331 protein-coding genes and 6 pseudogenes (1 of these 337 cut by a window edge) are annotated in these 448,836 nt (G+C 71.8%); 171 read left to right on the top strand and 166 right to left on the bottom strand.

Annotated elements, in window-relative coordinates:
- The 5 genes from AB0A74_RS00245 to AB0A74_RS00265 all read right to left on the bottom strand — a co-directional run.
- Positions 1 to 536 carry the 5' portion of a GAF and ANTAR domain-containing protein gene (locus AB0A74_RS00245; protein ID WP_358246684.1) on the bottom strand. Its footprint begins 214 nt before the window's first position, so only the first 536 of its 750 coding nucleotides appear in the window; its start codon is at positions 534 to 536; its stop codon lies off the left edge, out of view.
- Between the two features lie 79 nt (positions 537 to 615).
- Positions 616 to 786, bottom strand: coding sequence for a hypothetical protein (locus AB0A74_RS00250; protein WP_358246685.1), 171 nt, complete (start codon positions 784 to 786; stop codon positions 616 to 618).
- A 93-nt stretch (positions 787 to 879) separates the two neighbouring features.
- Positions 880 to 1,017, bottom strand: a complete 138-nt coding sequence (locus AB0A74_RS00255) for a hypothetical protein (RefSeq protein ID WP_358246686.1) — start codon at positions 1,015 to 1,017, stop codon at positions 880 to 882.
- A 34-nt stretch (positions 1,018 to 1,051) separates the two neighbouring features.
- Entirely contained in the window at positions 1,052 to 1,483 is a 432-nt protein-coding gene (locus tag AB0A74_RS00260) for a hypothetical protein (protein ID WP_358246687.1), read from the bottom strand.
- A gap of 741 nt (positions 1,484 to 2,224) precedes the next feature.
- Positions 2,225 to 8,875, bottom strand: coding sequence for an RHS repeat-associated core domain-containing protein (locus AB0A74_RS00265; protein ID WP_358246688.1), 6,651 nt, complete (start codon positions 8,873 to 8,875; stop codon positions 2,225 to 2,227).
- Positions 8,876 to 9,053: 178 nt separating this feature from the next.
- Here AB0A74_RS00265 and AB0A74_RS00270 point away from each other — a divergent pair, with 178 nt between their 5' ends.
- The 3 genes from AB0A74_RS00270 to AB0A74_RS00280 are packed head-to-tail and all read left to right on the top strand — an operon-like array spanning position 9,054 to position 11,117.
- Positions 9,054 to 9,488 (top strand): helix-turn-helix domain-containing protein, encoded by a 435-nt coding sequence (locus AB0A74_RS00270; protein ID WP_358246689.1) that lies wholly within the window; start codon positions 9,054 to 9,056, stop codon positions 9,486 to 9,488.
- Entirely contained in the window at positions 9,485 to 9,970 is a 486-nt protein-coding gene (locus AB0A74_RS00275) for a hypothetical protein (RefSeq protein WP_358246690.1), read from the top strand. Before AB0A74_RS00270 ends, AB0A74_RS00275 begins: the two co-directional genes overlap by 4 nt.
- The gene (locus AB0A74_RS00280) at positions 9,963 to 11,117 is read left to right on the top strand and encodes an MAB_1171c family putative transporter (protein ID WP_358246691.1); all 1,155 of its coding nucleotides are present in this window, start codon (positions 9,963 to 9,965) and stop codon (positions 11,115 to 11,117) included. The genes AB0A74_RS00275 and AB0A74_RS00280 overlap by 8 nt, the downstream gene beginning before the upstream one ends.
- Here the strand turns inward: AB0A74_RS00280 and AB0A74_RS00285 are convergent.
- From AB0A74_RS00285 to AB0A74_RS00300, 4 genes are all read right to left on the bottom strand, one after another.
- Positions 11,053 to 11,727 carry an NPCBM/NEW2 domain-containing protein gene (locus tag AB0A74_RS00285; RefSeq protein ID WP_358246692.1) on the bottom strand — a complete coding sequence of 225 codons (675 nt, stop codon included), beginning with the start codon at positions 11,725 to 11,727 and terminating at the stop codon, positions 11,053 to 11,055. The two genes, AB0A74_RS00280 and AB0A74_RS00285, sit on opposite strands and share 65 nt — an antisense overlap.
- A gap of 109 nt (positions 11,728 to 11,836) precedes the next feature.
- Positions 11,837 to 13,171, bottom strand: coding sequence for a hypothetical protein (locus tag AB0A74_RS00290; protein WP_358246693.1), 1,335 nt, complete (start codon positions 13,169 to 13,171; stop codon positions 11,837 to 11,839).
- On the bottom strand, positions 13,168 to 13,479 hold the full coding sequence (locus tag AB0A74_RS00295) for a hypothetical protein (RefSeq protein ID WP_358246694.1): 312 nt from the start codon (positions 13,477 to 13,479) through the stop codon (positions 13,168 to 13,170). Before AB0A74_RS00295 ends, AB0A74_RS00290 begins: the two co-directional genes overlap by 4 nt.
- A gap of 85 nt (positions 13,480 to 13,564) precedes the next feature.
- Positions 13,565 to 16,600, bottom strand: coding sequence for an ATP-binding protein (locus AB0A74_RS00300; protein WP_358246695.1), 3,036 nt, complete (start codon positions 16,598 to 16,600; stop codon positions 13,565 to 13,567).
- Between the two features lie 364 nt (positions 16,601 to 16,964).
- Between AB0A74_RS00300 and AB0A74_RS00305 the strand changes: the two genes are divergently transcribed.
- Complete coding sequence (locus tag AB0A74_RS00305) at positions 16,965 to 17,324, top strand: STAS domain-containing protein (protein ID WP_358246696.1); 360 nt, start codon at positions 16,965 to 16,967, stop codon at positions 17,322 to 17,324.
- A gap of 68 nt (positions 17,325 to 17,392) precedes the next feature.
- Positions 17,393 to 17,773, top strand: coding sequence for an STAS domain-containing protein (locus AB0A74_RS00310; RefSeq protein ID WP_358246697.1), 381 nt, complete (start codon positions 17,393 to 17,395; stop codon positions 17,771 to 17,773).
- Between the two features lie 10 nt (positions 17,774 to 17,783).
- On the opposite strand, the gene AB0A74_RS00315 is transcribed toward AB0A74_RS00310, so the two are convergent.
- The gene (locus AB0A74_RS00315; RefSeq protein ID WP_358246698.1) at positions 17,784 to 18,185 is read right to left on the bottom strand and encodes an ATP-binding protein; all 402 of its coding nucleotides are present in this window, start codon (positions 18,183 to 18,185) and stop codon (positions 17,784 to 17,786) included.
- Between the two features lie 175 nt (positions 18,186 to 18,360).
- On the bottom strand, positions 18,361 to 20,427 hold the full coding sequence (locus tag AB0A74_RS00320) for an EAL domain-containing protein (RefSeq protein ID WP_358246699.1): 2,067 nt from the start codon (positions 20,425 to 20,427) through the stop codon (positions 18,361 to 18,363).
- Between the two features lie 715 nt (positions 20,428 to 21,142).
- Here AB0A74_RS00320 and AB0A74_RS00325 point away from each other — a divergent pair.
- The 3 genes from AB0A74_RS00325 (at position 21,143) to AB0A74_RS00335 (ending at position 26,286) form a co-directional block, all read left to right on the top strand.
- Positions 21,143 to 22,372, top strand: coding sequence for a GAF domain-containing SpoIIE family protein phosphatase (locus tag AB0A74_RS00325; RefSeq protein WP_358246700.1), 1,230 nt, complete (start codon positions 21,143 to 21,145; stop codon positions 22,370 to 22,372).
- Between the two features lie 58 nt (positions 22,373 to 22,430).
- Entirely contained in the window at positions 22,431 to 24,299 is a 1,869-nt protein-coding gene (locus AB0A74_RS00330) for an NB-ARC domain-containing protein (protein WP_358246701.1), read from the top strand.
- 97 nt (positions 24,300 to 24,396) lie between these two features.
- Positions 24,397 to 26,286 (top strand): GAF domain-containing protein, encoded by a 1,890-nt coding sequence (locus AB0A74_RS00335; protein WP_358246702.1) that lies wholly within the window; start codon positions 24,397 to 24,399, stop codon positions 26,284 to 26,286.
- 1 nt (position 26,287) lies between these two features.
- On the opposite strand, the gene AB0A74_RS00340 is transcribed toward AB0A74_RS00335, so the two are convergent.
- From AB0A74_RS00340 to AB0A74_RS00350, 3 genes are read right to left on the bottom strand one after another with little or no spacing between them, the layout of a single operon-like run.
- Complete coding sequence (locus AB0A74_RS00340; protein WP_358246703.1) at positions 26,288 to 27,916, bottom strand: tannase/feruloyl esterase family alpha/beta hydrolase; 1,629 nt, start codon at positions 27,914 to 27,916, stop codon at positions 26,288 to 26,290.
- Positions 27,913 to 28,572: a 3-oxoacid CoA-transferase subunit B gene (locus AB0A74_RS00345; RefSeq protein WP_358246704.1), complete on the bottom strand. Its 660-nt coding sequence runs from the start codon at positions 28,570 to 28,572 to the stop codon at positions 27,913 to 27,915. Before AB0A74_RS00345 ends, AB0A74_RS00340 begins: the two co-directional genes overlap by 4 nt.
- A complete protein-coding gene (locus AB0A74_RS00350; RefSeq protein WP_358246705.1) occupies positions 28,569 to 29,885 on the bottom strand; it encodes an MFS transporter in 1,317 nt (438 codons plus the stop codon). Before AB0A74_RS00350 ends, AB0A74_RS00345 begins: the two co-directional genes overlap by 4 nt.
- Positions 29,886 to 30,091: 206 nt before the next feature.
- Between AB0A74_RS00350 and AB0A74_RS00355 the strand changes: the two genes are divergently transcribed.
- The 3 genes from AB0A74_RS00355 to AB0A74_RS00365 are packed head-to-tail and all read left to right on the top strand — an operon-like array spanning position 30,092 to position 33,614.
- Positions 30,092 to 30,862 carry a CoA transferase subunit A gene (locus AB0A74_RS00355; RefSeq protein ID WP_358246706.1) on the top strand — a complete coding sequence of 257 codons (771 nt, stop codon included), beginning with the start codon at positions 30,092 to 30,094 and terminating at the stop codon, positions 30,860 to 30,862.
- A gap of 4 nt (positions 30,863 to 30,866) precedes the next feature.
- Complete coding sequence (locus tag AB0A74_RS00360) at positions 30,867 to 32,657, top strand: GAF domain-containing protein (RefSeq protein ID WP_358246707.1); 1,791 nt, start codon at positions 30,867 to 30,869, stop codon at positions 32,655 to 32,657.
- A 30-nt stretch (positions 32,658 to 32,687) separates the two neighbouring features.
- Positions 32,688 to 33,614, top strand: coding sequence for a 3-hydroxyacyl-CoA dehydrogenase family protein (locus AB0A74_RS00365; protein WP_358246708.1), 927 nt, complete (start codon positions 32,688 to 32,690; stop codon positions 33,612 to 33,614).
- A 58-nt stretch (positions 33,615 to 33,672) separates the two neighbouring features.
- Here AB0A74_RS00365 and AB0A74_RS00370 read toward each other — a convergent pair whose 3' ends face one another.
- Complete coding sequence (locus tag AB0A74_RS00370; protein WP_358246709.1) at positions 33,673 to 36,924, bottom strand: S8 family serine peptidase; 3,252 nt, start codon at positions 36,922 to 36,924, stop codon at positions 33,673 to 33,675.
- A 279-nt stretch (positions 36,925 to 37,203) separates the two neighbouring features.
- On the opposite strand from AB0A74_RS00370, the gene AB0A74_RS00375 reads away from it, so the two are divergent.
- Both AB0A74_RS00375 and AB0A74_RS00380 read left to right on the top strand, forming a co-directional pair.
- Positions 37,204 to 38,802, top strand: a complete 1,599-nt coding sequence (locus tag AB0A74_RS00375) for a hypothetical protein (RefSeq protein ID WP_358246710.1) — start codon at positions 37,204 to 37,206, stop codon at positions 38,800 to 38,802.
- Between the two features lie 108 nt (positions 38,803 to 38,910).
- The gene (locus tag AB0A74_RS00380; RefSeq protein ID WP_358246711.1) at positions 38,911 to 39,144 is read left to right on the top strand and encodes a hypothetical protein; all 234 of its coding nucleotides are present in this window, start codon (positions 38,911 to 38,913) and stop codon (positions 39,142 to 39,144) included.
- A 93-nt stretch (positions 39,145 to 39,237) separates the two neighbouring features.
- Here the strand turns inward: AB0A74_RS00380 and AB0A74_RS00385 are convergent.
- From AB0A74_RS00385 to AB0A74_RS00400, 4 genes are all read right to left on the bottom strand, one after another.
- A protein-coding gene (locus tag AB0A74_RS00385) for an IS5 family transposase (protein ID WP_358246712.1) occupies positions 39,238 to 40,052 on the bottom strand; the annotation gives its coding sequence in 2 pieces (ribosomal slippage) (positions 39,238 to 39,710 and positions 39,710 to 40,052; 816 coding nt in all).
- Between the two features lie 31 nt (positions 40,053 to 40,083).
- Positions 40,084 to 40,812, bottom strand: coding sequence for a hypothetical protein (locus tag AB0A74_RS00390; RefSeq protein WP_358246713.1), 729 nt, complete (start codon positions 40,810 to 40,812; stop codon positions 40,084 to 40,086).
- Positions 40,805 to 44,104 (bottom strand): glucan 1,4-alpha-glucosidase, encoded by a 3,300-nt coding sequence (locus tag AB0A74_RS00395; protein ID WP_358246714.1) that lies wholly within the window; start codon positions 44,102 to 44,104, stop codon positions 40,805 to 40,807. The genes AB0A74_RS00390 and AB0A74_RS00395 overlap by 8 nt, the downstream gene beginning before the upstream one ends.
- 91 nt (positions 44,105 to 44,195) lie before the next feature.
- A complete protein-coding gene (locus AB0A74_RS00400; RefSeq protein ID WP_358246715.1) occupies positions 44,196 to 45,356 on the bottom strand; it encodes an ROK family transcriptional regulator in 1,161 nt (386 codons plus the stop codon).
- A 189-nt stretch (positions 45,357 to 45,545) separates the two neighbouring features.
- On the opposite strand from AB0A74_RS00400, the gene AB0A74_RS00405 reads away from it, so the two are divergent.
- From AB0A74_RS00405 to AB0A74_RS00455, 11 genes and pseudogenes are all read left to right on the top strand, one after another.
- Positions 45,546 to 46,826: an extracellular solute-binding protein gene (locus AB0A74_RS00405; RefSeq protein ID WP_358246716.1), complete on the top strand. Its 1,281-nt coding sequence runs from the start codon at positions 45,546 to 45,548 to the stop codon at positions 46,824 to 46,826.
- A gap of 24 nt (positions 46,827 to 46,850) precedes the next feature.
- Complete coding sequence (locus AB0A74_RS00410) at positions 46,851 to 47,813, top strand: sugar ABC transporter permease (protein ID WP_358246717.1); 963 nt, start codon at positions 46,851 to 46,853, stop codon at positions 47,811 to 47,813.
- Entirely contained in the window at positions 47,800 to 48,702 is a 903-nt protein-coding gene (locus AB0A74_RS00415) for a carbohydrate ABC transporter permease (protein WP_358246718.1), read from the top strand. The genes AB0A74_RS00410 and AB0A74_RS00415 overlap by 14 nt, the downstream gene beginning before the upstream one ends.
- A gap of 19 nt (positions 48,703 to 48,721) precedes the next feature.
- Complete coding sequence (locus tag AB0A74_RS00420; RefSeq protein WP_358246719.1) at positions 48,722 to 50,464, top strand: alpha-glucosidase; 1,743 nt, start codon at positions 48,722 to 48,724, stop codon at positions 50,462 to 50,464.
- 56 nt (positions 50,465 to 50,520) lie between these two features.
- Positions 50,521 to 52,812, top strand: a complete 2,292-nt coding sequence (locus tag AB0A74_RS00425; RefSeq protein ID WP_358246720.1) for a family 49 glycosyl hydrolase — start codon at positions 50,521 to 50,523, stop codon at positions 52,810 to 52,812.
- A gap of 121 nt (positions 52,813 to 52,933) precedes the next feature.
- Positions 52,934 to 53,641 (top strand): hypothetical protein, encoded by a 708-nt coding sequence (locus AB0A74_RS00430; protein ID WP_358246721.1) that lies wholly within the window; start codon positions 52,934 to 52,936, stop codon positions 53,639 to 53,641.
- A 66-nt stretch (positions 53,642 to 53,707) separates the two neighbouring features.
- Positions 53,708 to 54,121 carry a hypothetical protein gene (locus AB0A74_RS00435; protein WP_358246722.1) on the top strand — a complete coding sequence of 138 codons (414 nt, stop codon included), beginning with the start codon at positions 53,708 to 53,710 and terminating at the stop codon, positions 54,119 to 54,121.
- Positions 54,118 to 54,537, top strand: a complete 420-nt coding sequence (locus AB0A74_RS00440; RefSeq protein WP_358246723.1) for a DoxX family membrane protein — start codon at positions 54,118 to 54,120, stop codon at positions 54,535 to 54,537. The genes AB0A74_RS00435 and AB0A74_RS00440 overlap by 4 nt, the downstream gene beginning before the upstream one ends.
- A gap of 776 nt (positions 54,538 to 55,313) precedes the next feature.
- Entirely contained in the window at positions 55,314 to 55,979 is a 666-nt protein-coding gene (locus tag AB0A74_RS00445; protein WP_358246724.1) for a lytic polysaccharide monooxygenase, read from the top strand.
- Between the two features lie 109 nt (positions 55,980 to 56,088).
- Positions 56,089 to 57,330, top strand: a pseudogene (gene fxsT, locus AB0A74_RS00450) (FxSxx-COOH system tetratricopeptide repeat protein); the annotation flags it as partial.
- Between the two features lie 247 nt (positions 57,331 to 57,577).
- Entirely contained in the window at positions 57,578 to 58,294 is a 717-nt protein-coding gene (locus AB0A74_RS00455; RefSeq protein ID WP_358246725.1) for a tetratricopeptide repeat protein, read from the top strand.
- On the opposite strand, the gene AB0A74_RS00460 is transcribed toward AB0A74_RS00455, so the two are convergent.
- The 3 genes from AB0A74_RS00460 to AB0A74_RS00470 all read right to left on the bottom strand — a co-directional run bounded on the left by AB0A74_RS00460 (position 58,258) and on the right by AB0A74_RS00470 (position 61,109).
- Positions 58,258 to 58,767: a GTP-binding protein gene (locus AB0A74_RS00460; protein WP_358247013.1), complete on the bottom strand. Its 510-nt coding sequence runs from the start codon at positions 58,765 to 58,767 to the stop codon at positions 58,258 to 58,260. The two genes, AB0A74_RS00455 and AB0A74_RS00460, sit on opposite strands and share 37 nt — an antisense overlap.
- Before the next feature lie 87 nt (positions 58,768 to 58,854).
- Positions 58,855 to 59,028, bottom strand: a complete 174-nt coding sequence (locus AB0A74_RS00465) for a hypothetical protein (protein ID WP_358246726.1) — start codon at positions 59,026 to 59,028, stop codon at positions 58,855 to 58,857.
- Between the two features lie 278 nt (positions 59,029 to 59,306).
- On the bottom strand, positions 59,307 to 61,109 hold the full coding sequence (locus AB0A74_RS00470; RefSeq protein ID WP_358246727.1) for a ricin-type beta-trefoil lectin domain protein: 1,803 nt from the start codon (positions 61,107 to 61,109) through the stop codon (positions 59,307 to 59,309).
- A 764-nt stretch (positions 61,110 to 61,873) separates the two neighbouring features.
- Between AB0A74_RS00470 and AB0A74_RS00475 the strand changes: the two genes are divergently transcribed.
- The 3 genes from AB0A74_RS00475 to AB0A74_RS00485 all read left to right on the top strand — a co-directional run bounded on the left by AB0A74_RS00475 (position 61,874) and on the right by AB0A74_RS00485 (position 64,096).
- The gene (locus tag AB0A74_RS00475) at positions 61,874 to 62,263 is read left to right on the top strand and encodes a hypothetical protein (protein ID WP_358246728.1); all 390 of its coding nucleotides are present in this window, start codon (positions 61,874 to 61,876) and stop codon (positions 62,261 to 62,263) included.
- A gap of 209 nt (positions 62,264 to 62,472) precedes the next feature.
- On the top strand, positions 62,473 to 62,964 hold the full coding sequence (locus AB0A74_RS00480; RefSeq protein WP_358246729.1) for a DUF2247 family protein: 492 nt from the start codon (positions 62,473 to 62,475) through the stop codon (positions 62,962 to 62,964).
- Positions 62,957 to 64,096 (top strand): DUF6183 family protein, encoded by a 1,140-nt coding sequence (locus AB0A74_RS00485; RefSeq protein ID WP_358246730.1) that lies wholly within the window; start codon positions 62,957 to 62,959, stop codon positions 64,094 to 64,096. Before AB0A74_RS00480 ends, AB0A74_RS00485 begins: the two co-directional genes overlap by 8 nt.
- Positions 64,097 to 64,413: 317 nt before the next feature.
- Here AB0A74_RS00485 and AB0A74_RS00490 read toward each other — a convergent pair.
- From AB0A74_RS00490 to AB0A74_RS00500, 3 genes and pseudogenes are all read right to left on the bottom strand, one after another.
- A pseudogene (locus tag AB0A74_RS00490) lies at positions 64,414 to 64,713 on the bottom strand (VTT domain-containing protein); the annotation flags it as partial.
- Between the two features lie 2 nt (positions 64,714 to 64,715).
- A complete protein-coding gene (locus tag AB0A74_RS00495) occupies positions 64,716 to 66,032 on the bottom strand; it encodes an RICIN domain-containing protein (protein WP_358246731.1) in 1,317 nt (438 codons plus the stop codon).
- Entirely contained in the window at positions 66,029 to 67,372 is a 1,344-nt protein-coding gene (locus AB0A74_RS00500) for a hypothetical protein (RefSeq protein ID WP_358246732.1), read from the bottom strand. Before AB0A74_RS00500 ends, AB0A74_RS00495 begins: the two co-directional genes overlap by 4 nt.
- A gap of 176 nt (positions 67,373 to 67,548) precedes the next feature.
- Here AB0A74_RS00500 and AB0A74_RS00505 point away from each other — a divergent pair, with 176 nt between their 5' ends.
- A complete protein-coding gene (locus AB0A74_RS00505) occupies positions 67,549 to 71,328 on the top strand; it encodes a hypothetical protein (protein WP_358246733.1) in 3,780 nt (1,259 codons plus the stop codon).
- A gap of 21 nt (positions 71,329 to 71,349) precedes the next feature.
- Here AB0A74_RS00505 and AB0A74_RS00510 read toward each other — a convergent pair whose 3' ends face one another.
- From AB0A74_RS00510 to AB0A74_RS00535, 6 genes and pseudogenes are all read right to left on the bottom strand, one after another.
- Positions 71,350 to 75,069, bottom strand: a complete 3,720-nt coding sequence (locus AB0A74_RS00510) for a hypothetical protein (protein WP_358246734.1) — start codon at positions 75,067 to 75,069, stop codon at positions 71,350 to 71,352.
- A gap of 79 nt (positions 75,070 to 75,148) precedes the next feature.
- Positions 75,149 to 76,042 (bottom strand): annotated as a pseudogene (locus tag AB0A74_RS00515) (alcohol dehydrogenase catalytic domain-containing protein).
- 6 nt (positions 76,043 to 76,048) lie between these two features.
- Positions 76,049 to 77,557, bottom strand: a complete 1,509-nt coding sequence (locus AB0A74_RS00520) for a pyridoxal-dependent decarboxylase (RefSeq protein WP_358246735.1) — start codon at positions 77,555 to 77,557, stop codon at positions 76,049 to 76,051.
- The gene (locus AB0A74_RS00525; RefSeq protein ID WP_358246736.1) at positions 77,554 to 78,096 is read right to left on the bottom strand and encodes a DUF6875 domain-containing protein; all 543 of its coding nucleotides are present in this window, start codon (positions 78,094 to 78,096) and stop codon (positions 77,554 to 77,556) included. The genes AB0A74_RS00520 and AB0A74_RS00525 overlap by 4 nt, the downstream gene beginning before the upstream one ends.
- Positions 78,093 to 78,635, bottom strand: coding sequence for an EF-hand domain-containing protein (locus AB0A74_RS00530; RefSeq protein WP_358246737.1), 543 nt, complete (start codon positions 78,633 to 78,635; stop codon positions 78,093 to 78,095). Before AB0A74_RS00530 ends, AB0A74_RS00525 begins: the two co-directional genes overlap by 4 nt.
- Positions 78,636 to 78,726: 91 nt before the next feature.
- Positions 78,727 to 80,856 (bottom strand): hypothetical protein, encoded by a 2,130-nt coding sequence (locus AB0A74_RS00535; RefSeq protein ID WP_358246738.1) that lies wholly within the window; start codon positions 80,854 to 80,856, stop codon positions 78,727 to 78,729.
- A gap of 158 nt (positions 80,857 to 81,014) precedes the next feature.
- Here AB0A74_RS00535 and AB0A74_RS00540 point away from each other — a divergent pair, with 158 nt between their 5' ends.
- Positions 81,015 to 84,323, top strand: coding sequence for an NERD domain-containing protein (locus tag AB0A74_RS00540; protein WP_358246739.1), 3,309 nt, complete (start codon positions 81,015 to 81,017; stop codon positions 84,321 to 84,323).
- An 18-nt stretch (positions 84,324 to 84,341) separates the two neighbouring features.
- Here AB0A74_RS00540 and AB0A74_RS00545 read toward each other — a convergent pair.
- Positions 84,342 to 85,115: pseudogene (locus AB0A74_RS00545) on the bottom strand (aldo/keto reductase); the annotation flags it as partial.
- Between the two features lie 71 nt (positions 85,116 to 85,186).
- Between AB0A74_RS00545 and AB0A74_RS00550 the strand changes: the two are divergent.
- Positions 85,187 to 85,546 (top strand): winged helix-turn-helix domain-containing protein, encoded by a 360-nt coding sequence (locus AB0A74_RS00550; protein ID WP_358246740.1) that lies wholly within the window; start codon positions 85,187 to 85,189, stop codon positions 85,544 to 85,546.
- A 339-nt stretch (positions 85,547 to 85,885) separates the two neighbouring features.
- Here the strand turns inward: AB0A74_RS00550 and AB0A74_RS00555 are convergent, their stop codons facing one another.
- The 16 genes from AB0A74_RS00555 to AB0A74_RS00630 form a co-directional block, all read right to left on the bottom strand.
- Complete coding sequence (locus AB0A74_RS00555; RefSeq protein WP_358246741.1) at positions 85,886 to 87,658, bottom strand: proline--tRNA ligase; 1,773 nt, start codon at positions 87,656 to 87,658, stop codon at positions 85,886 to 85,888.
- Entirely contained in the window at positions 87,645 to 88,427 is a 783-nt protein-coding gene (locus AB0A74_RS00560; protein WP_358246742.1) for an aldolase/citrate lyase family protein, read from the bottom strand. Before AB0A74_RS00560 ends, AB0A74_RS00555 begins: the two co-directional genes overlap by 14 nt.
- Positions 88,424 to 90,010, bottom strand: a complete 1,587-nt coding sequence (locus AB0A74_RS00565) for an Ldh family oxidoreductase (RefSeq protein ID WP_358246743.1) — start codon at positions 90,008 to 90,010, stop codon at positions 88,424 to 88,426. The genes AB0A74_RS00560 and AB0A74_RS00565 overlap by 4 nt, the downstream gene beginning before the upstream one ends.
- Before the next feature lie 2 nt (positions 90,011 to 90,012).
- Positions 90,013 to 91,557, bottom strand: coding sequence for a hypothetical protein (locus AB0A74_RS00570; RefSeq protein WP_358246744.1), 1,545 nt, complete (start codon positions 91,555 to 91,557; stop codon positions 90,013 to 90,015).
- Positions 91,550 to 92,923 (bottom strand): AMP-binding protein, encoded by a 1,374-nt coding sequence (locus AB0A74_RS00575; protein ID WP_358246745.1) that lies wholly within the window; start codon positions 92,921 to 92,923, stop codon positions 91,550 to 91,552. The genes AB0A74_RS00570 and AB0A74_RS00575 overlap by 8 nt, the downstream gene beginning before the upstream one ends.
- A 14-nt stretch (positions 92,924 to 92,937) precedes the next feature.
- Positions 92,938 to 93,600, bottom strand: coding sequence for a hypothetical protein (locus tag AB0A74_RS00580; protein WP_358246746.1), 663 nt, complete (start codon positions 93,598 to 93,600; stop codon positions 92,938 to 92,940).
- On the bottom strand, positions 93,597 to 94,784 hold the full coding sequence (locus AB0A74_RS00585; protein WP_358246747.1) for a hypothetical protein: 1,188 nt from the start codon (positions 94,782 to 94,784) through the stop codon (positions 93,597 to 93,599). Before AB0A74_RS00585 ends, AB0A74_RS00580 begins: the two co-directional genes overlap by 4 nt.
- A complete protein-coding gene (locus AB0A74_RS00590; protein WP_358246748.1) occupies positions 94,781 to 95,218 on the bottom strand; it encodes a cupin domain-containing protein in 438 nt (145 codons plus the stop codon). Before AB0A74_RS00590 ends, AB0A74_RS00585 begins: the two co-directional genes overlap by 4 nt.
- 115 nt (positions 95,219 to 95,333) lie before the next feature.
- Complete coding sequence (locus tag AB0A74_RS00595; RefSeq protein WP_358246749.1) at positions 95,334 to 96,425, bottom strand: TfuA-like protein; 1,092 nt, start codon at positions 96,423 to 96,425, stop codon at positions 95,334 to 95,336.
- Positions 96,422 to 97,714 carry a YcaO-like family protein gene (locus tag AB0A74_RS00600; RefSeq protein ID WP_358246750.1) on the bottom strand — a complete coding sequence of 431 codons (1,293 nt, stop codon included), beginning with the start codon at positions 97,712 to 97,714 and terminating at the stop codon, positions 96,422 to 96,424. The genes AB0A74_RS00595 and AB0A74_RS00600 overlap by 4 nt, the downstream gene beginning before the upstream one ends.
- Before the next feature lie 13 nt (positions 97,715 to 97,727).
- Positions 97,728 to 98,351, bottom strand: coding sequence for a hypothetical protein (locus AB0A74_RS00605; protein WP_358246751.1), 624 nt, complete (start codon positions 98,349 to 98,351; stop codon positions 97,728 to 97,730).
- Complete coding sequence (locus AB0A74_RS00610; protein ID WP_358246752.1) at positions 98,348 to 99,298, bottom strand: hypothetical protein; 951 nt, start codon at positions 99,296 to 99,298, stop codon at positions 98,348 to 98,350. The genes AB0A74_RS00605 and AB0A74_RS00610 overlap by 4 nt, the downstream gene beginning before the upstream one ends.
- An 18-nt stretch (positions 99,299 to 99,316) precedes the next feature.
- Positions 99,317 to 100,147 carry a phytanoyl-CoA dioxygenase family protein gene (locus AB0A74_RS00615; protein WP_358246753.1) on the bottom strand — a complete coding sequence of 277 codons (831 nt, stop codon included), beginning with the start codon at positions 100,145 to 100,147 and terminating at the stop codon, positions 99,317 to 99,319.
- Positions 100,148 to 100,174: 27 nt separating this feature from the next.
- Positions 100,175 to 100,330: a hypothetical protein gene (locus AB0A74_RS00620; RefSeq protein ID WP_358246754.1), complete on the bottom strand. Its 156-nt coding sequence runs from the start codon at positions 100,328 to 100,330 to the stop codon at positions 100,175 to 100,177.
- 38 nt (positions 100,331 to 100,368) lie between these two features.
- Positions 100,369 to 101,406, bottom strand: a complete 1,038-nt coding sequence (locus tag AB0A74_RS00625; RefSeq protein ID WP_358246755.1) for a class I SAM-dependent methyltransferase — start codon at positions 101,404 to 101,406, stop codon at positions 100,369 to 100,371.
- Entirely contained in the window at positions 101,384 to 102,472 is a 1,089-nt protein-coding gene (locus AB0A74_RS00630) for a streptomycin biosynthesis protein (protein WP_358246756.1), read from the bottom strand. The genes AB0A74_RS00625 and AB0A74_RS00630 overlap by 23 nt, the downstream gene beginning before the upstream one ends.
- A 3,421-nt stretch (positions 102,473 to 105,893) precedes the next feature.
- Between AB0A74_RS00630 and AB0A74_RS00635 the strand changes: the two genes are divergently transcribed.
- From AB0A74_RS00635 to AB0A74_RS00660, 6 genes are all read left to right on the top strand, one after another.
- Positions 105,894 to 109,544, top strand: coding sequence for an ALF repeat-containing protein (locus AB0A74_RS00635; RefSeq protein ID WP_358246757.1), 3,651 nt, complete (start codon positions 105,894 to 105,896; stop codon positions 109,542 to 109,544).
- 37 nt (positions 109,545 to 109,581) lie between these two features.
- Positions 109,582 to 110,190: a hypothetical protein gene (locus AB0A74_RS00640; RefSeq protein WP_358246758.1), complete on the top strand. Its 609-nt coding sequence runs from the start codon at positions 109,582 to 109,584 to the stop codon at positions 110,188 to 110,190.
- 193 nt (positions 110,191 to 110,383) lie between these two features.
- On the top strand, positions 110,384 to 110,992 hold the full coding sequence (locus AB0A74_RS00645) for a hypothetical protein (RefSeq protein ID WP_358246759.1): 609 nt from the start codon (positions 110,384 to 110,386) through the stop codon (positions 110,990 to 110,992).
- 788 nt (positions 110,993 to 111,780) lie between these two features.
- Positions 111,781 to 114,519: a hypothetical protein gene (locus AB0A74_RS00650; protein ID WP_358246760.1), complete on the top strand. Its 2,739-nt coding sequence runs from the start codon at positions 111,781 to 111,783 to the stop codon at positions 114,517 to 114,519.
- The gene (locus AB0A74_RS00655; protein WP_358246761.1) at positions 114,516 to 115,067 is read left to right on the top strand and encodes a hypothetical protein; all 552 of its coding nucleotides are present in this window, start codon (positions 114,516 to 114,518) and stop codon (positions 115,065 to 115,067) included. Before AB0A74_RS00650 ends, AB0A74_RS00655 begins: the two co-directional genes overlap by 4 nt.
- Before the next feature lie 192 nt (positions 115,068 to 115,259).
- A complete protein-coding gene (locus tag AB0A74_RS00660) occupies positions 115,260 to 116,780 on the top strand; it encodes a non-reducing end alpha-L-arabinofuranosidase family hydrolase (protein ID WP_358246762.1) in 1,521 nt (506 codons plus the stop codon).
- A gap of 49 nt (positions 116,781 to 116,829) precedes the next feature.
- Here the strand turns inward: AB0A74_RS00660 and AB0A74_RS00665 are convergent, their stop codons facing one another.
- The 5 genes from AB0A74_RS00665 to AB0A74_RS00685 are packed head-to-tail and all read right to left on the bottom strand — an operon-like array spanning position 116,830 to position 122,528.
- Positions 116,830 to 117,084 carry a hypothetical protein gene (locus AB0A74_RS00665; protein ID WP_358246763.1) on the bottom strand — a complete coding sequence of 85 codons (255 nt, stop codon included), beginning with the start codon at positions 117,082 to 117,084 and terminating at the stop codon, positions 116,830 to 116,832.
- An 8-nt stretch (positions 117,085 to 117,092) separates the two neighbouring features.
- Positions 117,093 to 117,233, bottom strand: coding sequence for a hypothetical protein (locus AB0A74_RS00670; RefSeq protein ID WP_358246764.1), 141 nt, complete (start codon positions 117,231 to 117,233; stop codon positions 117,093 to 117,095).
- 44 nt (positions 117,234 to 117,277) lie between these two features.
- Positions 117,278 to 118,513 (bottom strand): hypothetical protein, encoded by a 1,236-nt coding sequence (locus AB0A74_RS00675; RefSeq protein ID WP_358246765.1) that lies wholly within the window; start codon positions 118,511 to 118,513, stop codon positions 117,278 to 117,280.
- Positions 118,514 to 118,523: 10 nt separating this feature from the next.
- Complete coding sequence (locus AB0A74_RS00680) at positions 118,524 to 119,408, bottom strand: hypothetical protein (RefSeq protein WP_358246766.1); 885 nt, start codon at positions 119,406 to 119,408, stop codon at positions 118,524 to 118,526.
- Positions 119,409 to 119,441: 33 nt separating this feature from the next.
- Positions 119,442 to 122,528: a BTAD domain-containing putative transcriptional regulator gene (locus AB0A74_RS00685; protein WP_358246767.1), complete on the bottom strand. Its 3,087-nt coding sequence runs from the start codon at positions 122,526 to 122,528 to the stop codon at positions 119,442 to 119,444.
- A gap of 256 nt (positions 122,529 to 122,784) precedes the next feature.
- Here AB0A74_RS00685 and AB0A74_RS00690 point away from each other — a divergent pair, with 256 nt between their 5' ends.
- From AB0A74_RS00690 to AB0A74_RS00710, 5 genes are all read left to right on the top strand, one after another.
- Positions 122,785 to 125,073 (top strand): M28 family peptidase, encoded by a 2,289-nt coding sequence (locus tag AB0A74_RS00690; RefSeq protein ID WP_358246768.1) that lies wholly within the window; start codon positions 122,785 to 122,787, stop codon positions 125,071 to 125,073.
- Positions 125,074 to 125,138: 65 nt separating this feature from the next.
- Positions 125,139 to 125,723 carry a CGNR zinc finger domain-containing protein gene (locus tag AB0A74_RS00695; protein ID WP_358246769.1) on the top strand — a complete coding sequence of 195 codons (585 nt, stop codon included), beginning with the start codon at positions 125,139 to 125,141 and terminating at the stop codon, positions 125,721 to 125,723.
- Positions 125,720 to 126,163, top strand: a complete 444-nt coding sequence (locus AB0A74_RS00700) for a protein-tyrosine phosphatase family protein (protein WP_358246770.1) — start codon at positions 125,720 to 125,722, stop codon at positions 126,161 to 126,163. Before AB0A74_RS00695 ends, AB0A74_RS00700 begins: the two co-directional genes overlap by 4 nt.
- 354 nt (positions 126,164 to 126,517) lie before the next feature.
- Positions 126,518 to 127,273 carry a DUF6082 family protein gene (locus AB0A74_RS00705; protein WP_358246771.1) on the top strand — a complete coding sequence of 252 codons (756 nt, stop codon included), beginning with the start codon at positions 126,518 to 126,520 and terminating at the stop codon, positions 127,271 to 127,273.
- Between the two features lie 31 nt (positions 127,274 to 127,304).
- A complete protein-coding gene (locus tag AB0A74_RS00710) occupies positions 127,305 to 127,490 on the top strand; it encodes a hypothetical protein (protein WP_358246772.1) in 186 nt (61 codons plus the stop codon).
- Positions 127,491 to 127,534: 44 nt separating this feature from the next.
- Here the strand turns inward: AB0A74_RS00710 and AB0A74_RS00715 are convergent, their stop codons facing one another.
- On the bottom strand, positions 127,535 to 129,028 hold the full coding sequence (locus AB0A74_RS00715) for a putative Ig domain-containing protein (protein WP_358246773.1): 1,494 nt from the start codon (positions 129,026 to 129,028) through the stop codon (positions 127,535 to 127,537).
- Between the two features lie 478 nt (positions 129,029 to 129,506).
- A complete protein-coding gene (locus tag AB0A74_RS00720; RefSeq protein WP_358246774.1) occupies positions 129,507 to 130,718 on the bottom strand; it encodes an MFS transporter in 1,212 nt (403 codons plus the stop codon).
- An 87-nt stretch (positions 130,719 to 130,805) separates the two neighbouring features.
- On the opposite strand from AB0A74_RS00720, the gene AB0A74_RS00725 reads away from it, so the two are divergent.
- The 8 genes from AB0A74_RS00725 to AB0A74_RS00760 all read left to right on the top strand — a co-directional run bounded on the left by AB0A74_RS00725 (position 130,806) and on the right by AB0A74_RS00760 (position 139,139).
- The gene (locus AB0A74_RS00725) at positions 130,806 to 131,267 is read left to right on the top strand and encodes a helix-turn-helix domain-containing protein (protein WP_358246775.1); all 462 of its coding nucleotides are present in this window, start codon (positions 130,806 to 130,808) and stop codon (positions 131,265 to 131,267) included.
- A 73-nt stretch (positions 131,268 to 131,340) separates the two neighbouring features.
- Positions 131,341 to 132,771 (top strand): histidine kinase, encoded by a 1,431-nt coding sequence (locus AB0A74_RS00730; protein ID WP_358246776.1) that lies wholly within the window; start codon positions 131,341 to 131,343, stop codon positions 132,769 to 132,771.
- Entirely contained in the window at positions 132,768 to 133,415 is a 648-nt protein-coding gene (locus AB0A74_RS00735) for a response regulator transcription factor (protein WP_358246777.1), read from the top strand. Before AB0A74_RS00730 ends, AB0A74_RS00735 begins: the two co-directional genes overlap by 4 nt.
- Before the next feature lie 70 nt (positions 133,416 to 133,485).
- Positions 133,486 to 134,571 carry an alpha/beta hydrolase gene (locus AB0A74_RS00740; protein ID WP_358246778.1) on the top strand — a complete coding sequence of 362 codons (1,086 nt, stop codon included), beginning with the start codon at positions 133,486 to 133,488 and terminating at the stop codon, positions 134,569 to 134,571.
- A 123-nt stretch (positions 134,572 to 134,694) separates the two neighbouring features.
- A complete protein-coding gene (locus AB0A74_RS00745) occupies positions 134,695 to 134,985 on the top strand; it encodes a hypothetical protein (protein WP_358246779.1) in 291 nt (96 codons plus the stop codon).
- Positions 134,982 to 136,469 carry a HAMP domain-containing sensor histidine kinase gene (locus AB0A74_RS00750; RefSeq protein WP_358246780.1) on the top strand — a complete coding sequence of 496 codons (1,488 nt, stop codon included), beginning with the start codon at positions 134,982 to 134,984 and terminating at the stop codon, positions 136,467 to 136,469. The genes AB0A74_RS00745 and AB0A74_RS00750 overlap by 4 nt, the downstream gene beginning before the upstream one ends.
- Positions 136,470 to 136,679: 210 nt before the next feature.
- Positions 136,680 to 138,128, top strand: coding sequence for an amidase (locus AB0A74_RS00755; RefSeq protein WP_358246781.1), 1,449 nt, complete (start codon positions 136,680 to 136,682; stop codon positions 138,126 to 138,128).
- A gap of 72 nt (positions 138,129 to 138,200) precedes the next feature.
- Positions 138,201 to 139,139 carry a hypothetical protein gene (locus tag AB0A74_RS00760; protein WP_358246782.1) on the top strand — a complete coding sequence of 313 codons (939 nt, stop codon included), beginning with the start codon at positions 138,201 to 138,203 and terminating at the stop codon, positions 139,137 to 139,139.
- Positions 139,140 to 139,187: 48 nt separating this feature from the next.
- Here the strand turns inward: AB0A74_RS00760 and AB0A74_RS00765 are convergent, their stop codons facing one another.
- Together AB0A74_RS00765 and AB0A74_RS00770 are read right to left on the bottom strand one after the other, a co-directional pair.
- On the bottom strand, positions 139,188 to 139,832 hold the full coding sequence (locus AB0A74_RS00765) for a response regulator transcription factor (RefSeq protein WP_358246783.1): 645 nt from the start codon (positions 139,830 to 139,832) through the stop codon (positions 139,188 to 139,190).
- On the bottom strand, positions 139,823 to 141,814 hold the full coding sequence (locus AB0A74_RS00770) for a sensor histidine kinase (RefSeq protein ID WP_358246784.1): 1,992 nt from the start codon (positions 141,812 to 141,814) through the stop codon (positions 139,823 to 139,825). The genes AB0A74_RS00765 and AB0A74_RS00770 overlap by 10 nt, the downstream gene beginning before the upstream one ends.
- On the opposite strand from AB0A74_RS00770, the gene AB0A74_RS00775 reads away from it, so the two are divergent.
- Positions 141,794 to 142,435, top strand: coding sequence for a hypothetical protein (locus AB0A74_RS00775; RefSeq protein ID WP_358246785.1), 642 nt, complete (start codon positions 141,794 to 141,796; stop codon positions 142,433 to 142,435). The two genes, AB0A74_RS00770 and AB0A74_RS00775, sit on opposite strands and share 21 nt — an antisense overlap.
- 36 nt (positions 142,436 to 142,471) lie before the next feature.
- Here AB0A74_RS00775 and AB0A74_RS00780 read toward each other — a convergent pair whose 3' ends face one another.
- Positions 142,472 to 144,034 carry an ABC transporter substrate-binding protein gene (locus tag AB0A74_RS00780; protein WP_358246786.1) on the bottom strand — a complete coding sequence of 521 codons (1,563 nt, stop codon included), beginning with the start codon at positions 144,032 to 144,034 and terminating at the stop codon, positions 142,472 to 142,474.
- A 29-nt stretch (positions 144,035 to 144,063) separates the two neighbouring features.
- Entirely contained in the window at positions 144,064 to 145,863 is a 1,800-nt protein-coding gene (locus AB0A74_RS00785) for a hypothetical protein (RefSeq protein ID WP_358246787.1), read from the bottom strand.
- Positions 145,864 to 146,227: 364 nt separating this feature from the next.
- Between AB0A74_RS00785 and AB0A74_RS00790 the strand changes: the two genes are divergently transcribed.
- Positions 146,228 to 147,265, top strand: a complete 1,038-nt coding sequence (locus tag AB0A74_RS00790; protein ID WP_358246788.1) for an EcsC family protein — start codon at positions 146,228 to 146,230, stop codon at positions 147,263 to 147,265.
- Positions 147,266 to 147,930: 665 nt separating this feature from the next.
- On the opposite strand, the gene AB0A74_RS00795 is transcribed toward AB0A74_RS00790, so the two are convergent.
- Complete coding sequence (locus AB0A74_RS00795; protein WP_358246789.1) at positions 147,931 to 150,084, bottom strand: UvrD-helicase domain-containing protein; 2,154 nt, start codon at positions 150,082 to 150,084, stop codon at positions 147,931 to 147,933.
- Between the two features lie 196 nt (positions 150,085 to 150,280).
- Positions 150,281 to 150,739 carry a hypothetical protein gene (locus AB0A74_RS00800; protein WP_358246790.1) on the bottom strand — a complete coding sequence of 153 codons (459 nt, stop codon included), beginning with the start codon at positions 150,737 to 150,739 and terminating at the stop codon, positions 150,281 to 150,283.
- A gap of 181 nt (positions 150,740 to 150,920) precedes the next feature.
- Between AB0A74_RS00800 and AB0A74_RS00805 the strand changes: the two genes are divergently transcribed.
- The 6 genes from AB0A74_RS00805 to AB0A74_RS00830 all read left to right on the top strand — a co-directional run bounded on the left by AB0A74_RS00805 (position 150,921) and on the right by AB0A74_RS00830 (position 161,638).
- Positions 150,921 to 153,707 (top strand): BTAD domain-containing putative transcriptional regulator, encoded by a 2,787-nt coding sequence (locus tag AB0A74_RS00805; RefSeq protein ID WP_358246791.1) that lies wholly within the window; start codon positions 150,921 to 150,923, stop codon positions 153,705 to 153,707.
- 39 nt (positions 153,708 to 153,746) lie between these two features.
- Positions 153,747 to 154,034 (top strand): STAS domain-containing protein, encoded by a 288-nt coding sequence (locus AB0A74_RS00810; protein ID WP_358246792.1) that lies wholly within the window; start codon positions 153,747 to 153,749, stop codon positions 154,032 to 154,034.
- Positions 154,035 to 154,932: 898 nt separating this feature from the next.
- Complete coding sequence (locus tag AB0A74_RS00815) at positions 154,933 to 155,316, top strand: hypothetical protein (protein WP_358246793.1); 384 nt, start codon at positions 154,933 to 154,935, stop codon at positions 155,314 to 155,316.
- 378 nt (positions 155,317 to 155,694) lie between these two features.
- Positions 155,695 to 158,424, top strand: a complete 2,730-nt coding sequence (locus AB0A74_RS00820) for a hypothetical protein (RefSeq protein ID WP_358246794.1) — start codon at positions 155,695 to 155,697, stop codon at positions 158,422 to 158,424.
- 9 nt (positions 158,425 to 158,433) lie between these two features.
- Positions 158,434 to 160,434: a hypothetical protein gene (locus AB0A74_RS00825; protein ID WP_358246795.1), complete on the top strand. Its 2,001-nt coding sequence runs from the start codon at positions 158,434 to 158,436 to the stop codon at positions 160,432 to 160,434.
- 139 nt (positions 160,435 to 160,573) lie between these two features.
- Entirely contained in the window at positions 160,574 to 161,638 is a 1,065-nt protein-coding gene (locus AB0A74_RS00830; protein WP_358246796.1) for a spore photoproduct lyase family protein, read from the top strand.
- 11 nt (positions 161,639 to 161,649) lie between these two features.
- Here the strand turns inward: AB0A74_RS00830 and AB0A74_RS00835 are convergent, their stop codons facing one another.
- Both AB0A74_RS00835 and AB0A74_RS00840 read right to left on the bottom strand, forming a co-directional pair.
- The gene (locus AB0A74_RS00835; RefSeq protein WP_358246797.1) at positions 161,650 to 162,633 is read right to left on the bottom strand and encodes a hypothetical protein; all 984 of its coding nucleotides are present in this window, start codon (positions 162,631 to 162,633) and stop codon (positions 161,650 to 161,652) included.
- Positions 162,612 to 163,838 carry a phage holin family protein gene (locus AB0A74_RS00840; RefSeq protein ID WP_358246798.1) on the bottom strand — a complete coding sequence of 409 codons (1,227 nt, stop codon included), beginning with the start codon at positions 163,836 to 163,838 and terminating at the stop codon, positions 162,612 to 162,614. The genes AB0A74_RS00835 and AB0A74_RS00840 overlap by 22 nt, the downstream gene beginning before the upstream one ends.
- A 307-nt stretch (positions 163,839 to 164,145) precedes the next feature.
- On the opposite strand from AB0A74_RS00840, the gene AB0A74_RS00845 reads away from it, so the two are divergent.
- From AB0A74_RS00845 to AB0A74_RS00855, 3 genes are all read left to right on the top strand, one after another.
- Positions 164,146 to 166,620: a hypothetical protein gene (locus AB0A74_RS00845; protein ID WP_358246799.1), complete on the top strand. Its 2,475-nt coding sequence runs from the start codon at positions 164,146 to 164,148 to the stop codon at positions 166,618 to 166,620.
- Positions 166,613 to 166,876: a hypothetical protein gene (locus tag AB0A74_RS00850; protein ID WP_358246800.1), complete on the top strand. Its 264-nt coding sequence runs from the start codon at positions 166,613 to 166,615 to the stop codon at positions 166,874 to 166,876. Before AB0A74_RS00845 ends, AB0A74_RS00850 begins: the two co-directional genes overlap by 8 nt.
- A 61-nt stretch (positions 166,877 to 166,937) precedes the next feature.
- On the top strand, positions 166,938 to 167,393 hold the full coding sequence (locus AB0A74_RS00855; RefSeq protein ID WP_358246801.1) for a GNAT family N-acetyltransferase: 456 nt from the start codon (positions 166,938 to 166,940) through the stop codon (positions 167,391 to 167,393).
- Here the strand turns inward: AB0A74_RS00855 and AB0A74_RS00860 are convergent.
- The 4 genes from AB0A74_RS00860 to AB0A74_RS00875 form a co-directional block, all read right to left on the bottom strand.
- Positions 167,377 to 169,494, bottom strand: a complete 2,118-nt coding sequence (locus AB0A74_RS00860) for a tetratricopeptide repeat protein (RefSeq protein ID WP_358246802.1) — start codon at positions 169,492 to 169,494, stop codon at positions 167,377 to 167,379. The genes AB0A74_RS00855 and AB0A74_RS00860 overlap by 17 nt on opposite strands.
- Entirely contained in the window at positions 169,491 to 171,902 is a 2,412-nt protein-coding gene (locus AB0A74_RS00865) for a tetratricopeptide repeat protein (protein WP_358246803.1), read from the bottom strand. Before AB0A74_RS00865 ends, AB0A74_RS00860 begins: the two co-directional genes overlap by 4 nt.
- A gap of 134 nt (positions 171,903 to 172,036) precedes the next feature.
- The gene (locus tag AB0A74_RS00870; protein WP_358246804.1) at positions 172,037 to 173,242 is read right to left on the bottom strand and encodes a M23 family metallopeptidase; all 1,206 of its coding nucleotides are present in this window, start codon (positions 173,240 to 173,242) and stop codon (positions 172,037 to 172,039) included.
- A gap of 146 nt (positions 173,243 to 173,388) precedes the next feature.
- A complete protein-coding gene (locus tag AB0A74_RS00875) occupies positions 173,389 to 174,924 on the bottom strand; it encodes a peptide deformylase (protein ID WP_358246805.1) in 1,536 nt (511 codons plus the stop codon).
- Positions 174,925 to 175,047: 123 nt separating this feature from the next.
- Here AB0A74_RS00875 and AB0A74_RS00880 point away from each other — a divergent pair, with 123 nt between their 5' ends.
- From AB0A74_RS00880 to AB0A74_RS00895, 4 genes are all read left to right on the top strand, one after another.
- Positions 175,048 to 175,410 carry a hypothetical protein gene (locus AB0A74_RS00880; protein ID WP_358246806.1) on the top strand — a complete coding sequence of 121 codons (363 nt, stop codon included), beginning with the start codon at positions 175,048 to 175,050 and terminating at the stop codon, positions 175,408 to 175,410.
- Positions 175,407 to 176,360, top strand: a complete 954-nt coding sequence (gene tgmB / locus AB0A74_RS00885) for an ATP-grasp ribosomal peptide maturase (RefSeq protein WP_358246807.1) — start codon at positions 175,407 to 175,409, stop codon at positions 176,358 to 176,360. The genes AB0A74_RS00880 and tgmB overlap by 4 nt, the downstream gene beginning before the upstream one ends.
- Complete coding sequence (locus AB0A74_RS00890; RefSeq protein ID WP_358246808.1) at positions 176,357 to 177,484, top strand: methyltransferase domain-containing protein; 1,128 nt, start codon at positions 176,357 to 176,359, stop codon at positions 177,482 to 177,484. The genes tgmB and AB0A74_RS00890 overlap by 4 nt, the downstream gene beginning before the upstream one ends.
- 96 nt (positions 177,485 to 177,580) lie before the next feature.
- Entirely contained in the window at positions 177,581 to 178,408 is an 828-nt protein-coding gene (locus tag AB0A74_RS00895; RefSeq protein WP_358246809.1) for an SAM-dependent methyltransferase, read from the top strand.
- A gap of 79 nt (positions 178,409 to 178,487) precedes the next feature.
- Here AB0A74_RS00895 and AB0A74_RS00900 read toward each other — a convergent pair whose 3' ends face one another.
- Entirely contained in the window at positions 178,488 to 178,697 is a 210-nt protein-coding gene (locus AB0A74_RS00900; protein WP_358246810.1) for a CsbD family protein, read from the bottom strand.
- 244 nt (positions 178,698 to 178,941) lie between these two features.
- On the opposite strand from AB0A74_RS00900, the gene AB0A74_RS00905 reads away from it, so the two are divergent.
- The 4 genes from AB0A74_RS00905 to AB0A74_RS00920 all read left to right on the top strand — a co-directional run bounded on the left by AB0A74_RS00905 (position 178,942) and on the right by AB0A74_RS00920 (position 185,050).
- A complete protein-coding gene (locus AB0A74_RS00905) occupies positions 178,942 to 180,138 on the top strand; it encodes an AI-2E family transporter (protein ID WP_358246811.1) in 1,197 nt (398 codons plus the stop codon).
- Between the two features lie 146 nt (positions 180,139 to 180,284).
- Positions 180,285 to 181,133: a hypothetical protein gene (locus tag AB0A74_RS00910; RefSeq protein ID WP_358246813.1), complete on the top strand. Its 849-nt coding sequence runs from the start codon at positions 180,285 to 180,287 to the stop codon at positions 181,131 to 181,133.
- Between the two features lie 183 nt (positions 181,134 to 181,316).
- Complete coding sequence (locus tag AB0A74_RS00915) at positions 181,317 to 181,538, top strand: hypothetical protein (RefSeq protein WP_358246814.1); 222 nt, start codon at positions 181,317 to 181,319, stop codon at positions 181,536 to 181,538.
- A gap of 344 nt (positions 181,539 to 181,882) precedes the next feature.
- On the top strand, positions 181,883 to 185,050 hold the full coding sequence (locus tag AB0A74_RS00920; RefSeq protein WP_358246815.1) for a BTAD domain-containing putative transcriptional regulator: 3,168 nt from the start codon (positions 181,883 to 181,885) through the stop codon (positions 185,048 to 185,050).
- Between the two features lie 33 nt (positions 185,051 to 185,083).
- On the opposite strand, the gene AB0A74_RS00925 is transcribed toward AB0A74_RS00920, so the two are convergent.
- From AB0A74_RS00925 to AB0A74_RS00940, 4 genes are all read right to left on the bottom strand, one after another.
- Positions 185,084 to 186,466 (bottom strand): ATPase domain-containing protein, encoded by a 1,383-nt coding sequence (locus AB0A74_RS00925; RefSeq protein WP_358246816.1) that lies wholly within the window; start codon positions 186,464 to 186,466, stop codon positions 185,084 to 185,086.
- Positions 186,463 to 187,536, bottom strand: a complete 1,074-nt coding sequence (locus tag AB0A74_RS00930; RefSeq protein ID WP_358246817.1) for a hypothetical protein — start codon at positions 187,534 to 187,536, stop codon at positions 186,463 to 186,465. Before AB0A74_RS00930 ends, AB0A74_RS00925 begins: the two co-directional genes overlap by 4 nt.
- A gap of 159 nt (positions 187,537 to 187,695) precedes the next feature.
- Positions 187,696 to 188,463 carry a GAF and ANTAR domain-containing protein gene (locus AB0A74_RS00935; protein ID WP_358246818.1) on the bottom strand — a complete coding sequence of 256 codons (768 nt, stop codon included), beginning with the start codon at positions 188,461 to 188,463 and terminating at the stop codon, positions 187,696 to 187,698.
- 688 nt (positions 188,464 to 189,151) lie between these two features.
- On the bottom strand, positions 189,152 to 190,735 hold the full coding sequence (locus AB0A74_RS00940) for an alpha/beta hydrolase (RefSeq protein ID WP_358246819.1): 1,584 nt from the start codon (positions 190,733 to 190,735) through the stop codon (positions 189,152 to 189,154).
- A 450-nt stretch (positions 190,736 to 191,185) separates the two neighbouring features.
- Here AB0A74_RS00940 and AB0A74_RS00945 point away from each other — a divergent pair, with 450 nt between their 5' ends.
- The 14 genes from AB0A74_RS00945 to AB0A74_RS01010 all read left to right on the top strand — a co-directional run bounded on the left by AB0A74_RS00945 (position 191,186) and on the right by AB0A74_RS01010 (position 213,804).
- Entirely contained in the window at positions 191,186 to 192,286 is a 1,101-nt protein-coding gene (locus AB0A74_RS00945; protein WP_358246820.1) for a SpoIIE family protein phosphatase, read from the top strand.
- On the top strand, positions 192,187 to 192,408 hold the full coding sequence (locus AB0A74_RS00950) for a SpoIIE family protein phosphatase (RefSeq protein WP_358247014.1): 222 nt from the start codon (positions 192,187 to 192,189) through the stop codon (positions 192,406 to 192,408). The genes AB0A74_RS00945 and AB0A74_RS00950 overlap by 100 nt, the downstream gene beginning before the upstream one ends.
- A 235-nt stretch (positions 192,409 to 192,643) precedes the next feature.
- Positions 192,644 to 193,138, top strand: coding sequence for a hypothetical protein (locus tag AB0A74_RS00955; RefSeq protein ID WP_358246821.1), 495 nt, complete (start codon positions 192,644 to 192,646; stop codon positions 193,136 to 193,138).
- The gene (locus AB0A74_RS00960) at positions 193,135 to 194,457 is read left to right on the top strand and encodes an Ig-like domain-containing protein (protein ID WP_358246822.1); all 1,323 of its coding nucleotides are present in this window, start codon (positions 193,135 to 193,137) and stop codon (positions 194,455 to 194,457) included. The genes AB0A74_RS00955 and AB0A74_RS00960 overlap by 4 nt, the downstream gene beginning before the upstream one ends.
- A gap of 179 nt (positions 194,458 to 194,636) precedes the next feature.
- Positions 194,637 to 194,855, top strand: a complete 219-nt coding sequence (locus AB0A74_RS00965; RefSeq protein ID WP_358246823.1) for an antitoxin — start codon at positions 194,637 to 194,639, stop codon at positions 194,853 to 194,855.
- Between the two features lie 175 nt (positions 194,856 to 195,030).
- Positions 195,031 to 195,462: a CBS domain-containing protein gene (locus tag AB0A74_RS00970; RefSeq protein WP_358246824.1), complete on the top strand. Its 432-nt coding sequence runs from the start codon at positions 195,031 to 195,033 to the stop codon at positions 195,460 to 195,462.
- A gap of 502 nt (positions 195,463 to 195,964) precedes the next feature.
- Positions 195,965 to 197,443 carry an NAD(P)/FAD-dependent oxidoreductase gene (locus AB0A74_RS00975; protein ID WP_358246825.1) on the top strand — a complete coding sequence of 493 codons (1,479 nt, stop codon included), beginning with the start codon at positions 195,965 to 195,967 and terminating at the stop codon, positions 197,441 to 197,443.
- Entirely contained in the window at positions 197,440 to 200,709 is a 3,270-nt protein-coding gene (locus AB0A74_RS00980; RefSeq protein WP_358246826.1) for a ferritin-like domain-containing protein, read from the top strand. Before AB0A74_RS00975 ends, AB0A74_RS00980 begins: the two co-directional genes overlap by 4 nt.
- Complete coding sequence (locus AB0A74_RS00985) at positions 200,706 to 202,307, top strand: FAD-dependent monooxygenase (protein WP_358246827.1); 1,602 nt, start codon at positions 200,706 to 200,708, stop codon at positions 202,305 to 202,307. The genes AB0A74_RS00980 and AB0A74_RS00985 overlap by 4 nt, the downstream gene beginning before the upstream one ends.
- Positions 202,304 to 203,548 carry a cytochrome P450 gene (locus tag AB0A74_RS00990; RefSeq protein ID WP_358246828.1) on the top strand — a complete coding sequence of 415 codons (1,245 nt, stop codon included), beginning with the start codon at positions 202,304 to 202,306 and terminating at the stop codon, positions 203,546 to 203,548. Before AB0A74_RS00985 ends, AB0A74_RS00990 begins: the two co-directional genes overlap by 4 nt.
- On the top strand, positions 203,545 to 204,738 hold the full coding sequence (locus AB0A74_RS00995; RefSeq protein ID WP_358246829.1) for a cytochrome P450: 1,194 nt from the start codon (positions 203,545 to 203,547) through the stop codon (positions 204,736 to 204,738). The genes AB0A74_RS00990 and AB0A74_RS00995 overlap by 4 nt, the downstream gene beginning before the upstream one ends.
- Positions 204,739 to 204,921: 183 nt before the next feature.
- A complete protein-coding gene (locus tag AB0A74_RS01000; RefSeq protein WP_358246830.1) occupies positions 204,922 to 205,662 on the top strand; it encodes a hypothetical protein in 741 nt (246 codons plus the stop codon).
- A 36-nt stretch (positions 205,663 to 205,698) separates the two neighbouring features.
- Entirely contained in the window at positions 205,699 to 206,598 is a 900-nt protein-coding gene (locus AB0A74_RS01005; protein WP_358246831.1) for an ATP-binding cassette domain-containing protein, read from the top strand.
- Positions 206,599 to 207,024: 426 nt separating this feature from the next.
- The gene (locus tag AB0A74_RS01010; RefSeq protein ID WP_358246832.1) at positions 207,025 to 213,804 is read left to right on the top strand and encodes a hypothetical protein; all 6,780 of its coding nucleotides are present in this window, start codon (positions 207,025 to 207,027) and stop codon (positions 213,802 to 213,804) included.
- A 251-nt stretch (positions 213,805 to 214,055) separates the two neighbouring features.
- Here the strand turns inward: AB0A74_RS01010 and AB0A74_RS01015 are convergent, their stop codons facing one another.
- Both AB0A74_RS01015 and AB0A74_RS01020 read right to left on the bottom strand, forming a co-directional pair.
- Positions 214,056 to 215,048 (bottom strand): hypothetical protein, encoded by a 993-nt coding sequence (locus tag AB0A74_RS01015; protein ID WP_358246833.1) that lies wholly within the window; start codon positions 215,046 to 215,048, stop codon positions 214,056 to 214,058.
- Positions 215,045 to 216,256: an MFS transporter gene (locus tag AB0A74_RS01020; protein WP_358246834.1), complete on the bottom strand. Its 1,212-nt coding sequence runs from the start codon at positions 216,254 to 216,256 to the stop codon at positions 215,045 to 215,047. The genes AB0A74_RS01015 and AB0A74_RS01020 overlap by 4 nt, the downstream gene beginning before the upstream one ends.
- 365 nt (positions 216,257 to 216,621) lie before the next feature.
- Between AB0A74_RS01020 and AB0A74_RS01025 the strand changes: the two genes are divergently transcribed.
- The 3 genes from AB0A74_RS01025 to AB0A74_RS01035 all read left to right on the top strand — a co-directional run bounded on the left by AB0A74_RS01025 (position 216,622) and on the right by AB0A74_RS01035 (position 223,725).
- Positions 216,622 to 217,077 carry an NUDIX domain-containing protein gene (locus AB0A74_RS01025; protein WP_358246835.1) on the top strand — a complete coding sequence of 152 codons (456 nt, stop codon included), beginning with the start codon at positions 216,622 to 216,624 and terminating at the stop codon, positions 217,075 to 217,077.
- 304 nt (positions 217,078 to 217,381) lie between these two features.
- Complete coding sequence (locus AB0A74_RS01030) at positions 217,382 to 219,637, top strand: hypothetical protein (protein ID WP_358246836.1); 2,256 nt, start codon at positions 217,382 to 217,384, stop codon at positions 219,635 to 219,637.
- A 422-nt stretch (positions 219,638 to 220,059) separates the two neighbouring features.
- Positions 220,060 to 223,725: a hypothetical protein gene (locus AB0A74_RS01035; protein WP_358246837.1), complete on the top strand. Its 3,666-nt coding sequence runs from the start codon at positions 220,060 to 220,062 to the stop codon at positions 223,723 to 223,725.
- Here AB0A74_RS01035 and AB0A74_RS01040 read toward each other — a convergent pair.
- The gene (locus tag AB0A74_RS01040; protein ID WP_358246838.1) at positions 223,710 to 224,240 is read right to left on the bottom strand and encodes a MepB family protein; all 531 of its coding nucleotides are present in this window, start codon (positions 224,238 to 224,240) and stop codon (positions 223,710 to 223,712) included. The genes AB0A74_RS01035 and AB0A74_RS01040 overlap by 16 nt on opposite strands.
- A gap of 206 nt (positions 224,241 to 224,446) precedes the next feature.
- Here AB0A74_RS01040 and AB0A74_RS01045 point away from each other — a divergent pair, with 206 nt between their 5' ends.
- Together AB0A74_RS01045 and AB0A74_RS01050 are read left to right on the top strand one after the other, a co-directional pair.
- Positions 224,447 to 224,947: a hypothetical protein gene (locus AB0A74_RS01045; RefSeq protein WP_358246839.1), complete on the top strand. Its 501-nt coding sequence runs from the start codon at positions 224,447 to 224,449 to the stop codon at positions 224,945 to 224,947.
- A gap of 68 nt (positions 224,948 to 225,015) precedes the next feature.
- Complete coding sequence (locus AB0A74_RS01050) at positions 225,016 to 225,393, top strand: GntR family transcriptional regulator (protein WP_358246840.1); 378 nt, start codon at positions 225,016 to 225,018, stop codon at positions 225,391 to 225,393.
- Between the two features lie 55 nt (positions 225,394 to 225,448).
- Here AB0A74_RS01050 and AB0A74_RS01055 read toward each other — a convergent pair whose 3' ends face one another.
- The 12 genes from AB0A74_RS01055 to AB0A74_RS01110 form a co-directional block, all read right to left on the bottom strand.
- On the bottom strand, positions 225,449 to 226,339 hold the full coding sequence (locus tag AB0A74_RS01055; RefSeq protein WP_358246841.1) for a hypothetical protein: 891 nt from the start codon (positions 226,337 to 226,339) through the stop codon (positions 225,449 to 225,451).
- Between the two features lie 16 nt (positions 226,340 to 226,355).
- Positions 226,356 to 226,517: a hypothetical protein gene (locus AB0A74_RS01060; RefSeq protein ID WP_358246842.1), complete on the bottom strand. Its 162-nt coding sequence runs from the start codon at positions 226,515 to 226,517 to the stop codon at positions 226,356 to 226,358.
- Positions 226,518 to 226,521: 4 nt separating this feature from the next.
- Positions 226,522 to 227,181 carry a sortase gene (locus AB0A74_RS01065; RefSeq protein WP_358246843.1) on the bottom strand — a complete coding sequence of 220 codons (660 nt, stop codon included), beginning with the start codon at positions 227,179 to 227,181 and terminating at the stop codon, positions 226,522 to 226,524.
- Between the two features lie 10 nt (positions 227,182 to 227,191).
- Entirely contained in the window at positions 227,192 to 228,130 is a 939-nt protein-coding gene (locus AB0A74_RS01070) for a hypothetical protein (protein WP_358246844.1), read from the bottom strand.
- A gap of 47 nt (positions 228,131 to 228,177) precedes the next feature.
- Entirely contained in the window at positions 228,178 to 228,417 is a 240-nt protein-coding gene (locus AB0A74_RS01075) for a hypothetical protein (protein WP_358246845.1), read from the bottom strand.
- A gap of 109 nt (positions 228,418 to 228,526) precedes the next feature.
- Positions 228,527 to 229,495 (bottom strand): magnesium transporter CorA family protein, encoded by a 969-nt coding sequence (locus tag AB0A74_RS01080; protein WP_358246846.1) that lies wholly within the window; start codon positions 229,493 to 229,495, stop codon positions 228,527 to 228,529.
- 38 nt (positions 229,496 to 229,533) lie between these two features.
- Complete coding sequence (locus AB0A74_RS01085; RefSeq protein WP_358246847.1) at positions 229,534 to 230,913, bottom strand: FGLLP motif-containing membrane protein; 1,380 nt, start codon at positions 230,911 to 230,913, stop codon at positions 229,534 to 229,536.
- A complete protein-coding gene (locus AB0A74_RS01090) occupies positions 230,910 to 231,596 on the bottom strand; it encodes a hypothetical protein (protein ID WP_358246848.1) in 687 nt (228 codons plus the stop codon). Before AB0A74_RS01090 ends, AB0A74_RS01085 begins: the two co-directional genes overlap by 4 nt.
- A gap of 124 nt (positions 231,597 to 231,720) precedes the next feature.
- The gene (gene whiA, locus AB0A74_RS01095; RefSeq protein WP_358246849.1) at positions 231,721 to 232,692 is read right to left on the bottom strand and encodes a DNA-binding protein WhiA; all 972 of its coding nucleotides are present in this window, start codon (positions 232,690 to 232,692) and stop codon (positions 231,721 to 231,723) included.
- Positions 232,693 to 232,730: 38 nt separating this feature from the next.
- The gene (locus AB0A74_RS01100; RefSeq protein WP_358246850.1) at positions 232,731 to 234,299 is read right to left on the bottom strand and encodes an alkaline phosphatase D family protein; all 1,569 of its coding nucleotides are present in this window, start codon (positions 234,297 to 234,299) and stop codon (positions 232,731 to 232,733) included.
- A 398-nt stretch (positions 234,300 to 234,697) separates the two neighbouring features.
- Positions 234,698 to 235,210, bottom strand: a complete 513-nt coding sequence (locus AB0A74_RS01105) for a hypothetical protein (protein ID WP_358246851.1) — start codon at positions 235,208 to 235,210, stop codon at positions 234,698 to 234,700.
- Positions 235,211 to 235,600: 390 nt separating this feature from the next.
- Complete coding sequence (locus AB0A74_RS01110; protein ID WP_358246852.1) at positions 235,601 to 236,230, bottom strand: hypothetical protein; 630 nt, start codon at positions 236,228 to 236,230, stop codon at positions 235,601 to 235,603.
- A gap of 103 nt (positions 236,231 to 236,333) precedes the next feature.
- On the opposite strand from AB0A74_RS01110, the gene AB0A74_RS01115 reads away from it, so the two are divergent.
- Both AB0A74_RS01115 and AB0A74_RS01120 read left to right on the top strand, forming a co-directional pair.
- On the top strand, positions 236,334 to 237,353 hold the full coding sequence (locus AB0A74_RS01115) for an FGLLP motif-containing membrane protein (RefSeq protein ID WP_358246853.1): 1,020 nt from the start codon (positions 236,334 to 236,336) through the stop codon (positions 237,351 to 237,353).
- A 37-nt stretch (positions 237,354 to 237,390) separates the two neighbouring features.
- A complete protein-coding gene (locus AB0A74_RS01120) occupies positions 237,391 to 237,870 on the top strand; it encodes a hypothetical protein (RefSeq protein WP_358246854.1) in 480 nt (159 codons plus the stop codon).
- 28 nt (positions 237,871 to 237,898) lie between these two features.
- Here the strand turns inward: AB0A74_RS01120 and AB0A74_RS01125 are convergent, their stop codons facing one another.
- From AB0A74_RS01125 to AB0A74_RS01155, 7 genes are all read right to left on the bottom strand, one after another.
- A complete protein-coding gene (locus AB0A74_RS01125) occupies positions 237,899 to 238,150 on the bottom strand; it encodes a hypothetical protein (protein ID WP_358246855.1) in 252 nt (83 codons plus the stop codon).
- 130 nt (positions 238,151 to 238,280) lie between these two features.
- Positions 238,281 to 239,105, bottom strand: coding sequence for a hypothetical protein (locus AB0A74_RS01130; protein ID WP_358246856.1), 825 nt, complete (start codon positions 239,103 to 239,105; stop codon positions 238,281 to 238,283).
- Between the two features lie 256 nt (positions 239,106 to 239,361).
- Entirely contained in the window at positions 239,362 to 239,982 is a 621-nt protein-coding gene (locus AB0A74_RS01135) for a DUF4328 domain-containing protein (protein WP_358246857.1), read from the bottom strand.
- Positions 239,983 to 240,137: 155 nt separating this feature from the next.
- Positions 240,138 to 240,827: a hypothetical protein gene (locus AB0A74_RS01140; protein ID WP_358246858.1), complete on the bottom strand. Its 690-nt coding sequence runs from the start codon at positions 240,825 to 240,827 to the stop codon at positions 240,138 to 240,140.
- A 134-nt stretch (positions 240,828 to 240,961) separates the two neighbouring features.
- Entirely contained in the window at positions 240,962 to 243,517 is a 2,556-nt protein-coding gene (locus AB0A74_RS01145) for a hypothetical protein (RefSeq protein ID WP_358246859.1), read from the bottom strand.
- A gap of 166 nt (positions 243,518 to 243,683) precedes the next feature.
- Entirely contained in the window at positions 243,684 to 247,415 is a 3,732-nt protein-coding gene (locus tag AB0A74_RS01150; protein ID WP_358246860.1) for a hypothetical protein, read from the bottom strand.
- Positions 247,416 to 247,549: 134 nt separating this feature from the next.
- Positions 247,550 to 254,971 (bottom strand): hypothetical protein, encoded by a 7,422-nt coding sequence (locus AB0A74_RS01155; RefSeq protein WP_358246861.1) that lies wholly within the window; start codon positions 254,969 to 254,971, stop codon positions 247,550 to 247,552.
- A gap of 242 nt (positions 254,972 to 255,213) precedes the next feature.
- Between AB0A74_RS01155 and AB0A74_RS01160 the strand changes: the two genes are divergently transcribed.
- Positions 255,214 to 262,176 carry a hypothetical protein gene (locus tag AB0A74_RS01160; RefSeq protein WP_358246862.1) on the top strand — a complete coding sequence of 2,321 codons (6,963 nt, stop codon included), beginning with the start codon at positions 255,214 to 255,216 and terminating at the stop codon, positions 262,174 to 262,176.
- Between the two features lie 206 nt (positions 262,177 to 262,382).
- Complete coding sequence (locus tag AB0A74_RS01165) at positions 262,383 to 264,254, top strand: RICIN domain-containing protein (protein ID WP_358246863.1); 1,872 nt, start codon at positions 262,383 to 262,385, stop codon at positions 264,252 to 264,254.
- An 89-nt stretch (positions 264,255 to 264,343) separates the two neighbouring features.
- Here the strand turns inward: AB0A74_RS01165 and AB0A74_RS01170 are convergent, their stop codons facing one another.
- Entirely contained in the window at positions 264,344 to 264,916 is a 573-nt protein-coding gene (locus AB0A74_RS01170; protein ID WP_358246864.1) for a hypothetical protein, read from the bottom strand.
- Between the two features lie 417 nt (positions 264,917 to 265,333).
- Between AB0A74_RS01170 and casA the strand changes: the two genes are divergently transcribed.
- Together casA and AB0A74_RS01180 are read left to right on the top strand one after the other, a co-directional pair.
- Positions 265,334 to 266,791: a type I-E CRISPR-associated protein Cse1/CasA gene (gene casA / locus AB0A74_RS01175; protein WP_358246865.1), complete on the top strand. Its 1,458-nt coding sequence runs from the start codon at positions 265,334 to 265,336 to the stop codon at positions 266,789 to 266,791.
- Positions 266,792 to 267,110: 319 nt separating this feature from the next.
- Positions 267,111 to 267,920, top strand: a complete 810-nt coding sequence (locus tag AB0A74_RS01180; protein ID WP_358246866.1) for a hypothetical protein — start codon at positions 267,111 to 267,113, stop codon at positions 267,918 to 267,920.
- A gap of 10 nt (positions 267,921 to 267,930) precedes the next feature.
- Here AB0A74_RS01180 and AB0A74_RS01185 read toward each other — a convergent pair whose 3' ends face one another.
- On the bottom strand, positions 267,931 to 268,449 hold the full coding sequence (locus AB0A74_RS01185) for a zf-HC2 domain-containing protein (protein WP_358246867.1): 519 nt from the start codon (positions 268,447 to 268,449) through the stop codon (positions 267,931 to 267,933).
- Positions 268,450 to 268,738: 289 nt separating this feature from the next.
- The gene (locus AB0A74_RS01190; protein ID WP_358246868.1) at positions 268,739 to 271,192 is read right to left on the bottom strand and encodes a transglycosylase domain-containing protein; all 2,454 of its coding nucleotides are present in this window, start codon (positions 271,190 to 271,192) and stop codon (positions 268,739 to 268,741) included.
- A 362-nt stretch (positions 271,193 to 271,554) separates the two neighbouring features.
- Between AB0A74_RS01190 and AB0A74_RS01195 the strand changes: the two genes are divergently transcribed.
- Complete coding sequence (locus tag AB0A74_RS01195) at positions 271,555 to 272,517, top strand: sigma-70 family RNA polymerase sigma factor (protein ID WP_358246869.1); 963 nt, start codon at positions 271,555 to 271,557, stop codon at positions 272,515 to 272,517.
- A gap of 147 nt (positions 272,518 to 272,664) precedes the next feature.
- Entirely contained in the window at positions 272,665 to 273,144 is a 480-nt protein-coding gene (locus tag AB0A74_RS01200; protein ID WP_358246870.1) for a hypothetical protein, read from the top strand.
- A 101-nt stretch (positions 273,145 to 273,245) separates the two neighbouring features.
- Here AB0A74_RS01200 and AB0A74_RS01205 read toward each other — a convergent pair whose 3' ends face one another.
- The 3 genes from AB0A74_RS01205 to whiA (AB0A74_RS01215) form a co-directional block, all read right to left on the bottom strand.
- Positions 273,246 to 273,638: a hypothetical protein gene (locus tag AB0A74_RS01205; RefSeq protein WP_358246871.1), complete on the bottom strand. Its 393-nt coding sequence runs from the start codon at positions 273,636 to 273,638 to the stop codon at positions 273,246 to 273,248.
- 353 nt (positions 273,639 to 273,991) lie between these two features.
- On the bottom strand, positions 273,992 to 274,393 hold the full coding sequence (locus AB0A74_RS01210; RefSeq protein WP_358246872.1) for a hypothetical protein: 402 nt from the start codon (positions 274,391 to 274,393) through the stop codon (positions 273,992 to 273,994).
- Between the two features lie 502 nt (positions 274,394 to 274,895).
- Positions 274,896 to 275,792 (bottom strand): DNA-binding protein WhiA, encoded by an 897-nt coding sequence (gene whiA, locus AB0A74_RS01215; protein ID WP_358246873.1) that lies wholly within the window; start codon positions 275,790 to 275,792, stop codon positions 274,896 to 274,898.
- Positions 275,793 to 276,138: 346 nt separating this feature from the next.
- Here whiA (AB0A74_RS01215) and AB0A74_RS01220 point away from each other — a divergent pair, with 346 nt between their 5' ends.
- The 3 genes from AB0A74_RS01220 (at position 276,139) to AB0A74_RS01230 (ending at position 282,016) form a co-directional block, all read left to right on the top strand.
- Complete coding sequence (locus AB0A74_RS01220) at positions 276,139 to 277,239, top strand: NlpC/P60 family protein (protein ID WP_358246874.1); 1,101 nt, start codon at positions 276,139 to 276,141, stop codon at positions 277,237 to 277,239.
- Positions 277,240 to 277,254: 15 nt separating this feature from the next.
- On the top strand, positions 277,255 to 278,895 hold the full coding sequence (locus AB0A74_RS01225; RefSeq protein ID WP_358246875.1) for a putative glycoside hydrolase: 1,641 nt from the start codon (positions 277,255 to 277,257) through the stop codon (positions 278,893 to 278,895).
- 265 nt (positions 278,896 to 279,160) lie between these two features.
- Positions 279,161 to 282,016 (top strand): AAA family ATPase, encoded by a 2,856-nt coding sequence (locus AB0A74_RS01230; RefSeq protein ID WP_358246876.1) that lies wholly within the window; start codon positions 279,161 to 279,163, stop codon positions 282,014 to 282,016.
- 34 nt (positions 282,017 to 282,050) lie between these two features.
- Here the strand turns inward: AB0A74_RS01230 and AB0A74_RS01235 are convergent, their stop codons facing one another.
- The 3 genes from AB0A74_RS01235 to AB0A74_RS01245 all read right to left on the bottom strand — a co-directional run bounded on the left by AB0A74_RS01235 (position 282,051) and on the right by AB0A74_RS01245 (position 285,733).
- Positions 282,051 to 283,619: a S8 family serine peptidase gene (locus tag AB0A74_RS01235; RefSeq protein WP_358246877.1), complete on the bottom strand. Its 1,569-nt coding sequence runs from the start codon at positions 283,617 to 283,619 to the stop codon at positions 282,051 to 282,053.
- A 143-nt stretch (positions 283,620 to 283,762) separates the two neighbouring features.
- A complete protein-coding gene (locus AB0A74_RS01240; protein ID WP_358246878.1) occupies positions 283,763 to 284,677 on the bottom strand; it encodes a hypothetical protein in 915 nt (304 codons plus the stop codon).
- A gap of 6 nt (positions 284,678 to 284,683) precedes the next feature.
- Complete coding sequence (locus tag AB0A74_RS01245; RefSeq protein WP_358246879.1) at positions 284,684 to 285,733, bottom strand: 3-oxoacyl-[acyl-carrier-protein] synthase III C-terminal domain-containing protein; 1,050 nt, start codon at positions 285,731 to 285,733, stop codon at positions 284,684 to 284,686.
- 295 nt (positions 285,734 to 286,028) lie between these two features.
- On the opposite strand from AB0A74_RS01245, the gene AB0A74_RS01250 reads away from it, so the two are divergent.
- Positions 286,029 to 286,814 carry a hypothetical protein gene (locus AB0A74_RS01250; RefSeq protein WP_358246880.1) on the top strand — a complete coding sequence of 262 codons (786 nt, stop codon included), beginning with the start codon at positions 286,029 to 286,031 and terminating at the stop codon, positions 286,812 to 286,814.
- Between the two features lie 10 nt (positions 286,815 to 286,824).
- Here the strand turns inward: AB0A74_RS01250 and AB0A74_RS01255 are convergent, their stop codons facing one another.
- Entirely contained in the window at positions 286,825 to 288,210 is a 1,386-nt protein-coding gene (locus AB0A74_RS01255; RefSeq protein ID WP_358246881.1) for a lytic transglycosylase domain-containing protein, read from the bottom strand.
- A 240-nt stretch (positions 288,211 to 288,450) separates the two neighbouring features.
- Entirely contained in the window at positions 288,451 to 289,914 is a 1,464-nt protein-coding gene (locus AB0A74_RS01260) for a hypothetical protein (protein ID WP_358246882.1), read from the bottom strand.
- 155 nt (positions 289,915 to 290,069) lie between these two features.
- On the opposite strand from AB0A74_RS01260, the gene AB0A74_RS01265 reads away from it, so the two are divergent.
- Positions 290,070 to 292,913 carry an AAA family ATPase gene (locus tag AB0A74_RS01265; RefSeq protein WP_358246883.1) on the top strand — a complete coding sequence of 948 codons (2,844 nt, stop codon included), beginning with the start codon at positions 290,070 to 290,072 and terminating at the stop codon, positions 292,911 to 292,913.
- Between the two features lie 17 nt (positions 292,914 to 292,930).
- Here AB0A74_RS01265 and AB0A74_RS01270 read toward each other — a convergent pair whose 3' ends face one another.
- The 3 genes from AB0A74_RS01270 to AB0A74_RS01280 are packed head-to-tail and all read right to left on the bottom strand — an operon-like array spanning position 292,931 to position 294,514.
- Entirely contained in the window at positions 292,931 to 293,599 is a 669-nt protein-coding gene (locus AB0A74_RS01270) for a class E sortase (RefSeq protein ID WP_358246884.1), read from the bottom strand.
- 25 nt (positions 293,600 to 293,624) lie between these two features.
- Complete coding sequence (locus AB0A74_RS01275; protein ID WP_358247015.1) at positions 293,625 to 293,792, bottom strand: hypothetical protein; 168 nt, start codon at positions 293,790 to 293,792, stop codon at positions 293,625 to 293,627.
- Entirely contained in the window at positions 293,789 to 294,514 is a 726-nt protein-coding gene (locus tag AB0A74_RS01280; protein ID WP_358246885.1) for a class E sortase, read from the bottom strand. Before AB0A74_RS01280 ends, AB0A74_RS01275 begins: the two co-directional genes overlap by 4 nt.
- A 126-nt stretch (positions 294,515 to 294,640) precedes the next feature.
- Here AB0A74_RS01280 and AB0A74_RS01285 point away from each other — a divergent pair, with 126 nt between their 5' ends.
- Positions 294,641 to 295,345, top strand: coding sequence for a hypothetical protein (locus AB0A74_RS01285; RefSeq protein WP_358246886.1), 705 nt, complete (start codon positions 294,641 to 294,643; stop codon positions 295,343 to 295,345).
- Between the two features lie 74 nt (positions 295,346 to 295,419).
- Here AB0A74_RS01285 and AB0A74_RS01290 read toward each other — a convergent pair whose 3' ends face one another.
- The 3 genes from AB0A74_RS01290 to AB0A74_RS01300 all read right to left on the bottom strand — a co-directional run bounded on the left by AB0A74_RS01290 (position 295,420) and on the right by AB0A74_RS01300 (position 303,283).
- Positions 295,420 to 298,620 (bottom strand): hypothetical protein, encoded by a 3,201-nt coding sequence (locus AB0A74_RS01290; protein WP_358246887.1) that lies wholly within the window; start codon positions 298,618 to 298,620, stop codon positions 295,420 to 295,422.
- Between the two features lie 139 nt (positions 298,621 to 298,759).
- Positions 298,760 to 302,677 carry a S8 family serine peptidase gene (locus AB0A74_RS01295; protein WP_358246888.1) on the bottom strand — a complete coding sequence of 1,306 codons (3,918 nt, stop codon included), beginning with the start codon at positions 302,675 to 302,677 and terminating at the stop codon, positions 298,760 to 298,762.
- 123 nt (positions 302,678 to 302,800) lie between these two features.
- Positions 302,801 to 303,283 carry a sigma factor-like helix-turn-helix DNA-binding protein gene (locus AB0A74_RS01300; protein ID WP_358246889.1) on the bottom strand — a complete coding sequence of 161 codons (483 nt, stop codon included), beginning with the start codon at positions 303,281 to 303,283 and terminating at the stop codon, positions 302,801 to 302,803.
- Positions 303,284 to 303,836: 553 nt separating this feature from the next.
- On the opposite strand from AB0A74_RS01300, the gene AB0A74_RS01305 reads away from it, so the two are divergent.
- Together AB0A74_RS01305 and AB0A74_RS01310 are read left to right on the top strand one after the other, a co-directional pair.
- Positions 303,837 to 304,802, top strand: a complete 966-nt coding sequence (locus AB0A74_RS01305; protein ID WP_358246890.1) for a hypothetical protein — start codon at positions 303,837 to 303,839, stop codon at positions 304,800 to 304,802.
- Between the two features lie 677 nt (positions 304,803 to 305,479).
- Positions 305,480 to 306,880 (top strand): sigma-70 family RNA polymerase sigma factor, encoded by a 1,401-nt coding sequence (locus AB0A74_RS01310; protein WP_358246891.1) that lies wholly within the window; start codon positions 305,480 to 305,482, stop codon positions 306,878 to 306,880.
- 217 nt (positions 306,881 to 307,097) lie between these two features.
- On the opposite strand, the gene AB0A74_RS01315 is transcribed toward AB0A74_RS01310, so the two are convergent.
- On the bottom strand, positions 307,098 to 307,598 hold the full coding sequence (locus AB0A74_RS01315; RefSeq protein WP_358246892.1) for a hypothetical protein: 501 nt from the start codon (positions 307,596 to 307,598) through the stop codon (positions 307,098 to 307,100).
- 46 nt (positions 307,599 to 307,644) lie between these two features.
- Here AB0A74_RS01315 and AB0A74_RS01320 point away from each other — a divergent pair, with 46 nt between their 5' ends.
- The 4 genes from AB0A74_RS01320 to AB0A74_RS01335 all read left to right on the top strand — a co-directional run bounded on the left by AB0A74_RS01320 (position 307,645) and on the right by AB0A74_RS01335 (position 311,471).
- Entirely contained in the window at positions 307,645 to 308,442 is a 798-nt protein-coding gene (locus AB0A74_RS01320) for a YbhB/YbcL family Raf kinase inhibitor-like protein (RefSeq protein ID WP_358246893.1), read from the top strand.
- A 347-nt stretch (positions 308,443 to 308,789) separates the two neighbouring features.
- Complete coding sequence (locus tag AB0A74_RS01325; protein ID WP_358246894.1) at positions 308,790 to 309,587, top strand: hypothetical protein; 798 nt, start codon at positions 308,790 to 308,792, stop codon at positions 309,585 to 309,587.
- Positions 309,588 to 309,635: 48 nt separating this feature from the next.
- The gene (locus AB0A74_RS01330; RefSeq protein WP_358246895.1) at positions 309,636 to 309,869 is read left to right on the top strand and encodes a hypothetical protein; all 234 of its coding nucleotides are present in this window, start codon (positions 309,636 to 309,638) and stop codon (positions 309,867 to 309,869) included.
- A gap of 372 nt (positions 309,870 to 310,241) precedes the next feature.
- Positions 310,242 to 311,471, top strand: coding sequence for a hypothetical protein (locus AB0A74_RS01335; RefSeq protein ID WP_358246896.1), 1,230 nt, complete (start codon positions 310,242 to 310,244; stop codon positions 311,469 to 311,471).
- 199 nt (positions 311,472 to 311,670) lie between these two features.
- Here the strand turns inward: AB0A74_RS01335 and AB0A74_RS01340 are convergent, their stop codons facing one another.
- Complete coding sequence (locus AB0A74_RS01340) at positions 311,671 to 312,294, bottom strand: carbohydrate-binding module family 20 domain-containing protein (RefSeq protein WP_358246897.1); 624 nt, start codon at positions 312,292 to 312,294, stop codon at positions 311,671 to 311,673.
- Between the two features lie 283 nt (positions 312,295 to 312,577).
- Here AB0A74_RS01340 and AB0A74_RS01345 point away from each other — a divergent pair, with 283 nt between their 5' ends.
- Together AB0A74_RS01345 and AB0A74_RS01350 are read left to right on the top strand one after the other, a co-directional pair.
- The gene (locus tag AB0A74_RS01345; protein WP_358246898.1) at positions 312,578 to 312,865 is read left to right on the top strand and encodes a hypothetical protein; all 288 of its coding nucleotides are present in this window, start codon (positions 312,578 to 312,580) and stop codon (positions 312,863 to 312,865) included.
- Positions 312,866 to 312,872: 7 nt separating this feature from the next.
- Complete coding sequence (locus tag AB0A74_RS01350; RefSeq protein ID WP_358246899.1) at positions 312,873 to 316,721, top strand: cation-translocating P-type ATPase; 3,849 nt, start codon at positions 312,873 to 312,875, stop codon at positions 316,719 to 316,721.
- Positions 316,722 to 316,947: 226 nt separating this feature from the next.
- Here the strand turns inward: AB0A74_RS01350 and AB0A74_RS01355 are convergent, their stop codons facing one another.
- Genes AB0A74_RS01355 through AB0A74_RS01365 form a run of 3 tightly spaced genes read right to left on the bottom strand, consistent with a single transcriptional unit; the run spans position 316,948 to position 322,337 of the window.
- Positions 316,948 to 318,045 carry a tryptophan 7-halogenase gene (locus AB0A74_RS01355; protein WP_358246900.1) on the bottom strand — a complete coding sequence of 366 codons (1,098 nt, stop codon included), beginning with the start codon at positions 318,043 to 318,045 and terminating at the stop codon, positions 316,948 to 316,950.
- The gene (locus AB0A74_RS01360; RefSeq protein WP_358246901.1) at positions 318,042 to 321,257 is read right to left on the bottom strand and encodes a LodA/GoxA family CTQ-dependent oxidase; all 3,216 of its coding nucleotides are present in this window, start codon (positions 321,255 to 321,257) and stop codon (positions 318,042 to 318,044) included. The genes AB0A74_RS01355 and AB0A74_RS01360 overlap by 4 nt, the downstream gene beginning before the upstream one ends.
- 42 nt (positions 321,258 to 321,299) lie before the next feature.
- Positions 321,300 to 322,337, bottom strand: a complete 1,038-nt coding sequence (locus tag AB0A74_RS01365; RefSeq protein WP_358246902.1) for a ferritin-like protein — start codon at positions 322,335 to 322,337, stop codon at positions 321,300 to 321,302.
- A 510-nt stretch (positions 322,338 to 322,847) separates the two neighbouring features.
- Here AB0A74_RS01365 and AB0A74_RS01370 point away from each other — a divergent pair.
- Both AB0A74_RS01370 and AB0A74_RS01375 read left to right on the top strand, forming a co-directional pair.
- Complete coding sequence (locus AB0A74_RS01370; RefSeq protein WP_358246903.1) at positions 322,848 to 323,675, top strand: pyridoxamine 5'-phosphate oxidase family protein; 828 nt, start codon at positions 322,848 to 322,850, stop codon at positions 323,673 to 323,675.
- A 48-nt stretch (positions 323,676 to 323,723) separates the two neighbouring features.
- The gene (locus AB0A74_RS01375) at positions 323,724 to 325,028 is read left to right on the top strand and encodes a phosphatidylserine decarboxylase family protein (RefSeq protein WP_358246904.1); all 1,305 of its coding nucleotides are present in this window, start codon (positions 323,724 to 323,726) and stop codon (positions 325,026 to 325,028) included.
- On the opposite strand, the gene AB0A74_RS01380 is transcribed toward AB0A74_RS01375, so the two are convergent.
- Positions 324,988 to 325,275, bottom strand: coding sequence for a hypothetical protein (locus tag AB0A74_RS01380; RefSeq protein ID WP_358246905.1), 288 nt, complete (start codon positions 325,273 to 325,275; stop codon positions 324,988 to 324,990). The two genes, AB0A74_RS01375 and AB0A74_RS01380, sit on opposite strands and share 41 nt — an antisense overlap.
- 155 nt (positions 325,276 to 325,430) lie before the next feature.
- Positions 325,431 to 328,853, bottom strand: a complete 3,423-nt coding sequence (locus AB0A74_RS01385) for an indolepyruvate ferredoxin oxidoreductase family protein (protein WP_358246906.1) — start codon at positions 328,851 to 328,853, stop codon at positions 325,431 to 325,433.
- Between the two features lie 163 nt (positions 328,854 to 329,016).
- On the opposite strand from AB0A74_RS01385, the gene AB0A74_RS01390 reads away from it, so the two are divergent.
- Positions 329,017 to 329,472, top strand: coding sequence for an Lrp/AsnC family transcriptional regulator (locus AB0A74_RS01390; protein WP_343937258.1), 456 nt, complete (start codon positions 329,017 to 329,019; stop codon positions 329,470 to 329,472).
- A 60-nt stretch (positions 329,473 to 329,532) separates the two neighbouring features.
- Here the strand turns inward: AB0A74_RS01390 and AB0A74_RS01395 are convergent, their stop codons facing one another.
- Entirely contained in the window at positions 329,533 to 330,177 is a 645-nt protein-coding gene (locus AB0A74_RS01395) for an HD domain-containing protein (protein WP_358246907.1), read from the bottom strand.
- 161 nt (positions 330,178 to 330,338) lie between these two features.
- Between AB0A74_RS01395 and AB0A74_RS01400 the strand changes: the two genes are divergently transcribed.
- Both AB0A74_RS01400 and AB0A74_RS01405 read left to right on the top strand, forming a co-directional pair.
- Positions 330,339 to 331,886 carry an MFS transporter gene (locus tag AB0A74_RS01400; RefSeq protein WP_358246908.1) on the top strand — a complete coding sequence of 516 codons (1,548 nt, stop codon included), beginning with the start codon at positions 330,339 to 330,341 and terminating at the stop codon, positions 331,884 to 331,886.
- The gene (locus AB0A74_RS01405) at positions 331,876 to 332,460 is read left to right on the top strand and encodes a TetR family transcriptional regulator (protein ID WP_358246909.1); all 585 of its coding nucleotides are present in this window, start codon (positions 331,876 to 331,878) and stop codon (positions 332,458 to 332,460) included. The genes AB0A74_RS01400 and AB0A74_RS01405 overlap by 11 nt, the downstream gene beginning before the upstream one ends.
- A gap of 41 nt (positions 332,461 to 332,501) precedes the next feature.
- On the opposite strand, the gene AB0A74_RS01410 is transcribed toward AB0A74_RS01405, so the two are convergent.
- The 3 genes from AB0A74_RS01410 to AB0A74_RS01420 are packed head-to-tail and all read right to left on the bottom strand — an operon-like array spanning position 332,502 to position 334,749.
- Positions 332,502 to 333,008, bottom strand: coding sequence for a pyridoxamine 5'-phosphate oxidase family protein (locus AB0A74_RS01410; RefSeq protein WP_358246910.1), 507 nt, complete (start codon positions 333,006 to 333,008; stop codon positions 332,502 to 332,504).
- A complete protein-coding gene (locus tag AB0A74_RS01415; RefSeq protein ID WP_358246911.1) occupies positions 333,005 to 333,871 on the bottom strand; it encodes an NAD(P)-binding domain-containing protein in 867 nt (288 codons plus the stop codon). The genes AB0A74_RS01410 and AB0A74_RS01415 overlap by 4 nt, the downstream gene beginning before the upstream one ends.
- Positions 333,868 to 334,749, bottom strand: a complete 882-nt coding sequence (locus AB0A74_RS01420) for an NAD(P)-binding domain-containing protein (RefSeq protein WP_358246912.1) — start codon at positions 334,747 to 334,749, stop codon at positions 333,868 to 333,870. Before AB0A74_RS01420 ends, AB0A74_RS01415 begins: the two co-directional genes overlap by 4 nt.
- Positions 334,750 to 334,881: 132 nt before the next feature.
- Between AB0A74_RS01420 and AB0A74_RS01425 the strand changes: the two genes are divergently transcribed.
- The 4 genes and pseudogenes from AB0A74_RS01425 to AB0A74_RS01440 all read left to right on the top strand — a co-directional run bounded on the left by AB0A74_RS01425 (position 334,882) and on the right by AB0A74_RS01440 (position 337,796).
- Positions 334,882 to 335,907: a helix-turn-helix domain-containing protein gene (locus AB0A74_RS01425; protein ID WP_358246913.1), complete on the top strand. Its 1,026-nt coding sequence runs from the start codon at positions 334,882 to 334,884 to the stop codon at positions 335,905 to 335,907.
- 249 nt (positions 335,908 to 336,156) lie between these two features.
- A pseudogene (locus tag AB0A74_RS01430) lies at positions 336,157 to 336,581 on the top strand (DddA-like double-stranded DNA deaminase toxin).
- Complete coding sequence (locus AB0A74_RS01435; RefSeq protein WP_358246914.1) at positions 336,569 to 337,018, top strand: Imm1 family immunity protein; 450 nt, start codon at positions 336,569 to 336,571, stop codon at positions 337,016 to 337,018. Before AB0A74_RS01430 ends, AB0A74_RS01435 begins: the two are co-directional and overlap by 13 nt.
- A 304-nt stretch (positions 337,019 to 337,322) precedes the next feature.
- Entirely contained in the window at positions 337,323 to 337,796 is a 474-nt protein-coding gene (locus AB0A74_RS01440; protein ID WP_358246915.1) for a GNAT family N-acetyltransferase, read from the top strand.
- Positions 337,797 to 337,799: 3 nt separating this feature from the next.
- On the opposite strand, the gene AB0A74_RS01445 is transcribed toward AB0A74_RS01440, so the two are convergent.
- The 4 genes from AB0A74_RS01445 to AB0A74_RS01460 all read right to left on the bottom strand — a co-directional run bounded on the left by AB0A74_RS01445 (position 337,800) and on the right by AB0A74_RS01460 (position 340,764).
- Positions 337,800 to 338,414, bottom strand: coding sequence for a hypothetical protein (locus AB0A74_RS01445; RefSeq protein ID WP_358246916.1), 615 nt, complete (start codon positions 338,412 to 338,414; stop codon positions 337,800 to 337,802).
- A gap of 83 nt (positions 338,415 to 338,497) precedes the next feature.
- Positions 338,498 to 338,743: a hypothetical protein gene (locus AB0A74_RS01450; protein ID WP_358246917.1), complete on the bottom strand. Its 246-nt coding sequence runs from the start codon at positions 338,741 to 338,743 to the stop codon at positions 338,498 to 338,500.
- Positions 338,733 to 339,278, bottom strand: a complete 546-nt coding sequence (locus AB0A74_RS01455) for a sigma-70 family RNA polymerase sigma factor (RefSeq protein WP_358246918.1) — start codon at positions 339,276 to 339,278, stop codon at positions 338,733 to 338,735. Before AB0A74_RS01455 ends, AB0A74_RS01450 begins: the two co-directional genes overlap by 11 nt.
- Entirely contained in the window at positions 339,271 to 340,764 is a 1,494-nt protein-coding gene (locus AB0A74_RS01460) for a sodium:solute symporter (RefSeq protein ID WP_358246919.1), read from the bottom strand. Before AB0A74_RS01460 ends, AB0A74_RS01455 begins: the two co-directional genes overlap by 8 nt.
- Positions 340,765 to 340,928: 164 nt before the next feature.
- On the opposite strand from AB0A74_RS01460, the gene AB0A74_RS01465 reads away from it, so the two are divergent.
- The 3 genes from AB0A74_RS01465 to AB0A74_RS01475 all read left to right on the top strand — a co-directional run bounded on the left by AB0A74_RS01465 (position 340,929) and on the right by AB0A74_RS01475 (position 347,573).
- Positions 340,929 to 341,252, top strand: coding sequence for a hypothetical protein (locus AB0A74_RS01465; protein WP_358246920.1), 324 nt, complete (start codon positions 340,929 to 340,931; stop codon positions 341,250 to 341,252).
- A gap of 80 nt (positions 341,253 to 341,332) precedes the next feature.
- Positions 341,333 to 343,399, top strand: a complete 2,067-nt coding sequence (locus AB0A74_RS01470; RefSeq protein WP_358246921.1) for a carbon starvation CstA family protein — start codon at positions 341,333 to 341,335, stop codon at positions 343,397 to 343,399.
- 166 nt (positions 343,400 to 343,565) lie between these two features.
- The gene (locus AB0A74_RS01475; RefSeq protein ID WP_358246922.1) at positions 343,566 to 347,573 is read left to right on the top strand and encodes a serine protease; all 4,008 of its coding nucleotides are present in this window, start codon (positions 343,566 to 343,568) and stop codon (positions 347,571 to 347,573) included.
- Positions 347,574 to 348,201: 628 nt separating this feature from the next.
- On the opposite strand, the gene AB0A74_RS01480 is transcribed toward AB0A74_RS01475, so the two are convergent.
- Complete coding sequence (locus AB0A74_RS01480) at positions 348,202 to 349,026, bottom strand: serine peptidase (protein ID WP_358246923.1); 825 nt, start codon at positions 349,024 to 349,026, stop codon at positions 348,202 to 348,204.
- Positions 349,023 to 352,304, bottom strand: a complete 3,282-nt coding sequence (locus AB0A74_RS01485) for an AAA family ATPase (protein WP_358246924.1) — start codon at positions 352,302 to 352,304, stop codon at positions 349,023 to 349,025. The genes AB0A74_RS01480 and AB0A74_RS01485 overlap by 4 nt, the downstream gene beginning before the upstream one ends.
- Positions 352,305 to 353,110: 806 nt before the next feature.
- Between AB0A74_RS01485 and AB0A74_RS01490 the strand changes: the two genes are divergently transcribed.
- The 3 genes from AB0A74_RS01490 (at position 353,111) to AB0A74_RS01500 (ending at position 355,482) form a co-directional block, all read left to right on the top strand.
- Positions 353,111 to 353,479, top strand: a complete 369-nt coding sequence (locus AB0A74_RS01490; protein WP_358246925.1) for a hypothetical protein — start codon at positions 353,111 to 353,113, stop codon at positions 353,477 to 353,479.
- Between the two features lie 272 nt (positions 353,480 to 353,751).
- Positions 353,752 to 354,486, top strand: coding sequence for a class I SAM-dependent methyltransferase (locus AB0A74_RS01495; RefSeq protein WP_358246926.1), 735 nt, complete (start codon positions 353,752 to 353,754; stop codon positions 354,484 to 354,486).
- Between the two features lie 240 nt (positions 354,487 to 354,726).
- Complete coding sequence (locus AB0A74_RS01500) at positions 354,727 to 355,482, top strand: sigma-70 family RNA polymerase sigma factor (protein WP_358246927.1); 756 nt, start codon at positions 354,727 to 354,729, stop codon at positions 355,480 to 355,482.
- A 654-nt stretch (positions 355,483 to 356,136) separates the two neighbouring features.
- On the opposite strand, the gene AB0A74_RS01505 is transcribed toward AB0A74_RS01500, so the two are convergent.
- The 3 genes from AB0A74_RS01505 to AB0A74_RS01515 all read right to left on the bottom strand — a co-directional run bounded on the left by AB0A74_RS01505 (position 356,137) and on the right by AB0A74_RS01515 (position 357,947).
- Positions 356,137 to 356,478 carry a hypothetical protein gene (locus AB0A74_RS01505; RefSeq protein ID WP_358246928.1) on the bottom strand — a complete coding sequence of 114 codons (342 nt, stop codon included), beginning with the start codon at positions 356,476 to 356,478 and terminating at the stop codon, positions 356,137 to 356,139.
- Between the two features lie 154 nt (positions 356,479 to 356,632).
- Positions 356,633 to 357,049, bottom strand: a complete 417-nt coding sequence (locus AB0A74_RS01510) for a peptidase inhibitor family I36 protein (RefSeq protein ID WP_358246929.1) — start codon at positions 357,047 to 357,049, stop codon at positions 356,633 to 356,635.
- Between the two features lie 142 nt (positions 357,050 to 357,191).
- Positions 357,192 to 357,947 (bottom strand): peptidase inhibitor family I36 protein, encoded by a 756-nt coding sequence (locus AB0A74_RS01515; protein ID WP_358246930.1) that lies wholly within the window; start codon positions 357,945 to 357,947, stop codon positions 357,192 to 357,194.
- A 194-nt stretch (positions 357,948 to 358,141) separates the two neighbouring features.
- On the opposite strand from AB0A74_RS01515, the gene AB0A74_RS01520 reads away from it, so the two are divergent.
- The 3 genes from AB0A74_RS01520 (at position 358,142) to AB0A74_RS01530 (ending at position 361,102) form a co-directional block, all read left to right on the top strand.
- On the top strand, positions 358,142 to 359,443 hold the full coding sequence (locus tag AB0A74_RS01520) for a cation:proton antiporter (RefSeq protein ID WP_358246931.1): 1,302 nt from the start codon (positions 358,142 to 358,144) through the stop codon (positions 359,441 to 359,443).
- 191 nt (positions 359,444 to 359,634) lie between these two features.
- On the top strand, positions 359,635 to 360,495 hold the full coding sequence (locus AB0A74_RS01525) for an acetylxylan esterase (protein ID WP_358246932.1): 861 nt from the start codon (positions 359,635 to 359,637) through the stop codon (positions 360,493 to 360,495).
- 238 nt (positions 360,496 to 360,733) lie between these two features.
- Complete coding sequence (locus tag AB0A74_RS01530; protein ID WP_358246933.1) at positions 360,734 to 361,102, top strand: SPW repeat protein; 369 nt, start codon at positions 360,734 to 360,736, stop codon at positions 361,100 to 361,102.
- On the opposite strand, the gene AB0A74_RS01535 is transcribed toward AB0A74_RS01530, so the two are convergent.
- Positions 361,087 to 362,259, bottom strand: coding sequence for a hypothetical protein (locus AB0A74_RS01535; protein WP_358246934.1), 1,173 nt, complete (start codon positions 362,257 to 362,259; stop codon positions 361,087 to 361,089). The two genes, AB0A74_RS01530 and AB0A74_RS01535, sit on opposite strands and share 16 nt — an antisense overlap.
- 565 nt (positions 362,260 to 362,824) lie before the next feature.
- Positions 362,825 to 363,904 carry an NACHT domain-containing protein gene (locus AB0A74_RS01540; RefSeq protein WP_358246935.1) on the bottom strand — a complete coding sequence of 360 codons (1,080 nt, stop codon included), beginning with the start codon at positions 363,902 to 363,904 and terminating at the stop codon, positions 362,825 to 362,827.
- A gap of 151 nt (positions 363,905 to 364,055) precedes the next feature.
- Here AB0A74_RS01540 and AB0A74_RS01545 point away from each other — a divergent pair, with 151 nt between their 5' ends.
- Positions 364,056 to 364,979 carry a PucR family transcriptional regulator gene (locus AB0A74_RS01545; protein ID WP_358246936.1) on the top strand — a complete coding sequence of 308 codons (924 nt, stop codon included), beginning with the start codon at positions 364,056 to 364,058 and terminating at the stop codon, positions 364,977 to 364,979.
- Positions 364,980 to 365,337: 358 nt separating this feature from the next.
- Here the strand turns inward: AB0A74_RS01545 and AB0A74_RS01550 are convergent, their stop codons facing one another.
- Positions 365,338 to 366,477 (bottom strand): cation:proton antiporter, encoded by a 1,140-nt coding sequence (locus tag AB0A74_RS01550; RefSeq protein ID WP_358246937.1) that lies wholly within the window; start codon positions 366,475 to 366,477, stop codon positions 365,338 to 365,340.
- 3 nt (positions 366,478 to 366,480) lie between these two features.
- Entirely contained in the window at positions 366,481 to 366,960 is a 480-nt protein-coding gene (locus tag AB0A74_RS01555) for a cation:proton antiporter regulatory subunit (protein WP_358246938.1), read from the bottom strand.
- A 367-nt stretch (positions 366,961 to 367,327) separates the two neighbouring features.
- Between AB0A74_RS01555 and AB0A74_RS01560 the strand changes: the two genes are divergently transcribed.
- Together AB0A74_RS01560 and AB0A74_RS01565 are read left to right on the top strand one after the other, a co-directional pair.
- Positions 367,328 to 367,795: a CBS domain-containing protein gene (locus AB0A74_RS01560; protein ID WP_358246939.1), complete on the top strand. Its 468-nt coding sequence runs from the start codon at positions 367,328 to 367,330 to the stop codon at positions 367,793 to 367,795.
- Entirely contained in the window at positions 367,792 to 369,090 is a 1,299-nt protein-coding gene (locus AB0A74_RS01565; protein WP_358246940.1) for an ArsB/NhaD family transporter, read from the top strand. The genes AB0A74_RS01560 and AB0A74_RS01565 overlap by 4 nt, the downstream gene beginning before the upstream one ends.
- Before the next feature lie 24 nt (positions 369,091 to 369,114).
- On the opposite strand, the gene AB0A74_RS01570 is transcribed toward AB0A74_RS01565, so the two are convergent.
- On the bottom strand, positions 369,115 to 371,286 hold the full coding sequence (locus AB0A74_RS01570; protein ID WP_358246941.1) for a hypothetical protein: 2,172 nt from the start codon (positions 371,284 to 371,286) through the stop codon (positions 369,115 to 369,117).
- Positions 371,287 to 371,421: 135 nt separating this feature from the next.
- Here AB0A74_RS01570 and AB0A74_RS01575 point away from each other — a divergent pair, with 135 nt between their 5' ends.
- The 3 genes and pseudogenes from AB0A74_RS01575 to AB0A74_RS01585 all read left to right on the top strand — a co-directional run bounded on the left by AB0A74_RS01575 (position 371,422) and on the right by AB0A74_RS01585 (position 373,769).
- Positions 371,422 to 372,027, top strand: coding sequence for a TetR family transcriptional regulator (locus tag AB0A74_RS01575; protein ID WP_358246942.1), 606 nt, complete (start codon positions 371,422 to 371,424; stop codon positions 372,025 to 372,027).
- Positions 372,024 to 373,280 carry a glycosyltransferase gene (locus tag AB0A74_RS01580; protein WP_358246943.1) on the top strand — a complete coding sequence of 419 codons (1,257 nt, stop codon included), beginning with the start codon at positions 372,024 to 372,026 and terminating at the stop codon, positions 373,278 to 373,280. The genes AB0A74_RS01575 and AB0A74_RS01580 overlap by 4 nt, the downstream gene beginning before the upstream one ends.
- Positions 373,281 to 373,292: 12 nt before the next feature.
- Positions 373,293 to 373,769, top strand: a pseudogene (locus AB0A74_RS01585) (DUF6653 family protein).
- Positions 373,770 to 373,926: 157 nt separating this feature from the next.
- Here the strand turns inward: AB0A74_RS01585 and AB0A74_RS01590 are convergent.
- Complete coding sequence (locus tag AB0A74_RS01590; protein ID WP_358246944.1) at positions 373,927 to 375,261, bottom strand: MFS transporter; 1,335 nt, start codon at positions 375,259 to 375,261, stop codon at positions 373,927 to 373,929.
- A gap of 53 nt (positions 375,262 to 375,314) precedes the next feature.
- Here AB0A74_RS01590 and AB0A74_RS01595 point away from each other — a divergent pair, with 53 nt between their 5' ends.
- On the top strand, positions 375,315 to 375,671 hold the full coding sequence (locus AB0A74_RS01595; protein WP_358246945.1) for a metalloregulator ArsR/SmtB family transcription factor: 357 nt from the start codon (positions 375,315 to 375,317) through the stop codon (positions 375,669 to 375,671).
- Positions 375,672 to 375,776: 105 nt separating this feature from the next.
- Complete coding sequence (locus tag AB0A74_RS01600; protein ID WP_358246946.1) at positions 375,777 to 375,938, top strand: hypothetical protein; 162 nt, start codon at positions 375,777 to 375,779, stop codon at positions 375,936 to 375,938.
- On the opposite strand, the gene AB0A74_RS01605 is transcribed toward AB0A74_RS01600, so the two are convergent.
- Positions 375,930 to 376,319: a MerR family transcriptional regulator gene (locus tag AB0A74_RS01605; protein WP_358246947.1), complete on the bottom strand. Its 390-nt coding sequence runs from the start codon at positions 376,317 to 376,319 to the stop codon at positions 375,930 to 375,932. The two genes, AB0A74_RS01600 and AB0A74_RS01605, sit on opposite strands and share 9 nt — an antisense overlap.
- A gap of 144 nt (positions 376,320 to 376,463) precedes the next feature.
- Between AB0A74_RS01605 and AB0A74_RS01610 the strand changes: the two genes are divergently transcribed.
- The 4 genes from AB0A74_RS01610 to AB0A74_RS01625 all read left to right on the top strand — a co-directional run bounded on the left by AB0A74_RS01610 (position 376,464) and on the right by AB0A74_RS01625 (position 381,481).
- The gene (locus tag AB0A74_RS01610) at positions 376,464 to 377,765 is read left to right on the top strand and encodes a hemolysin family protein (protein ID WP_358246948.1); all 1,302 of its coding nucleotides are present in this window, start codon (positions 376,464 to 376,466) and stop codon (positions 377,763 to 377,765) included.
- The gene (locus tag AB0A74_RS01615) at positions 377,762 to 378,805 is read left to right on the top strand and encodes a hemolysin family protein (RefSeq protein WP_358246949.1); all 1,044 of its coding nucleotides are present in this window, start codon (positions 377,762 to 377,764) and stop codon (positions 378,803 to 378,805) included. The genes AB0A74_RS01610 and AB0A74_RS01615 overlap by 4 nt, the downstream gene beginning before the upstream one ends.
- A 35-nt stretch (positions 378,806 to 378,840) precedes the next feature.
- Positions 378,841 to 379,782: a sporulation protein gene (locus tag AB0A74_RS01620; protein WP_358246950.1), complete on the top strand. Its 942-nt coding sequence runs from the start codon at positions 378,841 to 378,843 to the stop codon at positions 379,780 to 379,782.
- A 175-nt stretch (positions 379,783 to 379,957) separates the two neighbouring features.
- The gene (locus tag AB0A74_RS01625) at positions 379,958 to 381,481 is read left to right on the top strand and encodes a hypothetical protein (protein ID WP_358246951.1); all 1,524 of its coding nucleotides are present in this window, start codon (positions 379,958 to 379,960) and stop codon (positions 381,479 to 381,481) included.
- Positions 381,482 to 381,490: 9 nt separating this feature from the next.
- Here the strand turns inward: AB0A74_RS01625 and AB0A74_RS01630 are convergent, their stop codons facing one another.
- Positions 381,491 to 381,853: a helix-turn-helix transcriptional regulator gene (locus AB0A74_RS01630; RefSeq protein ID WP_358246952.1), complete on the bottom strand. Its 363-nt coding sequence runs from the start codon at positions 381,851 to 381,853 to the stop codon at positions 381,491 to 381,493.
- Positions 381,854 to 382,030: 177 nt separating this feature from the next.
- Between AB0A74_RS01630 and AB0A74_RS01635 the strand changes: the two genes are divergently transcribed.
- From AB0A74_RS01635 to AB0A74_RS01660, 6 genes are all read left to right on the top strand, one after another.
- Positions 382,031 to 382,777: a helix-turn-helix transcriptional regulator gene (locus AB0A74_RS01635; RefSeq protein WP_358246953.1), complete on the top strand. Its 747-nt coding sequence runs from the start codon at positions 382,031 to 382,033 to the stop codon at positions 382,775 to 382,777.
- Between the two features lie 69 nt (positions 382,778 to 382,846).
- On the top strand, positions 382,847 to 383,242 hold the full coding sequence (locus tag AB0A74_RS01640) for a hypothetical protein (protein WP_358246954.1): 396 nt from the start codon (positions 382,847 to 382,849) through the stop codon (positions 383,240 to 383,242).
- 58 nt (positions 383,243 to 383,300) lie between these two features.
- Positions 383,301 to 383,783, top strand: coding sequence for a flavoprotein (locus tag AB0A74_RS01645; protein ID WP_358246955.1), 483 nt, complete (start codon positions 383,301 to 383,303; stop codon positions 383,781 to 383,783).
- Positions 383,784 to 384,307: 524 nt separating this feature from the next.
- The gene (locus tag AB0A74_RS01650; protein ID WP_358246956.1) at positions 384,308 to 386,401 is read left to right on the top strand and encodes a TerB N-terminal domain-containing protein; all 2,094 of its coding nucleotides are present in this window, start codon (positions 384,308 to 384,310) and stop codon (positions 386,399 to 386,401) included.
- Positions 386,398 to 387,720, top strand: a complete 1,323-nt coding sequence (locus tag AB0A74_RS01655) for an ATP-binding protein (protein WP_358246957.1) — start codon at positions 386,398 to 386,400, stop codon at positions 387,718 to 387,720. The genes AB0A74_RS01650 and AB0A74_RS01655 overlap by 4 nt, the downstream gene beginning before the upstream one ends.
- On the top strand, positions 387,695 to 390,538 hold the full coding sequence (locus AB0A74_RS01660; protein ID WP_358246958.1) for a DEAD/DEAH box helicase: 2,844 nt from the start codon (positions 387,695 to 387,697) through the stop codon (positions 390,536 to 390,538). The genes AB0A74_RS01655 and AB0A74_RS01660 overlap by 26 nt, the downstream gene beginning before the upstream one ends.
- Before the next feature lie 46 nt (positions 390,539 to 390,584).
- Here AB0A74_RS01660 and AB0A74_RS01665 read toward each other — a convergent pair whose 3' ends face one another.
- The 4 genes from AB0A74_RS01665 to AB0A74_RS01680 form a co-directional block, all read right to left on the bottom strand.
- Positions 390,585 to 390,836, bottom strand: coding sequence for a hypothetical protein (locus tag AB0A74_RS01665; protein WP_358246959.1), 252 nt, complete (start codon positions 390,834 to 390,836; stop codon positions 390,585 to 390,587).
- Between the two features lie 4 nt (positions 390,837 to 390,840).
- On the bottom strand, positions 390,841 to 391,698 hold the full coding sequence (locus AB0A74_RS01670; protein WP_358246960.1) for a retroviral-like aspartic protease family protein: 858 nt from the start codon (positions 391,696 to 391,698) through the stop codon (positions 390,841 to 390,843).
- 34 nt (positions 391,699 to 391,732) lie between these two features.
- Positions 391,733 to 393,805: a radical SAM protein gene (locus AB0A74_RS01675; RefSeq protein WP_358246961.1), complete on the bottom strand. Its 2,073-nt coding sequence runs from the start codon at positions 393,803 to 393,805 to the stop codon at positions 391,733 to 391,735.
- Positions 393,806 to 393,904: 99 nt separating this feature from the next.
- Positions 393,905 to 394,087 (bottom strand): hypothetical protein, encoded by a 183-nt coding sequence (locus tag AB0A74_RS01680; protein WP_358246962.1) that lies wholly within the window; start codon positions 394,085 to 394,087, stop codon positions 393,905 to 393,907.
- 402 nt (positions 394,088 to 394,489) lie between these two features.
- Between AB0A74_RS01680 and AB0A74_RS01685 the strand changes: the two genes are divergently transcribed.
- Positions 394,490 to 395,968, top strand: coding sequence for a caspase family protein (locus tag AB0A74_RS01685; RefSeq protein ID WP_358246963.1), 1,479 nt, complete (start codon positions 394,490 to 394,492; stop codon positions 395,966 to 395,968).
- Between the two features lie 338 nt (positions 395,969 to 396,306).
- Positions 396,307 to 398,481 carry a tetratricopeptide repeat protein gene (locus AB0A74_RS01690; RefSeq protein ID WP_358246964.1) on the top strand — a complete coding sequence of 725 codons (2,175 nt, stop codon included), beginning with the start codon at positions 396,307 to 396,309 and terminating at the stop codon, positions 398,479 to 398,481.
- Positions 398,482 to 398,491: 10 nt separating this feature from the next.
- Here the strand turns inward: AB0A74_RS01690 and AB0A74_RS01695 are convergent, their stop codons facing one another.
- A complete protein-coding gene (locus AB0A74_RS01695; protein ID WP_358246965.1) occupies positions 398,492 to 401,458 on the bottom strand; it encodes an NACHT domain-containing protein in 2,967 nt (988 codons plus the stop codon).
- 424 nt (positions 401,459 to 401,882) lie between these two features.
- Positions 401,883 to 402,947, bottom strand: coding sequence for a cobalamin-independent methionine synthase II family protein (locus AB0A74_RS01700; RefSeq protein ID WP_358246966.1), 1,065 nt, complete (start codon positions 402,945 to 402,947; stop codon positions 401,883 to 401,885).
- Positions 402,948 to 403,184: 237 nt separating this feature from the next.
- Between AB0A74_RS01700 and AB0A74_RS01705 the strand changes: the two genes are divergently transcribed.
- Both AB0A74_RS01705 and AB0A74_RS01710 read left to right on the top strand, forming a co-directional pair.
- The gene (locus AB0A74_RS01705) at positions 403,185 to 403,934 is read left to right on the top strand and encodes a GAF and ANTAR domain-containing protein (RefSeq protein WP_358246967.1); all 750 of its coding nucleotides are present in this window, start codon (positions 403,185 to 403,187) and stop codon (positions 403,932 to 403,934) included.
- Positions 403,935 to 403,998: 64 nt separating this feature from the next.
- Complete coding sequence (locus AB0A74_RS01710) at positions 403,999 to 404,832, top strand: MBL fold metallo-hydrolase (protein WP_358246968.1); 834 nt, start codon at positions 403,999 to 404,001, stop codon at positions 404,830 to 404,832.
- 4 nt (positions 404,833 to 404,836) lie between these two features.
- Here the strand turns inward: AB0A74_RS01710 and AB0A74_RS01715 are convergent, their stop codons facing one another.
- The 4 genes from AB0A74_RS01715 to AB0A74_RS01730 are packed head-to-tail and all read right to left on the bottom strand — an operon-like array spanning position 404,837 to position 408,125.
- Positions 404,837 to 406,006, bottom strand: a complete 1,170-nt coding sequence (locus AB0A74_RS01715) for a zinc-dependent alcohol dehydrogenase (protein ID WP_358246969.1) — start codon at positions 406,004 to 406,006, stop codon at positions 404,837 to 404,839.
- Positions 406,003 to 406,419, bottom strand: coding sequence for a hypothetical protein (locus AB0A74_RS01720; RefSeq protein WP_358246970.1), 417 nt, complete (start codon positions 406,417 to 406,419; stop codon positions 406,003 to 406,005). Before AB0A74_RS01720 ends, AB0A74_RS01715 begins: the two co-directional genes overlap by 4 nt.
- A gap of 23 nt (positions 406,420 to 406,442) precedes the next feature.
- Positions 406,443 to 406,949, bottom strand: coding sequence for a hypothetical protein (locus AB0A74_RS01725; protein WP_358246971.1), 507 nt, complete (start codon positions 406,947 to 406,949; stop codon positions 406,443 to 406,445).
- A 33-nt stretch (positions 406,950 to 406,982) separates the two neighbouring features.
- Complete coding sequence (locus AB0A74_RS01730) at positions 406,983 to 408,125, bottom strand: glutamate--cysteine ligase (RefSeq protein ID WP_358246972.1); 1,143 nt, start codon at positions 408,123 to 408,125, stop codon at positions 406,983 to 406,985.
- Between the two features lie 241 nt (positions 408,126 to 408,366).
- Here AB0A74_RS01730 and ctaD point away from each other — a divergent pair, with 241 nt between their 5' ends.
- The 4 genes from ctaD (at position 408,367) to AB0A74_RS01750 (ending at position 412,994) form a co-directional block, all read left to right on the top strand.
- Positions 408,367 to 410,130: a cytochrome c oxidase subunit I gene (ctaD, locus tag AB0A74_RS01735; protein WP_358246973.1), complete on the top strand. Its 1,764-nt coding sequence runs from the start codon at positions 408,367 to 408,369 to the stop codon at positions 410,128 to 410,130.
- 20 nt (positions 410,131 to 410,150) lie between these two features.
- The gene (locus AB0A74_RS01740; protein WP_358246974.1) at positions 410,151 to 410,417 is read left to right on the top strand and encodes a DUF3040 domain-containing protein; all 267 of its coding nucleotides are present in this window, start codon (positions 410,151 to 410,153) and stop codon (positions 410,415 to 410,417) included.
- Positions 410,418 to 410,637: 220 nt separating this feature from the next.
- A complete protein-coding gene (locus AB0A74_RS01745) occupies positions 410,638 to 411,984 on the top strand; it encodes a cytochrome ubiquinol oxidase subunit I (protein ID WP_358246975.1) in 1,347 nt (448 codons plus the stop codon).
- Positions 411,981 to 412,994 (top strand): cytochrome d ubiquinol oxidase subunit II, encoded by a 1,014-nt coding sequence (locus tag AB0A74_RS01750; RefSeq protein ID WP_358246976.1) that lies wholly within the window; start codon positions 411,981 to 411,983, stop codon positions 412,992 to 412,994. Before AB0A74_RS01745 ends, AB0A74_RS01750 begins: the two co-directional genes overlap by 4 nt.
- 87 nt (positions 412,995 to 413,081) lie before the next feature.
- On the opposite strand, the gene AB0A74_RS01755 is transcribed toward AB0A74_RS01750, so the two are convergent.
- The 6 genes from AB0A74_RS01755 to AB0A74_RS01780 form a co-directional block, all read right to left on the bottom strand.
- Positions 413,082 to 413,300, bottom strand: a complete 219-nt coding sequence (locus AB0A74_RS01755) for a hypothetical protein (protein ID WP_358246977.1) — start codon at positions 413,298 to 413,300, stop codon at positions 413,082 to 413,084.
- A gap of 128 nt (positions 413,301 to 413,428) precedes the next feature.
- Positions 413,429 to 413,833 (bottom strand): STAS domain-containing protein, encoded by a 405-nt coding sequence (locus AB0A74_RS01760; protein ID WP_358246978.1) that lies wholly within the window; start codon positions 413,831 to 413,833, stop codon positions 413,429 to 413,431.
- A complete protein-coding gene (locus tag AB0A74_RS01765; RefSeq protein WP_358246979.1) occupies positions 413,830 to 414,213 on the bottom strand; it encodes a DUF6292 family protein in 384 nt (127 codons plus the stop codon). Before AB0A74_RS01765 ends, AB0A74_RS01760 begins: the two co-directional genes overlap by 4 nt.
- 99 nt (positions 414,214 to 414,312) lie before the next feature.
- On the bottom strand, positions 414,313 to 415,422 hold the full coding sequence (locus tag AB0A74_RS01770) for a serine/threonine-protein kinase (protein WP_358246980.1): 1,110 nt from the start codon (positions 415,420 to 415,422) through the stop codon (positions 414,313 to 414,315).
- A 101-nt stretch (positions 415,423 to 415,523) separates the two neighbouring features.
- Complete coding sequence (locus tag AB0A74_RS01775; protein WP_358246981.1) at positions 415,524 to 415,928, bottom strand: ATP-binding protein; 405 nt, start codon at positions 415,926 to 415,928, stop codon at positions 415,524 to 415,526.
- A 160-nt stretch (positions 415,929 to 416,088) separates the two neighbouring features.
- Entirely contained in the window at positions 416,089 to 416,505 is a 417-nt protein-coding gene (locus tag AB0A74_RS01780; protein ID WP_358246982.1) for an STAS domain-containing protein, read from the bottom strand.
- A 215-nt stretch (positions 416,506 to 416,720) separates the two neighbouring features.
- On the opposite strand from AB0A74_RS01780, the gene AB0A74_RS01785 reads away from it, so the two are divergent.
- Positions 416,721 to 417,140 (top strand): STAS domain-containing protein, encoded by a 420-nt coding sequence (locus AB0A74_RS01785; RefSeq protein ID WP_358246983.1) that lies wholly within the window; start codon positions 416,721 to 416,723, stop codon positions 417,138 to 417,140.
- 50 nt (positions 417,141 to 417,190) lie between these two features.
- On the opposite strand, the gene AB0A74_RS01790 is transcribed toward AB0A74_RS01785, so the two are convergent.
- The 3 genes from AB0A74_RS01790 to AB0A74_RS01800 form a co-directional block, all read right to left on the bottom strand.
- Positions 417,191 to 417,523: a helix-turn-helix domain-containing protein gene (locus AB0A74_RS01790; protein WP_358246984.1), complete on the bottom strand. Its 333-nt coding sequence runs from the start codon at positions 417,521 to 417,523 to the stop codon at positions 417,191 to 417,193.
- Positions 417,520 to 418,452, bottom strand: a complete 933-nt coding sequence (locus tag AB0A74_RS01795; RefSeq protein WP_358246985.1) for an SAM-dependent methyltransferase — start codon at positions 418,450 to 418,452, stop codon at positions 417,520 to 417,522. The genes AB0A74_RS01790 and AB0A74_RS01795 overlap by 4 nt, the downstream gene beginning before the upstream one ends.
- Before the next feature lie 234 nt (positions 418,453 to 418,686).
- Positions 418,687 to 419,988, bottom strand: coding sequence for a tetratricopeptide repeat protein (locus AB0A74_RS01800; protein ID WP_358246986.1), 1,302 nt, complete (start codon positions 419,986 to 419,988; stop codon positions 418,687 to 418,689).
- A 327-nt stretch (positions 419,989 to 420,315) separates the two neighbouring features.
- On the opposite strand from AB0A74_RS01800, the gene AB0A74_RS01805 reads away from it, so the two are divergent.
- The 4 genes from AB0A74_RS01805 (at position 420,316) to AB0A74_RS01820 (ending at position 423,844) form a co-directional block, all read left to right on the top strand.
- Positions 420,316 to 421,908 carry a helix-turn-helix domain-containing protein gene (locus tag AB0A74_RS01805; protein ID WP_358246987.1) on the top strand — a complete coding sequence of 531 codons (1,593 nt, stop codon included), beginning with the start codon at positions 420,316 to 420,318 and terminating at the stop codon, positions 421,906 to 421,908.
- A gap of 9 nt (positions 421,909 to 421,917) precedes the next feature.
- Entirely contained in the window at positions 421,918 to 422,478 is a 561-nt protein-coding gene (locus AB0A74_RS01810) for an HD domain-containing protein (protein WP_358246988.1), read from the top strand.
- 53 nt (positions 422,479 to 422,531) lie between these two features.
- A complete protein-coding gene (locus AB0A74_RS01815; RefSeq protein ID WP_358246989.1) occupies positions 422,532 to 423,188 on the top strand; it encodes a 2'-5' RNA ligase family protein in 657 nt (218 codons plus the stop codon).
- A 224-nt stretch (positions 423,189 to 423,412) separates the two neighbouring features.
- Complete coding sequence (locus AB0A74_RS01820) at positions 423,413 to 423,844, top strand: hypothetical protein (protein ID WP_358246990.1); 432 nt, start codon at positions 423,413 to 423,415, stop codon at positions 423,842 to 423,844.
- Here the strand turns inward: AB0A74_RS01820 and AB0A74_RS01825 are convergent.
- On the bottom strand, positions 423,831 to 424,883 hold the full coding sequence (locus tag AB0A74_RS01825) for an ABC transporter substrate-binding protein (RefSeq protein ID WP_358246991.1): 1,053 nt from the start codon (positions 424,881 to 424,883) through the stop codon (positions 423,831 to 423,833). The two genes, AB0A74_RS01820 and AB0A74_RS01825, sit on opposite strands and share 14 nt — an antisense overlap.
- Positions 424,884 to 425,052: 169 nt before the next feature.
- Here AB0A74_RS01825 and AB0A74_RS01830 point away from each other — a divergent pair, with 169 nt between their 5' ends.
- From AB0A74_RS01830 to AB0A74_RS01840, 3 genes are all read left to right on the top strand, one after another.
- Positions 425,053 to 429,198: a SpoIIE family protein phosphatase gene (locus AB0A74_RS01830; protein ID WP_358246992.1), complete on the top strand. Its 4,146-nt coding sequence runs from the start codon at positions 425,053 to 425,055 to the stop codon at positions 429,196 to 429,198.
- On the top strand, positions 429,198 to 429,527 hold the full coding sequence (locus AB0A74_RS01835) for an STAS domain-containing protein (protein WP_358246993.1): 330 nt from the start codon (positions 429,198 to 429,200) through the stop codon (positions 429,525 to 429,527). Before AB0A74_RS01830 ends, AB0A74_RS01835 begins: the two co-directional genes overlap by 1 nt.
- A 119-nt stretch (positions 429,528 to 429,646) precedes the next feature.
- Positions 429,647 to 430,234: a dihydrofolate reductase family protein gene (locus AB0A74_RS01840; protein WP_358246994.1), complete on the top strand. Its 588-nt coding sequence runs from the start codon at positions 429,647 to 429,649 to the stop codon at positions 430,232 to 430,234.
- Here the strand turns inward: AB0A74_RS01840 and AB0A74_RS01845 are convergent, their stop codons facing one another.
- Entirely contained in the window at positions 430,235 to 431,233 is a 999-nt protein-coding gene (locus AB0A74_RS01845; protein ID WP_358246995.1) for an RNA polymerase subunit sigma-70, read from the bottom strand.
- Between the two features lie 221 nt (positions 431,234 to 431,454).
- Here AB0A74_RS01845 and AB0A74_RS01850 point away from each other — a divergent pair, with 221 nt between their 5' ends.
- Positions 431,455 to 431,778 (top strand): hypothetical protein, encoded by a 324-nt coding sequence (locus AB0A74_RS01850; protein ID WP_358246996.1) that lies wholly within the window; start codon positions 431,455 to 431,457, stop codon positions 431,776 to 431,778.
- A gap of 238 nt (positions 431,779 to 432,016) precedes the next feature.
- Here AB0A74_RS01850 and AB0A74_RS01855 read toward each other — a convergent pair whose 3' ends face one another.
- The 4 genes from AB0A74_RS01855 to AB0A74_RS01870 form a co-directional block, all read right to left on the bottom strand.
- Positions 432,017 to 432,244 carry a hypothetical protein gene (locus AB0A74_RS01855; RefSeq protein WP_358246997.1) on the bottom strand — a complete coding sequence of 76 codons (228 nt, stop codon included), beginning with the start codon at positions 432,242 to 432,244 and terminating at the stop codon, positions 432,017 to 432,019.
- 206 nt (positions 432,245 to 432,450) lie between these two features.
- Positions 432,451 to 432,912: an SRPBCC family protein gene (locus AB0A74_RS01860; protein WP_358246998.1), complete on the bottom strand. Its 462-nt coding sequence runs from the start codon at positions 432,910 to 432,912 to the stop codon at positions 432,451 to 432,453.
- Positions 432,913 to 433,376: 464 nt separating this feature from the next.
- A complete protein-coding gene (locus AB0A74_RS01865; protein WP_358246999.1) occupies positions 433,377 to 433,916 on the bottom strand; it encodes a pyridoxamine 5'-phosphate oxidase family protein in 540 nt (179 codons plus the stop codon).
- Between the two features lie 507 nt (positions 433,917 to 434,423).
- Positions 434,424 to 434,906, bottom strand: coding sequence for a ricin-type beta-trefoil lectin domain protein (locus AB0A74_RS01870; protein ID WP_358247000.1), 483 nt, complete (start codon positions 434,904 to 434,906; stop codon positions 434,424 to 434,426).
- 343 nt (positions 434,907 to 435,249) lie between these two features.
- On the opposite strand from AB0A74_RS01870, the gene AB0A74_RS01875 reads away from it, so the two are divergent.
- The 7 genes from AB0A74_RS01875 (at position 435,250) to AB0A74_RS01905 (ending at position 444,089) form a co-directional block, all read left to right on the top strand.
- The gene (locus AB0A74_RS01875) at positions 435,250 to 436,719 is read left to right on the top strand and encodes a helix-turn-helix transcriptional regulator (protein WP_358247001.1); all 1,470 of its coding nucleotides are present in this window, start codon (positions 435,250 to 435,252) and stop codon (positions 436,717 to 436,719) included.
- Positions 436,720 to 436,810: 91 nt separating this feature from the next.
- Positions 436,811 to 437,764, top strand: a complete 954-nt coding sequence (locus tag AB0A74_RS01880; RefSeq protein WP_358247002.1) for a phosphotransferase — start codon at positions 436,811 to 436,813, stop codon at positions 437,762 to 437,764.
- Between the two features lie 146 nt (positions 437,765 to 437,910).
- Positions 437,911 to 438,135 carry a hypothetical protein gene (locus tag AB0A74_RS01885; RefSeq protein WP_358247003.1) on the top strand — a complete coding sequence of 75 codons (225 nt, stop codon included), beginning with the start codon at positions 437,911 to 437,913 and terminating at the stop codon, positions 438,133 to 438,135.
- 651 nt (positions 438,136 to 438,786) lie between these two features.
- Positions 438,787 to 440,514 (top strand): S8/S53 family peptidase, encoded by a 1,728-nt coding sequence (locus AB0A74_RS01890; protein WP_358247004.1) that lies wholly within the window; start codon positions 438,787 to 438,789, stop codon positions 440,512 to 440,514.
- On the top strand, positions 440,511 to 441,107 hold the full coding sequence (locus tag AB0A74_RS01895) for a sigma-70 family RNA polymerase sigma factor (protein ID WP_358247005.1): 597 nt from the start codon (positions 440,511 to 440,513) through the stop codon (positions 441,105 to 441,107). The genes AB0A74_RS01890 and AB0A74_RS01895 overlap by 4 nt, the downstream gene beginning before the upstream one ends.
- On the top strand, positions 441,094 to 441,561 hold the full coding sequence (locus AB0A74_RS01900) for a hypothetical protein (RefSeq protein ID WP_358247006.1): 468 nt from the start codon (positions 441,094 to 441,096) through the stop codon (positions 441,559 to 441,561). Before AB0A74_RS01895 ends, AB0A74_RS01900 begins: the two co-directional genes overlap by 14 nt.
- A gap of 8 nt (positions 441,562 to 441,569) precedes the next feature.
- Positions 441,570 to 444,089: a CHAT domain-containing protein gene (locus tag AB0A74_RS01905; protein WP_358247007.1), complete on the top strand. Its 2,520-nt coding sequence runs from the start codon at positions 441,570 to 441,572 to the stop codon at positions 444,087 to 444,089.
- A 42-nt stretch (positions 444,090 to 444,131) separates the two neighbouring features.
- Here the strand turns inward: AB0A74_RS01905 and AB0A74_RS01910 are convergent, their stop codons facing one another.
- Together AB0A74_RS01910 and AB0A74_RS01915 are read right to left on the bottom strand one after the other, a co-directional pair.
- Positions 444,132 to 445,628 (bottom strand): hypothetical protein, encoded by a 1,497-nt coding sequence (locus tag AB0A74_RS01910; RefSeq protein WP_358247008.1) that lies wholly within the window; start codon positions 445,626 to 445,628, stop codon positions 444,132 to 444,134.
- Positions 445,629 to 445,756: 128 nt separating this feature from the next.
- Complete coding sequence (locus tag AB0A74_RS01915) at positions 445,757 to 446,599, bottom strand: hypothetical protein (RefSeq protein ID WP_358247009.1); 843 nt, start codon at positions 446,597 to 446,599, stop codon at positions 445,757 to 445,759.
- A 437-nt stretch (positions 446,600 to 447,036) separates the two neighbouring features.
- Between AB0A74_RS01915 and AB0A74_RS01920 the strand changes: the two genes are divergently transcribed.
- Both AB0A74_RS01920 and AB0A74_RS01925 read left to right on the top strand, forming a co-directional pair.
- Positions 447,037 to 447,402, top strand: a complete 366-nt coding sequence (locus AB0A74_RS01920) for a hypothetical protein (RefSeq protein ID WP_358247010.1) — start codon at positions 447,037 to 447,039, stop codon at positions 447,400 to 447,402.
- Positions 447,403 to 447,962: 560 nt separating this feature from the next.
- Positions 447,963 to 448,836, top strand: an 874-nt coding sequence (locus AB0A74_RS01925; RefSeq protein ID WP_358247011.1) for an ALF repeat-containing protein, incomplete at its 3' end; no start/stop codon positions are given.

A 448,836-nucleotide genomic window follows, 5' to 3' on the forward strand; every position in this document is an offset into this window, starting at 1 on the left:
GCGACGGTGAGGTTGTCGACCAGGGTGCGGCTGTCGTGGTACACGCGGACGTTGTCGAACGCGACGCCGGCGTGCAGGGTCAGCAGCAGGACGATGTCGTAGGCGTGCCCGTCGAAGTGGTGCGGCGTGCGGGAGGCGAGCGTGAGCACCGCCGGGGGCGAGTGCTTGGTGGGCACGGGCAGCACCAGGCACGACCGCAGTTCGTGCACGGTCAGCGCCCCGGTGAACGCGGTCCAGCGGGTCTCGACCTCGACGTCGGCGATGCGTCTGGGTTCACCGAACCGCAGCGCCTCACCGATCGGGTTGTCGCTGGTCAGGTCCACGGTCAGCTCGGCAGCGCGCGGGCCCCGCTTGGAGGCGATGGTCTCGGCCTGCTCGTCGGGAGTCTCCACGGTGAGCATGGCGTGGTCACAGTCCGGAACCGTGCGAACCAGCCGGTCCAGGAACCGCTCGGTGATCGCTTCCACGTCATCGTCCTCGACCAGCCGCGACATCTCGACCAGGTCGTGGGCCAAGGTCAGCACCGACTCCGTCAACGCGCTCTCCCGTCACCTGACTGTGGCGTCCGCGGGGATGCTGCGCTGTTGAACATCCGAGTGCTCGAACTCTACGTCATCACCCGGTGCCGACCGCGCCCAGGGATTTCGCCGGCGTGGACGACGGGCTCGACGACGTCACGGAGTTCAGGGTTGCGAGCCTGGGAGGCGGTGCGAAGGCGGTGAACGCGGTGAGGCCATGGCGGTCCATCAGGGTGCCGACGGCCTCCTCCTGGTTTGTGAATCTCATGATGTGGTCATGGTGCGGACGGTTGAGGCGTTCTGTGAAGAGGCATGGCGCGACTACTCGTCGGCGTGCTGCCCAGGGCCTCCGGTCCGGTCGTCATGCCGGGTCTGTTCGCTCTGGGTGTTCGGTGATGTCGCTGGGTGATCCGGTGACTGCGCCGAGGAGGATCTGCGAAGACTCCACGATGCCCGTGGTTTCGTGATGTGCGATCACGTCGTTCGTGCCGGTCGGCATCGCTGAACCCCCCGTGACCCGGGGCGTGCGGCCCTCAGGACGGGTATGAGCCCTCGCATACCGAGACGCAAGCTCCGCGGTTGCCCGGGTCCGGTCCCGTGGCCCGTTGCCGTGTCTCACCGTTGTCCCAGGCCCGGTCGGCGGCGGCCCACCGTTTCGCCCGTTCGACCAAGCCGGCCAAGTGCTCGCGCGTCTTCGGAGACGAGTGCTCGGACACCGCGCCGGGCAACGCCTCGACCAGGACCCGCACGATCTCACCGCGCTGCTTGTGGGTGAAGTAGTCGAGTGTCAGGGATTGCATCTGGTTGTCGGCGAGGAAGTGCAGCATCTCGGAGACGCCGTCGTCCTGGATCTGGTCCGCGACGAACCGCATCACCCACCAGACCAGGGAGGCAGGCGCTTCCCAGTCCAGCTCGCGCCAGTCGGCGGTGGTGTGGTCTTCCGCGAAGGCGATGTAGCCGAGCACTGCAGATCAACTCCGTCGATTGTGTTGAGACCTGAAGTCCACTCCGGACATGCCGGACCCCGGCACCAATGGGTCGACAACGCGAGCACACCGTGGCGAGCAGTGGCCTGCCGACCGCCGCGGTACCCGATCGCATCCGGGTGCGCACTCCGCCCGAAGGAACAGGCCCTGACGGCGCCTCTGCCCCACGCGTCACCGATTGACCACAGTGGAATGGACGAGCCCATCATCGCCCGAGGGAACCTGCGATATATCCGCCGTCTGACAGAGATCGTCGATCTGAACTGATGCAGACGAGGGATGGCGCGTTCGCCGGTTGACCGTTGACCCCGTGGCGGTCCACAGCAGTGCGAGCCAGGTCTTGCCGATGGTGCCCGCGCCGCCGAGGGCGGAGATGAGCACCGGTGCCCCGCCGAACGCTTGGTCGAGGTGGTCGTGGCAGGCGGCCGGTGAACTGGCGTAGCGCGGCGGGGAGTTGGCGCGGTGACCCCGCGCTCGGGCGGCGTCACGGACCTGACGTTCAGGCCGCCGTGCACGGCGCCGGCGTTGACGGCTCGGCTTCCTCCACGACGACACCTCCGAGAACCGGGTCGGCGGACCGTTCGGTCGGGCGGAATACGGCGCACAACTGCGGCCGCGCCCCATGCAGGTGGCCTGCTCGGCGCGAGTGCTTCGGATACTGGATCAGCCCGCCGCCCCCGGTAGGGGGCAGCGGGCCGTCAACCGGTCGCCCGGGTGGGGTCAGTCCGCGCCGTAGTTCCTGCGCTTCCGCTTGTACCAGCCGTTCTGGTAGACGTTCATCACGAACCCGCTCTGGGCCTGGTGCATGTAGTACAGGGAGCGGTGACGGCGCACGCCGACCCGGGACGACACCGGGCCCGAGGAGCGCCAAATCCTCTTGCGGTAGAACTTCCGCCACGACCGCATACGCATGTGCTTGGCGTGGCTGGTCGCCCGTGCTCCGTACATGCGGGAGATGCCCTTGCCGACGGCGCCGCCCGCGAGTGACCAGGCCGCGCTCTTGCCGAAGGACTTCCAGTACGTGCGGCCACCCCACCGCCTGGCATCCGCGCGGGCGACCAGTGCGCCCGCCGCCAGACCCGCGCCCAGGCAGACACCGGCTGAGGCGAAGACGCACACGCCGAACGCCGCGACAGTGGCGGCCCGCCCGACGTTCTTCCACGTCAACCACTTGGGTCGGCGCCACTGGCCGTCGAGGTCCTCGTCGTTGACCGGGTCGGCCGGGTAGGTGTAGGCGTTGCTGTTGCCGCCGGACACCGGGTCGGGGCTGGTGAACAGGCCGGTGACCGGGTTGTAGAGCCGGACGCCCATCAAGGTCAGGCCCACGGCGGTGACCGCGCGCTGCCGGGCGCCCAACCAGCCGTACTCGACCTCACCGGTGGTGGCGGTGTTCGTCGCGGCGGCTACGCCGAACTCGTCGTAGTCGCTCCACCCGGTGACGGCCGTGGCCGCCGCACCACTCGGCGGCAAGTCGACCGTCGTCACGATGTCGTTGTGGAGGTCGGCGATGGCCAGGTCCGCCTCGCCCGTGCCGGTGACGGTCAGCGCGAGTTCGCCGCCAACCAACTCGGCGTAGCGCCGGGTGACGCCGTCCTCGGTGACCCAGGTCGGGTTGTCGGAGTTGTCGGTGTAGTGCCGGACCGTGCGGGTGGTGTCTGTTGGGCGGGTGACGGTTTCCGTGGTGCGGCGGTCGGCGGCGTCGAGGGTGAAGGTTGTTGTTGTGCTGCCCTGGGTGATGGAGGCGGCCAGGTCGTTGTCGTGGTAGGTCAAGGCGATGTCGCCGGCTTGCGGGGTTGGGGCGTCGGACGCCGGGATGGTCAGGGCGCGGCCCAGGGGGTCGTAGGTGTAGGTGCCCTGGGTGTTCGTGCCGGTGACGGGGCGGTCGGCGGTGTCGTAGGTGCGGGTTGTGGTGGTGCCGCCGGTGGTGGTGCAGGAGCCGTCCGCGGCGGCGGGGGTCGTGGTCTTGGTTCGGCGGTTGTCGTTGGTGTCGTAGCCGTAGGAGCGGGTCACGCAGGACGGGGTTTCGGCCGGGTCGGTCACGTCCACGCCCGTGGTCGCGGCGGTGCGGTCCCGGACGGTGGTCAGGCGGCCGGCCGGGTCGTAGGCGTAGGCGCGGTCGTAGGGGACGGCGTCGCCCAGCTCGTCGCCCGCCGGGCCGGTGAACGCGCTGCCCTCGGGTGTCCACTCGCGGGCCACGCGGCCGGTCACGTCGTTGTCCTGCGACCACGTCAACCAGCCGCCGTCGGGGTCGACGGTGGTGGTGCCGTCCTCGTTCACCGTGGTCACGCGGCCGGTGTAGCGCAGGCCGACCGGCTCGCCCGCGTGGTCGAACTCGTCGTGGCGGGTCACGCCGCCGGGCAGCTTGCGGGTGACCAGCGCGCCGTCGGCGTCGTAGGCCCCGGTGGAGGTCCACGTCGAGCCCGACGCGGTGACCTCGACCTTGGTGGCCAGTCCTCGGCGTTCGGTGCGGCCGGCGGCGTCGGTGCCGTCGTAGGTGTAGCGGGTGGAGCCGCCTGCGTCGGTCACGGTCGCCACCGAGCCGGCCGCGTCGTAGACCGTCGTCGTGGGCGACTCGCCGGAGGGCTGGTAGGTCGTCTGCCTGCCCCACGAGTCGTAGCCGGTGGTGATCGTTCCGGCGACGGACCCGTCGGCGTTGCGCGCGGTCACCTTCGTGGCCGCGCCGGTCTGCGGGTCGTACTCGGTCTCCTTGCGGGTGGTGGGCGTCGAGCCCGTCAGTCCGGTGACCGTGGTCGCCGTGGTCGCGGTGCGGCCGTCGGGCAGGTAGGTGGTCGTGGTGGTCCGGGTGACCGGTCCGGAGGTCTCCACGACGGTGGTCGGGGCCAGCAGGGCGGAGTAGCCGGTCGTGGTGGTCGTCGGCAGCGTCGGGCCGGAGCTGGGAGCCGCGACCGGGTGGGTCTTGCACGCCAGGCCGGCCCACTGGGGCTTGTTCCCGCACTCGGGGTGGGCGGTGTTGGCGGCGACCGTGTAGTGCACGGTCCTAGTGGTGCCCGCGTCCGTCCCGGGCGAGGCCGGTTGGCGGGTCTCGACGGTCCGTCCCTCGCTGTCGTGGCGGGTGGTGCGGGTGATGTCGGCGGCGGAGGCCGTGCCGTCGAGGTCCACGTCGGTGGTCACGCGGCCCGGCAGGCTCAGTGCCCACCCGTCCGGGTCACCGGCGACGGCAGGCGCGTAGTCGGTGAAGGTGCGGGAGACGACCTCCACGTCCTGGCCGGTCCCCGGGTCGTGGGCGAACGTGGTCGCGGTGGTGGGCAGTCGGTAGGGCAGCGTCGTCGCCGGGTTGATGCCCGTGTTCGGCGCGCCCTGGTCGAAGTCGGTTCTGGTGTGGGTGCGCAGCCACGCCTGGGACCCGTCGCGCAGGACCGCCGTGCGGGACGGTCCGTAGGTGTCGGTGATCAGCGTCCCCGCGGGGGTGACCACGGTCGAGCCGGCGAGGATGTCGGTGTTGTAGACGGTCAGCGTGGCTAGTTGGTCGGCGGTGGCCCCGGCGGGCAGGCGTTCGTCCACGACCAGCCGCAGCGCGCGTTCGTCGAGTTCGCGCACCACGTTGCCCTGGGCGTTGTAGTCGGTCGCGGTGAGTTGCCAGGCGCCGGCGCCGTATTTGGCCGTGTTGACGGTGTAGCCCTGGGCGTCGGTGTACTGCAGGTCGGCGTGTTCCCAGTCGCCGGCGGCGATCCCGCCCGGGGAGGTGGTGGCGACCGGGTGGTCCGGGCCGAAGACGGCGTAGCCCTTCACCGGGGCGACGGCCTGGTTCCAGCGGTCGACCGAGGTCGCCGACAGGTCGGGCAGGCCCGTGCCGGTGGTCGGCACGTCGTAGACGAACGAGGCCAGGGTCGCGATGCCGCCGGTCGGGTCGCCGGCGGGCCGGTCGCGTTTGACGTTGGCCAGCTTCACGTCCGGTGCCGCGGTGTAGGACAGCTGGAAGGGCACCTGGCCCGCGGGTTTGACCGAGGTCAGCCGGTTGCCCGCGTCGTAGCCGTAGGTCGTGCCCAGACCGCTGCGCGGGTCGGTCACCGTCGCGAGGCGGCCGGCCGTGTCGTAGGTGTAGGCGGCCACCTGGGTGGAGGCCATGCCGCCGCGGTCGGGGTCGTGGATGTCCAGCCAGGCGGCGACCAGGCGGCCGTTGGCGGAACCCGTCGTGCCGTGCTCCAGGCGCAGCGACCGGCAGCCGACCGCGCCGGTGTAGCCGCCCTGGGCGTCGAGGCAGGTGATGCCGGGCGCGGCCGGCGCGAGGACGCGGGTCACCCGGCCGGCGGTGTCGTAGGTGTAGGTGGTCTTGCCGGGCACCCCGGCCTCGGTGACGCCGGTGGGCCGGAACTTCCCGGCGGCGGTGGCGGTCGGCGCGCCGGCGGCGGTCGTGGTGAAGGTGGTGATCGTGCCGTCGTCCTCGGTGTAGGCGATGGTGGTCGCCGCGCCCGTGCCGGCCACGGTCAGCTTGCCCGCGTCCAGGGCGGTCTCCTCGTCGGCGGGCACCCACGTCCCGGGCTGGAGGTCGGCGGTGGTGCGCCGGGTGCCGGCCGGGGACTCGAACACCAGCGCGGTGCCGTCGCCGTCGAGCAGCGCGAGGGTGCCGTCGGCGCGGGTGCCGTCCACGAGCCGCATCCCGGCCACGCCGCCCTCCGCGCCGTCGAACTGCGCGGTCCAGCCGGGACCGAACACGCCGGTGGCCGCGTCGGTGGTCCCGGCGAAGGTGGAGTGCGACCGCGACAGGGCGAGGTCGCCGGTGTAGCCGGGCACGGAGACGTCGGTGGCCTCGGTGTGGAACTCACCGGTCCACAGCGCGACCTGGCCCGGTCCTGCGTCCGCGGTCGGGAAGCCGTTGCCGAACGCGTGCGGCACGCGCAGCACCGTGGTCCTCGACTGCGACCAGGTGCACTGCGTGGAAGCGCTGTAGACCAGGCAGACCTGCACGTCCAGCAGGGCCGGGACGCGGTCGTTGAGCGCGGTCGGCTGCACGCCGGCGGTGGCGGGGTCGGAGTCGAGCTGACCGTCCTGCGTCTCGGCGGTGGTGTTCCACGTGCCGGCGACGGTCACGCCCGCGGCGCCGTTGTCGGTGACGGTCAGGGGTGCGTTGGTGGCGGTGTTCCAGCCGGTGGTTTCGCTGTTGCCGCCGTAGCCGGACAGGCGCCACTTGAGTGTGGCGGTGACGCTGCCGGAGGTGCCCTTGGGTGGGCCGGAGGCGGTGATGCGGACGCCGCCGGTGGTGGTCGTGCGGGGCGTGACCGCGGGGCTGGACAGGGTGGCCGAGCCGTAGCCGAAGGAGTAGCCGCCCAGGCCCGAGAGCAGGCCGGACGGGGTTTCGGCGCGGACGGCGATGGAGTGTTGGCCCGGGGTGCGGGGGAGGGTGACGGTGACCTTGCCGTCGCCGCCCATGCTGGTCGGGGTGATCTTGAGGTGGCCGGGTGGGCCGCCGGTGAAGTTGGTCGGGTAGGGCTTGGCGTCGACGTTGACCCGGACGTAGCCCGGCGCGCTCCAGCCGGTGCCGGTGGCGGTGATCGTGCAGGTCACGTCGGTGGTCGGCGGGGTGTCGGTCCAGGAGCCGTTGGGGTACGGGCAGGACACGGTGGGCACGGCCGGGGTGGTGGCGGCGATGCGCACCAGGGCCCAGGGCGACCAGCCGGACTTGAGGAAGCCGTCGGTGGTGCGCGCCCGGACGACGATGGCGGTGTTGTCGGGCAGGTCGGCGTTGGGTTGGCAGCCGGCCGTGGTGCCCGAGGGGTAGGACGAGCTGGTGCAGGTGGCCTTCAGCGTGGCCGCGGTGCCGGCGGTGGAGGTGTGGAACTCGAACTCGTAGCGCACGTTGTTGCCGTCGGCGTCGGTGCCCTTGGACGACACCCAGGTGCGGCGGTTGGCGGTGTAGAGGTAGGTCGAGGCGCCGGGCGCGGCGTAGGAGACCGCGTTGACGATCGTGGGTTTCGCGGGGACCGTCGGCGGGCGGTTGTAGGTGTAGGAGATGTACGGGTCGGCGGAGCCCTCGCTGGAGTGGAACCTCTTCCAGGAGTTGGAGTCGGACTCGTTGCCGGCCATCAGCACCATGCCGCCGACGGTGTAGGTCGCGTTGGACCAGGCCTGCACCAGCGGGGTGATCGGCACCGACATCCGGCCCGCCGGGCAGCCGCTGTCGTGGCCCTTGGCGACGTTGGCCGAGCCGTACTGGGAGCCGATCGTGGGTTGGGAGGTCCAGCGCGTGGAGGTGGAGGCGAGTTGCGCGCTGCGGACGATCATCGTGGACGGTGTGCACGAGTAGGACCAGGTCTCGAACAGCGACAGGGTCGCGCCGAGGATCTGCTTGCCCTTGAACGGGGCCACCGGGACGTTGAGGAACGACCGCGCCTTCACCGTGCCGCCGTTGTAGGTGCCCAGCTTCAACTCCGGGGAGGTCGACTGGTCGCTGGTGTAGTCCGACTGCGCCCAGGTGTCGAAGTTCGGGAACGCGTTGGCCACCGCGTAGGTCGGGTCCACCGTGATCGGGAAGGACCGCTTGGCGTCCAGCACCCACGCCGGATCGGGCGCGACCACCAGGTGCTCGCCCTCCACGCGCAGGTCCACCTTCGCGCGGTTGACCGGTTCGCCGCTGCGCCGGTCGATCTCGGCGTCCCACATGTAGGCCACCGGGATCGAGGAGTGGACCTCGCCCTTGTCGTCGAGGAACGCGATCGCGCCGTCGGGTTCCTGCCGCACGGTCAAATCCTTGATCCGCAACGGGATTCGCCACACCGGCGCGGTCGTGGGCCGTTTCTTGACGACGAAGTCGTATTCGAACCCGGATCGGCGGGTGTGCACGAGGAAGTCCACGCCCGGTTCCACGTCGGCGTAGCGGGCTTTCGTGCCGTCCAGTTCGGGTTTGGGCAGCGGCCAGGGCGCGTCCCAGCGGACCTCGCGCGCGCCGTCCTGCGCCGCGGCGGCGACCAGCAACCCGCCCGCCTTGCCGTGGTCCTTGCCCAGCTTCACCCGCAACGGGTGCCCGCCGGGCGCCGCGGTGCCGTCGCGGTCGCGCCGCCAGGTCAGGTCCACGTCCTTCCAGCGGCCCTCGGACGTGCGGAAACGCACCGCGCCCGAGTGCTCGTCGGTGGTCATCGTCCCGTCGGGGTTGGCCCAGGTCGTGGACGACTCGGTGCGCAGCGACTCGACCTCGACCTTGGACCCCTGGGCTCGCGCGCTGACCGCGGCCGACACGACGTCCGGGCGGGACCCGACGACGGGACCGGCGGCCGGCGCGGGATCGGGCGCGGCCACGGCCGGCGGTGTCGTGGTCTCGGCGGTGCCGGCGGTGAGGACCACGGCGAGCGCGATGGCGAGCAGCCTGGTCCGGCGCGGTAACGGTCGGTCGGTGGAGCGCGCCGACGATGCGGCCATGGTTCCCCCAAGTGGCGATGGCGTGCGGACCGCGAGTCCCCCCGGCTCGCGGTCCTGCTTCACATCAGTTGACGGAAGCGGCACCGACCGTAAACCTGCATTAAGGAACCGGTCAATGCGAGCAAATGAGTGAACCGTTCCCGCTTCACACCAGTTGGTGACGGACTACGCTGGGCCCATGTCCGACGACGTCGGTTCCCTGGCCGCCAAGGTCGATCACCTGTTCCGGACGGTGCGCCCGCGCGACGGCGGCGAGTACTCGTTCGAGGAGGTGGCCGCGGCCATCCGCGCCGGCGGCGGGCCGACGATCTCCGCGACCTACCTGTGGCAGCTGCGCAAGGGCCTGCGGGACAACCCGACCAAGCGGCACCTGGAGGCGTTGGCGGGCTTCTTCGGCGTGCCGCCCGCGTACTTCTTCGACGACGGCGCGGCCGAGCGCATCGACGCCGAACTCGCGCTGCTCACCGCGCTGCGGGACGCGCCGGTGCGGCAGATCGCCTTGCGCGCCAACGGCTTGTCCGCCAAGAGCCTGGAGGCCATCGCGGAGATGGTGGACCGGGTGCGCGAGCTGGAGGGGCTGCCCGAGACCGCCCCGCCGGGCACGGGGCCGTGAACCGGCGCCGGGCTCGCAGACGTCACGCGGCTCTGCTGCGCGACCTGCCCGCACCGGTGCCCTTCGACGCCCGCGAGCTGTGCCGGCAGGTCGCCGCGCTGCGCCGCCGGCCGATCCGGCTGCTGCCCATGACCGGCCTCGACGAGGTCTGCGGCCTGTGGATCGCCACCGACACCGCGGACCTGATCTTCCACGAGAGCGGGACCTCGCCGCCGCACCAGGACCACATCGTCCTGCACGAGCTGGCGCACCTGCTGTGCGACCACCGTTCGGCGTCGGTGACACCGGCCGAGCTCTCGCGGGTGCTGTTGCCGAGCCTGGACCCGGACGTGGTCCGGCGGGTGCTGGGCCGTGCCGGGTACACCACCGAGGAGGAGTGGGAGGCCGAGACGCTGGCCTCGCTGATCCGCCAGCGCGACACACCCGCCACCACGTTCACCGGCCGCCTGCGTGACGCCCTCGACGGCGGCCGACATGGGTGACGCGTTGCGCCAGTGGGGTCCGGCCGTGCTGGCCTGGGCGGTGCTGCTCACCCGACGCGGCGGCACCGGCGCGCGGCGCTGCCTGCGGTGGGTGTTCCTGGGCCTGGCGTGCTCGCTGACCGCGCAGATCCCGTCCACGGCCGCGCTGGTGAGCCAGGCGACCGGGTCCGGGGACCTCGCGCGCCTGGTCAACCACACCGGCATGGTGCTCACCGCGTGGGCCGGGCAGGAGTTCATGGCGCGCATGAACGGCTACCCGCGCGGCCCGCGGTGGCAGGCGTGGTGGGCGGTGACGGGGTTCGCGGTGATGTGCCTGTTCTTCGCCGCCGCACCCGACCTGCGCCCGCAGTCGCCGTGGGTCATGGAGTACTGCCTGGCCTACGCCGCCGCGCAGTCGCCGGCGTTGACCGCCGTGGTCGTCCTGGGCCTGCGGCACGCGCGTCGTGCCGGGGACCGCGTCTTGCGCACCAGTCTGCGCCTGGTGGTGGCCGGCACCGTGTTGGGGCTGCTGTACCTGGCGAACAAGACGATCCTGGCGATGAGCCCGCGCCTGGGTTTCGAGTTCGCGCCCAGCCGCACGCCGCTGGCGCGGGAAGCGTTGCCCACCACCGCGTACCTGCTCGTCCTGGTCGGCGCGGCACTGCCCACGGCGCTGGGCTGGCTGCACCACTACCGCCTGCACCGCCGCCTGGGCCCGCTGTGGCGCGCCCTCTACCGCGCCGAACCGGCCATCGCCCTCGACCCGCCGCGCGTGCCGGACGTGGTGGTGCTGCGCAACCTCCGGCTGCGGGTGTACCGGCGGGTCATCGAGATCCGTGACGGCCTGCTGGCCCTCCAGCCCTACCGCGACCCGGCCGTCACCGAGGCCGCCCACGCCGAGGCCACCCGATCGGGCCTGACCGGCCGCGCCCGCGACGCCGCGGTGGAAGCCGCCACCGTCACCGCCGCTCTTCGCGCCCACGCCACCAAGAGCGTCCCCGCCCGGTCGGGCCCGGTGTCCCGCGGCGGCACGGACCTGGCCGACGACACCGCGTTCCTCGTCGCCGTGTCGCGGGCTTTCCGGAACGCCCGGCGCCGGGCGCTCAGCCCAGCGTCGGATCGATCCAGGTCGCCCCGGCGACCCAGTTCGCGCACCTGGTGGGGATGACCTCCATCTCGATGGTGAAGCGGAAAGCGCCGGTGAGATCGACCGTCAGCTCCTTGACCTCGCCGACGGTGACCCGGGTCGTCGCCGTGTCCACCCTCGCGTTGTCCTTGAGGACCCGGAACTCGACCACGATGCCGCTGCTGGACTGGTCGGTCAGGCCCACCATCGTCGTGAACCTGCGGTACTTCCGGTCCAGTTGGTAGGTGCGACTGGACGCCGACGGGTAGTCGCACTCCCGCAAGGCGGCCGTCATGACGCGGTCGTAGCTCTTGGTGTTCACCACCTGCTTCTCCACGAGCATCGCCGCCTTGCTGCTCTCGGTGTGCTGGAGGTCGAGCAGGGATGTCGCCCCCGGCTTGGCGGAGGTGGCAGTGGTGGTGTCGGGGCTGCTCCCGGGCGCGGTGACGGTGTGCACGGAGACCACCGTGGAGACGGGCGCGACGTTGGCCGCCTGCACGCCGTCTCTGCGTCCGGTGAAGTACGCGGCCACGCCGGTCGCGGTGCCGGTGATGAGAGCCGCGGTCACCACCCCGATGATCGCGCCGGTGCGGTTGATCTTCGCTGCTTGGACCTGCGGGTCGATCGCTTGTTTCGCGTTCTGGTCGGTCATGCCCACCCCGTCGTCCCTCCGGTCGAAGATCGACGGTAACCGCCGGGCCGGGCGCCGCGGGGGCGATCGGCGCGGTCTCGCCTGAACGGATCACCGGGCGACCCGCCGGTCAGCGGGGGCGTGGTGGCCGTTCGACGGGGTAGGGGAGGAAGGGTTCGTCGCCCGGGGTTCCGGTGCCGCGCGCGGTGGAGGTGCCGGCCGGGTAGAGGGGGTGCAGGTCCACGGGTGCGTGCCTGGGGGAGTTGGCGGCGATGTCGGCCAGGGCTTGTTGGCGTTGCTGCTCGGTGAGCCGGGACCAGGCGTTGGTGTCGTCGAGCCGGGACTGGAAGCTGTCCCAGGCCGCGGCGCGGTCGCGGATGTCGCCGGAGCGGGCGGCCGTGGAGTCGCCGTAGCGGTCGTTGTAGTCGCGGACCTGGTCGGTGTCGGCCGCGTAGAGCAGGAACAGTTGCTTGTCCGTGGTCGCGCCGTGCGGGTTCTCCGCGAGTTGGGCGAGGTGGTGGGCGCTGAGCCTGATGTTCTCCGAGGGGTTCTTCTCCACGTACGCGGCCAGGTCGGCGTCGCCGAGGTCGCCGAGGAAGGTGCCGTCCTCGGTGTTGAAGGCCTCCCGGTTCCCGTTCATCACCTCGCGGATGGTGTCCATCTTCATGTGGGTGATGCCCAGCGACTTGTCGGGCTCGATCGTCTGCTGCGCCGTCCACTCCAGGAAGCGCCAGGTCTCGGTGAGCGGGCCGCCGTCCGGCTCGAAGTTCTGGTACCACTGCTGTTCCTGCCAGACGATCGCCAGCAACAAGGATTCGCTGACACCGGTCTCGCGCGCGGCGCGGCGGACCGCGTCCATGAGTTCCGCCGGGATGTTGAGCGGGTGCAGTTCCCCCGCGCCGAGCAGGCGCAGGGCGATCTGCACCGGGTCGCCGGCCGCGGCGTCCAAGGCCCGGCGGACGGCGGCGGGGTCGGTCGAGTCGGTGAGGGCCGTGATCACCCGCAGCCGGCCGGCGGCCTGCTCGTCGGCCTGGTTGGCCGCGGTGAGCGCCGCCGCCACCATCAGCGAGGCGCAGTTGACGGCCCACTTGCCCAGGTCGGTGTCGGTGTTGCCGGTGACCACGCCGGCTTCGCTGACGCCCAGGCAGTACCGGCTCGCGAAGTCCAGCGCGTCCCCGAGTGCGCGTTGCGCGGCCTCGACGGCCTGGGCCAGCGCGCCGTAGGTGGACATCAGTCCTTCCAGGACGGTCGCGGCGGCTTCGTAGGTGTCCGCGTGCCGGGTGAACGACCGGGTGGCGTCCTCGCCGGCCTGGTCGACCCAGCACACCTGGAGGGTGCGGGCCACTTCGTTGCGCGCCAGGGAGGACACGTCGTGGCAGTGGTGGGCGGCGTCGCGGGCGTCCTCGGCGGCGGTCCACCACAGCGCCGGTCGGGCGTTCTTGAGGTCGGAGACGGTCAGGGTCATCGCGTGAACCACTCGGCCTGGGCGCGCAGCGCGTCGGCGGCGGACCGGTCGGCGTCGACGTAGGTGCCCATCGAGTCGTTGACCGCGTCGGCGGCGCGGTCCACGTCCTCGCCCAGCCGTCGCAACCGGGTCTGCCACGCCGACACGCACTCCGCGCTCGCGGTGGCGGCGAGCCACCCGGGGTGCGGTGTCGCGGCGGCTTGCGCGCCGAGCAGCAGCGTGGACCGTTCCCCTTCCGCCCGGTCGCCGAGGAACTTCGTCGCGATGGTCACGACGGGTTCGATGATGGCGTCGAGGCTCCACCCCATGTGCTGGTTCCCCCTTCGGCTGTGCCTGCCTTGCACGGCCGAGCTTGCCGGGGCGGACATGAGATCCCGATGACAAGCGTGCCGGTCAGGGGTTCTCGCCGGTGTGGACGACGTGTTCGGCGACGTCGCGGAGTTTGACGTTGCGGTGTTGGGAGGCGGTGCGCAGGCGGTCGAAGGCGGTGGAGGCGGTGAGGCCGTGGCGTTCCATCAGGATGCCGACGGCCTGGCCGACCAGGCGGTGGCTGGCGACGGCGGTGCGCAGCTGGTCCTCGGTGAGGGTGCGCTGGTGGTCTTGTCGGGCGCGGTCGAGGGCGGCGGCCAACGCGTCGGCCAGGACGGCGGCCAGGAGGTGTTCGTCGGCGGAGACGGTGCGGGGAGCGGGGAACTGGACCCACACGCTGCCCGCCGGGACGGCGATGTGCAGGCCGGGCAGCACGTCGGGGCGGTCCTGGGGCTGCCGGCGGCCGGCGGCCCAGTCCCGCCGGGTGCGTTCGGGCAGGCGGGCCCAGGCGGCGGAGCCGACCTCGGTGACGACGGTGGCCGGTGGCCATTGGCGGCCGTCGGCGATCAGGACGGTCCCGCCGAAGGTCTCGCTGAAGCCGTGGACGCTGGTGGCGTAGACCTCGGCCAGGGGCAGCGGGGTGTTCAGGGCCGCGGCGAGGCGGGTGGCGGCGGCGCGGCGGGAGCGGTGGTCGCGGTCGCGGGTGATGTCGCGGACCATGCCGACGACGAGCGGCTCGTCGCGGTGGTCGGCGACGACCGTGGTGGTGACCGTGAGCCACACGTCGTGGCCGTCGCGGTGCCGGACGAGCAGTTCGCGCTCGTCGTCGGTCACCTCCGGCACGGGGGAGGGGTCCTTCCGGGTCAGGCCGGTGATGCGCTCGAACGCGTCGTTGACCTCGACGAGCGTGCCGGTCGCGTCGGCGACGAACACGCCGTCGTGCAACGAGCGCACCACGGCGGCGCGCCACGCGACGTCGCGGGAACGGGCACGGGCGCGTTCCAGGTTGGCCCGCAACCGGGTGAGCAGGTCGGCGGCGGAGAACGGCTTGACCAGGTAGTCGTCCGCGCCGGCGGCGAAGCCCTCGGCGGCGGCCTCCTCACCGGCGCGGGCCGAGAGCAGGACGACGGGTAGGTCGCGCAGCGCCGGGTCGGTCCGGATCGCGGCGAGCAGCCCGAACCCGTCCAGCCGGGGCATCATGACGTCGGCGAGCACCAGGTCCGGTCTGGCGCGGCGGACGCGGTCCAGCGCGTCGGCGCCGTCCTCGGCGAGTTCGACGTCGTAGTGCCCGTCGAGCAGGCCCAGCAGGTAGTCGCGCAGGTCGTGGTTGTCCTCCACGACCAGCAGCCGGTCGCGTCCGCCGGTGGTGGCGGGCGTCGGGCGGGGGTCGGTGGTCCAGGAGAGGGCTTCGTCCAGGTAGGGGGCGGGGTCGGTGGACCTCGCGCGGGGCGCGCTCGCCGGGCCGGCCTCGCCGTAGGGGACGTGGACGGTGAACACCGACCCGGAGCCGGGGGTGGACTCGACGGTGATGGTGCCGTCGAGCAGCCGCACGAGTTCGGCGACCAGGGCGAGCCCGATGCCGCTGCCCTCGTGGGAGCGTCCGTGCGCGCCGCGGACCCGGTGGAACCGTTCGAACAGCCGCGGCAGTTCGTCGGCGGGGATGCCGATGCCGGTGTCGGCCACCCGCAGTCGCGCGCCGTCGCCGGTGTCGCGCAGCTCGACGCGCACGTCACCGCGCAGGGTGTACTTCAGGGCGTTGGAGAGCAGGTTGAGCACGATCCGGTCCCACATGTCCGGGTCGATGTGGGCCGGGCGGGGCAGCGCGGGGGTGTCCACGTGCAGTCGCAGCCCGGCGTGCCGCATGGCCTCGGCGAAGGTCAGGGCGATGGCGCGGGTGGCGCTCGCCAGGTCGAGGGCCGTGCGCTCGGGGCTCAGCCGGCCGGCTTCGATGCGGGCGAAGTCGAGCATCCCGTTGACCAGCCGCCGCAGCCGGCCTGCGTTGCGGGCCACGAGCCGCAGGCGTTCGCGGTGCGCGTCGGGCAGCGGGTGCACGGGGTCGGTCAACGCGTCCTGCACGGGGCCGGCGATCAGGGTCAGCGGCGTGCGCAGCTCGTGGCTGATGTCGGAGAAGAACGTCGTCTTGGCCGCGTCCAGCTCGGCCAGCGCGCGGGCGCGGCGGCGTTCGGCCTCCAGGCCGCGCGCGCCGCCGATGCCGGTGCCCAGGTGCCCCGCGACCAGGTCCAGGAAGGACCGGTAGCCCGCGTCGAACGGCCTGCGGTCGCTCGTGCCGACCACCAGCACGGCGCTGGGCGTGGACCGGCCGGGCTCGACCACCGGCACGACGTAGGCCGCGGCCGGTCCGGACGTGGCGTCCGGGTCGGCGAACACGGCCGTGCTCCGCCCGGTGCGCAGCGCCTCGGCCACCGGCCACGCCTCGTCCGGGCAGTCCCCGGTCCGGGCCACCGGCCGGCCGGTGGCGTCGGCGAGGTGGACTTCGGCGAACCGGATGTCCTCGGCGTTGGACGCCAGGACGTGGGCGGTGCGCCGGCACGCGTCCTCGGCGCTGGGCGCGTCCACCAGGTCGGCGGCCAACGCGCCCAGGGTGCGCAGCCGCCGCTCGCCGACGATCTTCTCGGTGGTCTCGGTGACCGCGCAGAACACGCCGCCGGTGGAGCCGGACTCGTCCACGATGGGGCTGTAGGAGAAGGTGAAGTAGCACTCCTCGGTGAAACCGTTGCGGTCCAACAACAGCAGCTGGTCATCCGACCAGGTGGCGCCGCGGCCGGCCAGCACGCCGTCGAGCATCGGGCCGATGACGTCCCAGATCTCCGGCCAGACGTCCTTGCCCGGCGCGCCCAGGGCCCGCGGGTGCTTCGACGCGCCCAGGATGGGCCGGTAGGCGTCGTTGTAGATCATCACCAGCTCGGGTCCCCACCACAGCAGGATCGGGAACCGCGAGGTCAGGCAGACCCCGACCGCCGTGCGCAGGCTCTGCGGCCACGTCTCGACCGGTCCCAGCGGACTCGCCGCCCAGTCGAACGACGAGACCAACGCCCCCATCTCGCCACCGGTCTCCAGCACTCCCGCGCGCCACCGCTCCGGGTGCCCACCCGCCCGCATACCCCTACCACCTCCACACCGGAACTGATCGAAGTCAACTACCCGGTTCGCCGGGCTCGCAAGCAGAGGTGAGCCTGTCGCACGTGACCCCAACGGGTGGTAACACGGAACGTGCACGAGCCGATACGCACATATCCGGGTGCGGCCGTGTGCGCGACGGTCTCGTCGGTAGGGCGGTCCGCTGCGGGCAAGCCCGTCCGGACCGGTCGCGGCCCGCGTTGAGCAGTCAGCGCCCGCGACCGTCCGGCGTCCCTCGCCCGATCAGGTGAACCGACGCGGAGTGGCCGTTGCCGGTCGGACGGGGGCGACGTAGATTCGCCGGTCTCCGGCCGGCACCACCGCACCGCCTAGGAGAGGTGTTCCCATGGTCGACACCATCGCGAGCGCCACCGTCACGCTGCACCGGGGTGTGCCGGTCGTCGTCGTGAGCGGTGAGGTCGACGCCCACACCATCGAGTCGATCCGCGACCGGGTGTTCGGCGAGCTCGACCGTGGGCCGCGCGGGCTGGTGCTGGACCTGACCGGTGTGGCCTTCCTCGGCTCCGACGGCCTGCAGCTGCTGGTGGAGACGATGCTCCGGGCGCGGCGCGCGGGCACCCCCGTGGTGGTGGTGGCCGGGCAGCGGGCGGTCCTGCACCCGCTGGAGCTGACCGAGCTGGACCGGGTGGTCACGCTGCGGGATTCGGTCGACGACGCCGCGACCGCCGTGCTGTTGGCGGGCTGACCGCGCGGTCGCGGCCCTTTAAGGTGGACCGACGAGCAACCGGCCGATCACGCGGAAGGTGCCACCGGATGCCGGACGAGCCTGTCGCCTTCCCGACCGCTTCGGTGCAGGACGGTCCGGTGGCCGGTGTGACCGTGGTCCAGGTCGTCGGCGAGCTCGACGCCGGCACGAGCGACGACGTGCTCGCCGTGGTGCTGGCCGAGGCGGAACGGGTCCCGGTCGGGCTGGTGCTGGACCTGACCGGGGTGACGTTCTTCGGCTCGGCGGGGATCACGCTGCTCGTGCGGGCCCGGCGGGTCACCGGGCGGCGCGGAGCCGGCTTCGCGGTGGTGGCCGCGCACGGCGCGGTGCTCAAGACCGTCCAGGTCACCGAGCTGGACAAGGCGCTCGCGGTGTGCCCGGACCTCGACCGGGCGGTCGCGGCCGTGCTGGACCCCGCGTCGCGCTGACCGCCGCGGGTCAGGCGGGACCGTGGACGACGTCGGCCCACACGGTCTTGCCGTCGCCGTGGGCGGTGTGGCCCCAGTCGGCGGACAGGGCGGCGACGAGGACCAGCCCGCGGCCGCGGGAGTCGGAGATGCGCGACCGGCCGACCACCGGCGGGTCGCCCGACGAGTCCTCGACCTCCACGCGCACCCGCTCGGGCAGCACCGACAGGCGCAGCCGGCGCGGTCGCGGGCTGTGGTCGTAGGCGTTGGTGACCAGCTCGGTGACCACCAGCAGCAGGTCTTCCAGGGGGTCCCCGGCCACTTCCGGCGCCGCCGCGCGCACCCATCGCCGCACCTCGGCCATCTCCGGCCGCGCGGCCAGGTCCAGCGCCTGCGACCGGGCTGCGGAACGCGGCACCTCGGTGGCGCTCACCTCCGCATCACATCACGCTCCTGACTCAGGGGCCGATCGGACACCCCGAACCCGCCCCCGGCCGCGTACTCGGCCGTGCCCCGGGGCCGGCGCCAGCATCGCACGAACGCCGCCGGACCGTAACCCGAACGTCGGTCGGAGTGCTCGACACACCGCCACCCGAGCCGTTCGGCCGTCACGGCCGGGTGCCGGTCGCGGTCCACTCGTCCTGGACGGCGGAGGGCCGGCCGTAGAGGAAGCCCTGCGCGTAGCCGCACCCGGCGGCCCGCAGCCAGTCGGCCTGCTCGACGGTCTCGACGCCCTCGGCGACGGTGGTGGCGCCGAACGCGCCCGCCAGGTCGATGATGCACCGGACCACGCCGCCGGTGCGGGGGTCGTCCAGCGACCACGTGAACGACTTGTCGATCTTGATCACGTCGAACGGGTAGCGCTGCAGGTAGCTCAGCGAGGAGTAGCCGGTGCCGAAGTCGTCGAGCGCGACCCGGACCCCGGTCTCGCGGATGCCGGTCAGCACGCGCATGGCGGCCTCGTCGGCCCACACCGATTCGGTGACCTCGATGGTGAGCAGGTGCGGGTCCAGACCGGTCGAGGCGAGCAGCGTCGTCACGTCGGCGGCGAACCCGGTGTCGGCCAGTTGCCGGGTGGAGACGTTGACGGTCACCCCGAGCGGGCGTCCGGCGGACTGCCACCCGGCGGCCCGCGAGCACGCCGAGGACAGGACGTGCCGCCCGAGCGGGACGATCATCCCGGTCTCCTCCGCCAGGGGGATGAACTCCTGCGGCGAGGTGAGGCCGTGGCCGGGGCGCTGCCAGCGCGCCAGCGCTTCGGCTCCGGTGACCCGCTGGTCGTCGAGGGCGACGATCGGCTGGTAGTGCACGACGAACTGGTCGGTGCCCAGTGCCGCGCGCAGGTCGTCCTCGGCTTGTTGGCGGGCCCGGACCTGGTCGCCGAGTCGCCGGTCGAACACGCGCACCCGGTTGCCGCCGTCGCGTTTGGCGGCGTACATGGCGATGTCGGCGTCGCGGAGCAGGGTTTCCCCGGCTTCGGCGGCCGGTGCGGAGGTGGCGATGCCGATGCTGGCGTGCATCGGGTCGCCGGTGGCCGCGTCGGTCAGGGCGTGGAGCACCGCGTGTGCCAGGGTCACCGCGTCGGCGTCGTGGTGTGCCACCAGGATGGCGAACTCGTCGCCGCCGAGGCGGGCAACCGTGCCCGTGCCGGCGGCGGTGCGGATGCGGTCGGCGGCGGTGCGCAGGTGCGCGTCGCCCACCGCGTGCCCGCCCCGGTCGTTGACCTCCTTGAACCCGTCGAGGTCCACCACCAGCAGGGCCACGGGCTCGGGCCGGGTCAGCTCGCGGTCGAGCAGTTCCAGGAAGTGGCTGCGGGAGATCAGCCCGGTGAGCTCGTCGCGTTCGGACCGCAGGCGCAACTGGTCCTGGAGGGTGCGTTGGTCGGTGATGTCGACGGCCGCGACCACCAGGTGGTCGCCGTCGGACAGCGGCACGGCGGCGGTGTGCAGGGCGAGGACCTGCGTGCCGAGGTGCACCTCGACCGGTCTCCCGGACGGCTTGGCGCAGCCGCGCGCGCACGTGGTGATGTCGGGTTCGTGCTCGCACGGGACCCTGCCGCCGTGCGGGGCGAGGAGGCGTTCGGCTCGTTCGTTGCACATCGCCGCGACGCCGTCACCGTCGAGCACGGCGATGCCGACCGGACCCGCCCGCAGCACGGCGTGCACCATCCGCCCGGACTCGTCGGCGCGCAGCAACGCCTCCTGCGCCAGCCGGGCGGCCCGCGCGGTCTGGTGCAGGGCCGTGGCCGCGACGACCAACCCGATCAACGGCAGCAGCGCCGGCATGGCGCCCTCCACCGTGAGCCCGTCGCGCCAGGCGCCCGTCGCGCCGACGACGGCGACGGCGGAGCCGACGAGGTAGCCCGCCACCGCGCCGACCGCCTTGACCGGCAGCGCCTCGTCCCCGCCGCCGACGAGCGACCGGCGGATGGTGACCGCGAACAGGAAACCGACCGTCGGCTGGACGGAGTCCAGCACCTGGCAGGCGGTTCCGACGCAGAGCGCCTCGACCGCCGCGCCGGTCCAGCCGTCGTGGTCGGGGCGGACCAACCACGTCGTGAGCGTCGCCGCGGCCAGTGCCGCGGCGACCCACCCGAGCGGCGAGCCGGCGAAGAGCAGTTGCGCGATGAAGGCGATGCCGCCGAGCCAGCAGAACCACAGGGTCGCGAGCCGCACCCTGGCCACGCTCGCGGCGGGCCACACGGGATCCGGCTGCCCCGGTAAGCCGGGCGGCTTGCTGTCCGATCCCACCAAGTGCCCCCGAATGAGACGCGACTACGTGACCAGCCGGGGAACATACACGCTCAGTTGCCATCCGCACACGCTCCGGTCGCGGCGCGCGGCCGGGAGGTCTACGCGGGCGTGAAGGTGGTCACTCTCCGCGCCGGAGCGACGTGGGCCTTCCTAGCAGAGCCGAACTGGTTCTTTCGGGTGACTCGTCATGCCGGGTGCCGAGGTGGGTGTGACGCTGCTCGGGTGGAGTCGGAACCCGACTGCGAGGTCTGTGGCGACACAGGCACGATGACGTGGATGCAACCCGTGCCGGACGGTCACGGCGGTTTCGTGCTGAAACAGGTCGAACACCCGTGCGCGTGCCCGAGGTCGGGGTGGTGGCGACCGCCCGCGGCGGAGTCGCGGACGGTGATCGACCCCGGTGGCCGGGTGGCGGTCGGGAACGTTGCGCGGGCCAACGCCCACCACCGCACGGACTGGTCCAGACCTTCGTAACCGTCGGCGCGGACACCCCCAGCCCTGCCGATCTGCGGGAAAAGCACCTCCCGGGGGTATGGTCAGCGTGGGGAGCGTCCGCTCGGCACTGGCCGGCAGGGCTCGCGCTCACCCCTGTGCCGGCCGCTCGGGCGCGCAGGTCGGGACGGGACGGAGGCGGCCCATGGCCGCAGAGGACTTTTCGGAAACCCGGCTTCGCGTGTTGGAGGCGATCACCGACAGCGCCCTGCGCGAGTTGGACCTGGACAAGCTGTTCGAGGTGCTGCTCGGGCGGGCGCGTGAGCTGCTGTCGGTGGACACCGTGACCGTGCTGTTGACCGACCCCGGCGGCGACCAGTTGGTGGCGCGCGCGACCCGCGGGCTGGAGGAAGAGGTCTTCCAGGGGGTGCGGGTGCCGGTCGGGTCCGGGTTCGCCGGGCGGGTGGCGCAGCGCCGGGAGCCGGTGCGGATCTCGCACGTGGACGAGTCCACGGTGGTCAACCCGCTGCTGTGGCGGCGGGGCCTGCGGGCGATGCTGGGCGTGCCGATGGTGGCGGGCGGCGACCTCGTGGGCGTGGTGCACGTCGGGTCGCTGGTCGACCGGCGGTTCACCGACGAGGACGTGGACCTGCTGCGGCTGATCGCGGACCGGCTCGCGGTGGGCGTGCACGCGCACCGGTCGCGGGCCGAGCGGGACGCCGCGGAGTTGTTGCAGGACAGCCTGCTGCCGGGACGCCTGCCCCGGCCGCGCGGCTGGGACCTGGCCGCCCGGTACGTGCCGGGCGCGGGCAGCGGTGTCGGCGGCGACTGGTACGACGTGTTCGAACTGCCCGGCGGGCGCATCGGCCTGGTGATCGGGGACGTGGTCGGCCACGGGCTGGCGGCGGCGGTGGTGATGGGACGCCTGCGCAGCGCGTTGCGCGCCTACGCGCTGGAGTACGAGGACCCGGCGGAGGTGTTGGGCAAGCTGGACCGCAAGGCCACCTACTTCGAGCACAACACGATGGTGACGGTGGCCTACGCGGTCATCGACACCGCGACCGCCCGCATGGCCGTGTCGGTGGCGGGTCACCCGCTGCCGGTCGTGGCGTCACCGGGCCGGGACACCGTCCTGGTCGACGCCGTCGTCGATCCTCCGATCGGCTTCAACCTGGCCACGTCGGGCCGCCACACCACCGCGGTGGACCTGCCGCGGGGGGCGCTGGTCGTGCTCTACACCGACGGTCTGGTCGAGCGTCGGGACAAGGACTTGGACGAGGGCGTGGACCTGCTGCGCCGCTCCGTGACCGCCACGTCGGCGGAGACGGCGTGCGTGCGGGTCATGGCCGAACTCGTCGGCGACCACGCGGCGGCGGACGACATCGCCCTGCTGGCCGTCCACCGCTCGCCCGAGACCGTTCGCGGAACTCCTTAGCGTCGGGCCGCGAGCGCACCGGTGCGTGCAGGCCGGTGTTCGTTCCATCGATGGCAGCGTGACCGGCGATGTCGTGCAGGCCGGCGTCGTCCACGGCGGTGTTCACGTGCACAACCACCAGTCGATCCTCCGGCTGCCGCACCGCTCGGGGCCGGTCCCGCCGCGCGCGGACGGGTTTCAGGCGCGTTCGGTGTCGGCACGGTTCGAAGCGGCTCTCGACGATGTGGGCGGGGCGTCACCCGAACCGGGTCGGGCTTCGTCGCGCGTGGCGGTGCTGAACGGGCTCGGTGGAGTGGGCAAGACCCAGCTGGCCGCCGATTACGCCAACCGCGCCTGGGACTCGGGCACGGTCGACCTGCTCGTGTGGGTCACCGCGTGGTCTTGGCAAGCGGTCGTCGGGGACTTCGCCCGGCTGGCGGCCGACCTGGTCGGCGTCGAGGACCGTGATCCCGTGCGCGGTGCGCGCAGGTTCCTCGATTGGTTGGCGACCACTGGCGCCCGGTGGCTGATCGTCCTGGACGACCTCCAGACGCCGGCCGACATGGACGACCTGTGGCCGCCGCACAACCCGGGGGGCCGGGTGGTCGTCACCACACGCCGGCGTGACGCGGCCCTGCGCGGCCAGGGACGTCGGCTGGTGGAAGTCGGCCTGTTCACCGCCTCGGAGTCGGTGGCCTACCTCGACGCCAAGCTCGGGCCCGACCGGTCGGACGGCGCCCCGGAGCTGGCCGCCGCGCTCGGCCACCTGCTGTTGGCGCCGGCCCAGGCGGCCGCCTACCAACTCGACCGGCACCTCACGTGCCGGGACTACCTCACCAGGTGGTCGGACCGGCGGCGCACGTTGGTGTCGCTGCTCCCCGAGCCGCACGCGGTGCCCGACCAGTACCGGCGCACGCTGGCGGCGACCTGGTCCCTGTCGATCGAGCACGCCGACCGCCTCCACCCGGCCGGCGCCGCCGCTGCGGCACTGGACGTGCTCGCCCTGCTGGACTCCAACGGCATCCCGCTAGGACTGCTGGCCACGCCGGCGGCGTCGGGCCGTCTCTCCGGCACCGTCTACACCGAGGTCGATCACGACGACATCCAGGACGCCATCTCCAACCTCGCCAGGCTGAGCCTGCTCAGTCACACGCGCTCCGCGACGCACAGCGAAATCCGCGTGCACGCGCTGGTGCAGCGCACCGTCCGTGACCGACTGGCGGGCAGGGTCCATCGCCTGGCGCGCGTGGTCGGCGACGCTCTGGTCCAATTCTGGCCGGACGTGGAGCGGGACACGACCCTCTCGCACGTGCTGCGGGCGAACGCGGCGGCACTACGCGCATCGGTTCCCGAGGCGCTGTGGACGCCACGGATGCACCCCGTCCTGGTCCGGGCCGGCACCAGCCTCGGCTCCTGCGGCCAGACCGCGGCGGCGCACCAGTACTACGAGAGCCTCCTGGTCGCGGCGCGCCGGCAGTTGCCCGAGGAGCACGAGGACATCTTCGTGTTGCGGCACGAGATCGCGCACTGGCTCGGCGAACGTGGCGAGCCCGACGCCGCGGCGACGGCGTTCCGCGACCTGCTGGAGGATCGACTGCGGGTCCTGGGCCGGGACCACCTGGGCACCCTCACCACCCGCCGCATCCTCGCGCCTACCTCGCGGGCAAGACCGCCGACCCGACACGGGCGGTCGCCGAACTCGAAGTCCTCCTCCACGACCACCTCCGCGTCATGGGCCCGCACCACCCGAACACCCACTCGACCCGGGAGGGTCTACGGCGATGGCAGGAGGCTTTGTAGGAGACCGGCCGGTGGTCGGCGCGGCGCTGGCACTGGCGTCGGTGGCCGAGGTGTTGGCGCAATCAGCGCGTGCGCTATGTGGTGGCCGGACATAGTCGCGGCGCATCCTGTGGTGACGGCACCGCATGCGGGTTCGTGCGTGAGTTGAGAGTTGCGGACGGCTGCTGAGGACAGTGCAATGTGTCTGGACGGCACACATCAGGCCGACCACCCGCGGGGCGCGGTCACAGTGTGGAGAGGGCGGGGTGACGGTGGCTATCGCTTCGTTCCTGGAGTTGCTGTTGGCCTCGGACACCTCGGTCGGGGATTTCGACGAACCGCTGGCTCGGGCGCGGGCGGCCGGTGCGTCGCCCGGGCGGCTCGCGGAGTTGGAGCGGGAGCGGGCGTTGGCGTTGCGGGTCCGGGAGATCCTGATCGGGCACCGGCGGCACCAGGCCGAGTTGCAGTTGCTCAACGACACCGCCCACGACCTGGCCGCCCTGCACGACCTGGACGCGATCCTGCAGGCCATCTCCGACCGCGCCCGCCGCCTGCTGGACTGCGACCTCGCCTACATCAGCCTCAGCGACACCGACCGCGGCGACAGCTACATCAAGGCCGCGTCGGGCAACATCTCCGGCCGGTTGCGGGAGTTGCGGTTGCCCAGCGGGGCCGGGGTCGGGGGGATGGTGGCCCGCACCGGCGCGCCCTACAGCGTGCTGTCCTACCACGAGGACAAGTCGATCATCCACACCGACGAGATCGACCGCACGGTGCGCGCGGAGAAGATGGTGTCGTTGCTCGGGGTGCCGGTCGTGCTCGGTCGGCACGTGATCGGTGTGCTGTTGGCCGCGCACCGGGAGCAGCGCACGTTCAGCGGTCGGGACGTCAACGCGTTGTCCATGTTGGCCGCGCACGCCGCCGTGGCGATCGACAACAGCCGGTTGCTGGGCGAGGCGCGGGCGGCGGCGGACGAGTTGCGGGTGGCCAACGCGACCATCCGCTCCCATGCCGAGGACCTGGAGCGCAGCACGGCGGTGCACGAACGGCTCACCCGGCTGGTGGTGGCCGGCAAGGGGGTCGAGGACGTGGTCCAGGCCGCGGCGCACTCGGTCGGGGTGGGCGGCGTGGTGCTGGTGAGCCGGGACGGCGTGGTGGTGACCCGGGCGGGTGACGACGCCGCGGGGGAGGGGATCGACCTGGGCGCGGTGGCGCGGGCCGCGCGCGAGGCGGGCTGCACGGTGGTGGGGGACACGACGTGCGCGGTGCCGATGATCACCGAGTCGGACTACCTGGGCACGATGGTGCTGCTGGGCGCGTCCGCGGTGGGCGACATCGACCGGCGCACCCTGGAGGCGACGGCGTTGGTGGCCTCGCTGGTGCTGGTGACCCGGCAGCGCATGGCCGAGACCGAGGCGCAGGTGCGCGGCGAGCTGCTGGAGGACCTGCTGTCCCCGTCGCCGCGCCCGGACGACCTGCTGCGCCACCGTGCCGCGTTGCTGGGCGTGGACCTCGACGGGCGGCACGTCGTCGTGGTGGCCCGGACGTGCGGGGGCGGGCGCGACCGCTACCACGCCGCGGCGGCGGCGCTGGCGCGGCGGGGCGGTGGTCTGGCGACCTGCCGCAAGGACGAGGTGGTGCTGTTGCTGCCGGGCGCCGAACCGGGCCGGCAGGCGCGGGCGGTGAGCCGTGAGCTGTCGACGGCGTCGCGGCCGGTGACCGCGGGTGGCGCGGCGGTGGAGGGCATCGACCGGGTCGCCGAGGCCTACCGGGAGGCGGCGGACTGCGCGCAGGCCATGCTGGCGCTGGGCCGCGCCGGGGAAGGGGCCGACGCGGCGGACCTGGGCGCGGTCGGTGTGCTCTTCGGGAGCAGGCGCGACCTGGGCTCGTTCGTGGACTCCGTGCTCGGCTGCCTGATCGACTACGACGAGACGCGCGGCGCGGAGCTGGTGCGCACGCTCGCCGCGTTCTGCGCGAGCGGCCAGAACATGTCCACCACGGCGCAGGAGCTGCACCTGCACGCCAACACGATCGCCCAGCGCCTGTCCCGGATCGGGCAGTTGCTGGGCGAGTCGTGGCGGGACCCGGACCGCCTGCTGGAGGTCCAGATCGCGTTGCGGTTGCTGCGGATCAGCCGACCGGATCTGGTGCGGTGACCTAACGGGCGCAGACGTGGCTGCGCGCGGAGTCGGGGTCGCCGAACCCGAGGTAGCGGGGCCAGGTGGGGTACCGGCACAGCGGTCGGGTGCGGCCGGCCGCGGCGGGGTTCTTGTCGGTGACGGTCTGCCTGGTCGGCGGGCGGTGGCGCTGCACCCAGTCCTCCAGCGCGGTCAACGAGTCCCAACCGGCGGCGAAGGCCGCGTCGACGTTGACGTGGTTGGCGCCGGGCACGAGGTAGAGGCGGGCGAACCGGTGTGTCGCGGCCTTGCCCATGGTCTTCTCGACGCGCTGGAAGTAGTCCACTGTGGACCGGTGGCTGACCAGTTCGTCGGCGGTGCCGTGCACGAGCAGCAGTTTGCCGCCGCCGCGCGCGAACCGGCCCAGGTCGGGGTCGTTGACGTCCTGCAGCCGGGACAGGTCGCTGATGCGCTGTTGCCACTCGCCGGGCGCGCGCGGGTCCAGGGACAGCGAGTCGTACGCCGGGTCGCGGGTGACGAAGTGCTTGACCCACTGCTCCCAGAACTGCACGCCGTAGCCGGAGGTCTTGGGCATCGGGTGGGCGGGGGCGTGGGTGCCGAGGCCGAGCAGCGGTGTGGTCATGTCCGCGCCGGACAGGAACGGGAAGCCGGGGTAGCCGCGTTCGCCGCTGCCGAGCGGGTAGTCCCACCGCAGCGGTTCCGACAGCGCCCGCACCGCCTGGACCTGCGCGTCGGACAGGCACGTGTCGCCGGTGTCGGCGCCGTCGGGGCAGCGCAGCGTGCGCGGGTCGAACCGGCAGCCGGCCTCGTCGGAGACCACCCCGTCGCGGATCCCGTCACGGCCGTCGCACGCCTGCACCACCGCGCGGTGCAGCAGCGCCTGCTTCGCCGGGCCGGGGAACGCGCCCGGCTGGGACAGCACCCGGGCCTGGTAGCCGAAGAACAGGTCCAGGCTCGCCGCGTTCCACGCCGGGTAGGCCGAGATCACGCCGTCGAAGTCGGTGGGCCAGCGTTGCGCGACCGCGAGCGCCTCCCGCCCGCCGCTGGACCCGCCGGCGAAGAAGCTGTGCGCCGGTGCGGTCCCGTAGCGCTTGCCGACCAGGAACACCGCGGCGTCGCGGGTTTTCTTCAGCGCGTCGCCGGCGAAGTTGCGCAGCGCCTCGTCGTTGACGGCGAAGGACCCGTCCAGGGAGCGGGTCGGGGTGAAGTCGGGCGCGGCCTGGTGGCCGGAGTCGCTCGCGAAGGTCGCGTACCCGCGGCCCAGCGGGGTGGGGCGGTCGGCGGGCGCGTAGGGGACGTTGCCCGCGACGTCGGGGATCGTGCCGTCGTACCCGCCGCCGCCGAACATCAGCACCTTGGCGTTCCACCGCGTCGGCAGCGCGACCCGCAGCAGGATGTCCGGCGCGGCGGGGTCCACCGGGTGCAGGGCGGCGTCCACGCGGCAGTGTTCGCCGATCGCGCCGGTGGCGGGGACGAGCTGCGTGGCGGTGACCTCGCCGCCGGTGGTCGGCAGCCCGATCGCCGCGGCGGGGATGGTCGTGCCGTCGAGCGCGGCGCAGTCGGCCGCGGTCGTGGCCTGCGCCGGCGGGGTGAGCGACGCGCCGCACACCAGCGCAACCACCGCGGTCGGGACCCAAATCCTTCTCATCGTGCCTCCTTGGCCCGAATCGTCGCGGGTACGAGCAGGTCGGGTTCGGTGGCGGCCCGCACGTCCTCGACCGTCACGCCGGGTGCCAGTTCGCGCAGCGCCAGGCCGTCGGGGGTGACGTCGAGGACGGCCAGGTCGGTGATCACCCGGTGCACGACGCGCCGGCCGGTGGTGGGCAGGGTGCAGGTGTCCACGATCTTCGCGGCGCCGTCGCGGGTGGTGTGCTCCATGAGCACGATGACCTTGCGGGCGCCGTGGACCAGGTCCATCGCGCCGCCCATGCCCTTGACCATCGCGCCGGGGATCATCCAGTTGGCCAGGTCGCCCTCGGCGGAGACCTGCATGGCGCCGAGCACGGCGACGTCGATGTGGCCGCCGCGGATCATGGCGAACGACAGCGCCGAGTCGAAGAACGACGCGCCGGGGGTGACGGTGACGGTCTCCTTGCCGGCGTTGATCAGGTCGGGGTCCTCCCGGCCCTCGACGGGATAGGGGCCGACGCCCAGGATGCCGTTCTCGGAGTGCAGGACGACGTGCTTGCCCGGGGGGAGGTGGTCGGCGATCAGCGTGGGCAGGCCGATGCCGAGGTTGACGTAGCCGCCGTCGGGCAGTTCGCGTGCGGCGCGGGCGGCCATCTGGGCGCGGGTCAGGCTCATCGGGTGGACACCTCGGCGAGGTCGCGGTGGCGGGTTTCCTTCGCGGCGAGCACCCCGGCGGTGGAGATGACGGCCGCGACGACGACGTAGATGGTGATCGGCGTGGGGTTGCCGTAGCGGGACAGCAGCGCGGTGGCGATCAGCGGGGCCAGGGAGCCGGCGATGATCGAGGTGACCTGGTAGCCGATGGAGGTGCCGGAGTAGCGGACCTCGGTGTCGAACTGCTCGGCGAAGAACGCGGCCTGCGGCCCGTACATCGCGGCGTGCGCGATCAGCCCGCCGACGACGGCGAGGGTGAGCAGCCACCCGTCGCGGGTGTCCAGCAGCGGGAAGAACAGCAGCGCCCACAGCCCCATGCCGACCGTGCCGACCAGGTAGACCGGGCGGCGGCCGATCCGGTCGGACAGCGCGCCGAAGGCGGGGATTGCGACCAGGTGGACGACGTTGGCCAGCAGCAGGGCGTTGAGCACCACCGCTTTGTCCAAGTGGAGGTGGGTGGTGACGTAGGTGAGCACGAACGCGGTGATGATGTAGTAGGAGATGTTCTCCACCATCCGCGCCGAGATGCACACCGCGATCTGCTTGGGGTGGCGGCGCAACGCCTCCAGCGCCGGGGCGCGGCGCGTCCCCTTGGCCGCTTCCGCCTTGGCGCGGGCTTCGACGAACACCGGGGCGTCCTCGATGGAGGACCGGATCCAGTAGCCCAGGCCGATCAGCACCGCCGACAGCAGGAACGGCACCCGCCAGCCCCAGTCCAGGAACGTCTCGTCGGGCATGGTCGCGGCCAGCACCGCGAGCACCGCGGTGGCCAGCAGGTTGCCCACGGGGACACCGGCCTGGGGCCAGCTGGCCCAGAAGCCGCGCCACCGCGCCGAGCCGTGCTCGCTGACCAGCAGCACCGCGCCGCCCCACTCGCCGCCGATGGCGAAGCCCTGCACCAGCCGCAGCACCGTCAGCAGCACCGCGGCCCACACGCCGATCGAGGCGTAGGTGGGCAGCAGGCCGATGGCGGCGGTGGCCACGCCCATCGTCACCAGGCTGACCATGAGCAGCTTCTTGCGGCCCACCCGGTCGCCGAAGTGCCCGAACACCAGGCCGCCCAGCGGGCGGGCGACGAACCCGAGCGCGTAGGTCAGGAACGCCAGCATGGTGCCCACGAGCGGGTCGCTCTGCGGGAAGAACAACTTGTTGAACACCAGGGCGGCGGCCGAGCCGTAGAGGAAGAAGTCGTACCACTCCACGGCGGTGCCGACCAGGCTCGCGGCCACCACCCGGCCCATGCGGGTCGGTGGCGCGGCGGCGGCTGTGCTCATCAGGACTCCTTTGTCGTGCCGAAATGCACCGCCCGGGAACGTCACCGGCAAGCGGTGTGCACGGCCGCAAACGCTAGGTCCGCCGACCACGGCGACCAATGTGGCGGGACACGCAAAAACCGCGCCATTCATGTGCGCGGCCACATTGTCGGCCGCACGGGAGTTCGCCCACTGTTGTCCGGCGGGACATCGAGGAAGGGACTCCGATGGACAAGCTGGTTTCGACGGCCGCGGCGGCGGTGTCCGACATCCCCGACGGGGCGAGCCTGGCGGTCGGCGGGTTCGGCCTGTGCGGCATCCCGGTGGAGCTGGTCCGGGCGCTGCACGAGCGCGGCACGACCGGTCTGGACGTCGTGTCCAACAACTGCGGGGTGGACGACTTCGGGTTGGGCGTCCTGCTCGCCGACCACCGCATCGCGCGGATGACCAGCTCCTACGTGGGGGAGAACAAGGAGTTCGCCCGCCAGTTCCTCGCCGGCGAGCTGGAGGTCGAGCTGGTGCCGCAGGGCACGCTGGCCGAGCGGCTGCGCGCCGGCGGGGCGGGCATCCCCGCGTTCTACACCGCCACGGGGGTGGGCACGCAGGTCGCCGACGGCGGTGTGCCGCTGCGCCACTCGCCGGACGGCCGGGTGGAGAAGACCACGCCCGCCAAGGAGGTCCGGCACTTCGACGTCGCCGGCGCGCCGCGCCCGTTCGTGCTGGAGCGCGCGATCACCTGCGACTACGCGCTGGTGCACGCGGTGCGCGGCGACCGGCACGGCAACCTGGTGTTCCACCGGTCGGCGCGCAACTTCAACCCGTTGTGCGCGATGGCCGGGCGGATCACCGTCGCCGAGGTCGAGCACCTGGTGGAGCCCGGCGAGCTGGACCCCGACGAGGTGCACCTGCCCGGGGTGTTCGTGCAGCGCGTCGTGCACGTGGGCGCCGAGGTGGACAAGCGGATCGAGCGGCGCACGGTCCGGCCCGCCGCGGGGTGAGCCGGTGGACGTCGCCTTCCGCCTGCTGGAACTGCTCGCCGGCGGCGCCCGCAGCGAGGAACTGGCCCTGGTCGCCGTGGACGACCCGGGCGCGGGTCCGGCGGTGGAGCTGGCGCTGCGCATCAACACCACCCTGCGCGGCCACCGCCGGCGGGAAGCCGAACTGGGCGCGCTGTTCGACACCGCGGGCGACCTGGCCCGGCTGCGCGACCCCGACGAGGTGCTGCGGTCCATCGTGCACCGGGCCCGGCGCTTGCTCGGCGTCGAGCTGTCGTACCTGACCTTCAACGACCCGGCCACGGAGACCACGTACATGCGCGTCGCCGACGGCTCGGTCTCCGAACTGTTCCCCCGGGTCCGCATGCGGATGGGCATGGGCATCGGGGGACTGGTCGCGCAGACCGGGCGGCCCTACGCCACCGCCGACTACCTCACCGACGAACGGTTCCGGCACACCGCGCCGGTGGACGCGGCGGTGCAGGAGGAGGGCATGACCGCGCTGCTGGCGGTGCCGCTGACGGTGGGGCACACCGTGATCGGCGTGCTCTACGCCGCCGAACGCACCCCGCGCGACTTCACGCCCGACGAGATCGCCCTGCTGTCGTCGTTGGCCGACCACGCGGCCGTCGCGCTGGACAACGCCCGGCTGCTGGCCGAGGTCAGCGCCCACAGCCAGGCCGTGGAACGCGCCGAGGAGGCCCACGACCGGCTGATGGACCTGGTGCTGCGCGGCGGCGACCTGGCCGCGGTCGCCGCCGCCGTGGCCGACACGCTGGGCGGCGGCATCGGCGTGTTCACCGCCGACGGAGTCGAACTGGCCCGCACCGGGCCGCCCGCGCCGGCCCCGGACCCCCGCGACGTCGCCGCCTCCCACCACTCCGGCCGCGCGGTGTCCACCCCGGACGGGTGGGTGTGCGCGGTGCAGGCCGGGCCGGAGCTGCTGGGCAGCATCGTGCGCAGCGCGGACTCCTTGGACGCCGACCTCGTGGACGCCGACCGTCGCCTGTTCGAACGCGCGGCCGTGGTGACCGCCCTGCTGCTGCTGTTGCGCCGCTCGGTGGCCAAGGCCGAGGACGAGGTCCGCGGCGAGCTGCTCACCGACCTGCTCACCGCGCCCGACCGCAACCCGCCCGCCCTCATCGACCGGGCCCGACGCCTCGGGGTGGACCTCACCGCGCCGCACGCCGTCCTGATCGCCCACGCCACCGCGATCCCGCGCCGCCGGCTGGCCTCCGCCGCGGCCCACCACGCCACCCTGGCCGGCATCCACGCCGAGCAGGTGGTGCTGCTGGTCACGACCGACTGCCCCGGCGCCCTGGCCGGCCGCGTCGCGACGGCGCTGGGCGCGGCGACGGGCTGCCCGGTCACCGTAGCCGCCGCCGGCCCGGCCCGCGGGCCCGCGGAACTGGCCCGCGCGCACGCCGAGGCGAGCCGGTGCCTGCGGGCGCTGCTGCGCCTGGGCCGCGAGGGCGCCGGCGCGTCGATGGCGGAACTGGGCTTCATCGGACTGCTGCTGGCCGACCACGCCGACCACGGCGCGTTCATCCACCGCACCCTCGGCCCGGTGTTCGACTACGACCGCGAACGCGGCACCGAACTGCTGCGCACGCTGGAGGCCTACTTCGCCACCGGCGGCAACACGCCACGCGCCAAGGACCTGCTGCACGTCCACGTCAACACCGTCGCCCAACGCCTGGACCGCATCGGCAAGCTGCTCGGCCCGGACTGGCAGTCGCCCAACCGGCTCCTGGAGATCCAACTGGCCCTGCGCCTGCACGCGCTGCGGGCGATCTGAGCACCCGCCACTTCGACCAAAGGGACATCCATGACGCGATTCGGCATCGTCGGCGCAGGGCTCATGGGGCACGGGATCGCCGTCGCCCTGGCCCAGGCGGGTCACCACAGCCGGCTCTACGACCCGGACCCCGCGACGCTGGGCGACCTGCACAGCCGGGTCGAGACGGCGTTGGAGCTGGGCGGGACGCCCGAGCCGGAGCGGATGGCCGTGCAGGACCTGATCAGCGCCGTGCCCGACCTCGACACGGCCCTGCGCGACGCCGACATCGTGGTGGAGGCGGTGCCGGAGCGGATGACCGTCAAGCACGAGGTCATGGCGGCCGTGGAAGCCGCCGTCCCCGCGCACACCCCGATCTGGTCCAACACCTCGGTCCTGTCCATCACGGCCATGAGCGCCCGGATGGGGCACCCCGAGCGCCTGGTCGGCGTGCACTGGTGGAACCCGGCCCACCTGATCCCGCTGGTGGAGATCGCACCCGGCACCGCGACCAGCCCGCACCTGGTCCAGGACGCCGTGGACCTGGTCCGTTCCCTGGGCAAGACGGCGGTGCGCCTGACCCGCGACGTCCCGGGCTTCATCGGCAACCGGTTGCAGTTCGCCCTGGTGCGCGAAGCATTGCACCTGATCGAGGAGGGGGTGTGCGATCCCGGGACCATCGACACGGTGGTCCGGTCGAGCTTCGGGCTGCGCCTGGCGGCCGTGGGCCCGATGGAGAACGCCGACTACATCGGCCTGGACCTGACCCGGTCCATCCTGGCCAACCTGGCGCCGCACCTGTCCACGGCCGCGGAGTCGTTCCCGGCGCTGGACAAGCTCCTCGCCGACGGGCACCGCGGCCGGGCCACCGGACAGGGCCTGTTCCCCTGGACCGAGCACCGCGACACCGCCGTGGCGGGCCGCCTGATCTCCGGCATCCGCCGCAACCTCGCCGCCGCCGAGCCCGTCACGCAGTGAGCCGCGGGCGTACGAGCCTGCCGCGAGGGCGGCTCGTACGCCCGTTCCCACCGTCGGACTACTTCAGGCCGTAGGCCCGCATGATGGTCTGCTCAGTGGTGCCGCCGCGGTGATCGACCGCGGTGGCCTTGAGGGACACGAAACCCGGTCCGGCGGGGTGCCGCAGGTGGGCGGTCCACTTCGCGATCCCGGTGGGGACGGCGTGGGCCTTGTGCCAGGTCATGCCGTCGTCGTGGGAGACCGACAGCTCCAGGCGGAGCACCCGGGCCGAGGACTGGGTCTGCGCCTGGATCGGCAGCCGGAACAGCCGCCCCGCCGGGGCGCGGTTGTCCACGTCCACGTCCGGGGTGTAGCGGATCACCGAGACCGGCAGGGCGGTCGTGGTGTCGGTGTGCCGGGACCGGAAGGTCTGCGCCAGTCGGATGTGGGTGGAGAAGTCGAACGCGCTGTGCTTCTGCTCCGACTCCAGCCGGTAGGTCGCCTCGTCGGCGGGCACGTCCCAACTCCCGTGGTCCGGCCGCGGGCTGTCGCCGACCTTGACCCCGTCGCGGAACAGCGAGGTGCGCCCGGAATCGAAGAGGGCGCCACCCCGGCGGTCGGCCCCGTCGCCGACCAGCGACTGGGAGCCGGTGATCCGGTTCCCGTCGCGGACCACCGACGTCAAGCCGCCCGGCAGGGATGGGCCGAGCACCGCCTTGTTCCAGCTCTCCCGGTAGGTGCGGCCCGGCTCGTACCGCACCGGGACGTTGGAGGAGACGAAGTTGACGTAGTCGTCCGGTCGCGGCGCCTGGAGGTATTCGCCCGCCCAGGTCAGGCCGTCGCCGTGGTAGTGCTCGGTGCGCGTGCCGGGCTTGTCGACCACGCCGGCCATCCCGAACGCCACGGGCCGGCGTCCCCGCACCGGCGTCGCGACCTTCAGGCCGACGGCACCCGCCTTGGTGAGGTGGTAGTCGGTGCGCACGGAGGCGAAGTCGCGGCCTGCGAGCACCTCCGCCAGGCCGTCGAACATGCGGCCCGACCGGGTCCAGGCCAGGTTGTGCGGCTCGGTCCCGGCGAGGTGGTGGGCGGCGATGACGGCGGTGAACGCGTCGACGGGCGCGTCCGGCCCCGACTGGGCGGTGAACAGGTTCTCGAAGTCCCGGGTGATGACGAAAGCGCCGGTGGTCTGGTCACCGGTGGTCCACCAGCCGCCGACCTGGGCCGTGGTCTGCGCCAGCCCCGGTTTGTCGATGGTCACCGCGACCGGCTTGGCTTGGCGGGCGTCCAGGGCCACCGACTGGTTCTTCGTCATCGACAGCGCCGAAGGTCGGAAGAACACGCTGAGCGGATCGCCGGCCTGCCAGCCGGTCGAGGCCGCGGCCGTGAGGTGGTAGTCGCCCTTGGGCAGCCGCCGGGTGGTCGTGCCGTTCGGAGCCCAGGCGTAGACGGGCTCGCCGGACGCGGCGTTGATCAGCAGTGCCTGGAAGGGGGAGGGTGCGCCGTCACGGCCCAGCGCCGACAGCGTCAGGTCGTGGCTCTCGGCCTCCTTGTGCACGGCGAACGGCGTGACCACGGCCTGGCCCTCGGCGGTCGCGGTGACGTGGCCGCCGTAGTCGCCGTCGGGGGTGTCGAGCGTGGTGTCGGCGGTGAGTTCGACGGTGGCCGCCGCGCCCGCCGGCACGGTGACCCGGTCGGTGCTCAGGCTGAACATTCCCTTCGGGGCGGGTGTGCCGGCCGGTCCGGTCGCGGTCACCGCGAGGGTGAACGTCACCGGCTGGGAGCCCGGGTTGCGGTAGGTGAGGTTCTTGGTGGTCTTCGGGTCGTCCTCGTGCGGCCACAGCGCGGTGCCCAGTGACAGCGCGGGCGGGTCGGCGTGCACGGACTGCGCGGTGGCGCGCTTGACGTCCACCCGTCCCGCGCCCTGGTCCGGCACGGTCAGCGCCGGGTTCGGCGTGGCCGAGCCCATGAGCAGGGCCTTGTACTGCGCGGGGGACAGCTTCGGGCGCTGCCCGACCAGGATCGCCGCCGCGCCCGCGACGTGCGGGGCGGCCATCGAGGTGCCCGAGGCGGCCACGTAACCACCCGGCGCGGGCTCGCCGCCGCCGCCGGCCTTCGCCGCCGTGATGGCCACGCCGGGTGCGGTGATCTCCGGCTTGACCGCCCGGTCGCCGGTCCGCGGACCCCGGCTGGAGAACGGCGCGATCCGGTCCTGCTTGTCCACCGCGCCCACGGCGAGGGCGGCGTCCGCGCTGGCCGGCGAGCCGACGGTCTGCCCACGGGGACCGCTGTTGCCGGCGGCGACCACGAACAGCGCGCCGTGCTGAGCGCTGAGCGTGTTCACCGCTTCCTCCAGCGGGTCGAGCCCTTCGCCGTCCGGGGCGCCCAGGCTCATGTTGACGACCTGTGCGCCGGATTCCACCGCCCATTGCATGCCGGACAGGATCGCCGACTCCGTGCAGCCGAAGTCACCGCACACCTTGGCGTCGAGCAGCGCGGCGTCCGGTGCGACGCCCTTGTGCTTGCCGCCGGACTTGGCGCCGGTGCCGGCGATCGTGGACGCGACGTGGGTGCCGTGCCCCATCTGGTCGCCGGGCTGGTCGCCGCCGGTGAAGTCGCGCCGGTCGGCCACCTTGCCCGTGAGGTCGGGGTGCCGGGCGTCGATGCCGGTGTCCACGACGGCGACCTTGACGCCCTTGCCGGTGAACCCGGCCTCCCACGCCGCCGGCGCGCCGATCTGCGGCACGCTGACGTCGAGGGTGGGTTTGCGCAGGCCGTCCAACCAGATCCGGCCCACGCTGGACCGCGCGTCCCACAACGCGGTCGCGGTGGCCTTCGACTGGGTGACCGACACCGCGCCCACGGCGTCCAGCCGGCGCCGGACGGTGGTGCCGAGCACCTGCGCGCCGCCACCCTGCACGATCAACGGCAGGTCGCCGCGCTGGGCGTCGCCGAAACCCTGTTCCAGCAACAGGTTCACGTCGAACAGGCGCCGGTCGAGCTTGCCCGAGCCGATGTCGGCCACCGCGTCCTGCGGCACCACCACCAGCTCCGTGCGCGTGCGTTGGACGTCGAACCGAACCCGTTCGCGGCCTTTGGCGGGCTGCACGAACGCGATCGGCACACCCGCCGTCCGCTCCACGACGGTGACCTTGTCTCCCGACACGAGTGTCACCTGCCCGCGCACACCGCCCGCGCGCTCACCACCGGGCTCGGACCGCGCCACCTGGCCCGCTGCCGCGGTCGGCGACACGGCACCGGCCAGCAACGCGACCACGGACACCGCCGTGATCACCGCCGCACGGCGCTGTATTCCCACTCTGCGAATTGACATGGGCCGTCCTCCAGGAAAAGACGACAGGAATTACGGGCACGGTTCAGGAAAATGTCGGCCCGATTTCCCGAACGTAACGGGGGGTGAGCGGGGCGGGCCATGTCTGTGCGCACACATCGGGTCGCGCGGGGCTGTGTGTGGTCGGGGACATGCGGGAGGTGCCCAAGAGTGTGGACAGGCACATGGTCTTGCCGTTTTCACATTCGTAGCATCGGCGAAACAGCGTGACCCCGATCACGTGCTCACTCCCGCACCATTCCCTGCACAGGAGGAAGTCCGATGTCCACAACTCCACTCCGCGCCGCGGTCCGCGGTCGCGGTGCGGCACTGCTCGCGGTGCTGACCGCACTGGTCGCCGCCGCGGTGTCGCTGGTCGGGTTGTCACCCCAGGCCCGCGCGGACCTGGTCGTCACGGCGGCGGTCGAGCACGACCCGGTGATCATCATCCCGGGCATGACCGGCACGACCCAGTACATGGAGCCGATGCGGACCAAGTTCGTCTCCGCCGGGTGGCGCTCCGACCGGGTCGAGACCTGGACCGACAGCAAGAGCATGACCGGTGATCTGACCAAGGCCGGTCAGGAGCTCGCGCAGAAGGTCGACAGCGTGCTGGCCAGGACCGGTGCCCGCAAGGTCGTCCTGGTGACCTGGTCGGCGTCCACGCTGGCCGCGCGCTCGTACCTGAAGTACGTGCCGGGCGCGCAGGGCAAGGTGTCGATGTACTTCTCGATGGCGGGCCCGCACCACGGCACCACCAGCGCCGCGCCGTGGTGCCAGAACCTCTACCCCTCGTGCAAGCAGTTCGCCCCCGGCTCGCCCTGGCTGGCCGACCTGAACTCCGGCACCGAGGTCCCCGGCTCACCCGCCGTCCGCTACACCACCCAGCGCTCCACCTGCGACACCAACGTCGATCCCAGCATCACCGCTGAACTCGCCGGGGCCACCAACCTCCAGACCCCGACCTGCATCACCCACGGCGCCTTCCCCAACGACACCGGCGTGTTCAACCAGATCAAGAACATCATCATCGAACACGAGAACCGGCCGACCACGACCACCACGCCGACCAGCACCGGCACCTCGACCACCCCGACCAGCCCCACCACGACCACGACCGTGCCGCCGACCTCGCCCTGCAAATCGGTCAACGGCCAGTGGGACGCCACGGGCCCCTTCCCGGTCACCTCCGCCTCCAACGGCCGCGGCACCACCGTGGTCCGACCGGTCGGCCTGGGCACCCTGGGCTGCACCACGCACCCGGTCGTGCTGTGGAACAACGGGGCCCGCTCCCAGCTCGACCGGTACATGCCGCTGCTCAACCACCTGGCCTCGCACGGTTTCATCGTCGCGGCGGCCGAGGGCAACGCGGGCAACGGCGGCCCGATGCTGCAGGGCCTGGACTTCCTGACCACGGAGAACGCCCGCGTCGGCAGCCCGTTGCAGGGCAAGGTGGACCTGTCGAAGGTCGGCGCGACCGGCCACTCCTTCGGCGGCGGCGCGGCGATCGACGCCGGAGCCGACCCGCGCGTGGACACCATCGCCCCGATCTACCCGTTGGCCACCACCAGCGGCAGCCTGGTGCGCGGTCCGGCGCTGTTCATCGCGGGCCAGAACGACACGATCATCGTGCCCATCGTCGTGCGCACGCCCTACAACCAGGCCACCCAGGTCCCGGCGATCTTCGCCGAACAACGCGGCGCGGACCACTACGGCATCCCCGCGCTGCACGGCACCATCACCTCGTGGTTCCGCTTCCACCTGATGGGCGACGAACAGGCCCGAGGCCTGTACTTCGGCCCGAACTGCACCTACTGCACCTCGACCTTCTGGTCGGTCTTCGAACGCAACGCCAAGGCCCAGGCCGTCCCCGGGCCGTGACCCACGCCTGAGCGGCGACGGGGAACCTCCGGGCTCCCCGTTGCCGCTCAGGGCTGCTGCTCAGCTATCTGCACCATCTCGCGCTGGCTGATCATGGCGCTTCACGTCGTGATCAAGCAGAAGCCAGTGGACCTTCGCCGTCAGCTCATGGATGGCCGTGCGTCTGTGCCCCGAGTCGGATCAGTCATCAAGGTGGAGCGTGTCCATCCACCGTTCGTCGTGCTCGGCCAGGCGCGCCTGCCCATCCACATCGGCGCAGCTCTGCTCGGCCACCTCAACATCCGAACTACTCGCGGCTACGTCGCCGTCTTCGACAAGGACATCGTCCGCCATTACGTCTGACCTTCCAGCGAGCCAAGCGCGACGACACTCGACTGCGGGCCAAGCGTCCGACGGTTGACCTGGGAATACCAGGACTTGCCTTAAGACCGTGTCTCATGTGGTTTTGGTGAGGCGTTTCCAGCAGGTCAGGGTGGCGGCGAGGCTGAGGAATGCGGCGAACAGGGTGCCGTGGCGTTCGTAGCGGCGGTTGAGGCGTCGGTATCCGGTGAGCCAGGACAGGGTGCGTTCGACGGCCCAGCGGTGGCGTCCGAGTCGGGTTCCGGTGTCGCGTCCGGTGCGGGCGATGCGCGGGGTGATGCCCCGCGCGCGTAACCAGGCGCGCAGGTGGCCCGCGTCGTAGGCCTTGTCGCCGTGCAGTTTGCGAGGTCGGCGTCGACGCCGACCGTGGGGCCCGAGAATCGCGGGGATGCCCATGACCAGCGGCTTGAGCCCTTGGCTGTCGTGGGTGTGGGCGCCGGAGACGCCGGTGACCAGCGGCAGCCCGGCCCGGTCGGTCAGCACGTGGATCTTGGATCCGGTCTTGCCCCGGTCCACCGCGCTCGGGCCGGTCAGCGAGCCCCCTTTTTCGCCCGCACGTGGGCGGCGTCCACGATCACCCTCGACCAGTCCACCTGGTCCCGGGCGCCGAGCTGGTCCAGGACCGCGACGTGGATCCGCCGCCACAGTCCGGCCCGGGTCCACTGGGTGAACCGGCGGTGCGCGGTGGGCACCGTGACCCCGAACGAAGGCGGCAGATCCCGCCACGCACACCCGCTGGTCAACACGTAGACGATCGCGGTGAACACCGCCCGGTCGTCCACCGCGGCCGTCCCACCACCCTGCGGACGACTCCGAAACCGCGGGATCAACGGCTCCACCAGCATCCACAACTCGTCGGGCACCAACCTCGACGACAGCCGATCAACCACGGCAGACGATCATACGACGTGAGACAAGCTCTTAAGACTTGTGGCCTCGCTTCTTCTTGTGGAATACAACACCGCTGACGTCACGTGTCTGGACAACAACATCCGAAGTGCCGCTCAACAAGTTGCTGGTGAGCTGTGCTCCTCCGAATGCAACGTCTTGCCCATTCTTGCTGACCTCTGCTTCCGGGCGAAGCTGGCCGACCGGTCGAGATTCAACTCGGCCTTCTTTCATTGTCCGTCGTCGTTGCCGGCGCACCCTAAGTGCCTTGCGCCATCCGCTCCGCCAAGGCTGCCACCAGCGCGGCTGATACCACAGGTCCTCCCGGCAAGCGCTCGTAAAATCGTGCATCGCGTTGACGTACAACCTCATTTCGGCATCTGTCAACGCCTCACGGCGAGCAGCGGCAGATTCGAACGAGTCGGCAACTGCCTGGCAGACGATTTCAGCCGCTTCGATTGGCTCCGGGTTTCCCACAAGCCGGAGCTCGTGGAGGGCCTGGGCAAACTCGGTCATTGCTCTGAGCAGAGCGTCCATATAGGGCTTCCGCTCATCGAACTCAAGCTTCATGAGCTCAGGCGAGACCCGACTGTCGCGAATCTGGATGACATAGGCCACCACTGCTTCTTGGAAGCGCGTGTACACGTGTCGCCGCTCTTCACGTCCTCCGACGCGTTGCTGGCCATTGGGGCGATAGCGGCTGGCTATAACGGCCGAGCCGATCTTTGCAGCGGTGGCAGCCAAACTCAGCGGATCACTCATGCACCAAGTACAGCAAGGCTCGGTGCTGCTCTGGCGGTACCTCAACCAACAGGCGGGGCCTCACCACCCGGTTGGAGCAGCAGGCGGTCGCCGTGCCGTCGCCCTGCAGAGCGATTGCGGCAGAGGCATCTGGTCCAGGCAAAGTCACGAAGGGCAGCACGACCGGGGTGGTCGTGGTCCAGTCGAGGACGGTGGACTGGTTGGCGTCGCCGGTGATGACGTCGATGGTGTTGGGGTCGCGGGTGTCGGTGTCGCGGCTGGGTTGGTCGAAGCTCTGCTCGCCCGCGCCGCCGCCGAAGCGGAATTGTTTGGTCCACGGGAATCCGTTGTCCCAGTGGGCCTTGCTGTAGACGGGGCGCACCAGGCCGATGCCCTCGCCGGGTTCGGCGTTGGAGTAGATCGACACCTGGTAGCCGGCGGTGGCGATGTCGAGTCCGAGCGCGGAGGCGGGCACGGTGACCACGATGTCGTGGGTGGCGGGCACCACCCGCAGTTCGGCTGCGGAGACCTTGGTCAGGGCCGGGTCGTAGACGCCGAGTGACAGTGGTTGGTCGGCGTAGCGTCCGTCCGCCACGACCGCGCGCTGCCACGTGCCGTCGGTGGCGGTGTTGGTGCCGGGCAGGCCGGGGGAGCTGCTTGTGCCGGAAGCCGGGTCGCGCAGCAGGATGTTGACCCGCTGCACGCTCATGCCGTTACCGCCCCACGGGTTGGTGATCGCGCCGGCCACGCGGGTGACGAACCGGACCCGGTCGCCGTCGCGGAACACGTCGAACCTGGTGAGGTCGAAGCTGTTCGGGCTGAACGCGCTGTTGGTCGGGTAGACGTAGGTGCCGGGTCCGTGGTCGTCGCCGACGGGGTCGGTGAGGCCGCCGACGCGTTCGCCGTAGGACAGCACGGTGCGCCGTTCGTACGCGGTGGCGCTGGCACCGACTGCGGCGACGCTGATGGTGTTGTCGATGCCGGTCAGTTCCACCTCGGTGCTGAACCGGCCACCGTCGGCCGCCACGCGCTTCTTCACCGGGCCGACGGCCACGACGACGCTGGAGGCGTCGGTGGTGCCGTGGACGCGGACGGTGCGGCCGGTGGCGGTGGACAGGTCCTCGGGGCCGTCGAGGGTCAGTGCGGCGGTGGCGACGGGGCCGGTGCGGTAGCGGTCGGCCACGACGGCGGGCGTCTCGACGGGCCGGCCCGCGGCGATGCCCTGCGCCAGCCGGACGTACTGCGCCATCGCCCACGCCAGTGGCGCGGCCGAGCCGGTGCCCTTGCCGAACACGTGCCCGTGCCGGGTGGGGTCGGGCTGGTCCCACACCTGCTCGGGGATCATCCGGCCGCTGTTCGCGGTCGCGGCCATCGTGCGCAGGTACGGCAGCGCGTCGCGGCCACCCGCCAGCTCGTACTCGCCGCGCTCACCGGACAGCAGCGGCCACGGGCGGCCGATGCCGACCCCGGTCCACGGCGCGCCGTCGGCGGTCTCGCCGTAGCCGTCGTGGGTGTAGCGCTTCCACAGCTCACCGCTGGGGGTGCTCACCTTGATCGAGGCGTCCACCTCGGGCAGCGACCCGGCGACGGCCGGGTCGTCGGGCGCTTTGACGCCGAGTCGCACCAGTTCCAGGAACCCGGCGTCGACCAACGCGTTCTCCGGGTGCACCCCGGCGCCGTTGGCCCAGTTGCGGGTGGCGCCGTCGTCGGGATTGCCGCTGCCGGAGATGCGGATGTAGTACTCGCCGTCGCCGAGCGGGCCGGTGGTGGTGACCATCCACCGCTCGGCTTGGCGCTGCCAGGAGTCGGCGGTGGCCCGGTACAAGGCCGCACCGTCGGGGTCGCCGGCGCGGTCGGCGATGTCGGCGGCGGCGGTGAGCGCGGCGATCTGGGCGGCCAGGGTGGACGGCGAGTAGCCGCCGGTCTCCTCCCACCGCTCCTGCGGCGTCCGGGGACCGGCTTGGACGAGGTAGTCGGCGGCCTTGGCGACGTGGTCGCGGTAGAACGCGGCGTCGAACCGCTTGGTCTGCCAGGCCAGCAGGATCGGGAACGCGGTCTCGTCGAGCTGGACGTTGGTCTGGTCGGGGGTGCCGTCGACCTTGGAGTTCTGCGGGAAGCTGCCGTCGGGGCGTTGCTGGCGGGTGAACAGCCAGTCCACGGCCCGCCGGGCGGCGGCGGTGTCACCGGCGGCGAGCAGGGCGGACACCTGGTGGTACAGGTCCCGCGCCCACACGAAGTGGTAGCCGGTGCCGCCGCCGGACGCCCCGTCGGCGGGAACGGCCTGGCCCCACGGGATGGTCAGCGACGCGGAGAACGCGCCGGGGTGGGTCTTGTCCTCGTGCGCCTTGACCGCCATGACCGAGGCCCAGTACTGGTCGAGCAGGTCGCCGCTCAACTGCTTGGGCGCGGCTTTGAGCGAGGCGGTGTAGAGGTGCCAGCCCAGCTGGTACCAGCGCTTGGTGACCTCGAACGGCCGGTGCAGGCCGGCCCGTGCGGCGGTCAGCGCGGCTTGTTCGTCGGCGGCGAAGCCGATCGCGAGGGTGGTGCGGGCACCGCTGCGGCCGGTGGGCAGTTGGGCGACCTGGGCGATGTTGCCCGGACCGGCCTTGGGGTGGCGGGCGGTGAGCGTGAAGTTCGCGGCGAGGTCGGCCAGGCCGTCGCTGGTGCCGGCGTAGCCGGTGGAGGTCGCGGTGAAGCCGGTGCCGGAGACCAGGGCGGCGGCCACGGGCCGGTCGGGCAGGTGGGTGTCGACGGAGGTCAGCGCGTCCCGGGTCGCGCGGCCGGTGTCGTTGCCGGAGTCGCCGGCGAGTTGGGGGTCGAACAGCACGTACAGCCGCAGGTCCGTGCCCTTGTGGGAGCGGAAGTCGACGTCGACGAGCACGGTCGCGCTCGCGGGGTCGGTGATGTACGTCTTGGTGAGCGTCCAGCGCCCGGCGGCGTCGGTGGCGGTCTGCCGGTAGGTCAGCGACCGCTGGTCGACCAGTGCGGTGGTGCGCGTGGTGCTCTCGGTCTCCCGCTGCGCGAAGGACTTCCCGTCGGTGACGACGAACTCCAGGGAGCGGGAGTTGGGGGTGTCGGCGCTGGGGTAGTAGATCTCGCTGAGCGTGCCGTCGGTGAGGGTGTACCAGACCTTCGAGCCGGTGGTGGTGGACGTGCCGATGCCGTCCTTGTCCCCGGTGGTCCAGGTGGCCGCCGCGCCGGGCGCGCCCGGCGGTTCGGACTGGGCCGCGGGTTGGGCGGCGGCGGGGTGGGCGGACAGCAGGCAGGCCGCGGCGGCGAGCGCGATCGCCGCGCGTGGTCCGGGTGGTCGCATGAGTGCTCCTCGTTGAGCGGGCCTCGGCGGAGGCGGGCGTGCGCCATCGCCACGGCGGTGCGCGCCGTGGGGGGATCGGGATCGGGTGTGGTCAGCCGGCCCGCAGGGGCAGGACGGCCAGGACGGTGCGCTGGATCGCCACGGCGGCGGCGCCGCGGGCCCAGAGCGTGGGGTCGTCGTTGATGAACCGCAGGTCGATCGGCGACGCCTCGGCGTGCCGGGACTGGGCGATGGTCGCCCGCACCCGCGCCTCGGCGACCTGGGCCAGGCGGATGCCCTCGCCGGTGAGGATGATCCGTTCGGGCTGTGCGATGTTGGCGACGGCCGCGATCAGCGTGCCGAACGCGTGGGCGGCTCGGCCGACGATCTGGTCGGCGACGGCGTTGCCCGCCTCGGCGAGGTCGAGCACCTCGTCGTAGGTGACGGGCCGGCCCAGCGTGAGGGCGGCCTGCGACTGGATGCCGTCGGTGGTGAGCAGCGCTTTCACGCAGCCGCGGTGGCCTTCGGGGCAGATCGGGCCGAAGGGGTCGACGGGGAAGTGGCCGAGCAGGCCCAGCCCGGAGTCCGGGCCGCCCACCAGGCGGTCGTGGATGACCAGGCCGCCGCCGACGCCCGCGCCGATGGTGAGCACGGCGAAGCTGTCCACGTCCCGGCCGTCGCCGAACCAGTGCTCGGCCTCCAGCAGCGCGTCGAGGTCGTTGGACACCACGGTCGGCCTGCCGGTGGCGCGCGAGACCGCCGCGCTCAGGTCCACGTCCTTCCAGTGCAGGAACACGGCGCGCTGGACGCGGGCGAACTCGTGGACCACGCCGCCGATGCCGATGCCGACGGCGGCGACCGGTCGCGCGGGGTCGTCCAGTGACGCGACCAGCTCGGCGATCCGGGCCACGACCGACTCGACGTCCTGGTCGGCGATCTCGACGGAGGCGTGGTCGAGGATGTCCGCGCGCAGGTTGGTCAGCACGGCATAGGCGCGGAACCCGGCGAGTTTGATGCCGATGAACCGCTGCACGTCCGGGTCGACGTCCAGCGGCTGCAACGGCCGGCCGCCGCCGCGCAGGTTCGGCGTGTCCACCTCGCGCAGCAGGCCCGCGTCCATCAGCGGCTTGGTCAGCCGGGTCAGGCTCGCCGTCGACAGGCCCAGCCGGTCCGCCAGCTCCGACCGGGCCAGCGGGCCGTGCAGGAGCACCTCCAGCGTCACGCGGCGGGCGGAGGGCAGCAGGGGTGCCCAGGGTGAGGCGGCGTCGAGCACCGTGCGCTCCTCGTCGAGGTAGGGGTGGTGAGCCGCAATAGTACCGCCGCGAAACTACCTGACAAGACCTCCTGCGTGACGAAAACGTGACTAGCTGCGGGTTGACGGGTTACAGTGGCGTCACCCTTAATGTTGCGACAAAGAAAACCCCGGTAGGCGACGCCGCCGTCGCGACTCTGGAGGACCGACATGCGCAAACACCCCCTACGGCTGGTCACCGCGGTGGCCGCCGCCTTGGCGCTGGTGATGACCGGGTGTTCGAGCGGAGGTGACTCCGGTGACCCCGACACGCTCAAGGTGTGGTGGTGGGAGTCCGACGACAGCGCGCTGTCGGCCGCCTGGAAGCACGCGATCTCGATCTTCGAGAAGGAGCACCCCGGCGTCACGGTCAAGCAGGAGCTCAAGACCTACGAGCAGATGCAGCAGTCCGGTCAGCTCATCCTCGACTCCGACGACACCCCCGACGTGCTGGAGTACCTCAAGGGCAACGCCACCGCCGGCGTCGTGGCCAAGGCGGGCCTGCTCACCGACCTGACCGAGGTGGCCAAGAGCCGGGGCTGGAAGGTGGACAACACCGCCCAGCAGGTCGGCCTGTACGACGACAAGGGCCTGATGGGCTCGGGCAAGCGGTACGGGGTCACGAACTACGGCGAGTACGTCGGCGTCTGGTACAACCAGGACCTTTTCACCCAGCACAACGTGCCGGTGCCGACCACCCTGGCCGAGTTCGAGAACGCGCTGAAGACCTTCGCCGACAAGGGCGTCACGCCGTTGGCGCTCGGCTCGGCCGACTACCCCGGCCCGCACCTGTTGTACTCGCTGGCGCTCGCGCACATGGACCAGAAGTCGCTGGCCGCCTACCAGCGGTTCGAGGGCCAGGCGGACTGGTCGGCGTGGGAGAAGGCCGCCACCACCATGCGCCAGTGGGTGGAGCGCAAGTACATCAGCACCGACTCCACCGGCATCCCCGCCCAGGACGCGGGCAACGCGTTCATCGCGGGCCAGTACCCGATGTTCGTCTCCGGCACCTGGTGGGGCGGGCAGATCGCCGAGCAGCCGACGTTCAAGACCGGTCAGTTCCTGTTCCCCGGCAACAAGCTGCACCCCGGCTCCGGCGGCAACCTGTGGGTCGTGCCCGCGAAGGCCAAGAACAAGGACCTCGCCTACGACTTCATCCAGATCACCCAGCGGCCCGAGGTGCAGAACCTCCTGGCCGACAAGGGCGGCGTGCCGGTCGCGGCCGAGCCCGGCGCGGCCAGCTCCGCGATGGGCCTGCTGGTGGGGGAGCGGTTCACCGAGCTGCTCGCCGGCGACAACGGCGGCCTGGCCTGGTACCCCGACTGGCCGGTGGCCGGGCTGAACGACGTGCTGCTGGCCAACACCACGAACCTCGTCGGCGGTGACGCGAGCCCGCAACAGGTGGTGGAGGCGATCAAGGCCGCCTACGACGCCGGCAAGCCGTCCGCCTGACCGGCCTCGGCCGAAAGGATCGCCATGTCCTCGATCACCACAGCCACGCGCGCCGCCGCGCCTCGCCGGGCGCGCAAGGGCACGACCGAACGCAGGGCCGGCTACTGGTGGTACATCCTGCCCGGCGCGATCGGGTTCCTCGCCGTCGTCGCCGTGCCGTTCGGGATGAACCTCTGGTACAGCCTCACGTCCTTCCGGGGCGTCGGCGACCCGGTGTTCATCGGGCTGGAGAACTACCAACGGCTGTTGGGCGACCCGCTGTTCTGGGCGTCGTTCCGGCACAGCGTGGCGTTCATCGTGGCCATGGCGATCCTCCCGACCGCCATCGGGGTGGTGGTCGCGGCCGTGCTGTTCAACTTCATCTCGCCGAAGTTCGGGTCGAAGGTGGCGAGCTTCCTGCGCGCCACCTACTACCTGCCGCAGATCCTGCCGATCGCGGTCGCGGGCGTGCTGTGGAAGTGGATGTACCAACCGCAGTACGGGATCATCAACACCACCCTGCGCGACGTCGGGCTCGGCGGCCTGGCGCAGAACTGGCTCGGCGACTCCGACCTGGCCATTTACGCGGTGATGAACGTGTTGGTGTGGCTCCAGATCGGCTACACCGTGGTGGTGTTCATGGCCGGGCTGTCCCGGGTGGACCCGGCGTTGTACGAGGCCGCCGAACTCGACGGCGCGAGCTGGTTCCAGCAGTTCCGCACCATCACGCTCAACCAGTTGCGCCCGGAGATCGCGGTCGTGCTGATCACCACCTCGGTGGCCGCGCTGAAGGTGTTCGCGCCGATCTTCGTGCTCACCCGCGGCGGGCCGGGCACCAGCACGATCGTGCCCGCCTACTTCTCCTTCTCCAACTTCTTCACCACCACCAAGGTCGGCTACGGCGCCGCGGTGGCTTCCGTGCTGGCGCTGATGATCTCGGTCGTCGCGGTCGCGCTGCTGCGCTACCAGACCCGCAACTCCGAAGGGTTCGAAGATGGCCGTGGATAGCCTGGAGAAGCCGGCCGTGGTCCAGCCAACGCCTCCCGCGCCCACCGTGCGCAAGGTCAAGCGCCGCAAGCGCGGCGTCAGCGGCTGGGTGGTGCTCGCCCTGGTCGCCGGTGTCGGCCTGCTGATGCTGTTCCCGTTCTGGATCGCGGTCATCAACGCGTTCAAGCCCGCGCCGGACTACATCGCCAACGGACCGGTGTCGCTGCCCACCGGATTGGACTTCTCCGCCCTGGTGGACTTCTGGGGCGGCGTGGACTTCAACCGCAAGCTGCTCAACAGCGTGGTGATCAGCGGCAGCGTGGCCCTGATCGCGGTGGCGCTGAGCCTGCTGTCGGCGTTCGCCATCGGCATCGGGCGCATCCGCGGCCGGGTGTGGATCCTCGCGCTGTTCATGCTCGCGTTCACCATCCCGCAGGAAGCGCTGGTGTACCCGCTGTTCGTGCTCACCCGCGACCTCGGGCTCTACGACACCATGACCGGCGTCGTCGTCATCCTGGCCGTGCTGCAGAGCGCGTTCGGCACCTACATGCTGTCCTCGGTGCTGGGCACGTTCCCGCCGGAGGTGCTGGAGGCCGCCCGGCTGGACGGCGCCTCCCGGTTCCAGGTGCTGCGGCACGTCGTCCTGCCGCTGACCAGGCCGACGATGGCCGTGCTGATGACGTTCTTCTTCATCTGGACCTGGAACGACTTCTTCCTGCCCCTGGTGCTGCTGCCCTCGGCGGACAACCAGACCGTGTCGGTGGCGCTGGGCGCGTTGAGCGGCCAGTACACCAGCGATCCCACGGCGCTGGCCGCGGCGTCGCTGGCGGGCATCCTGCCGGCATTGGTGTTCTTCCTGCTCTTCCAACGCACGCTCATGCGCGGCGTGAACCTCGGCGCGGTCAAATAACTCCCCACGAAGGACATCCATGACTCTCGACCAGACGGTCGCCCCCACCCTGGACGCGGCCCCCTGGTGGACCTCGGCCGTGGTCTACCAGGTCTACCCGCGCAGCTTCGCCGACTCCGACGGCGACGGCGTCGGCGACCTGCCCGGCCTGATCGGCAGGCTGGACCACCTGGAACGGCTCGGCGTCGACGTGATCTGGCTGTCTCCCGTCTACGCCTCGCCGCACGCCGACAACGGTTACGACATCTCCGACTACCGGGCCATCGACCCCGCGTTCGGCACGCTGGCCGACTTCGACCGCCTGCTGTCCGAGGTGCACGCCCGCGGCATGAAGCTGATCATGGACCTGGTGGTGAACCACACCTCCGACGAGCACCCGTGGTTCGTGGAGTCCCGGTCGTCCAGGGACAACCCGAAGCGCGACTGGTACTGGTGGCGACCGCCGCGCGAGGGGTTCGTGGCCGGGCAGCCCGGCGCGGAGCCGACCAACTGGGAGTCGTTCTTCTCCGGCCCGACCTGGACCCAGGACGAGCCGACCGGCGAGTACTACCTGCACCTGTTCGCGCCCAAGCAGCCGGACCTGAACTGGGAGAACCCCGAGGTCCGCCACGCCGTGTACGAGATGATGCGCTGGTGGCTGGACCGGGGCGTGGACGGCTTCCGGATGGACGTCATCAACCTGATCTCCAAGGACCCGGCCCTGCCCGACGGCGCCACCACCGGGACCGGCGGTCTCGGTGACGGGTTCCCGCACTACGGCACCGGGCCGCGCATCCACGAGTTCCTCCGGGAGATGCACCGCGAGGTGTTCGAGGGCCGGTCGGGCCGGCTGCTGACCGTGGGGGAGATGCCGGGCGTCACCTGGGAGGACGCCCGGCTCTTCACCGACCCGGCGCGGCGCGAGCTGGACATGGTGTTCCAGTTCGAGCACGTCTCCCTCGACCACGGCCCCGGCGGCAAGTTCGACCCGAAACCCTTGGACTTGCGCGACCTCAAGGCCTCGCTGGGCCGGTGGCAGACCGGACTGGGGGATGTCGGCTGGAACAGCCTGTACTGGAACAACCACGACCAGCCCCGTGTCGTCTCCCGCTTCGGCGACGACGGCGCGTTCTGGCGTGAGTCGGCCACGGCGTTGGCCACCGTCCTGCACCTGCACCGCGGCACCCCGTACGTCTACCAGGGCGAAGAGTTGGGCATGACCAACGCGCCGTTCGCCGACGTGCACGAGCTGCGCGACGTCGAATCGCTCAACCACTACCGCGAGGCCGTCGCCGCCGGGGCCGACCCGGAAGCAGTGCTGCGCGGCCTGCGCGCGATGGGCCGCGACAACGCCCGCACCCCCGTGCAGTGGGACGCGACGCCCAACGCCGGGTTCACCACCGGCCGGCCGTGGCTCCCGGTCAACCCCAACCACACCTGGCTCAACGCCCAGGCCCAGTACGACGACCCGAAGTCCGTCTTCAACCACTACCGACGGCTCATCGAACTGCGCCACGCGCTGCCCGTGATCGCCCGCGGCGACTTCCGGATGCTCCTGGCCGACGAGCCGTACCTCTACGCCTACGAACGAGCCCTCGGCGAGGATCGGGTGCTCGTCGTGGCCAACCTGAGCGGGACACCGCAAACCGCCACCCTGGACGGCGAATGGTCCACCACCGACCTACTGCTGTCCAACACGGACGAGCCGTCCGTTGTGAACGGCCGGATCGCGATGGAGCCGTGGTCGGCCCACGTCTTCATGCGATCGATCCACAGCAAGTAGCACCACGCGCACGAGCATCAGCACGCCCTTCCCAATGATGAGAAGAGGACCCTGCCATGCCCGCAGCAAGAACGTCTCGGCCGGCGGCACTCGTCGCCGGCCTGGCGCTCGCCCTGGTCGGCGCCCTCGCGCCCGCCTGGGTGGGCGCGCCACCGGCCCAGGCCGCCGTCTCCACCGCCGACAGCGACCAGCTCAAGACGTGGTGGCACGACAACCACGAGTTCAACACCAGCAGCCCGGTGGCGAGCGACAAGGTCAGGCGCTCGTCGTTCTACGACGTCCAGGTCGCCACCGCCGCCGCGCCGGCCACCAGGTACGACTCGTTCACGTACATGAGCATCCCGCGCAGCGGCAAGGGGAAGATCGGTTACACCAAGGAGGACGGCGCGGAGTTCTCCTCCTCGGCGAACCTGACGATGAGCTGGTCGTCCTTCCAGTACAGCACCGACGTGTGGGTCGATGTGTCCCTGCGCACCGGCCAGAGCATCTCCTCGACCGACCAGGTCAAGATCAAGCCCAGCGGGCTGGACTTCGCCAAGCAGCTCGTCGACGGCGACACCGTCCGCATCAAGGTCCCCTACAACGCGGCGGGCCACCGCTTCTCCGTCGAGTTCGACCCGCAGCTCTACACGGCGTACAACGACATGTCCGGCCCGGCCGGTGACGCCGGCAAGCTCACCACCTCCCCGGGCAACGGCAACCGCGCCATCCACACCGAGCCCCGCAACTCCATGATGGTCTTCGCCGAACCGACGCCCTCGGGCGCCGAGCGGGACCGGCTGGTCCCCACCTCGGCCTCGGGCAGCACCTACTACCCGCCGCAGGGGCAGGTCACCAACCTGAACACGATCAGCGAGGAGATCGTGTACTTCCGGCCCGGCACCTACTACATGACCTCGAAGTACCACGCGCTGCTGCCCAAGCAGGTCAAGTGGGTCTACCTCGCCCCCGGCGCGTACGTGAAGGGCGCGATCCGCTTCCCCGACAACAGCCAGGGCCTCTACAAGGTGACCGGCTACGGCGTGCTCTCCGGCGAGCAGTACGTCTACGAGGCCGACACCGCCAACAACTACGACCACCTCTCCGGCGCGTCGAACTGCCACTCCACCTGTGTGAAGATGCTCCAGTTCGCCTCGGCCCACGGTCGGCAGCAACACCTGGACCTGCAGGGCGTGACCGTCAACGAGCCGCCGTACCACTCGTTCGTCGTCTACGGCGACGAGCAGACCTTCAGCATGCGGGTCGAGAACTACAAGCAGGTCGGCTCCTGGTACTGGCAGACCGACGGCATCGAGCTGTACCGCGGCAGCACCATGAAGAACACGTTCTTCAACGCCAACGACGACGTGTTGAAGATGTACCACAGCGACGTCACCATCGATAACACCGTCATCTGGAAGAACGAGAACGGCCCCGTCATCCAGTGGGGGTGGACCCCGCGCAACATCGACAACGTGCGGGTCACCAACACCCATGTCATCCACAACCGGATGTACTGGAAGGACGTCAAGTACAACACCTGCATCCTCAACTCTTCCTCGCACTGGGAGAACATGGGTTCGACCACGACGGCGAACCCCAGCTCGTGGGTGAGGAACATGACCTTCGAGAACATCACCGTCGAGGGCATGACCAACTGCGCGATCCGCGTCTTCGCCCTGTCCAGCACCGAGAACATCCACGTCAAGAACCTCAGGATCGACGCATGGAGCCACCTGGACCCGTCATCCCAGGTGAGCCTCCTCAAGCGGTACAGCAACAGCAGCGGGCAGAAGGTGGTGTTGGGCAACGAGACCCGGGACAGCCGCGGCCTGAAGCTGGAGAACTACACCGTCGGGGGCACCGTCATCGACAAGGCGGGCACCAACTGGGCCGCGGACCAGCTCGGTCGGCTCGGCTTCGACGCCGAGACGTGGGACAACTGGAACGCCTGGGGCCCCGGCGGCACCAACCCGGACCCGGTCACCGGCGGCCGGATCGTCAACGGGGCGACCGCCAAGTGCGTCGACCGCGCGGGCGGCGGCACGGCGAACGGAACCGCGATCCAGCAGTGGGCGTGCGCCACCGTGCCCTCCATGACGTGGACGCTGGAGGGCCAGCAGCTCAAGTCCGGCGGCAAGTGCATCGACGTCGAGAGCGGCGCCACGGCCAACGGCACCAAGGCCCACCTGTGGGACTGCGGCCCGTGGGACAGCCAGAAGTGGGCGTTCCAGTCGAACGGCACCCTGAAGAACCTCAAGTCCAACCGCTGCCTTGACATCGAAGGCCAGAGCACCGCCGACGGCGCCCGCCTGCACCTGTGGGACTGCGGCACCTGGAACAGCCAGAAGTGGACTCTGACCAGCTGACCACCGCCAAACGTCGGCACGAAGTCCGTCTCACCCGTCCGAAGACGCCGCCGCCACGGTGTTCCAGCCCCCGGTGGGCCTTTTCCCCGGGAGCTTCCTTCCGATCCTACGGAGGCACACCATGAAGAAGTCGGCCAAGTTGACGTGCTCCGCGACCGGAGTCGCCGGTCTCGCGCTGTCCGCGGCGTTCGTCGTGTCCTCGCTGCCCGCGAGCGCGAACGTCGTCGCGGTCACGTCCCCCGTGAGCGCGGGACCGGCGGCCCACGGCCAGCAGTACCCGGACGGCCCGTCGTCGGTGGACGGCTCGCCCCTGGAGCGGTGCCGGCGTGGCACGGACTACACCGTGCCCAGCCGCAACCCGGTCCTGGACGAGCCGCTGAACACCGGCTTCAAGAGCAACGTCGGCCTGTCGGTCAAGGTGCAGCTCGAAGGCGGCACCTTCTACGGCAACCGCAAGCTGATCTTCACCAACACCAGCAGTGCGCCTGTGCACACCGACTGCCTGGTGCTGAAATTCCGGGCGCCCTCGGGCTCGGTGGACCACCACTACCGGGCGTCGGTCCAGTACGGGCACCCGCAGCAGGACTACGTCGAGGTCCCGCGCGGCAACGGCGAGTCGCACTACATCATCCGGTTCGGGTTCCACGACGTGCCGCTGGCCGACCGCACCGTCCCGGTCGGGCAGACGTGGACCTACGAGCTGGCGGGCTCCAACCAGGGCTCGATGAGCCTGGAGGCCACGCGTGACTCCGTCGAGGTCCTGGCGGACATGAACGTCGGTGGCAACCACTGGATCTCCCAGTACGGCACCAAGCGCCTGGGCAACTGACGCCAGGTGGGGTGGCGGTCCCGCGACGACGCGGGGCCGCTGCCCGGCCTTCCCGGGAGGACATCCATGAGAACCCTTGCCTGCCTCGCCGTGACCGTCGTGCTCGCCGCCGGCTGCTCATCCGGCGAACCCGACCACTCGCACCACCAGCACCATCCCATGACGGCGGAGGACGCCGCGCGGCTGCGCGGGGTCGCCACCACCTACCTCGGCCTGCTCTCGGGCGGTGACCCGACCGCGGCCTGGGACATGTGGACCACCGACGCGCAGCGACGCGACCCGCGGGAGGCGTTCGTCGACCGGCTCGCGCACTGCGCGCCCGGGGTCCCCTACGAAGTGCTCGGCGTCGTCACCGACGGGCCGGACCTCGCGCGGGTCGCCTGGCGACACGGCGAGCGCACCGGCGAGCACCTGCTGCGCCTGCACGACGGCCAGTGGCGCGTCGAACCCGCCGACACCACCACGTGCGGTGCACCGTGACCACCCGTGCGGTGACCCTGCTGCGCGGCTCGCTCGGCCTGGTGTTCGTGTGGTTCGGCGCCCTCAAGGTCGCCGACGTGACACCGGTCGCCGACCTGGTCGCCCGCACCGTGCCGTGGCTGGACCGCCACTTGTTGCTGGTCTCACTCGGCGCCGCGGAGGTGGTGCTCGGCGTGGCGCTGTGGCTCGGCCGCCGGCTGCGCTGGGTCGCGGCGCTGGCGCTGGCGCACCTGCTGGGGACGTTCCTGGTGCTGGTGGTCCAGCCACAGGCGGCGTTCCAGGCGGGCAACCCGCTGCTGCTCACCACCGAGGGCGAGTTCGTCGTGAAGAACCTCGTGCTGATCACGGCGTGCCTGGTGCTCATGTCCGCGGGTCAGCCACAACAGTCCGAAGACTTGATCGGCGCAAGGAAATAGACCACAACGAGGTGGCACATGCGATCCGTACGACGCAGAGTGGCGAGCGTACTGGTGTTGGAGGTACTGATCGCCGGCGTGCCGGGGACCGGTTCGGCGGCGGAGAACGCCCCCGGCGCTCCAGGGCGGCAACCGGCGACGCAGGACGGCGGGTTGTCGGAGGTGTACCACCCGGACCTCGGTCAGGACGCCAGTGCCCGCCTGGCCGCGATGGCGGCCACCGCCACCGAAGGCGGCCTGCTGCCCGAACAGGTCTGGGACAACACCGCCCCCGCCGGCCGCCCGACGAACTCGGCCACTCCGCTGGGCTGGGCGCACGGCCGATTCGTCCGCCTCGCCTGGTCGATCCGGGAAGGCCGATCGCTCAGCACACCGTCCATCGTGGCCTGCCGGTACACCGGGGACCGGTTGCGCGAACGTCCAACCACCCGGCGCTGCCGGAACACCCGCGGCGTCGGAGGCCACGTCGTCCGCGGTGCAGCTGAGTTGGACCGCGGCCATGCCCGGGACGAACCCCGTTGCCGGGTACGACGTCCACCGGATCTGGCACGCCGACCGCGTTCAAGTCAGCGGCACACCCGCCCGACCCCCCACACCCACGACGCCCCCTGCGAAGCCCGACAGCGCAGGGGGAGCGAGCGGGTCACCGGTGGCGGCCTGCGACCCGCTCGCGCACAAGCGGTGGCGTCGTCCCGGATCAACCGGGGCGGCGCCACCGTGGGCGGGCCAAGCGCCCGCACTTCCCGTCCAGTCGCGTCCCTACCAACGGAGGACTCATGCACACCGCACCCCCGGCCTTACGCCGCCGGACGGCCCTGCACCTGGCCGTACTCGTGTCCGTCGTCGCGTCGCTGCTGACCTTCCAGCCGACCCGGGCGTCGGCCCACGGCACCGTCATCGACCCGCCGACCCGCAACTACGGCTGCGCGACCCGCTGGTACGGGCCGGACGCGCCGGGCATGCAGGAACAGGACCCCATGTGCCACCTGGCGTGGCAGCAGAGCCCGGACGCCATGTGGAACTGGAACGCCCTGTACGCCAACAACCTCGGCGAGAACATCGAGCAGGTCGTGCCCAACGGCCAGATCTGCAGCGCCGGCCGTGCCGAAATGGGCCGCTACGGCCCGATGGACAACCCGGGCCCGTGGCACATGACCAACGTGGGCAGCACGTTCACCGTCCACGTCCAGGACGTGGCCCGCCACGGCGCGGACTACCTGAAGATCTACATCACCAAACAGGGCTTCGACCCCGTCCACTCCACGATCGGCTGGCACGACCTGGACTTCGTCAAGCAGACCGGCCGGTACCCGTCCCAGCTCGACTACAAGACGGAGGTCACCACCTCCGGCTACGCCGGACGCCACGTCGTGGTCACCATCTGGAAGGCGTCGCACATGGACCAGAAGTACTTCCTGTGCAGTGACGTGAACTTCGGCTGACGCGCCCCGCCCTGAGATCAGCGACTCGAAGAACCCTGTGACGGCCGGTCCTCGACAAGCCCGGATGCCGAGGACCGGCCGTTCGGCGTGCTGGCGCAAGGCATACCCGATGCCCGCCAGGCGGCCGTGGTGCCGCGGCCGTTCGCCGGGTGGTGTGTCGGCGGTGTCCGCAGTTGTGCGTTGTGATGGCTGTTGGGTGGCTGTGGTGTCGTGTGGTCGAGTGGCTCCGGACCCGAGGGGGTGGGTGTTGGCGGGTTCTGACGACGGTGGTGGGCCCGGCTTCGTGGCCCAGACCGGCGCCGCGTCTGCCGGGGCGCATCTCTACCAGGCGGGCCGCGACCTGACGGTGCACACCGGGCCGGTTGTTCCGGTGGCGGAGTCGCCGCCCGCGGCACGGGTGTGGAACGTGCCCGTCAGGTTGGCCGGGTTCGTCGGCCGGGAGGACCTCCTGGCCGAGTTGCGTCGGGTGTTGACCGGTGGCGGGACCGGGGTGGTGCGTGCGATCGCGGGTATGGGCGGCGTGGGCAAGACCAGTGTCGCGATCGAGTACGCCCACCGTCACGCATCCGACTACGACGTCGTGTGGTGGGTTCCGGCCGAAGAACCCCGCTTGATCCCCCAGCGACTGGCCGCGCTGGCGCTGGCGTTGGGGCTGGCGAGGCCGGACGATCCGGTGGAGGTGGCGCTCGCGCGGGTGTTCGGGGATCTTCGGGGGAGGCTGCGGGCGTTGGTGGTGTTCGACAACGCCGAGCACCCCGATGCGCTGGCCCCGTTCCTGCCCGGCGGGCGCGCGCATGTGGTGATCACGTCGCGGGATCCGGACTGGGATCGGGTGGCCACCCCGGTGACGATCGACGTGTTCACCCCGGAGGAGTCCGTCAGGCTCTTGCGTGGCCGGGCCGCGGGAGTGGACGGCGAACAGGCTCGCCGGGTCGCAGCGGCGCTGGGTCACCTCCCGCTCGCGGTGGACCAGGCCGCCGCGTTGTTGGCCGCCGGAGCGGCACCGGAGTCCTACCTCGAATTGCTTGCGACGCGGAGTGCGGAGTTGCTTCGCCACGGACGTGGTGCGCACGACGCGCCGGGATCGGTGACGGTGTCCTGGGCGGTCGCCTTCGAGGCACTGGCGGCCGGGGACGCGGCAGCCGTGCAGTTGCTGAGGCTGGTTGCCTGGTTCGCTCCCGAACCGGTGCCGTTGTCCGTGTTGACCGACAACGCGGCCATGCTGCCCCGGCCGCTCGCCGAGGTCGTGGTCGACCCGTTGGCGTTGATCGCCACCTCGCGGGCGCTGAGGGCGCGGTCCATGGCCGGGGTCACCGCGGAGGAGGTGCAGATCCACCGCGTTCCGGCGGCGCTCCTACGCGCGCCCGGTGGGGGGGCCTGCTGTCACCGAGCCGGCCGAGGGGTGGCAGGTCTTGGCCGTTCGACTGCTTCGGCACTCGGTCCCGGACGACCCGTGGAACAGCCCGTCCACCTGGCAGACCTGGCAGCGACTGCTACCGCACGTGCTCGCCGCCACGGATCCCGTTCGCGTGGCGTCGCTCACCCACGAGCACGACCCCGTGGCGTGGCTGCTCAACCGCGCGGCGACCCACTTGCACATGCGTGGCCAGCCGGGACAAGCGCTTCCCCTGCTGCGGCGCGCCCACGATCTCCGACTTCGGCATCTCGACGTGAACCACCCGGAGACACTCACGGTGGTGAACGACATCGCCGCAGTGCGGAGGAGCCTCGACGAGTTCGAACAGGCGTTGGAGTTGGATGAGGACACACTGCGTCGCCGGCGGGAGGTTCTCGGCGAGGACCACCCCGACACGCTCACCTCGGCCAACAACCTCGCCTGGGACCTGATGGGCGTCGGCGATCGGGAACGGGCGCGGGCGTTGAACCTGGACACCTTCCAGCGCAGGCGCCGCGTCCTGGGCGATGACCACCCGCGCACGCTCGGCTCTGCGCACAACGTCGCCGCTGACCTGGCCGAGGCGGGGGACCACCACCGGGCTCTGCTGACGTACCGGGACGTCGTGCGCCGCCGGCGCGCCCTCCTCGGCGAGGACCACCCGCACACCCTTCTCTCCACCGCGAACCTCGCCGGTGTCCTGCACACCATCGGTGAGCACGAACAGGCACAGGAGCTGAACCGGGACACGTTCCGACGCAGACGGCGCGTGCTCGGCGACACCCATCCCGCCACTCTCAGCTCCGCCGAGGACTTGGTCGCCGACCTGCGTGCGCTCGGTCGAAACCTCGAAGCCCAAGACCTCGACCAATGGATCGTCGTTCACCTACGCGAGATGGATGGCGCGCTCGGTCGGTAGCCTGGCGTGGCCGTTCGGTGGCGTCCACCGGCGGACCCGGGTGAGGGGAAGCTCAGAGCAGGTCGTGCCGTGTCGCGGCAGGCGGTCGGGAGGGCGAAATCGTCCACATTGGACTTCGTGGCGGGCCACGGGCCTGCTTCGCCGATCCTCAGCGACCTGCCCGCCGCCTCCAGCCACATGACGGTGTCGTGGCGGCTGGCCAGCCAGACCCGGCCGCGCATGCGCACGACACCGCGGCACAGCGCGGTGAGCACGCGGTGCAGTCGCACGGGGTGGAAGGCGCGCCGGGCGGTGAAGTGCACGAGGTGCACGCCGTGGGCCGGTTCGAGCGGGGGTCTGCCGTGCAGGACCGGGCCGAGGACGTCGTCCACCTCGCCGCGCCGCGCGTCGGCGGGGACGGCGGCCAGCAGGGCCGGGACGTCCAGGTGTGCCAGCTCCTGCCGGGCTGCGGCCGGGTTGAGGCGGTCGAGCACCGCGGTCAACCCAGCGCCGCACCACGTCCTCGGCCAGCCGGCTCAAGTCGTGTCCTGATGCGACGGGGGCGAGCGCCGGCACCGCGTTCAGCGCCGGGGGAGGGCGTGGTTGTGGTCGTGCGGCTCCACGTCGTCCCACAGCGGGAGCGGGTCGTCCAGGTGTCGCCACGCGGCGGGGCCGCCGGCCAGTTCGGCGTCGGTGAGCAGCGCGAGGTCCAGGCCGATCTCCGATGAAGAGCAGGTCCGTGTCGGCGACAGCACCTGTCGCACGATGGCGTTGCCAAGCACGATCCCCATTCGCTGCCGCGGCGACGACCACGCCAACGAGCCGGTCTGTTCCTACGTGGTGCGGCTGCGGTGCGCCGGTGTCGATCGACGCGGTACTGCTTCGGGACGGCTGGTGCAGCCCGTTGGTAGAGGCGCTGCTCCCGGCTTTGGCGGGCGGCTGCCTCAGGGTGACTTCGTCGCCCTCCCGAACGGGTTCCCGCGGTCCACGGCAGCCCGTTCGGTGTGGGCGGCTCCTCAAGCCGTGGTGCCGGCTATTGCCAGCGGTGCCAGTGGGGGGTGGCGTCGCGGCCGTAGAGGACGAGGTTGGAGTCACTCTGGACGACCAGGCGTTCGGCGCTGGTGCCCCAGGTGTGGGTGTGCCAGGTGGGTTGGCCGGTGGCGGTGTGGAGGACGAAGTTGCCGTCGGGTTGGAGTACGGCGTGGGTGGTGGGTGTGCCGTGGGTGTGGGTGTGCCACAGGGGCTGTCGGTTCTGGTCGTAGAGCACGAGGTTGCCGTCGGTCTGGAGGGTCAGGGTGTAGCGGCCGTCGGGTGAGGTCTTGGACTGGCCGGCGGTGAGTCGTTCACCGCGTTGGAGCCGGTCGGCGCCGGGTGTGGGACTGGCCGGGGTCCGGTTGGTCCACTGGCGGGTGGCCGTGGTCTGGCAGTCGGTGGTGGTGGCGTCGTGGCCGCGGGTGGCGTCCAGGCAGCGTGCGGTGCCGGCCGAGGTCAGGGTGTGGTCGTCGTGGGCGCGCCACTGCTGGTTGGTGGAGCCGTCGCAGGGGCGCAGGGTGACGGTGGTGGCGTCGGTGGTCACGCAACGGCCCAGCAGCCGCAAGGTGCCGTCAGGGGCGGTGGTGACGTCCTGGCGGGCCGCGCCGGGCAGGTAGCCGGAGGCGACGCAGTCCGCGGCGCGCAGCGCGCTGCCGTCGGCAGTGTCGGGGTTGACGGCTTCCAGGCAGATCTCCTCGCCATTGACGAGGTGTCCGAACCATGCCGAGCGGGCGGGATAGCGCCACAACTGGTTGCCGCCACCGTGGCAGGGGTGAGTGGTCACCCCGGCGCCGGACAGGCCCGTGGTGGCGTCCAGGCACACCCGGTTCCACGGCGAGACCACCAGGGAGGCCACGGTGCCATCCCCACGCAGCTCCCACTTCTGGTGGTCGCCGCCGTCACAGGTCCACAGGCGGGTCGGCCGTCCGGCGCCGGCGAGCACGCCGCTGGCGTCCAGGCATTTGCCCAGCACCCGCAGCGTGCCGTCCGCCGCGGTGGTGAACTCCTGGCGCGCCGCGCCGACGACGCAGTCCGCGACCCGTACCGGCGTGCCGTTGCCGGACGCGCCGTCGACGGCCTCCAGGCACAGGTCGCCGACCGTCACGTGCCCGAAACGCGGGCGCGTCGGGTCGATCCGCGCGGCGATCCAGTCGGCGAGGTCGTCCACCCGTACCGCGGTGCTGCCGTGTCGGGTCTCGGTCACGCCGAGACAGCCGTGCTCCCAGGAGGTGGCGCCGATCGCGACGAGTCGTTCGCCGCCGTCGACGGGGACGGTGATCGGCGCCCCGGCGTCGCCTTTGCACAGGTCCCGGTCGCCGGTGCCGGTCAGGGCCAGCGCGGTGTCGGTGACGGTGTCCACGGTGAAGGTGGCGGTGGTGGGCTGGTCGGGCACCCACTGGGTGTCGGTGCGCCCGAATCCGGTGGCGGTGGCCTGCGCGCCCGCGGCCGGGGCGGTGGATCCGACGGTGAGCGGCGCGGCGGTGGTGATCGGGGTGGCGAGTTCGGCCAGCACGATGTCGCGTCGCTCGTGTCGGGTCACGGCGAGCACGGAGACCGGCGGGCCGTCTCCGACGGTCGCGTGGGTGTCCTCGACAGGCTGGTCGGACAGGCAGGCCCCGGCGGTGATGACCCATCGTGGGCTGAGCAGGGCGCCGGTGCACGCCTGTTGCCCGGTGGTGATCCGGACCGCATGCGGCTGCGTGCCCTGGGGCACGGTCGAACCAGGCAGCGCCGAGGCTGCCGGCACGACCGCGAGCGTCACGGCCGCTCCGGTCAGTGCCCCCGACAACAACAGTCTGCTCACTTTCGAGTTCTCCCTGTCTTGGTAGGAACCCGGCCCACGGAGCGGGCCGAAGCCCGGGCGCGTCAACGTGTTCGGCGTCGGCTGCGGCGACCCCGGTGGAGGGATGCGTGCTGCCCGCCGCCGTCGTGCGCGTGGCCGGTGGCCAGGCGGACTGCTCCCGGTGCGGCGGGGCGGTCGTGCGGTTCGCCGGCACCGACAAGACCCTTGGTGCCGAACGTGCGACGAAGGGGTGTCCGGCGACTGCCGCCGGATGTCCGCCCTGTCCAGGATCTGTGTGGCGAACCATCCGGACATCCGTCAACCAGCGGATACACCACAGCGGACGAGTGAGCCTGACCACTTGTCCCGTATCCCTGTTGCTCTCCTCGACCCGCATCCCCGCGTTCGGTGGCAACGCGCGCCTCGACGCCGGAAGCCCCGTTGTGACGTCGAACTCGTCGCATTTCTAGGCCATGTGACGGATGTGCCGTTGCTCTGCCCGGGCGATCGTAGGGCCAGTTCATGCGGTCCGATCGTCCGTGTCAGGGCGGGTTCACGGTGCCGCGTCGTGCCTTCCGAGGCCTGGTCGGCATGACCGGGTCCAGTCGTTGTGTCGAGGTGTCGTTGTGCGGTTGGTACGTGGTGTGGTCGCGGTGGTGGTCGGTCTTGCGTCGGTGTTCGGGGTGACGGTGATGTGGGGGGCCGCTTCCGCCGAACCCTCGACGCAGACGGGGCCGTCGGCGTCTGGATCTCCGTCTGTCCCGAGTGCCGCGGCGGAGGGGCAGGTGTCGTTGGTGGAGGACTTCGCGTATCCGGGGGCGGAGGAGATCGTGCGGCGGCGGGACATCCGGTTGGTCTCCGGTGACGGGCGGATCACGCTCGTGGGCTGTGGCGGGCCGGGGTTGATCGAGGTCCGCCGGTCGGGGGCGCGCAAGGACACCGACCCCGATCGCGGGCACTACTGCTTCCGCGCGACCGGCGGGTCGGGGCGGTTGGTGTTGGAGGTCCCGGACACCTTCCAGATCAAGGGCGACGGGCACGAGGTCGACGCCACGGTCCGGGTGGACGGGGCGACCAGCAAGGTGGATGTGGACAGCGGCCGGTGGACCGGCGTCGGACGCGGTGTCGGGGCAAACCCGGCGGTACTGCTGGAACTGCGCACCAGCACCGGCTGACCCCGCCCGCCATCACCGACAGCCACACTCGTCGGCGATGACGGTGTGGAGCGACTGCTTGTCCAGCTGCTGGGTGAGATGGCCGGGCGCGCTGGGCGCTTCGAGTGGCTGGTCGAGCGCAGGGCAAGTGGCGACCTCATCACCCGTCAACGGTTCGTACCGGGAGATACTTTGAACGGGCTGGTCAACGTTCGATGAGCGAGCCATCCATGTTCAGGATTCCCGCCGCGTTTATTGTCCAACGCGTCCGCCTTACGCCGTCCGAGATCTCGTATGGGCGACAGCACGGGTGGATCGACGACAATGCGACAGTGGAGATCTGCCTCGAAAAGCTAAACGCCGGCTTGTCAAGCGAACTCGAAGAGGAGTGGGCGCTGACACTGTCGATCGAGCTGGCGGAATCTAAGCCGGAAGAATTTCCTGCCGATCCTACAGAGGACGCGTCCGCCGTGTGGGTGTACCTGTCGGTTGCCTGGTTGCACCACAGTGGCCCGCCGAATCTCCTGCGGGATATCGAAGCCGTCTACGCCCACCTCGACTATCCTGCTGAGATGGAGGCGTTCGTCGGGTACATGCCTCCCCCTCCCGGTGGGGAGGTCGGTCCGGCAGCGGTGACCAGAAGGTTGGAGTCTTTGCTCAGAAGCGCCGAAGCGAGTTACCGAAGACGAGACGGATTGCCGCACGTATCCGACGATGCGTGACTTCATTGCGTCGATCAATGAAATGGGTAGCGTGGACGACGAGGTTCGAGACATCGTGGCGACGTTGCCCGAGCTCGCGTCCGTCGAGGGTGTGTGCGCCGCAGTGGACGCCCGCATGGCGCGGGGCGATTTCGCCTTCGGTGTTGATCTGTGCCTGGCGATTGCGCAGGCCCATGGCCCCGATGCACGCGGGAGCGTCTTCGACCACGTGTTCGGGCGACTGGCTCGGACCTCCGGGACGGAAACTGCGGTCCAGGCTCTGCGGTTGGTCTGTTCGAAGGAGTTCAGGAGCGTGGCCCTGGATCGCTGGGCGGCCAGGTGGCTGGCAAGTGGGCATCCGGCGGAAGATATGGTCTCGGCTTTCACCGACGACGCGGTCTCGGACGAGTTGCGTGCCTGTCTGGTGCAGGAACTGTTGCTCAAGGGTGATGCCGTGGCGGAGACGCGAGTTGTCGCGGAGTGGGTGTCCCGCCGGTGGGACACCCACGCGCTGGGGTGGCTGCCGCCACTTCGGCTGTCAGATGTGGAGGCCCGCCGGGATCTTGGCTTCGGCCGGATCTCACTGCCACCGCTCGGGTCGATGCTGGAAGGCGGGACGGAGATCGCGTCACGAGCGCCCGGTCCGTCGGTGGAGGAAGTGACCACACCGGCCGTGCACAGGGCGATCGTTGCGGCGGTGTCGGGCTGGGTGGACAGGGCCGGGCGTGCGGAGGCGCGGGTCTTCCGGTTCGCCGACCCGGTGAAGGTCGAGGCGGTACCGAGCCTTTTGCCCGCGCTGGACCTCGTCAGTCTGGCTGACGTTGGTCCGGCGGCGCCCCTGGTCGTCAAGGCGTGGCCGCCGGCGTTGGCGTGGTGGGCGCTGTACGCCGCGGCGATGCCGGGAGGGGCCTACGACGGCGGACTCGGGGGCGCCTACGGCAGGCTCGCGGTCTGGCGGTCGCTGGCCGGCCTGTGCGGAGTCGCAGACGACGCCCCGTTCGACGAGGTCGACGCCGCCGTCCGAAAGGCCGGCTGGTACGGCTTCCACGCCGACACGAATTGGTTCGAATGGATCGCCTGGGATCTGGGCGTCGCCGCGCTGTCCCCCGACCGGCGCCGACTGGCCATCCTGGCCGCGACCGACACCGACTGACCGGGCCCGACTTCGTGGCGATCGGAGGGGGTGAGTTCCTGAATCTCCATTCCCTCCCGCAGATAATGCCAATGCCATTCGCGGATCGGGTCCAGGTGGTTCTTCGGGGCCGAGGCAGACAATGACAGATTGTCAGGTGCAGTCGCGCCAAACGTGCCCGTCCGTCTGCTCGGACCGCCTATGCGCGCTGGTCGCTCACGGAAGCGTGCTTGAGCAGGCGTGCACCCCACAACACCGACACCGGCCAACACGACCCACACCGCGGCGACCGCGATCGAGCGCGGCGAGCCGAAGTCCTGCCACGCGTCGCCCAACAGGGCCGCCACCACGGTGGTGGGCACCAACCCCAGCGCCGTGCCGAGGGCGAATGAACGCGGGCGGACGGCGGTCACACCGGCCGCGTAGTTGGACACGGCGAACGGCACCACGGGCAGCAGGCGGAGCACGAGCGTCGCCGCCACGCCGCGCCGGGCGAAGACCGGTTCGACGGCCCTAAGCCGCCCTTCCCCCAGCCGGGGGCTACGGCCTGCCGACTCGGCAATAGCGGGCAAATATTGACGCACAAGCGCCAGGCCGGGTGGGCAGGGCGCCCCGCCCACCCGGCGGTCCGTCGTCACTGTCAGCCGACGAGGTCCCAGCGTTGGTCGGTTTCCGCCTGTGTCACCGGTGTCCCGAGGTCGGTTCCGGGCATGCTCAGGGCGTGGCCGGAGTGGGCGAAGGTGAGGCGGAAGCCCGTGGCGGGGTCGCCGGAGACGCGCAGTGCCTGGTTGGGGTTGTCGGTGCACGGGAACTGGATGGCGCCGATGCCGGGTTCCCGGCCGGATTCCGGCAGGTCCACGCACAGGCCGGAGTGGGTCGCCACCAGCTTCCACCCCTGCGGTGTGGCTTCCAGGCGGAACCGTTGGTTCGGGGTGCCGGTGTCCTCCCAGCCGACGATCGGCGCGCCGGGGTCGAGCGCGGCGTCGTGGACGGCCAGTTCCAGGCCGGTCTGCCGGTTGACCACGCGGTAGGCGCCGCCCATCCGCGGGGTCGCCGGGGAGTCCGGGACCGGGGTCACGAGGTCGCCGGTCCAGGTCTGGTCGGCTCGGTGTTGGCGGGTGAGGAACTGGGTGTAGTAGCTGTCCGGTGGCGGGCAGGGTGTGGGGCGTTCGGGTGGGCAGATGTCGCGGTCGTGGGCGGCGTAGTCGGCGAACGCCCTGCGTTTGAGGGCGTAGTCGGTGATCGACAGGTTGGGTGGCGCGTGTCGGGCGGTGTAGTCGCGGTAGAGCACGACGGTCGCCGCTGTGCCGTGCAGCGCGGCTTGGACCAGGCGGGTGGTGGCGACGTGGTCGCGGTGGAAGTCCCCGGCCGGGTCGATGCCGTGCAGGTCGGCCGTGGGGTCGAGGGTGCGCACGGTGTGCGGCGCGTAGTCGGCTACCACGGCTCGCAGGTGGTTCAGGAGCGACGTGCGGTCCAGGCGTTGCGGCGGGTTGCGGTCGCCGGGGCGTGTGGTGAGCGGCGTGTTGTCGGCGTAGAGCCGCCACAGCTGGCCCGCCGGTGCGGTGATGTCGTCGGGGATCCGGTTCTCGACCACCGTGATCCGGCCGTCGCCCAGTCGCCACCGGGTCGCGGTGACGCCGCCCGCGGTGTACGGCTCGGCGGTCCACGGGCCCGGCACGCCGGCGACGTTGGCGTAGGCGACGCGGACTCCGCGTTCCCGTGCCAGCAGGTACTCCTGGTCGTGGTAGTCCGAGGCGACCAGGAACACCGTGCGGACGCAACGGTTCCCGCGCAGGTCCTGTAGCAGGTCCGGGCTGAGGAACAGCAGGTCGTCGTCGTGGTGCGGCACGATGTTGAGCACCCGGCCGCCGGGGCACGGGTCCGCCGCGGCGGCCGTGGGCGGGAGTCCGGCGGTCAGGGCGAGCAGCGCGGCCAGGACGGCGGGCGTTCTCCTCATGACAGGTCCGCCATGTGCTGCCACCCGACGCCGATGTGGCGGCGGAAGTCGCCGTTGTACGGGTCGTTCGGGTTGCCGGTGTTGGGGTAGAGCCACAGGTTTCCGCTGGTGTCCCGGGCGATGAGGTCGTTGCGGCCGTCGGCGTCGGCGTCGGCGCCGAGGATGGCGGTCATGGTGTTCCAGTTGACGCCGATGTGGCGGCGGAAGTCGCCGTTGTAGGGGTCGTCGGGGTTGCCGGTGTTCGGGTAGAGCCACAGGTTTCCGCTGGTGTCCCGGGCGATGAGGTCGTTGCGGCCGTCGGCGTCGGCGTCCGTGCCGAGGATGGCGGTCATGGTGTTCCAGTTGACGCCGATGTGGCGGCGGAAGTCGCCGTTGTACGGGTCGTCCGGGATCCCGGTGTTGGGGTACAGCCACAGGTTGCCGCCACCGTCGCGGGCGACCAGGTCCGTGCGGCCGTCACCGTTGACGTCGGTGGCCGACAGCGAGGTCATGGTGTTCCAGCCGACGCCGATGTGACGGCGGAAGTCGCCGTTGAACGGGTCGTTCGGGTCGCCGGTGTGGGGGTAGAGCCACAGGTTGCCGCCGCCGTCGCGGGCGACGAGGTCGGCGCGGAAGTCGGCGTCCACGTCGACCGCGAGGATCTTGGTCATGACGTTCCAGCCGACGCCGACCTGGCGGCGGACGTCGCCGTTGTAGGGGTCGGCGGCGTTGCCGGTGTTGGGGTAGAGCCACAACGCGCCGCCGCCGTCGCGGGCGAGCAGGTCCACCCGGCCGTCGCCGTCGGTGTCGGCGAGCGTGCCGGTCACCGCCTGCGGCACACCGGCGGCCGTCCACCACGTGGTCTGCCGGCGGGCGCCGTCCCAGCCGAAGCTGACGTGGACGTGGTCGGTGTGGGGGTTCGGGCCGGTGTAGGGCTGCCACCCCGCGCCGGGGCGGTAGGACTCCCAGATCCGCCGGTTCCAGATGACGTACATGATTCCCAGTCGCCGGGCCATCGCGTGCGTGTTGCCGTGTTGGTCGGTCGCCAGCAGCCAGTTGAGCAGGTCTTGGGCGTCGGCGGCGTCCTTCGGGTTGTTGACGTTGAAGTGGTAGTCGAGCGCACGTCCTTCCTTGTGCTCGCTCTGCCCGCCTTGGCCGCAGTCGCGGCTGATCCCGCGCGTGTGCACGCCGTAGGTCCGGTCGAGCAGGTCGGCGAAGTCGACGACGCCGGGCTTGGCGGTGGGGTCGCAGGTCCGCTGGAAGTCGCCGGGCTGGTAGCGGTCGATGCCGGGCCCGAAGTGCGGGGTGGCCGGCGCCGCCACGGCGGTGGGCGACGCCACCGCGGTCACGGCCACCAGCACCGCACATAGCAGCGTGGCGCGTCTTGTTCGTCCGGATCGGCTCACGATCGTCTCCCTTCGTTGACGGATGGAGCGCGGCTTCCTGCCTATCCGGTATGAGTTGTTCGACGTCGGCGTTCGGGGGCTGAACGACAACGGCTGGACAACCGGTGCCGCTTCGAGGGGGATGGGGCTCGATGGCGAGGCGTGAGCGGCCACTGGCCGCGGGGGACACACCACTGCTGGCGTTCGCTCGTGACCTGCGGTTGTTGCGGGACCGGGCGGGGCGGCCGACCTACCGCGACCTCGCGGCGGCGGCGCACTACTCGGCGGCCACGCTGTCGGAGGCGGCGGGCGGGCGGAAGCTGCCGACCCTGGCCGTGGCGCTGGCCTACGTCCGGGTGTGCGGGGGTGACGTCGAGCGGTGGCGGCGGCGTTGGCACGAGGTCGCGGAGTCCCTGGCGGAACCCGAGCAGCCCTCGGACGACCGGCCCTCGCCGTACGTGGGCCTGGCCGCGTTCCAGCCGCGGGACGCCGAGCGGTTCTTCGGGCGTGACCGGCTGCTGGCCCAGTTGCGGGACCGTTTGGCGCAGCGGCGGGCGGTGGCGGTGTTCGGGCCGTCCGGGGCGGGCAAGTCGTCGCTGCTGCGCGCCGGTCTGGTTGGCGGGGCGGGGGAGCGGCCGGTGCTGCTGTGCACGCCGGGCGCCCGGCCGTGGGAGGAGGTCGCGGTGCACCTGGCCAACCTGGGCCTGGGCACCCCGGGCGACCTGGAGGTGGAACTCGCGGCCGGTGACCGCGCCCTGCACCGGCTGGTGCGCCAGGCGTTGGCCGACCGGCCCGACGACACCGAACTGCTGATCGTGGTGGACCAGTTCGAAGAGGTGTTCACGCTGTGCGCGGACGCCGGGACGCGGCAGGGGTTCGTCGACGGGCTGATCACGGCGGCCACCGCGGACAACAGCCGGTGCCGGGTCGTGCTCGGTGTCCGCGCGGACTTCTACTCCCACTGCACGACCCACCCGCGGTTGATCGACGTGCTGCGGGACAGCCCCGTGGTGGTCGGGCCGATGACGACCGAGGAGCTGCGCGAGGCGATCACCAAGCCGGCCGCCGCTGTGGGCTGTGTGGTGGAAAGCGCGCTGGTCACCCGGCTGGTCGGGGACGCCGCCGGGGAGCGCGCGGCCCTGCCGCTGGTGTCGCACGCGCTGCTGGAGACGTGGCGGCGGCGACGCGGCACCACGCTCACGCTCGCCGGCTACGAGGAGGCGGGCGGCATCGAGCGGGCGGTGGCCAACACCGCCGAGAGCGTCTACACCGCGCTCACACCCGCCCAGCAAACCTTGACCCGCCAGGTGTTCCTGCGGTTGACCGCGCTGGGCGAAGGCACCGAGGACACCAAGCGGCGGGTGCCGCGCACCGAGCTGGACACCGAGGACCCCGACCTGGCCGCCGTGCTGGACCACCTCACCCGGGCCCGCTTGCTCACCGCGGACCACACCGGGATCGAGTTGACCCACGAGGCGCTGTTGCGCTCCTGGCCGCGCCTGCGCGGTTGGCTGACCGAGAACCGCGAGGGCGCTCGGCTGCACCGCAGGCTCACCGAGGCCACCGACCTGTGGCTGGCGCTGGACCGCGATCCGGGTTCGCTGTACCGGGGCGTGCGGCTGGCCGCGACGCAGGACTGGGTGTCGGCCAACGACGGGCTGCTCAGCGCCCGCGAGCGCGAGTTCCTGGCCCGCAGCGCCGACCAGGAGGCGCGGGAGGTGGCGGCGCAGGCCCGGCGGGCGCGCAGGCTGCGGCAGGCGGTCGCCGTGCTCGGCGTGTTGCTGGTGGTGGCGGCCGTGGCGACCGGGTACGCGGTGCGCGCCGGCAACACGGTGACCGCGCAGCGCGACGTGGCGTTGTCGCAGAAGGTCGCGGCGGAGGCGAACGCGATGCGGGCCACCGACCCGGACACCGCCGCGCAGCTCGCCCTGGCCGCCTACCGGCTCGCGCCCACGGTGGAGGCGCGTGGCAGCCTGCTCGCCGCGTTCACCACGCCGTTCGCCGTGTCCCTGCGGCACGACGTCAACGCGGCGGTGTTCAGCCCGGACGGCGGCGTGCTGGCCACCGGCGGCGACGACCGGGTGGTGCGGCTGTGGGACGTCCGGCAGCGGCTGCGCCCGATCGAGCTGACGGCGTTGCCGGCGCACGCCGACGACGTGGAGTCCTTGGTGTTCAACGCCGACGCCAAGCTGTTGTTCAGCGCCGACTACCGGGGCGAGGTGGTGGTCTGGAACGTCGAGGACCCGCGCCGGCCGACCCGGCTCGCCGCGTTACGGGCGCACGAGGAGGCGGTGTACCGGGTGGCGCTGCGCCGCGACAACCGGGTGCTCGCGACCGCGAGCGCCGACGGGTCGGTGCGGCTGTGGGACGTCACCCGCCCCGGCGAACCGGTGTCGCTGGGCGCGGCCACCGGGCACACCGGCACCGTGTGGACCGCCGAGTTCAGTCCCGACGGGCGGACGCTGGCCACCGCGAGCGACGACGGCACGGCCCGGCTCTGGGACGTCACCGACCCGCGCGCGCCGCGCGAGACCGCACGGCTGACGCCGCACGGCGACAACGTCACCTCGGTGTCCTTCCGCCCCGACGGCCGGGTGCTCGCCACCGCGGGCTACGACCACACCGCCCGGTTGTGGGACCTCACCGGTCCCGGCGGCCCGGTGCCGGCGGGCGTGCTGACCGGCCACTCCGCGCCGCTGCAGGCGGTGGCGTTCAGCCCCGACGGGCGGACCGCCGCCACGGCCGGCTGGGACTACACGACCCGGCTGTGGAACCTCGCCGACCCGGCCCGGCCGACCCCCGCGGCCACGCTGACCGGGCACACCAACACCGTGTACTCGCTGGTGTTCGGCCCCGACGGGCGCACGCTCGTCTCCGCGTCCGCCGACCGGACGGCGCGCCTGACCGAGGTGCCCGGCGCTGTGCTGACCGGGCACGCCACCGCGTCCTGGGCCGCCACACCCAGCCCGGACGGGAGCCTGGTGGCCACCGGCGGCGAGGACGGCCGCACCCGGCTGTGGCACGTCGACCACCCACGCCTGCCCACACCCGGCGCGGTGCTGGACGACGCCACCGCCCCGGTGAAGTCCACCGCGTTCAGCACCGACGGACGGCTGCTCGCGGCCGGCGGCATCGACGGCGGCGTCACGGTGTACGACCTCGCCGACCCGGCGAACCCCCGCCGCGCCGCGCGTCTGGCACACGCGCGCAGCGTCCGTTCGGTGACGTTCTTCCGCGACCGCCTGCTGGCCACCGCGGGCGACGACGCCACCGTGCGGCTGTGGCAGTTGGCCGACCCCGATCGCCCGGAACCGCTGGGTGTGCTGCGCAGTGAGGGCGAGGAGGGCATCTTCGCCACGGCGGTCAGCCCGGACGGCCGGACCGCCGCCGGGGTGATGAACCGCAAGATCCGGCTGTGGGACATCACCGACCCGCGCAACCCGGTGCCGTTGGCGGACCTCGACGGCCACACCGACACCGCCACGTCGGTCACGTTCAGCCCGGACGGGACCACGGTCGCCACCGCCGGCCTGGACCGCACCGCGCGGTTGTGGGACATCACCGACCCGCGCGCGCCGCGATCGGTGGCCGTGCTGTCCGGGCACAACGGCGTCGTCCAGTCGGTGTCGTTCAGCCCGGACGGGCACACCGTGGCGACCGCGTCGTTCGACCACACGGTCCGCCTGTGGGACGTCACCACGCGCACCGTGACGGCCGTGCTGTCGGCGCACACGGACCGCGTGTACGCGGCCACCTTCGGCCGGGACGGGCACACCCTGGTCACGGCGGGGGAGGAGGGTGTGGTGCGGTTGTGGGACACGGACGTGGAACGGGTGGCGGCGGACGTGTGCGCCAAGACCTACCACCACCTGACCGCGGACCAGTGGCGAGCCCACTTCCCGGACCTGCCCCACCAGCCACCGTGCCGGTGATCATGCGGGTCGGGCGCGCGGCTACGCGTTCGGGCACGGCGGCTCGTAGGGCAGGCCCGGCAGGTGACGGGCCCACTGGTCGGCGGTGATCCGCGGCTGGGCGGTGGCGCAGATCAGGGCCGCTGCCCGGTCGAGGCCCGTCTCCTGGAAGTGGATCGTCCCGTCCGCGCCGGCGGTGGCCAGGGTGTGGCCGTCGGGGGTGAACGCGGCGGCCTCGACGGTGTCGGTGCGCCGGGGCAGGACGGTGACCTCCTCGGCGGCCCCTCGACCGGTGGTGCGCCACAGCCGGATCCGGTGGTCGCCGCCCACCGCCGCGACCAGGTCGCCCGCGACCGCCACGGTGGTGGCCGACGCGTCGCCCAGGCGGGTGTCGGGTTGGCCCGGGCCGCTGCCGGGGGCCAGCCAGAGGCCGTCACGCCCGGCGGCGACGACCAGGTTGTCGTTGCGGTCGAACGCCATGACGCCGGGTTCCAGCGGGGAGTTGTTCGACGTGCCGGGGTCCTCGCGCCAGTCGGGTCGGCTGAAGCGCATGACGCCGTGTCGGCGGTGTCCGACGACGACGGTGTCCCCGGCCGGCGTGAACACCGGGGAGAGCACCGGGAGTCCGATCCCGGACGTCTCCAAGGCGTGGTGCCACACCGCCTGCCACGTGCCGGTCTGCCGAACCGTCACCGTGCCGGTGATGTCGCCGCCGACCAGGAACCGGCCGTCCGGGCTGAACGCGACCCCGTACGCCGCCTGGAGCCCGGTCGCGACGGTGGCCAGCCGCACGGGCCGGTCGGGATCCGTCACGTCCCACGCGGTGGTCTGGTGCGCGCCGACGCTGGTCACCACCAGGCGCGCGTCGGGGCTGAAGGCCGCCGTCACCGCCTGGTCCGGGCCGACGCGCCCCACCGGCGCGTCCAGCGGCACCGCCCCGCCCAGCCGGCGCGGTCCGGCCATGCGGTGCAGCCGGAAGGACCCGTCGGCCAGGCCCAGCACCGCCAGGTCGCCGCGCGGGCTGAAGCCGAGGAACTCCACGCCGGTCGCGGTGTGGTTGGCCACCGCGTCACGCACGTCCACCACCCGCACGGTGTCGCGCGCGTCGTTCCACGCCACCAGGACGCCGTTGTCGAGCACGAGCTGGTCCTGCCGGGTCGTTTCGCCGGCGAGCGCGGCGATCCGCTTCGGGTGGGCGGGGTCGGTCAGGTTCCACAGCCGAGTGGTGCCGTCGGTGTCCGCGGTGGCCATCGTCGCGCCGTCGGAGCTGAACGCGACACTCGTCGCCGAGGGGGAGGCCAGGGTGTGCAGCAGCCGTGGTGTCGCCGGGTCGGCCACGTCCCACAGCCGCACCGGCCCCGGCCCCCACGTGGCCGCGACCCGGCCGTCGGGGCGCAGGTCCCCGGAGAAGTCGTCGGACAGCACCACCGCCGGGCCGCCGTCGGCCGGCCGCAGGCTCAGCCGGGCCGCCCGGCCCTCGGCGCGGTCGACGACCTCGCGCGCCAGCACCCGGCTGGGCGTGGCGGTGCGGAGTTCCAGGACGTCGGCACCGGGGTCGAGGAGTCGGGTCGGCCGGTCGGGGGCGGACGCGTCCCAGTCGTACAGCCCTTTGTCGGTGCCGATGAGCACCCGCGTGCCGTCGGACCGGAACGCCAGGGACAACGCGTCGCGGCTCTCGGTTCGGGCGACTTCCTTCGGCTGGGCGGCGTCGGCGAGGTCCCACAGCAGGACGTTGATGCCCTGCTTGGCGGCCAGCAGCGTGCCGTCGGGGCTGAGCACGGCGGCGGAGACGCCGTCGATCCGGCCCGATCGGGTGGGGCGGTGCGGTTCGCGGATGTCCCACAGGGTCGCGGCGTCGTCGGCGACGACCACCAGCCGTCCCGCCGCCGCGTCGACCGCCCGCACCGCCTCGGCGTCCGCGGGGATCAGCGCCGTGCCGGGACCGCCGGCCGCGCCGAGCACCGCCGCCCGCGTCTGGGCCGACGGCGCCAGCCGGTGGGCGGCGAGGGCCAACTGGGCGGCCAGGGCCGGGTCGGTGGTGCGCATCGCCTCCGCGACACCGACGACCTCGCGGACCAGCGCCGCGTTGCGGGCCTCGGTGGCGGCGCGTTGGGCCTGCCAGGCGTAGCCGACGGCGCCGGTGGCGAGCAGCAGCAGCACCGCCAGCAGCGCGACGACCTGGCGCAGCCGCCGGGTGCGTCGCCGCTCGGCCGTGTGCACGGCGTCCTCCGCCGCGACGCAGGCGGCCAGGAACCGCGCTTCCACCGGGGTGAGCTCGGCGTCCCGGCCGGCCGCCCACTCGCGGGCCAACGCCAGGCGGGTGCCGCGCAACAGCGCGGAGCCGTCGTGGTCCAGGGCCGTCCACGCCCGGGCGGCTTCGGTGAGCATCCGCTGGACGCGCAGGCCCGCGCGGTTCTCGGCGATCCAGCCCCGCAAGCGCGGCCAGCCGCGGATCAACGCCTCGTGGGCCGGTTCGACGGTGTCGCGGTCGACCACGACGAGCCGGTGTTCGGCGAGGACGGCCAGCACCTCGGCCGCCCCGGGCCGGTCGAGTTCGGCGCGGGGGACGCGGCGCTTGGTGTCCTCGGTGCCCTCGCCCACGGCGATCAGCCGCAGGAACAGCCACCGCGCGACCTCTTGGTCGGCTTCGGACAACCCGGCGTGCACCGCCTCGGCGCTGCGCGCGACCGCGTGCTCCAGACCGCCGGTCTGGTCGTAGGCGTCCAGGGTCAGCGCGACGCCTCGACGCCGTTTCCACGTCTCCAGCAGGGCGTGCGACAGCAGCGGCAACGCGGCCGGTTGTCCGGCCGCATCCGCGACCAGCCGGGTGACCAGCGCGTTCTCCACCGTGCAGCGCACCGCGAGGGCCGGCTGGACGATGGCCCTGCGCAGCTCGTCCGCGCTCATGGGCCCGACCAGCACCTGGCCGCCGTGCAACGCCTCCACCAGCTCGGGGTGCCGACCGCAGTGCCCCAGGAAGTCCGCCCGCACGCCCAGCACCACCCTGGTCCGGCTGCCGGGCGCCGTCGCGGCGGTGACCAGCGCGGCCACGAACGCCTCCCGCTGCCCGTCGTCGTGGCACAGCGTGAACAGCTCCTCGAACTGGTCCACCACCAGCAGCAGGTCGTCCGACTCCGTGGCCAGGGCTTGGCGGACGCGCAGGTGCAGGTTCTCGCGGTAGGTCGAGAACTCCCGCTCCAGCGCGGCCGCGGGCTTGCCGCACCACGCCCCGACCCGCTCGGCCAGTTCCCGCACCGGTGCGGCCCCGGGCGTGAACACCACCACCGGGCCGGGCGCGGCGGCGGCCACCCCGGCCCGCAGCACCGACGACTTGCCCGAGCCGGACGCCCCGAACACGCCCACCAGCCGCTGCCGCCCGACCAGCTCGCGGATCGCCGCGACGAGCCGCTCCCGCCCGAAGAACCGGTCGGCGTCGCGCGCCTGGAACGCCCGCAGCCCCACGTACGGCGCGTCGGTGTCCGCGAGGTCCGGCGGCCGGTCGGCCACGGCCAGGGCCCGCCAGCGGGCTTCCCACTCGGCGACGTCCCCGCCGCACGCCCGCACGTACGCCACCGTCACGGCCAGACTGGGCAACTTGCGCCCGTTGGCCGCCTCGGACAGGGCCGCCGCCGAGAAGTGCGCGCGCCTGCTCAACTCCCGGTAGGTCGGATCCCCCGCACCCGCCCGCAGCTTCCTCAGCCCCGCCGCGAACGCGACCAGCTCGCCCGCGTCCTCGTCCAGCGGAGTTTCCCGTCGCGGCACCGCCGCCCCCCTTCGTCGACGGGAGCGATTGTTGGTCGGCGGTTGTTCAGCGTCCACCGGGCGAGGGCGAACAACGCGGTCAGGGCGTGATGAGGACCTTGAGGCTCCTGCGGTCGGCCATGGCGCGGTAGGCGTCGGGGACGCCGTCGAGGTCGGTGGTGGTGTCGAAGACCCGGCCCGGGTCGATGGTGCCGTCGAGGATGGCGGGCATCAGTTCCCCGATGTAGGCGCGGACCGGCGCGGGGCCGCCGGCCAGGCGGAGGTTGTGCCGGAACAGGCTGCCGAAGCCGATTGGGCGTCCTCGTACTGCGGGACGCCGACGCGGCTGATCACACCGCCGGGTCGCAGCACGCCGACGGCCTGGTCGTAGGCGGGCCGGAGGGCCGACGGCTTCTTGGACGACGGGGGTGCCCCGCCCGCCGGTGAGGTCGCGGACGGCGGCGATGCCCTCCTCGCCGCGGGCGGCGACGACGTCGGTGGCGCCGAACTCGCGGCCCAGGTCGGTGCGCTCGCGGTGGCGTCCCATGAGGATGATCAGCAGGGACGGGATGAGCGCCGAGTCCGGCGCGACGGGCAGCTTGACCAGCGTGCCGTCGGCCAGCGGGACGCGGATCGCCTCGGCCTGGCCGCCCTCCTCGGGCTCGCCGTCCCAGAACCCGGGCTGCGGGTGGGCGCACGAGGTGTGCAGGCCTTCGCGGCAGAACGCGCAGGTGTTGTCGGAGATGGCGAACGGCGCGACGACCAGGTCGCCCGTCGCGACCTCCGCGCCGGTGTCCTCGACGATCCCGATGAACTCGTGCCCCATCCGCGCGGGCCGGTCAGCCGGGGGCATCGATCCGTAGGGGTGCAGGTCGCTGCCGCAGACGCAGGACGCGGTGATCCGGACCACCGCGTCGGCCGGGTGCTTGAGGACGGGGTCCGGGACTTGTTCGACGCGAACGTCGCCCGCGCCGTACATGAGGGTGGCACGCACTCGCGCCTACACCGCCGAACCCGGCACGACCTCGGAAGCACGGCTGGAGGTGTTCACCAGCCGGGCGGCGACCCGGTCGCAGGCCTCCGGTGGGTGACGGTCGAGCACGTCTGCCGCGGTGGTGCTGATGAGGTGCCAGGCGTCGTCCACGTGGGTGGCCCGGGTGGCGGGTCCGCCGGTGGCCAGGCGCAGGGTGTGGCGGCCGTGGACCCGGGTGTCGCTGAGCAGGACGCGGCCTCCCGCGTTGAGGCGGTGCAGGAGTTCGGCGTTGACCGCGTCCGGGGCGCGCAGGCGGAAGCAGACCAGGCTGAACGGGTGGGGTGCGGCGATCTCGAAGCGGTCGTCGGCGTGGACGTGGGTGGCGAACCGTCGGGCGAGGGCGATGCCGTCGCGGATGTGGGTGCGCAGGCCTTCGGCGCCGTAGCAGCGCAGCACGGACCACAGCCGCAACGCGCGGGAACGGTGGCCGAGTGGGATCTGGCGGTCGCGGAAATCCACGGCGGCGGTGCCGCGCAGGTAGGGCGGCGCGGTGGTCATGGCGGCGGTGAGGGCGTCGGGGTCGGCGACCCAGAGCGCGCTGCAGTCGAAACCGGTGAGCAGCCACTTGTGCGGGTTGACGCTGTAGCTGTCGGCCAGTTCGACCCCGTCGTGGATCCACCGCGACTCCGGGCAGACGGCGGCCACACCGGCGTAGGCGGCGTCCACGTGCAGCCAGACGCCGTGCTCGCGGCACAGCCGGCCGATGGCGGCGATCGGATCGACGGCGGTGGTGGAGGTGGTGCCGATGGTGGCGGCGACCATGACCGGGACGCGGCCCGCCGCCAGGTCGGCCTCGACGAGCGCGCGCAGGTGGTCGGGGTCCATGGCCAGGGTGTCGGGGTCGGTGTCCACGAGCCGGAGCGCGGCCTCGCCCAGACCGGCGACGCGGACGGCTTTGGCGATGGAGCAGTTGCCTTCGGTGGAGGTGTAGGCGGTGTGGCGGCCGTCCACGCCGTGCCGCAGCCATCGCCGTCCGCCACGCCGCCACAGCGCGGCGGCCAGCGCGACCAGCACGCCGCCGGACGCGGTGTCGCCGAGCACCCCGTTGCCGCGGAAGGCGGCGGGCAGGCCCAGCAGCTCCACCAGCCAGTCGCAGACCACGGTCTCCAGTTCGACCAGGGCGGGGTTGGCCGACCACAGCATCGCCTGCGGGTTGAGGCCGGCGGTGAGCAGTTCGCCCAGCACGGCCGGGGCGGAGGTGGTCATGGGGAAGTGGCCGAGGAAACCCGGGTGCTGCCAGTGCGCCATGGCCGGCAGCAGCAGCCGGTCCACGTCGGCCAGCACCGCCTCGAACGGTTCGGCCCGCTCCGGCGCGCGGTCGGGCAGTGCGGCGGTCACCGCGCCGGGTCGGACGTCCGGGGTGACGGGCAGGTCGGCCAGTTCGGTCCAGTAGCGGACGATGCGGTCGACCACGGCGTAGCCGTGCCGCCGGAACTCTTCGAGGTCCATGTGCGGGTCGGGCCGGTTCGGCGTCAACGGGGTGCTCCAGCTCCGAACCGGGCGCGGTGGGCGGCCAGGTGCTCGGGGTCGTCGGTCAGGAAGGGCAGGTCGGAGGCGACCATGCGGCGCACGGCCACCAACGGCACCGGGCTCCACAGTGGACGGAAGTCGGGGTTGCGGACGCCGCGGGCGGCGGGCGGGCCGTCGTGGAACTCGCCGACCATCAGACCGTCCCGCACGAACGCCGTCTTGCACCGCCGTTGTGCCCGCTCGATGTCGTCGGCGGCGACGCGCGGCAACGCGATGAGCAGCGCGTGGTGGAGGTCGTCGGGGGTGGTGCGGGCGCGGAACCAGTGCCGGTAGTGCTCCACGAGCCCGGCCACGTCCTGGACCGGGTCGCCGACCACCGCCGTCCACAGCGCACCGGCGGCCACCGCCGCCGGGACGTACGGGCACACCGGCCCCGGCCGTCCCAGCCGCGGGTGGGTCCGGCACAGGTACTCCCGGACCCACGCCGCGACCAGGTCCACGACCTCGCCGCGCGTGCCCCACGGGACGGGGGCCGCCGGGCTCACGCGTGGTCGAACTCGTGCCCGGCCTCGTCCGCGGTGTAGAAGGTCACGGCCGTGTCCAGCACCTCGGCCAGGGTGACCTCGCCGTCGCCGTCGGCGTCCACGTGCTGCGCCTGCTGCTCCGCGCACTGCGCCGTGGCGCCCATGGCCACCAGCACGTTCGCCCATTCGGCCAGGTCGACGGCCCCGTCCCCGTCGGTGTCGGCGACGGCCACCACCGCCTGCGCCCACGGCAGGACGATCCGGGTGAACCCGTCGCGGTCGCCGAGCAGCTCGGTCCGCGCGGCGTGCACGAACTCGGCCTCGCTGATGGTGCCGTCGCCGTCGGTGTCGGCGATGTCGGCCAGACCCCGGAAGAACGCCCGCGCGCCCTCGACCAGCTGCATGCCCTCGGGCGAGTGCGGCCCGCGCCCGCAGGCGGCGAGGACCGCGTGGGCCATGCCCTCGAAGTCGGCCACGTCGATCCGGCCGTCGTGGTCGCGGTCGAAGGTGGCGAAGCGGGCGGACATCTTGGCGGTGTAAGCGTCGTTGATGACAGTCATGACCCGCACCACACCAGACCCGCTACCGCACCGCCGGTTCGACGGCGGCCCTGTCACCCGGAGCGGTGGTGGATGACGCCCGATCGGGAGGTCACGGCCGGGTGCGCGGGCGTCGGCCGGGTGGTGTCGGGTCGGGTCCGGTGGTGTCGACGTCGAAGAACGTGATCGGGCTGATCGGCCCGAGGTCGCGTGCGCTGAGTCGTGCGCCGGCCTCGACGTGGGCGTGGGGGCCGGCGGCGTTGCCGGAGGTCCCGGTGCGGCCGACGGGTTGGCCCGGCGCCGCGGTCCCGTTGATCCGCACGTCGTCGGCCACGTGGGAGAGGTGGGTGAACGTCACCCGCACGGTGATCCGCTCGCTGCCGCGGTCGTAGTGGTAGTCGATGCTCACCTCGCCGCCACCGGGGCGGTCCACCGGGACCGGGCTGCGGTAGTCGGCGTGCCGGCCGCTCATGGGCTGCAGCGGGCCGGCGGAGCCGGTGGCGGAGGCCAGGAACTCCTCGACCGCGCGTCCCAGCCCCGGATCGGTGCTCAGGGCCGCACCGGTCGCGTCCTGGATGGCCGTGACGACCGCGGCGGAGCGCGCGGACGGGACCAGCGCTCGGGACCACGCGGTGTCGCCGGGAGCGCCGGCGTCCACCGTCCCCAGGGCGTGGCGCAGCGACGGGAGTTGGGGGAACTGGCGCTGCAACTGCGGGTCCACGGCCCGGGCCAACCGGTCGCGCAGCTCGGCTCGGCGGGTCTCGACGGTCGGGGTGCCCGGCGGTGGCGCGGAGTCGGCCGAGGCGGCGACGGTGTCGCGGTAGGCCAGGGCCGCGAGGAACCGTTCCGGCGCCGGGTGCCGCTCCGGCGAACCGCCGGTCAGCGCGCCGTAGTGGCCGGAGCGCAGGCGGAGGTGGACGCGGGTCGGGCCTTCGCGCGGCACGTCGGCCAACGCGCGGCGGTAGGCGGGGTCACGGGCGGACGCGGCCCGCAGGCTCGCGATGAGGCCGGCCCGGAAGTCGAGCCCGAAGTAGCCGGCGGCGACCTTGGTGGCGAAGTCCTGGGCCGGGCCGCTGCGGTCCACCCAGCCGAACCGCGCGTCGTGCAGCCGGAAGTCGTCGCCGACGAGTCCGACCGCGCTCGCCTGGAGCGATTGCGGGAGCAGCACCGTCACGGTCGTCCCGGTGCCGCCCGAGATGTCCACCGCGCCGGGGCCGTGGCCGCGGTAGGTCGTCATCCGCGGTCGCGCGGTGCCGATGCCGGTGACGCGGAAGTCCCGGATGCCCTGGTTCTGCGCCGCCATCACCAGGCCCACCATCGCCTCGCGCGACGCCGGCGCCGGCGGTCGGGCCAGGCCGCGCGCCACCAGCGCCTCGAACGCCGTCCGGTCGGCGTCGGTGGTGCCGGTCAAGCCGCGCAGCTCGGGCGACAGGCGATCGCGGCGGGCGGTGCGCGACCGGTCGATCGCGGCGCGGGCGTGCCTGATCCGGTCCGGGCCGTCGTCCTCGCCGGTGGCGAACTCGGCGAGGTCCCGGCTCGCCTGCTCGCCGGGCGGGCGTTCGGGGTGCGGTTCCAGCCGGGCCAGGCGGGCGTCCGCCTCGACCTCGTACCGGGGTGTGTGGGCGAGGGTGGCGAACCGCCGTCCCGCCTCGGCCAGGAACCGCGCGTGCGCCTGCGGGGCCGCCCCGGCCATGCCCGCCGACAGGTCCCCGAGCCGGCCGATCGACGTCCTCGCCTCGCGGAGCGCGTCGGTGAACGCCCTGCGGCCCGGTCCGAGCAACCGCCGCGCGTCCGCGCCCAGCGCGTCGTTGCGGTGCTGCCGGGCCCACGTCTGCACGGCGGCGGTGTAGACGAGTTCGTGGTAGGCGGCGAGCAGCCCGTCCACCGCCGTTCGCGCCCGACCCAGCCACGCGTCGGTCCGCGACGCCAACAGCGACGACACCTCCGCCACGCGCGCCGGGTTGCCGCGGACGTAGTCACCCAGGGCCGCCCGCGCGGGCCCCACCTCCCGGTCGCCGTTCAACGCCGCGATGTAGGCGTCGACCAACGCGACTTCCTCCTGGGTCGGCTGCCGCTGCACCACGAACGACCGCGCCACCCGCGCGGCGACCACGTTCCCGGCCTGCCGCTGGATCCGGGCGACCAGCCCCGCGACCCCGCCGAGCGCGGTCGCACCGGCCCGCGGCACGGCCTCGGCCGCCTCGACTCGCACGCCGACCGCCTGCACGGGTTCCCGCACCATCCGCCCACCCTGCGCGAACGGGCGCATGCGTTTCCAGAGCCGCGGGTGTGGCTGTGGGGGAAGGGAGCGCTGCCCGGTTCGTCGGCCGGCCCGCGCAACGGCGTTGACGTCCGTGGTCGATGCCACCATGGTCGTCGGGGACGTGGAGGGGAGAACGTGTGGCGCGGCGGGACGAGTGGTGGTGGTTCCAGGAGGAGGTGTCGCCGTTTCGGTGGGAGCAGGACGCGCTTGAGCACGTCAAGCGGTCGGTGCGTGGGGAGTGGCCGTATCGGGCCTGGGCGACCTTCACGTTCACCGCGGTCACCGGGCGGGTCAACGAGTGCGACCTGCTGATCGCCGCCCCCGGTGGGCTGTTCCTGGTCGAGATCAAGTCGCATCCCGGCGCCGTGCGGGCGCACACCGGCAACTGGCGGTTCAACGACGGCGGTACGCGGCGGGCGTTGCGCAACCCGCTGCACCTGGTGGACCGCAAGGCCAAGGAGCTGCGGGCGGTGTTGGACCGTGCCGCCGGGCGGCTGGGTGTGCCGGACCGGGTGCCGCGGGTGGAGCCGGTGGTGTTCCTGTCCGCGCCCGGTCTCGTCGCGGACATGGACGAGGTGCAGCGCCACCGCGTCTACGCCCGCGACCGCGAGAGCACGGGCTTGCCGTGGCTGTGGCGCGACCTGCTCGGCGTCGACGGGACCGAGGTGTCCCCGGGGTTCGCCCGTGACGTGCTGCCGGACCTGTTGGCCGAAGCCGACATCGGGGCCGCCACCGCGCACCTGCGCTTCGGCGGCGAGTGGGAACTCGACCGCAGACCGCTCAACGCCGGCGTCGACTGGGAGGACCGGCTCGCCCGGCGCGACGGCGACATCGTGGAAGAGGGCCGGCTGCGCGTCTACCTGTCGGCGGAGCAGGCCACACCCGCGGCCAGGCGCGCCGTCGAACGGGCCGCCGAGCGGGAGTACCGGCTGCTGCAACGGATCGTGCACCGCGGTGTCGCGCAACCCCTGCGCTTCGGGCCGCACCCCGGCGGCTGGGCGATCCTGTTCCGCCACAACGCCTCCGACCTGCGCCTGGACGACTACCTCGAACTGCGGGAACCCACGGTGGCGCAACGGCTGGACCTGGTGCGCCAACTCGCCGAGGCGGTCCACTACGCGCACGGGCACGCGTTGTGCCACCGCGCGTTGTCCGCCCGGTCGGTGTGGGTCAGCGCGGACGAGCGGCCCGTGCTGCGGATCGCGGACTGGCGGTCGGCGTTCCGGCTGGCGCAACCGGCGGCGTCGGTCGGGCACACGGTCGCGGTGTCCTTCTCCGACCCGGACGACCCCTACCTGGCGCCGGAGTCGGAGATCCCGGGCGCCAACCCGGTCGCGCTGGACGTGTTCGGCCTCGGTGCCATCGCGCACCTGGTGCTGTCCGACGAGGAACCCGCGCGGGGGCGCGCGGAGTTGCGGGACCGGCTCGCGGTGGAGGAAGGGCTGCGACCGCCCCGTGGCGTGCCCGAGGGGTTCTCCGACCTGGTGTTCGACGCCACGCGGACCGACCCGCGCCTGCGGTTGTCGGTCGACGGGTTCCTGCGCCGCCTGGACGCCCTCGAACGCGAGCACCTGGCCACCGACCACCTGCCCGCCGTGGACCCGCTGGTGGCCCGGCCCGGCCAGTACCTCGAACGGCGGTGGCTGGTCGAGCGCGTGCTGGGCACCGGTTCGACCGCCCGCGCGCTCCAGGTGGCGCGCACCGCCGACGACGGTGGCGTGGACCGGCGGGTCTTCAAGGTCGCGCTGGACGAGGGGCGGGCGGCCCGGCTGCGGGCCGAGGCGGACGTCCTGCGGCACGTCGGCGGTTCCGGTGTCGTGCGGCTGTTGGCGGGTCCGCGCGAGGTGCACGGGCGCACGGTGCTGGAACTGGAGTACGCCGGGACCCGGTCGGTCGGCGCACGGCTGCGCGCCGAAGGCCGGCTGGAACGCGCCGAGCTGGAGCGCTTCGGCCTGGACCTGCTGCGCGCGCTGGCCCACCTCGCCGCCGAAGGCGTGTTCCACCGCGACCTCAAGCCGGACAACTTCGGGCTCCGCGAACGCCCGGGGTCGGACCCGGAGTTGGTGCTGTACGACCTGTCGTTGAGCGATGCCCTGCTCACGGAGGTCACCGTCGGCACGGGCGGCTACCTCGACCCGTTCCTCGGCTCGGCCCGCCGGCCGCTCTACGACGGTCACGCCGAGCGGTACGCCGCGGCGGTCAGCCTGCACGAGATGGCGTCCGGCGTCCTGCCGGTGTGGGGCGATGGCGGCACGCACCCCGGCGCGGTGCCGGCGGACCGGCCGGAACTCGCCACCGACCGCTTCGACCCGGAGCTGCGCGCCGGCCTGACCCGGTTCTTCCAGCGGGCGTTGCACCGCGACGCCGCGCGGCGTCACCCGGACCTGCCGGCGATGGAGGCGGCGTGGCGCGAGGTGTTCCCGACCCGGCGGCGTTCGGTGGCCGCCGGGCTGCGATTACCCGTTCCGGCGTGGACACGGGGTCGGGCGCCGGTCGGGCTCGTCGCCGCGGTGTTGCTGGCGTTGTCGGCGGTGTACGCGTTCGCGGCGTTGCAGCCGCCCCGGCCGATGATCTGGACCGTGGTGACGCCGAGCGTCTCCAAGGTGCCGCCGAACGGGCCGCCGCGTCCGGTGTCCGTCGAGGACCCGCAGATGACGTTCACGATCATCAGTCCGCCGGGCGCGTTCGTCGCCGACACGGGGATTTTCGGTGGTGTGCAGTCGGAGTCGCTGTACTACGACGCCGGGGCGCGACACCTCGCCGCGAACGTGAAGCTCTACCCGCCGGGCACGTTCGACCGCACCGCCGTCCTCGGCCGGCGCGCGTTCACCATCGGCCCGCGCACCGCGTTCCACCTGCCCGACCTGCCCGACCCGCGTCCCCGTTCGGGCTGGACGTACCCGACGCCGGCGGTCGTGGTGCAGTACGGCGGGGACACGTGGCTGGTGGTGCGGGGGTACGCGTGGTCCGAGCGGGACGAACTGGTTGACCTGGCGGGTCGCGTGGAGGTCGGCGCGCGTCGGCAGCTCCGGTTCCCGGTCCGGTTCGGGTACGTGCCCGGCGGGTTGGCCGTGTGCGGCGCGTATGACGGGCTCAGCGACCCCTGGCGCGGCGCGAACGACGGTTGGCGCGCGTACCTGCACCTGTGCGACGACAAGGTGGGTGAGTCCGCCACCGGTTACGGCGAAGCCGTGGTGATCGACCTGTCCTCCGCGAACCTGACCCCGGCACGGCCCGCGTGGGACACCGACACGACGGGCCACACCACTCCTCTGGAGGGCGGTCTCGTGGTGGACTGCGGCGCGTTCGGGGCGGCGATCGTCGTCCGGGCGTCACACCGCTCCCGTTACGCGGAAGCCGACCTCGAACAGATGGCCCGCTCACTGGAGATCCGGGACCTCGGCGACCCGACGACGTGGTTCACCGCGGCCGAGGCCATCGGCTGACCGTCGAGCGGCGGCGTGTCACGCGGCGCGGTCGAGGCGTTGCCGCTGGTCGGCCGTCAGCTCCAGGGACACCCCGGCGATCGCGTCGTCCAGTTGCCCGACCGAGCTGACGCCGACGATCGGTGTGATGTCGAGGTCACCGCCGGTCAGCCAGGCCAGCACGACCTGGTTGCGGTCGGCTCCGGTCTCGGCGGCGACCTGGTCCAGCACGGCGAGGCGGCGGGTCGTGCCGGGGTGGTCGTATTCGGCGGGCAGGGGTTTGTCGGTGCGGGTGTAGCGGCCACTCAACAGCGGGGTGTACGCCCACAGCGCCAGGTCCGGGTGGTGTTCGAGGTAGTGGACCACCTCGTCGGAGACCTCGCCGAACCGGTGCACGACGGTGGGCCGCGTGCCGGGGAGCGGTCGTAGGTAGGTGTGGTGCTGCTGCACGGCGGTGAAGCCGACCCGGCCGCTAGCGCGGGCGATCTGGCGGGCCCGTTCGACCTGCCACACGGGGTAATTGGAGCCGCCGACCCGGCCCACCAGGCCCGCGGACACCAGCTCGTCGAACGCGGCGACCGTCTCCTCCAGCGGTGTCACGGGGTCGGGCTTGTGCGCCCAGAACAGCTCGACGTGGTCGGTGCCGAGCCGCCGCAGGCAGGCCTCGATCCCGTTCTTGACCACGCCCGCCGACAGGCCCTCGGCCGTCTCCGGGAACCGCCCCGCCTCGGTCGGCTCGCAACCCACCTTGGTGCTGATCCGCACCCGGTCCCGCACGCCCGGCCGACGGGCCAGCCAGCGGCCGAGCAGCTCCTCGCTCTGCCCGCCGAACCCGCTCGGGTGCTCCCAGAACGAGACGGATTAGTTTCACATGGGCGACGCCCGTGGACGTCGGCGGGCGGGCACCCCTGCACGACCGGCTGGCGCACGCGCTGCGAGCCGTGATCCGGGACGGCAGGTTGGCCGAGGGCGACGCCGTGCCGCCGAGCCGGGCGCTCGCGGAGGAGTTGGGTTGCTCGCGCTGGGTCGTGACGGAGGCGTACGGGCAGCTCGTCGCGGAGGTTCCCCCCCGCGGGGCAGCTCGGGGTGGTGCTTGTTCCGCCGGCGCTCCTTGGCCTGGAGGGCGTTCTCCTTCCATCAGGTGGGCGCTGTCGGCCGGCACGATCCGCGCCAGCCCTCCCGCAGAGCCCTCCGTGGCGTACAGCGGGCCGCGCCAGCCGTTGCGAGCCGGCACCGGCAGGTAGCCGCAGGTGTCGAGGTGCGCGTGGGGTGAGCACGGCCGCGTCGAGGCGGTCGAGCCCCAGGTTCAGCGGCCGCCAGGTTGCTCGCGGAACGCACGGAACACTCGCCAGGAACCGCGTCCGATCACCATGCCGGACTCCCGGTCACCCGCCCCCTCAGGCCGCCAGGGCCTCTTCGCCCCGCCGCATCCGTCACGGCGTCCGTTCGTGAACGTCGAGACGTACACGGCCTGCGGTACCGATGTCACGTGGTAGCCGGGGAACGGATGACATGTGCCATCGCCGGACCCCGGAACCACCCGTTCGACAGGCTCGCCGCCCGTCTCCGGCCGAGAGGCCCGCTCAGCCGGTGATCGCCGCGACCACCTCGTCCACCTTCACGACCCGGGTCTCGCCGGTCGCGCGGTCGGTCAGCTCGACCTCGCCCGTCACGAGGCGCCGCTTGCCGACCGTGACGCGCAGGGGGAATCCGATCAGTTCGGCGTCGGAGAACTTCACGCCCGCCCGCTCGTCGCGGTCGTCGATGACGACCTCAACGCCCGCGGCCAAGAGGTCTTCGTAGATCCGGGTACCGACCTTGCGGGACTCCGGGTCGTCCATGGCGGCGACCACCACGCAGACCTCGAACGGGGCGACCGCGCGGGGCCACACGATGCCCTTGTCGTCATGGTGGGTCTCGACGATCGCGGCGAGGGCGCGCTCGACGCCGATGCCGTAGCTGCCCATGATGATCGGGACCCGCGCGCCCTCCGCGTTCAGCACGGTGACGTCGAGCGCCTTGGTGTAGCGGTTGCCGAGCTTGAAGATGTGGCCGACCTCGACGGCCTTGATCATCTCAAGCGCGTGCCCGCAGCGCAGGCACCGGTCGCCCGCGGACACCTCGCGCAGGTCGGCCCAGCGGGTGACGGCGATGTCGCGCTCGACGTCGACGCCGCGCAGGTGAAAACCGTCCTTGTTGGCCCCGGTGGTCATCGCGCTGCCGGTTCGGAGCAATTCGTCGGCCAGCACCGGCACGTCGGTGACCCCGACGGCGCCCAGGCTGCCGGGAGGCGCGCCGAGCAGGGCCTTGATCTCGTCCAGGTGCGCGGGGCGCGCCGCGAGGGCACCGGTGAAGTCGAGCAGCTTCTGCTGGTTGAGCTGGTGGTCGCCGCGCAACAGGACCAGGGTGATCTGCTCGTCGAGCACGTGGACCAGCGTCTTGATCTGCCGGCTGGCCGGGACGCCGAAGGCCGATTCGAGTTCCTCGATGGTGGCGACGCCCGGCGTGGCGAATTCCTCCACCTCGGTCGGGCCGGTGGCTTCCGCGGCTTCGGCGGGTGCCGACGTCGCCTTCTCCAGGTTGGCGGCGTACCCGCACTTCGTGCAGTGCACGACGAAGTCCTCGCCGGCCTCACAGGGCGACATGAATTCCGTGGAGTTCGAGCCGCCCATCGAGCCGCTCGACGCGTCGACCGGAATGGCTTTGATGCCCAGCCGGGCGAAGATCCGCTCGTAGGCTTCGCCGTGCTTGCGGAACGATTCGTCCAATCCGTCCTCGGTGAGGTCGAAGCTGTAGGAATCCTTCATCGTGAACTCACGGGTGCGCAACAACCCGGATTTGGGTCGCGGTTCGTCCCGGAACTTGGTCTGGAACTGGTACCACGACTGCGGCAGGGCTTTGTAGCTGAGCAGTTCGCTGGCGAGCACGGTGAAGATCTCCTCGTGCGTCATACCCAGCGCCAGATCGGCGCCCCGCCGGTCTTGGAGGCGGAACATCTCCTGGCCCATGATTTCCCAGCGCCCGGACCGCCGCCAGATGTCGGCGGGGTGCATTCCGGGCAGGAGGAATTCCTGCGCGCCGATCCGGTTCATCTCCTGCCGGATGACCTCGATGATCTTGGTCCGGACCCGGACGGCGAGCGGCAGCAGCGAGTAGTGGCCGGCCATGAGCTGTCGGATGTAACCCGCGCGCAGCAGCAATTGGTGACTCGGTGCCGTGGCCTCCGCCGAATGCTGCCGGAGGGTCGGGATGTGGAGTTGCGACCAACGCATCGGGGAGCTCGTTTCACTGTCTCGGATCGGTGGATGACGCCGGCATCGTATCGCTCGGTCCTCGACCGGGTCACGCCGGTGCACGCAAGGAACCCAGTGCGTCGAGGAGGCCTTCCCGAAAGATCTTCAGTTCATTGCCGATGGCGATGAATCCGAAGCCCTCTCGGATGTACTGCCTGGCCAGTTCCCGGCTGTAGGCGAAGATTCCCGCCGTCTTGCCGTGCCGGGCGGAGGCGGCGAGCACACGGGCCCGGGCCTCGTCCACGACCGGGCCGTCCATGACGCCGGGTTGCCCGTAAGCGCACGCGAGGTCGCCCATTCCAATGAACAGGGCATCGACCCCCTTCGTGGCGGCGATCTCGTCGGCGTTGCGCACCGCTTCAGGCGACTCGATCTGCACGATGCAGGCGACGGCGTCGTTGGCGCGGGCCAGGTACCCGGGCACGTCGTGGAAGTAGTCCGAAGCCCGCACCGGGTTGACCCCGCGGGTGCCCTGCGGCGGGTACCGGCACGCCAGCGCCGCCGCGGCGGCCTCCGCGGCGGTATCCACCTTCGGCACCATCACCGCGGACGCGCCCATGTCCAGCGCGTGCTCGATCAGGTGCTGCTGCGCCCAGCTCACCCGGACGACCGGGACGCAGTCGGAGTGCCGCAGCGCCTGCATCAGGTGCAGGGCCTCGCGCTTGGACATCGGCGCCGCCTCCATGTCCAGCACCACCCAGTCCAGCCCGGTGCTCGCGCACGCCTCGGCGACCATGCTGTCGCCGCCGAGCAGGAAGATGCCGATCGCCGGCGCGGGCCGCCCGCCGGCGGGCTCCAGCGCCGACCTGGGGTGCGGTAGGTGGTTGCTCACGGGGTGCTCCTCTCCAGGGCGATGCCGTCGATCGACTGCCAGAGGGCGACCGGGACGTCGATGGCGTCGGGGAGGTCCCGGCCCGCGGGCCCACGGCCGGGCAGACGCGGGCACTGCGACCCGGTCGCCGGGACGGCGCGGAGGTGCCGTTCGATCCCGCCGAGTGCGGCGGCGACCTCGTCGAGCGAGCGTCCGAACACCGTGGCCGGGAACGCCACGAACACCCCGCCGTTGCCGGGCGGGCCCGGTGCGCCCACGTGCCCCGCACCGCCCACGGCCCCCGCCATCGCCTCCACGAACGCGGCCAGGGCGTGGCCCTTGTGCGAGGCCGGACCACCCAGTGGGGTGATCGCCGCCCCCGGTGGGTCGGTGTAGAGCAGGGCGGGATCGGTCACCGGCCTGCCGTCCGGATCGGTCAGCAGTCCGGGCGGCAGGTCGTCGCCGGCCGCGAGCGCCGCGCGGACCCGGCCCTCGGCGGTCGAGCTGGTGCTCATGTCGACCACCACCGGTCCGGCGTCACCGCCGGGGCAGGCGAGCACGACGGGGTTCGTCGCCCACCGGCCCACCCAGGCGCCTTCCGGGGCGACCTTGGCGCCGTGCCCGGAGTAGTTTACGAAGCCGAGCAGCACCAGCCCGTGCGCGGCCACCCTCCGAGCCAAGGGGCCCAGTCTGCCCAGGTGCCCGGCGGCCCGGACGGCGACGGTGGTCGCGCCGGCGACGAGTTCGTCGGCGACCAGCGCCCGGACCGACACGCCGGGCGCGCGCCGGCCGTCGACCACGACCGCCGACCCGCCGGTGCGGTAGGCGACCGGGACCGCCGCAGGGTCCAGTTCGCCCGCCGCGATGGCCGCCCGGTACTCCGGCACCCGCAGCAGCCCGTGGGACGGCTGGCCGTTCCGCTCGGCGTCGACCAGGTCGGCGGCGGTGTCCGCAGCGACGGACGCGGGCATCCCCGCCGAGCGCAGCACGGCCCGGCAGACCTCCTCGGCCCGCGCCACCCCGACCCGGACCCACCGGTCGGCCCGGGGCGGCGGCCGCACGGACGTGTGCGACATCCGAACCGTGCCGGCGGGCAACTCGAGGGCCTCGGCGGCGGCGATGCGGTCCACGACGCCCTCCAACGGCACACCACCGGTGTCGACCACGCGGACACCCGGCACGCCGGGCACCTCCGCGTCCAGGAAGACCCAGCTCAGCCGCCCGTCCGCGTCCTGCACCTTGGTGTCGGCCCGGATGCGCGCGACGAGCACGTCGGCAGGCGCCCGCAGCCCGTACCACGCCCACGTCAACCCGGGGTCGGCCAGCAGGTCGCCGAGCGGGTCGAGGGCGCGGCCGGGCAGCAACACCCCGGAGAGCACGACGACGTCGGCGCCCCAGTCCCGGTAGGCGGCCAGGCACATGCGGACGTTGCGGGCGATCAGCTGGTACGTCCGCTGCTCGGCGGCCCACGGGTACACGTCCGCCATCGCGTCGGTGTCGATCAGCGCCGCAGGCACCCGGTAGCGGCGCACCAGTCGCCGGCCGACCTCCGTCTTGCCGACGCCCGGAGCGCCGGTCACCACTACGACTCGAACGCAGGACATGGTCACCTCCGCGCGGACACGAAGGCCACGGCCGTGGTGGGCCGCCCGCTGACGACGCAGGGCCTGGGCTCTGCGGCCCGCCGCAGCCCGAGCACCTCGCCGAGGCCCCAGGACGCCACTTCCTGCACCGACCGGCGGTCGGCGGTCAGCGGCAGCACGGCGACTGCGCGCCCCGCCAAGACTTCCTTCGCCGAGTCCCGGTCGGCCGCCGCCCGGCAGCGGTCGGTCACGAATCTCCGGACCCGCTGCAGGTAACCCGCGCCGACCTCGGCGAGGGCACGCGCCAGCGCGTCTGCCAGCGTGTCGAGCCGTTCGGGCAGCAGGACGGCCTCCGCCCGCGTGTCGGCCCGGACGACGACCACCTTGACGCGTTCGCCCGGCGCCCGACCGGCGTGCAGGTAGAGGCGCAACGGCACGCCCTGCCGGCGCCAGTCCCGGTGTGCCCTGCCCACCTCGTCGCGACCGACCGGGAAGGACGACCGGCAGCGCACGCCCCGCCGATCCAGGGCCGCGGCCAGTCGCCGGGCCGCCGCCTGCTCGTCGGCGTCGCCGCCCGCCATGGTCAGCGCGACCTGCGTGGGCGCCAGGTCCGGGTGCACCAGCAACTCGCCGTCCGCGTCCATGCCGAGCATGAGGTGCATCAGCAGCAGGCGGCGGGTGAGCGCGCCGGTGACGTGCCAGGTGTGCACGCGCCTGCCGTGCTCGCGGTAGGCCACGTCGTACACCGTGGAGAAGCGCTGGCCTTGCCGGTAGACGCTGGCCACCTGGATGGTCGAGCCTCGCGGCAGCGGCACGTCGCCGCCGATCGTGACCTCGGCGACGGCGGCGTTGTTGGTCCACGGCGGCCGCGTCGCCCACAGCACCGGGACGTGCAGCGCGGCGGCGACCTCCCGGCACATCGCGAACGCATCCCCGAACGCGGCGTGCGCTTCGCGCTCCACGGCGTGGCATGACTGGAACTCGAAGACGTCCAGTGCCTCGATCCCCCGAAACACCCCGCGGCCGGGCCGGGCGGGCCGGTAGTACCTGGTCCGCCGGTAGCTTCGGATGGGCAGGTCCGACCGGTGCCGCACCACGCGGGCCCAGTGCGTGTACACGGCGGCCTCGCCGGTGGGGGTGAGCACCATGCGCTTGCGCCCGGCGGCCCAGTCGCGGTCGTCGCCCGCCGACACCAGCGCGTTCTCCAGCGGCATCAGCCGCCTGGTCGGCTCCAGCGCGGTTGCCGGCACCAGCAGCGGGTAGTCGTACTCCTCATAGCCGTGCGCCTCGTAGCGGTCACGGACGACCGCCTCCATCCGCCCGAGCAGCCGCATGCCGAACGGCAGGGTGACCGTGGCCCCGGGCAGGTCGATGGCAGAGGTGTCCACGACCCCGGCCGCGTGCAACCACGTGGTGAAGTCGCCGAGGTCGAAGCGGTCGCCGGCCTCGGTCAACGGGCGCGCCACGTGCGCGGGGCAGGGGCGCCAGTCGAACACGGCGGGGGGCGGTGGCGGTGGCGGCGGCATCGCCTCGTGTGCGACGAGCACGCTCGCGTCCAGCTCATCCACTGCGCGACCCTTCCGTCGCCGACCCCAGTTCGCACACGCAGAGCCGGAACTTGCCCGTGGGCGAGTCGGGCATCCGGCCCACCGCGTCGAACGCGATCCGGAACGGGTAGCCGGTGTGGTGGTGTATCCGGTCGGTCAGCTCGGCGGTGGTCCGGGCGCTCAGGCCGTGGGGGGCGTAGACCCGGATGTCGAGCCGTTCGGGCTCGCGCTGAACGACCTGGAACCAGTCCACCTCGGGGAACCGCATGAACAGGTACGAGAACAGGTACGCGTCGACGTGGGCGCCGGTCGGCGTGCGGATCAGGTCCTGCGACCGGCCCGCGACAGAGGTCATGGCGGGATAGGGCAGCGCCGCGGCCTGGTCGCGCTCCACGGGGGCCGCCAAGTCGCTGGTCTCGTACCGCAGCAATGGCATCGCCCGGTTGTTCAGCGTGGTCACCACGACCCGCCCGGTCTGCCCCGGCGCGCACGGCCGGTCCTCGTCGTCGAGGAACTCCACGTAGACGTTCTCCGCCTGGATCAGCATGGGCCCGCCGCCCGGTTGTTCGTGGGCGACGATGTTGGTCTCCCGCATCCCGTACTTGTCGTAGACCTGGCATCCCAGCACGGAGCCGATGCGGTCACGCAGCGCCGGTGGCAGCGGCTCGGAGGTCCCCTGGACGGCCCGCAGGCCCGGGACGCGCACGCCGCGCCGCTGCGCTTCCTTGGCGATGAGGTGCATGGCGTTGGAATAGGTGCTGATCAGGGTTGGCTCGAGGCGGACCAGCGCGTCGAGGACGCCCGCGACCAACTCCGCTGAGAGCCGGAAGGTGTTGAACTCGCGACGGTTGGTCAACAGGTTCTCCAGCCGGTCGACCGCCTGCTTGAACGACCAGTAGATCTCCGAGCCCCACAGCAGCGCGAACGGGTCGCCGAGTTGCCAACCCGCGCACCACTCGTAGGTGCGCAGCTGGTGGGCGCGCATCCAGATCCGAAAGTCCAGGTCCTGCTGGAACTGCGCCCGGCGGCCGGTGGACCCGCTGGAGAAGTTGGTCTGCACCGTGGCCCGGTCGGCGGTCTCGGACAGCAGCCCCGCCTGCTCGCGGATCAGCACCTCGCGGGTGAGCAGCGGCAGCCTGCGCAGGTCTTCCGGGGTGTCGACGCCGCGCAGGCCGCGCTCGGCCATGACCCGGCGGTAGTAGGGGACGGTGCGGTAGGCGTGCGCGACCACCGCTTGGAGCTTCGCGAACTGCAAGGACTCGATCGCCGCGGGCGACAGCTCCTGGTTGGCTCGCAGCTCGTCCAGCCTGCGCCGCACCGCGGACCTGCCCCGCAGGCGCTGGCTGCTCCAGTAGGCGGCTTGGGCCGCACGCCGAGGGATGCGCATGGTCGACCTGGCTTTCAGCGGGAGTGCAGACGGCGGTAGCGGTCAACGTCGAGGGGCGGCCCGTCGCGGATGCCATGCCGGCCCAGCCAGTGAGCGCGGCGGCGGAGCTCCCGCTCCAGCGATCCGCCGAACCACGCGGCCAGCACGGCGGAGTGGCTGAACGAGTCGCGGTCGTCCTCGATGTCGAAGTTGGCGTCCCAGTCGTAGAAGTACACGCTCCGACCCCGGTCCAGCGCGTCGTGGACCTCTCCCACCACGGCGTCGGGCACCAGGCGGTCCAGCAAGTGCAGGTAGGTCGGCAGGTAGATCAGGTAGCGGGCGGTGACCAGGTCGACCGTTCGGCCGCCGAAGCAGAACAGCGAGGCGCTGTAGTCGTAGTCACCGGTGCGCAGGCTTTCCGGTGGCCGTTTCCGGGCGGGCAAGCGCAGCATGTCCGGGTCGGTGACGCCGTCGACGAGCTTGAGGCCCTGCCAGACGCTCTCCACCGAGCAGGCGAACCGGTCCGTCCCGGGCACCGGGATGTTCCGGCCCTGCTCGAAGTGGAAGGGGTTGAGGCAGCGGAACCGACGCATCGACGCCGGCGCGGCGTCGGCGGTGTCCACGGCCAAGCCGGGTCCGGCGGCCGCGGCCTCGCCCTCGTGCCGGGGCACCGCCAGCGCGCTTCCCCGGCCGGTCACCGGGCACCCAGCCGAGTGAGCACGGCGTCGGCGTCGGCCCTCGCGGTGGCGAGGTCGAACTCGACCCATCGCGGCCGCTCGCGGGTCGGCGAGCCGAGGACTCCGGAGGCCCGCAGGGCGTCCAGCTCCGCCTGCCCGGCGACGCAGCGAACCCGGCCGGCCCGGGTGTACACCTGCATGGCGTGGCTGTGGTGCACCAGTGTCCACTGTGGTCTGGATGTCGTGTAGGCGTTGCGGCGCGCCCAGTCCACGATTCGGATGCCGGCCGCGTTCGCCGCCTCGCGGAGCAACGGCGGGATGTCCGCGAACGGCACCACCACGGCGTAGGCGCCCACTGCCGCGTATTCGCGCAGCTCGTCGGCGCGCGGCAGGTCGGTGAGGTAGACGACGATCGGGCCGTCGCGCGGCACGGCGGGCGGTGCGCCGGCGCGCAATGCCGCCGCCAGTTCCCAGTCCCCGCTGTCCTGCGCGCGGGCCAGCGGGTGCGCGGTGGTGCCGCTGCCCGGAATCGCGAGCACAGCCAGGCTCCGCTCGGCGTCGCCGGCGACGGCGGCCTGCATCGGGGACAGCCAGTCGGCGTGAGTCTCGAACGGCCAATCGTAGCCCAGGTCCTCCTTCTCCAGCATGAGCGTGCTCATGTTGTGGGCGTTGAGCGGTTCGACCAGCGCCTCGTTCTCCACCGTGAAGCCCGCCTCGCGCAGGAAGCGGTCCCGGCGCGGGTTGTTGCTCAACAGCCGCACGGCGTCGACGCCCAAGTGCCGCAGGATCACGGGCACCGCGGCGTAGGACCGGGCGTCCATCGGCGCACCGAGCCGGGCGTAGACGGCGTCGGTGTCGAGGTTCTCCTGCTGGCGCAGGGCGTAGATCGCGAAGTGGGCGGCGGTGCCCAGACCGCGGGCGTCCTGGTCGACCGCGTAGAGCAGCAGCCCGCAGCCCCGCCGGGCGAAGCTCGTCATCGCCGCCTCCAGCTGGAACCCGCAGTCGCACTGGGCGGACCGCAGCACGTGGCCGAACAGGCAGGCCGACTCGATGCGCAGTGGCACGGGGCCGTCGTGCAGGTCCCCGGTCCACGCCGCCACCCAGCGATCACCGGCGAAGTCGAAGTGCCACAAGCGGAATGTCGTCGCTACGGGACCATAGCGCAGCGGGAGCACGGCCGGGCCGGTGATCGTCGGAGGCGTCACTGCGCCACCGTCTGCGCGTCGCGCACGACCACCATGCGGGTGGTGGAGTCCACCTCGTGGTGTGGGGCGCCGAACGCGAGGAACTCAAGCGGGTGGGCGTCCACCGGCCCCCGCACCCCGTGCGGGTAGTCTGCGGGCACGTAGACGCTGTCGCCGGGCTCCAGCACGTAGTCGTGGCCGTCGATGTGCAGACCGCCCGTGCCGCCGAGGACGTAGAGGATGTGCGCGCCGGGGTGCACGTGCAGCGGGAACGCCGTGCCGGGCTGCATGACGATCCGGTCCACGCCCACCGGCAGTCCCGGCAACGCCTCGGCCCGCGCGCCCGACACCCCTGTGATGTCCTCCAGCCGCACGCCCGAGTCGTCGTACATGGCGCGGCACAGGCCGTCGAGCAGGTTGACGATGTGGTTTTCGGCCTGGAACTGGGGTTCCACGGCGGAACCTCCTTCCGTTGGAGCACCGAGAACGGCCTGGGTCCGATGGTCCTCGACCGGGCGACGAGGGGTCAACGCTGTCCGAGTCGACCTCGACCGTCCATTGTGGATGGCTTCATTCGCGACGGCCCGCGGGGAGCGGCGCGGTGCCGGCCTCGGCGGGCGCACCGGCGGGGTCGTAGGTCGCCAGGGCCGCGCGAACGGAATCGACCCGGCCCTCGGCCTCGAGCAGGGACAACGCCGGCCCGACCAGCGCGCCCGACAGGCGCCGCACCAGCACGCGGTGGATCGCCTCGTCGGACTCGAGCGGGTTGTCGTCGGCGTCGACCAGGCCCAGCCGGGACGCTTCTCGCCGGGCCAGCACTCGACCCAGCGCGGTATCCAGCACGTGCGGCAGGTGCTCGGCCAGGTACCGCAGCAGCATGTCCGCGGACCCGCCCAGGACCTCGCCGACCCGCCGCGCGGCGCGTTCCTCGCGCACGACGGCGAGCAGCTTCTCCCAGTAGAACGTCGGTTCGAGGTCGAACGTCAACTCGACCGGCGGCAGCCCCGCGGCCAGGTCGTCGCGCACCCGCTCCACCAGGGCCAGCGCGTCGGCGCGCTTGACGTCCGGGCGCACGCGGCGCACGTGCTCGCGCAAGCCGTCCAGCTCGTCGGCGGGCAGGCCCAGGTCGCGGCCGTCGGCGAGCAACCGCGGCCAGGAGCGGTCCGGGTAGTGGGTGTCCTTGGCCACCGCCACCAGCCGGTCGTGGGTCGTCGGGCCGATCACCCCGGCCGCCGCCGCGTCGGCCAGGCCGGCCCGCAGGTTCACCATTGCCTCCGACAGCGGCCGATAGCAGTCCTCCGCCCCGGCGTGCACGATGGCCACCTCGTCGTCGTCGGTGTACTCGCCCGATGCGAACCCCTCGAAGACCCGGCCCACCCCCTGCATCCCGAAGGCGCTCAATTCGGCCGCCCGCAACGCGCCCATGCTGGACGCGCCGTAGACGCGCACGCCTCGGCTGATCGCGAAGAGGATCTCCTTGTGCCACACGGTCGGCACCTGCTCGAAGTACCCGTCGACGATGCCGATCGCGGCCGGCGGGTCGCGGTCCAGCACGAGGTCGGTGACGTCGCCGCAGGTGACCGGCGACAGGTAGTGGGCATCAAGGACCTCCCGCGCGCGTGCGGCGGGCAGGCTCGGTCCGAGGAAGACGTAGACGTTCACCGCCCCGCCCCCGATCCGCTCGCCGCCCTGCGGCGTGCCCGGCTGCCGGGGGTGTAGCCGATGAACAGCGAGTATGGCTCCAGCCCGGGGATGATCACCTTCGCCGTGGGGATGCCGAGATCCGGTCGCGTGAGGTCCACCGCCACCACGTGGTCGATGCCGACGTCGCGCAGTCGCCCGAGCAGCTCGTCGAGGTCCTCGTTGATGGTCGGGTGGTCAACGCCGCCGGCCGGGTCGAAGCGGCGGGTGCCCGGCCGGCTGAAGAAGACCTCGCGGGTGCGGCGCAGCGTCTCCGCGTCGTTCTGGGCGCTGTACATGGTCCTGAAGTTCTCGTCCCGGCTGGCCGTGATGACGGTGACCCGGCTCTGCGCCGCCTCGGTCAACGCCCTCGACAGCGCCACCGCCGGGCTGGTGTGCGCGCCGTAGCCCCAGCACGCCCCGAACGAACGCCACGCGGCCCGGTGCTCCTGCTCCGCCACGCACACCTGGAACGTCGGGACGCGGGTGTCGCAGGTGACGTCCCAGACCACGACGTCGACACCCGCCGCGTCGAACTGCTTCAGCAGGCCCGCGCACACCGCGTCGGTGACGGTGGCCAGGTCCAGTTTCGCGGCCTCGGCCCGCTCCGGGTCGCGCAGGTCACCCCACCACGTGGTCAGCGCGTCGCGCTCGGCGAGTTCGCAGATGCCGTGGACGATCGCCTCGGGCATGCAGTTGCCCGAAGCCAACCCGTTGGAGCCCAGGCGGAACGTGGTGGCGGCGTAGTCCAGACCCACCTTGTTCAGCCGCACGGTCTCGTGCGGCACCCAGACCGGACCGCCGCGCAGCAGGTCGTAGCCCTGCACCCACAGCATCGGCACGTCGGTGCGCAGCCGCGCCCGCGCTCGGGTCTCGCGGGCCGGGCCGGTGGTGTCCAGACCGCCGCGCAACGGCAGCCGGTGCACGTCGACCACGGGCGCGCGTCGGCTCAGGCCCAGGTAGGAGTCGTGGCGCAGGGGGCCGTCGAAGACCTCGGCGTGCCAGTACTCGATCGACTCCATCATCGCCGAAACCTTGGCCGCGTCGCGGTCGACGCCCTTGCCCTGGGAGACCGACAGCGAGCGCGAGTTCGGCCGGATCGCGTTGTAGACAGGGATGCCGACCCGGTCCAGACCGGTCACGTCGGCCAACCGGGTGATGCCGATCCGCGCCATGTACCGGCCGTAGTCGGCCAGGGTATCGGCGGGAGACCGGGACCGGTGGGTGCCTTCACGGTGCTCCTTGGGGTACCTGGCCTTCAACGCTTCCACGGGCGGCCTCCGCTCATCCTTCCAACGGGAACTGGACGACCACGAAGTCGCCGGCGCACACCAGCGCGACGGCGAAGCGGCGCAGGCCCAGCGCCTTGCGCTCGGGCAGCCGCAGCGTGAGTTCGGTGGTGCCGGCGGGAACCCGGCGAGGCGGGTCGTGGGGCTCGGGGTGGCGGCCGATCGGCTGCATCCCCGCGGCCACCCAGCCGGCGGCGGGCGTCGGACACCGCAACGTGATCCGCGCCGTGCCCGGTCCCTCCAGCGCGACCTCGGGCGCCGGGACGTCCGCCGGGGTGGTGACCGCGGGACCGCACCGTTCGCACACGTAGAAGTCGCGCGCGGCGGCGGGCAGTTCGTGCGGCTCCATCCGGACGACCAGCAAGTGCCGGCCGCAGTGGTGCCGCTGGGGCACCGGACGTTCGGGGCTGTACCCCAAGCGCCCGGCGAGGTAGCCGTGCACGTCCGGGCCGCGCAGGCACAGGACGGCGGCCAGGAACCGGCCGAGCGCGCGGTCGGCGTCCCCGGTCGGGTCGTCGGCCAGTCGCGCGACCAGGGCCTCGGCAGGCCGAGCCGGGTAGTCGCCGGCGGCGACCGCGGCGCGCACCATCCACATCTGCGCGGTCCGGGCCGGGGTCACGGCCCGACCAGACTCAGGTCCGGATCGCCGACGCACAGGTACGACGGCGACTGCGGGGACAGCAGGTTGATCCGCATGGCGATCTCGCCGAGTGACGCGCCGGCGTCGAGCAGCCGCGCCACCGCCAGCCCCAGCTGCGGCGGCTGCCGGTTGATCCGGGTGGACGCGACCAGCCCGGCGGTGTGCCCGCCCGCCGACACCATCGCGTGGGCGAACTGGAACTGCGGCTCCAACAGCCCGTCGTACGGCTGGTAGGCCGAACACGACAGCATGACCACCAGCCGCGCGCGAACGGCGTTCGCACCGTGGAAGGCGACGAATTCGGTGTGGTGGTCGAGACGGCAGTCACCGCCGCCCTGGCACGGCAGGAAGCGTCCGCCGCGTCGACCGGTCGGGGGGCGCAGTGTGCCGGCCTGGACGCAGAGGACGTGCTTGCCGACGCGGAAGTCCGCGCCGTTGCCGTGGCTGTGCAGGACCGCAGCCTGCACACCGGACCGCAGCCGGTCGAGGAAGGCGTCGGAGTCCTTCCAGCCGAACGCCCAGGGGCACTGCGCCGGCGCGGCGTCTTGGAAGTCGCAGTAGAGCGCCAAGCGGGAACCGGCCGGTTCGGGTGCCCGCCACCGCGTCACAACCCGCGCGACGGTCTCGGTGGCGGCGTCCGGGTCCGCGGGCAGCGGCACGACGCCGACCGGGAGCCGCAGCGCGACGCTGTCACGCATCAGTTGGTTGGCCGTGGCGAAGTCGAACTCCTTCTCGGGCAGCATCACCAGGACCGAGCCGCGGGCGTCCGCGACGGCCGCCGCGGCGAGGGGCCGGTCGCAGCTATCGCCGATAGTGGCGAACGGACGCGACAGCCGGTCGGCGTAGTCGGCACCGGCGGCGGCCACGTCGTCCCGGGCCAGCACCAGCCCGGTGCCGGCGCGCCGGTGGTGGATGTCGTGTCCCATGCCGGCCCCGCGCCCTCGTCAGGCGGGCGGGTCGGCGAGCGCGTTCAAACCGACCGTGTCCACGCCCGACGCGAGGACGCACGCGTGACCCGGGAAATGGCCGCGCACGCGCACCGCGGGGAGGGTGTAGCGGACGGCCAGGCCCAAGCGCTCCACGCCGGAGACATTGGGGCCGGACGCGTGCAGGGCGCGGTCGGTGAACACGACGAACTGCCCGGGCCGCAACGGCATCGTCCGCACCGCGGTGGTGTCGACCTGCCCCTGGTCGACCAGCGGTGTCGCTCGGGCACCCGGGCTCGCCGGCCGGGCTGGGAGCACCTCCCGCACGCCCGGCACGAACCGCAGGCACCCGTTGTCCTCGGTGACCTCGGACAGGGCGATCCAGAAGGTGAACAGCAGCGGCGGCTCCAGGCCGTAACCCTCCCCGGCGGCGTACACACCGCCCCAGTCCTGGTGCCAGGAGAACTCCGGGCCCCCGACCGCCTTGGCGATGAAGGTGGACCGCCACAGCAACAGGTCCTCGCCGTAGAGGGCGCGCGCCACCGCGAGCAGGCGCGGGTGGGTGCACAGGCGGTGCACCACGGGCGAGTCGAGGTGGCGGCACTCGATGAACGGCACGGGGCTGCTCCCGTCACGCTGGGCGACCAGGGTGGACAGCCTGCCCCGCGCCTGCTCGACCGTGGGCGCGGGTGCCGGGCCGGGCGTGGCCAGCACCCGGTCCAGCTGTGGGCGCAGCGCGGCGGCCTCGGCCGGGCTCATGAGGGTGAGCGGACCGAGGAAACCGTCGTCGCGGTAGTGCCGCAGTCGTTCCGGGGCCAGCTCCGGAGGGGCGTCGAGGGTGGTCGACATGGTCGATCCTTTCGCGCGGCACGCGCCTCACCAAGGGGTGATGACGCCTTCGCGGATGCTGTTCTGCACTGCGGCCAGCTGTTCGAAGTACTCTTGCCGGCTCTGTTCGGCTTGGTCGGGCTCGGTCTCGTTGGCGGCCTGCTCGGGCTGCTCCGGGCCGCTCCCCTCCAGCTCTCCGGACATGGAACCTCCTATGTTATGACGGTTTTCGCGGGTTGGTGTCAGTCGTCGCGAACAGCCAGCAGACGAAGGAAGACGAACCGGCCGGACAGGTAGGAGTGTGCGGACTCGCGGCACACCCGCTCGTGGAAGAACCGGGAATACGCCCGCTTCTTCGCCCCGTCCGGCAGGCCTTCAAGCAGTTTCTCCACATAGGACGGAAGCTCCTCGAGTGCCCTGATCACGCCTTCGGTGATGTCCTCCTCGTCCAGCACGCGCAGGCCCGCGGCGGCCACCTTCGAGAGCAGCCCGTCCTTGTCCACGGCCCACCACTCGTCGGCGAACAGCAAGTGCCCGCCCGGTCGCAGCACTCGGCGGGCCTCGGCGAAGAACCGGTCCACGTGCGGGTAGCAGTGCGCGGATTCGATGTTGACCACCGCGTCGAAACCGCCGTCCGGGAACGGGAGGTCCTCCGCGTCGCCCTGCCGGAACTCGAGCCCGGCCGATCGGTGCACCCGAGCGCAGAAGGCGACGTTGTCGGATGAGTAGTCCAGCCCGACGAGGGTGCGGGGATGGTGTTGGCGGGCGATGAACGCCGCCCCTCCGCCTCGGCCGCAGCCGACTTCGAGGACGTCCTTGGCGCGCAGCCGGACCATGCCGGCGACGAGGTCGTAAAGTTGGGTCGCGTAGCGCCAGACCATCTGCTCGACCGGCGCGGCGGGGTCGACGACGGTCCGGGCGCGGTGCGCGGGCTGGTGGCCCATGTTCATGAAGACGAACCAGTCGTCGGGGTAGAGCAGCGTCATCAGGTCGTACTTGATCCGGTAGAGCGCCTTGGCGTCCGGGACGTCCAACCAGCGGCCGCGCAGCTCGCCCGCAGGCGCCGGCGCGCCGGCCGCGGCGACCACGCGCTCGGCGGCGGAGCGGCAGTCGGCCGGGTCCGGACGGGGGGATGGGGTGACGTTGCGGGCCACGTAGTCGGCGACGTGCGGCCAGCGGTCCTCCTCTCCTTCCGGGAACCACGTCAGCGAGTCCAGTAGGTGCAGGCCCTGCTCCAGGTCCAACGGCGCGAACAGGTCACGAGCAGCGGTGCTGTCCATCGGGTCCGTCCTCGTGTCGTCTGGGAGCGGGTGGGGTCCACGACCGGCGGTGGTCCTCGTCCAGCCGGGCGGCGATGGCGGCCCACATCCCGGCGTAGCTGCGCGCCAGCATGGCCACGATGTCGGCGCAGTGGCCCGGCACGGTTTGGAGGATCCGCTCGCGGTCGGCCATGCCCGCCTGGTTGATGCGCAGCCACCGCAACAGGAACCGCCCGGAGTCGCTGAGCCGGATCGAAGGGTCCCTCATCAGCGCCGTCAGCGCCGTGGTGATGTCGGCGGGGCCGGTGGGGCGCGGCTCCGGCGCCCACGAGCCGGCGGGCGGCGGGTCGGCGTCCGCGCCGCGGCGGCGCTGCCGCCCGGGCAACGGGTCCAGACCCGCGGCCAGCCGCCGGCGCACGTCGTGCGCGGTCGACGGCGCGATCCCGACCTCCCGGGCGATCTCGCGCAGGGAGGCGTGGGGTCGCTTGATGATGAACTCCTGAGCGCGCAGCCGCCCCGCGGTGCTGTCGACGGGACGCGACCGACCGTCCAGGCCGACTCGGGTGTCCGACTGCGCGTGGAATCCGGTCGAACGCTTTCGCACGGCGGCGACGGTGGTCGCGGCAAGCCCTGTCATGCCGGCGACAAGGCGGTTGGACCACTCGGGGTGCGACGCCATGATCCGGTCGGCCGCAGCCCTGCGGTCGGCTCGCGGCAGTGGCAGGCCGTGCGCGGTGTTCAGCTTCACCGCCAGCACGAAGGCGTCCTGCTCAGTCCCCTCGTAGATATGCGCGGTGATGGTCGACTGGTCGTTGAGCAGCGCTGCCCGCACCCGGTGCAGACCGTCGATCACCCGGCCGGTCGGTCCGTGCACCACGATCGGCGGCGTCCGGTCGCCGACGTCGGCGAGCGCGCGCACGTGGTCCGGGTCTTCACCGCCCGCGCGCGGCGAGCCGTCGAGCTTCAACCAGCCGATCGGCACCGATTGGGTCGCACACGCCCGGAGTTGCTCGGCGGCCCAACCGTCCGAGTCGACCGCGTCCGCCCGGGCGGGCGTGGAGCGACGGTGCGAAGACTCGGGAAGCATGCGATCTCCTGCGGTTCTTGCGGCACTCGCACGGGTCGACGCCGTCACCGGCGGGAAGGAGGACACGTCGAGCGACCTTCCTCCCGGAGGACTCCGATCCGACATCGGATGGCCGACCGAACGAGACAACGGCTGGGTGGGCCTTTCCAGTGGAGGCCTGCGGTAAACCTCAATTCCCGAGGAACGGTCGATCGCCGCGAAAGTCGATTCGAGCCATTGCCGTTCCACCTGCGGTTGATCGAGCAGGGGACACGTTGCGGGTGCAGCCCTCGTCGTCCGCGCCATCATCGCCTCCGCGAGCACGGGAACCGGTCAGGTGGAGCACCTGTCCACCGACCACCACCCATGGTCCGGGCATCTTCGCCAAATCCCAACCCGGCAGCCGCGAAACCCACTAAAGAGTGACCACGAGGACTCCTTCCAGCGCAACTGGGACCTTCGGATGAATGCCGACCGATAAGTCGATCTCCGCATTATTCGGAGTTTCCCGTCGCCGGTGTAGCCAATGCCGTCGGTGATCATTGGCAGAGCCATTTTCGTCAAGGTCGAGGCATGCTCGTGCGAGGTCGCCGCCGGAGGCGCGGGCCACCGCCGGTGAGCGGAGCGGTCAGGCGCGGTCGCGACGCCAGAACCCCGACGGCAGGTGAGGGGGAACCGGTCGAGCGCGTCCACGCCCGTGCCGGTCCACGGCCAAGCTGCACACGCACAGCGCGCAATGGCCCGGGACCACCGCGAGCATCCCCGGGGCACTACGCCGGCAGGATCGCGAGGACGATCGGGGTCGCACGGATCGGGCGGGCGCCACCCGCCAGGGCCTGGTGTGGCCGCTGGCACTACTGATCGCCGCCGGGCTGCTCACCGACGAACCGGACCTTCCCCCGGAGCCCTGGCCGACCAAGTCACCGACACCACCACAGCCGGGTTCATCCACGGCGCGAGGACCGACTCGCCACCGTGTTCGCCACCTCCCACGCCAGGCTGCATTGCTGCAATCCGGACGCCGCGCCGCTGCGCCTGCGCACCTTGGCCTCTGGTTGTACATCTTCGCCGGCACAGCGGCGGCCCTGGCCGACACCACGTCCGACCGGGCACAGCTCCTGTTGCGGGTCCCGCGCCGGACCCGCTTCCCACCTTCACCGTGGCCGACCGGTGGCGGGTGCACGACCTGGTCGGACGCCGACGACGACGTGGGGGTGCCGTCGGCGTTGGTGACGGTTGCCCGAGGCGAGGTAGGTGGGTGCGGTCGGTGGCCGAGTCGGTTCCGATTTGGGCGGCGACGGTCGCGGCGCTGATGGTGACGGGCGCGTTATTGGGGGCGTTGGACAGCTTCACCCGGGCCTGGTCGCCGGTGGCGGTCGGGTGCAGGGTCTTGTTGCCGAAACCGTGTCCACCCGGCCGGACGACCGCCACGTCGGCAGGTGCCGCCCACGTGCCGATCCGGCCCGCGTCGACCGGGAGGCCGATACCTCTATGCGCACCGCGCTGGTGCTCGACGCGCTGGAGATGGCGTTGTGGGCTTGCGGGCACACAGGTCACCCGATCAAGGCCGGGTTGTTGTTGCCCAAGGTCCAGGGGACGGTGGGGCTTCGGGTGGTGGCGGGAGCGCCGGTAGGTCGGGGAAAGTCGGTGTGGTGATCGGCAGCCAGGTCGACCTGGTGGGTTGCTTGGTTCTCGAGGGCTCGGGTGGCAGGAGGTCGTCGAGCCTTCCGAGCCGAAGAAGTATGATCACGATGCCGAGGGTCGCCTGGAACAGGCCCTGCACGAGGTACTTGCGGCACCGGCGGAACGGGGTGTCTTCGTTGTCAGGGCCGAACCCGAGTTTGTTGTGACGGTCGTCCACTGCGTTGTGGTCGGGCATCATCTTGTTCCCCGTTGGATCGTATGCAGGCGGCCGGTTCGGGCGGAATTGTGTCGTGAGGGCGTCGAGCTGTCACCCCGTGACCGGGGCATCGTCGTCGGCTGTCGCCGTCACCTGAGGGTTCATCGGATCGCCCCGAGGATGTCGAGCGTTCGGAGGCGGAGGAAGTCCGGGCTCGGGGCGTCGGTTGTGCAGTCGCCGTACGGGCGGCCGTCGCGTCGGTGGCCGTGGAGGGGCGTCGCAGAGTCGGCCGTTGAGGTAGGCGCGCTCGATCAGGTCGTCGGACACCTGGGTGCTCGTGCGTCGGTCGATGTCGTGGTGATCTCGGCCGTTGCAGGTGTCGGTGATGACGAAATCATCACTGGCGATCGCCTCGCGGCTGCCGCGGTGCTCTGGCACCGGGCCCGCGATCGCGCGGGAGGTGGTGGCCTCGCGGCCCGAAGCGGTTGCCGGTGAGCCGCGAGGCTCGTCAGGACCACCACAGCAGCGGTGACCACCGTCCGACTCCTTGCCGATCCCGCCAACCTCGACCGCCGATCAACGCCGCTTCCCTCGATCATCACACCAGAGATTCGGAGCAGTCCACTTGGGACACCACTAGCCGTCCACACATGACAACGGATCGAGCCACGACGTGGTATCGGCTATCTGACGAGCTACCGCGTCGCGGGCGTGACATGGGTCTCGGCGGGTCGGATCGTGTGACACCACCAACCGACATCCCTCTGGTGCGGCAGTTTCGCGCACGGCATACGGCTGCTCCACTGTGGACACGGCAGGTGGGGTGGAAGTCATCCGTCGATCGACCCGGGAAAACGAACACCGGACATGACACCGGTCACCGCATCGATGTGGGCCGCCGGTTAGTTCGCGTCACTGGTCGCCACCCGAGTCGTCGGAGAGTCGCCTTCCAGGTCGGGGCTACGACGCGGCGCGCTCGTGACGGCAGCGTCGTCGGGCAACGTATCCCGGCGAGCGCAATCCATCCGGCTGATCCGGTGATCGGGCAGCTCGACACCGACTGTCCGACATAGACGCTGATCGCCGTCGTTGTCGTGACGCGGCCTCGACGCGGTGGCGTTGTAAGTGTGACGTCGGCCCCGTTTTGGTTCTTCTACGCCACCTGGCTGATGACTTGCAGGTCTCGTCCGGCGACCTTAGAGCGGTTCCACCCGGATGGTCGTGTCAGGTGACGTCCGGTGTCGGCGTGGTGTCCGGTCGTGGTCTGGTCGAGTGATCGAGCGTGTGCGGGTGCGGAGGACATCTTGCGGCGGCGGGACATCTGGTTGGTGTCCGGTGACGGGCGGATCGTGTTGGCGGCCTGTGGTAGGCCGGGTTTGGCCAAGGTTCGCCGGTCGGGGCGTTGAAGGACACCGATCCCGATCGTGGGCACACGCCGGAATTCCCACCCTGGCGTGGATCCGGTCGTTCTGAGTTCGTCTTTGTCGTTCGTTCGCCCGCGGCACCGTCCCGAGGCGTCGCAGGTGTGAAAGGTCGTGTTCGGTGACGAGTCGAGGTCGCGCCGGTAGGAGCGTGCGGGGCCGCTGGCGTGGGTTGCTCGCCGTGGTGGTGGCGCTGGCGTTGGCGGCAGGGATCGCGGGCCCGGCCGCCGGCCGAGCAGAACAGCTGGGGCCGGTGTCGGATCGGGCGCGGGTGTTGGCGCTGGTGGCCTCTGGCGGCGTGGTGGTGTCCGCGGAAGCGGAGCAGGCGCTGTTGGGTTCGGACGAGCAGGTTCGGGAGTTCCTGTCCGAAGGGCTGGTGGCGGCGCAGGAGGCCGACGACCGGATCGCGGTGCAGCGGCTGCTCTCGGACGGCGGACCGACCACGCAGGACGCGGCGAACGCGGCGCTGGACGGGTCCATAGAGGACGTGCGGAGGTTTCTGGCCACGGGGTGGGAACAACCGTGGCGTGACGACCTGCGTATCCGCGTGCAACGGCTGCTGTCGGCGGCGACCGGGCCGACCGTGCGCGACGAGGCGAACGCGGCGTTGGACGGCGACGACCAAGCCCGGCTGGACTTCCTGTCCACCGGCTGGCAGCAGGCCCGCGACGACGACGACCGCATCGCCGTCCAGTTGATCCTCAACACCGGCGGGCCCGCCGTCCAACGCGCCGCCAACCAGGCGTTGGACGGCCCCATCGAGGACGTGCGGGAGTTCTTGGCCACCGGCCATGCCATCGCCCTGCAACGCGACCACGAGATCACCGCGGTTTCGCAATTGGCCCTCCTCGCTCAGACCGTGTCGGCACGGTCGGCGCTGCTGAGCGAGATCGCCAAGGACGAGGCAGTGCGTGCGGTCGGGGCCGCCGCCGCGGCGAAGCAAGCGTCCGAAGCGGCTGCCCGTGAGGCTGAGGCGGCGAAGAGCTCCGCTGCTCAGGCCTCGGCGGCGGCAGCTCGTGCGGCCGACGCTGCTGCTCGTGCGGCCGACGCCGCCCAGGTTGCGATCACTGCGATCGCTTCGGCGATGGCGGCTGCCCGTGAGGCCGCGAACGCCGCCGCGCAGGCGGCGTGGGCCGCGGCGAAAGCCGGCGACGCCGCGGCCGCGGCGCAGGGGGCTGCGGCCGCGGTAGCCCTGGGCAAGGCCACGGTCGAGCAGGCTACGGGTGCCGCGGCGACAGCGGCCGAGGCGGCAAAGGCGGCACAGGACGCGGCGACGGCCGTGCGTCACGCCGCGGAGGTCGCTCGTCAGGTGGCGGTGGCGGCGCAGGCGCTGGCCTCGGTCAACGCCGATGCCGCTGCCGCTGCTCGGGCGGCGGAGGACGCCGACGGGTACGCCACCGCGGCAGGCGCTGCCGCCGGTCGGGCTAAAACCGCCGCAGCCCGGGCCCAGCGCAACGCCGCCGAAGCCGGTCGTGCCGCCCGGGCGGCGGCCGACCTGGCGAACGAGGCGGCCGATCACGCGGCGACCGCTGAGCAAGCGGCAACCGACGCCGCCGTCCATGCTTCCAAGGCCGCCAAGGCCGTCGAAGAGGCGGTTGCCCACGCTGGTGAGGCGAACGCGGCGGCCGACCGGGCGCAGGCCGCGGCCGCCGGGGCACGGGACGCAGCCGCACAGGCCCAAGCGGCGTCCGACCAGGCTCAGAAGACGTTCGACCTCGCACGCCGGGCCGACGCCGAGCAGTTGGCCGCCCGGGAAAGCCAGGCCGTCCGGGACGCGCAGGACGCACTGGACGCCGAGACCGAGCGTACGGGCGCCGCAGAACACCGCTGGCGCGCGGGGCAGGCCTACCGACCCGACCCCGAAACGCAGGCACTGCTCGGCCGGGCGCGTGCGACGGGGACCCCGGCCGACGCCGCGGTCACCGCGGGGAGGCAGGCCGCCCTGCGTTTGTGGCGCACCGGCGGTCCGAACCTGATCACGGCGGCCCGGCGGGCGCTGTCGGGAGACGCAGCCGACGTGATCGCCTTCGTTGAGGCCGGTGTCGCGGCCGCCATCGAGCAGGACGATCGTGCCGGCCTGCGGATCGTCGCCGGCGCGTCGCTGCGACCGGCGGCACGCGAGGCCGCCAGGGCAGCGCTGAACGGCACCCACGACCAAGTCAAAGAGTTCCTCGCGACCCGCGCCTACGAAGGCAAGGACGACGACGACCGCCTCACCGTCCAACTGATCCTCAACACCGGCGGCCCCGCCACCAAGGACGCCGCCAACGCCGCCTTGGACGGCAGCATCGACGACGTCCGCGATTTCCTCGCCGTCGGCCGCGACATCGCCGCCCAGGACGACGACCGCATCGCCACCCAACTGATCCTCAACACCGGCGGCCCCGAGGTGAAGGCGGCCGCGAACGCCGCCCTGTCCGGTCCTTGGGCAGGCGTCCGAGCATTCCTCGAACAAGGCCGCTACAAGGCCGCCAAACGGGACTTCGAAGCCGCCTACCACGAGAACATCGTCCACGGCTACCTCGCCGCCGCCGCCTCGTCCGCCGCCACGGCCTGGAAGAACGCCGCAACCGCTTCCCAGGCCGCCGCCATCGCCCGCAACGCCGCCGACGAGGCGAACCGGTGGGCATCGCAGGCCATCACCTGGGCCGAACAAGCCCGCGAGCACGCCGCGCAGGCAGAGTCGTCCGCCGAGCAGGCCTCACGATCGGCGGGCGAGGCGGCCACCGCCGCCCAGACCGCCCGCGAGGCGGCGGCCACCACCCAACACCACGCCGACGCCGCGTCCGCCTCCGCGGGCCAAGCCTTCGCGTCGGCGAGCCATGCCGCGTGGTCCGCCGGCCAGGCCCGCGCCGCCGCGGAACAGGCCCACGCCGACGCCGAAGCCGCCGGCAAGTCCTACGCCGCCGCCCTGCAAGCCCAACTCGACGCCGGCAACGCCGTCGCGCTCAAGCAGGACCAGGAGGCGACAAGGCAGGCGGCGGCGAACACTCGCAACTCGGTCAACGCGCTGCGCGACGCCCTCGACGAGGCGCTGAAGCAGAACGGCCTGCCCGACGACGTGCGCCAAGACTTGGAACGCTACCGCGACCAGGTCGACCAACTGCTCACCCTGCTCAACCAGATGGCCGCGGGCTCGCTGGAATACGTCCAGGAGCATGCCGGCGAACTCATGGCACTGCTGGCGGACGTGCTCCAGATCGGCGGCGGGCTCGCAGTGGCCGGGGCCGGCGTCCTCACCATCGCCGGCGGACTCGAACTGTGCGCCGCCACCGTAGGCGGCGGCGCACTCGTCGGGGCCGCAGCGGGCTCCGCCGCCGCCGGGGTCGGAGCCGCACCCGGAGCCGTCGTCGGCTCCATCGGCGGGCTGGCGGCCTGCATCTTCGGCGGAGGCGCGTCCGTCATCGCCGGCAGCAAAGCAGTCCTCGACGGACTCGCCATGGCCATGGACGGCCTCGACAAGGCCGCCGACGACCTCAAGAACGGCAACCTCGGCAACGCCACCGGCGTGGCACGCGAAATCCGCGTCGCCGAACTGACCGGCGGCCGCGTAGCCGGGCGCCCCGGCAAGAACGACTACGAGATCATCCGCCCGAACGTCGGAAAGACCGACGTCGACGTCCTCGGCCCCCACGGCGAGTACATCGCCGTCGGCGGCCCCGCGAAAGCAAAGGACCTCGGTACGTTCATCAAGAAGACGGGGATTCTAAAATGGTGCGCGGACCAGAAGGGCGTGGCGGCCAAGGTGTATCTCGCGGAAGGCAGCCCTCAGCAACTCATCGACGCGGCGGCCAAGATCGTCGGTCGTGAAAATGTGGTCGTCTTCAAGTGAGAGAATGGTTCGAGCGAGAGGAATCTGGTGAAGGCTCATGGCTGACGGGTTCGTTCATCTCTACCAGACAGAGTGGTCGGTGGTGCGGGCGGCGTTGCGGATCAGTTCGCTCGCGGTGGCCGGGGTCATGCTGGCCAATCCGAACACGAAGAAGATCCACAGCCTGGAGTGGGACGACCAACGTGACACGTTGGTGCCGATCGACGAAGACGTCCTCATGCGATGGCTCGCCTTGGCCGACCGCGACGAGGTGAGCTTCAACTTCTGGTTCGACGCCAACACCGACCTCTGCTACCGAGTGCGACGTGTCACGTCAGAGGTGGTGGTGGAGGAGTTCAGCCTCGACGGGTTCGGTGGGCCGCGCTATGAGTTGGGGCAGGACAAGGTGATCCGACTGGTGATCGACGAGATGCACCGTACGGGTCCGGCGGTGGTGGGTCTGGTCGCCGACCGGTGGGGCACCTCGCTGGAGATGGACATCGATGACGCGGTGATCACCGGTATGACACCGGTCACGATCTACCCGGAACTGCTGATCCTGCGTCCCGAGGTCGCCGACCGCCACCCCGAACTGCGCGACTGGGGTCCCCGCCCTTACGGCGAGTTCACCGCCTTCGACCCCACCCGCATCCTCGACCGGTGGTGACTCCCGAGTGTCGCCGGACGCCGGTACCTCACCGTTCAGTGCTGCGCTGACCGACACGGGATAGTCGCCAAAGTGCGCGTAAAGGAAGGAACCCCCAGATGCGGCGGCCCACATCCTAGGCCGCGAAGACCTCCAACTTTTCAAATGAGGGGCCTGTTCGAACCGAAGGAGGACTCGAGACCGGTGACGATCGATGGCTGACGGGTTCGTGCATCTCTATCAAACTGGGTGGTCGCCGGTGCGGGCGGCGTTGCGGATCAGTTCGCTCGCGGTGGCCGGGGTCATGCTGGCCAATCCGAACACGAAGAAGATCCACAGCCTGGAGTGGGACGACGAGCGCGACGCGCTGGTGCCGATCGACGAAGACGTCCTCATGCGATGGCTCGCCTTGGCCGACCGCGACGAGGTGAGCTTCAAGTTCTGGTTCGACGCCAACACCGATCTCGTATACCAGGTCTGGAGGGTGACGCCCGAGGTGGTGGTGGAGGTGTTCAGTCTCGACGGGTTCGGTGGGCCGCGCTATGAGTTGGGGCAGGACAAGGTGATCCGACTGGTGATCGACGAGATGCACCGTACGGGTCCGGCGGTGGTGGGTCTGGTCGCCGACCGGTGGGGCACCTCGCTGGAGATGGACATCGATGACGCGGTGATCACCGGGATGACACCGGTCACGATCTATCCGGAACTGCTGATCCTGCGCCCCGAGGTCGCCGACCGCCACCCCGAACTGCGCGACTGGGGTCCCCGCCCTTACGGCGAGTTCACCGCCTTCGACCCCACCCGCATCCTCGACCGGTGGTGATTGCCGAACCACCACACAAGCGACCGCCGGGCGTGTTACGTCACCATCTCCGATGCAACCTCACCGCTCGGCGTCAGCCGCCTCGATCAAGGCCTCGCCAGCCGCGTCGCGGCCGCGCACTCGGGGCGAACTGCGGGCCGATCGGCGGAGGAAGGCCCAGCTCGACGGGCCCTTCGACCCACGCGCGCTCGCCCGGTCAGCGTGTGTTCCGTCGTGGCGTTGACCGCGGACAGGCAGCAGACCCGATGCCGCTTCGAAGTGACTTGCCCTGAAGGGCGGTGCGGACTGCCCTCGTGGGCGTGCGTGCGCCGGTGGACGGGCTGTGGTGGGCGAGTAATGCTCGGCAACGGCCTTCCCGCCTTGACGTGCCGAGGTGAGCGATGCGCAGCCAGGAGGATCCGGCGCACCGGCAGTCCGACGCGCCCACCCGTGCTCGACGGCGGGAGACCGACGCGGTGGCCGGTCCGGGCGTGGTGAACCGGTGGCAGCGCCTGGTGGGCAACCGCCGGGTGACCGCCGCGCTCCAACGCAAGTCCGCTTCCGCCGAAGCGGGGGTCGAGGAGAGCGCGTCGCCCGAGCGACCTCCACCGCCCCAGCGCCCGCCGTCGCCTGAGCGTCCGCCGGCACCCGCGCGTCCACCGGCGCCGCAGCGCCCCGGCCCTCCCGCGCCCGCCGCCCGGCCCGCCGATCTCCCGCCCGGCGCGGGGCGACCGGCCCAGCAACCCATACCTGGCCCCGAGATCGAGCCCGCCCCGCCGCCGCAGCGCCTGACACCCCAACCGGGAGCGGTGAGCGCGGAGGAAGGTGCCGCGCGACTGGCCGAGGCTGTCGCGCAGACCCGCGCCGAACTGGACGCCGTCGCCCCGCCCCCGGTCGCCGCGCCCGACAGCCCCGGCGCGCGGCTGGTCGTGGCGGCGGTGACCGGTGCGGCGCAGGCGGGTCGGGCCGCATTGGTCGCGGCGGCCGGGGAGGCGGTCCAGGCGGTGAGCGGCACGGTGGGGGAGCAGTCGGCGTTGGTGGAGCAGGCGCGGGCCGAGCAGGTGGCCGGTGTCGCCGCCGACGCCGCGCAGACCAGGTCGCGGGTCGGGGCCGCGGTCGGTGAGCAGACCGCGGCCGTCGCCGGGGCGAGCGCCGCCGAACGGGACCGGGTCACCGCGTGGCGCGCGGCCGGCGCGGCCCGTGCGCAGGAAGAGGTCGCTGCCCGTGCGGGCCGTGTGCGGGACATGGGCGTGGAGCGCGAGCAGCAGGCCGTGGCCGCTGGGGAGACCGCCGCCGGGCAGGCCGCGGGCGACCTCACCGGCGCGGCGGCGCAGTCGCGCGACCACACCGCCGGCGGTGGCGGCGACGCCGCGGCCGAAGGCAGGGCCGAGGTCACCGCCCGGGTCGGCGGCGACACCGCACGGCAACTCGACGAGTCCGCCGCCGAAGCCCGCACCGGGCTCCGCACGCACGCGGCGGAAGCGGGCGCGGAGGTGCGTCACCAGGCCGATCGGACCGCCGCGTCCCTCCAGGCGGAGGCGGGCGTGCTCACCGCCGGGCTCGCCGACACGGCCACGGCCGCGACCAGCGGGATCGGGCAGGCGGCGGCCACCACGGCCGACCAGCTCCGCAGGCATGGCGCGGAGGCCGGCACGCACGTCGCCGCCGCCGAGGCCGACACCACCCGGGCCTTGGACGCACGGGCCGACGAGCAGCGGGGTCAAGTCGCGGCGGCCGGCGCGGCGGCGGTGACCGGGTTGCGCCGGCAGGCCGTGCGCGCAGCCGAACAAAGCGCCCGCGCTGAAGCACAAGCCGTCGAACGCGTGTCCGCCGCACACCTGGACGAACAGACCGGCGCGGAAATCGCCGCCGAGGCCGGGGCGCGGCTCACCGAGTCCCACGAGACCGCGGCGACCGGCGCGCGGGCGGCCGGCGACGGCGTCACCGCGGAGTTGGGGCGGACGGGGGAGCAGGGCGCGGCGGAGTTGGCGGGCGCGGCGTCGGAGGTGCGCGGCCGGTTCGCCGGGGCGGCCGACCGCTTCGGCGCCGAGGCGGCCCGGGTCGGCGCCACCGCGACCGGCGCGATGGCAGGCGCCGCGCGGGCGGCGACGGCGGCGGGCGACGAGGCGATCGCCGCCACCGGGCGCGGCCTGGACGGCGTGGTCGCGGCGGCGGACTCCGGGTTCGGCGAGGCGGCGGGCGCGGTGGACCGGTCGTTGGCCGACCGCACCACCGAGACCGGCGACCGGGCGCGCGAGGCCGTCGCCGGCAGCCGGGACCGCATCGCCGAAGGGCACAACCGGGTGGAGGCGCGGGTGGCCGCGCACGTCCCGGTGCAGCGCAGCGTCTTGTCGGCGGTCGGGGACTGGTTCGCCGAGCAGTTGGCCGACCTGTGGAACATGATGAAGAGCCCGTCGTTCTGGGTCGGGCTGGTCGTCGCGCTCGTGCTGTTCCCGTTCATGGGGCCCGGTTCCCTGGTCATCGCGGGCTTCCTGGCCGGGCTCACCTCCGGCATCGAGGACAACATCCGCAACGGGCGGCCGTGGTGGGACCCGGACGCGCTCATCCGGCACGCGTTCATCGGCACGCTGGCCGGCGCGGCGATGGCATTCGGCATCGGCGTGATCATCGGCCTGGGCCTGGAAGGCCTCGCGGCGCTCGGCGCGACGATGGCCCTGTCCGCCGTGATCGGCATCGTCACCAACGTCGCCACGGGCGAGCGCTGGGACCGGGGTCTGCTGGCCAACCTGTTCCTCGCTTGGCTGTTCCACCGGATCTTCGCCGGCCGCGCGCGTCCGCCGGGGGAGGAGACACCGCCGCCCGGCGGGCGCTCCGGCGACCTCGCGCCCAACCTCTACAGCGGGATCGACCCCGCCCGGCCGCCGACGGGTTGGCGGTTCGTGGACACCGTCACCCGGCGGGGCAACAACGTCACGGTGGAGACGGAGGTCGTCGCGCCGGACGGCTCCACCGGCACGATGGGGCGTTCGGTGAACACGTCCAACAGGACCTTCTCGATGGACTACGCGTTCCTGGACCGGATCCCCAAGCCGCTGCGCATGGTGGCCACCGAACCGGAGATGCTGCCCGGCCGTGGCACGCCCTTGGAGGCGTACATGACGATGCGGCAGATGCGCATCCTGGAACAGCAGGCGGGCGTGTCGTTCAGCGGCCCCCGCACCGTTCACATGAGCACGATCATCAACGCGCGGACGGTCATGGAACTGGCCGCGCTGGAAGCCGGCAGGACGCCGCGCAACCAGGCCATCCTGTCCACGCACTCGGTGCAGTACGCGCGGAACTCGATCATCCAGAGCGGCGGGCGGATCAGCCACGCCGAAGTGGTCGGCGGCCGGATGGTGCGCGCGTCGGAGGTGCACAACGGCGAACCCGCCCGCTACGGTGTCGATCCGAACGCCGAGGTGCTGTACGGCTTCGACATCGACATCCACGTCGTGCCCGCCGACGCGCCGGTGACCCCGTCCGGGCAGGGCGGTCCCGTGCCGGTGCCGGTCGGGCCGGGTTCGGACCAGGGGGATGAGCCGTGACCGGACTGCGGCGGGTCGTGGTGGTGCCCGGCGACGCGACCGTGACCGACGTGTCGGACGCGGGCGCGGTCCCCGTTTCGATTCGCGCGGCCCGTCGTTTCGACGACCTGGCCGCGGTGCTGGGAGCGCGGTTGGGCGTGCCCGCCGAGGTGTGCGACGACTGGTCCGGCCTCGAACCGACTCCCGGCATTGTGGTCGTGTGCCGCCCGGACGGCCTATGGCGCTTGGAGAATTCGGACGCACTGGCACAGGTGGTGGTCGTGGACATGCCCCGGGGCGAGGTGCTGGCCCGCACCGAGGAGTTGGGCTTGGCCGCGTCCGTGCAATCCCCGGACTACCAGGCCTGGTTGTCCGGTCGAGGCCCGGCGGCGTTCCACGGCCGCGCCGCTCTGGCCGCTCCGCTGGGTGCCACCACGTCCGACGACCCGCTCGAACGCGGCGCCCGCTACGCCCGCCTGACCTTCCCGCACGCCGATCTGCCCACCGCGCTGGCCGACTACCTGGCCGCGTTGACGGCGAGCGGATTCGGTCGGCGTCCGGTGGGCTAAAGATTTCGACGATATTTTTAGCAATCGACGGTGCGACCGCCGTCGCACTTCCGTGAATCCCGTACGAAACATTTTCGTCGCATCTTGACCGGGCGGAGATCGTCCTCCACAGTCTCTGCAGAATGCGCCATCGGGCGTGATTTGTCGCCCGTTCTGCGGTTCGCACCAACCTCGACGAGGAGGAGTTCCCCCATGGTCGGATCAGGCCATCACCCGCCCACCGCCGTCCGCCGGGCCCGGGGACGTCGCGCGGCCGGGATCGCCGCCGCCGTCGCCGTGCTGCTCGGCGGGATGGTGGCGGCCTTCAGCGCGGCGCCGGCGTCGGCGGCGACGGTCGACACGACCGCCTGGTACGTGCTGGTCAACCGCAACAGCGGCAAGGCGTTGGACGTCTACAACCTGGCCACGAACGACGGCGCCCGCATCACCCAGTGGACCCGCAACGACGGCAACCAGCAGCAGTGGCAGTTCGTGGACTCGGGCGGCGGCTACTACCGGTTGAAGTCGCGGCTGTCGGGCAAGGTCCTCGACGTCTACAACTTCTCCACCGCCGACGGCGCGAACATCGTGCAGTGGTCCGACCACAACGGCACCAACCAGCAGTTCCGCCTCGCCGACTCCGACGGCGGCCACGTGCGGCTGATCAACCGCAACAGCGGCAAGGCCGTCGAGGTGCAGGGCGCGGCGACCAACGACGGCGGCAACGTCGTGCAGTACAGCGACTGGGGCGGTGCCAACCAGCAGTGGCAGCTGGTCCGCGTCGGCACGGGCCCCACCACGACGACCACCACCCAGCCGGGCGGCGGGTGCTCGCTGCCCTCGACCTACCGCTGGACCTCGACGGGCCCGCTGGCCACTCCGCGCCAGGGCTGGGTCTCGCTGAAGGACTTCACCTACGTCCCGTACAACGGCAAGCACCTGGTGTACGCGACGACCCACGACACGGGCACGTCGTGGGGCTCGATGAACTTCGGGACCTTCAGCAACTGGTCGGAGATGGCCACGGCGCCGCAGCAGGCCATGAACTCCGGCACCGTCGCGCCGACGCTGCTCTACTTCGCCCCGAAGAACATCTGGGTGCTGGCCTACCAGTGGGGCGGGACGGCGTTCACCTACCGGACGTCGAACGACCCGACCAACCCCAACGGGTGGTCCGCGCCGCAGGTGCTGTCCACGGCCAGCATCCCGAACTCGGGCACGGGTCCGATCGACCAGACGTTGATCGGTGACGGCACGAACATGTACCTGTTCTTCGCCGGCGACAACGGCAAGATCTACCGCCAGACCATGCCGATCGGGAACTTCCCGGGCAGCTTCGGCTCGTCGTGGACGCAGATCATGAGCGACACGACGGCCAACCTGTTCGAGGCGGTCGAGGTCTACAAGGTCCAGGGCCAGAACCAGTACCTGATGATCGTCGAGGCGATGGGCGCCAACGGCCGCTTCTTCCGCTCGTTCACCGCCACCAGCCTGAACGGCTCGTGGACCCCGCAGGCGGCCACCGAGAGCAACCCGTTCGCGGGCAAGGCGAACAGCGGCGCGACCTGGACCAACGACATCAGCCACGGCGACCTGATCCGCGCCAACCCCGACCAGACCAAGACCATCGACCCCTGCAACCTGCAGTTCCTCTACCAGGGCCGCGACCCGAGGTCCGGCGGCGACTACGGCCTCCTGCCGTACCGCCCGGGCCTGCTCACCCTGCAACGCTGATCAACCTGACACACACGGCCGGCACCCCCGCCTCGGCGAGGGTGCCGGCTCACGTGTTCGGGAAGGTCCGTGCCATCTCGGGGTCGTTCATGTTCTTCCGTGCTTCGTCGCCGTACCAGCTGGGATTGGCCGGCGCTACCGGGGTGCGGCTGCCGCCGAGGTTGTACTCGGTGGCGATGATCTTCGTCGCGCGCTCGTGCGCGCCGAACGCGGCTCGCGACATGCCCGGGTAGCGGTGGGACCGGTTCTTCAGCCTCGCCAGCAGTCGCGCCGCCGTCGCGATGTTGGACTTCGGCCAGCTCAACAGGGTGATCAAGGCGCGCGGGCGATTTCGCGGTCGCGTGCCGCGGGCGGTGACACGAACGGCAGGGCCGGGGTGTTGGCGATCTCGATGCGCAGGACTGCCGCGAGGAACAGCGCGGTGATGCCGTCCGCGGGCACGGGCGTCGACATGGGCGGGTGTGAGGGCACCGCACGCCTTCCCGACGGCCGGTGGTTCACCCGAGGTAGACCAGGGCGAACTGGGCGTCGACCGGTTCGCCGGTCGGCGCGCGGCACACCACGTCCACCCGTTGCTCGCGCTCAGCCGGTCGCCAACCGGTCACGCCGCACGTCGCCGTGGTGCGGTACGCCGATACCTGGACGTGCCCACCCTTGCGAGCGAGGCCGGGCAGGTGCGCGGTGTACGTCCCGGACGCCGAACGCGTCACGGTGTTCAGCGCGTGCGTCGAGTTGTACTGGTACTCCTTGGTGGGTGTGTACGCCGCCTCACCCGGCTTGTCGGCCCACAGGTACGCGCCGGGGACGCGCGCGGTGGGGGAGGACCCGAGGTCTGCGGTGAACGACAGGGCGAAGGGCGCGTCCACCGGATCTCCGCCCGGTGTGGTGCAGGTGACCCGGACGACCAGGAAGTCCTTGCCCGTCTCGGGGTTGTGCCACGGCCGCCACCCGTGCAGGGAGCACGCGTTCGGTGTGGGGCCGAGTGCGGTGACCTTGGCCATGCCGCCCGAGAGGCCCTCGGCCAGCGCCTTGTCCACGCCGGGGAGGAACACGACGTGGGAGCCGGTGTGCTCGCGGTCGATCGAGTTCACACCTCCGGTCGAGTTGTGCTGGTGGTTCGCGTCCGGGACCTGGGTGGCCGCGCTCGGGTCGTCGGCGCGGACGTAGGCGCTGACGCCGATGCGCGTCATGGTGAACAGGAAGCCGAGGGTGAAAGCGGCGTCGGCCGGTGCGCCCGCGCGGTCGACGCACGTGACCCGCACCAGTTGGTCGGTGCGCGACGGGCCCCAGTCGCGCACCGAGCACAACCGGTCGGCGGCGTCCGCGGTGGACAGCTCGACCGTGCCGCCGTCGACGCCGAGGCCCGGGAACGCGACGGTGTACGAGCCGACCCCGTCGCGGACCACGCTGTTGGTCCCGCCCGACGAGTTGCACTGGTGCTCGTCGGACGGGCGATACTCGTTCTCGGTGGGCAGGCTCGCCCACACGTACCCGGACTTGGTCGACAAGTCGGTCCGGACCAGGCAGGCCTTGGCCGCGGTGGAGCCCGCCGGGCGGGGTGCGGCGCGGTCGGACGTCGCCGACACCCCGATCAGCGTGCAGATCGCGACGATCACGAGGAGCGTGCGCGCGGGTCTCGGCACGCGGTGGAAGTGCACCGAGTCGATGTACCCGGCCTGCACCAGGTTGCCCGAGGAGCGGTCGACGTGGTTGTTGGTCACCGGTCCGGTCACCCCCGGCAGGTCAGTCCATGGTTTCGGTGTCATTGCCCACCATCTGGCGTGGTCCGCCGAAGCGCATCCCCTTCGTGGGCCACCCGACCGCCACCGCGGGGCCGGACACGTTCATGTCGTCGCGGGCGGCGATCCGGGGGGCCATGGTCGCCGGAGGGAGAACGGTCATGTTCGTTCCGATGGGCCGCGCCGGTACCGGCCCGTTGAGCGGGACGACCGGGGGCGGCTGGGTGTCCTGGGGCATGCCTGTCTGGGGCGGGGTCGCGGGTACGGGCCGAGCGACCGTGGGTTGCGCCGGGACCGTCGGAAGTTCCTTGCGGGGTGTCACCTGGGGCGGCGGGGGCTCGGCCGGTGCCGCGCGGTGCTCGACGGGCGGCACCGGAACCGGCGTCGAGCGTGTCGGGGCCTGCTTCCGGCCGTCCCCGGCCGTGCCGCCCGCCACCGACGCGACACCCTTCCCGTCGCCCGGCGGCGCGGGTTCGGGCGTGCCCCCCGACGGTCGGTGCCCGGATGCGGGCAGGTCGGTGTTCCCACCATCCGATCGCACGCCGTCCGATTCCGTGCTGCCCGGCGTTGTCGCCGCGGGTGCGGCGGCGACGGGGGACATCGCCGCCGACTTCGTGTCGAGTGTGGGCGCGGTTGGTTCGAACACGGCCACCGCGGGCCGTTCGTCGCGGCTCGCGGCCACGCCGTCGTGCGCGTCCGGCAGGCGGGCGCCGGCCGGGCTGCCGCCCACGGTGGACGGCACGACTTGGGAGACGACGGGGTCGGCGTGGCGCAGGTCGCTGACGGCGTCCACGCACACCGCGAGCAGGAGCAGGGCAGCCGCGTGCGTGGCGATCTTCTTGGGCAGGTCACGGGGGAGTGCGGGAGCGGCGAGGGCAGCGGACGACATTGAGCTCCTCCGGTCGAGTGGGCCGCGTTCGTCTCAGCCAGGTTCCCTCCCCGAGGTGGGCGGGACGGTTGTCGAATCCTTGCCGGGCAGGTCAGCGGCCGTGGGCGCGGTGTGCTCGGCGACGTGCCGCTGGATCTCGGGGTGCCGGAACCCGTAGCCGCCGCCGTGCCGGTGCAGGAGCATGCGCTCGTCGGCGTGCTCCAGGAACGCGGGGAGGTCTCGCGGGAGCAAGCGCGCGTGCCGGGCGATCAGCCGGGTCACGTGGTGCGCCAACCACACCCCGCCGCCGGTGAACCAGAACGTCGGCAACGCGGCCAGCACGGCGGGCACGACGAGAGCGATCTTCACGTACTCGACCACCGCCGGGCGGGCCGGCGCGGTCGCGACCAGCGCGACGAGCACCGCGCCCGCCACCGGTCCGACGGCGGCGCGCAGGGACGCGTCCAGCGCCTTCGCGGGAGCGGGAACCGGCAGGTCGGTGTCCGGTCGCAGGCCGTGTCCCAGGGCGAAGACGAGGCAGAACGTCATGGCGACGACGAAGCCGAACACCGGTCCCCGGTCCGGGCCCAGCACCAGCGCCACGGCCTGCACGAGCAGCAGCCACTGGAGGACGCCGCACACGGCGCCGGCCGCGCAGGCCGTCGCGAAGCCGCGCCACGACATCCGCCAGCGGGCGGCCGGTCGGACGACGTCCAGGTCCACGAGCATGAACCCCAGGCCGAGCAGCACGCCGCCGCCCAGCCCCATGATCACGCCGTAGCCGAAACCCGCGGTCAAGGCGTACACGGCGTCGTGCGGCGTGGCGGCCATCCTGGCCGGGGCGTGGCTCAGGCCCACGACCAGGGCGCACACCACGGCGGTGTCGGTGCACCGCGTGATCCGGTCGTGGGAGACGGTCCACCGGGCGTCCCTGTCCAGGCGGCACACCACGACCACCACGGCCAGTGCCAGCGCGACCGAGGCGGCGATGACCGCGCCGTAGACCAGCGCGCCGACCACACCCGCACGCCACCCCGCCGCCGCGCCGGCCTGCCGCCCGATGGACACGCCTTTGTGCAGACCGCCGGCGACCATGAGGGTCACGGTGTAGGCCGGCACGCGCAGCCACGCCGGCAGGCCGTCGCGGACGAGCAACCACGTGACCGCCGCGAACACGGCGGCGGCGAGCGGAACGGCGAAGACCGGTGAGGCGTCCAGCGGGGTGCCCGCCGCCGCTGAGCGGCCCAGGCCCAGCTGCACGCCGTAGACCACGGCGCACAGCAGGGCCGCCACGGCGCCGCAGGTCACGGCGGTCGCCAGGCGGCGCATCCCGACCCGCTCCGCCATCCGGGACCACGGCGTCGCCGGCAGTGGCCACCGGGGGCGCGGCCCGGGCAGCGACGCGGGCACCAGGTGCTCGGAGTACCACGTCGTCTCACCGCGGGTGGTCATGAGCCGAGCGAGCCACGTGAGGTGGTGGCGGGTGGCGGCGAAGTCGAACGGCGGTGTCGCGGAGAGCCCGGGCAGTGGGGTCCGCGGTCGGTGCAGCAGGGCCCGCAGGTAGTCGTCGTAGGAGCCGCCGATCGTCGGCGACACCTCGCCGCCCTGCGCGTAGGCGACGCACACGACGTCGAGCATGTGAGGTGTGGACAGGTGCTCCAGGAGCACCGGGTCCCGGCGGACGGCGTCGCGCAGCCCGGCCAGGGCGGGACCACCGTCCGCGAGCCGCGCGTCGATCTGCTCGACGGTGAGCGGCTGGATGATCACGGCGTTCGCCAGCGTCAACCGGACGTCCAGGTCCCGGTACTCGGCGGTCCGCGAGGTGACGACGAGTCCCGCGCCGAAGCGGGTGCGGAAGGCGTTGATGCCCCGCACGCACGCGCCGCGCAGGTCGGCGGCGACCTCGTCGAGTCCGTCGAGCAGGACGACCACCTGGTCGTCCACGAGCAGCGGACGCACCCGGTCGGCGGCCAGCCGGTAGTTGTCGCGGATCTGGTTGACCACCCAGTCGGCGAAGTCCTCACCGTGCCACCGGGACAGCGGCAGGATGACGGGCACTGGGTGCGCCGGGTCGTCGGAGGCTGCCAGCAGGTCGGCCGCCAGGTCGATCAGGCTGGTGGTCTTGCCCGCGCCCTTGTCGCCCAACACGAGCAGTCTTCGGTTGTGGTGTTCGAGCAGGAGCTCGGCGACCGACTGCTCCACCAGGGGCCCGGGCTCCCGGAGGTCCGAGACGTCGTGGTGGGCGAATTCCCGCCAGACCGCGTCCGGCTGCTCCCGCAGGCGCAGCACCACGCGTGTGCCCATGTCCCGGCGTTCCAGCCAGATCCTGCGCATCTCGCGGACGAGCTCACGGCGCGCCCCGGCGTCGCCCGGCGGCGGCGAAGGGCTCGGGAACGGGCCGGCGAGTTCGTCGTCGTTGTGCAGGATGCGTGTGTGCAGGCCCTTGAGCCGGGGGTGGGGCGTCACGCCGCTGCGGAGCAGGTGCTCCATCGCCTGCCGGAGCAGGTCCGCGCTCTCCTCCTGCCTGCCGCACCAGTAGAGGCACTGCGCGGCCAGGGCGACGAGGTTCTGCCGCTCCAGGTGGTGGCGCGCCAGATCGGCGGCCTCGCCCGCCAGCTCGGCCTGCCGGCCCAGCCGCATCCCCACTTCCAGTGCCGCCTCGACCGCCGACAACCGTTGTGCGGTCACCGCGACCCGCGTCTCCTCGGCCCAACGGCCCTCCAGTCCGCTCAACGGTTCGCCGCGCCACAGCCGGGCGGCGAGCCGGAAGCGCTCGGCGGCGAGCTGGTCGTCTCCGTCGCGCGCGGCGGTCCGGGCGGCGGCGACGGTGGACCGGTAACGGGCCCAGTCCACCTGGTCGGGCTCCACGACCAGCGCGTAACCGCCGTCGCGGCTCACCAGCGAGCCGCCGCCGGCGTCGAGCAGCGCCTTGCGCAACCGGCTGACGTGCGCGTGCAACGCCTTGCGCGCCGCCGCCGGCGGCCGGCCGCTCCACACGCGGTCGATCAGCGTCAACGTCGGCACCACCCGACCCGGCCGCTCCGCGAGCACGGCGAGAACGCACTTGCGCAGCGGTGGTCCGAGATCGACCATGCCGGAAGGGCCGTGCAGTTCAACGGGGCCGAGCAGTCGGATCTCCATGGACGTCCCGTGGGTTGCGAGGGCTTGGCGATCAACGGCCAGCGTGCCGGCGATCGGGATCACGCGAACCGCAGGATTGGTGCCACTCGACGGATCACCCGACCGCCGCAGGTCGGGCATGTTCCGAGGGGTGTCCCCGGGAATAGCGGTGACTTCGGTCAGGTGAGCGCGCGGTAGGACACTGCGGAAAACCACACCCCCGTTGTGCGGATCACCGCGTTACGGCCGGCTCCACTGGTGCATAGCGTCGCGGTCCGTGATCAACGAACTTGTCGAAGTGCCACGCCGGGTGGTCGCGGGGGTTGCCGCGTCGCTGGTCATCGCGGTTGCCGTGGTGTTGACCGCGATGGCCGAGGGTAGTGGGCAGCAACCGGTTTCCGCGTCGGTGGCGGACCGGTTCAGTGCCGAGCGGGCCATGGTGCACTTGAACCGGTTCGCGACCGAGCCGCGCCCGTTGGGGAGTCCGGCCAGTGACCGGGCGCGGGACTATGTCGCCGATCAGTTGCGGTCGGCCGGGTTCTCCGTGGAGGTCCAGCGTTCGGTCGGGGCGCGTGCGTCCACGGGGTTGGCGAGCTTCGGGCGCGTGGACAACGTGGTCGCCACGTTGCCCGGCCGGGACTCGACCGGAACGGTGCTGCTGGCGGCGCACTACGACTCCGCCGCGATGGGGCCCGGCGCTTCCGACGACGGCGCGGCGGTCGCCGCGATGGTCGAGGTCGGGCGGATGGTCGCCGCACAGGGCGGCGGTCGCAACGACCTGGTGCTGCTGTTCACCGACGGCGAGGAGGACGGCGTTCTCGGCGCGGAGGCGTTCGTGCGGGAGCACCCGTTGGGGCGCAAGGGCGGCGTGGTGCTGAACTGGGAGGCCCGGGGCGTCAGCGGACCGTCGTTGATGTTCGAGACCTCCGCGCAGAACGCAGGGTTGGTGTCGCTGTTCGCCGACGCCGTGCCGCACCCGCGGGGCGACTCGTCCATGGTCGAGGTCTACCGGATGTTGCCGAACAACACCGACTTCAGCGCGTTGTCGGGGGCCGGGTTCACCGGGCTGAACTTCGCCTACATCGAGGAATCGTCGTTCTACCACACCGCGGGCGACTCCATCGCGAACCTCGACCGCGGCAGCTTGCAGCACCACGGCGAGAACATGCTGCACCTGACCCGGGCACTGCGCGAGGCCGACCTGCCGGGCTTGACGTCCGACCACGATGCCACCTACTTCCGGCTCTTCGGCTTCATGATCACCTACTCCGACGCGCTGGTTTGGCCGTTCGCGCTGCTCGCCGTGCTGGCGGTGGTCGCGTTGGCGGTGGTGGCGCGACGGCGGCGGTTGATGAGCGTGCCGCGGATGCTGCTCGGTGCGGTCTCGGCGGTGTTGCCGCTGGCGGTGGCGGGGTTGCTCGGGCAGGTGTTGTGGTCGGTTCTGGTGTGGGTGCGCCCGGGGTACGACCTGATGGGCGGGTTGCTGCACCGTCCGCTGGCCTTCCAGGTCACGCTGGCCGCGCTGGCGGCGACGGCGTTGCTCGGCTGGTACGTGGTGCTGCGCCGTCGTCTCGGTCCGGCCGCGTTGGCGGTCGGGGCGCTGGTGTGGCCCGCTGTGCTCGGGGTGGTGTGCGCGGCGGCGGCGCCCGGTGCGTCGTTCCTGTTCGCGTTGCCGGCGCTGTCCGCCGCGACGGGTGCGCTGCTGGCGATGCTGCGGTGGCCGGCGGCGGCGTTGACGGTGGGTGCCCTGGTCCCGGCGGCGTTGCTCCCCGCCCTGGCGCGCAACCTGTTCAACGGGGTGGGGCTGGCGTTCGGTGGTGCGGGCGCGGTGTGCCTGGTGCTGTTCGGGCTGACGCTGCTGCCCGTGATCGAACTGCTGATGCCGTCTACTGCCGGGCGCGCCACCGCCGCCGTGCCGCTGACCGCTGCCGTGTTGTCCATGGCCCTGGCAGGAGCGGGCCTGGTGGCCGACGACTTCGACGGACAACACCCGCGACGCTCGCACCTGGCCTACGTGCTCGACGCCGACAGCGGCGAGGCGAGCTGGGTCAGCGGAGAAGCCGAACCGACCGACTGGACCCGCGAACACGTGCGGAACCGCGACGTGTCCCGGCTACCGCAAGGCTATGCCCGAGGCGACCTGTGGACGGGCCCGGCCGAGCCGATGCCCGTCGAAGGACCGATGGTCGAAGTACGAGCCCGCAACGGCGACACCGTGACCATGCACGTCATGTCACGACGCTCGGCGACATCGCTGGTGCTGCGCATCGACCACCGCATCGACCAGGCAACCGCGACCGCTCCCGGCGCGGCCCCGGTGACCCTGTCCGTCACAGGCACTCGCGCGAAGACCTGGCCGGGTGAGGTCCGCTTCCGCGACTTGCCGCCGGAGGGCGTCGAGATCACCGTGCGCACCCCGGGCGCGTCCCGGATCCGCGTGACGGCGATCGACGAAACCCACGACCTCGCCGACGCCCCGGGCTTCCGCCCCCGACCCGCGGACACCGTCGCCTCGACGCGGGAGGACGGCAACCTGATCGCGGTCGCACGAACCTACGAACTCTGAACCCGCGTTGATCACCGTCTGAAAGGGTTGTAGTCTCGTTTTACCTCTTACACCGGAAGGGCGCCGTGGACATACCGCTGACCGACTACACCGCCGGTGCCGCGGTGGCGACGGACCTGGTCAACACGTCTCCGACTGTTCGTCCGGCCGGGGACGGTCTGCCCGACCCGGAGTCGCTCGCGGCGTTCCTGGTCGACCGCGCCGTGCGACCCGACGCCCTCGCCGACCGGGAGCCGACCGCCGACGACGTGTTCCAGGTCCAGCTGCTGCGCCGCGAGGTGCGGATGATCCTGGAGACCGAGACGGAGGACCAGGCCGTCGCGGGCGCGCACGTGCTGACCCGCCGCGCCGCGCTCGGCCCGGTCCTGCGCCCGGACCCCGATGGCGGGTGGCGGTGGCACGTCCCGACCGCTCCCGGCGCGTCACTGGCCGACGAACTGGCCGCGCTGTTCGGCGTGGCCCTGCTGGGCGTGGTCCGGGCACTGGGCCACGACCGGTTCCGGGCTTGTGAAGCGCCGGGCTGCCGGGGCGTGTTCGCCGACACGAGCCGCGCCGGCCGCCGCCGCTACTGCACGCCGGAACGCTGCGGCAACCGCGTCAACGTCGCCAACCACCGCGCCCGTCAAACCCCAGAAAGCGCACCCCGATGACCACCGCACCCCTGCCCGGCTCGATCCAACTACCCGACGGCTCCTGGATCCGCGGCCGCGGCCTGCGCCACCCGCTACCGGCCGGCCCCACCCCGGACTTCGGCCTGTACCTGGGCTCCCACCGCCTGCGCCGCACCCACGACGCCACCCTGACCTGGCCGCACGTATGGCTGGACTGGCCGGACTTCCGCCTACCCCGAGACCACGCCGCCGCCATCCGGGAAATCCACGCACTCCACGCCCGCGCCCGAGCCGGCGAAGCCGTCGAGGTCTCCTGCGGCGGCGGCGTCGGCCGAACCGGAACCGTCCTCGCCTGCCTGGCCATCCTGTCCGGCATCGCCCCGGAAGAAGCCGTCCCCTGGACCCGCCACCACCACAACCCACGCGCCGTCGAAACCCCGTGGCAACGCCGATGGGTGATCCGGTTCCCACGGCAGTGACATGTCGGCGAGGTGCCCGACCGCGGCCGAGGTGGAGCTACGCCCGGCTACCGCCGCCGGGCGAACCACCGAGCACCACCCCGATGTACGGTGGTTTGCGCGTGGACCCCCGCCGAGCAGCTTCTCGCTTCGCGTTTCAGTCGCCATCCCCCTCGCCGTTCGCGCGGTCCCGAACCGTTGGCTCGGCCTCCTCTGGCCGGAGTGCTCACGCCTCTTACGTGACCTATCGCTACGACGCGCTGAAGCCGTTAACGCCTCAGATGATCGAAAATGCGCCGCGCTGCGGATCGGGACCCGGTAGCTTGCGCGGTCGTGAAGAGCGCTCCTCGATCGCGGCGTCGTATGGTCATGCTGGTGCTCGGTGTCATGGTCGCGTGTCTGGCGTTGAGCGCGGTGGTGTTGTCGCCGTTGGCTTTGAGCCTGTTCGACGGTGGGCGTGACTGGTCGAGGCTGAGCGACATCGGCCAGACCTACGGGGGTACGTCGGCGGTGCTGGCCGCGCTCGCCCTGGGCGGTGTGGCGGCGGCGTTGGCAGTGCAGGTCAGGCAGAGCCGGGCGGAACAGGTCAGTGCCACGCGGGCGTTCTACACCGAGCTGGTGCGTCTGGAGCTGGAACAGCCGGAGCTGTACCGGCCGTGCTGGTCGCCGGTGACCGGTGGGGAGACGGCGGATGCTCAACGCCGCCACGTCTACGTGGACCTGATGATGACTTACGCGCAGATGGGTTACGAGACCGGCACTCTGCCCGAGCCGCTGCTGCGAGACATGCTGGGTGGTGTGTTCCGCGGTGAGCCGGGCCGTCGGTACTGGGCTTCCGCGCAGGGTTCCTGGCACAGCCGGGCATCGGAACGGCGCAGGGACCGCCGATTCGTCCGCGTGGTCGAGGACGAGTACCGCCGGGCGATCGCTGAGGGGCCACCCGTCGCCGGCCCGACTCGGACCGCCCCAGCTCCGGCGGTCCAGACCTCGTCTTCCTCCGCCGCGGAGCCGGGTCCCGGTCTGACCCGCCGCCGCTCACGACTTGCCGCCGCCCTGGCCACCGCCACGGCAGGTGGACTCGCGCTGGCCGTCGCCCGGCGCAAGAGGCGCAAAGCGTTCTCGTCCGAGTGAGGGGAGCGCCGCCTCCCCAACGTTGTTCGTCTTGCATCGCACCCTGCACCGGTGCACCACCACCGCTCCCCGGCACGGCGGCCTGTCGTCGTGGCGGTTGCAGGTCAAGGGTAGTGACGTGGCGGTGTCCAGTCGCAGCTACCCGAGTCGCGCATTGGCGTTCCAGGCGTGCCGCCGGTTCCTGCACAACGCACTCACCGCTGCCATCACCACCTGACCGGGGGTGCGGCGGCCGGAGTGGGGCCGCCGCACCCCAGGGGATCAGAAGCGGAAGCGGGTGGTGACGGCCGCGTGGTCGGAAGACCACAGGTTGTCCTGGTGGTTGGGCACCGCGGTGGGGGTGCCGAGGACGACTGCTTCGCTGCTCGTCGCCTGCACGGGTCCGGCCGAGTGGACGAAGTCGATGCGGTCCTGGGGTTCCGGCACGCCCGTCGAGCCGTTGTGGCGCGGGTAGACCGGGGACCACGTGGTGCCCGGCTTGGTCACCGGGTTCGGGTGCACCGCCCGGTAGGTGTCGGTCAGACCCGCCTGCTGCACCGCCCGGCTGACGGGCCAGGGCACGGTGTAGCCGCAGTGGGCGGAGGCGGCGGCGGGGATCCAGTCCAGGTGGGACGGCGCGTTGAAGTCACCGACCAGGAACACCGGCGTCCGGTCGCGGTCGGCCAGGTGCGGGCGCATGGCGGCCAGGATGCTTTCGATCTCGCGCACCCGTCCCGACTCGTGCTCGCGCTGCACGATGCGCTCCACGGACATCCGGTCGAAGCACGCGTCGTACGGGCCGTAGGGCGTGTAGTTGAGGTGCACGTCCCACAGCACGGCCTCTTCACCGGGCGCGAACCGCACCCGTGCCCCGAAACCGGCGTCCGCGCGGAACGTCTCGCCCAGCGGGTACTTGCTGACGATGCCGAGGTCGTTGCCGTCGTGGGCCCAGTACCAGCCGAGGGCGTCGGCGAGGGTCTGCGCGTGCGTGCCCCGGCTTTCGGACACGCCCACGACGTCGCTGCCCGAGGAGAGCAGGAACGCGATCTGCTTGCTCACGCCGTCGCGCACCTGCGAACCGGAGTGCCACGCGTTGAATGCGGTGATCACCGGTTCGGGCACCAGCCGTTCACCGGCGGCCCGCACGGTGACGGTGGCGGTGGCGCGGGCGGTCAGGCCTTCGCCGTCGGTGGCCTCGACGGTGATGTGCTCGACGCCCGTGCGACGCGGCGTGCCCGAGACGCTGCCGTCCGCGCCGACGGTGACCCACGTCGGACCGGCGACCTTGCGGAAGCGCACGGCGGACCCGTCCGGGTCCACGGCCGGGACCCGGGCCGAGTAGGGCGCGCCGACGCGGGCGTTGCGTAGCGGGGTCGGGTCGGCGAGGAAGCGCGGCGGCTGGTTGCCGAGGCCGACGACGCGGAAGCGGACCGGCGCGGCCAGGGACGTGTAACCGTCGTTGTGCAGGAAGTAGGCGACGTACGCGCCGGGCGTGAGCCCGTCGGTGGGCAGCGTGACCGTGCCGGACGCGCCGGGGGCGTAGACCCACGCGGTGCTGGGGCCGACGTAGACGCCGTTGACGGGGGCGTTGCCGGGGTCGGTGTAGAGGCCGATCCAGTTGAGGTTCGTCGGATTGTCGGTGGTGTAGGTGGCCGTGACGGCCGTCCCGACGGGGTACTCGACGCGGTCGAGCGCGAGGGTGCCCGCCTGGGCGGAGGCGGGCGTGACGGCGGTCAACAGCAGGACGATCAGGGCTATCAGCCGTGTGGAACGCATCCCCGGACCGTGGGCGGCGCGGGTGGGTGACGGGCGAACCCAAGCCGTCGGCCAGCCGAACACCCGTCCACGCCCGCGTGAACCGCGTTCACGGTCAACCGACCGACATCCGCCGCGCCACGGGCGCGCTGGACGTCACGACGACCGGTGAGCCGGCCTGCACCGGATGGACGAGTGCCGGCGCAACGCGATGTGCGTAGTCTCGATCACGAGAGGGGAGTACCTCCGAACACGGCGATGTCGTCAGCACGGGGTCCAGCGTGGGATGCCCGGCGTCGTCGGTCCAAGCTCTTGGTTGGGCGAGGGAGACCTCCGGTTCATTCAGCGTGCCTGAATGCCGGAGGTCCCTCGTGCGCCCTTCACAGGATCGCTCGGGGGAAGCGCCGGCGGAATGCAGAGGATCCGGTGCTCGACCTTCTCCAACTGATCAACGACACGGCGGGGACCCTGGCCGCTCTCGCGGCGTTGGCGGTGTCGCTCAAAGCGCTTCGGTCGAAGCGGCGTGGTGACCGTGACAAGCCGAAGTCGTAGCGACCGGCCCGCCGTCCTGGATCGCGGCCTTCCGTCGCGCCACCGCGTCCGTCGCCCAGACGGCGAGCGCGCAGCACGCGAAGCCGGCTCCCAGGACGCTGGAACCCGTCCACCCGTGCGTCGCGAAGACCGCGGTGGTCGTGGTCGCGCCCAGCGCCGAGCCCAGGGAGTAGAAGATCATGTAGCCGCCGATGACGGTGCTGGTCCCCGCCGTGCCGGCGGTCAGCACGTGTTGGTTGCTCACGTGCACCGCCTGGACGGCGAAGTCCAGCGCCACGATCCCCGCCGCCAGGAGCCACAGTGACCAGGGGAGTTGCGCGATGGCCGCCCACGACGCGATGAGCAGCACGAGGGACAACCCGGTCACGCGGTGAGCGTGTCCGGCGTCCGCCCAACGGCCCGCGCGTGCGGCACCCAGCGCGCCGGCCAGTCCGGCTAGGCCGAACATCCCGATGAGGCTCTCGCTCAGGCGCCAGGGCGCGTCGGCCAGCGGCAGGGACAGGCCGCTCCACAGCGTCCCGAAGGCGGCGAACAGGAAGAACGCGATCGTGCCCCGGATCAGGAAATCCCGTCGCCCCAACAGACCGGTGAGCGGGACGCGGCGGGTGGCGCGTCGGTCGGCGGGCAGCACGGCGAGGACGACGGCCGCGAGGCCGGCGGACAGGACCGCGAGCACGGCGTAAACGCCGCGCCACCCCCACACCTCGGCCATCGCCCCGGCCACCACCCGCGCACTCAGGATGCCGACCACGACGCCCGAGGTCACGGCACCGATGGTCCGGCCGCGCTCGGCCGGCGCCGACACCGACGCCGCGTAGGCCACCGTCGTCTGCACGACCACCGCGAGCACCCCGGCCGCCGCCAACCCCGTGAACGCCACCCATCCCGCCCACGCCGACGCCGTCACCGCCGTGGCCACGGCGGTCAGCGCCAGGTGCGCCGCGATCAGCCGTCGCCGGTCCACCACGTCGCCCAGCGGCACCAGGAGCACCAGCCCCGCCAGGTAGCCGAGTTGGCCGGTCGCCACGATCCACCCGGTCAGCCCGGCCGGCACGCCCAACTCCGCGCCCATCGGCCGCAGAACCGGTTGCGCGGCGTAGATCCCCGCCACCGCCACCCCGCACACCACCGCGAGCACCAGTCGTCGTCCCGCGTCCATGCACGACCCCAATCAGTAGCAAATTGCAACCGTTCGGACCGTACGGCATGATGGTTTCAAACCGCAACCGAACGGGAGGGGCGCGCGGTGCCCGACTGGACCGACCCGGAGTGCCCGGTCGCGCGCGCGTTGGACCTCGTGGGCGACCGGTGGAGCCTGCTGGTCGTGCGCGACGCCATGGACGGGGCGCGGTCGTTCACGGAGTTACAGCGCCGCACGGGAATCGCGCGCAACATCCTCACCGACCGCCTGCGCCGCCTCACCGCCCACGGCCTGCTGACCCAGCGCCCCGCGCCCTCGGGACGACGGCAGGAGTACGTGCTCACCGACGCCGGACGCGACCTGTTCCCGGTCATCCTCACCCTGCGGCAGTGGGGGGAACGACACGCCTTCACCGCCGGGGAGACCCACTCGACCCTGGTCGACGACCACGGCGAACCCGTCCCGACCGTCGTCCCGAGCAGCGCCGACGGCACCCCGCTCGACGCCGACACCACCCGCGTGCTCAAGGCCGGCTCAGGTCCGGGTGCGGGGGAGCAGCGCAGGTAGGGTGCCGGTATGGCGGATCTCAACCGCGCGTGGACGCCGGGCACGCGTCGGCCGACGACATCGCGGAGCGTCGGTGGGTCGGTGGCGTGAGGTCGTGCCCTTCGGGCTGATCGCGGTGCCGTTGGGCGTGGAACTCGCCGGGCGGTGGGCCGAGTTGGTGGCCAGTCTCGTTGTCGCGGGGATCTGTACGAGCTTGTTCCGCAAGTTCCCGGTCGCGGTGCTGACGGTGACGGTGGCGGGCGTGGTGGTGCCCGCGCTCGTGCTGGCGCCCATCGCGACCAGCCCGGTGCGAGGGTGGCCACTCGTCGCCGCCGCGGTGTTCGGGTATCTCGCCGGGCGGCGGTTGGCCGAGCCGCGGTCGGTGGTGACCGCGTTGGGCGGGTTGCTGCTCGCCGGCCTGCCGGTCGGTGTGCTGGTCGATGCCGGCGAGCGCGGCGGGTTCGGGCTGCTTTTCGGGCTCTACGACTGGTTCGTGCTGGTCTTGGTGGTGCTCCTCGTGGTGGGCGTGCCTTGGCTGGCTGGGCGCTACCGGCGGCGGCGCGCGGAGCTGCTCGTCGCCGAGCTCGAACGGGTCGCGCTCACCGAGCGGGCGCGGATCGCCAGGGACATGCACGACTCGCTGGGCCACGAGTTGCAGCTTGTCGCGTTGCGGGCCGCCGCGCTTGAGGTGTCGCCTCGGCTGGACGAGCAGACCCGCGGTCAGGCCGGTGAGCTGCGGGCCGGTGTCGCCGCCGCCACGGAGCGGCTGCGCCAGATCGTGCACATGCTCGGCGAGCAGAGCAGCGACCTGGCACCCTTGGTCGCCCGCGCCACAGCCGCCGGGCAGACGGTCGAACTCGTCGCACCCTTGGACCCGCCGCCGCAGGTCGCCGCCGTGGTCCACCGGGTTGTGCGGGAAGCGCTGACCAACGCCGCCCGGCACGCGCCGGGAGTGCCCGTGACCGTGCGCGTCGAGACCGGCGACCGGACGACCGTGACCGTGGTGAACGACCTGTCCGGGGCGGAAGGTCCGCGCAGGAACGGTTCCGGTATCACCGGGTTGCGGGAGCAGGCCGGGCTTCTCGGCGGCACGCTGGAGGCCGGCATCCGTGACGGGCGGTTCGTCCTCGAAGCGAGTCTGCCCCACGACGCGCCGCCGCCACGGCCCGTGCGGGAGCGTCCCCGCCTGTGGCGGCTGGCGCGGGTGCCGCTGCTGGCCGCGGCTGTCGTGGTGGTGACGGCGTTCGGGCTGTACGTTCTCGTCGGGTCGGACAACCGGCTCGACCCGGCCGCGTACCAGCAACTCCACATAGGACAGTCGCAGGAGGACGTCGAGAAGGTGTTGCCCCGCTTCCAGATCCTCGGCGACCCCGAGCGCATGCTGCCCGCTCCGCCCCGTGCCGCGGACTGCCGGCACTACTGGGCCACCGTGCAGACCGACGAGCGGCTGTTCTACCGGCTGTGCTTCGTCGACGACCGGCTGGCGGTCAAGGAGACCGTCCCGAGGAACGCGGTGTCGCGGTGATCCGGGTCCTGCTCGCCGACGACGAGCCGCTGGTCAAGGCCGGTATCCGCGCGGTGCTGGCCGCCGACCCGGAGCTGGAGGTCGTCGCCGAGGCCGGCAACGGGCGCGAGGCGGTCGAGCTGGTCGTCGCGCACCGGCCGGACGTGGTGCTCCTCGACATCATGATGCCCGTGCTCGACGGGCTCGCCGCCGCCGCGGAGATCGCCCGCGTCGCTCCGGACACCGGGGTGTTGATGCTGACCACGTTCTCCGAGGACGAGCACATCGCGGCGGCGCTCGGCGGCGGCGCGCGCGGGTTCCTGGTCAAGTCAGGTGATCCGCGGGAGCTGTTCGCCGGCATCCGCGCGGTCGCGGAGGGTGCCGCGTTCCTGTCGCCGACCGTGGCGCACAAGGTGATCCAGCAGGTGGGCGGTGACCGGATGGCGAGTTCGGCCCGTTCGCGGCGTCTGGTCGGCGAGCTGACGCCGCGTGAGCGTGAGGTGCTCGCGTTGGTCGGTGCCGGTCTGCCCAACGCCGAGATCGCTCGCAGGCTGCACGTCGTGGAGGGCACGGTGAAGGTGTTCGTCACGTCGATCTTGCGCCGCTTGGACGTGGCGAACCGGGTGCAGGCGGCGATCATCGCCTACGAGGCCGGGCTCGTATGACTTTCGGCTAGTGCTTTCATTGGCTCCCGCCAGATGCCCGACGCGGGGTGTTCCGGCGACGCTGACCGGCATGAAGAAGTTGACCTTCGCCGCCGCTGTGACGGCGGTGACGCTGGCCGCCGGCCTCGCGCCCGCGGCGGCGACCCAACCCGTGGCGTTGACCCTGCCCGGGCCCACCGGCCCCTACCCGGTCGGCACGAAGGAACTGCACCTGGTCGACCACGACCGGATCGACCCGTGGACGAGCCGACCGCGTGAGCTGATGGTGTCGCTGTGGTACCCGGCGGCGGGCAACGGGCCGAGGGCGCGGCAGTTCCCGCCGGCGGTGGCCGCGTACTACGACCGCAACGCCGGTGTCCCGCCCGGCACCGCCGACTTCGCCGGCACCCTGACCCGCTCGCGCACCGGTGCCACGCCGCTGCCCGGCCGCCGACCGGTCGTCCTGTACTCGCCGGGCGGCGGGCACTCCCGGTTCCTCGGCACGACGCTGGTCGAGGACCTGGCCAGCCGCGGGTACGTGGTGGTCGGCATCGACCACACGCCGGTCGGCCCGGTCCAGTTCCCCGACCGGGTCGAGCTGCCGCGGTCCGGTGTGGACGCGGCGCAGGTGCTGCGGGAACGCGTGCGGGACACCAGCTTCGTGCTCGACGAACTGGCGGCGTTCCCCACGCTGGACCTCACCCGGGTGGGCATGTTCGGCCACTCGATGGGCGGTTTCACCACCGCCGAGGCGATGATCGGCGAGAACCGGATCAAGGCGGGCGCGAACCTGGACGGCAGCATGGACCCGCGCTACGGGCAGGCGGCGAGCGTCGGCGTCACCCGCCCGTTCCTGCTGATGGGCGGCGGCCTGAGCAGCGGCGCGCCGCACAACCACGCGCACAGCGGGGACTGGGCTTCGTTCTGGTCGACGTCCACGGGCTGGCGACGCGACGTGTACCTGCCCACGGCGGAGCACCTGAGCTTCTCCGACGCGCAAGTCCTTCTGCCGCAACTGGACGGCGATTTCACGGCGTCGATCGGCACCATCGACCCCCGGTCCAGCCTGGCCGCCCAACGAAAGTACCTGGGCGCGTTCTTCAACCTACACCTGCGCGGTTGGCCGACAACGGCCTTCGACCGACCCACCCACCCCGACGTGCAGCTCATCCCATGAGCGCAGGTTTCTCGACTGGCTGACCACAGGATCGCCTTGCTGTGTCGAACAAACCTGAGGCGGCGCTGAATCAACCTGAAGCGCGTTTCAGGATTCTCGGATGTAATGCGGCATAGTGGCGGCATGCGGGTATTGGTCGTGGAGGACGATCGCCGGTTGGCCGGGCCGCTCGTTCGTGGGCTCACGGCGGAAGGTTTCGTCGTCGATGTGGAATACGACGGGCGGGACGGGTTGTGGCGGTCCACCGAGTACGCCTATGACGTGATCGTGTTGGACGTGATGCTCACGGCCAAGGACGGCGAACCCGACAGGGCCGAAGGCCTGGACTCCGGGGCCGGCGACTACCTGACCAAGTCGTTGTCCCAGACCGAGATCACCGTCCGCAGCGTCGGGTACCGACTGGACAGCCGATGAAACAGCACTCGCTGCGCCGCCGCGTCACCGTGATCTCCGCGATCGTCGTCACCCTGCCGATCGGCGCGTTGTTCATCTTCACCTGCATCTTCCTGCGCGACGCCGCGGCCCGGCCGGAGAACGCGTTCACGAAGCACAACACGCTCTGCGTCGTGGGAGCAGTGGCGGGGCGTGAGGACATCCCGCCGAGGCCGGGACTGCCTCCGGTGGACCCGACGGATTTCGGGGACGACGACGTCGGCGAAGTGGAAATCGCCTCGTCCTACCCGAATCCGGCCAAGACGTGGGGCATGTCGTGCATCGCACCCTCCGGCCCCGTGGGGGAAACGCGTGGCATCGAAGTCAGGTCGAAGAAGCTTGACGCCCACGTGTCCGAACGCGCCACGCTGCTCGACGAGAAGATGGCGTGCACCGCGTGGTACCACTCCTACTCGGTGGTGCCGGAACTGACCCTCTGGCCGTTCGCGGACCCCGGCGAGACCAGGTACTCGTTCATCACCGACACCGGCGAACGTCGAACCGTCGTGCAGGGCGTCGGATCCGAGAGCGAGGCCGCCGCAGCCGCCCAGCGCTCCCTGAACACGCAGATCATCCTCGCCGGCTCGGCGGCGGTGTTGTTGATCGGCCTGTTCACCACCGTGGTCTCGCTGGCCACGGGACGGGTGCTGCGGCCGGTGGAGGCGATCCGCCGGTCGATGGCCGACATCACCGAGCAGGACTTGACCTGCAGGGTCCCCACACCCCGTGCCGACAACGAGATCGCGCGCCTGGCGACCACGGTCAACGCCACGCTGGACCGGTTGGAGACCGCTGTGGAGGAGAACCGGCGTTTCGTCGCCGACGCCTCCCACGAACTGCGCAGCCCGATCACCGCGCTGCGCGCCGAGCTGGAAATCGCCAGCGCCCACCCCGGCCAAGCCGATTGGCCCGCCGTGGTCGACGCCGCCCTGGCCGACACCCAACGCCTGCAAACCCTGGCCACCGACCTGTTGCTGCTCGCCCGCCTCGACCACGCCCCGAGCGCCGTGACCGCCACCGTCGACCTCACCGACGTGATCCGCGACCACACCGCCCACCGGCGCACCCGACACACCCTGGCCGTCGCGGTGCCCGACCGGCCGGTGCTGGTGCGCGGCAGCAAGGCGCTGCTCGACCGCCTACTGGGCAACCTGCTCGACAACGCCGAACGCCACGCCACCACGACGATCACCGTCAACCTCACCACCGGAACCGACCAGGCCGTGCTCGACGTGGCCGACGACGGCCCCGGCATCCCACCCGAAGACCGCGAACGCGTCTTCGACCGCTTCACCCGCCTCGACGACGCCCGCACCCGCGCCACCGGCGGCACTGGCTTGGGCCTGCCCATCGCCCGCCGCATCGCCACCACCCACAACGGCACACTCCACGCCACCGACCACCACGGAGCCCGATTCACCGTCACCCTGCCATTGGCTGCCCCGGAATCAGCGGGCAGCCGGTGAGCGAAATGAGACTTCCGTCCTGTTGTGTCGTGCGGGGTTTCATGGCTGTGTTGCTCGGTTTGGTGCACTGCCGGTGCGGTGACCTGCTAAGAACTGCCCTAGGCGGCGGTGCGAGCGCGCAACTTCGCCGGCGAAGGTAAGTCGTTCCGACACCCCTTTGCGTTAACCGGAATTTCGTGCCCTTCACGGCAAGTGGTTAGCGTCGAATTCATGCGAAGCTTTGATTCGGCCGAAGAACTGCTTGCCGCGTTGCGGGCCGGTGCGGTGACGTCGGTGGAGTTGACCGAGGAGGCGATCGCCCGTGTCGAGCGCGACGACGAGGTGATCAACGCGATCTGCGTGCCGGACTTCGACCGTGCCCGAACGGCCGCCCGCCGGGCCGACGAGGCACGTGCGCGTGGCGAGGACCGGCCGCTGCTGGGTGTTCCGGTGACGGTGAAGGAGTCGTACAACGTCGTCGGGCTGCCCACGACCTGGGGCATGCCGCCGCACCGGAACCACATGCCGGCCGAGGACGCGGTGCAGGTGTCGCGACTCAAGGAAGCGGGCGCGGTGGTGCTGGGCAAGACCAATGTGCCGTTGGGGTTGCAGGACATCCAGACCTTCAACGAGATCTACGGCACCACCGTCAACCCGTGGGACCACGGTCGTACGGCGGGCGGGTCCTCGGGCGGGTCGGCGGCGGCCCTGGCGTGCGGGTTCGGCGCGTTGTCCATCGGCTCCGACCTGGCCGGCTCGCTGCGCACCCCCGCGCACTTCTGCGGCATCTACGCGCACAAGCCGACGCTGGGACTGGCGGCCACCCGCGGCATGGTCGCGCCGCCCGAGCCCGCACTACCGGTCGACTTCGACCTGGCCGTGGTCGGCCCGATGGCACGCACCGCCCGCGACCTCACCCTCCTGCTCGACGTCATGGCCGGCCCGGACCCGCTGACCGCCGGTCTGGCACACCGCGTGGCCCTGGCACCCGCCCGCCACGAGCGTCTGAGCGACTTCCGAGTCCTGGTCGTGGACGACCACCCGCTCATCCCGACCGGTTCGGCCGTGCGGGCAGCCGTGAACCGGGTGGCCGACGCGCTCATCGACGGCGGTGCCCGCGTCGAACGGCACAGCCCGCGGCTGCCCGACCTGACCGAAGCCGCGACGCTCTACATGCAGCTGCTGATCTCGGGAGCCGTCGCGCGTTTCCCCACCGAAACCCTCGAACAGATCAGGACCCGCGTAGCCGGGCTGAGCGCGGCCGACCACAGCCTCGACGCCGCACGCCTGCGCGCGATGGTGTTCAGCCACCGCGACTGGCTGGAAACGAACACCCGCCGCGAACTCCACCGTCACGCCTGGCGGCGGCTGTTCACCGAGTTCGACGCCGTGGTGTGCCCGATCACGCCCACGCCCGCGTTCCCCCACGACCACAGCCCCGACCTGTTCGAACGCCACATCGCCATCGACGGCGTCGAGTACCCGTATTTCGACCAGCTCGTCTGGGCGGGCGTGGCCACCATGCCCGGCCTGCCCGCCACGGCCATCCCCACGGGCCTTTCCCCCGAGGGCCTACCGGTCGGAGTGCAACTCATCGGCCCGATGTACGAGGACCGCACCCCGCTGCGGCTGGCCGAACTGCTCGAACAGGAGATCGGGGGATTCCAGCCACCGAAGTAGGGTGCGTGCGACGCGCGATTCGAACGGAGCACGGGGAAAGTGGATCCAAGGACCCGAGACATCCTGCACGGCTTGGAGCAAAACCCGGCTCTGCCCGACCGCCTGCGCACGCGCCTCCCCGCCCGGTCGACGGTCCCGGGCGGTGACGACACCGCCTGGGACGTCGATCCCGACGTCGAGAGGGCGGCCGATCCGACCACACCACCGGACGAGGTGCGTGCCCTGCTGGAGCACGACGACTGGGCGGTCCGCTCGACCGTCGCCGGCCGGCCGGACCTGCCTCGGGACGCCCAGGAACGCCTGGCGGCCGACCGCGTCCCCGGCGTCCGGGCCGGCCTGGCCGGCAACGCCGTGGTGGCGGAGCCGGTCCTGCGCGGACTGGCGGACGACGTGTCCGAGACCGTGCGGCGGGAGGTGGACCACAACCCGTCCGTCCCGCTGGACGTCCTGATCCGCTTGGCCGAGTCGATCCGACTCGGACCGATGCTCCTGCCCCGCGTCACGGCGGCGACCGACGACGAGCTGCGTCGGCTCGCGGCATCGCCGTCCCCACGGGTCCGCATGCTGGTCGCCGCACGCACCGCGCTCCCCGCGGACGTCTTCGACAGGCTCGTCGCGGACGACGACATCCGTGTCGTCAAAGGAATCGCTCCGCACCCGGCGCTGGGTGCGGATCGGTTGCGGGTACTCGCCGCCCACCACGGGCCAAGCCTGTTCCGCCGCCTGGCGACCAACCCCCACTGCGACCCCGACCTGCTGGACCACATGGCGCGCCACGCCACCGCACGCCGAACCTACCGCGCGGTCGCCGAACACCCGAACACCCGCGCGGACACCCTCCTGCTGTGCCTCGAAGACCCCACCGCGCGACGCTGGGCCGCACGGCACCCGAACCTGCCGCCCGACATCCTGATCAACCTGCTGGAAGACCCGGACCTGGCCGGAGACGCAGCGGCCAACCCGTCACTGCCCGTCGAGGCCATGGAACGGCTGATCACCACGCAATTCTGAAGTTTCACGGAGAACCAGCCTCGACGCCGACGATCGACCTCCGGACACTCACCTTTGCAGCGCGACGAGGACCGCGAGCACCCGACGGTTGTCGACGGCGGTGCGGGGCAGGTCGAGTTTGCTGAATATGTGTCGCACGTGGGTGCCCACGGTGTTGAGCGAGACGAACAGTCGTTCGGCGATCCCCTTGTCGGACAACCCTTCGGCCATCAGTCGCAGCACTTCGCGTTCTCGTTCGCTCAGCGCGTTGAGCGGGTCGTCGCGGCGTTTGGCGGTCAGTAGTTCCCCGACCACGTCCGGGTCGACGACGGTGCCGCCCTCGTTGAGACGCCGCAGCGCCTCGCTGAGCTGCAGCGGTTCCAGCACCCGGTCCTTGAGCAGGTAGCCGGTTCGCGCCGCGCCGGCGTCCAGCAGGCGGGTGGCGTATTCCGGCACGGCGTATTGGGACAGCACCAGGATCCCGAGCCGCGGTCGAGCCGCGCGCAGGGATGTCGCTATCTGAACGCCTTCGTCGGTGAAGGTGGGCGGCATGCGGATGTCGAGGATCACCGCGTCGGGCCGGCCGGTGGCGACCGCCGCGGCCACCTGCTCCGGACGGGCCACGGTGTCGGCGACCTCGTGTCCCTCGGACTCGAGGAGCTTGCGCAGGCCTTCCCGGACGATGACGGAGTCGTCGATGACGATCACCCGCATGGCAGCTCCACTCGCAAGGTGGTGCCGCCTCCCGGCGGCGACTGGATCACGAAGTTCCCGCCCACGGCGTTGACCCGGTCGGCCAGTCCGCCGAGGCCGGTGCCCGATCGCGGGTCCGCGCCGCCGCGCCCGTCGTCGGCGACGATGATGACAAGGCTGTTCCCTCCGCGAACCGCGGTGATACGCGCGTCACTCGCGGCCGAGTGCTTGACGGTGTTCTGGAGGGCCTCGCTGACGAAGTAGTAGGCGGTCGCCTCGATGACCGGGTCGAGACGGCCTTCGATGTCGAGGTCGAGCGCGACTCGCACGGCGGCCCGCCTGGCGAGTCCGGCGATCGCGGGCAGCAGACCCTGGTCGGTGAGCACCGCTGGGCGGATTCCCTGCGCCAGGTCGCGAAGTTCCCGGATGGCCGCGCGCAGCTCGTGCTCCAGTTCGTCCACCAACTCCCGGTCGGGTTCCTGCTCCAATCTGCCGCGCAGGACCCTGAGCGCCAACCCGATCCCGAGGAACCGTTGTTGTGCGCCATCGTGCAGGTCCCGCTCCAGGCGTTGCCGCTCGTGGTCCGCGGCGGCGGCGAGGCGTTGGCGAGAAGCGCGTACCTCGGCCAACTGCACCCTCAACTCCGCGTGCAGGCGCGCGTTGTCCAGGGCCAGCGACGCTGTCGCCGCAGCGGCTTCGAGGAGTTCCCGGTCGTCGAGCAGCGCGGGGTCGTGCACCAGCGCCACGGTCGCCGGATCGCCGAGCAGGGTCACGGCCTGGCCGGACGGCGGTTCGAACGGCCTCCCCGCGACGTCCACCAGGTCGCCGCCGGTCGGGAACGCGACACGCAATCCCTTGTCGTGCAGCACTTCTCTGAGGGTGGTCTCGACCTCGGACGCTTGCACCCGGACCAGCCTGCCGACCTGCAGCCCGACCGACGCGAACGCCAGCCGCTCGCGCAGCAGCCCGAAGAAGAACGTGCCGGGTAGACCGACCACACCGGCCCACTGGTGGCTGTACCGGAAGAATTCCGCGGCGGGTGACCGGACGGAGCCGACCACCACGGCGATGGCCAGGGCCACGTAGAACGCCCAGGACAGCCCGAACATCGTTGTCGCGAAGCCCAGCACGCGCCGCCGTGGCGGTGTCGCACGTGCGATCCGACGAACCAGCAGCACCATCAGGGCGAGGGCCAGCGCCAGCCAGACGATGTTGACCACCGAGCGGATGCCCAGGTACAGGCTGCGGTCAGCGACCAGTTGTAGGGGGCTGTCGAGGCAGAAGGCCGCGCAGACCGCGGGATCGGGGGTCTGGGTGATCAACAGCGCCGTTCCGCCGGCCAACGACAGCACGAAGGCGGATCCGACCAGCGCACGGTCGAGCCTCCCGCTCAACCTGCCGGTCGGATAGCCCAGCAACACATGCGCGGCGATCGCGTACTGCAACCAGGTCATGATTCCGCCGAGGAGCACCACGGCACCGTGGCCGGGCAGCGCCGTCGGCAGTCGGAACTCGTACGGGTTGTTCAGGAGGCTGACCAAGCCCAGCGCGAACAGCCAGACGCCGGTCCGGCTGCGCGGCCTCAGCCACCACGCCGCGAGGCCACCGGCCACGAAGCACGCACTCACCGCTACCTCGGACCACACGCCGAGCGCCGGGAGCATGCCGAACTCCAAGCCCAGCCAGAGGTTGGCGGCTACCAGCCCGGTGGCCACGACCACTTGGGCGGCCAAGGTGCGGCTGTTCACCCCGTGATCGTGACACCCCGACCCGTCCACCGGGGAGTGCCGACGGTGTGGTTCACCAATTTTCGTGAGGCGCGCTGCGGCAACCGGGGATGTGGGCGGGGTGCCGCCGGCGGGACGGTATGAGTCGTGAACGCAAATGCACTCGAACCGCCTCGATACCGAGCCATCCTCGCAGTGGACATCGAACGCTCCACGGCTCGGAGGAACACCGTCAAAGCGCTGCTGCGCGAGGTGATGTACGACGTCATCGAACACGCACTGCGCACCGGGGGAATACCGGCGGACTGCCGCGATCCGCTGATCGACCGGGGTGACGGCGTCCTGGTGCTGGTCCGGCCGGTGGACCCGGCACCCACGACGCTGCTGCTCAACCCGGTGATCCCGGTGCTGACCGGCCTGCTGGCCGAGCACAACACCCGCCACCCCGACCTCGAACTGCGCCTGCGCGCCGTCGTACACGCCGGCGAGGTCCACCACGACCAGCGCGGCTGCTTCGGCGAGTCGCTGGACCTGGCGTTCCGGTTGCTCGACGCCCCCGAGGTCAAGACGGCCCTGCGCAGGGCCGCCGCGCCGCTGGTCCTCGTCACCTCCGACTACGTCTACCGCTCGATCATCCGGCACGGCTACGACGGCATCGACGCACGGGGTTTCGCGCCCTTGGCCGTTGACGTGGCAGGTGAAGCGCACCGCGGGTGGGCAGGCGGTGACACGATCGCGCCTTGGCCGTCCACCGCGACAACCGGAGTCGGCAAGGGTTCGCAGACCGAGGTCGACGCGGAGCCGGACCGCCACCACGCCGTCATCGGAGACGTCGACGATCAGCGTTCGGCCATCTTCCTCCACTTGAACAGGGGTCGGCGTCGTGGGCGTGTCTGACGACGGCGCGTGCCCACGGGCGAACGGCGCGGCAGGTCAGCGGCAGGGTTCGGTGCTCGCCACCGGAACGCTGAACGGCCTGCCGCCGCCCTGGCCGGGGCACAGTTCGACCGCCACCGGGTCGCTCGTCCGGTTGTTGCTGTTGTCGAACTCGATCGGCCCGCCGGCGCCCAGCAGCCTGTTGGACCCCTTGATCCCGTTGATGGCGGCGTTGATCTGCGCGCGGGACGGTTCGTCGCCGCTCAGGGTTTGGATCGCCTCGGTCACGGTGCGCAGGGAGTCGTAGGCGTTCACCGCCCAGCCGCCTTCCAGGTGCGCGACCTCGAAGCCCAGGTCGACGAACTGGCGGCGGAGGGTGCCGAATTCCGGGTTGTCCTTGAGCGAGTCGGCGTCGGCTAGCGGCGTGTAGACCAGGCGCAGCCGGCCGAGTCGGAACATCTCCGACTCCAACACCGCCATCCGCGACGCCTCCAGTTCCTTCTCCGCTTCGGGCACGCGCATCCGGACCGCGTCGGAGGTGCTGACGACCGTGATGGCCGACGGGCCGACGCACTGGCCGTTGTGCCGCTGGTCGACGATGCGGTGCAGGAACCGGCCCAGGTCGCGGCTGCGCGCGGTGTAGAACGCGGTGACCCCGCCGGAACGGCGGCACACCTGTTCGGCCGCCTGCGCCACGGTCCGTGAGTCCTGGGGGTCGAACCGGACCTCTTGGACGTCGTTGCCGAGCTTGCGCGCGAAGGGCAACGAGGTGCACGTGTACGGGTCGCGCTCGTCGGTGGGTGTGATGAGCAGGTCCGGCGGGCCGGACAGGAAGTTCGAGAGCACCGAGATCTGCTTCGTGGTGCGGTGTGCGACTCGGTAGAAGTAGCCGTGGCCGACGCCGTCGCGGTAGGTGGCGCCTTGGTCGCAGGTCCCGAAGTCGGGGGAGTCGGCTTTCGACCCGTCCGCGTCGAAACCGGAGGCGGTGATGAGGTCGGCGACCATCGGGACCGGCAGGCCGGACGAGCCCAGCACGTCGGCGGCGTCCGCGGAGCGCTGGTCGCTCAGCCCCATGCCGACGACCGCCAGCACCGAGGGGTCGTCCTTGAGCCGGCGCGCCAGGGCTTCGGCCGCCTGGGCGTCGCGACCCGTGTTGGCGACCTTGAGCCGCACCGGGAAGCGGCATCCCGCGCCGTTGGCACGCCGCTGCGCGGCGGCGAAGCCTTCCAGTTCCTGCACCATCCGCCCGCCGCCGTGGGGGGAGGTGAACGTGGTCAGCACCGCGATGGTCACGATCGGGTGGTCGCTTCGACAGCCGTGGTCGCGGACCGTCCGGTTCTGCTCGTCGATCACGGCCATCACCCTGGTGAACTGGTCCAGCTCGAAGGCGTAGGGCCCTTCGGTCACGCCGACGCACTCGCCGTCCTGCGACCACACCTCGCCCGAGGGCCACCCGTCGCGGCAAGCCACGTGGGAGGGCAGCCACCGCGCCAGCGACACGGCGGGCACCGCCCCGACGAGCACCACCACGACGACGGCCAGCCGCCACCACTTCCGGCGCCGGTTCGGGTGGTAGCCGACGGGCCAGACCCCCAGGCGGTAGCTGCCCGGCTGAGACATGTGCAGGGGTTCCTTCCGGTCGACGCGGATCAGTCCAGCCGTCCCGCGAGCTTGTGGTAGTGCTGTGCGCGCAGCACGAACGCCTCGGACGAGCCCGCGAGGGAGCGCAGGTCGTTCCCCGCGATGACGTAGCGGTTGCGCAGTCCCGCGCGGTCGCTGAGCCGGGGGTCGGCCAGCGCGTGCCCCGTGACGAGCAGCCGGTGGACGGGGTCGTCCACCTTCGAGGTGCCCAGCGGGCGCGCGAGGGCGGGTGTGGCGGTGATCGAGTCGAGCAGGTGGAGCCACTCGGTGTCGCCGAGTTCCGGCAGCAGCCCGGCGAGTTCGGCGGCGACGGCGGCGGTCTCGCCGAGCGCGAGCCGGTGGTGCAGGCCGCCGACCACGTCACCCCGTCGCACGGCCTCGTCGCGCAACGCGGTGAAGACGTCGGTCCAGCGGTGGCCTTCCGTGCGCGCGGCGAGCCTGCGCAGCCCGAGATAGCGGACGAACCGCGGCAGCGCCTGGTCGGGCCACAGCGACGGGGAGGTCATCAGCTCCAGGGTGGGGTCCAGGCGCAGCAGCTTCGCCAACCGGGTCGCCTCACCGCGGTTGCGGGCGGCCGACAGGGTGGCGAGGGTGTCGGCGACGTGGTCACCCGGTCCCAGTCCCGTCGCGACCTTGTCGAGCAGGTGCGCCCCGAGCGGCTGCCGCGACGAGGTGACCGGCCGGTCGAAGACCTCGTCCACGCGAGCTATGAGCGTGGGGTCGTCCTCCAGGGCGTTGAGGACCGCGATGGTGGCCTCCGCGTGACCGCTGGTGAGCCGGTACGTCACGTCCGCGACCCGCCGGGTGCCCAGGTCGGGCGGCCACAGGCGGGCACGGGCGAGGTCGTGGACGTCGGCTTCGGCGAGGTCGCCCAGCACCTCGCGCAGCCACGGGTGACCGGCGTCGACGTCGGGGAGGTCCTGCGACAGGGCGCCGGCGCTCGTGGTCACCAGGACCAGCGGGTCGGGTGGGAGCCGGGGCGCGCGCACGTCGCGGCGCCGGCGCCGGTCGACCAGCGCCGTCACGAACGACCGGGCGGCGGCCGTGTCGCCCTCGTCCAGCAGCACGACGGCGTTCCACGGCCGGTTCGCCACCCGGTCCAGGCTCTCGCGGAGGTCCGCGAGCATCGCGCCCATCAGGAGGTCGTCCACGTCGGCGCGCACGTCGGAGGTGTTCTTCGCCGCCTGCTTGCTCAGCCGGACCAGCGCGGTGAACTCGTCGAAGTCGTAGCCGTTGTCCTGGTGCCGGAACCACGGCAACGCGTCGTCCCAACTGAACCGGGCGAGCCGGGACGCGCGGCGCAGCCGGTCGACGATGCGCTGCACGACTCCGTCGACGAGCGCGTCGCCCAACGGCGGTGCCACCGTCTGCACGAGGTTGCCCACCAGCCCGATCAGGGCGTCCCGGTCGCGGTAGGCCACCAGGCGGGCCTTCATTTCGTCCTTCGCGCGCTTCACGTCGAAGTCGCCGTCGACCGGGCTCTCCATGGCCACGTGCGCGAGGATGACGCGCGGGAACTTCACCTCGTACGAGCCGACTTTCTCGCTCAACCCCTGCATCACCGCGACGAGCAGCGGGCGCAGGGAATCCACGTCCGCGTCGGCCGCCGACCGGGCGTTGACCAGCGCGGTCGGGGTGTGCGGTTTCCACCGGGCCGCCTGCGTGTCGAGGAACGCGCTGCGCCCGGTGCCGCCGTACCCCTCGATCACGAGCACGGGCGGTTCCGGGGTCTGACCGACCGGTGGCCGGCCGTCCACCAGGACCAACTGCTCGACCAGGTCCACGAGGTTGGAACGACCCACGAACATGCGCGACTCCGCCCACCATTCAGCCGATTGCGATCTCTGAGGATCACAAGTCGTCATCGTGGGGTGTCGGGAGATCGTTACGACTGCGGCTGCCGAAAATGCGGCGCCAGTTCGCCCGGTATAGGTAATGTGAATCGACCGCAATAATGCGGGACGGATTTGCGAGGGTTGCTCTTGTCGACCATTTGAGTGGTGTCTCGAACATCGGATGATCAGTCGTCGTGTCGGACGACCGCGACGTGGGAGGCTCAGGGCATCGCAGTCGAACCAGGTGGAGCCGTCACATCTGCGGGCTGGGCATCGATCTCTCCGGTGACAGTCGTCGTGTCGTCGTCGGGAGAGGTGTCCGTTGGGGATCGAGCAGATGAGCCCGTACGACCGTGCGGCGTGGGAGGACGTCGAGCGCTGGCGTGAGCAGCGGTTGGCGGCCGGCGAGCGTCACCTGTTGCCGCAGCGCGTGCGCGATCGCCTGGCCAAGGGTCGTGAGATCGCCAAGGGGCGGCTGGATCAGGTGCCCGGGTCGGAGCAGGTCGCGGCGGTCGTGCACAAGTCGGTCGACGGGTTGTTGACCCTGGTGAACAAGGCCAGTGAGGCGACGCTGCGCCGTGACGCGGTCGTCGCGGCGTATGCCAAGCGCGGACACGCGGTCAGCGAGTTGAGCGACATCCGCAAGCTCGACCTGAGCGACGTTGACAAGGCCAAACCGCGCCTGGGGCTGGGCTACACGGCCTTCAGCGCGGTCGAGGGCGCGGGTGCGGGTCTGGCGATCTCCGGTGGCGAGTTGCTCGCGACGGCGGGTGGCGTGTTCGGCGCGGGTGCCGGTGCGGCGCCTGGCGCGGGCACGGTGGCGGCGGCGATGGCGGCTGATGCTGTGCTGGTGCTGGGTGCGATGACGAGGGCGATCGCCCACACGGCTGCCTATTACGGCTATGACACCGAGTTGCCGCAGGAGAAGGTGTTCGCGCTGGGCGTCCTCAACTTCGGGATGGCCCAGCAGACGGGCAAGAGCTTCGCCTACGTGCAGTTGAACAAGCTGGTGAACGACCTCGCTCGTCGGGCGACGTGGGCGCAGTTGAACAAGAACGGTGTCACGCGGGTCGTCAGGGCGTTCTACGAGCGGTTCGCGTTGCGGTTGACGAAGCAGAAGTTGGGGCAGGCGGTGCCGGTGGTCGGCATCGTGATCGGGGCGGGGCTCAACGCGCGGCTGTTGTCGAACCTGACCAGTGACGCCGAGCATCTTTACCGCGAGCGGTTCCTGCGCGAGAAGCACGGCCTGGAGACGGTCGAGGTGGCCGTGGCGGCGGAGGCCGCGGACCTCGACGAGGGGGACGACGCGATCCACATCGCGGAGATCGTCGAGGAGGAGGCAGCGGACGAGCAGCGCGGCCGACGGGACGACTGACGGTTGACCGGTTGCGCGGTTCGCTGGCGGTTTCGGGCTTGCCGCGTTCGATCAACCGCGAGAGCGGGTTGGGTTGGCGGTTGGTCTGGCGTGGGGAAGTCCACGTTGGCCGCACGGTTCGCCGAGCTGCGCGGGAACCGGTTCTCGTTCGTGTGGTGGATGACGGCGGACTCGCCGGCGGCGATCGCGACCGGGCTCGCGGACCTGGCCGTCGCGATCGCGCCCGAGGCGGCGGTGTTGCCGGCGGAACAGCGGGTCGAGTTGGGTGTCCGTTGGCTGGCCGCGCACGACGAGTGGCTGCTGGGTTTGGACAACCTGATCACACCGGCCGACGCGGCGGAGTTGCTGGAGCGGGTGCGCACCGGCACGGTGGTGATCACCAGCCGCCGGGGACCGGGTGGGGCGGGCCGAATGGCCCGACGCGGACCTGTCCGGCGTGGAGGTGTTGTGCGCGGAGTTGGGGTTCCTGCCGCTCGCAGTCGAGCAGGCGGCGGCCTACCTGGCCCAGAACCGGATAGCCCGACCGCGAACCTGGATCTGCTGGGCAGGTTCCCGGCGCGGATGTTCACCGCCGCGGGGGAGGGCGGGGACGTTTGGCGGACGATGGTCCGGGTCTGGCACGTGACGTTGGACCGGCTGGCCGCCTACAGCATGAGAGCACCCGATCACGTTGACGCTCCGGGGCATGCTGGATCGCTTGCGTCACGGTTGATCGCTGGACGCACGAGTGCGGCTGTCGTGTTCGGGTGGAGTTCCTGGAGGGCGGACAACTCGGCTGGTGGTTGGCCTGGGTGCACGATGCCCAGGCGGTGGGTGGCTCTGGTCATCGCTACGTACAGGTCGTTGTGGCCCAGTGGTTCGCTGTCGAGGATGGTGGCTGGGTCGGCGATCAGGACCGAGTCGAACTCCAGGCCCTTGGCCTGGTCTGGGGTGAGCAGGACGACCTTGCCGGTCAGGTCCGCCGGGGTGAGGGACAGCGCGGCGGTCAGGGACTTGATGCGGGTGTGGGGCGCGATGATCGCTAGTTGGCCGTGGGTGTGTGCGGTGGCGAGGTCGGCGATGGTGGTGGGGAGGTCGGCATCCGTGGTGCGCATGCGCCAGGGTGGTTGGCCGGTCGAGCGGACCGATCGGGGCAACGGCGTCCCGGGGTGGTGGGTGGCGAGCAGGTCCGCGGTGGCGTCCATGATCTCCGCCGGGGTGCGGTAGTTGACCGTGAGCTGGGCGAGGTGCCAGCGGTCCTGCACGTGTGGTCGCAGGACGCGGTCCCACGACGAGGTGCCCGCGGGGTTTCCGGTCTGGGTGAGGTCTCCGACGATGGTCATGGATTTGGTGGGGCAGCGGCGCATCAGCATCCGCCAGGCCATCTCGGACAGTTCCTGCGCCTCGTCGACGACCACGTGCCCGTACGTCGGGTGGTCGTGGTCCTGGCCGATCAGGGTGGCGGCCTCGTCCAGCAGCGGGACGTCCGCGGCACTCCAGCCGTCGGGCCGTTCGCCGAACGGGTCCGCCAGGAGGTCGGACACCACGTCCTCCGGGGTCAGCGGTGGCCACAGCGCGTCGAGTGCGGCCTGGACGCCGGTGTCGGCGAGCAGCGAGTCCCGCAGGCGCGCCCGGTCGGTCTCGTCCAGCAGGGTCCTCGGCCCGTCGTCGTGCTCATCCCCGTCGATCACGACGCCCGCGGCGGCCAGCGCGCGCAGGTCGGCTTCGCCGAGCCGGCCGTCCGGGCTGCCGCCGTCGATCGCCTCGCCGGTGTCGGTGAGCACGACCGCCTCCATGCCCTCGACCAGGTGTCGCGCGAGCACGTCCACGACCTCCCGCTGGAAGACCAGCATGGCCTGGTTGTGCGGCAGTCCGGTGCGTCCGGCCTTGCGCAGGGCACGACCGCAGGTGCGCGGGTCGAGCCGCAGCACCAGTTGCTCGAACTCGACCTCGACCGGGTGGTCCGGGGTCCGGACCCGGGACCGGACCGCTTCGGCCAGCCGTTCGGCCATCACCGCCCGGCCCTTGGCCTCGGCGGTCCCGGGCGGGTCCACCCGGTCGACCTCGACGCCCGGACGCAGGTCGGCGATGGTCGCGGTCACCACGCTGTTCTCGCCGAGACCCGGTAGCACCTGGCCGATGTAGTCGAGGAAGACCCGGCTGGGACCCACGACCAGGACCCCGCGGGCGCGCAGGTGCGGACGGGTGTGGAGCAGGTACGCGACCCGGTGCAGGGCGACGGCCGTCTTCCCGGTGCCGGGCCCTCCCTGCACCACGAGGACCCCGCCCGACCCGTGCCGGATGATCCGGTCCTGTTCGGCCTGCAAGGTGGTCACGATGTCGTGCATCCGGCCGGTCCGCCGCGCGGTCACCGCCGCCAGCAACGCCGCCTCGCCGACCAGCCCGACCTCGCCGACGGCGTCAGTGTCCAGCACCTCGTCGTCGAGCGCGACGACCGTGCGGCCCTGCACGGTGATGCGCCGCCGTCGCCGCACCCCTTGCGGCTCGGCGGCCGTCGCGGTGTAGAACGCGCGGGCCGCCGGGGCGCGCCAGTCCACCAGCAACGGTTCGCCGTCCGCCTCCCGGAACAGGCCGAGCCTGCCGATGTAGAGCCGCCGGCCGTCGTGCTGGTCCAGCCGCCCGAAGCACAACCCCTGCTGCACGGCGTCCAGTCGCGCCACCTCCGCCTGCCAGATGGCCACCGACTCCGCGTCCCCGCCGGCCCGCGCCGCCACCAGCCGTTCGGCGGCCTCGTCGCGCAAGGCGTCCAGGCGGGCGTACAGGCCCGCCACGTACGCCTGCTCGATGTCGATCTCACGGTCGACGTCCCCACCGGCCACGCGTTCCCCCAGGTCGATCGGCGATCAGTGCCGTCGAGCCTGCACGGGCGACATCCCGGAAAACAGTCTTGTTCTTCGCCGCCGCCTCAGCCGCCCGGGTCACGCGGCGGCACGAGCCGCAGCCCTTGGTCCGGGAACCCTGTGGGAGTGGGGAGGACCAAGGGCTGCGGTCATCTGCGATCGACCCGGTGTGGCGTCACCCGCAGAAGTACGTGCCCGACCACTTGCCGTTGCCGGGGTCCTTGTGGCACCAGGTGGTGCCGTCGCGGCCCTCGTGGGACACGATCCTGGCGTTGCCCTGCTTCCGGGCCTTGAGGATGTTCCAGGCCCAGCCGCCCATGGACTTCCAGCCGCCGCTGCCCGGCCACGCGTGGTAAACCTGGTGGTTGGTGCCGACCACGAAGGTCTCCAGGCGGTTGTTCCCCCAGTCGACGTCGATGCCCTGGCTGCCGCACGGCGACCAGCCCCGGTAGCCGTACCGGTCGACCGGGCAGTTCTCGGCCTCCGCGGCGCCGATCGGCGTGAACGTCGAGACGCTCGCCGGTGCCGAGGTGGTGCTCGGAGCCGCCGTGGCGGGAGCGACGAGCATGATGGCTGTGCCCGCGACGGTGGCGGTGGCCACGCCGATGGTCTTGAGGACGGACTGCATCCCCATGTGGGTCCCCCTTCTCCAACTGTGGTGTGGTGCGGCGGGTCCGCCTCCTCGATCCCCTCGACGGGCCCGCCGTCCGGACCATCCTGCGCGTCCGGTCGTGGGCAAAACGTTGCTTCATCGTTGAGTCGCGTGGTGGGCGGGACTACACAGGCACGGGGATGTCAGGGGGAACAGGGTGGTCGTGGAGTTCCGTGTGCTGGGCAGCGTCGAGGCCTGGGTGGACGGGAGGGCGGTGGACGTCGGGCCGGCTCGGCTGCGGTCGGTGCTGGCCGCGTTCCTGGTCGAGCCCAACCAGCCGATCCCGTCGGACCGGCTGGTGGAGCGGGTGTGGGCGGATCGTGCGCCCGCTGCGGCGCGGGACACGTTGCGGACGTATCTGACGCGTTTGCGGCGTGTCATCGCCGATGCCGACGGGGTTCGGATCGGTCGCCGTGCGGGTGGTTACGTGCTGACGCTGGACCCCTCGACGGTGGACGTGCACCGGTTTCGGGAGTTGATCGGGCAGGCTCGGGTGGCCGACGAATCCACGGCCGCTGAGCTGCTGGGGCGGGCGTTGGCGTTGTGGCGGGGTGAGCCGTTCGCCGGGTTGGACGGTGAGTGGGTCAGCGCGTTGCGGGCCGAGTTGGAGGCGGAGCGGGTCGAGGCCGAGCTGGAGCACGTTGACCTGGTGCTTCGGCTGGGCCGTCACCGCGAGGTGGTGGCGGCTCTGGTCACGCGGGCTGCCGAGCGGCCGCTGGACGAGCGGGTGGCCGGGCAGTTGATGCTCGCGCTGCACCGCGGTGGTCGGCAGGGGGATGCCCTCGACGTGTATCAGCGCATCCGCACGCGGTTGGCCGAGGAGCTGGGGAGCGATCCCGGGCCGGCGTTGCGGCGGTTGCACCACCAGGTGTTGGCCAAGGATCCGGCGTTGGACGCGGGGGTGGCGCGTCCCGGGACGGCCGGGCCGCCTCGGCAGCTGCCCGCGCCGCCGAGGTTGTTCACCGGCCGTCGGCGGCAGTTGGACGCGCTGACCGCGTACCTGACCGGCGCGGCGGAACCGGGTGCCGACCTGGTGATCGCCTTGATCGGCGGGACCGGCGGGATCGGCAAGACGTGGCTCGCGCTGCACTGGGCCCACCGCAACCTCGACCGCTTCCCCGACGGGCAGCTGTACGTCAACCTGCGTGGGTTCGACCCCCGTGCGCAGCCGGTGTCGCCGGAGGTGGTGGTTCGGGGGTTCCTCGACGCCCTGGGGGTCCCGTCGAGTGGCATCCCGGCGGGTCCGGACGCCCAAGCCGCGCTTTACCGCACCCTGGTCGCGGACAAGAGGGTCCTGGTGGTGCTGGACAACGCGGCCGACGCGGGCCAGGTCACCCCGCTGCTGCCCGGCAGCCCGACCTGCACGGTGCTCGTGACCAGCCGCAACAAGCTCACCAGCCTGGTCACCACGCATGGGGCGCGGCCGGTGTCGTTGGAGATGTTCAGCCACGACGAGGCTCGTGACCTGCTGGCCGGGCACCTCGGCGCCGACCGGCTGGCCGCCGAACCCGAGGCGGCGGAGGGCCTGTTGCGGCACTGCGCGGGGTTGCCGTTGGCGCTGGGCATCGTGACGGCCCGGGTCGCCACCCACCCGGGTATCCCGCTGGCCGTCCTGGCCGACGAGCTGGGCGACCACTCGACCCGGTTGGACGCGTTGGACACCGGCGAGGACCTGGACGTGCGGGCGGTGTTCTCGTGGTCGTACCGGACGCTCAGCCCGGCGGCGGCGCGGTTGTTCCGGCTGTTGAGCCTGCACCCCGGGCCGGAGATCAGCCTGGCCGCCGCCGCGAGCCTGGCGGGGCGCCCGACCGGCGGGGTGCGCCCGCTGCTGGCCGAACTCGGCCGCGCGCACCTGCTCACCGAGGACCGGCCCGGCCGGCACACGGTCCACGACCTGCTGCGGGCCTACGCGATCGAGCTGGCCGACCGCCACGACCCCGCGGCGGACCAGCACGGGGCGGTGCGCCGGCTGCTCGACCACCTCCTGCACACCGCGCACGCCGCCGACCGCCTGCTGGAACCGTACCGCGACCCGCTCGACCTGACCGACCCGGCGCCGGGCGCGGTCGTGCAGCGCGTGACCGACCACCGGAAGGCGCTGGAGTGGTTCCGCGCCGAGCTGCCGGTGCTGGTCAGCGCGGTCGGGGTGGCGGCCGGGCACCGGATGGACGAGCACGCCTGGCGGCTGCCGTGGACGCTGGTCACCTTCCTGGACCGGTCGGGCCTGTGGCCGGACTACGTCGCCACCCAGCGCACGGCGTTGCAGGCGGCGCGCCGCCGGGGCGACCGCGACGGCCAGGCCAGGACCCACCGGTTGCTGGGCAACGCCTTGGGTCGGCTCGGCCGCGACGACGAGGCGCGGGCGCACCTGGCCGAGGCGCTCGGGCTCTACGCCGAGATCGAGGACCCGATCGGCCTGGCCCGCACGCACCGGGCGATCTGCTGGCTGCTGGGCCAGCGGGAGCGCTACACCGAGGCGATCCGCCACGCCGCGCGTGCGCTGGAGCTGTTCCGGTCGGCGGGGCACCGCAGCGGCGAGGCGCGGGCGCTGAACGCGGTCGGGTGGTACCACTGCCTGCTCGGCGACCACCCGCGTGCGCTGGAGAAGTGCGAGCAAGCCCTTGCCCTGCACCGGGAGTTGGGCAGCAAGGACGGTGAGGCGGCCACTTTGGACAGTGTCGGTTTCGTGCACCACCACCTGGGCGACCACGTGCGGGCGGAAGCCTGCTACCGGCAGGCGCTCCGGCTCTACGAGGAGCTGGGCGACCGCAACGGCATGGTGGAAACCCTCGATCACTTGGGCGACACGCATTCCGCGCTCGGGGACCACGATGCGGCCACGCGGGCGTGGCGGCGGACGTTGGCCTTGATGGAGGAGGTCGATCACCCCGACGCCGGCCAGATCCGCGCGAAGATCGCCCGGTCGCACCAGCGCAACGCCTTCGGGTGACGTCCGCCGACGGTCGCTTGCGGGTTGGGAGCGGTCACGTTGCCCGCCTTCGGATCGCAGGCCACCGCGGTGGTGATCGACTTGACCGGCGTGGCCTTCCCGGGCTCGAGGGGTCTGGCGTTGCCGGCCGAGGCCGCCGCGCACGCCGACCGGCGCGGTGTGCGGCTCGTGCCGGCTGCCGGTCATCGGGCCGTGGTGCATCCGATCCACGTCACGGCGCTGGACGACGTGTTCGACCTGTATCAGGACGTGGACCGGGCCGTGGCCGCCGTCGCGGCGCCGCCGGCCACGCCGTCGCCGAGCCGGTCGCGGCGAGAAGACGTTTGAGTGTGATCGTGTGGTGTAGCCCGATGGTGTCGTGCCGGTGCCGCAGGTGCCGACGCGGCGAGGGACCGTGCGTCCTGACCAGGCTCGACGCCGAGGCGTTGCACAGCCAGCGCCCGCGCGCCGGTCCGGTCGCGCGGTGCGGGCTCGTGGCGATCGACCGAGCCCGCACCGCGCCCTCTCCGCGGCGCGCCGTCCCGGTTGGGAACGCGGTGACTCGTCCTGTGCGTCAACCGGGCTCGTCCGCAGACCTCGACGTCGGAGCCGGCCGCCGCGCCCGACCACAGCCGGCTACAGCCGACGGCGACCTCGACCGCGAAGCCGGGCCCGGAGCACGGCATGGCGGCCCGCGCTGCCCAGGTGCCGCTCTCGTCGCGCTCGCACGCGACCGTGCCGGGCGGCGTGGTGTCCGCGGCCGGAGGAGGGACCGTGGACGTGCTCTTTCCCCTCGAACATGCGCCGGCGGTCGCGTTGGGACAGTGACACGTGGATGCGTTCGTGGAGGGGCGCCTCGGGTGCGTGCAGGACGAGGGGGAGGTCGTTGACCGTCCAGAGCGCTTCGCGGTCGATGCCGGGCAGGACGGTACGGCGGAGGTCACTCATGGATTGGTGGGCTCCAGTGTTGTGCAGGAGGCGCGGTTCAACGCCTCGGGACCAGTGGCCGGCGGCCCGCACCGGCCACGCGGTGCGAGCGTCGAGCGGCACGGCGGAGAGCGGCGGGGGAGGGGTTCGCTCCCGCCGTCGGCTCTCCGGGCATCACTGGTCACTGCTGCATGGCGGCCATGATTGTCAGCCCGCCGGTCGTCGGTCAACGACATTTCCGGACCGTCCTCGGCCTGGCGGGACTCACCGGCGGAGCGGGCTTGATCTCTACCGAACTGGAGGTTTTAGCGTCGGTGGCATGACCGGGACACTGCTTTTCCGCAACACGATGCGCATCCGCGAGGGGCACCTGGACGAGTTCCGTGCGGCGGTCGTGAAGGCCGTCGGGTTCGTCCGCGAGCACGGTCCGCAGTTGATGGTGGAGGTGTTCATCGACGCCGACGCGATGGTGGCGCACAGCTTCCAGCTCTACGCCGACGACGAGTCGGTGCTCAGGCACTGGGAGCTTTCCGACCCCTACATCCGCGAGGTGATGGAGCACTGCGCGGTCGAGCGGTTCGAGGTGTTCGGCTCACCGGGTGAGCGGGTGCTCGCCGGGCTGCGCACGCCCAGCGGGGAGTCCTTCGCCACGACCATCACCCCGCGCCTCACCGGCTTCACCCGCATGGCCACGTCCCGCTGACGGTCGGGCCGTTACGCGGGACGCTCACCTTTCCCGAAGAAGGTGGAATATCGCCATTCGCCTGACCATGGTCCGGTCAGGCGAATGCGAGCGCTCGGGCTCCGCGTACTGGGCTCAATGGGTGTTGTGTACTTCACAGTGCGCGGAAGCCGTGGTAGACAACGTGAAGACCGGCTTTTGAGGGGAATGTGTCGGCCGATTCTGTGTTGTTCCACGGGCCTAGGGGTGGGTTCAATGGCTTTCGAGCTGAAACACGACGTCTTCAAGTTCGTGGCGCTCCGCCCGCCTGCGCCGGTCGATGAGGAAGACCCGATTCAGTACCTGCTGCGGGACGGCCGGTCGTCGTCGGAAACTCTCGTGGGCCGCATCATTGCGGAATTGGGTGACGAGATTTCGCACGAACGGTTCGACCCGAAGCTGGAGGAGGCGGTCGCGGCGCACGGGTTGACCCCGCTGCCGCCCGAAGGGGGCATCGGCGACGCGTTGGCCGAGGTGACCCGGGTGCTGCGGCGCCACCTGTCCCTGGCCGGCTCGATGGGGCCGGTCGACGTCGGCGCGTTGCGGGCTGACGTGGAGCAGGCCCTCGGCGCCACCGCCCAGGACTTCCTGGCCGACGGCCGGGTCACCGAGGTGCGCGGCGGGTTGTGGGACCGCCTGCAGAGCTTCTACCTGCTGGGCAGGCGGCGGCCGGTGAACGTGGAGGGCCTGGTGGACGCCTTGCGCGCGGTGCGGCTGGTCGAACTGCTGGCCGCCGGTGCGGTGCCGGATTCCGCCCGCGATCTGCGCCGGGTGGCGCGGGCGACGCTGGTCCTGCCCGACCTCGCGACCGACGCCGCGGTGCCCAAACCCGGTCCGTCCCGACGGGACAGGGCCCGGCGGGAGGCGGAGGCGCGGCGGGCGGTCGAGCACGAGGCGCTGTGGACGGAGTTCGTGGAGCTGGTCGACGGCCTGCGCGTCCTGCGCGAAGCGCCGGTGGAATGGGTGGTCGAACGCCACGCGGAACCGCGCGGGACGGGCGAGGAGCCCGGCACGACCCCCGCCCCGGCCGGGGCCGAGTGGCGGCAGTCGCTGCACGGCAGGCTCCCGCACGGCGTCGTGGAAAGCCTCCCGCACGCCGCGAAGCAGGCCGTCGCGACCTTGCCCGCGAGCCAGTCGATGCTGGACAAGCCGTTGTTCATCGAGGCGGTGCAGCACAAACTGGCCGTCGTCGCCGACCGGCTGCTCAACTCGACCGACGCGGCGCTGTTCAAGGTCATGCCCGAAGCCGCCGCGCAGGTGCCCGGCATGGCCGCGCTCGCCGCGAAGTACAAGGGGGCGTCGGCGCTGGAGCTCGACGACCTGTTCGAGCCGGTGGTGCAGTTCCCCTGGGTGGTGCACCCGGTGATCCGCCCGCTGGGCATCGGCGACCTGAAGGTGGTCAAGCAGACGTTGCAGCGCTACGTCGCCGGCGAGGTGGCGCACATCGAGAACGTGCTGGACGGCGAGGGCAAGGACCGCACGCACCGCCGCCTCGACCGCACCGAGCAGACCTTCACCATCGAGACCGAGACGGTGGAGGACACCGAGCGCGACGCGCAGACGACCGACCGGTTCGAGCTGAAGAAGGAGTCGGAGAAGACCATCCGGCAGGACATGAGCGTCAACGCCGGCGTGACCGTGTCGGCGTCGTACGGCGTCGTGGAACTCGGCGCCTACGCGGACTTCGCCTACAGCCAGTCGTCCGCGGAAACCACCAAGAACAGCCAGAACTTCGCCCGCGACGTCGTGGACCGGTCGCTGACCAAGATCCAGAAGCGGGTGCGCGAGGAGCGCGTGACCAAGACGATCAGGGAGATCGAGGAGTCCAACCTCCACAAGATCGACAACACGCCCGCGGGCAACGGCCACGTCACGGGCATCTACCGTTGGGTGGACAAGCACTACCAGGCCCAGGTGCACAACTACGGCGTGCGGATGATGTTCGAGTTCATCATCCCCGAACCGGCGGAGTACTACCACTTCGCGCAGGAGCACGACCCGGCCAAGAACGCCGGCAGCGCCGAGCCGCCCACGCTGGACCTGTTGTCGCACAAGGACGTGCAGAGCTGGAACTTCGGCGACTTCGTCAAGAAGTACAACGTGCAGGGCGTCGTCCCGCCCCCTCCGGAGTGGAAGGTCGTCACGACGACGTTCGCCGAGAGCGGGATGGCCGACGACCAGTACGCCTCGAAGACCTCCAAGGAAGTGGTCGTCCCCGACGGGTACCTGGCCCGCGGCTGGGGCGCCAAGCTGCACGGGTTCGGCGGCACGATGGTGCTCACGATCGGGACGCACGACCTGGACACCCCTGGCCTCGACGGCGAGGACTCGATGGTGCCGATCAGCCTCATCACCTCCGACACGCGGGCTTTCGCGGTCAACGTCGAGGTGTGGTGCGAGCGCACCGCCCGCGCGTTCGAGGTGTGGCAGATCCAGACGTTCGAGAAGATCGTCGCCGCGTACGAGGCCGCGAAGGCCGCGCACGAGGACAAGGTGAAGGCGGCGACGGCGGCGCGGGGCGTGGTGGTCGAGGGCCGCAACCCCGGCGCCAACCTCCGGATCGTCCGCAACGAGCTGAAGAAGCAGGCCATCACGTTGCTGACGGGCCAGGACTACTCGTCCTTCGACAGCGTCAGCGGCCTGCCCCCGGTGACCGACCTGGCGGAGGCGGCCGAGGAGGGCCGGTTCATCCAGTTCTTCGAGCAGGCGTTCGAGTGGGAGCAGGCGACGCACCTGTTCTACCCGTACTTCTGGGCCCGGCCGTCCACCTGGGGCCGCCGCCTGGCCGCCGAGGACCCGGACCCGCACTTCACCCAGTTCCTCCAGGCGGGCGGGGCGCGGGTGGTGGTCCCCGTGCGCCCGGCGTACAACGAGGCGATCCTGCACTACGTCGAGACCGGTGAGCTGTGGCACGGGGGCGACCCGCCGCACATCGACGACCCGTTGTTCGTCTCGCTGGTCGAGGAGTTGAAGGCGCAGACCGACGACCTGGAGAACGCCGTGCCGCAGGGCGACCCGTGGCCGGTGGTCGTGCCCACCACGCTGGTGCACCTCCAGGCCGACGCCGTGCTGCCCGACTTCACCCAGTAGGAGCGCACCGTGGGGGACCTGCACCGGCACGCGGAGATCTTCCGGCACGTCCACGCGGTGGTCTCGCCCCTGCGGCCGGGCGAGGACTACATCTGCCTGGAGATGGGCAACTACCTCACCGACATCAGCCAGTTCCGCGACCCGTTCGCGTTGATGTACGGCAAGCGGATCGTGTGGCAGCGCGGTCTGTCGGAGAGCATCGTGCTGAGCGTGTTGCAGGTGTTCCCGGTCATCGGCCTGCTGACGTCGGAGGCGGTGCTCAACTGGGCGGTGGACCTGGACGAGTGGATCGACCGCATGTTCGGCGTGCACGAGCCGCCGGAGCAGCGGCACGGGAAGCTCGCGCAGTACTTCGGTCACGTGTTCGCGGGCATCACGCAACTGGTGTTCGCCGACGACGTGCCGAAAGGCGCCCTGTGGCGGCCCGCGTTCGCACCCGCCCTGGGCGATCTCGCCCGGCTGCCGTCGGCGGAGGTCGGCCGCATCTACGACGAGTTCCTCACCCAGTACTACCCGCACGAGCACATGGACCTCCCGCCTTACGTGCTCTACGGCGAGCACCGGGCCAAGCACCGGCTCTACCGGCGCGGCCCGCGTGGGCTGATCGCCTACCTGGAGGAGTACGTGGAGTACCTCTCCGAGTCGCTGAGCAAGCTGGAAGTGGAGTGGAAAGGGCTCGCCGGCACCCCTGCCGGCGACCCCAGGCGGCACGACGTGCTGGTGAAGCTCGGCAAGGCGCTGCACGGCGTCGAGGACTTCTTCTTCCACACCAACCACGTGGAACTGCACCTGTGGCACGAACTGCGTTCCAAGCGTCCCCGTGGTGAGACCGAGGAGTACTTCCGCGAGTGGTTCGCGAAGAACGCCCATTCGCGGTTGCTGCCACCGGATGAGCCGCACCAGGACTCGACCCGCCACTGGACGCCGGAACGCCACCAACGGATCCGCGCCCTGATGCGGAGGTTGCGGTACCCGGTGTACCGGCCGGTGGACAAGCTCGACCCGGAGACGTCGGAGTCCGCGCTGAACCTGGTGTACAGCGGCGGTTTCGGCAGCAAGGACGTCTTCCACACGCTGTCGATGGCGTTGGAGAGCATGGAAGCGTCGGTCCAGGAGTTGGAGCGGTCCTTCCAGGGACTGCCGCGCCTGGTGAAGGACAAGTGGGCGTCGAAGAACCCGAGTCGCCTGCGCGGCTCCCGTCTCGTGCTGGTGCGAGCGCTCTTCGACCACGAGTACCGGTCGGAGTTGGGCAACAGCAAGACCCGCCTCGAAGAGGAGTTGGCCCTGCACGCCGACCAGCTCCGCGACGGGGTGTACGAGCGCGGAATCCACCACCTGCACGAGCACGGGTACCTCAACGACGCCGCCCGGGACGCCTGGCTCGCGGCCGTCGCGCTGGACCGGGAGATGGAGGACTTCGGCGTCAAGACGCCCGGGATCGGCGGTTTCCTGATCGCGCTGCTCGCGGAGGGGCAGCGGGAGCTGGAGAAGAGCCGTTTGCGCAGCCAGGCGATGGACAACTCACGCGACCACGGACCGGGCAACGTCTTCGACACCAGGTCCGACAACGGCGCGACCGGTGAACAGGTGGGCACGCACACCCTGATGTCCAAGGACACCGCCATCAGCCACCCGATGCACGAGGAGGTCAAGCGGATCGCCCGCTTCGCGTCGATGGCCGTCGCACGTCACCTCGTGGTGGAGGTGACCGGCTACCCGAGCGTCGTCGGCGGGCTGGACTGGGACCGCATCCTCCGGCACTACCTGCGCTTCCCCCACGCCCGCGCCGACACGTGGGAGTCGCAGGTGCTCGGGCACGTCCGGCGGACCATGCTGGACCCCACCTACGACGACATCCCCGACCGGGTGCGGCAGCCCCGGGTGGAGGGTCCGCAGGGGGCGGCCCGGCTCGCCGCCCGCAGGTCGGGGTCACGGCGCAGCGAGCTGGAGAAGCGCTACACCGACCTGGAGGAACGGGTGGACCACTTCCAACTGCTGCTGCCGTTCTGATCGCGACCGCGGCCCGGTCGGTGGCGGTTCGCGTCGGTGCCACGCGGGACCTCGTTCACCCGATCGTGTGACAGTGAGTCGGCCCACAGGGGCCGCTCTGACGTGCGTTTTTGTCGGTCCCGTTCGGACACTGGGAAGGGTGAGCACCAAGCCCCTGATCTCGCCGACCCGCATCTACGTCGAGCCCGCCGCCGCGGAGCTGCCGCGCGGCCGTGCGGTGCTCGACCGGTTCCCCGATGCCGAGCGCGTCGAGGTGGACAGCCACTGGCGCATCCCGGAGTTGCACGGTGACGAGGCCAACGCCCGGCGCTGGGTGCGCATCAAGCAGGAGGCGCTGGTGCTGGGGGTCAAGAAGTCGCTCAGCGCCCGGCCCAACGGGCGTTCGGCGCACTTCATCGCGCCGTCCACGGCCAACGGGTGCGCGATGGCCTGCGCGTACTGCTACGTGCCGCGCCGCAAGGGTTACTCCAACCCGATCACGGTGTTCGCGAACATCGAGCAGATCACCGGCTACCTGGCCCGGCACGTCGCGCGGCAGGGGCCGATGACCGAGCCCGGCCAGGTGGACGACGCGGCGTGGGTGTACGACATCGGGGAGAACTCGGACTGCTCGGTGGACGCGCTGGTCAGCGACAACGTGCGCGACCTGGTGGAGCTGTTCCGCGGGCTGCCCACCGCCAAGGCGTCCTTCGCGACCAAGCACGTCAACCGCGACCTGCTCGACTGGGACCCGCGGGGCCGCACGAGGGTGAGGTTCTCGTTGATGCCCGAACGCACCGCGAAGCTGCTCGACCTGCGGACCAGCCCGATCCCCGAACGCCTGGCCGCCCTGGACGACTTCCGCGCCGCCGGCTACGAGGTGCACGTGAACCTCAGCCCGGTCGTCGTGCACGACGGCTGGCTGGAGGACTGGCGCGAGCTGCTGGTGGCACTGGGCGACGCGATCTCGCCGGCCACCCGCGACCAGTTGGCGGCGGAGGTCATCATGCTGACCCACAATGCGGCGTTGCATGAGGTGAACCTGCGGTGGCACCCGCGCGCCGAGGACGTGCTGTGGCGTCCTGACCTGCAGGAATCCAAGCGTAGCGAGGGCGGCGGCACCAACGTCCGCTACCGGCGGGGCCTCAAGCGGGCCCTGCTGGACGACCTGCTCGCCCTGATCGACCAGTACGCGCCGTACCTGCGCGTTCGCTATGCGTTCTGACGGGCTGGAGGTCAGATCGCGAACGTCCCGCTGTCGGGGATCACCACGGTGCCGGTGCGGCCGGCGCTGGCCCAGTCCAGCTCCAGGCGCCAGCTGGCGTGGTAGGTAGCGGGAACGCTCATCGTGAAGTGGAACAATTCGGGGTTGCCCATCGTCACGGCGAACGGGAAATCGTGTTCATGGGCGACCACCCGCGGTGGTTCCGGTTCGACTGCTCGTGAGTCCACACCCAGCTCGATGCTGAAGTTGTGGATTGAAGACCTCGAATGGGCTTCGCTGACTTTGTCGTGGAAGTCGACCACCACTGGTCGGATGCCGAGCAGTACGACGGCTTGGGCGGTGCGTCCTTCGACGAGCACGATGATTCCGATGTCGTGGGTGCTGGGTCGCCGGCGCCACAGCTGCTGGAACCCGTCATCGACCGCTTTGGCGGATGGGACCTTGTAGCTGACGGTGAGGATGATCGGTACGTCGTGGTGGGGTGCCGGTGCTGGGCCGGTGTAGATGTTCACATCGCCGTTGACCACGCCGGCCTGCACGGCGGTACCACTGTTGTCGGCGAGGTGGTTGAGCACGCGAGGGCTCACGGCGCCGTCGTACAGGTCGCGCAGGTAGGTCCGTGTGACGACGTCGCGGAGTCGTTGCCGTCCCTCCTCGACCAGGTTGAGGATCATGGCGGCAGGTGGGTGCGGGCTGCTCGGGTAGCTCAGGTCCACCGACGTGGTCACCACGGTCGCCCTCAGCACCACACCGCGCCCCCGGTCGCGCAACCAGCCCTCGACGGCCTCGGCCATGACGCGGACTCGGTCGTCGGAGCCGAGCACGACGTCGAGGAGGTGGCGCGCGTCGCCGAACGGGCGACTGAACCCGGGCGGCTTCTGCCTGATCGCCCACGTGGTGCCGGCCAGCCCGTCGAGGGCCCGGCCCAGGTCTTCGAGCACGGTTCTGGCCGGCTCCGCCTCGCCGGGGGCGGTCAGCACGATCCGGATCTCCATCGGTTACCCCCTTTGACATCACGCAGCGTATCTGCGCGCTCGCGCCGGCGGAGATGTTCACCGCGGCGCGGGAGCGGTTCGGGGTTGTCGGGGTGTTGCCGTCGTTGGTGACTGATGTGGGTGCGCTGGTTGTGGTCGTCGTGCTGGTGATCACGCGTGGGACGTGGGCGCGGGTGGTGCAGCGTGCCGCGACCCGTTCTGTACCGCGATTGCACCGGTCGGTGTGACCTTCTCTGCCCAGTAGTGCCAACTGGGAGTGAGGAGTCGCATGGTGGAATCCGGCAGTGATCCGCGCGGGGCGGCACCGGGCGCGGCGGGAGGTCGGTCGTGACGTCCCAGCGGAACAGGATGCGGCAGGCCGCCCTGTACGCCGCGTCGGGTGGCCTGCTGACGCTGGCGTTCGGCGCGCTCGGCGCGCAGGAGGCCGAGGCCGCGCCGAAGGGCCAGGGCACATCGCGCCCGGCGGCGGCGAAACCCAAGCCCAAGCCCGCCGCGAAGAAGCCGGCGCCGGCGAGGAAGTCGCCCGCCAAGGCCAAGAAGCCCGCGGCCAAGCCGAAGCCGGCTGCGAAGCCCAAGCAGACCAAGGCGAAGCCGAAGCCGAAGTCGGCCGCGAAGCCCAGGCCCACGACCAAACCGAAGCCCGTCGCGGCCAAGCCCAAGCCGAAGCCCGCCGCGAAGCCGAAGCCCGCAGCGCAACCCGCGGCCAAGCCGAGGATCAAGCCCAAGCCCGCGCCGAAGCCGGTGCCGAGCCAGAAGGCCACCGGGAAGCCCGTGCCCGGGTCGAAGGTGGTGCCCAGGACGCCCAAGCCCAGGCAGCCACGGGCCACGCAACCGCGATCGCACGACATCAGGCCGCCGGCGGCGCGGCAGCCGAGGTCTCCCGGGGTGAGGCCGACTCCGCCGAGGCGGCCGGAGGTGCGGACGCCCGAGCCGAGGCAGCCGCGCGCCCCGCACTCGCGGTCGCACGACGTGAAGCCGCCTGTGCCGCCGACGCCGCGACGGTGGATCGCTGACCCCAGGCCACAACCTTCCACGCCGAAGCCGCGCATGCGGAAGTCGGTGAGGATGACGCCGCCGGCACCACGGCCGCGCGCCGTGCCGAGGCCCGAGAATGCCGTTGCGCCACAAGCGGTGAAGCTGCCCTCGGGTGGTCCGCGTGACGAGGCGGTGCGCCGGACCGCGGCCAAGGCGGCGGCACGGGCCAAGCCGGCTGTTCCCGCGCCGCCAACGCAGCCGGTGCCGAGGCCCAGGGGTATGTCCCAGTCGTTGCGGTTGGCTGAGGCGGCGGCGGAGAAGGAGTCGCGGACGGCTCGGGAGTACGCGGCGCGCAGGGAGCAGGCGGCGGGGCGTGCGGCGTATGCGGAGGCGCAGCGGGGTGGGGCTCCGGGTGCGGCGGCGCGGCGGGCTCGGGCGGCTGGTGCGGCGGTGCCTGTGGTGCCGGTGCCCAAGCCGGTGGTGAGAACTCCGGCACCGAAGCCGGCGGTGAGGACTCCGGCACCGAAGCCTGGAGGTGTGTCGCAGTCGTTGCGGTTGGCTGAGGCGGCGGCGGAGAAGGAGTCGCGGACGGCTCGGGAGTACGCGGCGCGCAGGGAGCAGGAGGCTCGGCTGGCGGCGGGGCGTGCGGCGTATGCCGAGGCGCAGCGCGGTGGGGGGCCGGGGGCGGCTGCCCAGCGGGCCGAGCGGGACCTGCGGTTGCGGATCGCGCAGGGCATGGCCGACTACCACGACGCCATCTCCGGGCGGAACCCCGGCGAGCGGGACACCCACGTCGTGGAGAAGGTCGGGGAGAACAAGACCAGGGTCACCAACGCCCGCACCGGCGCGTCGGTGGTGCACGACATGCCGCTCAGCGGCTACCTGCACCCGACCTCCAAGTCGGTCGAGGCCGACGTGGACACGGTCGTCAACGGCGAGCCGACCACCGTGCGCCAGACGGTGAAGGTCAACGAGTGGCGCAAGCCCTCCGACCCCCGCTACGCCAACCTCTCCCTCGGCGAGACCCGGAGCGGCTCGGTCGTCGCGGTCTCGCACGGCGGTGTGCCCGCGGAAGTGGGGAACAAGCTGCGCGACAGCGTCCTGCTCGGTCCGGAGAAGGGCAAGACGACCGCGGACGGGCGCAACGTCACGATCTACCCCCGCAAGCAGCAGATCGAGCACAACGCCGAAGACCTCGACCGGCAGTGGCGGCGCGTGGACGACGACGGCAAGGTGGAGGCCCGCGAGGTCGAGGACGCGGTCAAGAGTTCGGTCGCGCTGGGCGTGGACGCCGTCCTGGGTGGCGGCGGCACCAACGTCTACCAGGCCCGCAAGGACTGCGCCCACAAGGGCGACTGCAAGGACCTCCACACCGAAGCGCTGTGGGCCCTGGCCGGTGCGCCGACGCGGGGAACCCTCGGTCCGCTGCGGGGTGCGGTGGCCGGCGCCGCCCGGGCCGGCCGACTCGGTGACAACGTCCTGCGCGGCGCTCGGCTGGACGACCTCGTCCGGGCCGGGCGCAAGAGTGACGACCTGCTCGAATCCGGCCGGGCCCCGACCACTCCCCGGACCACGCCGAAGGACACCTCTCCGCGACGTGCTCCGGACCGCGAACCGGAACCACAGCGCCCGCAACCGCCTCGCACACCGCCCGACCGCGGGGGTCCAGGCGCGCCGGTGAACCCCGGCTTCCGCCACGGCCCCACGGCCGCCGCCCTCGGCCTGGCGGCGACCGGCGTGACGGCGATCCCGGACGGGGACGCGCCGGAGCAGCCGAAGCCCCCGCGCCAACCGGCCGCCGAGCCGGAAGCGCCTACCACCGGCGACCGCGAACCGCGGTTCGACGACCCGGCCAACCCGCCGAGCCTGGCCGACCCGGAAGCCCCGGACCAGCCTCGACAGGAACCCGGCGGCGGCAACCCGATCACGCCGGAACGCCCGAACCGTCCGGAACGCCCCGGCACACCCCCACAACCCGACGAGCCGGACCACACACCGACCCACCGCAACCCGGGAACCTCAACGGACAACGCCGACGACCAACCACGGCCCGAGTCCACAGAGGAGGGAGCGGACGCCGCCACTGACCACGTCCGCGCCGCGCTCGCCGACCACCCGGAGGTCGCGGATGTCGTGACGAAGCTGCTCGACGACCACGGGACGCACCCGCTCAACGTCACCGCGAACCTGCTCAAACCGGCCCAACGGGAACGCACCCTGGAACTGCTGACCCAACTGGCAGCCGGGGAGACCCTGCGCGGAACCGATCTCATGGACTACCTCCGGGACCACCCGGGCCGCGGCGAGGTCTTCGAACCCGTCACCCCCGAGATCAACACCGCGCCGACGGGCGTGTCACGCAAACAGGAGTTCTCGGACTCCCAGAAACAACGCGACCCGAGGCGTGACGTGGGCGCGCATCCCGACGAAGAACAATTACGCCTGCTCGAATCGTTCGCCGACCAACTCGCCCTCGAAGTCCACGAAGAAGTCCTGGACGAGTTGGAGCAGGTCGCTCCCGGCGCGTCGATCAGCATCCGCACGAAGTCGGCCGAGGCGATCCTGGACAAGGTCAGGAGGATGACGGCGGGCAACCCGCCCCACCAGGCCCCGCGGCCCGGCTACCGCAGCGGCGACGTCCTGGACGCCGTCGGAGCCCGGATCACGGTGGAGGACATGGGCCGGCTCAACACGGTCCTGAAGAGGGTGGTCGAGCACTTCGGGGTCGGCGACGGCGGCCGGATCCTGGAGATCGAGAACATGTACGCGCAACCGAAACCGGGCAAGTACGAATACCGCGTCATTCCGCTCATCATCAAGAAGGAAGTCGACGGGCAGGAGTTCCCGTTCGAACTCCAGCTCACCACGCGACGCGCGTCGGTCGCGGCGGACGTGTACCACAACACCGTCTACAAGCCCTACCATGAGTTGAGCGGGCGACAGCGGGCAAAAGTCGAGGAAATGTTCGCCGAAGCCGCGGCGCAGGACCAGGAGGAGACCAGGCGTGGGTGACACCGGGCAACGAGCTGGGGAACGTCCGATCATCCGGACGTGTTTCGGCAAGACGGCCGGCGGTGACGTCGTGGCGCACTTCGTCCTCGACAGCCGCGACTACCCCGACCGGCAGGCGTTCAGCGCCGCCTACCGCGAGGCTTACGCCGAGGCCCGCCGTCGGGGAACCGGCTACGAGTGGCAGTCGGACGTGATCGACCACGACGACCCCCGCTCGCCCCTGCCGACGTGGGAGGAGTTCCGGCGCGCCGGGTAGCCCGGAAATCCGGTGGCGTCGCGCGTTGTGTGCCCGGCAGGCTGGTGGCGTGGAGTACCGGGTGTCTGGGCTCACGGCGTCACCGGAGTCGGCGGCGATCACCGAGCGCCTGCTCGACCGGCTTCCGGCGTGGTTCGGGATCCCCGAGGCCAACGCGGAGTACATCGCGGCGGCGGGCCGGTTGCCCGGGTTCGTCGCGAAGTCCGGCGTCGCGGCGGTGGGAATCCTGCTGTACCACCGCCACTACACCGAGTCCGCCGAGGTCCACTTGCTGGCGGTGGACCCGGAGTGGCATCGCCGAGGCGTGGGCGGGGCGCTGGTCTCCGCTACCGAGGAGGCGTTGCGCGGGGACGGGTGCCGGCTGCTCCAGGTGAAGACGCTGGGAGCGGCCCACCCCGACCGGGGCTACGCCGACACCAGGAAGTTCTACCGGGCCGCGGGTTTCCTGCCACTGGAGGAGACCCGCGACCTCTGGCCGGGCACGCCCTGCCTGATCATGGTCAAGGCGCTCCGGTAGACGGGTCGGCGAGGTGGTGCTGGACGCGGGCGGCGTCCTCGTCGCGTCCCTGGCGCAGGTACAGGTCCCGCGCCTCGTGCCACGCCGTTCGCGCCCGCTCGTGCTGTCCGAGCGCCAGGTGTGGGTGGCCGAGGTGGTCGAGGACGTCGGCGGCCTCGTGGAGGTTGCCGAGGTCGCGCCACAGGTCCAGAGCTTGTCGGTAGTGCTCGACGGCCTCCCGGTGGTGGCCGCTGTGGTGGGCGGTGTAGCCCAGGTTGTCCAGCACGGCGGCCCTGCCCTCGGGGTGGCGGGTTCCGTACCGGGCGAGGGCGGCGTTGCTGTGGTCGCGGGCGGTGTCGTATTCGCCCACGCGGGCGGCGAACCAGCCGGTTTCGTACAGCGCGTCGGCGTCCCAGGGTGCGCCGAGTTCGAGGAACAGCTCCAGCGCCTGCTTGATGTGGTCGTAGGCGCGCCGGAGGTCGCCCTGTCGTTCGCAGCTCCACGCCAGCATCTGGTGGGTGTGGGCCCTGAACAGGGGATCGGGGTGGTTCTCGGTCAGGGCGTGGGCCTGGGTCAGGTGCTCGCTCGCCGTGTCGTGCTGTCCCAGCTTGGCGTGGGCGTCGCTGAGGTTGCGGTGGGCGATGTACCGGGTGATGGGGTCGGTCAGGTGGGCGGCGGCGTCGAGGGCGGCCTGCCACACGGTGATCCGGTCGCGCGGGTGCCCGTGCCGGGCGTGGTGGGCGAGCAGGCCGTGGGCCAGCCACCACACGGTCTCGTGCCAGTGCCGAGCCGCGGCGGTGCGCTGGGCCGCCAGCAGGCACGGGTACTCGGCCGCCAGCCACGCCAGGGCCGCCGCCGGGTCGGGTAGCGCGGGGGTGTGCTCGCTCGGGGCCGGTGGCGTGAGGTCGAGCGGCGGTTGCTCGGGGAAGATCACGGCGGTGGCGGCGTGGGCGGTGTGGGTGTGGAAGGCGACGACGCGCCGGAGCGCGGCTTCGCGTGTCCGGTCGTCGGCGAGGGTGGCGGCGTAGGCGCGCACGAGGTCGTGCATGCCGTACCGGCCGCCGGGCAGTCGTTCGACCAGGGAGGCGTCGGCCAGGGCGCGCACCACCGCGTGCGTGTCCCGTTCGGACAGGCCGGTGAGGCAGGCGGCGGCGAGCAGGCCGATGTCGGGTCCGGGTGCGACGCCCAGCAGCGCGAACGCCCGCCGTTGCGGCTCGGTGAGCCGGCGCAGGGACCAGGACAGCACGGTGGGCAGGCCCGCGCCGGGGTCGGCGGAGTCCAACGCGGCCAGGCCCAGCGTGCGCAGGTCGGCGGCGATGTCGGCCAGGGGCAGGTGCGGTTCGGTGGCGGCGCGGGCCGCGACGAGCCCGAGCGCCAGCGGGAACCCGCCGCACAGCCGGACCAGCTCGTCGGCCGGGCCCGCGCGGTCCGTGTCGAGGGCGGTGGTCAGCAGGTCGTGGGCTTCGGTGTCGGTGAGGACGTCCGGGCGCACCGGTCGGGCGCCGTGGCGGGTGACGAGTCCGTGCAGGCGGTCGCGGCTGGTCACCAGCACCGCGCACCGGTCGCCGCCGGGGAGCAGCGGGGTGACCTGCTCGCCGGCGGCGGCGTTGTCCAGCACGACCAGCACCTGTTTGTCGGCGACCAGGCTGCGGTAGAGGGCGGCGCGGCGGTCGGGCTCGTCGGGCTGCTCGGTCGGGCCGACGCCGAGGGCGTCGAGGAACCCGCCGAGCACGTCGACCGGGTCCGCGGGCCGCGCGGTGGGGCTGAAGCCGTGCAGGTCGGCGAAGAGTTGCCCGTCGGGGAACCGGTGGGCGTTGCGGTGCGCCCAGGTGAGCGCGAGCCAGGTCTTGCCGATGCCGCCGGCGGCGGAGATGACCACCGCGCCGGTCGTGGGCAGGGCGCGGTCGAGGGTGGCCAGGTGGTCGAGGCGGCCGACGAACCCGTGTGGTGGTGGCGGGAGTTGCCTTGGCACCGGCCGCGCGGCGGGGTGGTGATGGTGGTGGATGCCGCCGGTGATGGTGTGGGCCTGCACCAGCCCGCCGGAGACCGTGGCGCTGTCCACCACGTTGCGCACCTGCCCGTCCGGCGGGTCCGCGCCGCTACGCCGATCGTGGATCGTCATCGCCCCTCCTTGCGCGTCCGGGAAGGCATCGACGCCAGGAGTATCCCGATGAGGTGGTGTCGGGCGTCGAGCACGCTGCGGCACGTGGTCAGCAACGAGTCCAGTCGCTGGTGGTCGCCGGTGATGCGGGCCAGGTGGTATTCGCTGGCCAGCGTATCGGGGTGGCGCGGGCCCAGGACGCGGAGCTGGGCGGCGAGGACGTCGCGGACCTGTGCTTCGGCGGTGGGGTGGCCGGTGACGAGCGCCAGGTCGAGGCGGGCGAGGAGCGTGTCGGGGTTGTCCCTGCCGAGGACGCGTTCGGCGATCGTGACGATGTCGCGGAGTTCGGCTTCGGCGATCTCGGGGAACCCCCGGTCGCGCAGCACGCACGACCGGCGGTGGCGGCTGTGCAGCACCTGCGGGTGTTCGGGGCCCAGCACCCGGTTGCCGACCGTGACGATGTCGCGGTACTCGGCTTCGGCCCTGGCCAGGTGGCCGGACCGCCAGAACACGCCCGCGAGGTTGTGCCGGGTGGTGAGGGTGTCGGGGTGTTCGGGCCCGAGGACTTCCCGGCGCAGCCGCAGGACCACCCGGAACTCGCGCTCCGCCTCGGCGAGGTCGCCGGACTGGCGCAGCACGAACGCGAGGTTGTTGTGCGAGTCCAGGGTGGCCGGGTGCGCGACGCCGAGGACGCGTGCGCGGACGCGGAGCACGTGGCGCAGCCCGCTCTCGGCTCCGGTCAGGTCTCCCTGGCGGCGCAGCACCCTGGCCAGTTCGTGCCGGGTGGCCAGCGTGGCGGGGTCCTCGGCGCCCAGGACCGCCTCGCGCAGGTCGAGCACCCGCCTCAGCTCCGCGGCGGCGGAGGACAGGTTGCCGCGGTCGCGCAGCATGAGGGCGACGCAGTGGCGGGCCGCCAGGGTGTCGGGGTGCTCGGCGCCCAGCACCCACCACCGGAGGGCGACCGTGGCCCCGTAGAACCGGTCGGCGTCGAGGTGCAGGCCCGCCGCGTGGCAGGCGTCGCCGACGCGGTGGGCGATCCGCGCGACGGCCAACGCCCGTTCATCGGTCCACAGTGGACCGAACTGGTCGATCAGGTGCGTGCAGTGCGGCGCCAGCGATCGCCACCGGGGCCAGTGGCGGGGATCGTCGTGGGTCATGCCGGCCACGGCGTGCTCGACCAACCGCACGGCCAACCACAGGTACTCGCCCATCGCGGCGATGGCGTCGGCCTGGTGCCGGTTGGCCTCGCGCACCACCGGGTGGACCGCCAGCGCGTCCCACCCCGGCCCGACGCGGTCGACCAGACCCACCCCGGCCAGCCCCGCCACGGCGTGCGCGAGGTCCGCGGCGCTCGCCGACCCGAACAGCCCCGAGTCGGACAGCACGGCGGGGTGCAGCAGCCAACCGGGGATCCGCGCGCCGTCCAGGACCGACAGCAGCCGCATGAGCGGGCGGGCGACCGGCAGGCCGCGGGCGGCGAGCAGGTCCAGCGACAGTTCCCACGTGCGGTGCAGGGCCCGGCGTTCGACCGGCACCGGCTGGTCCAGCCCGCGCGTGACGATGTCGGCGAACCGGGTCTCCCACGCGGTGAGGTACTCGGCGAACGTGCGGGGCTCGGTCACCCCCGACAGCGCCGGGACGCGGTTGGTGGCCGCCAGGTAGGACCCCGCCAGCCGCAACGCCAGGGGCAGCCCGCCCAGCCGCCGGGCCAACGCCTCGGCGTCGGCGCGACCGCCGGCCGCGGGGGCGAGGTCGGCCAGCACGGCGGCGGCGTCGGAGCCCGCCAGCGGTTCGACGGCGACCAGCCGCGCCGACCCGCCCCAGGCCTCCGCCCGCCCGTCCCGACTGGTCACCACGAGCGTGCCGCCGGGGCCCGGGGTGCGCAGCCACCCGTGGCCGTCCACCACGACACCCTGGGCGTCCGCGAGGAGCCCGACGTCGTCGGCGTTGTCCACGACCAGCAACCACGGCTGCGACATCCCGTGCAGGGCCCGCCACAGCAGGTCCGGCATGGACCCGAGCCCGCCCCACGCCGACCGCGCCTCGGCTTCGCCCGCCCCCGCTTGCAGGGCGACCGCCCCGAATCCCTGAGCCAGGCTCGCGGCACTGCTCCCGTCCACCCACCACACCCGCGGCCCGGTCCGGCGCGCCAATTCCAGTGCCACGGTCGTCTTGCCGCAGCCGCCGACGCCGTGCAGCACGACGACCTGCCCGGTCGCGTCGGCCAACCGGTCCAGCAGCTCTCCACGTCCGCGCACCGACCGCGCCGCCCACCCGTGCGGCAGGGCCACCGACACGGGGTGCGCCGGGTACGGCTCCGGCACGGCGAGGTCCCCGTGCACGTGCAGGTCCCGCCCGGCCTGGAACACCCGCCCGCCCCGCGCCACGCCCACCTGCCCCGGGGCGGGAACGTCCGCGTCGGGCCCCACCGTCGCCTCCACCTCCGCACCGGCATCGACGTGATCCGGACACAAGATCCCAACCTCGGCCGTGGATCAACGCAAAGATGCGGCTTGCCGGGGCGTCCGGTTTGCACGGGTCGGACGCCCCGGCGGGGGTGTGGTCAGCAGGTGGGGATGGTGGCGCTGGTGGTGACCAGGGACGCGGCCACGTGGTCGGCGTCGGTCAGGCGGTACCAGGTGGTGCTGCCGTTGACCGTGCTGCCTGTGGTCTTGCAGCTGATGGCCAGGCCTCGGCCGTTGGGGGCGGTGTACATGACCGAGCTGGTGGACGTGTTGGTGTTGTAGCGGATGTTGGCGCCGTTGGAGGAGTTGACCGTGCCGGCGAACGGGCCGGGACCGCTGTAGCGGCCGTAGTTGTAGAGGCTGCCGCCGTCCTGGGACTTGCGGTCGCCGTGGGTGGCGTAGCCGTCGTAGTTGGAGCCGTTGGTGTGGAAGGTCCAGCCGCCGATGGTCTTGCCGACCACCGACTCGAACGCGAGGTTGTCGCGGTCGCCGGAGCGCAGCGTGAAGTGGACGTGCGCCCCGTTGGCGCTGCCGCCGCACGCGGTGTTGGTGCCCGCCGTGCCCAGGTAGTAGCCGAGGTCCACGGCGGTGCCGTCGGCCGGGAAGCCGCTGCGCTGGTTGAGGTGGTAGTAGCCGGTCGTGTAGCCGTTGGCGTGCACCACGAGGATCAACGCGGTCGCGGACGAGCCCGCGTCCACGCAGGCGCGGTAGACGCGGCCGGCCGCGGCGGTGCGGATCTCGGTGCCGGTGCCGCCGAAGTCCAGGGAGCTGTAGAGCGATCCGCGGCCGTCGTTGGCGTGCGGGCCGCCGCCCCAGCCGACGGTGGCGGCGGCGTTGACCGGCAGCGCCAGACCGGTGTCCACCGGCAGCGCGGCGCTAGCGGCTTCGTGGTTGGCGGCGAACAGCGTCTTCTCGTCCGCGCCGACCACGGACGCGGGGGCCTGGCGGGCGAGGGCGACGAACCGCTCGCTGCCCAGGATCCCGACCTGCCACCGCCCGGCGACCCGGTGGGCCACGTACAGGCTGGCGTCGGGCGCGTGGTCCTCGGCGTCCCCGGGGATGGTGGCCGCGCCGAACGACCAGTCACCCGTCGAGCGGCGGGGTTCGACGACCGCGCGGTGGTCCAGGGCGGTGCCGCGCTGCGCGGCGACGACCGGACCGCGTTCGGCGAGCAGGGTGTCGGTGACGCTGTCGGCGAGCCCCTTGACGGGGTCGGCCTGTGCAGTTGCGGGGCTGAGCCCGACGACGGCCGCCGCCGCGGCGGCGGCGACGGCGAGCGCGATGCGTGGGAGGGAACGTGTCATGAGTCGGTCTCCGGACGTGTGCAGGGAGAGACGTGCTCGTGCGGCCCGCACCGTAGCCGGCGGGCGTCCGGTACCTGAAGGTCTTTGTTGCGTTACGACATCGCCGCGTGAGGCGGACCGAACCCGCAGGTCAGTGGCCGTTCTCGTCAACAGTTTTCCCGACTTCCCGTGGCTCGGGTCGTCGGTTGGTAGTTCCAGCTGCGACCGGTGCCGGTGTAGTGCTCGACGGGGATGGGTTGGCGTCCGTCGGGGAGGTGGTCGCGGCGGAGGATGCCGTTGAGGTGGTCGATCTCGTGGGCGACGAGCCGCGCCATGCCGCGTTCGAAGACGGTGATCTTGCGGTTGCCGGTGGTGTCGGTGTGTTCGACGTGGATGCGCAGTGGGCGGGGGATCTGACAGCGGACGTCGAAGAAGCTGAGGCAGCCTTCGTACTGTTCGTCGACCTCCGCGCCGGCTTCGATGATCCTGGGGTTGAGCAGGGTGATGCCCTTGTCGGTGCCGGGCGGGTGGACGAGGGCGGCGGCGCGGTCGATGCCGATTTGGGGTGCGGCCACGCCCATTCCTTTGCCGAAGGTGTGGGCTTGGGCGATGCGTTGGGCGGCGGAGTGGAGTTCGGTGATGACGCGGCGGGCGTCCTCGGCTTCGGCGGGCAGCTGGAAGGGGCGGGCGACGCGGCGCAGCAGGGGGTCGCCGTCTTGGATCACGCCCAGGGCTGCCATGGTCCGGCTCGGGCGTGGTGGCAGCGGGTCGGCGGCTGCCGCAGTTCGGCCTCGGAAGTCCCACTCCAAGCGGTACCGGGCGTGCAGGGGCGGGTCGTCGCACGACCAGGCGAACAGGGTGCGGTCACCGGTGGTGGTGCGGGTGAGCGGCGTGCGGAAGGGCATGGCGTCGGCGGTCATCGACGTGTGCAGGCCCCACACGACCGGCTCCAACGCGGCGGGGAAGTCCAGGGTGACCGATAGGGTCGTGGTCGGCAGGCGGACGGCGCGTTGGAACCAGTTGCCCCAGTGCTCGTCGCGGACCTTGTACTCGTATTCGATCCACGTCGACTCGCCGGGGTAGAGCGGGAAGTGGCCGGAGTCGCCCGCGAAGTGCAGCCAGACCTCTTTGAAGGCGTCCCGGTCATGGTGGGCGCTCCAGGTCATCGGTTCGGCGCGGCCGTGGCCGTGCCAGGCGTGCAGGTCGATCTCGTCCCAGGTGAGGGGGTTGTCGGCGTAGAGGCGGTTGGAGCGTTCCGGGTCACCGGGGTGGCGGTCCACGGAGATCCGGATCAGGTAGCGGGTGATGGGGTCGGGGCCGCCGTTGACCAGGTGCCGGCGTTGGGTGAGGCGGTAGGTGTTGCCGTCGTAGCGCAGAGTCGCCTCGTCGTGGGCGACGACCAGGCTGCCCGACCCGGTGTGGTCGATCGGGTCCGTGATCAGTGATCGAGCCCGATCGGCACGGGCTGTCTTGAATTCGCGGAACGCCTCACGCAGTGCACCGCCGGCCCGTAGGGCGACTTCGGCGGCGAGTGCGAAGTCTTGGGACGGCCGCTCGTTACCCGATTCCACCTTGGACACGTAGGAGCGGTCGTAGCCCATCGCCTTGGCCAGGGTCGTGCGCGATAGCCCCCGCACGTCCCGCCAGCGCGCGAGTTCGGCGGCGAACGCGTTTACCGCGTCCGTCTCGTCCGACGCCACCACGACCCCCGCTCGTTGACCGTGAGTGGGTGTGAGTCCACCGTGAGTCACCTCTCAGCCTAGCGGCACGCCGGTGACGGCTGGTCTCCTCATGGCGTTGAGGTCTGCTGCAAGGGAGGTTCTCGGATGCCCGATCTCACCGTGCAACCCGCCGCGTTCGCGGACGACCCGGTCGCGTCGCACTCTGCTCGTTTCGGGTTGGCGCGCCCGCTCGGCACTCCGGCTGGTTCGGATGCGCCTTCACCTGCCGGGATCCGCCCGTGGAACCTGCGGTTCGCCCTGGTTGTGAGCGGACAACGCGCCCGGGTCGCAGGCTGGCGCTACGACCACCAGCTCCAGGTCGCGGTCGCTGACGAGGGGAAGCGGGTCGCCGACATCGTCGCTGCGGATCCGAGCGCGGAATCGGTCTCGCACCTGGACGGCGACGAGGGGGCATCGGAGGACTGGCGTTACGACTTCCACCCCGACCACACCGGAGACCCGGCGTGACCGTGCTGGTCCTCGCCGCAGACCTCGACCCGACCGCCGACCGGATGATCACCGAGTTGGCTGCCCGCGACGTCGAGGTGTACCGGGCCAACACCGCGTGGTTCCCCACGCGCCTGCGGGTCACCGGCCGCCTTTGGGGCGACCGCTGGTCCGGCGAGTTGACCACCCCACGCGGACGGTTGGACCTCGATGCGGTCCGGTCTGTGTGGTACCGGTCGCCAGAGGCGTACCGGATGCCGCCGGAGATGAATCCGAGCGAAGCTCACCACGCACGGGTGGAGGCCAAGTACGGGCTCGGCGGTGTGCTGGCCTCGTCGCCCGTTCTGTGGTGCAACCACCCGAGCAAGGTCGCCGACGCCGCCTACAAACCGATCCAACTCGCCCTCGCCCGGCGGTGCGGCCTGCTTGTCCCGGAGACGCTGATCACCAACGACAAGGCGGCGGTGCGGGAGTTCGCGGCGGCGGGGCCGACGGTGACCAAGCTGGTCGGCGGCATGGCGCTGGACGAGCAGGGTGTGCGCAAGAACGTCTACACCCGCCTGCTCACCGATGACGACCTGATCGACTTGCGCGGCGTCGAACACACCACGCACCTGTTTCAACGCTGGGTGGACAAGGACCGTGAAGCCCGTGTCATCGTCATCGGCGAGCACATCACCGCCGCCGCGATCACTGCCCACAGCCCGGCCGCCCGCACTGACTACCGCACCGACTACCGCGCCCTGTCCTTCGACCTCGTCGAAGCTCCGCCGGACGTCTTGACGGGCATCCGAGAGTTGATGAAGGAGTTCGGGCTGCTCTACGGGGCGTTGGACTTTGTCATCACACCATCAGGTGACTGGGTCCTGTTGGAGATCAACCCGACGGGCCAGTATGGGTTCATCGAGGGCGCCACCGGTGCCCCGTTGACAGCGCAGTTGGCCGACCTGCTCACCGGAGCCGCTCCATGACCACCACCCGGGCCGACTGGACCGACCTGGCCGCCGCACTGGCGGACCACCTCACCACCACCGGCGACCTGCACGACCCCGCCTGGGCCGCTGCCATCGCCGCCACCCCGCGCCACCTGCTGGTCCCCACCGCCTACCGCCAACAACCCGACGGCGCCTGGGCGGCCCTCGACACCGCCGGCGCCGACCTCGACCTGGCCTACTCGACCACCACCCTGGTCACCCGGCTCGACGACACCGGCCAACCGCTGTCCTCCAGCACCAAACCCGACCTCATGGTCAGGATGCTGGAGCTGCTCGACATCCACGATGGCCACCGCGTCCTGGAGATCGGTACCGGCACCGGTTACAACGCCGCCCTGCTGGCCCACCGCCTCGGCGACGACCACGTCCACTCCATCGACATCGATCCCACACTCGTCGACACTGCTCGCACAAGGCTCGCCGCGATCGGCCGCCGCCCCCGCCTGGCCGCCCGCGACGGAGTTCAAGGCTGGCTCGACCACGCCCCTTACGACCGCATCATCGCCACCTGCGCCGTCTCCCGTGTGCCCTGGACGTGGGCCGAACAGGTCACACCCGGTGCGCTGCTGCTCACCGACCTCAAGGTGGGCTCCGGTGCGGGCAACCTGGTGTTGTTGCGTCGTCACGTCGACCGGTTGGAAGGTCGGTTCACCGGCCGGTGGGCCGGGTTCATGCCGATGCGCCACGACACCACCGCCTCCACGCCCATCACGGCGGCGCGGGCAGGGCAGGAGCGTGAACACACCACGACGGCACCAGCCGAACCCTGGAACACCCACCGTGAACTGTGGCTGCTCGCCGCCCTGGCCCTGCCGCCAGACCTGCGCCGCGGTTACACCCTCGATCCCGCCACCCGCACCCCGAACGCCGCCACTCTCACCGCCACCGACGGTTCGTGGTGCCACATCGACCTCACCGGCAGTCCTCGACGAGTCCGTGAAGGCGGCCCCACTCCGTTGTGGGGTCATGTGGAAGCCGCGTGGAGGGCGTGGAACGACGCCGGACAACCCGGCTGGGAGCGCTTCGGCCTCACCGTCACCCACAACACCCACACGTTGTGGCTCGACCGCCCAGGCCTGGCCTTGTCCGCATTGCGGTGACGTGCCGAGCGCCCATCGGCGTCCTGAAGCCTCGACAGGTCAGCGACTCTGCGCCCCGCCTTCCCGGCCTGTAGTCGGCCGGGCACACTGCGCGGCATGACTTCGTCGCCCTTTCCGCCGCGCACCGACGTGGACCTGACCGTGCCCTCGGCCGCCCGCGCCTACGACTACTTCCTCGGCGGTGCCCACAACTTCGCCGTCGATCGGGACTTCGCCGACCAGGTGTTGCGCATCGCGCCGTCGGTGCCGGCGGTGACCCGGCTCAACCGGTCGTTCCTGAACCGGGTGGTGCGGTACTGCCTGGACGAGGGGATTCGCCAGTTCCTGGACCTGGGCTCGGGCATCCCGACCGTGGGCAACGTGCACGAGGTCGCCCAGCAGGTCGATCCGGCCAGCCGCGTGGTGTACGTGGACTACGAGCCGGTGGCCTACGCCCACGCGCGGCAGTTGTTGGCCGGCAACCCGTTCGCGACGATCATCCAGGCCGACATCCGCCGCCCCGAGGAGATCCTGGAGCACCCCGAGACCCGGCGGCTGATCGACTTCTCCCAGCCGGTCGCGCTGCTCATGGTCGGCGTGTTGCTGTTCATCTCCGACGACGAGCGGCCCGGCGAGCTGATCGCGACCTACCGGCGGCGACTGGCGCCGGGCAGCCTGCTGGCGGTGTCCCACATCGCCGACGAAAGGGCCGAGCCCGAGCTGCGCGCCGAGGTCGCCCGCCTGGTGGCGGCCTACGCCGCCGCCGACGAGCACGTCCACGTCCGCACGCACCGCCAGATCACCGACTGGTTCGACGAGGGACTGCGGTGGGTGGAGCCGGGCCTGGTGTGCCTGCCCGATTGGCGCCCCGACACCACCGCGGAGCAGGAGAACCCCGCCCGCGTCCTCGGCTACGGCGGCGTCGCGCGCGTGACGCACGCCTGAACCGCGCGAGTGGGCTGAGGCGTTCCAGCGTGGCGTGCGGCGGACGAGGGCCGCACGCCGTCCTCGCGTGCCGGTCGGGTCAGTCCTTCTTGAAGACCGACTTCACCTTGTCGGCCACGGTTCCCGCCGCGTCCTTGGCCTCCTCGACCGCGTCCTTGACCTTCGCCTTGGCCTGGTCCGCGAGCCCTTCGCCGCGCAGTTCGTCGTCACCGGTCACCTTGCCCGCGGTCTCCTTGACGTTGCCGCCGATCTCCTCGGCCTTGTTCTCCGCCTTGTCGCCGATCGACATCACAACGCCCCTGTCGTGTTCGCCCGTGGACGGCCTGCGATCCCATGAAACAGCGGCGGCGGGCGGCCGGCTCCGCGTACCGCGTCGGTTCACCTGGTCGGGGACCTCCTCGGTGCTGCGGTGGCGGAACTCGGCGAGTGCGTGCGGCCGGCTTCCCGCGAACCTGTCGCCGGACGGTGTGGATCGGCCCGGACGCGGGTAGGTGGTGCTTGCCCCGGCGCGGGGTTTCGACGAGGGAGACGCGATGGGCCCGTTGGACTCCTCACGCCGTGACGACGAGGGACCACCCCTGGCGGAAGAAGGGCACCACGAGCTGGTGGGCCGGCCCCACCGGGAGGACGAGGAAGGGCCGGTGGCCGAGGCCGAGGCGGTCGCGGCGGAGATCAGCACGCCGCAGCAGCCGCTGGGGCGGCCGGGAAAGCCGCTCAACCGGCGCTCGCCGTTCTTCGTCGGCATGCTCGGCGCCGCCGGGGTCGCGGCCACCTACCTGCTCGCGCAGATCATCGTCACCGCGCGGGACATGCTGGTGCTGATCGGGTTGGCGTGGTTCATCGCGGTCGGTCTGGAGCCCGCGGTGTCGTGGTTGGTCGGCCGTCGCCTGCCCCGCTGGGGCGCGGTCACCGCCGTGTTCGTGGGTGTGTTGGGTCTGGTCGGCGGGTTCTTCGCCGCCGCGATACCGGTGATCGTCGAGCAGGCCGGCGCGTTCGCCGACGACCTGCCCGGCCACCTGCGACGGCTGCGGGACGACGGTTCGACCCTGGGACAGCTCAACGACCGCTTCGGTGTCGAGGAGCAGGTGCGCCGCCTGCTCGACGGCCAGGCGGCGGTCGAGGGGGCGTTGGGCGCGGGCCAGGCGGTGCTCGGCGTGTTGGGCGACCTGCTCATCGTCGTCGTGCTGACCGTCTACTTCCTGGCCGATCTGCCCCGCATCCGCCAGGGTCTGTATCGGCTGGTGCCGCACTCGCGGCGGCCCCGGGCCATCCTGATCGGCGACGAGATCTTCGCCAAGGTCGGCGGCTACGTCCTGGGCAACCTGATCATCTCCCTGATCGCGGGCGGTTTGACGTTCGTGTGGCTGCTGGCGTGGGACGTGCCGTACGCGCTGCTGCTGGCCGTGACCGTCGCCCTGCTCGACCTCGTCCCCGTCGTCGGCGCCACGCTCAGCGCCGTGGTGGTGTCGCTGGTCGCCTTCACCGTGTCGCTGCCGGTCGGCTTGGCCACCGTCGGCTTCTTCGTCGGCTACCAGGTGCTGGAGGACTACGTGCTCGTGCCGCGGGTCATCGGCCGGGCGGTCAAGGTCCCGGCCCTGGTCACCGTGGTCGCGGTGCTGCTGGGTGGTGTGCTGCTCGGGGTGATCGGGGCACTGGTGGCCATCCCGGTCGCCGCCGCGGTGCTGCTGCTCCTGCGCGAGGTCACGTTCCCGCGCCTGGACAAGGCCTGAGTCACGCGGTCGGGCGGCACCATCGGCTGCTCCGATCGAGCGGTCGCCCGGCCGTGAGGGGTGTTGGTTCACTCGTGTGGGGTACTCGCCGTGACGACCGGCCCCGGTGATCGGGGCTCCGGTGACACGGAAGGAGCCATGCCGGAGTGTCAACCTCGACAACACTGGCCGCCGTCGACTTCGGTCAGGGCGTCTCCGACGCCTGGCGCGCGGTGATCACCTTCGTGCCGAAGCTCGTGGGCTTCCTGCTGATCCTGCTGATCGGCTTCTTCGTGGCGAAGTTCGCCGCCAAGGCCGTGGACAAGATCCTGGAACGGGTCGGGTTCGACCGCGTCGTGGAGCGCGGCGGGGTCAAGCGGGCGTTGGCCCGCTCGAACTACGACGCGTCGGACATCATCGCCAAGCTGGTGTACTACGCGATCCTGCTGATCACGTTGCAGATCGCGTTCGGCGTGTGGGGGCCCAACCCGGTCTCGACGCTGCTGACCGACATCGTGGCCTGGCTGCCCCGCGCCGTGGTCGCGATCGTGATCGTCGTGGTCGCCGCCGCGATCGCCAAGGCGGTCAAGGACATCGTCGGCAACGCTCTGAGCGGCCTGTCCTACGGTCGCGTGGTGGCCACCACCGCCTCGGTGTTCATCCTGGGCCTGGGCGTCATCGCCGCGCTCGACCAGATCGGTGTCGCCACCGCGGTCACCACCCCGGTGTTGATCACCATCCTGGCGACGATCGGCGGCATCGCCGTCGTGGGCGTCGGCGGCGGGCTGGTCCGGCCGATGCAGCGGCGGTGGGAGGGGTGGCTGACCACGGCCGAGCGGGAGTTGCCGCAGGCCAAGGCCCAGGCGCAGGCCTACCGGCGCGGCCGTGAGGACGCCACCCGCGCCATGACGCCGGCGGCCCGGGAGGCGATGGACGCGCCCACCCGGCAGATGCCCGCCGTCACCGGCGGCACGCCGACGCCACCGCCGGCCGGCGGCGCCACCCGCGGTCACTGACCGGCCGCGCGAGGGGGAGGTCGTCCGGTCGCCGCACCCGGACGGCTCGACCGGGCACGTTCGCCGAAGCCCCGGCCCTGCCGACGGGCGGTCGGGGCTTCGGCCCCTCTCCCACGCGGTGGCGGCCACTCGTCGCCGCCGCGCCCACCGGATTTGTCCACCGATTGAAGGAGGTTCGTGCTGATGGCTTTGACCGCCGACCTGGCCAAGGTGTTGGACAAGAAGTACGAGGACGGCTCGCTCACCGACATCCTCGACGCCCCCGTCAGCGCCCTGTCGGGCGTCAGCGAGGACGACGCCCAGAAGCTGAAGGACGCCCTGGGCATCAAGACCGTCCGCGATCTCGGGCGCAACAAGTACTTCCGCACCGCGGCGGCCCTGCTCGACCTGCACAACGCGAGCTGAGCCGACCGACGACGAAGGCCGCCGCCCCACCGGGTGGCGGCCTTCGCTGCGCGGGCACCCCGCCTCTGCGCCCACACGGTCTCGGCACCACTGCGGCGAGAATGGCGCCGGCCCGTTCCTGACGCCGGGTTGTCCTGCGGGTTCAGGGTGGACTCAGCGGTCGTTCAGCGAGGTGGCCGAGTATTCGGGTCTTCGGTGCGACCTGCACCGGGGGCAACACCGGGTGGTCGGGTGTCGTGCTGTGCGCGCGGGTGGTGGCCTGACTGGTCGGAAAACGGCGGTGTCGGGGGTGGGGCGCCGGCGTTACCGTGTCGGGGGAGGACGGCGGGTAGCCGGAGAGGCTGATGCGGTTTCGGGTATTGGGCCCGATGCAGGTGTGGGGCGGGGAGGGCTGGGAGGACGTGCGCGCCGCCCAGCAGCGGTCGGTGCTCGCGGTGTTGCTGGTCGAGGCGGGGCGCGTGGTGTCCACCGACCGGCTGGTCGACGTGCTGTGGGGCGACGAGCCGCCCAAGCGCGCGGTGAACACCGTCCAGGTCTACGTCAACCGCCTGCGCGGGCAGCTCGGCGAGGACGGTCGTGACGTGCTGGTCACCGGTGCGCGCGGGTACCGGCTGCCGACCGCCGACGGCGACCTGGACGCCCGGGTGTTCCTGGACCTGGCCGAGTCCGGCCGGCGGGAACTGGCGGAGGGCAGGCCGGAGTCGGCGTCCGGGACGCTCGCGGCGGCGTTGGCGCTGTGGCGCGGACCGGCGTTCGCCGACGTGCCGGGCGAGGCGGTCGAGGTCGAGGCGGCCCGGCTCGAACAGGCCCGGCTGACCGCGCTGGAGGCGCGGTTGGAGGCGGACCTGCGGCTGGGCCGGCACGTCGAGGTGGTGGACGAGGCCCAGGAGTGGGCCGCCCGGCACCCGCTGCGGGAACGGCTGCTCGAACACCTCATGCTGGCGCTGTACCGGTGCGGTCGGCGCGCGGAAGCCCTCGACGCCTACCGGCGTGGGCGCGCCCACCTGGTCGAGGAGCTGGGTCTGGAGCCGGGCCCCGGCCTGCGTGACCTGGAGCGGGCGGTGCTCGCCGACGACCCGGCGCTGACCCTCCCGGACGACGCGGTGCCCGTCCCGCCGGTCCGCCCGGCGCAACTGCCCGCCGACGTCGTGGGCTTCACCGGGCGGGCCGCCGAGCTGCGGGCGCTCGACGGGCTGGTCTCCGCGTCGCCCGCCGTCGTGGTGGTCACCGGCACCGCGGGGGTGGGCAAGACCGCGGTGGCGCTGCGGTGGGCGCACCGGGCGCGCGACCGGTTCCCCGACGGGCAGCTGTTCGCCGACCTGCGCGGCTACGCCCCGGGCCCGCCGACGACGCCGCTGACGGTGCTGACGCGGTTCCTGCACGCCTTGGGCGTGCACGCCGACGACGTTCCCGCGGACGTGGACGAGGCCGCGGCGCTCTACCGCAGCCTGCTGGCCGACCGGCGGGTGCTGGTCGTGCTGGACAACGCCCGGGACCCGGCGCAGGCGCTCCCGCTGCTGCCCGGCGCCGGCGGCAGCGCCGTGCTCGTCACCAGCCGAACACCCCTGTCCGGTCTGGTCGCGGGTGTCGGCGCGCGGGCGTTGGCGCTGGACGTGCTGGCCGAAGCCGAGGCGGAGGACCTCCTGCGCCGCCTGCTCGGCCCGGCCCGCACCGGGCCGGTCGCCGACCTGGCCCGCCTGTGCGCCCGGCTGCCGTTGGCGTTGCGGATCGCCGCCGCCTACCTGCACGCCCGGCCCGCGTTGCCCGTCGAGCGCTACGTGGAGCAGTTGCGCGGCGAGGACCGGCTGGCCGCCCTGCGCGCGCCGGACGAGAAGCGCTCGGCCGTGCGGGCGGCGTTCGACCTGTCCTACCAGCGGCTGGGCGGCGGTGCGCGCAGGGTGTTCCGGTTGCTGGGGGCCGCGCCCGCGGTCGACTTCACGGTCGGGTCGGCGGCGGCGCTGGCCGGTGTCCCCGAGCCCGAGGCGGACCGGTTGCTGGCCGAGCTGACCGCGGCGCACCTGCTCGACGAGCACCGGCCCGGCCGGTTCCGCAGCCACGACCTGCTGCGCCTGTACGCGCGCCGCCGCGCCGCCCGGGAGGACGACACCGCCGTCGCGACCGACCGCCTGCACGCCTGGTACCTGGCCACGACCGACGACGCGGCGGCCGTGCTCTACCCGCAGATGCGGCGGCAGACCCGGGGTGCGGTCGCGGCGTCGTCGTTCGCCGGGCCCGCCGGGGCCGCCGCGTGGCTGGACGCCGAACGACCCAACCTGCTCGCCGCCGTCACCCACTCCGCACGGCACCGCCCCGTCGCCGCGGCCGGTCTGCTGGCCGACGCGTTGCGCGGCTACTTCTGGTTGCGGATGAACACCGTCGACTGGCTGGCGGTGGCCGAGGCCGGCCTGACCATCGCCCGCGCCACCGGTGACGGGCGCGCGACGATCGCGGCGCTGCTCAGCCTCGCCGACGTGCACTACCGCCAGGGCCAGACCGACGACGCCGAACGGCACTCCGCCGACGCGCTCGCCCTGGCCGCGCGCATCGGCTATTGGGAGGGCCAGGCCGACGCCCGCGGCAACCTGGGCAACCTCGCCCTGGAGGCCGGCCGCCTGGCCGACGCCGCCAAGCACCACCGCGCCGCGCTGGCCCTCAACCGGTGGGTCGAGCGGGTGCCCAAGCAGGCCAACAACCTGGGCAACCTCGGCATCGTGCACTGGCACCGCGGCGAGCTGCGCGTCGCCCTGGGCCGCTTCGAGGAGGCGTTGGCGCTCAACCGGCGGCTGCGCTCGGCCCACGGCCGGGCCGTCACCCTGACCAACCTGGGCGGCGTGGCGCACGACCTGGGCGACCTGGACCGGGCGGCCGAGCACCTGCGGGCCGCGTTGGACCTGCAGCGGGAGGTCGGCGACCGCGGCGCGGAGGCCGAGGCGCGGGCCGAACTCGCCGCGGTGCGCGCCGACGCGGGCCACTACGACGAGGCGTTCGAGCAGGCGCACACGGCGCGGAGCCTGGCCCGCGCGACCCGGGACCGCCACCGCGAGACCGAGGCCCTGATCGCGTTGGGCGCGGCCCACCACCTGCTGGGTCACCACGCCGACGCCGTCGCCTGCTACGGCCAGGCGCGTGACCTGGCCCGTGAGATCACCTACCGGTTCGGGGAGACCAAGGCCCTGATCGGGGTGGCCGCCGCGCGCCGCGACCCGGACGCGGCGTGCGCCGCCGTCGACTTGGCGGCCCGTCACGGTTACCTCCTGCTGGAGGGCCAAGCGCTGCTCGCCTGGGCGGCCACGGCGCCCGACCGCGACCGGTCGGCGGCCGACGCGGCCCGCGCCCGCGTCCGCTTCGCCGACACCGGCCACCGCCTGGGGGAGGCCCGCGCGCGCCTGGTGCTGGCCCGCCTGCACAGCCGCGCCGGCCGCCACCACCAGTCCCGCGCGGACCGCCAGGGGGCGCTCAGCCTGTTCCGGGGCATCGGCGCGCCGTGGAGCGACCACGCGAACGCCTTGTAGGGCAGGAGGGAACCGGACACGCGCAGGGCTCGGTCAGGACCCGGTTGCCGGGTCGTCGATCACGATGCCCTTCGGGGTGATCACGAACTTCCGGGAGTCGGGTTGGTTCCTGTTCGCCCGGGACTTGAGCACGGTCATCGCCCGGTCCATCCTCGTCCCGTCGCGGACGTAGTGCAGCAGGACCAGGTTGTCCGACAGGTGGGCGATGCCCAGTTGCGGCAGTCGGTGACGGCTGTAGAGGTCGGGCACGTCGAGGGTGAGCATGGTGCTGATCCCCGCCTGCGCGCAGCGGCTGAGCAGGGAGCGGATGAACTCGCTGAACCGTTGCTGGTCGTCGCACGCCGTGGCCAGGGCGGTGAGGCTGTCGATGACCAGCCGCCGGCAGCCGGTGTTCTTCAGGGAGTCCACCAGTTCGTAGAACCACTGGTCGATGTAGATGTCGTTGGGGGATTCGCAGCGCAGGACGATGTTGTCGTCCTGCGGGTCCCAGCCCAGGCTGCGCACGGCACGGCCGAGTTGGACCCGGTTCTCCTCCAGCGTGGTGAAGGTGCACTTCTCGCCCAACTCCGCGCCCCGGTACACGAAGTGCAGTCCCAGCACGGTTTTGCCCGATCCGGGAGGGCCCGCGACCATCGTGCTGGAACCGGGCCAGTAGCCGTCGTTGAGCATCGTGTCCAGCGCGGGGATGCCCGAGCTGACCCGGGCGGTGTCGCCCTGCCACTCGGTCATCCCGCCGACGTCGCTGAGCCGGGGGAAGACGTCGAGCCCGCGTTCGGTGATGCGGTAGGCGTGCCAGCCCGACAGGCTCCCGCTTCCCCGGTGCTTGAGCACCTGGAGGGCGCGGTTGGTGCGTTGGCCGGTGGTGTGGGTGGACAGGACGACGGTGCTGTCGGCGATCGCGTACTCCGGTGAGGCGGTCAGTTCGGTCAGGTCGTGCTCGGCGAGCCACAGCGAGCAGGTGGACAGGGCGCTGAGCCGGCCGGCGAGCTCGTAGAGGAAGCGGGTGTACTCGGTGGCGTTGCGCGCGGCGAACCGCAGAGCCTTGATGCTGTCGATGACCAGCACCGCGCCCGGGGTGTGGGTGAGGATGTCGGTGATGCGCTCCAGTCCCTTGCGCAGGCCGCCGGTGACGACCAGGTCGCCGATGTCCTCGAACACCACTTCGGTGCCGATCCGGTCCGGGTCGCAGAAGGTCAGCCCCTGCACGAACTGGGTGATCTTGGCCAGCGGCTCGGTGAGGGTGCTCAGGTAGACCACGGGCGCGTCGGGGTGGCCGTTGGCGAACGCGGCCTGTTGGGCGAGGACGGTCTTGCCGGTGCCGGGCACTCCCGCCAGGAGCGTGATCGACGGGGTGACCAGGCCGCCGCCCAGGACAGCGTCGAGCCCGGGGGAGCCGGTGGACATGCGCGGGGTCATGCCGGCACCCGCTCGCGTGCGACCGGGTAGAGGTCGCGGACGGCGGCCACGACGTGCGCGGGCGGGATCGGTCTGCGCAGCAGGGCGGCGGCTCCGGGCGGGGCCTGCCCGGAGCGTGCGGCGGACAGCGCGACCACCAGCGTGCCGTTCTCGGCCAGGTCGCGGCCGAAGGCGGCCGCGCCGGGCAGGAGTTGGTCGACGATCGCCACGGGCGGTGGGTTGGCCCGCTGTCCCCGGGCCGCGTCCACGGTCGTGGTCGTGCTGGGGTCGTAGCCTTCCGCGCGCAACAGCCCCGCCAGGCAGCGGCCGGTGAACGGGTCGGCTTCGACCAGCAGCACGCGGGTGTCGCGGCCCGGTCCGGTGAAGGCGTCGCGGGTCTCGGGGGTCCAGTCCAGCGCCTGCCGTGCGCTGTGCGCGAGCGGCCGGCCGCTGTCCTCGGCGTGCCCGCGCAGCGCGGCGAGCGCGGCGCGGGTGTCCTCGCCGCGCCGGGCGGCCAGCGCGCCGGTGGCCTGCCAGACGACGATCTGGTCCTGGAACACGCGGTGGCGCGTGAGGTGCGGGGCGGTGTCGGGCAGGGCGTCGGCGGCGGCGTCGGCGAGCACCCCCGCCGCGGCGATGGTGGCCCAGCCGTGCGTGGTGTCGAGGTCGTCGGCGGTCGGCTCGGGCTCGCGCCGGCACAGCAGCACCAGGGTGCCGGCGAGGACGTCGAAGGCGCGCAGCGGAACGGTGTAGGCGGTCCTGATGCCGTGGGTGTCGGCGAACCGGGCCAGCCGGGGCCACCGGTCGGCCCGCGTGGACAGGTGGCGGAAGGCCGTCGCCGACCCGGTGACGTCCTGCTCCGCCGGGGCCAGGAGGTCGCGGCCGGCCTGGACGGCCTGGAACGCGTCGAACAGCTGCGGGTCGGTCGCGGCGACCACGTCGGCGCCGGCCGACACCATCACGCCGGCGGCGTTCACGCCCCCGAGCCCGGCGACCGCGTCGGTGAGCAGGTAGGCGGCGTCGAGCGCGTGCCCCCGGGTCGCGATGGTCAGGGCCAGTCGAGTGGTCGTCGGATCCGGTCGCGACACCATGGCCGGTACCTCCTGTGCCTGCTGTCGATTCGTCGCGGCTCCGTCTTCGTGCGCTGACCGACGCTAGGTTCGGGCGGACGGCGTCGGCTAGGGCCGTACGGTTGGGAGCGCGGCTTTGCGGCCGTCCCGGTGACGGGGCCGGCACCGCGTGGGTTCCGTTCACCTCCACCCCGTTCCGGGGTCGGGGCCGGTGCCCGGCTCCGGGGTGAAGCGCACGCGACCGGCCACCACGTCCGCCGCGAGGTCGGCGAGCCGCCGGTCCGTGCAGAAGGCGCTCGCCCGCAACCGCACGAAGGCGGTCGTCAGGTCCACGTCCAGTTGTGCCGACACGATTCCGGTGGCCTGTTGGACGGTCGCCCACCGGGCTTCCACGGCGTCGGCGAACGGGTCCGCGCCGGGGACGGTCGACACGCCGCTCAACAGCACGACCACCAGGGCGTCGGTCAGGAGCAGCCCGTCGGCCAGGCGCGCGAGGTCCACCTCGACCGGCTCGGCGTGGTAGACCTCCAGGCACCCGAGGACGATCGCGCCCAGGGAGACCGGGAACGCCCAGATCGCGTGCACCCCGTGCGAGAGGGCGATCGGGGCGAACACCGGCCACCGGGCCAGGCTCTCCGCGGTGGCCAGGTCCGCGACCAGCGCGGGGCTCTCGTCCAGCACGGCCTCGGCCGCCGGTCCCTCGCCCGTGGTGACCTCGGCCTCGCTGAGCAGGTCCGCGACCGGGTCGGTGACGGCCACGGGCACGCCGCCGTCACCATCGGCGGCGGTCTCGTAGAACACCGCGCCGTAGGCGTTCAACGTGGCGGCGGCAACCGTGCAGACGTGCCGCACCGAGACCGTCGTGCCGGCCCGCACGGCGACCTGCCGGATCCGGCCCCACAACCACGCCCTGCGCTCGTCCGCCGAGCGTGGCTCGTACTCGGTCATGACCGCTCCGCCGCATGCGGACGTGAGCGGCCGGACACCGCGCCGGGAAGGACATCCCCGATCATGGATCTCTCCACCGATCGACTCGAACCGCCAAGTGACCGGCTTACCACGAACGACGACCGCCGGATAACGGGCACGCCATCGGTCGCGGGCCACTCGGGTGGTGCGGCCGGGGCACATCACCCGAAATGCCGCCGATTCCGGCCGACGTGGACGCGGTCCCGCTCCGACCGGTGCGCGCGCCTCGCAACGCACCTCGACGTGCGGTCCGGCCCCCGTTCCATGTCGGGGGGAACTCCCGGAGATGCGCATCGGCCGCGTGACCGATCCGCGTCGGCGGGCGCCCGTGCTTGTCTTCCCCCCAACCGAGAAAGGGGAGCACGATGTCACTGAGCCGTTGGCGGTTCGATTTCGGCCCGCACGCCACCCTCCCTGCGCTGCCGCAAGACCCGGTCGCGCCGGCCGGCGAGGTGGCGACCCCTTGGGCGTCGTCGCCGGCCCGGGACCGTGCGGGGTGGGGCCGGTGGTCGCGTGGGTGCCTGCGGTGCTGCGGGCCGGCCTCGTGCCGGGAGGCGTCGCCCGCCTTCGCCTGGACGGGAACGGGTTCCTGAGCGATGGGGGCCGTGCCGGGCCGTTCGCGGGGAGGGCGACGGGGTCGGCGGTTCCCCGCGAGCGGCGGCGATGTCTAGGCGCAACGTTGTCCGTCGGCCGGGACTTCCAGGGTGATCAGGTAGCGGATGACGATCGGGTCGAGGCACTCGTTGCCCTTGAGGGACACGGCGTGCGCGTTGGCTTCGAACGTCACCAGGCGCGCGTGCAGGGCCGCAGCGAGGTTCACTCCCCACTCGTACGGGGTGGCCGGGTCTCCGGTGGCCGAGATGACCAATGTCATGGGGAATCCCGGTGCCGCCGCGACCGGTCGGGGTGTCGATGGTGGCACGGGCCAGAACGCGCAGGCGTCGAGGATCCCGGCGGCCGGGTAGCCGCTGTCGATGAACGGCACCGCGGCTTGCAACCTGCGGGCGGCATCGTCCAATCGGGTCCGATCGGTGATGGGCGGGCTGTCCGCACAACGGATCGCTTGGCCGGCATCGTTGAGCGTCTGGTAGTTGCCTTCGGGGGAACGTCCGAGATAGGCGTCGGCCAGTTCCAGCATGCCTTTGCCGTCCTGGTTGCGCAGGCCGGTCAAAGCCCTGGACAGGTGCTCCCAGATGTACTCCCCGTACATGGCCTGGATCGTGCCGATCGTGGCGTCGCCGTAGGACAGTTTGCGGTCGCCGGCCTGCATCGGGTTCCCGATCAGCGGCCGGACGAGCTGCTGGTAGGTGGTGGTCGCTTGCGCGGGGTCCGGGCCCAGTGGGCACTCGGGTTGTTGGGAGCACCAGGTCGCGTACGCGGTGAATGCCTTCTGGAAGGCGGTGTACTGCGAGATGATCATTTCCGACCCGCTCACCGTCGGGTCCACCGCCCCGTCGAGCACGAGGGCGCGCACCTTGTCCGGGAACGTAGCGGCGTACTGCGCTCCGATCTGCGTGCCGTACGAGTACCCCAGGAAGGTGAGTTTCTGGTCGCCCAGCACCGACCGCATGACGTCGAGGTCGCGGACGACCTCGCGGGTACCGATGTGCGCGAGCACGTCGCGACCGGTGTTGGCGGCGCACTTGTCGACGTACGCCTTGATCTCCGCCTCCGTCTGCGCCACCCCGGCGGGTGAGGTGTCCACGTCGTCGTCCAGCCGGTCGGCGTCGCGTTCGGCGTCGGTCAGGCACCGCACCGGCGGCTCGGACCTGCCGACGCCACGGGGGTCGAACCCGACCAGGTCGAACCGCGCTCCCAGGTCTGACTCGCCCATGGACGCGGCGAGCTGGGCTGCAAGGTCCCTGCCGGAGCCGCCCGGGCCGCCCGGGTTGACGATCAGTGATCCGATGCGGTCACCGGTCGCCTTCCGCCGTACCAACGCGATCCGCATCGTCCGTTCGTCGGGTTTCTCGTAGTCCAAGGGCACATCCATGTTCGCGCACTCCACGTTCAGGACGCCGCCCGCGCTGATCGTCTCTTCCGGTGCGGTGCCGGCGCTGTTGTCCGGTTCGGGTGACTGCGCCTCCGGACAACTGCTCCAGGTCAACCGCTGGTTGTAGAACCGGGCGAGGCCGGCGGACGGGGTGCCGGTCGTGCTCGGTGCGGGTCGTGTGCCCGCCTGTCGATCGCGCTTGGAGACCACGATCAGCACCCCTGCCGCGATGACGACGACGGCGATGAGCAGCGCCACCCACAGGACCCGCTTGCGTCGGGCGGGGCGTTGTCGCGATCGAGTGCTCCGCACAGCTCCGGACCCGTCGCGCACGGCGTCAGCATCGTCAGCATCGTCAGGCGGAAGCTTCTCCATCTCGGCACCTCCACTACCCGGGGTTTCCCTGGAGACAGTCGCGGGGCCGATGAGATGACGCGGCGGCTCGCGGTTCTCGCGCGCACCGGTTGGCGGCTGCGGGGGAGGGCCGGTCTCGTCCCGGCGGCCCGTGGGGGCGGCGAGCCTGAGCCCCGGTCGGGAGGCGGCGTCCACTGTGGATCACTTCTCGGGTTCGGCCTTTCGTGCGGCCAGGTGGTTGAAGCGCGGCGTATCGTCGTGGGGTGGACCGTCCGCCCGGTGCCGGCTGCTGGGCGACGGCTCGCTCGCGGCGTGGGTGGCTCGGGGTGCTCGGATCCGGGACGGAGTCGGCGTATGGGCGGGGAACGGGTGTCGGAGGTGCGGTTGCGCGTGCTGGAGGCGGTCACCGACAGCGCCCTGCGCGAGCTGGACCTGGACAAGCTGTTCGAGGTGTTGCTGGGGCAGGTGCGTGAGCTGCTGTCGGTGGACACCGTGACCGTGCTGTTGACCGATCCCGGCGGCGAGCAGTTGGTGGCCCGGGCGACGCGCGGGCTGGAGGAGGAGGTCCTCCAGGGGGTGCGGGTACCCGTGGGTTCCGGGTTCGCGGGGCGGGTGGCGGAGCTGCGGGAGCCGGTGCGGGTGTCGCATGTGGACGAGTCCACGGTGGTCAACCCGCTGCTGTGGCGGCGGGGCCTGCGGGCGATGCTGGGCGTGCCGATGGTGGCCGGCGGAGATCTCGTCGGGGTGGTGCACGTCGGGTCGCTGGTCGAGCGGCGGTTCACCGACGAGGAGGTGGACCTGCTGCGGCTGGTCGCCGACCGGCTCGCGGCCGGGGCCCACGCGCACCGGTCGCGGGCCGAGCGGGACGCGGCGGCGGCGCTGCAGGACAGCCTGCTGCCGGGCCGGCTGCCCCGGACGCCGGGGTGGGGGCTGGCCGCGCGGTACGTGCCGGGCGCGGGCGGCTCCGTCGGGGGCGACTGGTACGACGTGTTCGAGCTGCCCGGCGGGCGGCTGGGCCTGGTGGTCGGTGACGTGGCCGGTCACGGGCTGGCGGCGGCGGTGGTGATGGGACGCCTGCGCAGCGCGTTGCGCGCCTACGCGCTGGAGTTCGAGGACCCGGCCGAGGTGCTCGCCAAGCTGGACCGCAAGGCCGGCCACTTCGAGCACAACGCGATGGCCACGGTCGCCTACGCCGTGATCGACCCTTCGACCGGCGGCATGACCCTCTCCCTCGCCGGTCACCCGCCGCCGGTCGTGGCGGTGCCCGGGAGGGACGCCGTGCTGGTCCGGGACTCGTCGATCCGCCGATCGGCTTCGACCTGGCCACCACGGGTCGCCGCACCACCACGGTCGATCTGCCGGAGGGGGCGCTGGCGGTGTTCTACACCGACGGCCTGGTCGAGCGCCGTGACCAGGTCCTGGGCCGGCGCTTGGAACTGCTTCGCCGCACCGTGACCGCGATGCCGGCCGAGGCCGCGTGCGGCCGGATCATGGCCGAGTTCGTCGGTGACCAGGTCATCGCCGACGACATCGCCCTGCTGGCCGTCCACCACCAGGGCGTCCGCGGACGTGCCTGACGATTTTCTCGCGCCGGTCGCCTGTCGCTCGAAACGGTGACGTGGGGCGTTCGGGTGGCCGGTGTCGGCACGCGGTGCGACTCTACCGGCGGATCGGGTGCTCGCCGCGATGTCGAGGTGGCGTACACCCGACCGGACGACCGGCCGCTCCCACTGGCTCGGGAACGCGCGGTCGTCGCCCGATGGCGGCTGTGGGGTCGCGTGTCGGCGATGGATGACGGAGGGCCGTCGCACCATGATGAAACCATTGCTGTGGCAGGGCTTCGCCGGCGTGCTGCTGGTCGCGGCGTCGGTGTGGCCGATCCCCGACTTGGACGTGAGCCCGCCACCGGTGACACCGTCTTCGTCGACGGTCGCGGAAACGTCGGCTGTGTCCATCGTGGACACGAGCGTTGATGTGTCCACGATGGACACTGCTCCCAGTCTGTTCGTCGTTCCCTGTCCGGCGGATGCCGACGCGCGGTGCGGTGACCTGACCACCACGACCACGCCGGAGCCGACCACGCCGGAGCAGGTCGTGGTGACCGGCACCGCCGAGCGGGCGGTGGACGTGGGAGCCGGACCACCGGCGGGAACCGCCGTCGAAGCGGCCACGCTGCCGGTCACGGGAACCGCTCCGGGGTGGCTGGTGCTGCTCGGCGCCCTGCTCGCCGTCGCCGGGGCGTTGCTCGTCCTCCTGTCCCGCACCGGTCCCCGGAAGGCGGCGGCCTCCCGGAGCGTGACCCGATGAACCTCGTGTCGGTGGCCCGGACGGGCCTGGTCGCGGCTCTCGTGCTGCTCGGCTCGCCGGCCGTTCCCGCGTCCGGGATCGCGGCCGTCGACCCGGACAACCCGCCGACGACCTTCACCCAGAAGGTGACCAACCCCGACACCGGGCAGACGATCACCCTGCGGTTGTGCCGGGTGCGGTTGCGCGGCGACGGGTTCGACGTCCGCGTGCAGCAGGCGGACGGATCGTTCGCCACGTTCACGCCGAAGGGGGAGCGGGCGTACCTGGGCACCGTGGACGGGTTCCCGGACGCGGTGGCCAGCGGGTACGTCATGAGCGACGGCACGGTCCGCGCCCAGGTGGTGTTCGACCGCGGCGCGACCTGGTGGACCACCGGGGACACGGTCGCCAAGACCCGGGGCACCACACCGCCCACCGCCTACACCTGGCCGACGACGCCGACGCTCGCCGCCGGGGTGCTGGACGACAACACCGTGCTCACCGACGTCGGTCTCGATCTGAGCAGCGACTACTTCACCACGCGTGCCGGTTCCGACGTCGCGACCGCGCTCGACCTCGCCGAGTACTCGATGAACAACATCCGCGCGATCTACCTGACCGACGTCGGGGTCAAGCAGGCGTTGGGGCGGGTGGTCATCCGGTCGGCGCCGGTCAGCGACCCCTACGAGACCTCCGCGGAGCTGCTGAACGTGGTGCGGGACGAGTGGCGGACCAACCAGGCCGACGCCGGGATCGACCAGGTGCAGTTGATCACCGTCAACAAGGGCGGCGGCCTGGCCTTCGTGTCCGACTACAACCCGGAGTGGAACTCCGGCCGGTCCGACGCCGACAGCGACGGGAGCTTCGACATCGTCGCCCGCCACGAGATGGGCCACAACTGGGGCGTGTACGACAACCACGCCGGCGCCGAGCAGGAAGGGGCGACCGTGATGTCGGGCAACCAGTACGGCCGCTTCTCGGGCCCCGAGGCGCAGGCGGTCGGCACCAGTCGGGCGGCCCGCACCGCGATCCTGGTGGACGTGGGCGTCTACCGGGCCACGGCGCTCCCGCCCTACGCCGCGATGGACACGGTGGAGCCGGTGACCGGGCCGGTCACCCTGAACCCGTTGGCCAACGACCGCGACGGCAACAACGACGCGCTGACCATCACGTCGGTGCAGGCCGCGTCGGCGTTGGGTGGCCAGGTCGTGCTCAACGCCGACCAGTCGGTGACCTACACACCGCCGGCGGGTGGCCTGGGTGGCCGGGTCGACCACTTCACCTACACGGTCACCGACGCCTCCGGCCAGATCGCGACGGGCCTCGTGCTGGCCCGGTGACCCGACCGGCCGCCTCGGGCGGCGATCGGATGCAGCGGCCGGTGGTCCGGGGTTCGCTGGACCCGCCGCGCTCGCTCGCGTCATAGGGAAGGCCGTCGGCGTGTCCGTTCGTCATGGACGTGACGAGCGCCGCGCGGTGATGCGCGTGCGCGACATCCGATTCGATCAGGGAGTCCGAGATGGGATCGTTCGACGACATGCAGGCGGCGGCGAAGAAGTTGGCCGCCGACCACAAGGGCGAGGTTCGGGAGGGCATCGACAAGGCCGGGGACTTCCTGGACGAGAAGACCGGCGGCAAGTTCACCGGGCAGATCGCCCAGGCCGAGGACTTCGTCGCCGGCAAGGTCACCGGCGATGAGCCCGACGACGATGCCGGTCGGGCGCGTCGGGAGCCGTGACGGAGGGGGAGGGCGTCGGGTCGGTGGTATGTGGCCACCGACCCGACGCCGTCCCCTGGGGACGGCGGGTTCGGGAGCACCGCCGTCGGGTGACGCCGACGCCCGTCAGGAAGAGCCCGTGACCGGTGTCTGTTCGGCAGGGACATCCCCTTCGAACCGATCAAGGAGTCTGGACATGGCCAGTCTGAAGGCGCGCGACATCATGCACCGGGACGTGCGGTGCATCACCATGTACGAGACCCTGGCGAGTGCGGCCAAGTTGATGCTCAAGCTCGACGTGGGCGCACTGCCGATCTGTGACAACGGTCGGCTGGCCGGCATCATCACCGACCGCGACATCGTGCTGCGGTGCGTCGCGAAAGGCCTTGACGCGGCCAAGATGACCGCCGCCGACCTCGCCCAGGGAACGCCGAGGTGGATCGACGCCGACGCCGACGCGCGGGAGGTCGTCGACGCGATGGGGGAGCACCGGGTGAAGCGCCTGCCGGTGATCGACACCCGCCAGGGTAACCGGCTCGTGGGCATCATCAGCGAAGCCGACCTGGCCCAGCACCTCAGCGACCACCAGGTCGCCGAGTTCGTGGGGAAGGTCTTCGCCCCGCACTGACGCGCCACCGCGCCCAGCGGATGGGCCAAGCCGCGACCGTGCCGCCGGATGTTCTTCCTCCGGCGGCACGGCCTGTTTTCACCGCATTTGTGCGACCGGTCGGACAATCCCGCGCCCCGCTTCGCGCGAATGGCCACTTCGCCGCGCGGCCACCCGGCGGAAGATCGGGCGCGTGCTGCCGACGGTCCGCATTCACCCGCGTCGGTCCGACTTCTGTGAAATTCCACGGGTCGAACAAATCCGCAGCCCGCCGTGTCCCAAGCTCACGCCGTCGGTCTATTGTCTGTGAACGGCACCGGTGCGAGTATGGTTCGCGTTCGACGGGAATCGACCCGTTCGCAGGATTGCCCCGCAACGGCGGGGGAATCGCCGGACGCGTAGTCGTTCCCGCTCGACGGACACATTGACGACAAGGCCGCCCCGCCGGATTGCTCCGCAGAACTCCAGGGCGGATCGAGGTTCGGCAACCCATTTCCGCTCATGCGCCGGTGCGGACGACGACATGGACGACACCGTGAACCGTGGAGAGAGCAAGAAGGTGACCGTCATCGGCGCCGGCATATCCGGCCTGGTGGCCGCACGCGAATTGGAACGGCGTGGTCACCGCGTGGAGGTCCTGGAGGGCAGCGGGCGGATAGGCGGGCGCATCCTGACCCACCGGTTCGCGTCCGGCCCGGGTGCCCCGCTGGTCGAACTCGGCGCCATGCGGATACCCGGCGACCACCTCTACACGATGCACTGCATCACCGAACTGGGATTGGTCGACCGGCTGCGGGACTTCCGCAGCCTGTTCACCGACGGCGGCGCCTACTACGCCACCGGAGCGGGTCCCGTCCGGATCCGCGACGCGGCCGAGGCCCTCGTCGCGGATTTCCGCCGTGCCGTGCCCGGCAGGCGCTACGCGGACGGTTCGGTGTTGTTGGGCGCATGGCTGATGGCGGCGGGGCACGCGATCGCCCCGGCGTACTTCCGCGCGGATCTGCGTGCGGACCTGTGGCTGGACCTGCTCGACGCCGTCGACCGGATCGACGTGTCGCCGTTCTTCGACGACGCCGGGCGCCGGGTGGACCTGCACGCGTTCTTCGCCGCGCACCCCGAGGTCAAGATGACCGGCAACGGGCGCCTCGACCGGTTCCTCGACGACGTGCTGAGCGAGACCAGCCCCGAACTGGTCCGGCTCGAAGGCGGCATGGACCAACTGGTCCACGGCGTGCACGGGCAGGTGCGCGGCCAGGTGCGGTGTGGACAGGAGGTGGTCGGCCTGACCGTGTGCGAGCAGGGGGTGCTGCTGGACATCCGCCACGGCGACCACATCCGCACCCGCCACTGCGACTACGTGCTGTGCACGGTGCCGTTCTCCAGCCTGCGGCGCATGCGACTGGCCGGGCTCAGCGCCGCGAAGTCGGCGGTGATCCGGGACATGACCTACTGGGCGGCCACCAAAGTCGCGTTCCACTGCCGGGAACCGTTCTGGGAGCAGGACGGCATCAGCGGAGGGGCGTCGTTCTGCGGCGGGCGCGTGCAGCAGACCTACTACCTGCCGGTCGAGGGAGATCCCGCCGACGGCGCGGCCCTGCTCGCCAGTTACACGATCGGCGCGGACACCGCGGGGTTCGACGCGCTGCCGACGTCGGTCCGGCACGCGGCCGTGTTGCAGGAGTTGGGCGGGATCCACCCCGAGCTGCTCCGGCCGGGCATGGTGCTCGACGCGGTGAGCATGCCGTGGGGCCGGTACCGGTGGAGCGAGGGCGCGGCGTCCGTCCGGTGGGGACTGGACACCGCGGCGGCCGAGCGGGAGCGGAGGCTGGCGGCCGAGCCGGAAGGGCGGCTGTTCTTCGCCGGGGAGCACTGCTCGTCCACCCCGGCGTGGATCGAGGGCGCGATCGCGTCGGCGGTCCGCGCGGCGGACGAGATCGACGCCCACACGGTCCGGCGTGGCGCTCCGTGCGCCGCGCGCCGCATGGAGGGGGCGAGTCGATGAGCGTGTTCGACCTGCCGCGCCTGCACTTCGCGGGCACCGCGACGACGCGGTTGCCGACGGGCCCGAAGTCCGGTCTGGTGGACCTCGCGACGAACACGGCGCTGGCCGACTCCCGGCCGGTGGACCCGGGGAGCCCGGCGACCGACCACCACCGCTACCTCGACCGGCGTGGCCCCCGCTTCGACGCGTCCGGCCGCCTGTGCGACGAAGGGCCGTTCAGCGCGGCGAAGGGCTGGAACTTCGCCGGCAACGGGCACTTCGCGGTGAACGCCCGGATCGTCGGGGTCGAACGCGCCGCCGGCGAGCTCGACACGCAGGACACCGCGGTCGGTCGGGCCGTCGACATGTGGGGGCACTACAACCCCTACCTGGCGACCACGGCCAACCGGGCCAGGGTGTTCGACGTCGACCCGGCCTCGGACTGGACCACGACGCTGATGGTGGGGCAGTTCTGCTTCGGCCGCGTGGGTCGGTCGCACGACGACGGTTACCTGTTCTGCGGCGGCGTGGACGGCTTCCAGCCGCCTCGATGGCACCACCTGCGCTACGTCCTGGACGTCGGCGAGCACCCGTTGGCCGCGCACCTGCGGCGTTCGACGGTGCACCAGTTCGTCGTGTGCCGGCACGACAACCCGTTGTGGCGGTGGCCGTCGACGCACCCGGCGTCCCCCGCCGTCGCCGCGTTGCGCGAGGCCGCCGAGTCCGCGGACGGGGACGGCCTGGTCGTCCAGTTCGCGCTTGGCGGCATGGCGACGCCGTCGGCGCCGGACACGCCCGACCACTGGGACCTGCGGGGCACCATCGCGGTGTGGCGCGCCGACGAGCCGCGCACCTACCCCGCGGGGCGGCTGCTGAGCCCGCGTGGGCGGCCGGCGCAGGCGCACCCCTTGCACACCCTGTCGGTGGAGATCTCGCCGACCCATGCGACGTTCAACCTGGTCAACGCCGTCCCGTTGACCGGTCGGGCCCTGCGGCCCGGCCCCGGATCCACGCACGCGCCGGGGCCGGCGGTGGACATGGGCGACCTGGAGCTGCGCGGCGCGGACGGGCGGCTGGTGGCCAGGCTGCCCCGCGGGCAGTACCTGACCGTCCGGCCCAACGGCGGCGTCGTGTCGGTTCCCGTCGTGGACCCGGACGCGGCCGACCAGGCGCTGCACGTCGTCGGCGGTGTCGGGGAACGGACGGTGCTGCTGGTGGAGCGGGAGGTCAACGTCCAGTCCGACGACGCCGTCCTCATCGTGGAGCACCCGCGGTCACCGACCGACGCCGGCCACGACATCGACGTCGAGTTCCGCACCTACGTCCGCGGGCGACCCGGCCCGTGGCCGGCCGTCCACGTCGGACAGTACTTCAACGGCCGGGCGCTGCCCCTGGACCAGGTCGCCGCGTCAGGCGACGCGAAGGCGGGCGACGTGACGATCGTCGGCGTGCGGCCGGGCGGGGAGCACACCTCCGGGTTCGAGCCGGCCTGTCTCCTGCACACCGGCGAGGACGGACGCGGCGTGCTCACGCTGCGCGGCGCGCGGGCGGGCACCACCCGCGTGTTGCTGTCGGCCACCGCCCACGACGTGCCGTGCGACGGGTCCCGGCCCGGTTCGGCCGCGGTCGGCTACGACCACGACGACGCACTGGGGTTCTGGCCCGGCGCCGGGTGGTTGGCGGTGCGCGTGCTGCCCGACGACTGGCGACTGGACGGCATCGCCGACCGCGACATCACCTTCGAGGTGGTCTACCGGGAAGTCTTCGCCTACTACGAACAACTCTTTTCGTTCATGCGCGAGGAGGTGTTCAGTCTCGCGGACGGCTTCCGGGTCGCCACCTACGCACGGCTGATCTGGCAGATGTGCAATCCGGCCAACAAGTCCAAGACCTACTACATGCCGCCCACCCGCGACCTCACCGAGCCGAAGGCCCGCCTGCTCCTGGGTTTCCTGCGCCGGCAGCACGCCCCGGAGTCGCCGCCGGCCGGCGTCTCGTCGGCTGGCGTCTCGTCGGCTGGCGTCTCGTCGGCCGGGTACCGGATCGACACCCGCGGCGACCTGCTCAGCGCCCTGCACGACGCGGCGACCATCGAGTTGGCCGCGATGCTGCAGTACCTCTACGCGGCTTTCTCCCTGCCGACCTACGGTGCCGCGTGGGAGCACGTGCGCCGAGGTGAGTGGACCGGCGGGCACCTTCGGCTGGTGTGCGGCGACGGCGGGGAGACCCGGGACGGCGGCATCCGCGGGGCGCTGCTGGAGGTGGCCCGCGAGGAGATGATCCACTTCCTGGTGGTCAACAACATCATCATGGCCATCGGGGAGCCGTTCCACGTCCCGGCGCTGGACTTCGGCACGGTCAACGGGCAGTTGCCGGTCCCGCTGGAGCTGGCGTTGGAGCCGCTGGGCATCGGCAGCGTGCAGCGGTTCATCGCCCTGGAACAACCCGGCGGCGGTGGTGACGGGCCGCCGGGGGACGACCGCCGCTACGGCTCGCTGAGCGAGATGTACGCGAGCATCCGGGAGGGGTTGTGCCGCGTGCCCGACCTGTTCCTGGTCGAGAAGGGCCGGGGCGGCGGCGAGCACCACCTGTTCCTGCGCGAGTCGCTCAACGCCGTGCACCCGGACTACCAGTTGGAGGTCGACGACCTGGCCAGCGCGCTGTTCGCGATCGACGTCGTCACCGAACAGGGCGAGGGCAACGTGCTGGGCGGCGTCGAGCACGGGGAGGAGGCGCACTTCGACACGTTCCTCCGGATCTCGGACGTCCTCATGGTCGAGCACCTGTCCGCCGAGCGCCGCAGGGCGGCCCCGTGGACGCCCGCCTACCCGGTGGTGCGCAACCCGAGCCTGCGCGAGGGCAACCCCGCCACCGAGTTCGTGTCCGATCGGGACGCCCGCACGGTGCTGGAGCTGTTCAACAAGTCCTACTTCATGATGTTCCAGCTCATGGTCCAGCACTTCGGTCACCAGCCGGACAGCGCCCTGCGCCGCTCGGAGCTGATGAACCTGGCCATCGAGGTCATGACCGGTGTCCTGCGGCCCACCGCCGAACAGTTGGTGCGGATGCCGTCCGGGCGGCGGGGCCGGACCGCGGGGCCGTCGTTCGAGCTGGCCGGGGTGCCGGGGGTCATCCCGCGGCGGGACGTGGCGATGCGGTCGGTGGCGACGCGGTTCGAGCACCTGTCCGCGGGCGCCCGCCGGTCCGGGCTGCTGCCGGCGTCCGCGGTGGAGACGCTCGGGTTCCTGGCCGACCGGTTCCGGGCGCGCGGATCGAGCGGGTCATGACCGACCACCTGCTCGAAACCGAGGTGCTGATCGTCGGCGCCGGACCCGTCGGGCTGGCCCTGGCGCTGGACCTGGCCCGCCGGGGTGTGGACTTCGTGGTGCTGGAGGCGGGGGACGGCGCGGTGACCCACCCGAAGGTGAGCACGGTCGGCCCGCGGGCGATGGAGTTGTTCCGGCGGTGGGGCGTCGCCGAGCGCATCCGCCGGGCGGGCTGGCCCGGCGACCACCCGCTCGACGTCGCCTGGGTCACCCGGGTCGGGGGCCACGAGCTGTACCGCCTGGCCCGCGGGACCGCGAACAGCCGACCGCTGCCCGACCACACCCCGGAACCCGACCAGGTGTGTCCCGCGCACTGGCTCAACCCGCTGCTGCTGGACCGGGTCGGGGTGCACCCGGCCGGGCGCGTGCGCACGCTGCACCGGGTGGACGCCGTCCACCACCGCGATGGCGGTGTCGTCGCCGCGGCCACCCATTCCCGCCTGGGGACGGTGACCGTGATCGAGGCCGACCACCTCGTGGCCTGCGACGGGGCGGCGTCGCCGGTGCGCGCCATGTGCGGCATCCCCGCACCGCCCCGGCACGTGACGAGGGTGTTCCGCAACATCCTCTTCCACGCCCCGACCCTGCGCGACCAGCTCGGCCCGCGAGCGGCGATGGTCTACTTCCTGATGGCGTCGCCGTTGTTGCGCTACCCGCTGCGCGCGATCGACGGCGTGGACCTGTTCAACCTGGTCGCCGGGACCGACGACGGCGAGGACGCCGACCCGCGGTCGCTGGTGGCCGAGGCGATCGCCTTCGACACCCCGGTGGAGGTCCTCTCCGACCAACGCTGGCACCTCACCCACCGGGTGGCCGACCGGTTCCGGTGCGGCAACGTGTTCCTCGTCGGGGACGCGGCCCACACGCTGTCCCCGTCCGGCGGCCACGGCCTGAACCTCGGCGTGGCGGGCGCGGCCAACCTGGGGTGGAAGCTCGCCGCCGAGTTGGAGGGTTGGGCGGGGGAGAGCTTGTTGGACAGCTACGAGGCCGAGTGCAGGCCGGTCGCCCTGGCGACCCTGCACGAGGCCAACACCAACCTGGTGCGCGCGACGCGGCGGAGCATCCCGGATGACCTGCACGCCGACACGCTCGCGGGACGGCGGGCGCGGGCCGCGGCGCGCAGGGTGTTGGCACTCGGCGGCGCCGCCCGTGAGTTCGACTCGCCCGAGGCCCAGTTGGGGTTCCGCTACGAGTCTGGGTTGATCGTGCCCGAGGAACCACCGGCTCCCGTCGAGGGCCAGTGGCGGCCCCGCGCGACGCCGGGATCGCGGGCGCCGCACGCGTGGCTGCGCCGGGGCGTGTCGACGCTGGACCTGTTCGGGGCGGGGTTCACCCTCCTGTGCTTCCCGGGCGCGTACCAGACCGGGCCGGTCGAGCGCGCCTTCGCCCACCGCCGCGTGCCGCTGGAGGTCGTGGACTGCGCCGACCCGGCGGTGGCGCGGCTCTACGAGCGCCGCTACGTCCTGGTCCGGCCCGACGGGCACGTGGCCTGGCGCGGCGACGACGCGCCGACCCGCCCGGCGGCGCTGGCCGACGCGGTGCGCGGGGCGCGACCGTGACCGCGCGGCGACTGCCCCCGTTCGCCCCGGCGGGGTGGCCCGTCGAACGGGTGGCCGACCCCTACCCGGTGTACCGGCGCTACCGCGAGCGGGACCCGGTGCACCGGGGCGCGGGCCTGCCCGGCACGGCGACCGCGTGGTACGCCTTCCGCCACGCCGACGTGGTCCGGGTGCTCGGCGACGACGGCTTCGGCCGCAGCGCGCACGCCGTCACCCACGCCGACGGCCGCACCGTCCCACCGGTCCCGCCCGGCTACGACCGGCTCAGCCGGGTGGTGGCGAACTGGCTGGTGTTCATGGACCCGCCCAAGCACCGCCGGCTTCGGATGCTGCTCGCCCCGCGGTTCGGTCGGGACTCCGTGCGCGCGTTGCGGCCGAGAGTGGCCGCGATCGCGTTCAAGCTCGTCCGGGCCCTGCGCGAGCAACCCGTCTTCGACCTCGTGGACGCGTTCGCCGCCCCGCTGCCGCTGCTGGTCATCGCCGAAGTGCTCGGGCTGCCGGCCTCCGACGTCCCGTGGCTGCGGGGCCGCGCCGTGGCGCTCCAAGAGGCCGGGACGACGCAGGTCGGGCGGGGGGCGGACGCCTACGCGCGGGCCGACCACGCGGCCTCCCAGCTCACCGACTACTTCCTCGGTGAAGGCGCGCGCAGGCGCCGCAGCGGCGGTGACGACCTGATCGCCGTGCTCGCGCGTGGCGAGGGTCGGCTGAGCGAGGACGAGTTCACCGGCACGTGCATCCACCTGCTGACCGCGGGGCACGAGACGACCACGAACCTCATCGGCAAGTCCGTGCTGGCGCTGTTGGCCAATCCGGGGGCGCTGGGCGCGGGGCGGGCCCTGCCGGTCGGGGCGGTGGACGAGCTGATCCGGTACGACGCGCCCGTGCAGATGGTGACCCGGTGGGCCTACCGGGACACCGTGCTGGGGGAGCGCACGGTCCGCCGGGGCGACAAGGTGGTGCTGGTGCTCGGCTCCGCCAACCGCGATCCGCGGCGCTTCCGCGACCCCGACGTGCTCCGGCTCGACCGGCGTCCGGCCGGGCACTGCGGGTTCGGCATGGGCATCCACTACTGCCTGGGCGCACTTCTGGCCAAGGCCGAGGCCCAGATCGGCCTCGACGCCCTGGCGCAAGAGGGGCTGCTCACCGGGGGCTTGGCCGCCCGTCCCGTCTTCGGCGCCGACCTGGTCTTCCACGGCCCGACCCACCTCCTGCTCCGCGCCGGTCCGCGGGGTGGGGCATGACACCGCCGGTGGTCGCCCTGTCGTTGGACCTGGGTGATCGCGACCTGCTCACCGAGCTGCTGGACCTGCCGCGTCGCGGGCCGATGGTCCGCGTCCCGCACGCGGGCGGCCTGGTGTGGGTCGTGTCCGAGCCCCGCCTGGTGCGGGAGGTGCTGGCCGACCCGCGCTTCGCCAAGAACGGGCGGCACGCCCCGCCGTGGTTCGTCGACGAGAGCGGCCTGATCGGGTCCGGGGAAACCGCTCCCGGCGACATCGTCACCAGCGACGGGCCCGAGCACCGCCGGCTGCGGCGGCTGCACCTGCTGGGCTTGAGCCCCGCCCGGGTGCGGACCTGGGCCCCGACCATCGCCGCGCTGGCCGAGGACCTGCTCGACGCGTTGGCCGCGCGCGGCGAGGGCGGCGCCGCCGTCGACCTGGTCGCCGGGTTGGCCTACCCGCTGCCGCTGGCGGTCATCTGCGCCCTGCTCGGCCTGCCGCCCGCGACGCGCCCGGCCCTGCGCGCCGCCGCGGAGAAGATCTTCTACGGCGGCAGCCCCGAGGTGCGGGGGCGAGGCCGTGCGGAGCTGTACGGCACGATCGGCCGGCTGATCGACGAGCAGCCGGAGCTGATCTCCGACGGCATGATCACCGACCTGCTCGCCGTGACCGGGCACGACCCGCCGGAGGCGACCCGCACCGAGGTCAAGGCGTGGGTGCCGAGCCTGGTCCTGCCCGGCCACGAGTCCACCGCCGGGCTGATCTCGGCGACGCTGTACGAGTTGCTGGCCGTCGGGGCTCGACCCGGCGGGGGTGCAGTGGCCGCCGCGGTGGAGGAGGCGCTGCGGCTGCACCCGCCTTTCCCGTTGGCGACGTGGCGCTTCGCCGCCGAGGACATCGCCCTGGGCGCTCTGGTGGTGCCGCGCGGCACGCCCGTCCTGGTCAACCTGGCCGCGGCGAACCGCGACCACGACCGCCACCCCGACCCCCACCGGTTCCGGCCCGACCGGAGCCCGAACGACCACGTCTCGTTCGGGCTGGGAGCGCACTACTGCATCGGCGCCGGTTTGGCGCGGATGGAGGCCACGACGGCGGTGACGGCGTTCCTGCGGCGGTTCCCGCACGCCCGGCTCGCGGATCCGGACACCCCGCCGCGCCGCCAGAGCGACCTGCTCAGCCACCGGATCACCGATCTCCCCGTCGTGCTCGCCTGAGCGAGACCGGATCGGCGCGGATTCGCTCTGGTGCTGCCGGTGCGGTGCTCGCGAGTCGTCTGGTTCGGCGTAATAGCGCGGGCGGTTGGTGTGTCGGTCTGTCGAAGCGGTCCCGATCGGGGACGCGGGATGAGGACGGACGGTCGAGCGGCGTGGCGTCGACGGCCCTGAGCGTTCCGGAAGGTGAGGTGGACCGTGATAGCGCTCATCGGCGTTGAACGGATCAAGCTGTTCTCCACTCGTTCGCCCTGGTGGTGCGTCGGTGCGGCCATCGTCCTGCCGATCGTCGTCGCCGTGGTCACGACAGTCGGTTCGGGTGACAGCCCCGTCACGCTGGATTCGATCCTGGCGGGAGGCTCACTCGGCCTCTACACGCTGCTGGTGATGGCCATGCTGGCGATCACCACCGAGTACCGCTTCAACACGATCAAGCTGACGTTCCAGGCGGCCCCGGACCGCGTGTCACCGTTGCTGGCCAAGGCCGCGGTGGTCGCCGGGGTGGCGTGCCTGGCGGGCTGGGCGGCGTCGTTCGGCTCGGTGGGCGTCAGCAAGCTGCTCGCCGAGAACGGGTCCCGGTTGGTCATCACGTCGGGCTCCGGTCTGCGCGCGGTGCTCGGCTTGGGGTTGATCTGCGCGGCGAGCGCCGTTCTCGCACTGGGCATCGGAGGGTTGATCCGCCACACGGCGGGCGCGTTGACGCTGATACTGGTGTTCGGGCTGGTGGTGGAGCCGTTGGTCAGGCTCATCCCCAAGGTCGGCGAGGACGTCTACGAGTGGATGCCGTTCGTCTCGGCCTTCCGGCTCCCGGTCGAGCACCCTCCCACCGACGTGCCGTCGCCCTGGGCCTCGTTCGCCTACCTCTCGGCGATCGCCGTCGCCGTCTTCGCGCTCTCGCTCGTGGTCATCAAACGACGCGACGCGTAGCCACCCGTTCAACCGCCATCGAGTCGGGAGCACCCCATGATCGAGGTCGTCGAAGTCACCAAGCGCTACGGCTCCACCGTCGCGGTGAACAACCTGTCGTTCAGCGTGATGCCCGGCCGCGTCACCGGGTTCCTCGGCCCCAACGGCGCGGGCAAGTCCACCACCATGCGGATGATGCTCGCCCTGGACCGCCCCACCAGCGGGCACGTGCTGATCGACGGCAAACCCTACGCGGCGCTGCACCGCCCGCTGAAGACGGTCGGGGCGGCGTTGGACGCCAAGTGGGTCCACCCCAACCGCAGCGCTCGCGCCCACCTGTTGTGGATGGCCCGCTCCAACGGCATCTCCGCCGGCCGCGTGGCCAAGGTCCTGGACCTCGTGGGCCTGGAAGGGGTGGCGAACAAGCGGGTCGGCACCTTCTCCCTGGGCATGTCCCAGCGGCTGGGCATCGCCGGCGCGCTGCTGGGCGACCCGGAGATCCTGATGTTCGACGAGCCGGTCAACGGGTTGGACCCCGAGGGCATCCAGTGGATCCGGCAGTTCATGCACCGGCTGGCCGGCGAGGGGCGGACGGTGTTCGTGTCGTCGCACCTGCTCGCGGAGATGGCGTTGACCGCCGAGGACCTGGTGGTCATCGGCAAGGGCAAGCTGATCGCCCAGACCAGCACCGAGCGGTTCATCAAGGACGCGACCGAGGACACCGTCCGCGTGACCTCACCGGAGATCGACCGGCTGCGGGCCGTGCTCGCCCGTCACGCCCGGGTCGACTCGGTCGGCGGCGCGCTCGTCGTGCACGGCCTGGACCCCCAGCGCATCGGCGAGCTGGCGGTGATCGAAGGCATCACGCTGTCCGAACTGGCGTCCCAGCGCGGTTCCCTGGAGGAAGCCTTCATCAGGTTGACGAAGGACGCCGTGGAGTACGACGCGCACATGTGAGGTCATGAACGTGGTGAAGGCCAGTCCACTGTGGACTGGCCTTCACCGCTGTCACCCGGCGCCGGCGCTCGTCAAGACCGCCGGCCTCGCCGCTGCCACGCCGGTTGGCGAGGCGATCCGCTCTCCGGGGTCACCGACCGCGCCGCCGACAGTCTCCAGGTGAGGGCGGTCGGCGCGTCATCGACGTGCCTCCCGTGGTGTCGGTGCTGCATGGGAGGTCATGTCCGATCGTGACCCGATGGGAAGAGGTGCGACATGGGTAGTCGGTGGATGTCTGATCACGCCCAGGCCGTGGACCGTGTCGCGGCGCCACGCCATCGACGGCGTCGGTCACGGCTCGCCATGCATCGGCGTGCTCCTCGTCCTTGGACGGCCACTTCCCCCGGCACACCCCGGCGACTCGGCAGGCTCCTGCTCGCGGCGGCCATGGTCGTCCTGGGCGCGCTGCCGGTCACCTCGACCGCCGTCGCGGACACGACCGCGGTCTCGACGGTGACCAAGTCGGGCACGAACGAGCAGAACGGTTCCGTGGCCAGCTCGGACGGCACCCGCGGCACCGCCAACCCCGGCGACACGATCGACTGGGTGCTCAACTACACGAACTCCACCGGTCTCCCGGCCACCGTCTCGCTCACCGACACGATCACGGGCAGCCAGTCCTACGTGCCCGGATCGCTGACGATGCCGCCCGACTTCACCGGTGCCGTCAACGGCGACACGGTCACCGCGAACGGGCAGAGCGTGCCGCCGTCAGGGACGGCGGCTTTCACGTTCCTCCAGGTGGGCCAAGCGCTCCAGCAACCGGGCGGCGGTGACGGCACCGTCGTCATGACCAGCCTGATCGAGCCCGACAACCTCTACACGTCGTTCCACCACAACGACCCGTCGATCACCTGCATGACCAGGGCGACCGGCGGTACGTGCGCGAACTGGCCGGCCCGCGTCCTCTACTTCGACTTCGCCAATCCCACGGGTCCGTTGCTGACCACCTCGCCCGCGACCGGGAAGTCGATCTACGGCAACTACACCGTGCTCGACCAGGGCACCGGTCGGATCTTCGGGATGGTCTACAAGGACCCGACCCATGTGGAGGTGATCTGCTACGACCCGCTCTCCCTGACCGGCTGTGGGGAATTGCAACTCACCACCGTCCCGGCCATCACCTACACCCAGGGGAACTCCGCCATCACCCCGACGGTTTCGCCCAACCAGGGCACCTACAGCACATCCGTCGCAGCGCTCACACAAGCGGCAGACGGTTTGATGTACTGGTTGGACCACACGGGCGTCCTCCACTGCTTCAACCCTGGGTCCTTCACGCCGTGCGCCAACGACGGTTTCCAGTTGTACCCCACCACGGCCGGCCTGTTCCCCCAGGCCGCCAGTCAGAACATCCAGTCGTTCGGGCCTTACGTGTTCACCCAGTGGCCGGTGATGTCCGACAACCGGTGGCACCAGAACATCTCCTGCTACGACACCCGCACCAACGACGTGTGCCCGGGATTCGCCAACGGCGTCATCGCCCCAACCGCCATCGGCAACCGGACGCACCAGATCACCATGGGACCGGTCATGGACGCTTCCGGTGCGGTGGTGGGCATTTGCAGCCTCGGCAACAGCAACTCCGACTGCTTCTCGACCACGACGCAGACCGCGGGAGTGGCCGATACGCTGCCCGACCCGCCGATCTACACGAACGTCGTGCCCTGGGGCGGCTTCTACCAGAACCTCACCACCATCGGAACCCGTACCTACGTGGCCACGAACACCGGGCGGGTGCTGTGCTACGACTTCGCGACGAGTGCGACGTGCGCGAACTACCCGGAAACGCCTCCGATCGTGGTCCCGAGCGTCAACTACACGCTCGCGGTCGACGTGGTGAACCCGACATGCATCTGGGCGAACGGGGACAGCGGAAGGGTCATCCCGATCAACGCGCTCACCGGCGAGGTCGGCTGCTCGACCACCGGCTCGGTCACGGCGCGCCCCCAGGCCAACTACTGCGATGGATCGAGCGCGGAGGGCCGCAACACCGCGTGGTCGCAGATCGTCGTGTCGAGTCCGCCGAACAACACCTACGCCGCTGTCGCGGTGACCATCAGGGACGCCGACGGGGACATCATCACCGACTCCAACGGCACGGTCTGGAGCAACAACCAGGTCCCGGCGGCCAACGTCCCGATCGACCTGGCGAGCATCATCGGCTACTCCGCCACTTGGTCCAACGGACTCGGGGGCACCTTCGACACGACGGAGCTGGAGGTCGTCGTGTCGTTCATCGAGACGACGGCGGACTTCACGGCTCCGCAGGCGTCGGTGACCTGGACCGGTGACGACGTCTACCAGGTCTGCTTCAAGACCCAGGTGGCCCAGGTGTGCGACACGTTCCCGATCTCGAACAACGCGACGTTCACCACCGACGCCACGGCGAACGGTGGCGCCAGCGACGCGCCCGCCGGGAACAGCTCGGGTGTGGCGGCGTTCGACGTCGCCCCGACGGGGGAGTCGTGCCGAGTGCACATAGCGAAGACGGCGAGTACCTCGTTGGCGTTGCCGGGCCAACCGGTGACCTACACGGTGACGATCACGAACACGGGCACCGCGGACTACCTCGCGGGCAACCCGGTGGTGGTGAACGACGACCTGTCGCGGGCGCTGGCGAACGCCACCTACAACAACGACGCGTCCGCGCCCTCGGGGACGGTGAGCTTCGCGTCGCCGACGTTGACCTGGACCGGGCCGCTGGCCGCCAACACCTCGGTGGCGATGACCTACAGCCTGACGCCCAACGCGAACGTGCCGGTGGGCACGGAACTGCCGAACACGGTGTCCTCGCCGACGTCCACGACCAACTGCCCGGTCGGGTCGACCGATCCGTCCTGCTCGACGGTCACCGCCATGGGGGTGCCGGGGTTGTCGGTGGTGAAGTCCGCCAACCCGGCGACCGCGCACGAGGTCGGTGACACCATCCAGTTCAGCTTCGTGGTGACGAACACGGGCAACGTGCCGATGTCCGGCATCACGGTGAACGACACCCTGACCGCGCCGGCCGGTCCGGCGCTGGTCGTCACCTGCCCGTCGACCACGTTGGCGGCCGGCGCGGTGATGACCTGCACCGCCCCGTACACGGTCACCCAGGCCGATGTGGACAACGGGTCGGTGAACAACACCGCGACCGTGACCGGCACGCCGCCGTCGGGCCCGCCGACCACCAGTGAGGAGTCGGTGGGCTCGGTGCCCATCCCGTCGTCGCCGGCGATGACGATCCAGAAGGTGGCCAGCCCGGGGTCGATCAGCCAGGTGGGCGAGCAGATCCACTACACGTTCGTGGTGCGCAACACGGGCAACACGGTGCTCAACGACATCGTGGTGACCGACCAGTTGGCCGCTCCGGCCGGGCCCGCGCTCACGATCACATGCCCGGCCACGACGTTGGCGGTGGGCGGGGTGATGACCTGCACCGCCAGCCCGTACGTCGTGACCGCCGCGGACCTGGACAACGGGAGGGTCGTCAACACCGCCAACGCCACGGCGACGCCGCCCAACGGGCCGCAGATCAGCGCCCCGCCGTCGACCGCCGAGGTGCCGCGCACGAGCGCCGGCCCGTCGCTGGCGATCCAGAAGACGGCGGTGCCCACGACCGCCCGCAACGTCGGTGATGTGGTGCAGTACGACTTCGTCGTCCGCAACACGGGCAGCACGGAACTGACCGGGATCACCGTCGAGGACGTCTTCGTCGCGCCGGCCGGCCCGGCGATCACCGTGACCTGCCCGCGTGATTCGCTCCCGGTCGGGGGCGAGCAGACCTGCACCTCCAGCCCGTACCGGTTGACCGCGGCGGACGTGGCCAACGGGTCGGTCAACAACTCCGCCACCGTCACCGGGACCAGCCCGGACGGCAGCGCCGTCACCAGTCCGCCGTCGACCGCGGTGGTGTCGATCTCGCCCAGCCCGTCCCTGACCGTGACCAAGTCGGCCAGCCCGGCGATGGTGCGCGCGGTCGGACAGACCATCACCTACAGCTTCGTGGTCGTCAACACCGGCAACGTGCCGCTGACCGGCGTCACCGTCAACGACACGCTGTCCGCCCCGGCCGGTCCGGCGCTGGTCGTCACCTGCCCGTCCACCACGCTCGCGATGGGCGCGCAGATGGTCTGCACCGCCCCCTACACGGTCACCGCGGCGGACGTGGACAACGGGTCGGTGAACAACACCGCCACCGCCACCGGCGACGATCCCGACGGCAACCCGGTGACGTCCAACCCGTCCACCGCGAGCGTGCCGGCGCCGGCCGGTTCGAGCCTGTCCATCGTGAAGTCCGCCAACGTGGCGGCCGGGCACGTCGCCGGCGAGACGATCACCTACAGCTTCGTGGTCACCAACACCGGCGACACCTCGCTGGCGAACGTGGTCGTGACCGACGCGCTGGTCGCGCCGGCCGGGCCGGAACTGGCCGTCACCTGCCCGTCCACCATGCTGGCCGCGGGCGACTCGATGACCTGCACCGCCCCCTACACCCTCACCCAGGCCGACGTGGACAACGGCAAGGTGGACAACTCCGCCACCGCGACCGCCACCGACCCCACGGGGGGCACCGTCGCCAGTCCGCCGTCGGCGATCAGCGTGCCCATCCCGGCCGACCCGGCCCTGACCCTGGTCAAGACCGCCAATCCCGCCCACTTCACCGCCGCCGAGGAGGAGATCACCTACACCTTCGTGGTCACCAACAGCGGCAACGTGCCGGTGGACAACGTGTCGATCTCCGAAGTCTCCTTCGACGGCAGCGGGTTCATGTCACCGATCACCTGCCCACCTGGACCACTCGCGCCCGGTGCGCAGGTCACCTGCACCGCGGACTACACCACCACCCCGTCCGACGTCGACGCCGGAGGTTCGCCCCTGGTGAACGTCGCGGTGGCCAACGCCACCGCGCCCGACGGCGGCCCGGTGCAGTCCAACGAGGCCGAAGCCTTCATCACCACCCGCCTGGTGGCCGACCTGCACATGGTGAAGATGGTCAACCCGTCGCGGGCCTACACCGTCGGCCAGCAGGTGACCTACACCTTCGTGGTCACCAACCCCAGCGGGCAGCCGGCGAGCAACATCCAGGTCCAAGACCAACTCGTCGCACCGGCGGGCCCGGCGGTGACCGTCACCTGCCCGGCCACGACGCTGGCGGCGGGCGCGTCGATGACCTGCACGTCGAGTCCTTACACCATCACCGCGGCCGACGTGGCCAATGGCAACGTCCGCAACGGCGCGACGGTCACGGGCACCGACGCCAACGGCAACAGCGTCGATCCCGGCGTCCGGTTCAGCGTCGACCTGCCCATCGCCACCGCGCCCAGCCTGGCCCTGACCAAGATCGCCGACCGGGCCACCGCCTACCAGGCCGGGGACCAGATCAACTACAGCTTCCTGGTCACCAACACGGGCAACGTCGAGATGACCGGCGTGACCGTGACCGACACCCTGGTCGCGCCGGCCGGGCCCGAGGTCACCGTCACCTGCCCGGCCACGACGCTGGCGGCGGGCGCGTCGATGACCTGCACCTCCACCCCCTACACCGTGACCGCGGCGGACGTCGCCAACGGCGGCGTGGACAACTCGGCCACCGCGTCGGGCACCGACCCGGCCGGCGTCACCTCGACCACACCGCCCTCGACCGCCACGGTCGACATCCCCTCGGAGCCGGGGTTGACGATCCTGAAGACCGCCGACCCCGCCACGACCTCCCAGGTCGGTGAGACCATCACCTACAGCTTCCTGGTCACCAACACCGGCAACGTGGAGCTGACCGGTGTGGCGGTCACCGACACGCTGGCCGCGCCGGCCGGGCCCGAGGTCACCGTGACCTGCCCGTCCACCACGCTGGCCATCGGCGCGTCGATGACGTGCACCTCCACGCCCTACACCACCACCAACGCCGACGCCGCCAACGGCACGGTGAACAACTCCGCCACCGCGTCGGGCACCGACCCCAGCGGCGGCACCACCACCAGCCCACCCTCGACCACCAGCGTCCCGGTGCCGGCGAGCGCCGCCATCTCGATCGTCAAGTCGGCCGACCGCACCACCGTCGATCGGGCCGGTGACATCGTCAACTACAGCTACGTCGTCACCAACACGGGCAGCGTCCCGTTGACCGACGTCACCGTGGACGACCAGCTCGCCGCGCCCGGCGGGCCGTCGGTCACCATCACCTGCCCGTCGACCACCCTGGCCGTGGGCGCCTCGATGACCTGCACGGCCAGCCCGTACACCGTCACCCAGGCGGACGCGGACAGCGGGGAACTCCACGACACGGCCACGGCCGTGGGCACCCCGCCCAACGGCCCGCCCGTGCAGGCCCCGCAGTCCACCGTGGTGATCCCCATCCCGCCGGCGCCGGACCTGACGGTGGACAAGTCCGCGGACCCGACCACCGTCGCCAACGCCGGTGACACGGTCACCTACAGCTTCCTGGTCACCAACACCGGCAACGTCTCCCTGACCAACCTCACGATCACCGAGACCGAGTTCTCCGGAACGGGAACCCTGTCGCCGATCAGTTGCCCGACCGACCCCGTGGCACCGGGAGCCACTGCCACCTGCACCGCCACCTACACCCTCACCCAAGCCGACGTGGACACCGGGTCGATCACCAACACCGCGACCGCGACCGGCAACCCGCCCGTCGGCCCGGCCGTCACCTCACCGCCGAGCTCGGCCGAGGTGACCGCGCCACCGAACCCGTCGTCGAACCTGGTCAAGTCGGCCGACCCGGCCACGATCGGCTCCGCCGGCCAGCTCGTGACCTACAGCTTCGTGGTCACCAACACCGGCAACGTCACGCTCACCGACGTGACCGTGACCGAGACCAGCTTCACCGGCACCGGCACCCCGCCGACGCCGACCTGCCCGACCGAACCCCTGGCGCCGGGCGCCTCGGTCACCTGCACCGCCACCTACACCACCACCCAGGCCGACATCAGCGCCGGGAAGGTCGACAACACCGCCATCGCGAGCGGCACGGCCCCCGACGGGACGGACACCACCACGCCGCCGTCCACCGCGACCGTCGAGGTGCCGCCGTCGGGCGCGGGCTCTCAACACCCCGTCACCGGTAGCAGTCTGCGCGGTCTCCTGGGCCTGGCCGTCCTGCTGCTCACCAGCGGGATAGCCACGATCCCCGTCATCGGCCGGTACCGCCGCCGCCGCGGCTGACAACGGGACGGCAGGTCCGCCGCCGGGCACACGCCCGGCGGCGGACCTGTGTCGCGACCTCCCGTTCCGGCGTGCTTGGTCCGGGTGTCGCGCTCCGGGTGTCGCGCTCCGGGTGTCGTGCTTCGGGTGTGGGGTGAGGTGGCCGCGTGACTGGTTCGCCGCGTGGTCGTAATGGGTGACACCGGTCGGCGGCGAAGGTCCTGCCCGGGCTGAACGCGGTCAAGCCGCCGGTTGAGCTGAATGCAGCGGGATCACCGGTGGGGCCGGTCGGCGGGAGGTTCGAGGGTGGCCGGTGAGCTGGCTGCCGGGACCAGCAGGCGCGGGGTGCCGGAGCCGTCGGCCGGGACCGCCCACACGTCGCTCGCCGCCTCGTCGCGTCGGATGGCGTAGGCGACCGTGTCGTCGTCCAGCCATGCGGGTTGGTCGTCGACGCTCCGCGTTTCGGCGAGCGGGACGACCACACCGGAGGCGAGGTCCATCGTGGACAGTCGCCAACCCTGTGCCGGATCACCGTTCACGGCGGCCTTGAAGGCGATGCGTGTGCCATCGGGTGAAAGCGATGGGCATTCCACGTTCTCCGCGATCACTTCCATCCGCATGGCCCGGAAGTCGCCACGCATCAAGAACCGCTTCCCCCCGGTCGACATCGACACGTAGAAGCGGTTGTCGTCGGCGGCGAACGTGACTCCCCAGAAGTTGGTGTCCGGAGCCACCACGGGCACTCCGTCCTTCATGGACGTGAAGTATTCCAGCGACCACAGCACATCGCCGGTCTTCAAGTCCAGGATGCCGGTGTTGGTGGAGAACGAGCCCGACGTGTACGAGTGCCCTTCCACGAACTCGGTCCAGGACACCATGCGCCCGCTTTCGGACACCCTGGTCCGGTTGGGGATGCCCTGCAGGGGAACCGTCCGCAGTCGTCGCTGGAGCGTCGAGTCGAAGACCACCAACTCGCCCGCGTTCAAGGCGCTCATCGGGCGCAGGCAGGACACCGTGCCGCCGGCCGCGTAGGCCCGGTCGCAACGCTCGCCGGTGACCTCGCGCGGCCCGGTCGGGTCGTCGCGGGACACGAAGGACAGGACACCGTCGCTGACCACCTGGAGCCTCGCCCCCGTCACCGGGCCGGTCACGACGTCGGCGCCGGAGGCGGACCGCAGCGCGGTGTAGCCGACCGCCACTCCCGCCAGCGTGACGGCGGCCGCGGCGGTGAGCAGGAGCCGCGCCCTGGCGGAGGGCGGGTTCACCGGCGCCGCCCCGACAACGCCACGACCACGACCGCTCCCGCCACGACGGCGGCGGCTGCGAGCCGGGTGGCGGCTTCGGGGCCCCAGGCGTGCCAGGTGAGCCCGAACAGCACCGAGGACCCCAGGTAGCCCAGGGCTTGACCGGTCTGCACCAGGGCGAGGCCGGTGGCGCGCAGCGCGCGCGGGATCACCGGGGCGGCGAGGGCCATCAGCACACCGTCGGTCGCCGCGTAGAACACCCCGTACAGCGCGACGACCACCACGACCAGCGGCCAGCCGCCCCAGGGCCCGAAGAGGGCCGCGTAGGCGACGGCCAGCGCCACGTGGCCGCCGACGACGACGGGCAGCCGTCCGACCCGGTCGGCCAGGACGCCCATCGGGGCGGCGAGCACCAGGTACACCAGGCTCGTGCCGACGGCGAGCAGCGGGAACCACCCGATCGACAGCGCGGTCCGCTGGTGCAGGAGCAGGTAGACGAACCCGTCGCCGACGGTCACGAACCCGAGCACCGCGGCCACGACCACGAGCCGCCGCACCCTCGTTCGCCGCAGCAGTCCCCATGCGGTTGACACGCGCACGGGCCGCGCCGGCACGGGCGAGCGGTGGTCGCGGACGAACAGCACCAGGACCACCACGCCCATCGCGGCGATGCAGGCGCTGGTGACGAAGACGGAGTCGAAGGAGCCGGCCGTGGCGGCCAGCACGGCGAGCGCGACGAGCGGTCCCAGGAACGCGCCCACCCCGTCCATCGCGCGGTGCACGCCGAACGCCCGGCCGAGGTCACCCGCCGGGCTGGACAGCGTGATCAGGGCGTCGCGCGGCGCCGTGCGCAGGCCCTTGCCGGCCCGGTCGGCGGTGATCGCCGCGCCGAGCAGGGCGGTGGACGTGCCGGCGACCAGCAGACCGAGTTTGGCCACCGCGGACAGGCCGTAGCCGAGCCCGGCCACGGCCTTGCGCCGGGTCGTGCGGTCGGCGAGGTAGCCGCCGACCAGCCGCAGCACCGTGGTCGCGCCGGTGTAGAGGCCGTCCACGACGCCGTACGCCGCCGGGCTGAGCTGGAGGCCCACGACGAGGTAGAGCGGCAGGACGGCGGTGACCATCTCCGAGGACACGTCGGTGACCAGGCTGACCGCGCCGAGCGCGAACACGTTGGCGCTCACGCCTTTCCAGGCGCCGACCTTCGCGCGGTCGATCGTGGACAGGTACATGCCGTCCTCCCCGATCCCGGCGGCACGGTGTCCGGCACCCGCGCCTCGTCGCATCGGCCCACAGCGCCACCACCGGGCCGGCGAAGCGGCTCCACCCCGGCCCGGTGGCGGTCCTCCACCGTGCGGACCGCTGGACTGGTCGCGCCATGACGCGGCATGACCGATTTGCCCCTGGCGGGTCACCGAGCCGGTGCCGGTGGCGGGGGATGACCCGGGTTGCAACCAGCGCGGCGACTGGCGGAGCGGCGCTCCCGGATCGTCAGCTCGCCCAGCGTCATGGCGAGCGCGGTCTACCTGTCGGCCTCCGAAGGGGTCCGCCAAGGCACGGCTCGGTCGTCCCGGACGTCGAGCGGGGAGGTCACGCGATGAACGGGTTGCTCCGCCGGCTCTGGCTCGGAACGGGCAGCTGGGTGCAGTGGCGCGTGCTGTGGCTGGTGAACGCGAAGTTCATGGTCAGCGTCGCGGCCGTGGTGCGGGATGAGAACGGCCGGGTGCTGCTGCTCAAGCACCACTTCTGGCGTGAGGACCGGAAGTGGGGCTTGCCCAGCGGTTACGTGAAGGCGGGGGAGACGCTCGCCGACGCCGTGGTGCGGGAGGTCGTCGAGGAGACGGGGCTCGTCGTGGTGGTGGGCGACCCCATGCCGGTGTACCTGGGCAGCGGCTACCGCCTCCGCCTGGAGTTCGTCTACGAGGCGCGCTACACCGGCGGTGAGATCGAGATCGACGGGTTCGAGATCGAGCAGGCGGGGTGGTTCGAGCCGGATCGGCTGCCACGGGAAGTTCAAGAGACGCACCAGAGGCTGATCCGCCAGTCGCCCTGACCGTCGAGCGTGCGGCACGGGGTCGCCGCGACCGGTCCGGGTGACCGGACGTCATCGGGCACGGCGTTCGGCGGTCTGCGGGAAGACAGTCCGGATCCGAGGCGTGCAGTGGCACCGTCGTCGGCAGCGCATGGAGGTTGGAATGAACAGGCGTGGTTCGTGGCCCACCGTGCTGTTGTCGCGGGGTCAGGGCCGTCCTCGGCACCCTGCACCGTCGCGAAAGGCGGCTGTACTGGCCGCTTCGGCTCTACTCGGCGCACTCGTCCTACCGGGCGTCGGGCTTGTCGGAGGTGTCGGGACGCCTGTGGCGTCGGCGACCGTCCCCGGCACGCCCGGTGTTCCGCAAGCGGCCGCGTTGCTTGTCGCCGAGGACTTCGAGAACGCCGCGACGCCCACGCCCAGACTGCTGAGCACTTATGTCGGGGCGAGCGGTCAGACGTACACGGCGGACACGCCGTACCTGACCAACTGCAACGGCAACGTGGTCGAGTTCGACTCGACCGACATCGCGGCGTCGAACTGCAACGGGAACGACGGCGCATTTTCGGGGATCCGGCAGATGGCACACGCGCTGGGCACCTTCGCGGGTGACTCGACGCCGAACGACAACCACGTGGTGTCGGGGTGGACTTTGGCCGCCATCCCGGCCGGTCAGACGCGGGTGCTCGAGCTCACGCCGCAGATCTCCTTGGCGGCGGCGAACCGCTTCATCATCGCGAGCGTCGATGTCGTGGCACTGACCTGCACCGCCCCTCCCGTCTACACCTTCGCGGTCACGTCGGGGACGACGTCGACCACGCTGGGAAGTTCGCTCAACGTGTGCGGCACCGGGGTCGACAACACGGTGATCTCGGTTCCCGCAGTCGGGAGCGCGCCGGCTCGCGACATGAGGGCCGCGACTTTGACGTCGGACACCGCGGCGTTGGTGACCGGGAACACCGCGGGGCTGGTCATGCGGAACCTGACCACGGCCGCCGGGGGAAACGACGGATCGTTCGACAACGTCCGGATCCTGGATGCGACGCCGCAGCTGGACAAGTCGTTCAGCGCGCCGGTGGGGGGCACTTCCACCCTGACGTTGACGGTCACGAACACCTCGGAGTTGGCGGCGAAGCCGGGGTGGTCGTTCGACGACGACTTGCCCGCGGGGATGACCGTGGTCGGCACGCCGACGACGACCTGCCCGAACGGTGTCGCATCGGTGTCCTCGGACGGTGGCACGCTCAGCGTGACCGGGGATCTGGACACCGGTATGGAGTCGTGCACGGTGACGGCGTCGGTACAGGTCACCGATCCGGGCACGTACACCAACGGGCCGTCGAACATCACGACCAGCGCGGGGTTGAACCCGCCCGCCGACGCGACGGTGGCGTTCGCTGCGTCGATGACGTTGGAGAAGTCGGCGAGCCCGACGGCGGTGACGGCGGCGGGCGACCAGGTGACCTACAGCTTCGTGCTGACCAACACCGGTGACGTGGAGATCACGAACCCGACCGTCACCGAGACCGCGTTCACCGGGTCGGGCGGGTCGCCGACGGTCACCTGCCCGGCGGAGGCCGATCCGTTGTCGGTGGGTGAGGAGGTGACGTGCACGGCGACCTACACCGTGACCCAGGCCGACCTCGGCCGGGCGACGATCGACAACACCGCCACCGCCGCCGGCACCGCGGGCGCCACGTCGGTGACCACCGAGCCCTCCTCGGCGTCGGTGACCATGCCCCAGACGCCGTCGTTGTCGTTGGTCAAGACTGCCGACCCGGCGACCGTGTCGGCGGCCGGCCAGTCGATCACCTACAGCTTCGTGGTGACCAACACCGGGAACGCGGCGTTGTCCGACATCGCCGTCGCCGACCAACTGACGGCCCCGGCCGGCCCTGCGGTGACCGTCGCGTGCCCATCGACGACGCTGGCCCCGAACGCGTCGGTGACCTGCACCGCGACCTACACGGCGACCCAGGCCGACGTGGACCACGGGTCGGTCGACAACACGGCCACCGCCACCGGAACGGCGCCAGATGGTACGACAGCGACAAGTCCGTCGTCGTCGGCGTCGGTGTCGATCCCGCCCGACCCGTCGTTGACGGTGGTGAAGTCGGCGGACCCGGCTACCGCGGACACGGTCGGGCAGACCATCACGTTCAACTTCGTGGTGACCAACACCGGCAATGTGACGCTCACCGGAATCTCGGTGGACGACACGCTGTCCGCCCCGGCCGGGCCGGAGGTCACGGTGACCTGCCCGTCCACCGGGTTGGCGCCTGGCGAATCGACCACGTGCACCTCCTCGCCCTACACGGTCACCCAGGCCGACGCCGATCACGGCTCGGTGGACAACTCCGCCATCGCGACCGGGACCGCACCTGACGGGACCGGAGTCCAGTCGGAGCCGTCGACCACCTCGGCGGCCGTCGACGTCGCGCCGGAGCCGGCACCCGCCGGCCCGCCCACGATGCCCGACACCGGTCCCTCGGTGATCAACCCGGCCGTGGGCGCGGCGCTCGCCCTCGTCCTCGGCATCGGAACGAGGCTGGTGGCGACCTACCGCCGCAAGCGGCTCTAGCACCACCGCCGCGAGTCGGCCAAGGAGTTGGCCGACTCGCTGGCATCGAGAAGGCCGGGACTTCCCGGACGAGCCGACCGGTCGCGGGTTTCGGCGCCCGCATCGACCGAGCCGAGGACTTCGTTCCCGGCAGGCTCGCCGGCGGCGAGCCCGCCGAGCGGCACCACCGCTCGACGGGACCGGCTGATCGGCCCGCGTCATCGTCAACGGCGCTCGAAGGTCCGTGGGATGTGAGTCGGATGGATGTCCAGCGCCCTCGATGGTGGCGTCAACCGCTCGGCCGGAAGACCTCGCGGTGCCGGCCGAGCCGGGTGGCCGTGCGTCGCCGACTGCCGGTCGCGACGCCAAAGGTCGTCGTACTGGCGGTTTCGGCTCTGCTTGCCGTGCCCGGCGTCGCGGTTCTCGCAGATGTCGGGGCACCTGTGGCGTCGGCGACCGTCCCCGGCACGCCCGGTGTTCCCCAAGCGGCGACGGTGCTGCTGACCGAGGACTTCGAGAACGCCCCGACACCCACCCCGAGGCGTCTGAACACCTACGTGGGGGCGAACGGTCAGACGTACACGGCGGACACGCCGTACCTGACCAACTGCAACGGCAACGTCGTCGAGTTCAACTCGACCAACCTCGCGGCGTCGAACTGCAACGGGAACAACGCCGCGTTCTCGGGGATCCGGCAGATGGCACACGCGCTGGGCACCTTCGCGGGTGACTCGACGCCGAACGACAACCACGCTGTGTCGGGGTGGACGCTGGCCGCCATCCCAGCCGGTCAAACCCGAGCGCTCGAACTCGCACCGCAGATCCCGCTGGCGGTTGCGGGACGGTTCATCATCGCGAGCGTTGACGTCGTGGCGTTGACCTGCTTCTCTCCGCCCGTCTACACGATTGCGGTCACGTCGGGGACCACGACGACCACTCTGGGGTCTTCGCTCAACGTGTGCGGCAGCGGGGTCAACAGCCGGTTGATCTCGACTCCCGCGGTGGGAGCCGCGCCCGCCCGTGACATGAGGGCCGCGACCTTGACGTCGGACACCGCGGCGTTGGTGACGGGCAATACCGTGGGGCTCACCATGCGGAACCTGACCACGGTCGCCGGGGGCAACGACGGGTCCTTCGACAACCTCCGGATCATCGATGCGACACCGCAGCTGGACAAGTCGTTCAGCGCGCCGGTGGGAGGGACTTCCACCCTGACGTTGACGGTTACGAACACCTCAGAGTTGGCGGCGAAGCCGGGGTGGTCGTTCGACGACGACCTGCCCACGGGGATGACGGCGGTCGGCACGCCGACGACGACCTGCCCGAACGGCGTCGCGTCGACGTCGTCGGGTGGTGCCAGGGTGACGGTGTCCGGAGACCTGACCATCGGTATGGCGTCGTGCACGGTGACGGTGTCGGTACGCGTCTCGGACCCGGGCACGTACACCAACGGGCCGTCGAACATCACGGCCAGCGCGGGGTTGAACCCGCCTGCGGACGCGACCGTGACGTTCGCGGCGTCGATGACGTTGGCGAAGTCGGTGAGTCCGACGTCGGTGGCGGCGGCGGGCGACCAGGTGACCTACAGCTTCCTGCTGAGCAACACCGGTGACGTGGAGATCGTGAACCCGGCCGTCACCGAGACCGCGTTCACCGGGTCGGGCGGGTCGCCGACGGTCACCTGCCCGGCGGAGGCCGATCCGTTGTCGGTGGGTGAGCAGGTGACGTGCACGGCGACCTACACCGTGACCCAGGCCGATGTCGACCGAGGCGGGATCGACAACACGGCGGTCGCGACCGGCGCCACGCCCGGCGGTACCCGAGTCGATTCGCCGTCGTCCTCGGCGCAGGTGGTCATACCCTTCTCCGGCGTCCTGGACCTGACCAAAACCGCGAACCCGGTCACCGTGTCCGCCGCCGGTCAGGTGATCTCCTACGACTTCGTGGTCACCAACAACACCAACCAGACGCTGGCCAACGTCCGCGTGGCCGAGGATGCCTTCTCCGGCACGGGAACCCCGCCCACCGTCACGTGTCCCGCGGCGCTGGGTCCCGGCGAGCAGGCGACCTGCACCGCGACCTACGCCGTCACCCAGGACGACATGAACGCCGGGACGATCACCAACACCGCGACCGCGCACGGCGACCCGCTCAGCGGTGGTCCCACCGTGGACAGCGCGCCGTCGTCGGCCGTTGTCAGCGCGCCCCATGTCGCGTCGCTGACGCTGGTCAAGTCCGCTGATCCGGTGACCTTGTCGGCGGCCGGTCAGACGGTCGTCTACAGCTTCGTGGTGACCAACACCGGCAACGTGTCGCTGTCCGGCATCACCGTCAGCGACCAACTGGCGGCCCCGGCCGGTCCCGCGGTGACCGTCGTGTGCCCGTCCACGACGCTGGACCCGGGTGCGTCGACGACCTGCACCGCCACCTACACCGCGACGCAGGCTGACGTGGACCACGGTTCGATCGTCAACACCGCCACGGTGACCGCCACCGCACCCGGTGGCGACCAGGTCACCGGCGAACCGTCGACGGTGACGATCCCCGTCCCGACCGGGCCTGCGATCACCTTGGTGAAGTCCGCGAACCCGGGCTCGGTCTCGCAGGCCGGTGACACCGTCACCTACAGCTTCCTGATCAGCAACACCGGCAACGTGACGTTGTCGAGCGTGTCGGTGATCGACACGGTGGCCGCACCCGCCGGGCCGCCGCTCGTCGTGAACTGCCCGTCGAACACGTTGTCGGTCGGCGCTTCGATGACGTGCTCGGCCGTGTACGTGGTGAGGCAGTCCGATGTGGACCACGGTTCGATCGGCAACACCGCCACCGCTACGGGTGTCGCACCCGACGGCACGCAGGTTGGCAGCCCACCGTCCGACGCGGCGGTCTCGATCCCGGCCACGGCGTCGATGGCGGTGACCAAGACGGCTGATCCGGCCAGTGTGGGTTCTGCGGGCGACAGCATCACGTTCAGCGTCGTGGTCACCAACACCGGCAATGTCACCCTCACCGGTCTCGCCGTGGCGGACACGCTCGCCGCACCCGCTGGGCCTGAGATCACGGTGACCTGTCCGTCGAACGTGTTGGCACCGGGCGAATCGACCACGTGCACGTCATCGCCCTACACCGTCACCCAGGCCGACACCGACCACGGCTCGGTGAGCAACACCGCTACCGCCTCGGCGACCGCGCCCGACGGTGGCACGACGACAAGCCCATCCTCGTCCGCGACCGTGCCCGTTGTGCCGGCACCGGCCATCACCCTGGTCAAGACCGCCGACCCGACGACCGTGTCGGCGGCCGGGCAGACCATCACCTACGCCTTCCTGGTCACCAACACCGGCAACGTCACGCTGACCGACATCACCGTGCTCGACACCCCGGCCGTTCCCGCGGGCCCGGCGCCGGCGGTCACCTGCCCGGTCGCGACTCTCGCCGTCGGTGGGTCCACCACCTGCACCGCCCGGTACACAGCCACTCAAGTCGACGTGGACCACGGGTCGATCGACAACACGGCCACCGCCACGGGTACGTCACCCGATGGTGGCACGGCGACCAGCGCGTCGTCGGCGTCGGTGTTGATCCCACCCGATCCGTCGTTGACGTTGGTGAAGTCGGCGGATCCGGCGACCGCGCACACGGTCGGGCAGACGATCACGTTCAACTTCGTGGTCACCAACACGGGCAATGTGACGCTCACCGACATCGCGGTGGCAGACACACTGACGGCACCTGCCGAGCCCGAGGTCACGGTGACCTGTCCGTCAGCCGAGCTGGCACCGGGCGAATCGACGACATGCACCTCCTCGCCCTACACCGTCACCCGAGCCGACGCCGACCACGGCTCGGTCGACAACACCGCCACCGCCACCGGGACCTCACCCGACGGCTCCGCCGTCGAGTCCGAGCCGTCGACGGCCTCGGCGGTCGTCGACGTGCCGCAGGAGCCGACGCCCGACGGCCCGCCCACGATGCCCGACACCGGTCCATCAGTGATCAACCAGGCGGCATGCGCAGCACTGGCCATCATGCTCGGCATCGCGACGAGCCTGGTGGCGGCCTACCGGCGGAAGAGCCGAACCACACCTGGTGGTCACCGGCCGCGGTAGAGGGATCGCGCGTGTGTCGAGGTGGCCGGCGTGTGATCGTCGAGGCGGAGGAAGTGCTCGACCTGCCAGGCCTGGGTCTTGGACGCCTGCCGGCTGGTCGTTTCCACCCACGGCGGGTACACGCGGAACCCGCGCTTCCCGCCGGTGCCGTCGCGGGACACGATGCCCCGCTCGCACAACACCGGGCCGGGGAAGACGAACTGTCCGAAGTGGCCGTGGTCGCGGCTGCTGATGACGAAGAGGTCGATCCCGTCGGCGGTGTCGAAGGGACGGATCGGGCCTTGCGCCGACCGTTGCCACACGGTCACGAACTGGCCGGCCTTGGTCGGGGTCGTCGCTGCCACGCGGAACACGACCGAAGCCCCGTCCACCGTGAACCGGTGTGCCGCGTACGCGGTGCTCTCGGGCTCGGGCACCGGCTGCGAGCAGACGAAACCGTTCGGCTCGTAGACCAGGGTTTTCGCGGCCCTCAGGTCGTCGTGGAGTCCCGACCATCGCGGGTGGTTGCTCGGCATCTGCACATCCTGGCATCGGCGTCTCGCCGCGTGAGGTGCGTGGGTCGCGTCATCGGCGGCATGGGTCCGGTGTCTGGTTGACACGTGGGTGTGATGCGCGGCGGCAGCGCCTGCCAACGCCGTCTGCCGGGGGCGGGTCGCTCGCGTCCCGGCACGGCGGGCGCGAGGCGGTCAGGCCCTGTCATCATCGGATGGAGGAGACCACTGTGGACACTTCGCCAGGCGACGGCCTGCACTCGGACGGCTTCGATCGGTGGCGTGCGATGAGCGTGTGTCGAGCGGCTTCGGTTTCGGCGGTCGCGGCGTGCGTGCTGGTGGCGGCCGCGGTCGTCTCGGCGTGCTCCGCGGGTGAGAAGCCCGCTGCGCCGTCGAGCCCGTCGACGTCCTCCGGTTCGGTCGCGCCGTCGGCGGCCGCGGACATCCCGGCGTCGGTGGCCAACGACGTCGATCGGCGCAAGCACGCGGTCATCACGAGTTGCCGGCCGGGCCCGGACGGCGGCTGGGAGGCGCGGGGCACGGTCACCAACTCCGGCCAAGCCGCCCACGACTACTCGATCACGATCTTCTTCACCACGGAGAACGCGACGGTCCTGGACCACGCCGCCACGTCGGTGACGGTCGAGGGCGGTGCGACGGGCGAGTGGTCGGCGCAGAAGAACTTCCCGGCGCCTCCCAACGTGCTGTGCGTGCTGCGAGGGGTCGGCTGAGGCCGGCCGAGTACCACGATCGGGTCATGGCGCGCGACGTGCCGAGGGGTGGCCTCTAGCCTCCGCGTATGGAGGTAGAGATCGCCTACGTGCACCCGTACGAGCAGATCGCGGCGACGATCGCCGCGCAGATCGCCGCGGGTGACCCGCCCCCTGGCCGACGCCTGCCTCCGGTGCGCGTCCTGGTCGACCTGCACGGCACGACGAACGCGACCATGCACCGGGCGCTGCGCCTGTTGAGCGAGCAGGGCTGGGTCACCCGCGTGCCGAACGTGGGCGTCTTCGCGCGCACCGCCGAGACGCCGACCCCGGCCATGACGACGGCCGACCTGAGGCTCGTCATCGAATCGCTGGAGGAGTCCCTGGCCGAATTGCGCCGTCGTGTCGCGCGACTGGAGGGCGGTGTCGGCGAACCGGACCTCGCCGAGGTGGGACGTCTGGCCTGAGAGCTGCCACGGCGACCGGCCGGGCGGCGGTCGCCGGGTCCGGTCGCGTCGTCGACTACTGCTCGACCGCGGGTGGTCGGCCGGTCTCGGCGCACCTCAGGGTGTCCAGGCCCGGTAGCGAGGTCAGCAGCCTCACCTGGTGCCACAGGCTTTCGGGGAGCCGCAATTCCCGTCGCGCGGCTTGGAGCGCCTCGTGCAGCGGCCGGTCGCACAGCAGTCCGCGCAGCACCTGTTCCGCGATCGCGTTGCGGACCCCCGCGTTGGGGGCGACCACCAGCGACGAACCGGGAGCCGGTCGCGCCTGGCGGTGGTCGCCGGTGGTGATCACCAACCGGGGAGCGCGGTGCGGGTCGGAGAACGTCGGTGGTGGCGGGAAACCGGAGGTGACGAGGATGTCCGTGCCGCGGCCGAACTCGTCCCACGGGTCCTTCGCGCGGATGCTCATCGCGTCAACGGTGGTCGTTCCGCCTGGTCCGGGCGGGAGGTGTCGGGCGAACCGCTGGAGGTCGGGCGCCGCGCCGGTGGTCACGGTGACGCGAACCGGCGGGGTGACGGGGCGTCGGTCCACGTGGGTCACCTCGGTCGCCGTGACGAAGTCGTCGGCATCGACGCCGAGGCCGCTGAGCACTCGGCCCGCGAGCACCGCCCAGTCGGTCGACCAGGAACCCCGTGGTGGGCGCACCAGCACCGCGATGGGCCGTCGTGCGGCCGTGTGCGTGTCACGGCGAGTGGCGTCGCGCAGCAGCGCGACGAGGTGACGGGTCGCGGCGCGGGGCCACAGCACGTCGTCGAGCCCCGAGCGGAACAGCACCTCCGCGTTGTGCCACATCGACAGGTCGTCGTCCCGGTGGCCGGCGACGCGCCCCATGCCGTCCTCGTAGCCGATCGCCATGCGGTCGCCGTGGACGGTGAAGTCCAGGCGCGCCCATGTGGTCTTGTCGTTCATCGCGACCGCCTGTGGTTCAGTCGATGTCGAGGGTGGGGACGGTGCCCGCCGTCACCTGGTCCAGGAGCGGGAAGACGCCGAACCACAGCAGCGCGTAGAAGGCGGCGACCAGCACGGCGATCTGCGCCGCCCGTACCGGGCGCGGGCCGGGTAGGTGGTGCCACAGCCACGCGAACATGCGATCACCTGTCCAACTGGGCGGGAGGGCCTTCGGTCTTGCTCCGCTTCTCGACCAGGGCGCCGTGCACGACGGTGCGGTGTTCCGGGTCGCGCTTGGGGGCGCTGGTGGTCAGGGTCAGCACCGAGGTCTTCGGGATCTCCCCCGGGAGGTCCGGCACGGGCGCGAGGGCGTCCGCGTCGGCGCGGTGCGCGATGCGGACCTCGTGCACCGCGTAGACCAGCCACTCGGTCGCCGTCTCGAAGACCATCGGGTCGCCGGTGCGCAGCTCGTCGAGGTCGCGGAACAGGCCCTTCGTGCGGTTCCCGGCGATCGCGGTGTTGCCGCGCTCGCCCGGGGCGGCTGAGCGCGGGTAGTGGCCGGGAGCGTGGTCCAGGTCGGCTCGATCGACGCCTTCGACGACCACCAGGCGCAGCTCCAGGGCGGGGATGTGCAGTCGGCCGGGCAGCGCCGCCCCGGCTGTGGCGGAGCCGTCCCACCGGGCCCGGAGTTCGCGGTCCAGCGCGGACTGCCGGTCGCCGATGGTCGCGGCCTTGCCCCAGTCCTGGTAGCCGAGGAACAGCAGGAGGGCCACCGCGACGAGCAGGGCGGCCTCCTGGACGACGTGCCGCGGGTCGGTCGGTGGCACGGCGCGGAGCCGCGTGTCGCGGGTTTCCCTGTCCATCGGGACCTCCCTAGGGCGACTGGGCCGGATGACGGCGCGGGTGCCGCGACAGCGCGGCGAGACCGGCTCCGATGAGCAGGGCGACCGCGGGGATGCCGAGGGGCAGGGCCGGACCGGTCACCGGCAGTTCCGCGAGGACGGCCGTGGTGGCGGTGATCGGCGTGTCGGGGCCGCCGGGGGTCGTGGTCGTCAGGGTGCTGGTGATCGCCTGGTCGCCCCGGTCGCCGGCCGTGACGGTGTAGGTGATGGAGGCCTGTTGCCGTGGGGCGAGGTCCCCGGTCCAGGTCAGCACCGGCGAGGTGAAGCTCGCGGCCCCGACGTCGGCGGTGACCGCGCCGAACACGGCGTCGTCCAGCACTCCGGTCAGGTCCTCGGTGAAGGTCGCCGCGGTCACCGGGGTGCTGCCCGTGTTGACGACCGCGATCGAGACGACGACCTCGTCGCCGACGTGGGCCTGGGTCTTGTCGGTGGTCTTGGTCATGGCGAGCGCGGTGATCAGGATTTCGCCGGGGCCGTCGCCGGCCGTGGTCCCCGGCGAGGAGGACCGCTCCGCGAGCGCGAGCCGGTGGTTGCCGGTGCCCGGGTGGTCGACGCTGACCGCGAAGGTGATCGTGGCCCGCTGCTCGGGTTGCAGGTCCCCGGTCCACGACAGGGTGGGCGGGGTGAAGGTCGCGGTCCCGATGTCGGCGTGCACGGTGTCGAACTCGGCGTCGTCGAGGACGTCGCTGAGGTCTTCGCGGTAGTCGGCGCCCAGCAGCGGCACCGAGTCGGTGTTGACGATGGTGACGACGACGGTGAGGGTCTGCCCGGCGGCGGCCGTGGTCTGGTCCGGCGGTGGCTGGACGAGCGCGGTGCTGCCGGGGTGCGGGGCCGCGAACGCGCCGCCGGCCGACAGCAGCGCGGCGGACAGCACCAGCCCGGCCACACCCGTGAATCCTCGGTGCACCATGCCACCGTTCCTTGCCTCGCGACGTGGTCAGCGGAGCGCGACCCGGGTCAACGGGACCCCGCTGACGGCTTGCGCCGGGCCGTCTTCCGCGCGGTCGCCTCGCGCGTGCGGCGGCGCGGCCCTCGCCAGGCCACCCACAGCGCCACGGCGAGGACCGCGAGCAGGAGCAGCAGGAACATCCACCACCGAAGCCAGGGCAGCGAGGCGAAGACGCGGTCGCCGAGCAGCGCGAGCGTCGTGTCCGGCGCGGGCGGTGGCTCCGGGCCGGTGAAGGCTGAGATGTCCATGGGTGGCGCCTCCGGTGTCGGGGTCGCGTTCGATCGAGCGCGGCGTACCTGGGCGAGCGACTGCGGAGTGGACAGCGCGGGGCCGCCGGGGATGACGCGCGGTCGGCGGCTACAACCAGTCGCGGCGTTTGAACAGCCGGAACAGCACGACGGCCAGCACGACGATGAGCGCGCTGGACAGCCAGAAGCCGAACGGGTGGTCGAAACCGGGGAACGGGATGTTCTGCCCGTAGAACCCGGTGATGGCGGTGGGCACGGCGATGATCGCCGCCCAGCTCGTCACCTGCTTCATGATGGTGTTGAGCCGGTTGCCCTGGAGGTTGAGCTGGGTCTCGCGGATGGTCGCGACGAGGTCCCGCAGCGACTCGGTCCACTCCGACGCGCGGAGGATGTGGTCGTAGACGTCGTGGTAGTAGGGCAGGAGTTCCTCGTCCACGTAGTGGAGGTCGCGGCGCATCAGCGTGTTCACGACCTCGCGCATCGGCAGCACCACCCGGCGCAGCACCACCAGGCTCTTGCGCAGGTGCAACGAGCGCCGCTGCACGTCGGCGGGGTCCACGTTCTCCATGAAGATCAGGTCTTCCAGGGCCTCGATCTGCTCGTCGAGCTCCCGCACCGCCTCGAAGTAGCCGTCGACGACGTAGTCGAGGACGCCGTGCAGCAGGTAACCCACCCCGGACTCGCCCATGTCGGAGGAGTCCCAGCGCTCCACGACCTCGGCCATGTCCAGGTGTTCGTCCGCGCGGATGGTGACCAGCGCCTGCGCGGTCACGAACATCGACACCTCGGAGGTGGTCAGCATCCCCGTCGCGGGGTCGAACCGCACCAGGTAGGTGGTCACGAACGAGTGGGTGGAGTACCGGTCTATCTTGGCCCGCTGGTGCACGTGCACGGCGTCCTCGATCGCGAGCTGGTGCAGCCCGAGTTCGTCGCGGACCGTCTCCAGGTCGTCGGCGTCGGGAGCGCACATGTCCAGCCACACGGTGGCTTCGGGGTGCAGCAGGTGTTCGGAGATGTCCTCGGCGGGGATGTCCTCGGTCATGAGGACCCCGCCCCGGTACACCCTGGTGCGCGCCATGATCACTCCACGGGGTCTGGTCGGGCGGCCGGAACGGCTCATCGGTCGGCGGACCGCGTTCGGGTGGTCCGCGAGGCCGGTGCCGGTTTCCGCTTGGCCGTGGGGCGGAGCTTGAAGTAGCCCCAGAACAGCACTGAGAACAGCCCGAACGCGATGAACAGCGTCAAGGACGGGCCGATGCTCGTCGCGGTGGTGACGCGCCGGTTCGCGGGGGACAGGAAGACGTAGACGAACGCCAGCGCCACCGTGACCTGCAGCACGAACCAGATGAACCGGCTCCACGCCCGGACCTCGCGTCCTTTGAGGAAGGTCAGGGGCAGGAGTGCGAAGACCGTCGACTGCACACCGGTCACGAAGATCGCGCCGAGGGTCATGGCGGTCAGGACCAGCAGGTCGTTGTCCGGGTCGGCTTCCAGTGCGTCGAGGACCGGTTCGCGGCCGAACCAGGCCGCCCCGCCGGCGAGGACCAGCAGCGTGAACCCGATCGCGATGATGCGCCCGTCCCGCCGCGGGTCCTTGCGCCCCGCTTTGTTGTGCGAGATGCCGACGACGGAGCCGTACACGTATGGCGGCTGGAGCTTCGCCAGCAAGGTGAGCAGGGCGAACATGCAGGTGATGGCGATGCCGCCGCCGTACAGCACGACCTTGGACTTCTTCCCCGTGGCCCGGCGGCTGCGCCACCAGGCCGGGATCTCGCCGATGAGGCTGGTGATCAGCGAGGCGACGGCCGTGGCCCCCAGCGCGAACAGCGTGTACTTGGAGAAGGTCAGGGCCGATCCGGCGGCGGTGTTGACGACGGCCGCCAGCGCGACGCCGAAGGACAGGCGCAGCCAGTTGGGCGAGCCTCGGCGTCGCCGTCGCCGCCGGGGCAGGAACCGCATGATGCGGGCGTAGTTGGCGGTGAAGGTCGAGTTGAACAGCGCGCCGGGGAAGCCGAGGACGACCGCGCCGGTCGCCACGAAGCCGACGCTGTAGCCGGTGGCCACCCACGTGAACTCGATGTCGCCCGGTCGCGGCACCGACTTGACGTACGCCGCGACGGCGGGGGCGGGTGTGCTGGACTGCGCGGGCGAGGCGGGGGCGCGGGCGGCGGGCGGCGCGCGGGTGGTGATCACTATGGACCACGTGGGTGCGGCCGTGGTGGCGGGCTGTGCCCGTACCGCGTTCCCCGCGGCCGGTGGCCGTGCGTGGGCGAGGTCGTGGACCACGGCCGCGGCCGCCGGGTCGCCCGCGAGCGCGGTGTCGCCACCGGGCGTGGCCTCGGTGGTCGAGGTGGCGCGTGTGCTCGTCCCGGCCGAGTGGTCGGCGTCGGTGGACAGCGCGACCAGCCCTGCCAGGAGCAGCGTGAACAGCCCGACCACGAGGGCCACCACGTGCCGCCGACCGGTGAACCCGCGTCGGGGTGGCTCCGCGATCACGGTCGCCGACCCGTCAGGGGTGTGACAGCACACCGTTCGGTTCCCGTCGCGTGTCCGCGCTGTCGTGGCCGGGTGGCCGCACCGTGTCGTGTCGTCGAGAACGCCTGCTCGGCGCCCATCGCCTCCAACAGCCCCCGCACGTCGTGGGGCTCGCGCACCGTGACCGCGGGCCACCCCGGCTCGGCGTCGTAGTGGCACCGGACGCCGAGCCGGCGGGCGGACCGGCGCAGCACGCGCACGGCTGCGAGGTCCGGGCACCGCACGTCCACCACGATGGTCGTTCCCGTGACGCGGATGCGGCCCCCGGTGAGGAACGCTCCGCGCCACAGGGACCGCGCGTCGCACCGGCTGGATCCGACCGCCCACACGCCGGGCAGGGGGAATGCGCCGGGTGGTGGGGAGAGGTCGGCGGTGTGGGTGTCGGGGAGCGGAACCCGCACCCGGTAGCGCCGCCCTCCGGGGGTCTCGTCGACCGCCAGGTCCGGGTGCGCCAGCCCGTCCACGAGGGTGAGCAGGCGGTGCGCCAGCCACAGGTGGTCGAAGTCGACGCACCTCGTGGGTGGCCGGGTGACCTCGGTGGCGCCGCCGAACCACAGCATGCCGGTCGCCTCCGACCGGCGGCAGCACTCGGTCAGGATCGGCCGCCTGGTCAGTTCGAGTCGGACCTCCTCGGTGGTCGGCATCGGCATGTCCCTTCGACGAACGGCCGCTGTTCGCGCCGGTGCCGTCGTTTCGGCGGGGCGCTTCGACCCGACGAGGGGACAGCCCAGCCGGTCTCGCGATGACGTGCGGCGCGGCCAGCCGGGGTCAGGGACGCCCGCCGCGGTCGGGTGTCGTCGGTGGGAGGGTGTGGCTCAGGTCGCCGTCGGTGTCGGCCACGCCGTGGCGGCGGGCGTGCTGGTCCGCGAGGAGGATCAGCCGGCGCAGCCGCCGGGACAGCGTGCTGGCGGACCGCGGTGGCCGGGCCCGCCGGGCCAGCGCGTCCAGCGACATGTCGGGGTGCGCCAGGCGGTGTCGGGCGGTGGCCACGAGCTCCGCCGGCGCGTCGGCGCCGAGGATGTCCAACGCCCGGTGCAGCTTGTGGTGCAGCGCGCGGGAACGGTCGCGGGCCCGCGCCTGGTTGAACCGCGCGATCGAGTTCTCCTCGACCTGCGGCGGCACCACGGCGGGCCAGTCCTCCGCCGCGCGGTACGCGCCGAGCTGGAGCAGGAGTTCGACGACCTGGGCGGTGCGGTGCACGACCACGAACTGGCCGTGCCGTTCCTGCCGGCGTCGGACGCCGACGCCCATCATGGCGCCGGCGGAGACCAGCGCACCGCAGGCGGGACCGTCCGGGCACCACACCTCGATCGCACCGCCGCTGCCCTGCCGGCGGCGCCGTCCCCGGCACAGCAGCGCGGCCCGCCACAGCGCGCGGGTGCAGCACGGACCGCCGGCCTGCCACCGCAGCGGGTTGTCGAGGAACACCCGGTCCAGCGACGGCGCGCCGGGCGCCGCCGGTGCTTGGTGGAACGGCACCCGGTACCGCTGCCGCCCGGCCGGGTCCTGGTGGACGACGTGGCGCGTGGACCGCCGCCGCTGGTGCAGGATGTCGCTGTTGGCCTCGACCCACCGGGCCAGGTCCGGCCGGTCGAGGTCGACGATCGCGCCGACGCCGTGCCCCGGGCCCACGTGCCGGCCGGCGAACCGGATCACCGAGGAGACGTGGACGCGCGCGCAGCACGGCCGGTGCCGGCGCTGGGCGCAGAGTTCGGCGAGGACGTTGTCGAAGTGGTCCAAGGTGGTTCCCGTGGTCGGAAGAGGGCCGCTCGCCGGGCTCATCGCGTCGGGCGGTGTTCCTGCCGCAGCGTCATGGCGCGGCGGACGTCCGCGTCGGGCCGGCGCCGGTCGGAGATGTGGTGCCAGCCGCATTCGAGGCCCTCGGGCGTGACGTCGAGGGTGCAGTAGCCGTGGGCGGTCAGGTCCACGTAGTCGAAGTGCGGGTTCTTGGCGCGGATGGCGCGCTCGGCGATCCGGGTCAGCAGCGGGCCGGCCGTGTCGGCGACGCTGTCGGAGGTCACCGACGGGCAGGTGAACTCGGTCGCGGGCAGCGGCGTGTCGGGGTAGTCGGCGTAGCTGAGCGGCACCTTGCCGGCCCAGGACGTGTGCAGGTCGCCGGTGAGGAAGACGGTGTTGTCGGTTTTGGTGTCCACGAGGTGGCGTAACAGGTCGTCGCGGTCGCGTGCGTAGCCGTCCCATTGGTCGGTGTTGACCGCGTCACCGCCGGAGGACAGCGGCAGGGTGGCGCCCAACGTGGCCGTGAGCGAGGCGGGCAGCCGCGGTGCGATCAGCGGCGAGATCATCACCGGGTTGCCCACGAGCTTCCAGCGGGCGTCGGTGTCGGTGAGCCCGGCTTTGAGCCAGGCCATCTGCTCCGGCCCGGTGATCGTGTGCCCGGGCGGTGTCGCCGCGCCCGGGAGCGGCTGCTTCGAGCGGTGGGAACGCAGGTCCAACATGGACAGGTCGAGCAGGCCGCCGAACGACAGCCGCCGGTAGAGGTGGTCGGCCCACGGCCCGCGCACCGGCATCCACTCGGCGTAGGCCTGGCGGGCGGCGGCGGCGCGGGCGGGGAACTCCCGCGGGTCGCTGTCCTTGGAGCCGCCCGACCAGGAGTCGTCGGCGGTCTCGTGGTCGTCCCAGGTGGCGATGAACGGCACCAGGCCGTGCAGCCGCTGGAGGTCGGGGTCGCGTTTGTACTGGGCGTGGCGCATCCGGTAGTCGGCCAGGGTCCGGATCGCGTGGACGGGTTCGTGCACGCGGCCGATCGCCGGGCCCGGCCCGTACTCGCCGCTGCCGTACTCGTAGAGGTAGTCGCCGAGGTGGATCACGGCCGACAGGTCGGCGCCGCGGTCGGCGAGGTGGCGGTAGGCCGAGAAGTAGCCGCCTTCGAGGTTCGCGCAACTGGCGATCCCGAAGCGCAGGACGGCCGGCACGGCCCGCGGCGCGGGCGCGGTGCGGGTGCGCCCCAACGGGGAGGGGTTGCGGTCGAAGCGGAACCGGTACCAGTAGTGCCGGTCCGGGAGGAGCCCGCGGACGTCCACCTTGACGGTGTGGTCGCGGTACGCGCCCGTGGTCGCGGTGCCGGTGACCACGATCCGGCGGAAGTCGGCGTCCTCGGCCACGTCGTAGGCCACCTCCACGTCCGGTCCCGTCCCGGACCCGGGCAGCGCGTCGGCGGTCGGCGTGACGCGGGTCCACAACAGGATCCCGTCGGGCAGCGGGTCTCCGGAGGCGACGCCGTGCGGGAAGTGCGTCCCGGCCGCGCCCGCCCGCCCGGGGAGGGCGGCGGCCAGCGCGAGGGTCGAGCCGGTCACCCCGGCGGCACGGAGAAAAGCTCGGCGATCCATGTGGTTCCCCATGAGGTTGATGTCGAACCGGTCCGTCGACCGGCACACCCGCACACGGCGCACGGGTGGGGCGGCGTGACGCTAAACCTGGCGTGCCACCCTCGACCACCGGTCGGCACGCGGGGCGACGCCGCCGGTTTCCGCTGGTCGGCTGGTCGGCTGAAGCCGGTGCACCGGTGGCCGAACCCCGGTTGCGACGTGTGGGCTCGGCGGGCCGGCCGATCTTTCGCGGCGCGTGCCCCATCGCCGGGTCCGCTGGGTGGCCCGGCGTGGGACGGTGGCGGGACGGCGGCTTCGGTGAATTCGTGATCCTTCACGGACGGCCCCGTCAGCGGTCCACTGGGGACGTTCGCGCGGGGTGTCCGGTCGGGACGGGGCGTGCGCGGGAGGTGTCCCGGTCAGGACGGGGTGTCCGCCGACCGGCCCGTCGGCCGGGTCCGCCGGAAGCCCCACCGCGTGGTGGTGCCGGCGGACCGCGCGACGGACCCGATGCCCGAGGCGACGCGGGACACCGCCTCGGCGGCTCGGGCGCATTCGGCGCACGTCGTCAGGTGGGACGTGAGCAGGGCCTGTTCGTCGGCGTGGAGGGCGTCGCGTGCCTGCGCGCCGAGTGCGCGGCGAAACCTCGCGCACACCGCATCGACGGGCTTTTCGAGCTCCTGCAGGTACGCGAGGCGAAGACCTTCGTTGGCGCGGTAGATCAGGGCGGTGGCGGCTCGTGGCGCCATGGACAGGACGCGGCCGAGCGCGGCCGGCCCCATCCCGTGGACCTCGACCTGGATGAGGACGAACTGCCAGCGGGGCGGCAACCGGTCGAACGCGACGGCCAGTTCGGTGGACTTCAGCAGCTCGTCGAGCAGCCGCCGGGCGAATGCCTCCGCCCGGGACCTGCCCGCCTTCCTACGGCACATCGGGACCGCTGGTGGGACCTGCCCGCATGCTCGCACCTTCCGCCGTCCGGCAGCTCCGGTTCGTCCGACGGGCGCGGTGGAGGTCGGCGTTCGTCGGGGCTTGAGTGTGCTGTGGAGACTACGCCTCCGGGCTCGTCATGACACGGATTCACCCGGAAGCCTGACGGCGCAGGCAGCCGTCGGAGTGTCCGCAGTGGACCGCTCGCGAGGCGATTCGTCGCACCGCCGTAATCGCGTCGGCATGCGCCTTGTCAGTGCGACATGGAGGCTTACCCCGTGCGTTGCGGGTCGCGGCGGTCGTGGACTGCGCGTGACCGCATTGCGTGACGTGCCGAACCCGAAGGGTGATGGTGCGGCGTCCGGCGACCCGCATCCCGGGCAGTCGCAGGTCTACCGCGGTGTCGTCCACGCCGCCGCCGCGGTCGTCGCCGTCGCCGTCGCGGTCCTCGCCGTGGTGCTGGCGGGGGCCGATGTCACACCGGGCTCGTCCCCCGGCCGGCCGACGATCGGCCCGCGTGCAGCCGCGGAAGCGCCCACAACGCCCGAACCGCCCACGCACACCGGCCCTCCCACGCACACCGGGCCCCCGACGCACACGGGCCCTCCCACGCACACCGGCCCGCCGACGAGCACGACGGATGTCACCACGACCACGACAGCGACCACAGCGACCGGACCGACAAGCACCACGACGTCGAGCACCAGCGGTTCCACGACGACGCCTTCCACGACGACGCCTTCCACGACGACGCCTTCCACGACGGCTACGACGACGACCTCGTCCACCACCAGGCCCACGAGCGTGACGACGAGCAGGCGGCCGGTACCCGCCACGACATCGCGGGTCACGACCGCGCCGGCCCCGCTGTCGCCCGTCCCGCCGCCCGTCCCGGTGCCGCCCGTCCCGGTGCCGCCTGCCGTGCCACCGCCGGCACCGACCGCCGTCCCGCTCCCGCCGACCACCACGGCGGGACCGGTCGAGCCCACGACCCCGCCGGTCCCGACGTCCCCGCCGCCCACGACCACCGACCGGGTACGCCTGACGTCGATCGTCGTCGCGAGGCCGACAGCGCCGCCCCCGAACCCACCCGCCGCGTCGTCACCGGCGTTCCAGGCGCCGATCGTGCCGGAACCGCCGGTGGACCTGGCGAAGGTGCCCTACGTGGCCTCCGTGCCCGATCCGGCGGAGATCAGGCTCACGTGGAGCGACGGCGCCTACAGCCTCGGCCTGGTCGCCGCCGCTGCCGTGCTCATCGGCTTCCCGGGGGCGATCTTCAACGGCACGTTCACCTCCAACTACAACCGGATCATGCGGTTCGGCGCCGCTTGGCGGCGGCGCAAGCGCATCGCCCTGCCGGGATGGGCCCGCCTGGCGTTGGGGATCCTCGCTAGCGCGACGATCTCCACGCTCGCCCGGCCGGGTCTGGGATTCGGCGCGCAGACGCTCGTCGTGCTGCTGGCCGGCGCCGTGGCGTCGCTGGTCGCGAGCATGCTGGTGGAAATGCCGATGTGGCTGCACATGCGGTCCCGGACGGGTTATCAGCGAACGGTCCGCCTCTACCCCGGCGGGTTCGTCATCGCCCTCGCTTTCGCCCTGCTCACGTGGATCGCCGAGCTGCAACCCGGTTACATCTACGGAACCCTGGTCGGGATGGCCTACCTGGACCTCGACCGGAAGGACGCGGTGCTGCACGGGAAGTTCACGGCGATCGGGTACGCCGTGGCGGCGTCGGTCGGGTTCGCGGCGTGGTTCCTGCGCACGCCGTTCAACGCGCGGTTGGCCGCCGACCCGGCGAGCGTGCCGCTACTGGCGATCACGGTGTGCCTCGGCGCGCTGTTCGTCACCTGCGTGCAGTCGGCGGTGTTCGCGTTGATGCCGCTGAAGTTCATGAGCGGCAAGGACATCCTGACGTGGAGCCGGGCGGGCTGGGCGGCGTTGCAGTTCACCCTCGCGGTCGGTTTCGCCTACATCTTCCTCTCGCCCGCGACCCCGCGCGGCAGCTCCGCGGAGAAGATCCTGCCGGCGGCGGTCCTGTTCGTCTCGTTCGCGTTGTTCTCCTTCGCCTTCTGGGGGTACTTCCGGTGGCGGCCGACTCCGCCGGAGCAGCCGGAGCCGGCCCGCGCCGACGTCCGGGACCGATGACGGCCGGTTCGCCGAGCAGGAAGGCACGGTGATCACGATGTCCAGCCACCAACCGCTCGGAGTCGCACGGCCGCCCGCGGACCGTCCAGCCGCTCTGACCCGCGCGTTCCGCGAGTACACCGACGAACTGCACTGGACGGTGGTCGTGCGGCCGCCTGCGGTGGAGTTGCGCCTGCAGGCGACGATGCGGGCGGTGGCGGTGCGTGCCGGTGTGGGGTGTGAGGTCGCGAGCCTGTTGTGGGCGGCCGCGCCCCTGGGCCCGGTCGTCGCCGTGCCGTGCGGAACCCTTGTCCTGTGGGCGTTCCTGGCCGCCGACGACCCCGGGGACCCGTACCCGGTGGTTCCGTTCGGGGCCAAGCTGTTGTCGCGCGACCGGACACTGCCGCTGCCGCCGACGCGCTCGCGGCACGGCGAGGTGCGGTGGGTGAGCAGGCCCGCCGCCGACGCGCCTCGACTGCCCCGGCTTTCCCTGCTGCTCGCGGCGATCCGCGCGACGCAACGACCCCGGCGCTGGTGATCGCGGTACGGGCTCGTACTCCGGCGGGTCAACCCCCGTCGTGCAGGTCGCACGACATGCGGCCGGACAGGCCTTGTCCGGTGTGCCGCGCGATGGTGCCGCCGACGGTGATCGCGTCCAGCACGGCCATCTGCTGAGCCCGTGACAGGCGCCACCAGCCGACGCGTCCGCACGGGCACGGGCCTGCGCTGCCTGCACGAGTGGACGGCACGGAGGCGGCGGGCGCCCACCGCAGGACGCCCGTGTCACCGCAGAATTCACAGTCCACATCACTGTCCATCGCGGACATCCTTACCGCAATTGTGCGGTCGCGGCACGGTATTCACCTCATCGGGCGGTTTGATTCGCCACAACCCGGACACGAGCACGCTTTGTCGTCGTCACCCCGAGATCGGCGGTACCGATCGGGGTCAGCGCGCGTCTGCGTCGTCCGCGAGCAGCGCGGTGGCCAGCTCGGGGCTCGCCCGGAGCAGCCAGGTGAACGCGTCCTGCCAGGTGTCCAGTCGCGGCACCTCGTGGAGTCGCGCGTCGGTGGCGTCCACGCCGGGCAGCGCGGCGATCGCGTCCCGCAACCCGGTGTACCGCGACGCGTCGTCGGTGACGACGGCGATGGTGGCTGCGCCGAGGAACGACGCCGCGTCCGCCGCGCCCAGCAGCGGTCGGACCGACTCGGCGATCTCCACGTGACGGGCGATCGTGCGCCACGGGCCGGCGGTGCCCGCCCACGCGCAGATCCACAGCGCCCGGTGGTGGTGGCGGCTGCCGTGGACGTCGGCGGCGAGCGTCGCGGCGAGCCCTCGCGGCGACGCCAGGCCGGTGTACGGGTCGACGAAGGTCGATTCGAGGATCGCCGCGGCGTTGGCGGCGTCCATGCCCAGCCTCGCCCGGGCGAGCAGGACGTCCGCGGGCGGGAACACCCGACCGGTCTCGCGCAGGGCCAGGGTGAAACCCCGGATGTCGGCCTCCAGTTCGGCGGTGTTCGCACCGTCTGCGCCGCGCCGGTGGCCGAGGTCGTACACCGGGTCGTCCAGCGGCGCGTCGACCACGACCGCGGCGGCGACCCGCTCGACCTCGGGCACGAGCCAGTGCAGCTCGGTGCTCCAGCCGGCCTGCCGCGACAGCCGTTCCCACCTGCGGAGGAGTTCCGCGGTCGGGGCGGGGTCCTCCGCGTCCGGACCGCCGGGCGTCGCGGGACCGCCGCTCGTGTGGGAGTCGATCGCCGCTCGTCCTTCCACTCGCAGGTGGCCAGGCGCTGTTCGGCAACCTGCTGTCGCGCGCTGTTCATGCCGGTGCCACGGCGTTCCGGGTGGTCACCACCCGGGTGTGCGGACCGCCCGGTGGTCGGTTCGCCAGTATCGCACATGGGGATTCCCGCCCTGCTCGGTCGAAACGCCGCGCCACGTGCCTGATCCGCAGCTGGTGACCACCCGGCGGGCCCGCCGGGTGGTCACCTGAACGGGTGATCCGGACGCGGTCACCGGGGTGGTCGTGTCACGAGTGCCTCGCCGATTCCTGCCACTTGCCGATGCGCAGGATGATGAGGATCGCCAGGGCGGCGTCCACCACTTCGACCAGCACCATCGCGACGAGGAGCGGCGACCGGCCGCTGGACTGGGCGGAGGCGGACAAGAGCGAGAAGAGGAGCATGCCGGACCAGGCGAGGTCGAGGATCCACCAGGCGCCGACGACGGGGGCGTTCCCGGTTCGGTGCGGCCCGCTGGACCGGTACTGGTCGGCCATGATCAGGTAGGGGAACCAGAGGCTGACCACGGGGACGATCCAGCCCAGCACCACCCACACCGCGGCCAACCGGGGTGTGCGCCGGTGGCGGTGGCGGCTGAGGGCGACGGCGTTGGCATGCGCCCGCCACGACCACACGAGGAAGACCAACGCGCCGAGGACCACGACGAACCACCCGAAACCCGGGCTCCACACGCCGCGGTAGCCGGAGTTCTTGGTCGAGGTGAGCACCAGGACCAGGTCGAGGCCGGCGATCACGCCGATGGCCATCGCGGCTGCTCGTGCCAGGCCCAGGTTCGGCAACAGCCGGAGTCCCGACGGGTCGGGTTGACCACCTGTCGCCGGATCACGCGGGAGCGCTTGTTCAGCCATCTCGTCACCTCGCACTCGAAGAGCCCTTGACCGGGCGGTTCTGACGGCCCGTCTGCCGCACTGACACGCCATCCGGCCGCCCGATGACGGACGTGGCGCGACCTGGAAGGGTGCGAGCCGGCCGTCCGCTCACGGCCGGCTCGCGCGCCGACAGGTCACGTGCCGACCTTCTCCCGATCCCGCGCACGCCGGTCCACTGTGGATGCGCGGTGCCTGGTGCCGCGCTCTGCCTTGCGGCGACGGTGGACCAGCACCACGACGGCGAGCACGACCAGCAGGAGCGCCGCGACGGCGAGTCCGATCTGCCACCAGGAAGGTGTCCAGGACTTGGATTCGGCAGCGGGTGCGGCCGTCAACCCCTGGATGGACGGGGCGCCGCGGACCTGGTTGATGTCCGAGGTGCACACCAACGGCGGCTGGCGCGGTCCGGCGGCGACGCACGCCGACACGGCGATGCCGTTCATGCCCTCCGGGATGGTGTCGACGACGCCGACCAGGGTCAGGTCGACGCTGTGGTGCGCGGGGACGTCGAGGGTCCAGTCGACCTGGGAGCCGGTGACCGTGCCCGCGGCGCTGATCTCGGCCGCCGAGACGCCTCTCGGGAGGGTGAAGCCGACGGCGAGGCCGGTGGCCGGGTCGCCGGACCCGTTGCTGATCGACAGCGTGTAGGGGATCCGCTCACCGGCCGATGTCTCGGTGATGCCGTCCGACATGGTGATGCGCAGCGCCTGCGGTGGGGGCGGGGCCGACGGCTGGGCGGCCAGGGCCGTGCCGGCGCCCGCCAGGCAGGCGAGCAGGACCAGGGGCGCGGCGAGGATCCGGTGGCGCGAGGTGCTCTTGTTCACGGCTGACGGCTCCTTGATCGAGGTCCGACGGCACCCGCGGTCCGGCTTGGAGCGCCGGGGGAGTCGGGCGCGTGTCGCTGCAGCACGGACACCCGCCCGGATCCGGTTATGACGCGGCGGACGGGCCCGGGTCGTCAGAGGAGCCGAGCCCAGGGGAGTCGTGCGGTGGTGAGGGCCGTGACGCCGGCTGTGAGGAGGGCGATGCAAGCCACGAGCAGGGATGCCCATGGGCGGCCGGTGTCAGGTAGTGCGGTGGGTGGTGTGGGGGTCTGGACGGTGGTGTCGGTGGTGGCGGGTTCGCTGGGTCCGCCGGGTGTGGTGCTGGTGACGGTGTTGTGGAGGGTGGTGTCGCCGGTGGCGGGAGTGTTGAGCGTGGCGGTGTAGGTGATGGTGGCCGAGCTGCCGGCGGTCAGGTCGCCGGTCCAGGTGAGGGTGGGGGCGGTGTAGGTGGCGGTGCCGGTGGTGGCGGTGGCGGACCCGAAGGTGGCGTTGTCCACGACGCCGGTCAGGTCGTCGGTGATGGTGACGGGGTTGGGCGCGGTGTAGTCGGTTTGGCCGGTGTTGGTGACGGTCACGGTGTAGGTGACGGTGTCGCCGGGTTGTGCCGATTGGCGGTCGACGGTTTTGGTGATGCTGAACGCGGCGATGGCGGTGTCGGTGGTGACCGGGGCGTCGGGTGCGCCTGGAGTGGTGCTGGTGACCACGTTGTGCAGGTTCCCGTCGCCGGCCGGCGGGTTGCCGACGGTGACGGTGTAGGTGATCGTCGCAACGCCGCTCACGGGGAGGTCGCCGGTCCAGGTGAGGGTCGGGGTGGTGAAGGTGGCGGTGCCGGTGGTGGCGGTGGCGGACCCGAAGGTGGCGTCGTCGAGGACGCCGGTGAGGTCGTCGGTGACCATCACGCCCTGCAATGCCGTGTCGCCGGTGTTGGTCGCGGTCACGGTGTAGGTCACGCCCTCGCCGGCCGCGGCGTTGGTGGTGCTGACCGTTTTGGTGAGGCTGAAGGCCACGTGGACCACGTCGAGTGTCGCGCTGGCGGTGTCGGTGACCTGGAGGCCGAGAGGGTCGGTGCCGGTGACGGTGGCGGTGTTCGTCAGGTCGGCCGCAGGGGCTGTGGAGTCGCATGTGTAGGTTTCCACCGCGGCTACCGCGAGGGTGGGGAATTGCCGGTCGCAGGCGGCGAGTTGCGGGTCGGACACCTGCACGGTGGTCAGATCGACGTCGCCGGTGTTGGTGACCGTGATGGTGTAGGTGACGGGGTCGCCTTCCTCGGCGGTCGTGGGGTTCACTGACTTGGTGATGTCGAGCCGGGGGTGGATGACATCGACATCGACCGTGTCGGTGCCGGTCAACGCGTCGCCGAACTGGTCGGTGCCGGTGACGGTGGCGGTGTTGGTGAAGTCGTCCGCGGGCGCCGCTGCGGTACAGGTGTAGGTCGTTGACTCGCCGCCTAGCAGGGTTCCGACGTCGGCGTTGCAGGACGGTGCCATTTCATCGCCGACGGTGATGTCGTTGACCGTGGTGCCGGAAGAGTTGGTGACGGTGATCGTGAACGTGGTGGTGTCGCCTTCGTGCACGACCGGCTGATCGACCGTCTTCTCGACGATCAGGTTCCCCAAGGCGGCCGAGAACACCAGGTTCGTCGGGAAGTAGCCGTCGCCGGCCGACGTGAACGACAGCGTGGCGCTGGTCGAACCGAGCGCGATGTCGTCCGTGGTGAGGGTCTTGGCGTCGATGCTGAGGTTGTCCATGAGGTTCGGGCCCGTGCTGCCCTCGGTCCGGGAGATGAAGTAGTTGTCGGTGGTGCTGTTCGAGGGCTCGACCTGGACCTGGTCGTTGATCAGGAACGCGTCGCCGGTGCCGACGTCGCCGTCGAACGCGGTGAGGCCGATCCTGTTCTCCGGGTCGCTCGCCTTGAAGCCCGTGATGGTGATGTCCGTGCGGGTGGCGTCCTGGAAGATCAGTCCGTTGTAGATGTAGACGCGTTTCTGTCGGGGAGCGTGGGTCGGCTCGATGCCGGGGTATTCCCACACGATGTCGATGGACCACCCGGCGGCGCACCCCCGGCCTTCGGGCACGTAGATGTCGGCGACGGTGATGTCCACCGGTGTTCCCGTGGGCACCGACGCGAAGGCTGGGGTCACGTCGGCGAACGCCGCGTACGGGTACGGCGCGATGGGGTCGGGTCCGTGGAAGTCGGCGGCGAGTGCGGTCACCCCGATCGACGCGCCGCCGCCGACCGTGAGCCGCACGGGGCTTCGGGGTGTCGCGCCGCCGGGCGGGCTTTCGGTGACCGGCAGGCGGGGTACGCATTCGTTGCCCGTGACGTCGGCTGATCCGGCGGCGTTGCCGCCCCAGTTGAGTTGCGCGTACCTCACGGTGGCGCCGGGCGGGATCGTCGCCTGGGCGGTGCTGGAGTTGTAGGTGGCCGGGTCGGAGTCCACGTCACCCCACTGCATCGTGACGTTGTTGTTGCTGATGCCGGTGCCGGTTTTGGTCGTGGTCCACGTCGCGCACTGGTCCATGGCGGTTTGGGTGTCGCTGGTGCCGTCGGCGGCGACCGGGCACCGCAGGTTGCTGTTGCCGACGTGGATGAAGTCCCCCCACACGGCCTGTTCGTAGGTCTTCTCGAAGGGCACGATCTCCCGGGCCGTGGCGACGGGCGGGATCACCAGCACGAGGCCGAGGGCCACGACGAGGCATGCCGACGCCGGTCTCCGTGTCGCGGTGATCGCGCGTGCGAGAGCGGACATCGGCATCCTCCAGGTGGGGCGGACCGGTGTGACGGACCCTTCGCCTGGTGTGGTGAGTGGTGCTTCCAGTGGCGAAGGGCCCGTCGGGGTGTGGCGGCTTCGGGGTTCAGCGGTGTGCCTTGAGCAGGCGTGTGGTGGTGAGGGTGGCGGCCCCGGCTGTGAGGAAGGCGAGGCAGGCCACGAGCAGGGTTGACCACGGGCGGCCGGTGTCGGGTAGTGCGGACGGCGGTGTCGGGGTCTGGACGGTGGTGTCGGTGGTGGTGGGTCCGCTGGGTCCGCCGGGTGTGGTGCTGGTGACGACGTTGTGGAGGGTGGCGTCACCGGTGGAGGGGTCGTTGAGGGTGGCGGTGTAGGTGATCGTGGCCGTGGCTCCGATGGCGAGGTCGCCGGTCCAGGTGAGGGTGGGGCTGGCGAAGGTGGCGGTGCCGGCGGTGGCGGTGGCGGTGCCGAAGGCGGCGTCGTCGAGGACCCCGCTGAGGTCGTCGGTGACGGTGAGGGAGTTCGGCGTCGTGTAGTCGGTCTGGCCGGTGTTGGTGACGGTCACGGTGTAGGTGACGGTGTCGCCGGGTTGTGCCGATTGGCGGTCAACGGTTTTGGTGATGCTGAACGAGGCGACGGGGGTGTCGGTGGTGACCGGGGTGTCCGGCGCGCCGGAGGTGGTGCTGCTGACGACGTTGTGCAGGTTTCCGTCACCGGTGGGCGGGTTGTTGAGGGTGGCGGTGTAGGTGATGGTGGCGGTGGCTCCTGCCGGGAGTTCGCCGGTCCAGGTGAGGGTGAGGCTGGTGAAGGTGGTGGTGCCGGTGGTGGCGGTGGCCGTGCCGAAGGTGGCGTCGTCCACGACGCCGGTGAGGTCGTCGGTGACGGTGATCGCGTGGGTGCCGGTGTAGTCGGCCTGGCTGGTGTTGGTGACGGTGACGGTGTAGGTGACGGTGTCCCCGGCCGCGGCGTTGGTCGGGTCGATCGTCTTGGCGAGGGTGAACGCGCCGATCGGGGTGTCGGTGACGACCGGCTGGGCGGGGCCGCCGCTGGTGGTGCTGGTGACCGCGTTGACCAGTTCGGTGTCCCCGCCTGGCGGGTCGTTGACGGTCACGGTGTAGGTGATGGTGGCGGTGGCTCCGATGGCGAGGTCGCCGGTCCAGGTGAGGGTGGGGCTGGTGAAGGTGGCGGTGCCGGTGGTGGCGGTGGCCGTGCCGAAGGTGGCGTCGTCCACGACGCCGGTGAGGTCGTCGGTGATGGTGATGGAGTTCGGTGCGGTGTAGTCGGTTTGGCCGGTGTTGGTGACCGTGACGGTGTAGGTCACCGTGTCACCCGCTGCGGGCAGCTCGTTGTCGATGGACTTGGTGATGGTGAACGAGGCGATGGGGGTGTTGGTCGTGGTCGGCTGCTGCGGTGCACCGGAGGTGGTGCTGCTGACCGCGTTGACGAGCTGGTTGTCCCCGCCTGGCGGGTCGTTCACGGTCACCGTGTAGGTGATGGTCGCGGCGGCTCCGATGGCGAGGTCGCCGGTCCAGGTGAGGGTCGGGGTGGTGAAGGTGGCGGTCCCGGTGGTGGCGGTCGCGTTGCCGAACGTGGCGTCGTCCACGACCCCGGTCAGGTCGTCGGTGACGGTGAGGGAGTTCGGTGCGGTGTAGGCGACCTGGCCGGTGTTGGTGACGGTCACGGTGTAGGTCACGGTGTCGCCGGGTAGCGCCGATTGGCGGTCTACGGTCTTGGTGATGGTGAACGAGGCGATGGGCGTGTCGGTGACGACCGGGGTGTCCGGCGCGCCCGAGGAGGTGCTGGTGACCACGTTGTGCAGGTTCCCGTCGCCGGCTGGCGGGTTGCCGACGGTGACGGTGTAGGTGATCGTCGCGACGGCACCCACCGGGAGGTCGCCGGTCCAGGTGAGGGTCGGGGTGGTGAAGGTGGCGGTGCCCGTGGTGGTGGTCGCGGACCCGAAGGTCGCGTCGTCGACGACGCCGGTGAGGTCGTCGGTGACCACCACGCCCTGCAACGCCGTGTCGCCGGTGTTGGTCACGGTCAACGTGTAGGTCACGACCTCACCGGCCGCGGCGTTGGTGGTGCTGGCGGACTTCGCCATCGTGAACGCCATCGTCACCACGTCGAGTGTCGCGCTGGCGGTGTCGGTGACCTGGAGGCCGAGGGGGTCGGTGCCGGTGACGGTGGCGGTGTTCGTCAGGTCGGCCGCAGGGGCTGTGGAGTCGCATGTGTAGGTTTCCACCGCGGCTACCGCGAGGGTGGGGAATTGCCGGTCGCAGACGGCCAACTGCGGGTCGGACACCTGCACGGTGGTCAGATCGACATCGCCGGTGTTGGTGACCGTGATCGTGTAGGTCACCGGGTCGCCTTCCTGGGCTGTCGCGGGGCTCACCGTCTTGGTGATCTCGACGGCGGGGTGGATCACGTCCACGTCGACGGTGTCCGCTCCGGCCAACTCCTCGCCGAACTGGTCGGTGCCGTTGGCGATGACGGCGTTGGTGAAGTCGTCCGAGGGAGCAGTAGTGGTGCAGGTGTAGGTCGTCGACTCGCCACCCTGCAACGTCCCGACGTCGGCGTCGCACGACGGCGTCGAGGCGTCGGCGACCGTGATGTTGTCCACGGCGAGTCCGGACGCGTTGGTGACGGTGATGGTGAAGGTGACTGTGTCGCCTTCGTGCACGACCGGCGGATCGACCGTCTTTTCCACGAGCAGGTCCGCCAGCGCGGCGGCGAAGATCAGGTTGGTGGGGAAGTAGCCGTCGCCGCTTGAGGTGAACGACAGCGTGGCGCTGGTCGAGCCGGGTGGGATGTCGTCGGTGGTGAGGGTTTTGGCGTCGATGCTGAGGTTGTCCATGAGGTTCGGGTTCGTGCTGCCCTCGGTTCGCGAGATGAAGAAGTTGTTGGTGGTGCCGTTGGTGGGCTCGGTCTGTTGCTGGTTGTTGATCAGAAACGAGTCACCGGTGACCGGGTCCCCGTCGAAGACGGTGAGGCCGACCCTGTTCTCGACGGTGCTCGACTGGAAACCCGAGATGGTGATGTCGGTGCGGGTGGCGTCCTGGGCGACCAGCCCGTTGTAGATGTAGACGTGCTTCTTCGTCGGCGCGTGGGTCGGTTCGATCTCGGGGTACTCCCACACGATGTCGAGGGACCACCCGGCGGAGCAGCCGCGTCCCTCGGGTGAGTAGATGTTCCCGACCGTGATGTCCACCGCCGTGCCCGTGGACGCCGACGCGAACGCCGATGTCACGTCCGCGAAGGCGGCGTAGATGTACGGCGGAGCGGTGTCGGGGCCCGCGAAGTTGGCGGCGGGAGCGGTCACGTCGATCGGTGTCGCACCCGCTCCGACCGTGAGCCGCACCGGGCTCTGGGGTGTGGCGTTGTCCGGGGGCAGCTCTGTGATGTCAACGCCGTTGAGGCACCGGTTGACGGTGGGCGCACCAGACCCGGCGGCGCTGCCGCCCCAGTTGAGTTGCGCGTACTTCACGGTGGCGCCGGGCGGGATCGTGACCTGGGCGGTGCTGGAGTTGTAGGTGGTCGGATCGGAGTCGACGTCACCAAATTGCATCGTGTTGACGTTGTTGTTCGTCGACGACCCGGTCTTGGTGGACGTCCACGTATCACAGCGGTCCATCGACGCTTGCGTGTCCGTGGTGCCGTCGAGCGCGGTCGGGCAGCGCAGGTTGGCATTGCCGACATGGATGAAGTCGCCCCACACGGTTGCTTCGTAGGTCTTCTCGAAGGTCTCGATGACCCTGGCCGAGGCGGCAGGCGGGAGGACCAGCACGAGGCCGAGAGCCACGACCAGGCTTGCTGACGAGACTCGCCGCGTCGTGGCGATCGCGCGTGTGAGGGCGGACATCGGGTTCCTCCAGGTCGAACGGACCGGCGTGGCCGGGCCTGCGGACTGGCTGGCTCGCTGACACCGGCTGAGGTGGCGCTATGACGCGCTGTGCCGGAGGAACACCGGGGAGGCCGCCGCGGCAGCGCGCGATGTCACCGCCCGAAGCGCTTCTGTCGGTGTTTCGGCTTGGAGAGGGCCCATCCGAGGCCGATGAGGGCGACCCCGACGAGCGGTATGGCGACGAGCGAGCGCCCGGTGACGGGTATGGCGGGTGGCGGTGTTCCGGTTGAGCTGAGGTCGACGGGGGTTGTGGTGGTGATGGGGTCGGGTGGAGTGCCTGGCGTGCGGCTGGTCACGACGTTGTCCAGGGTGAGGTCTCCCCGGTCGGGGACGTTGACGACGACGCGGTAGGTGATCGTGGTGGACTTGCCGATGGCGAGATCACCGGTCCAGGACAGGAAGGGCGTGGTGAAGGTGGCTGTGCCGGTGCTGGTCGCCACGTCGGCCCAGGTGGCGTCGTCCAGTACGTCGCTGAGGTCGTCGGTGAAGTCGATGTCCTGCACGGCTGCGTTTCCGGTGTTGGTCACAACCACCTGGTAGGTGACCACGTCGCCTTCGACGGCCCGTTCGACGTCAGCGGACTTCGTGATGTCCACAGCGGACACCGGGGTCGAGGTTTCCACAGGCGGGTCGGACAATCCCGGGGTGGTGTTGGTGACGCTGTTGTCGAGCATAGCGTCGCCGTCGGTGATCGGGTTGTCGACGGTGACGGTGTAGGTGATGGTGGCGGTGGCGCCGATGGGCAGGTCGCCGGTCCACACGAGGGTCGGGCTCGTGAAGGTCGTGCGGCCCCGGTCGGCTGTGGCGGAGTCGAACCGGGCGTCGTCGAGGACGTCGGTGAGGTTGTCGGAGATGTGCGCCGGATTGGCGGGTGCGGCGAAGCCGACCTGGCCGGTGTTGGTGATGGTGATGGTGTAGGTGAGGGTGCCGCCGGCGCTGACTTGGCTCTGGTCCACCTCCTTCGCCAGGTCGAGGTCCGCGACGGGCGTGACGGTGTCGACCGGGGGTTGCGTGCCCATGCCGGGGGTGGTGTTGGCCGCGGAGTTGCGCAGGATCCCGTCCCCGCTGATCGGGTCGGACACGGTCACGGTGTAGGTGACGGTCGCGGACGCGCCGGCGGCGAGGTCGCCGGTCCAGGTCAGGGTCGGGCTCAGGAACGTGACCGATCCCGCGGTGGTGGTGAACGTGTCGAGGTCGGCGTCGTCCAGCACGTCGGTGAGGTCGTCGTCTACGCGTGCGCCGGTCACCGGGCCTTGACCGGTGTTGGTGACCGTCAGGGTGTAGGAGACGGTGCCGCCCACGGTCGTGGAGCCGCGGTCGACGGCCTTGTCCAGCCTGATCACGCCGACGGGCGTGGCGGTGCGGATCGGCGGGGTGGGGTTGTGGCCCGGGGTGGTGTCGGTGACCGAGTTCGCCAGCAGGCCGTCGCCGGTGAGCGTGTCGTTGACGGTCACGGTGTAGGTGATGACGGCGCTGTCGCCGCTGGCGAGGTCCCCGGTCCAGGTGAGGGTGGGGGCGGCGAACAGCGGAGTGCCGATGGTGGCCGTGACCGTGCCGAAGGCGGCGTCGTCGAGGACGCCGGTGAGGTCGTCGGTGATGGTGGCGCCGGTGATCGTCGTCTGGCCGCGGTTGGTGACGGTGATGGTGTAGGTGACGGTGTCGCCCGCGACGGCGGTGGGTTTGTCGACCTGCTTGGTGATGTCGAGGGCGGCGACAGGGGTGGTGGTGAGCACGGGCGGTTGGGGCGGGAAGCCGGGGGTGGTGTTGGTGACCGCGTTGCCGAGGACGTGGTTGCCGGTGAGCGGGTTGTTGACCGTGACGGTGTAGGTGATCGTGGCTGTGCCGCCCACGGCCAGGTCGCCGGTCCACGTGAGCGCCGTCCCGCTGATGGTCGCCGAACCGGTCGAGGCGGTGACTGTGCCGAAGGTGGCGTCGTCCAGGACGTCGGTGAGGTCGTCGGTCACCTGGGCGCCGGTGATCGTGGTCTGGCCGGTGTTGGTGAGCGTGAGGGTGTAGGTCACCAGGTCTCCCGCTGCGGCAGCGGGTTTGTCGACGGTCTTGTCGATGTCCAGCGCGGTGATCGGCGTGGTGGTGCGGACGGGCGGCTCGGGGTTGTGCCCGGGGGTGGTGTTGGTGACGGCGTTGTCCAGGCTTCCGTCGCCGGTGACCGGGTTGTTGACGGTGACGGTGTAGGTGATGGTCGCCGAGGCCCCGATGGGCAGGTCGCCGGTCCAGGTCAGCAGCGGCGGCGCGAGCTGGCTGGTTCCGGTGGAGGCGCTCGCGGTGTCGAAGGTGGCGTCGTCGAGGACGTCGGTGAGGTCGTCGGTGACGGTGGCGCCGGTGATCGTGGTTTGTCCGGCGTTGGTCACGGTGATCGTGAAGGTGACGGTGTCACCGGGGAAGGCGGAGGGCCGGTCGACCGCTTTGGTGATCGTCAGCGCGGTGATGGGGGTCTGGGTCTGGGCGGGCGGTTGGGGCGGGAAGCCGGGGGTGGTGTTGGTGGCGGTGTTGTCCAGGTGTCCGTCGCCGGTGACCGGGTTGTTGACGGTGACGGTGTAGGTGATGGTGGCGGAGCCGCCGACGGGCAGGTCGCCGGTCCAGGTGAGGGTGGGGGCGGTGAACGTGGCGGAGCCGGTGGTCGCGGTGGCGGTGCCGAAGGTGGCGTCGTCCACGACGCCCGACAGGTCGTCGGTGATGGAGGCTCCCGACACCTGGGCCTGTCCGGTGTTGGTGACGGTCACCGTGTAGGTGACCGTGTCCCCTGGGGCGGCGCTGGTGCGGTCGACGGACTTGATGATGTCAACCGCGGCGACGGGGGTGGAGGTGAGCACGGGTGGTTGCGGCGGGAAGCCGGGGGTGGTGTTGGTGACGGCGTTGTCCAGGTGTCCGTCGCCGGTGAGCGGGTCGTTGACGGTGACGGTGTAGGTGATGGTGGCCGCGGTTCCCACGGGTAGGTCGCCGGTCCAGGTGAGCGTGGTTCCGTTGAGCCCCGCGGTACCCGTGGCGGTCGTGACCGTGCCGAAGGTGGCGTCGTCCAGGACACCCGACAGGTCGTCGGTGATGGTGGCTCCCAACACCTCGGCCTGTCCGGTGTTGGTGACGGTGATCGTGTAGGTGACGGTGTCGCCCGGGTTTGCTGAGGGTGTGTCGACGGTCTTGTCGATGACGAGCGCGGCGATGGGGGTGACCGTCTCGACGGGCGGTCCGGGTGGGAGTTCGGGGGTGGTGTTGGTGACGGCGTTGCGGAGGGTCGCGTCGCCGGTGACCGGGTTGTTGACGGTGACGGTGTAGGTGATGGTCGCTGAACTGCCGACGGGCAGGTTGCCGGTCCAGGTCAGCAGCGGCGGCGCGAGTCGGGTGGTGCCGGTGGAGGCGCTCGCGCTGCCGAAGGTGGCGTCGTCCAGGACACCCGACAGGTCGTCGGTGATCGTCGCGCCGGCGATGGTGGTCTGGCCGGTGTTGGTGACGGTGATGGAGTAGGTGACGGTGTCGCCTGTGGCCGCGGTGAACCGGTCGACGGTCTTGGCGATCTCCATCGCGGTGACGGGGGTGCTGGTCAGGACCGGCGGTTGCGGTGGGAACTCGGGGGTGGTGTTGGTGACGGCGTTGTCGAGGGTCGCGTCGCCGGTGAGCGGGTTGTGGACGGTGACGGTGTAGGTGATGGTCGCGGTGGCGCCGACGGGCAGGTCTCCGGTCCAGGTGAGGGTCGGGTAGGAGAAGTCGGTGGTGCCGGTGGTCGCGGTGGCGGTGCCGAAGGTGGCGTCGTCCAGGACGCCGGTCAGGTCGTCGGAGAACGCTGCCGCGTTGGTGGGCGCGGTGAACGGCACCTGGCCGGTGTTGGTGACCGTGATGGTGTAGGTGACGGTGTCGCCGACGGCCGCGCTCGCGCGGTCCACCGATTTGGTGATCTCCATCGCGGCGATGGGGGTGCTGGTGAGCACGGGTGGTTGCGGTGGGAGTTCGGGGGTGGTGTTGGTGACGGCGTTGGTGAGCGTCCCGTCGCCGGTGAGCGGGTTGTGGACGGTGACGGTGTAGGTGATGGTGGCCGAGCCGCCGACGGGCAGGTCTCCGGTCCAGGTCAAGGTCGGGGGAGCCAGTTGGGTGGTGCCGGTGGACGAGGTGGTGGACTGCACGGTCGCGTCGTCCAGGACGCCGGTGAGGTCATCGGTGATGGTGGCGCCGGTGATGGTGGTTTGCCCGGTGTTGGCGACCGTGATCGTGTAGGTGACGGTGTCGCCGACGGCCGCGCTCGCGCGGTCCACCGTCTTGGTGACGGCCATCGCCGTGATCGGGGTGCTGGTCACCACGGGTGGTTCGGGCGGAAGTCCCGATGTGGTGTTGGTGACGGCGTTGTCGAGGCGGCCGTCGCCGGTGAGCGGGTCGTTGACGGTGACCGTGTAGGTGATCGTCGCGGAGCCGCCGACCGGCAGGTCGCCCGTCCAGGTCAGGGCGGGGGCGGTGAACGTGGCGGAGCCGGTGGTCGCGGTGGCCGTGCCGAACGTGGCGTCGTCCAAGACTCCGGTCAGGTCGTCGGAGAACGTCGCCGGGTTGGTGGGCGCGGTGAACGGCACCTGGCCGGTGTTGGTGACGGTGATCGTGTAGGTCACGACGTCGCCGGCGGTGGTGCTGGGCCTGTCGACGATCTTGGCGATGTCGATGTCGGCGACGGGGGTGGAGGTGCGCACCGCGGGAATCGACTCCATCCCGGGAGTGGTGCTGGTGACGGTGTTGTCCAGGTGCCCGTCGCCGGTGAGCGGGTTGTTGACGGTGACGGTGTAGGTGATCGTGGCGGAGCCACCGACGGGGAGGTCGCCGGTCCACGTCAGGATCGGCTCGTTGAGGCTGCTCGACCCGGTGGAGACCGTGGCGGTGCCGAAGGCCGCGTCGTCCAGGACCCCGGTCAGGTCGTCGGCGATGCTCGCGCCGACGATGGGGGCCTGGCCGATGTTCCGCACGGTGATCGTGTAGGTCACGGTGTCGCCGCCGGCGGCGGTCGGCCGGTCCACGACCTTGTCGATCGCCAGGGCCGCGATCGGGGTGGTGGTCGTCACCGGGGGAGCGGGGTTGAGGCTCGGAGTCGTGTGCCGGGCCGAGTTGACCAGGAGACCGTCGCCGGTGAGCGGGTTGTTGACGGTGACGGTGTAGGTGATGGTGGCGGTGGCGCCGACGGGCAGGTCGCCGGTCCAGGTGAGGGTGGGGCTGGTGAAGGTGGCGGTGCCGGTGGTGGCGGTCGCGGCGCCGAACGTGGCGTCGTCCACGACCCCGGTCAGGTCGTCGGCGATGCTCGCCCCGACCAGGTCGGTCTGACCGGTGTTGGTGACGGTGATCGTGTACGTGACCGTGTCGGGGGCGTTGGCGGTGACCCGGTCGACCGACTTGGTCAGCGCGAGCGCCGCGATCGGCGTGTCGGTCCGCTGCGGCGGTCCCGGGTCGAGTTCGGGCGTGGTGCCCGTGGCCGCGTTGAGCAGGCGGCCGTCGCCGGTGATCGGGTCGTTGACGGTGACGGTGTAGGTGATGGTGGCGGTGGCGCCGACGGGCAGGTCGCCGCTCCAGGACAGGGTGGGGCTGGTGAACGAAGGCGTGCCGAGGTCGGCCGAGGCGGTGCCGAAGACGGCGTCGTCCAGGACGCCGGTCAGGTCGTCGGCGATGCTGGCCTGGTTGGTGGGTGCCGCTAGTGGGACGTCGCCGGTGTTGGTGACGGTGATGGTGTAGGTCACGGTGTCGCCCGCGGCGGCGGTGGGCCGGTCGACCGACTTCGTGATCGCCATGCCGGGGTGGATGACGTCCAACAGGGCGTCGTCGGTGTCGGTCGAGAGGCCACCGATGCTGTCCCGGCCGGTCGCGGTGATGGTGTTGGTGACGTCGTCGGCTGGTGCCTGACCGGTGCAGGTGTAGGTGATGGCGGCCCCCGCCGCCAGGCTCGCGAACGTCGTGCTGCACGCCGTCAGCAGGGGGTCGTCGACGGTGATGTCGGTGAGCGGCACGTCACCGGTGTTGCGGACGGTGATCGTGTAGGTGACGGTGTCGCCTTCCTCGGCCTGCGCCGGCGTGACGTCCTTGACGACCTCGATCGCGGGGTGGATGACGTCGACCACGGTCTCGGCGACGTCGGAGATGGCGTCGCCGAACTGGTCGGTCCCGGTCGCGGTGATGGTGTTGGTGAAGTCGTCGGATCCGGCGATCGTGGTGCAGGTGTAGCTGATCGTCTCGTTGGCCGCGATGGTCGGGATCGTCGTGTTGCAGTCCGGCGCGAGGGGGTCGTCGAACACGACGTTGGACAGGGGCAGAGCGGACCGGTTCGTGGCCGTGATGGTGAAGGTCACGGTGTCGCCCTCGTGCACGACGGCGGGGTCCGCGACCTTGAGCACGTCCAGTTCGGCGACGGCGGTGGAGAAGGCGAGGTTGGTGAACAGGAAGCCGTCGCTGGAGGTGGAGAACGTCAGCGTCGCGCTCGTCGAGCCCGCGGGGATCGACCCGGCGCTGGACGTGATCGACTTGGCGTCGATGGTCATCGTGTCGCTGTAGCCGGGGTTGGTGTTGCCGTCGGCGTTGCCGTTGAAGAAGTTGCCGAGGGCGTTCGTCAACGGTTCCCGTTGCTCGATCCCGTTGACGCGGAAGCGGTCGCCGGTCGCGCCGCCGGCGTCGCCGTCGAAGGCGGTGATCCCGATGCGGGAGGTCGGCAGGGCCGCCTTGAAGCCGCTGATCGTGGTCGACACGGCGGCCTCGCGCGGCGCTTGGACGATCAACCCGTTGTAGAGGTAGACGTTGCGCTTGTTCGGGGCGTAGGTCGGATCGGGCTCGGGGTATTCGTAGACGATGTCGATGGACCACCCGGCGGTGCAGTTGGCTCCTTCGAAGCCCCAGATGTTGCCGACGGTGAGGTCGAGCGCCGTTCCGGTGGGGGCGTTGGCGAACGCGGACGTCACGTCGGCGTAGGCGGCGTAGTGGCCCGGTGTCGTGCCGGCCGCGACGGACGCGTAGTGGTCGGGCGCGAAGTCGATGGGGGGAGCCGATCCGACGGAGAGCCGAACCGGCTGGGTGTCGGCACTGCCGGGGGGCCGCCCGCCGTAGGTGGCCGCGCCGCCCAGGCAGGAGTTCGTGTTGGTCGGCAGCATCCCGCTCCAGTTGAGCCGCGCGTACTTGACCGTCGCTCCCGGCGGGATCGTGGCCTGGGCGGTGCTGGAGTTGAAGGTCGTGGGGTCGGAGTCGACGTCGGCGAACTTCATGTAGAACCAGTTGTTGCTCATCGGTGTCCCGGAGCGGGTCTGCGCGTAGTTGGTGCACCTCTCCACGGCGAAGCCGTAAGTCGGAACGTTGTCCGCGGCGGTCGGGCAGCGCATGTTCCCGTTGCCCACGTGGATGAAGTCGCCGTAGACCGACGTCTGGTAGCCCAGGGTCAACGGCTCGATCTGCGCGCCGGTGGCCGTGGGTGTGGGCACCGCGAGAGCCGCTGCGACAAGCGCCACCACGAGCAGGACCCGGACGGCTTTCCCGCTGCGGCTGTTCGTGGACATGGCGCTCCTTCCCGGCATCGCGGTCCGACGACGGCTCCACCGATGACAGCCCGACCGGCTCTGTTATGACGTGGACCGGCATGCGCAACGACCCCGGTGGCGGAGGTGGCCCGGCCGCCCTCCGGCGTCATAGCGGGGCGATCCGCCCGGTCTGACCGGCAGGCACGCGTGCGCCGGACCGGGTGGTCGCACCCACGGCGGTGACGCGCTGGACACGACGCCGATGCGGTGTGGAGTGCGACATGGGTCTGCGGAGTCACCCGGCGAGCGCGGAGTCGTGGGTCGCCCACGACCGACCCCGTGCCCGGCGTTCTCGCCCGGCCGCCGTGCTCCTGGCGATCGTGGCCGCCCTTGCCGCGCTGTTGTCCCCCGTGGACCGCGGCCAGGCCGCTCCGGGCACACCGGGCACGCCCCAGCCGGGCACCACGCCGTTCCTGGAGAACTTCGAGAACTCCGCGGTCACCATCCCGACGCTGGTCACCGGATACACCGGCAGCACGGGCTCCTCGGGCGCGACCTACACCGCCGACCCGGGGTGGTTGCGCGACTGCAACGGGTGGGTCATGGACGGGGCCTCGGCGTTCCCCGCGGCGGCGGGAACAGCCGGGTGCGCGGTGTCGAACTGGAGCAACGCGCGGTCGTTGGCCGAGGCGATCGGCCGGTTCCAGGGTGTCGCGTCCCCGGCGCGCAACCGGGTGCTGTCGGCGTTCACCGGCAACTGCGCGGACACCGCCTCACCGCAGTTCAACTCCGGTCAGGTGTGCGGCGGCGCGAACCAGGTCCAGTTGCGCACCCAGAGCACCTTCACCACGGTGGCGAACCACTTCTACACCGTCGCGGTCACCACGGCCTACATGAACTGCGGTTCGCCCCACCCGCAGTACTCGTTCAGCCTCGTCGCCGGCACCTCCACCTTCCCGACGACCTCGACCCCGATCGACGGCTGCGACCACAGCAACACCGTGGTGGTCAACGGGCAGACGATCCAGGTGGGCCGGAGCCTCGGCGACACCGCCGTGATGCCCCCGGCCGGGCCCAAGACCCTGCGGTTGGTCAACGGGCAGGGCAGCGCGGTCGGCAACGACGGCGCGCTGGACGACCTGGCCATCGTGGACGTGACACCCCAGCTGGACAAGGAGTTCTCCCCGACCGCGGTGCCCACCGGCGGCGTGACCACGCTGACGTTCACCCTGACGAACACCGACGACCTGCTCGCCAAGCCGGGCACCTCGTGGACCGACACCCTGCCCGCCGGGCTGGTCGTCGCCTCGCCCGCCAACGCCACCACCACGTGTGCCAACGGGTCGGTGACGGCCACCGCCGGCGGCACCACCGCGGCCTACCGCGCCGACCTGCTCGCCGGCCAGGCGTCCTGCACCCTGTCGGTCGACGTCACCTCCGCCGCCGCCGGCACCTACACCAACAGCGCCGCCAACGTCGGCTCACCCGTGGGCGTGCTGCTCCCGGGATCGGCGTCGGTGCAGTTCATCGACCCCTCGCTGGTGCTGACCAAGCGCGTGTCGCAGTCGTCCGCGCGGCCCGGCGACGTCCTCACCTTCACCGTCACCGCGCGCAACGCCTCCCGAGTGGACTTCCTGCCCACCCTGCTGGCCAACCTGTCCGACGACCTGTCCGCCGCGTTGGACGACGCGACCTACAACAACGACGCGGTGGTGACCGTCAACGCCGGACCCGCCGGGACGGTGTCGTACGCGGAGCCGGTCCTGTCGTGGGAGGGTCTGCTGCAAGCCGGGGCGACGGCCACCATCACGTACACGATGACGGTCGACTCGCCGCTGACCGGGGACCTGCTCCTGGACAACACGGTGACCTCGACGGTGCCGGGCACGGCGCCCGCCGGAACCTCCACGCCGCTGGCCCGGATGTCGTTGTCCAAGACCGCGGACACCGGTGTGGCGACAGCGGGCAGCACGGTCACCTACACGCTGACCGTGCAGAACACGGGCCAAGCGCCGCTGACCAACGCGCAGCTCTCCGACGACCTGACCGGCGTCCTGGACGACGCGGCGTTGACCACGACGTCCGCCGGCGTGGGTGTGGTGTCGGTGTCCGGGGCGACGTTGAGCTGGTCGGGCAGCCTCGATCCCGGCGAGACCGCGGTGATCACCTACACGGTCACCGTCCGCAACCCGGTGAGCGGCGACGGCCGCCTGCGCAACAGCGCGACCACGACCACCCCGGGCGGACCCACGACACCGGTCACCACCGACACCCCGATCTCGGCGATCGCGCTGACGAAGAACGCCGATCGCGCGGTCGCCGCCGCCGGGAGCCCGGTGACCTACACGGTCACGATCCGCAACAGCGGCCAGGTGCCCATCACCGCGGCGACGTTCACCGACGACCTCGCCGGCGTCCTCGACGACGCCGCGCTCGGGGCGGTGAACGCGACCACCGGGACGGTCTCGACCACCGGGTCCTCGCTGACGTGGACCGGGGACCTCGCGCCCGGCGAGTCCGCGACGATCACCTACAGCGTCACCGTGAACAACCCGGTGACCGGGGACGGCAGGCTGCGCAACAGCGCGCGCTCGACCACTCCGGGCGCGCCGCCGTCGCCCGTCGTGACGACCACGCCGATCACCGCCGTGACGTTGACCAAGACGGTCGACCAGGCGAGCGTCGCGGCCGGCGGCACCGTCACCTACACCGTGTCGGTCACCAACACCGGCGCCACACCGCTCAACCCCGCGCGGTTCACCGACGACCTGTCGGGAGTGCTGGACGACGCGTCGGTGCTGAGCCTGACCTCCAGCGTCGGCAGCGCCGCGGTGTCGGCCACGACGTTGACCTGGTCCGGGAACCTGGCCACGGGCGCGACCGCCACGGTGCGGTACACGGTGACCGTCCGCAACCCGGTGTCGGGTGACGGCGTGCTGCGCAACAGCGTCACCTCCACGACGGCCGGCGCACCCGGCACCCCGATCGCGCTCGACACCCCGATCACCGCCATGACCGTGACCAAGAGCGTCAGCCAGCCCGCGGCGGCGGCCGGCGACACCGTCACCTACACCGTGACGGTCCGGAACACGGGGACCACGCCCGTTCCCGGAGCCACCTTCACCGACGACCTGTCCGGCGTCCTGGACGACGCCGTCTTCGGCACGGTCACCGCGACGACCGGCAGCACCTCGCTCTCCCCGCCGACCCTGACCTGGACCGGCGACCTGGCCGTCGGCGCCACCGAGACCGTCACCTACACCGTGGTCGTGGACAACCCCGTCACCGGCGACAGCAGGCTGCGCAACAGCGTCACCACCACGACCCCCGGCGCGAGCGTCCCGGCCTCGGCGACCGACACCCCGGTCACCAGCTTCACCCTGGAGAAGTCCGTGAGCACCGCCGTCGCCGCGGCGGGCGACACGGTGACCTACACGGTGGTCATGACCAACACCGGTTCGACCACCATCACCGACGCCACCTTCACCGACGACCTGTCCGGGGTGCTGGACGACGGGACCCTGGGCATCATCACCGCCACCACCGGGTCGACCGCCGTCGAACCCACGACGCTGACCTGGACGGGCACCCTGAGCCCCGGCCTGTCGGTGACCGTGCGCTATGCCGTCCGGGTCCACAACCCCGTGACCGGCGACGGGCACCTGCGCAACAGCGCCGCGTCCGACATCCCCGGCGGCCCGGCCGCACCGGTGGCCACCGACACCGTGATCAGCGCGCTGACCGTGGACAAGACCGTCGACCGCGCGACCACCGCCGCCGGGGACACGGTGACCTACCGGCTCACCGTCACCAACACCGGCGCGGCGGCGATCAGCGGGGCCGGCGTCGCCGACGACCTCATCGGGGTGCTCGACGACGCGACCTTCGGCTCCGTCACCGCGAACACCGGAACAGCCTCGTTCACCTCGCCCACCCTGACCTGGACCGGCGACCTGGCACCCGGCCAGTCCGCGACGATCACCTACACCGTGACCGTCAACAACCCGGTCTCCGGGGACCGCAGGCTCGTCAACAGCGCCACCACATCGACCCCCGGCGGACCCACGACACCGTCCACGACCATCACCCCGGTCACCGCGATGACCGTGTCCAAGACCGTCGACCGCACGACGGCCGTCGCGGGCGGCACCGTCACCTACACCGTGACCGTGCGCAACACCGGCGTGCTCGACATCCCCGACGCCACCTTCACCGACGACCTGGCGATGGTGCTGGACGACGCGGTCGTGGGCACGCCGACGGCGAGCCTGGGCAGCGCGTCGGTGACGGGCCCGACCCTCGTGTGGACCGGGGCCCTGCCGGCGGGCGAGACCGCGACGATCACCTATCCGGTGGTGCTCAACGATCCCGTCACCGGGGACGCCGTGCTGCGCAACACCGTGACCACCACGACGCCGGGGGCGTCGGTGCTGTCGCCGACCGCCACGACCCGCGTGACGGCGATGACGGTGTCCAAGACCGTCGACCGCACGACGGCCGTCGCGGGCGGCACCGTCACCTACACCGTGACGGTGGGCAACCCCGGCGCGACGACGATCTCCAACGCCACCTTCACCGACGACCTGTCCGGCGTCCTGGACGACGCCGTGATCGACTCGTTGACCGCGAGCGCGGGCACACCGCGGTCGGTGGGGAACAGCGTCCGGTGGAACGGCACCCTGGCGCCGGGCGCCGTCGCGACGATCACCTACACAATCATCGTCCGCAACCCGGTCACCGGCGACGGGAACCTCCACAACAGCGTGACCTCGACCAGCCCGGGCGCCACCGTGGCCCCCGCGGTGACGGACACGCCGATCACGGCGATGACCCTGACCAAGACCGCCGACCGGACGACGGTCGCCGCCGGCGGCACCGTCACCTACACCGTCGTCGTCACCAACACGGGCCGCGTCCCGATCAGCGGCGCGGAGTTCACCGACGACCTGTCGGGCGTCCTCGACGACGCCACGCCCGGACCCGTCACGGCGACCAGCGGCACCGCCGCGCTCGGCTCGTCCGCCCTGACGTGGACCGGCGACCTCGCGCCCGGCGGGTCCGCCACGGTGACCTACACCGCCACCGTCGCCAACCCGGTCGTGGGCGACGGACGACTGCGCAACAGCGTCACCACGACCACGCCGGGCGGGCCGACGGCCCCGGCCACCACCGACACCCGGGTGACCGCGCTGACGCTGGCCAAGACGGTGGACCGCGGCACGGCGGCGGCCGGCGACACCGTCACCTACACGGTGACGCTGCACAACACCGGAACGGCCCGCATCACCGGCGCGGAGTTCACCGACGACCTGTCCGGGGCGCTCGACGACGCCGTGTGGGGCACGGTCGTCGCCAGCACCGGCACCGCGACGTTCGCCTCGCCGGTGCTGACCTGGACCGGTGACCTGGTCGCGGGCGGATCGGCGGTCGTGCGCTACACGGTCACGGTCGACAACCCCGTGACGGGGGACGGCCACCTGCGCAACAGCGCCTCCACCACGACCCCCGGCGGACCGGCCACGGCGTCGACGACCGACACCCCGGTCACCTCCGTGGCCCTGACCAAGAGCGTGGACAAGGCCACGGCCGCGGCGGGCGACACGGTCACCTACACGGTGACGATCACCAACACCGGCACCACCGCGATCCCCGGCGCCCAGTTCACCGACAGCCTCAACGGCGTGCTCGACGACGCGTCCTTCGGCTCCGCGAGCGCCACCACCGGCACGGTCACGGCCACCCTGCCGAGGCTGACCTGGACCGGTGACCTCCCGGTCGGCGGCTCCGCCACGGCGACCTACTCGGTGGTGGTCGCCAACCCGCTGCGCGGCGACGGCAACCTCCACAACAGCGTCACCACGGCCACCGCCGGCGGACCGGGTTCACCCGTCACCACCGACACCGCGCTGCGCGGCCTCACGTTCGGCAAGAGCGTCGACCGCGCCACGGTCGTGGCCGGCGACACCGTCACCTACACGCTGACCGCGACGAACGCGGGTCGCGTGCCGATCACGGGCGCGGTGCTCACCGACGACCTGTCCGGCGTGCTCGACGACGCGGAGTTCGTGGACGCCGCCGCCGACTCCGGCTCGGCGTCGTCGTCCGGGAGCACCCTGACCTGGACCGGTGACCTGGCGGTCGGGCAGACGGCGACGACGACGTACCGGGTGCGGGTGCGCAACCCGGTCACCGGGGACCTCCGGTTGGCCAACTCGGTGTCCAGCCCGACGCCCGGCGCGCCGACGTCCCCGGTGACCACCGCGACCGACGTGCGGAGCTTCACCGTCGACAAGTCCGTCGGCACGGCCGCGGCGCTCGCGGGCGGCGCGGTCACCTACACGGTGACGATCACCAACACCGGCGCGACCGCGATCACCGGCGCGGAGTTCACCGACGACCTGTCCGGGGTGCTCGACGACGCCACCTTCGGCGACGTGGACGCCGACCTGGGCAGGGTCGCCTTCACCAGCCCGATCCTCACCTGGCGGGGCAGCCTTCCCCGGGGTGGGACGGCGACCGTGACCTACACGGTGCACGTGAACAACCCGGTCACCGGCGACCGGCGGATGCACAACGTGGTCACGGACGTCAGCGCCGGCGGATCGCTGCTGACCAGCACCACGGAAACCCCGGTGGTCAGCCTCGTCGTGACGCTGGAGCCCGACCGGTCGGCCACGGAGGAGGGCGGCGCCGTCACCTACACGGTCACGGTGACCAACACCGGTTCCGAGCCGATCCCGGACGCCGCCTTCGACATCGACCTGTCCGGGGTGCTGGACGACGGCCAGGTCGAACTGCTCACCAGCAGCCTGGGCACGGCCGTGCTGGACGCCTCCGTGCTGAGGTGGACCGGCAGCCTCGCGCCGGGCCAGTCCTCGACCACCACCTACCGGGTGGTCGTCGACCGGCCCGACACCGGGGACCACAACCTGCGCAACGTGGTGTCCACGCCGACACCCGGCGGCCTGGTGGAACACGACGTCGTGGAGACGCCCGTGGCACTCCCGTTCCTGCAGGGAGCCGACCTCCCTCCCGGCGGTTCGGCGACCCCGCGGCCAAGCCAACCCGGCCCCGTCCCGGACGACTCCGACGACGACCGCGGCAACGACCGCGGGGCGCCACGTGAGGGAGAAGACGGTCGGCCGTCGTTCCTGCCGGTCTCCGGCACGTCCCTCGGGCTGGTGCTGCTCGGCGGGATCATGGCGCTAGTGGCCGGACTGTGGGCGCACCGGCGTCGTCGCTGAGGGCGTCACGCTGCGTTCCACTTCGGACACCGCGGCGCGCCGAAGCGGCCTGGACGGGCGACAACGCTTGCGGCGGGCGCGTTTTCTCCGTCAGCCGGCCGATGCCGCCCGATGTGCCGCAACGCACACTTCGAACTGGTCGACCCAGCAGGAGCACAGCGCACGGGCGGCCACCACGCTGACTCCCGACTGTCCTGTGAGGAACCATGTCAGTTATCGACAGGCAGCGCTCCCGCCGGCCCTTCCGCCCGTTCACCACACCGATCAGGCGCGTGGTGCCCCTGGTCCTCGGCTGCGTGCTCGCACTCCTGGTGACGACGACCGCCGGTCGCGGCGTCGCCCACGCTGACGCGCCCAGCGCCCCGGTCGCGCCCATCTCCCCTTCCGCGGTCGCCGGCTTCGGCATCTCCGCGGACGAGCTGCGGCTGCACAACGCCGCGCGGGCGATGGCGGGCAAGGCCCCGATGGGCCCCGTCGCCCCGGAGGGCAGGCTGCTGATGGACTCGCCCGACTGGAGGACGTCGAACTCCTTCAAGGCGGCCTGGGCGGTGGTCGGCCAGATGAAGACGCCCTACACGTTCTACCGGTGGCTGGAGTCGATCAAGGACGCCTTCGGCCGGGACGCTTCGGACTTCGAGAAGGCGTCGACCATCCTGATGCTCGTGCCCATCGTGGGCGACGCGCTGGGCGTGGCCCGGTCGGCGATGAAGCAGGATCCCGGCGGGGTCGTCGTCAACCTGCTGTACCTGTTGTCCGGTGTCGCGTCCAAACTCGGGCTCAGCGGCGCCTCGCTGGCGCTGGGCGTGGTGGCCTTCGTCGCGTGGGTCGTGGTCAACATCGTCGCGTCGTTCAAGTTCGACAACTGGACCGACGTCGGGTCGCTGGTCAAGAAGCGCGACAAGGCGTGGCAGGAGTCGGTCACCGCGGCTTTCCAGGACAAGACGGTCGTGGAACTGGTCGGCGCCGCCGAGCGGCTCTTCGCGGAGGGGCGTGAGAAGGTGCTGCTCAACGCGCACGTCGCCATGGCGATGATCGACCAGCAGGCGCGGGAGACCACCGATGGCGGCGCCGAGGTGGCCCAGGCGGCGCGGGAGGCGAAGCAGCAGGTCGTCGCCGACACCGAGAAGATGCTCCAGGCGTTGCGCGGCGGGTTCGTCAAGGGTGCGCACGAGGCCCTCGACGTGGCGTTCGCCCAACTCAACGAGGGTGAGGGATCGGCGGAGTTCACCCGGACGTTCATGGCGCAGCGGGTCAGGTCGCAGTGGATGGACATGTACGTCCCGGGCTGGAGCTGCGACCACCGCGGCCTGTCGCCGGATGAGGCGAGCAAGTGCTTCCGGACCGAGGGGCGCAGGCTCGCGGTCGACGGCCTGCCGACCCCCGGGATCCAGGACGCGGTGCAGCGGCACGGCGTGTACTCGCCCGAGGCGGAGCGGGAGTTCCTGTCCTACTTCGACGACGTCGTGGTGGGCGAGGTCGTCGCCAACGTGCCGCGGAACAAGTTCACCGCCGAGCAGTTGCGCGGCTACCACGCCGTCATGGACGACAAGATCGCCGCGGCGTCCGGTTTCGCCCTGACCCCGGTGCGCGACGTCGCAGCGATCATCGAGGCCGGTGTGGTCGTCGATTGCGCGGACAACGCCACCGGCTGCGAGACCGGGGCGACGCCGGCGCCGGTGCCGACGGCCGGTGCCACGGCGTCGATCAAGGGCGCGGGTTCGGGGCGGTGCATCGACGTGAAGGGCGGCAAGTTCGAAGAGGGCGCCCAAGCCGAGATCTGGGACTGCCACGGCAAACCCAGCCAGTTGTGGACGAGTTGGTCCACCGGGGAGTTGCGCGTGTTCGACAAGTTGTGCCTGGACGCGTACGACCGTGGCACGACCCCGGGCACACGCGTGATCGTGTGGTGGTGCAACGGGCAGCCCAACCAGCAGTGGGTGTTCCAGCCCGACGGCACCATCAAGGGCGTGCAGTCGGGGTTGTGCCTGGACGTCGAGCGCGGCCGCAAGGGCAGGAACACGAAGCTGTTGTTGTGGACCTGCCACGCCGCGGCCAACCAGCGCTGGACGCGGGTGTGACCACCGGGCGCGGTTGAGCGCCGGTGCGGCGGGGTGTCGGGGCGGTGTTCGTGAGCCGCTCGGGCACCCCGCTCGGCGGTGCGGGGCGATCAGGCCGTCGCGGTCGCGGCCCCCATCGCGGTGAACAGACTTCCGACGTGCTCGGCACCAGACACGGTCACGGCCAGCCACCCCCACTCGGTGTGGCGGCGCGCGGGCACCCCGACCTGGTCGGCCAACCGGCACAACACGTGCGCGGACCGAAGGTCCGGGCAGCGCACGTCCACGGCGACACCCGGTCCGGTACGGCGAACCCGTCCGCGCGTCAGGAACGCGCCCCGCCACAGCGAACCCGCATCACACCAACGGACGTCGCGTGCGGGCCATGCGCTCATCCGTTCGTCGCGAGTGGACAGTCGTCCCGTCGTCGCGCCGTCGGGACCCTTGATGCGCACGCGGTAGCAGGAGTCGCCGGGGACGAGGTGTGCCGGCACCGTCCGGTCGGTCAGGGTGAGCAGGCGTTGCGCCAACCACAACTCCTCGAAGTCCACCAGGGTGTCACCGGTGCCGGCCGCGGGAATCCCGCCGAACCACAGCATCCCCGTGATCTCGGCGTCCCGACAACACACGTGAGGCACGGGGTGTTCGGTCAACTCGCGCCGCGCGCGACCGCTGGTCACCATCAGCCGTCCCCTTCCGTGCACATCCCGACGGTCGGCAGTGGTAGCGCGGGCGGGATTCGGCAGACCGGACCGATCGGCGCGATCCGGTGGTCCCGAGCCTAAGCCGGGTGACCGCACCGCCGGCCGATTTTCCCGGTGCGGCGGGGAATTCTCCGCCAGGTGACCGATGGTCGGCGGTGCGGTGGGCGCGGCGGTCGGCCCGGCCGGCGTGTCCGTCGTCGTTCCGGCGTCCGGGTGATCCCGGATCTAGTTTTGATCACCGCCCCGGCCGCCCACCTTCCCCGGCGGACCGCGCGCTGCTCGGATACCGGTGCTCGGCCACGGCGAGGCGGACACGGGTCCCAGGCGCTTGGGACCGCCCCTCGGCGTGGCCGGGCCCGCCTCGCAGCGACGCACCGGTGACCCCGATGGAGCCCGATGACCGACAACCAGTCCGAACACTTCGACCTCGTCTTCCGTTCGTGGATTCCGGTCGTCACCGTGAGCGGCAGGCGCCGCGAAGTCGGCTTGTTGCGCCTGTTCCGCGAAGCGCATCGGATCCAGCGGATCGTCGGCGCCACGCCGCCGACGACCGTCGCGTTGCACCGGTTGGCGTTCATGGTCCTGCGCCGGGCTTTCGGTCGGCTGGACGAGGAACACTGGCTGGCGCTGTGGGCGGTCCACCGCTTGCCGGGGGGCCGCTTGCGCCGATACCTCACCGCGCACCGGCCGGGCTTCGACCTGCTCCACCCCGAACGGCCCTTCCTCCAGGACCCGCGACTGGCCACCCACGGGCCGCCGAGCCGGGTGGCGGCGCTGGTGCGCGCCGCCGGGCAGCCGGTGGCCGACTCCCCGCCCGACGGGAACGCGCCGGCGCTGACCCCGGCCGAAGCGGCGCGCTGGCTCGTCACGGCGCGGATGTGCCCGGCGGTGGCACCACCGGCCGCCGACGCCTCCGAGTGCCGGTTCGTCGACGGTCTGGTGGAGGGCGCTGATCTGAAGGAAACGCTGCTGCTCAACTTCGGGACGCGGGGACCGGCGGCGGGTCCCGTTCCGGCGCGGGCGCGCCCCCGGGTCCTGCTGGCGGTGCGCCGCGGTGGCGGAGGTCCGGAGGTGACCGGCGTGTGGCTGGCGCCGGGGGACCGAGCCGGCCCGACCGGTGTGGGCGGGACGTCGAGTCCCGCTCCCGCCCGCTCCCCGGAGCCGTCCGCGAGCGAGGGCGCGGACGGCTCCGGGGAGCGGAGCCTGCACCAGGACCTGTGGAACCTGTACCGGGACTTCGTGGTCGGGGATCGGCCGGGATCCGGGCCGCCGGTCGGTGCGGCCGCGCGCCGGGCGGTGGCCACGCTGGCGGTGCACGGGTGGGTTTCCGCGTCCGCCTCGATCACCGCTCGTCTCCTGGCCCAGGACCGGTGCCCGGCCGACTCGCGGACGACGGCGGTGGACCTCCCGGTGGCCCTGCCGGCCGCGCTCCTGACCGGCCGGGAGACGGTGGTCCTGCCCGCGATGCGCGCCGCGGTCGCGCTGGCGGAGCGGGTCGGCCGGGCACTGGACGAGCTCAAGTCCCGACTCTCCGCCCGGGCCGCGCGCGTGCTCGACCCGGAACCCGCGCACTGGCCCGCGTTGTGGGCGCGGATCTCGGCGGTGCTGGCCGACCTGGCGCGCGCGGTCGTCCCCACCGGTGGGGCGAGAGCCGCCGCGGTCCGGTGGGCTCGGGAGCTGCGCGGCGAGGCGTGGCGGATCGTCGACTCGTGGGTCGAGCACCTGCCCGACGACGTCGACGGTCTGATCCGGTTGTACCGCGACGTGGCCGAGTTCGACGCGCGGCTCGACCAGGGGATCAGCCAGTTCATCACGGACATGTCGGCGCCCTTGTCGATCCCGTGGGCCGATTAGCCGGCCGGTGGTTCGAACCGCCGGCTCACCGCAGAAGTGCGGTGAGCCGGCGCGTAACAGCGGTACGGGTCGCGGCGACACCAGGTGCAACCGGACAGTGCTCGGGAATTGACCTGAAGGGGTGGTCGGCTGGAACCGGATGGTCGGGTGGAACCGCCCAGCGTCACTGACAGCCTGCGGTCGTGCGCCGGCCGGTCGATGTCGCCGCAGCGCGGCCGGGCGGTCGGTGAGCTGCCGCGGCCCGACCGGAGACGCGTCGATCAACGGCGGGACGGTGCCCGGATAATGGACAGGGATCCGAAGCGACCGAGACAAGGCGATGCAGACATCCGGACGTGATCGACACGAGCACCACCAGGGCGTCGGCGGCGCCCCGGCGGAGCTGCCGCAGGGTGTGGAACGGTTGCTGCGCCGGTGGGAGCACCGGTCGCGGCGGTTCGGGTGGGTCGAGGGCACGGCGTGGCGCTCGCCCGAGGCCGAGGCGGTGGCCGATGCGCTGCTCTCCGGTTCCGGGGTCGAGGAGGCGTTGGTCGCGTTCGGGGACCAACGGGCGCGAATCGGTGTCGGCGAGGCCGGGCTGCGCAGTGATCTGGAGGCGCTCACCGACGTTCTCGCCGACCAGCAGGGCCGGCCGTCCGGTCTCGCCGCCTTCCTCCTGCCGGCGACCCGCGGGATGCGCGCCGCCGCGGCGGCGGCGGTTCTCGAATCCGCCCTCGTCGACCCCGTGACGGGATTCGCGGCGCCGGCCGGGTTCGCCGCCGCGCTGTGGGCGTCGGCGCGTGGTCGGGTCGGGCCGTACCGGGAACTGCGGACCTACCGGTGGACCGCGTCACGGGGCGCGTGGCGCACGCTCGCCGCCAGGATGGACATCGCCGCCGCGCTCAGGCCGTGGGTCGGCCCCGAGGACGCCGCCGTGTTCGTGGACCCGGCGGCGTTGGCGGTGGTGCTGGTCGACTCGACCCGGTTCGCCGAACTGGAAGAGGTCCTCGGCGATCGGGTCGGAGCCCCGCTCGCGGACGCGCAGGTGCACCCGATCCCGCCGTGCGACTCGTTGCGGGACCTGATCACCTGGCTGCTCGGTGTGTGCCCGCAGTTGGTCGGCACCACCCTCGAAGCGCGGCGCGGCTGAGCACCCGGGGCTAGGACCGCAGCCGGCGCGGCCGACGCCACCACCGCCGGCGACGGGCCGGGGTGGCCTCGATCCGGGACCCGGCCGCCGGCCGTCCCCACCGCTGCGCGACCCGGGTCAACGCCTGCGTGGTCCGCGCGCAGCGCTCGCATTCCAGCAGGTGCGCTTGGACCGCGGACCGCTCGGACCGGGGCAGCCGCCGCCGGACCCATGCCCCCAACCGCGCGGAGTACGCGACGCACTCCGGGGCCAACGCCGGCTCCAGCCACCGGAGGTAAGCCAGCCGGAGGCGTTCGTGCGCGTGATAGCTCAGCGCCACGGCCGCACCCGGTGCCACGCCCAGCGCCGCGCCCAGCGCCTCGGGGCTCGTCCCGTGCAGGTCCACCTGCACGACGACGAACTGCCACCGCGGCGACAACTGGTCGAACGCCTCGGCGAGCCCGGGCACGTCGAGCAGTTGGTCGGCGAGGCCGCCGACCACGGCCTCCGGCTCGGCCCGGCGCGGCGTGGCCCACCTGGGCAACTTCACGAACATCGCGTCGCGCGGGTCGGGCGCGTGCGGTGCGCCTCGTGTCGGTGTGTCCGCGCCGACGTCGACGCGGCCGGTGCCGCCTCGTCCACCGCGTGGACCGGCAGATGTCCCGCTCCACCGTCTCCCATCCGATCGGCCCTCCTCCCTGCCAGTGGGGAGTAGACCGTCCGGCGGTCGCGAACATGACGTGGTTTCACCCTCGCGCCGTCGCCGCCGCGCACGGCCTGTGACCAACGCCACTTCGTTCCAGTGGTGGATCGGGCGCGTGTCCGATCTCCGACGACACCTACCGGCCGGTGCGCGTGGTCGTGGGTGTCGGCCGCGTCGTCGTCGGGGCGGGTGGCTTCGGTGTCGGTCGTGTCGTGGTCCTCCTCGGGGGCTGCACCGTCGGGTTCGGTCGCGGCGGCGGGGGCGGTTGGGTCCGCTGCGGCGCGGGGGTCGCGGGCGGGGGTGGTGCGGGTGCGGCGACCCGGCCGGTGCTCACGTGGAGGGTGACCAGCGACCCGCGCGGGGCGGTGCCGCGCGGGGACTGGTCGGTGACCGTGTTCGGCGGGGTGGTCGAGTCGCCGTGCGTGGCGGTCACGCCGAACCCCGCCGCGGCGAGGATCGCCGAGGCCTCCTCGAACGTCCTGCCCACCACGTCGGGGACGTCCGCGACCGACAGGCCCCGGCGGTAGGCGTCGTCGGGGGAGGGCAGCGGCAGGACGGGGGAGTCGCCGAGGATGCGGGACATCGCGTCGAACCACGTCCGAGCGGGCACCTTGCCGCCGAAGATGTCGCCGTGCGCGCACAGCGCCGGCGGGTCGGTGTCGCAGATCGGGGCGGTCGCGCGGCCGTCGTTGAAGGTGGCGACGGCGGCGGCGAGTTGGGGTGTGGCACCGACGAACCCCGCCGACTTGTGGGACTCGGTGGTGCCGGTCTTGCCGAGCATGGGACGCGACCACCCGGCGCGGGCCGCCGCCGCCGCGGCGGTGCCGATCCCGGAGGTGTCCTTGCTCAGGCCGACGACGAGGGTGGCCGCCAGGGCTTCGGGCACGACCTGCGCGCAGGGTTCCTCGGACAGGGCCACGGGGGCGCCGGACCGGTCGAGCACCTGGTCCACGGGGGTGGGCAAGCACCACACGCCGCCGCTGACCAGGGTCGCCGCGACGTTGGCCAGTTCCAGCGTGCTCACCGGCGCCGGTCCGAAGGTGAACGACGGCTTGCCGTCGCCCGCGGTGAAGTGCTCGGCCTGGGACACCCTCAGGTCGGGGTTCGGGTCGTCGGCGTCGGGTGCGGTGCCCGCGATGGTGCTCGCCAGCGTGCGGCGCAGGCCGAGCTTGCGGGCCATCTCCACGACCGGTCCGACGCCGACCTTCTCCTCAAGGAACAGGAATCCCGTGTTCGGCGATGCCGCGAGCGCGTCCTGCAACGTCATCGAGCCGCGGTAGGTGCCGCTGTTGCGCACGGTGTAGGGGCGGTCGCCGTCGCGGAACCGGGTCGAGGTGTAGGAGGCCGGCGTGGGGATGGGGGAGTGCAACCCGAACCCGTGCTCCAGCGCCGCCGCCGCGGTGAAGATCTTGAAGATCGAGCCCGCGCCGAACTTGTTCGCCACGCCGCCGGGCAGGTCGTACATGCTCTGGCCGGCGGCCGGGTCCAGCCCGTGGTCGCGGTTGGCCACCAGGGCTTGGACCCGGTGCCGCTCCCGCCCCGGGGTGACGACCGCCATCGTGTTGGCGATGCCCTCGGTCGCCTTGGGCACCTGGTCCTCCACGGCCTGCTTGGCCGCGGCGCTGGCCGCGCGGTCCAGTGTGGACCGGACCGTGAACCCGCCGGTGCGCAGCAGTTCGAGGTTCAGACCGCTGCGCGCCAGGTGGTCGAGCAGGTACGAGCAGAAGAACCCGTCGGCGGGGCCGGCGGCCACGCAGCCGGCCGGTGGTTGGCGCGGCGGGTCCAGGACGCCGAGCGGGGTGGTCTTGTAGGACTCGGCGTCCTCGGGTGTGACCGTGCCCGCCTCGACCATCCGGTCGAGCACGTCGTTGCGCCGGGCCACCGCGCTGTCGGGCCGGGTGACGGGGTCGAAAGCCGCCGGGCGGTTGAGCATCCCGGCCAGTAGCGCGGCCTGGGGGATCGACAAGGCGTCCGGCGTGGTTCCGAAGTAGACCTGGGCCGCCGCCGCGATCCCGTACACGTTGGCGCCGTAGGGCACCACGTTGAGGTAGCCGGTGAGGATGTCGTCCTTGCTCATGTCCTGTTCGAGGCGCATCGCGATCCGTGCCTCGCGCAGCTTGCGCTCCACGGTGGGCGCCTGCGCGGCGCGTTGCTGCTCGGGGACGTTGCGGTACACGATGTGGGTCAGGTAGTTCTTCACGTACTGCTGGGTCAGGGTCGATGCGCCTTGGGTCACCGACCCGTTGGCGTGGTTGACCGCCAAGGCGCGCGCCACGCCCTGCAGGTCCACGCCGCGGTGCTCGTAGAACCGCCGGTCCTCGGCGGCCACCACGGCGGCTTTGACCACCGGGGCGATCCGGTCGGCCGGGGCGGGTAGGCGGTACTGGTCGTAGATCCACGCGATCGGCGCGCCCGCGGCGTCGGTGACGGTGGTGGCCAGGGGGAGGTCCATCGCGATCAGGTCGGCGGACAGGGCGTCGACGGCGTCGAGGACCCGGCCGGACAGCACGGCGAGGGACCCCATCACGGGGAACACCATTCCGGCCAGCAACAGCCCGGCCGACAGGGACAGGCCGAGCAGCTTCGCCACGTGGGATGCGAGACGCACATGGAGGCAGACCGCCGACAGCCCGTCGGGATGACGAGCGGCGCCGATGCCGTCACGACCCCCACCCCGCACCCATGCGGTCACCTAGCGTGATAGTGGCACCGGCCCGCTGCTCTCACCCACATGGGTGAGCGAGGTTTGACTTGCCGAAGCGCGTGCGGACCGCCATGACCTGCGGCTTTGTCCGAGTCGAAGCGGCGGGCCGTTGGTCCTTGCACGATTCAGAAACGGCGGGTTGTGTGTGGTGTCAATTACTCCGGTTGACGTACGGTGATGCCCTGTTTCGCTCAAAGCACCTGGGGGTGGCAGTAATGGACCGGAGCGGTCGAAATGTTCCCGACGCGATGGCGACGACCCCCGACGTGGGGGTGACCGGTGCGCGACCCCCTCTGCGCGGCGACGCCCCGCCCGGCGGGCGGTCACTGGCGCTGGTGGCCGCGCCGGCCGACGGCGGGACCGACTCCGCGCTCGCGGAGGCGGTGCGCGGCGGTGACCTGGGAGCGTTCTCCGTGCTCTACGACAGACACGCCGACGCCTGTCTGAGGTTCGCGCGCTACCTGGGCGCGGGCGAGGAGGTGGCCGAGGACGTGGTGGCCGAGTCCTTCACCCGGATCTTCGTCCAGCTGGTCCGCGGCAAGGGGCCGACGGTGGCGTTCCGGTCCTACGCGTTCTCCGCCGTGCGCGCCAACCTCATCAACGCCGTGCACCGCGACCACCGCCAGGACCTCGCGGGCGATCCCGAGGCGTCGATCAGCGACGTCGAGATGCCCGTCGGGGACCTGCTGGAGTCGATGGTGCTGGCCCGCGCCCTCGCGGCGCTGCCCTCGCGGTGGCAGGAGGTCCTGTGGCGGGTGGAGGTGGAGGGTGAGACGCCGGCGTCGTTGGCGCAGCGGTTCGGGATGACCCCGAACGCCGTCGCCGCGTTGACCTACCGGGCCCGGGAGGGCCTGCGCGCCGCCTACCTCCAGGCGCACCTGCACGACAGCGACGACCCGGGTTGCAGCGCCTTCGTGCCCAAGCTCAGCGCGTGGATGCGGCACCGCCTGCGCCCGGAGGAACGCCGACTCGTCGACGACCACCTCGGCGCCTGCGCCCGCTGCGCGGCGGCGGTGGCCGACCTGGCCGAACTCGCCGACACGCTGGAAGGACCGGCCCGGTCCGCGGCGCGTCCGGCCAAGGAGCGTCGGCGTGGCCGCGCGGGGTTGGCCGGGGGTGTGGCCGTGCTGCTCGCCCTGACCGTGGCGGCGCCGCTTCCGGTGTCGGGCGACGGTCCCGATCGGCCGGCGGGCATCAGCGTCGCGATGTGACCGGCAGACCTTCGCCTCCCTGAGTTCCGACACCCCGCCACTTCTCCGCACAGTGGCGGATGCGCGCCCGACGCCGCACCCCCGAAGCTGGGGCTCGACGGTTGCCGCGCGCAGCGGGACCTCTCGCGGAAGAACAGGGTGGTCGCCATGTCCTCTCGTCACGTGCTCCGACCCGGTGCGGTGGCGGGGGCCGACCGGACCGCTCTGCTCGCGGCGCACCGGACCTACGCCTCGGAGTTCGGGTGGCCCGTGGCGTTGAACGGGGACTCGGTGGACCTGTTCCTGGACGGGGCGGTGCGGGCGGTGGAGGTGCGCGCGGGGTTCGCCTGCGAGGTCGCCGGCCTGCTGTGGGCGTCCGCGCCACTGGGCCCCGTCCTGTCCCTGCCCGGGGAATCGAAGCTGCTGTGGGTGTTCCTGGTCGCGCCGGACGGCGACGGTGTCGGCCCGGCGGTTCCGCCGGGAGTGCGGTTGCTGTCGTCGCGCCACACGGTGCCCCTGCCGCCCAGCCGGGTGCGGGGCGGCGAGGTCGGGTGGGTCAACCGCCCTGATCCGGCGCAGCCGCGACTTCCGGGGCTGCGGACCGTGTTCACGGCAGCTCGCGTGGCGCAACGACCCCACCGCTGGTGACCGCGCCGCGCGGCAGGGACCGACCTCCCACGGGATGTGCCGACGGGGCCGCCCTCGCCTCGGCGACCGCGGACGACCCCATCGGGGGACGGCTGTCGCGCCTAGTCTTCCAACACCATGAAACTCCACCGGAGACTCGTTTTCTTCAGGGACGTCCTCGGGGATATGTCGAACGAGTCACCGTCGCAGTCGGGCCGGGAAAAGGTCCGCACGGTCGTCTGGAGGCCGTTTTTCATGGAAGCCGCGCTCGTGGGCAGGTTGTAACACACCAGCACTTCGGGGAACTCGTCGTCGAAGAACTTGGAGCGGAAGCGTTCGTACCGGTAGAAGCACAGGTGGTCGTAATCGCAGAAGTCGGACTCGACCGTTCGGGTGGGGTTCCCCGTACCGCTGGAAGCGGCTTTCGATTCCGTAGCGGAGACCGCGGGTGCGGTCGCGATGAGGAACAGCAACGCGCCTGCGGCCACCACGGCCAGTTTTCGGAAGACGGACATCACACAACCTTTCGACTGTAGGCGAACCGGCCGTCACCGCCCCTGTCGATGCTGACCGGGGCGAGGCCGGAAATCGTCCGGTCGCCCGCCGTGCTTCGGGTGCGGACAGCGAAGGGGTGGTCGGCCGTGACGATTCATCACATCAATACCGTGTCGCCCCTCGGGTGACCTGCCGCAGCCGACCGAAGTCGCACCTCGGTGCTGTGCGGTCGCGGCGGTTCGGATTCGAGGCCACGGCGGGTCCAAGCGGATGAGCGGGGGTCGCCCGCGCGGCTCGGGGACGCGGACGACCCTGTCGGCGCTACCGACCTACGGGCTGCGCAGACCCGTGACCGGCGCCACCGGACCGACCGCTAGGCCTCCAACACCTCGAAGCTCCGTCGGGGGTTCATCTTCGGCAGGTGTGTGCGCGGGGAGATGTCGAACCAGTCGCCACCGCCCTCTCCGCAGTCGTACTGCGCCCAGGCGCGCACCGTCAGGTTGAGGTTGTTCTTCACGGACTTGGCGAAGTGGGGGAGGTTGTAACAGTGGCCCACTTCGGGGAACTCGTCGTCCCAGATCTTCCCGCGGAAGCGTTCGTACTGGTAGAAGCACAGGTTGTCGTCATCGCAGAAATCGTTGCCGACCTTGTGGGTGGCACTCGGATTGCCTGCGGACGCGAAACCGGACTCCGCGGCGGACGCGGCGGGCACGATCGAGGCGAGGAGCAGCAGTGCGCCTCCGACCGCCACGGCCAGCCTTCGGAAGACAGCCATCACAGAACCTTTCACTCATAGTGGGTCGATCGCCACCGGCACACTGGTCGACCGGGGCGAGCCGGAATTCTTCCGACACCCACGACGGTCCTCGGCTATACCGGAGAAAGCCAGCAGTCTGTGGTCGTTCATCAGATCAGGACCGCGATTGCCCCTTGCCGTGCGGTGCTGTAGCCGGCCGGAGTCGTATTCGATGGTCCATGTGGTGGCGGCCAGCCGTAAGAGGTGTGGGTGACCCGGGGAACCCGCAGAAATCGGTGCTCCAGCGCGGCGGGGACGTTGACGTACCTTCTCACGAAGCGGAGGTTCGGGCCACACGACGACGTGGGTGGAATGGGCAGTCCGCGCCCGGCCCGCATTCGGGCGGTCCTGCCGGCGGGCCGTTCGCGTCGCGCGGAGGGCGTCCGGCACCGACTTGAGGGCACCGATCACGGGTTGCCCGACCACGTGGTGTCCCGCCGTCCGGCACCGTGATCGCGCGTCAACCGCGTGTGCCGAGGGCTTACTGGAACCGTTGGCGGTCGGCGAGTTCGAGCAGCCGTCGCAGCTGCCTGGTGAAGGTGTTGCGGGACCGTGGTGGGTCGCATTCCGCCGCGAGTCGGCCCATGGACAGGTCCGGGTGCGCGAGGCGCCGTTCCGCGGCGAGGCGTAGTTCCTCGGGGGCGTCGCGGCCCAGGACGTCGAGGGCCTCGCGCAGGCGTGCGCACAGTTCGCGGGACGCCGATCGGGCCCGCTCGACGTTGTACCGCGCGATGGAGGTGGTGGACGGTCGCACCGTCCGCGGCACGATGGCCCTCCAGCGACCGGCGGAGTCCGGTGCGCCGAGTTCGTCGAGCAGTCGGGCGGCCTTCGCCGCCGATCGCACGATGACGACGGGGCGTCCGCGTTCCACCCGCCGCGTGGTGGCCACCTTCATCCCCGTGGCTGCCGCGTGCAGCGCCTCGGCCGCGTCGTGGTCCGGACAGCTCACCTCAAGATCACCTTGGTGGCCTGCGCGTCGCCTGCGTCCCCGCAGGATCAACGCGGCGCGCCAGAAGGCTCGTGCGCAGCACGTCCTGTCCTGCACCCAGTCCCGCGGCCGTCGGGCCCGGGCGAGCACGACCGGGTCCGTGCCCGGCACCACCGACCCGGGCGGCGACAGGTCCGCGTGGTAGCGGACCGCACCCCGACCGGCGTGCGCCTCGGCGCGACGGAACAGCGGCGGCCTTCCGCTCAGGAAGTGCAGGTCCGCGTAGATCCAGGCGGCGATCGTCGGGTCGTCGACCTCGATCGTCGCCGAGCCGGACCGCGCACAGGAGCCGGCGAAGCGGACGACGGTGGCGACGTGCACCCCGGCGCAGCAGGTGTCCCGCGTCCGGAATCGGGTGAGTTCGTCCAGCACATCCTTGAAGGGGTTCACGTTCTTCCTGTCGGGCACGGGCGGGGAGGGCGGCCACCGCACTCTGGCGGTGGCCGCGGGCGTTCGGGCGGTGGCCGCGGACGCGGGTGTTCGGGCGGTGGCCGGGGACGCGGGTGTTCGGCGCGTCGGGCTCACCGGATCTTGGCCGGCGCGGTGGCCCTTCCGTATCGGTCACCCGGCCGAGATTCCGCGTTTTTCCCGGATGTTCTCCGTGGCTCGTCATCGCGGCGCGGCGTTCGGGGTCAGTGCGGCAACAGCCCGAACGAACAGTCGATGTCGAGGTGGACCGATGGCCGGGTCGCGCGGAAACGACGTCACTCGCGGACCTGGACGCCGTGTTCCACTCGTGACGACCACGGCACTGACCGCTGTCGTGCTCGCGGCGCTGTTCCCGTTGCCGGCCGGCGCTCAACCGTCCGAGCCGGTCGGGCCGTCCGAGGGCCTGGCGCGGTACTGGGAGTTGAGCGGGGACGCCGAGCGCGCCAACGGGAAGCTGTTGGCGGCGCAGGAGGAGGTGCAGCGGACGCGCGCCGCTTTGGCGATGGCGACCGAGAACTCCAGCCGGGCGGCGGAAACCGCGGACAGGGCGCGTGCGGCGGCGTCGGCATCGGCGGAGAGCGAGCGGCAGGCGGTTCTCGCGCGGGACCGGCTGCAGGCCGAGGTCGACGTGTTCGTCGAGGCCACCCACCTGGGACTGAGGCTCGACCTGGTGGGGGCGATGCTGAGCAGTCGTGACCCGGTGGAGTTCCTCGGTACCGCGAGCCTGCTCGACTCCATCGCCGAAGACGTCGCCGGCACCGTCCAGCGGCACGTGGTCGCGCCCTCGGCGGCCCACGAGGCCCCGACGCGAGCCGCCGTGGACAGCCGGAACGCCGAGGAGGCCGGGAAGTCCGCGGCGGAGGGCGCGGCGGAGGCGCAGCGGGCCGTGGACGCCGCGGCGGCGGCGGAAGCCGTGGCGGCGGCGGACGTGATCGCCCTGGGCGCCCGTGCCGACGCGGCCCGGCGCGCGCTCGCCGGCCTGACCGACGCCGAACGCGCGGCGCTGGCCGACCCGGGGCCGCGCATCGACGTCGCGGATCTCGCGCTGCCCGACGGACCGGCCGGCGACGCCGTCCGATTCGCGTTGCGCCAAGTGGGCAAAGAGTACGAGTGGGGTGGCGTCGGGCCCCTGGAGTACGACTGCTCCGGGCTCACGATGATGGCCTACCGGTGGGCGGGCGTCACGATCCCGCGGGTCAGCGAGCAGCAGGTCTCGGCCGGCACCCCCGTGGCGCTGGACGACGTCCGGGCGGGTGACCTCGTCGTCTACCGGCCGGACGCCGGGCACGTGGCGATGGCGATCGACGGGACCTGGGCCGTGCACGCCGCCACGGAGGGTGAGCCGATCAAGGTCGCCCGGATCGCCGCGATCGGGCCGATCAACAGCATTCGCCGGATCATCGACTGACCCCTGGGAGCCGTCATGCGCAGTACCCGTTCCGCCCGTCTGTGGGGCGCCCTCCTCGCCGGTGGCGGGATCGTCGTGCTCAGCCTGGTCGCCGGAGTCCCCGAAGGCGCGGTGATCGGGGTGCTCATCGCCGCCGCGGGCATCACGCTCGCCGTGGGCGGACCGCGCGACCACGGCGAGCCGGGAATCCGCGTCGCCACAACCGACCGCCGACGTCGGTGGACCGCGGTGCTGGTCAGCGCCGGAGCGCTCTGCGCGCTGGCCGTGGTGCCGGCCGGCGGCGCGCCGGGCAGAACCCCCGCCGGACCCTCGGCCGCGGCGGCCGGCGGCCGGTGGTGGCCGCCGGGTGTTCCCGGTCCGTGGAACCCGAGCTGGACCTGGCCGTGGACCACCACGACGCGTCCGACGACCACCCCGACCTCCACCGCGCCCCCGACGACCACGACCACGCCGCGACCGACCTCGACCACACCGCCCACGACCACGACCGCGCCGACCTCGACCGGCACGACGCCCCCGCCCACCGGGCTCCCGACCGACGCGCAGACCTTCTGGCTGCACCTGAACAGCACTCCCACGAGCGACGCGATGCTGGCCGCGGAGGCGAAACGGCACCGCTACATCGTCCTCAACGCCTGGGAAGGCGGCCTCATCCCCAAGCTGAAGGCCGCGAACCCCGCCGTCCAGGTCTTCGTCTACAAGGACCTGTCGTCCACCCGCAGCTACGCCTGCCGCGACGGCCGTGACGACGCGGAACTCCCGACCGGCGTCGGCTACTGCTTCGCCGACAGCCGGCACCCCGAGTGGTTCCTGACCGACTCCTCCGGTCGGCGGTTCACCTACAGCGGCTACGGCGGCCACTGGCAGATGGACGTGGGCGACGTCGACTACCAGAACACGTGGGCCTCCAACGTGATCAGCTCCAGCAAGGCGTCCGGGTTCGACGGCGTCCTGATGGACAACGCGCTGTTCGCCTGCGACACCTACCACTCCGGTGTGTGCCCGGCGAAGTACCCCACGAACGCGTCGTTCCAGAACGCCTACCTGTCGATGCTCGCCGGCACCCGCGCCCGGTTCCGGGAGGCCGGGCTCAAGACGGTCGCCAACATGTCCAACGCCCGGCTGCACAACGGGGTCTGGAACGCCTACATGAACCACCTCGACGGAGGGTTCGACGAGTGGTGGCTCGCCTTCGGCGACAACGACCTGCTGCCCGAGTACCCCGAGGGGTGGAGCCGGCAGGTCGCGGAGATCGCCGCCAACGAGGCGAACGGGAAGATCACCTGGGTGCAGGGGCACTTCACACCCGGCAACGAGCGGGCGTTCCGCTACGCCCTGGCCAGCTACTTCATGGCCGCGGGAGCCCGTTCGGCCATCTCGGAGATCGGCACGACCGACGCCTACGGGGACCCGACGACCAAGCACGCGGCGTACGACTGGGTCATGGGCACACCGTCGGGGCCCTACCGGTCCGTCGCCCCCAACGTGTTCCGACGCGACTTCGGGTGCGGCGTGGTCGTCGTCAACGCCAATCCCAGTGGCAGCCCCGGCGTCACCGTCCAACTCGGCACCACGTTGCTGGACGAGGCCAGGACGCAGGTCAGCGCGGTGACCCTCCCCGGCACGTCGGGAACCATCTTGCGCAAGGCCTGCTGACACCCCCGGGCGGGGAGGCGGACGCCACAGCCGCCGCCTCCCCGCCCGGGCACTTCTCCGTCAGGTGGCCGATACGTCGCCGGCGGGTGTGCGGGCAAGCTCTACCTCGTGTGAACGACGACCTCGACCCCCTTGACCACCGCCGAACCCGCGGCGAACCCAGCACCGACCCGCGCCGAGCTTCCGAGGTTGACACAGCACCCATGTCCAAGGTTTCGCCCTCGCCGTCGTTCGAGCGGGTCCGGTCGCGAGCGGGGGGCCGGTGATGTCCGGGCAGGGGGGCGTGATCGGCCGCGGCGAGGAGTGGACGGCGGTGCGCCACGCGGTCGATGAGGTGATCGCGGGCACCGGCCGTGCGGTCCTGCTGCAAGGCCCTCCGGGCATCGGCAAGACCGCGCTGCTGCGGGCGGCGACGCGGCACGCGCGCGACCTCGGCGCGCTGGTGCGGGTCGGGACGGCCGAGCAGATGGAGCGGCACCTGCCGTTCTCGGCGCTGCGCGGGTGCCTGGGCATCCACCCCGGTTCGCCGGACCCGCGGCTCGCCGCGATCGCCCGCGACATCGGCGACACCGCGCAGTTGTTCCGCACGCGCGCGGACTTCGAGCTGTCGATCGTGGAGAAGGTCGTGTCGTGGGTCGACGAACGCTGCGCCGAGGCGCCGGTGGTCGTGGCGCTGGACGACCTGCAGTGGGCCGATCCCGCCAGCCGACTGGCGCTGCACTGCCTGGGCAAGTCCCTCGGGCAGTTGCCGCTGCTGATCGTCCTCGCGACGCGCGCGGTCGACCAGGACCCGTTGTGGCGCAGCCTGGCCGCCCGCGGCGCCGCCGTGCTGTCCCTGGCGCCCTTGTCGACCGCGGCGGTGGGCGACCTCGCCGCCGGCCTGCTCGGCCGGCCGATCGGGGACAACCTGAGCCGCGCGCTGGAGAGCGCCGGCGGGAATCCGCTGTACGTGGTCGAGTTCGTCAACGACCTGGTGGAACGAGGCGCGGTCCGGGTCCGTGACGGACGCGCGGACACCGAGGACGCGCGGGTGTCCGCGTCGCTGGGCGACGCGGTGCTCGGCCGGTTGGACTTCCTGTCCGAGGACGAACTGGCGGTCCTGCGGGCCGTCGCACTGCTGGGGCCGGGTTACACGGTCGCCGAGACGGCGGCGGTCACGCGCCGCCCGCCGGCCGACGTGACCGCGGCGGTCCTGCACGCCACCTCCACCGGGGTGCTCACCGACACCGGCGGCCGGCTGGACTTCCAGCACGACCTCATCCGCCAAGCCCTCTACACGGCGTTGCCCACACCGGTGCGGGAGGCGATGCACCTGGACGCCGCACTCAACCTCATGGGCGCGTCGGCGCCCGTGGAACGCACCGCCGAGCACCTCGTCGCGGGCACCCCGACCGGGCAGCCCGCCGTGACCGCCTGGCTGGTCGCGCACGGCACGGACCTGGTCGTGCGGACCCCCGACACGGCGGCCACGCTGCTGGCCCGGGCGGTGCGGCTCGGCGACACGGCCGACCCCAACCGGCTGCTCGCCCGGACCCTGCTCACCGGCGCGCTGCTACGGACCGGCCTGCTCGACGACGCCGAGCACCACGCCCGGCAAGCGCTGAATGACAGCGACGACCCCGGGGTGACCGGCACGCTGCGGTGGCTGCTCGCGCAGACGCTCTACGCGGCGGGCCGAGCGGACCTGGCGGTGATCGAGGTCGAGCGGGCGTTGCGCACCGGCGGTGGTCTCACGCCGGCGGACGAACTCCGCTTCCGCGCGTTCGACGCGGTGGCGCGCTTCACGATCGGCGACCTCGACCAGGCCGAGGCGGCCGCCGCGTGGGCGGCGGACGGCGCGACCGAGACCGGTGAGGCCGGGGCGCTCGCGCACGCCTACCAAGCCCAGGCGGTGGTGAAGTACCTGCGCTGCCAACCGGAAGCCGGCCGTGAACTCGCCGAACGCGCCATCCGCGTGGCGTTGGCCGCCGACGCCCCCTGGGACCGGGTGATCGTGCTGCACCAGATCCACGGTCACTGCCTGATGGAGCTGGACCGCAGCCGCGAAGCCGACGAGGCGATGCGCGCGGCGCAACGCCTGGCCGAGCAGCGCTGGGGCCTGCACACGCGGCATTGCCTGTTCTCGCGGGCGTTCATCATGTTCGCCGACGGCCGCTGGGACGACGCGTTGGCCGAGATCGCCGCGGGCCTCGGGGTGGAACGCCAGCAGCAACCGGACTGGATGAAGGGTTCGCTGCACAGCCTCGCCGCGCTGATCCACCTGCACCGCATGGAGGACGTCGCGGCCGAGCACCACCTGGTCCACGCCGCGTCGGCGGGCGACGTCCGCGCCATCGCGCCGTTCTACGCGTGGCTGTCCACGTGGGCGCGCGCGTGCATGCACGAGGTGCGGGGCGAGACCGAGCAAGCCCTGGACCTCTACGCCGAGTGGGTGGGCCCGTTGTCGAAGTCCACCATCGCGGCCCAGTGGCCGTCGCTGGTGCGTTTGGCGCCCTTGGTCGTCCGTCGCGCGCTGGAGCACGGGCGAGGTGATCTGGCCGTGCAGATGGCGGCGAACGTGCGGGCGGCGATGGTGGACATGGGGCAGCCCCCGCCGATGCTGCGGGCGGCCGAGGCGCACTGCCGCGGCTTGGTCGACGGTGATCGCGCCGCCCTGGCCGACGCCGGGCGCTACTACGACTCGTCGCGGTGGGTGTTGTTCCGGGCCGACTACCAGGCCGACCTGGCCCTGTCGATGGTCGAGCACCAGCCTCGCGCACGGACGTTGCGCGCGGTGAACGCCGCCTTGGAACTCTACGGGCGACTCGGTGCGGTGCGCGATGTCGCGGACCTGCACGCACGAGCCCGTGCCTCCGGGTTCCGGCGCGGGGTGCGGCGCCCCTCGACGCGGGTGCGGGAGGGGTGGGACAGCCTCACCCCGACCGAGCGGACGGTGGCGGCGCTGGTGGCCGAGGGGCTGTCGAACCCGGCGATCGCGGCGCGGATGTTCATCTCCCGCCGCACGGTCCAGACCCACGTGTCCAGCGTGTTGGTCAAGCTGAGCTTGAGTTCCAGGGTGGAGGTGGCGGTGGCCGCGGCGGGCCGGACCGGGTCGTCCGGCGGCTCCGCGCCGCGCCCTTGAACCGGCCGTGCCGGGTGCCCGCCCGCGGCCGCGGTCACCAGCGGTGCCAGAAGTAGGGGTTGCCGTGCCCGTAGAGCACGACGTTGGAATCGGACTGGACGATGAAGCGGTCGCCGGCGGTGCCCCAGGTGTGGGTGTGCCAGCGCGCGACGCCGGCGGTGGAGTAGAGGACGAAGTTGCCGTCGGTCTGGAGGATCGCGCGGGTGACGTCGGTGCCCCAGGTGACGGTGTGCCACAGCGCCTGGTTCTGCGCGTTGTAGAGGACGAGGTTGCCGTCGGTTTGCAGGGTGAGCCGGTAGGCGCCGTTGGCGGAGGTCTTCTGCTGCCCGGGCAGGAGCGTCTCGCCGCGCAGGATCCGGTCGCCGCCCGTCGCGCTGCCGGTGGGGGAGCTGTAGAGCAGCCAGTTGGGGGTGCCGGCGCCGGGGTTGGTGACGATGCCCGGGGTCGCCGCGCTCACGATCGCGTCCCGCACCTGGGCCGAGGTCGCGGTGGTGTTGCCGGCGAGGTGGAGCGCGACGGCTCCGGCCACGTGGGGCGCGGCCATCGACGTGCCGCTCAGGGTCCGGGTCGCGGTGTCGGTCGCGTCGGCCGCCGAGACGATCGACCGGCCCGGGGCGAACAGGTCGACGCAGCCGCCGGTGTTGACCCACGAGATCCGCGCATCGCCGGAGTCGGTGCCGGTGACGACGATGGCTTCCGCGACCCGGGCGGGGGATTCCGCGCACGCGTCGACGGGGTTGAGGTTGGCGTCGCCGTTGCCGGCCGCGACCACGACCGGGATGCCGGCGGCCACGACCCGCCGCACCGCGCTGTCCATCGCGGTGCTCGGGTCGCCGCCGAGGCTCATGTTGACCACGGCGGGCCGGACCGCGTTGCGCACCACCCAGTCCAGTCCGGCGAGGACGGAGGCGTCCGAGCCTTCGCCGTTGCAGGCGAGCACCCGCACGGAGTGCAGGCGCACTCCCTTGGCCATGCCGTACGTCGTGCCCCCGAGCGTGCCCGCGACATGGGTGCCGTGGCCGTTGCAGTCGGTGGCGGTCCCGCCGGCGGTGATCGCGTCGAACCCGGTGACCGCCCGGCCGCCGAAGTCGGTGTGGGTCAGGCGGACGCCGGTGTCGAGGACGTAGGCGTTGACGTTGCTCGCGGTGGTGCGGTAGCCGTAGGTGTTGTCCAGCGGGCGGCCCCGCTGGTCGCTGCGGTCGATCCCCCAGGAGCCGGTGGGGGTCTGCACCGCGGTCGCGCGGACCACGGAGTTCGGCTGCACGTGGGCGACGCCGGGGTCGGCGGCCATCCGCTGCGCCTGCGCGTCGGTCAGTTCGGCGCTGAAGCCGCGCAGCGCGTGCCGGAAGGTCGATTTGGCGCGACCTCCGTGGCGGGCGGTCAACCGCACCACGTGGCCGTCGACCGGTCCCGCGAGGCTGTCGTCGAGCACGACGATGTAGCTGTTGTCGATCCGGCGCGGGGAGTCGGCCCCGCCGGCCGCCTGTCGCGGGGACGACGGGTGCGCGTCCGCCTCGCCGTTGACCACCAGTGCGCTCAGCGCGGCCGCGGTCAGCAGGCGCGCTACCTTCCCGAGTCGGGAGCCCGGGGTACCGCTGCCCATCGTGCCTCCTTGGACTTGCCGCGGCGATGTCCCCCTCCGGGGTAGACAGTCCGGTCGCCCGGACTGTGACGCCCGCCCGGCCAGCGCGCCGCGGCCGGGACGAGCGAGGGCGTGTGCCCGGAGCCGGCAGGCGGGTCCCGGGTTCACCGGGCGCTGCGCGGCGGCCGGTACCCGACGCAGGCGGCGGAGGGGCCCGCGCCCGCGGTGACGAACAGGACGTGGCGGAACCCGTCGCGCTGAACGCGGTCCGCGTGGTGGTGGTAGGCGATGGTCAGCGCGGAGGTGTGGGGGTCGCCGCCGAGCCCGGTCGCCGTGGCGGCGGCGGTGGCGGGGATGCCGAGCCTGCTCGCCACCCGCCTGCCGAACAGGGGTGTGGGATGTCCCGTCACGACGAGCGTGCGGTCGAGGTCGATGCCGTGCGACTCGGCGTAGCTGGTCGCCGTCCGGCTGACCAGGTCGAGCAGGTGCGGCAGGTGGTCGGGGTCCTGCTCGACGGTGACGGTGTGCCGGCCCGCGCGGCCCATGCGGGAGACGTCGAGGTAGCCCCGGACGATCGGGGGCGAGTCGGGCTCGCCGGTGGCGGTGGACAGCGGCCCGAAGCCCACCTCGGGGTCGTCGACCCGTTCCAGCAGCATCGCGGCACCGGCTGTCAGGTAGGGGAATCGGGGCTGCGGCGGGGTGAAGGGGGCCCGGCACGACGGGTGCGCGTCGCCGGACACGACAAGCGCGTACGTCGCCCGCGTGTGGAGCAGGGCCGAGGCGACCTGGACCGCGTTGAGGGGGCCGCAGGCGCCGTTGGCCAGGTCGAAGGACAACGCGGCGGGGCGTGCGCGGTCCCGCTCGGGTCGCAGGTGCATGCCGATCTCGCGTTGGACGAGCGCGGCCACGGCGGGCGCGACCGTGTTGGCGTCGCGGTAGATCCCGGTGTTGATCAGCACGTCCACGTCGTCGGCGGTGATCCCGGCGGTGCGGACGCAGGCGGCGGCCGCCGCGGCCGCGTGCCGGGTCGAACCGCGTTCGCTGCCCGGTGCCGCGACGGCGGTCGCTGTGATGATCACTCCCACCTACGCCTCCAGCGAGGAGAGGGTGGCGGACAGGCAACCCGTGACGCCCCCGGAGCCGGCGGTGACGAGCAGCACCTTCGCGCCCCGCCGCAGCACCCCCGTCTTGAGGTGCTCGTGGAGGACGACGAAGTGCGAGGTCGAGGACGTGTTGCCGTGCTCCTCGACCGTGCGGAGCGAGGCGGGCATGGGGGTGGCGAAGAACGCCTCGCCAGCCCGGTCCATGGCGTCGATGACCCGGGTGCCCACCTGGTGGTGGACGACGTGGTCGAACCTCTCGTGCTCGAACGTCGTGCCGGATCGTTCGAGCACGGCGTCGTAGAACGCCGGCCACCGGTCGAGCCGTTCCGGGCTCTGCGGGTGCGCGTGGTCGGTGAACATGGCGAATCCCTGGCTGTGTTCGCTGGGCATCGCGATGCACGACTGCGCCTGGTCGGCGAAGGTGGCCAGTTCGACGTGGTGGATGCGGTCCATGGGGTCGCCGGAGCGGTCGAGGATCACGGCCGCGCCGGAGTCGCCGACCGTCAGGGAGGCGACCTGCGGGTCCCGGGCGGTCCTGATCTCCCGGGCGGCGGTCTCGGCGATCGGCGTGATCTGCTCGCCGCTGACGACCATCCCGTTGCGGACCGCGCCGGACGCGATCATCCGCTCCAGCACGAGCACGCCGGTCAGCATCCCGGCGCACGCGTTGGACACGTCGAAGTGGATGGCCGAGTCCGCGCCGAGGGCGCGCGCGAGCATCGAGGCGAACGACGGTTCGAAGTGGAACCGGTTGCCGTCCTTCAGCCGGGTGACGGACGCGCAGATGAGGACCTCCAGCTCGTCGGCGCGGTAGCGCGACCGGTGCAGGCAGCGCGACGCGGCCTTCGTGGCGAGCACGAAGGAGTCCTCGTACGAGTCGGGCCTGGTGTCGTGGGTGCGTCGGTTCTTGATGCCGGTGAGCTCTTCGAGGTCGAATCGGGGTGGCCGGTGCATGCGGCGCAGGAGTTCCTCCGTCGAGGTGACGGTGTCCGGTAAGTGGACGCCGAGTGACTCGAATCGGGCGTGCGCCATCGCACCAACCTTTCCACTGGGGTTGCTCGGCGGCCCGGCGGCGACGGCGGGCGGCGGTGGCACCGGGAGCGATCGCCGGAGTGGGGCGAACCGTTCGCGGTGGCGTCGTGGCCGTCGAACCCGATGCGGTCGCCGGCCGTCGGCGCTCGTCCGGTCACGGTGCCATGCGTGCCGCGGCCGTTGTATCGGCTGACTGATCGAGATCGGAGGGGTTCCCCCTATCGAGTTAAACCGTTCGGGGTTGGCGTCGCTGTGGTGCGGGTAACCGTGCCGGCGGCGACGACTGGAGGCCCCGATGCAGCCGACCGACCCACCGGTGGACCGCGACCCGGAGTCCGCTGACGCCGAGCGCGAGCGGCTGCTCGCGACGTGGGAGGACCTGGCTGTCGCCCGCCTGCCCGAGGACTCCCCGGCGTGGCGGACACCCGAGGTCAGCGTCGTGGCCGAGGCCGTGGTGGCGGGCTCGCCCTTGGCGGAGCACCTGTTCGCGCTCGGTTACCAGCGCAGCGTCGACGGTGCGGGGCCCGCCGAGCTGCGGGCGGACGTGGAGGCCCTGGCCGAAGCCGCCGGCCTCGGTGGGCGGGCGCTGCGTCCGGCCGAGGTGTTCGAGCACGCGTCGCGCGGCATGGACGCCGCGGTGGCCGGGACCCTGCTCGAAGCCGCCCTGGTCGATCCGTCGACCGGGTTCGACACGCCGGTCGCGCTGCTCGGCGCGCTCTGGTCGTCGGCTCGGCGGCGGTGCCGCCTCGGTGACGAGCTGTGGGTGTGCCGGTGGGTGGCCCATGAGGGGACGTGGCGCACCGTCGAGCTGCGGATGATCGTCGCCTCGACGGTGCGCGCCCTGCTGGACGGGCCGGACCTGGCCGTGTTCCTGGGCGATTCCGCGATCGCCGTGATCTTCGACGACCCGGCGCGCCAATCGGCGGTCGAGGCCGCGGTGAGCGGTATCCGGAACCTCATCGTGACCGAGACGGTGGTGCACGAAGTGCCGGGACTGGGGTCGCTGCCGAAGTTGACCGGGTGGTTGTTGGAGACCTGTCCGGAGCTGACGGCGACCGTGCTGCGCGGCGCCCAGTCCTGACCGGGTGGGATCAGCTCGGGTCCGTCCACTGGTCGACCGGTGAGGTCGTGGTCTCGACCAGGGAGTGGATCGTCTCGACGGACGGGGTGACCGTGGTCGGCTCCTGCTCGCTGGTCGTCGTGGTCTCGGGCGGCGAGGTCGGTTCGGGTGTCGTGGTCTCCGGCGGTGTGGTGGTGCCGGGCGTGGTGGTCTCCGGTGGTGTGGTGGTCTCGGGCGTGGTGGTGTCCGGCGGTGTCGTGGTCTCGGGCGGTGTGGTGGTCTCGGGTGTGGTGGTGTCCGGGGGTGTGGTGGTGTCGGGGGGTTCCTGCGTGGGCGGGGTGGTTCCCGGCGTCGGCTGGGGTTCCTCGGCGGGGGTGCTCGGCTCGGTCGCCGGCGGGTCCATGATGACGACCACGTCGTCGGCGGGCAGGCTGTCGGCCGGCGGCGAGGGCAGCACCGGGGTGGTGCCGGTCGCGTACGCCGTCGCCAACGCCAGCACGGTGGCCACGTACTCGTCGGAGTGGTTGTAGCGGAACACCGCCGACCGCAACCCGGCCGAGGACTTCAGGTCGGTGCCGTAGGCGCACAGGTACCGTCCCGCGCCGACCGCGGCGTCGAAGATGTTGAACGGGTCGGTGACGCCGTCGCCGTTGCCGTCGGAGGCCACCGGAGCCCAGGAGGAGGGCAGGAACTGCATCGGCCCGACGGCGCGGACGTAGGAGCCGTCGGCGTTCGTGATCAGCGCGAACCCGGGCCGCCCGTCCAACGCCGGACCCAGCACGCGGACCGTGCTGGTGCCGTCCGGCCGCAGCTGACCGCCGCCGAACCGCCCGTGGTTGGACTCGACCTGCCCGATCGCGGCGAGCAGCGACCAGTGCAGTCCGCAGCCGGGCAGGTCTCGACCGAGCACGTCGGCCGCGTTGACGTAGGCCAGGTGCGCCACCTCCGGGATGCCTCGACCGGTGGCGGCGGCCCCGCCCAGCACCACGGCGGGTGCCCGTTCGGCCCCGGTCGGCTCGTCCGGCGCCGGGGTGTGCGCGTCGGGTGCGGATCCGGCGTCCGACGGGCCGGCCGGGGCCGGCTCTCCCCGCCACCTCCCGCCGTCGGGCGACCACCCCGGCCAGTGCCGCCCGACCGCTTCGATGACCGGCTCGTCGGAGGAGGGGAGCCGCACCGTGTTGAGCTGCGCCGGCCGCTGCGCCACCGCGACCAGGACCAGGACCAGGAGCAGGGCGAGGAAGATCCAGACGACCACGCCGCGGCGGGGCCGCGGCCCCCGGGGTGGGCGGTCCGCGTCCTCGTCCGCGTGCTCCCAACCGGGGAACGCCTGCTGCTCACGCGTGGACGGGACCTGTGCGGCGGCGGCACGAAGTCGCGGGTAGTAGTCGCGGGTCTGCTCCGGCTCGGGTCGGCTCATGACGGACGCCTCCTCTGTCGTCTACGTAGACCGCGCCGACCGGCCGGAGATGATGCGACCGCCCGGATCCGGCCGGACCGTCCCGCCGCCCGGGTCGGCCGGACCGTCCCGCCACGCGGCGCTTCGACGCCGGCGCCGCCGGATTCAGCGCCGGCTTGATTCAGCGCCGGCTTGATCCGGCCCCAGCTTGAGCCGGCTGCGGTGGCCCGCGCATCAGCCGGCCGGCGGAGGTTGCGCTCCTCAGCCGGGGCTGGTGGACGTGACGACCGTCGAGCGGGGGCTCGTCGAGGGGGCGGCGCTGGTGGCGGTGGTCGCCGGTGCTGTCGAGGACGGCGTGGGACGGGGCGTCGTGGGACGTCGCACCGTGGTGAAGGTGGAATAGGACGTCGTCGCGAGGCGGCCTTCGGACCACACCCGGCCGATGACCACCACGGTCTCGACGGAGTCGTCGGCGCGCAGCGGCAACTCCAGCACGACCAGCGCCCCGGCGGCCACCTCGACCGCCTCGCAGCGGTAGCCGTTCGCCACGGCGCCGCACAGCCAGTCGTCGGGGACACGGGGACGGCCCGCGGGGGACGCGTCACGCAGCTCCACCTGGACCACCAGGTCGCGGAGCGGGCCGTGCCCGACGTTGGCGAGCGCGAGGTGCAGGCCGACGGTCCCGCCGGCGGTCAGCGGGCCGTCGATGGTCACCGGTTCCAGCGCCAGCACCCCCTCGGCGCGCACCGGGGCGGCGACGGTCGTGGCGGGCGGTGGAGCCGTCGGCGTGGTGGACAGCACGTCGAGGTTGCCGGGTTGCAGGACGCCCGCGGTGGGGGAGAGCCGCGGTGACGTGGTCGTGACGGCGGTGGGCGCGGCGACGGGTCCGGCGGGAGCTGTGCCGTCGCGCCACACCAGGGAGGCCGCACCCGCCAGGGTGACGCCCGCGAGGACCGTGGCCACCACCGCGGCCGTGGCCTGCCCGCCGACGTGCCGCGAGCGCGACACGGGACCGCGGCCGGGCAGCGGAGGGGGAGCCTGCCAGGCTCGTCCGCCCGGCGCGGGTCGCACTGCGAGCTCGTTCCCGAACAGCGCCGGGCAGTAGAAGGTGGCGACCCGGTTGCCGACGACAGCCGCCACCGCGCGCCGCATCACGACGGTGGTGAGCGTGGACCGCGCCTCGGCGACGGCCGCGCACCGGGCACAGCGGGCGAGGTGGTCCTCGGCCGGCGTTGCGGTGGAGGACAGCCGGCAGTCCCGACTGCCCGCCGACGCGGCCGCCTGCGCCATGAACAGGGCGCACAGGGCCGCTTCGGCTTGCGCGACGCGCGGCGTGACGGCGTCCGCGGTGATGCCGGCCGACAGGGCGGCGGTGGCCTCGTCCTCCCCCTCGACGTAGCGGTGCCACAGCACCGCCTGGTCGGTGACCGGGAGCCGGAAGTACATCTCGGACCACCGGTCGAGCAACCCCGCGGTCGGCATCGATGTGTCCTGGCCGTCGTCGGCGGCCAACCCGAGCGCGTGGCGCACTTCGGCGACCTCCCCCGGCACGCACAGCAGGACCCGCACCCGGAAGGGGCACACGGGGCCGGTGTCACGGCTGTGCTCGGCGCGCCGCACGGCGCGCACCGCGATCTCCTCGGCCATCCAGTCCGAGGACGTCAGCACGAGCGCGAGACGGCGGGCGGCCGCGACGTCTCGGGGCAAGGACGGCCGGATCTCCATGTAGGCAATGACATGTCACCCGGTGTCATGGTGACGGCGCTTCACCTCGTCGATCCGCCCGGCGCGGCGGACCGGGTCCGCTCCCCGTCATTCCCGCGGGCGCCCCGGTGTCGGACTGGACACCACTTCGACCGGGTGCGGGAGGGGGACAGGCCGTGGAGGACGACGTCGCGCCGCTGGTCGGCCGCGCCGCCGAGTCGGCTCGGCTGGCCGAGGCCGTGCGGGACGTCTCGACCGGTGTCGGTCGCGCCGTGCTGGTCGAGGGTGCGCCCGGGATCGGCAAGTCGGCCCTGCTCCGGGCGGTCGAGCAGGACGCGCGCGCACGAGGTCTGCGGGTGTGGGTGTGGGCGGCCGAGGAACTGGAGCGCAACGTGCCCTTCGCCGCGATCTGCGGTTGTCTGGGCGTGGACCCCGCGTCGGCGAATCCCGAGTCGGCGCGGACCGCCGAGCGGATCAGGGACGCGGCCCAGCTCGAAGCCAGTCGGGCCGACGCCGAGATCTCGGCGGTGGAGGCGCTGCTCGCCGTCGTGGACGACCTGTGCGCCGCCGGGCCCGTGGTGCTGGTGGTGGACGACCTCCACTGGGCCGACGACGCCAGCCGGGTGGTCATCCACCAGTTGGGCAAGGCGCTGCACCAGTTGCCGCTGTTGATCGTCCTCGCCGCGAGGACCTCCGGCGAGCTGCGCCCCCTGCGCCGGAGCCTGGCGCGGCGCGGCGCGGCGCTGATCACGCCGGGACCCCTGGGGGCCGACGCGGTGGACGACCTCGCGGCCGGGTTGTTGGGCGGGCGGCCGGGCCCGGTGCTGCGGCGGGCGCTGGAGGGCACCGGCGGCAACCCGCTGTACGTGCTGGAACTGGTCCACGACCTCCGCGACCGCGGGGTCGTCCGCGTCGAGCAGGGCGTGGCGGAGGCGGTCGCCGACCAGGTGTCGGCGTCGTTGGGGGAGGTCGTGGCCCGCAGGTTGCGCCAGGTGCCCGGCGACACCCTCGACGTCCTGCGCGCCGTGGCGGTGTTGGGCTCCGGGCACACCATCCCCGAGATCGCCTCGGTCACCTCCCGGTCGGTCCCGGAGGTGACCGACGCCGTGCTCCGCGCCATCGCGATCGGCGTGCTGGCCGAACGGCAGGAGCGGCTGGTGTTCCAGCACGACGTCGTGCGCGAGGTCGTGTACGGCGCGCTGCCGCGGCTCGTGCGGGAGGCCATGCACCTGGACGCCGCGATGAAGCTGGCGGCGTCGGGCGCGCCGCCCGAGCGGACCGCCGAGCACCTCGCCCTGGGCTCGCCCAGCGGCTCGCCGGAGGTCGTGCGCTGGCTGGTGGCGCACGGACCGGGGCTGCTGGTCCGGGTCCCCGACACGGCCCTGGTCCTGCTCCAGCGCGCCGTCGCCCTCGGCAGCCCGGCCGACCCGCGCCGCGGGGCCGCGCGGGTCCTGCTGGTCGGCGCGATGCTGCGCTCGGGTCTGCTGGAGGAAGCCGAACTGGAGGCGCGGCAGGCGTTGGCGGACCACCCCGGCCGGGTCGAGGGGAGCAGTCTGCGGTGGCTCTTGGCGCAGGCGTTGTACGTGGCGGGTCGCGCGGACCTGGCCGCGGCGGAGGTGGAGCAGGCGCTGGTGTTCTCCGACCTCGACGCGCACGACGAGGTGCGGTTCCAGGCGTTCGGCTCGGTCGCCCGGTTCACCGTCGGCGACCTCGACCGAGCCGAGTCCATCGCGACCTGGGCGGCCGAGACGGCGGTGGAGCTCGACGAGGTGGGCGCGCTCGCCCACGCTTACCAGACGCTGTCCGTCGTCCGGTACCTGCGGTGCGAGCCGGACGCGGGCCGCGACCTGGCCCACCGCGCGATCCGCAGCGCGCTCGCCGCGCACGCGTCGTGGGACCGGGTGATCGTGCTGCACCAGATCCACGGTCACTGCCTGCTCGACCTCGACCTGAGCGCCGAGGCCGACGACGCGATGGCCGCCGCCCAGGCGTTGGCCGACCGGAAGTGGGGTTTCTACAGCCGGCACTGCGCGTTCTCCCGCGCGTTCGTCATGTTCGCCGACGGCCGCTGGGACGACGCGCTGGCCGAGGTCGAGGCGGGGTTGACCGTGGAGCAGCGCCAGCGCCCGGACTGGATGGCCCGGTTCCTGCACAGCCTGGCCGCGTTGATCCACGTGCACCGGCTGGACGTGCCGGCCGCCGAGGCGCACCTGGCCGAGGGTGAGCGCACGGGGGACGTCCGCGCGATAGCCCCGTTCTACGAGTGGATCTCCGACTGGGCGCGGGCGTCGCTGCACCAGGCGCACGGGCGGATCGACGAGGCGGTGCGGATCTTCGCCGGGTGGACGGGCCCGGGTGCGGATCCGGTGAACGCCGCGCAACGGCCGTCGCTGATCCGGCTGGCGCCCGAAACCGTGCGTTTGGCCCTGCGCGCCGGCAGGCAGGACGTGGTGCGTGACGTGCTCGCGGACCTGCGGGCGTGGCTGGGGGATTCGGCTCCGCCGTGGTTGCGCGCCGTGGCGGCGCACTGCCGGGGCTTGGCGCACCGGGACCAGGCCGCGATGGCCGAGGCCGCCGCGTACTACGACCGGTCGGTGTGGGCGTTGTTCCGCGCGGGGTTCCAGGCCGACGTGGCGCTGCTGGCGGCGGGGAGTGAGCCCCGGTCGGAGGTTCTCCGCCTGCTCAACCGGGCGTTGGCGTCGTACGCCGTGCTGGGCGCGTCCTGGGACGCCGCGGACCTGCACGCGGGTGCCCGCGATCTGGGCATCCGCAAGGGCGTCAACCGCACCGAACGCCGGGCCAGGTCCGGCTGGGCCAGCCTCACGCCGACCGAGCGCGAGGTCGCCGCGCTCGTGGCGGAGGGTCTGTCCAACCCCGCGATCGCGAGTCGGCTGTTCATCTCCCGCCGAACGGTGCAGACGCACGTTTCCCACGTGCTGGCCAAGCTCGACCTCCGGTCCCGGGTCGAGCTCGCCGTGGCCCACCGCGCCCGTCGCCCCGGTGGGTCCGCCACGTCGTGATCCGGCGCGGAGCCGGGTCACGTCAGTTCGTCCGGCTTCCCGCCGGTCTTGTCCGAGACGCGGTCCAGGCGGGCGTGCACGACGAGCCGTTCGTAGTTGTCCCACTTGGGGTTGCAGGTGGTCAGCGTCAGCATCGCCACCGTCGGCGCGGCGCCCGGCCGATCGGGTACCGGCGCCACGACCTCGGCCGCGGTGGGTGCGACGACCCGGACCCCGGTGACGCGGTGGACGTACCACCTGTCCGCGGTCTCCACCACGGCCACGTCGCCGGGTTCGAGCCGGTCGAGGTCCCAGAAGATCCCCGGGGTGCGGTGCCCGGCCACGGCCATGTTGCCGACCTCGCCCGGCATCGCGGAGTCCGGGTAGTGGCCGGGCGCGAACCGCAGGTCCGCTGTGGACACGCCGTCGACCACGACCAACCGCAGGCCGAGCGCGGGCAGGTGGAGTCGGCCGACGATCGGCGGCTGCCCCGCCCCCGCGGGGTACGGGTCGGCGTCGGTCGGCGGTGATCCCGGCGGGGTCCAGGCCTGTTCCAGGCGCTGTTCGAGGGAGTGTTGGCCGGCGTCGACCTCGCCGACCTTGCCCCAGGTCTCGTAGGCGACGAACAGGACCATGGCCAGGCCGACGTTCATCAGCACGTCGCCGACGACGCGCACGCCGACCCACAGCGGTGAGGTCGTGGCCACCGGCACCTCCCTGTCCTGGTCGCGGTCATCCGGTGGTCACGGTGCCGTCCGACCCGAAGAAGTGCCGGTCCAGGACGGGGAACAGGCCGTACCACAGCAGCGCCGCGAACCCCGCCGCCAGCAGGAGGGCGGTGAGCGCCCGAACGGGGACGGGGCCCGGGAGGTGGCGCCAGATCCATGCGTACACGGTCATCCCTCCAGCTCTCGCGGCGTTCCGGACGCCTTGGGCAGCGAGTGGTCCAGTTCGGCGTGCACGACCAGCCGTTCGTAGTTGTTCAGCTTGGGGTTGCAGGTGGTCAGGGTCATGCGCGCCTTGGTGGGGGCGGCGCGCGGCCGGCCCGGTTCCGCGGCGACGACCTCGACGGCCGTCGGCGCCACGACGTGGATCCGGTACACGCGGTACACGAACCACGTGTCCGAGGTTTCCACGACCGCGAAGTCACCCTCGCGCACCAGGTCGAGGTCCCAGAACAGGCCGGGGTTGCGGTGCCCGGCGACGGCGAAGTTGCCCAGTTCGCCGGGCATCGCCGACCCGGGGTAGTGGCCGGGCGCGTGTTCCAGCAGGTCCTGGGTGACACCCTCGACGAGCACCCACCGCAGACCGAGCCTGGGCAGGGACAGGCGTCCGAGCGCGGTGCGTCGCGGCGCCGGCGGTGTCGTGTCCTCGACGGGTGGCGGCTCGGCGCTCGTGGTGACGGCGGCGGGGTCCCGGGGGATCGCGGGCTCGGCCGGTGGCGGCGTCCACGCCCGGACCAGCTCCCGGTCCAGCGCGCCCTGGTGTTCCTTGATGACACCGGTCTTGCCCCACACCTCGTAGGCGACGAACAGCGCCAGGACGAGTCCGAGCGTCACCAGCACGTCGCCGGTCACGTTCGCCGCCGTTCGCCATCGTGATCGGTGCTCGACCAGGGCCACGTCCGCCTCCCGCCGTGGGTACGCGCGGAGAAGACAGCCGGGGTGCCGCCGTGATGACGCGGCGGTCGGCGTCATCCCCCGCCGATGCCGGGTGTCCGCTCAGGCGACCGAATCGGAGGTGGGACCATGCAAGGACGTTCCGGCCGCCGTGGCGTGATCGTCGCGGTGGCGGTGGTGCTCGCGGGCGTGGCTGTGACACCGCATTTGCTCGGCGCCCGGTCGCCGGTCGCGGGCCGCTCGGTCGCCGCCGACGGCTCGGCGGTCCGGCTGGTGAGGGCGCCGTTCGACCGGCACGAGTTCGGCGGCAGCACACCCGACGGACTCGCCGACCGCACGACCGCCACGGCCGCGCCCGCCTCGCAGGAGCCCCGGGAACCCGCGTCGACCGAACCCGAGCCGGTCAACCCGCCCGCGCCGGAGCAGGCGCCCGCCGAACCGCCCCCGGCGCCGGAGTACGAGGCGCCGCCCGAGCCTGCGCCGGTCGAGCCCGAGGTCGACGACTGGATGGCGGTGTTCAACGAGATGGCCGGGAGCCTGCCGGGCTACTACTTGGTGGAGGACAAGGGGATGTGGGGTGCGACGCAACTCAGCTCGGGCACGGTCTACATCGCCCGCAGGACGCCGCTGGTGCACTTGCGGTCGGTGATGCTGCACGAGGCCGCCCATGTGTTGCAGGGCAGGCGGTTCGGCGGCTACTACGAGGCGCAGGACGCGTTGGCGGCGTACGGCGGGATCGAGGTGACCGCCGACTGCAAGGCACTCGAATGGGGTGCCACGTGGGTGCATTACGGCTGCACGGCGGCCGGTAGGGAAGGGGCGTCACTGTTCTGACCGGTGGTGGCGCAGACCGGGGCCCCGGTGCGAGGCCGGGCCCCGGAGTGCGCCACCGGGTCGATCGAGCGACTTCAGCGTGGTGATGTGGTGGAGTCCACCGGCGCCGACGGGTTCGGATCGGCCGTGAAGCCGCAGCCACCGGCGACCGGCTTCATCGACCCGGTCGAGACGAGGTAGTGCTCGACGTCGAACATGCCGTCGTCGGACCAAGTGCCGTCCCACTGCTCGACCGGTGCCGTGGTGCCGCACTGGAGGTCGGGGAGGAACTCCCCTTCCACGTTCACCTGGACGAAGTGGGGGTTGGTCACGATCTTCTTCAGCGTGCCGTCCGCGCCGATCAGTCTGCCCGAGCGGATGAACTGCTTGGTCGGCACGAAGGTGAAGATGATCTCGTTGCGGTCCTGGGTGATCGGTCGTTCGGCCATCGCGGCCCGGTAGTCGACGCCGCCCGGGGCGTGGAACTCGTAAAGCCACTTGTCGCCGGGGTCGTCCGGTGTCCACACGGTTTCGACGCCGTCCGTGATCACCGACCGTGACGCGCCGAAGAACATGTGCCGGTTCTGTCCGGGCTGCTGTGGGCGTCCGGTGTGGGTGTAGTCGAGCAGGCTCCAGGTCGCGTCGCGGAACGGGTGGGTGCCCCACCAGTTGTTGTACCCGCCGAACCCGTGGTGGAAGACGACGTCGGGGCCGCGGTGGTCCCACCTCCACAGCGCTTCGTTGGTGTCGGTGAGGCGGTGCCCGGTCACCGCTCGGGTCAGGGTCTGGGCCCTGCCCCTGCCGTGCAGGACGCCGTGCTCGTCGGCGCCCTGGGCATCGAGGAAGTGGCGGGCGGCGGGCGAGAGCAGGGTTCGGGCGCTGAAGGGCTCGGTGGTCGAGTCGTTCAGCTGTAGCGGCGCGAAGTACCTGCCCTCGGCGATCAGCGTGGGCACCCGCGCGGTCAGGGGTGCCGCGTCGATCCGGGGCGGTTTGTGTTGGTCGAGGTACCGGTGGGTCCGGTCGACTTCCTTCCGGGCGCCTTCGGCGACATCGCCCGGGCACGGTGAGATGCCGGACTTGGTCACCATGTTGGAGCACTGGTGCTGGGCGTTCCAGGCGGCCGTGTAGATCCGGTCGTGGTTGGCGTTCATGTACTCCTGGTCGAACTTCTTGATCGACTCGTCGGTGTTCACCGTGTCGACGGTCTTCTTGATCATCGGTTCGATGCCCGCGATGAAGTTGGCGCGCAGCGTGGTGATGTTGCGGTTGAACGACTCCCGCAGTTTCGCCTTGGCGTCGGCGGCGGCCCTCCGCAGCGCCGCGTCGTCGGGCCGCGCGGCGGTGGTCGCGTCGATGACGGCGCGGGCCAGCAACGCGTCGTTGAGCCAGCCGCGTTGGACGCGCTGGAACAGGCTGTCGACCGACTTCACCAACGCCGGGACGACGACGTCGCGCAGGTGGGCCGGCATGTATTTGGACCACCCCTCGTCGCGGCGCTCCTTCTCGGCGGAGAAGCCGCCCTTGGCCGCGGCGACGATCTGGCCGATGATCGTCACGAACACCGAGGCGACCGCGAACAGCATGGACAGCTCGGGTTGACCCGCCACCATCGCCACGCCCGCGAGCAGGTTGATGGCGTTGGCGGCGATGTCCACCCCGGACCCGCCTTCCACCGCGTCCTGGACGATGCCCAGCAGCGGGCCGAGCACGGGCAGCGGCATGAGCACGGCGGTGGCCTTGTCCAGCGAGGACGAGTCCTCGGTGAACGCCTCGCCGATGCCCGCGACCATCGCGATGACCACCGCCGGGTCGGTGACGACTCCTCGTCCGACTTCCCTCAGCGACCGGACGGCGGAGTTGAGCCGCTCGGCCGTCCTGGGGCCGGTGAGCAGGACCTTGCCCGGCTTGTCCAGCACCGCCCGCAATGACGGCGCGAACTCGCGGTCGGACCGCAGCATGTCCTCGACCTGGAGGCGGGCGGAGGTGGCGCGTTCGGCCGTGTCGAGCCGCAGTTCCCGCAGGGCGGGGTCCTCCCAGGCCAGGCGCTGGTCCACCTCGCCGGCCTTGAGGGAGGCGTCGAGGTCCTGCTTGGCCTTCACCTCGGCGTCCGTCGGCTCGCGGGTTTCGCCGGTGTGCCCGCACGACAGGAAGTTGCCGATGCAGTCGGCGCCGTCCATCTTCTCGGTCATGCGCAGGCGGCGGGACTTGGCCGGTTCGTTGAAGTCCTCCGCGGTCAGGGTGGCGCGGTCGTCGGCGACCACCTCCCACTCCCCGTAGGGCTCGTGCGGGAGCCTGTCGTAGGTGCCGCGGACGACGTGGCCGATCTCCGCCGAGTACGCGACCTCGTTGGAGTTGAACGAGCCGCGCAGCAGGTGGGTCTGGGTGACCTGGACGTGCAGCGCGGCCTTCGCCTCGGCGGTGAGCCGCGGTGCGGCGTCGATGGCGTGGAGCGCGCGGACGGTTTCCCCGAGGGCGGCGACCTGTCCGGGGTCGGCGGCGATGTCGGTGCCGCCGGGCAGGAGACCGTTGGTCGCCGCGAGGTTGCGCGGCCCGCCGAGCGTGCGCAGTTCCTCGACCGGCGTGGTGAGGACGACCGGGGAGCCGTCGGGGTTGGTCACGACGACGTCGGCGGTCACGTGGCGATCGACCTGGAAGCCGCCGAGCGCGCGCGTGGCGTGGGTCAGCTCGTGCAGCAGGATCACGTCCGGGGCGGGCGCGTACGGTGCCCCGGCCTCGGTGTGGAACCGCGGGAGTGACCCGGTCGTGTCGAAGACGATCTTCGAGACGGTGCCCAGCCCGTTGGTGCCGCGCGTCGGGTTGAGCGGGGTCTGCGCGTAGGGGTTGGGGTTGCCCGGCTCCGGCGGGGTGATCACGACGTGGATGCCGACCGGCTTTCCCGTCGCGTCCACGAACTGGTGGGGTCCGGTGGTGCCGGCCAGGTCGGGCAGCGGCGCCATCCTCGCCGCGTCGAGCGCGTTGCGCCCGGTCGGCGTGGTCCTCATCTTGGTGATCAGGCGGGTGATCTCCGTCGAGAACCGGGCCGAGTCGAGGTCGGTGGGGCCGGGGAGCTGGACCGCGATGCCCGGCGAGACGACCAGCACGTCGGTCAGGGGGCCGTCGGCGGCGCGGATGTCGAGCCGCTGTCCCACCGGGACCGGTCGTTCGGGGATCGGTGCGGGGACGTCGTCCGGCTGTGCCGCGGCGGGTGTCGTCGGTGTCGTCAGCGGTGCGACGACCGCCAGCGCCACCACCGCCGCGGCCCGCGCGACGCGCCGTTGTCGTGGTGATCGGGTCACGGTGAGTTCCTTTCGGCAGGCACGCGGCGCGTCACTGACGACGGAACTCCACGTGCGCGCTCACCATGCAGAAGTGGCGGGGCCGTGGACATCGGTCACTTGGCGGGGAAGTCGCCTCCGACGTCGGCGTCACACCCGGTCAGTCGCGCGGGGGGCGGCGGTGCCGGGCCGCGACCAGGACGGCGATGCCCGCGAGCAGCAGCAGGCCGGCGGCCCCGAGGGCGAACGCCATCCTCCCGCCGGTGTCGGGCAGGTCACCGGCCGCCGGGTCGGTGACCGCGGTGCTGGTGGTGGTCGGCGTGCCCGGTCCGCCGGGCGTCGTGGTGGTCACGCTGTTGACCAGGTCGCCGTCGCCGGCGTGTGCGGCGCCGACGGTCACCGTGTAGGTGGTGGTGGCGGACTGGCCGATGTCCAGGTCGCCGGTCCACGTGAGGGTGGGGGAGAGGAAGTCGGCCGTGCCGGAGCTGGTCGTGACGGTGCCGAAGGCCGCGTCGTCCAGGACACCGGACATGTCGTCGGTGAACCGCGCGCCGACCAGGGCGGTGGCGCCGGTGTTGGTGGCGGTGACGGTGTAGGTGACCGTGTCGCCCGGTGCCGCGGACCTCCGGTCCACCGTCTTGGTGATCGCCATGCCGGGCTGGGGGACCGCGACCTGGACGGCGAGCGTGACCGGGGCGGGCGGTCCGCCCGGCGTGGTGGAGGTGGCCGTGGCGGCGAGGCTGCCGTCACCGCCGACGGGGTCGTGCACGGTCGCGGTGAAGGTGATGGTCGCGGTGCTCCCGGCGGCGAGGTCGCCCGTCCAGGACAGGGTCTGGCCGTTGACCGTGACGGTGCCCGAGGTGGCGTTCGTGGTGCCGAGCAGGGCGTCGTCGAGCAGTCCGGCGAGGTCCACGGCCACGTCCGCGCCGGTGATCGTGGTGGCACCGCTGTTGGTGACGGTGACGGTGAAGGTCACGGTGCTACCAGGGGCGGCCGGCGACGGTGCCGCGGTGACGTCCACGTCCAGGCCTTGGACGGGCGTGGACGTCGTGACCGGCGTGGTCGGCCCGCCGGGGCCGCCGGTGACGGAGTTGGCCAGGTCGTGGTCGCCGGTGGTGGGGTTGTTCACCAGCACGGTGTAGGTGATGGTCGCCGCTTGGCCGACGGCCAGGTCGCCCGTCCACGTCAAGCCGGGCGAGGCCACGCTCGTGGTGCCGGTGCTCGCGCTGGAGGTGCCGAACGCGGCGTCGTCCAGCACTCCGGCCAGGTTGTCGGTGATCGTGGCCCCGGTGATCGCGGTGGTGCTGGTGTTGGTCACGGTGATCGTGTAGGTCACGGTGTCGCCGGCCGCCGCCACCGTCCGGTCGACGGACTTGCCGATCGACAGGGTCGTCACCGGGGTGTCGGTGGTGGCCGGGCCGGTCGGTCCGCCGGCGGTGGTGGAGGTGACCGTGTTGCGCAGTGCACGGTCTCCGGTGACGGGGTTGTTGACGTCGACGGTGTAGGTGATGACGGCGTTGCCGCCGACGGGCAGGTCGCCGGTCCAGTCGAGTTCTTGGCCGGGTGCGTCGAAGGTTGTGGTGCCGGTGGTGGAGGTCGCCGTGCCGAACCGGGCGTCGTCGAGCACCCCGGCGAGGTCGTCGGACACCATCGCGGCGGTGATCGGCGCGGTGCCGGTGTTGGTCACGGTGATCGTGTAGGTGACGGTGTCGCCAGCGCCCGCCTGGGCGCGGTCCGCCGCCTTGGTGATCGTGAACGCCTGGACGGGCGTCCGAGTCGTCTTCCGGACCACCGGGCCGGCGGGCGACGGGGTGCTGACGCTGTTGTCGAGGAAGCGGTCGCCGGTGGTGGGGTTGTCGACGGTGACGGTGTAGGTGATGACGGCGTTGCCGCCGACGGGCAGGTCGCCGGTCCAGTCGAGCTTCTGGTTGGGGGCGTCGAAGGTGGCGGTGCCCGTGGTGGCGGTGACGGTGCCGAATCCGGCGTCGTCCAGCACACCGGCGAGGTTGTCGGAGAGTTGCGCGCCGGTCAGCGGTGTGGTGCCGGCGTTGGATGCGGTGATCCGGTAGGTGACGGTGTCGCCGGCTGCGGCGGTCGTGCGGTCCACGGTCTTGTCGATCGCCAGGTTGGTCAGCGGTGTGGTCGTGGTGCCGGGGTCGACGAACGCGCCGGGTGTCGCCGACGTGACGGTGTTGACCAGGTTGCCGTCGCCGGTGGTGGGGTTGTCGACGGTGACGGTGTAGGTGATGACGGCGTTGCCGCCGACGGGCAGGTCGCCGGTCCAGTCGAGCTTCTGGTTGGGGGCGTCGAAGGTGGCGGTGCCCGCGGTGGCGGTGACCGTGCCGAACTGGGCGTTGTCCAGGACACCGGCGAGGTTGTCGGAGAGCTGCGCGCCGGTGAGCGCGACCGCGCCCGTGTTGATCGCGGTGATCGTGTAGGTGACGGTGTCGCCCGGTGCCGCGGCGGCGCGGTCCACGGTCTTGCTCACCGACATGCTCGACACCAGGGTGCGGACGGTGTCGGTCTCGGGTTGGGCGTTGGTGGCGGTGGAGGTGACGGCGTTGTCCAGGACGTCGTCGCCGGTGCTCGGGTTGGGGACGGTCACGGAGTAGGTGACCGTCACCGAGGCGCCGGCGGTCAGGGGGCCGCTCCAGGACAGGATCGGCAGGGCGCCGGTGACGACGGCGCCGCTCGTCGCGGTGGCGTCGTTGTTGTAGGTGGCGTCGTCGAGCACGGCGGTCAGGTCGTCCTGGAAGGACGCCGGGTCGGCGGCGGTGTAGTCGGCGGTGCCGATGTTGGTCGCGGTCACCCGGTAGATCACCGTGCCGCCCGCCGGGACCACGGTCCGGTCGACGGTCTTGACGATTTGCAGCTCCGGCAGGGCGCCGACGAACAGCAGCCGGTTGGGGGAACCCGCGCCCGGGTTGACCACGACGTCCGGCGTCGCGTCGGCGAGGATCTTGGCGGTGACCTCGGCCGGCGTGGCGGTCGGGTTCGCTGAGAGGAACAGCGCGGCGGCGCCCGCGACGTGCGGGGCCGCCATGGAGGTGCCGCTGGAGAACCCGGTCGCCGTGTCGTCGGAGTGCGTGGTCGATCGGATGAACACGCCCGGGGCGAAGAGGTCGACGCAGGTGCCGAAGTCGGAGAAGCTCGCCTTGTCGTCGTCGGCCTCGGTGGCGGCGACGTTGATCACGGCGGGCATGCGGCCGGGCGAGTTGTTGCAGGCGTCCTGCGGGACGCCGGCGTCGTCGCCGTTGCCGGCGGCGGTGACGTAGGTGATGCCGCTGTCGATCGACCCCTGGATCGCGTTCTCCATGAACGGGTCTACGGCGCCGCCGAGGCTCATGTTCGCCACCGCGGGGTGGATGGCGTTGGTGGTGACCCAGTCGACGCCCTCGGCGATGTCCAGGGTCGAGCCGACCCCGTCGCAGCCCAGCACGCGCACCGAGTGCAGCAGGACCTCCTTGGCCACACCGAATTCGGTGGCACCGATGATGCCCGCGACGTGGGTGCCGTGGCCTCGGCAGTCGTCGGCGGTTCCGCCGGGGGTGATCGCGTCGAACCCCGCCCGCACCCGTCCGCCGAAGCTCTGGTGCGTGGCCCGGACCCCGGTGTCGAGCACGTAGGCGTGCACCGCGGGCGCCGTGGTCGGGTAGGTGTAGGAGTCGTCCAGCGGCAGCGCCCGCTGGTCGATGCGGTCCAGCCCCCAGTTCGGCGGGTTCAGTTGGGTGGCGGACAGCGTCACCCGCTGGTTCTGCGCGACCAGGCGGACCCGTCGGTCGGCCGCCAGCCGCTGGGCCTGTTGTCCGCCCATGTCCACGGCGAATCCCAGCAAGGCCGCGCGGAAGACCGCCTGGACGGTGCCGCCGTACTCGGCAGCCACCGCGGCGGCGGTCCGGTCGACGGTGTGGGGTGTCGCGGCGTCCTTGGTGAGCTGCACGAGGTAGCTGCCCTCGATCGCGTTCGGACTGTCGGCACCGTGCACGGTTCCCACGTCCGCCGACGCGGGGGTGACCAGCGCGGCCGACAGTACGATGAGGGTCCACAACACCAGCCGTGCGACGACCGACCTTGGCATGACGCTCTCCTTCCGCCGCGCTTGTCGCGCGCGGGCTGCTTCCGCCCTGCCGTCACACGGCACGTTCGAAGGGGCAGACACCGGAGGAGGTCCCGCGCTGACGCGGGTGGCGGATCGTTCCCGTCAGGGGTAGGTGCAGTGGCGCCGCCGGTAGCGGCGGGACGGCGCGCGTCCTCGCGTCCCGGTCCCCGCGACCTCCTGCAGCGCGTCCCACACGAACCGGCAGCGCGGGCACGTCGACAGGTGCGACCCGACCGCGAGACCGTCCGCTTCGGACAGTCGCCGCCGGCGCCACGCGTCGACCTTCGGCAGCACGTCGTCGCACTCCGGGCCGCCGCTGGGGTTCTCGACCTCGTCCAGGTAGGCGATGCGCAGGCCTTCCCGGGCGCGGTAGAGCAACGCGACGGCCGTGCTCGGCGGCAGACCGAACGTCTCGGCGAGCGACGCGACCGTGAGCCCTTCCACCTCGACCCGCCACAGCACGAGCCGCCACCCCGGGGGCAGGGCCGCGAACGCGCACGCCAGCGCGGGCAGTTCGAGCAGCTCCGCCAACCGCGACCGCCGGCTCTCCGCCCGCGGATCGGCCGCGCGCCACCGCCACCTCATCGCCGGCGCCAGAGCCTGGGGTACCGGAGCACCCGCCGCAGCGAGACCACGTTCACGAACGGCTCGCGGCCACCGAGCCCGTGGAAGACCGGTCGCCGGGACCGGGCGGTGGTGCCGTGCCGCGCCGAGGCACCACCCGGCAGGTCGGGATGCGGTGGCACGCAAGCGGTTCGTGTCCCGCGCAACGGCTCGGCCGGGAAATGGACCTCGATCATCGTCGCCCCTTCGCCCACGGACCCCGAACACCCGGCCACATGTGCGGTCACCCGGCTCTGCGCGGCGGAGGTGCTTGCCCAACAGACCGTTCCGGGGAGAGGAGATGACGCCGAGGGCGCGCGAACGGCGCCGGGGCCGCTCCGGCCTGCGAGGCGGCCGGAACGGCGGCACCAGTCTGACGCGGCCGGTCGGGGCGACGTATCCGCCAACTGCCGGAGCCGGGGCGGATCGCTTCCGCCGTCGCCGGCGGCCGCGATCGTCAGAGCGCGCGCTCCGGGGTTGTCTGTGAACCGGACGGGGTGGCCGTCCGGGTGATCGGCGACGCGGAGGAGAACCGGTGACCACCACTCATGACGTGCTGGTCGAGTTGACCGAGCAACCGGTGGTCGCCCGGTGCTGCCGGCGCGCCGAACTGGCGGCCGCGGTCCGGTTCGCGGGGGTGGTCGGTCGCACGGGCGACCTGCCCTCGATCCGGGTGGACCTGGACCGGATGTGGTTGGCGGAGCGGCTCGTCACCATGGCGGGGCGGGACCTGCCTGCCCGGCTGGAGCCCCAGCCGCCGGGCACGAGCCCCTCGGCGCGGCGGCGTTACGTCGTCGGCATCTCCTGCCCGGCTCGTCGGCCGGCGGACTTCTACCGCCTGCTGCGCTCCGGGGAGGGGCTGCTGCGCCAGGAGCGCGGCGAGGTGGCGCTGTGCGACGCCCGGTCGTGGTGGCGGGGCGCCTTCCTCGTCCGGGGCAGGTTGCGCTGGGTCGCGGCCGGGCAGGTGGTCGAGGTCCGCTGCCCCGGGCGGGGCGCGGCGGAGGAGCTGCGCGCCCTGGCTCGGCGGCTCGGGGCGGACGGCGGGGTCGAACTGTCCGGGGCTTCGCTGCGGTTCGGCGACCCGGCCGGGGCCCGGGCACTGCTCGCCGCGATCGGAGCGCCGGGGTGCGCCGCCGACCGGGTCCCGCGGGCCCGGTCCCCGGTGAGCGTGCTGCCCACCGCGTTCCACCGGGAGCGGTTCGCGGCGACGGCCGACGTCGAGGTGGCGTTGCGCGTGCTGGGCTCCGCCGCGCCCGAGGAACTCCGCCTGGTCGGTGCGCTGAGACTGCGTCACCCGGAGGAGCCCCTGTCGATCCTGGCGGGGCGGCTCGTGCCGCCGGTCAGCCCGAGCACCGTCGCGCGCAGGTTGCGGCAACTGGTGGCACTGGCCCAGGAGGCCGTGTGGTCCAGGACGAGCGCCCCGGGCGCCGGCGGGTCGGTGGAACGACGGCGGGACGGTGCGGCCGGGGCCGAAGCGCCGGAGGACCGGCCGGGCACGTGAGACAGGGCCGATCGCGGCGATCCGACCACCGGCCCGCCGGCCGCGCCGGGAGGACCTCGCGGTGGCCGGAGCCGGTCATCCGACCCCGGCCACCGCCTGGGAAGCCCGTGGGCCGCGAATCCTCGACCCACGGACGTCGCCCTCGACGGATCACGTGGTCCGCTGTCGATGGACAACCGACGAGCACCGACGATGACGTGCCGAAGACGCGGGGTTGTCGGCGTCATGATCGCGCGTGCCGGACGGTCCTCCGGGTGGTCGGTTGGCCGGGCCCGGAAGGAAGCGGCGCATGGGTGCGACGAAGGCGAGAGTGTCGGTGTCGGTGACCTGTGCGCGCGTGGATGTCCTGAGTGGACCGGATCGTCGGACCGTTCGTTCGACGCGCGCCCGCGATCACCCGGGTGGACGGGATCGCATGTCCCGGGTACCCCGGTCGGGTGAACCCGGCAGGGACCCGTGAGGGCTGGGTGGGTTCGGCGGCAGAGGCTTTGGTCCTGTCACGATTCAGCGGTCCACATCGGACCGTGACGGGCGGCGTACGGTTGACACTTCCCCCGTCCCCGAAAGTGCATGCGGCGCACGCGTTCCGGCGTTCGTCGCGGTACTCCAGCTGTTGGCAGGATCGGCGTCGTGGCTGCCAGTGCACGCCACCCGACCCCCGTCGAGAGGTGGCAGCCATGACGACAGCAGCCCTCTCGGGGCCCAGCGCGGCCGTCGGGCCGGCACAGTCCGACGAGGCGTTGGCCGACGCGGTCCGCGCCGGTGACACGGGAGCCTTCGCGGTCCTCTACGACCGGCACCTCGCCGCGTGCCTGAGGTTCGCGCGCTACCTGGGCGCCCAGCCCGAGATCGCCCAGGACGTCGTGGCCGAGTCGTTCACGCGGGTCTTCGTCCAGCTCGTGCGCGGTCGTGGCCCGACCGCCGCGTTCCGCTCGTACGTGTTCTCCGCGGTGCGGGCGAACCTGTGCAACGCCGTGCACCGGGACCACCGGCAGGACCTCGCCGAGGACCCGGCCGACCACGTCCACTCCGAGGACGTCGACGAACCGGTCGGCGAACTGCTGGAGTCGATGATGCTGGCGCGTGCCTTCGCCACGCTCCCGCGGCGCTGGCAGAACGTCCTGTGGCAGGTGGAGGTGGAAGGCCGGACCGCGGCGTCGCTCGCGCAGCCGCTGGGCATGACCGCGAACGCGGTCGCCGCGCTGACGTACCGCGCCCGGGAGGGACTGCGTGCCGCCTACCTCCAGGCGCACCTGCACGAGAACGGCGACCCCGCGTGCGCCGCGTACGTCCCGAAGCTGAGCCCGTGGTTGCGCCGCCGCCTGCCCGCGGCGGAGCACCGCGTGGTCGAGGCGCACGTGCGCGGCTGTCCGCGGTGCTCGACCGCCGTGGCCGAACTGGCCGACCTGGCGGCCACCCTGAACCGCGCCGCCCACGCGTCGGGTCGGCCGGGCAGGCGTGGTCGTCACGGCAGCCCCGTGGCCGGTGGTGCCGCCGTGCTGGTGCTCCTGGTGATCGTGACCGCGTTGGCGACGATGCGCCCGTCCCGCGGCCCCGACCTCCCCGACGGCCGCCTCGGGCCGGCGGGTTCGGGCGGGCGGGCGGTCACGGCGACGGTGGGGGACCCGTCGCCGGTCGACCGCCCGCCGGCCGGTTCGACCACCGCGCCGGAGGCCTCCACCCCGGATCCCGTCGAGCGGTCGGCGGAACCCCTCCTCCCGCCGACACCCGCGCCGCCGCGGACCTCGTTCGCCGCCACCACGCCCGAAGTCGAAGCGCCCACGCCACCCGTCGACGAGCCGGAACCGAGCGAGGCGCACATCGACCCGACCCGGCAACCGCTGCCACCGTCCCCTTCGGACACACCGACGAGCGGCACGGTCGAACCGCCCGAGCAGGAGCACGGCACGTGCCAGACTCCGGCGACCTCGCCGCACGGGCAACCGGTCGATGGCGGCGGGGAACCCGCGCCGCGGCCGGCCGACGGCGACTCCCCGGGTCCGGAGTCCGCGGCGCCCGAGTGCCCCCAACAGGCGGAAGAAGTCACCGGAACTCCCGATCCCACGCCGGTCGGCTGAGCCTTCCACCCGGCCGCGCGATCGCCGGAACGATTCCGAGCGGTGCCGTCATCGTCGGGGCGCCGGGCCGGTCAGTCGGTGAAACGGCCCCTGCACCAGGCAGGTGCGCCCGCCGGTACCGCGGTCCACACCTCCCGGGGACCCCTCGCGCGGCGGGAAGTGGTTCTCGACTGTGATGGGAGTCGGAGATGTGGTGTCTGCCGGATACCGGTACCCCCTACGTCGGCGGCATGGTGCTGACAGCCGCTCTGCTCATCGTGGCCGGCGTGCTGCTGTTCCGGCTGGCGCGCCGGTCGAGGAAGGCGGCGGTCTGCGCTGCGGTCCTGATAGCGCTGGGGTCGTTCTTCGCCCTCGGGATGGTGGGTGCCGCGAACGCCCAAAGCGTCTGCCCGCCCAGCGGGTCGGTCCCGGGCAACCCGACGACCTCGACCACCGCGACGACCCCGCCGACGACCACCGCGCCGACGACGTCCACCACGGCATCGGGCACCACCACGTCCACGACGACCACGACGACAACCGCGGGCCCGACCACAACCACCACGGGCCCGACGACAACCACCACTACAGGCCCGACGACAACCACCACGGGTCCGACAACAACCACCACTACGGGTCCGACCACGACGACCACGGGTCCGACAACAACCACCACTACGGGTCCGACCACGACGACCACGGGCCCGACCACGACGACCACAACCACCACCACCACCACGACGACCACGACGCGCCCGGCGGCGCCGTTCACCTTCAGCAAGAGCGTGGACGTGCAATCGGCCGCCCCCGGTGACGTGGTGACGTACACGATCACCGTGCAGAACAGCGGCTTCACGACCATCACGGGTCTGGACCTGAGCGACGACCTCTCCGGGGTCATGGACGACGGCACGGTCGGCGGGGTGTCGGCCGACTCGGGCAACGCCACCGTCGACCCGGCCGCCCAAACGCTGACGTGGACCGGTGACCTGGCCGGGGGCGCCAGTGCGACGATCACCTACCAGGTGACCGTCGACGACCCGGTGACCGGGGACAGCAGCCTGGTGAACTCGGTCGACTCCGACACGCCCGGCGGACCGGCCGCTCCGGCCGTGACGACCACCCCGATCACCGCCCCGGCGCAGTTCGCGATCGCGTCCGACGCCTGGGACGACGGCGTCATCGCCGCCCAGTACGCGTGCACCAGCCCCATCGACCCCGGTAGCGGCACCTCACCGGGAGTCTCGTGGGCCGACGCCCCGGAGGGCACGGTGGCCTTCGCCGTGACGATCGTCGACACGACGGCCGGCAACTTCCGGCACTGGACCGTCATCAACATCCCGGTCGCCACGACCTCGTTCGCCGACGGCGCGTCCGGCAGCATCCCCGCGCCCGCGCAGGAGCTGGACAACGACTTCAACGAGCCCGGCTACGGCGGACCGTGCCCGCCGCCCGACGGGACGGACCACAACTACGTCCTGACCGTGTACGCGTTGGACCGCACCATCGCCAACGAGTCGGAGATCGCCGCCGCGACGATCGCCAGCGACTCGCTGACCAGCACGTACAGCAGCAGTTTCTGACCGGTGGCCACGAGGGAGGTCCGGACGGCGTGGGACGCGGTCGAACCGGCGGTTCGCGCGCTCCACGCCTCCGGGCCTTCCGCGTGGGCACGGCCCGCGCCGGTACGACCACCCTTCGACACGGTGGACCGGCGGTCCACCACACCCGGGTACGAGAGGTCACGAGGTGAACGAGTTCCTCCGCGTGGGTGAGAGCCGTGTGCCGTCGGCCGGGGAGCTGTGCGATCCTCGGATGCTGTCGATTGCCGTGCCGCGCCCGGTCGGTGGGAACCGGGGGGTCCTCCCACCCCCGGCTCGACCGACCGGCTTCCGCGGGTCAACCGGCCGCCGAGCCGAGGAGGTGGGCAGTGACCGACGGTGACGAAGGTCGGCTCTCAGCGTCCCGAACCGCCGTCCCGGCGGGCCTGCCGGCCGCGGTCGACCGGTTCCTCGCGCGATGGGAACAACTGGCGAGCTTCGAGGGCTGGAGCGTGTCGCTGGTGTGGAAGATCCCGGAGGTGGTCCGGGTCGCGGAGTCGGCGGTGTCCGGTCAGCCCGTCGACCGGGTCCTGTTCGAGCTGGGCTACCAGCGCGGGCTCGCCGGCACCGGTCCCGCCGAACTGGAGTTCGACGTCCGGGCGCTGGCCAGGGCGTGGGGTGACGACGGCGCGGACCGGACGGCCCGCCTGCTCACCCACGCGTTGGAGGGGTTCCGCGTGGCGACCGCGGCCACCGCGCTGGAGTCGAGCCTGGTCGACCCGTTCACCGGGTTGGACTCGCCGGCCGGGCTCGTCGCCACCCTGTGGACGCCCCGGGGTGGCCGCCGGCTGCGCTGCGACGAGCTGTGGGTGTGCCGGTGGGCTGTCGAGGGCGGGCCGTGGCGCAAGGTCGCCTCGCGGATGAACCTCGCCGGTGCCGTCCGGCCGCTGCTGGGCAGGCGCGACGCGGCCGCTTTCCTGGGTGAGTCGACGCTGGCGGCCGTCGTGGACGACCCGGAGCGGCGCGCGGAACTGGAGCGCGCGGTGCGGGCCGCGGTAGCCGTGACCGAGTGCGTGGTGCACGAGCTGCCCGAGCCGGACGTGCTGCCCGCGTTGATCAAGTGGCTGCTGTCGATCTGCCCGGAACTCGCCACCGCCCTGTTGCACCCGGCCGACGCGCCGCGCTGACGCGGGTCGAGCGCGTCATAACGACGAGGGGTCGCCTGTCGGTCCTACATGGACGCATTGACGATGGGACTCGCGGTCGCTGTGGTCGTCGTGTTTCTGGTCCTCCGGGTGCGGAGGGCGGTGCTCTACCACCGTCGCGCCAACCGGGTCATCGCCCGCTGGGTCGAGGACGTGCGGCAGGGTGAAGCGATGGCCCTGCACAGCTTCCCCCTGCACCGCGTCGGGGACGTGCGGTGGCAGGCGGCGGACTTCCTCGACCACGAGCACCACGACCCTCGATAGCGGCCGGCACGTCGATACCGCATCGGTACGGTTGCACCACTCTCGGTGTGTCCTGAATGGGCACCGCCGAGGAGCAGTTCACACGAAGGTGTCAATCACGTGGCGGCACGCGTCGTCCTGGTCGTGGCGATGACGACGTTTCCCCGGCGTGGGTCGCGAGTGGCGAGGAACAGTTCCCGCTGAGTGGTTCAATCGGCGTAACCGCTGGCGAACGCCGTCGTTGGTACAGCAAGGCATGGTGACGGGCTGCCTCCGGGCGGCCCTGGTTTCGCCTGAGGTGACGGTCATGGAGCACACGATCACGACGCGGTCCGCGCCCCGGCGCGCACGTCGCCGCCCCGCGAGCGCGGCCGACGGCCGGGGGCGACGGGGATGACCGCGGTCCCCGGTGGCGGGCTGTCCGACGACGAACTGGTCGACGCGGCCCGTGCGGGTTCGGCGACCGCCATCGGTGCGCTCCACGACCGGCACGTCGAGGGCGCGCTTCGGTTCGCTCGCGACTCGGGCGCTCCCGAAGCGGTGATCACCCGAGTGGTGGGGGCATCGTTCGAACGCGTCTTCGGGCAACTGGTGGCCGGGTGGCGTCCGGTGTCGTTCCAGGCTGCGCTGTTGTCCGCGATCCGGGCGAACATCGCGAACGCGGCCTACCGGGACCGGCACGCCGCACCCACCCACCCCGCTCCAGGAGGTCGGCGTCCCGCCGCCGCCACGGGAGAGGACGTCCTGGCGCTCGCCATGTCCACTTTGGAGCCCCGCGCGCAGATGATCCTGTGGCGCATCGACATCGACGGCGAGCATCCGGCGGTCGTCGCCGCGGAGCTGGGGATGTCGACCGGATCCGTGACCACCTGCGCCGGCCAGGCCCGCCGGCGGCTCATGGCCGCCCGCGTCCACGCCCACCTGCGCACGACCGAAGACCCCCGCTGCCGACGCGCCCTGGGCAAGGTGAACCCCGACACCGTCGAACGCCTCACCGGCAAGCGCGGGTCCACGGTGGACCGGCACCTCAAGGTCTGTCGCAGGTGCCGTGCGGCCCTGTCCAACCCGGGCCACTGGGCCGTCGGGCGGCTGAACCCCCTCGACGCGCGCGCCGCCGTCACGTCCCGCGGTCCGCGCCGCGTCCAGCCGCACCTGGTCGGCGTGGCGGCGGCCGGCGCCCTGCTGACCATCCTGGTGGCGACCGGGCGCGGCGATTCGGGTCCCGCGACGAACGTCACCCCGGAACACCAGGCCTGCGCCAGTCGCCGCCCGGCGTCCGGCGTGGAGCACCCTCCCGGGTCGGACGAGGCCATCGCGAGAACGACCCGCGCCGCCCGCACGACGAGGGCCGACCGAACGGACGCCGTAGTCACCACGACCACCCGCTCCGCACCACCCGCCGCTCCCGGCGAAGCGAAGCGACGGAGCACGGCCGTGCCACCGATCACCACGCTGCCCCGACCCTCGCCCCGCGCTCCGGTGCGTTCGGAGCCGGAAGGCAAGCCGGACAAGCAACGCGGTGACCGGACCGACCGGCCACGCACCGAAGAACCCCGTGGTGCGCGACCGCATCCGGCCGGCGCGGCTGATGAACCCCGAGCGGCCTCGACGTCCGGCGGCTGACGCTCCTCCGAGCGCGCCGTCTTGTCCTGGTCACCTGCGCGGTTCGCGGCGAGGGAGGGACAGCGGAACCACCGACCGCGCGCCAACACCGGAACTCCCATTGCCGTCCGGCCGGTCGTGTGGCACCGCTGTCCCACCGAACGGACACCCGGAAACCGCCTCCCATGACGCCCGATCGGCACCGTGCCGGTGTTGCTGTTCACCTCCAGAAGTCGTGCAGGACCACGGGATCGGAGCCCTTGGTCGTGTAGATGAAGTTGTCGCCGCTCATCCAGGTGACCGTGTTGTCCGGGTTCCGGGTGAAGTACTTGTACTCGAACGTCGTGTTCGCGGGCAGGTAGACCGAGGTGGTCCACACCGGGTAGTCGGTGGGGGACAGGCGCGGTGCCCGGTCCGGGTCCCAGGAGCCGAGGGCGGGGATGGAGCCGACGACGTGGACGTGCTGGCCCCAGTGGGTCGTGACGTGTCCGTTGAACTGCACCAGTTGTTCGACGGCGACGTTGTCGCAGCCCTCGATCGCGACCACGTAGTTGTGGTCGAAACCGTAGCCGGGGAACGTGATGGTGCTGTCCGGGGTGGAGGTGCGGCAGACGCTCACCGAGCCGTCGGTGTAGCGCAACTGGATGTCGTAGGTGTCCGCACAGTGGTTGCTCACGAACGTGTACCGGATCCCGCTGGTGTAGGCCACACAGTTCGGCGGGGGCTCGCTGGGGACCGGGTCGGCGTGTGCGGCGGGTGCGGGCACCAGTCCTGCGGCGACGAGCGCGATCAGCGGCAGGAGGAGGTGCGGAACCCGGCGTCGGCGGACGGTGTTGACGGGCATGCGGAGGTGCCTCCAGGTCGAGATCGAGCGTGAGGTTGATCCGCGACGCCGGAGGTGCTGCTCGTGTGACGAGTTGCCCGGCGTCGCGGTGGACGGGCACGACTGCGGGCCGGAACGAGAAAGTACTGCCGGCGCTGGTGGTCGGGCATCGGCCATTGGCGTGTTCGACCAGGTGACCTGCCTCACGGGTTCCTCGCCGGCGCGAAAGTGGCCCCCTTCGCGCCGGCGCGGCGGAGCCTACGATCGGGGCGGAACCGCATGTCCCCGAGGGTCGGGAGTCCACATGGCGACGAAAGCGGAGCCGCGGAAGACGCCTGCCGGGCACCAGGAAGAGCAGGATGCTCCTGCTGGACGGCAGGAACGGCGGGAAAGGTCCGACGAGGGCGGGCGAGGGTCGTTGTTGCCGTCGCCGGAGCACGCGATGTACTTCGCGGGGCTGGGGCTGTTGGCCGTGTTCGGGGTCGTGGAGTGGCCGGTCGCGTTGGCCATCGGGACCGGCACCCTGGTGGCGGAGCGCATGAGCCGCAAACCGCCGCCGCAGCGCGAGTCCGGCGAACCGATCCCGGAGTGACCGCACGGTGTCGATTCGTCCTTCGGCGGCGCTCAAGGGCTTGTTCGAAGTAGGGCTCACGGCGACCGGGTTCGCGTGGGCCGCCACGGCGAGCGTGCTCCGGGTGCCACGGCTGCTCACCTCGGCCGCCGATGTGGTGTCCTTTGTGGACGCGACTCCGCGGTTGCGCGCCGCGGTGGGGGAGCGGTTGGGTGCGGCCAACGCGGAGTTGCTGTTCACCGTCGGTGGCACGGCGGCCCAAGTGCTGGCGCAGCGCCCGCTCGGCCTACTGGCCGACACGTGCCGCGCGCTGAGCCGGACGGCGGAAACCCGCGCTCAGCACCGGTCCACCTCCGGGCGGCACCGGGCGGCGGACGCGCCGGGCCGACCGGTCCCGGTGCCGCCGGGGCCGGTCGAGCGCACCGCCGACCGGGTGGCCGCGCTGGCCGTGCCGTTGGTGGGCGGCACGCTGCTGACGTCCGGGGACCGCACTCGGGCGTCGGCGGCGTTGGCGGCCTGCGCCCCGAAACCCGCTCGGGCCGGACGGGACGTGTTCGTCACCGAGCTGAGCAGGATGTTGGCCGGCCGGAGGGTCGCGGTGCGCGACCTCGACGCGCTGACCCGGCTCGACCGCGTGGACGTGGTGGTCGTGGACACGGCGGTCGCGTACACCGGCCGGCTCGTCGTGGACGAGGTGCGCCCGGTGACCGGCAACGGCCACGCGCCCGATGTCGCCGAACTGCGCCGGCACGCGCACGAACTCGTGGATGCCGGCGATCCCGACGGGGACTGGACGCTGGCGCCGCACCCGACCGACCCGGTCCTGCTGGCACTGCGGCGGAGGGCCGTCACGGTCGCGGAGGTCACCCTGGCCGAGGAGCTGCACCCGCTGGCCGACGCCGTGGTCGCGAGCGCCCGCAAGGTCGGGCTGGTGGTCCTGTCCGCAGCCGACCGCAGGCTGGCGGGCGACGCCGTGGCCGACGGTCCGACGCTCGTGGCGGCGGTGCGGTCGTTGCAGCGGGCCGGGAGGGTGGTCGCGGTCGTCTCGCGCGACGACCGCGATGCCCTCGCCGTGGCCGACGTGGGCATTGGCCTGGGCCCCTTGCCCACGGCCGACGTCGTCTGCCACAAGCACGCGACCGTGTGCGTGGTGCTGGAGGCGGCGGTCTGCGCCCGGCACGCCGCCGTGCGCTCGGCGCGGTTGGCGGTGGTCGGCGCGGCGTGCGCCGCCCTGCTGGCCGTCGTCTCGCCGGCGGGTCGGGCACTGGGGCGGGTGGCGTGGCCGGTCAACGCGGCCACGGTGCTGGCGATCGCCGCCGGCGCCTGGGCCGCCCGGGACGCCGCGCACCGCCCGGACCCCGTTCCCGTCGACCGCACCGCCTGGCACGCGCTGTCGGTGGCCACGGTGCTCCACCGGCTGGGATCCTCGCCGGACGGCGTGGACGACGCCGAGGCCGCACGACGCCGGGCAGGCCGCGGCACGCGACGCGTCGCGGCGCGCGAGACGCTGCTGCGCGCGTCGCTGGCGGAGTTGGACACCCCGCTGACCCCGGCGTTGGCGATCAGCGCGGCGGTGTCGGCCACGGTCGGCTCGGTCGTCGACGCAGGATTGATCATCAGTGTGCTCGCCGCGAACGCGGTGCTCGGTGGCGCCCAGCGGATGCGCGCAGCCGGCGCGCTCAAGGCGTTGGTGCAGTCCACGGCGGTCCGCGCGCGGGTGCTGCGCGACGGGGCCGCGGCCGACCTGCCCGCCGACCGGCTGGTGCGCGGGGACGTGGTGGAGCTGCAAGCCGGTGACGTCGTCCCCGCCGACTGCCGGTTGTTGGCCGCGGAAGGGCTCGAACTGGACGAGTCCGGCTTGACCGGCGAGTCGGTCCCGGTGCGCAAGGACGCGGCGCCGACGCCGGAAGCCGGGGTGGCGGACCGGACGTGCATGTCCTACCAGGGCACGTCGGTGGCCGCGGGACGGGCGCGCGGCGTGGTCGTGGCGGTCGGCGGTGACACGGAACTGGGCCGCGCCGGGGGTGACGCGCAGCGCCGCGCGCGACCCAGCGGGGTGACCGACCGGATGCGCGCGTTGGCGCGGACGACGATCCCGTTGTCGATCGGTGCGGGCGTGCTGCTGGCCGGCGTGGACCTGCTGCGCGGGCGGCCCCTGGGTCGTTCGGTGGTGCGCGGTGTCGGGCTCGCGGTGGCGGCCGTCCCCGAGGGTCTGCCGTTCGTGGCCACCGTGGCCGAGTTGGCGGCGGCCAAGCGGCTGTCGCGCCGCGGCGCGCTGGTGCGCGATTCGGCGACCGTCGAGGCGTTGGGCCGGGTGGACGTGCTGTGCTTCGACAAGACCGGCACCCTCACCGAGGGCCGCATCGCGCTGCGTCGCGTCTCGGACGGACGAACCGACGCCCCGGTCGAGGAGCTGCCCGACCGGATGCGCCCGGTCGTCACCACGGCCCTGCGCGCCACACCCCGCGGTGGCGGTCGCGAGCGGTTGGCGCACCTGACCGACCGAGCCGTGCACGACGGCGCGGAACTGCTCGGTGTGCGCCGCGACTGGGACGTGGCGACGACCCTGCCGTTCGAACCCTCGCGCGGCTTCCACGCCGTGCTGGGCCGGGCCCCGGAGGGCTGCTCGCTGGCGGTGAAAGGGGCGCCCGAGGTGATCCTCGCCCGGTGCGCCACGTGGCGGCGGGGCGGGACGGTCGTGCCGCTGGACGAGGCCGCGCGGGCCGAGGTGGACGCCGAGGTCCGCCGCCTGGCCTCCCATGGCTACCGGCTGCTCGCCGTGGCCGAGCGGACCACGAGCGCGCGGGCCGCGCTCCACGACGACCACGTGGACCGGCTGTGCCTGGTCGGGCTGCTGGCCCTGGCCGACCCGCTGCGCGGCTCGGCCCGACAGGCCGTGCGGACGTTGCGCGACGCCGGGATCCAGGTCGTCATGGTCACCGGCGACCACCACGCCACCGCCGCGGCGATCGCCGACGAGCTCGACGCGCTGGGCGGACGTGGTGTGCTCACCGGCCCGGAGTTGGCCGCCCTCACCGACCTCGAACTGGACGCGCGGCTGCCCGGCACGGCGGTCTTCGCCCGCGTCACCCCCGCGCAGAAGGCGCGGATCGTCGCGGCGTTCCAGCGCCGCGGCCACGTCGTCGCGGTCACCGGCGACGGCGCCAACGACGCGCCCGCCATCCGCCTGGCCGACGTCGGCATGGCGCTGGGCGAGCACGCGACCACCGCCGCCCGAGAGGCCGCCGACGTCGTCATCACCGACGACCGCGTCGAGACCATCGCCGACGCGGTCGCCGAGGGCCGCGCCATGTGGGCGTCGGTGCGCGACGGCCTGGCCATCCTGCTCGGCGGCAACCTCGGCGAGATCGCCTTCGCCGTCGCCACCGGCGTGGCCGGCGCGCGGGAGACGCTCAACGTCCGACAACTGCTGCTGGTCAACCTGCTCACCGACGCCCTGCCGGCGATGGCCGTCGCCACCCGCCCACCCGCCGACCGCACCGCGGCGTCCCTGCTCGCCGAAGGCCCCGACCCGTCCCTGGGGGAGGCGCTCGACCGGCAGATCCGCGCCCGCGCCGTCGCCACCGCCGCCGCCGGGCTCGTCGCCTGGCAGCTGGCCCGCCGCACCGGACCCCCGTTCCAGGCGTCCACCACCGCCCTCGTCGCCCTGGTCGGCGCTCAACTGGGCCAGACCCTCGCGGTGCGGGGCCGCACCCCGCTCGTGGTCGCCGCCGCGCTCGGTTCGCTGGCCGCGCTGGCGGTCGCCGTCCAGACCCCGGGCTTGAGCGAGTTCCTCGGCTGCCACCCGCTCCTGCCGCACCAGTGGCTCATCGCCCTGGGTGCCGCGGCGGTGGCGACCCTCGCCGCCGCGCGGTGAGTTCACGACACCGTCACCGCCGGTACACCTGCCGCTCGCGGGCCGACCACGCGCCAGCCCTACCGTCGGAAGACGCCCAGCACACCGGAGGTGGTCGGCATGGGTGACTTCCTGGCCGCGGTCGTGGCCAACATCGTCGTGCTGCTGTTGGAGAAGCTGGTCGTCGCGGTGGGCCGCGCACTGACCGCATCCCACGCCTGAAGGGTCCCACGCCGGAAACCTGGCGCTACCGGGCCCGGTCGCCCACCGCCGCCTGGTGCCGACGGCTCCAGAAGGCCGATTCGGGCCAGCGCTGTTCCAGGCGGTAGTGGGCGGTGCGTTGCGTCAGGTAGTCCGCGAGGCGGGTGGTGAGGTCGCGCTGGTAGTCGTGTGCCGGGCGGGGTGAGCCGGTGAGCAGGGCGGCCACGGCCTGCGCGCCGGTGTGGCCGGTGTCGAGCGCGAGTTCCAGGCCGCCGCCGGACAGGGGGTCCATGGTGAGGGCGGCGTCGCCCACGGCCAGCCAGGGGTTGGACGTGGTGCCGGGGTCCAGGTGGCCACCGGCGGCGGATCGGGCCTGTGGCTCCCGGATGGGGGTGTGCCCCGCGGTCAGGTGGTGGACGTGCCGGGTTCGGCGGAGGTGGGTCACCCAGGTTCGGGTGGTGGTGTAGCGGTGTTCGCGGCAGAGGTCGGTGTCGGTCAGGAACATCACGATGAGCCGGTCGGGCGGCACGGGCGCGCCGTACCACCACCCGTCGGGGCTCGCTTCGATCAGGACGTGGCCCTGGTGGGTCGCGCGGCCGCGGTACTCGGTGGCGATGGCGACGAGCCGGTCGTGCCGGACGCGGCGGGCACCGCACGCCCGGGACAGCGCGGCGTTGCGGCCGGTCGCGTCGATGACGGCGCGGGCGGTCACGACGGGAAGGCCGGTCACCGCGAGCCGCCATCCGGTGCCGTCGGGCGTGCACGCGGTGACGCGGGCGTCGACCAGGCGGGCGCCCGCGTGCGCGGCGGCGTCGGCCAGGTTGCGGTCGAACCGCCGCCGCTCGACGTGCAGGCCCTCGCCGTGCGGGCTGAACAGGAACGACCGGGAGCGTGGTTCGGCTGCTCCCCAGGCGCTGCTGATGCCGGTGGACGGGATCGAACAGCCACGGGTGGCCTCCGCGAGACCCAGGCGGTGCAGCAACGCGGTCGCCGCGGGGGAGAGGGCGTCGCCCAGTCTCGTCCCGGCGTAGCGGGAGTTGTCGACGAGCAGGACGCGGTGCCCGGCGCGGGCCAGGCCGAGAGCCGCCGTGGCGCCGGCGGGTCCGCCGCCGGCGACCACGACGTCGTAGTCCGCTCGGGTCATCGTCGTGCGGTGACGGGTGCGATCGTGGTGGTCCGCACCGTCTGGCGGGGGACGGCGACGGCGAGCGGCGGCGCGGCGTCCCGGTCGGCGCCTCGCCACACGCCGGCCGACGCGAGGTGGAACCGTTCGAACGGGCAGCCGAGCGCGCTCTCGCCGGTGATCCGCACCCGGTACTGGTAGGTGCCGCTGATGGTGGTCGGGAGCAGCCCGGTGAACCGGCCCGGCTCGGCTTCCTCCAGCGCCACCACGTCGGTCGAGCCGTCCGGCCTGGTCACCTCCACCACCGCGGCGGTGTCCAGGGCCGCGGGCAAGCCGCCGTCGGTGACGGCGACGTGGATCGGCACCGCAGTCCCCGTCTGGTGGGACGACTGCTCGACGTGCACGGAGGTGGCGACGGCCGACCGGGTGTGGACCCGGATGGCGTACGGAACGGGTTCGTCGTCCGCGGTGCCGGGGGCCGCGGACACGACGGCGTGCCACCGTCCGTGGTGTTCGACGCGCTCGTAGAGCGTCGGGGCGGGCAGCGCGATGGTCACGACGGTGACGCCGGCCGCGGACCGGCGGGTCAGCGCGGGGTGGTCGGGGTCGAGCAGGAAGCCGTTGGGGCTCCGCAGCCGCAGCCCGACCGGTTCGTCCGCCAGGACGATGATCTCGGCCGAGGTGTCGTCCTCGGTCAGCAGGAACGGTGTGGACTGCTCGTCGGGGCCGAGGAGGAGCCCTTCCACGTCCGCCGACACCTGGGAGCCGTCCACCTCGGCCAGCACCTGCGCCAACCGCCGGGAGATCGCGAACCTGCGTGACGGTCCGGTGCGCTCGGTGGCCATCAGTGCGCCGCCGCTGTTGCCGGTGCTGCTCTGCCACCGGGCGGTGCCGGCCCCCGGTCCGGGTGCGACGTCGATGACGTACGTGGGGTGGTGGAAGGGCAGGACCCGGTCGGTGACGTCGAAGGAGCTCGCCCCGTCGGCGATCACCACCACGGCCGTGCCGGCGTGGTCTTCCTCGTCCAGGGCGCTCAGGAGTTGTTCGGCCACCGCGACGCCGTCGGCCACCGAGGCTCCCCGACCGGGCGGTGCCAGGGTCAACCGGTCGATCGCGCCCAGCGCGCGCTCACGGTCGGCGTCGTCGGCCATGGACCCCGGGGGGAGTGCGGTGGGGGTGTAGCCGTCGCCATCACGACCGACGCCGACGACGGCGAGATCGCCCCGGCCGCGCATCAGTTCCACGAACACCGAGGCCGCGTCCGCGGTGTTCTCGTCCGCGGGCCCTCGCGTGGTCAACACCAGCGTGGTCGCGACCCGCGCGTGGGCCTTGGTCTTCGCGGTGATGGGGACGACCCACTGGTTGTTCGTGTCGGTGTCGGTGATCCGCAGCGTCGCGGTGGTCTTCTCCGCCCGGCTGCCGCCGGTGTAGGACACGGTGAAGTCGACGTTCTTCTCCTCCGGGCCCGCCGGCACCGTGACCTTCGCCGACTGCACCTTGAGCCGGTTGGGGATCTTGGTGTCCAGCCTGGCTTCCAGCCTGACCTCGCGGTCGGGGTTCTTCACCGTGAACCGCACCTGCTGCCGGGCATTGTGTTTCGGCGCCTGCACCGTGAAGTCGAGGAACCGCGTCACGAGGTGCACGCTCGGCGGAGCGACGTGCCACTTCTCCAGGTAGGAGTCGCCGTCCTTGACCACGATGCCCGCGGTGCCCCAGTAGTACAGCATGCCGTCGCCGCTGTGGTCTCGCGCCCAGAGTTTGTAGACCCCGGGTTCCGCGGCCGTCCGCACCTGGTCCGGGCGTGGGACGGGCCACCAGTTGCCGCCGCAGGCGCCGAAGTCGACCTGCCACGGCACACCCATCCCCATCGTGATCCCGCCGGGCTTGACGGTGTCCTTGATCCGGAGGAAGTCGGTGAGGCTCGTCGGGTGGTCGGGCTTGTGGAAGTTGTCGGGATCGATGACGGGCACGACTTTCCTGCCTGGCCAGTGGGTGCTGTTCCAGGCGTCGGGGAAGGCGCCCGCCTCGATCCCCGGGTAGAACGCGGCGCCGATGCAGGCGTCCAGCGCCGCGCGGTCGATCTCCTCCGGGTCGGCGATGGCGTCGGGGTCGGCGGGGTCCGGTGAGGTCGAGGGCACCGGGCGGGTGGTCCAGTCCTTCGCGAACCTGCCTTCCGACCACTTCTGGATGATCTCGTGCTGGGTCGTCGTCGGTCGGGCGAGTTGTTCGCCGGTTTCGGCGAGGTAGGGCATCTTGGTGCCCTCGAACGGCCCGCTCGTGGGGCGCAGCCAGCGCAGCACGTGCTTCGCGGCGTTCTGGCGGTACACCGGGTCCTTCCCCCAGGCCGAGTACGGGTCGCCGGGCCTGGGGTGGTTCCCGTCGGCGTCCGCGAAGACCCATTTGATGTGCCGGGCGCTCTCCAGGATCGGGTAGACGTGCCGGGTGTAGGACGGCACCTTGCCCTCGGCGCCGGTCGGCCAGTCGTGGTCGCGCTTGGCCCCGTTCTTGACGCAGACCTCCTCGAAGACCCGGTCGAACAGGGTGATCGGCAGCTTGAGGTCCGGCGCGTAGTGGGGCGGGCCGACGACGACCCATCCGCCCACCGCCGCGATCGGCGTGATCTGGCCGGGCAGCGTCACCACGGCGGTGACCGGGCCGTCGGAGATGTCGTCGTACCAGCCCGCCGACCGGATACCACCCGTGCCCGCGCCGGTGGGGGTCCCGGCCCGGCCGAACCCGCCCAGCACCAGCAGGCGGCCCTTCGCCTCGGCGCGGATCTCGCCCAGCGGCACGACGACGGGCGCCCGGTTCTTGAAGGCGATCCTGCCGTCGTCGAAGAGCTGTTTCGGGCCCGCGCCGGTCCCGGTCACGGTGATCTCGCGCGCGCTCGGCGTGATCGACAGCGCGGTCGGGTCCTCACCGTGGTTGAAGTCGCTTTGGATCAGTGACGCCTTGCGGTTGGCCAGTCGCACCTTCCAGGTGATGCTGACCCCGTTGCGGGCGGTGATCTCGCCGAGCGGTTTGCCCGACGCGTCGTAGCCGTACAGCCGGAACCTGGCCGCCTGCCGTTTGATGCGTCCGCTCGCGTCCTTGAAGCCGCCGGTCGCGGTCACGGTCTGCCAGCGGCGCTCCGGGCCGATGAAGTAGCCGTCGGGACTGTTGCCCACCCTGGCGATCCCGATGGCGGGGTGCACCTTGACCGTGGTGATCTTGCAGTACTCGTCGACGTTCATGCCCCTTGCCGATCTGTGTCGAGTGGTGGGATGCGGGGGTTGTCAGCTCTTCTGCTTGGGCCGGAAGTCGGGTCCGTAGGTGCCCCGGCCGCCCTCGACCGTGATCGTCATCAGCTCGCGTGCCGGGGTGGCGAGCTTGAGCATCGCCGCGATCGCCTCCTCCATCGGGTTGCCGTGCTTCGGGCTGGACCACGCGGCTTGCAGCTTCTTCAGCAGGGTCGCGTAGAGGTCGTTGAAGGTGTCGAGGAGTTCTCTGGGCCGGTTCGTGGCGTTCTGCCAGCCGCCTTTGGGCACCCGGGCCATCGGGAACACGTCTTTCGGGAACGCAATCGGCTTGCCCGCGTACTCCCACTTCCCGTCCTGCCAGATCAAGGTCTTGCCTTTGACGAGTTCGGCGAAGGCGTAGTAGTGCGCTTTCTCCCCGTTGGGGCCGAGCGGGTTGGCGCTGTTGCCCTCGCCTTCTTCCTTGACCAGTTCGATGACGCCGATGGCGGTGGCCCAGTGGCCGATGCGGAACAGCGGGTCGAAGTCGACCTGCCGCTTGCGGTCAGCCTCGGTGACTTCCGGTTGCAGGCGCAGGATCGCCCGCTTGATCTCGTCGTAGAACTCGCCGATGGTGGTGGCCTCCTCGCCTTCCTGCAGGGCGATGGGGATGTCCGGTTCCTCGATCACCATGAAGGTCTTCTCGACGTAGTCCTTGGACAGGCACTCCAGTTCGACCACCAGGTCTCCGGCGATGCCGCGCGGGAGCTTGCCCGGGTAGCCGGGAGCGGCGGCCGGGAGGTCCGGTGTCCCGCCGAAGGCGACCAGCAGGTTGCACGCGTGTCCGACGTGGTACATCTCCTCCGTCGCGATCCGTCGCAGGACTTCGACGGCGTGCTTGCTGTCCGGCTGCTTCTCGTCCTTGATGGACCAGTAGGCGCACAGGTACGGCGGGATGGTCGCGATCTCGATCTCGATCGCGGCCTTCAACGCTTGTTGGAGCCACTGCTTGTCCTGCGCGGACGGATCGACCTTCAGGAAGTCGGTGAGCGTGGCGGTCGCGAAGTCGATTCCGCGGGTGGACAAGGTCTCGGTCATCGGGTTCTCCTCGATCGGGCCGCCGCTGGAGTCCGGGCCGGGAGGAAGCGGCGCGGCGTCGCGAACCACGGCCGAGAGTAGAGACCGCGGCCGCCGGCGTGTCGTGCCGAGCGGAGCGCCACCCGCTTCGCCACCGACGGCCACTCGACCGGGAGCGGTTCGCCGTCCGATCCGACGGAGGGTGACCGCAATTGGCGGGATTACCGGCGGTTCGGTGCCCCGGCCGTGGCACGTGGGGACCGTCGCGTCGCGCCCGACCGGGGTGGCTCGCGCCGTCCGGTCACGGGAGGTGGTCGCCGCTGTCCTGGCCACTCGGCAAGCCCGGGAGAGTCACTCCATGAGGCGGCAACGACTGCGGACCGGTGAAGACGGTGTGGGCCACACGATGAGTCGGTCGTCCCGGTCGGGTGGGCCGCTTGCGCCCCGGCCAACACCGCCGGTGAGTCGTGTACTCCTGGGAACACGGCGCTTCCCTGTCGGGAGTGGACGGACGAGCACGTGGAGGAACCCATGCCGACGGCCGAACCGGACCCGTACCGGAAGCACCGTCTGACCACGCCGACCGACAACTACTCCGCGGGCAAGGTGTCCTACGACAAGGCGTTGGTGGAGTCCATCCTCGACGACACCTTCTACTGCCACATCGCCTACTCCGACCCCGAAGAGAAGGCGGTGCGGATGGTGCCTCGCCAGTACGGCCGCTCCAGGAGCGGGAACGCGCTGTACGTGCACGGTCCCGGGGCACTGGAGATCGCGCCGCCCGTGGAACCGCCCGTCGAGGAGCAGTTCATCCACGGCTCCCGGTTGTACCGGCTGGTGCAGCACGGCAAGGTCAAGGACGTCTGCGTGAACGTGGCCATAGTGGACGCCCTGGTCCCGGCGCGTGCCGCCGCGAACGCCGTCCTGTCCTACCGGTCGGTGGTGATCTACGGCAAGGCCCGCGTGGTGGTCGAGGACGAGTCGGGGGAGAAGCGCCGGGCGTTGCGGACCATCGCGAACCACATCATGCCCGGCTACGCCGACGGCTCCCGTCATCCGGATGAGATCGAACTCGACCACGTCGGCGTCATCCGGATCGACTTCGAGCACGTTTCGGCGAAGGTCCGCAACAACGGCCCGTCCAGCGTGAAGGGCGACCCCGCGACGCTGTGGGAGGGGGTCGTGCCGGTGCGCCAGGTCTACGGCCCACCGATCAGGGCGCCGCACGTGCCGGTGACGGTGCCGGTTCCGGACCACGTCAAGCAGCTGACCGGGACGCGGGGCGCCCACAACCTCGTGGTGGACCCGCCGAAGCACTCGGGGTCGGTCGACCGGCCCGCGGGCGCACCGACGTTCTGAACGATTCCGTGCCGGTGACGGCCGGAGGGGAGTGGGGAGAGTGGATCGATGTCGGCGGACATTGCGGTGCAGGCCGGTGACTGGCTGCCCACCGATCAGGTGTTCCTGGCCCACTGGCTCGACGAGTTGGTCAAGGAGGTGGACGAGCAGAAGCGCGTGGCGACCCTGCCGATGGAGCTGGACGACTCGCTGGCGCGGTTCCGCGAGTTCGTCTACGCCAACGCCGAGGTGTACGTGCTGTTCACCGACATGTTCGAACAGCTGTCGCAGAAGGTGACCCCGACGGGGTACCCGCAGGTCAGGTCGTTCGAGCAGATGCTGGAACTGGTGGACAAGGTGGTCCGGACGGTCCCGGTGTTCAACTCCTCCGGCCTGGTCGGGTTCCCGATCAACGTCATCCTCAACTGGGCGATGGGCACCCAGGCGGGTTTCGCGGCCTTCCTGAACAAGGAGGTGAACCAGCACCTCAAGGTCGTGCTGGACGGGTGGGGGAGGTTCCTGGAGTCACCCGACTCGCGGAAACCGATGAAGGACGGGAACTGGCTGTCGCCCCGGGCGCTGGAAGCGATGTCCGACCCGGGCAGGCCGTTCACGGAGCTGTTCGACTGCGACCCCGACGACGAGTACCTCGGCTTCACGTCCTGGAACCACTTCTTCACCCGGTCCTTCCGAAACGTGACACGAGACCGGCCGGTCGCCACGGGGGACGAGGTCATCGCGAGCGCGTGCGAGGCAGCGCCCTACCGCATTCGCAAGAACGTCGAGCGGTACGAGCACTTCTCGGTCAAGGGGCAGCCGTACTCACTCGCGCACCTGCTCGACACCGCCCACAAGGCGGACGCCGAGCCGGACGTGGGGGACTTCGTCGGCGGCACGGTCTACCAGGGGTTCCTCGCCGCGCTCAACTACCACCAGTGGCACAGCCCGGTCGACGGGAAGGTGGTCGCGACCCGGATCGTCCCGGGCTCGTACTACTCCGAGGCGCCCGCGGCGCTATGCGATCCGGCGGCGCCGGACATCTCCCAGGGGTACATCGCCCATGTCGCCACCCGGGCGTTGATCTTCATCGAGGCCGCCAACCCGAGGATCGGAGTCCTGTGCTTCGTCGCCATCGGCATGGCGGAGGTGTCGTCGTGCAAGCTCGACGACAAGATCAAGCCTGGCGCCGGCGTGGTCAAGGGCCAGCGGCTGGGGGAGTTCCGGTACGGCGGCTCGTCCCACTGCCTGGTCTTCCGGCCCGGCGTCGAACTGGATTTCGTCGACGCGGCGAAGAACGCCGAAGCCAACCGCGACAGCCCGACGAAGATCCTCGTCAACGCGAAGTTGGCCACGGTGGGCGGATGGCGCGGTTGAGCCTGGTGATGGCGCCGCGGGATTCGTCGTCGCTCAGGATGATGTCATAGCCGCGATAGACGCCGGTGTCGAAGCGCCGGCTGCGGCTCAGCTTGACGGGCGTCGGGTAGCTGCGGGTGCCGACCAGGACGATGGTGGCGCCCACGACGACCGGCATGTGCGGGGCGTGCACCGGCTGCGCCTCGAACCGCACGATGTCCTTCCATGGCACCACTTCGGGGCGTTTGAGCGCGTGGTGGATCTTCACGCCGTGCGGACCCACGTAGATCCCCGCTTGAGCGACCAACGAATACCGGGAGTGTGGGTGACGGGTACGGACCGGGCAAGCAGCGGTGCGGGCGGCGTGAATCGCACGGACGCCGGGAGCGGACCCCGTTGTCGGGCCCGCTCCCGGAAGACGGGTCAGGAGGCGGACGTCGCCGGTGCCTCCGACAGGCGGGCCAGGATCGCCGCCTGCTGCTCGCGGTAGCGGCGGACGTTGCCGAGCTTCACGTCCTCGTAGCCGCGCACCACGTCGGGCAGTGCCGCCAGTTCGGCCACCGCCGACCGGTCCACGTCCGGCGTCGTCAGCGCCGTCACCACCGCGGTCCGGTACTCCGCCACCAGCGCCCGCTCGACCCGCCGCACGCCGGCGTAGCCGAACACGTCCAGCGCGGTCCCGCGCAGCCGCCGCATCCCGTACAGCCCCCGCAGGACCGGCCGGAACCACGGGCCCAGGGCGATCTTCCGCTTCAGCCCCAACGCCTTGAGCACCGGCGGGTGCAGGCGGAAGGCCACCTTCGCCGCGTCGCCGAACTCCGCCTTGACCCGGGCGGCGACGGTCGGGTCCAGGGACAGCCGGGCCACCTCGTACTCGTCCTTGTAGGCCATCAGCTTGTGGAGGTTGCGCGCGACCTCCTCGGTCACGGTGGTCGGACCGTCCTCCAGCACGCGGACCCGCTCGACGAACTCGGCGTACTCGCGCGCGTAGCGCTCGTCCTGGTACGCCACCAGCTCCGGGATCCGGATGTCGAGCAGACGGCCCAGCTCCGAGTCCGGCGACGCCTGCACCAGCGCCCGGATGGCCGGGAACGACGGCAGCGCGGCGGGGACCGGGGCGGGAGCCTCGAAGGGCTGCACGGCCAGCCGTCGGCCGTGGCGGAACGCCTGGATGTTGCGCGCCACCGCGACGCCGTTGAGCTCGATCGCCCGTTCCACCGCCGACGCGGGCAGCGGCAGCGCGCCGGTCTGGTAGGCGACGCCGAGCTGGAGGATGTTGGCGAACTGCCCGTCCCCGAACAGCTCCTCGGCGACGGCCCGCGCGTCGAGCACGACCGTCCGCGCCATCGCGGCTTCCAGCGCCGACCGGACCTGGCCGGGCGCGGGGAACGTCACGGACGTGTCGATCACCATCCGCCCGGTGGGGACCTCGGTGGAGGACACCACGGCCGTGGTGCGCGTGGCGTCGGCGACGGCGAGGTTCGTCGGGTCCGCACCGACCAGGGGGTCGCAGGCCAGGTAGAGGTCGCACTCGCCGGTGGCCAGCTTGGGCGCGCGGTCGGTGGGCTCGGCGGTGACCTTCAGGTCGGACACGACCGCGCCGCCCTTCTGCGCCAGCCCGGTCTGGTCGAGGGTGCGCACGTGCCGCCCGTCCAGCACCGCCGCCGTGGCCAGGATCTGCCCGACCGTGACCACGCCGGTGCCGCCGATGCCGGTGATCCGCACGGTGAAGTCGGTGCCGGTCGTCTCCGGCTCGGGCGAGTCGTCGAACGCCAGCTCGACGGCCTCCCGGCGCGGCTTCGCGCCACCGGGCACGACGGTGAGGAACGACGGGCAGTCGCCGTCCAGGCACGAGTAGTCGACGTTGCACGAGGACTGGTGGATCGCGGTCTTGCGCCCGAACTCGGTGGCGACCGGCTGCACGGACAGGCAGTTGGACTTCACGCCGCAGTCGCCGCAGCCCTCGCACACCCGCTCGTTGATCACGACCCTGGTGGCCGGCGCCTCCTGCTTGCCGCGCCGCCGCTTGCGCCGCTTCTCCGCCGCGCACTCCTGGTCGTGGATCAGGACCGTGACGCCGGGGATCGCGGCCAGCTCCTCCTGCGCGCGCAGCAGCTCGGACCGGTCGAGCACCTCGACACCGGCCGGGAAGGACCGCTTGCGCAGGGTGCGGGGCGCGTCGCTGGTCACGATGACCTTCTTCACGCCTTCGAGCAGCAGCAGCGCGGCGATCTTCTCCACGGGCAGCCCGCCGACGGCGTCCTGGCCGCCGGTCATCGCGACCGCGGAGTTGTGCAGCAGCTTGTAGGTCACGTTCACTCCCGCCGCGACCGCCGCGCGCACCGCGAGGCTGCCGGAGTGGGTGAACGTGCCGTCACCGATGTTCTGGGTGAAGTGCCGCGACTCGACGAACGGCGCGATGCCGATCCACTGGGTGCCCTCGCCGCCCATCTGGGTCACGCCGACCACGGACCCGACCTGTTCGGGCTCCATGAACAGGCTCATGGTGTGGCAGCCGATGCCGCCGCCCACGATCGTGCCCTCGGGGACCTTGGTGGAGGAGTTGTGCGGGCAGCCGGAGCAGAAGTACGGGGTGCGCGCCAGCAGCGGCACGGCGATGCGTTCCCGCCGGCCCCGGTTCCGCCAGGCCCGCACCGAGGGGATCTCCAGCGGCGCGAGCACCTTGGCCAGGCCGGCGGCGATCGTGTCCGGGTCGTGCTCGCCGATCTCGGTGAACAGCGTGCGCCCGTCCGGCCCGGTCTTGCCGTGCACCGCGGGCGCGTCGGCCCGCCCGTACAGCAGTTCCTTGACGGCGGTCTCGACGAAGGACCGCTTCTCCTCCACGACGACGATCTGCCGCAGCCCGTCGGCGAACTCGCGCACGATGCCCGGCTCGACGGGGTGGATGACGCCGAGCTTGAGCAGCCGGACGCCGTGCAGCGCCAACGCGGCTTCGTCCAGCCCGAGCCGGTCCAGCGCCTGCATCAGGTCCAGGTGCGACTTGCCGGCGGTGACGATGCCGATGCGGTCGCCCGGACCCCGCCGCACGATCCGGTTCACGCCCGACGCGCGCACGTACTCCAGCGCCAGCGGCAGCCGCACCTCGTACAGGCCGCGTTCCAGCGCGGCGAGTTCCTTGCCGAGCAGGCGTGACGTGGGGCGGTGGCGGTAGGCGTGGTCCGGCATCGCGGGCGCGGTCCACTCGCGGCGCACGCGCGCGGTGCTGGACGCGTCGGCGACGTTCGCGACGACCTTGATCGAGGACCACACGCCGGCCGCGCGGGACAGCTCCACCGCGTGCAGCCCGTGGTCGAGCACGTCGTGCGAGTCGGCGGGGAAGAAGATCGGCATCGCCAGGTCGGCCAGCGCCAGTTCGGAGGCGCACGGCACGGTGGAGGACTTGGCGTTGGGGTCGTCGCCCACGAACGCGACCGCGCCGCCGCGGGGGTCGGTGCCGGCCATGTTCGCGTGCCGCAGGGCGTCGGTCGCGCGGTCGAGGCCGGGGGCCTTGCCGTACCAGACGCCGGTGACGCCGTCGTAGCGCCGGCCGGGCAGCGTCGCGGTGAGCTGGCTGCCCATGACGGCGGTCGCGCCGAGTTCCTCGTTGAGGCCGGGCCGGTGGACGACGTTGTGCTTGTCCAGCAGCGTCGAGCGGCGCGCCAGCTCCAGGTCGTAGCCGGCCAGCGGCGACCCCTCGTAGCCGGAGACGAACACGGCGGTGTCCAGACCGGAGTCCCGGTCGTGCCGGACCCGGTCGAACAGGACCCGCACCAGCGCCTGCACCCCGGTCAGGTGGACGATGCCGTCCTCCCGGAGGTACCGGTCCTCCAACGTGAACGCCTCCACGCCGCCAACCTCTCCACTCGAATCGCCCTGCGGTGCGGGTCACACCACACGCAACGCTCCCGCGATGCAACAACGGGCCCCGAATTGGCCGTCGCGACGCAAAGAACGGGAGCATTCTGGCGCAAGCGAGCGAATCCGTTGCGTGGGGGCTTACCCTGGGCGGATGCCGGAAGAGCTGGTGGACGACATCGACCACGAGATCCTCGCCCTGCTCCGCGAGGACGCCCGCCGCACGCTGTCCGACATCGCGACCCGGGTCACGCTGTCCACGGCGGCGGTGAAGCGGCGCATCGACCGGCTCCAGCAGATCGGTGTGATCACCGGGTTCACCGTGCAGATCGACCACGCGAAGCTGGGGTGGGGGATCGAGGCGTTCACCGAGCTGCGCTTCGCCGGCACGACGAAGGTCGCCGAGATCCTCAACACGACCACCCGGATGCGGGAGGCGCAGGCGGTGTTCACCATCGCGGGCGACCCGGACGCCCTGGTCTGGCTGCGCGTGCGCGACATGGCCCACCTCCAGCGCACGATCGACGAGATCCGCCGCCACCACCAGGTGACCGGCACCAAGACCCTGATCGCCCTGGACTCGTGGACCCGCGGCCAACACCGCCCGTGAGCGCGGTCGGTGGGATCGTCTGACCCCGCCGCTGTCCGGGCGGCGGGGGCACCTCACCGGTCAGTCCTGGTAGTCGTGCCAGCTCGGTTCGCGCTCGGCCAGTTCGCGCCACGTCGGCCACGGTCGCCCGGTGGTCTGTCGCACCAGCTCGCCGGGCAGGCTGAACGGCGGGGCCTTGTGCGGCTTGGGCAGCGCCTGTGCCACGACCGCCTCCGCGAGCGCGGCCGTGCCGCCCAGTCTGGGGTAGGTGGCGTGGACGCGGTCGGCGTAGCCCTGGGGTAGCGGGTGGGCCGCGTTCGGGGTGAGGTCGTAGCCCGCGCCGAGGGTGACCAGGGCGATCTCCGGGCGTTTGCGGGTGGCGACGCCGAAGGTCAGGTGCAGGGCGATGGCGTCCCACACGACCTCGACCCGGTCGGCCGCCACGCCCTGGTCGGTGAGGAAGCCGGCGGCGAGGTCCGCGCCGTCCACCTCGAAGGTCTGGTCGCCGTCGCCCTGCTCGCTCAGGCCGATGTCGTGCAGGACGCAGCCGAGGAACAGCAGTTCGTCGTCGTAGTCGGCGTCGGGGCGCAGACCGCCGCGCTCGCCCAGGAAGCGCCCGTACAGGTACGTGCGGACGCTGTGGTTGAAGATCGCCGGTGCCTCCGCTGCCCGCGCGAAGCGGATGGCGGCCTGGGCGACGTCGGTCGTCGGGAGTTCGAGGTCCATCACACCTGCCTGATTCGATCCGAAGCCTTCAAGTTGCCTGAAGCTTAGCGCAAGCTTCAGGCAACTTGAAGGCGGACTGATCAGGAGTTCGTGGGCCTTGACTTGCCCTTTTGAACGATAGTACAACTTGTACGTTCGTTCAATTTCGGTCTGGGGGCGGGATGATGGCAAGACGATCGGCCGGATGCCGTGAATGGGGCGGGCTGGCCCTGCTGGCGTTGCCGACCATGCTGCTGGGACTGGACGTGACGGCGCTCTACCTGGTCGTCCCGGCGCTGTCCGCGGACCTGGGGCCGACCGCCACCGAGACGCTGTGGATCATGGACGCCTACGGCTTCTTCATCGCGGGGTTCCTGATCACCATGGGGACCTTGAACGACCGGATCGGGCGGCGCCGGTTGCTGGTGGTCGGGTCGGTGGCGTTCGCCGCGGCCTCGGTCTTCGCGGCGTTCGCCCCCGACGCGCTGTGGCTGATCGCGGCGCGGGCGCTGCTCGGCGTGGCGGGTGCGACGCTGATGCCCTCGACGTTGTCGCTGATCAGGGCCCTGTTCCCCGATCCCCGGCGACGGGCGTTGGCCATCGGCGTGTGGGCCACGATGTTCGCCCTGGGGATGGCCGCCGGTCCGGTCGTGGGCGGCGTGCTGGTGGCCCGCTTCTGGTGGGGCGCGGTCTTCCTCCTCGCGGTCCCCGTCGCGGCGCTCGTGCTGGTCGGCGCGCCGGCGCTGCTGCCGGAGCACCGCACGCGCGCCGGTCGGCTCGACGTGCTCAGCGTCGGGCTGTCCCTGGCGGCGATGCTGCCGATCGTCTACGCGATCAAGCACGCCGCCGCTGACGGCATCGGCGCCCAGGTCGTGGTCGCGGTCCTGGTCGGTGGTGGCGCCGGCGTCGCGTTCGTCCGCCGTCAGCTCAGCCTGGCGGAACCGCTGCTCGACATGAAGCTGTTCGGCGACAGGGGTTTCTCGGCGGCGTTGTCGGTGTTGCTGGTCGGTCTGGTCGGCTTCGGCGGTGTGATGTTCCTGGTCACCCAGTACCTCCAGCTCGTCGCGGGCCTGTCGCCGACGACGGCCGGGCTGTGGATGGGTCCACCCGCCCTGGCCATGCTGATCGGGGCCGTCGGCGCGCCCCTGGTGGCCCGTCGCGTCGCACCCGGCGTCGTCATGGCGGCCACCCTGGCGCTGTCGCTGGGCGGGTACGTCCTGCTGGCGAGCGCCGGCACCGACGGCGTGCACGCCGTCGTCGCCGGGTTCGCCCTCGTCTACCTCGGACTCGGGGTCATCGCCGCGCTGGGCACCGACATCGTCGTGGGCGCGGCGCCGCCGGAGAAGTCCGGATCGGCCGCCGCGCTGTCGGAGACCGTCCAAGAGCTCGGCATCGCCGCCGGTGTCGCCCTCCTGGGCAGCCTCACCACCGCGCTCTACCGCGGCGGCGTCGAGGCTCCTTCCGGGTTGCCGGCGTCGGAAACCGAGACCTACGGCGACAGCCTCGCCGGCGCGTCGTCCCTCGCGGACCACCTCCCAGCCGGTGCGCTCGAACACGCCCGAGACGTGTTCACCAGCGGCCTCAACGCGGCTTCCCTCGTCGCCGGCGCCGCGATCGCGGTCGCTTCGCTGGCCTGTTTCGTGATGTTGCGGCACCTCCGCCCCCTGGGCGACGGCGAAGGTGAGGCGGAGCCGATAATTCCCACGTCCGGGAGCGGCGATGACAGGTGAAGCGATGGCGGGCGAGCAGGACGAGGTCGACGGGCGCACGCCGCGCGGCCGGCGCCGCCGCGCCCAGATCATCGAGGCGACGCTCACGATCGTCCGCCGCGACGGCGCGACCGGTGTCACCCACCGCACCGTCGCCAAGGAGGCCGGGATCACCACCAGCCTGACCCTCTACTACTTCGCCACCCTGGACGACCTGCTGATCGCCGCGCTGACCAGCGTCACCGACGCCTACACCGACCGGATCCGCCGGCTGATCGACACCGGGGACGACCCGCTCGGCGGCCTCGCCGAACTCATCGCCGAGTCCTCCGGACCCGGTCGCGAGCGGGCGCTGGCCGAGCGGGAGCTGTCCACCCTGGCGGCACGCCGACCCGCCCTGCGGCCGATCGCCCGACGCTGGCGCGACAACGTCGCCGAGCTGGCCCGGACACTGACCGACGACCCCGGCGCGGTCGAGGCGTTCGTCGCCATGGCCGACGGCCTGTGCACCGCCATCCTCCTCGGCGGCCACGAGGCCGACCCCGACCACATCCGGGAGGTGCTGGGGAAGGTGCTGCCGCGCGCCGGTCGGTAGCTCGCACCTGGAGCGTGGTTCCCCGGGGAGCTTGCCGCGGTTCAGCCTTCTCCCGGTCCGGAGTCCCGCTCCGGGTCACCCCGCCAGATCCGGCTGCGCAGGTCCGCGCCGCGGATGACCTGGACGCGCCACGGTGTCAGCCGCAGCACGTGCAGCCGCGGGTCCGACGGCGCGGTCCAGAAGTTGCCGAGGTGGTAGCCCGCGCCGCGCGGACTGGTCCGCCGGTACAGCTCCCACACGTGCTCCTTGGTCGGCAACGCGTTGTCCCACCGGGCGGTGGCCTCGATCGCGACGGAGTCGTTGCCCGGCGCCCAGTACGAGAAGCTGGTGTGCGGGTTGCGGGCCAGGTGCGCGGCCTTGACCGGCGTCCGGTACGTGGCGAGCCACCCGAGCGGCTCGCCGTCCACCACCTCCCACACCGGGATCAGCACCCTGGTCCGGGGGCGGTTGCGCGCGTCCACGGTCACCATCGTGGCGTACCTGATCGCCCCGACGTAGGCGTCGAACTCCGCTCGCAGGTCGGCGAAGCTCGGGACGACCTCGGTCATGCGGCACCGCCGAACGACTCGACCACGCGGGCGAGGCTCGCCGCGCCGTGGCCCTCGGCCACCTGCCGGTCCACCAGGTCCTTCAACGGTCGCAGCGTGGGCGCCGCGACGCCCAGCGACTCGCCGGCGCGCAGGATCGTGGCCAGGCCGGCCCGGTTCATGGCCAACCCGGACTCCTCGGTCGTGTAGTCGCCGCGGTCGATCTCGTCGGCGAACCCGTGCAGCGCCGGGAACAGGCCGGTCAGCCACGACACCAGCGCGGGCGTCAGCCCAGCCGCGTCGATCCCGGCGGCCCTGCCCATCGCCGCCGCGTGCAGGAACCCGCCCAGCATCCCGTACATCCCGGCGAGGACGGCCACGTCCAACGCCGACGCCCGCCCGGCGTCCGCGCCCAGGAACGTTCCCTTGCCCAGCAGGTCCAGCGCGGCGCGCCAGTCCTCGTGGACGCGCGCGGAACCGCTGTAGCGCACCGACGAGTCGTCGGTGCCGAGCGTCTGCGGCACGGCGTAGACGGCTCCGTGGAGGTAGTCCGCACCGTGCTCGGCCGCCCAGTCGGCGTGCGCCCGCGCGTCCTCTGGTCCGCCCGAGGTCAGGTTCACCACCGCTCGGCCCCGTGCCGCCTCGCCCACGTCCGCCAGCACGTCGCGCACGACCGAGGGGTCCAGCAGGGCGACGACCACCAGCGGGCTCGCGGTGAACGCGTCGGCCGCCGTGGCCGCGGGCGTCGCGCCGGCGGAGACCAGGTCCGCCGCCTTGCCCTGCGACCGGTTCCACACGGTCGTCGGGTGACCGGCGCGCAGGAAGGTCCGGGTCGCCGCACGGCCCAGGTTGCCGAGCCCGATCACGCTCACCGGGGCGTTCACGCGGTCACCTCCGCGCGCAGGACCTCGATGACGCCCGCGAAGCTGGACGAGCCGTGCCCGGCGGCCCGCGCGCGTTCCATCGTGGACTTGAGCAGTTCGGGCAGCGCGTTGTCCAGGCCGCGGTCGGCCGCCGCGTGCAGGAGGTGCCCGATGGCGGCGATCTGCACGTCGATGGTGGCGTCGTCGCCGGGGTAGTGGCCGGCGTCCACCTGGGACGCGTACCGGGTGAGGAAGCTGTTCACGGTGGCCAGCCACCGGATCGCCACCGGCGTGAACGCGGTCGCCGGCGTCCCTTCCGCGCCGACGAGCGCGGTGCCGTGCAGCCACCCGGTCATGGTGGACCACATCAGGCCGAGCAGCGCGGAGTCGTAGAGGGCGGCCAGACCGGGGTCCTCGCCGAGGTGCACGGGGTCGCCCAGCGTCTCCAGCGCGGCGTGGTGGGCGTCGAACGCGGTGCGCGGGCCGCTGTAGAGGACCATCACCTCGCGGCTGCCGACACCCGGTGGTGTGGTCATGATCGCGCCGTCGAGGTAGTCCGCGCCGTGGCCGGCGAACCGGTCCCGGGCCACGCGCGCCTGCTCGGCGCTGCCGGAGGTGAGGTTGACGAACGCCTTGCCTTCCAGCAGGTCCGTGGACCCGTCCAGCGCGGTGTAGAGGGCGTCGTAGTCCAGGACGCAGGCGATGACGAGGGGGCTCGCCGCGATCGCCGCGCCCGGCGTCGGGGCGAGCAGCGCGCCCCGCTCGACCAGCGGTCGCGCCTTGGCGGCGGTGCGGTTCCACACCGTCGTGCGGTGGCCGCGGTCGAGCAGGGCGCCCGCCAGCGCCGTGCCCATCGCCCCGGTCCCGAGGACGGTCACGGACGGGGGAACAGAGGTCATGTCGGTGTCTCCCGGATGAGTCCCGCGTCGAGGCGGGGGTGATCAACTGCCTCCACCCTCGCAACGCGGGCCCGCCTCGGCCAGTGGCACTGATGACGGCCACCACCAAATTCTTGCCATAGGATCGGTGGCATGAGCGCGGGAATCGTCGCCCTGGTCGTGCCCGACGAGATCGACCTCGTGTCCTGGGACCTCTACGAGTTGAGCATCCCCGCCACGGTCTTCGGCAAGCCCCAGCCCGACCTGGCCGACCCCTGGTACGAGCTGCGGCTGTGCGGGAGCGGTGAGCGTTCCGGCGGCGCGGGGCCCGGCTTCGGGCTGCGCACCCCGTACGGCCTGGACGACCTGGTCGGCGCGGACACCGTCATCGTGGCGTCGGTGCCGGAGCTGTGCGTCGACGCGGCGGCCCCGGTGCCGGAGGCGCTGGTCACCGCGTTGCGCCGGGCGTACGACGCGGGCGCGCGGATGGTGTCGCTGTGCACCGGCGCGTTCGCCCTGGCCGAGGCGGGGTTGCTCGACGGCCGCCGCGCGACCGCGCACTGGATGCACACCGCCGCGCTGGCCGAGCGGTACCCGAAGGTGGAAGTGGACGACTCGGTGCTGTACGTGGACGACGGCGACGTGCTCACCAGCGCGGGCATGACCGCGGGCCTGGACCTGTGCCTGCACCTGGTGCGTCGCGACCTGGGTCCGCACGTGGCCAACCAGCTGGCGCGCCGCATGGTCGTGCCGGCCCACCGACCGGGCGGTCAGGCGCAGTTCATCGACCTGTCGGTGCCGGCGAGCGACGAACGCGGGTTGGCGCCCGTGCTGGAGTGGGCGCGGGCCAACCTGGACCGGCCGCTGACCATCGAGGACCTGGCCCGCCGCGCGGCCGTCAGCCCGCGCACGTTCTACCGGCGACTGCACGAGACCACCGGCACCACGCCCCTGCAATGGCTGCTCAACCAGCGCCTCGGACGCGCGCAGACCCTGCTGGAGTCCACCGACCTGTCGGTGGAGAAGGTGGCGGAACTCAGCGGCCTGGGCACGGCGAACAACCTGCGCCACCACTTCCTCAAGCAGATCGGCGTCTCGCCCAGCGACTACCGCCGCGCGTTCCCCCGCGAAGGCGCCGGAACTGTCGTACGTTCGTGGGGACAGCCGGTGACCAGGTAACCGAGGGCCGACGTTCGGGGAGATCGCGAAACGGTATGTGGCTTCGCGTACCCGGGCCGGAGCAAGGGGCCGCCGGTTCACCTCTCCCCGGCCGCGTAAGTGAGCAAGTGGGCGATGCCGCGAGTTGCCCGCGTCCGTACACGTGGGGAAGTAGGCAAGTCGCCACGGTCCGTGTCGCTCCGGTGACTGTCGTGCCTCTGTGCCACGCTGACACCACCGGCCCGCCAGGCCGAACCGAGCGGACCGCCCGTGATCCCGCCGGAACGGGTCGAGGAACTGCGCCGCGAGCTACCTCCGCCCGTAGTGCCCAACAGCGGACAGAAAACCGTGGGCCGGTGGATCGGCCCTGACGGCACCGCCGAACCGATTCAAAGCGGGTTCGACCAGAGTTCCGCACTGGTACAGAGCCAACTAGCGCGGATGGGACTTCCGGAAGGCTCCGGCCGATCCGGAGACGTGGAACAGAAGTTGGCCGCGCACATGGTGGCGAACGGAATCAAGCACGCGACACTGATCATCAACCACCGGCCGTGTCGTGGACGCGACGATTCCTGTGACACCTCGTTCCGATCCTTCTTCCGGAAGGGTCCACGTTGACCGTGCACGGACAAACCGCCAGCGGCACCCGAACCCGCACCCGCTACACAGGAGGAGCCCAACCGTGGTGGACCTAGAGGCTTGGTACGACGAGGAACAGGACGACGCCGTGGCCGTCCGCACCCCGGCCGAGCTGAACGCCGTGTTGGACGCCGTGGCCGCATGGGATGGCCGGATCATCGTGCACCTGAAGCCGGCCCGGCCCGTGGACAAGAGCATGCGCCGAAAGACGCTGGACGTAGGCGTGCACGGCAACGCCGGCCGGGGCGCACTCGTTTACACATCACCGGATGGCGTGTGGTTCAGCAAGACCACGACCGACACGGACACCGATCCGGACGAACGAGTCCTGTACTACTACATGAACTCGGACACGGAGTACCCGGCGGACTCCGAGATCCCGCTGGACGTAGTGCGTCAGGCGGCACACGAGTACCTGGCCACGGACGGGCAACGGCCGACCGCTCCCACCTGGCGGACACCACCCGCCTGGTACCCCACGGCGTCTCAGTAGCCCGCCGAGGTGCCGGTCCCGGCCGGTACGTCTCACGGCGCCGAAACCACGCCATCCGCGAGTTTGACGAGGGCTGGCAGTGTCACCGTTCCCGAACGGCCACAAGCGGCCAAGAGTGGACAACAGCAGCCAACCCGTGTTCCCGCGGAAGCGCCGAACGGCCGCTACCGGTCGAACCGGGCTACACCTGGCCGCCGCAGACAGCGATGACCAGGGACGACGCAGGTCGTACCGGAACTTGCGACTTTGTCGTACCCCGCTGATACGTTCGGCGCCCAACCGGACATGATCAAGGGGTGGGCCGATGACCGACGTGGCGCTGCGACCGATCGAGGACGCGGACCTCGACGCGCTGTTCGAGCAGATGCGTGATCCCGAGGCGGTGCGGATGGCCGCCTTCACCGCAAAGGACCCCGACGACCGCGAGGCGTTCGACCGCCACATGGTGAAGTTGCGGACATCACCGGACATCACCACGCGCGCGGTGACCCACCGTGGCCGCCTGGTCGGCAGCATCGGCTGCTTCGTCGTGGAAGGCGACACCGAGGTCACCTTCTGGATCGACCGTTCCGCGTGGGGTCAGGGCATCGCCGGCCAGGCCTTGGGCCAGTTCCTGGACCTGGTCCCGGTCCGGCCGTTGTACGCCCGCGCCGCCAGCGACAACGCCGGGTCGCTGACGGTCCTGCGGAAGGCGGGCTTCGCCACCATCGGCACAGAGGTCTCCTACGCCAACGCCCGCGACGCCGAGATCGAGGAGACGGTGCTGCGCCTGGAGTGAGGCTCAGGGCGCCTCGAAGCAGTAGGTGGTCCTGATCTCCGGGTACACGAGCACCTTCAACGCTTCGTCCTCGCACGCCGTCCGGTCGACGGTGCCCGCGAGCACCCGCACCCGCAGGTTCGGCCTGGCGCACTCGCCGACCGGCATCTCCGCCTGGAACATCTGGATCCGGTAGCACTGCCCGTCGGCGAACACCGGCACCAGGCACAGGCCGAGCGCACCGGTCCACCGGTACCGCGCGTACTGCTCCTTGCTCGTGCCGGTGGCGGACCCGCAGTCCTCGCCCTTGCGCTGTTGGCTGCCGACGACGTAGTTGTGGGTGCCCGCGGCGCAGTCGGCCCTGGTGTACCGCACGTCCAGGGCCGTGCCGGTCAGCAGCGCGCAGTCGCCGACGGCCGGTTCGTCCGGGTCCGGGGCGCGGCTCACGGGGGTCGAGGCCGGTCGGGTGTCGGCAGCGTGGTCGGCCTTGGGCGCGGTCGCCTGGTAGTAGAGGACGAAGCCCGTGACGACGACGAGCACGGCGAGCACCCCGAGCACCGTGCGCAGGATGCCGGAGGAGCGCTTCTCCGGTGTCAGATCCGGTTCTTGGGGCGCGAACTTCTCGAATGGATCCGACATGGTCCTTTTCCGGATCAGCGGTGGCGACCGCAATCTAGCCGGTGGACCGTGGTGGCGCTGTCGGTTTTCCGATCACCGGTGGGTCAGCGTCGGGCGGGGTCCTCGAAGATGACGTGTTGGGTCGGGGAGGCGTCGCTGAGGGCCCACAGGGCGATGCCGTTGGCCGTCACGACCACCGCGGAGGCCAGCACGGCGACCACCAGGCGGCGGCGGCGTTCCCTGCGGCGCCAGCGGGCGCGGACCTCGCGGTAGGCGTCGGGGGAGGTGGTGACCTCGTCGGCCGCGCAGCGCAGCGCGTCCGCGAGCCTCTGCTCGCCGTCAGTGCCCACCGTCGGCCTCCAGCAGCGCGCCCAGCTTCGCCATGCCCCGCGCGGTGTGGGCCTTCACCGCGCCGGCGCTGATGCCCATCGCCTCGGCGATCTCCGCCTCCTTCAGCCCCAGCCAGTACCGCAGCACCAGCGCTTCGCGCTGGCGGGCGGGCAGCTCGCGCAGCGCGTCGAGCAGGGCCCGCTGGTCGTCCCGGTCCAGGGCCTGCGCCTCGGCCGAGTCGACGTCCTCGCGCACCCACTCCACGTGCTTGCGCACCACCTGGAGGTGGCGCACCCGCATGCGGACCAGGTTGACGATGACCGCTCGCAAGTAGGGTAGCGCCGATTGCGTCGATCGGAGCTTGCGCCAGTTGCGGTGCAGCTCGCAGAACGCGTCGGCGACCACGTCCTCGGCCTCGGACTCCGCGCCCAGCAGTGTCGCCAGCCGCACCAGTTCCAGGTGGTGGCGGTGGAACACCTCCGACAGCGCGGCCTCCCGGTCGGCGTCGCGCGCCGCCAGGGTCTCGACGGTGTCGGGCTCGCGCGGGTCAGCCACTGCGCCGGGCCCGGTCGGCCAGGGCGCTCACCGCGACGGCGACGACGAGGTTGGCGGCCAGCGCGACCAGCGCCGCGTACACCTGGAAGCCGCCGATCACCACCACGGCCGAGAAGCCGCCGGTGGTCACCAGCAGCGTGCCCGACAGCATCCCCACCGCCCAGCCCGCGAGCAGGCCGGGCGCGGTCAGCAGCCGCCCCACCGGGCCGAGCGCGACGGCGGCGAAGGTCTGCAGCACCCACACCCCGCCCAGCAGTTGCAGGTTGATCGTGTCCTGCGCGGGCAGCAGCACCGCGAAGCTCAGCGCCCCGAACTTGACCAGCAGCGACACGACCCGGGCGATCCCGTTCTGCGCTTTCGGGGTGGTGTTGGGGTTGACGTATTCGACGTAGACGTTGCGGGTGAACAGCATGGCCGCCGCCACCGACATGACCGACGCCGGCACCAGCGCCCCGATCGCCAGCGCGCCGAAGACCAGCCCGGCCGCCCACCCCGGCATCAGCCGCTCGACCAGCATGGGCACGGCCAACTCGGCCCGGCCCTCCCCGGCCACGATCCCCATGCCGTGCGCGGCTACGCCCAGCAGCGCGAACAGGCCCAGCACCGCGGTCCACCCGAGCAGCGCCATCGAGTTGCGTCGCAGCACCCCCTCACCGCGGGCGGCGAACGCGGCGGTCAGCACGTGCGGGTACACCAGCAGCGCCAGCGCGGACCCGACCGCCAGGCTCACGTACGCGCTGGACAGCCCCGGTCCGAGGTGGGTGGTGACGACACCGCCGTCCACGCCCGCCACGACGTCCTGCGGCCCGCCGGCCCGCCGCTCGGCCTCGCCGAACACGTCGGCCGGGTCGCCCAGCAGCACCATGACCACCACGATCGCCGCGAACACCAGCACGCCCTTGAAGAACGCGATCACGGCCGCGGCGCGCAGCCCGTTGCGGTAGGTCGCCACCGCCAGGACGGCGAACACCAACGCCAGCAACAGGTCGCCGACCACGCCCGCCGGGTAGACGCCGAGCACGACCAGCACCGTGCGGATGCCCAGCAGTTGCAGCGCCACGTACGGCATCGTGACCAGGATGCCGGTCAGCGCGACGGCCAGCGCGAGCCCGGGAGAGTCGTAGCGCACGCGCACCACGTCGGCGATCGTCACCGCGCCCACGTCCCGCGCCTCCCGCCACAGCCTGGGCAGCAGCCAGAACGCCAGCGGGTAGACGATGACCGTGTACGGAAGGGCGAAGAAACCGATGGCTCCTTGCGCGTAAACCACGCCGGGCACGGCCAGGAACGTGTAAGCGGTGTAGATCGTGCCGCCCATCAGGAACCACGTCGTGACCGTGCCGAACCGGCGGCCGGCCAGCGCCCACTCCGTCGGCGTGGGCAGCACGTCGGCGCGGCGGAACCAGCGGGCGGTCACGGCCAGCGCCGAGGCCAGCACGAGCACGGCCGCGAAGCCGAGCAGCGCGGGCACGTCGAGTCCGGTCACGGCCGATCCTCCGGGGTCGCACGGCGCACGGGCCGACAACATACGCGACACGAATTTGGGCATGTGTGTAAACCGAACGAGTGAGCTGCGCAACTCATGGGTGACGCAGGCCTACGAGCAGGAGGTGCGACGGTGCACCAGGCAGTGCCCCGACAGGGGGCGTTGTGACCTTCCGACTGGACACTTCGGCGCGCGAGGCCCTGCGCCCGGACGAGGTGGTGCTCGTCGACTGGCACGTGACGGGCCTGTGCTGCGCGGACTCCGGCGAGTTCTCGGTGCGCGCGCTGCGCCGGGCCCGCCTGCCCGCGCGGGCGCGCCCGCTGGCCGCGACCCCGGCCGGCGCGGTCTACGCCCACCCGACCGCCGCCGCGCACCTGGCCGGGCGCGACGTGGCGGTGCGCTGCCGGCGGGTCGGCCCGATCCGCTGGTTCACCACCGACCTGCCACCCGACGCGGGCCTGCGCGCCTGCATGGGCCGACTGGCCTAGCCCCACCCGGACACCGACCGTCGCCTGTGGACGGTCGGCGCGATGACGCACGCCCTTTTCCGCCCTGTAGAAGGAGATCCATGAACGTGAAGAAGATCGCGGTGTGGTCCGCGGTCGCGATCGTCGGCGCCGTCGCCTGGGCGGTGCTGGCGCTGTCGCGGGGGGAGGAGGTGTCCGCGGTCTGGTTGGTCGCCGCGGCCCTGGGCTCCTACGCGATCGCCTACCGCTTCTACGCCCGGTTCATCGCGCGGCGCGTGCTGCGCGTGGACGACACGCGCGCCACGCCCGCCGAACGGCTGGACGACGGCGTCGACTACCAGCCCACCGACCGGCGGGTCCTGTTCGGACACCACTTCGCCGCGATCGCCGGCGCCGGTCCCCTGGTCGGGCCGGTGCTGGCCGCCCAGATGGGGTACCTGCCCGGCACGATCTGGATCATCGTCGGCGTGATCTTCGCCGGTGCCGTGCAGGACATGGTGACGCTGTTCTTCTCGATGCGGCGCGACGGCCGCAGCCTCGGGCAGATGGCCCGCGACGAGATCGGCCCGGTGGGCGGCGCGGCGGCGCTGGTCGGCGTGTTCGCCATCATGATCATCCTGCTGGCGGTGCTGGCGCTGGTGGTGGTGAACGCGCTGGCGAAGTCGCCGTGGGGCACGTTCTCCATCGCGATGACCATCCCGATCGCGTTGTTCATGGGCTTCTACCAGCGGGTGGTCCGGCCCGGCCGGGTGCTGGAGACCAGCGTGATCGGCGTGGCGCTGCTGCTGGTCGCGATCGTGGCGGGCGGCTGGGTGCAGTCGTCGAGCTGGGCGGCGTTCTTCACGCTGGAGCCCAAGACGCTCGTGCTGTGGTTGGTGGGGTACGGCTTCGTCGCGTCGGTGCTGCCGGTGTGGATGCTGCTCGCGCCGCGCGACTACCTGTCGACGTTCATGAAGGTCGGCACGATCGTGCTGCTCGCGGTCGGTGTGCTGGTGACGACGCCGGTGCTCAGGACGCCGGCGTTCACGGAGTTCGCGTTCAGCGGCACCGGGCCGGTGTTCGCCGGGTCGCTGTTCCCGTTCGTGTTCATCACGATCGCCTGCGGCGCGCTGTCGGGCTTCCACTCGCTGGTCGCCTCCGGCACGACGCCGAAGCTGATCCAGAAGGAGTCGCAGGTCCGGCTCATCGGCTACGGGGCGATGCTGGCCGAGTCGTTCGTCGCGGTCATGGCCCTGATCGCGGCGTGCCTGCTCGACCCGGGCCTGTACTTCGCGATGAACTCGCCCGCCGGGGTGGTCGGCACGACCGTGCAGTCGGCGTCGGCGGCCGTGGGGCAGCTGGGCTTCACGATCACGCCCGAGCAGTTGCAGTCCGCGGCGGCGGCCGTGCAGGAATCGACCCTGGTGGCCCGGACCGGTGGCGCGCCGACGTTCGCGGTGGGCATGTCGGAGATCTTCTCCGGCATGATCGGCGGTGACGCGATGAAGGCGTTCTGGTACCACTTCGCGATCATGTTCGAGGCGCTGTTCATCCTGACCACGGTGGACGCGGGCACGCGGGTGGGCCGGTTCATGCTACAGGACGCGCTGGGCAACGTGTGGAAGCCGTTCGCCCGCGTGTCGTGGCGGCCGGGCCTGTGGATCACCAGCGCGCTGGTGGTGCTGGCGTGGGGCTACTTCCTGTACGCGGGCGTGAGCGACCCGCTGGGTGGCATCAACCAGCTGTTCCCGCTGTTCGGCATCGCGAACCAGTTGCTGGCGGCCATCGCGTTGACGGTGTGCACGACGTTGCTGATCAAGAGTGGCCGGCTGAAGTGGGTGTGGGTGACGGCGGTGCCGCTGGCGTGGGACGCGGCGGTGACGCTGACCGCGAGCTGGCAGAAGGTGTTCAGCGCGGACCCGAAGCTCGGGTTCTTCGCGCAGCGCGAGAAGTACGCCGCGGCGTTGGAGAACGGCCAGGTGCTGGCGCCGGCGAAGAACGCCGACCAGATGCAGTCCATCATCACCAACTCCACTGTGGATGGTGTGCTGGCGGCCATCTTCGCGTTGCTGGTGGTGATCGTGCTGGTGGACGCGATCCGCGTGTGGGTCCGCACGATCCGCGGCGGTGACACCGCGAGCACCGAAGTCCCTTATGTGGCTTCGAAGTTGGTGTTGTCCGGGCGTTGACGGGCTGCGCGTCCGACCGGGCTCCGGTCGGACGCGCAGCCGGGCGGACCCACCGGGGACAGCGCGGCCCGGGGTCGCTCAAGATCACCCGATCGTGCGTGGCATTCGACGGCTCCCGTTCGGAAGAATGGACCAGGGGTCGTCGCGCGGTTCGGGGGAGCGCCACATGGGGTCAGCAAGGGCTTTGCCGTCGGCTGTCGTGCGGGTGCGCGACCGTCGGGGATCGGTGGTGGGCGCGGGTTTCCTGGTCGCGCCGGACCTGGTGTGCACGTGCGCGCACGTGGTGGGCGCCGGCGCGCAACCGCCGTCGGAGCCGGTGCGCCTGGACTTCCCGATGCTGCCGGGGGTGCCGGCCCGCACGGCGCGCGTGCAGGTGTGGCGGCCGGTCGGGAAGGACGGGCGCGGCGACGTCGCGCTGCTGCGGTTGGTCGAGCCGCCGCCGGAGGGCGCCTCGGCGTTGGTGCTCGGGGCGGCGGCCAACCCGTGGGGTCAGCGGTTCCGCGTGCCGGGGTTCCCGGCCGGCGGTGAGGACGGCGTGTGGGTCGGCGGCAGCCTGCGGGAGCGGCAGGGCACCGGGTGGGTGCAGATGCAGGCCGACGACGGGCCGCGGATCGCGCGCGGCTTCAGCGGCTCCCCGGTGTGGAGCGAGGACCTCGACGCGGTGATCGGCATGACGGTGGCCGCCCAACGCTCCTCCGGCGCCGCCTACCTGATCCCGTCCGAGGCGCTGGTCGAGGTCGCGGACGAGCTCGCGCCGCCGTGCCCGTTCCGCGGCCTGCGGGCGTTCCGGGCCGCGGACGCGCGGTACTTCTTCGGCCGCGACGACGACATCGACCGGCTCGCCGAGCGGGTGGCGCGGCGGCGCGTCGTGCTGGTGGTCGGTCCGTCCGGGTGCGGCAAGTCGTCGCTGGTGGACGCCGGTCTGCGGCCCCGGCTGGAGGCGGCGGGCACACCGGTGGCGGTCGTGCGGCCGGCCCCCGGCCAGTCGGCCGACGAGCTGCTGGCCGTGCTGCGCCCGGCCGCCGCGCCCGGCGCGGTGCTGGTGATCGACCAGTTCGAGGAGGTCGTCACCGGCGATCCCGGCACGGCACGCGACGTGCTGCGCCTGCTGGACGAGCTGACCGCCGCGCCGGACGGGCCGCGGGTCGTGCTCACGCTGCGGGCGGGCTCCCTGGACGGGCTGCTGGCCACGGGCGGCGTGCCAGCGCTGGACGACGCGACGGTGTTCCTCGAACCGCTCACCGGCGACCGGCTGCGCCAGGCCGTGGAACGGCCCGTGGCGCTCACCCCCGGCGTGGCCTACCAGGACGGGGTGGTCGACCGGGTGCTGGCCGACGCGCAGGCGGGCACGGGCCTGCTGCCGCTGGTCGAGTTCACCCTCACCGAGCTGTGGCGGGCGCGCGAGGCGGGCCTTCTCACCCTGCGCGCCTACGCCCGGCTCGGCGGCGTCGCGGGCGCGCTGGCGGGCCACGCCGAACGGTTCCACCGCGGCCTCGCCCCGGCCGAGCGGGAGCCGGTGCGGCGGCTGCTGGTGCGCCTGGCCCGGCCCGTCGAGGACGGTTTCGCGTTGCGCCCGATGCGGGCCGACGAGGTGCCCGAGGACCTGCGGCGGGTGGTCGACGTGCTGCTGGGCGCCCGGCTGCTCGTCGTCCGCGAGGACCCGGGCCAGCCGCGGGTGCTGGCGCTTGCCCACGAGGCCCTGCTGCACAACTGGAAGACCCTGCGCGGCTGGCTGGAGGCCGACCGCGAGTTCCTGGCCTGGCACGCCCAGGTGCGCGAACGCGCCGAGCAGTGGGAGCGCGAGGGCCGCGACCGGAGCCTGGTGCTGCGCGGCGGGCAGCTCGCCACCGCGCGCCAGTGGCTCGACCGGCGCCCGGCCGACGTCGACCGGCGCGAGCACGACTTCGTGGCCGCCGGGGAGGCGGTGCGGCGCCGGTCCACCCGGACGCGGCGGGCGGCGGTGGCGGTGATGGCCGTGCTGCTGCTGGTGTCGGCCCTGCTCACCGCGCGCACGGTCGCGGCGAACCAGGAGCTGGACGCCACCGTGCGGCACCAGGCCGCGCAACTGCTCCGCGACCTCGCCGAGCGGGAGTCCGGGATCTCCACGACGAGCGCGTTGCAGTTCGCGCTCGCGTCGTGGCGGCAGGACCCGGCGGTCGGCTACGGCGCGCTGCTGCGGCAGCAAGCGGCGTTCCACGACGTCGCCGAGGTGGACGTGGACCGGTTCGCCGCGCCGATGGACGTGGTCGCCACGACACCGACCGGCGACGTCGCCGTGTCCGCCACCGCGGCGGGGGCGCTCACCGCGTGGCGCGACCCGTGGGGCGACGCGCCGCGGTCGTGGTCGTTGGGCTCGGTCGAGGGCGCGCGGATCATCCGGGTGAGCGAAGACGGAACCACGGTCGCGGTCGCCGACGACACGGCGGCGATCCGGGTGTGGAACCTGCGCGAGCGCGGCGACCCGGTCCTGGTGCGGCCCGGCGCCCCGGACTCCGACCCGGAGCCGCTGGACGACGCCGCCATGCAGATCTCGCCGTCGGGCAAGCACCTCGTCCTGGTCGATGACGAGTCGGTGGAGGTGTGGGACCTGGCGCGGCGATCCCGGGTGACGGGGTTCGTGCCGCCCCCGCGGGCGACGGCGGTGGTGATGGGGGTCGCCGCGCTGGACGACGAGAGCGGCACCGTGGCGTTGTTCGAGGCGCGGGAGAACACCATGGTGCACGCCGTGCGCAGGCTCGACACGGGGGCGGAGGTCCGCTCGACACCCGGCATGCCCAACGTCACCCGCCAGGGTCGCCTGGTCCTGCGGTGCGCGTTCGACGTGCTCACCGCGGTGGACGTGTTCAGCGGCGCCGAGGTGATCCGCCGGGACGCGCCGGACTGCCTCGGTGCCGCCACCGACCTCACCGGCCGGTACGTGGTGCTGGAGCCGGACCGCGAAACGGGCGACTTCGGCCTGGTGACCTACCTCGACTCGCGGGACGGGCGGGCCTACCAGTCCTCGGTGCCCACTTCCGAGCTGGTCGCGGACCAGCCCGTCGGCGCCGGCACGGTCGTGCTGCGCTCGGGGGACGGCACGCCCGACATCCGCCACGTGCGCGGGCAGGCGATGATCCGCATGCGCGCGCCCCGACCCGTCGAGGAGGTCGGCTCCCAGCACTCGCCGTACGCCGGCAGCAACGACCTGGCCAACCCGGCGTACAGCGACGACGGGACGCTGATGGCCGTGCTGGACGGCGGTGGTCTGGACGGCCCGCGCGGGCTGTCCCTGATCGACACCAGGACGCGGCGGCGGCTGGCCACCGTGCCCGACCTGCTGCCGCCGGGCAGGCTGTCCCTGCAGTTCACCCCGGACAACGCGCGGCTGCTGCTGGTCGACGGCTCCGAGCTGGTGGTGCTGGACACCCGCGACCTGGCCGAGTCGCGACGTATCCGGCTGCCCCGACCGCCCGAACTCGACGGGCAGGACGACCGCTACTTCCTGAGCACGGTGGCCGTGGTGGACAACAGGACCGTTGTCACCCTGCACGCCGGGGTGCTCGCCCGGTGGAACCTCGACAGCGGCGCACCGGTCGGCGAACCCCTGCGGGTCGGCGACACCGCGCGCGACCTGCTGGAGGTGGCGGAACGGGGCAGGGTCCTGCGCACGCCCGACCGCGACCGGGTGCTGGTCAACACATCGCGTGAGCAGCGGTGGTGGGACCTGCGCACGCGTGCCAAAGGCGATCCGCTCGCACCCGAGCAGGACCCCGCCATGCTCGCCACCGCGTCACGCCTGCCGCACGTCGCGATCCAGTACGCGTCCGGCCGTGCCTACGTCCACGACCTGGGGTCCGGCACCACCTCGGCGGCGATCCCACTCACCACGCAGGTGGCTCCCGTCGGGCTGACCCCCGACGGGAAGCTGGTCGCGTCCGGCAAGGCCGAAGTCGTCCAGGTGTGGGACCCGGGGGAGTCCCGCCTGCTCGGCGAATTCCGGCTGCCCAAGAACACGGTCCGACCGGTGGTCGTCGGTTCCCGGCTGATCGGCGCGAACAACCGCGGCCCGGTGTCCCTGGACCTCGACCCGTCCCAGTGGTTCACCACCCTGTGCGCCACCGCGGGCCGCGACTACACCCCGTCCGAAGTGGACCGACTACCGCTGGGGGTGGACCCGGTGAACCCGTGCGCGTGACGGGAGCCCCCGGCGTCATCAGCTGATGAAGCCTGCTGCCGGTGGCCGGGTGCCGACGCGTATCGCACATTTCTCACGATAACTTCAGTGTTGACTGAAGTCTGTCTCCTTCCGCCTCCGCTAAGCTCGCGCCGAGCGCCCGGAGACGTGGAGGCGAAGGGGAGTGGGCGAGTGCACGAAGAGGACGAGCGGACGTACACCTACTTCGCGTGGGCGGACTGGGGGAACACGGCGGACGACCCGACCGGGTTGCTGCGGACGTCGTTGGCTCTCAACGGCATTTGACGGGAGCAGGGAACCGCCGAAGTCGAGCGTGCGCAACGACGAACCGGGTGAGAGGCCTGACGGGCTCCACCGAAGGAGAGAAGCGCGAATGGATGCGGCTGGCCGCCACGGTGGCGGTCGTCGTGCCGTCGGTCGTGCTCGGTCCGTCGGCTTCCGCCACAAGCCGAATCGCTTACCACGAAACGGCTGGGGGCGGCTGGCCAACACCTCTCCGGCGCCTTGGGCACCAGCCACCTTGTTCGTCCCATGCCGCCTACGACCATGTCTCCGATCGGTTGACTCCCGACGGCGGGACGGTACCGGTACGGGCGGTCTCGACGTCGTCCACGCGACCGGGCGGTCGTCAAGCATTCGGCAGCAGTTCTTTGGCCAGCCGCTCGCAGCGCAGGTAGTTGGCGGCGAGGTGGAAGTCGAACGCGTGCACGACGTCGTGGTCGTCTGTGTCCACGCCGGTGAATCGTCGGGAGAGCCCGCCTGGCGGTAGGGCGATCAGGTCGCCGGGGTCGGCCAGGTTGACCCATCGCGCCACGCCTGGGGGCCGCGCGCCGCGCTCGTCGGCGGGGCGCGGGTCCAGTCGCGGAAAGACGACGTGGGGCATCGCCAAGGGGGAGCCCAGCGTGATCAGCAGGTCCACGGGCTCGTCGGGGCACGCCCACAACGCTTCGTACGCGACCACCGAGCCGAGCGAGTGCGCGATCACGGTCCGGGGCTTCCGGTCGCGGATCAGGTTGACGACGCGGTCGCGAGCCGCCGTCCGCGCGGAGTCGGCCGGTCCGAGATAGGTCGAAACCTCGCGGAAGAACGTGGAGACGAATAGTTCGAGCAGGCGGGGCGCGACGCGCTTTCGTTCCGCGACCCAGGCGAGAGCTTGCCGCATGGGCCACGTCCCCCATCCCTGGCTGACCGCCTCGGGAACGCCGACTGACGTCAGCCACACCCGAAGCATCGTCTCGGCTTCCGGGGACAGGGCGTCGAGGCTGTCGCCTTGCCCCTGCCGTCCCGGCTGCCGGAGGAGGTCGGCGTAGTAGGCGACGTCGAGGCGGCTCGGATCCGGCACGTTCATGCTGAGGTTGTGGTGCCAGGTGGCGGACAGTTGCCTGGACGCCGCCTCCGGGGTTTCGCCCGGCCGGTAGTTGCCCACTCCGTGGACTCCGACGATGCCGTTCACGCGCGTCCTCCTGGGGAGCGTTCCAAGATCATGACGTCGGACTCCGTGGCCACGACGAGGCCGCCGTCCGGGGCGACGGCGAGCGCGGTCACGGCCGCCGGCATCTGCAGCGTCTCCCTGCAGGTCCCGCTGGGCAGGTCCCACAGGCGGATGGTGTGGTCGAGCCCTCCGCTGAAGACTGTGGGCCGCCCGTCGACGGTCGTGCACGCGACCGCCGCTATCGCCGTGGTGTGGCCGAGCAGCGGGTCGCCGATGGGGGAGCCGTCGGCGAGGTCCCACACCCGCAGCGCGTCGTCGTCGCCACCGGTCACCGCGATGGGGTCGCCGTTGAGGGTGGTGCACGCGACCGAGTAGACGCGGTCCCGGTGCGCTCTCATGGGCGGGTAGCGCAGGGTGCCGTCGGCGAGGTCCCACACGCGGACCCCGTGGTCGTTGGCCACGGTGATGACGTGGAGCCGCTGTTCGATCTCCGTGACGGCGACAGCTCGCCCCCAGCGGTGGCTGACCACCGGGGGGACGGGTGGCGTGCCCAGGGGGTTCCAGAGTCGGACGGCCTCGTCGCCGCAGGTGATCGCCAGGACCGAATCGCCGCGTCGGGCCGCCGCTATGGCGTTGATCCAGCCGCAGCGCGCCGGGAAGGTGTCCACCAGGTGGCCGGAGTCGGCGTCCCAGAGCCGGAGGTGCCCGTCTGCGCCGCCGGCGAACACGAGGTTGCGACCGTCGACGCGGGCGGCTTCGACCGCTGACAGGTGCCCGGCGTGCCCCGCCAGTGGCTGTCCGACGGGTGTGCCGTCCAGGGTTCGCAGCCGCACCACTGTCCCGGTGGTGCCTGCGGCGACCACCACGGTGCCGGTGTCGGAGTCGGCGCAGGTCGCGGCGGTGACTCGGCCGGGACCTCCGAACGGGAACGCGGTGGACCACCGTGGGCGCCATCCGCCGGGCGCGGGTCCGGTGGCGATGCGCTGTCCGAGTTCGGGTTTGCCCATCCGGGCCGCTTCGAGGGCAAGCGTCCAGCGCCGGCTTTCCACGTCGTAGGTGTGTCTGGAGGACCACAGGTGGGCGGCTCGCCGGTACACCTCGGCGCTGGTGCGGGCGTCGTCCGAGGATGCACGGTGCAGCTCGGAGAGTAGGGTCGCGCGGTCTGCGTGCAGGAGGAACTCGACGTCGGTGAGGAGTTCGTCGACACGGCCGACCTCGGTGGCGTGGTGGATCGCGTGGCGCAGGAGGTAGGGCGGTGCCGAGGACCACCTGCCCCAAGCCCCTCCGCGCACGGCTGCGAGCAGGCGGTCGAACACGACGGTCGCCGAGGCCGGCACGGCGGAGGTGTCGACGGTGGCGGCGTGCGCTCGCACACCGGTGGGGGAGCGGCGCAGGTGGTCCGCGAGGCTTTGGTGCAGCAGCCGGTAGAGGGTCGTCCCGTCGCGTTCGACGGTGGTGCGGAGGTAGAAGCGGCCGGCGTTGACCAGCGCGTCGACGTCGTCGCCGTGCGCCGTGGCGGAGAACCCGGCCGCGACGAGGCCCACCACGTCGGCGGGCATGCCCTCGCCCTTGGCGTGGGCCAGTGCGGCGAGGGTGGCCCGCAGGCGTTCGCGGTCGGGTCGCACGCCGAGTTCGAGTTCGAGCACCGCGGGCAGGCTGCGGGGTACGGTCGCGCCGAGCAGTGCGGCGGCCTTCGGTTCGGTGACGGGGACGACGCTGTCGAGGTAGGCGACGAACATCCCGGCGACCAGGAAAGCGCCCCATTCGGGTGGGCGTGCCGGGGTTCGCCCCAACCGCGCGGCCCAGTAGCTGCGCGCCGCGTTCTCGCGGCGGCCTTCCACGACCAGGCGGTCGGCGATGGTGGTGGCCAGTGCCTGGCGCACCGGGCGTTGGGCCGCCGACGCGTAGCCGGGCATGTCCGCCAACCTGGCCACGAGGTACTGCCTGAGGTCGGAGCGCAGCTCGTCGGCGTTGACCTTGTCGAGGTCGAGCAGTTCGCCGGAGCGGGCGGCCAGGTCGCGGAGCCTGGCGAATTCGGGCAGTGGCCGCACGCCGACGAGCAGGCGGCACACCGGGGCGCCGTTGGCGTGGGTTTCCAGGGTCAGCGGCAGCAGCAGGTCGTCGACCACCCGTTTGGGGTCCAGCGCCTCGTCGACCGCGTCGACGACGATGACCGGGGTTTCGGGCAGGCCGGCAAGGTGCCGGGCCAGCGTGGTCGCGGGGGCGTCGCCGGCGGGTTCGGGCAGGCCGAGTTGCCGGGCGATCGAGGCGACCAGCTCTTCGACGCGCCGTTGGCGGGCGTGGACGGCTCCGAGGAGGTCGTTGCGCGAGGGGCAGCAGGAGGCGTGCAACCGGGCGCGGACCTGGGGGACGACGGTGGCCAGGACAGGGTGCGCGGCGCACACGAGGGCGCCGAGCAGGGCCGACTTCCCGGTGCCGGGGCTGCCGGTGACCACGCGGAGCCCGGAGGTCGGGACTTCGCCGTCCATCCACCGGGCGAGTCGGCGCAGTTGGCGGCGCCGACCGGCGAAGTGGGACCCTACGCGGCCGAGGAAGTGTTCGGCGTCCATGACGTCGTCGAGTTCGTCCAGGAAGGACCGCAGTGGCGGCTCGATCGCCTGGCGGGCCTTGAGTTGCTGGTCGTCCACGTAGTTCGGGTTGCGGAAGAACGGGAGGTCCGGGACCTTCCGGGACGGGTCGATGGGCGTGGCGTGCACGCGTTGCGGGATACCCGGCGCCGCCTCGACCCGCTCGGCGATGCGGCGGGCCAGGGTTTGGAAGGAGACGTACTCGACGGAGGGGTCGGTGCCCAACCCGTCGTGCGTGAGCTGTTCGAGCACAGAGGCGACGGCGTCGCTGAACCGCCCGTCGAAGGCGTCCTCGTCCGGGCCCGCGCCGGCGATGACCCAGGCTCGGGAGTCGTGTCCCGCGCGGGCGGTCAGCCACGGCAGTCGGGCCGCGCGCCCGGCGCGGCACAGGTCGAGCAGGAACAGTGTGGGCGCTCGGCGCTCCTGTGCCGCGCTGATCCACTCGCTGACGTTGGTGCCCAGGCTGGTGGTGCCGCAGGCGGGGACGACGTCCAGGCGGGTGTCGTCGTCGCCGGTCTTGCCGTGGGACACGGTGTGCACGACCAGGCAGGTGCCCGCTTCCCCGAGGTCGCGCGTCACGGCGTCGACGAGCGCCGGTCGTTGCGGGTCGCGCAGGGAGTGGACTTCGTAGTCCAATTTCCGGAAGGCCGCGTCGAGGCGTGGGACGACTGTCTCGACGAAGCTCAACGGCGGCCACGACGTGCTGTCCAAGGCGGGCTCTTCCCCGGCCGCCACTCGTCCCGTGAACTCACCGATCCCCAGGACGAGCGCTTTCCTGTGTTCCAACTCTCCCCTTAGCCGCTGCTGCTCAACGTGGCGCGGATGGCCGCGGCCACTGAAGGCGGCAACCCGACGAGTCTAACCCGTGCTCCGAAGACGAAAGTGTGGACGTGTGTTTGGGCACGTTGTCCGCAAAAATAGGTGTAGCGAACTATCGCGGCTCTCTCATCGGGCCGCGCGCCCTGCGGCAACCACTTCGGGTGAGGAGAATGCTTCGACCGGGCGATTCGCTCCGGTGTTGTCGGAGCTCGCGTGAAGGGCAGTTCATGGCCCTCGACGGTCGTGCGCGAGGGGTTGGGCGCGATGAGTCGCCGGGTCGGTCGTCCGGGTGTGGCGCACGGCGTGACCGGCCCACGGCGTCGACGGCGAGGTGGTGCGGCGGGTGGACGAGGTCACGTGGGCCTTGGGCGACTTGTCGCGCACGTTGGAGCGCGGGGAGCGGCTGCCGGAGATCCGCAGACCGGGCACCTGCGCGCCGTGCTGGTGCCCGAGCGGTGATCGAGCAGTCCGAAGGGATCGTCATGGCGGCGCGGTTCATCAGCGGCATTGTGGATGGCGAGTGATCGGCGCGAAGCCCACCCAGGTGAATACGCATTCCGCTCACCGCACGTTTGCGGCGAGCACGGTGGCGTGCGGCGGTGGTGATACCGGTGGTCGGCGGTCCGGATGTCACTCTTTGGGTGGGTGCTCTGCTCGACGACTTCCGTTGGAGGTCATCTGGAATAATGTGCTACGCCATGGACAGATCGCCTCTTCCCGTGGATCCCGCCACCCCCGAGGCCGTCCGCGCTTTACGCGCCGCGATCACCGCGACCTTGGGTGATCTCGACTCGGGGTCGCTCGACCTGCACACCCCGGGGTCGCTCAGGTCCGTGCTCCACAGTTTCCTCACCGTTGTGTGGCCGGTGCGCGACGTCCTGCAGGCGAGTGCGAGCGCCGACCGGAACGGGCAGTTGGCGTTGGTGTGGGGGTTGGTGCGCAACGCCTTCACCCACGGCATCGACGGCGACGCGCTCGCCACGCGGGAGGCCCTTGTCGCCGCGCAGGTGGCGTTGGACCTGGTGCCGGAGCGCCTCGCCCCCTCGCCGCCGTCCGGGCCTGGTTGAGCAGCACGCGTCCCCTGTCCACCAGCCGTCGTTGCCACGTGGACACGCCGGATTCCCCTGTGCGCCAACGGTGTTGACAAGCCTGCGTGGACTCCTGGACTGTGCGGCACGGCGATCGGCTGCGAACCTCCCGCACGATCGCGCAGGACGACTGTCGTGATTTCGGACCGGGTCCGCGGCGGAGTGATCCGACGACTGCTCACCTGTACTGGGACCGTCTGTGGCGCACCCGTGGTGGAAGGGACGCCTGGTCCCTGCCGCACCCGTGGGTGGTGCAAGCCGTTGACGGCCTGCTCGACCGTGGGGTGCGTGACGTGCTCGACCTCGGCTGCGGGCTGGGCCGGCACGCGCTGCTGCTGGCCGCGGAGGGGTTCGCGGTCCACGAACTCGACCGCAGCGGCGCCGCGGTCGAGTTCGTCCGAGCCGAGGCGGCGGACCGGTGCCTGCCCTTCACCGCCGCCGTCGCGGACATCGCGTCCCCGCACTGCCCGGCCGGCGGCTTCGACCTCGTGCTCGCCTTCTCCGCAGCACATTGTGGTGACGATCACATCCCCGGACGCGCCTTGGCCGAGGTGCGCCGGGTGCTGCGGCCGGGCGGGCTGTACCTGTCCACGATGCTGTCGAAACGCAACGCGCACTACGGAAAGGGCGTCGAGGTCGCGGCGAACACCTTCGTCCAGCCCGGGGCGAGTGACGAGAGGAGCCACCCACGCCTCTACCTCGACGCGGCGGACCTCGTGCGGCTGCACCGCGGTTTCCGGCTGCTCAACGCCTTCGACGCCGAACTGGACGGGGTCGGTTCGCGCCACTGGCACTGGGTGTTCGAAGTGGACCGGCAGGCGAGTCGACCTGGAGCGTGCAAGACGTCGAGAGCTGGCTCGAGTGAGCAGGAGTGGCTTCTGGGCCTCTCCAGTGCGACGACCGTAGGACACATAAGTCCATTGTGGACGTCGTTGATCCCTTGGTGTCCGGCCACCGTCGTGTGGAACTTCGGCCCGATGGTGTGAGGCGGGGTGGTTGATCGATCCTCCTCGCGTGAAGGCGATGCCGAGGTCGGGGGATCGTGCGTACCGGATGCGGTGGTGTGGGCCCCGAAGTGCGTCCGCGCGTGCCAGGCTGAGGCCCGTCGACCTGTCGGATGCGCGCCCGAGTGGCGTGTCCACCGCGGCGGCGTTCTGCTGAGCGGGTACGGGTTGCCCGACGTGCTGTCGGTGCCCGTCACGTACCGATCGAAAGGCTCAACCCCCATGGCACGACAACCATGTGATCAATCGGGTCGTCAGCTCGTCGGCGCGGTGCGCGGCGGGTGTTCCGGCGCGTTCGGGACGCTGTACCGGCAGCACCGGGAGGCGGCCTATCGGCTCGCGCGGCAGTTGGTCCGGAGCGCGGCCGACGCCGACGACCTGGTCTCCGCGACCTTCATGAAGGTCCTGGTCGTGCTTCGGCGGGGTGGTGGGCCGGATCTTGACGGCTGCTTCCGGTCCTACCTGTTGACGGTGCTGCGCCACACCGCCTACGACAAGTGTCGGGAGGGCAGGGCCGTGGTGCTCACGGACGACGTCGCGACCGTCGCCCCGCAGGCGACGGCGGTGCCCTTCCAGGACACCGTCGTGGACCGGCTGGAACAGTCGTTCGCGGTGAAGGCGTTCTCCCGGCTGCCCGTCGGGTGGAGAACGGTGTTGCGGTACACGGAGATCGACGGGCGCACGCCCGCGGACCTGGCTACTGTGCTCGGACTGACCGCCAACGGCGTGGCTGCGTTGAGCTACCGCGCCCGTGAAGGGCTGAGACGGGCTTATGTGCAGCAACACGTCGGTGTGGTCGACGGCGCGTGCAAGTCCATTGTGGATCGATTCGGTTCCTGGCTTCGCGGTGCTGTCGGCGACGCGCACGACGACGTCGTGCGCGCACACCTCGGCCGGTGCCGGCGTTGTCGCGAACTGGCCGACGAGGTGGCCGACGTCGCCGGTCGCCTCGCGCGGTCCGTCCCCCGCGTTCGCTGATCCGACATGGTGGTGTGAGGCGGTCACAAGATCGCGTGGACGGACTCGACGACCGTCCATATGGGACTGTGCGCATCTCGTGTTGGTGGCCGATTCCACTCGTAGAGGAATAGAGGTGTCGTGAGTCGCACCCTCGTGCACCTCGTCGGGTCGCTGCCCACCTCGCTGCGCGACGACCCGGCCACGGCGATGCGGTGGTTCCTGCGCCACTGCGGCGAGGTGAAGCCGACCGCACTGCCCCACGACCGCGACTCCCCGCTGGATCATCGACTGGCTGGACCACCTCGCGACCGTGCCTGCCGTGCACCAGGTCCGCGCCGGGGCCGACACCGGCTACGACGACATACCGACCTACCGCGTCCGCCCCGGCCACCACCTCACACCGGCCGACGTCGCGCTTGGAGGAGTTGGTCCTACGGCTCGACGCCGAAACCATGCTGGGTGCCGACCGGTTCGACTGCGGCGGTCGACACCCGGTCAGCTAGGCCCGGCTGGCCGTGTTGTGCCGGTCGCTGTGCAGGGCCCGCGAGGACGCCAGAGACGAACCGGGCGCCGGCGACTTCGGCACTTGCCATTCGTGCCCGTGTCAAACGGTAGGCCTTCGTCACGACGCTCACGACGCAACCCGAGCGGTGGATGTGCGCGCGTCCTCGTTCACCCGCCCGCCGGGTGCCGGGGAACCTCGGACGCGCTTGAACCGGCGCTGTGCAGTCCGGTGGTGCCCGCCGGGTCGGAGACGTCCAACGCGGCTCGGACCAGGGTGCCAACGTCGAAGTCGTCGGACAGCGGCCACAGCGCCCTCTCGCGGTCCCGGCCGTCGATCGCGAGTCCGTGCGGCGCCAGTCGCTGGTCGACCGCCGCCCGATAGGCGCTCTCGACAGTGACGGGATCGAGGCCCGGGCGGTAAGCGGCGTGAACGGCGTCGAGTTCGTGCAGCGACTCCACGCCGCAGAGGCCGGCGACCGCGCCCACGATCACGAACGAGGTGTCGCTCACGGCGGAATCGTCCGGCCGGCCGGCTCACCCGCACCGGCGCCCACGTGCCTGGACCCACCGGGGGCGAGGCCCGGCACCAGGTGTGCCGGGCCTCGCCTTGGTGTCACCCCGCAGCGCTCCCCCTATGCCGTCACGGGTGACTGGCCTGGGGTCGTCAGCACGACCCCCGCCTGAGGGAGCTGATGACGTTCTGCATGTTGTACTGGCGGGTGTTGCCCCGCCAGTTGCCCACCGCCCAAGGGTTGGGGGACGTGCCGCCGTTCAGGTCCGCGTAGTTGATGTCGGGGTAGGTGCACCACACCTCGCCGGTCCGGTTCCACACCGACCACACGTGGTCGTTCAGGCCGAATTCGCGCAGGTCCGGTGCGCCGACCCGACCGTAGAAGTCGGGCTTGCCGTCGCTGCCCCGGTCGGCGCCGTCCTCGTAGTACCACGCGCAGAAATACCCGTCCGGGCAATCCCACCAGGCTTCCGCGCCTGGCCCTGTGTTCGCCGGCGTGGCGGATGCCGTGCCGACGGTCATCACCGCGAGCATGAGCATTGCTGCCACGGTCGAGAAAAGTCGTTTCACGATCCTCCCCTTTCGCTCATACGTCCTGCCGTGACGACTCTAGGAGCGGTTCGGCGTTGGGGAAGCCCTGCGGTTTTGACTATGGCCAAATGACGACGAATACCCAGTTCAGGGCCCTGCTCCGGAGCGCTGGCCGGCCAAATCAGGGTCTTGCGGAGCCGGTGCAGAACCAGTGCGCGCCGGGAAGCGAGGAACTGTCCGAGCTGCTGTCACCGGCGCGGAAGTTGCCGACCTCGTTCTTCGCCGAGTCGTAGAACCGGCCGGTGACCGGCAGGTTGTTGTCGTAAGAGAACACGGCGTCCTGCAATTGGTAGTCGGCCAGTCGCCAGCACGCGTTCTGCCGTTGGGTGCGGAAATTCATGTCGTCGAAGCCGGTGTTGCGGTACAGGCACAGCCAGGTCGCTTCACACGGCTCGGCGATCGTAGTCGGTGCCCGGGGCTCCGGGCGTGGCCACAGCACGACCGCGGCGACCACGAGCAGTCCGGCCGCGACCGCCGAACCCAGCACCCACCACAGCCACCGCCTGGTGCGCGGTGGCGCCTGGGCGGGTTCCACCGGTGGCGGTTGGTCCGGGACGGCGGCGGAGGCCTGCTCCCAGCGCCGCCGCCACCGCGCGTACACCTCCCGCTCGTCCTGGCCCAGCACGCCCACCGCGAGCGATCGGACGAATTCCCAGGTCGTGTCCCACGAGGGCAGTTGGGTGCCACGGGCCGCCGCCGACAACGCCGACGTCGAGGCCAGTGCGCCGTGGTCGTCGCGCATCGCGGCGTAGGACGGGTCTCCCGCCTGCTGCTTGAGCTCCCACAGGTGGCGGGCGAAGACGGCGACCGGCCCGTCACCCTCGGGTGCCCTGGCCACCCGTCCTCTTCGTCCGGTCCGCTTCGGCTCCTCACCCATGGTCCCCCCATGTCACTGTGCGTCACCGGCAGTATGGCAACCCGGAGTCCGATGGGGATTTCCCCCGATCGGTGGTGATGTGCGCGTGAGCGGACTCTCCCGGCGGGCCGCGAGGTCGTCGGCCATGTCCGGTGCGGTGGTGGGTACCCGACGCCGACAGTCCCGGTCGGACCGGGCCGGAGAGGAGCCGTTTCGTGGGTGGGAGTGCCCTGGCCTACGCCGGTGTCGGGGTCGCGACGCTGCTGGCCGCGTTGTTGCCGCGGGTGCTGGGCAGGTTGCCGGTGTCGATGCCGATGGTGTTCCTGGCGGCGGGCGCGGTCACGTTCGCGGTCGTGGGGTCGTTGCCCGATCCGGACCCGGTCCGGCACGGCGTGGCCACGCTGCACCTGACGGAGCTGTGCGTGATCGTGTCGTTGATGGGTGCGGGCCTGGCGCTCAACCGGCCGGTGGGGGTGCGGCGGTGGTCGACGACGTGGCGGTTGTTGGCCGTGACGATGCCGTTGTCGGTGGTGGCGGTCGGGGTGCTGGGGTGGGGGGTGTTGGGCTGGGGTGCGGCGTCGGCGTTGTTGCTGGCGGCGGTGGTCGCGCCGACCGACCCGGTGTTGGCGAGCGAGGTCCAGGTGGCCGAGCCCGCGGAGGACCCGGACGATCCGGGTTCGACCGAGGACGAGGCGCGGTTCGCGTTGACGTCCGAGGCGGGGCTCAACGACGGGTTGGCGTTCCCGTTCACCTATGCCGCCATCGCGATCAGCGTGGTGGGGGCGGCGCCGGGGGAGTGGGTGCCGCACTGGCTGGCCGTGGACGTGCTGTGGCGGTTGGGGTGCGGTCTGCTGGTGGGGCTGCTGACCGGGTGGGCGTTGCGGGCGTTGTTCTTCTCCGCGCCGTCGGAGAAGTTCCGGCTGGCCGAGCATGCGGAGGGGTTCGTCGCGTTGGCCTGCACGTTCCTGGCCTATGGCTTGACCGAGTTGGCCGAGGGGTACGGGTTCATCGCGGTGTTCGTGTGCGCGTGCACGATCCGGGCGGGTGAGCGGTCCCACGGGTACCACCGGGTTCTGCACCAGTACGTCGAGCAGCTCGAACGCATGCTGACTGTGTTGATCATCTTCTTGTTGGGCGGGGCGGTGGTCACGGGCCTGCTGGTCGGCACGGGGTGGCGGGAGGTGCTGGTGGCCGCGGTGGTGCTGCTGGTGGTGCGTCCGATGACCGGGCTGGTCGGGTTGGCGCGCGGCGGGACCGGTCCGCGGGAGCGGCTGGTCATCTCGTTCTTCGGCGTGCGCGGGATCGGGTCGCTGTTCTACGTGGCCTACGCGCTGGACGCCGGTGACTTCGCCGACGCCCAGGCGATCTGGCGGGTCGTCGCGTTGGTGGTGGTCGGGTCGATCCTGTTGCACGGGGTCACCGCGACCCCGGCCATCAGGCTGCTGGACCGGACACGGGTGCGCGCGGCCCGCGCCCGGCACGGCGACGAAGGCCAAGCACCGCGGACTCCGGTGTGAGCAGTCGCCTCCGGTCCACCGGTTTGCGATTCGGGGATTCGGGTGCGGGATGGGATTTCGTCAACAGTATTTTCTTGTGATCCGTCACAACGATCCCGGGGAGAAATTCGGAACCGGTCCGATGCGCCGGGTACCGCGAGACTGCGACGATCCGGCGGTCCCCCGAGGGAATCGATCGAAGGAAATCCGACATGACATCGCGCTCCCTGCGCCGCGCATTCGGGTGGTCGGCCGTCGCCGTCGCCCTCGTGGTCGCGCAAGTCCCCGGTTCCATCGCGGAGGCCGCCCCCGAGGCGGTGACCGCCGTCGAGCGGTACTACGAGCAGCCCGGTCCGCACGCGGTGACCAAGGTGGTGGGCGGGCCGGACCACACCCTGTACTACCCGGCCGACATCGCGTCCTCGACCACCAGGCACCCGGTGCTGGTGTGGGGCAACGGCACCAACGCCACGGTCGACCAGTACGACCTGTTCCTCAAGCACATCGCCTCGTGGGGTGTCGTCGTCGCGGCGGCGAACACCGGGCAGTCGGGTTCCGGTCAGGAGATGTTGGCGGGTGCGCGCTACCTGATCGGCGAGAACTCCCGTCCCGGCAGTGTCTTCGACGGTCGGATCGACCCGGGGAAGGTCGGCGCGGCGGGCCACTCGCAGGGCGGTGGCGGGGCCATCGCCGCGGGCGCCGACCCGCTGATCACGGTGACCGCGCCGGTGCAGCCAGGCCCGCAGGGCTCGGTGCCGGCGCTGACGGGGCCGGCACTGTTCGTCGCGGGCCGGCTGGACTACATCGTGCCGTCGTTCTACGTCCGCGGCCGTTACGCCTCGGCCGGGCACGTCCCCGCGGTGTTCGCCGAGTTGAAGGGGTCCGACCACTTCTTCCCGGGTGAGACCCGCACCCGCCTGGTCGGGGTGCTCACGGCCTGGTTCCGCTACTGGCTGGCCGGCGACGTGAAGGCCAAGTCGGTCTTCTTCGGCCCGAAGGACGAGACCGAGCTGTTCCTCGACACCGCCTGGTCCTCGGTGGACCGCAACGCGAGGGCCGACGCGATCGGCTGACCCGGTCGCCGGAACCGGCCACCCTTCCCCGGGCGGCCGGACCCTCGTGCCGGAACCGGGTGTGGACGAGGTCCGGGAGGTCTTGGTGGTTGCGGTGTGGGATGGACCGTTGACACGATTCGGTGGTTGGCACCGCGGGCCGGGTCTGCTGCTGGTGGACGCGCCGTGTTCGCGGTGGGGTGCGTTGGCCGGATCGGGGGAGCACTGTCGTGTGGGCCGGGTTGGTGTTCGACTGATCATGCGAACCGCTGTTCCGATCGGTCCGCTGTGCGTGGCCGCGTTCTTGTTGGGGCTGTGGTTGCTACTGGCTCCGTTCGCGTTCGGGTACGGGATCGCCGATGGGCGATTGACGTTGCACACCAACGACGTGCTCGCGGGTGCCGCTGTGGTCATGGTGGCGGTGGTCGGCATGATGGCGCTGGAGGAGGCGCCGTGGACGGGGCCGTTGCTGTGCGTGGCCGGGCTGTGGGTCGCGTTGGCGCCGTTCGTGCTGGACCACCGCGCGGGTACCGACGCCACCGCCGCGACGGTGAACGACTGGGCGGTGGGCGGCGGGATCGCCGTGCTGGGTGCCGCGCTCGCGTTCCTGGCTCACCGGCTTCGCTGAGCCGAACCGACGTGCTCGACGGTGGACGACCAGTCCTCGTAGTCGGGGTACTCGTCCGGGTCGACCAGGTGGGTCAGCGCCGCGTCCACCAGGTCGGCGGCGTCGAGGCCGGTGTGCGCGAGGAGTGCCCGCGCCGCTCCCGTTCCCGGGACGGTGAGCAGCGCCAACGCGAGCAGACCGCCCGACACCGGGGACACGTCGTACCGCTCGGCGGCCCGGGTGGCCAGGGTGAGGGCGTCGGCCAGGTCTTGGGAGATCTCCGGTTCCTCGCCGTCGAGGACCAGCGGGGTGACGCCTTCGGCGTCGTCGGCCTCGGCGAGGTCGTCCAGGTCGGGGTGGTCGAGGTGGTCCCAGAAGCCGGCCCAGTCGAGGCCGGGGTCTTCCTCGGCGAGCGCGACGAGCACCGCGCCGGTCCGGAGCGGGCCGTCGTGCCATGACGCCGCGAGGTGGAGGGCCCCTTCGACCGCGGGCGTGACGTCCGCGCTTTCCGTCCACGTGATGGTGCGGCTGCGGTCCTGGTACGACCTCGTGAACGTGTCGGCCTTGGCGGACAGGTACACGTCGATCAAGCCGGGCGGCTGGATCGCGAGCAGCCAGTCGTAGAGGTCGAACAGTTCGGCGGTGGCGTCGTCGGCTCCGCTGTCGATGACGGCTTCCCACCACGCGATCGCCCTGCGGGCGGCCAGGAGGTGGGGCAGCGGCGCCAGGCACCGGCGGTCGCCGTGCAGGCGGTTCCAGGCGGCGCGGGCGGACCGGTCGTAGAACGCGACCGCCTCCAGGCGGCGCAGCGCGGCCAGAGCCCCGTCGTCGTCGGTTTCCGCGAGCGCCTGCTCGGTCTCGGCGATCACCTCGCGGGCGGAGCGGGGCGGGAGCGGGCGGGCGAGGTGCCACTGCACGGTGCGGTGCCGGAATTGCAGCACTTCGCCGTTGCGGCGCAGCACCCCGCGCTTGTGGGCGTCTTCCAGGAACCCGACCAGTCGCAGCGGCGTCCGGCGCAGCGCCGCGCTGGTCAGGGCTGCCACGCGGAAGCGGAACCACGCCGTTCGCCAGAACACCGCGGTGAACGCGACGACCGCCGCCCCGGCCCCGAGGGCGACCGCGAGCAGCCACCGGTCGGGCGTGTCGGGCACGTCGAGGAGGAACCGGACGTCGCGCAACTTTCCTCCGGCAGGAGTGCTCGCAGGTAGTCGGCGGTGAACGGCCAGCCGACGGCGACGGCCGCCGCCGCGCAGGCGCCGAGCACCACTGCGAGGTAGCCGCCGCGGACCAGGCCGGTGCGCAGGTCGGCGGCCAGTTGGGCGCGCAGGCCGCTCCTGGCTTCCGGCCCCGAGACGGTCAACCGCACCCAGATGACGCTCACCGTGAACGTCGCGGCCCAGAACAGGGCGATCGTCCACCAGTCCTGCCTGCGCGCGAGTTCCGCGAACTCGACGGGCGTGCCGAACTGCCGTGACGCCTGGTAGGTCATCTGCAGGTGGGCGACCACCACGACCGCGATCCCGCTGAAGGTGACCTGGAACGTGGTTTTGAGCCTCCGCAGGACCAGGCGCCACGCCCCGCGCCCGGCCGGTCGGCGTGGCGTCGGCGGCGCGGAGTCCGAGAAGGGCGAGGGCAGTCCCGCGTTCCACCACACGAACTCCGTGGACCGGCGGAACGTCAGCAGTGCCGCGATCGACCCGAGCCACCGGTGCACCCGGACGGACTCGCCGCCGTACGCGCTGGTCAGGTAGTGCGACAACAGGTGGCGTTCGATGTCGCCCGACGTGGGAACAGGGCGTCGTCGACGAGTTCCCCCGGCCGGGACCCGCGGTCGCGGTACACCACGGAGGCCAGGTGCAGCAGCAGGAGCGAGGACAGCGCCCGCGCGGTCACCCCGTCCGGCTCGGCGCGCAGCAGGTCGAACACCGGGTCCCAGCGCCGCGCGTCGCCCCGGCTGGCCGCCGCGAGGTAGGCGATCGACTCCTCGACGCCCACCGAGCCCAGCGCCACGACCCGCGTGCCGCCGACGCGCAGGCACTCCTCGGGCACGATCGCCTCCACCGCCGCGGCGGTGCAGGCCAGGACGAACTCCCGGTCGGGGGAGTCGAGGGTGCGGGCCAGCGCCGAGCGGGCGGCGGGCCACAGCGCCTCGGGCAGTTCGTCGACGCCGTCGAGCACCGGCAGGACGCGGCGGGTGCTGACCACGTCGATGGGCTCCGGGCCGCGCCCGCGCCGTCCCGGCAGGCCGAGCCGGCGGCGGACGACCTCGTCCAGGCCCTCCGCGGCGGGGTTCCAGGTCGAGAGGCTGACCAGCACGGGCACGGCCGCCCGGTCTCCGCGTCCGCGCAGCAGGTGCCGCGCGACCATCAGCAGCGCGGTGCTCTTGCCGCTGCCCGCCGCGCCGGTCAGCACGACCCGGCGCGGGCCGCGGCCCAGTCCGGCGACGACCGCGTCCAGCGTCGTGGGACCGGCCGGGTCGGTGCGCACCGGCAGGTCGATCCAGGTGCCCAGCGCCCGGGTGCGCAGCTCGTCGTCGATCTCGTCCCGGAACGTGACGGCCAGCGATTCGGTCATGGCGTTCAACGCCTCCGGGGACGCGCTCGCCGCCCGCGCGGCCTCGTCCTCCGCGCGCCAACTGCGCCGCAGGGTCAGCAGGGTCAGCGCCATCGCGCCGGCCATGAGCACGGCGAACGCCTGCCACGGGTAGCGCTGGAACACGCCGAGTCCCCACGGCCACGGCTGGGTGCTGGAGGACGCCACGTTCGTCGCCAGGGCCAGCGCCGCCGTCACCACCACCAGCGTCAGCGACCACAGCGCGAGCACCGATCGCTCACGCCGAGGCGACCAGCGACCCATGACCCGACCGCACTCCCGTCAAAGACTCCGGCGAACACTAGATGATCGCCTCGGCCGCCCGGGGTCGTTACGGCGCACTTGGTCCGTTCGGGCGGGCGTGGGTGCGAACCTGTGCCCCATGGCGAGGAAGGAACCGGTGCCGGTGATGGACGTCGCGGACATCGCGCGGCGGGCCAGTCAGGACGCGCAGGGTGTCCCGGCGGACCTGCTCGACGGCTACCCGGAGGCGTTGGCGGAGGTCAGCGCGGGTGGTGGGCGGCTGTCGGTCGAGCACCTGGAGTCGCGGCGCGCGGTGGGTGCGGTGGCGGCCGAGCGGGGTGTGTCGATGCGGGGCGCGATCGACCTGTACTTGAGTGCGACGTGGTTGGCGTGGCCGTCGTTGCCGGGTGTGCGGGGCTCGACGGGCGCGGAGATGTTCAGCGCGGTGGGCAAGGCGGTGTTCCGCGCCGCCGACGCGGCGGTGGGCGCGTTGGCCGAGGGATACGAGGAGGCGCGGCGCTGGGCGGTGCGGCGGGAGGAGTCGTCGCGGCGGGAGTTCGTGGACGACCTGCTCGACGGCCGCAACCTGGGGGAGTTGGCCGAACGCGCGGAACGGGTGGGGTTCCGGCTGGCGGCGCGGACGGTCGTGGCGGTCGCGTGGATCGAGGAGTCCTTTGTGGACGGTAGTGCCCCGGTGTGCCGGGTGGACGCCGCGCTGCGTGGCCGGGTCGAGGCGCGGGACGTGCTGGTGACCACCAAGGACGGGTTGCTGGTGTGCGTCGGTCCGGAGCGGCTGATCGGGTTGGTGGAGGAGTTCGTCCGGCTGGTCGGCGCGGCGGTGGGGGACGGGGTGGCGTGGCGGGTGGGCGTCGGCCTGGCGGAGGACGGGCCGGGCGGGCCGGTGCGGTCGTTCGGGCAGGCGCGCGACGCGCTGGACGTGGCCGTGCGGCTGGACCTGCCCGGCCGCGTGCACCGAGCGTCGGACCTGCTGCTCTTCCAGGTGCTGGGCCGCGACCGCGCGGCGCTTGAGGGTCTGGTGTCGGCGGTCCCGTTCAGGGGCTGACCCTGCACGTGGCGGTGCTGGGGTCGAAGCTGCTGTGAGGTTGCCGGAGGTCGGCAAACAACGGCGTGATCATTGGCCGGTTCCGCACGTTGTCGGCCGGTGTCGTGCGCGGCAGCATTGGCGCCAACGCCGACGCGGGGGTGTCGGTGGCGAGGACCGGCCAGGGGGGAGGAACACGCGGTGCTACGCGCGCTCTGGCCGGTCCTCGCGGAAGCTTCGGGCAGCACGCCCTTCCCAGGGCGCACCGGAGCGCGATGCGCGTGCTCCGGTGCGTCGCCCTGATCGCGGCCTTCGGTGGGTCGCCGCGCCTCGACGTGGTCGGCCACGGTCGGCGGCCGGTGCACGCGGGTCGCCGGGGTCAGGCCGTGCGGGTCGCGCCGAACCAGCGGGTGATGATCGGGCCGGCTGTGGCCAGCAGCAGGACGTAGGCGGTGACCAGCGGGCCGAGTTCGGTGTGGCCCGTGCCGGCGAGGCCGATGATCACGATGGAGAACTCGCCGCGCGCGATCAGCGCCGTGCCCGCGCGCAGCCGGCCCCGGCGTCCGGCTCCGTCGCGGCCGGCGGCGTACCAGCCGGTGACCAGTTTCGCCGCCACGCCGGCGGCGGCCAGGGCCAGTGCGACCGGCAGCACGGGCAGCAGGTCGGCGGGGCTGACGGCCAGGCCGATGGCGAGGAAGAACGCGGCGGCGAACAGGTCGCGCAGCGGGGCCAGCACGGCGCGGGCGCGTTCGGCGGCCTCGCCGGTCAGCGTCAGGCCGACCAGGAACGCGCCGACCGCCGCGGACACGTCGACGAACTCGGCCAGCGCCGCCACGACGAGCGTGGTCCCCAGCACGCGCAGCATCAGCTGTTCGGCGTCGGGGTGGGCCAGCCACCGGTTGACGTGGTGGCCGTAGTGGTGCGAGGCGAGCAACGCCGCCCCGACCGCGCCGACCGCCACCAGCACCCCCAGCGACGCCTCCCACCACGCGCCGCCGGCCGCGAGCACGGCCAGCACCGGCAGGTACAGGGCCATCGCGAAGTCCTCCATGACCAGGACGGCCAGCACCGACGGTGTCTCCCGGTTGCCCAGCCGGCGCAGGTCGTCCAGCAGCCGGGCGACGATCCCCGACGAGGACACCCACGTCGCGCCGGCCAGCGCCACGACGCCCACGGCGTCCAGCCCGAGCAGCAGTCCCGCCACGACGCCGGGCGCGACGCCCAGCACCAGGTCCACCAGCGCCGAGGGCAGGTGGCGGCGCAGGCTGTGGGTGAACTCCGCGGTCGAGAACTCCAGGCCTAGCGTCAGCAGGAGCAGCACCACGCCGATGGACGCCCCGGTTTCGACGAACTCGCCCGCGGCCGGCACCGGCGCGATGCCGCCCTCGCCCAGCACGAGACCGGCCAGCAGGTACAGCGGGATGGGGGACAGGCCGACCCGGCGGGCCAGCGCGCCCAGGGCGCTGAGCGCCAGGAGGATGACGCCCAGTTCCAGCAGCAGCGCGAGCGAGGTGTGCACGCCTCAGCCTTCGATGATCCGCCGGACGCCCTCGATCCCCTCGTGCGTGCCGATCACCACCAGCACGTCACCCGCCCGCAGCACTTCCGTGGGCGCCGGTGAGGCGATGACGTCCTCGCCGCGCACGACGGCCACGATCGACGCGCCGGTGCGGGTCCGCGCGCGGGTCGAGCCCAGCGGCTGGTCGGCGTGCGGAGCCCCGGGCGGCACGACGACCTGGCCCGCCGCGAGGCCGGGCACCTCCTTGGTGAGGTCGGCGAAGCGTTCGGCGATGCGCGGCGCGCCGAGGATCTCGGCCACCGTGTCGGCCTCGTCGCGGGTCAGGCGCAGCAGCGGCCGGCTCTCGTCGGGGTCGGTCGCCGAGTAGGCGACCACCTCGAACCCGCCCGACCGACGCGCGATGATCCCGACCCGCTGCCCGTCGGCGTTGGTGAACTCGTAGCGCAACCCGACCCCGGGCAGGAGCACCTCGTTGACGTCCATCGCCCCATCATCGCGCCTGCCCACCGCGTACCGAGGACGTCGTCGCTCTGCGCACGACCGGTGACGCCGGGTAGGGTGTCCCGCGGTGTGCCGGGAAGCCTGGTCGGCGACGGATGACGTCACGCCCGCGACCAGGAGGCGACATGCCCGCACCGCCCGGCGCGACCACGCGCCGGCCCGACGCCCGCGTCAGCGGCGCTCGACCGCGCGGAGCACCAGCGCGGCCACCGCGAACCCCGCGACCAGCAGGAGCGCGATTACCAGTCCGGACATGGGTGCATACCTCGTGTGTGGTGCGCTGACAACGGACCGATGCTAGCGCACCCTGTGACCGCCGCCACAGCGACTCTTCCCAGGGGTGTTGACCATGCGTGCTCGTGATCTCGCCGAGGACTACCCGCTCGTCAGCTTGAGCGACAACGCGCTGTCCGCCGCCCGGCTGATCGCCGAACAACACCGGCCCGGCGTGGTGGTGGTCGACGACGACGGCCACCCGGTGACGGTGTTGCCGGGGTCGCAGGTGTTGCGGTTCAGCGTGCCCGGCTACGTGCAGGAGGACCCGTCGCTGGCGCGGGTCTACGACGAGCAGGGCGGCGCGGACGTGTGCGTGCAGCGGCTCTCGGACCGGTCGGTGAAGGAAGTCCTGCCGCCCAAGGAGAAGCGCTACGAACTGCCGATGGTGACCGGGGACGCCACCGTGCTGGAGTGCGCGGCGACGATGGCCCGGCTGCACACGCCGTTGATCGTGGTCGCCGACGACGGGGAGATCCACGGCGTCGTCACGGCGTCACACCTGTTGGGCGTCATCCTCAACGCCTCGGAGTCGCGCGCATGACGCTCAGCCAGGTCCTGTCGGTGGTCGTGTTCATCGGCGCCTACGTCCTGATCGCCACCGAACGGGTCCACCGCGTCGCCGCCGCTCTCGGCGGCGCGGCCCTCATGCTCGCGCTCGGCCTGACCAACGGCGAGACCGCGTTCCACTCGCTGGACGCCGGTGTGGACTGGAACGTGGTGTTCCTGCTGCTCGGCATGATGATCATCGTCGGGGTGATCAAGCAGACCGGGCTGTTCGAGTACCTGGCGATCGCGGCGGCCAAGCGCGCCAGGGGAAAGCCCTACGCGATGCTGGTGATGCTGGTCGTGATCACCTCGCTCGCGTCGGCGGCGCTGGACAACGTGACCACCGTGCTGCTGATCGCGCCGGTGACGTTCCTGGTGTGCGACCGGTTGGGGCTCAACCCGATCCCGTTCCTGATCGCCGAGGTGATGGCGTCCAACATCGGCGGCACGGCCACGCTGATCGGCGACCCGCCGAACATCATCATCGCCAGCCGCGCGGAGTTCTCCTTCAACGACTTCCTGATCCACCTCGCGCCGTTCGTGGTGGTGCTGATGGTGGTGTTCGTGGTCGTGTGCCGGTGGTTGTTCCGCGACGCGTTCCACTACGACGAGAAGCGCGTCGCCGAGGTGATGGCGCTGTCGGAGCGCGAGGCGATCCGCAACCGGACGTTGCTGGTGCAGAGCCTGGTCGTGCTCGCGTTGGTGCTGGTCGGGTTCACGCTGCACAGCGCGCTGCACGTCGAGCCTTCGGTGGTGGCCCTGTTGGGCGCCGGGCTGCTGGTGCTGATCTCCAAGGTCACCACCGAGGAGGCCATCGCCGACGTCGAGTGGGAGACCCTGGTCTTCTTCATGGGCTTGTTCGTCATGGTCGGCGCTTTGGTGAAGACCGGTGTGATCGACGAGGTGTCGAGGGCGCTGGCGGATGCGGTGAGCGGGCAGCCGTTGGTCGCGGTGATGGCGTTGCTGGGGATCTCGGCGGTGCTGTCGGCCATTGTGGACAACATCCCGTACGTGGCGACGATGTCCCCGATCGTGGGTGAGCTGGTGGCGGCGCAGGGCGGGACGGCGCAGGCGGAGTCGCTGTGGTGGTCGCTGGCGCTGGGCGCGGACCTGGGCGGCAACGCGACCGCCGTGGGAGCCAGCGCCAACGTGGTCGCCCTCGGCCTGGCGGCGCGCAACGGCACGCCGATCAGCTTCTGGACCTTCACCCGCTACGGCCTGGTGGTGGCGGGGCTGTCGGTGCTGCTGGCCGCGCCTTACCTGTGGCTGCGCTACTTCGCGCTCGCCTGAGGCAACGACGGCCCCAGCCGCCCGTCACACGGTGAGGGCCGCGCGCAATCGCACGTCGGCGACCAAGCCTTCCATGGAGGAGACACGGGTGTCGGTGTCGAGCAACGGCGCGAGCTGCTCCTCGACGTGGCCGCGCAGGTCCGGTCGCGCGCCCAGAGCGGCCCGCAGCACCCTGCCCGCCACCGGGGCGACCCGGGACGCGAAGCCCTGGTCGATCGCGGCGTGCAGTGCCGCCACCGCCCGGTCGGCCGCCTCGTCCGCCGGGAGGTCGCCGCGGTCCCACAGCGCCTCGACGGCGATCGCGACCGCCCAGACGTCCGGGCCGTGCCACGAGTCGCGACCGTTGTCCGCGATGTCGAGCAACAGGGCCGTCCACTCCTCCCGCAGGTCGCCGTCGAGCGCGACCAGCCGCTCGGCCACCGCGATGGCCTCGACCAGCGGGAGGCCGGCGGCGTCCACGACCGCCCGGACGGTGGGCCACGCGCGGGCCGCGTCGGCCACGGCCCGCGCGGCGACGAGTTGGCAGTGCCGACCGGGGTAGGACACGCGGGCCGTCCCGTCGAGCAACCGCAGGCAAGCGCGGTGCAACGCCGGTGACGGACGTTTCGCCCACACCGCCAGCAGGTCCGCGTCGGCCGCCTCGTCCCCGCCGCACAGGTCCCACGCGCGTTCGAACGCGGCGTCCGGCGCGTCCGTCGGCGTCACCAGCGCGTGGGCGGTGGCGCGCCACGCCGCGGCCTCCCCGACGTCCTCCCCGGCCGGTGCCGCCTCGATCAGCGCCCGCACGTCCGGGGTGAGCACCTCGGGGTGGTCGGCCGCGAGCCGGCTCAGCAGGCGCCACGCGGGCGCGGCGGGGGTGGCGGCCACCGCGACCCGCGCCACGGCCGCCGCGGGAGGCAGCTCGGCGAGCACGTCCACCCACCTGGACGCGCTCTTCGGCCACGCGGCGACGGCGCGACCGGCCAGGTCGGTCAGCTCCCGCGCCGCCCAGGCGGTCTCGTTGCGGTGCGCCGGGAAACCGATGAGTGCCAGGGAGAACCGGGTCCGGGCCGCGCCCGCGGCGACCATCGGGTCGTCGGCGGCGCCGGCGACGACCGCCCGCGCCGGCCCGACCCAGCGCCGGTCCCGCGCGGCGAACAGGGCGACGGCGGCGTGCGCCGCCAGGTCCACGTCGGTGTCGCCCGCCTGCGCGGCGAGCCGGGCGACGGCGTCGCACACCTCGCCCAGTCGCGCCGGCACGTCGGACACCACCTGCGCGAGCGCGGCCACGACCGCGGGCGTGCGCGCGTCGTCGACGAGGTCGAGCAGCCCGCCCAGCGCCCGGTCCGCGGCCGAGCGGGACGCGAGGGCCACGGTGGTCCACCCGTCCACCAGCTCGCCGGCCGTCGCCGCTCCCGCGGCCCGCAACCCGTCCAGGACGGGGACGGCGTGGCGCGCGCCGATCCCGGCCAGCAGGGTCAGCGACCGGCCGGCGCCGTCGCCCGGGTACCGGGGGGCGTGGTCGGGCCACAGCCGGACCAGGTGCCCGACCACGCCGGGGAGGTCCCGGCCGAGCGCGACGGCCGACCAGGCGGCGGCGAAGAGCGCCGCGTCGTCGCCGCGCGAGACCACCGTCGCGAGGTCGTCGGCGTCGAAGACGTCGTGGCGCAGCAGCGGTTCCATGAGCGCGACGGTGGCGGCCGGGTCGTCCTCGCGGTCGAACCGCGCCGCCAGCGCGCGTGCGGCGTCGCCCGCGACGGGCGTGTCCACCAGGTGCGCGGCGCAGCCGTAGGCCTCCGCGCGCACACCCAGGTCCGGGTCGTCCAGCAGCGGCAGCACGTCCCGCCCCACCCGGTCCCGCGCCGCGCGGGACTCCCGGTCGAACGCGTCGACGTCAGTGTCCTCGGGCAGGTACGCCTCCGCTCGCCCGGCGCCCGCCGCGATCGACCGGATGTAGGAGGCGATCATCCACAGCGCCCCGACCCTGCCCGGGGCGGCCGGGTCGCGAGCGGTGTCCACGATGGACGGCAAGGCGGCGAGGGTGGCGGGGTACACGCTGCCCTGGTGCAGCAAGGAGCCGGTCAACTCGTCCAGCGCCTCTTCCCAGTCCGCGCCACGCAGCCGTTCCAGCAACTCCGGCACGTCCTCGGCCGAACCGTACGCGTGCTCCAAGCGCGCCCAGTCGACCGCGTCCGCCCGCTCCCCACCAGTGATCACGGCCGAAGCGTAGCCGCACGATCAGACCCGACACCCGCGACCACGACCGCGGGGCTTGGTCGCCCGCCGCAAAGGAAACGTCAAGATCCGACCGATCGACTGGACAGGGCTGAACAAACGTTCAATGCTCTGAACATGCGTTCAACCCAGGATCTGACCGCGCGAGCCCGCATCCGCGACGCGGCGTTGGCCCGGTTCGGCGCGGATGGTGTCGCGGGCGCCTCGGTGCGGGTGGTGGCGGCCGACGCCGGGGTGTCGCCCGCCCTGGTGGTGCACCACTTCGGCTCCAAGGAAGGGCTGCGGCAAGCGTGTGACGAGTACGTTGTGGACGCGATCCGGGCCGGTGGCTCCACCGACGCGGGCGCGTTGGCCGAAGTGCTTCACGCGGCCACACCGGTGCGGCGTTACCTGGGACGCGCGCTGGTGGACGGCACCCAGGCGGCGACGGCGTTGTTCGAGGAGATCGTCGGGCGCACCGAGCGGTGGCTGGCCGACGGGGAGGCCGAGGGATGGGTGCGGCCCACCGCGGACGCGCGGGCGCGGGCGGTGACCTACGTGTCCTGGCTGTTGGCGCCGCTGGTCCTGGGCGACCAGGTGGGCCGGTTGCTCGGCGGCGACCCGGCGGAGACCGGTGTCGCGGTCCGGGGCGCGCGGGCGGGTCTGGAGATGTTGACCGGCGGGCTGTTCACCGACGACCGGTGGCTGACCGCGTTCACGTCGATCGAGGGGCAGGGCTCGTGAAGGCGCTGTTGGTCACCCACGGAACGCGCGGTGACGTCCAGCCGATGCTCGCCCTGGCGGTGGCGCTGCGCGAAGCCGGTCACGACGCCGTGCTCGCGGCACCGGCCTCCTTCGCCGCGTCCGCCGAGCACGCCGGCGTGGCGTTCGCCGCGCTGGACGAAGGCCCCAACCGGCTGCTGGAGGACCCCGTGGTCCGGCGGGCGGTCGACGGCGGCTACCGGGGTGTGCGCGGCAAGGTCACCGCTCTGCGCACCGCGCGCCGGATCAAGCCGTTGATGGCGGACGTGCTGCGCGACCTGGGTCCCGTCGCACGCGACTCGAAGGCCGACGTCGTGGTGCACACGCCCAGCGTGCCCGCGCAGCACGTGGCGGAGATGCTCGGCGTGCCGGCGGTGCTGGCGACGTTCCAGCCGGGTTGGGTGCCCACGTCGGCGTTCCCGTGCCCGATGGTGCCGCTGCCGAGGCTGCCCCGGTCCCTCAACCGCGCGACGTACCTGACGGTGTCGGCGACGCTGCGCTCCTTCGCCGGGATCGTCGACGACTGGCGTGCCCGGAACCTCGGGCTGCCGCGCCGCAAGGGCGGTCACGACCTGCTGCACGACGCCGAGGGGCGCTCCCGTGTGGTGCTTCAGGCGTTCAGCCCCGCCGTGGCACCGGTCGCGCCGGACTGGCCGGAATCGGTGCGCACCACCGGTTTCTGGTACCTGCCGTCGGGGAAGTGGTCGCCACCCGCCCGGCTGGCGGAGTTCCTGGACGCCGGAGCACCGCCGGTCTACGTGGGGTTCGGCAGCATGGCCGGCCGCGACGCCGAACGGACGGGACGGGTGGTGGTCGAGGCGGTGCGCGCGGCCGGGGTGCGGGCGGTGCTGGCCACCGGGTGGGGCGGGATCGACGCGACGGCCTCCGCGGACGTGCTGGTGATCGACCACGCCCCACACGACCGGCTGTTCCCGCGCATGGCAGCCGTCGTCCACCACGGCGGCGCCGGCACAACGGCCGCGGCACTGGCCGCCGGCGTGCCGCAGGTGGTGTGCCCGTTCGTCGCGGACCAGCCCTACTGGGCGCAGCGGGCGCACACCCTCGGCGTCGCGCCACCACCCGTGCGGCAGCAACGACTCGACGCGGACACGCTCGCGACAGCGATCACCGCGGCCCTGGGGATGAGCGCTCGCGCCACCGAAGTGGGCGCGGCCGTCAGGGCGGAAAACGGTGTCACGCAGGCGGTGTGCGCCCTGACCGAACTGACCCTGTAGAGGAGTTCCACAATGGATGTCGCCGACCGGATCGCCAAGACCTTCCGGATGGATGACGAGACCTGGCGCAGGCACGCGAACCCGTGGAGCGTCTGGACCCGGTTCGCCGCGATCCCGGCGATGCTGCTGGCCATCTGGAGCCGCGCGTGGATCGGTTGGTGGAGCCTGCTGCCCGTGCTGGCCGTGGTGGCGTGGCTGTTCGTCAACCCGTGGCTGTTCCCGCCGGTGGACGAACCGCGCGATTGGGCGGCGCGCGGCATCTACGGCGAGCGCACCTGGCTGCGCCACCGTGATTCGCTTCCGGCGGACCACCGCGCGGTGCTGCGTCTGCTCGTGGCGTTGGGTGTCGTGGGGTTCGCGCTCATCGCCTGAGGCCTGGTGACGCTGCAGGTGTGGCCGACCGTGTTCGGCGCGACCGTGGTCGTGGTCGCCCAACTGTGGCGCATCGACCGCTTCACCCGCCTGTGGGAAGAGACGCGTCGCGGCTGAGCGCCTCTTTGCCCACGGCCTCCGGCGCGAGACCGAAGCGCCACAACCGCTTTACCGGTCGACCGCCACACGACCATCGGCCCCACCGCAGTCTGTGCCGAGCCGCTGCTCATGGGTGCTTCACTTCCCGGCACACCACCGCCACCGTACAACGGCGTCAAGCGGGCCAGCGGGTGTGGAGGTTGTCGATCCGGTACGGGTGGGTGTGGCGCCAGCGGCCGTTGACCAGTTCCGCGTCGTGCAGGTGGGTGTGGTCGCAGTGGTGGTCGTGTTCGTGTTCGACGGTTTCCGGGTCGTGGGTCGGCCAGACGCGCGCGGCGAACGTGGTGGCCGTGATCGTGGTGCCGGCGAGGACGAGCAGGGTGGTGGTCAGGCCGGCGGTGGTGGCGAGCCAGCCGGCGGCGGGGTAGCAGAGCAGCCAGCAGGCGTGGGACAGGGAGAAGTCGGCGGCGAACAGCGCCGGCAGGTCGTGTGGGTGGGCGGAGCGGCGCAGCAGGCGGCCGCCCGGGGTGAGGACCAGTGAGCTGCCGGCGCCGATCGCGGTCCACAGCACCAGCAGCGAGGGCCAGTTCCAGTCGGCCGGCCACGTGGTCACGCAAGCGGCGACCAGCAGGGTGGCTGCGAGGAGCCCGGACGCGCGGATCATGACGGTGCGGTCGGGAAAGCGGTCCAGGACGCGGGGCAGGGCGAGGGCGGCGGCGAGCGAGCCGAGGCCGTTGGCGGCCAGCGCCAGGGCGACGGCGGTGTTGTCCAGGCCGAGCCGGTCGCGGACGTAGGTGACGGTGTTGACCAGGACCATCGATCCCGCGGCGGCGACGGCGAGGTGGACGGCGAGCAGGCCGCGCAGGCGCGGGGTGGCCAGGTAGATGCGGATGCCGCGGGTGGTGGCGTCGAGGGTGCGGTCGGTGGTGCGGGCGTCGGTGGTGCGGGGCAGCATGGCGGCGACGACGAGCGCGGCCGAGGCCGCGAAGCCCAGCGACGTGCCGACGAAGAGCAGGTCGTAGCTGATCACGGTGAGCAGGGCGGCGGCCAGCAGCGGGCTGAGCAGGGCTTCCAGGTCGTAGGACAGCCGTGACAAGCTCAGCGCGCGGGTGTAGTCGCGTTCGTCGGGCAGCAGGGTCGGGATGGTGGCCTGGAACGCCGGGGTGAACGCGGCGGAGGCGGCTTGCAGCAGGAAGATCAGCAGGTAGACCTGCCAGATCTGGTCCACCCACGGCAGGGCCAGGGCGATCGCCGCGCGGGTCATGTCGAGGGCGACCAGCAGCGCCTTGCGGGGCAGGCGGGCGGCCAGCGCGCCGGCGACGGGCGCGACGCCGACGTAGGCGACCATCTTGATGGCCAGCGCGGTGCCCAGCACGGCGCCGGCGTCGGGTCCGGCGAGGTCGAAGGCGAGCAGGCCGAGGGCGACGGTGGCCAGACCGGTGCCGGTGAGGGCGAGGACCTGCGCGGTGAACAGCCGCCGGTAGGCGGGGTCGCCCGGGACCGCGAGCATCGCTGACCTCCGAGGTGGCTTTCCGGGTCGGTGCACTGGCACCATACGTGCTCATGTACGCACGCGACGACGTTGCAACAGCAGGCAAGTGGCAGCAGCTACCTCCTGGCGAGCTGGTCGACACGGCCGTGGACGGGTTCCGGATGCTCGCCGACGCCACCCGGCTGCGGCTGATGTGGTTGCTGTGCGGCGGCGAGTTCGACGTGACGACGTTGGCCGAGGCGGTGGGGGTGGCGCGGCCCGCGGTGTCGCAGCACCTGGCGAAACTGCGGCTCGCCGGCCTGGTCGCGGTGCGCCGGGACGGGCGGCGGGCGGTCTACCGGGTGCGCGGCGGGCACGTGCGGCGGTTGCTGGGCGAGGCGGTCCACGCGGCCGACCACCACCTGACCGGGCGTCCCGACCACGACTGACACACCACCGGGACACCAGGGGCAGGCGAGTGGATTTCACCCGTTGGCGCAGCGCAGTCGTGCCGGCGGCGGTATCTGGTCGGGAGTGGTCCTCACCTTCCAGGTATGAGGCTCCTGTTGTGGTTCGCGCTTGTCTGCCTGTGCGTGGCCGGTGGGGCGGAGCTGCTCGGCCTGGCCTCCGGCGTCCTGCTCGTGGCCTGTGCCGACGACAGCGCCGTCACGCTGCGGGGCGGGCGTGTCCTCGGTGAGGGGAACGGGTCACGGTAAGGGCGGGATCTGCAGGGCCGTGGTGATCAGCGAGTGGATCCGGGTGGCGATGGCGGCGAGCAGCCCGTGCATCTCCGGGGACGCGGTCTCGGCGGCGGCCTGCAGGGCGCGCATGTCCTCGTCGATGCGTTCCATGATCTCGGCGATGTCGGTCCGCCCGGCGGTCAGCGCGGTGGAGATCTCCTCCAGGGGAACACCCTGGACCTCCAGGCGTTGGACCAGGTGGATGCGTTCGACGTCCGACGGGTGGTACAGCCGGTAACCGCCGGCGGTGCGCTTGGCCGGGCTGAGCAGACCGAGGCCGGTGTAGTAGTCCACGGTGCGCGGGCTGACCTGCGCGCGGGCGGCGAGTTCACCGATCTTGAGCAGGACGTCGGTCACGCGGGCTCCCTCGGTCGGACACTCTCCGTGAACCGTACAGTTGCACGTGTTAGTATGAAGTGTGCCTGAAGAAACCGACGCAGACGGTTGCAGTAACCAGCCGGGTCCGGCCCGGCTGACCATTCCCCCCACGGCGGGTGCGCCGTGTTGATCCTGTCCGGCCTGCTGGCGATCGTGGCGCTCACCGCGGCCACCGGGTACTTCGTCGCCCAGGAATTCGCCTACATGGCGGTGGACCGCGGCCGGTTGCGGCGCGGCGCCGAGGCCGGCGACAAGGCCGCCGAGCGGGCCTACCGCGTCACCCAGCGCCTGTCGTTCATGCTCTCCGGCGCCCAGTTCGGCATCACCCTGACCGCGCTGCTGGCCGGTTACGTGGCCGAGCCGCTGCTGGGCACGGGCCTGGCCGGCGTCCTGGGCGTGACCGGCCTGCCCGCGGCGGTCGCGGTGTCGCTGTCGATGGCGCTGGCCTTGGTGTTCGCCACGGTCGTGCAGATGGTGCTGGGTGAGCTGTTCCCCAAGAACCTCGCCATCGCCGAGCCCGAAGCGCTGGCCAAGGCGCTGAGCGCCTCCACCCTGGTCTACCTGAAGGTCGCCGGGCCGCTGATCCGGCTGTTCGACGCCACCGCCAACCGGTTGTTGCGGTCGGTGGGCATCGAACCGGTCGAGGAGTTGCCGCAGGGCGCCACGTCCGAGGACCTCAAGCAGATCATCGGCGACGCGAACGAGCAGGGCCACCTCGACCCCGAGCTGACGCAGTTGCTCGAACGCGGCCTGGGGTTCCGCGAGCTGGTGGCCGAGCAGGCCATGACCCCGCGCGTGTCGGTGCACACGATCAACGCCGGCGACCCGGTCGCGCGCGTGGTCGAGCTGCTGGACACCGGCCACTCGCGCTTCCCCGTCGTGGGCGACGACCTGGACGACCTGCGCGGCGTGGTCGGGCTGGCCGAGGTGCTGACCGTCGAACCGCGACGGCGCGGCGACACCCCGGTCGGCGACATCGCCTCGGCCGCGCTGGTGGTGCCGACGACGCTGCCGTTGCCGGCCGTGCTGGAACGCCTGCGCAGCGAGCACCGGCAGTTGGCGTGCGTGGTGGACGAGTTCGGCGGGTTCGCGGGCGTCGTGTCGTTGGAGGACCTCGCCGAGGAACTGGTCGGCGAGATCCACGACGAGGACGACCACGTGCGGGACGCGATCGAGCCGCTGGGCGAGCACGTGTGGCGGGTGCCCGGCCGGATGCGCGTGGACGAGGTCGCCGACGCCACCGACGTGGAGCTGCCCGCCCACGACACCTACGACACCGTCTCCGGTCTCGTGCTGCACCGCCTCGGCCGCACCGCCGCGATCGGCGACGAGCTGGAGGTGGACGGCGCGTCGATCCGCGTCGTGGAGGTGGCCCGCAACGTGCCCGCGGCCGTCATGCTGACCGCTCGGGAGGAGACCCGATGAGCACGACCTGGTCCCTCCTGCTGTCGCTGGTGCTGTTGGTGGCCAACGCCTTCTTCGTCGCCGCCGAGTTCGCGCTGGTCGCCGCCAAGCGGCACCGGCTGGAAGCGGCGGCCGAGGACAGCCGCGCCGCGCGGGCGGCGGTGGCCGGCATCCGCGAGCTGTCGCTGATGCTCGCCGGCGCGCAGTTGGGCATCACGCTGTGCACGCTGGGGTTGGGCGCGCTGGCCAAGCCCGCCGTGGCCGACCTGGTGGACCCGGTGCTGCGGGCGACCGGCCTGCCCGACGGCGTGGCCTACGGCATCGCGTTCGCCCTGAGCCTGGTGCTGGTGGTGTTCCTGCACATGGTCGTCGGCGAGATGGCGCCCAAGTCGTGGGCCATCGCGCACCCGGAGCGGTCGGCGGTGCTGTTGGCGCTGCCCTTCCGCGGGTTCGCGCACTCGGTGCGCTGGCTCCTCAGTGGGCTCAACCGGACCACCAACGCGTTGCTGCGCTTGCTGAAGGTGCAGCCGCAGGACGAGCTGGCGCAGGCGCACCGGCCCGAGGACCTGCGGATGCTGGTCCGCCAGTCCGCCGAGCACGGCCTGATCCCCGAGGGCCAGCACAAGCTGCTCACCCGGATGCTCCAGCTCCGGCAGACCACCGTGGCGCAGGTGATGGTGCCGATCGAGGACGCGATCAGCGTCACCGAGCACACCGGCGCCGCCGCCATCGAACTGCGCAGCCGCGAGTCGGGGCGGTCGCGCTTCCCCGTGCTGGACCGGCACGGCCGTTACGTCGGCCTGGTGCACATCAGGGACGCGGTGCGCGCCATCGCGGCCGGCGAGCCGAAGAAGGCGCGCGACCTGATGACCGTGCCGCTGACCCTGCCGCTCGACCAGCCCGTGGCCCAGGCGGTGACCGCCATGCGCGGCAGCCGCGCCCAGCTCGCGCTGGTCGCCGACGGCGGGGACGTCGTGGGCATCGCGGCGCTGGAAGACCTCCTCGAAGAGCTGATCGGCGACTTCGAGGACGAGACCGACCCGGTCGTACGCACCTCCTGAGAACACCCACACCCCTTCCCGGAGGAAGACACCTGATGTTCAAGCGGATGCTCAAGGCCTTCGGCGTCGGCGGACCGTCCGTCGACACCGTCCTGGACTCGCCGCACGCCGTGCCCGGCCAGGTGGTCACCGGCCAGGTCCGCATCCAGGGCGGCAGCGCGGAGGCCCGGATCGACCGGATCGTGCTGTCCCTGGTCACGCGGGTCGAGGTCGAGCACGGCGACCACGAGTACGGCGGCGTCTCGGAGTTCCTGCGCGCGGTGGTGGCCCAGGACGTCCTGGTGGCGCCGAACCAGCCCGTGACCGTGCCGTTCCAGCTCGCGCTCCCGTGGGAGACGCCGATCACCGCCGTCGGCGGGCAGCCGCTGCCCGGCATGACCGTCGGCGTGCGGACGGAACTGGTGATCTCCGGCGCGCCCGACAAGGGCGACCTGGACCCGGTGCTGGTCGGGCCGCTGCCCGCGCAGGACCGCGTGCTCGACGCGTTCGGTCAGCTCGGCTTCCAGTTCCGCAGCGCCGACGTCGAGGCCGGGCGCATCGCGGGCGTCCACCAGGAACTCGGCTTCTACCAGGAGATCGAGTTCTTCCCGCCCGCGCAGTTCGCCGGTCGGGTGAACGAGGTCGAGCTGACCTTCGTCACCAACCCGCACGAGCTGGTCGTGGTGCTGGAAGCCGACAAGCGCGGCGGCCTGTTCCAGTCCGGCGGCGACGCGTTCGGCCGCTTCCACGTCACCCACGACGACGCGCTGCGCACCGACTGGGCGAGCGCGATCAACCAGTGGCTCACCCAGGTGGCGGCCGCCGGCCCCGCCGCGCACGGCACCCCGGCGTACGGCCACCACGGCCATCGCCGGGCTCCGGGCATGGGCGGCGTCGTGGCGGGTGCTGCGGCCGGCGTCGTGGGCGGCATGATCCTCGGCGAGGTCGTCGAGGACGCTTTCGGCGACGACGGCGGGGACTTCGCGTTCGACGAGTAACCCTTCATTTCGACGCCGATCCGGCAGGTCCCGGCCTGCCGGATCGGCGCGTTCCACGGCCGGACGCATCGCGCCGCAGGCGGCCCCACTGCCGTCCGAATGGCCGGCGACGTTAGCCCGTTCAGCCGGCCGTGAGGACGTTGTGCACGTCGGAGGCCCGGCGCAGGTTGGTGGCATGGGCACCGCCCGTGACGACCGCACACCACCCGCGCCGCAGCGCGAGCCGGTCCTGCGAGTTCGTCCGGCCGCCGCCGGGTTGCTGGCCCTGCAACGCGGCGCGGGCAACGCCGCCACCTGCGCGGCGGTGCGTCGGATGCCCGTGGTCCAGCGGGCGATCGGGCTGGAGATCGAGGTCCCGATCCCGGTAGACCAGCTCACCGGCGGGGACGTCGCGCAACTGGCCGCGTACGAGGCGGCCGTGCCGCCGAACCGGGCCGTCGCCCTGGGGTACGCGCAGACCAACGGGTGGATGAACTACGGCGCCGTCGTCCGGCCGCCGGCGGCCGGGTTCCACGTCGAAGCCGACCACGACGACCGGGTGGTCTCCCGCCCTCCGTTCCAGCAGCCGCTCGCCGAGGGCGGCGCGGACACGATCCTGGAGATCGTCACCGACGCCAACGCCGCGAACACCGTGGCCCAGTTCCGCCAGACCATCCAAGCGGTTCGGGCGTGGATCGCGGCCGTGGAGGCCGCGACGGCGGGGATGACCACGCGCGCCGCGCCTCCCGGCGGCCCGGCCAACGTCCACATCGGCCCGATGACCTACGGCGCGCCGCTGGCCGCGCGTCGGCCGCAGCACAACTGGCTGGGCAGCGTCCAGGTCAACGTCGGCATCGACCTGCGCGAGTACCACAGCATGATGAAGTGGTACGCCAACTCCCGCTTCGCGAGGGCCAGTCGCGCCGCACCCGCTCACCAGCAGATCTACCGGGACATCAAGGCGCACCTGCGACTCGCGGTGGACGTCGGGCGGGCCGTCACCGCGGACATCATCGCGGGCAACCTCCCCGCCGTGGGCGGCGCCGCCCCGGCGCCACTGCCCGCGCACGTGGTCCAGCAGACGGGCAACCTGCGCGGCATCCGCGGCTGGATGACCCACATGGCCCTCTACCTGGCCCGCGCCAACGCGGCCGGAATGGGCGGCAGCCGCAAGAACCTCGCGCCCATGCTGATGAAGACGCCGCCCGCCGTCGCCACGCACTACGGCCTGACCGCCGCCGAGATCGCCGTCTTCAACGCCAGGTCCACCGAGATCCTGGAACACATCCTGGCGCTGGTGGGCCGACCGGTCGCCGTTCCCGGCACAGGCCCTGCCACGCCGGTGTTCGGCGCGCACGCCGTAGGCGGGAACGACGTGGCGACCGCCCCTTGGACCGCGGTGGCACCGACCGGTGCGCACCTGATCAACCTCGCCGGCGGCGTGGTCCCCCTGGCCGGCACACCACTGTTGGGCGCCACCGGCGTCGGCCCGGCCCGCACCGGAGCCCACCTGGGCGGCCTGCCCGCGCCCGCGCCCGGCGTCGTCGGAGGCCTGCACGCCCCCGCCGGTCCACCGCCCGTGGTGGGCGCGGGCGCCCGCGGCGGCCTGGTCACGGAGATCCGCACCCTGCCCGGCTACTACCGGCCCGACGAGTGGGAAGCGCTGGGCGTGGCCTTCTTCCGCGCGGCGAAACGCCGCAACAAGCGTCCGGGGGTGTGACGCTCGCCGTCATTCGGTGCCGTCGGCGGTTCGTGGCTCGGTGTGCTCGTGCGCGCGGAGTCGGCGGCGCAGTTCGTTGATCAGTGCCAGGTCGTCGTAGTCGCTGAGTTGGCGCAGGGCGAGGGGTGCGCCTGCTTCCTCGGGGGTGAGGAAGCCGTTGGCGACCAGGACTTCGAGCAGCGGCTTGTCGAGGAAGGCGGCGAGGGTTCGGGCGGTGCTCGGGGTCATCGCTTTGCCGCGTTTCCAGTCGGTGAGGCGGCTGCGGTGCACGCCGAGCGCGCGGACGAGGTCTCCGTGGGTCGCCCGGCGCGCGGCCAGGTTGTCCTCGATGTACGCCCAGAGGGGCGGGGTGGTGTAAGGCTCGCTGGGCAAGGGTCTTCCACCTGGTTCGGATCGGTGCGGAGCTGTCGTTCTGATCGGTGCGGGCAGGCGCCGGTGTCGAGTGTCCGAGCAGAGGCTAGGTGTACGCAGCGTGACGACTTGTACAAATTGTGTGACTGCCGAGCCGCTAGAGTGGAGCTTGGTCATCGCAGGTCGGACGGGGTACGCGTGGATGACAGGCCGCTTCACGTCGGCGCTCGGGTGCGCTACTGGCGGGAGCGCCGGAAGCTTTCTCGCAAGCAGTTCGCGGACATGGTCGGCCGCTCGACTTCGTGGCTGGACAAGGTCGAGTCCGGCGAACGCGACCTGGTCCGGCTGCCCATGATCGAACGAGTCGCCGAAGTGCTCGGCGTGGATCCGGTGGTGCTGACCGACCCTGCGCAGGGCGCGCGTGCCCGTGCCTGTGTGGGTACCGTAGAGGTCCAGGCCATCCGCACCGCGCTCGCCGCCTATCCCGGTCTGGCGCCGGCGAACGCCGACGTCAACCTCGCGCAGATCACGAATCAGGCGAACTACCTCGACCATGCCTGGATGACGTCCCGCTTCGCGGTAGTGGCCCGCCACTTGTCCACGCTCTTGGTCGATGCTCAAGCCGCAGTGCGGTCGGTGCCGGCATCCGACCTTGTCGCGGCCTACCGCATCCTGGTCACGGCCTACCGGCTGGCCTCTTCCATGCTGCTCAAGTTCGAGTCGAACGACATCGCCTGGTTGGCGGCCGACCGAGCGATGCACGCGGCCCTGCGGATCGACGACACGTGGGCGATGGCACGGGCGACCCGCAGCGTGGCACGAGCGATGACCAGCACCCGCGAACCGGTGCAGGCGGTGTCGGTGCTGTTGGCGATGGCCGACCGGATGCGGGGCGAGGTCAGCGAGCATCCGGCGCAGTTGCTCTCACTCCAGGGCATGTTGTAGCTCGCGGCGTCGATCACGGCGGCAGGCCGGGAAGACGCCGCGCTCGCCCGCCTGATGCACGAGGAAGCGATGGCCGCTGCAGAGCGCTTCGAACCGCACTACGCCGACCACTGCACGTTCTTCGGCCTGGCCAACACCATGATCCACCGCGTCTCGGCGCTGGTGCGGCTGCACGAGCCCGGCCAGGCACTGGAGTTCGCGGCGACGATCGACCCGAGCGCGGTCGCCAAGCTGTCAGCGGAACGACAGTCGAACTACCTCCTCGACCTCACCGAGGCGCACGCCAACGTCGGCAACTACCGCCAAGCGGTGCGGATGCTCGGACGGGCGGAGCAGGTCGCGCCCGAGGAGGTCCGCTGTCGTCCGCTCGCGCACGGCCTGCTGCGGCTGCTGTTGAACAACACCACCGGTGAACCGGCCAAGCTGGTCCGACACATGGCCGAGCGCGCAGGAGTCGCCGCATGAGCAACCCCGTGCTGTACCTCATGATTGCGGGGCGGGTCCGGCCGACCACATCGACCGCATGGTCAAGCTCGCCCAAGCCGATGGCTGGGACGTCTGGTGCATCGCCACACCCGCAGCGGTCGAGCACTTCCTCGACCTCGACGCCCTCCGAGAACTGACCGGCAACCCGGTCCGCACAGGACAACAGCGCGCCGGACAACCACCGCTCCCCAAGGCGGACGCGGTCATCGTGGCACCCGCTACCTACAACACGATCAACAAGTGGGCGGCGGGTATCGCGGACACCTACGTGCTCACCCAACTCGCCGAACTCACGGGCCTGGGCGTGCCGATCGCGGTGCTGCCGTTCGTCAACACCGCACTGGCCGACAACCGCGTGTTCCACCGGAGCGTGGCGGAGTTGAGAGCGTCCGGTGTGGTGGTCCTGTTCGGTGAAGGCGGCTTCGTTCCGCACCCGCCACGGACGGGCGGGAAGGCGATGGACCGCTATCCGTGGAAGGCCGCGCTGGATGCGGTACGGGGTGCGGAAGCCGGCGTGTAGCGGGCGTGGGTGACGGGCACTCCCGAGCAGGGCCGGACCTGCCTCCTGGGGGAGTGACAAGCGGTTCAGTTCCGACAAGGCCTCGAACTGGGCGAGGAAGCCGATCCCGGCAGCTTCCCGATGGAGCGCTCGCGGCGTCGGGCGATCGCTTGGCGACTCGTGAGCGCTGTTCACGTATTGGCCGTTGCTTCGACAGGGCGAAAGTGACACCGCGGTAATTCACCCGTTCGGTCGCTAACACCGAATGCAACTGACACGACGTAGCCGCTGTCACGTTTCAAGCGACCGTCCGCGCGGACGCGGCGCACATCCAAGGAGGCCGAGTGGGGCTGTTCGACCGGCTGCGCCAGAGGTTCGGGGGTGGGAGTGCTGTCATCGCGCCACCCGCACCGCAACACCAGCCGTTCGCACCACCGCCGGTTCCCCCGCCGCCACTGCCGCAGTCTGCGCCGCCGCAGTCTGCGCCGCCACCGCCGCACGCCGCGCCACCACCGCCGCACCCGGCTCGCCGACCGCAGTCCCGGGTGACCGGCCCGGTCTGGGTGCCGGCCGGTGCCACGACGACGGTGGCGGGACGGTCGCTGCCCGGCGGGATGATCTACGTCGGGAAGCTGTCCCGAAGCGACGTCGCGTCCGGCCGCAACGTCGAGGTCGTCGACCCGACGTTGCCGATCGACTGGCGCAGGCCGGACTTCACCGGTCAGGACATGGACTACTGGCCCGCCTACCACTCGATCACTCCGCGCAGCCGGGCCGCGTACCTGCTCTGGCTGGAGGGCGGACGATGGGCGCCCGACGCCTACATCGGTTATGTGTTCCTGTACTTCTACGGCCTGGAGCGGCGCGCGTTGGTCGACGCGCGGGAGGACCCGGCGGCGCGGGCCGACCTGCCGCGCATCCTCGGTGAGGTCGTCCGCCTGCTGGCCGTCTACGGCGGCAACTCGTCGTTCCGCCGGTACGCGACCGAGTTCCAGGACGTGCTCCGCGCGCTGGTCGCCAGAGTGGACGCGCCGCCACCCGACCCGGCCGAGCACGACAAGTGGTCCCCACCGCTCACGTTGCGCGTCGGTATCGGCGCATTCGCCGCTGAAGGGCGTCCCGTGCCGGTGGACTGGGCGTGGTCGTGGGCCATGCTCCACCCCGAGATCCACCCGCGAACGCCCGCGACGCGGTGCCCGGAGGAGTTCCGCGCGCTGTTCACCGCGCGCTACTTGGCCCGCTATGTCGACGGCATCCGGGTCCGCCCTCTGAAGAGCCGAGTGGACTTCTCCTACCACCCCGCCAGTGGCGGGCTCCGGACGACGACGTGGCGGTTGGACGTCCCGGACGTGCTCACCGCCGCCGCGCCGACCAAGGTGCTCAAGGCGCTCGTGGAGTCGTGCGCCGACGACCTGGACGCGTACAGCCGCCTGATCGGCCGCCAGCCCGAGGCGGCGGGGACGTTGCCCGCGCTGGCCCTGCTCCCGGACGAGTTGCTCACCGGTGACCCCGCGGGTCTGCGACCGGTGCGTGAACTGGTCGACCGGACCCTTCCGGGTGATGTGCGGCAAGCCCGCTTCGAGTTGGCGGACCTGACCTCCCTGTGGCCCGCCCGCACGCCGGGCAAGTTCGCCAAAGCCGATGCGGTCGGCCTCGCGCAGTTGCTGGACAAGCTGGGCGTGGGCATCGAGCCGGACGTGCGCTTGGGCGGCCCGGTCCAGAGCGCGGGACCGGCGGTGCTGTTCCGGGCCACCGCCGCGCGGTCGACGACCGCGACGTCGGAGTACACGGCCGCCACGACGTTGCTCCACCTCGCCGCGGTCGTCTCCGCGTCCGACGACGACGTGTCCGCCGCGGAACGCGACCACCTGGTCGCGCACCTGGAGTCGAGCCTGCACCTGACGCCGGGGGAGCGGACCCGGCTCACCGCGCACCTGGACTGGCTGCTGGCCGCCAAGCTCAAGCTGACCGGCCTCGCCAAGCGCCTCGGTGCCCTGACCGACGCCCAGCGCGCCCACGTCGCCGGTTTCGCCACCGCTATCGCCGCCGTGGACGGTGTCGTCTCACCCGCCGAGGTCGACACGCTGCGCAAGATCTACAAGCTGCTGGGCCAGGAGCCGGACTCCGTGTTCACCGAACTGCACGCCCTCACCGCCGCGTCAGCGCGTCCGGCGCCGGCCACGGAGCCCGTCGTCGTCGTGCGCGCGGACACCGGCCCGTCCGGTTACACCATCCCGCCACAGCCTCGACCGGAGCCGCCCGTCGGGGCGGTACGCCTGGACGCCGCCCTGGTGGAGGCGAAGATGCGGGAAAGCGCCGCGGTGGCCGCCCTGCTCGCCGACGTCTTCGAGGACGAGCCGGAGGAAGAGCGGTCGGTTCCACCCGCGGCGGTGGCGGCCGTCGAACCGGTCGGTTCCCTCGACGACGCCCACTCCACCGTGCTGCGGGAGCTGGCCGCCCGACCGTCCTGGAGCCGAGCGGACTTCGACGCCCTGTGCGCCGCGGCCGGCCTCCTGCCCGAAGGCGCGCTGGACGTGCTGAACGAAGCGGCGGTCGAAGCCGCGGACGAACCGGTCGTCGAGGACGACGGTGACCAGCTCGTGATCAACGACTACGCAATGGGAGAACTGCTCGCATGAACGACACCCGCATCCGGCCTCGTGACCGCGACGCGATCATCCAGTCGCTGCGGGCGGGCGTCGTGCCCCGCTCGGGTCAACAGCACGTCCAGGTCGGGCGTGCGCGCGAGGTCGAGTCACTGCTGCGCGACCTGGACAGCGTCGCCGACGGAGGCTCCACCGCGCGTTTCGTCATCGGCGAGTACGGCTCGGGCAAGACGTTCTTCCTCAACCTGATCCGGGCGGCGGCGCTGAAGAAGCGCCTGGTGACCGTGCACGCCGACCTCGCTCCCGACCGTCGCCTGCACGCCACCGGCGGCCAGGCGCGCAGTCTGTACGCCGAGTTGGCCCGCAACACCTCCACTTCGGCCAAGCCGGACGGCGGGGCACTGGCGGGCATCGTCGAGAGGTTCGTCTCCCAAGCGCTCACCACCGCCCGTGACCAGGGCGTCGCGCCGGAGAACATCATCCGGCAGCGCATGGCCGAGCTGTCCGAACTGGTCGGCGGCTACGACTTCGGCACCGTCGTCGAGGCGTACTGGCGCGGCCACGACACCGGCAACGAACAGCTCAAGATCGACGCGGTGCGCTGGTTGCGCGGGGAGTTCACCACCAAGACGGAGGCCCGCGCGGCACTGGGCGTGCGGACGATCGTGGACGACGCGAGCTTCTACGACCAGCTCAAGCTGCTGTCCCGCTTCGTGCGCATGGCCGGCTACACAGGGCTGCTGGTGTGCCTGGACGAGATGGTCAACCTCTACAAGCTGACCTCCGCGCAGGCCCGTTCCGCCAACTACGAGCAGATCCTGCGGATCGTCAACGACAGTCTCCAGGGCATCAGCACCCACATCGGGTTCCTGTTCGGCGGCACACCGGAGTTCCTCATGGACACCCGCCGCGGCCTGTACTCCTACGAGGCGCTCCAATCCCGCCTGGCGGAGAACGCCTTCGCCACCAACGGCTTGGTCGACCACTCCGGCCCGGTGCTGCGGCTGACCAACCTCACCCAGGAGGACTTCTACATCCTGCTCACCAAGCTGCGCCACGTGCACGCTTCGGGCGACCCGGAGCAGTACCTCGTGCCCGACGACGCGCTGCACGCGTTCATGCACCACTGCTCGCAGAACATCGGCGACGCCTACTTCCGCACTCCGCGCACCACGATCCGGGAGTTCCTCAACATGCTGTCGGTGCTGGAGAGCAACCCCGGCCAGCCGTGGGAACCGCTCGTCGGCGGCGTCCGGTTCCAGGCGGAGCGCAATCCCGACCTCGAACCGCTGGAGCCGGCCGCGCAGGACGATCCGAGGGTGGACGATGAGCTGGCCACCTTCCGACTCTGACACCCCGCGAGCGTCCTCGCAGTTCTTCCGCCTGCACGAAAAGGTTCAGCGCTGGGTCCACCGCAAGAAGTGGTCCGCGCTGAACGACGTGCAGGAACAGGCGATCCCGTTGGTGCTCAAAGGCACCGAGGACGTGATCGTGTCGGCGGCCACCGCGTCGGGGAAGACGGAGGCGGCCTTCCTGCCGATCTGCTCCGCCCTGCTCGACGAGGTGGACGACGGCGGCATCCAGGTGCTCTACGTGTCACCGCTCAAGGCGTTGATCAACGACCAGCACCGTCGCCTCGACGAGCTGTGCGAAGGCCTCGACCTGCCGGTGCACCGCTGGCACGGTGACGTGCCCGGTTCGGCCAAGGCCAAGGTGCTCGACCGACCCGAGGGCGTCCTGCTGATCACACCGGAGTCGCTGGAGGCGATGTTCGTCCTGCGCGGCACGGAGGTCGGCCGGCTGCTGCGCGCCCTGCGGTGGGTCGTGATCGACGAGATGCACTCGTTCATGGGCACCGAGCGCGGCGCGCAGCTCCAGTCCCTGCTGCACCGGGTCGAATTGGCGACCCGTCGTCGCGTTCCCCGCATCGGGTTGTCGGCCACCCTGGGCGACATGCGAGCCGCGAGGGACTACCTACGCCCCGGCGGCGGTGACGACGTCCACCTCCTGACGTCTTCGCACCAGGGCGTGGACATCCGGGTCCAGCTCCGCGGGTACCTCGACCAGGCGCCCACCGACGACGACGAGGAGCCAGGGGAAGGGACCTTGGTCGAGCAGATCAGCGAGCACGCGTTCGCCACCCTGCGCGGCGGCAACAACCTCGTGTTCTTCGACCGCCGCGGTGATGTCGAGCTGTACGCCGACCGGCTGCGTCGCCGCAGCGAGGAACGCGCTGTGCCCAACGAGTTCTTCCCCCACCACGGCAGCCTCGCCAAGGACGTGCGCGAGCACGTCGAAGGTCTGCTCAAGGGCAACCGACCGGTCACCGTGTTGTGCACGTCCACGTTGGAGATGGGCATCGACATCGGCACCGTCACGTCGGTCGCCCAGGTCGGCGCGCCGCCCTCGGTGGCGAGCCTGCGCCAGCGCATCGGCCGGTCCGGACGTCGTGGCGAACCCGCCGTGCTGCGCATGTACGTGACCGCCCGGGAGATCACCACCGACATCGCGCCCCAGGACGAACTGCGCGCCGAACTGTTCCAGACGGTGGCGATGATGAGCCTTCTCGCCGACCGCTGGTACGAGCCGCCGGGCACGTCGTCCTTGCACCTGTCCACCCTTGTGCAGCAGGTCATGTCCGTCATCGCCCAGCACCAGGGTGTGCAGCCGGTCGAGCTGTTCGGAGCGTTGTGCCTCTCCGGGCCGTTCGCGCACGTCGACAAGGCGACCTTCGCCACGCTCCTGCGCGACCTCGGCCACGCCGAACTCGTCCAGCAGGAACCCGACGGACTGCTCCTGCTCGGCAAGGTGGGAGAGCGGATCGTCAACCACTACTCGTTCTACAGCGTGTTCGCCGAGAAGCAGGAGTACCGACTGGTCCACGGCTCCCGCACCCTCGGCGTGCTGCAGGTGACCACGCCCACCGAAGTGGGCTCGCTCGTCATCTTCGCGGGCAGGCGCTGGAAGATCGTCTCGGTGGACGACCGGGCGGCCCTGATCCAGGTGGAGCCCTCGCACGGCGGGCGGGCGCCCAAGTTCGCCGGTGGCCGTGCGGAGATCCACGACGAGGTCCGCCGCCGGATGCGCGCCTGGTACGAGTCCGACGTCGTTCCCGGCTATCTCGACGCCACCGCCCAGCGCCTCCTCGACGAGGGACGCGCGGCCTATCGCCGCTTCGACCTCAACCGGAACGCGGCACTGGGCAGGGGCAACGACACCATCGTGTTCCCTTGGCGCGGCGACCGCATCCTCAACACCCTGACCTCCTGGCTGACCCGGGTCGGCGTGGCCTCCGCCCGAGACGGTGTCGCCTTCACCGTGCCGCAATGCACACCGGCCCAACTGCGCGCGGTGCTCCAACAGTTGCTCTTGGAAGACGACACCACCGCCGAGGACATCGCCGCCGCACTACCCGACACCGCGGTCGAGAAGCACGACATCCACCTCGGCAAGTCACTGCGCACTCGCGCCTATGCCGCCGGGTACCTCGACATGGCAGGAGCCCGCTCCGCGCTGGTCGACCTGGTCGACCGGCTCCCCGAACACGACCTTGACGTCATCTCCGGACTGCCCTCCGTTCCGGCGCCTCTGGTCACCCCGACGACCTACGCGGTCGTGGACGTGGAAACCACAGGCTTCGCGGCCCGGGGTCGCGACCGGATAGTCGAGGTCGCGGTCATCCGCGTCGCCGCCGACGGCACCGTCCTCGGCGAGTGGAGCTCGCTGGTCAACCCGCAACGGACGCTCGCGGCCTCCGAAATCCACGGCATCACCGAGGAGGAGCTAGCCGGCGCCCCCGCGTTCGTCGACATAGCGCCCACCCTCGCCGCGCACCTGGCCGACGCCGTCATCGTGGCCCACAACGCCTCGTTCGACCTGAACTTCCTGGACGCGGAGTTCGCCCGCGCCCACCACCCGTTCACCTCGAACAGGACGCTGTGCACGATGAAGCTCGACGACCGCGTCCACCGAGCAGGTCGCCGCAGACTGTCGGACTGTCTCACGGCGGTGAGTGCGTCCACCCAAGGTTCAGCTCACCGAGCCCTCGCCGACGCCCAGGCCACCGCCGACCTGCTGCGCTACTACCTGACCCATACACCCCACGACGTTCGAGACCTCATCGCCGGACCGGAGCGCCGTATCCCGTGGGCCGCCGGCGGAGACGGTTGACCCAAGCGTCCCGCGCCCGACGGAGCCGTTCGGCTCGGTGTGACCGTCAGTTCCGTGCGAGGTTGAAACGTGCCGCCACGTCCGCGATCACCTCGGCCGCCGCCTCACCGCAGGCCTGCGGATCCGCCGGGCGTCCTCGGACGGTCAGTGACCTGGTCCAGTTGCCGCCGTCGGGGTAAGGCTCCGCGCGTGGCTGTAGTGGGCCCACGAACGTGCAGTCGAGGCACTCTTCGCGTTGGGCCAGCGCGGCGTTGAGGATCGACAGCAGGTCCTCGCTCGACACGTGCGCATGGGTCATGGCCTCATCGCATCCCTTCTCGCGTGACGTACATCCGGCTTGCGGGGAAGTCGATGACGACGACGTGTCCGCTCAACAGGTCCGTTCCGAGGAGCAGCGCCGGCACCTGGTCCAGTTCCAGCACGCTGAGCACCGGGAGGTCGGCGACGGTCACCACGGCGCCCGGGAGCACGATCGAACCCATGCGGACCTCGGTGATCCGGGTGCGCGTGACCTCCGTGCGGCCCGCGCCGATGCCGGCGGCGTAAGCGGCACCACCCATCGGGTCGACGGCGAGCCCCGCCGCCTTGCCGGCGACCCGGTTGAGGACGCTCACCGCGGCGCCGGTGTCGAGCAGCGCGGTGACCTCGACCCCGTTCACCTCGGCGGCCAGCAGCACCAGGTCGCGCGGTCCCCGGTGGATCGGGCTCTCGCCGTCGAACGTCCCGGGCCGCCGCACCCGGTGGTCCTGCACCGACAGGGTCAACGTCCACCGTGCGAGGTCGAGTTCGAGCACGCCGAGCGCGAGCACGTCGAGTCCCAGCACGCCTCCGAGTGGAGTGCCGACCTGGGCCGAGAGCGTGTCGAGTGGGAGCACGGTGACTTCCATGCGCTCGGTGGTCCACCCGCCGAGCCGCAGCACGGTGCCGACGACGCGTCGCTGCGGATCGGCGACCCCGAGGGCACCGTGCACCGCGCTCTCCACCGGGTCCGGGCCGGGGGAGTCGAGCGGGACGGCCGCCTCGTCGAGGACCGTGCCGCTCGCCCCGGTGTCCACCAGGAACGGCAGCGGGGCCTGCGTCCCCACCCCCACCGGGACGACGGGGTGCCCCGACGGCGTGGACGTCATCGAAACCCTGACCACCTCCGGGCCGACGTTCATCGCACCGCACCGGCGGTCCGCCCGCCGCCACGGGTCAGCACTCCGGTTCGGGCTCTCGCCACCGGTCGTCCTCGACGAGGCCGTCGTGCCGCAGGAGTTCGAGGCCGACCAGGCAGTACTTGTCGGCGGGGATGCCGGGCAGCCCGAGGGACGCCGACTCGACGAGCACGCCGATGTTCGCGACGGTCCGCTCCCCGTCGCAGAGTTCGAGCAGCGACATCGACGCCGGGCTCAGCTGGAGCACCTCCGGCCAGCGACCCGGGAGCTTGCGGGAGGCCAGCCGGTGCGGGCGGCGCGTCACGGTCGCGACCGGGCGTCCTTCCACCAGGCAGTCCACCAGCATCGCGAAGTCGACGTCCACGTCCATGATCCGCACGCTGTCGGCCAACTTCGGCACCGAGGTGTGCGTGAACGCCCGTCTGGTGAGGGTTCGGGCGCCGCCGGGCGCGTCGCGCGTCGGGTCGTCCACCGCGATGTCGTCGAACGCCCCGGCGTAGGCGGCCAGCGCGGTCAACGCCGGCGCCACGTCGGAGGTGGGGCAGATGCGGGTGCGCACGAACCGCGTGAAGTCGGTCCGGAACGCTTGGGTGGAGAAGTACCGGACCGAGTCCGACCCGTCCTCACCCTCGCGCGGCTGCTGTGCTCGCCAGGCTTGGAAGTCCTTGAAGATGTCGACGATGTGCGCGACCTCCTGGTGCAGCACAACCAGCAACCACCGCATCCACTGCGCACCGTGGAGGAGGAACCCCCTGATCTCCTTGAGGAATTCCCGGTCCAGCGGCGTGGGGATGGCGTAGAAGTTCGGGAAGATCGCGGGGTGTCGCGCGATCAGGTCGCGGTCGGCGGGATCCTGCGCCCAGCCCTGGTGCGACATGTCGGAGATGATGTCGTCGAAGACGAGCTGGTCCTTGAACTGGCGGTGCAGCGGGGTGTCCGCGAGCGGGGCGAGGATGTGGAGTTGGGGTTGCGCCCGCTCGTACCGCAACGAGTTGACGAAGAAGTCCGCGGTGTCACGGAAGTCCTCGTCGTGCTCGTCGGGGAACCCGGTGATCAGCGACGCGGCCACCTGCATCCCGCGGTCGCTCGCGCTGCGCACACGGGCCATCGCGTCGGGCAGGACGAGCCGCTTCTTGAGGCTGCGCTGGAGGTCCTGGGACCCGGACTCGATGCCGAAGAACACCCCTCGACACCCCGCCGAGCTCATCAGGTCGAGCAACTCGTCGTCCACCCGGTCGGTGCGGGCGCTGCAGTTCCAGAAGAACTCCTCGCCGGAGGCCAGGATCGCCTCGCAGAACTCCACCACCTTGGCGCGGTCGACGGTGAACATGTCGTGGATCAGGTCGAACACGCCGACGCCGTACTCGGCCTTGAGCCGCGTCATCTGCTCCACGACCAGGGCCGGGGTCTTCAGGCGGAACTTCCGCCGGAAGAAGTCGTTCGTCGAGCAGAACGTGCACCCGTACGGGCAGCCGCGGCCGAGTTCGAGCGGTATGTAGCGGGCGCTGCGCAGCGGTGGGTAGCGGTGGTAGGCGGGGACCGGGATGGCGTCGAGGTCCGCGATGGCCGGGGCGTTGGCGGTGCGGACGACCGTGCCGCCCTCGCGGAAGCTCAAGCCGGGGACGCCACGCAGGTCCGCGCCGGTGTCGAGGGCGTCCAGCAGCGCGGGGAGGCTTTCCTCCGCCTCGAACCGGAGCACGAAGTCGACGGACGGGAAAGCCGTCAGGGTAGCGGTGTCCACCACGGACGCCTGCGGTCCGCCGAGAACGATCCGCACCTCGGGACGCGCGCGTTTGAGCCTTTCGGCGATCCGGAGGGTGAGGGGGAAACTGCTGCAGATCGTGCCGAGCCCGATCACGTCCGGGTCCAGCGCGAGCAGCCTCTCGACCGCGTACTCGCGGAACGCTTCAGCGGTGGGCTCTTTCAGGTGCTCGTAGAAGACCTGGTTCAGGTCCACCACGTCGAACCGCCGACCCCGCTGTTCGAGCACGGCGGCGAGTGTCAGGACGCCGACCGGGGCGTGCTCGGCCAAGCGGAGGATGACCTCGGTCTCGGCGAGGTCCGGCCCGAACTCGCTGACCGTGGGCGGACTGACAATGCAGAACCTCATTCGCCACTCCCTGCCGGTGGCAGCGCCGGCCGGGAACCGCCCGCCCGCCACCGGGAGGGGCGGGGCGGACGAACGGGACCCGACCGCTCGCCGAAGCTGCTACTGCGCGACGACCACGATCACGACGACGATGACGACGTCATCGCGCGCACCGGCCTTCTGGAGGCTGCCCACCAGGTTGTTCTCGAAATTCGACTTGAGCGATTCGATGTCGTCCTCGGACAACCCGACATCGGGCATCACGAGCACGGCTTGACGTCTCTTGGGGCCGTTTTCCGCCATTGTCAGCACTCCTTGCTCGGAGATTGGCGGCGCTGGTGAGGCTCAACGGGGTGAAGCGACCCAAGAATGCCGCCGTCCGGTATGATCGGGTGCGGCTACGATCGTCGCACGCGGTACTGGCGGGCACCATTCGCACGACCGGGTGCCAAATATGCCACTCAGAGTGGTTCGTGCGAATCGTTGGTGTGGATTTCGTGCACGATCGAGTTAGTGAACCCCGCACCTTGAGCGCTCGGACGCCCACGGTCCGCCGGCCCTTGTCGGCTCGTCTCGACCTGCCGGCCGCGGCGCCCGTCGAGCGCTGCACTCGAACGGCTCAATGTGCCGCGGGCGTGCGCGGAGCATCCTGTCTGCCATGCGATGGTCATCCAGGACCCTCGTGCCTCCAGGGGGTCCGCGGTGATGGCTAACCGGCGATTGGCGCTCGTCGTGGCGGTCGACAGCTACTCCCATGCCGGGCTCCGCCAACTCGCCGCGCCGGCCGCCGACGCGGACGCGCTCGCCGAGGTGCTCGGCGACGCGGACCTGGGCGCGTTCGACGTGGACGTGCTGCGCAACCCGACCTCGACCGCCGTCGCCGAACGCGTGGACGACCTGCTCGCCGACCGCGATCCGGGCGATCTCGTGGTGCTGCACTTCTCCTGCCACGGACTGCTGGACCCGCGTGGCGAGCTCTACCTCGCCGCGACGAACACCACGCCGGACCGGCTGCCCTCGACCGCGGTGGACGCCGCGCTGGTCAACAGGCTGATGCGGCGCAGCCGGGCGGGTCAGGTCGTCCTCTTCCTGGACTGCTGCTACGGCGGGGCGTTCGAGCGGGGCGTCATCCCGCGCGCGGGTGGCGCCGTGGACATCGGCGGGCAGTTCACGGCTGAATCGCGGTTCGGCGGCGGGTACGGACGGGTGGTGGTGACGGCGTCGAGCGCGACCGAATACGCCTTCGAAGGCCTGGAGCCGGTCGAGTTCGACCGTGCACAGCCTTCGGTCTTCACCGGGGCGCTCACCGAAGGTCTCCGGACCGGGGCAGCCGACCTGGACGGCGACGGACAGGTGACGCTGGCCGAACTGTACGACTACGTCCACCGTCGGGTGAAGACGTTGTGCCCGCAGCAGACGCCGTCGAAATGGGAGTTCGAACTACAGGGCGAAGTGCGCATCGCCCGCAACCCGAACCGCCGGGTGCGACCGGGACGCCTCCCCGAGGAGATCGGGGAACTCCTGGAGCACTCGTCGCCGATGGCGCGGATGTCGACGGTGCAGGAGTTGGCGAGGCTCGCCGGGTCCGACGACCTGCCGCTCGCGCTGGCGGCCGTGGAGGCGTTGCGCGGACTGGCGGAGGACGACAGCCGCCGGGTCTCACTGGCCGGCGCGGAAGCGCTGACCACGATCCTGCCGCGCGTCGAGCCCGCGTCGCTCGACCTGGGGCGGGTTGCCCTCGGTTCGGTGGCGCACGCCGAGGACGTGCGGTTGGAAGGCGTCCCACTGGTCGCCGTGTCCCGGGTCGCCGTGTCGGACCTGCGGGTGAAGGCGAGGCTGAGCGGTTCGACGGTCAGGGTCGCGTGGGAACCGGTGGAAGTGGGCCGGTTGACCGCGAGGGTCACGGTCACCGGCCCACTGGGCGAGGTTCGGATCGAGGTGAACGGTGAGGCCTATGCCGACGAACGGCCGCGAGCGGAGCCGAAAGTGTCGGAAGTGTCGGGGGCGCTCGGCACCGAGGTCACTCGATCGAGGGACACGTCATCGCGGGGCACGCTCCTGCGCGCGGGCCTCGCGCCACCGCCGCCGGAGGGTTACAAGCCTTCGGGGCAACTGGCCGGAGCGGTCTTCGTCGTGGTGATGGTGGTGGTCGTCGTCCTCATGGTGGTCGCGCTGGCTGTCTGACCGTCGAGGGCGACTTGCCGTGGGAATTGGCAACTGATCGAGCGGTTCCTCTGGGTGATCTGGTTCGCGCAGAGGGGTTCGCTGCCCGCCACTCCCGCGGTGTTGACCAGCGAAGCGGTGCGGTGCGGCAGACCGAGGAACCGTTCACCGGCATCACGGGGCCGTGCAGCTGGCGCTGGGAGAGGTTGCGCCGTAACGGGACCTTCGGAACAAGCGATCAACGGGCATGCGGTGCGCGCGGAGGACCGACCGCAGAGATGCGTTGAACGCAGGGTAAGTCGCGGTTTCGGAGCCCTGGTCTCAGCGATGGCACGCAGTAGGACGAGGAGCGGGCTCCGGTGGGTGAGGGCGGCTGGGACGACCCGGGTCTGCCGGCGCAGGTCGGCATCGCGTCGGGTGGCGGGGTCGTGTACCAGGCCGGGCGGGACCTCCACGTCCAGCCGGCCGCCGCTCCGACGGTGGTGTGGCCGGTGCGGGTGGGGGTGCCGCCTCCGGTTGTCGAGCACTACCAGGACCGCGTGGCACCAGGGCAGGTGGTGGGCGAGGCGGCCTGCGTGGTGGCGTCGGGGTTGGGCGGGGTGGGCAAGTCGCAGTTGGTCGCCCGCCACGTGTTGCCGATGTGGCGTGATCCGGCCGTGGCGGTCGCGGTGTGGGTGTCGGCGCGGTCGCGGGTCGCCGTGGTGGCTGCTTTCGCCGAGGCGGCACGGCGGGTGCTGTGCGAGCGGGACCCCCACATCGGGAACCGTGCGGCCGACGACGCGGCGGGGCTGTTCCGCGAGTGGTTGGCCGCGACGGACCGCCGGTGGCTCGTGGTGCTCGACGACGTCCAAGACCCGGCCGACCTGCGGGACCTGTGGCCGCCGCAGGGCCGGGTCGTGGTGACGACCCGGCTGCGCGACCTGGCGCCTCCCTCACGAGGCCACCAGATCGATCTGGACGTGTTCAGCCCGGACGAGGCCGTGTCCTACCTGACGGGTGCTCTGGGCGTGGCGGGCCGGGAAGCGTTGGACTCGGTGCGCGGATTGGCGGACGACCTCGGCCGGCTGCCCTTGGCCTTGGGACAGGCCGCGGCGTTCATCCGCGACGACCCGCTGCTCACCGTCGCGGAGTACCGCGACCGGTTCGCGGATCGTCGCCGCAAGTTGACCGACTTGGCGCCCACCGAGGACCGGTTGCCCGAGCACCAGCTCGCGGTCGCCGCCACCTGGTCGCTGTCGATAGCGCGCGCCGACCGCGCCGGTCCCCGCGGAGTGGCTCGCACGCTGCTCGAACTGGCGGCCCTGCTCGATCCCGCGGGAACCCCGTTGGAGGTGTTCGTCAGTTCGACCGTGCTCACCCGCCTCAGCCGCCGCGGCCGACCCCGGCCGAAATGGCCGGTGTTCCCGTACGTGCGCGAAGGGGTCGATCGTGGGACGGTGCTGACCGCGTTGAGCCGACTGCACCGGCTCAACCTGATCACGTTGAGGCGAGCCGGTTCCGAAGGCACGGTCGCGGTACACGCGCTGGTGCAACGCGCCGTCCGCGACACGCTCACCTCCCGGCGGCTGCACACCCTGGCGCACTTCGCCGCCGACGCCATCATGGACGCACGGCCGAACACCATCACGATCGACCCGGAGCTGACGCAGTCGCTGCGCAGCGCCGCGAGGGCCGTCGAGGCCCGGACGACACCGGCTCTCTGGTCACCGCGCGCGCACCCGGTTCTGTTCTACATCGGCACTTCCCTCGGTGAGGAGCAGCAGAGCGCCGCCGCCTACGCCTACTTCCGCGAACTGCACCGGCAGGCGACCACCCGACTCGGCCCCGACCACGTTCAAACGTTGATCGCCCGCAACAACTCGGCTTTTTCGTGCGCTGAGGTCGAGGACCCGGTCACCGCGGTGGGGGAGTTCGAGGCCTTGCTGTCCGACTACGTGCGGGTGCTGGGTCCGGTTCACCCGCACACCCTGGTCGTCCGCAACAACCTCGCCTCGTGCCGTGGTTCGGCAGGGGACCACAAGGGTGCGGTGGAAGAGTTGGCCGTCCTGTTGGTCGATTACCTCCGAGTCCGCGGTCCGGATGACGACAGCACGCTGCGCATCCGCAACAACCTGGCAGCCCATCGACGGGACATGGGTGATGTGCGCGGCGCGATGGAGGCCTTCGAGATGTTGCTCGGCGACCGTCTTCGAGTGTGCGGCCCGGACCACCCGTCCACCCTGACCGTGCGCAGCAACCTCGCCGACCTGCGCGGCAAGCTCGGCGATCCGGTCGCCGCGGCCCAGGAGTTCCAGGTGCTGCTGGCCGACCACGAGAGGGTGCTGGGTCCGACCCATCCCGATGTCCTCGCGATCCGCTGGAGCCTCGCGCGGCTGCGCGGTGAGGCCGGTGATCCCGCCGCGGCGGCAGCGGAGCTCACGGAGCTGTTGAGCGACCACGTCCGGCTATTGGGTCCCGACCACCGCAGGACGGTGGACGTGCGGAACGACCTCGCTCACTGGCAGCGCGAGTCGGAGGGAGCGCGACGTCCGTGAAGTCCGGTCCTCACCTCGGCTGTGCCGTGCATGTGGCCGCGAGGCGGCGTTGCATGTCGAGGTGGCGGAACTGGTAGGTGGCGCCGTCCCGGCGTAGGACGCCGTGTACGGCGTGGGCGTCGGCGAGAAAGGACATGAGCGACCAGGGGAGGCGTCCGCGCAGCGCGAGTGCGCACCGGGTCGCGGTGTAATGCAACCATTGTGTCCGGCTCGCGGCGACGAGCACGCCCGTCGGGACGCCGTAAAGCAGGCCCCCGACGAGCGCGCTGGGCACGTGGAAGTCCGTGCCCATACCGGCGACGAACCCGATGGCCACCGTGACCGCGGTCGCGACCCCGGCCGTGCCGATGAGGAAGGCCGTGCGATCACGGACCAGCACCTGTCGGGGCGAGCGGACCGGGGTGATCTCGCGGGGTGCGTCCATGCCGTAGACCAGGCCGACGGCGACACCGACGACCGCGCCCATCAAGCCGGCGCTCGCCGGCTGGATGCCGCGGGTGTGGAGCAGCGCGGTCACCGCCGGGCCGACCACGGCCGCGACCACGAGGCCCTTGCCGGTGAAACGCAGACCTCGCGCGGGGCTGCCGGGGCCGAGGTGGCGCGCGACGAGTTCGACCGCCAAGCCCGCGGCCAGGCCGACGGCGAGCCCGTACGTCGGGTTGTAGTAGATCCCGTGCAGGAAGCCGAAGGCGACGCCTGCCCGCCTGGGGTCGGTCAACCACATGCGCGGGTCGGCCGGTGCCCAGTGCGGGTGCTGCGGCTGACGTCGGGGGAGTGCCGTCAGGAAGAGCGGGGGCAGCAGGCACAGCAGCACCCCGGTCGCCAAGTCGCCGCCCGTCGACGCGTGACGCACGGCCAGGGTGACGGCCACCAGCACGGCCAGAACCGTTCCCCGGCCCGGCCGCGGCGGTGTCGGTCCGCTCGACCGGACGACCAGCACCAGCACGAAGAGGGCCACCAGGGCGCTCACGCTCTTCTCGGCCGCCGTCCGGAGCCAGACCGCGTCGGTCGGCGGTGCTTGCCGGATGTACGACCAGACCGCCAGGCCGACGAACGCCCCGACGAGGTGCAGAAGCGGCCCGAAGGCCGGGAGTTCCCACGGTTGATCACGGGAGTTGGTCGCAAGCGTCATCACGACCACCACGAGCAGTCCCGTCAGCACGCTCTCGACCAACGCGCTGAACAAGGCGTCCGAGAGTCCCAGGATCGGGTGGTAGATCGGGAAGGTCAAGGCGAAGGCCGCGAACGCCGTCGCCGACGCCGCCCGCGCGGCGGTCGGTGGACGAGCCTTCACCGGGTGGACCGACCCGGCGGCCAAGCCGACCCCGATCACCAGCGAAGGGCTGGCCCACGAGTGGTCCAGCAACAGATCACCACCCAGGTCGATGGCCAAGCCGCTGCTGATCGCCACCACGACACCGGCGGACAACGCCGCACGGAGCCTGCCCGTCACCCACCACACCGTGGTGTGCACGAGCACGACGGACACGAGGACGATCGGGGCCAGCTCCCGGATGACAGGCCGCGAGTAGACCGCGGAGTACAGCGTTCCCGCGGCGAGAGCGGCGACCACGGCCAGCACCGCGCCGGCGGCGATGGCGAACCACGTCGGTGGTGCGAGCGGTGCGGAGCGCAGGCGGAGTTGCCACCATGTCAGGTTCGGTTGGCCGTGCCGGTCGTGTTCCAGGTGGTGCGCGAGGTAGCCGAGCCAGGTCACCGCTTCCTGTGGCCGCCAGCGCGACCGTCTGGTCGGGTGTGCGCGGAAGGCGGCTGGGACGAACCCGTCGAACAGGTGCCGCTCGACGCTCTCGCGGTCCGGGAGGGTGAGGAGCTGGTCGGGGTGTGGCAGCGGTCCCGCCGCGCTGTCTCGTGGTGCCGGGTTGTAGACGGTGCGCGCCAGTGTGGCCATGAGCGGTGTGCGGAGGACGTCGGCGAGCAGCCCACCGTCGCGTGCGGACCGCTCGACCCGCGCCCACCGCCGTTCACCGGCGGGCCCGCCGGCGCTGCTGCGCAGATACGCCAGGACGTCGTTGGTGCGCAGGGGTTGTAATCGGATGCCCGCCGCGCCGGTGAGGGTGACCTGTTGGCCGTGGAGGGGGCGTGTGGCGGCTCGGTAGGCGTCGGTGCGGCTGCTGATGACCAGCGGCCGGCCGCCGTGCAGCGCTAGGTTGATCTCGCCCAGGGCGGGACCGCGCAGCGGCTCCGGGATCTCGTCCAGGCCGTCGAGCACCACGATGATCAGGTTGTTGTCGAGCAGGGCCTTGAACAGCGTTCGGCCGGAGGTCTCCTCGTGTTCGAGGGCGGGGTGGTCGATGGCGAGGCGGTCGACCAGCCAGGCGTCGAGGTGTTGGTCCCGCGGGTTCCAGGAGGCGATGGAGACCAGCACGGGCACCGGGTCTCCCGGTCGGCGGGACGGCGGCGCGAGGAGGTCGACGACGAAACCGGCCAGCAGCATCGTCTTGCCCGCACCGGGTTCGCCCAGCACCACCAGCCTGCCGGTCGGGACCTTGCGCCACGTGGTGACCAGCTTCCCGTCCGCCTCGGCCAGGTCGTCGGCCGCGCTCGCCCACGGCGTGCCGTCGTGCGGCCGACGCCAACCGGTGCCGCGGTCGGCCAGTCGCACGATGTCCGCCCAGGCGGTGACGAGGTCGGCCGCAGCCGGTTCCCAGCCGATCGGGAGCGGGTAGGGGTCGTTGAGCGACCGCCTGGTGACCTCGTCCCGCCACTGCGCGTGGACCGCTGCCGCCAGGCGGTCGGCGACCGCGGACAGGTCCGGCGTCCTGGCCGTGCGTTGGCCGGCGCGGTGGCCGAGCAGGTCGACGGCGAGGGCGGCGGCGGCGAGGACACCGACCGCGGTCCACGTGGCGGTGGGCCACCAGTCCTCGTCGACCGACACGGTGTTCGTGGCCATGTTGCCCACCAGCGCGACCGCGATGGTCAACGCGGACAGCGTGGCGGTCGAAGGGCGCCGAGCCACGTAGGTCTCCTACCGCTCGTGAACTCCGTGGGTGGAGATCGTGCGGTGCAGGACCGCCGTTACCGCGGCACGGCGAAGCTCTGTGGTCCGCGGGCGTGTTGGAGAATGGCGGTGAGGAACCCGACCGTTACTCATTCCAGGGAATACTGGATGTGTTCGCAGTGAGGTCGCCGGCCCGGACCACCCCTCTCGAAGTGTCGATCGGCGCACTGGGAGGGAAGTCCGTGTGGGCTTGGGTGGTGTCTGGTTACGCAGCCTTCGCGCTCGCCCTTGCAGGTTGCGCCGGATTCGTGGCGATCTTCTACCGCGATTTGGTAAAGGGGCCTGGTCGAGGTACCGGGCGAAGGCGAACAACCGTCGCGTTTCGCCCTGTACCTCTCTCACCGAGGCACGCGGGTGGCCTCGCGATGTGGTGCGTCTGCGGTCACAGGCCCAGTTCGGCGGCGGCCAGGGCGGTGCCCTTGACGCGGGCTTCGATCTTCGCGAAGGCCACGTCGCGGGAGGTGGAGGTGTCGTCGGCGAAGGGGGAGAAGCCGCAGTCGTCGCAGGTGCCCAGTTGGTCCACGGGGATGTGGCGGGCGGCCAGCAGGACGCGGTCGCGGACCTGTTCGGGGGTCTCCACCGCGGGGTCGATCGGGTCGGTCACGCCGACGAAGACGCGGATGCCCGGCCGGAGGTGGTCGGCGATGATCCGCAGCACGCGTTCGGGGTCGGGTTCGCTGGCCAGTTGCACGTAGAAGTTGCCGACGCGCAGCTGGAACAGCTTGGGCAGCAGTTCGGCGTAGTCCACGTCCAGGCTGTGGGTCGAGTCGTGGTCGCCGCCGGGGCAGGTGTGCACGCCCAGCCGTGCGCGCTCGTCGTCGGTGAACCGGTCGAGCACACGGTTGTTGATCGCGACGAAGTTGTCCAGCACGCCGCCGGAGGGGTCGAGCTTGAGCGCCAGCCGCCCTTCGGTGAAGTCGAGCTGCACGACGTGCGCGCCGGCGTCCAGGCAGCCCCGGATGTCGGCCTCGGCCTCGTTGACGAGGTCGTCCAGGAAGGCTTCGCGGGAGTAGCCGTCGATGCCGTCCTGCGGGTAGAGCAGGCTCAGCGCGGACGGCGCGATCACCGCCTGCTTCACCGGCGCCTCGGTGTGGCGGCGGGCGTCGCGCAGGAACTCCTCGGCGTGGACCTGGTAGCGGAACGGTCCGGCGGTCAGCCGGGGCAGCTGCCGGGTGTGCCCGTCGGCGAACGGGATGACCGCCCCGTCGGGGGCCAGCGTGGACAGGCCGGCGAGCGGGTAGGTGACGAAGCTCGGCTTGGCCTGCTCGCCGTCCACCAGCACGGGGCTGCCGATCTTCTCCAGCCGGGAGATGGTGTCGGCGGTGGCCTGCTCTTGCAGGAGGGCGAGTTCGCTGTCGTGCAGTCTGCCTTGCGCGTGCTCGGCCAACGCCTCCTGCAACGCGAGGGGGCGGGGGATGCTGCCGATGGGCTCGGTCGGGATGCTCATGTCGGCGGACACTAGGTCCGGTCGGTCGGCGCGGCGCGGCGACGCGGTCGATGTTCATCCCCGGGACTTCGGCTTCCCGCGTCCCCACGGTCGAATTCACCCGACCAGGTGGATCGGCTCGACGGCGAGCGGGACGGCGTGGTGGGTCGTCCGGGCGTAGCGTGCGGTGTGGGTGACCGGCTCTCGCCGTCGGGGTACGGGCACCGGGTGCGCTCCACGACAGGGAGGCGGGCGGCCGTGTCATCGGGTGAGGACGACCGGCGGGGAGCCGACGACGACGTGGTGCGCCGCGTGGACGAGGTCACCTGGGCGTTGGACGACCTGTGCCGCACGTTGGAGCGCGAGGAGCGGCTGCCGGAGATCCTCGACCGGTTGTGCCGGCAGATCGTGCACGCCATCCCCGAAGCCGACATGGCGAGCGTGTCGATGCTGCGCGACGGTGTGCCGGAGACCGTCGCGGCGACCGGTGACCACGCGATCGAGATCGACAAGGCCCAGTACGTCGCGAACGAGGGACCGTGCCTGGAGGCCGCGACGGCCGGTGCGACGGTGCGGGTGGTGGTGGCGGAGGTGCGTGACCGGTGGCCGGCGTTCGTGGAGGTGGCGGGGCGGGTGGCCGTGTCGAGCTACCTGTCCGCGCCGCTGTTCATCGACAGCGAGTACCACGGTTCGCTCAACCTCTACGGCCGCGCTCCGCACGGGTTCGGCAAGCTCGACGCGGCCTTGCTCGCGCTCTACACGACCGCGGCGGAGGCCGCGTTGCACGGTGCCCGGCGATACCTGTTGGCGCGGGAGCAGACCGAGCACCTGCGCACCGCGCTGGTGACCCGGGCGGTCATCGACCAGGCCAAGGGCGTGATCATGGCGGTGCGGCGGATTCCCGCCGAGGAGGCGTTCGAGGTGCTGGCGGCGAAGTCCCAGGAGGAGAACGTGAAGGTCCGCGAGATCGCGGAGCGGTTCATCAAGGGGATCGTGGAAGGCGGCTGACCGGCGTTGGTGGTCGGCTCCCGGGGGTACCCGCTGGTGCACGGCAACCCCTGGAGGCCGCACCATGACCGATCCGCGACACGACCCGGCACCGCCCGACACGGGGTCGTTGTACTTCGTGGGCAACGCCACGACGGTGTTGCGGCTCGGGCCGTTCACCGTGCTGACCGACCCGAACTTCCTGCGCCGCGGCCAGTGGACGCACATCGGGCAGGGTGTGGTGTCGCGGCGGTTGAAGGATCCCGCGATCGGGATCGACGAGCTGCCGCCGTTGGACGCCGTGGTGTTGTCGCACCTGCACGGCGACCACTTCGACCGGGTGGCCGCCCGGGGGCTGGACCGCGACCTGCCGATCCTGACCACCCCGCACGCGGCGCGTCGGCTGGGGAAGCGGGGGTTCCGGGAGTCGGTGCCGCTGCGGACGTGGGCGGACATGACCCTGGACAAGGGAGGTGCCTCACTGACGGTCACCTCGTTGCCCGGGCGTCACGCGTTCGGGGTGGTCGGGAAGGTGCTCCCGCCGGTCATGGGCACGTTGCTGGACTACCGTGCCGCGCCCGGCGCACCCGGCTTCCGGGTCTACCTCACCGGTGACACGTTGGTGCACGACGACCTGCGGGAAATCCGTGACCGTTGCCCGGCCATCGACGTGGCGGTGGTGCACCTGGGCGGCACGAAGGTGCTGGGGGTGCTGCTCACGATGGACGGTCGGCAGGGCGTGGACCTGCTGGAGATGGTGCGCCCGCGCCTCGCCGTCCCCGTGCACTTCGACGACTACGGCGTGATGAAGTCGCCGCTGTCGGACTTCCGCGACGAGGTGCGGCGCCGCCGGCCGGGAGCGGCGGTCACCTACCTCGATCGCGGCCACGTGCTCGAACTCCCGGCGGCGGGCCGCTGAACGGTCAGGGGCGGAAGACCGCACGGGTGCAGCCGTCCTCTTTGGACTTGAACAGGTCGTAGCCGCGGGGCGCGTCGTCCAGCGGCATGACGTGGGTCGCCAGGTGGTTGGTGGTGATGCGGCCGGCGGCGATGTGGTCGAGCAGCATCGGGATGTAGCGCTGCCCGTGCTGCTGGGCCGCGCGCAGCGTCAGGCCCTTGTTCATCACCGCGCCCAGCGGGAACTTGTCCACGAAGCCGCTGAACACGCCGAGCACGAACACCGTGCCGCCCTTGCGGCAGGCGTGGATCGCGTCGCGCACGGCGATCGGCCGGTCGGTCTCCAGCTTCAGCTTGCTCTTGACCTGGTCGTAGACGTGCTGCGGGCCGAAGCTGTGCGCTTCGCAGCCCACCGCCTCGATGCACACGTCCGGGCCACGGCCGCCGGTCATCTCCCGCAGCGCCGCGCCGATGTCGGTGCGCGCGTAGTTCAGCGTCTCCACGCCGAACACCCGCTCGGCCTGTTCCAGCCGGTAGTCGAGCCGGTCGATCACCACGACCCGCTCCGCGCCCTGCAACTGCGCCGCCCGCGCGGCCATCTGGCCCACCGCGCCGCACCCCCACACCGCCACCACGTCACCGGGCGCGACGCCGCCGAGGTCCGCGCCCATCCACCCGGTGGGCACGGAGTCGGAGGCGAACAGGGCGCTCATGTCGTCCACCCCGTCGGGGATCGGGATGGCGGTGTGGTCGGCGAAGGGCACGCGCACGTACTCGGCGTGGCTGCCCTTGAACCCGCCCATCGCGTGCGAGTAGCCGAACACGGCGCCGGGGTCCGCGCCCCACAACGCCTGCGTGATGCCGGGGTTGGTGTTGCTGTTGTCGCACAACGACCACAGGTCGTGGGTGCAGTACCAGCACGAGCCGCAGCCGATGAACGAGCACACCACGACCCGGTCGCCGGGCCGGTGGCGGGTGACGCCGGGGCCGACCTCGACCACCTCGCCCATGAACTCGTGCCCGATGACGTCCCCGGCCTGCATGAACGGGATGTGCCCGGTGATCAGGTGCAGGTCCGAGCCGCACGCGGTGGTCAGCCCCACCTTGAGCACCAGGTCCCCGTCGTTGATGATCCGGGCGTCGGGGACCTGCTGGACCCTCAGGTCGTTGACGCCTTCCCAGCACAGCGCTTTCACAGCCTGCCCTCCCCGGCCGCACGACTGGTCACCAGGCGCAGCACCCGTCCCGCCGGACCCGGGTGGGTCGCGGGCGGGTCCGGCCGCAGCACCGATCCCGTCTCGATCAACGACTTCGTCCGGCGCAACGCGACCCGCAGGTCTTCGCGCGACACGTCACCGACCGGCCGCGCGAGCAGTTCGGTGCCCTTGTCGCCGGTGGCGGGCCGGATGCGCAGTTCCACGTCCTGGCGCAGCTCGGCCAGCGGTTCGGGCAGGTCGTGCAGCCGGTCGGGCGAGCAGTGCACGGTCACGGCGAGCCAGTGCTCGTCTCGACTGTCCGCCTTGCGCCGCGCGACGACCAGCCGGCCGACCACGGCCGCTGCCGCCGCGCCGACGCCGGTCAGCACGGCGGCCCTAGACGATGTCCTCATGCGCGAGCCCTTCTTCGGGGTTGTCATCGGCCCAGCGGTCCGACGTCGGAGTGGCGACCGGGCAGCCGCGCGGCGTGGCGCTGACCGGGGCCGGGGCCGCCGCGGGCGGCGAGCCGGTCGGCCACCGCCCCGGTCGCGAAGGCGTAGACGGCCTTGTGCAGCAGGTCCACGGCCAGTTCCGGGCGCGGCCAGGTCTGCGGTGGCGCGCCGACGCCGGTGGCGTTCTCCAGGACCTGGTCGTTGGTCAGCCGGACCACGGCGAACATGCCCGAGGCGACCGGACCGCGCAGTCCGGCGTTGGCCATCAGCGCCCGGACGACGCCCAGCACGGCGCCCTGCCCGAAGTGCATGACGAGGTTGTGCGCCCGCGACCGTCGTTCCGGCAGGCCGGTCAGCCGTTCCAGCACCCTGGCGGGCACGTGGGAGTCGGGCCGGCCGGTCACCCGCTGCTCGACCTTCTCCGCGACCGTCATCACCACCACCCCGACGGCTCCGGCGAGCACACCCTGTCCCAACGAGCGCATCAACATGTCCGCCGGATACCCACCGGGCCGAACTCCATGTCACCGAGGGTCGGGAACGGCGGCGACGCTCCACCGCTCGCAGCCCAGCAGCGTCTCGTCGGCCAGGCGGTCCACCAGCCCGGCCGGGTTCCCCGCCTCCCGGAACGCCCGGCGCTGCCGGTCCGCTCCCGTGCCGAACCGGTCCACGGCGGCCAGGAGGCGTTCCACCGACTCCAGATCGCCGCTCGCGCACAACGCGTCGCGCACCACGTGGACGAGCCGGTCCACCAGCAGGCGCGCGGGCACCAAGCGCCCGGAGAACACGTCGAGCGCGCGACCGCCGAGCCCGTCGCGCGCGGCCCGCCAGGACGCCATGCGCAGCAGTTCGGCGGGCACCGGGGAGCCCCGCAGCCCGCGGCCCAGGTCGGCCAGCGCCGTGGTGACCAGTGCGCGCACCAACGCCGCGAACAGCACGGCTTCGTCCACTGTGGACGCCACGTCCGCGATGCGCACCTCGACGGTCGGCAGGTGCGCGGACGGCCGGACGTCCCAGTAGACCATCCTCAGGTCGCGTGCCGCGCCCGCCTCCAGCAGCACGTCGCACGTGCGCCGGTAGTGGTCGAACGACTCGAAGTACGGCGGTGGCCCGGCCGACGGCCAGCGCGACCACACCACCGAGCGCCAGCTCGCGTACCCGGTGTCGCGTCCGCGCGCGATCGCCGAGTTGGCGGTGAGCAGGCTGAGCACCGGCAGCCACGGCCGCACGTGGTTGCACACCTGGACGGCGGTCTCCGCGTCGGGCACGGCGACGTGCACGTGGCACCCGCAGATGGACTGCTCGGCCGCCAACAGTCGGTAGTCGTCCTTGAGCTGTGCGTAGCGCCCCTGGTCGCCGGTGCCGGTCTCCGGGCCGCCGATGGGCGGCGCGCCCACCGCGAGCAGCCGGGCGCCGACCCGCCGCGCCGACTCGGCCGCGACCGCGCGCAGGTCCGACAGTTGCCGCCGCACGTCGCCCAGGTCGTGGCACACGGCCGTCCGGGTCTCGACCTGGGCGGTGGACAGCTCCACGTCCAGCTCCACGCCGAACCGCTCCGCCGCGCACCGCACGACCCGCGGCCCGAGCGGGACGGGGTGCCCGGTGTCGGGCGCGACGACCAGGAACTCCTCTTCGACACCGAGCGTCGGTGGCGGGGACGTCCGCATTGAGGCCCTCCGACCGTGTGAGCGCATGGTCACCGCTTCCCCGAGCGCCGGTGGAAGCGCCGACTGCTTGACGCCTGAATGGTGGAGTACCCGTACGTCCGATTGCCGAACCGCGCAGTCCGGTTACCGAGCGCAGTCACGCGATTTCGAGGAGTGCGGGGTTCGCCCCTCCGATCACGGGTATCCGCCCGCGGAACCGGCCCTGAGCGCCGTCGCCCTCGCCCTCGTCCGAAGGACGCCCATGACGACCTTGAAGCCCACGCCGATCGTCCCGGACGGCGCGGCGCGGCCCCGGCGCAAGGGCTCGGCCCTGCTGCGCCTGTTCGCCACCACCGACCACAAGCTGATCGGGCTGCTCTACCTCACCACCTCGTTCGGGTTCTTCCTGGTCGGCGGGGTGATGGCGTTGCTGATGCGCGGCGAGCTGGCCCGGCCGGGCCTGCAGTTCCTGTCCAACGAGCAGTACAACCAGCTGTTCACCATGCACGGCACGGTGATGTTGCTGCTCTACGCCACCCCGATCGTGTTCGGTTTCGCCAACTTCATCCTGCCGTTGCAGATCGGCTCGCCGGACGTGGCGTTCCCGCGGCTCAACGCCCTGTCGTACTGGCTGTACCTGTTCGGCGGCCTGATCGCGGTCAGCGCGTTCCTCACCCCGGCGGGCGCGCCGGACTTCGGGTGGACCGCCTACACGCCGTTGAGCAGCGCCATCCGCACCCCGGGCGTCGGGGCCGACCTGTGGATCGCGGGCCTGGTCGTCGGTGGTCTGGGCACGATCCTGGGCGCGGTCAACATGATCACCACGGTGATCTGCCTGCGCGCGCCGGGCATGACGATGTTCCGGATGCCGATCTTCACCTGGAACATCTTCATCACCGCCATCCTGGTGCTCATCGCGTTCCCGATCCTGACCGCGGCGCTGCTGGGGCTGCTGGCCGACCGGCACCTGGGGGCGCACGTGTTCGACCCGGCCAACGGCGGGGCGATCCTGTGGCAGCACCTGTTCTGGTTCTTCGGCCATCCCGAGGTCTACATCGTGGCGCTGCCGTTCTTCGGGATCGTCAGCGAGATCTTCCCGGTGTTCAGCCGCAAACCGCTGTTCGGCTACAAGGGACTGGTCTACGCCACGATCGCCATCGCCCTGTACTCGGTGATCGTGTGGGCGCACCACATGTACGCCACGGGCGCGGTGCTGATGCTGTTCTTCTCGCTCACCACGTTCATCATCGCGATCCCGACCGGGATCAAGTTCTTCAACTGGATCGGCACGATGTGGAAGGGCCGGTTGACGTTCGAGTCGCCGATGCTGTTCAGCGTCGGCTTCCTGGTGACGTTCCTGTTCGGCGGCCTGTCGGGCATCCTGCTGGCCTCGCCGCCGATCGACTTCCACGTCACCGACACGTACTTCGTGGTGGCGCACTTCCACTACGTCCTGTTCGGGACGATCGTGTTCGCCACCTACGCGGGCATCTACTTCTGGTTCCCGAAGTGGACCGGTCGGATGCTGGACGAGCGGCTGGGCAAGGTGCACTTCTGGACGACGTTCATCGGCTTCCACCTGACCTTCCTGGTGCACCACTGGCTGGGCAACCAGGGCATGCCCCGCCGGTACGCCGACTACCTGCCCAGCGACCAGTTCACCCACCTCAACACCGTCTCCACGATCGGGTCCTTCGTGCTGGGCGCGTCCACGCTGCCGTTCCTCTACAACGTCTTCCGCAGCTACCGCTTCGGCGACCCGGCCGAGCACGACGACCCGTGGGGCTTCGGGAACTCACTCGAATGGGCGACGTCCTGCCCGCCGCCCCGGCACAACTTCACCGAACTGCCGCGCATCCGCTCCGAGCGGCCGGCGTTCGAACTGCACTACCCGCACATGGTGGAGCGGATGCGCGAGGAGTCCCACTACTCGGTGCTGCGCCGCGACCAACGTGACGTGAAGACCGACCCGACCACCGAGAAGTACCTCGCGCCGACCCGGCGCGAGACCCCCGACGAGGACTAGGCCACCGGACGAGGTGCCCCGTGAACCGACGCCAGGAACGCCGCCGCCTGCGTGAGATCGAGCGCCGGTTCGAAAGCGACGACCCCGTGCTCGCGGCTGCGCTGGCCGGGCCGCGCGTGGCTCCCGGTGGGGTCGAGGCCACTGGGCGTTCGGTGCGGGTGGGCGTGGCGGTGCTGGGGGTGGCGTTGGTGGTGGTCGGGGCCTTGACCCACCTGTTGCTGGTGTTCGCGGGCATCCTGAGCTTGATGACGGCGGCGTGCATGCACGTCTCACGCCCGAACCGGTAGGCGCTGTCCGGGGGCGCGTCTGGTGCGACAGCCCGTCCAGGCGTGCGCTTCGGTCAACGCGACGCACGTCGGACTTCGTTGCGGCAGCGGCTACCGGGTGATGCCCTGGCCGCCCGCCGGCCATCGCTCGACGCGCGAGATCACCTCGGATGCGGCACCGTCGGATCGGTTGGTCGGCTCGGCTCCGGGTAACCGGCCGGAGGACCACGGGGAGGGTCGTGTGAGTGCGCTGGGGCTCATGGTGGCGAGCGGCGAGGCGAACCTGTTGTTCGCGCGCAACCAGATGGCGTTGTCGCTGGGGTGGCACATCGTGTTCGCCTGTTTCGGGATCGCCTTCCCGGCGATCGTGGTGTTCACCGAGTGGCTGGGTCACCGGCGCGGTGACGCGGTGCTGACCGGGTTGGCGCACAGGTGGGCGAAGGCGATGGGTGTGCTGTTCGCGGCCGGCGCGGTGTCGGGCACGCTGCTGTCGTTCGAGATGGGCATCCTGTGGCCGGGGCTGATGGAGCGCTTCGGCGAGGTGTTCGGCTTCCCGTTCGTGCTGGAGGGGTTCGCGTTCTTCGTCGAGGCCATCTTCGTCGGGGTGTACCTGTTCGGGTGGAACCGCCTGTCACCGCGGGCGCACATGCTCAGCGCGTTGCCGATGATCGCCGCCGGCATCGCGGGCGCGTTCTTCGTCGTCTCGGCCAACGCCTGGATGAACAACCCGACCGGGTTCGCGCTGGACGCACAGGGCGACGTGGTGGACGCGCGGCCGTGGGCGGCGATGTTCGGGCCCTCGGCGTGGCCGCAGTTCGTGCACATGTGGTTGGCCGCGTTCATGGTGACCGGGTTCCTGGTCGCCTCGGTGTACGCGGTCGGGATGCTGCGCGGCCGGCGGGACCGCCACCACCGGTTGGGGCTGCTCATCCCGTTGACCGTCGCGGCGATCGCCACCCCGGTGCAGATCGGCGTGGGTGACTGGATCGCCAACACCGTGGCCGACAACCAGCCCGCCAAGCTGGCCGCGATGGAGGGCCAGTACGAGACGACCGCGGGGGCGGGCCTGTCGCTCGGCGGGATCTACCGCGACGACGAGCTGCACTACGCGCTGGAGATCCCCTACGGGTTGTCGCTGCTGATCCACCACGACCCCGACGGCGTGGTCCCCGGCCTGGAGGAGGTGCCCGCCGACCAGCGGCCACCGGTCAACGTCGTGCACCTGGCCTACAACACGATGGTCCTGCTCGGCACCGCGCTGCTGGGCCTGGCCGTCTGGTTCGGCCTGGTGTGGTGGCGTCGCCGGCGGCTGCCGCGCGGTGACTGGTTCCTGCGCGCGGTGGCGGCCTCCGGGGTCGCGGCCGTGGTCGCGATGGAAGCCGGGTGGGTCACCACGGAGGTCGGCCGGCAGCCGTGGATCGTCTACGGGCTCATGCGCACCGCCGACGCGGTCAGCCCGGCCCCTGGGCTGGCCTGGGGGCTTGTGGCGGTGGTCGGGGTCTACACGGCGTTGACGGTGTTCACGGTGGTCGTGCTGCGCCGGCTGGCCCGGGGCCGTGACACGCTCGCGCCGCAGGAGACGCGATGACGCTGGCCGAGGTGGTGCTGGGGGCGGCGTTCGTGGGGCTGGTGGCCTACGCCCTGTTCGGCGGCGCGGACTTCGGCGGGGGCATCTGGGACCTGCTGGCGGGTGGCGGGCGGCGCGGGCAGGCCGTTCGCGAGCGGGTGGAGCGTTCGATCGGGCCGGTGTGGGAGGCCAACCACGTCTGGCTGATCTTCGTGCTGGTGGTGTTGTGGACGGGGTTCTCGGGCGGGTTCGCCGCCGCCGCGACCACCCTCTACATCCCGCTCACGCTCGCGGCGATCGGCATCATCGGGCGCGGCGCGGCCTTCGCCTACCGCAAGAGCGTCGGCGTGGGGGCGATGCGGCGCTGGTTCGGCACGGTGTTCGCGGTGTCGTCGCTGCTGACGCCGTTCTTCTTCGGCGCTGTTGTCGGCGGGGTCGCCTCGGGTCGGGTGCCGCCGGGCATCGCGGCGGGGGACGTGGTGACCAGTTGGGCGAACCCGACGTCCCTGCTCGGCGGCGTCCTGGCCGTGCTGGTGTGCGCTTATCTGGCCGCGGTGTTCCTGTGCGGCGACGCCCGCCGCGACGGCGAACACGACCTGGCCGAGGCGTTCCGCCGCCGCTCGCTGGCCGCGGCGCTGGCCACGGGCGCGGTCGGCTTGGCCGGGATCGCCGTGCTGCGCGCCGACGCGCCCCTGCTGTTCGCGGGGCTGACCGGCCGCGGCCTGCCGGTGGTGGTGCTGTCGGTGGTCGCCGGCCTGACCGCCCTGGCGCTGCTGCTGGCCCGCCGCTACATCGCGGCCCGGATCGCCTCGGGGCTCGCGGTCGCGGCGATCCTGACGGGGTGGGCCGTGGGCCAGTACCCGTACCTGCTGCTGCCGTCACTGACCGTGGACCAGGCCGCCGCCGGCCGCCCCACGCTGCTCGCCCTGCTGGTCGCGCTGTCGGTCGGCACGGTGATCCTGGTGCCTTGCCTGGTCTACCTCTACACGCTGTTCCAGCGCCCTCCCGCGGGCACACCGACACGCCCCTGACCAGCCGGGTGGGAGCCATGGCGGGCTGCACGCTCGGCGACCCCGGGCCGGTGTGAGGCCCGGGGTCGCCGGTGGTGGGTCGGTTGGTCAGGAGTTGTCGGATGCGTGCACGGCGATGATGTTCCTGGTGTCCAGCACGGCGATCGTGCGGTCGGGGAGCAGGACCGGCAGCCACCGGTGCGCGGTCTGCGGGTCCTCGATGTGTGCTCCCATGACGACGCCGCGCAGGAACACGGTCGGGTCGAGCACGTCCGGGTTGAGGTAGGTGACGAGCGCACCGCGCTCGGGACAAGGCGAAATGGCCATGGCGGAGTCCAGTGGGGTTAGATGCCGCGCATCGGCCGGAATGCTCGACGCGGCCTGCCTGTCGCCGTTTCTTCGACGTAGTTCACGGATACCCGCGCCCGCTCGGCGCAACCGTTGCTCGGAATGGCTCAAGTGGAAAGCAGGCGCACCGCCGCCACCGCGTCGGCGACGGTCGGGTGCAACGGCAGCGCGCTGTCGACCTGGCTGACCTGCAACGGCCGCAGCACGGCGCGCCGGTCGGCGACGACGGCGAAGGGGATGCCCAGCCGGGCCGCGCGGTGCCGGGCGTTGATGAGCAACGCGATTCCCGCCGAACCCAGGAAATCCACTTCGCACAGATCCAGCACGACGGACTCCGGTCCGGTTTCGAACACAGCGTCCAATTCGGCCGCGACCGGATCTCTGGAACCGGCGTCGAGCGACCCGGACACGCGGACCAGCGGGATGCCGCCGTTCGCCTCGGTGGCGACCGCGGGGCCACTGTGCTCGGTCATGTGGTTCCTCTCGGGAAGGTTCGTCATCGGGCCGGTCATAGGGACGTGCCCGCCGCGTGCGACAACCGCCGCGCGACACCCACCCTGGCCAGCGGCACACGGTCCGGTCCGGCGAGCACCGCGGCGGTCCAGGCCGCGACCTCGGCAGCCGGGGGCGTCAGGGCGGTGTCGTAGTGGGCGTGGACGAGCAGGTCTTCCCCGCTGTGGGTCTCCACGGCCAGCGACCAGCCGTAGTGCTGGTCCCACAGCAGCGCGACCTCGCGATCGGGCCAATGGGGCAGTCGCGAGTCCAGTGCGATGTAGGCGGTGGCCGGCGGGTCGACGCAGAACTGCTCGCCGCTCAACCCCAGGGCCGCCGACACCTGTCGGACGTAGGCGTGCAGCGCACGAGCGCGCGCGTCGTCGGGATACGGATACATGGTCACCGCTTCCGCGATTCCAATGGAAGCGCCGCCTGTTTGACGCGTGAATCCCGGAATACCCACGCTCACGTCCGCCAAACGGACCCGTGAGGCGGTTCAGGGCTTGGGCTTCTTCTTGCCCTCGGCTTTGCCCGGGTTCGGTTTGTCCGCGATGTCGGTCGGGCGTTCGGTCGCCGGTTCTTGCACGACGGTGGTCGGCGGGGGAGGGGTCGGTGGCGGTGTGGCCGACGGTGTGGTGGAGGCCGGTGCGGTGGTCGAGGTCGCCGGGGGAGTGGGTTCGGCTTCCGGCGTGGTGGGCAGGGCGAGGAAGGCGGTCAGCGCGACGGCCAGTGGGCCGGCCACGGACAGCGCGAAGGCCGGACGGCGCCAGTGGGTCGGTCGACGTGTCTGGACGGGGATGTCGAGGGCGGTGGGCAGTTCCGCGCCGCGCAGGGCTTGGGCGCAGGCGGCGGCGGTGGGGCGGCGTTGCGGGACCAGGGAGGTCATCAGGGCGAGGGTTCGGGTGAGGTCGTCGGGCAGGTGGTCCGGGATGTGCGGTGGCCGGTGCAGGCGGGCGAGCGCGGTTTCGGCTTCGCCGCCGTCGAACTCGCGGTGACCGGTGAGGCATTCGAGCAGGACCAGGCCGAGGGCGTAGATGTCGGTGGCGGGGGTGATGGTGTCGCCGCGGACCTGTTCGGGGGCGAGGTAGGCGGCGGTGCCCATGATCTGGCCGGACCTGGTGAGCTGGGTGCTGTCGGTGAGCCGGGCGAGGCCGAAGTCGGCCAGGTGGGGTCGTGCCTGCTCGTCGAGCAGGATGTTGGCGGGTTTGACGTCGCGGTGCACGATGCCGTGGGCGTGGACGTGGTCCAGCGCGTCGGCCAGTTGTGCCCCCAGTCGTCGGACCGTGCCGGGGTCCATGGGGCCTTCCGCCATGCGTTGGCGCAGTGTGCTGCCGTGGATCAGCTGCATCACGACGAAGGCCACGGGTCCGTCGGTGCCCGCGTCGAACACCGACACCACGCCGGGGTGCTCCAGTCCGGCGAGGGTGTGGACCTCGCGGCGGAAGCGTTGGTGTGTGGCGAGGTCGGTGCCGCCACGCAGGATCTTGACGGCGACCGGGCGGTCGAGCGTGGTGTCCCGGGCTTTGCGGACCTCGCCCATGCCTCCCGCGCCCAACAGTTCCGCCAGCTCGTAGCGGCCGGCGAGCAGTTCGCGACTTGTGGGCACCGACACCTGGTTGGGCCTTCCGTCCGGGAGCACCGCCCGTCCGGGTACCGCCCGGCCGTGGGCCCGAAACACCTGCACTTCGGGACCCCGCAATGCGTGGGTCAGGACAACGGGACCTCGGCCCAGACGGTCTTGGCGCCCGCCAGGACGTGGACGCCCCAGCGGTGCCCGGACAGCGTGTCCACCAGGGTCAGGCCGCGGCCCCGGTTGGAGTTGACGCTGGAGTGGCCCGGTGTGGGCAGGAGGTCGGGGCTGGCGTCGTCGATCTCGACGCGCAGGCGTGCGCCACCGTCGACCCGGAGCAGCCGCAGTCGGCGCGGGCCTCGCGCGTGGTCGTAGGCGTTGGCGACCAGTTCCGAGCAGACGAGCAGCACGTCGTGCAGCGCGTCCTCGGCGATCGAGGCCAGGACGTCGGTCAGCCACTGGCGCAGCCGCGCCAAGGGCGCGGTCGGCGTCGTGAGCACGACGTTGATCCTTGTTTCGAGCGCGTCCCGCAGCGGCATCATCGCGGCCTCCACCACACCCCCAGGCCGCCTTCGTCTGGCCTCTTGGCGACTCCGGCGGCGGATTACCCGTTCTGCGGAGTCCCGAAACGCGGCGGCCGGCTGGTGGTCACGGGGCGTTCACGAGGTATCGCGGCCGACCGGGATCGATCGTTGACACAGGTCAGGACGACCACCACGAGAACCTGTCCCGCCTCATCCCACGCGTCGTCGTGTCGCCGCCGACCGCGTGCAGCGCCTCCTCGACCGTGGCGCACAGGCCCAGCAGCGCCCCCACGTCGGTGATCCGCATCGGCCGCACGACCGTGCGCGCACCGGCCACGACGGCGAACCCGGCACCCGACCGCTCGGCGTGCTCACGCGACTCGACCAGCACCGCGATGCCCATCGACCCGAGCAACGTCACCCCGGCCAGATCGACCACCAGCGCCGCGGGGCGGTCGGCCAAGCAAGCCAGCAGACGCTCCCGCACCTGCTCGCACGTGCCGGTCTCGATCTCACCCCGAACCGCGGCGAACACCACGCCACGACGCTTGGTCACACTCACCGACACCGCCTGCCGTCCCGCACCCTCGCGCACCACACCCTCCTCGGCACCAGGTCCTCGCACGGCGACCCCCACACCGTGGCACCCCCGCGCGCCCTCGCGACACGGCCGTCCGGGCGGTGCTCGCCACCCCAACCCTCGCGGCGCACCCACGCCCGGCTCTGTCCAGTGACCCGGCTACGCCGCCGTTCGGACGCGTCCGGCCGGTGCGTACGAGCGGCCCGCTCGTCCCGCGTCACGCCGTTGTGATGCGCGAGGACGCCCTTCTTCAGGGCATCGTGATCGGCTTGGGTGAGGATGTGGGTATGTCGTCGGCGAACGGACCCCTGGCCGCCATCGACCCCGCGGTGGTCGATGGAGTGGCGGTGCTGCGGGTGACAGGTGAAATCGACCTTTCCAACAGCGACGTCCTGCGCGACACGGCCGTGCGCCTCCTCGACAGTGACGTCGGCTCCCTCGTCCTGGACCTGACCCGGCTGACCTTCTTCGCGTCCGCCGGCATCGGGGCCCTGGTGCACGTCCACGAGCACAACGCGCACGGCTCAGGTGGTCCGATCCATGTAGCTGCGACCGGCCCGGTCCGACGAGCGCTGGAACTGACCGCGATGGACGCGTTGTTCACCCTGCACGACTCGTGCGAACAGGCCCTGGCGGCAGCACGCGGGTAAGGCGAGGTGCCGGCGAACGCGCTGTTCACTCCACGACCGGGTCGTGTGGTTCAAGATCGTTCGTGCAGGCGGCGGCCGATCTCGGCGAGGAGTTCGGCGTCGGAGAGGCTCGCTGGGCTGGGACGCACCGGCCCTGCGGACGCTTCCTCCGCGGTGATCATGCCGGCGGCCACGATGACTTCGAGGAGGGGAGTGTCGAAGTACGCGGCGAGGGCACGTGCCGTGGCGAGGGAGAGGGACTTGCCGTTCCGCCAGTCGGTCAGCCTGCTGCGGTGAACGCGGAGGGCCCGGGTGAGGTCACTGGTGCGCTTTCCGCGTAGGGACAGGTTGTGCTGGATGTAGGACCAGAGTGCCGAAGGTGGTCCTTGGTGGTGGTTCGTCAACGGTCTTCCATTTCGTGTCGTGCTCGTGTTGCTGCTGGGGCGGTTGTCAGTGCGGCGACCTGTGCGTCGAGGGCTGTGTTGGTGTCCGGTGTCGGTGGGGCGATTCCGGGCCGGTGGTGCCAGCCCGCCCGGCGGGCGATGGGCAGCGGATCGGGCAGGGCGGGATCGAGAGAGCGGGCGACGAGCAGCACCGAGCCCGCCTGGACGGTGACGCGCCACGCGCGCAGCACCGTGCGCAGTCGGCGTGGGTCGGGAACCAGATCGCTGATCGTCAACGCGTCCAGGACGACTGGGCGTCCGGGATGTATCAGGCGGCACGGCCGGTGTGGACCGCGACCAGAGACGGCTTCCCAGACCGTGCGTGCGTCGCACGGATTGGCGACCAGCGTCTCCACGTGAGGCCGGTCGCGGGTCAGGGCTTTGGTGGCGGTGGCCAGTCGTTCGTCGGTGACGACGTAGACGACCGGCACGGGCGGGTCGATCTCGGCGAGGGCGACATGTGCCGCGCGGGTGACATCGGCGGCGGGGACGCCGGTCGTCAGGTCGATGACCTGCTCGGCCAGGCCGTGATCGGCCAGCGACCGCAGCGTGTGCTCGCGGTTGGCTTCGATGGTGCGTGCCCGTGTGTCGATGTCCGGGTCGAGGGCGCGGAGCCGTGCGGTTTCCTGCCGGTCGATGGGGCGGCTCATGGTGCCGCCGAGAAGGTGGTTGCGCACCAGGACCGGGTGTGGCCACGACGTGCTGTACGCGTCCTGCGGCGGGGTGGTGTCACTGGTCGTGCGGCCCGGGCGCCGTCGCCACGGCGTCAGCGTCCGCCGTGCCGGGGGCAGCAGTTGCAACTGGCGTCCTTCGGCCCTCCCCAGGCTGGTCAGTCCCTTCTCGCCGGCGTTCGCGAGGGTCGTGAGGATGCGCCGGGTCGTCTCGTTCACTGGAGTGGGTCCTTCGTGCGGGAGGTGGCTGGTGGGCGGCGACGCATGTCGGCGCTGAAGGCGCATCCGGCTCGGTCGAAGCGGTCTCATCGGGTGGGCGCAGGCATCGTTGTGCGCGGCTCACCGGTTGTTCCGGTGTCCATCCGGCGCGGCGGACATGGTCGGCCAAGTCCCGCTCGGCTTCCGGGCCGGTGCGCGCGGCGGCTTCAGATTTCGGAGACCAGCGTTGTTCGGTTAGGACTGTCCGTCGTCTCTGGCCGTGCGGGTACGGAGGGCGGCCAGTCGGCTCTTGGCGGCTTCTACCCCGCGCGTGTCGTTGGCTTGGAAGTAGTACAGATCGGCGTCTTCGAAGTGCCTGCGCGCCTCGGCGGCAGCACCTCGTCCGTGGGCGATGTCGCCACGGGTGAAGGAGATCTGGGCCAGCAGCGCGAAGTCGACGCTGCGGTCCAGCATGGAGGCTGCCACTTCCAATTCGGCAAGTGCTGCTCCGCTGCGTCCCGAGACGAGGAGGGCGTCGGCGAGGGCCATGCGGACGCCGGCTGATTCCCTTCGGCGTCGAGGGTCGTGCTGCAGGTCCGTGACCGCGCTGCGCAGGATCTCGATCGCGCCGGCGATCCTGCCGTCCGCTAGGCGGATTCGGCCGATGTGCCGCTTGCGCAACGCGATCGTGGCGTAGGGCGGCGAGTCGCGACCGTCCGGGCCGACCACCCGCCGCCCCTGGTCCAGGCGCAGGGCGGCCAGGGCGTGGTCCTCGGCGGCGCGGTGGTCGCCCAGCGAGAGGTGGGCGTGGCTGAGGGCGGTCTTGGCCGTGGTGATCGACCACAGGTGGTCGTGTCGGGTGGCCAGCTCCAGCGCGCGCTGCGCCTCGGACAGCGACTCGTGGTACCGGCCGAGGTGGTTGAGCGCCCACGCCACCCGCGACCGGCACCCGCCGGCCACCGGGTGCCCGTCGCGCTCACCCGCCTCCGCACCCAGCCGCTGCAGGGCGAGCAGGTCTTCGTACCGCCGCAAAGTCCGGAACCCGGACCAGCACACTTCGGCGAGCTGCCAGGTCGTCGTCCAGTCCTGACGCAGGTGTGCGGCCTGTTGCGCGGCCAGCAGGGTGTGCCGCTCGCCCTGGATCCACCTCAGCGCCTCCGCCACTGCCGGGAAGGACGCCGTGGGTTCGGACGGGGTGGTGTAGCGGTGCTTGCCGGGGTCGATGAGTTCGCTGACCTCGGCAGCGTGGGCCACCAGGTAGACCTCCACCCGGCGTTGCGCCTCCAGCTCCGCCTCGGTACGCGCGGTGGTCGAGGTGCGGGGAGTGATGCGGCGCAGCCGGAAAGCGTTGATCTTCGGCAGCCGCCAGGTGCCGTGCTCGACGTCATCGACGATGAGCAACCGCTGGACCCGTACGAGATCGACCACCGCGTCGCGCACGGCCGCACTTCCGCGGTCGATGCCCAGCAGAGCAGCCACGGTCCACTCGCTGAAGTCGTCACCGGGGATCAGGTGCAGGCGCTGGGCGAGCAATGCGCTGGTAGACAAGTCGTTCATGAGCACTCCGTGATCGGATGACGCCAGAAGAGCTGTCGATGACCGGGGCGGTTGTTGTCCCGGTCGCTCCACGTCCGTCGTGATCACCAAGAGTGGCGGCGACCGGCACCTTTGCGGGTTGCGTTCGACGGCAAGTTGAGATGCGGAAAACGCAAGTGCTACTTCGTCCAGCGTCGGTAGCGTCGCTTGGTTGGCCCGCTGGGGGGCCGTGAGCCTCACCGCGGCGACACACCGGCCAAGATTCGGAGGGCGCGCCGCTCCCGTTACGCTGTGTGCTGGTCCGGTCACTGGGACTATCTATCCGGTGTGGGGGAGGAGGCGGTCATCATGGGCAGCGCCGACTCGGTGCGCCGCTGCTCCTGCGGCACCCGGCTCGCCCGTGACAACCGCAGCGACCGCTGCAGCGCCTGCGCCCGTGCCGGACGCCGCCAACTCGCCACACCGCCCAGGGTGCCCGCCGAGTTCTGGGACCACCCCGACCTACGCGCTGCTCTCACCGCCCGCGACATCGGTGCGGTCATCCGCGCTTACCGCAAACACCCTCACCACGCTCAACCCATCCGGCAGGAGACCGCCGCAGCCTGGATCAACCTCTCGCCGACCCGACTGAGCCGGGTCGAGAACGGTGAACCCGTCAACGACCTCGCCAAACTCATTCACTGGGCGCACCGCCTCGGCATCCCGCACCACCTCCTCTGGTTCCACATGCCCACCGCGCGGCTCGTGGAGCGAGTACGTGAGCGACCAGGGAATCCCCACCTGCGCAACCGCTCAGGGCAGCCGGATCGTCGGTCGACGGCCGCCCGCTCAACCGGAACAGAACTGGCGGACGGCGCCGTCGCGCCTTCCGCAGGTTCCGTATCCGGCTTCGTGTTGGCGCTGAGCAGACAGGCCGCCGAGCTCACGCAGGACCAGTTGGCCGAACTCCTCGGTGTGGACGTCGACACTGTGCAGGGGTGGGAGTCGGGACGACACCCGCTGGCCGCGGTCGGCAGCGGTGAGCTGCTCAGGCTGAGCGCCCGCTTGACCCGGGCCGGGGCGCCGGCGTCGACGAGGCGTCACCTGAACGACGCGATCGAGGCCGACCTGGTGCTCGCGACCGGGATCACGGCCGGTGCCGCATGGGTGGACGCGACAGATCACCCCCTCGCCGCAGCGGTGCACCGCAAGAACATCACCAACCTAGTGACCTGGCCTTTCACCGGACACACCCCGCCTCAACTGGCGGAGTTGGTGCAGGCAGAGCCTCGGCAGGACCTGATCGGCCAACCGCCGTGGCTGCAATCGGACGAACGCGCGCGGTTCTTCGACCACCTGCTGTTCATCGCGGAACGGGCGGCCCACGCCGGGGAGCCGCTGCTGCGACGGCAGGCGGTGTATCTGCTCGGCTTCGACCAGCGCCGACAGGTGGGCGACTGGCTGCGCGGCGAATGGCACCGGGTCGGCCGCATGGTCCCCACGGAAAACGACATCACCGGACTGTTCGAAGCACGCTCCGCCTCCGTCGCCCTGGCCTCCACCGGCGAAGGCGAGCACATCCACGACTTCGTGGACCGGACGGCCGGCACGCGGGCCGAGGCCGCCAACCTCAACTACTGGGCCTACTGGATCGGTGAACTCGGCGACGTGCGGACCGACGACTCGTTCATGAACGATGCAGACACCCGAAGCTGGAACGGCGGCGCGCTCCTGTCCCACCTGACCCGACGCCTCGACCCGGACGCACCCCACCTCCCGCTGAACCTGCACACCCTGCACGCCCTGGTCGCCTCACGACCGGCCCTGCTCGACGCACGACCACGCCTACGCGCCTCGCTCACCGAGTCCCTGGACAAGCTCGCGACCGGCGATACGTTGACCCGGTCCGGCCGCGACCAGGTCGCCGGCCTGCACTACGCCCTCCGCATCACCGGCCACTAGGGAGAACACGTGACCGACGACGCCTCTGCCCTCGCCGCCTTCGGCTACGAACTCGGCGTGCTCAAGCGCATGCGCCGCACAGGGTGGTGGCACGCAGGCGTCCGCGACCCCGAATCCGTCGCCGAACACACCATGCGCGTCGCCCAACTCGCCGCGCTCATCGCAGCCGAGGAAGGGGCCGACCCGGCCCGGGCCTCCTTCCTCGCGCTGTGGCACGACACCCAGGAGACCCGGACCGGCGACCTGCCCCACACCATCAGCGGCTACATCACCAAACCTGACCCGCAGGCCATCACCGCCGACCAGACCGCGAAACTCCCACAACGCTCCCGCGACGCCGTACGCGACGCCGTGGCCGAGTACGAGGCCAAGGAGTCAGCCGAAGCCCGGTGCGCCAGCGACGCCGACAAGCTGGAGATGCTGCTCCAGGCCGTCGAGTACCGCGACACCGGCGTGAAACGCGTCGACGGCTGGATCGACTCCGCCCGCAAAAGCCTCAAGACCGAGACCGCACGTCGAATCGCCGAAGCCGCGGTGACGCTCTCACCGCTGGCCTGGCGGGATCGGTGACGTTCAAAACTCGCTCAAGTGGAGAGCGAGTCCGTGATCGAGGAGCTAACCGCGTGACCGAAGCCGACGGGATGCGTGACCACTGGTGGTGGAGGCCCGGCTGGAGGGCCGGTCGATCGTTCTACACCTGGCACGTCACCTTCGCCGACCAGGCCGGCGCGCAGCGCCTCGTCGTCGCCTACGCCCCGGTGCTCGCGGCGCTTCCCCAGTTGGACCCGATTCCGGTTCGCTGGCTGCACCTGACATTGCAGGGGATCGGTTTCACCGACGAGGTGGATCGACAGGACGTCGAGCGCATCGTCGAGGCGGCGCGCAAGCGTTGCGCCGAGTTGGAGCCGATCACCGCCGTCATCGGGCCGGCGCACGTCGATCCCGAGACCGTTCAGATGCCCGTGCGCCCGCTTGAACCGCTGGCGGATCTGCGCCTGGCCATCCGCGCCGCGATCGGCGACGTCTGGGGAGCCGACAACGTCCCCGAACCCGAGGCGGGGTTCCGGGCGCACGTGACCCTGGGCTACTCGAACACCGCCGGCCCGATGGGCCCGATCCGGCAAGCACTCGACGCCGAAGCCGAACACACCGCCGAAGTCGTCATCTCCTCCGTGTCGTTGATCGATCTGAACCGGGATCACCAGGCGTACGAGTGGACCGACGTGGCGACGGTGTCGCTTGGGGTCGGCGACACCGCGGGACTCGACCACCAGGGATAGCGCAGCCAGGTGGAGCCACCCTGCCGCACGGCGCCACACCACCGCGGGAGGTCACCCATATCGGGTGGTCAGTCGTTCGGGTCCGCCTGATCGAGCGACTGTCGTCACGGTGTCGCGGAACTAGCGTCGGGACGGGCGGTCCGGCTTGAACGCGGAGGTGGGTGGAGATGCGTGGTGGGCCCTGGGTGGTGCTCGCGCTCGTTGGTGGGCTTGTGGGTGCGGTCGTGCCGGCGGTGGTTGGTGATCGGCAGGTCGCGGTGGAGGTGATGGCGAAGCGGACGCTGATGTCGGCGGTGGCGAACATCGCCGTGGGAGCCGGGTTCGTCAGCGGCGGCGAGTTGACGGCGCCCGCGGGTCGGGCGAAGGTCGGGGACGGGTTCTCCCACTGTGGCGTGTTGTCGGTGTCCGCGTCCGTGCCGCCGTCGATCACGGCGCACTGCACGTCCACCTTCAAGCTCCAGGACGGCGAGTTGCACCTGTCGTCGCTGCGCACCTACAAGTCCCTCGACGCCGGGTTCGACGACACGACCATCTCGGTGGTCGGCGGCACCGGCAAGTACGCCAACGTGCGCGGCGAGGGCAAGGTCACCCGCGCCACCTTCGCGGACCGGGCGGACGTGGGCTACCGCTTCACCTTCACGCTCATGGAACAGTGAGCAGTTCGCCGCCGACGGGCGCGGCCGGGGCTCGGCGGTTGTCCACGACCACCAGTTCCGGGCGGTCCCCGGCGCGCCACTGCCCACCGGCCAGCGGAACCCGTGCCACACCGGGGGCCGGGCCACCGGTCCAGTCCAGCGTCCCGGCCATCGACTCCAGCCGCAGACCGGCCAGCACCTCGGCGGTGCCCGATCGGGAGTCCGCGGCGGTGGCGGCGTGGCAGGCCACCTCCAGTGCGGCGTGGGCCATGCCCAGCGGTTGCAGCCACGGCGTCCCGGTGGCCGTCTCGTAGGCGGCGGCCAGGTCCCGGCCGGCGCCGTCGCGGTGTTCGGGCGTCCAGTAGACGATCGTGGCGACACCGTCCAGCAGGTCGTGCGCGGCCACGCTGAACGGGTAGGTCAGCCAGCGGGAGCAGGTGATCAGCCGGGGTCGGGCGTGCCGCACGGCCGCGGCCAGGTCGGCGGCGGTCGCGGCGGACGTCACCACGTCCACGTCGGCCAGGTCGGGCAACTCGCCCGCGTGCTCGCGGTAGGGCAGGTCGACCAGCACGTGCCCGCGCGCCCGAGCCACGGGCCGGAACCACCGGCGTGACGCGTCACCCTGCGTGCCGTCGTTCCACAGGCAGCCCACCCGTCGCACCGGTCCCAGGTGCTCCCACAGGTCGGCGAACACCTCGGCGATGTCGTCCACGCCCCAGCTGAAGTGGAACGCCCAGCCAGGCCGGTGGTCGTCGTCGAACACCTCGGCGTGGAACACCTGCCACGGCAACGTCGTGGACACGCACGGCACTTCCCGTTCAGTGCACGCGCGTGCCACCGCGGGCAGCGTCTGCGTGCCGCCCAGCGTCACCACCACCCGCACACCGGCGTCGGCCAGCGACAACGCTGCGGCGCGGGCGCCGTCGGGCGTGGAGGCGCTGTCACGCACCACCACGTCCACCGGCCACGGCAGGACGCGGGCGACGAAGTCCAGCGGCACGCCCAACGGGGCGAGCCTCCCGGTCGCCGCGAGGACGACCCCGATCACCGGTCGTGGCACGGCGCGCACCGTACCGACGGCCCGGTCACCACGATCCAGCGATCCCCACGTTCGGGCGGCCCTCGGGTTCGGACGTGATGATATTCATCATGTCGTGTCGTCATCGGGTTTCGCGCGGTAGCGGTCGGGCAGTCCAGCTTGCGAAGTGGTGAGCGTGGAAGGGTGCCCGGTGACGCGTTCTGACGATGCCGAACTCCCGTGGGCGACGGCGGCCCCGGCCGACCTGTTCGCCGTGGACGACGAGGTCGGCCCCGACCTCGCCCGGGTGGACTGGGCCGCCACCGCGCTCGGTCACCCGTCCGGGTGGCCGCAGAGCCTGCGGACCGCGGTGAGCATCCTGCTGTCGTCGCGGTTCTCGATGTGGTTGGCGTGGGGTCCGGAGCTGACGTTCTTCTGCAACGCCGCCTACCGCCGGGACACGCTGGGGCGCAAGTACCCCTGGGCGTTGGGCCGCTCGGCGAGCGAGGTGTGGGCCGAGATCTGGACCGACATCGGCCCGCGGATCGAGACCGTGCTGACCACCGGGCAGGCGACCTGGGACGAGGCGTTGCTGCTGTTCCTGGAACGGTCGGGTTACCCGGAGGAGACCTACCACACCTTCTCCTACAGTCCGCTGCGCGACGACGACGGTGTCGTGGTCGGCATGTTGTGCGTGGTCAGCGAGGAGACCGAGCGGGTCGTCGGCGAGCGGCGGATGGCGACGTTGCGGGACCTGGGTTCGGACCCCAGCGCGGTGCGCACGGAGGAGGAGACGCTCGCGTTCTCCTGCCGCCAGCTCGGCCGCAACCCGCGCGACCTGCCGTTCACCGCGACCTACCTGTTCCAGGACGACGGCGGCGCCCGGCTGGCGGGGGTGACCGGGATCGCCGCCGGCCACCCGGCCGCGCCGCCGGTGCTGGCACCGGACGACCCCGACGGCGTGTGGCCCTTGGCGGCCTTGCGGGGCGAGTCGGTGCTGGTGGAGCTGGCCGGGCCCGGGTTCGCCGCGTTGCCGGGCGGGGACCGGTCGGAGCCACCCACGCAGGCCCTGTTGGTGCCGCTCCAACAGCAGGGCGGCACGCCCCACGGGTTCCTGGTGGCCGGGTTGAACCGCTACCGGCCGCTGGACGAGGCGTACCGGGGGTTCGTCGAGCTGGTCGCCGGGCACGTCGCGGCCGGCATCGCCAGCGCCCGCAGCTACCAGGCCCAGCAGCGGCGCGCGGAGGAGCTGGCCGAGCTGGACCGGGCCAAGACCGCGTTCTTCTCCAACATCAGCCACGAGTTCCGCACCCCGTTGACCCTGATCATGGGTCCGGTGGAGGAGCTGCGCGACCGGTTGGCGGAGTCCGACCCGCAGGCGCGGGACGAGCTGGACGTCGTGCACCGCAACGGACTGCGGCTGGGCAAGCTGGTCAACACGTTGCTGGACTTCTCGCGCATCGAGGCCGGCCGGATGCGCGCCGGTTACGAGCCGGTCGACCTGGCCGCGGTCACCGCCGAGCTGGCCAGCGTCTTCCGCTCGGCGATCGAGAAGGCCGGGCTGGGCTTCGACGTCGACTGCCCACCGCTGCCCGAGCCGGTCTACCTCGACCGCGGCATGTGGGAGAAGGTGGTCCTCAACCTGCTCAGCAACGCGCTGAAGTTCACCTTCGAGGGCTCGATCGGGGTCTCCGTCCGCGCCGTCGACGGCGAAGCGGTGGTCACCGTCGCGGACACCGGCATCGGCGTGGCGCCCGACGAGATGCCGAGGCTGTTCGAGCGGTTCCACCGCATCGAGAACGCCCGTTCCCGCTCGAACGAGGGCAGCGGGATCGGGCTGGCCCTGGTGCGCGAGCTGGTGGACCTGCACGGAGGCACCATCACCGCCGAAAGCACGGTCGCGCGGGGCACCCGGTTCACGATCCGGCTGCCCTTCGGCTCCGCGCACCTGCCCGACGACGCCCTGCTGCCACCGGGGGAGGCACGCTCGACGGTGTCCACGACAGCGGGCCCGTACGTGCAGGAGGCCCTGCGCTGGCTGCCGGACGGGCGCGACGGCGCGGACGTGCCGCTCGCGGCGGGACCGGGCGTCGCGGTGCCGGCGACGGTGCTGGTCGCCGACGACAACGCCGACATGAGGGAGTACCTCACCCGGCTGCTGTCGGGCGCCGGCTACGAGGTCCGGGCCGTCGACGACGGTGTGCGGGCCCTGGAGGCGATCCGGGCGCAGCACCCCGACCTGGTGGTCAGCGACGTGATGATGCCCCGCCTGGACGGTCTGTCCCTGGTGTCGTCGTTGCGGACCGATCCGCGCACGGCGGCGGTGCCGGTGCTGCTGCTGTCCGCGCGCGCCGGCCAGGAGGCGTCGATCGAAGGGCTGCAGGCGGGCGCGGACGACTACCTGGTCAAGCCGTTCGCCGCGGCCGAGTTGCTGGCCCGCGTGCGGGCGAACGTCGAGCTGTCGCGGCTGCGCAACCACCACGCCCGTTGGCGCACCGCGCTGATCGACTCCCTGCAGGAGGCGTTCTTCGTCTGCGACGAGGACGGCGCGGTCGTGGAGATCAACACCGCGTTCACCGACATCCTCGGCTACGGCCCCGAAGGCCTGCCCTACCGCCCCACCCACCCCTGGTGGCCCGACGCCGACACCGATCCCGAGGGCTACCGGCGCGTCGCCGACGCCTTCGCCGGCCTGGTCAACCGCGACAGGGGCACCTACACCCTCCCGGTCACGCACCGGGACGGGCGCCTGTTGTGGGTCAGCGTCATGTTCAACCCGGCTCAGGACCCCGACACGGGGCGCACCGTCGTCGTGGGCACCTTCCGCGACGTCACCGCCGAGCACTACGCCATCCAGCGCGACACCGCCCTGGCGGCGCTGAGCATGCGCCTGTCCCGGGCGTCCAGCCTGGCCGAGGCGCTGACCGGAGCCCTGGAAGCGCTCAAGGACCTGTGGCGGGCGCGGTCCGTCGTCGCCGCCGTCTTCACCGGCCGGGGCGAGCCGATCGTGACCGGCACCGACCCGGACCTGTCCTGGGACGGCCTGACCGAGCAACGCCGGCGGACCCTCACCGCGCTGCGCGAACGTCCGGCGTTGAGCCCGACCGACGGCAGCGCGTCCGGCGCCGGCATCACGCTGGAGCACCCCGCCGGCACCATGACCCTCTGGCTCGACCTGGGCGACCACCGGCCGTTCACCGACCAGGACCAGCTCCTGCTGTCCCTGCTCGCCGGGCACCTCGCCCAGGGGCTGGCCCGCGCCCACCAGATCGACCAGCAACGCGAGACCGCCCTGGCGCTGCAGCGCGCCATCCTCGGCCCGTCGGAACTGCCGAACGGCTTCGCCGTCCGCTACGAGCCCGCGGCCCGGCCACTGGAGATCGGCGGGGACTGGTACGACACCGTCGCCCTGCCCGACGGCCACATCGGCGTCGTCGTCGGCGACTGCGTCGGTCGCGGCCTCGAAGCCGCCGCCGTCATGGGCCAGTTGCGCAGCGCCTGCCGCGCTCTGCTGCTGCAGGACATCGGCCCCGCGCGCACGCTCATGGCCCTGGACCACTTCGCCGCCACCCTCCCCGGCGCGATGTGCACCACCGTGTTCTGCGGCGTGCTGGACCCGGCGACCGGCCGGTTGACCTACTCCAGCGCCGGTCACCCGCCCGCCCTCGTCGCCGCCCGCGACGGCACCACCCGGTTGCTCGACCAGGGGCGCTCCACGCCGCTCGCGGTGCGGCCCGGTCACCCGCGCCCCGAAGCGGAGTGCGTCCTGCCGCCCCGCTCCACCGTGCTGGTCTACACCGACGGGCTGGTCGAGCGCCGCCGCCGCTCGCTGACCGAAGGCATCGACCAGGCGGGTGAAGCCGTCCAGGACGGCCGGGACACCCCGCTCGACGACCTCGCCACCCGGGTGATGCGCCGATTGGCCCCACCCGGCGGCTACGACGACGACGTCGCCCTGCTGCTCTACCGCCACCCCGCCCCGCTGGAGCTGACCTTCCCCGCCGAAGCCGGGCAGCTCGCGCCCGTCCGCAAGCTCCTGCGCACCTGGTCGAACCAGTGCGGGCTGTCCCCGGAAGCGGTCCAGGACGTGCTGCTGGCCGCCGGCGAGGCCTGCGCCAACTCCATCGACCACGCCTACCGCGACGCGGTGCGCGGGACCGTTCGACTACGAGCCGAGGTCGTGGCCGACACCCTGCACCTGACCGTGGCCGACAACGGCAGTTGGCAGACGCCCCGGCCCGAGGCCAACCCCGACCGCGGACGCGGAGTGGCCATCATGCGGGCGATGATGCAGCACGTCACGATCACCCGCGGTCCCGCCGGCACGACGGTCGACATGTCCACGAGGATCTCCTGATGACCACGTCACTGACGTTCAACTCGGTTCGCCGCCCGGACGGGGCCACAGTCCTCGAAGCAGTGGGCGAGATCGACATGAGCAACAGCGCCGCCTTCGCCGCGGCCCTGGACTCGGCCCTCGACGGCGCCGACGGTCACCTCGTGGTGGACCTGACCGGGGTGGAGTACCTCGACAGCGCCGGACTGAGCGTCCTGTTCGCCCGCGCCGACCGCATCCACATCACCGCCACACCACTCCTGGCCCCCGTCCTGACCATCTCGGGACTGACCGACATGACCACCGTGCACGGACTACAAGCCCCCGCCGACGACGACCGGCGACCTTAGGAGCGCCGCGCTCAGCCGTCACCCGGCGACGGCTTGCGGTCCGTGGACCGTGCACCGATCAGGTTTTCGCGCCGCGCCCGTCTGTATGTGCGAGATCGGCTCACGGGAGGCATGACGCCATGCGGAAACTGACCTTCGGCATGAATGTGACCCTGGACGGCTACATCGCCGCGCCCGGCGACGACCTGGGCTGGAGCGGGGGTGACGGCCCGGACTCGTCGCCGAGCGAGGAGCTGTTCCAGTGGTGGTCCGACCGGGTGGCGGCGACGGACTTGGCGCTGTACGGGCGCAAGCTGTGGGAGGCGATGAGTCCCCACTGGCCGACCGCCGACCGGCAGCCCGGCGCCACCCCGGCGGAGAAGGAGTTCGCCCGCCGCTGGCGGGACATGCCGAAGGTGGTGTTCTCCTCGACGATCGACAAGGTCGACTGGAACACCCGCTTGGTCACCGGCGACGCGGTCACCGAGATCACGCGGCTCAAGGCGGAGGACGGCGGGCGCATGGACATCGGCGGCGCGACGCTCGCCGGGGCGGCCATGCGAGCTGGGCTGATCGATGAGTACGTGCTGGTCACCGTGCCGGTCCTGGTGGGCGGAGGCACGCCGTTCTTCACCGCGCTGGACAGTTGGGTGAACCTGACCCTGGTGGAGACCCGGACGTTTCCCGGCGGTGTGCTGTTGACCCGGTACGAGACGAGGCGGACGTGATCACAGGGTCGGCGGCAGGCCCAACCACGGTTTGCCGGCGGCGTCGAACCCGGTCATCTCGGCGATCTTCCCTCCGACGATGCGCAGGACCGCGATGGCGAACAGCCGGTACTCGGGGTCGTCGGGGGTGCGCAGGTAGAGCCCGGCGGCAGGCATGAGGTTGACCGTCGTGGCGATACCGCGCCAGTCGTCGTGGCCGGGTTGGAAGAGCCCGCCGGTGAGCCAGCCCTCCACCGCGTCCTTGGCCGTCGTGGTGGTGGTGCCGGCGTCGGGGAGCATCGCGAAGCGCAGGTCGTGGCGCAACAGGGAGATCAGCCCGTCGAGGTCGTTGCGCTCGTGGGCTTCGATGTAGGACTTCACCACGTCGCGCTCGTCGTTCGACAGCTCGTGCGCGGGGCTGCGCCAGTCGAGGCGGCGGTCGGGCGACTGCTCGCGCATCGTCCCGCGTGCCCGCTGCAACGCGCTGGTCACCGACGCGAGGGTGAGGTCGAGGGCGTCCGCGGCCTTCGGTGCCGGCCAGCCCAGAACGTCGCGCAGGATGAACACCGCCCGTTGCCGTGGTGGCAGGTGTTGGACGGCGACGATGAACGCCAACTCGATCGTCTCACGCGTGACCACGGACTCCTGCGGGTCCTCGGGCAGCATCCGGTCGGGGTACGGCTGTAGGTACAGCACCTCGGAGCCGGACAGCCCGAACGGCACGGGTGTGCGGTCGTTGCGCTTGTCCAGGAAATCGAGGCAGGCGTTCGTCGCGATCCGGTACAACCAGGTCCGCAGGGCGGCGTGCCCCTTGAACGACTCCCGCTTGTGCCAGGCCCGCAGGAACGTCTCCTGCGTCATGTCCAGGGCGTCCTCGTAGTTGGCGAGCATGCGGTAGCAGTGCACTTGCAGCTCACGCCGGTAACGCTCCGTGAGCATGGCGAACCGAGCCGAATCGCCCGAGCGCGCCACCGCGATGAACGTGGCGTCGTCGGTGCTCAGCGGTCCAGCGTCGGTCATGGCCGTCAATCCTTCCACCGGTGCGAGAGGGCTGCCGGAACCGACGACGTGGCGGAGCATTTCTGATCGGTGCAGCCGCTGATGAGTGCCGCGCCGGGCTTTCCGCGTAGTAGTACTCATGTCGCGGCGGTGTTCGTGGCGCGATGATCAGCGGCGTGGGGAGACGTCAGCGGGTTCTGGTCGCATCGTTGGTAGGCGCGTTGGTGGGCGTCGGTGCGCTGGTGAGTACGAGCGTGGTCGTGGTGGTCCCGTGTGACGGCGAGGGCTTGGGCTGCCTGGGGTGGTTGGTGCTCGTGATCTACACCTATCCGGTTGTGGGGTGGTTGCTGGGCTGGCTGTTGCTGCGCCGGCTGGGTGTCGTGCGACCGTGGCTGACCGCAGCGTTCGGGATGGTGCTGTCGGTCGTCGGGGTGCTCGTGTGGGTGCGGTGGCATCCGGTCGGGATCGTGCTGGCGGGTGCGGCCGGGTTCCTGGTCTCGGCGTTCGTTGTGGACGCGGTCGAGCGGTGGCTGGACGGGCCGCGCGAGGCAGGCCAAAGGCCCTAGCGACTGCTCGGGGTGGTCCGTCCTGCCCCGACCTCCGTGTCACCGACGACTTCCCCGCACCCGGCTCGCGCTCGCCCTCTGCACGTCGCTCACAGCGCCCAAGGCGGTCGTGCCGGCCCACCGCGCGAGTCCGGTCAGCGGGAGTCACGGACCGATTCCCTCGACCGGGTGCGGACAGTTGCGCGCATGACGAGTGGCATCACGCGCTCCCGGCTGCGGGGGTGTGCGCCGGATCCTGTCACCCGCCGGTGGGAAGCGTGGGGAGCTTCACGGGCGCGCCGTCGTGCTGGCCTCCCGTGCAGACTGCTCCGCTGCCGTCCCCGTTGGGCAGCGGCAAGCCACCGCCCAAGAGGCACTCCACGACGGTGACTTCATCGGGCTCGGCCATCGCCGTCCCGGCGCTCGCCGCCACCGCGCCCATCACCAGTGCGGCCGTAGCCAGCAGCGTTGTCGTGAACCGCTTCACGATTGCCTCCTTGTGCGCTGCTTGTCAGCTTGCTCCTCCGCTTTCCGGACCGGGGCGCGACGCCTGCGGAGTTCACTCCGCCGAGCGACGAGATGTCACCCTGCAGTCGGGGAAGACCGCAGGGGAGTGAGGCGTCGTGTGCCGCCGTGGACACGCCGGACCCGCGATTGCCGATCGTCGTGCGGACGGCCCGACTCGTGGCGTCGTCAGGCGGCGAAGTGCGCCTTCACGGTCGCGATCTCCTGGACGAAGAGGGCTTCCAGGTCATCGAGGAAGCCGGCCGGCGCGCCGGGGACCACGCGGAACTCGCGTTCCCAGTCGATGAAGCTGCGGCCCGGTTCGTTCGTCACCGGCCGGACCCGGTAGGTGGCCACGTAGTCCACGATGAACAGCACCTGCGCGACCGAGCGGTAGGTGAGCGAGCGGTCGGTCTCCGAGCGGCCGACGACTTCCTCCTCGGCCAGGTCGTGGTTGGGCAGGAGGGTGAACTCGAACGTCGACGGAACCTTCTTCGCCGAGCCGCCGTGGGTCCAGTGGGCGTTCTCGATGCCCTCGCCGAACACGATGTCGAGCAGCACCATCATGTCCCGGACCTTCGCCCACACCTCGTCGGCGTCCGCGTCGAGGACGGCGGAGTGGTAGACGGAGTACTTCGGCGACAGGGCCATGGTGGTCTCCTAGTGCGTCGCGAGCACTTCGCGGGAAGCGCCGCACGGGCGGGCCGCGGGGTGCGTGCCCAGTTGACCAAGTCGTCGAACCCCGACGTCGTGTTACCGGACAACGCCACCGCACCCCCCTCAGTCGAGCACGCAGCCGCCCAACTCCGCACCGCCGGCTGACGAAGAGACCCGGCACCGCGCGCCGAAGCAAGACCGACGTCGCAGAGTGGTGTCCCGGCAGTTGCGCTGGAAATGCACGACGACAAGGACCCGCGCACTGCGCGAGTTTCTCTTGAGCTCGACCTTGCCTCCAACGCCCCGTGCCACGATCCGGGCGACCACGAGGCGAGGGTGCAGGTGCTCGACTCACTTGCCCGGGCTCAGCGGGACACTGCTTCAGGCGATCCCAGCTGAAGATGTCACCTCGACTGGCCCTGGAGTGACGGGCTGAGGTGGATCCGCGCGGGCGCTCGTCAGACTGGCGGTTGTTGGTCGAGCAGCCCGACGGGGTCGTTGCCGTAGGCGACCATCCAGCCGGGTTCGATGCGGTAATAGATGCTCTCGTCCCAGAACGGGTCGTCGCTGTCGCCGTCGTAGTGGTTGACGAGGTGGTCGCGGATCGCCGGCCAGGTCGGGTCGCTGCTGGTCCCCTCGGGGTTGAGCGGAACGGCGTGTCCGTGCGTGAAGATGCCGAGCTGCTCGCCGCGCATGAAGGTCGCGCTGATGCCGGGCCGTGCCGCGAGGTGACGGGCTTTGGCGGCTTGGCGGTGGGTGCCGACGATCCACCGGCCGTGCAGGAAGTGCCCGTCGGCGCCGCTGATGCGCGGCTCACCGCGCCGGGTGACCGTGGCGATGGCCAGGGTGCACATGCCTTGGCAGACCCGGACGACCTGCTCGGCGTTCAAGGTGCTCTCACCTGGCCGGATGATCGATTTGAGGTGGCTGCTGGAGCCGGCCAGCGACGTGTCGAGCAGGACTTGGAGGCTGTGGAGCTCGTCGGGGGTTTCGAACACTCGGCTAGTCAATCAGCTCCCACCGACAGTGTCGGTCCAGTAGCGGATGCGGTCCCACGACACCTCGCCGAACCGGCTGGCACCTGCATCGCGAACTCCGGTAGTTGCGGGTTCGGCGAAGGAGGCCATGTAGGTGATCACGCGCACGACCGCCGGCGGACCGAAGGTCGTCACCGATGCCGGCGAGCGGGCGGGCCGTGACCTCCTCGGCCACGGGTCGGATCGCGATCGGCCGGTGGGTGGCAGAACCGGTGGTCGACAAGTACGTCCTGTGGGTGACCGGCACGTCCGGCGCTCGGCGAGCACAGGTGCCATGGCCTGGTCGACCGCGCCGGTCAGCCGCTTGTGTCACGCCCGCAGCAACGTCTGGGAGTGCAGCTTACGCCGGTAACGTTCCGTGAGCACGCCGAACCGAGCCGAATCACCCGAGCGCGCCACCGCGATGAACGTGGCCTCGTTGACCAGTCGGCGTGTCGGCCGGGACGTGCCCGGCCGACACGGTGCCGCCTACGCCTTGTGGATGATCCAGTGCTGGTCGACCCGAGCGGGCTCGCACGGTGTGAGGATCAGTTCCTTGTAGACGCCGTTGTGCGTGATGCACTGGCCGGTGTCGCGCAACTCGAACAGCCAGGAGTGGTAGTTGTCGTAGGACGTGCCCTTCCACCGCTGGTCGGGAGCGCCGTTGCACGGCCGGCCCGCCAACTTGCCGTCGACCGAGGTCACGCACCAGTCGTACTTCACGCTCCTGATGGTGCCGTCATCGGAGATGTACCACTTCTGGTTGTCCTCGTCGTGGCGCGGGTGGGGGATGATCGGGAACTCGGGGTCCCACGCCCAGTTGGTCTGGTCCCACACGTCGTTCGGCCGGGCGACGCTCTCGATGGTCCACACGTCCTGCGGCGCATCGGGTGGTGCGGCGTTGGAAACCGGTGCGATGAGCAGCGCCGAGGCGGCCACGGCGACGACGGCGGCGACTCTTCCGAAGATCATTGCTTTCCTCTCGGTGGCGATTTCACTTGCACCTCCGAGTAAAAGCGCAGATCAGGCCCGCCGCGCTGCCGGGACAACCAAGGTGGCGTCAAACAACACTGTCCGGTCGGAGCGGAGGCTGCGACGGTCACGGACGCGGGAGGTGGCGGCATCCCATCGGGGGCTTCAGGGCGGTAGATGGTGTGGCTTCATCATGGGGGTCTGGCGTGGACGGACTGGCTGTGTTGAGCAAGAGGCACTGCCGCGATGACTCGGCGCGCACCAGGCCGGAACCAAGGGGTGTGACAGCGTCGTTACGCTGTGTGCTGGTCACGCTGTAGCAGCGGGCCTGTGGAAAGGGCCGGTGGGGGAGGAGGCGGTCGTCATGGGCGGCACTCACTCGGTGCGCTTCTGCTCGTGCGGCACCCGCCTGGCCCGTGACAACCGCAGCGACCGCTGTAGCGCCTGCGCCCGTGCCGCACGCCACCACCCCACCACGCCGCCCGAGGTACCCACCGAGTTCTGGAACCACCCCGACCTGCGCGCTGCCCTGGCCGCCCGCGACATCGGCGCTGTCATCCGCGCCTACCGCAAACACCCCCACCACGACCGGCCCATCCGCCAGGAGACCGCAGCGGCCTGGATCAACCTCTCGCCGACCCGACTGAGCAGGATCGAGAACGGCGAACCCGTCAACGACCTCACCAAGCTCACCCGGTGGGCGCACATTCTCGGTATCCCGCACCACCTTCTCTGGTTCGGTATGCCGGCCGTTCACACAGCGAGCGGACCATCGCCAACTGCCGTGCGAGCGTCACCGGAAAGCGTCCTTGTGCCGAAGGTGACCAGCGGTGCTGCGGCAGGCAGCGACGATGCCGAGCGGGTGCGGGCGCGCCTTGACTCGTTGCTGTCGGGCGCAGTGTCGCCCGCTCGGCTGGAGATGGTCGAGCAGCGGGTTCTCGACCACTTGACGCAGTACACCCGCGCAAGTCCGACCGAAGCCCTGGCATTTCTCATTCCCGATCTCGCGGACGTCCACGCGGTGGCCGCGCGCCGTCATCCGGTCGCGGTCCACCGAACCTTGTCCACGGCGATCACCATGCTGACGTTGCTGGCAGCCGACGCACACATGAAGCAAGGGTTGGTCGTCGACGCGCGACGCTGGTACCGCACGGCCCTGTTGTCCGCCCGTGACGGCGACGACCCACTACAAGCCGCGCTGGTGCTGGCCCAGCAGACCATGCTCGCCTACTACTACGAGACCCCGGAACAGGCGATCAACCTGGCGCGTCGCGCCCGGAAGCTTGCCGCCGGCGCACTGTGCGATGCCGCCGCGCTCGCCGCTGCCGCCGAAGCCCGTGCACTGGGCAAGCTCGGCGACGTCGGCGGTGTCCACCAGGCACTGGCGGACGCCCGCCGTCTGACCGACCGGCTTGCCGAGCTTCGCGCAGACGATGATCCCTATGTCGCCTACCGCTTCAACCACGGCCGGCTCGCGCTCTACACCTCCGGCGCGCTGTCCAACCTCGGCGACGTCGCTCACGCGCAGGAAGCACAGGATCAAGCCCTGAAGACCTACGCGGCCGACCCCCGCCTGGTGATCGATCCAGCGCTGATCAGCCTGGACCGCGCGTACGTCCAGACCACCGCAGGTGATCCGGCCGGTGGCGCCGACCTCGCCGTGGCCACGCTCAGCGGCCTCGAACCTGCTCACCGCACAGCCGTCGTACTCACCCGCGCCCGCGACGTCGTCACCGCCGCCGAAGCCCTTCCCGGCCACCACGGAAACGTGAAGCAGGCAGTGCAGCAGCTCCGTGAACTCACGTCGGTATGACCGTGCCGCAGCGTGAGCATTCTCAAAGCACGACCGCGACCGACATGACCCCACAGACATCGGCCAATTCGGCTGTCAGGACACTGGAACGGTGACATCAGGTCCGTACGAGGCGGCTACGCACGACTTCACCGTCACCACCACCCGACCGCTGTTGGAACAGGCATGTCGCATCGCCGGCCTGGACAGCAGCCGAACCCGAGTGCTGCGCCACCACAGCAACGCCGTCTACCTGGTCGGCGGCCCGGCCCAAGAAGTCGTGGTCAAGATCGGGCGTCCCGGACGCGACCCGCAGCAGGACTTGCGCAACGCCCAAGCCCTGGTCGAACTCACCGAATGGCTCACCGGCCACAACATCCCCACCATCACCTTGCTCGACACACCACACCAACCGCTGTTCATCAACGACCATGTGGTCACGCTGTGGCACTACCTGCCCCAACCACAGCCGATGACCACACAGGCGATCGCCGCACCACTGCGCGCCCTGCACGAGGCGCAACTCCCCTCGATCCCACGTCCACCGCTCGACCCGCACGCCGCGATCACGCGATCCCTCACCGCAAGCCGCATCCTCACCGACAAACAACGAAGCCTGCTGCTCGAACGCCTCGAACGTCTGATGCCTGCGTGGACAACCTTGTGCTCGACATCGGATGCCCGCCTCGTCCACACCGACCCCCAACACCGCAACACCCTGTGGCGGCACCCACTCCAGCGGCCCGGTCAGCAAGCCGCCAGTAGGGCCGTGTTGTGCGACCTGGACGACATAACTCTCGGCCCCGTCGAATGGGACCTGGTCACCATCGAGATCCACCACCGCCGTTTCGGTCACCCGGAAGCCGACTACGACGCCTTCTGCCGTGCCTACGGTCGAGACATCCGCGATTGGCCGGGCTACTCGGACCTTCGCGAGCTGCGCGAACTGCGCATGGTCACCACGAACGCACGGAAGTCTCCGCCGAACACCGCCCAGGCCGCAGAAGTCCACCGCCGCATCAACGGACTCGACGACGCTCCCGACAAGCGCTGGCAGCTTCTCTGATCCGGCGTACGGCGTTCGGCAAGGACCGTGGTGAGGCACAACGGTTCGAGCTGGGACTGGGCGCGCTGGTCAGCGACGACCCGGCGGCGAGCCTGCCCGCCGTCCTGTCCTGGCCCTACCGCGCCCTGCCGGACGAGCAGCGCACGATGTTCAGCCCGCCGGATGTCGCCTGCACACCGCCCCACACCGCCGACCGCCTTCTCAACCCGCACCGCGACCCGATCGACCTCGACCCGCCCGTGCCGGGCGCAGCGCCGGGGCGGCCGGCCGACCCGTTGGCCTGGTTCGACGCCGAGCACCGCTGCCTGCGGGAAGCCCTGCACGCCGCCGCGGACCGGCCGCGCGCGGTTGGCGGCTCACGTGGGCGTTGACGACGTTCCAGCAACGCCGCGGCTGTTGAACACCGTCGGCTGGTTGACCGTCCGCCTGGGCTGGCACGCGAGGCCCGCGACCGGTGCCGGGCGGCGCTGGCCCTGCACCGGCGACACGGGGACACCGCCAGCGAGGCGACCATCCCGGACAGCCTGGGCTACGTCCACCACCAGCTCGGCCACCCGCTGGCCGCCCTGGGCCGTCACGACGAGGCGGGGGCGGTCTGGCGGGAGCCCGGGCGCAGGGCCGCGACGCCGACGCGCGCCGGGTGCGGGGGCAGCTCGACGCGCTGGGCGCAGAAGGACCACCTGCCAGATCCGGGGTGACCGCATGCGTCACGCGAGGGTAATGCGCACCACTGGTTCTTTATTCGCCGAAGTACCTGGACCAGCAGGTCCGCAGCCCGGCTGAGCGAAACCCGCGACCAAGAGCTGAAACAACTTCGGGCAAGTGACCGGCTGCCTTCCGCAATCAAGCGGTCAGCAATGGGGTTTCACTCGATCGTGTCGTCGGTTCGGCACTAACGAATCAGCGCAGCGGCCGATGGACAGTAAAAGACCGTAATCGTCTCGTGACTCACCGGGTGAATCCACCGGCTGCCGCGGCGCTCTCCGACGTGCAACCCGACCAACCTCGATGGGGAGGCCTCGATGGACATCAAACCGCGTGGAGCCGACGAGCCGGTGCACGACGAGGAAGCGTACGTCGAACCGCCCGGCTGGCCGCAGTGGCTGCTCGACCGGCACGGTGCCACCGTGTTGCGGCAGGCGGACACGTTGCGCGACGGCGATCTCGGCGGTGTCCGCACCACCGTCTACCGCACGGCGGCGCTCCTGGTCCCGAACGACTTCATCGCCGATCTGCTCGACCCGATCAACGTGGTGTTGCAGGAGGTCGGGATGATGCTGGTGCCACCGGAGGTGTCGCTTGAGGACGCGGTGGCGCCGTTGACCGCCTGGCTGCCCGGCGACGGGTACGAGGCCGGCCCGGTCGAGCGCGAGATAGTGTCCGGCGCGGCGCTGTGCGAGCACATCCGGTCCGTTCCCCGCGCCGTGGGCGTGCAGCGGGCCGACGACGACGAACGACTTCGACGCGACACGGCCACCCCCGTCGACGCGTGGAGGGCCCTGCGGCACATCCGGGCCGCGCTGCGGAAGGGGAAGTTCGAGAAACTCCCGCACGAGCAGCGCGAGGCGGTGGAGCGGATCTCGCTGGATCACCTCGTGCAGGGCGCGCAGTTCGGCGGTGTCCCGATGTACGACCCGGCCACCAAGGGCAACGCGCTGTTGGGCGGGTTCCCCGGCGGTGGGTACTTCCCGGAGGGACGCCACCCGGTCGCCCAAGTGCCGTGGCAACCGGTGCGCGACGCCAAGTGGGCCGGCCGCCGCCCGGTGGTGGCGGTGCTCGACACCGGCGTGTGCGCGCACCCCTGGTTCACCACGTCACCCGCCTTCACGGCCACACCGCCCGGCGACGGGTTCCTGAACGTCTACGTGCCCACGGTGCAGGACATCAACAAGCACATCGCGAAAGTGCAAGGGTTCCCGCTGACGAACGTGCTGCTCAGCGGCGAGGACGGGCCCTGCTACACCGACCCGATCGGATCGCTGGTCAACGCCGCGTGGGGGCACGGCACCTTCATCGCCGGCCTGATCCACCAGGCGGCGCCCGACGTCGACGTGCTGTCGGTCCGGGTGCTCCGGGCGGACAACGTCGGCTACGAAAGCGATGTGCTGCTGGCGTTGAACCTCCTGCACGCCCGCAACGTCGAGGCCCGGAAGGAGGACGGGAGCGCGGAGGAGATCGCTGCCCGCAGGAAGTTCCTGGTCGACGTGGTGTCGCTGTCGCTGGGCTACTACGACGAGACGTGGCTGACCACGCGGCGGGCCCTGTTCCTCGACGCGGTCAAGCAGTTGGTCGAGAGCGGGGTGATCGTGCTGGCGGCGGCGGGCAACGACGCGACCACGCGGCCGTTCCTGCCCGCGGCGCTCCGGGTCCCCTCGACGCAGTGGGCCGGTCCCGACGTCGTCGGTGTCGGCGCGCTCAACCCCAACGGCACCGTCTCGTGGTACGGCAACGGGGGCGACTCGGTGAGCGTGCGGGCGCCCGGGACCTGCCTGGTGAGCACCTTCCCGCCGACCGACAAGGGCGCCGTGGCGCCGACCATGATCACCCACGGCAGGCAAAGCGTGGACTACGACGACTTCGGCAGCGGGTTCGCCGTGTGGAGCGGGACGTCGTTCGCGACGCCGGTCGTGGCGGCGAAGCTGGTGAAGGACCTGCTGGCCGAGAAAGACGGGGCCGTCAACTCCATCGACGCGGGGCTGACGCGCGATCTGGCCGAACGCGTCGTCGCGAAGCTGGTCGCGGAACCGTGACCGCCGAGGCGACGGGGGAGGGCCGCCGGGCCGCGGTGCTGCTGGAAGCGGCGCGGTCCGGCGATCGCGACGCGCTCAACGCCCTGGTGCGACAGGTGTCGCCGATGCTGTGGCACGTGGCACGCGCCCAGGGGCTCGACCGCGACTCGTGCTTCGACGTGGTCCAGCACGCCTGGATCGCACTGCTGGGAGCGCTGCCCGGCATACGCACGCCCGACGCGTTGATCGGCTGGCTGGTGACGGTGACGCGACGGGAGGCCTGGCGCCTGCTCCGGTCGCAGCGCCGATCCGCCCCCGTGGACACCGACGCGTTGGCCGAGACGCCTCATGCCGATCCGACGCCGGAGGAACGCCTGGTGGCCGCGGAGGCCGACCTCGAACTGTGGACCACGCTCAAGCGGTTGCCCCCGCGCTGTCAGCAACTGCTGCGGATCGTCGCCTTCGTGCACCGGCCGAGCACGGTTCAGGTCGCCTCCGTCCTCGGCGTGGCACGGGGCAGCGTCGGACCGTTGCGCGGTCGATGTCTGAAGAAGCTCCGCTCCCTGCTGACCGCGGACACCGAGACGGGTGGTGCGCTCGATGAGCACCGATGACGTGCACGGGCGGCAAGGGGATGCCGAAGATCTGGCGGTGCTGCGCGACGTCCAAGCGCTGTGGGAGATCGCGGACCCGATGCCGCCGGAGCTGACCGAGGTGGTCGAGTTCGCGCTGGAGCTCGCGAAAGCCGACAGCGAGGTCCTCCAGGCCGCGGTTCACCAGGACCTCCCCGCCGCGCGTGGGGACGAACGGACGCGACTGGTCACGTTCGACGGCGCGGGCATCACGGTGATGGTCGACATCGCTTTGAGCGACGACGGAACCGCGCGGGTGGACGGGTGGCTCACCCCCGCCGCGCCCCACCGGGTCGAGCTGCGCAGGAGAGGGGGACCGTTGGAGGTCACCGCCGACGAGCGCGGCAGGTTCGCGTTCGACCGGGTGCCGCGCGGGATGGTGCAACTGGTCGTGCACGCCGACCGAACGGTCACGACCCCCGTCATCGTGGTGTAGGAGCGGGCATGGTGGGCAGTGCGCTGCGCGAGCGGGCGGTCGGGCTGCACGAACGCGGGATGGCCGCGGCGAGCCGGAACCGGCCACGAGAGGCGAGCCGCTTGTTGCGTCGGGCGCTGCGCTTGCTGGACGACGTCGTCGTCGCACGCGAGGAGGCGCTCGCGGCCCTGCGCGCCCGCGTCCTGACCAGCCTCGCCGCGGCGGAGGTGATGCTCGGCAACACGCGGGCCGGATTCGACCTCGTGGACCGCGCGCAGGCCGAGGCGGCGGCGGCGGACCTCGGCATCGTCCTCCAGCAGCGGGGACTCCTGCTCCTGCTCGTCGGACGGCTCGACGAGGCGCTGGACGTGCTGAACGACGCGATCGTCCGGCTCGACCCGGTGACTCGTCCGGTCAGCATCGCGCGCTGCCTGGTCAACCGCGCGATGCTGCACGAGCTGACCGGTCGCGTGCGGGCCGCGAAGGCCGACGTGCGCGAGTGCGAGCGGGTTTTGCGGACCGAGGACCAACCGGTCCTGCTGGCGAAGGCCGAGGTCAACCGCGGCTTCTACGAGGCGCTCATCGGTGACGTCCCGGCGGCGTTGCGCGCGTTCGACGCCGCCCGACCCCGCCTGGCCGAGCACGCGCCGGACCTGCTGCCCGTGCTGGGTGTGGACAAGGCCCGCGCGCTGATGGGCGGTGGCCTGGTCGCCGAGGCCGCCGCCGAACTCGACCTGGCGCTGGCGCTGCTGCCCAGGCGGCCCACCCACGAGCGCGCGGAGGCCGAACTGACCCGGGCGCAGGCCGCCATCGCCCAGGGACAGGCCGACGTGGCGAAGGTGTGGGCGCGTCGGGCGGAACAGCGCTTCCTCAGTCGCGGCAACGAGACCTGGGCGTCGGTGGCCGTGCTCACGAGGCTGCGCGCGGAGTTCGTCCGCGGCCGCCGCACACCGGTCCTCGCCGCGGACGCCGTGCGGTTGGCCGACCGACTGGCCGGCCTCGGCCTGCCGCACGACGCCGAGGTCGCCGACCTGCTCGCGGCACGCGTCCACACGGCACTGGGGCAGACGACGGCGGCCGGGGCCCGGCTGGCGGTGCGCAGGACGGTGCGGCCCACGGTGGAGAACCGCCTGTCCCGGTGTCTCGCCGTCGCCGAGTTGCGCGCGGCCGAGGGCCGGGTCGACCGGGCCTGTGCCTCGGTGCGCCGGGGGTTGCTGTTGCTGCGCAGGCACCGGGGCCGGTTCGGCAGCATCGATCTGCAGACCGGCGCGGCGGCGCTCGGAGCCGACCTCGCGGACCTTGGGTTGGCGATGTCCCTGCGCTCGGCCACGGCGCCGGTGGTCTTCGCGTGGTTGGAGCGCTGCAAGGCGCAGGCCTTCCGGATGCGCCCGGTCCGGCCGCCCGACGACGCCGACACCGCGGACGTGCTGGCGGAGCTGCGCAGCTCGGCGTTGAAGGCACGGGCGGCGGAGCTGGCCGGCAGGCGCGACCACGCCGCCGAGCGGCGCTGCGCCGAACTGGAACGCGACATGCGTCGGCGCGGGTGGACGATCGAGGGCGGCGGTGAGGACGACGAGCTCGTCCGGTTCCGCGACGTGGCCGGCGAGCTGTCCCGCGCCGACGCGACCATGGTCAGCTTCCTGGTCCAACGCGGGCGGTTGCACGGCGTCGTGCTGACCGGTGGCAAGGCCGCCGTGGTGCCGGCCGGTGAGCTGGCCGCGGTCACCGAGGCGGTGCTGCGGCTGCGCAGCGACCTGGACGCGTTGTGCGGCAGGCGGTTGCCCACGGCGCTCGCCGGAGCGGTCACCGCGTCGATCGAGCACCAGGTGGCCGTGTTGGCCGAGGCGCTGGTCGCGCCGTTCGACCTCGGCGACCGCGACCTGGTCGTGGTGCCCACCGGCCCGCTGGCCACGGTGCCGTGGGGCTTGCTGCCGGGTCTGCGCGGACGTCCGGTCACCGTGGCGCCGTCGGCGTCGGTGTGGCTGCGCGGCCGGCGCGTCGAACCGCTGCCCGACGACGCCGGGCCGTTGATCGTGGCGGGACCGGACCTGTCCCACGCGGCGGCGGAGGCCGAGCAGGTCGCCCGGCTCTTCCCGCGCAGCACCGTGCTCACCGGGAGCGCCGCGTCGGTGTCGGCGACGTTGGCGGCGTGGTGCGGCCGGAACACGGTGCACGTGGCCGCGCATGGCCACCACGAGCACGAGAACGTCCTGTTCTCCCGCCTGGACCTCGCCGATGGCCCGTTGATGGCCTATGACCTCCACGGCGTGCCCACCGCGCCAAGGCACGTCGTGCTGTCGGCCTGCGACGTGGGTCGCACGGTCGTCCGGGTGGGTGACGAGTTGCTCGGGTTCACCGCCGCGCTGCTCTACAGCGGAACCCGCAACGTGGTCGCCGGTGTCGCCCGGGTCCCCGACGACCCGGTGGCCGCCGAGGTGATGACCCGCTACCACGCACTGCACAACCAAGGGCTGCCGCCACCGAGGGCGTTGGCGGAGGCGACCCGGGACCAGCCCCGCATGCCCCTGGTGTGCTTCGGCTCCGGGTGACGGCGCCCGCGCGCCCGTTCTCGACCGCGCGGGCGCCGGTCGTCACGACGCGGACGGGCCCCGCGGGTCGAGCACGTCGATCATGCCCGGCAGTTCGGCGGCGGCGTCGGCCAGGCCGCGCAGCCCGCGAACGTGTTCGTCGACCGCGTCCCGGATCGCCGTGCGCACCAGCCGGTCGCCGTCGGGCAGCTCCGGCTCGCCCGCGAGCGCCCGGTCGAGCACGTCGTGGTACTGCCGGATCACCGCGCCGAGCACCAACTGCTCCGGCGGCCACGGCACCTTCGCCGGGAACTCGACCGGCACCGGGAACGGCCACACCAAGTCGGTGGTGGTGCACTGGCTCGCACGCCTGCCCAGCACGTCGATCGCGGTCTGGCCGAGCAGCGCGATCGGGCCGCCCTTGACCATGCGCAGGCCGGGGTGGGCGGCGAGCGACCACCAGAACCACCGGCGCATCGCCTGCCGCCGCGCCGGCGGCGACAGCCACACGGCGAGGTTGACGTAGAAGTCACCGATCGCGTCGCGCACCGGTCCCGGCGGGAACCCCCGCAGGTTCACGTTGAAGTAGTGGTGCCACGTCGTGTCCGCGACGATCCTGCCGACCGAGGCGAGCTCCCCGTCGTACGCGCTCACGATGTCGTAGGTCCGCGCGAACCGCTTGTCGGTGCCGCGCGCCACCACCTCGGGACGCGGCTGCCCGGTCGGACCGGACGGCCACTCCGACTCCGGGTAGGAGGCGGGGAAGGCGAGCGCGCCTTCGTGCATGTGGTCCGGGAAGACCTCGATCGGACCGGACCGCCCGCAGAACAGCGGGTGCGGCCTGGACTTGCGGGGCCACCACGGGAAGGGCAGGCCGATCCGGTACCTGGTCAGCGACAACGCCTGCGGGTGGGCGTCGTCCTGGAGGGTCAGGTCGTCCAGCGGGGTGCCGAGCCCGTCGGGCACCTGCGTGTTGTGCGTGTGCTCGGCGTCCGGCTCCGGGATGGCGCTGGGCAGCCCTTCCCAACGGCGCAGCTTGCCTGCCCGCGGCACCTTGTGCCCGAGCGCGCGCCCCAGGTTGACCAGCAGGTCGAGGCTCTTGTCGAGCGCGTCGTCGGGCCGACGGTTGGCGTGGTCGCCGGTGATCAGGACGCCACCCTGCCCGTCGGGACCCATCCAGTCGGTGAGCGCGGCGACCTCGTCGTCGGTGAGTTCGTTGTGCGGCGCGGACTCCTGGTTGCACTGCTCGACGCCGAAGAACCACACCTGGTCGTACTTCGCGAGCAGGCCCGGGGTGAGCGGGTGCGCGCCGTGGCAGCCGGCGTGCCGGTCGATCAGGTCGATCTGGAAGTCGACGAAGAAGGTGTTGCGCGTCAGCAGCAGGTCTCTCAACTGCGTGACGCCGAAGTCGGAGCCCGGGTCCAGACTGACCCCGGAGTGGTCGGTGTAGAACAGGATGCGCACGGTCGGTCTCGTGCAGTACCACGGGAACCACGGGTGGTCCGGCAGCGGCACGAACACGTTGCCGCGGTATCCCGACACGGTCGGTTCGGTCGTCACGGCTGAACTCCTCACAGTCGCAGGTGCTACCCAGTGGTCCGCGACGATCCGCTGGATCCACCTGCGAGCCGGGAAGTTGGTTTCGAGCCGAGAACCACTGGCCAGGTAGCGCGCGTTCGCCGAGCCGTTCATCCCCCCACGGCACCCGGGGAAGTCCCCAGGTCGAGCTTGACCGGGCCGAGGACGATCCAGTGAACCTCTTGGAGCGTCGAGTCCTTGCCGAGCATTCCTCCGTCTGCTCCCCGGATGTGTATTCCGGTCGAACGGACCTCGATACCGGGTCCCGGGTGGTCGCTCGGGGTGCCCGGCAGTGGCTCCGCTTGGTAGCGGCGCAGTACGCGGTTCGTTGTCCGCTCAAGCTCTTCCACGTCGCCGGATGATGGGCGGAGCCGGAAGAACTGACGGCGGAAGGCGGCGTCGTGCAGCAACAAGGCGGCATGCGGTTCGAATTGTCGCAAGTGGTAGTCGAAGTGGGCCTTGGCGTTGATGTGGTCGCCGATCGCGACGCCGGTCGAACTCCGCACGTGACACCTGGACCTGGGGTCGATCGACGCGGAAGCGGTCGAGAGTTCCTGCGCTATCGAGTCGTAGCACCGTGGTAGGAAGCTCACGAAGAGGAAGTTGGCCAGATAGCTCTGGGGGTCCTCGATGAGCATCCTTCCTGCCCACCTCAACATGTAACTATTGTTGATCACCTTCTCGATCGAGGTCAGGGAGACCTGAGGATCACGGGCATGGTGGCGGCTCACGACGACGAGTTTGTTGCTGTCGCCGATCAGTATTGCCGTCGACCGCTCAAAGGATACGATGGCTTCCCTGTGCTCCAGTTGGAGGCTGTCGAGAATCTTCGAGGTCTGCTGCCCCGTCTGTGCAAGCTGCAACCTCGGCCGTGGCCCAACCGGAACATGGGGTTGGCCCGGCTTGTTCACGTGCGAGCCCGGGACCTCGGCCTTGAGCGGCTTCGAGGGCACGCTCGCTGCACCGTGTCCCTGCACGGTTTTCGCCGTCGGGACAAGTGCGACCTTCGGTCGACTGGAGGGTGCCGGGCCTAAGGTTGATCTCGTCGTTTGTCGGGCTTGAAAATGCGGAACAAATCTTTGCATTGTGACTCCTTCAACCCTGCTGAACTGGGCTCTTGTCCGAAGTTCCTTCCCGTTGTTCGGGGATCCTCGGTCTGTCGGTGTCGCCATGCCACGCTACGCGTCGGAGCTTTGATCAGGTTTCACCCGGAAGGCTGATTCCTCTCCATCGCATGATGATGGAACTGCGCCGACGAGTCGGATACGGAGAGGGTGCCGCGCGTCTCCGGGCTATATCGCCCGTTCGGGCGACATGGGTGCGTATGCGGTACGAACTGGACGATGTCCCCGATACTCGATCGGTCGGGCTCGGCGGAAGAGGTGCGGACGTGGTTGACATCGTGCTGGCGGCGCTGGCGGCAGGAGCCGGTGCCGGCGTGAGTGACACTGCGTCGCAGGTGATCAAGGATGCCTACGCCTCGTTCAAGGCCAGGGTCGGCCTCGTTCTGGCCGGGCGCGGCCCGGAGGTCGAGGAGTTGGCCGAGCACCCCGTCGAACGGGCTGCGGAGCTGCGGGAGGCACTGCTCGCGGCGCGGGCCGACGCCGACCCGGAACTGGTCGCCGCGGCCCGCCAGGTGTTGGAGGCCGTCGGTACCGAGCTGGGGGCGACCGCCAAGTACGCGGTGGACATCCGTGACAGCACCGGTGTGCAAATCGGTGACAACGCGACCATGAACCTGCACATCACCAGGTAGCCGACACACGCGTGACCTACCTGAAGGGCGAGACGTCGGTGCCGAGGGTGCGCGCGGCAGGACGGTCCGACCAGCGGAGCCGGCCACCACGGCAGACCTGCGCCTGAGCACTCGCGCCACATCGGTCGTCCGACCGGCTGCATGCGCCTCGTGGCACCGGTGGGACGATCCCGTCACGACCAGCGAGGACCATCACTTGCGAACGATCGACCCTTCCGGTCGATCGACCTCGCGCCGGACCAATCGTGGCCTGTTCGACAGGAACCGCACCTCGCGTGGCCGCACGCGGCACTCTGCCTGGCCGTGATGTTCGAGCAGCCCCACCGAGACTTGTCCTGATGAGGCGGTCGTCACCCTTGGGCGCGAGTTTTCCCTGTCTGTTGGCGGATGTCCGTCGCAGGGGGAGTCGAGTGTCCTGAATAGACATTGACGGGACCTGTCCGGGGCGGCTGACGTTGAGGGATGTAGTTGGCGTGGTGGGGCTTGTGGTGGCTGGCCGGCGTTTGTGGTGGTTGGGTCGGTTCGGAGGGTGGACCGCGCTGGTCGCGGTGGTGGCCCTCGTGGTGGGTCTTGTGGTGGTGCCGCCAGTGGCGGTGGCCGATTCGGGTGGCGGGTCCGACGAGCGGTTGTCGGGTCGTGAGTTGTTGCACCGGGTGTGGCGGTCGGCGGGGCCGGTGTTGCGCGAGGCGGCCGGCAAGGCGTTGATCGGTGATGACGCCGGGGTGCGGGCGTTCCTGGACGGCGGGTGGCAGTCGGCGGCGGAGGCGGACGACCGCGGGCGGGTCGCGGGGTTGGCGAACACCGGTGGCCCGGCGGTGCGGGAGGCCGCGCGCAAGACGTTGGACGCGGGCACGTCGGAGGCGGTGCAGGCCTTTCTGGACACCGGTTGGGTGACGCCGCGGCGGCTGGATCTGCGGGTGCGGGTCAACCAGTTGATGTCCGTGGGTGGAACGCAGCTGCGTGGGGCGGGTCAGGCGGCGCTGGATGCCGGCACCGAGCAGGCGCTGCAGGAGTTCCTGGCCACGGGGTGGCGGGTGCCGCAGACGCAGGACTTGCGGGTGCGGGTCAACCAAGTGATGTCGGTGGGCGGCCCGAGGGTGCGCGCGACGGCGCAGGAGGCGTTGGACGCGGGCACGATCGAGGCGTTCCAGGTGTTCCTGGACCAGGAGTGGCCGGTCGCGCAGGCCCGGGACCAAGAGACCGCGGGCATCGCGGAATTGGCCGGTGCGGCGAAGGTCGCGGGCGAGGTCGCCGCGCAGGAGACCAAGGCGGCCAAGGAAGCCGGTGACCGGGCGGTCGCCGAGGCGGCGTTGGCACGGGAGGCGGCGCAGCGGGCGGCCGAGGCCACCAGGGCGGCGAAGGGCAACGCGGCCGAAGCCGCCCAGGCGGCCGGGGAAGCCGCCGACGCGGCGGGTCGGGCAGCCGACGCCGCTC

Origin of the sequence: Saccharothrix sp. NPDC042600, from assembly GCF_040647305.1 — a bacterium.
In the GTDB taxonomy this organism is placed as follows: domain Bacteria; phylum Actinomycetota; class Actinomycetes; order Mycobacteriales; family Pseudonocardiaceae; genus Actinosynnema; species Actinosynnema mutabilis.

Excerpts from the sequence above, each read along its gene's own strand:
- AB0A74_RS00505 (WP_358246733.1), top strand. The coding sequence starts at position 67,549 with ATGGCGAGGCGTGAGCGGCCACTGGCCGCGGGGGACACACCACTGCTG.
- AB0A74_RS00765 (WP_358246783.1), bottom strand. The coding sequence starts at position 139,832 with ATGCGGGTGATCGTCATCGACGACTCCGTCATCGTCCGGGAAGGCCTG.
- AB0A74_RS01445 (WP_358246916.1), bottom strand. The coding sequence starts at position 338,414 with ATGTCGGATCCATTCGAGAAGTTCGCGCCCCAAGAACCGGATCTGACA.
- AB0A74_RS00290 (WP_358246693.1), bottom strand. The coding sequence starts at position 13,171 with ATGACCCTGACCGTCTCCGACCTCAAGAACGCCCGACCGGCGCTGTGG.
- AB0A74_RS01010 (WP_358246832.1), top strand. The coding sequence starts at position 207,025 with ATGGTCGTCCTGGGCGCGCTGCCGGTCACCTCGACCGCCGTCGCGGAC.
- AB0A74_RS01255 (WP_358246881.1), bottom strand. The coding sequence starts at position 288,210 with ATGAGCCGACCCGAGCCGGAGCAGACCCGCGACTACTACCCGCGACTT.
- AB0A74_RS01100 (WP_358246850.1), bottom strand. The coding sequence starts at position 234,299 with ATGGATCGCCGAGCTTTTCTCCGTGCCGCCGGGGTGACCGGCTCGACC.
- AB0A74_RS01330 (WP_358246895.1), top strand. The coding sequence starts at position 309,636 with ATGGACGCATTGACGATGGGACTCGCGGTCGCTGTGGTCGTCGTGTTT.
- AB0A74_RS00265 (WP_358246688.1), bottom strand. The coding sequence starts at position 8,875 with ATGGCCGCATCGTCGGCGCGCTCCACCGACCGACCGTTACCGCGCCGG.
- AB0A74_RS01600 (WP_358246946.1), top strand. The coding sequence starts at position 375,777 with ATGAGGCTCCTGTTGTGGTTCGCGCTTGTCTGCCTGTGCGTGGCCGGT.
- AB0A74_RS00745 (WP_358246779.1), top strand. The coding sequence starts at position 134,695 with ATGCGGGTATTGGTCGTGGAGGACGATCGCCGGTTGGCCGGGCCGCTC.
- AB0A74_RS00495 (WP_358246731.1), bottom strand. The coding sequence starts at position 66,032 with ATGAGGAGAACGCCCGCCGTCCTGGCCGCGCTGCTCGCCCTGACCGCC.
- AB0A74_RS00970 (WP_358246824.1), top strand. The coding sequence starts at position 195,031 with ATGGCCAGTCTGAAGGCGCGCGACATCATGCACCGGGACGTGCGGTGC.
- AB0A74_RS00780 (WP_358246786.1), bottom strand. The coding sequence starts at position 144,034 with ATGTCTCAGCCGGGCAGCTACCGCCTGGGGGTCTGGCCCGTCGGCTAC.
- AB0A74_RS01805 (WP_358246987.1), top strand. The coding sequence starts at position 420,316 with ATGGGCAGCGCCGACTCGGTGCGCCGCTGCTCCTGCGGCACCCGGCTC.
- AB0A74_RS01410 (WP_358246910.1), bottom strand. The coding sequence starts at position 333,008 with ATGACCGAGGTCGTCCCGAGCTTCGCCGACCTGCGAGCGGAGTTCGAC.
- AB0A74_RS01310 (WP_358246891.1), top strand. The coding sequence starts at position 305,480 with ATGACGACAGCAGCCCTCTCGGGGCCCAGCGCGGCCGTCGGGCCGGCA.
- AB0A74_RS00915 (WP_358246814.1), top strand. The coding sequence starts at position 181,317 with ATGGCTTTGACCGCCGACCTGGCCAAGGTGTTGGACAAGAAGTACGAG.
- AB0A74_RS00685 (WP_358246767.1), bottom strand. The coding sequence starts at position 122,528 with ATGGAGATCCGACTGCTCGGCCCCGTTGAACTGCACGGCCCTTCCGGC.
- AB0A74_RS01645 (WP_358246955.1), top strand. The coding sequence starts at position 383,301 with ATGGTCAAGCTCGCCCAAGCCGATGGCTGGGACGTCTGGTGCATCGCC.
- AB0A74_RS01500 (WP_358246927.1), top strand. The coding sequence starts at position 354,727 with ATGGCACGACAACCATGTGATCAATCGGGTCGTCAGCTCGTCGGCGCG.
- AB0A74_RS01800 (WP_358246986.1), bottom strand. The coding sequence starts at position 419,988 with ATGAACGACTTGTCTACCAGCGCATTGCTCGCCCAGCGCCTGCACCTG.
- AB0A74_RS00955 (WP_358246821.1), top strand. The coding sequence starts at position 192,644 with ATGATGAAACCATTGCTGTGGCAGGGCTTCGCCGGCGTGCTGCTGGTC.
- AB0A74_RS01890 (WP_358247004.1), top strand. The coding sequence starts at position 438,787 with ATGGACATCAAACCGCGTGGAGCCGACGAGCCGGTGCACGACGAGGAA.
- AB0A74_RS01750 (WP_358246976.1), top strand. The coding sequence starts at position 411,981 with ATGACGCTGGCCGAGGTGGTGCTGGGGGCGGCGTTCGTGGGGCTGGTG.
- AB0A74_RS00325 (WP_358246700.1), top strand. The coding sequence starts at position 21,143 with ATGGCCGCAGAGGACTTTTCGGAAACCCGGCTTCGCGTGTTGGAGGCG.
- AB0A74_RS00935 (WP_358246818.1), bottom strand. The coding sequence starts at position 188,463 with ATGACCGAGTACGAGCCACGCTCGGCGGACGAGCGCAGGGCGTGGTTG.
- AB0A74_RS01365 (WP_358246902.1), bottom strand. The coding sequence starts at position 322,337 with ATGACCGAGACCTTGTCCACCCGCGGAATCGACTTCGCGACCGCCACG.
- AB0A74_RS01360 (WP_358246901.1), bottom strand. The coding sequence starts at position 321,257 with ATGAACGTCGACGAGTACTGCAAGATCACCACGGTCAAGGTGCACCCC.
- AB0A74_RS00925 (WP_358246816.1), bottom strand. The coding sequence starts at position 186,466 with ATGACCCCGCGCATGTCCACCGGCTCCCCCGGGCTCGACGCTGTCCTG.
- AB0A74_RS01065 (WP_358246843.1), bottom strand. The coding sequence starts at position 227,181 with ATGGACAGGGAAACCCGCGACACGCGGCTCCGCGCCGTGCCACCGACC.
- AB0A74_RS01900 (WP_358247006.1), top strand. The coding sequence starts at position 441,094 with ATGAGCACCGATGACGTGCACGGGCGGCAAGGGGATGCCGAAGATCTG.
- AB0A74_RS01710 (WP_358246968.1), top strand. The coding sequence starts at position 403,999 with ATGACCGATCCGCGACACGACCCGGCACCGCCCGACACGGGGTCGTTG.
- AB0A74_RS00880 (WP_358246806.1), top strand. The coding sequence starts at position 175,048 with ATGCCCGATCTCACCGTGCAACCCGCCGCGTTCGCGGACGACCCGGTC.
- AB0A74_RS01490 (WP_358246925.1), top strand. The coding sequence starts at position 353,111 with ATGGACAGATCGCCTCTTCCCGTGGATCCCGCCACCCCCGAGGCCGTC.
- AB0A74_RS01885 (WP_358247003.1), top strand. The coding sequence starts at position 437,911 with ATGTTCAGCCCGCCGGATGTCGCCTGCACACCGCCCCACACCGCCGAC.
- AB0A74_RS00975 (WP_358246825.1), top strand. The coding sequence starts at position 195,965 with ATGGACGACACCGTGAACCGTGGAGAGAGCAAGAAGGTGACCGTCATC.
- AB0A74_RS00310 (WP_358246697.1), top strand. The coding sequence starts at position 17,393 with ATGCCGGACGAGCCTGTCGCCTTCCCGACCGCTTCGGTGCAGGACGGT.
- AB0A74_RS01250 (WP_358246880.1), top strand. The coding sequence starts at position 286,029 with ATGCAGCCGACCGACCCACCGGTGGACCGCGACCCGGAGTCCGCTGAC.
- AB0A74_RS00610 (WP_358246752.1), bottom strand. The coding sequence starts at position 99,298 with ATGGGACACGACATCCACCACCGGCGCGCCGGCACCGGGCTGGTGCTG.
- AB0A74_RS01905 (WP_358247007.1), top strand. The coding sequence starts at position 441,570 with ATGGTGGGCAGTGCGCTGCGCGAGCGGGCGGTCGGGCTGCACGAACGC.
- AB0A74_RS01275 (WP_358247015.1), bottom strand. The coding sequence starts at position 293,792 with ATGACCGTGTACGCATGGATCTGGCGCCACCTCCCGGGCCCCGTCCCC.
- AB0A74_RS01120 (WP_358246854.1), top strand. The coding sequence starts at position 237,391 with ATGTCCAGCCACCAACCGCTCGGAGTCGCACGGCCGCCCGCGGACCGT.
- AB0A74_RS00340 (WP_358246703.1), bottom strand. The coding sequence starts at position 27,916 with ATGAGAAGGATTTGGGTCCCGACCGCGGTGGTTGCGCTGGTGTGCGGC.
- AB0A74_RS01660 (WP_358246958.1), top strand. The coding sequence starts at position 387,695 with ATGAGCTGGCCACCTTCCGACTCTGACACCCCGCGAGCGTCCTCGCAG.
- AB0A74_RS00345 (WP_358246704.1), bottom strand. The coding sequence starts at position 28,572 with ATGAGCCTGACCCGCGCCCAGATGGCCGCCCGCGCCGCACGCGAACTG.
- AB0A74_RS00905 (WP_358246811.1), top strand. The coding sequence starts at position 178,942 with ATGGGCCCGTTGGACTCCTCACGCCGTGACGACGAGGGACCACCCCTG.
- AB0A74_RS00280 (WP_358246691.1), top strand. The coding sequence starts at position 9,963 with ATGGGTGACGCGTTGCGCCAGTGGGGTCCGGCCGTGCTGGCCTGGGCG.
- AB0A74_RS01105 (WP_358246851.1), bottom strand. The coding sequence starts at position 235,210 with ATGTGCCGTAGGAAGGCGGGCAGGTCCCGGGCGGAGGCATTCGCCCGG.
- AB0A74_RS00255 (WP_358246686.1), bottom strand. The coding sequence starts at position 1,017 with ATGCCGACCGGCACGAACGACGTGATCGCACATCACGAAACCACGGGC.
- AB0A74_RS00630 (WP_358246756.1), bottom strand. The coding sequence starts at position 102,472 with ATGCTTCCCGAGTCTTCGCACCGTCGCTCCACGCCCGCCCGGGCGGAC.
- AB0A74_RS00455 (WP_358246725.1), top strand. The coding sequence starts at position 57,578 with ATGCGTGGCCAGCCGGGACAAGCGCTTCCCCTGCTGCGGCGCGCCCAC.
- AB0A74_RS00415 (WP_358246718.1), top strand. The coding sequence starts at position 47,800 with ATGGCCGTGGATAGCCTGGAGAAGCCGGCCGTGGTCCAGCCAACGCCT.
- AB0A74_RS00625 (WP_358246755.1), bottom strand. The coding sequence starts at position 101,406 with ATGGACAGCACCGCTGCTCGTGACCTGTTCGCGCCGTTGGACCTGGAG.
- AB0A74_RS00425 (WP_358246720.1), top strand. The coding sequence starts at position 50,521 with ATGCCCGCAGCAAGAACGTCTCGGCCGGCGGCACTCGTCGCCGGCCTG.
- AB0A74_RS00945 (WP_358246820.1), top strand. The coding sequence starts at position 191,186 with ATGGGCGGGGAACGGGTGTCGGAGGTGCGGTTGCGCGTGCTGGAGGCG.
- AB0A74_RS00920 (WP_358246815.1), top strand. The coding sequence starts at position 181,883 with ATGCGGTTTCGGGTATTGGGCCCGATGCAGGTGTGGGGCGGGGAGGGC.
- AB0A74_RS01205 (WP_358246871.1), bottom strand. The coding sequence starts at position 273,638 with ATGTCCGTCTTCCGAAAACTGGCCGTGGTGGCCGCAGGCGCGTTGCTG.
- AB0A74_RS00720 (WP_358246774.1), bottom strand. The coding sequence starts at position 130,718 with ATGGACGCGGGACGACGACTGGTGCTCGCGGTGGTGTGCGGGGTGGCG.
- AB0A74_RS01295 (WP_358246888.1), bottom strand. The coding sequence starts at position 302,677 with ATGCCAAGGTCGGTCGTCGCACGGCTGGTGTTGTGGACCCTCATCGTA.
- AB0A74_RS01845 (WP_358246995.1), bottom strand. The coding sequence starts at position 431,233 with ATGACCGACGCTGGACCGCTGAGCACCGACGACGCCACGTTCATCGCG.
- AB0A74_RS00390 (WP_358246713.1), bottom strand. The coding sequence starts at position 40,812 with ATGAGTGATCCGCTGAGTTTGGCTGCCACCGCTGCAAAGATCGGCTCG.
- AB0A74_RS01675 (WP_358246961.1), bottom strand. The coding sequence starts at position 393,805 with ATGAGGTTCTGCATTGTCAGTCCGCCCACGGTCAGCGAGTTCGGGCCG.
- AB0A74_RS01760 (WP_358246978.1), bottom strand. The coding sequence starts at position 413,833 with ATGACCGGCCCGATGACGAACCTTCCCGAGAGGAACCACATGACCGAG.
- AB0A74_RS01545 (WP_358246936.1), top strand. The coding sequence starts at position 364,056 with ATGGCGAGGAAGGAACCGGTGCCGGTGATGGACGTCGCGGACATCGCG.
- AB0A74_RS01515 (WP_358246930.1), bottom strand. The coding sequence starts at position 357,947 with ATGGGTGAGGAGCCGAAGCGGACCGGACGAAGAGGACGGGTGGCCAGG.
- AB0A74_RS00860 (WP_358246802.1), bottom strand. The coding sequence starts at position 169,494 with ATGACGATCCACGATCGGCGTAGCGGCGCGGACCCGCCGGACGGGCAG.
- AB0A74_RS00800 (WP_358246790.1), bottom strand. The coding sequence starts at position 150,739 with ATGGGGATGCAGTCCGTCCTCAAGACCATCGGCGTGGCCACCGCCACC.
- AB0A74_RS01390 (WP_343937258.1), top strand. The coding sequence starts at position 329,017 with ATGCCGGAAGAGCTGGTGGACGACATCGACCACGAGATCCTCGCCCTG.
- AB0A74_RS01195 (WP_358246869.1), top strand. The coding sequence starts at position 271,555 with ATGGCGACGACCCCCGACGTGGGGGTGACCGGTGCGCGACCCCCTCTG.
- AB0A74_RS00615 (WP_358246753.1), bottom strand. The coding sequence starts at position 100,147 with ATGTCGACCACCCTCGACGCCCCTCCGGAGCTGGCCCCGGAACGACTG.
- AB0A74_RS00995 (WP_358246829.1), top strand. The coding sequence starts at position 203,545 with ATGACACCGCCGGTGGTCGCCCTGTCGTTGGACCTGGGTGATCGCGAC.
- AB0A74_RS01050 (WP_358246840.1), top strand. The coding sequence starts at position 225,016 with ATGGAGGTAGAGATCGCCTACGTGCACCCGTACGAGCAGATCGCGGCG.
- AB0A74_RS01595 (WP_358246945.1), top strand. The coding sequence starts at position 375,315 with ATGTACGCACGCGACGACGTTGCAACAGCAGGCAAGTGGCAGCAGCTA.
- AB0A74_RS00790 (WP_358246788.1), top strand. The coding sequence starts at position 146,228 with ATGAGCCCGTACGACCGTGCGGCGTGGGAGGACGTCGAGCGCTGGCGT.
- AB0A74_RS01170 (WP_358246864.1), bottom strand. The coding sequence starts at position 264,916 with ATGGTGACCAGCGGTCGCGCGCGGCGCGAGTTGACCGAACACCCCGTG.
- AB0A74_RS01560 (WP_358246939.1), top strand. The coding sequence starts at position 367,328 with ATGCGTGCTCGTGATCTCGCCGAGGACTACCCGCTCGTCAGCTTGAGC.
- AB0A74_RS00620 (WP_358246754.1), bottom strand. The coding sequence starts at position 100,330 with ATGTCCGGAGAGCTGGAGGGGAGCGGCCCGGAGCAGCCCGAGCAGGCC.
- AB0A74_RS00680 (WP_358246766.1), bottom strand. The coding sequence starts at position 119,408 with ATGTCGTCCGCTGCCCTCGCCGCTCCCGCACTCCCCCGTGACCTGCCC.
- AB0A74_RS00815 (WP_358246793.1), top strand. The coding sequence starts at position 154,933 with ATGACCGGGACACTGCTTTTCCGCAACACGATGCGCATCCGCGAGGGG.
- AB0A74_RS00575 (WP_358246745.1), bottom strand. The coding sequence starts at position 92,923 with ATGCGCATCCCTCGGCGTGCGGCCCAAGCCGCCTACTGGAGCAGCCAG.
- AB0A74_RS01685 (WP_358246963.1), top strand. The coding sequence starts at position 394,490 with ATGGCTAACCGGCGATTGGCGCTCGTCGTGGCGGTCGACAGCTACTCC.
- AB0A74_RS00535 (WP_358246738.1), bottom strand. The coding sequence starts at position 80,856 with ATGGTGCGGGAACCCGTGCAGGCGGTCGGCGTGCGAGTCGAGGCGGCC.
- AB0A74_RS01245 (WP_358246879.1), bottom strand. The coding sequence starts at position 285,733 with ATGGCGCACGCCCGATTCGAGTCACTCGGCGTCCACTTACCGGACACC.
- AB0A74_RS01210 (WP_358246872.1), bottom strand. The coding sequence starts at position 274,393 with ATGGCTGTCTTCCGAAGGCTGGCCGTGGCGGTCGGAGGCGCACTGCTG.
- AB0A74_RS01060 (WP_358246842.1), bottom strand. The coding sequence starts at position 226,517 with ATGTTCGCGTGGCTGTGGCACCACCTACCCGGCCCGCGCCCGGTACGG.
- AB0A74_RS00365 (WP_358246708.1), top strand. The coding sequence starts at position 32,688 with ATGACGCGATTCGGCATCGTCGGCGCAGGGCTCATGGGGCACGGGATC.
- AB0A74_RS00930 (WP_358246817.1), bottom strand. The coding sequence starts at position 187,536 with ATGGTGTCGCGACCGGATCCGACGACCACTCGACTGGCCCTGACCATC.
- AB0A74_RS01165 (WP_358246863.1), top strand. The coding sequence starts at position 262,383 with ATGTCAGTTATCGACAGGCAGCGCTCCCGCCGGCCCTTCCGCCCGTTC.
- AB0A74_RS00775 (WP_358246785.1), top strand. The coding sequence starts at position 141,794 with ATGTACGACGTCATCGAACACGCACTGCGCACCGGGGGAATACCGGCG.
- AB0A74_RS01640 (WP_358246954.1), top strand. The coding sequence starts at position 382,847 with ATGGCCGCTGCAGAGCGCTTCGAACCGCACTACGCCGACCACTGCACG.
- AB0A74_RS01225 (WP_358246875.1), top strand. The coding sequence starts at position 277,255 with ATGCGCAGTACCCGTTCCGCCCGTCTGTGGGGCGCCCTCCTCGCCGGT.
- AB0A74_RS01680 (WP_358246962.1), bottom strand. The coding sequence starts at position 394,087 with ATGGCGGAAAACGGCCCCAAGAGACGTCAAGCCGTGCTCGTGATGCCC.
- AB0A74_RS01125 (WP_358246855.1), bottom strand. The coding sequence starts at position 238,150 with ATGGACAGTGATGTGGACTGTGAATTCTGCGGTGACACGGGCGTCCTG.
- AB0A74_RS01335 (WP_358246896.1), top strand. The coding sequence starts at position 310,242 with ATGACCGCGGTCCCCGGTGGCGGGCTGTCCGACGACGAACTGGTCGAC.
- AB0A74_RS00375 (WP_358246710.1), top strand. The coding sequence starts at position 37,204 with ATGTCCACAACTCCACTCCGCGCCGCGGTCCGCGGTCGCGGTGCGGCA.
- AB0A74_RS00295 (WP_358246694.1), bottom strand. The coding sequence starts at position 13,479 with ATGGGGTGGAGCCTCGACGCCATCATCGAACCCGTCGTGACCATCGCG.
- AB0A74_RS01135 (WP_358246857.1), bottom strand. The coding sequence starts at position 239,982 with ATGGCTGAACAAGCGCTCCCGCGTGATCCGGCGACAGGTGGTCAACCC.
- AB0A74_RS01260 (WP_358246882.1), bottom strand. The coding sequence starts at position 289,914 with ATGGAGATCCGGCCGTCCTTGCCCCGAGACGTCGCGGCCGCCCGCCGT.
- AB0A74_RS01775 (WP_358246981.1), bottom strand. The coding sequence starts at position 415,928 with ATGATGCCGCTGCGGGACGCGCTCGAAACAAGGATCAACGTCGTGCTC.
- AB0A74_RS01340 (WP_358246897.1), bottom strand. The coding sequence starts at position 312,294 with ATGCCCGTCAACACCGTCCGCCGACGCCGGGTTCCGCACCTCCTCCTG.
- ctaD (WP_358246973.1), top strand. The coding sequence starts at position 408,367 with ATGACGACCTTGAAGCCCACGCCGATCGTCCCGGACGGCGCGGCGCGG.
- AB0A74_RS01425 (WP_358246913.1), top strand. The coding sequence starts at position 334,882 with ATGAGCGCGGGAATCGTCGCCCTGGTCGTGCCCGACGAGATCGACCTC.
- AB0A74_RS01405 (WP_358246909.1), top strand. The coding sequence starts at position 331,876 with ATGACAGGTGAAGCGATGGCGGGCGAGCAGGACGAGGTCGACGGGCGC.
- AB0A74_RS01755 (WP_358246977.1), bottom strand. The coding sequence starts at position 413,300 with ATGGCCATTTCGCCTTGTCCCGAGCGCGGTGCGCTCGTCACCTACCTC.
- AB0A74_RS01725 (WP_358246971.1), bottom strand. The coding sequence starts at position 406,949 with ATGTTGATGCGCTCGTTGGGACAGGGTGTGCTCGCCGGAGCCGTCGGG.
- AB0A74_RS00420 (WP_358246719.1), top strand. The coding sequence starts at position 48,722 with ATGACTCTCGACCAGACGGTCGCCCCCACCCTGGACGCGGCCCCCTGG.
- AB0A74_RS00835 (WP_358246797.1), bottom strand. The coding sequence starts at position 162,633 with ATGGAGATCCGGATCGTGCTGACCGCCCCCGGCGAGGCGGAGCCGGCC.
- AB0A74_RS00670 (WP_358246764.1), bottom strand. The coding sequence starts at position 117,233 with ATGTCGACGCCCGTGCCCGCGGACGGCATCACCGCGCTGTTCCTCGCG.
- AB0A74_RS00640 (WP_358246758.1), top strand. The coding sequence starts at position 109,582 with ATGGCTGACGGGTTCGTTCATCTCTACCAGACAGAGTGGTCGGTGGTG.
- AB0A74_RS00405 (WP_358246716.1), top strand. The coding sequence starts at position 45,546 with ATGCGCAAACACCCCCTACGGCTGGTCACCGCGGTGGCCGCCGCCTTG.
- AB0A74_RS01025 (WP_358246835.1), top strand. The coding sequence starts at position 216,622 with ATGAACGGGTTGCTCCGCCGGCTCTGGCTCGGAACGGGCAGCTGGGTG.
- AB0A74_RS01055 (WP_358246841.1), bottom strand. The coding sequence starts at position 226,339 with ATGAACGACAAGACCACATGGGCGCGCCTGGACTTCACCGTCCACGGC.
- AB0A74_RS01370 (WP_358246903.1), top strand. The coding sequence starts at position 322,848 with ATGCCGACGGCCGAACCGGACCCGTACCGGAAGCACCGTCTGACCACG.
- AB0A74_RS00960 (WP_358246822.1), top strand. The coding sequence starts at position 193,135 with ATGAACCTCGTGTCGGTGGCCCGGACGGGCCTGGTCGCGGCTCTCGTG.
- AB0A74_RS01285 (WP_358246886.1), top strand. The coding sequence starts at position 294,641 with ATGCAAGGACGTTCCGGCCGCCGTGGCGTGATCGTCGCGGTGGCGGTG.
- AB0A74_RS01470 (WP_358246921.1), top strand. The coding sequence starts at position 341,333 with ATGAACGTGAAGAAGATCGCGGTGTGGTCCGCGGTCGCGATCGTCGGC.
- AB0A74_RS00965 (WP_358246823.1), top strand. The coding sequence starts at position 194,637 with ATGGGATCGTTCGACGACATGCAGGCGGCGGCGAAGAAGTTGGCCGCC.
- AB0A74_RS00350 (WP_358246705.1), bottom strand. The coding sequence starts at position 29,885 with ATGAGCACAGCCGCCGCCGCGCCACCGACCCGCATGGGCCGGGTGGTG.
- AB0A74_RS00355 (WP_358246706.1), top strand. The coding sequence starts at position 30,092 with ATGGACAAGCTGGTTTCGACGGCCGCGGCGGCGGTGTCCGACATCCCC.
- AB0A74_RS00485 (WP_358246730.1), top strand. The coding sequence starts at position 62,957 with ATGCGTGACTTCATTGCGTCGATCAATGAAATGGGTAGCGTGGACGAC.
- AB0A74_RS01150 (WP_358246860.1), bottom strand. The coding sequence starts at position 247,415 with ATGTCCGCCCTCACACGCGCGATCGCCACGACGCGGCGAGTCTCGTCA.
- AB0A74_RS01575 (WP_358246942.1), top strand. The coding sequence starts at position 371,422 with ATGCGTTCAACCCAGGATCTGACCGCGCGAGCCCGCATCCGCGACGCG.
- AB0A74_RS01300 (WP_358246889.1), bottom strand. The coding sequence starts at position 303,283 with ATGAGGTGGCGGTGGCGCGCGGCCGATCCGCGGGCGGAGAGCCGGCGG.
- AB0A74_RS00530 (WP_358246737.1), bottom strand. The coding sequence starts at position 78,635 with ATGACTGTCATCAACGACGCTTACACCGCCAAGATGTCCGCCCGCTTC.
- AB0A74_RS00980 (WP_358246826.1), top strand. The coding sequence starts at position 197,440 with ATGAGCGTGTTCGACCTGCCGCGCCTGCACTTCGCGGGCACCGCGACG.
- AB0A74_RS00305 (WP_358246696.1), top strand. The coding sequence starts at position 16,965 with ATGGTCGACACCATCGCGAGCGCCACCGTCACGCTGCACCGGGGTGTG.
- AB0A74_RS01565 (WP_358246940.1), top strand. The coding sequence starts at position 367,792 with ATGACGCTCAGCCAGGTCCTGTCGGTGGTCGTGTTCATCGGCGCCTAC.
- AB0A74_RS01420 (WP_358246912.1), bottom strand. The coding sequence starts at position 334,749 with ATGACCTCTGTTCCCCCGTCCGTGACCGTCCTCGGGACCGGGGCGATG.
- AB0A74_RS01860 (WP_358246998.1), bottom strand. The coding sequence starts at position 432,912 with ATGGCCCTGTCGCCGAAGTACTCCGTCTACCACTCCGCCGTCCTCGAC.
- AB0A74_RS01530 (WP_358246933.1), top strand. The coding sequence starts at position 360,734 with ATGCGAACCGCTGTTCCGATCGGTCCGCTGTGCGTGGCCGCGTTCTTG.
- AB0A74_RS01655 (WP_358246957.1), top strand. The coding sequence starts at position 386,398 with ATGAACGACACCCGCATCCGGCCTCGTGACCGCGACGCGATCATCCAG.
- AB0A74_RS00300 (WP_358246695.1), bottom strand. The coding sequence starts at position 16,600 with ATGCGGGCGGGTGGGCACCCGGAGCGGTGGCGCGCGGGAGTGCTGGAG.
- AB0A74_RS00250 (WP_358246685.1), bottom strand. The coding sequence starts at position 786 with ATGAGATTCACAAACCAGGAGGAGGCCGTCGGCACCCTGATGGACCGC.
- AB0A74_RS01625 (WP_358246951.1), top strand. The coding sequence starts at position 379,958 with ATGGGCACCGCCCGTGACGACCGCACACCACCCGCGCCGCAGCGCGAG.
- AB0A74_RS01840 (WP_358246994.1), top strand. The coding sequence starts at position 429,647 with ATGCGGAAACTGACCTTCGGCATGAATGTGACCCTGGACGGCTACATC.
- AB0A74_RS01235 (WP_358246877.1), bottom strand. The coding sequence starts at position 283,619 with ATGGGCAGCGGTACCCCGGGCTCCCGACTCGGGAAGGTAGCGCGCCTG.
- AB0A74_RS00645 (WP_358246759.1), top strand. The coding sequence starts at position 110,384 with ATGGCTGACGGGTTCGTGCATCTCTATCAAACTGGGTGGTCGCCGGTG.
- AB0A74_RS01005 (WP_358246831.1), top strand. The coding sequence starts at position 205,699 with ATGATCGAGGTCGTCGAAGTCACCAAGCGCTACGGCTCCACCGTCGCG.
- AB0A74_RS01700 (WP_358246966.1), bottom strand. The coding sequence starts at position 402,947 with ATGAGCATCCCGACCGAGCCCATCGGCAGCATCCCCCGCCCCCTCGCG.
- AB0A74_RS00870 (WP_358246804.1), bottom strand. The coding sequence starts at position 173,242 with ATGACACGTTCCCTCCCACGCATCGCGCTCGCCGTCGCCGCCGCCGCG.
- AB0A74_RS00480 (WP_358246729.1), top strand. The coding sequence starts at position 62,473 with ATGTTCAGGATTCCCGCCGCGTTTATTGTCCAACGCGTCCGCCTTACG.
- AB0A74_RS00565 (WP_358246743.1), bottom strand. The coding sequence starts at position 90,010 with ATGTCCTGCGTTCGAGTCGTAGTGGTGACCGGCGCTCCGGGCGTCGGC.
- AB0A74_RS01155 (WP_358246861.1), bottom strand. The coding sequence starts at position 254,971 with ATGTCCACGAACAGCCGCAGCGGGAAAGCCGTCCGGGTCCTGCTCGTG.
- AB0A74_RS01180 (WP_358246866.1), top strand. The coding sequence starts at position 267,111 with ATGCAGACATCCGGACGTGATCGACACGAGCACCACCAGGGCGTCGGC.
- AB0A74_RS00750 (WP_358246780.1), top strand. The coding sequence starts at position 134,982 with ATGAAACAGCACTCGCTGCGCCGCCGCGTCACCGTGATCTCCGCGATC.
- AB0A74_RS01620 (WP_358246950.1), top strand. The coding sequence starts at position 378,841 with ATGTTCAAGCGGATGCTCAAGGCCTTCGGCGTCGGCGGACCGTCCGTC.
- AB0A74_RS01200 (WP_358246870.1), top strand. The coding sequence starts at position 272,665 with ATGTCCTCTCGTCACGTGCTCCGACCCGGTGCGGTGGCGGGGGCCGAC.
- AB0A74_RS01590 (WP_358246944.1), bottom strand. The coding sequence starts at position 375,261 with ATGCTCGCGGTCCCGGGCGACCCCGCCTACCGGCGGCTGTTCACCGCG.
- AB0A74_RS01020 (WP_358246834.1), bottom strand. The coding sequence starts at position 216,256 with ATGTACCTGTCCACGATCGACCGCGCGAAGGTCGGCGCCTGGAAAGGC.
- AB0A74_RS01615 (WP_358246949.1), top strand. The coding sequence starts at position 377,762 with ATGAGCACGACCTGGTCCCTCCTGCTGTCGCTGGTGCTGTTGGTGGCC.
- AB0A74_RS00435 (WP_358246722.1), top strand. The coding sequence starts at position 53,708 with ATGAGAACCCTTGCCTGCCTCGCCGTGACCGTCGTGCTCGCCGCCGGC.
- AB0A74_RS01665 (WP_358246959.1), bottom strand. The coding sequence starts at position 390,836 with ATGACCCATGCGCACGTGTCGAGCGAGGACCTGCTGTCGATCCTCAAC.
- AB0A74_RS01440 (WP_358246915.1), top strand. The coding sequence starts at position 337,323 with ATGACCGACGTGGCGCTGCGACCGATCGAGGACGCGGACCTCGACGCG.
- AB0A74_RS01040 (WP_358246838.1), bottom strand. The coding sequence starts at position 224,240 with ATGCCGAGCAACCACCCGCGATGGTCGGGACTCCACGACGACCTGAGG.
- AB0A74_RS01160 (WP_358246862.1), top strand. The coding sequence starts at position 255,214 with ATGGGTCTGCGGAGTCACCCGGCGAGCGCGGAGTCGTGGGTCGCCCAC.
- casA (WP_358246865.1), top strand. The coding sequence starts at position 265,334 with ATGACCGACAACCAGTCCGAACACTTCGACCTCGTCTTCCGTTCGTGG.
- AB0A74_RS01555 (WP_358246938.1), bottom strand. The coding sequence starts at position 366,960 with ATGGACGTCAACGAGGTGCTCCTGCCCGGGGTCGGGTTGCGCTACGAG.
- AB0A74_RS01835 (WP_358246993.1), top strand. The coding sequence starts at position 429,198 with ATGACCACGTCACTGACGTTCAACTCGGTTCGCCGCCCGGACGGGGCC.
- AB0A74_RS00700 (WP_358246770.1), top strand. The coding sequence starts at position 125,720 with ATGACCACCGCACCCCTGCCCGGCTCGATCCAACTACCCGACGGCTCC.
- AB0A74_RS01070 (WP_358246844.1), bottom strand. The coding sequence starts at position 228,130 with ATGGTGCACCGAGGATTCACGGGTGTGGCCGGGCTGGTGCTGTCCGCC.
- AB0A74_RS00755 (WP_358246781.1), top strand. The coding sequence starts at position 136,680 with ATGCGAAGCTTTGATTCGGCCGAAGAACTGCTTGCCGCGTTGCGGGCC.
- AB0A74_RS00285 (WP_358246692.1), bottom strand. The coding sequence starts at position 11,727 with ATGACCGACCAGAACGCGAAACAAGCGATCGACCCGCAGGTCCAAGCA.
- AB0A74_RS01525 (WP_358246932.1), top strand. The coding sequence starts at position 359,635 with ATGACATCGCGCTCCCTGCGCCGCGCATTCGGGTGGTCGGCCGTCGCC.
- AB0A74_RS00895 (WP_358246809.1), top strand. The coding sequence starts at position 177,581 with ATGACTTCGTCGCCCTTTCCGCCGCGCACCGACGTGGACCTGACCGTG.
- AB0A74_RS00370 (WP_358246709.1), bottom strand. The coding sequence starts at position 36,924 with ATGTCAATTCGCAGAGTGGGAATACAGCGCCGTGCGGCGGTGATCACG.
- AB0A74_RS00715 (WP_358246773.1), bottom strand. The coding sequence starts at position 129,028 with ATGCGTTCCACACGGCTGATAGCCCTGATCGTCCTGCTGTTGACCGCC.
- AB0A74_RS00785 (WP_358246787.1), bottom strand. The coding sequence starts at position 145,863 with ATGTTCGTGGGTCGTTCCAACCTCGTGGACCTGGTCGAGCAGTTGGTC.
- AB0A74_RS01400 (WP_358246908.1), top strand. The coding sequence starts at position 330,339 with ATGATGGCAAGACGATCGGCCGGATGCCGTGAATGGGGCGGGCTGGCC.
- AB0A74_RS00410 (WP_358246717.1), top strand. The coding sequence starts at position 46,851 with ATGTCCTCGATCACCACAGCCACGCGCGCCGCCGCGCCTCGCCGGGCG.
- AB0A74_RS01355 (WP_358246900.1), bottom strand. The coding sequence starts at position 318,045 with ATGACCCGAGCGGACTACGACGTCGTGGTCGCCGGCGGCGGACCCGCC.
- AB0A74_RS01765 (WP_358246979.1), bottom strand. The coding sequence starts at position 414,213 with ATGTATCCGTATCCCGACGACGCGCGCGCTCGTGCGCTGCACGCCTAC.
- AB0A74_RS00660 (WP_358246762.1), top strand. The coding sequence starts at position 115,260 with ATGGTCGGATCAGGCCATCACCCGCCCACCGCCGTCCGCCGGGCCCGG.
- AB0A74_RS01075 (WP_358246845.1), bottom strand. The coding sequence starts at position 228,417 with ATGGACATCTCAGCCTTCACCGGCCCGGAGCCACCGCCCGCGCCGGAC.
- AB0A74_RS01230 (WP_358246876.1), top strand. The coding sequence starts at position 279,161 with ATGTCCGGGCAGGGGGGCGTGATCGGCCGCGGCGAGGAGTGGACGGCG.
- AB0A74_RS00445 (WP_358246724.1), top strand. The coding sequence starts at position 55,314 with ATGCACACCGCACCCCCGGCCTTACGCCGCCGGACGGCCCTGCACCTG.
- AB0A74_RS01080 (WP_358246846.1), bottom strand. The coding sequence starts at position 229,495 with ATGGCGCGCACCAGGGTGTACCGGGGCGGGGTCCTCATGACCGAGGAC.
- AB0A74_RS01670 (WP_358246960.1), bottom strand. The coding sequence starts at position 391,698 with ATGAACGTCGGCCCGGAGGTGGTCAGGGTTTCGATGACGTCCACGCCG.
- AB0A74_RS01395 (WP_358246907.1), bottom strand. The coding sequence starts at position 330,177 with ATGGACCTCGAACTCCCGACGACCGACGTCGCCCAGGCCGCCATCCGC.
- AB0A74_RS01720 (WP_358246970.1), bottom strand. The coding sequence starts at position 406,419 with ATGAGGACATCGTCTAGGGCCGCCGTGCTGACCGGCGTCGGCGCGGCG.
- AB0A74_RS00890 (WP_358246808.1), top strand. The coding sequence starts at position 176,357 with ATGACCACCACCCGGGCCGACTGGACCGACCTGGCCGCCGCACTGGCG.
- AB0A74_RS01345 (WP_358246898.1), top strand. The coding sequence starts at position 312,578 with ATGGCGACGAAAGCGGAGCCGCGGAAGACGCCTGCCGGGCACCAGGAA.
- AB0A74_RS01785 (WP_358246983.1), top strand. The coding sequence starts at position 416,721 with ATGCGCGAGGACGCCCTTCTTCAGGGCATCGTGATCGGCTTGGGTGAG.
- AB0A74_RS01090 (WP_358246848.1), bottom strand. The coding sequence starts at position 231,596 with ATGCCGACCACCGAGGAGGTCCGACTCGAACTGACCAGGCGGCCGATC.
- AB0A74_RS01730 (WP_358246972.1), bottom strand. The coding sequence starts at position 408,125 with ATGCGGACGTCCCCGCCACCGACGCTCGGTGTCGAAGAGGAGTTCCTG.
- AB0A74_RS00900 (WP_358246810.1), bottom strand. The coding sequence starts at position 178,697 with ATGTCGATCGGCGACAAGGCGGAGAACAAGGCCGAGGAGATCGGCGGC.
- AB0A74_RS00270 (WP_358246689.1), top strand. The coding sequence starts at position 9,054 with ATGTCCGACGACGTCGGTTCCCTGGCCGCCAAGGTCGATCACCTGTTC.
- AB0A74_RS01475 (WP_358246922.1), top strand. The coding sequence starts at position 343,566 with ATGGGGTCAGCAAGGGCTTTGCCGTCGGCTGTCGTGCGGGTGCGCGAC.
- AB0A74_RS00395 (WP_358246714.1), bottom strand. The coding sequence starts at position 44,104 with ATGCGACCACCCGGACCACGCGCGGCGATCGCGCTCGCCGCCGCGGCC.
- AB0A74_RS00985 (WP_358246827.1), top strand. The coding sequence starts at position 200,706 with ATGACCGACCACCTGCTCGAAACCGAGGTGCTGATCGTCGGCGCCGGA.
- AB0A74_RS00430 (WP_358246721.1), top strand. The coding sequence starts at position 52,934 with ATGAAGAAGTCGGCCAAGTTGACGTGCTCCGCGACCGGAGTCGCCGGT.
- AB0A74_RS01375 (WP_358246904.1), top strand. The coding sequence starts at position 323,724 with ATGTCGGCGGACATTGCGGTGCAGGCCGGTGACTGGCTGCCCACCGAT.
- AB0A74_RS01870 (WP_358247000.1), bottom strand. The coding sequence starts at position 434,906 with ATGATCTTCGGAAGAGTCGCCGCCGTCGTCGCCGTGGCCGCCTCGGCG.
- AB0A74_RS00740 (WP_358246778.1), top strand. The coding sequence starts at position 133,486 with ATGAAGAAGTTGACCTTCGCCGCCGCTGTGACGGCGGTGACGCTGGCC.